The organism is Gilliamella sp. wkB7, assembly GCF_001693435.1.
Classification (GTDB): domain Bacteria; phylum Pseudomonadota; class Gammaproteobacteria; order Enterobacterales; family Orbaceae; genus Gilliamella; species Gilliamella apicola_N.
Genome location: NZ_CM004509.1, coordinates 1,211,100 through 1,672,472, shown reverse-complemented (window position 1 = coordinate 1,672,472; position 461,373 = coordinate 1,211,100). Strand labels below are relative to the sequence as shown.

Annotated in this window: 392 protein-coding genes, 10 tRNA genes, 6 rRNA genes, 4 pseudogenes and 1 riboswitch (2 of these 413 running past the window's edge); of the genes and pseudogenes, 231 read left to right on the top strand and 181 right to left on the bottom strand. The window is 34.5% G+C overall.

Annotation, left to right across the window (positions count from 1 at the left end; genetic code table 11):
• From mutL to tsaE, 3 genes and pseudogenes are all read right to left on the bottom strand, one after another.
• Positions 1-1,523, bottom strand: partial view of a DNA mismatch repair endonuclease MutL gene (gene mutL / locus A9G17_RS07260; RefSeq protein ID WP_065738151.1) — the 5' portion only. Its footprint begins 337 nt before the window's first position; 1,523 of the gene's 1,860 nt are visible here — the first part of the coding sequence; the start codon lies at positions 1,521-1,523; the stop codon falls past the left edge of the window.
• Positions 1,524-1,543: 20 nt separating this feature from the next.
• Positions 1,544-2,245: pseudogene (locus A9G17_RS07255) on the bottom strand (N-acetylmuramoyl-L-alanine amidase); the annotation flags it as partial.
• 70 nt (positions 2,246-2,315) lie between these two features.
• Entirely contained in the window at positions 2,316-2,783 is a 468-nt protein-coding gene (tsaE, locus tag A9G17_RS07250; RefSeq protein WP_065738149.1) for a tRNA (adenosine(37)-N6)-threonylcarbamoyltransferase complex ATPase subunit type 1 TsaE, read from the bottom strand.
• 134 nt (positions 2,784-2,917) lie between these two features.
• On the opposite strand from tsaE, the gene tusB reads away from it, so the two are divergent.
• The 3 genes from tusB to A9G17_RS07235 all read left to right on the top strand — a co-directional run bounded on the left by tusB (position 2,918) and on the right by A9G17_RS07235 (position 5,039).
• Entirely contained in the window at positions 2,918-3,199 is a 282-nt protein-coding gene (tusB, locus tag A9G17_RS07245; protein WP_025314272.1) for a sulfurtransferase complex subunit TusB, read from the top strand.
• 165 nt (positions 3,200-3,364) lie between these two features.
• A complete protein-coding gene (gene tsaC / locus A9G17_RS07240) occupies positions 3,365-3,928 on the top strand; it encodes an L-threonylcarbamoyladenylate synthase type 1 TsaC (RefSeq protein ID WP_065738148.1) in 564 nt (187 codons plus the stop codon).
• A gap of 4 nt (positions 3,929-3,932) precedes the next feature.
• Positions 3,933-5,039, top strand: coding sequence for an anhydro-N-acetylmuramic acid kinase (locus A9G17_RS07235; RefSeq protein ID WP_065738147.1), 1,107 nt, complete (start codon positions 3,933-3,935; stop codon positions 5,037-5,039).
• Between the two features lie 6 nt (positions 5,040-5,045).
• Here A9G17_RS07235 and kdgR read toward each other — a convergent pair whose 3' ends face one another.
• The 4 genes from kdgR to A9G17_RS07215 all read right to left on the bottom strand — a co-directional run bounded on the left by kdgR (position 5,046) and on the right by A9G17_RS07215 (position 8,391).
• Positions 5,046-5,840 (bottom strand): DNA-binding transcriptional regulator KdgR, encoded by a 795-nt coding sequence (gene kdgR, locus A9G17_RS07230; protein WP_086309374.1) that lies wholly within the window; start codon positions 5,838-5,840, stop codon positions 5,046-5,048.
• A gap of 117 nt (positions 5,841-5,957) precedes the next feature.
• The gene (locus tag A9G17_RS07225) at positions 5,958-6,278 is read right to left on the bottom strand and encodes a cupin domain-containing protein (protein ID WP_065601995.1); all 321 of its coding nucleotides are present in this window, start codon (positions 6,276-6,278) and stop codon (positions 5,958-5,960) included.
• A gap of 96 nt (positions 6,279-6,374) precedes the next feature.
• Positions 6,375-7,169, bottom strand: a complete 795-nt coding sequence (locus tag A9G17_RS07220) for a gluconate 5-dehydrogenase (RefSeq protein ID WP_065739115.1) — start codon at positions 7,167-7,169, stop codon at positions 6,375-6,377.
• A gap of 49 nt (positions 7,170-7,218) precedes the next feature.
• On the bottom strand, positions 7,219-8,391 hold the full coding sequence (locus A9G17_RS07215) for an oligogalacturonate lyase family protein (RefSeq protein WP_065738145.1): 1,173 nt from the start codon (positions 8,389-8,391) through the stop codon (positions 7,219-7,221).
• A 250-nt stretch (positions 8,392-8,641) separates the two neighbouring features.
• On the opposite strand from A9G17_RS07215, the gene A9G17_RS07210 reads away from it, so the two are divergent.
• On the top strand, positions 8,642-9,277 hold the full coding sequence (locus A9G17_RS07210; protein ID WP_065738144.1) for an RpiB/LacA/LacB family sugar-phosphate isomerase: 636 nt from the start codon (positions 8,642-8,644) through the stop codon (positions 9,275-9,277).
• 291 nt (positions 9,278-9,568) lie between these two features.
• Here the strand turns inward: A9G17_RS07210 and A9G17_RS07205 are convergent, their stop codons facing one another.
• Genes A9G17_RS07205 through A9G17_RS13075 form a run of 4 tightly spaced genes read right to left on the bottom strand, consistent with a single transcriptional unit; the run spans position 9,569 to position 16,212 of the window.
• Positions 9,569-11,812: a right-handed parallel beta-helix repeat-containing protein gene (locus A9G17_RS07205; RefSeq protein ID WP_065738143.1), complete on the bottom strand. Its 2,244-nt coding sequence runs from the start codon at positions 11,810-11,812 to the stop codon at positions 9,569-9,571.
• Between the two features lie 30 nt (positions 11,813-11,842).
• A complete protein-coding gene (locus A9G17_RS07200; RefSeq protein WP_065738142.1) occupies positions 11,843-13,009 on the bottom strand; it encodes a pectate lyase family protein in 1,167 nt (388 codons plus the stop codon).
• Positions 13,010-13,029: 20 nt separating this feature from the next.
• Positions 13,030-14,595, bottom strand: coding sequence for an SGNH/GDSL hydrolase family protein (locus tag A9G17_RS07195; RefSeq protein WP_081301711.1), 1,566 nt, complete (start codon positions 14,593-14,595; stop codon positions 13,030-13,032).
• A gap of 48 nt (positions 14,596-14,643) precedes the next feature.
• Positions 14,644-16,212 (bottom strand): oligogalacturonate-specific porin KdgM family protein, encoded by a 1,569-nt coding sequence (locus A9G17_RS13075; RefSeq protein ID WP_065738141.1) that lies wholly within the window; start codon positions 16,210-16,212, stop codon positions 14,644-14,646.
• A gap of 300 nt (positions 16,213-16,512) precedes the next feature.
• Here A9G17_RS13075 and A9G17_RS07185 point away from each other — a divergent pair, with 300 nt between their 5' ends.
• Positions 16,513-18,015: an MFS transporter gene (locus tag A9G17_RS07185; protein WP_065738140.1), complete on the top strand. Its 1,503-nt coding sequence runs from the start codon at positions 16,513-16,515 to the stop codon at positions 18,013-18,015.
• Positions 18,016-18,084: 69 nt separating this feature from the next.
• Here the strand turns inward: A9G17_RS07185 and A9G17_RS07180 are convergent, their stop codons facing one another.
• Both A9G17_RS07180 and hda read right to left on the bottom strand, forming a co-directional pair.
• On the bottom strand, positions 18,085-18,864 hold the full coding sequence (locus A9G17_RS07180) for a Cof-type HAD-IIB family hydrolase (protein WP_065738139.1): 780 nt from the start codon (positions 18,862-18,864) through the stop codon (positions 18,085-18,087).
• A gap of 1 nt (position 18,865) precedes the next feature.
• Entirely contained in the window at positions 18,866-19,549 is a 684-nt protein-coding gene (hda, locus tag A9G17_RS07175; RefSeq protein ID WP_065738138.1) for a DnaA inactivator Hda, read from the bottom strand.
• 950 nt (positions 19,550-20,499) lie between these two features.
• Here hda and mnmG point away from each other — a divergent pair.
• The gene (gene mnmG, locus A9G17_RS07170) at positions 20,500-22,392 is read left to right on the top strand and encodes a tRNA uridine-5-carboxymethylaminomethyl(34) synthesis enzyme MnmG (protein ID WP_065738137.1); all 1,893 of its coding nucleotides are present in this window, start codon (positions 20,500-20,502) and stop codon (positions 22,390-22,392) included.
• Positions 22,370-22,969: a 16S rRNA (guanine(527)-N(7))-methyltransferase RsmG gene (gene rsmG, locus A9G17_RS07165; RefSeq protein WP_065738136.1), complete on the top strand. Its 600-nt coding sequence runs from the start codon at positions 22,370-22,372 to the stop codon at positions 22,967-22,969. The genes mnmG and rsmG overlap by 23 nt, the downstream gene beginning before the upstream one ends.
• Before the next feature lie 44 nt (positions 22,970-23,013).
• Here rsmG and A9G17_RS07160 read toward each other — a convergent pair whose 3' ends face one another.
• Positions 23,014-24,279 carry an N-acetylmuramoyl-L-alanine amidase gene (locus tag A9G17_RS07160; RefSeq protein WP_065738135.1) on the bottom strand — a complete coding sequence of 422 codons (1,266 nt, stop codon included), beginning with the start codon at positions 24,277-24,279 and terminating at the stop codon, positions 23,014-23,016.
• A 571-nt stretch (positions 24,280-24,850) separates the two neighbouring features.
• On the opposite strand from A9G17_RS07160, the gene miaB reads away from it, so the two are divergent.
• The 12 genes from miaB to ispC all read left to right on the top strand — a co-directional run bounded on the left by miaB (position 24,851) and on the right by ispC (position 38,903).
• Entirely contained in the window at positions 24,851-26,278 is a 1,428-nt protein-coding gene (gene miaB / locus A9G17_RS07155) for a tRNA (N6-isopentenyl adenosine(37)-C2)-methylthiotransferase MiaB (protein WP_065738134.1), read from the top strand.
• Between the two features lie 476 nt (positions 26,279-26,754).
• On the top strand, positions 26,755-27,774 hold the full coding sequence (locus A9G17_RS07150; protein ID WP_065738133.1) for a PhoH family protein: 1,020 nt from the start codon (positions 26,755-26,757) through the stop codon (positions 27,772-27,774).
• An 18-nt stretch (positions 27,775-27,792) separates the two neighbouring features.
• Complete coding sequence (gene mrdA, locus A9G17_RS07145; protein WP_065738132.1) at positions 27,793-29,730, top strand: penicillin-binding protein 2; 1,938 nt, start codon at positions 27,793-27,795, stop codon at positions 29,728-29,730.
• Positions 29,731-29,732: 2 nt separating this feature from the next.
• Positions 29,733-30,839, top strand: coding sequence for a peptidoglycan glycosyltransferase MrdB (gene mrdB, locus A9G17_RS07140; RefSeq protein ID WP_065738131.1), 1,107 nt, complete (start codon positions 29,733-29,735; stop codon positions 30,837-30,839).
• 14 nt (positions 30,840-30,853) lie between these two features.
• Positions 30,854-32,035, top strand: a complete 1,182-nt coding sequence (locus tag A9G17_RS07135; RefSeq protein ID WP_065738130.1) for a serine hydrolase — start codon at positions 30,854-30,856, stop codon at positions 32,033-32,035.
• 833 nt (positions 32,036-32,868) lie between these two features.
• Positions 32,869-33,606: a 30S ribosomal protein S2 gene (rpsB, locus tag A9G17_RS07130; RefSeq protein ID WP_065738129.1), complete on the top strand. Its 738-nt coding sequence runs from the start codon at positions 32,869-32,871 to the stop codon at positions 33,604-33,606.
• Between the two features lie 85 nt (positions 33,607-33,691).
• Positions 33,692-34,552 carry a translation elongation factor Ts gene (tsf, locus tag A9G17_RS07125; RefSeq protein WP_065738128.1) on the top strand — a complete coding sequence of 287 codons (861 nt, stop codon included), beginning with the start codon at positions 33,692-33,694 and terminating at the stop codon, positions 34,550-34,552.
• 122 nt (positions 34,553-34,674) lie between these two features.
• Positions 34,675-35,409 carry a UMP kinase gene (pyrH, locus tag A9G17_RS07120; RefSeq protein ID WP_025316834.1) on the top strand — a complete coding sequence of 245 codons (735 nt, stop codon included), beginning with the start codon at positions 34,675-34,677 and terminating at the stop codon, positions 35,407-35,409.
• A gap of 30 nt (positions 35,410-35,439) precedes the next feature.
• Positions 35,440-35,997, top strand: coding sequence for a ribosome recycling factor (gene frr, locus A9G17_RS07115; RefSeq protein WP_065738127.1), 558 nt, complete (start codon positions 35,440-35,442; stop codon positions 35,995-35,997).
• 244 nt (positions 35,998-36,241) lie between these two features.
• The gene (gene deoC, locus A9G17_RS07110) at positions 36,242-36,907 is read left to right on the top strand and encodes a deoxyribose-phosphate aldolase (protein WP_065738126.1); all 666 of its coding nucleotides are present in this window, start codon (positions 36,242-36,244) and stop codon (positions 36,905-36,907) included.
• A gap of 53 nt (positions 36,908-36,960) precedes the next feature.
• On the top strand, positions 36,961-37,722 hold the full coding sequence (gene deoR / locus A9G17_RS07105; protein WP_065738125.1) for a DNA-binding transcriptional repressor DeoR: 762 nt from the start codon (positions 36,961-36,963) through the stop codon (positions 37,720-37,722).
• A 2-nt stretch (positions 37,723-37,724) separates the two neighbouring features.
• Positions 37,725-38,903: a 1-deoxy-D-xylulose-5-phosphate reductoisomerase gene (gene ispC / locus A9G17_RS07100; RefSeq protein WP_065738124.1), complete on the top strand. Its 1,179-nt coding sequence runs from the start codon at positions 37,725-37,727 to the stop codon at positions 38,901-38,903.
• Between the two features lie 44 nt (positions 38,904-38,947).
• Here ispC and bioB read toward each other — a convergent pair whose 3' ends face one another.
• From bioB to A9G17_RS07085, 4 genes are all read right to left on the bottom strand, one after another.
• Positions 38,948-39,991 carry a biotin synthase BioB gene (gene bioB, locus A9G17_RS07095; protein WP_065738123.1) on the bottom strand — a complete coding sequence of 348 codons (1,044 nt, stop codon included), beginning with the start codon at positions 39,989-39,991 and terminating at the stop codon, positions 38,948-38,950.
• 75 nt (positions 39,992-40,066) lie between these two features.
• On the bottom strand, positions 40,067-40,207 hold the full coding sequence (locus A9G17_RS12870) for a maltose acetyltransferase domain-containing protein (RefSeq protein ID WP_081301710.1): 141 nt from the start codon (positions 40,205-40,207) through the stop codon (positions 40,067-40,069).
• A gap of 98 nt (positions 40,208-40,305) precedes the next feature.
• Complete coding sequence (locus tag A9G17_RS07090; protein WP_065738122.1) at positions 40,306-40,866, bottom strand: sugar O-acetyltransferase; 561 nt, start codon at positions 40,864-40,866, stop codon at positions 40,306-40,308.
• Between the two features lie 4 nt (positions 40,867-40,870).
• A complete protein-coding gene (locus A9G17_RS07085) occupies positions 40,871-41,830 on the bottom strand; it encodes an aminoimidazole riboside kinase (RefSeq protein WP_065738121.1) in 960 nt (319 codons plus the stop codon).
• Between the two features lie 320 nt (positions 41,831-42,150).
• Here A9G17_RS07085 and A9G17_RS07080 point away from each other — a divergent pair, with 320 nt between their 5' ends.
• A complete protein-coding gene (locus A9G17_RS07080; protein ID WP_065738120.1) occupies positions 42,151-43,620 on the top strand; it encodes a glycoside hydrolase family 32 protein in 1,470 nt (489 codons plus the stop codon).
• A gap of 48 nt (positions 43,621-43,668) precedes the next feature.
• Here the strand turns inward: A9G17_RS07080 and A9G17_RS07075 are convergent, their stop codons facing one another.
• The gene (locus A9G17_RS07075) at positions 43,669-44,673 is read right to left on the bottom strand and encodes a LacI family DNA-binding transcriptional regulator (RefSeq protein WP_065738119.1); all 1,005 of its coding nucleotides are present in this window, start codon (positions 44,671-44,673) and stop codon (positions 43,669-43,671) included.
• A gap of 200 nt (positions 44,674-44,873) precedes the next feature.
• On the opposite strand from A9G17_RS07075, the gene A9G17_RS07070 reads away from it, so the two are divergent.
• Both A9G17_RS07070 and cysE read left to right on the top strand, forming a co-directional pair.
• Positions 44,874-46,109: an oligosaccharide MFS transporter gene (locus tag A9G17_RS07070; protein ID WP_065738118.1), complete on the top strand. Its 1,236-nt coding sequence runs from the start codon at positions 44,874-44,876 to the stop codon at positions 46,107-46,109.
• A 170-nt stretch (positions 46,110-46,279) separates the two neighbouring features.
• Positions 46,280-47,059 carry a serine O-acetyltransferase gene (gene cysE / locus A9G17_RS07065; protein WP_373271502.1) on the top strand — a complete coding sequence of 260 codons (780 nt, stop codon included), beginning with the start codon at positions 46,280-46,282 and terminating at the stop codon, positions 47,057-47,059.
• A gap of 58 nt (positions 47,060-47,117) precedes the next feature.
• Here cysE and A9G17_RS07060 read toward each other — a convergent pair whose 3' ends face one another.
• The 6 genes from A9G17_RS07060 to A9G17_RS07035 form a co-directional block, all read right to left on the bottom strand.
• Positions 47,118-47,954 carry a mechanosensitive ion channel domain-containing protein gene (locus A9G17_RS07060; protein ID WP_065738116.1) on the bottom strand — a complete coding sequence of 279 codons (837 nt, stop codon included), beginning with the start codon at positions 47,952-47,954 and terminating at the stop codon, positions 47,118-47,120.
• A gap of 60 nt (positions 47,955-48,014) precedes the next feature.
• Complete coding sequence (gene slmA, locus A9G17_RS07055) at positions 48,015-48,608, bottom strand: nucleoid occlusion factor SlmA (protein WP_065738115.1); 594 nt, start codon at positions 48,606-48,608, stop codon at positions 48,015-48,017.
• Positions 48,605-49,063: a dUTP diphosphatase gene (gene dut, locus A9G17_RS07050; RefSeq protein ID WP_025316822.1), complete on the bottom strand. Its 459-nt coding sequence runs from the start codon at positions 49,061-49,063 to the stop codon at positions 48,605-48,607. Before dut ends, slmA begins: the two co-directional genes overlap by 4 nt.
• Positions 49,047-50,273, bottom strand: a complete 1,227-nt coding sequence (gene coaBC / locus A9G17_RS07045; protein WP_065738114.1) for a bifunctional phosphopantothenoylcysteine decarboxylase/phosphopantothenate--cysteine ligase CoaBC — start codon at positions 50,271-50,273, stop codon at positions 49,047-49,049. Before coaBC ends, dut begins: the two co-directional genes overlap by 17 nt.
• Positions 50,274-50,326: 53 nt before the next feature.
• The gene (gene recN / locus A9G17_RS07040; protein WP_065738113.1) at positions 50,327-51,988 is read right to left on the bottom strand and encodes a DNA repair protein RecN; all 1,662 of its coding nucleotides are present in this window, start codon (positions 51,986-51,988) and stop codon (positions 50,327-50,329) included.
• A gap of 270 nt (positions 51,989-52,258) precedes the next feature.
• Positions 52,259-53,611, bottom strand: a complete 1,353-nt coding sequence (locus A9G17_RS07035) for an Nramp family divalent metal transporter (RefSeq protein ID WP_065738112.1) — start codon at positions 53,609-53,611, stop codon at positions 52,259-52,261.
• 370 nt (positions 53,612-53,981) lie between these two features.
• Here A9G17_RS07035 and A9G17_RS07030 point away from each other — a divergent pair, with 370 nt between their 5' ends.
• The 3 genes from A9G17_RS07030 to metF all read left to right on the top strand — a co-directional run bounded on the left by A9G17_RS07030 (position 53,982) and on the right by metF (position 58,426).
• Positions 53,982-54,533 carry a YagU family protein gene (locus A9G17_RS07030; RefSeq protein ID WP_065738111.1) on the top strand — a complete coding sequence of 184 codons (552 nt, stop codon included), beginning with the start codon at positions 53,982-53,984 and terminating at the stop codon, positions 54,531-54,533.
• A gap of 631 nt (positions 54,534-55,164) precedes the next feature.
• Complete coding sequence (gene metE, locus A9G17_RS07025) at positions 55,165-57,438, top strand: 5-methyltetrahydropteroyltriglutamate--homocysteine S-methyltransferase (RefSeq protein WP_065738110.1); 2,274 nt, start codon at positions 55,165-55,167, stop codon at positions 57,436-57,438.
• 112 nt (positions 57,439-57,550) lie between these two features.
• Positions 57,551-58,426, top strand: coding sequence for a methylenetetrahydrofolate reductase [NAD(P)H] (gene metF / locus A9G17_RS07020; RefSeq protein WP_065738109.1), 876 nt, complete (start codon positions 57,551-57,553; stop codon positions 58,424-58,426).
• A 40-nt stretch (positions 58,427-58,466) separates the two neighbouring features.
• On the opposite strand, the gene A9G17_RS07015 is transcribed toward metF, so the two are convergent.
• Positions 58,467-58,543, bottom strand: a tRNA-Met gene (locus tag A9G17_RS07015).
• Between the two features lie 534 nt (positions 58,544-59,077).
• Positions 59,078-60,349, bottom strand: coding sequence for a 3-deoxy-D-manno-octulosonic acid transferase (locus A9G17_RS07010; RefSeq protein ID WP_081301708.1), 1,272 nt, complete (start codon positions 60,347-60,349; stop codon positions 59,078-59,080).
• Positions 60,350-60,538: 189 nt separating this feature from the next.
• Here A9G17_RS07010 and A9G17_RS07005 point away from each other — a divergent pair, with 189 nt between their 5' ends.
• On the top strand, positions 60,539-60,958 hold the full coding sequence (locus tag A9G17_RS07005) for a GFA family protein (protein ID WP_065738107.1): 420 nt from the start codon (positions 60,539-60,541) through the stop codon (positions 60,956-60,958).
• A gap of 59 nt (positions 60,959-61,017) precedes the next feature.
• Here the strand turns inward: A9G17_RS07005 and carB are convergent, their stop codons facing one another.
• Both carB and carA read right to left on the bottom strand, forming a co-directional pair.
• The gene (gene carB / locus A9G17_RS07000) at positions 61,018-64,233 is read right to left on the bottom strand and encodes a carbamoyl-phosphate synthase large subunit (RefSeq protein ID WP_065738106.1); all 3,216 of its coding nucleotides are present in this window, start codon (positions 64,231-64,233) and stop codon (positions 61,018-61,020) included.
• Position 64,234: 1 nt separating this feature from the next.
• On the bottom strand, positions 64,235-65,395 hold the full coding sequence (gene carA / locus A9G17_RS06995; protein WP_065738105.1) for a glutamine-hydrolyzing carbamoyl-phosphate synthase small subunit: 1,161 nt from the start codon (positions 65,393-65,395) through the stop codon (positions 64,235-64,237).
• A 268-nt stretch (positions 65,396-65,663) separates the two neighbouring features.
• On the opposite strand from carA, the gene argF reads away from it, so the two are divergent.
• Positions 65,664-66,674: an ornithine carbamoyltransferase gene (gene argF / locus A9G17_RS06990; protein ID WP_065738104.1), complete on the top strand. Its 1,011-nt coding sequence runs from the start codon at positions 65,664-65,666 to the stop codon at positions 66,672-66,674.
• 92 nt (positions 66,675-66,766) lie between these two features.
• Positions 66,767-67,267: a phosphatidylglycerophosphatase A family protein gene (locus A9G17_RS06985; RefSeq protein WP_065738103.1), complete on the top strand. Its 501-nt coding sequence runs from the start codon at positions 66,767-66,769 to the stop codon at positions 67,265-67,267.
• Between the two features lie 99 nt (positions 67,268-67,366).
• Here the strand turns inward: A9G17_RS06985 and nadK are convergent, their stop codons facing one another.
• Positions 67,367-68,245: an NAD(+) kinase gene (gene nadK / locus A9G17_RS06980; RefSeq protein ID WP_065738102.1), complete on the bottom strand. Its 879-nt coding sequence runs from the start codon at positions 68,243-68,245 to the stop codon at positions 67,367-67,369.
• Positions 68,246-68,400: 155 nt separating this feature from the next.
• Between nadK and grpE the strand changes: the two genes are divergently transcribed.
• On the top strand, positions 68,401-68,985 hold the full coding sequence (gene grpE / locus A9G17_RS06975) for a nucleotide exchange factor GrpE (protein WP_065738101.1): 585 nt from the start codon (positions 68,401-68,403) through the stop codon (positions 68,983-68,985).
• Positions 68,986-69,041: 56 nt separating this feature from the next.
• On the opposite strand, the gene def is transcribed toward grpE, so the two are convergent.
• Entirely contained in the window at positions 69,042-69,554 is a 513-nt protein-coding gene (gene def / locus A9G17_RS06970) for a peptide deformylase (protein WP_065738100.1), read from the bottom strand.
• A 158-nt stretch (positions 69,555-69,712) separates the two neighbouring features.
• On the opposite strand from def, the gene dprA reads away from it, so the two are divergent.
• Positions 69,713-70,816 carry a DNA-processing protein DprA gene (dprA, locus tag A9G17_RS06965; RefSeq protein ID WP_065738099.1) on the top strand — a complete coding sequence of 368 codons (1,104 nt, stop codon included), beginning with the start codon at positions 69,713-69,715 and terminating at the stop codon, positions 70,814-70,816.
• Between the two features lie 86 nt (positions 70,817-70,902).
• On the opposite strand, the gene rraA is transcribed toward dprA, so the two are convergent.
• The 5 genes from rraA to A9G17_RS06940 form a co-directional block, all read right to left on the bottom strand.
• Positions 70,903-71,391, bottom strand: coding sequence for a ribonuclease E activity regulator RraA (rraA, locus tag A9G17_RS06960; RefSeq protein WP_065738098.1), 489 nt, complete (start codon positions 71,389-71,391; stop codon positions 70,903-70,905).
• Between the two features lie 90 nt (positions 71,392-71,481).
• Positions 71,482-72,384, bottom strand: a complete 903-nt coding sequence (locus tag A9G17_RS06955; protein ID WP_065738097.1) for a 1,4-dihydroxy-2-naphthoate polyprenyltransferase — start codon at positions 72,382-72,384, stop codon at positions 71,482-71,484.
• A 71-nt stretch (positions 72,385-72,455) separates the two neighbouring features.
• Positions 72,456-73,643, bottom strand: a complete 1,188-nt coding sequence (locus A9G17_RS06950) for an ABC transporter permease (protein ID WP_065738096.1) — start codon at positions 73,641-73,643, stop codon at positions 72,456-72,458.
• Between the two features lie 14 nt (positions 73,644-73,657).
• The gene (locus A9G17_RS06945; protein WP_065738095.1) at positions 73,658-74,797 is read right to left on the bottom strand and encodes an ABC transporter permease; all 1,140 of its coding nucleotides are present in this window, start codon (positions 74,795-74,797) and stop codon (positions 73,658-73,660) included.
• Complete coding sequence (locus tag A9G17_RS06940) at positions 74,779-75,750, bottom strand: HlyD family secretion protein (RefSeq protein ID WP_065738094.1); 972 nt, start codon at positions 75,748-75,750, stop codon at positions 74,779-74,781. Before A9G17_RS06940 ends, A9G17_RS06945 begins: the two co-directional genes overlap by 19 nt.
• A 335-nt stretch (positions 75,751-76,085) precedes the next feature.
• Between A9G17_RS06940 and A9G17_RS06935 the strand changes: the two genes are divergently transcribed.
• Both A9G17_RS06935 and A9G17_RS06930 read left to right on the top strand, forming a co-directional pair.
• Positions 76,086-77,375: an NAD(P)/FAD-dependent oxidoreductase gene (locus A9G17_RS06935; protein ID WP_253248104.1), complete on the top strand. Its 1,290-nt coding sequence runs from the start codon at positions 76,086-76,088 to the stop codon at positions 77,373-77,375.
• A 100-nt stretch (positions 77,376-77,475) separates the two neighbouring features.
• Positions 77,476-78,075, top strand: coding sequence for a YiiX family permuted papain-like enzyme (locus tag A9G17_RS06930; RefSeq protein WP_065738093.1), 600 nt, complete (start codon positions 77,476-77,478; stop codon positions 78,073-78,075).
• A 6-nt stretch (positions 78,076-78,081) separates the two neighbouring features.
• Here A9G17_RS06930 and rnhB read toward each other — a convergent pair whose 3' ends face one another.
• Genes rnhB through fabZ form a run of 4 tightly spaced genes read right to left on the bottom strand, consistent with a single transcriptional unit; the run spans position 78,082 to position 81,116 of the window.
• On the bottom strand, positions 78,082-78,672 hold the full coding sequence (gene rnhB, locus A9G17_RS06925) for a ribonuclease HII (protein ID WP_065738092.1): 591 nt from the start codon (positions 78,670-78,672) through the stop codon (positions 78,082-78,084).
• Between the two features lie 35 nt (positions 78,673-78,707).
• Complete coding sequence (gene lpxB, locus A9G17_RS06920; protein ID WP_065738091.1) at positions 78,708-79,850, bottom strand: lipid-A-disaccharide synthase; 1,143 nt, start codon at positions 79,848-79,850, stop codon at positions 78,708-78,710.
• A complete protein-coding gene (lpxA, locus tag A9G17_RS06915; RefSeq protein ID WP_065738090.1) occupies positions 79,850-80,629 on the bottom strand; it encodes an acyl-ACP--UDP-N-acetylglucosamine O-acyltransferase in 780 nt (259 codons plus the stop codon). The genes lpxB and lpxA overlap by 1 nt, the downstream gene beginning before the upstream one ends.
• Before the next feature lie 40 nt (positions 80,630-80,669).
• Positions 80,670-81,116 (bottom strand): 3-hydroxyacyl-ACP dehydratase FabZ, encoded by a 447-nt coding sequence (fabZ, locus tag A9G17_RS06910; protein ID WP_065738089.1) that lies wholly within the window; start codon positions 81,114-81,116, stop codon positions 80,670-80,672.
• Positions 81,117-81,353: 237 nt separating this feature from the next.
• On the opposite strand from fabZ, the gene fkpA reads away from it, so the two are divergent.
• Genes fkpA through tusC form a run of 3 tightly spaced genes read left to right on the top strand, consistent with a single transcriptional unit; the run spans position 81,354 to position 82,941 of the window.
• Positions 81,354-82,172: an FKBP-type peptidyl-prolyl cis-trans isomerase gene (gene fkpA, locus A9G17_RS06905; RefSeq protein WP_065738088.1), complete on the top strand. Its 819-nt coding sequence runs from the start codon at positions 81,354-81,356 to the stop codon at positions 82,170-82,172.
• A gap of 50 nt (positions 82,173-82,222) precedes the next feature.
• Positions 82,223-82,558 carry a sulfurtransferase complex subunit TusD gene (gene tusD, locus A9G17_RS06900; protein ID WP_065739113.1) on the top strand — a complete coding sequence of 112 codons (336 nt, stop codon included), beginning with the start codon at positions 82,223-82,225 and terminating at the stop codon, positions 82,556-82,558.
• A gap of 29 nt (positions 82,559-82,587) precedes the next feature.
• A complete protein-coding gene (gene tusC / locus A9G17_RS06895) occupies positions 82,588-82,941 on the top strand; it encodes a sulfurtransferase complex subunit TusC (RefSeq protein WP_065738087.1) in 354 nt (117 codons plus the stop codon).
• 198 nt (positions 82,942-83,139) lie between these two features.
• On the opposite strand, the gene nagE is transcribed toward tusC, so the two are convergent.
• Positions 83,140-84,621, bottom strand: a complete 1,482-nt coding sequence (gene nagE / locus A9G17_RS06890) for an N-acetylglucosamine-specific PTS transporter subunit IIBC (protein ID WP_065738086.1) — start codon at positions 84,619-84,621, stop codon at positions 83,140-83,142.
• A gap of 242 nt (positions 84,622-84,863) precedes the next feature.
• On the opposite strand from nagE, the gene nagB reads away from it, so the two are divergent.
• The 3 genes from nagB to A9G17_RS06875 are packed head-to-tail and all read left to right on the top strand — an operon-like array spanning position 84,864 to position 88,092.
• Positions 84,864-85,670 carry a glucosamine-6-phosphate deaminase gene (nagB, locus tag A9G17_RS06885; protein WP_065738085.1) on the top strand — a complete coding sequence of 269 codons (807 nt, stop codon included), beginning with the start codon at positions 84,864-84,866 and terminating at the stop codon, positions 85,668-85,670.
• 11 nt (positions 85,671-85,681) lie between these two features.
• A complete protein-coding gene (gene nagA, locus A9G17_RS06880; RefSeq protein WP_065738084.1) occupies positions 85,682-86,824 on the top strand; it encodes an N-acetylglucosamine-6-phosphate deacetylase in 1,143 nt (380 codons plus the stop codon).
• 35 nt (positions 86,825-86,859) lie between these two features.
• Positions 86,860-88,092, top strand: coding sequence for an ROK family protein (locus tag A9G17_RS06875; protein WP_065738083.1), 1,233 nt, complete (start codon positions 86,860-86,862; stop codon positions 88,090-88,092).
• A gap of 50 nt (positions 88,093-88,142) precedes the next feature.
• Here A9G17_RS06875 and asd read toward each other — a convergent pair whose 3' ends face one another.
• The 13 genes from asd to A9G17_RS06810 all read right to left on the bottom strand — a co-directional run bounded on the left by asd (position 88,143) and on the right by A9G17_RS06810 (position 99,676).
• A complete protein-coding gene (gene asd / locus A9G17_RS06870; protein ID WP_065738082.1) occupies positions 88,143-89,246 on the bottom strand; it encodes an aspartate-semialdehyde dehydrogenase in 1,104 nt (367 codons plus the stop codon).
• Positions 89,247-89,422: 176 nt separating this feature from the next.
• Entirely contained in the window at positions 89,423-91,492 is a 2,070-nt protein-coding gene (locus A9G17_RS06865) for a prolyl oligopeptidase family serine peptidase (RefSeq protein ID WP_065738081.1), read from the bottom strand.
• 215 nt (positions 91,493-91,707) lie between these two features.
• Complete coding sequence (locus tag A9G17_RS06860; protein WP_065738080.1) at positions 91,708-92,139, bottom strand: PTS sugar transporter subunit IIA; 432 nt, start codon at positions 92,137-92,139, stop codon at positions 91,708-91,710.
• A 17-nt stretch (positions 92,140-92,156) separates the two neighbouring features.
• Positions 92,157-93,155: an SIS domain-containing protein gene (locus A9G17_RS06855; protein WP_065738079.1), complete on the bottom strand. Its 999-nt coding sequence runs from the start codon at positions 93,153-93,155 to the stop codon at positions 92,157-92,159.
• Positions 93,156-93,157: 2 nt separating this feature from the next.
• Complete coding sequence (locus A9G17_RS06850; protein ID WP_065738078.1) at positions 93,158-94,237, bottom strand: SIS domain-containing protein; 1,080 nt, start codon at positions 94,235-94,237, stop codon at positions 93,158-93,160.
• A 12-nt stretch (positions 94,238-94,249) separates the two neighbouring features.
• A complete protein-coding gene (locus A9G17_RS06845; RefSeq protein ID WP_065738077.1) occupies positions 94,250-95,071 on the bottom strand; it encodes a PTS system mannose/fructose/sorbose family transporter subunit IID in 822 nt (273 codons plus the stop codon).
• The gene (locus tag A9G17_RS06840) at positions 95,052-95,885 is read right to left on the bottom strand and encodes a PTS mannose/fructose/sorbose/N-acetylgalactosamine transporter subunit IIC (RefSeq protein WP_065738076.1); all 834 of its coding nucleotides are present in this window, start codon (positions 95,883-95,885) and stop codon (positions 95,052-95,054) included. The genes A9G17_RS06845 and A9G17_RS06840 overlap by 20 nt, the downstream gene beginning before the upstream one ends.
• A 17-nt stretch (positions 95,886-95,902) precedes the next feature.
• Complete coding sequence (locus tag A9G17_RS06835) at positions 95,903-96,370, bottom strand: PTS sugar transporter subunit IIB (RefSeq protein ID WP_065738075.1); 468 nt, start codon at positions 96,368-96,370, stop codon at positions 95,903-95,905.
• An 11-nt stretch (positions 96,371-96,381) separates the two neighbouring features.
• Positions 96,382-97,065: a GntR family transcriptional regulator gene (locus A9G17_RS06830; RefSeq protein ID WP_065738074.1), complete on the bottom strand. Its 684-nt coding sequence runs from the start codon at positions 97,063-97,065 to the stop codon at positions 96,382-96,384.
• Complete coding sequence (locus tag A9G17_RS12865) at positions 97,062-97,784, bottom strand: GntR family transcriptional regulator (protein WP_081301706.1); 723 nt, start codon at positions 97,782-97,784, stop codon at positions 97,062-97,064. Before A9G17_RS12865 ends, A9G17_RS06830 begins: the two co-directional genes overlap by 4 nt.
• Before the next feature lie 298 nt (positions 97,785-98,082).
• Positions 98,083-98,159, bottom strand: a tRNA-Pro gene (locus A9G17_RS06820).
• Between the two features lie 21 nt (positions 98,160-98,180).
• Positions 98,181-98,256 (bottom strand) — tRNA-His (locus A9G17_RS06815).
• A 124-nt stretch (positions 98,257-98,380) separates the two neighbouring features.
• The gene (locus A9G17_RS06810) at positions 98,381-99,676 is read right to left on the bottom strand and encodes an L-cysteine desulfidase family protein (RefSeq protein ID WP_065738073.1); all 1,296 of its coding nucleotides are present in this window, start codon (positions 99,674-99,676) and stop codon (positions 98,381-98,383) included.
• A gap of 361 nt (positions 99,677-100,037) precedes the next feature.
• On the opposite strand from A9G17_RS06810, the gene A9G17_RS06805 reads away from it, so the two are divergent.
• Both A9G17_RS06805 and A9G17_RS06800 read left to right on the top strand, forming a co-directional pair.
• On the top strand, positions 100,038-100,718 hold the full coding sequence (locus A9G17_RS06805; RefSeq protein WP_065739111.1) for a response regulator transcription factor: 681 nt from the start codon (positions 100,038-100,040) through the stop codon (positions 100,716-100,718).
• Between the two features lie 16 nt (positions 100,719-100,734).
• Positions 100,735-102,066: an ATP-binding protein gene (locus A9G17_RS06800; RefSeq protein WP_065738072.1), complete on the top strand. Its 1,332-nt coding sequence runs from the start codon at positions 100,735-100,737 to the stop codon at positions 102,064-102,066.
• Here A9G17_RS06800 and A9G17_RS06795 read toward each other — a convergent pair.
• Positions 102,047-102,799 carry a M15 family metallopeptidase gene (locus A9G17_RS06795; protein WP_065738071.1) on the bottom strand — a complete coding sequence of 251 codons (753 nt, stop codon included), beginning with the start codon at positions 102,797-102,799 and terminating at the stop codon, positions 102,047-102,049. The two genes, A9G17_RS06800 and A9G17_RS06795, sit on opposite strands and share 20 nt — an antisense overlap.
• Before the next feature lie 100 nt (positions 102,800-102,899).
• Between A9G17_RS06795 and A9G17_RS06790 the strand changes: the two genes are divergently transcribed.
• From A9G17_RS06790 to A9G17_RS06780, 3 genes are read left to right on the top strand one after another with little or no spacing between them, the layout of a single operon-like run.
• Positions 102,900-104,081 carry a dual-specificity RNA methyltransferase RlmN gene (locus A9G17_RS06790; RefSeq protein WP_065738070.1) on the top strand — a complete coding sequence of 394 codons (1,182 nt, stop codon included), beginning with the start codon at positions 102,900-102,902 and terminating at the stop codon, positions 104,079-104,081.
• 26 nt (positions 104,082-104,107) lie between these two features.
• On the top strand, positions 104,108-104,722 hold the full coding sequence (locus A9G17_RS06785; protein WP_065738069.1) for a tetratricopeptide repeat protein: 615 nt from the start codon (positions 104,108-104,110) through the stop codon (positions 104,720-104,722).
• A gap of 45 nt (positions 104,723-104,767) precedes the next feature.
• A complete protein-coding gene (locus tag A9G17_RS06780) occupies positions 104,768-105,343 on the top strand; it encodes a manganese efflux pump MntP (RefSeq protein WP_065738068.1) in 576 nt (191 codons plus the stop codon).
• An 87-nt stretch (positions 105,344-105,430) separates the two neighbouring features.
• Here the strand turns inward: A9G17_RS06780 and groL are convergent, their stop codons facing one another.
• From groL to A9G17_RS06765, 3 genes are all read right to left on the bottom strand, one after another.
• Positions 105,431-107,077, bottom strand: coding sequence for a chaperonin GroEL (gene groL / locus A9G17_RS06775; protein ID WP_039129166.1), 1,647 nt, complete (start codon positions 107,075-107,077; stop codon positions 105,431-105,433).
• 47 nt (positions 107,078-107,124) lie between these two features.
• Complete coding sequence (locus A9G17_RS06770; RefSeq protein ID WP_034884480.1) at positions 107,125-107,418, bottom strand: co-chaperone GroES; 294 nt, start codon at positions 107,416-107,418, stop codon at positions 107,125-107,127.
• Positions 107,419-107,563: 145 nt separating this feature from the next.
• A complete protein-coding gene (locus tag A9G17_RS06765; protein ID WP_065738067.1) occupies positions 107,564-108,001 on the bottom strand; it encodes an FxsA family protein in 438 nt (145 codons plus the stop codon).
• A 159-nt stretch (positions 108,002-108,160) separates the two neighbouring features.
• Here A9G17_RS06765 and A9G17_RS06760 point away from each other — a divergent pair.
• Positions 108,161-108,236: transfer RNA gene (locus A9G17_RS06760), tRNA-Phe, on the top strand.
• 258 nt (positions 108,237-108,494) lie between these two features.
• Here A9G17_RS06760 and A9G17_RS06755 read toward each other — a convergent pair.
• A complete protein-coding gene (locus A9G17_RS06755) occupies positions 108,495-108,677 on the bottom strand; it encodes a hypothetical protein (protein WP_065738066.1) in 183 nt (60 codons plus the stop codon).
• A 56-nt stretch (positions 108,678-108,733) separates the two neighbouring features.
• The gene (locus tag A9G17_RS06750) at positions 108,734-110,662 is read right to left on the bottom strand and encodes a BglG family transcription antiterminator (RefSeq protein WP_065738065.1); all 1,929 of its coding nucleotides are present in this window, start codon (positions 110,660-110,662) and stop codon (positions 108,734-108,736) included.
• A gap of 170 nt (positions 110,663-110,832) precedes the next feature.
• Here A9G17_RS06750 and A9G17_RS06745 point away from each other — a divergent pair, with 170 nt between their 5' ends.
• From A9G17_RS06745 to A9G17_RS13170, 7 genes are all read left to right on the top strand, one after another.
• Positions 110,833-111,294 carry a PTS sugar transporter subunit IIA gene (locus A9G17_RS06745; RefSeq protein ID WP_065738064.1) on the top strand — a complete coding sequence of 154 codons (462 nt, stop codon included), beginning with the start codon at positions 110,833-110,835 and terminating at the stop codon, positions 111,292-111,294.
• Positions 111,291-111,608 (top strand): PTS fructose transporter subunit IIB, encoded by a 318-nt coding sequence (locus A9G17_RS06740; RefSeq protein ID WP_025316764.1) that lies wholly within the window; start codon positions 111,291-111,293, stop codon positions 111,606-111,608. Before A9G17_RS06745 ends, A9G17_RS06740 begins: the two co-directional genes overlap by 4 nt.
• A 20-nt stretch (positions 111,609-111,628) precedes the next feature.
• A complete protein-coding gene (locus A9G17_RS06735; RefSeq protein ID WP_065738063.1) occupies positions 111,629-112,726 on the top strand; it encodes a PTS fructose transporter subunit IIC in 1,098 nt (365 codons plus the stop codon).
• A 21-nt stretch (positions 112,727-112,747) separates the two neighbouring features.
• Positions 112,748-115,444, top strand: a complete 2,697-nt coding sequence (gene mngB / locus A9G17_RS06730) for a mannosylglycerate hydrolase (protein ID WP_065738062.1) — start codon at positions 112,748-112,750, stop codon at positions 115,442-115,444.
• A gap of 127 nt (positions 115,445-115,571) precedes the next feature.
• Positions 115,572-116,432, top strand: coding sequence for a fructokinase ScrK (gene scrK, locus A9G17_RS06725; protein WP_065738061.1), 861 nt, complete (start codon positions 115,572-115,574; stop codon positions 116,430-116,432).
• A gap of 194 nt (positions 116,433-116,626) precedes the next feature.
• Entirely contained in the window at positions 116,627-116,836 is a 210-nt protein-coding gene (locus tag A9G17_RS13175; protein ID WP_218058873.1) for a carbohydrate porin, read from the top strand.
• Positions 116,788-117,189, top strand: coding sequence for a carbohydrate porin (locus A9G17_RS13170; RefSeq protein ID WP_065738059.1), 402 nt, complete (start codon positions 116,788-116,790; stop codon positions 117,187-117,189). Before A9G17_RS13175 ends, A9G17_RS13170 begins: the two co-directional genes overlap by 49 nt.
• A 1,062-nt stretch (positions 117,190-118,251) precedes the next feature.
• On the opposite strand, the gene A9G17_RS06705 is transcribed toward A9G17_RS13170, so the two are convergent.
• Positions 118,252-121,995 carry a hypothetical protein gene (locus A9G17_RS06705; protein ID WP_141677570.1) on the bottom strand — a complete coding sequence of 1,248 codons (3,744 nt, stop codon included), beginning with the start codon at positions 121,993-121,995 and terminating at the stop codon, positions 118,252-118,254.
• Positions 121,996-122,184: 189 nt separating this feature from the next.
• On the opposite strand from A9G17_RS06705, the gene A9G17_RS06700 reads away from it, so the two are divergent.
• The 17 genes and pseudogenes from A9G17_RS06700 to A9G17_RS06630 all read left to right on the top strand — a co-directional run bounded on the left by A9G17_RS06700 (position 122,185) and on the right by A9G17_RS06630 (position 141,692).
• Positions 122,185-123,453 carry a hypothetical protein gene (locus A9G17_RS06700; protein ID WP_065738056.1) on the top strand — a complete coding sequence of 423 codons (1,269 nt, stop codon included), beginning with the start codon at positions 122,185-122,187 and terminating at the stop codon, positions 123,451-123,453.
• A 934-nt stretch (positions 123,454-124,387) separates the two neighbouring features.
• Positions 124,388-126,169 (top strand): hypothetical protein, encoded by a 1,782-nt coding sequence (locus A9G17_RS06695; RefSeq protein ID WP_065738055.1) that lies wholly within the window; start codon positions 124,388-124,390, stop codon positions 126,167-126,169.
• A pseudogene (locus A9G17_RS13435) lies at positions 126,168-126,356 on the top strand (polymorphic toxin type 17 domain-containing protein); the annotation flags it as partial. The gene A9G17_RS06695 and the pseudogene A9G17_RS13435, both read left to right, overlap by 2 nt.
• 7 nt (positions 126,357-126,363) lie before the next feature.
• The gene (locus A9G17_RS06685; RefSeq protein WP_065738053.1) at positions 126,364-126,585 is read left to right on the top strand and encodes an Imm31 family immunity protein; all 222 of its coding nucleotides are present in this window, start codon (positions 126,364-126,366) and stop codon (positions 126,583-126,585) included.
• A gap of 69 nt (positions 126,586-126,654) precedes the next feature.
• Positions 126,655-127,029 carry a hypothetical protein gene (locus tag A9G17_RS06680; RefSeq protein ID WP_065738052.1) on the top strand — a complete coding sequence of 125 codons (375 nt, stop codon included), beginning with the start codon at positions 126,655-126,657 and terminating at the stop codon, positions 127,027-127,029.
• Between the two features lie 457 nt (positions 127,030-127,486).
• Positions 127,487-129,325 carry a DUF262 domain-containing protein gene (locus A9G17_RS06675; RefSeq protein WP_065738051.1) on the top strand — a complete coding sequence of 613 codons (1,839 nt, stop codon included), beginning with the start codon at positions 127,487-127,489 and terminating at the stop codon, positions 129,323-129,325.
• 401 nt (positions 129,326-129,726) lie between these two features.
• Positions 129,727-129,870: a hypothetical protein gene (locus A9G17_RS13070; RefSeq protein WP_176714260.1), complete on the top strand. Its 144-nt coding sequence runs from the start codon at positions 129,727-129,729 to the stop codon at positions 129,868-129,870.
• A gap of 247 nt (positions 129,871-130,117) precedes the next feature.
• Positions 130,118-131,035 carry a hypothetical protein gene (locus A9G17_RS06670; protein WP_065738050.1) on the top strand — a complete coding sequence of 306 codons (918 nt, stop codon included), beginning with the start codon at positions 130,118-130,120 and terminating at the stop codon, positions 131,033-131,035.
• A 35-nt stretch (positions 131,036-131,070) separates the two neighbouring features.
• Positions 131,071-134,712, top strand: coding sequence for a toxin VasX (locus A9G17_RS06665; protein ID WP_065738049.1), 3,642 nt, complete (start codon positions 131,071-131,073; stop codon positions 134,710-134,712).
• 13 nt (positions 134,713-134,725) lie between these two features.
• The gene (locus A9G17_RS06660; RefSeq protein ID WP_065738048.1) at positions 134,726-135,571 is read left to right on the top strand and encodes a DUF6708 domain-containing protein; all 846 of its coding nucleotides are present in this window, start codon (positions 134,726-134,728) and stop codon (positions 135,569-135,571) included.
• A gap of 33 nt (positions 135,572-135,604) precedes the next feature.
• Positions 135,605-136,450, top strand: a complete 846-nt coding sequence (locus tag A9G17_RS06655) for a DUF6708 domain-containing protein (protein WP_065738047.1) — start codon at positions 135,605-135,607, stop codon at positions 136,448-136,450.
• A 34-nt stretch (positions 136,451-136,484) separates the two neighbouring features.
• Complete coding sequence (locus A9G17_RS13065) at positions 136,485-136,634, top strand: hypothetical protein (protein ID WP_176714259.1); 150 nt, start codon at positions 136,485-136,487, stop codon at positions 136,632-136,634.
• Entirely contained in the window at positions 136,579-137,115 is a 537-nt protein-coding gene (locus A9G17_RS06650) for a DUF6708 domain-containing protein (RefSeq protein WP_335340551.1), read from the top strand. Before A9G17_RS13065 ends, A9G17_RS06650 begins: the two co-directional genes overlap by 56 nt.
• A 653-nt stretch (positions 137,116-137,768) precedes the next feature.
• The gene (locus A9G17_RS06645) at positions 137,769-138,806 is read left to right on the top strand and encodes a sulfate ABC transporter substrate-binding protein (protein WP_065738045.1); all 1,038 of its coding nucleotides are present in this window, start codon (positions 137,769-137,771) and stop codon (positions 138,804-138,806) included.
• Positions 138,807-138,897: 91 nt separating this feature from the next.
• The gene (gene cysT, locus A9G17_RS06640) at positions 138,898-139,731 is read left to right on the top strand and encodes a sulfate ABC transporter permease subunit CysT (RefSeq protein ID WP_065738044.1); all 834 of its coding nucleotides are present in this window, start codon (positions 138,898-138,900) and stop codon (positions 139,729-139,731) included.
• Positions 139,732-139,745: 14 nt separating this feature from the next.
• The gene (cysW, locus tag A9G17_RS06635; RefSeq protein ID WP_065738043.1) at positions 139,746-140,603 is read left to right on the top strand and encodes a sulfate ABC transporter permease subunit CysW; all 858 of its coding nucleotides are present in this window, start codon (positions 139,746-139,748) and stop codon (positions 140,601-140,603) included.
• Positions 140,604-140,612: 9 nt separating this feature from the next.
• On the top strand, positions 140,613-141,692 hold the full coding sequence (locus A9G17_RS06630) for a sulfate/molybdate ABC transporter ATP-binding protein (protein ID WP_065738042.1): 1,080 nt from the start codon (positions 140,613-140,615) through the stop codon (positions 141,690-141,692).
• A 24-nt stretch (positions 141,693-141,716) separates the two neighbouring features.
• On the opposite strand, the gene A9G17_RS06625 is transcribed toward A9G17_RS06630, so the two are convergent.
• The 5 genes from A9G17_RS06625 to sat form a co-directional block, all read right to left on the bottom strand.
• On the bottom strand, positions 141,717-142,670 hold the full coding sequence (locus A9G17_RS06625) for a LysR substrate-binding domain-containing protein (protein ID WP_065738041.1): 954 nt from the start codon (positions 142,668-142,670) through the stop codon (positions 141,717-141,719).
• Between the two features lie 364 nt (positions 142,671-143,034).
• Positions 143,035-144,801: an assimilatory sulfite reductase (NADPH) hemoprotein subunit gene (cysI, locus tag A9G17_RS06620; protein WP_081301703.1), complete on the bottom strand. Its 1,767-nt coding sequence runs from the start codon at positions 144,799-144,801 to the stop codon at positions 143,035-143,037.
• A gap of 47 nt (positions 144,802-144,848) precedes the next feature.
• Positions 144,849-146,648, bottom strand: coding sequence for an assimilatory sulfite reductase (NADPH) flavoprotein subunit (locus tag A9G17_RS06615; protein ID WP_065738040.1), 1,800 nt, complete (start codon positions 146,646-146,648; stop codon positions 144,849-144,851).
• A 139-nt stretch (positions 146,649-146,787) separates the two neighbouring features.
• Entirely contained in the window at positions 146,788-147,423 is a 636-nt protein-coding gene (locus tag A9G17_RS06610) for a phosphoadenosine phosphosulfate reductase domain-containing protein (RefSeq protein WP_065738039.1), read from the bottom strand.
• Positions 147,424-147,472: 49 nt separating this feature from the next.
• Positions 147,473-148,633 (bottom strand): sulfate adenylyltransferase, encoded by a 1,161-nt coding sequence (sat, locus tag A9G17_RS06605; protein ID WP_065738038.1) that lies wholly within the window; start codon positions 148,631-148,633, stop codon positions 147,473-147,475.
• A 267-nt stretch (positions 148,634-148,900) separates the two neighbouring features.
• Between sat and A9G17_RS06600 the strand changes: the two genes are divergently transcribed.
• From A9G17_RS06600 to A9G17_RS06590, 3 genes are all read left to right on the top strand, one after another.
• On the top strand, positions 148,901-149,773 hold the full coding sequence (locus A9G17_RS06600; protein ID WP_065738037.1) for a phosphorothioated DNA-binding restriction endonuclease: 873 nt from the start codon (positions 148,901-148,903) through the stop codon (positions 149,771-149,773).
• Positions 149,774-149,812: 39 nt separating this feature from the next.
• Positions 149,813-150,064, top strand: a complete 252-nt coding sequence (locus A9G17_RS06595) for a hypothetical protein (protein ID WP_218059708.1) — start codon at positions 149,813-149,815, stop codon at positions 150,062-150,064.
• 239 nt (positions 150,065-150,303) lie between these two features.
• On the top strand, positions 150,304-151,842 hold the full coding sequence (locus A9G17_RS06590) for a DNA cytosine methyltransferase (protein WP_065738035.1): 1,539 nt from the start codon (positions 150,304-150,306) through the stop codon (positions 151,840-151,842).
• 8 nt (positions 151,843-151,850) lie between these two features.
• Here A9G17_RS06590 and A9G17_RS06585 read toward each other — a convergent pair whose 3' ends face one another.
• From A9G17_RS06585 to A9G17_RS06565, 5 genes are read right to left on the bottom strand one after another with little or no spacing between them, the layout of a single operon-like run.
• A complete protein-coding gene (locus tag A9G17_RS06585) occupies positions 151,851-152,432 on the bottom strand; it encodes a GIY-YIG nuclease family protein (RefSeq protein WP_065738034.1) in 582 nt (193 codons plus the stop codon).
• 2 nt (positions 152,433-152,434) lie between these two features.
• A complete protein-coding gene (locus A9G17_RS06580) occupies positions 152,435-154,477 on the bottom strand; it encodes an AIPR family protein (RefSeq protein WP_065738033.1) in 2,043 nt (680 codons plus the stop codon).
• A gap of 1 nt (position 154,478) precedes the next feature.
• A complete protein-coding gene (locus A9G17_RS06575; RefSeq protein ID WP_065738032.1) occupies positions 154,479-155,441 on the bottom strand; it encodes a PD-(D/E)XK motif protein in 963 nt (320 codons plus the stop codon).
• Positions 155,438-158,140, bottom strand: a complete 2,703-nt coding sequence (locus A9G17_RS06570) for a Z1 domain-containing protein (protein WP_065738031.1) — start codon at positions 158,138-158,140, stop codon at positions 155,438-155,440. The genes A9G17_RS06575 and A9G17_RS06570 overlap by 4 nt, the downstream gene beginning before the upstream one ends.
• Before the next feature lie 6 nt (positions 158,141-158,146).
• Positions 158,147-159,622 (bottom strand): ATP-binding protein, encoded by a 1,476-nt coding sequence (locus A9G17_RS06565; RefSeq protein ID WP_065738030.1) that lies wholly within the window; start codon positions 159,620-159,622, stop codon positions 158,147-158,149.
• 641 nt (positions 159,623-160,263) lie between these two features.
• Here A9G17_RS06565 and A9G17_RS12955 point away from each other — a divergent pair.
• The 10 genes and pseudogenes from A9G17_RS12955 to ggt all read left to right on the top strand — a co-directional run bounded on the left by A9G17_RS12955 (position 160,264) and on the right by ggt (position 174,896).
• Complete coding sequence (locus A9G17_RS12955) at positions 160,264-162,135, top strand: beta-glucoside-specific PTS transporter subunit IIABC (protein WP_065738029.1); 1,872 nt, start codon at positions 160,264-160,266, stop codon at positions 162,133-162,135.
• 3 nt (positions 162,136-162,138) lie between these two features.
• The gene (locus A9G17_RS12950; protein WP_065738028.1) at positions 162,139-163,602 is read left to right on the top strand and encodes a glycoside hydrolase family 1 protein; all 1,464 of its coding nucleotides are present in this window, start codon (positions 162,139-162,141) and stop codon (positions 163,600-163,602) included.
• A 17-nt stretch (positions 163,603-163,619) separates the two neighbouring features.
• Complete coding sequence (locus tag A9G17_RS06550) at positions 163,620-164,456, top strand: PRD domain-containing protein (RefSeq protein WP_065738027.1); 837 nt, start codon at positions 163,620-163,622, stop codon at positions 164,454-164,456.
• Between the two features lie 165 nt (positions 164,457-164,621).
• Positions 164,622-165,902: an MFS transporter gene (locus A9G17_RS06545; RefSeq protein WP_065738026.1), complete on the top strand. Its 1,281-nt coding sequence runs from the start codon at positions 164,622-164,624 to the stop codon at positions 165,900-165,902.
• Positions 165,903-165,915: 13 nt separating this feature from the next.
• Entirely contained in the window at positions 165,916-166,776 is an 861-nt protein-coding gene (pdxY, locus tag A9G17_RS06540) for a pyridoxal kinase PdxY (protein WP_065738025.1), read from the top strand.
• 158 nt (positions 166,777-166,934) lie between these two features.
• Positions 166,935-167,339: pseudogene (locus A9G17_RS13430) on the top strand (STY0301 family protein); the annotation flags it as partial.
• Positions 167,340-167,681: 342 nt separating this feature from the next.
• Positions 167,682-168,200: a hypothetical protein gene (locus tag A9G17_RS06535; protein ID WP_065738024.1), complete on the top strand. Its 519-nt coding sequence runs from the start codon at positions 167,682-167,684 to the stop codon at positions 168,198-168,200.
• A 548-nt stretch (positions 168,201-168,748) separates the two neighbouring features.
• Positions 168,749-169,561, top strand: a complete 813-nt coding sequence (locus A9G17_RS06530) for a helix-turn-helix domain-containing protein (protein WP_065738023.1) — start codon at positions 168,749-168,751, stop codon at positions 169,559-169,561.
• A gap of 548 nt (positions 169,562-170,109) precedes the next feature.
• On the top strand, positions 170,110-172,308 hold the full coding sequence (locus A9G17_RS06525) for an AAA family ATPase (RefSeq protein WP_065738022.1): 2,199 nt from the start codon (positions 170,110-170,112) through the stop codon (positions 172,306-172,308).
• Positions 172,309-173,150: 842 nt separating this feature from the next.
• Positions 173,151-174,896 (top strand): gamma-glutamyltransferase, encoded by a 1,746-nt coding sequence (gene ggt, locus A9G17_RS06520; protein ID WP_081301701.1) that lies wholly within the window; start codon positions 173,151-173,153, stop codon positions 174,894-174,896.
• Between the two features lie 132 nt (positions 174,897-175,028).
• Here the strand turns inward: ggt and A9G17_RS06515 are convergent, their stop codons facing one another.
• Both A9G17_RS06515 and rtcR read right to left on the bottom strand, forming a co-directional pair.
• Positions 175,029-176,426, bottom strand: a complete 1,398-nt coding sequence (locus A9G17_RS06515) for an RtcB family protein (protein WP_065738020.1) — start codon at positions 176,424-176,426, stop codon at positions 175,029-175,031.
• A gap of 146 nt (positions 176,427-176,572) precedes the next feature.
• The gene (rtcR, locus tag A9G17_RS06510) at positions 176,573-178,192 is read right to left on the bottom strand and encodes an RNA repair transcriptional activator RtcR (RefSeq protein ID WP_065738019.1); all 1,620 of its coding nucleotides are present in this window, start codon (positions 178,190-178,192) and stop codon (positions 176,573-176,575) included.
• 399 nt (positions 178,193-178,591) lie between these two features.
• Between rtcR and A9G17_RS06505 the strand changes: the two genes are divergently transcribed.
• Positions 178,592-179,824 (top strand): RtcB family protein, encoded by a 1,233-nt coding sequence (locus A9G17_RS06505; RefSeq protein ID WP_442903433.1) that lies wholly within the window; start codon positions 178,592-178,594, stop codon positions 179,822-179,824.
• A 564-nt stretch (positions 179,825-180,388) separates the two neighbouring features.
• Here the strand turns inward: A9G17_RS06505 and A9G17_RS06500 are convergent.
• Positions 180,389-180,808 (bottom strand): hypothetical protein, encoded by a 420-nt coding sequence (locus A9G17_RS06500; protein WP_065738017.1) that lies wholly within the window; start codon positions 180,806-180,808, stop codon positions 180,389-180,391.
• Positions 180,795-181,631, bottom strand: a complete 837-nt coding sequence (locus A9G17_RS06495) for a PAAR domain-containing protein (RefSeq protein WP_065738016.1) — start codon at positions 181,629-181,631, stop codon at positions 180,795-180,797. Before A9G17_RS06495 ends, A9G17_RS06500 begins: the two co-directional genes overlap by 14 nt.
• Before the next feature lie 329 nt (positions 181,632-181,960).
• Here A9G17_RS06495 and A9G17_RS06490 point away from each other — a divergent pair, with 329 nt between their 5' ends.
• Positions 181,961-182,665, top strand: coding sequence for a hypothetical protein (locus tag A9G17_RS06490; RefSeq protein ID WP_065738015.1), 705 nt, complete (start codon positions 181,961-181,963; stop codon positions 182,663-182,665).
• Between the two features lie 236 nt (positions 182,666-182,901).
• Here A9G17_RS06490 and treC read toward each other — a convergent pair whose 3' ends face one another.
• From treC to treR, 3 genes are all read right to left on the bottom strand, one after another.
• On the bottom strand, positions 182,902-184,575 hold the full coding sequence (gene treC / locus A9G17_RS06485; RefSeq protein ID WP_065738014.1) for an alpha,alpha-phosphotrehalase: 1,674 nt from the start codon (positions 184,573-184,575) through the stop codon (positions 182,902-182,904).
• Positions 184,576-184,650: 75 nt separating this feature from the next.
• Positions 184,651-186,078: a PTS trehalose transporter subunit IIBC gene (gene treB / locus A9G17_RS06480; RefSeq protein WP_065738013.1), complete on the bottom strand. Its 1,428-nt coding sequence runs from the start codon at positions 186,076-186,078 to the stop codon at positions 184,651-184,653.
• 170 nt (positions 186,079-186,248) lie between these two features.
• Positions 186,249-187,217, bottom strand: coding sequence for a trehalose operon repressor TreR (treR, locus tag A9G17_RS06475; protein WP_065738012.1), 969 nt, complete (start codon positions 187,215-187,217; stop codon positions 186,249-186,251).
• Between the two features lie 629 nt (positions 187,218-187,846).
• Between treR and A9G17_RS06470 the strand changes: the two genes are divergently transcribed.
• Complete coding sequence (locus A9G17_RS06470) at positions 187,847-188,053, top strand: hypothetical protein (RefSeq protein WP_065738011.1); 207 nt, start codon at positions 187,847-187,849, stop codon at positions 188,051-188,053.
• 45 nt (positions 188,054-188,098) lie between these two features.
• Here the strand turns inward: A9G17_RS06470 and A9G17_RS06465 are convergent, their stop codons facing one another.
• The gene (locus A9G17_RS06465; protein WP_065738010.1) at positions 188,099-188,443 is read right to left on the bottom strand and encodes a winged helix-turn-helix transcriptional regulator; all 345 of its coding nucleotides are present in this window, start codon (positions 188,441-188,443) and stop codon (positions 188,099-188,101) included.
• A 189-nt stretch (positions 188,444-188,632) separates the two neighbouring features.
• Here A9G17_RS06465 and A9G17_RS06460 point away from each other — a divergent pair, with 189 nt between their 5' ends.
• The 3 genes from A9G17_RS06460 to A9G17_RS06450 all read left to right on the top strand — a co-directional run bounded on the left by A9G17_RS06460 (position 188,633) and on the right by A9G17_RS06450 (position 192,410).
• Positions 188,633-189,268, top strand: coding sequence for an NAD(P)-dependent oxidoreductase (locus A9G17_RS06460; protein ID WP_065738009.1), 636 nt, complete (start codon positions 188,633-188,635; stop codon positions 189,266-189,268).
• Positions 189,269-189,614: 346 nt separating this feature from the next.
• Positions 189,615-190,982 (top strand): allantoinase AllB, encoded by a 1,368-nt coding sequence (gene allB, locus A9G17_RS06455; RefSeq protein WP_065738008.1) that lies wholly within the window; start codon positions 189,615-189,617, stop codon positions 190,980-190,982.
• Between the two features lie 45 nt (positions 190,983-191,027).
• Positions 191,028-192,410 carry an NCS1 family transporter gene (locus A9G17_RS06450; protein ID WP_065738007.1) on the top strand — a complete coding sequence of 461 codons (1,383 nt, stop codon included), beginning with the start codon at positions 191,028-191,030 and terminating at the stop codon, positions 192,408-192,410.
• Between the two features lie 50 nt (positions 192,411-192,460).
• On the opposite strand, the gene flhA is transcribed toward A9G17_RS06450, so the two are convergent.
• From flhA to flgA, 5 genes are all read right to left on the bottom strand, one after another.
• Complete coding sequence (gene flhA, locus A9G17_RS06445; protein WP_065738006.1) at positions 192,461-194,551, bottom strand: flagellar biosynthesis protein FlhA; 2,091 nt, start codon at positions 194,549-194,551, stop codon at positions 192,461-192,463.
• Positions 194,552-194,568: 17 nt separating this feature from the next.
• On the bottom strand, positions 194,569-195,699 hold the full coding sequence (gene flhB / locus A9G17_RS06440) for a flagellar biosynthesis protein FlhB (RefSeq protein ID WP_065738005.1): 1,131 nt from the start codon (positions 195,697-195,699) through the stop codon (positions 194,569-194,571).
• A 151-nt stretch (positions 195,700-195,850) separates the two neighbouring features.
• Positions 195,851-196,285, bottom strand: coding sequence for a flagella synthesis protein FlgN (locus A9G17_RS06435; RefSeq protein WP_065738004.1), 435 nt, complete (start codon positions 196,283-196,285; stop codon positions 195,851-195,853).
• A gap of 22 nt (positions 196,286-196,307) precedes the next feature.
• Positions 196,308-196,607, bottom strand: coding sequence for a flagellar biosynthesis anti-sigma factor FlgM (gene flgM, locus A9G17_RS06430; protein ID WP_065738003.1), 300 nt, complete (start codon positions 196,605-196,607; stop codon positions 196,308-196,310).
• Positions 196,608-196,686: 79 nt separating this feature from the next.
• Complete coding sequence (flgA, locus tag A9G17_RS06425; protein ID WP_176714258.1) at positions 196,687-197,334, bottom strand: flagellar basal body P-ring formation chaperone FlgA; 648 nt, start codon at positions 197,332-197,334, stop codon at positions 196,687-196,689.
• 166 nt (positions 197,335-197,500) lie between these two features.
• Here flgA and flgB point away from each other — a divergent pair, with 166 nt between their 5' ends.
• Genes flgB through flgJ form a run of 9 tightly spaced genes read left to right on the top strand, consistent with a single transcriptional unit; the run spans position 197,501 to position 204,697 of the window.
• Complete coding sequence (gene flgB / locus A9G17_RS06420; protein WP_065738001.1) at positions 197,501-197,911, top strand: flagellar basal body rod protein FlgB; 411 nt, start codon at positions 197,501-197,503, stop codon at positions 197,909-197,911.
• A gap of 2 nt (positions 197,912-197,913) precedes the next feature.
• Positions 197,914-198,321, top strand: a complete 408-nt coding sequence (gene flgC / locus A9G17_RS06415; RefSeq protein WP_141677569.1) for a flagellar basal body rod protein FlgC — start codon at positions 197,914-197,916, stop codon at positions 198,319-198,321.
• 13 nt (positions 198,322-198,334) lie between these two features.
• Positions 198,335-199,048, top strand: a complete 714-nt coding sequence (flgD, locus tag A9G17_RS06410) for a flagellar hook assembly protein FlgD (protein WP_065737999.1) — start codon at positions 198,335-198,337, stop codon at positions 199,046-199,048.
• Positions 199,049-199,064: 16 nt separating this feature from the next.
• Positions 199,065-200,276, top strand: a complete 1,212-nt coding sequence (flgE, locus tag A9G17_RS06405) for a flagellar hook protein FlgE (protein ID WP_065737998.1) — start codon at positions 199,065-199,067, stop codon at positions 200,274-200,276.
• Between the two features lie 14 nt (positions 200,277-200,290).
• Complete coding sequence (locus A9G17_RS06400) at positions 200,291-201,046, top strand: flagellar basal body rod protein FlgF (RefSeq protein WP_065737997.1); 756 nt, start codon at positions 200,291-200,293, stop codon at positions 201,044-201,046.
• Positions 201,047-201,058: 12 nt separating this feature from the next.
• Complete coding sequence (gene flgG, locus A9G17_RS06395) at positions 201,059-201,841, top strand: flagellar basal-body rod protein FlgG (protein ID WP_065737996.1); 783 nt, start codon at positions 201,059-201,061, stop codon at positions 201,839-201,841.
• Positions 201,842-201,851: 10 nt separating this feature from the next.
• Positions 201,852-202,541: a flagellar basal body L-ring protein FlgH gene (locus A9G17_RS06390; protein ID WP_065737995.1), complete on the top strand. Its 690-nt coding sequence runs from the start codon at positions 201,852-201,854 to the stop codon at positions 202,539-202,541.
• A gap of 11 nt (positions 202,542-202,552) precedes the next feature.
• Positions 202,553-203,662: a flagellar basal body P-ring protein FlgI gene (locus tag A9G17_RS06385; protein WP_081301699.1), complete on the top strand. Its 1,110-nt coding sequence runs from the start codon at positions 202,553-202,555 to the stop codon at positions 203,660-203,662.
• A gap of 15 nt (positions 203,663-203,677) precedes the next feature.
• Positions 203,678-204,697 carry a flagellar assembly peptidoglycan hydrolase FlgJ gene (gene flgJ, locus A9G17_RS06380; RefSeq protein ID WP_065737994.1) on the top strand — a complete coding sequence of 340 codons (1,020 nt, stop codon included), beginning with the start codon at positions 203,678-203,680 and terminating at the stop codon, positions 204,695-204,697.
• 129 nt (positions 204,698-204,826) lie between these two features.
• Here the strand turns inward: flgJ and flgL are convergent, their stop codons facing one another.
• The 8 genes from flgL to A9G17_RS06340 form a co-directional block, all read right to left on the bottom strand.
• Positions 204,827-205,765, bottom strand: coding sequence for a flagellar hook-associated protein FlgL (gene flgL / locus A9G17_RS06375; protein WP_065737993.1), 939 nt, complete (start codon positions 205,763-205,765; stop codon positions 204,827-204,829).
• A gap of 15 nt (positions 205,766-205,780) precedes the next feature.
• Entirely contained in the window at positions 205,781-207,424 is a 1,644-nt protein-coding gene (flgK, locus tag A9G17_RS06370; protein ID WP_065737992.1) for a flagellar hook-associated protein FlgK, read from the bottom strand.
• A gap of 164 nt (positions 207,425-207,588) precedes the next feature.
• Positions 207,589-208,482 carry a flagellar motor protein MotB gene (gene motB, locus A9G17_RS06365; RefSeq protein ID WP_065737991.1) on the bottom strand — a complete coding sequence of 298 codons (894 nt, stop codon included), beginning with the start codon at positions 208,480-208,482 and terminating at the stop codon, positions 207,589-207,591.
• Complete coding sequence (gene motA / locus A9G17_RS06360) at positions 208,482-209,369, bottom strand: flagellar motor stator protein MotA (RefSeq protein ID WP_065737990.1); 888 nt, start codon at positions 209,367-209,369, stop codon at positions 208,482-208,484. Before motA ends, motB begins: the two co-directional genes overlap by 1 nt.
• Before the next feature lie 43 nt (positions 209,370-209,412).
• The gene (gene flhC / locus A9G17_RS06355) at positions 209,413-210,018 is read right to left on the bottom strand and encodes a flagellar transcriptional regulator FlhC (RefSeq protein WP_065737989.1); all 606 of its coding nucleotides are present in this window, start codon (positions 210,016-210,018) and stop codon (positions 209,413-209,415) included.
• 15 nt (positions 210,019-210,033) lie between these two features.
• The gene (gene flhD, locus A9G17_RS06350; RefSeq protein ID WP_065739108.1) at positions 210,034-210,354 is read right to left on the bottom strand and encodes a flagellar transcriptional regulator FlhD; all 321 of its coding nucleotides are present in this window, start codon (positions 210,352-210,354) and stop codon (positions 210,034-210,036) included.
• 190 nt (positions 210,355-210,544) lie between these two features.
• The gene (locus tag A9G17_RS06345) at positions 210,545-211,261 is read right to left on the bottom strand and encodes an RNA polymerase sigma factor FliA (protein WP_065737988.1); all 717 of its coding nucleotides are present in this window, start codon (positions 211,259-211,261) and stop codon (positions 210,545-210,547) included.
• 175 nt (positions 211,262-211,436) lie between these two features.
• A complete protein-coding gene (locus A9G17_RS06340; RefSeq protein WP_065737987.1) occupies positions 211,437-212,249 on the bottom strand; it encodes a flagellin N-terminal helical domain-containing protein in 813 nt (270 codons plus the stop codon).
• A 335-nt stretch (positions 212,250-212,584) separates the two neighbouring features.
• Between A9G17_RS06340 and fliD the strand changes: the two genes are divergently transcribed.
• From fliD to fliT, 3 genes are read left to right on the top strand one after another with little or no spacing between them, the layout of a single operon-like run.
• Positions 212,585-214,018 (top strand): flagellar filament capping protein FliD, encoded by a 1,434-nt coding sequence (gene fliD / locus A9G17_RS06335; protein WP_081301698.1) that lies wholly within the window; start codon positions 212,585-212,587, stop codon positions 214,016-214,018.
• A gap of 9 nt (positions 214,019-214,027) precedes the next feature.
• Positions 214,028-214,405 (top strand): flagellar export chaperone FliS, encoded by a 378-nt coding sequence (fliS, locus tag A9G17_RS06330; RefSeq protein ID WP_065737985.1) that lies wholly within the window; start codon positions 214,028-214,030, stop codon positions 214,403-214,405.
• Positions 214,406-214,413: 8 nt separating this feature from the next.
• Positions 214,414-214,767: a flagellar protein FliT gene (fliT, locus tag A9G17_RS06325; RefSeq protein ID WP_065737984.1), complete on the top strand. Its 354-nt coding sequence runs from the start codon at positions 214,414-214,416 to the stop codon at positions 214,765-214,767.
• 683 nt (positions 214,768-215,450) lie between these two features.
• Here the strand turns inward: fliT and fliE are convergent.
• Positions 215,451-215,756 carry a flagellar hook-basal body complex protein FliE gene (gene fliE, locus A9G17_RS06320; protein WP_065737983.1) on the bottom strand — a complete coding sequence of 102 codons (306 nt, stop codon included), beginning with the start codon at positions 215,754-215,756 and terminating at the stop codon, positions 215,451-215,453.
• A gap of 172 nt (positions 215,757-215,928) precedes the next feature.
• Here fliE and fliF point away from each other — a divergent pair, with 172 nt between their 5' ends.
• From fliF to fliR, 13 genes are all read left to right on the top strand, one after another.
• Positions 215,929-217,641, top strand: a complete 1,713-nt coding sequence (gene fliF, locus A9G17_RS06315) for a flagellar basal-body MS-ring/collar protein FliF (protein ID WP_065737982.1) — start codon at positions 215,929-215,931, stop codon at positions 217,639-217,641.
• Complete coding sequence (gene fliG / locus A9G17_RS06310; protein WP_065737981.1) at positions 217,641-218,639, top strand: flagellar motor switch protein FliG; 999 nt, start codon at positions 217,641-217,643, stop codon at positions 218,637-218,639. Before fliF ends, fliG begins: the two co-directional genes overlap by 1 nt.
• Positions 218,632-219,384, top strand: a complete 753-nt coding sequence (locus A9G17_RS06305; protein WP_065737980.1) for a flagellar assembly protein FliH — start codon at positions 218,632-218,634, stop codon at positions 219,382-219,384. Before fliG ends, A9G17_RS06305 begins: the two co-directional genes overlap by 8 nt.
• Before the next feature lie 8 nt (positions 219,385-219,392).
• Positions 219,393-220,757, top strand: a complete 1,365-nt coding sequence (gene fliI, locus A9G17_RS06300; protein WP_065737979.1) for a flagellar protein export ATPase FliI — start codon at positions 219,393-219,395, stop codon at positions 220,755-220,757.
• Positions 220,758-220,775: 18 nt separating this feature from the next.
• Complete coding sequence (gene fliJ / locus A9G17_RS06295; RefSeq protein ID WP_065737978.1) at positions 220,776-221,237, top strand: flagellar export protein FliJ; 462 nt, start codon at positions 220,776-220,778, stop codon at positions 221,235-221,237.
• Positions 221,227-222,429 (top strand): flagellar hook-length control protein FliK, encoded by a 1,203-nt coding sequence (locus A9G17_RS06290; RefSeq protein WP_065737977.1) that lies wholly within the window; start codon positions 221,227-221,229, stop codon positions 222,427-222,429. The genes fliJ and A9G17_RS06290 overlap by 11 nt, the downstream gene beginning before the upstream one ends.
• 172 nt (positions 222,430-222,601) lie before the next feature.
• Positions 222,602-223,069 (top strand): flagellar basal body-associated FliL family protein, encoded by a 468-nt coding sequence (locus A9G17_RS06285; protein WP_065737976.1) that lies wholly within the window; start codon positions 222,602-222,604, stop codon positions 223,067-223,069.
• Between the two features lie 5 nt (positions 223,070-223,074).
• Positions 223,075-224,121: a flagellar motor switch protein FliM gene (fliM, locus tag A9G17_RS06280; protein WP_065737975.1), complete on the top strand. Its 1,047-nt coding sequence runs from the start codon at positions 223,075-223,077 to the stop codon at positions 224,119-224,121.
• On the top strand, positions 224,114-224,494 hold the full coding sequence (fliN, locus tag A9G17_RS06275) for a flagellar motor switch protein FliN (protein ID WP_065737974.1): 381 nt from the start codon (positions 224,114-224,116) through the stop codon (positions 224,492-224,494). Before fliM ends, fliN begins: the two co-directional genes overlap by 8 nt.
• Positions 224,494-224,934: a flagellar biosynthetic protein FliO gene (gene fliO, locus A9G17_RS06270; RefSeq protein ID WP_065737973.1), complete on the top strand. Its 441-nt coding sequence runs from the start codon at positions 224,494-224,496 to the stop codon at positions 224,932-224,934. The genes fliN and fliO overlap by 1 nt, the downstream gene beginning before the upstream one ends.
• Positions 224,935-225,003: 69 nt before the next feature.
• Positions 225,004-225,681, top strand: a complete 678-nt coding sequence (gene fliP, locus A9G17_RS06265) for a flagellar type III secretion system pore protein FliP (protein ID WP_335340560.1) — start codon at positions 225,004-225,006, stop codon at positions 225,679-225,681.
• 64 nt (positions 225,682-225,745) lie between these two features.
• Positions 225,746-226,015, top strand: coding sequence for a flagellar biosynthesis protein FliQ (gene fliQ / locus A9G17_RS06260; protein ID WP_039129046.1), 270 nt, complete (start codon positions 225,746-225,748; stop codon positions 226,013-226,015).
• Positions 226,016-226,017: 2 nt separating this feature from the next.
• Positions 226,018-226,821, top strand: coding sequence for a flagellar biosynthetic protein FliR (gene fliR / locus A9G17_RS06255; RefSeq protein WP_065737971.1), 804 nt, complete (start codon positions 226,018-226,020; stop codon positions 226,819-226,821).
• Positions 226,822-227,051: 230 nt separating this feature from the next.
• Here fliR and A9G17_RS06250 read toward each other — a convergent pair whose 3' ends face one another.
• From A9G17_RS06250 to A9G17_RS06240, 3 genes are all read right to left on the bottom strand, one after another.
• Positions 227,052-227,387 carry a zinc ribbon domain-containing protein YjdM gene (locus tag A9G17_RS06250; protein ID WP_065602954.1) on the bottom strand — a complete coding sequence of 112 codons (336 nt, stop codon included), beginning with the start codon at positions 227,385-227,387 and terminating at the stop codon, positions 227,052-227,054.
• A gap of 99 nt (positions 227,388-227,486) precedes the next feature.
• Positions 227,487-228,266, bottom strand: a complete 780-nt coding sequence (locus A9G17_RS06245) for a class I SAM-dependent methyltransferase (protein ID WP_065737970.1) — start codon at positions 228,264-228,266, stop codon at positions 227,487-227,489.
• Positions 228,267-228,277: 11 nt separating this feature from the next.
• A complete protein-coding gene (locus tag A9G17_RS06240) occupies positions 228,278-228,625 on the bottom strand; it encodes a cupin domain-containing protein (RefSeq protein ID WP_065737969.1) in 348 nt (115 codons plus the stop codon).
• A gap of 165 nt (positions 228,626-228,790) precedes the next feature.
• On the opposite strand from A9G17_RS06240, the gene A9G17_RS06235 reads away from it, so the two are divergent.
• Entirely contained in the window at positions 228,791-229,507 is a 717-nt protein-coding gene (locus A9G17_RS06235) for a Crp/Fnr family transcriptional regulator (RefSeq protein WP_065737968.1), read from the top strand.
• A gap of 180 nt (positions 229,508-229,687) precedes the next feature.
• Here A9G17_RS06235 and tuf read toward each other — a convergent pair whose 3' ends face one another.
• The 4 genes from tuf to rpsL form a co-directional block, all read right to left on the bottom strand.
• Positions 229,688-230,872 (bottom strand): elongation factor Tu, encoded by a 1,185-nt coding sequence (gene tuf, locus A9G17_RS06230; protein WP_065737967.1) that lies wholly within the window; start codon positions 230,870-230,872, stop codon positions 229,688-229,690.
• Positions 230,873-230,941: 69 nt separating this feature from the next.
• Positions 230,942-233,044, bottom strand: a complete 2,103-nt coding sequence (fusA, locus tag A9G17_RS06225; protein ID WP_065737966.1) for an elongation factor G — start codon at positions 233,042-233,044, stop codon at positions 230,942-230,944.
• A 109-nt stretch (positions 233,045-233,153) separates the two neighbouring features.
• Positions 233,154-233,624 carry a 30S ribosomal protein S7 gene (gene rpsG, locus A9G17_RS06220; RefSeq protein WP_065737965.1) on the bottom strand — a complete coding sequence of 157 codons (471 nt, stop codon included), beginning with the start codon at positions 233,622-233,624 and terminating at the stop codon, positions 233,154-233,156.
• A 100-nt stretch (positions 233,625-233,724) separates the two neighbouring features.
• Positions 233,725-234,099 (bottom strand): 30S ribosomal protein S12, encoded by a 375-nt coding sequence (gene rpsL / locus A9G17_RS06215; protein WP_025316630.1) that lies wholly within the window; start codon positions 234,097-234,099, stop codon positions 233,725-233,727.
• Positions 234,100-234,543: 444 nt separating this feature from the next.
• Between rpsL and A9G17_RS06210 the strand changes: the two genes are divergently transcribed.
• Positions 234,544-235,731, top strand: a complete 1,188-nt coding sequence (locus A9G17_RS06210) for a XylR family transcriptional regulator (protein ID WP_065737964.1) — start codon at positions 234,544-234,546, stop codon at positions 235,729-235,731.
• A 66-nt stretch (positions 235,732-235,797) separates the two neighbouring features.
• On the opposite strand, the gene xylB is transcribed toward A9G17_RS06210, so the two are convergent.
• From xylB to parE, 9 genes are all read right to left on the bottom strand, one after another.
• Positions 235,798-237,255 (bottom strand): xylulokinase, encoded by a 1,458-nt coding sequence (gene xylB, locus A9G17_RS06205; RefSeq protein ID WP_065737963.1) that lies wholly within the window; start codon positions 237,253-237,255, stop codon positions 235,798-235,800.
• Positions 237,256-237,349: 94 nt separating this feature from the next.
• Positions 237,350-238,669 carry a xylose isomerase gene (gene xylA, locus A9G17_RS06200; protein ID WP_065737962.1) on the bottom strand — a complete coding sequence of 440 codons (1,320 nt, stop codon included), beginning with the start codon at positions 238,667-238,669 and terminating at the stop codon, positions 237,350-237,352.
• A gap of 39 nt (positions 238,670-238,708) precedes the next feature.
• Complete coding sequence (gene xylE / locus A9G17_RS06195; protein ID WP_065737961.1) at positions 238,709-240,151, bottom strand: D-xylose transporter XylE; 1,443 nt, start codon at positions 240,149-240,151, stop codon at positions 238,709-238,711.
• A 327-nt stretch (positions 240,152-240,478) separates the two neighbouring features.
• A complete protein-coding gene (locus A9G17_RS06190; protein ID WP_065737960.1) occupies positions 240,479-241,789 on the bottom strand; it encodes an NCS2 family permease in 1,311 nt (436 codons plus the stop codon).
• 199 nt (positions 241,790-241,988) lie between these two features.
• Positions 241,989-243,563 (bottom strand): TerC family protein, encoded by a 1,575-nt coding sequence (locus A9G17_RS06185; protein WP_065737959.1) that lies wholly within the window; start codon positions 243,561-243,563, stop codon positions 241,989-241,991.
• Between the two features lie 143 nt (positions 243,564-243,706).
• Entirely contained in the window at positions 243,707-245,152 is a 1,446-nt protein-coding gene (locus A9G17_RS06180; protein ID WP_065739107.1) for a TrkH family potassium uptake protein, read from the bottom strand.
• 14 nt (positions 245,153-245,166) lie between these two features.
• Positions 245,167-246,012, bottom strand: coding sequence for a co-chaperone DjlA (gene djlA / locus A9G17_RS06175; RefSeq protein WP_065737958.1), 846 nt, complete (start codon positions 246,010-246,012; stop codon positions 245,167-245,169).
• Positions 246,013-246,016: 4 nt separating this feature from the next.
• Positions 246,017-248,242, bottom strand: a complete 2,226-nt coding sequence (gene parC, locus A9G17_RS06170) for a DNA topoisomerase IV subunit A (protein ID WP_065737957.1) — start codon at positions 248,240-248,242, stop codon at positions 246,017-246,019.
• A gap of 27 nt (positions 248,243-248,269) precedes the next feature.
• Positions 248,270-250,159 (bottom strand): DNA topoisomerase IV subunit B, encoded by a 1,890-nt coding sequence (parE, locus tag A9G17_RS06165; RefSeq protein WP_065737956.1) that lies wholly within the window; start codon positions 250,157-250,159, stop codon positions 248,270-248,272.
• Between the two features lie 238 nt (positions 250,160-250,397).
• Here parE and A9G17_RS06160 point away from each other — a divergent pair, with 238 nt between their 5' ends.
• The 5 genes from A9G17_RS06160 to ubiA all read left to right on the top strand — a co-directional run bounded on the left by A9G17_RS06160 (position 250,398) and on the right by ubiA (position 255,912).
• Positions 250,398-252,851: a DMSO/selenate family reductase complex A subunit gene (locus tag A9G17_RS06160; RefSeq protein ID WP_065737955.1), complete on the top strand. Its 2,454-nt coding sequence runs from the start codon at positions 250,398-250,400 to the stop codon at positions 252,849-252,851.
• Between the two features lie 19 nt (positions 252,852-252,870).
• Positions 252,871-253,485 carry a DMSO/selenate family reductase complex B subunit gene (locus A9G17_RS06155; protein ID WP_065737954.1) on the top strand — a complete coding sequence of 205 codons (615 nt, stop codon included), beginning with the start codon at positions 252,871-252,873 and terminating at the stop codon, positions 253,483-253,485.
• 1 nt (position 253,486) lies between these two features.
• Positions 253,487-254,326 (top strand): dimethyl sulfoxide reductase anchor subunit family protein, encoded by an 840-nt coding sequence (locus A9G17_RS06150; protein WP_065737953.1) that lies wholly within the window; start codon positions 253,487-253,489, stop codon positions 254,324-254,326.
• A gap of 53 nt (positions 254,327-254,379) precedes the next feature.
• Positions 254,380-254,964, top strand: coding sequence for a TorD/DmsD family molecular chaperone (locus tag A9G17_RS06145; RefSeq protein ID WP_065737952.1), 585 nt, complete (start codon positions 254,380-254,382; stop codon positions 254,962-254,964).
• A 117-nt stretch (positions 254,965-255,081) separates the two neighbouring features.
• Positions 255,082-255,912 (top strand): 4-hydroxybenzoate octaprenyltransferase, encoded by an 831-nt coding sequence (gene ubiA / locus A9G17_RS06140; RefSeq protein ID WP_065737951.1) that lies wholly within the window; start codon positions 255,082-255,084, stop codon positions 255,910-255,912.
• A gap of 432 nt (positions 255,913-256,344) precedes the next feature.
• Here ubiA and folP read toward each other — a convergent pair whose 3' ends face one another.
• From folP to rlmE, 3 genes are all read right to left on the bottom strand, one after another.
• A complete protein-coding gene (gene folP / locus A9G17_RS06135; protein ID WP_065737950.1) occupies positions 256,345-257,181 on the bottom strand; it encodes a dihydropteroate synthase in 837 nt (278 codons plus the stop codon).
• A gap of 114 nt (positions 257,182-257,295) precedes the next feature.
• On the bottom strand, positions 257,296-259,176 hold the full coding sequence (gene ftsH / locus A9G17_RS06130; RefSeq protein WP_218059767.1) for an ATP-dependent zinc metalloprotease FtsH: 1,881 nt from the start codon (positions 259,174-259,176) through the stop codon (positions 257,296-257,298).
• 75 nt (positions 259,177-259,251) lie between these two features.
• The gene (rlmE, locus tag A9G17_RS06125; RefSeq protein ID WP_065737948.1) at positions 259,252-259,878 is read right to left on the bottom strand and encodes a 23S rRNA (uridine(2552)-2'-O)-methyltransferase RlmE; all 627 of its coding nucleotides are present in this window, start codon (positions 259,876-259,878) and stop codon (positions 259,252-259,254) included.
• Between the two features lie 98 nt (positions 259,879-259,976).
• On the opposite strand from rlmE, the gene yhbY reads away from it, so the two are divergent.
• Positions 259,977-260,270: a ribosome assembly RNA-binding protein YhbY gene (yhbY, locus tag A9G17_RS06120; RefSeq protein ID WP_065737947.1), complete on the top strand. Its 294-nt coding sequence runs from the start codon at positions 259,977-259,979 to the stop codon at positions 260,268-260,270.
• A 40-nt stretch (positions 260,271-260,310) separates the two neighbouring features.
• Here yhbY and greA read toward each other — a convergent pair whose 3' ends face one another.
• Complete coding sequence (gene greA / locus A9G17_RS06115) at positions 260,311-260,787, bottom strand: transcription elongation factor GreA (RefSeq protein ID WP_065559646.1); 477 nt, start codon at positions 260,785-260,787, stop codon at positions 260,311-260,313.
• Between the two features lie 232 nt (positions 260,788-261,019).
• Between greA and A9G17_RS06110 the strand changes: the two genes are divergently transcribed.
• The 3 genes from A9G17_RS06110 to hslO all read left to right on the top strand — a co-directional run bounded on the left by A9G17_RS06110 (position 261,020) and on the right by hslO (position 263,994).
• Positions 261,020-262,627, top strand: a complete 1,608-nt coding sequence (locus A9G17_RS06110; protein WP_065737946.1) for a hypothetical protein — start codon at positions 261,020-261,022, stop codon at positions 262,625-262,627.
• A gap of 103 nt (positions 262,628-262,730) precedes the next feature.
• On the top strand, positions 262,731-263,129 hold the full coding sequence (hslR, locus tag A9G17_RS06105) for a ribosome-associated heat shock protein Hsp15 (RefSeq protein ID WP_065737945.1): 399 nt from the start codon (positions 262,731-262,733) through the stop codon (positions 263,127-263,129).
• A 1-nt stretch (position 263,130) separates the two neighbouring features.
• Positions 263,131-263,994 (top strand): Hsp33 family molecular chaperone HslO, encoded by an 864-nt coding sequence (hslO, locus tag A9G17_RS06100; protein WP_218059766.1) that lies wholly within the window; start codon positions 263,131-263,133, stop codon positions 263,992-263,994.
• Positions 263,995-264,312: 318 nt separating this feature from the next.
• Here the strand turns inward: hslO and tsaA are convergent, their stop codons facing one another.
• The 4 genes from tsaA to metN all read right to left on the bottom strand — a co-directional run bounded on the left by tsaA (position 264,313) and on the right by metN (position 267,848).
• Positions 264,313-265,029 carry a tRNA (N6-threonylcarbamoyladenosine(37)-N6)-methyltransferase TrmO gene (gene tsaA / locus A9G17_RS06095; RefSeq protein ID WP_442903432.1) on the bottom strand — a complete coding sequence of 239 codons (717 nt, stop codon included), beginning with the start codon at positions 265,027-265,029 and terminating at the stop codon, positions 264,313-264,315.
• A 119-nt stretch (positions 265,030-265,148) separates the two neighbouring features.
• Positions 265,149-266,048 carry a methionine ABC transporter substrate-binding lipoprotein MetQ gene (metQ, locus tag A9G17_RS06090; RefSeq protein WP_065737942.1) on the bottom strand — a complete coding sequence of 300 codons (900 nt, stop codon included), beginning with the start codon at positions 266,046-266,048 and terminating at the stop codon, positions 265,149-265,151.
• 14 nt (positions 266,049-266,062) lie between these two features.
• Positions 266,063-266,704, bottom strand: a complete 642-nt coding sequence (locus A9G17_RS06085) for a methionine ABC transporter permease (protein ID WP_065739106.1) — start codon at positions 266,702-266,704, stop codon at positions 266,063-266,065.
• Positions 266,705-266,816: 112 nt separating this feature from the next.
• Positions 266,817-267,848 carry a methionine ABC transporter ATP-binding protein MetN gene (gene metN / locus A9G17_RS06080; protein ID WP_065737941.1) on the bottom strand — a complete coding sequence of 344 codons (1,032 nt, stop codon included), beginning with the start codon at positions 267,846-267,848 and terminating at the stop codon, positions 266,817-266,819.
• A gap of 116 nt (positions 267,849-267,964) precedes the next feature.
• On the opposite strand from metN, the gene gmhB reads away from it, so the two are divergent.
• The 6 genes from gmhB (at position 267,965) to A9G17_RS06050 (ending at position 274,971) form a co-directional block, all read left to right on the top strand.
• On the top strand, positions 267,965-268,501 hold the full coding sequence (gene gmhB, locus A9G17_RS06075) for a D-glycero-beta-D-manno-heptose 1,7-bisphosphate 7-phosphatase (RefSeq protein ID WP_065737940.1): 537 nt from the start codon (positions 267,965-267,967) through the stop codon (positions 268,499-268,501).
• 553 nt (positions 268,502-269,054) lie between these two features.
• Positions 269,055-270,591: ribosomal RNA gene (locus A9G17_RS13425) — 16S ribosomal RNA — on the top strand.
• Positions 270,592-270,647: 56 nt separating this feature from the next.
• A tRNA-Glu gene (locus A9G17_RS06065) sits at positions 270,648-270,723 on the top strand.
• A gap of 220 nt (positions 270,724-270,943) precedes the next feature.
• Positions 270,944-273,842, top strand: a 23S ribosomal RNA gene (locus A9G17_RS13420).
• 128 nt (positions 273,843-273,970) lie between these two features.
• Positions 273,971-274,086 (top strand): 5S ribosomal RNA (gene rrf, locus A9G17_RS06055).
• Together the 16S, 23S and 5S rRNA genes with 1 tRNA gene alongside form the textbook arrangement of a ribosomal RNA operon.
• Positions 274,087-274,422: 336 nt before the next feature.
• Complete coding sequence (locus A9G17_RS06050; protein ID WP_065737939.1) at positions 274,423-274,971, top strand: NADAR family protein; 549 nt, start codon at positions 274,423-274,425, stop codon at positions 274,969-274,971.
• Positions 274,972-275,035: 64 nt separating this feature from the next.
• Here A9G17_RS06050 and A9G17_RS06045 read toward each other — a convergent pair whose 3' ends face one another.
• From A9G17_RS06045 to A9G17_RS05995, 11 genes are all read right to left on the bottom strand, one after another.
• Positions 275,036-275,830, bottom strand: coding sequence for an ABC transporter ATP-binding protein (locus A9G17_RS06045; RefSeq protein ID WP_065737938.1), 795 nt, complete (start codon positions 275,828-275,830; stop codon positions 275,036-275,038).
• The gene (locus tag A9G17_RS06040) at positions 275,823-276,776 is read right to left on the bottom strand and encodes an ABC transporter permease (protein WP_065737937.1); all 954 of its coding nucleotides are present in this window, start codon (positions 276,774-276,776) and stop codon (positions 275,823-275,825) included. The genes A9G17_RS06045 and A9G17_RS06040 overlap by 8 nt, the downstream gene beginning before the upstream one ends.
• A gap of 58 nt (positions 276,777-276,834) precedes the next feature.
• A complete protein-coding gene (locus A9G17_RS06035; protein WP_065737936.1) occupies positions 276,835-277,812 on the bottom strand; it encodes an ABC transporter substrate-binding protein in 978 nt (325 codons plus the stop codon).
• A 226-nt stretch (positions 277,813-278,038) separates the two neighbouring features.
• Entirely contained in the window at positions 278,039-278,995 is a 957-nt protein-coding gene (locus A9G17_RS06030) for an ABC transporter substrate-binding protein (protein ID WP_065737935.1), read from the bottom strand.
• Between the two features lie 183 nt (positions 278,996-279,178).
• On the bottom strand, positions 279,179-280,087 hold the full coding sequence (gene fdhE / locus A9G17_RS06025) for a formate dehydrogenase accessory protein FdhE (RefSeq protein ID WP_065737934.1): 909 nt from the start codon (positions 280,085-280,087) through the stop codon (positions 279,179-279,181).
• Between the two features lie 101 nt (positions 280,088-280,188).
• The gene (locus A9G17_RS06020) at positions 280,189-280,884 is read right to left on the bottom strand and encodes a formate dehydrogenase subunit gamma (protein ID WP_065737933.1); all 696 of its coding nucleotides are present in this window, start codon (positions 280,882-280,884) and stop codon (positions 280,189-280,191) included.
• On the bottom strand, positions 280,877-281,851 hold the full coding sequence (fdxH, locus tag A9G17_RS06015) for a formate dehydrogenase subunit beta (RefSeq protein WP_065737932.1): 975 nt from the start codon (positions 281,849-281,851) through the stop codon (positions 280,877-280,879). The genes A9G17_RS06020 and fdxH overlap by 8 nt, the downstream gene beginning before the upstream one ends.
• A 19-nt stretch (positions 281,852-281,870) precedes the next feature.
• Complete coding sequence (fdnG, locus tag A9G17_RS06010; protein ID WP_081301695.1) at positions 281,871-284,939, bottom strand: formate dehydrogenase-N subunit alpha; 3,069 nt, start codon at positions 284,937-284,939, stop codon at positions 281,871-281,873.
• Positions 284,940-285,251: 312 nt separating this feature from the next.
• Positions 285,252-287,681: a glycerol-3-phosphate 1-O-acyltransferase PlsB gene (plsB, locus tag A9G17_RS06005; protein ID WP_065737931.1), complete on the bottom strand. Its 2,430-nt coding sequence runs from the start codon at positions 287,679-287,681 to the stop codon at positions 285,252-285,254.
• A gap of 419 nt (positions 287,682-288,100) precedes the next feature.
• Positions 288,101-288,865, bottom strand: coding sequence for a type I 3-dehydroquinate dehydratase (aroD, locus tag A9G17_RS06000; RefSeq protein WP_065737930.1), 765 nt, complete (start codon positions 288,863-288,865; stop codon positions 288,101-288,103).
• 107 nt (positions 288,866-288,972) lie between these two features.
• Entirely contained in the window at positions 288,973-289,845 is an 873-nt protein-coding gene (locus tag A9G17_RS05995; protein ID WP_065737929.1) for a shikimate dehydrogenase, read from the bottom strand.
• 833 nt (positions 289,846-290,678) lie between these two features.
• Here A9G17_RS05995 and A9G17_RS05990 point away from each other — a divergent pair.
• Positions 290,679-292,022 (top strand): Na+/H+ antiporter family protein, encoded by a 1,344-nt coding sequence (locus tag A9G17_RS05990; protein WP_081300929.1) that lies wholly within the window; start codon positions 290,679-290,681, stop codon positions 292,020-292,022.
• Positions 292,023-292,057: 35 nt separating this feature from the next.
• A complete protein-coding gene (gene rsmB, locus A9G17_RS05985; RefSeq protein WP_065737928.1) occupies positions 292,058-293,350 on the top strand; it encodes a 16S rRNA (cytosine(967)-C(5))-methyltransferase RsmB in 1,293 nt (430 codons plus the stop codon).
• A 53-nt stretch (positions 293,351-293,403) separates the two neighbouring features.
• Here rsmB and A9G17_RS05980 read toward each other — a convergent pair whose 3' ends face one another.
• Positions 293,404-293,946, bottom strand: a complete 543-nt coding sequence (locus tag A9G17_RS05980) for an NAD(P)H-dependent oxidoreductase (protein WP_065737927.1) — start codon at positions 293,944-293,946, stop codon at positions 293,404-293,406.
• Positions 293,947-294,068: 122 nt separating this feature from the next.
• Between A9G17_RS05980 and A9G17_RS05975 the strand changes: the two genes are divergently transcribed.
• The gene (locus A9G17_RS05975; protein ID WP_065737926.1) at positions 294,069-294,410 is read left to right on the top strand and encodes a winged helix-turn-helix transcriptional regulator; all 342 of its coding nucleotides are present in this window, start codon (positions 294,069-294,071) and stop codon (positions 294,408-294,410) included.
• A gap of 529 nt (positions 294,411-294,939) precedes the next feature.
• On the opposite strand, the gene A9G17_RS05970 is transcribed toward A9G17_RS05975, so the two are convergent.
• From A9G17_RS05970 to A9G17_RS12945, 4 genes are all read right to left on the bottom strand, one after another.
• Positions 294,940-295,665: a hypothetical protein gene (locus A9G17_RS05970; RefSeq protein ID WP_065737925.1), complete on the bottom strand. Its 726-nt coding sequence runs from the start codon at positions 295,663-295,665 to the stop codon at positions 294,940-294,942.
• 310 nt (positions 295,666-295,975) lie between these two features.
• Complete coding sequence (locus A9G17_RS05965) at positions 295,976-296,557, bottom strand: hypothetical protein (RefSeq protein ID WP_141677568.1); 582 nt, start codon at positions 296,555-296,557, stop codon at positions 295,976-295,978.
• A gap of 255 nt (positions 296,558-296,812) precedes the next feature.
• Positions 296,813-297,394 carry a hypothetical protein gene (locus A9G17_RS05955; protein WP_141677567.1) on the bottom strand — a complete coding sequence of 194 codons (582 nt, stop codon included), beginning with the start codon at positions 297,392-297,394 and terminating at the stop codon, positions 296,813-296,815.
• A 155-nt stretch (positions 297,395-297,549) separates the two neighbouring features.
• The gene (locus A9G17_RS12945) at positions 297,550-297,747 is read right to left on the bottom strand and encodes a hypothetical protein (RefSeq protein WP_141677566.1); all 198 of its coding nucleotides are present in this window, start codon (positions 297,745-297,747) and stop codon (positions 297,550-297,552) included.
• 640 nt (positions 297,748-298,387) lie between these two features.
• Between A9G17_RS12945 and serB the strand changes: the two genes are divergently transcribed.
• Both serB and radA read left to right on the top strand, forming a co-directional pair.
• Complete coding sequence (serB, locus tag A9G17_RS05945) at positions 298,388-299,362, top strand: phosphoserine phosphatase (protein ID WP_065737920.1); 975 nt, start codon at positions 298,388-298,390, stop codon at positions 299,360-299,362.
• 9 nt (positions 299,363-299,371) lie between these two features.
• Positions 299,372-300,748 (top strand): DNA repair protein RadA, encoded by a 1,377-nt coding sequence (gene radA, locus A9G17_RS05940; protein ID WP_065737919.1) that lies wholly within the window; start codon positions 299,372-299,374, stop codon positions 300,746-300,748.
• 76 nt (positions 300,749-300,824) lie between these two features.
• On the opposite strand, the gene ppnN is transcribed toward radA, so the two are convergent.
• Positions 300,825-302,201, bottom strand: a complete 1,377-nt coding sequence (ppnN, locus tag A9G17_RS05935) for a nucleotide 5'-monophosphate nucleosidase PpnN (RefSeq protein ID WP_065737918.1) — start codon at positions 302,199-302,201, stop codon at positions 300,825-300,827.
• A gap of 539 nt (positions 302,202-302,740) precedes the next feature.
• A riboswitch (molybdenum cofactor riboswitch) is annotated at positions 302,741-302,866 on the top strand.
• On the opposite strand from ppnN, the gene moaA reads away from it, so the two are divergent.
• The gene (gene moaA, locus A9G17_RS05925) at positions 302,865-303,839 is read left to right on the top strand and encodes a GTP 3',8-cyclase MoaA (protein ID WP_065737916.1); all 975 of its coding nucleotides are present in this window, start codon (positions 302,865-302,867) and stop codon (positions 303,837-303,839) included. It overlaps the preceding riboswitch by 2 nt.
• On the opposite strand, the gene gluQRS is transcribed toward moaA, so the two are convergent.
• The 3 genes from gluQRS to folK all read right to left on the bottom strand — a co-directional run bounded on the left by gluQRS (position 303,822) and on the right by folK (position 305,821).
• Positions 303,822-304,709, bottom strand: a complete 888-nt coding sequence (gene gluQRS, locus A9G17_RS05920) for a tRNA glutamyl-Q(34) synthetase GluQRS (RefSeq protein ID WP_065737915.1) — start codon at positions 304,707-304,709, stop codon at positions 303,822-303,824. The two genes, moaA and gluQRS, sit on opposite strands and share 18 nt — an antisense overlap.
• Before the next feature lie 34 nt (positions 304,710-304,743).
• Positions 304,744-305,199, bottom strand: a complete 456-nt coding sequence (gene dksA / locus A9G17_RS05915; RefSeq protein WP_065604032.1) for an RNA polymerase-binding protein DksA — start codon at positions 305,197-305,199, stop codon at positions 304,744-304,746.
• A gap of 136 nt (positions 305,200-305,335) precedes the next feature.
• A complete protein-coding gene (gene folK, locus A9G17_RS05910) occupies positions 305,336-305,821 on the bottom strand; it encodes a 2-amino-4-hydroxy-6-hydroxymethyldihydropteridine diphosphokinase (RefSeq protein ID WP_065737914.1) in 486 nt (161 codons plus the stop codon).
• A 210-nt stretch (positions 305,822-306,031) separates the two neighbouring features.
• On the opposite strand from folK, the gene A9G17_RS05905 reads away from it, so the two are divergent.
• Positions 306,032-307,387 (top strand): MmgE/PrpD family protein, encoded by a 1,356-nt coding sequence (locus A9G17_RS05905; protein WP_065737913.1) that lies wholly within the window; start codon positions 306,032-306,034, stop codon positions 307,385-307,387.
• 43 nt (positions 307,388-307,430) lie between these two features.
• On the opposite strand, the gene A9G17_RS05900 is transcribed toward A9G17_RS05905, so the two are convergent.
• The 7 genes from A9G17_RS05900 to syd form a co-directional block, all read right to left on the bottom strand.
• The gene (locus tag A9G17_RS05900; protein WP_065737912.1) at positions 307,431-308,183 is read right to left on the bottom strand and encodes an amino acid ABC transporter ATP-binding protein; all 753 of its coding nucleotides are present in this window, start codon (positions 308,181-308,183) and stop codon (positions 307,431-307,433) included.
• 11 nt (positions 308,184-308,194) lie between these two features.
• Complete coding sequence (locus A9G17_RS05895) at positions 308,195-308,866, bottom strand: amino acid ABC transporter permease (RefSeq protein WP_065737911.1); 672 nt, start codon at positions 308,864-308,866, stop codon at positions 308,195-308,197.
• Positions 308,863-309,645 (bottom strand): amino acid ABC transporter substrate-binding protein, encoded by a 783-nt coding sequence (locus A9G17_RS05890; RefSeq protein ID WP_065737910.1) that lies wholly within the window; start codon positions 309,643-309,645, stop codon positions 308,863-308,865. Before A9G17_RS05890 ends, A9G17_RS05895 begins: the two co-directional genes overlap by 4 nt.
• A complete protein-coding gene (locus A9G17_RS13165; protein WP_065737909.1) occupies positions 309,642-310,166 on the bottom strand; it encodes a GNAT family N-acetyltransferase in 525 nt (174 codons plus the stop codon). Before A9G17_RS13165 ends, A9G17_RS05890 begins: the two co-directional genes overlap by 4 nt.
• The gene (gene purB / locus A9G17_RS05880; protein WP_065739104.1) at positions 310,163-311,524 is read right to left on the bottom strand and encodes an adenylosuccinate lyase; all 1,362 of its coding nucleotides are present in this window, start codon (positions 311,522-311,524) and stop codon (positions 310,163-310,165) included. The genes A9G17_RS13165 and purB overlap by 4 nt, the downstream gene beginning before the upstream one ends.
• Before the next feature lie 304 nt (positions 311,525-311,828).
• Positions 311,829-313,004, bottom strand: coding sequence for an amino acid aminotransferase (locus A9G17_RS05875; RefSeq protein WP_065737908.1), 1,176 nt, complete (start codon positions 313,002-313,004; stop codon positions 311,829-311,831).
• 138 nt (positions 313,005-313,142) lie between these two features.
• Positions 313,143-313,676 (bottom strand): SecY-interacting protein, encoded by a 534-nt coding sequence (gene syd, locus A9G17_RS05870; protein WP_065737907.1) that lies wholly within the window; start codon positions 313,674-313,676, stop codon positions 313,143-313,145.
• Between the two features lie 746 nt (positions 313,677-314,422).
• On the opposite strand from syd, the pseudogene rne reads away from it, so the two are divergent.
• From rne to pgi, 8 genes and pseudogenes are all read left to right on the top strand, one after another.
• Positions 314,423-316,417: pseudogene (gene rne / locus A9G17_RS05865) on the top strand (ribonuclease E); the annotation flags it as partial.
• Between the two features lie 39 nt (positions 316,418-316,456).
• On the top strand, positions 316,457-317,128 hold the full coding sequence (locus A9G17_RS13415) for a hypothetical protein (protein WP_442903431.1): 672 nt from the start codon (positions 316,457-316,459) through the stop codon (positions 317,126-317,128).
• 78 nt (positions 317,129-317,206) lie between these two features.
• A complete protein-coding gene (locus A9G17_RS05860) occupies positions 317,207-318,142 on the top strand; it encodes an ABC transporter permease subunit (protein ID WP_065737905.1) in 936 nt (311 codons plus the stop codon).
• Positions 318,135-318,995 (top strand): ABC transporter permease subunit, encoded by an 861-nt coding sequence (locus tag A9G17_RS05855; protein ID WP_065737904.1) that lies wholly within the window; start codon positions 318,135-318,137, stop codon positions 318,993-318,995. Before A9G17_RS05860 ends, A9G17_RS05855 begins: the two co-directional genes overlap by 8 nt.
• A gap of 2 nt (positions 318,996-318,997) precedes the next feature.
• A complete protein-coding gene (sapD, locus tag A9G17_RS05850) occupies positions 318,998-319,987 on the top strand; it encodes a putrescine export ABC transporter ATP-binding protein SapD (protein WP_065737903.1) in 990 nt (329 codons plus the stop codon).
• Between the two features lie 16 nt (positions 319,988-320,003).
• Entirely contained in the window at positions 320,004-320,819 is an 816-nt protein-coding gene (locus tag A9G17_RS05845) for a peptide ABC transporter ATP-binding protein (RefSeq protein ID WP_086308329.1), read from the top strand.
• 217 nt (positions 320,820-321,036) lie between these two features.
• Positions 321,037-321,969, top strand: coding sequence for a homoserine O-acetyltransferase MetA (metA, locus tag A9G17_RS05840; protein WP_065737901.1), 933 nt, complete (start codon positions 321,037-321,039; stop codon positions 321,967-321,969).
• Between the two features lie 1,255 nt (positions 321,970-323,224).
• Complete coding sequence (pgi, locus tag A9G17_RS05835; RefSeq protein WP_442903425.1) at positions 323,225-324,910, top strand: glucose-6-phosphate isomerase; 1,686 nt, start codon at positions 323,225-323,227, stop codon at positions 324,908-324,910.
• Between the two features lie 88 nt (positions 324,911-324,998).
• Here pgi and crr read toward each other — a convergent pair whose 3' ends face one another.
• The 4 genes from crr to A9G17_RS05815 all read right to left on the bottom strand — a co-directional run bounded on the left by crr (position 324,999) and on the right by A9G17_RS05815 (position 328,041).
• Positions 324,999-325,502: a PTS glucose transporter subunit IIA gene (crr, locus tag A9G17_RS05830; RefSeq protein WP_025316547.1), complete on the bottom strand. Its 504-nt coding sequence runs from the start codon at positions 325,500-325,502 to the stop codon at positions 324,999-325,001.
• A 9-nt stretch (positions 325,503-325,511) separates the two neighbouring features.
• Entirely contained in the window at positions 325,512-327,239 is a 1,728-nt protein-coding gene (gene ptsI / locus A9G17_RS05825) for a phosphoenolpyruvate-protein phosphotransferase PtsI (protein WP_065737899.1), read from the bottom strand.
• 51 nt (positions 327,240-327,290) lie between these two features.
• Complete coding sequence (ptsH, locus tag A9G17_RS05820; RefSeq protein ID WP_025316545.1) at positions 327,291-327,548, bottom strand: phosphocarrier protein Hpr; 258 nt, start codon at positions 327,546-327,548, stop codon at positions 327,291-327,293.
• 139 nt (positions 327,549-327,687) lie between these two features.
• Entirely contained in the window at positions 327,688-328,041 is a 354-nt protein-coding gene (locus A9G17_RS05815) for a hypothetical protein (RefSeq protein WP_065737898.1), read from the bottom strand.
• Between the two features lie 123 nt (positions 328,042-328,164).
• Between A9G17_RS05815 and A9G17_RS05810 the strand changes: the two genes are divergently transcribed.
• Both A9G17_RS05810 and pepP read left to right on the top strand, forming a co-directional pair.
• On the top strand, positions 328,165-328,707 hold the full coding sequence (locus A9G17_RS05810) for a UPF0149 family protein (RefSeq protein ID WP_065737897.1): 543 nt from the start codon (positions 328,165-328,167) through the stop codon (positions 328,705-328,707).
• A gap of 40 nt (positions 328,708-328,747) precedes the next feature.
• Positions 328,748-330,058 carry a Xaa-Pro aminopeptidase gene (gene pepP / locus A9G17_RS05805; protein WP_065739103.1) on the top strand — a complete coding sequence of 437 codons (1,311 nt, stop codon included), beginning with the start codon at positions 328,748-328,750 and terminating at the stop codon, positions 330,056-330,058.
• A gap of 80 nt (positions 330,059-330,138) precedes the next feature.
• On the opposite strand, the gene A9G17_RS05800 is transcribed toward pepP, so the two are convergent.
• Positions 330,139-330,930, bottom strand: coding sequence for a TonB family protein (locus A9G17_RS05800; protein WP_065737896.1), 792 nt, complete (start codon positions 330,928-330,930; stop codon positions 330,139-330,141).
• A 154-nt stretch (positions 330,931-331,084) separates the two neighbouring features.
• Here A9G17_RS05800 and ispB point away from each other — a divergent pair, with 154 nt between their 5' ends.
• Positions 331,085-332,071, top strand: coding sequence for an octaprenyl diphosphate synthase (gene ispB / locus A9G17_RS05795; protein WP_065737895.1), 987 nt, complete (start codon positions 331,085-331,087; stop codon positions 332,069-332,071).
• Positions 332,072-332,197: 126 nt separating this feature from the next.
• Positions 332,198-333,070: an EamA family transporter gene (locus A9G17_RS05790; RefSeq protein ID WP_065737894.1), complete on the top strand. Its 873-nt coding sequence runs from the start codon at positions 332,198-332,200 to the stop codon at positions 333,068-333,070.
• Between the two features lie 89 nt (positions 333,071-333,159).
• Here the strand turns inward: A9G17_RS05790 and ffh are convergent, their stop codons facing one another.
• The gene (gene ffh, locus A9G17_RS05785) at positions 333,160-334,527 is read right to left on the bottom strand and encodes a signal recognition particle protein (RefSeq protein ID WP_065737893.1); all 1,368 of its coding nucleotides are present in this window, start codon (positions 334,525-334,527) and stop codon (positions 333,160-333,162) included.
• Positions 334,528-334,717: 190 nt separating this feature from the next.
• Between ffh and A9G17_RS05780 the strand changes: the two genes are divergently transcribed.
• From A9G17_RS05780 to galU, 4 genes are all read left to right on the top strand, one after another.
• On the top strand, positions 334,718-335,101 hold the full coding sequence (locus A9G17_RS05780) for a RidA family protein (RefSeq protein ID WP_065737892.1): 384 nt from the start codon (positions 334,718-334,720) through the stop codon (positions 335,099-335,101).
• 265 nt (positions 335,102-335,366) lie between these two features.
• Positions 335,367-336,560 (top strand): amino acid aminotransferase, encoded by a 1,194-nt coding sequence (locus A9G17_RS05775; protein ID WP_065737891.1) that lies wholly within the window; start codon positions 335,367-335,369, stop codon positions 336,558-336,560.
• 25 nt (positions 336,561-336,585) lie between these two features.
• Positions 336,586-336,735, top strand: a complete 150-nt coding sequence (locus A9G17_RS12850; protein ID WP_081301693.1) for an entericidin A/B family lipoprotein — start codon at positions 336,586-336,588, stop codon at positions 336,733-336,735.
• Between the two features lie 929 nt (positions 336,736-337,664).
• A complete protein-coding gene (gene galU, locus A9G17_RS05770; protein WP_065737890.1) occupies positions 337,665-338,579 on the top strand; it encodes a UTP--glucose-1-phosphate uridylyltransferase GalU in 915 nt (304 codons plus the stop codon).
• Positions 338,580-338,647: 68 nt separating this feature from the next.
• Here galU and A9G17_RS05765 read toward each other — a convergent pair whose 3' ends face one another.
• The 5 genes from A9G17_RS05765 to orn form a co-directional block, all read right to left on the bottom strand.
• On the bottom strand, positions 338,648-340,069 hold the full coding sequence (locus tag A9G17_RS05765; protein ID WP_065737889.1) for a cation:dicarboxylate symporter family transporter: 1,422 nt from the start codon (positions 340,067-340,069) through the stop codon (positions 338,648-338,650).
• A gap of 145 nt (positions 340,070-340,214) precedes the next feature.
• On the bottom strand, positions 340,215-341,546 hold the full coding sequence (locus A9G17_RS05760; RefSeq protein WP_065737888.1) for a CoA-disulfide reductase: 1,332 nt from the start codon (positions 341,544-341,546) through the stop codon (positions 340,215-340,217).
• A gap of 184 nt (positions 341,547-341,730) precedes the next feature.
• Positions 341,731-342,702 carry a ferrochelatase gene (gene hemH / locus A9G17_RS05755; RefSeq protein WP_065737887.1) on the bottom strand — a complete coding sequence of 324 codons (972 nt, stop codon included), beginning with the start codon at positions 342,700-342,702 and terminating at the stop codon, positions 341,731-341,733.
• A gap of 9 nt (positions 342,703-342,711) precedes the next feature.
• Positions 342,712-343,983: a lipid IV(A) 3-deoxy-D-manno-octulosonic acid transferase gene (gene waaA, locus A9G17_RS05750; protein ID WP_065737886.1), complete on the bottom strand. Its 1,272-nt coding sequence runs from the start codon at positions 343,981-343,983 to the stop codon at positions 342,712-342,714.
• 5 nt (positions 343,984-343,988) lie between these two features.
• Positions 343,989-344,552 carry an oligoribonuclease gene (orn, locus tag A9G17_RS05745; RefSeq protein WP_065737885.1) on the bottom strand — a complete coding sequence of 188 codons (564 nt, stop codon included), beginning with the start codon at positions 344,550-344,552 and terminating at the stop codon, positions 343,989-343,991.
• A gap of 79 nt (positions 344,553-344,631) precedes the next feature.
• Here orn and rsgA point away from each other — a divergent pair, with 79 nt between their 5' ends.
• Positions 344,632-345,660: a small ribosomal subunit biogenesis GTPase RsgA gene (rsgA, locus tag A9G17_RS05740; protein ID WP_065739102.1), complete on the top strand. Its 1,029-nt coding sequence runs from the start codon at positions 344,632-344,634 to the stop codon at positions 345,658-345,660.
• Positions 345,661-345,784: 124 nt separating this feature from the next.
• Here the strand turns inward: rsgA and A9G17_RS05735 are convergent, their stop codons facing one another.
• Both A9G17_RS05735 and dauA read right to left on the bottom strand, forming a co-directional pair.
• The gene (locus tag A9G17_RS05735) at positions 345,785-346,327 is read right to left on the bottom strand and encodes an HdeD family acid-resistance protein (RefSeq protein WP_065737884.1); all 543 of its coding nucleotides are present in this window, start codon (positions 346,325-346,327) and stop codon (positions 345,785-345,787) included.
• Between the two features lie 188 nt (positions 346,328-346,515).
• Positions 346,516-348,189, bottom strand: a complete 1,674-nt coding sequence (gene dauA, locus A9G17_RS05730; RefSeq protein WP_065737883.1) for a C4-dicarboxylic acid transporter DauA — start codon at positions 348,187-348,189, stop codon at positions 346,516-346,518.
• A 243-nt stretch (positions 348,190-348,432) separates the two neighbouring features.
• Between dauA and A9G17_RS05725 the strand changes: the two genes are divergently transcribed.
• Positions 348,433-349,794 carry a histidine-type phosphatase gene (locus A9G17_RS05725; RefSeq protein WP_065737882.1) on the top strand — a complete coding sequence of 454 codons (1,362 nt, stop codon included), beginning with the start codon at positions 348,433-348,435 and terminating at the stop codon, positions 349,792-349,794.
• A 56-nt stretch (positions 349,795-349,850) separates the two neighbouring features.
• On the opposite strand, the gene dtd is transcribed toward A9G17_RS05725, so the two are convergent.
• The 4 genes from dtd to rpsT form a co-directional block, all read right to left on the bottom strand.
• A complete protein-coding gene (dtd, locus tag A9G17_RS05720; protein WP_065737881.1) occupies positions 349,851-350,285 on the bottom strand; it encodes a D-aminoacyl-tRNA deacylase in 435 nt (144 codons plus the stop codon).
• A 7-nt stretch (positions 350,286-350,292) separates the two neighbouring features.
• Positions 350,293-351,132: a virulence factor BrkB family protein gene (locus tag A9G17_RS05715; RefSeq protein WP_065739101.1), complete on the bottom strand. Its 840-nt coding sequence runs from the start codon at positions 351,130-351,132 to the stop codon at positions 350,293-350,295.
• Between the two features lie 10 nt (positions 351,133-351,142).
• A complete protein-coding gene (locus A9G17_RS05710) occupies positions 351,143-351,757 on the bottom strand; it encodes an SPOR domain-containing protein (protein ID WP_065737880.1) in 615 nt (204 codons plus the stop codon).
• Between the two features lie 110 nt (positions 351,758-351,867).
• Entirely contained in the window at positions 351,868-352,131 is a 264-nt protein-coding gene (rpsT, locus tag A9G17_RS05705) for a 30S ribosomal protein S20 (RefSeq protein ID WP_025316521.1), read from the bottom strand.
• A 228-nt stretch (positions 352,132-352,359) separates the two neighbouring features.
• On the opposite strand from rpsT, the gene pgk reads away from it, so the two are divergent.
• The 23 genes from pgk to A9G17_RS05595 all read left to right on the top strand — a co-directional run bounded on the left by pgk (position 352,360) and on the right by A9G17_RS05595 (position 380,394).
• Positions 352,360-353,523, top strand: a complete 1,164-nt coding sequence (gene pgk, locus A9G17_RS05700) for a phosphoglycerate kinase (protein WP_025316520.1) — start codon at positions 352,360-352,362, stop codon at positions 353,521-353,523.
• Positions 353,524-353,601: 78 nt separating this feature from the next.
• The gene (gene fbaA / locus A9G17_RS05695) at positions 353,602-354,681 is read left to right on the top strand and encodes a class II fructose-bisphosphate aldolase (RefSeq protein WP_039127407.1); all 1,080 of its coding nucleotides are present in this window, start codon (positions 353,602-353,604) and stop codon (positions 354,679-354,681) included.
• Between the two features lie 181 nt (positions 354,682-354,862).
• Positions 354,863-355,291, top strand: a complete 429-nt coding sequence (gene rplK / locus A9G17_RS05690; RefSeq protein ID WP_025316518.1) for a 50S ribosomal protein L11 — start codon at positions 354,863-354,865, stop codon at positions 355,289-355,291.
• 3 nt (positions 355,292-355,294) lie between these two features.
• Complete coding sequence (gene rplA / locus A9G17_RS05685; RefSeq protein WP_039127414.1) at positions 355,295-355,996, top strand: 50S ribosomal protein L1; 702 nt, start codon at positions 355,295-355,297, stop codon at positions 355,994-355,996.
• Between the two features lie 232 nt (positions 355,997-356,228).
• The gene (gene rplJ / locus A9G17_RS05680; RefSeq protein WP_025316516.1) at positions 356,229-356,726 is read left to right on the top strand and encodes a 50S ribosomal protein L10; all 498 of its coding nucleotides are present in this window, start codon (positions 356,229-356,231) and stop codon (positions 356,724-356,726) included.
• 61 nt (positions 356,727-356,787) lie between these two features.
• Positions 356,788-357,156, top strand: a complete 369-nt coding sequence (gene rplL, locus A9G17_RS05675) for a 50S ribosomal protein L7/L12 (RefSeq protein WP_025316515.1) — start codon at positions 356,788-356,790, stop codon at positions 357,154-357,156.
• A gap of 248 nt (positions 357,157-357,404) precedes the next feature.
• Positions 357,405-361,433 (top strand): DNA-directed RNA polymerase subunit beta, encoded by a 4,029-nt coding sequence (gene rpoB / locus A9G17_RS05670; protein WP_065737879.1) that lies wholly within the window; start codon positions 357,405-357,407, stop codon positions 361,431-361,433.
• Between the two features lie 90 nt (positions 361,434-361,523).
• Entirely contained in the window at positions 361,524-365,741 is a 4,218-nt protein-coding gene (gene rpoC / locus A9G17_RS05665) for a DNA-directed RNA polymerase subunit beta' (RefSeq protein ID WP_065737878.1), read from the top strand.
• 83 nt (positions 365,742-365,824) lie between these two features.
• Entirely contained in the window at positions 365,825-366,136 is a 312-nt protein-coding gene (locus A9G17_RS05660; protein ID WP_065737877.1) for an antibiotic biosynthesis monooxygenase family protein, read from the top strand.
• Between the two features lie 430 nt (positions 366,137-366,566).
• A complete protein-coding gene (locus A9G17_RS05655) occupies positions 366,567-367,163 on the top strand; it encodes a LemA family protein (RefSeq protein ID WP_065737876.1) in 597 nt (198 codons plus the stop codon).
• 8 nt (positions 367,164-367,171) lie between these two features.
• The gene (locus tag A9G17_RS05650; RefSeq protein ID WP_065737875.1) at positions 367,172-368,083 is read left to right on the top strand and encodes a TPM domain-containing protein; all 912 of its coding nucleotides are present in this window, start codon (positions 367,172-367,174) and stop codon (positions 368,081-368,083) included.
• A 341-nt stretch (positions 368,084-368,424) separates the two neighbouring features.
• Positions 368,425-368,934: a 23S rRNA accumulation protein YceD gene (gene yceD / locus A9G17_RS05645; RefSeq protein ID WP_065737874.1), complete on the top strand. Its 510-nt coding sequence runs from the start codon at positions 368,425-368,427 to the stop codon at positions 368,932-368,934.
• Between the two features lie 4 nt (positions 368,935-368,938).
• Positions 368,939-369,106 (top strand): 50S ribosomal protein L32, encoded by a 168-nt coding sequence (gene rpmF / locus A9G17_RS05640; RefSeq protein ID WP_025316508.1) that lies wholly within the window; start codon positions 368,939-368,941, stop codon positions 369,104-369,106.
• Positions 369,107-369,139: 33 nt separating this feature from the next.
• A complete protein-coding gene (gene plsX, locus A9G17_RS05635) occupies positions 369,140-370,186 on the top strand; it encodes a phosphate acyltransferase PlsX (protein WP_081301692.1) in 1,047 nt (348 codons plus the stop codon).
• Between the two features lie 4 nt (positions 370,187-370,190).
• Positions 370,191-371,144 (top strand): beta-ketoacyl-ACP synthase III, encoded by a 954-nt coding sequence (locus A9G17_RS05630; RefSeq protein ID WP_065737873.1) that lies wholly within the window; start codon positions 370,191-370,193, stop codon positions 371,142-371,144.
• Positions 371,145-371,179: 35 nt separating this feature from the next.
• A complete protein-coding gene (fabD, locus tag A9G17_RS05625) occupies positions 371,180-372,115 on the top strand; it encodes an ACP S-malonyltransferase (protein ID WP_065737872.1) in 936 nt (311 codons plus the stop codon).
• 19 nt (positions 372,116-372,134) lie between these two features.
• Positions 372,135-372,869, top strand: a complete 735-nt coding sequence (gene fabG, locus A9G17_RS05620; RefSeq protein ID WP_065737871.1) for a 3-oxoacyl-ACP reductase FabG — start codon at positions 372,135-372,137, stop codon at positions 372,867-372,869.
• A 150-nt stretch (positions 372,870-373,019) separates the two neighbouring features.
• Positions 373,020-373,253: an acyl carrier protein gene (gene acpP, locus A9G17_RS05615; RefSeq protein WP_034948180.1), complete on the top strand. Its 234-nt coding sequence runs from the start codon at positions 373,020-373,022 to the stop codon at positions 373,251-373,253.
• Positions 373,254-373,400: 147 nt separating this feature from the next.
• A complete protein-coding gene (gene fabF / locus A9G17_RS05610) occupies positions 373,401-374,645 on the top strand; it encodes a beta-ketoacyl-ACP synthase II (protein ID WP_081301691.1) in 1,245 nt (414 codons plus the stop codon).
• A 368-nt stretch (positions 374,646-375,013) separates the two neighbouring features.
• Entirely contained in the window at positions 375,014-375,148 is a 135-nt protein-coding gene (locus A9G17_RS13230) for a hypothetical protein (RefSeq protein WP_256114235.1), read from the top strand.
• A 165-nt stretch (positions 375,149-375,313) separates the two neighbouring features.
• On the top strand, positions 375,314-378,796 hold the full coding sequence (gene dnaE, locus A9G17_RS05605) for a DNA polymerase III subunit alpha (protein WP_065737869.1): 3,483 nt from the start codon (positions 375,314-375,316) through the stop codon (positions 378,794-378,796).
• A 249-nt stretch (positions 378,797-379,045) separates the two neighbouring features.
• Positions 379,046-380,005 (top strand): acetyl-CoA carboxylase carboxyl transferase subunit alpha, encoded by a 960-nt coding sequence (accA, locus tag A9G17_RS05600; RefSeq protein WP_065737868.1) that lies wholly within the window; start codon positions 379,046-379,048, stop codon positions 380,003-380,005.
• 20 nt (positions 380,006-380,025) lie between these two features.
• Positions 380,026-380,394, top strand: coding sequence for a diacylglycerol kinase (locus tag A9G17_RS05595; RefSeq protein WP_065737867.1), 369 nt, complete (start codon positions 380,026-380,028; stop codon positions 380,392-380,394).
• Between the two features lie 111 nt (positions 380,395-380,505).
• Here the strand turns inward: A9G17_RS05595 and A9G17_RS05590 are convergent, their stop codons facing one another.
• From A9G17_RS05590 to metK, 4 genes are all read right to left on the bottom strand, one after another.
• Positions 380,506-381,348, bottom strand: a complete 843-nt coding sequence (locus tag A9G17_RS05590) for a 23S rRNA (adenine(2030)-N(6))-methyltransferase RlmJ (protein WP_065737866.1) — start codon at positions 381,346-381,348, stop codon at positions 380,506-380,508.
• A complete protein-coding gene (locus A9G17_RS05585) occupies positions 381,342-381,716 on the bottom strand; it encodes a hypothetical protein (RefSeq protein ID WP_065737865.1) in 375 nt (124 codons plus the stop codon). Before A9G17_RS05585 ends, A9G17_RS05590 begins: the two co-directional genes overlap by 7 nt.
• A gap of 258 nt (positions 381,717-381,974) precedes the next feature.
• Positions 381,975-382,478, bottom strand: a complete 504-nt coding sequence (locus A9G17_RS05580) for a SprT family zinc-dependent metalloprotease (RefSeq protein ID WP_065737864.1) — start codon at positions 382,476-382,478, stop codon at positions 381,975-381,977.
• The gene (gene metK / locus A9G17_RS05575; protein WP_065737863.1) at positions 382,462-383,613 is read right to left on the bottom strand and encodes a methionine adenosyltransferase; all 1,152 of its coding nucleotides are present in this window, start codon (positions 383,611-383,613) and stop codon (positions 382,462-382,464) included. The genes A9G17_RS05580 and metK overlap by 17 nt, the downstream gene beginning before the upstream one ends.
• Positions 383,614-383,827: 214 nt before the next feature.
• On the opposite strand from metK, the gene murI reads away from it, so the two are divergent.
• From murI to A9G17_RS05535, 8 genes are all read left to right on the top strand, one after another.
• Entirely contained in the window at positions 383,828-384,652 is an 825-nt protein-coding gene (gene murI / locus A9G17_RS05570; RefSeq protein ID WP_065737862.1) for a glutamate racemase, read from the top strand.
• Between the two features lie 382 nt (positions 384,653-385,034).
• Positions 385,035-386,572, top strand: a 16S ribosomal RNA gene (locus tag A9G17_RS13410).
• A 56-nt stretch (positions 386,573-386,628) separates the two neighbouring features.
• Positions 386,629-386,704, top strand: a tRNA-Glu gene (locus A9G17_RS05560).
• A 220-nt stretch (positions 386,705-386,924) separates the two neighbouring features.
• Positions 386,925-389,822: ribosomal RNA gene (locus A9G17_RS13405) — 23S ribosomal RNA — on the top strand.
• A 128-nt stretch (positions 389,823-389,950) separates the two neighbouring features.
• Positions 389,951-390,066, top strand: a 5S ribosomal RNA gene (rrf, locus tag A9G17_RS05550).
• A 32-nt stretch (positions 390,067-390,098) separates the two neighbouring features.
• Positions 390,099-390,175: transfer RNA gene (locus A9G17_RS05545), tRNA-Asp, on the top strand.
• 8 nt (positions 390,176-390,183) lie between these two features.
• Positions 390,184-390,259: transfer RNA gene (locus A9G17_RS05540), tRNA-Trp, on the top strand.
• A gap of 131 nt (positions 390,260-390,390) precedes the next feature.
• On the top strand, positions 390,391-390,729 hold the full coding sequence (locus A9G17_RS05535; protein ID WP_039129930.1) for a MaoP family protein: 339 nt from the start codon (positions 390,391-390,393) through the stop codon (positions 390,727-390,729).
• A gap of 5 nt (positions 390,730-390,734) precedes the next feature.
• Here A9G17_RS05535 and A9G17_RS05530 read toward each other — a convergent pair whose 3' ends face one another.
• The 3 genes from A9G17_RS05530 to znuC form a co-directional block, all read right to left on the bottom strand.
• Positions 390,735-392,258, bottom strand: a complete 1,524-nt coding sequence (locus A9G17_RS05530) for a YifB family Mg chelatase-like AAA ATPase (protein WP_065737861.1) — start codon at positions 392,256-392,258, stop codon at positions 390,735-390,737.
• A 119-nt stretch (positions 392,259-392,377) separates the two neighbouring features.
• Positions 392,378-393,178, bottom strand: a complete 801-nt coding sequence (gene znuB, locus A9G17_RS05525; RefSeq protein WP_065737860.1) for a zinc ABC transporter permease subunit ZnuB — start codon at positions 393,176-393,178, stop codon at positions 392,378-392,380.
• Between the two features lie 31 nt (positions 393,179-393,209).
• Positions 393,210-393,956, bottom strand: a complete 747-nt coding sequence (gene znuC / locus A9G17_RS05520; RefSeq protein ID WP_065737859.1) for a zinc ABC transporter ATP-binding protein ZnuC — start codon at positions 393,954-393,956, stop codon at positions 393,210-393,212.
• A gap of 93 nt (positions 393,957-394,049) precedes the next feature.
• Here znuC and znuA point away from each other — a divergent pair, with 93 nt between their 5' ends.
• The 9 genes from znuA (at position 394,050) to A9G17_RS05475 (ending at position 405,608) form a co-directional block, all read left to right on the top strand.
• On the top strand, positions 394,050-395,009 hold the full coding sequence (gene znuA / locus A9G17_RS05515; RefSeq protein ID WP_218059762.1) for a zinc ABC transporter substrate-binding protein ZnuA: 960 nt from the start codon (positions 394,050-394,052) through the stop codon (positions 395,007-395,009).
• Positions 395,010-395,037: 28 nt separating this feature from the next.
• Positions 395,038-396,396 (top strand): murein DD-endopeptidase MepM, encoded by a 1,359-nt coding sequence (mepM, locus tag A9G17_RS05510; RefSeq protein WP_065737858.1) that lies wholly within the window; start codon positions 395,038-395,040, stop codon positions 396,394-396,396.
• A gap of 136 nt (positions 396,397-396,532) precedes the next feature.
• Positions 396,533-398,857 (top strand): bifunctional glycosyl transferase/transpeptidase, encoded by a 2,325-nt coding sequence (gene mrcB, locus A9G17_RS05505; protein ID WP_065737857.1) that lies wholly within the window; start codon positions 396,533-396,535, stop codon positions 398,855-398,857.
• Between the two features lie 10 nt (positions 398,858-398,867).
• The gene (mutM, locus tag A9G17_RS05500) at positions 398,868-399,677 is read left to right on the top strand and encodes a bifunctional DNA-formamidopyrimidine glycosylase/DNA-(apurinic or apyrimidinic site) lyase (RefSeq protein ID WP_065737856.1); all 810 of its coding nucleotides are present in this window, start codon (positions 398,868-398,870) and stop codon (positions 399,675-399,677) included.
• Positions 399,678-400,113: 436 nt separating this feature from the next.
• Positions 400,114-401,409: a Tol-Pal system beta propeller repeat protein TolB gene (gene tolB, locus A9G17_RS05495; protein ID WP_065739098.1), complete on the top strand. Its 1,296-nt coding sequence runs from the start codon at positions 400,114-400,116 to the stop codon at positions 401,407-401,409.
• 167 nt (positions 401,410-401,576) lie between these two features.
• Positions 401,577-402,062, top strand: a complete 486-nt coding sequence (gene pal, locus A9G17_RS05490; RefSeq protein ID WP_065737855.1) for a peptidoglycan-associated lipoprotein Pal — start codon at positions 401,577-401,579, stop codon at positions 402,060-402,062.
• A gap of 64 nt (positions 402,063-402,126) precedes the next feature.
• Positions 402,127-402,858, top strand: a complete 732-nt coding sequence (ybgF, locus tag A9G17_RS05485) for a tol-pal system protein YbgF (protein WP_176714257.1) — start codon at positions 402,127-402,129, stop codon at positions 402,856-402,858.
• A 131-nt stretch (positions 402,859-402,989) separates the two neighbouring features.
• Positions 402,990-403,065, top strand: a tRNA-Lys gene (locus A9G17_RS05480).
• 425 nt (positions 403,066-403,490) lie between these two features.
• Entirely contained in the window at positions 403,491-405,608 is a 2,118-nt protein-coding gene (locus A9G17_RS05475) for a TonB-dependent receptor (RefSeq protein WP_065737853.1), read from the top strand.
• A gap of 129 nt (positions 405,609-405,737) precedes the next feature.
• Here A9G17_RS05475 and pepT read toward each other — a convergent pair whose 3' ends face one another.
• Positions 405,738-406,967, bottom strand: a complete 1,230-nt coding sequence (pepT, locus tag A9G17_RS05470; protein ID WP_065737852.1) for a peptidase T — start codon at positions 406,965-406,967, stop codon at positions 405,738-405,740.
• A 24-nt stretch (positions 406,968-406,991) separates the two neighbouring features.
• Positions 406,992-408,551 carry an AbgT family transporter gene (locus tag A9G17_RS05465; RefSeq protein WP_065737851.1) on the bottom strand — a complete coding sequence of 520 codons (1,560 nt, stop codon included), beginning with the start codon at positions 408,549-408,551 and terminating at the stop codon, positions 406,992-406,994.
• A gap of 375 nt (positions 408,552-408,926) precedes the next feature.
• Between A9G17_RS05465 and A9G17_RS05460 the strand changes: the two genes are divergently transcribed.
• From A9G17_RS05460 to murJ, 4 genes are all read left to right on the top strand, one after another.
• Positions 408,927-411,203, top strand: coding sequence for an aconitate hydratase (locus A9G17_RS05460; RefSeq protein ID WP_065737850.1), 2,277 nt, complete (start codon positions 408,927-408,929; stop codon positions 411,201-411,203).
• 12 nt (positions 411,204-411,215) lie between these two features.
• Positions 411,216-412,478 carry an NADP-dependent isocitrate dehydrogenase gene (gene icd, locus A9G17_RS05455; protein ID WP_065737849.1) on the top strand — a complete coding sequence of 421 codons (1,263 nt, stop codon included), beginning with the start codon at positions 411,216-411,218 and terminating at the stop codon, positions 412,476-412,478.
• A gap of 19 nt (positions 412,479-412,497) precedes the next feature.
• A complete protein-coding gene (locus A9G17_RS05450) occupies positions 412,498-413,853 on the top strand; it encodes a citrate/2-methylcitrate synthase (RefSeq protein WP_039128066.1) in 1,356 nt (451 codons plus the stop codon).
• A 129-nt stretch (positions 413,854-413,982) separates the two neighbouring features.
• Complete coding sequence (murJ, locus tag A9G17_RS05445) at positions 413,983-415,521, top strand: murein biosynthesis integral membrane protein MurJ (protein ID WP_065737848.1); 1,539 nt, start codon at positions 413,983-413,985, stop codon at positions 415,519-415,521.
• A 295-nt stretch (positions 415,522-415,816) separates the two neighbouring features.
• Here murJ and ulaG read toward each other — a convergent pair whose 3' ends face one another.
• Positions 415,817-416,884 carry an L-ascorbate 6-phosphate lactonase gene (ulaG, locus tag A9G17_RS05440; RefSeq protein ID WP_065737847.1) on the bottom strand — a complete coding sequence of 356 codons (1,068 nt, stop codon included), beginning with the start codon at positions 416,882-416,884 and terminating at the stop codon, positions 415,817-415,819.
• Between the two features lie 27 nt (positions 416,885-416,911).
• Positions 416,912-417,673 carry an HTH-type transcriptional regulator UlaR gene (ulaR, locus tag A9G17_RS05435; RefSeq protein ID WP_065737846.1) on the bottom strand — a complete coding sequence of 254 codons (762 nt, stop codon included), beginning with the start codon at positions 417,671-417,673 and terminating at the stop codon, positions 416,912-416,914.
• Between the two features lie 445 nt (positions 417,674-418,118).
• Between ulaR and A9G17_RS05430 the strand changes: the two genes are divergently transcribed.
• The 6 genes from A9G17_RS05430 (at position 418,119) to A9G17_RS05405 (ending at position 424,007) form a co-directional block, all read left to right on the top strand.
• The gene (locus tag A9G17_RS05430; RefSeq protein WP_065737845.1) at positions 418,119-419,882 is read left to right on the top strand and encodes a PTS ascorbate-specific subunit IIBC; all 1,764 of its coding nucleotides are present in this window, start codon (positions 418,119-418,121) and stop codon (positions 419,880-419,882) included.
• 30 nt (positions 419,883-419,912) lie between these two features.
• Positions 419,913-420,386 (top strand): PTS sugar transporter subunit IIA, encoded by a 474-nt coding sequence (locus A9G17_RS05425; protein ID WP_039128080.1) that lies wholly within the window; start codon positions 419,913-419,915, stop codon positions 420,384-420,386.
• 4 nt (positions 420,387-420,390) lie between these two features.
• Positions 420,391-421,083 (top strand): L-ribulose-5-phosphate 4-epimerase, encoded by a 693-nt coding sequence (locus A9G17_RS05420; protein ID WP_025316472.1) that lies wholly within the window; start codon positions 420,391-420,393, stop codon positions 421,081-421,083.
• A gap of 21 nt (positions 421,084-421,104) precedes the next feature.
• Entirely contained in the window at positions 421,105-421,749 is a 645-nt protein-coding gene (locus A9G17_RS05415; RefSeq protein WP_065737844.1) for a 3-keto-L-gulonate-6-phosphate decarboxylase UlaD, read from the top strand.
• 67 nt (positions 421,750-421,816) lie between these two features.
• Positions 421,817-422,710 carry an L-ribulose-5-phosphate 3-epimerase gene (locus A9G17_RS05410; RefSeq protein ID WP_065737843.1) on the top strand — a complete coding sequence of 298 codons (894 nt, stop codon included), beginning with the start codon at positions 421,817-421,819 and terminating at the stop codon, positions 422,708-422,710.
• A 334-nt stretch (positions 422,711-423,044) separates the two neighbouring features.
• Positions 423,045-424,007 carry a hypothetical protein gene (locus A9G17_RS05405; RefSeq protein WP_065737842.1) on the top strand — a complete coding sequence of 321 codons (963 nt, stop codon included), beginning with the start codon at positions 423,045-423,047 and terminating at the stop codon, positions 424,005-424,007.
• Here the strand turns inward: A9G17_RS05405 and dusC are convergent.
• The 6 genes from dusC to A9G17_RS05375 form a co-directional block, all read right to left on the bottom strand.
• On the bottom strand, positions 424,002-424,967 hold the full coding sequence (gene dusC / locus A9G17_RS05400) for a tRNA dihydrouridine(16) synthase DusC (protein WP_065737841.1): 966 nt from the start codon (positions 424,965-424,967) through the stop codon (positions 424,002-424,004). The genes A9G17_RS05405 and dusC overlap by 6 nt on opposite strands.
• 5 nt (positions 424,968-424,972) lie before the next feature.
• Positions 424,973-425,737 (bottom strand): molybdopterin-synthase adenylyltransferase MoeB, encoded by a 765-nt coding sequence (locus A9G17_RS05395; protein ID WP_065737840.1) that lies wholly within the window; start codon positions 425,735-425,737, stop codon positions 424,973-424,975.
• A gap of 79 nt (positions 425,738-425,816) precedes the next feature.
• The gene (locus A9G17_RS05390) at positions 425,817-427,136 is read right to left on the bottom strand and encodes an amidohydrolase (RefSeq protein ID WP_065737839.1); all 1,320 of its coding nucleotides are present in this window, start codon (positions 427,134-427,136) and stop codon (positions 425,817-425,819) included.
• Positions 427,137-427,156: 20 nt separating this feature from the next.
• The gene (locus tag A9G17_RS05385; protein ID WP_065737838.1) at positions 427,157-427,606 is read right to left on the bottom strand and encodes a hypothetical protein; all 450 of its coding nucleotides are present in this window, start codon (positions 427,604-427,606) and stop codon (positions 427,157-427,159) included.
• A 10-nt stretch (positions 427,607-427,616) separates the two neighbouring features.
• Positions 427,617-428,393 carry a DUF3100 domain-containing protein gene (locus A9G17_RS05380; RefSeq protein ID WP_065737837.1) on the bottom strand — a complete coding sequence of 259 codons (777 nt, stop codon included), beginning with the start codon at positions 428,391-428,393 and terminating at the stop codon, positions 427,617-427,619.
• Between the two features lie 31 nt (positions 428,394-428,424).
• The gene (locus tag A9G17_RS05375) at positions 428,425-428,970 is read right to left on the bottom strand and encodes a cysteine hydrolase family protein (protein ID WP_065737836.1); all 546 of its coding nucleotides are present in this window, start codon (positions 428,968-428,970) and stop codon (positions 428,425-428,427) included.
• Between the two features lie 285 nt (positions 428,971-429,255).
• On the opposite strand from A9G17_RS05375, the gene aspS reads away from it, so the two are divergent.
• The 5 genes from aspS to A9G17_RS05350 all read left to right on the top strand — a co-directional run bounded on the left by aspS (position 429,256) and on the right by A9G17_RS05350 (position 434,653).
• Positions 429,256-431,013, top strand: a complete 1,758-nt coding sequence (aspS, locus tag A9G17_RS05370) for an aspartate--tRNA ligase (RefSeq protein WP_065737835.1) — start codon at positions 429,256-429,258, stop codon at positions 431,011-431,013.
• A gap of 10 nt (positions 431,014-431,023) precedes the next feature.
• The gene (gene nudB, locus A9G17_RS05365) at positions 431,024-431,476 is read left to right on the top strand and encodes a dihydroneopterin triphosphate diphosphatase (RefSeq protein WP_081301689.1); all 453 of its coding nucleotides are present in this window, start codon (positions 431,024-431,026) and stop codon (positions 431,474-431,476) included.
• 10 nt (positions 431,477-431,486) lie between these two features.
• Positions 431,487-431,903, top strand: a complete 417-nt coding sequence (locus tag A9G17_RS05360; protein WP_065737833.1) for a hypothetical protein — start codon at positions 431,487-431,489, stop codon at positions 431,901-431,903.
• 91 nt (positions 431,904-431,994) lie between these two features.
• Complete coding sequence (ubiD, locus tag A9G17_RS05355; RefSeq protein ID WP_065737832.1) at positions 431,995-433,461, top strand: 4-hydroxy-3-polyprenylbenzoate decarboxylase; 1,467 nt, start codon at positions 431,995-431,997, stop codon at positions 433,459-433,461.
• A 133-nt stretch (positions 433,462-433,594) separates the two neighbouring features.
• Positions 433,595-434,653, top strand: coding sequence for an SEL1-like repeat protein (locus A9G17_RS05350; RefSeq protein WP_065737831.1), 1,059 nt, complete (start codon positions 433,595-433,597; stop codon positions 434,651-434,653).
• A gap of 39 nt (positions 434,654-434,692) precedes the next feature.
• On the opposite strand, the gene ppc is transcribed toward A9G17_RS05350, so the two are convergent.
• The gene (ppc, locus tag A9G17_RS05345; protein ID WP_065737830.1) at positions 434,693-437,338 is read right to left on the bottom strand and encodes a phosphoenolpyruvate carboxylase; all 2,646 of its coding nucleotides are present in this window, start codon (positions 437,336-437,338) and stop codon (positions 434,693-434,695) included.
• 351 nt (positions 437,339-437,689) lie between these two features.
• Here ppc and A9G17_RS05340 point away from each other — a divergent pair, with 351 nt between their 5' ends.
• From A9G17_RS05340 to A9G17_RS05290, 11 genes are all read left to right on the top strand, one after another.
• Positions 437,690-438,181, top strand: coding sequence for an NADH-quinone oxidoreductase subunit J family protein (locus A9G17_RS05340; protein WP_065737829.1), 492 nt, complete (start codon positions 437,690-437,692; stop codon positions 438,179-438,181).
• Position 438,182: 1 nt separating this feature from the next.
• Positions 438,183-438,485, top strand: a complete 303-nt coding sequence (nuoK, locus tag A9G17_RS05335; protein ID WP_065737828.1) for an NADH-quinone oxidoreductase subunit NuoK — start codon at positions 438,183-438,185, stop codon at positions 438,483-438,485.
• A gap of 107 nt (positions 438,486-438,592) precedes the next feature.
• Entirely contained in the window at positions 438,593-440,329 is a 1,737-nt protein-coding gene (locus tag A9G17_RS05330) for an NADH-quinone oxidoreductase subunit 5 family protein (RefSeq protein ID WP_176714256.1), read from the top strand.
• Positions 440,330-440,346: 17 nt separating this feature from the next.
• Positions 440,347-441,891: a complex I subunit 4 family protein gene (locus A9G17_RS05325; protein ID WP_065737826.1), complete on the top strand. Its 1,545-nt coding sequence runs from the start codon at positions 440,347-440,349 to the stop codon at positions 441,889-441,891.
• 180 nt (positions 441,892-442,071) lie between these two features.
• Positions 442,072-443,889 carry an NADH-quinone oxidoreductase subunit N gene (gene nuoN / locus A9G17_RS05320; RefSeq protein WP_176714255.1) on the top strand — a complete coding sequence of 606 codons (1,818 nt, stop codon included), beginning with the start codon at positions 442,072-442,074 and terminating at the stop codon, positions 443,887-443,889.
• Between the two features lie 189 nt (positions 443,890-444,078).
• Positions 444,079-444,411: a preprotein translocase subunit YajC gene (gene yajC, locus A9G17_RS05315; protein ID WP_065737824.1), complete on the top strand. Its 333-nt coding sequence runs from the start codon at positions 444,079-444,081 to the stop codon at positions 444,409-444,411.
• A 60-nt stretch (positions 444,412-444,471) separates the two neighbouring features.
• Positions 444,472-446,328, top strand: a complete 1,857-nt coding sequence (gene secD, locus A9G17_RS05310; protein WP_081301688.1) for a protein translocase subunit SecD — start codon at positions 444,472-444,474, stop codon at positions 446,326-446,328.
• 9 nt (positions 446,329-446,337) lie between these two features.
• Complete coding sequence (gene secF / locus A9G17_RS05305; RefSeq protein WP_065737822.1) at positions 446,338-447,339, top strand: protein translocase subunit SecF; 1,002 nt, start codon at positions 446,338-446,340, stop codon at positions 447,337-447,339.
• Between the two features lie 125 nt (positions 447,340-447,464).
• Positions 447,465-447,540, top strand: a tRNA-Ala gene (locus A9G17_RS05300).
• A gap of 183 nt (positions 447,541-447,723) precedes the next feature.
• Entirely contained in the window at positions 447,724-448,974 is a 1,251-nt protein-coding gene (locus tag A9G17_RS05295) for an integrase domain-containing protein (RefSeq protein WP_065737821.1), read from the top strand.
• 981 nt (positions 448,975-449,955) lie between these two features.
• The gene (locus A9G17_RS05290; protein WP_065737820.1) at positions 449,956-451,149 is read left to right on the top strand and encodes a PAAR domain-containing protein; all 1,194 of its coding nucleotides are present in this window, start codon (positions 449,956-449,958) and stop codon (positions 451,147-451,149) included.
• Between the two features lie 813 nt (positions 451,150-451,962).
• On the opposite strand, the gene A9G17_RS05280 is transcribed toward A9G17_RS05290, so the two are convergent.
• Positions 451,963-452,298, bottom strand: a complete 336-nt coding sequence (locus A9G17_RS05280; RefSeq protein ID WP_065737818.1) for a phage baseplate plug family protein — start codon at positions 452,296-452,298, stop codon at positions 451,963-451,965.
• An 18-nt stretch (positions 452,299-452,316) separates the two neighbouring features.
• The gene (locus A9G17_RS05275) at positions 452,317-453,084 is read right to left on the bottom strand and encodes a phage baseplate protein (RefSeq protein WP_065737817.1); all 768 of its coding nucleotides are present in this window, start codon (positions 453,082-453,084) and stop codon (positions 452,317-452,319) included.
• A gap of 135 nt (positions 453,085-453,219) precedes the next feature.
• Here A9G17_RS05275 and A9G17_RS05270 point away from each other — a divergent pair, with 135 nt between their 5' ends.
• The 11 genes from A9G17_RS05270 to A9G17_RS05220 form a co-directional block, all read left to right on the top strand.
• Positions 453,220-453,855, top strand: coding sequence for a hypothetical protein (locus tag A9G17_RS05270; RefSeq protein ID WP_065737816.1), 636 nt, complete (start codon positions 453,220-453,222; stop codon positions 453,853-453,855).
• 484 nt (positions 453,856-454,339) lie between these two features.
• Complete coding sequence (locus tag A9G17_RS05265; RefSeq protein ID WP_065737815.1) at positions 454,340-454,540, top strand: helix-turn-helix transcriptional regulator; 201 nt, start codon at positions 454,340-454,342, stop codon at positions 454,538-454,540.
• 218 nt (positions 454,541-454,758) lie between these two features.
• The gene (locus tag A9G17_RS05260; RefSeq protein ID WP_065737814.1) at positions 454,759-455,412 is read left to right on the top strand and encodes a Rha family transcriptional regulator; all 654 of its coding nucleotides are present in this window, start codon (positions 454,759-454,761) and stop codon (positions 455,410-455,412) included.
• Positions 455,413-455,753: 341 nt separating this feature from the next.
• On the top strand, positions 455,754-456,293 hold the full coding sequence (locus A9G17_RS13160) for a host cell division inhibitor Icd-like protein (RefSeq protein WP_216354842.1): 540 nt from the start codon (positions 455,754-455,756) through the stop codon (positions 456,291-456,293).
• Positions 456,286-456,522: a hypothetical protein gene (locus tag A9G17_RS05250; protein ID WP_065737813.1), complete on the top strand. Its 237-nt coding sequence runs from the start codon at positions 456,286-456,288 to the stop codon at positions 456,520-456,522. Before A9G17_RS13160 ends, A9G17_RS05250 begins: the two co-directional genes overlap by 8 nt.
• The gene (locus tag A9G17_RS05245; RefSeq protein WP_065737812.1) at positions 456,515-456,724 is read left to right on the top strand and encodes a hypothetical protein; all 210 of its coding nucleotides are present in this window, start codon (positions 456,515-456,517) and stop codon (positions 456,722-456,724) included. Before A9G17_RS05250 ends, A9G17_RS05245 begins: the two co-directional genes overlap by 8 nt.
• Positions 456,721-456,900, top strand: coding sequence for a hypothetical protein (locus A9G17_RS05240; protein WP_065737811.1), 180 nt, complete (start codon positions 456,721-456,723; stop codon positions 456,898-456,900). Before A9G17_RS05245 ends, A9G17_RS05240 begins: the two co-directional genes overlap by 4 nt.
• A 5-nt stretch (positions 456,901-456,905) precedes the next feature.
• The gene (locus A9G17_RS05235; RefSeq protein ID WP_065737810.1) at positions 456,906-457,280 is read left to right on the top strand and encodes a hypothetical protein; all 375 of its coding nucleotides are present in this window, start codon (positions 456,906-456,908) and stop codon (positions 457,278-457,280) included.
• Positions 457,281-457,290: 10 nt separating this feature from the next.
• On the top strand, positions 457,291-459,636 hold the full coding sequence (locus tag A9G17_RS05230; protein ID WP_065737809.1) for a primase-helicase zinc-binding domain-containing protein: 2,346 nt from the start codon (positions 457,291-457,293) through the stop codon (positions 459,634-459,636).
• A gap of 983 nt (positions 459,637-460,619) precedes the next feature.
• Entirely contained in the window at positions 460,620-460,934 is a 315-nt protein-coding gene (locus tag A9G17_RS05225) for a chorismate mutase (RefSeq protein ID WP_065737808.1), read from the top strand.
• Positions 460,935-460,947: 13 nt separating this feature from the next.
• Positions 460,948-461,373, top strand: partial view of a ClbS/DfsB family four-helix bundle protein gene (locus A9G17_RS05220; protein ID WP_065737807.1) — the 5' portion only. 90 nt of this gene lie beyond the right edge of the window; only the first 426 of its 516 coding nucleotides appear in the window; it begins with the start codon at positions 460,948-460,950; its stop codon lies beyond the right edge, outside the window.

Genomic DNA, 461,373 nt, shown 5'->3' with positions numbered 1-461,373 from the left:
TGATAACTCGTAAAAACTTGCTGTTCTTTATGATCAATTAATATCGTTAAAGGAATTAATAATTTTTCAGCTTCTTGAGATAATAATTTAATTGCCGTTACTTTTTGTTGGGCAACAGGTAATTTCATCAACATTAATTTTTGCTGATTATCTTCATACTTTTCAAGCAATGCTACATCAGATTGAATGACTGTTAATACTCGGCCAAATTGCACTAACGATGAACTGTCAAGTTGCTGTTGTAATGATTGTAATGGCACATTTCGTTTAGGAAATAGTGCCTCAATAACTGCCTGTTGTGGTGCGGTTATTGAATCCTTATCTTCTGTCGATTGAAAGGATTGTGGCTGAGTTTTTTCTATTTCAACTTTTGGTTTAGTTTCGACTAACTGACCATAAATTGCATTTTCTTTAATATGATTAATTGGTTTTTTAGGTAAAGAGTCAATTGTTGGATAATTTTTCTGTTCGGTTTTGATTTTTTGATTAAAGATGTTTTCACCAGCAGCTTGTCGATTCGGAGCCATTACCATTTTTTCGTTATATGTCAGCTGTTGATTTGATTCAAGTGCCATGACAATTGCTTGATAAACAAAATCATGTACTAATCTCGCTTCATGAAAACGAACTTCGTGTTTTGCTGGATGCACATTAACATCGACTTGCTTAGGATCAATTTGTAAAAATACAACATAACTCTGTTGTTCATGAGTACGGCTATTGTAAGCTTGTCGCAATGCATGATTGAGCAATTTGTCTTTTATGACACGACCATTAACATAAAAGTATTGCAGTTCGCTACTTTCACTACTAGTGACCCAGCCCTGAATCACTAAATCATCGTGTTGCCAATCCAGTTTTACCGCTTTTTGCATAAACGCACGGCCGCAAACTAATTCGACTCTTTTTTCTAATTCCGATGCTCGATACTGTTTAACCAATTTACCGTTATGTTGCAAATTAAAAGAGACATCAGGACGAGCCAGTGCAATGCGACGTACAAATTCCTCAATATGCATAAATTCGGTTTTTTCTGTTTTTAAAAAACGGCGCCTTGCTGGAGTATTATAAAATAGGTCAAGAACTTCAACTGTTGAGCCAATGGGATGAGCAGCGGGTTTAATAGTTGGCGTCATATCTCGCCCTTCTGCATAAACTTGCCATGCTTCAGACTGTTCAGCGGTTCTCGATGTTAATGTTAATCTAGAAACAGAACTAATACTTGCTAATGCCTCGCCACGAAATCCAAGACTAATAATTGCATCTAAATCATCTAACGTACTGATTTTACTGGTTGCATGACGCGCTAAAGCAAGTGCTAATTCATCTTTATTAATACCACAACCATTATCACGAATACGAATTAATTTACAGCCGCCTTGCTCAAGATCTATATCAATTTGAGTACTTCCCGCATCAAGGCTGTTTTCAACTAATTCTTTAATAACCGATGCTGGACGCTCTACTACCTCACCTGCTGCAATTTGATTTGCTAATTGGGGAGATAGAATGTGGATTGCCATTAATGTTGTTCTCCAAATTTAGGGTTCTGTTTTACGTAGTTTTTTATACCTTGATAAATGGCATTAGCAATCTTATCTTGATGGGCATTACTGCTTAACAGACGTTCTTCTTCTTGGTTAGAAATAAAACCAACTTCAATTAAAATCGATGGGATATCAGGTGAACGTAAAACACCTAAACTTGCATGTTCCGGCAGATTTTTATGAAGATTAGTTACACTTTTGATTGATTTTAAAACTTGCGTTGCTAATTCATAACCTACTCGCTGAGAATAAGAAAATTGTAAATCTAACACCGCTTGATTTAGGTGACGATTATTATCGTCAGCGAGAACATCTCCAGCCCCGCCTAATAATTGAGATTTTTTTTCATCTTGTTCAAGCCATCGACCAAGCTCAGTATCGGCTCGTTTGGTCGATAAAACCCAAACTGATGCACCAGTTGCATTACGATTTGGTGCTGCATCAGCATGAATTGAAACTAGTAAATTAGCTTTATTTTTTCGAGCAATGTCTGAACGCTGGGGAACCGAGATAAAAGTATCATTGTTACGGGTTAATACTCCTTTAAAACTAGGATCTTTATTTAACAAATTAGTCAATTTTTTGGCAATTGAAAACGTAACAGTCTTTTCATATAAATTACTTTGACCTATTGCACCAGAATCTTTACCACCATGCCCTGCATCAACGGCAATCACTACTTTAGTTGCATAAGCTGAACAACAAAACACTAATAACATTAAGAAAGTAAGTAATTTTTTCATGATCTTTTACCGTTAATGTTTATTGTTAAAGATTAATAATAGTTCGACCCTTTTCGCTTTTTGCTTGCACACAAGCCGTACGCTCACAGGCTAAATAAGCCAAATGAATTTCGAGATCAGCACTTGGCAATATACCTTGCGCTTGTTCAGGCCATTCAACTAAACAGATCGAACGCGAAGAAAAATATTCACGAATACCCATAAACTCAAGTTCTTCAGAATCAATTAACCTATATAAATCAAAATGATAAACAGAGAAATCACTAAACTGATAAGGTTCAACTAAAGTATATGTTGGACTTTTGACATTACCTATATGACCTAATTGTTGTAAAAATCCACGGCTAAATGTGGTTTTACCTGCACCAAGGTCACCCATTAAATAAATAACTATCGTATCATCATGTGTGGATAAATAGTTTAAACATTGCTTAGCAAGTTTGCCACCCAATGAAATGGTTGCTTGCTCATCGGCTAAAATAATAGGTTTCATGATGAATTCTTTGCTCAATAAATAGTCCTTATTATATACTAATAACCATTAAAGATGTACCAAACAAGATTAACTTGCTTTTCTGTCAAAAAGTTTCAGGTTAACTATACGTTTCAGTATAAAAAGTGAGAATTATGTTACATACTATTTCAACCGCTAACCAATCAATCGTAGATACACAATTAATATCGCAACAAGATGCCGTTTTATTTTGGCAAAACGGTGTGATTATTGCGCTACAAGATAATCCATTATTGAATGAAATTATCAAGAAAACTGCACATTGCTACATTATTGATAATGATATTCAAGCACGTGGTTTACAGCCATTTATTGATCCAAGAGTCAAAATTATCAATATGCAGCAAGCAGTTGAATTAACAGCAATCAATTACCCACAAATGAATTGGCAATAATAAGGTTATTTGTAAACCAGCCCAAACTGTCAGTTTTAATTATCTTAATCACTTTGTTTTATTATCGATAATTGTGATGTTTTAAATTAATCTCAGCTAATTTGCAAATCTAAATCCCTAGGTTTAATATAATTTTCAATCGTTTTAATTAACATTTAAATCTTAATGACAAATTTATTAACACTATCAGAATGTAATGATCGTTTAAAAAAGGGTGATGTTATTGCTTACCCTACCGAAGCTGTTTTTGGATTGGGTTGTGATCCTAACAGTGAAGCTGCTGTACTAACCCTACTAAAGTTAAAGCAGCGCCCAATCGATAAAGGACTAATTTTAATTGCAAGTCATTATCAACAATTACTCCCTTATATTGATGATTCATCCCTTAATAAAGAACAAAAGCAGTTAGCATTTACGAGCTGGCCCGGACCAGTCACTTGGATTTTTCCCAAAAATAGAACGACTCCCTATTTTTTAACAGGTAAATTTGATTCTATCGCGGTGCGAGTCACTGATCATCCTTTAGTTTGTCAGCTTTGTGATCTATTTGGTAAACCACTCGTTTCATCAAGTGCTAATCTTTCAGGTCATAATCCCTGTCGAACTGTTTTTGAAGTCAAAAGACAATTTGGGGACGATTTTCCTGTATTAAAAGGTGAAACCGGTCATCGCTTACAACCTTCTGAAATTAGAGACATAAGAACGGGTAAAATCATTCGACAAGGATAACATTATGCAAAATTTATATATTGGTGTAATGTCTGGTACCAGTATGGATGGTATTGATATTGCTTTAGTGAATATAACAGAAAAAAAAGTTACATCAATCGCTAGTGATTGTTATCCAATTCCAGCCCATTTAAAACAACTTCTACTGACGTTATGCGAAACCAAACAAACCTCATTGCAAAATTTAGGTGAAATTGATCACATACTTGGGCAGCTTTTTGCTGATAGCATAAATCAATTTTTAAAAGATAATCAGATAAAAAAACACCAAATTATAGCTATAGGATGTCATGGGCAAACCATTTACCATGCACCAAGTGGCACAAATCCGTTTACCATGCAAATTGGAGATGCCAATATTATTGCAGCCCAAACAGGCATAACCACTATCGCAGATTTTCGCCGTAAAGATATGGCTTATGGTGGTCAAGGCGCACCACTGGTACCAGCTTTTCATAAAGCAGTATTGCAAGATCCACATATCAATCGTGTGATACTTAATATTGGAGGAATAAGTAATATCACTGTTTTAATACCTCAATATCCTGTAATAGGTTATGACACAGGTCCAGGTAATGTATTACTCGATGGATGGATCAAAGAGCTGCTAGGTAAAAACTATGATCAAGATGGATTATGGGCAAAAACGGGGAACATTAACCAAGATTTATTAGATTATCTTTATAAGGAAAATTATTTTCAAATGCCTGCACCTAAAAGTACGGGTCGAGAACTATTTAATTTACCTTGGTTACACAATAAATTAGCAGGCTTCAATTTAGCTGCGCAAGATATCCAAGCAACTTTAGTTGAGTTGACTGCTTTATCTATTTCCAATGAAATAAAGAAATTACCGATAGAAAATAGATTATCTTGTGAGCTGTTAGTCTGTGGAGGTGGCGCAAAAAACCCTCTTCTTATGGAACGTTTATCTCGATTGCTTCCGTCATGGACAGTATTAACAACGGATACAAAAGGCATAAATGGTGATGATATGGAAGCGATTGCTTTTGCTTGGCTTGCTTATTGTAAAATCAATAATCTTCCATCAAATATTCCAGAAGTAACAGGAGCAAGCCAAGCAGTAAGTTTAGGGGTTATTTATCAATAATTATCTTTAATCTGATGATTTTGACTGCTTATTATAACCAATTAATTCAGATATTTTTGCTGCAGCTTGACTAATTTCACTCACTAGTTTAGCTTCATCTTCCTCAGTACTGCATCTAAAAATTGAGGTTGATAAACTTAAGGCAGCAATAATATTGCCTAAACGATTATAAATGGGTACCGCAAAACAACGTAAACCAAGCTCAGATTCTTCATCATCTTTGCCATAGCCTAAACGTTTAACTTCATCAAGTTCAGCAAAAAATGCCTCTTTACTTGTAATAGTTTTAGGTGTGTATTGAACGAAATCTATACTATCAACTAAACTTTTTTTGCTTTCATCATCTAACCAAGCTAATAATACTTTACCTAATCCACTAGCATGAACAGTCGCTTGATTACCTATTTTAGACGTTAAACACAGACTATATTGTTCTGATGCCACTTTATTAATGTAGATAATTTGGTCACCTTCACGAACGGCTAAATGAATCGTTTCTTTTGTTTTATCCCTTAACTTTCTCATCTCTAAATCAGCAATAGCTAAGAAGTTTTGGTGATAAAGCACACGGTTACCTAAATCAAGTAATTTTAAATTAAGAGAATATTTATCTGAATCTTCTTCTTGATTAACATAACCTAATGATTTCATGGTTTGTAAAAATCGATAAGCTGTGCTTTTTGGCATCATTACTTTTTGCGATAATTCTGATATAGCGATGTCTTTAGATTCAGATAAAGCTTCTAAAATTCCGAAAACTTTTAAAACCGAAGCAACCGATTCTGGTGAGCTATCATTCATTATTAGCACATCTCCTTACTAAAAATTAGTCATTATTCTATTATTAAACGATCAACTAGAACAAATCAAAACTATCGAAAGTATATCATAATTAATAATGAGTCGTTACTAGCTATTTTATAAAAAATCTAATCTCTGCGGAGTAAACATATCAAGCAAAACACCCGCCTGTTTGCAAACGCAACCATGTTCAATATTAGGTTTTTTATATAACGTATCGCCAGTACGAACAATTTTGGTTTCATCACCAATAGTAAATTCGAATTCACCAGATAAAACATAAGTGAGTTGTTCGTGTGGGTGATGATGCATTGCACCAATAGCGCCTGTTTCAAAATGAACTTCAACCGCCATCATATTACCATCATGAGCTAAAACTTTACGTTTAACGCCATTTCCTAAATCAATTAATTCAATATCCGAATTAAAACAAAACATGACATGACTCCTAAATTCATAAAATAAACAAGAGATAATAAAAAGATATCTTTATTTTATTATCTCTTAAATTAACTAATTTTTAAGCTTATTTAATTAAGGTTGTTTACCAATATAAGCCAAAATACCACCATCAACATAAAGAATATGACCGTTGACAAAATTTGAAGCTTCAGATGCTAAAAATACGGCTGCACCAGCTAAATCATCAGGGGTCCCCCATCGTCCTGCAGGTGTTTTAGCAATAATAAACTGATCAAATGGGTGACGAGAACCATCTGCTTGTTTTTCACGTAATGGTGCAGTTTGAGGTGTGGCAATATAACCCGGACCAATACCATTACATTGAATATTAGCATGACCAAATTCAGAACAGATGTTTTTAGTTAACATTTTTAAACCACCTTTAGCGGAGGCATAACCAACAACCGTTTCACGACCAAGCTCACTCATCATTGAACAGATGTTGATAATTTTACCACTGCCTTTTTTGATCATTGAAGGAAGAACCGCTTTTGCCATAATAAATTGACCTGTAAGGTCGATATCAATAATTTTTCGATAATCAGCAGCACTTGTTTCAAGCATTGATTTACGTTGAATAATGCCGGCATTATTCACTAAAATATCAATCACACCATGTTCTTTTTCAATTTGAGCAATGGATTTTTCAACAACCGCTTCATCTGTAATATCAAATAGATAGCCATGTGCATCAATACCAGCCTCTTTATAAGCATCAAGCCCTTTTTGTAAATTTTCAGGTACCACATCATTAAATACGATTTTCGCTCCAGCACTTGCTAATGATTTTGCTATCTCAAAACCGATGCCATAAGACGCGCCCGTTACCAGCGCTATTTTATTGGTGAGTGAAAATTTATTTAAAATCGACATAATTATATTCTCCGTTATCGTTATGATAGACAAAAAGGGTCTATCACATTTCTTCTAATATGTTAGCTGGCACTTTGGTTAAATAAAGTGCGGGTTCATCTTGTGCATCACATGAGTATAAAACGTATTTATTATCAGGTGAAAATGATGGATGAGGATGAGTCACTTGACGATCACCATCTAAAACCCGCCATGTACTATTATGCTTAACCAATTTATGTGCTGTTTTTGTTTTAGGTGCTAAAATATAAAGCCATGGATCATTTTCAATTTTGTAACCACTGGTATCAATTACATCAACTGGACTGCCTGTTCCATCTCCAATATAAAGCGTACCATCAAAATTACTCATTAAGTGTGAACAAGCTGGCATCTCCATAATTTCTTTATCTTCATTCGTAACAGGATTATAAAGACGGATATATCGTTCTTGTTGTCCTTTCATATAAGACACATAAGCAAGTCCTGAGCCATCTGGTACCCAAAACTCATGAGTACAACTCTCACCAGGTAAATTATCATGGGCTTTTCGTTCATTTTTACCATCACGATCGACCAACCAAATTCTTGCATCAACTAAATCATGAGGCCCTTCATGGCAAAATGCGATAGTGTTATCATCAAAAGGCCTAAAAATTGGATGTCCTAACCATACATTTTGATCAATTACTGTTTTAGCTACACCCGTTTCAATATTAATCTTGATTAAACGGCAGTGTGGATTTTTATCATAAAATGCTTTAAATATTGTCCAGTCGGTAAGCGGTGTCCAATCTTTTTTATCAATTTCAATACCGACAATTTCATTACAATCACTATTGGCAACCCATGTACCATAACCTACCCATTCATCAGGTACAGTATAAACATTTTTTTCTTCTAAAGTTTCAAGATTAACTTGTTGTAAATTGCGTTCGTTTTTTACATAGTATAAAAATTTATCATCTGGCGATAAAAAACCACCAAAGGTATTATCACCAGGTCCTTCGGTTAGTTGTTTTGCTGTTTGGTTTTCAATATCAAGTAAGTAATAGTTACGATTAGTATCAAACTCACCAGCAAAAAGTAGCTTTTGGCCATCATTAGTAAAGCACTTTTGATAGAAATAATTGCGATGGCATAAAATACCTTCTGGCGTTAACCGAATAATTTCATTTTTTGAATCTTCATCAGTAAATGATGAATATGATAGCTTTACGATATTCCCCTTAGCCATATAAACTCCCTGAATAGAAATACACAAATGTTTAAAAGATATTCATTTATAAATATAGTAATATAAAAAGATTGATGATTTTGTGACTTTCATCACATTGCAATAAATTTATTAAAACATCGTTTTATTTTACTTAAAAAAATTGATATATTTTTTTTCAAGTTTATAATGAAAGTAAAATGTACTAATAACCAATTACAACACTTTGTTATGTAATAAGTTATTATTTCAATCAAAATAGAGGGAAATTATGAAAATAGCACTAATGAACGAATTTAGCCAAGCAGCTAAGAATCCAATTATTTTAAATGAATTAAAAAACGCAACTGAGAAACATGGACATACGGTTTTTAATGTTGGTATGGATGGCGACAATGATAAAAAATTAACTTATGTTCATTTAGGTATTATTAGCGCTATTTTATTAAACAGCAAAGCTGTTGATTTTGTTATCACAGGCTGTGGAACGGGACAAGGCGCATTAATGGCATTAAATGCATTTCCAGGTGTTAACTGTGGTTATTGTATCGAGCCTACTGATGCTTACTTATTTGCACAAGTGAATAATGGTAATGCTTTATCACTTGCTTTTGCTAAAGGCTTTGGTTGGGGCGCAGAACTGAATGCTCGTTATATTTTTGAAAAAGCATTCGATGGCGAAAAAGGATTAGGTTATCCGCCTGAGCGTCGCGAATCTCAAAACGCTAATGCCGTAATTTTAAATGATATGAAAAATGCAGCAGGAAAAAGTTTAATTGAAGCCTTGAAATCGATTGATCAATCATTACTTAAAGATGCAATCAGAGGCGAACGTTTCCAAAAATGTTTATTTGAAAACAGTCAAGATCCTGAGATTACAGATTTTATCAAAAGTTTACTAGCTTAATTTAGAATTAATTATTTACTGCATCCTAAAATTTTGTGTCATTTCAACTTAATTGATGAAATGGCACATTTCTCATTACTTCTAATAATCTCTTTATTTAATAAATCCAAATAGAATGGTATTAAATATCATTATTAAATTTAATTATTTTTTAGCAACAAATCTTAAACACTATTAAACATCGTGTAATAAAAATTGAGGAATTGGATTGGAAAAGGAAAATTTGAAGATAAAAAAAGCGCTAAGCCTGATATTAGACTTAGCGCACTGTCGTTTAATTATATCGTTTGATTATTTTGCTTTATTTTTTTCGATTAAGGTTTTTAACTCTTTTGGTAATACAATATTACCATTTTCATCTCGAGTTATTTTAAATTCAACATCACTTTGCCATAATTCATCACTGGTCACTGATTTAAAATGTTTACTTTTAATCTGTGGTCCAAATGAATCTTTTATTGCTGATTCCCAGCTATCACGAATAGAGTAATTATGTTCAAACGTTACCTTTGGTTTTAAAAACTCATAAGGATTAGCTCGTAAAATATAATTATATCTTGCACTATTAATCGAAATATTATTGTTCATTATATAAGAACCAGTATTAAAGTTATCTGTAAATCCATCCATATTATTGTTTAATGAAATAGAATTGATAATTTTATGATTTACTGGTTGTCCTTCAGCACCTAATTTAAAGCCATTACCAATACTTCCTTTAGCAATGTTCGGTTTAGAGAAAGGAAAACCATTTGAATAAGTGACTGAACTATCAATTAATACTGGTTCATTTGGACCATCTTCAATTTTATTATAAAGATCAAACCCATCATCGGTATTATTATGTGCAATACATCCTCTAAAGACATTCCCTTTACCAACACCTAATTTAGCGGCAAAGCCATCAGCATTTTTACCTGATTTATCCATATTATTATAAGAATCAGAGTTAAGAATTAAGTTATAAGATGGCCAATAAATTCTATTTTCGTTTTTATTTTTGGCTGATATTGAAAGCCCTGTATCACTATTATTACGGGTAATAACTTGATCAATGACATTATGACTACCCGAAATTCTTAAATAGGCTGGCTTATTATCTTTATCATCAATATTTCCATCAAAGATAACGTGTTTAATAGACCAATAGTTGCTGTCTAACTTAAATGTGTTATTGATAAAAATGGCTTTATGTTTATTAATTGCTTGTATCGTTTTTAATTTATCTGGCAATCCGCTTAATTGAGCTGGAAGAGTTATACCGTCGTAATAGCCATCCATCAAATGAATAACACCACCTGGAACAACGCTATTAACGGCTGTTTTAAAATCCACTGGTGATTGCTCGGTACCTTTATTATCCTTTTTACCTTCTGGTGAAACAATAATGTAAGATAAATCTTCAATTGATGATTGATTTAAATCTACTGTAAAGGTTTGTGTATTAGTTTTTCTTTTATCTTTAAACTCTACAGTAAAGACATTACTACCCTCTTTTAGCTGAGTTGGGAACTGTAATAATTTACCCGTTTGCGCTTTTAATTTTTTATTAATTTCTTTAACGGTTACCGTACCTGAAGTATTTGGGAAAAACTGTAATGTATAATTTTTACTAAATACATTTTGTGGTGATGATAAGGTTAAAGTTGGCTTAATATCCACAATAACTTCTGGTTTAGCCGGTAATTTATCATAGTTAACTTTTTCATCATTAAGCGTTAATTTAGAATTTTTAAATTCAACTTTTGCATTTCTAGACGCAAAAAAACCAACATAAATATTTTTATTATCTTGTTGATTTAAAAATCCTGAATAATCATTGGTTGCCCACTGTTTTTCTTCACCTGTCGCATTATTTTTCATCGATAAGATAAATTGATTATCTGTTCTTGTCATTGTTAAATGCATACTTTTAACATTAACATAATTAACATTTTCAACATAACCAACTTTCTCAATTGATATGCCTTCATTACCCCATGCTTTTTTTACGCCATCACGTACTAAGCCGGTTACTTTTACTAAATTATCATTTTTTTGATTTTGAGTAATTAATGCATTCATAATTACATTTGAAGCATTAGGAAACTCTTCATAACCCGCTGGCTGAGGTTCACTTCTAGCAACGCCAATTGTATCACGAGCAAATAAACCAACCGCTTCTTGAGCAGCAGGAGTTTTACCATCCACTTCAGGCCCTATTTGCTCTAAGGTAACATCACTTTCTAAAATAAAAGTTTGATTAACCGGTAATTGGGTATAAAACACTACCATTCCATCATGTGAATTAGCAATTTTACCTCCACGACTTTCTAAGTAAAAATCAGAAGGTAACTGATAAGATTGATTTGGAATTAAATAATCGTTTTGACCAGCTATCCAAGCATTATTGGTTCCCACTTTTTCTGGTTTAATAAGCGATGCAAAGTTCAAGTCTGTCGATTGACCAAAGGCTATCGTTTTCCATTCTTGTGCAGAAGCAACGTTAGCATAAAGCGTAGATAGACAAAGTATTGAAGTTAATATTTTTTTCATTATGGGTCCTAACATTTTTTATTACAAATTTTAAAGCTTTCCATTACCAACTAATTGATTGTAGTTATTGCTAAACTGTTTGATATCATCCAAGTTATATTGATAAGGCACAGACCAATTCAAATTATCATCAAAATCACAAGAAGATAATTTCAATTTAGATTCATTAAATAAAGATTTTCTATCTACAAGATTATTACCTTTAAATTGTTTAGCTACTTTGCAATGATCTTTCAAACCATCAATCATAAATTGGTTATTTTCAGAAATAACACTACCTCTATAGCCTAGACCAATTGAATATTGGTAAGGATAGATTGTTTTTGATTTATTAACTGACCCTTTAAAAAGGTTGTTATACATGTGGATTTTGCCAAACCTAACTCGTGGAGCTCGCTGAGTAATATCAGAAAAAACATTATGATGAAGTGTGATATTTAATTTATTTTCATCTTGTTCTGCATTTTTATCGCTGTGCCCAATTAACATGGTTTTATCATGATTTTCAAATAAACAATAAGAAATAGTAATCAAATCGCTACCGCGCTTAATATCTAATAAACCATCATGTTGTACATATTTCCAGCCATCTTTTTCCTGATACATATCATCAGTAAATTTACCGTCAGTAAAAGTGACATGATCAACCCAAACATAACTTGAAGAAATAATATTTATGCCGTCCCATTCAGCATTCCAACCATCACCCTCTTCAAATTTTGGTTCAACATCAATTGGTGCTTCAATTTTTAAATTACGAATAATAATATTCTCTACACTAGATAAAATAATTGAGCCATTGATAAAACCCGCATCTTCACCCACACCAATTAATGTAGTATTACTAGGAATTTTGATCAGTGAACGTGATTTTTGATCTTCAAAATTTTCATAAGGTTTATTTTCACTAACATCAATTATTCCTGAAATTTGAATAATCCGCGGCTGATTTTTGTTGATCTTAATAGCATCAAGAAGATCTTTCTTATTATTTACTAGGAAGATCATATCTTTTTTCGCTTTAGAACCACCTGTTGTTCCACTATTTGTTGCGGAATTGAATCCGCCAAAGCCATTGTCAGGTGCAACATCAAGGGCCTGTTTAACCTTTATTGGTGAGGGTGATAATGCGTAACTGTTAAAGCTATATGAGTTAATTGCTAATGGAATTAACACAGCGATAAGTAGTTTTTTCATTTTAATTGATACCTTAATTTTTATTGATGAATTTTATTAAGATCAACAACCAAATCTTTTTTTAACTGAGGATCGTTGTTGATAGCTGTCGCGATAATTTTAGCTATCTCTTGTGCACCTTTTTCTTGAAAATGGGTAGCATCTGGGTTGCTAATCACGCCAGAAGTTTGATTTTTATAGTAGGGATATTTAGGATCATTAGGATCAATAACTAACCAATAAGACTGCCATTCATCTTTATGTTGATTAGCAAAGTCAATACTTAACGATTCTAAATCAATTAAAGTTACTTGATTGACTTTAGCGGTATGTTTAATGGTATTGGAATAATCCCCCCAATAAGCAAAACCTGATTTATTGGCGGTATAATGCATATGACTAACAGGATCGTTACTCTGATTTTGATAAGCGATTTTATTATTTTTATCTTTAAAACGAGTAACTGGTGTCATTAAAATAGGTGTCATATCTAACTCTTTTGCCACAGCAAGGTAATCTTCCAGAGAAGATTGAAATGACATACTTTCTTGTTTTAATGGATGTTGTTTTTGATTGTTATCGTCATTAGGGTAAGTACACAAATTAGCAACATCCACTTTACCTCGTTTCGGATTACTACTATCACATTTTTCATCATTATGTCCAAAAGCAATGATCATATAATCGCCTTTTTTCATAAAAGGCTTCATCAAGTGAAACCAACCTTCTGTTTTAAAACTACGGCTTGAACGACCAGATTGCGCGCCATTAATAACAATCGTATCTGCTTTATCATTAATAAACTGATCAAAAACTTGTCCCCACCCCATTCTTGGATAAACTTTTTTATCGTAATTAGAGGCTGTTGAATCTCCCAAAATGAAAATACGTTTTTTTGCGTTTATATTTTCTTTTTTTTGTTTAACAGATTGTTGATAATCAAAAGGTGAATCTTGGCTTATTGGTTTAAAACGCATATCAAGCAATACCGTTTCACTTATTTGACCTGTTGCTGAATGATATCCTCGATTAAATAACATAACATCAAGTAAGTCTTTTATTTTTGGACTATTTGTCGTAATTGGATCAAAAGAGTTATCCTCAATACCTACTTGAAGCAATGCTTTATCAAATAATAGATGAAATTTATTATAAGTTTTCTTTAATAAATCATCTTCCACAAGAGAAGGTAACGGATTATCAACAAATTTTTCAGGACCAATAAGATTAACTTGCTTAGCCAGCTCACTCGTTAAATAATCAGTTAATGGATTAATATTAACAATATTTTTTTCATCTTGTTGTAATGTATATACATATGAAAACAGACAATTACCATTACAAAATTGATCACCATTCACTTTACGTTCTAGCGAATTTTTGTTCGTAAAAACAATCAGTGGTGGTGTAAGATTTGATACATCTTGCCGATAAAACCCATCATTATTGGTGGTTGTTTGTAAAACTTTATTATTAGCATCACGAATAATCACGGATGAATCTATTGGTTTATTTGCATAAGCATAACCTTGTATTATTGTATTTGCTGATACTTGATTAATTGAGAATCCAACTAATAAAAGTCCAAAAAAGGGGTTCTTCATCATCTTTTCACCACTAACTGTTTTTCCTAACTTTTTATTAACTCACTGAAATTAAAATAAATATGATAATCCTAGGGCTAATTTAACTTCCCTTGAGTCAGAATGGACACTTTTAGCCACATCTTCTGCAGCAAAATTTACTTGCCAAGCTTTCGTTACTTGCCAATTTATATCTAACTCTTGTTGATAATCATGTCGTTTATCATTCTGTAATACATAGTTTCCTTTTAAATATGAAAAGCGATAACCAATGTTCCAATCAGGAGATAGGTTAATATCCGTTCCAACATCAAAGCGATTACGGGATCGATTATCGACATAACCTTGAACACTATCTTCGCGTTTGCTTCTTGAAACTTTACGATATTCAAATCGATATTGACTATAAAACGATACATCATCACTTTGTAACCAAGTCAATTTTAATGCTGGAGAATATCGAACACCTGGGCGTTGTGAATCACTTACGTCACCCAACTGATAATGAGGTAAGTTTTCGACACTTTTAGCTTTATAACCCCCGCCAGAATAGAATCTAACTTCTATATTTGGTGTCAGAACCCATTGATCAGCTAAATAGAAGTTATAGCCACCATAGATTTGATAATGGCTTGAAACAAGATCATCAAATAAAATTCTATTTTTTATTTGGTTATAGGTATTTAAACTAAGACCGATATAGCCTTTTTTATCAAAATCTGCATATAAATCAAAACTATCACCATGATAATGAGAGCTTAAACCATAATGGTGTGCATATTTGAAATAGGTTTTGTAGGAAAAATCGGAATCTTTACTATTTGATTGACCAAAAGCATAATTGAAACCAACTTTAAATTTAGCTTGCCTTGTATCGGTTGTTTTACTTTTTGACACATCAGAAATAGAAAAATAAGGGCGAAGTAATTTTGAATAATTGTAGGTTATTTTAAATTCTTGTTCATAATCATTTTTTTTGTTGTTATAAGCAATATATTTATTTTTATCAAATGTCCCTTTAGAAAATTTATAAGAATTATTAGTAAAATCACCAAGGAAATAATTAAAGGTATAAGCAAGGTTAAATGCTTTAAATCCAGAATAGTTCAATGCCCAATCAAAACGGTGTCTACCACTATTACTTGTGGCTTTATATTTAACTTGCTGGCCAGACACTTTTGCTGTTTTGTAGCGTTCAGCTTGGGATATTTTTTTCCATTCATAGCGATAACGTATACTGCTTGACCAATCACTGTTAAATTTATAACTGTATTTTAAACCTGGCTGATATAGAACTAAATCTTTACTAAATCCTAATTCTAATGCTGGAATTATCGATCCCCATCCATTATCAAGAGTGATATTTTTCTGAATAACGACACCACCTGATCCACCATGCATATCATCATATAAAACATCACGTTTGTTTCCTCCACCTTCAGTAACACCAAATTTGAATTCATATTGCCAATTATTATCAGTTTTATGTATTAGTTTAATCGAGTCTCCATGAATTCTATCCATTGATTTCCAGTTATGTTCATATTGAAAAACGGTTTGACCAGAACCAGCAAAGCTACAGAGAGGAAAGGTAGATAGAAACATTAAAAGCGGTATTTTTTTTAATTTATAATTACTCATTATTGTTTTCCTATTTTTTAAAATGCTGTTTTATATTTTTTAATATTTTATTAATGTTTTCTGTTAATAAGATCACAATTTAAAAAAACAGTTCTAAAAAAATAATAAAAACATGATATTTATAATGTTAGTTTTTAATACTATACATATAGTAATTTTTACATTAACTAAATTGTTACCAAAATCACATTTCTAAAAAAAATTTTGAAATAAACTTGTACGACGGCTCTTCCGATCTTAAATATTATTTTAATAATATTTTTAAAACAGTATTTCATAATTATTAAGGAAAATAGATTTATGGCTGATAATCAGAAAAAAATAACCTTACTAACTCGATTTTCGTATGGTAGTGGTAATTTAATAGGAAGTGGTGCATTAGCTATCAGTGCTGCTTGGTTATTGTACTTTTATACAACTTTTTGTGGACTTTCAGCAATTCAAGCAACGTTGATTTTTTCAATTGCGACTTATTTAGATGTGATTTTAAATCCATTAATGGGATTTATTACTGACAATTTTAACCATACTAAGCTTGGGCGTCGATTTGGGCGTCGTCGATTTTTCATCTTATTTGCCATTCCATGTATGATTATTTACCCATTACTTTGGCTTGATGGAATGAATTTTTGGTATTACTTAACGACCTATATTTTATTTGAATTCATCTATACCATGATTATGATCCCATATAATACGTTACCAGTAGAGATGACTAAAAACTTTGATCAACGTACTTACTTAGCGGGTTCAAAAGCAATGTTTGGTAAAGTTGCTAACTTCTTAGCTGCTGCTATCCCTGGCATATTTTTCTATTTATTTGATGGAAAAGACTCACCATTACCATTTTTATTAACGGGTATAACTTACGCATCTATCATGGCAGTTGCACTCATTTTACTTTACTTAAACAGTTGGGAAAAATCAGTTGATGAAATTGAAGATGAAACAACTTCTGGTCTTGGGGAAAGTATTGTTAAATTATTTTCAGATGTCTTTTCAACTTTCCGTTTAAAAACGTTTAGAAACCACTTAGGTATGTATCTATTTGGCTTTGGTGCTGAATGGTTATTTGCTGCAACGTTTACTTATTTCGTTGTATTTAACTTAGGTCAACCAAAAACCTTTGTTTCTCAAATGAACAGTTTAAGCAGTATTTGCCAATTAATTTCAACTGCTTTCTTCATGGCTTGGTGTGTAAAACGTGGATTTAAAAGACCATTTGTTATTGCTATATTAATCGTAATTTCTTCAGTAGTCGGTTATATCGGTGTCTACTACCTTAACATGCCTCATGTTACTTGGATTGTTATTGGTATCACTATTTGGTTCGGTTTAGGAACAGGTGGTGTCTATTATATTCCTTGGAGCGTATACACTTTCTTAGCGGATATCGATGAAGTACTAACAGGCAGACGTCGCGAAGGTATTTATGCTGGAGCAATGACCATGGCGGGTAAATTAATGCGCGCAACAATTGTCTTTGTCTTAGGTATTGTATTGAAATACTCTGGTTTTGTATCTGGTGTAGATGCAGTTCAACCAGAAAGTGCAATTACTGCAATTAACTTAGTATTAGTCATAGGAGTGTGTGGAATGGCGTTATTAGGTATTTTCTTCACATATCGTATGAAATTAGACAAATCTACTCATGCACTTATTATTCAAGAGCTTGATAGATTAAAAAATGGTGGTAAAAAAGAAGATGCAACACCAGAAATAAGAAGCTTAGTTAAAGAGTTAACTGGTTTTGATTATGATAACTGTTTTGGTAACAATAATGTTGGCTTTAAACAACATTAATAAAAATAAATAACAATATAATCAATTATAAATCATCTAATCTAACCAATTAGATGATTTTTTTATATTCTAAATTAAGCCAAATTTTTCTAATGCGTTAGCAATACCATCATTATCATTGGTATCTGTTACATATTCAGCTTTATCTTTCAACCCATCAACCGCATTCCCCATAGCGATTGGATGATCAACAGTAAGAAACATTTCTAAATCATTCATACCATCACCAAAGGCATAAGTTGGCACATCATCAAATCCTTTCATTTTTAAAAGTTCCTTGATACCTCTGCCTTTTGAACCACCATTATTAAAAACATCAACACAATAAGGGGTATTACGAATAAAAGTTAGCTCAGGAAACAACTCACGATAAGACGATTCACCTTGTTCACAAAGTAATAGCAACATCTGAATAGGTTCTTTTAAATAGATTTCATCATCAACAGGAGGAACATCTTGTTTTAAATAGTGATAAAATTTTTGTGCTGGTTGACTATTTTCACTAATTCGCATTGTTTTGTAATTATAAAAAGACAAAGGAATATTTTTCTTTTCTCTAGAAAATTCATATAACCGAGTGATGACATTTTTATCAATATTATTGGTAAATATCACCTCTTTTTCATAAACAACGACTTGTCCATTCATCCCTATAATCGAGTCTATATTGGTTTCTTTCATCAAATTAACAACTTCAAGCGGAGTTCTTCCTGTTGCAATCATAGGTATCATATTATTTTGCTTAAGTTTTTTTATTGCATCATAAGAACTCGGCAATAGATCTATATTGCTATTAAATAAAGTACCATCTAGGTCAAAAAATACGATAGCTTCAGGTTTTTTAGTCATATTACAAATCCAAGATATTTTTAATAAAAGGAATAGTTAACTTACGTTGTTGAGCTAATGTTGCTACCTCAAATTTCTCTAATAACGAAAATAAGGTTCGCATATCGCGATTTACACGTTTTAATAAAAATAACCCAACTTCTGTTGATAATTCAAACCCACTTAATTGAGCTCTTAGCTGTAAAGCTTTAAGTTTATCATCATCACTTAATTCTTTTAATTGATAAACTTGCCCCCAAGACAATCTAGAAACCAAATCTGGTAAGATAAAAGAGATCTGTTTAGGTGGAGCACTTGCAGTAATTAATAACTTAGTAATGTTCTTTTCTGTTAATCGATTAAATAAATCGAAAATAGCCTCTTCCCAATCCCTATGGCCCGCTATAGCATCAATATCATCTAAACATACTAAATCATAATTATCTAATCCCTGTAAAATTTCTGGTACCAAATGATAATACTGTTTTAAAGGAATATAACTGGCTAACTTATTTTGACTTGATGCATGTAATAGATGAGTACGGCCAGAAACCGTTGCTGACCATATATAAAAGGCATTAAAACTCTCTTTACCCAATAAGGTTTGCAAAGAATCAAACAATAATTGATTATCACCTACATAAAAACTATCAAAAGTTTCATTATTAGGTAATGAAAAAGGTAAAGGTAGCTGTGAAAGAGTAATAAAGAAACCTCACAATAAAAAAACGAATCGTATTAAGTATAAATTTGCTTTTATAAAAATCAATCACTTTTATGGAAAAGTAAATAAGATCCTATAAATGTCTATAAAATATTTAATTTTAAAGCGACAAAATACTTTGTAAACTTTCTAAGTTATAACTTCAAATAATTAAATATACAATTTATATTGGTATCAAACTAATCACATTATCATTATTTATCAAGAACAAAATAACTTATGTTCAATTACATAAAAATACTTTGAGTCGTTCAAATATCATTACACAATTTTCATCATGCTAATTTTGTTTTTTTATAATAAATAATTTAAGCACAAATATTTTTATATATTATTATAAACAAACTTTAATATATCATAAAATCATTGAATTAACCTGAGCTATATTTTCTGATCTAAAAGTAGTTCCGTTAAGTTAAAAAATTAAAAATATTTTCAAAGATCCTCTTATTAATTTGATCCCTTAATCAACATTATAAAAATAGATCATATTGCCAAGTGTAAAAATAACTCAATAAAATGCTAAAAATTAAGCAAACAAACTTATTTTTTGTGGATAACTCTGTGGTAAAACCGGATCATAAGCTGTGATAAGCATATTAACAACCTAAAAAAATAAATTCGTTGTGGATAAGTAATATATTTATCAACAATCTTAAACAGGAAAAGATCCGATCAATTAACAGAGTTTATTCTTCAATAAGATCTTATAAAATAATTAGAAATAAAAGTTATCAACACAAAGGATCCACACTAATAGTAATAAAAATAAAAAGATCATATAAAAGATCTTATTTAATTTAGATCACGATCAAAATAGATCATTTGACGTAATAAAAAAGATGAGTAAAATTCCTTACGCTAAATAAAACCAAATCACTTGATCAAAAAAATTGATCACCTATATATAAAATAACAAACGAGGCTTTTTTATGTTTTATCCAGATCTTTTTGATGTCATTATCGTTGGTGGTGGACATGCTGGAACCGAAGCCGCTATGGCATCAGCAAGAATGGGTCGAAAAACACTACTTTTAACCCATAATATCAATACATTAGGACAAATGTCTTGTAATCCAGCCATCGGTGGTATAGGTAAAGGTCATTTGGTAAAAGAAATTGATGCTATGGGAGGATTAATGGCACATGCTATTGATCTAGCAGGGATCCAATTTCGAATATTAAACAGCAGTAAAGGACCAGCGGTAAGAGCAACACGCGCCCAAGCAGATCGATCTTTATATCGAAAGGTAATTAGAACAACACTTGAAAACCAAGAAAATTTGATGTTATTTCAACAATCAGTTGAAGATGTGATCATTGAAAACGATCAGATCACAGGTGTTGTCACTCAAATGGGTGTTTCTTTTAAAGCAAAAGCAGTAGTATTAACCACAGGTACGTTTTTAGATGGTAAGATCCATATAGGACTTGATAATTATAGTGGTGGACGAACAGGCGATCCTGCTGCTATTGGTCTATCCAAAGCATTGCATCAATATCCATTTAGAATGGGGCGTTTAAAAACCGGTACTCCACCAAGAATTGATGCCAGAACAATTGATTTTTCACAATTAGGTACACAATATGGTGATGATCCTGTACCTGTATTTTCATTCTTAGGTAAAGCAAGTGAACATCCTAGACAGATCCCGTGCTATATTACAAGCACCAATGAAACGACACACGAGATCATTCGTAATAGTTTGGATCGCAGCCCTATGTATACAGGCATTATTGAGGGTGTTGGACCACGATATTGCCCATCAATAGAAGATAAAATTATGCGTTTTGCGGATCGTAATTCGCATCAGATCTATTTAGAACCAGAAGGATTAGACAGTAATGAGATCTATCCAAATGGGATCTCAACAAGTTTACCGTTTGATACTCAACTTGCTTTTGTACGAAGTATGAAAGGATTAGAGAATGCGAATATTGTCAGACCGGGTTATGCGATCGAATATGATTATTTTGATCCTCGAGATCTCAAACCAACGCTTGAAAGTAAAGTGATCAAAGGATTGTTTTTAGCAGGACAGATCAACGGTACTACAGGTTATGAAGAAGCCGCAGCTCAAGGTATGTTGGCAGGATTAAATGCCGCGCGCTTTGTTTATGATCAAGATCAATGGTATCCAACGCGTGATCAAGCTTATTTAGGAGTATTGGTTGATGATCTTTGTACACTTGGTACCAATGAACCTTATCGTATGTTTACTTCACGCGCGGAATATCGTTTAATGCTTCGTGAAGATAATGCAGATATTCGCTTAACGGAAATTGGCCGTAAATTAGGTATGGTTGATGATTATCGTTGGCAACGTTTTAATGAAAAATTTGAAGCTATTGAGCAAGAAAGAGCGCGTTTACGTGATATATGGGTACACCCGCATATTGAAACAATCGATGAAGTAAATGCGGTATTAAGTGCTAATCTAACCAAAGAAGCCAATGGTGAAGAGCTGCTTAAACGTCCTGAAATGAGCTATCAAACCTTAAAATCACTGTCACTTTTTGCGCCTGGACTGTCTGATGAGCAAGCTGCTGAGCAAGTTGAAATTCAGGTCAAATATGACGGCTATATAAAATTACAGATAGAAGAGATTGAACGTCAAAAACGTAATGAAGAAACACTTATTCCTGATCATATAGATTATGCAGAAATTTCAGGTTTATCAAACGAAGTTGTTGCCAAATTAAAGCAGCATAAACCTGTATCAATAGGACAAGCTTCACGTATATCAGGTATTACGCCGGCAGCGATCTCAATGCTATTAGTTTATTTAAAAAAGAAGAATTATGTTAAAAAAGAAACTCATTAATCTTATTGATCAAACGGATCTTTCGATCTCTGATCGGCAAATTGATCAGCTGGTTCACTATGTTGAAATGCTTAATAAATGGAATAAGGCTTATAATTTAACTGCGGTGCGCGATCCAAACGAGATGCTCATTAAACATATTATGGATAGCTTAGTTGTGTCGCCTTATTTAGTGGGGCAATCTTTTATCGATGTGGGAACAGGTCCTGGGCTACCAGGCGTCCCATTAGCCATTATTAATCCTGATAAGCAATTTGATCTGGTTGATAGTTTAGGTAAACGTATTCGTTTTTTAAAACAGGTACAATTTGAATTAAAACTTACCAATATCAATCCAGTGCAAAGCCGGATTGAAGAGTATACTGATAAAAAATTTGATGGTGTTATTAGTCGTGCTTTTGCTTCTTTGCAAGATATGCTTAGTTGGTGTAAACATCTGCCTAATCAACAAGGTGCTTTTTATGCCCTAAAAGGCAGTGATATTGATGCTATTCCTGTCGGTTTTACACTTAAACAACATATTAAACTTACTGTTCCACAATTAGACGCGGAGAGAAGTTTAGTTATTATTCAATAGTTTTATACTCAAACGTATAGCTTACCTGAAACTTCTTAACAAGCTTATTTTTTACGTTTTTTCAGGTAATCTTTAATACCATTAACAATAGCAGTAGATATTTCGATCTGGAATGCAGCTGTATTTAATTTTTTTTCTTCATCGGCATTGCTAATGAAGCCAGTTTCAACTAAAACAGATGGAATATCAGGCGCTTTTAATACCGCAAAACCGGCTTTTTCAATTGATGGTTTATGTAATTTATTGACACTTTTCATGCGATTCAAAATTGAACTACCTAAAATTACCCCATTGGTAAGCGTGGTTTTTTGTACTAAATCTAAAATAGTGTTATCTAAATATTTATCGCCACTGCGACTTACTCCACCTATTTGATCGGCTTCATTTTGCGTTTGTGCCAGATAACTAGCAGCTGAACTACTTGCTCCTTTAGTTGATAGGGCAAAAACAGTTGATCCTTTTACGGATCGATCAATAAAGGCGTCAGCATGGATGGAAATAAAAAGATCCGCTTGTAAAGAACGAGCTTTCGCCACTCGTACATTTAAAGGTATAAATACATCTTCATTACGAGTCATATAGACTTTTATATTAGGCTCTTTCTTAAGTAAATTGTAAGTACGCCGAGCTATTTGTAAAACAATATCTTTTTCGCGTGTTTTTTTTAAACCAATAGCCCCAGGATCTTCACCACCATGACCAGGATCAAGTACAACTATTACTGGTGGTGTTTTATTTTGTGTGTTTTTCTTCTGTGGTGGTTTCTTTTTATTATTATCAATTTTGATTTCAGACTGTTTTTTACTAAGATCGCCATCTTTATATTCTTCTAATAGAGCAAGTAAAGGATCATCACCTTCATTTGAAGCAACCTTAGAAGGATAAAGATCGATAACTAAACGATTCTTATATTTTTCAATCGGTGGAAGTGTAAAAGTATTTGGTTTAACATCCTGTTTTAAATCAACCATTATTCTTACGGTTTTGCTATTTAGCTGAATAACGTTTATCGATTTAATATAAGGATCGTGACTTAACACTTTTGATGATATCTTTTTTAAGGTCGTATCTAAATTAATATCATTGATATCAATAGCCAGCCTTTTTGGGTTGTTTAATAAAGAATATTTATATTTTAGACGAGTATTTGTCTCTATTGTCATTCTTGTATAGGTAGATGAGGGCCAAACACGTACTGCAACTACTTTTGCTAATGTAGCGGCAAAGCCAACACGAGTGACAGATAATAAACATGTCGCAATGATACCTTTAATTAATAGGCGCTTTGTTGGACTGTGTGTTTTGGGCATATCTAAACTATTTACTGAAACAATTGACCGCGAATAATAACATAAAATATTTATTTTTTAAAAAGAATCATTATCATCTTCGCCTGCTTTTTTGATAGAAGATTTTTCTATATTTGCTATTTTAGATAAATTTTTTCTTTATAAATAACTGGTTTTTATTTATCTTATTAATTTATTATTATTTTTTTATTAATAGATCCATTTTAATAAATATAATAATGTAAAAAAACTGCTTTAAATTCAACATGAAGTTAATTTTATGTGATTTGCTCTTAGTATTTTAAATTAAACATTGTTTTAGTTATCTCTTTTCTATATATCATATTAATTAGAAATAGATAGTTAACCAAATATTAGCTTTTATGTCGAAATTATGAAAATTTTGACTAGAGTTAATTGATAATCTGCAATATAGCCGTAAATTTTATTAAAAAATATAAGCTATTATCTTGTTTTACCGTTTTTTATTTTATTATAGACCCTACAATAACAAAGGATTACAATATGAGGCGCTAAAATCGCGGATTTAAACCCGTTTTCATTTTAACAATTAATTATAGCTGAGTTATTGATGAGCAAAAAATTACATATAAAAACATGGGGATGCCAAATGAATGAGTATGACTCAACCAAAATGGCTGATCTCCTTGAATCTACCCATGGTTTAACATTAACTGAAAATGCCGAAGAAGCAGATATTCTACTACTTAATACCTGTTCTATTCGAGAAAAAGCCCAAGAAAAAGTATTTCACCAATTAGGACGTTGGAAAAATCTTAAACAGCATAATCCTAATATTATTATTGGAGTAGGTGGTTGCGTGGCTTCTCAAGAGGGTGCTCATATTCGTAAACGTGCTCCTTTTGTAGATATTATTTTTGGACCACAAACGTTTCACCGTTTACCTGAGATGATAGAACAAGTTCGTAGTGGTAAAGGTCAGCATGTTGTTGATGTTAGTTTTCCAGAAATTGAAAAATTTGACCGTTTGCCTGAACCTCGCAGTGAAGGTCCAACAGCATTTGTCTCTATTATGGAAGGATGTAACAAATATTGTACTTATTGCGTGGTACCTTATACCCGTGGTGAAGAAGTAAGTCGACCTTGTGATGATGTTATTTATGAAATAGCACAATTGGCTGAACAAGGTGTGCGTGAAGTAAATTTACTGGGTCAAAATGTTAATGCTTATCGTGGACCAACTTTTGATGGTGATATTTGTTCATTCGCTGAGTTATTACGTTTAGTGGCTGCCATTGATGGTATTGATCGTATTCGTTTTACCACTAGCCATCCAATTGAATTTACTGATGACATTATTGATGTATATCGTGACACGCCTGAACTGGTTAATTTTTTACATTTACCAGTACAAAGTGGTTCTGATCGAGTATTAAATTTAATGAAACGAACTCATACGGCAATTGAATATAAATCCATTATTCGCAAATTACGTAAAGTACGTCCTGATATTCAAATAAGTTCGGATTTTATTGTCGGTTTTCCTGGTGAAACGCAAGAAGATTTTGAGCAAACCATGAAACTCATTGCTGATGTGAATTTCGATTTAAGTTATAGTTTTGTTTATTCTGCTCGTCCAGGTACACCTGCTGCAGAAATGGAAGATAACGTATCAGAAGAAGAGAAAAAACAGCGTCTGTATATTCTTCAAGAACGTATTAATCAACAAGCAATGCAATTTAGCCGTCGTATGTTAAATACAGTGCAACGTATTTTAGTTGAAGGTCCATCTAAAAAAGATTTGATGGAATTAACCGGCAGAACGGAAAACAATCGTATTGTTAATTTTGAAGGTTATCCTGATATGATTGGAAAATTTGTTGATGTTGAAATTACCGATGTTTATCCAAATTCATTACGCGGTAAAGTGGTTCGAACCGAAGATGAAATGGATTTACGAGTGAGTCAATCACCAATGTCTGTAATATCTCGCACTCGTAAAGAAAATGATTTAGGGGTGGGAATTTATCATCCATAATAAAAAGTAGTTATTTAACTAACTTATTAATATATAAATATTAATATATAAATAGGGATGAAAGGAAAATAATTAGTGATGAAAACAACAATATACTTAAATAAAAGTAGCTAAATATTTTACTTTTTTATCCCTATTTTTAGTTATGAAACATTAAGAAAACATATAAAATACAATCATTTTAATTCTGATTATACTTATAAAGCACTAGAATAAATATCGCTAACATTTAAATAACAAACAACATGTTATGTTGAAAAAGAATAAAAGAAGCGACATGCCAATTATAATGTTAGTAAATAATATAAAATCGCAAGGGTTTGATAAACAGCAATCTAAAAAAAACGTTAATGATATTGTATTAGGTAATATTGTTGGTTGTACCGTTATAAAATGGATGTTTAAAAGAAGTGGAAAATTGTTCTTTATGTGAACAGCGTCTTAATGATTAAATTACTATTAAGAGGGACTTAATTTTGGATATTATTACACACGAAACTGTACTTGAACCAGCCGATAATAATAGGCTTAATAGCCTTTGTGGTCCTTATGATGACAATATTAAACAACTTGAAAGTCGATTAGGTATTGAAATTAATCATCGAGGCAATCTATTTGCCATAACAGGTAATGCTATCTGTGTTAAAGCTGCAGAGGATATTTTACAGTCTCTTTATAAAAATACCATAAGCAAAAATAAAATTGTAGAAATTGAATCTGAGCAGGTTCATTTAGCCATAAAAGAGTCAGGCGCACTGGAAAAAATAAGTGAACATCCACAACAAATATACATTCATAACCAAGCAGGTAAATTAGTTATGATAAAAACTAAGCGTGGTGTTATAAAACCGCGAACCCCTAATCAAGCACAATATGTTGCGCATATATTGGATTATGATATCACTTTTGGTATTGGTCCAGCAGGAACGGGTAAAACTTATTTAGCTGTAGCTGCAGCTGTTGATGCGTTAGAAAAACAACAAATTCGTCGAATTGTATTAACTCGTCCTGCCGTTGAAGCTGGTGAAAAACTTGGCTTTTTACCTGGAGATCTAAGTCAAAAAGTGGATCCTTACTTACGACCTCTTTATGATGCCTTATTTGAAATGCTCGGTTTTGAAAAAGTTGAAAAACTCATTGAAAAAAGTATTATTGAAGTTGCACCACTTGCTTATATGCGTGGACGCACACTTAACGACGCTTTTATTATTCTTGATGAAAGTCAAAATACGACTATCGAGCAAATGAAGATGTTTTTAACCCGTATTGGTTTTAATTCCAAAGCGGTAATAACGGGTGATGTTACCCAAATAGATCTCCCTCGTAATCAAAAATCTGGCTTACGTCATGCTATAGAAGTATTAAGTAAAGTTGATGAAATTAGTTTCAACTTTTTTAATAGTGATGATGTGGTTCGTCATCCAGTCGTTGCCAGAATCGTTAATGCTTATCAAAAATGGGAAGAAGAACAGCAGCAGGCTGCTAAAAGTGTTTAAAGGAGTATTACTATCCCTATCTCAAGTAACAAAAAGAAAGGCAATATTCGTGATCACTCGGCAGAAACCAATTTGTTTTTGCGACGAGCACTGTTTGCTTTTATTGTAATTATTTTATTATTATTAGTTTTACTTGCTAACTTAGCTGATCTTCAGATTGCTAATTTTAGTTATTACAGTACTAAATCTAATAATAATCGTATTGAAATTATTCCTATTGCGCCCAGTCGTGGTATGATTTATGATCGTAATGGTACGCCATTAGCCATTAACAATATCACTTATCAACTTAATATTATTCCTGATAAAGTCAAAAACCTGAATGAACAATTTAATCAGTTAAAAGCTATTGTTGATTTAACTGATGAAGATATTGAAAATTTTCAAAAGGAACGTCGAAATTATAAAGCGCATCGCCCTGTCCCATTAAAAGATAATTTAACTCAACAACAGATAGCTCATTTTGTTGTTGACCAGCATCGCTTTCCTTATGTTTCTATTGTTGGAATACAACATCGTTATTATCCATATGGAGCATCATTAACTCATATTATTGGCTATATTTCCAAAATTAACAGCCAAGATAAACAACGTTTAGACGAGGAAAACAAAAGCAGTAATTATGTCGCTACATTTAATATCGGTAAAATGGGAATTGAAAAATATTATGAAGATGTATTACATGGCATCCCAGGTTATGAAAAAGTAGAAGTTAATAGTCGAGGACGAATTGTAAATCAACTTAATCAACATCCACCTCAAGCTGGTGAGGATATCTATTTATCCATCAATCTTAAGTTACAACTTTATATAGAACAATTGTTAGCGGGTCGTAAAGCTGCGGTAGTCGCTATCGATCCTAACAATGGTGAAATTTTAGCCTTGGTTTCAAGTCCTACTTATGATTCTAACCCATTTGTAGGAGGGATATCGAGTGATAAATATAAAGCCTTACTTAACGATCCTAATAAGCCTCTTTATAACCGAGCGTTACTTGGTTCATACCCACCTGCTTCAACGGTCAAACCTTATATTGCGATTGCTGCTTTAAGCGAAGGTGTTGTTACATCAAAAAGCGTAGTTAACGATCCCGGATGGTGGCAACTACCAGGAACCGAGCGACGTTATCGAGATTGGTTAAAATGGGGACATGGCAAAGTTGATGTATTAAGAGCAATTGAAGAATCCGTTGATACCTATTTTTATCAGGTTGCTTATGATATGGGCATTGATCGCTTAAATGCATGGATGACTAAATTTGGCTTTGGTGAAAGAACGGGGATTGATATTTCAACCAATGAAGAGAGCCGTGCTGTTATGCCAAGCCGTGAATGGAAAATACAACGCCATAAAAAATCTTGGCTACAAGGGGATACAATTCCTGTTGGTATTGGTCAAGGTTATTGGACCGCAACCCCAATACAGATGGCAAAAGCATTAACCATATTAATCAATAATGGTAAAACTTATACCCCGCACTTTTTATTATATAAAAAGAGCGACATTATAAATTCCAATGAGCAACAACCGATAATTAATCCTGAAAAATATTTAGAAAATAATAGTTTATCTGATGTTAATTCAAGTTATTGGGCACTTGCTAAAGAAGGTATGCATCGTGTTATGTTTGGTTCGCGAGGAACGGCTCGTAAAGTTTATGCTGATGCCAAATATCAAGCCGCAGGTAAATCGGGGACCGCACAAGTTTATGGGTTAAAAGTTGATGAAGTTTACAATGCCCATAAGGTTCCTGAGCATTTACGTGATCATGCCTTGTTTGTTGCTTACGCGCCTTATGATAAACCCCAAATTGCTTTGGCTATTGTTTTAGAAAATGGTGGGGGTGGAAGCTCAAACGGCGGTGCAGTGGCACGAAAAATTTTAGATTTTTACCTTCTTGGTAATAATTCAACCGAGTTAGATGAATCATCACCAAATACAGGAACTGAAGATTAATTATGAGTAATATCAAAAAATCTTTTTGGCAAAAGATACATATTGATCCGCTATTTTTTCTATTTATTACCTTATTACTTGGCTACAGCCTCTATATTCTTTGGAGTGCAACTGGCCAAGATATCGATATGATTGAAAAACGCGTCATTCAAATCGTATTAGGTTTTATTGTGATGATTGTCTTTGCACAGTTTTCACCTAGAACATATGAAACATGGGCGCCAACACTGTATGTAATTTGTATTATCATATTACTCTTAGTGGATATTTTTGGGTATACCAGTAAAGGGGCACAGCGTTGGTTAGATTTGGGGATTTTACGCTTTCAACCTTCAGAAATAGCCAAAATAGCCGTGCCATTAATGGTGGCAAAATTCATTCATCGTGATGGTTGTCCGCCACCACTAAAAACAACTTTACAGACATTGGCCATCATTGGTGTGCCTACCTTACTTGTAGCGATGCAACCTGACTTAGGTACGGCTATTTTAATTGTCATGTCTGGTATTTTTATTATTTTTTTAGCTGGAATTGATTGGCGATTTATTCTGGTTGCTGTTGTTTTAATTGCTGCTTTTTTACCGATTATGTGGTTTTTCTTAATGCATGACTATCAGCGACTTCGAGTTTTAATGTTATTTAATCCTGAACTCGATCCTAGTGGTGCTGGTTATCATATCATCCAGTCGAAAATAGCGATTGGGTCGGGAGGGATCTGGGGTAAAGGTTGGCTTTGTGGCACTCAATCGCAATTAGAATTTTTACCTGAAAGACATACCGATTTTATTTTTTCGGTTATTGCAGAAGAATTCGGTTTTGTTGGCACAATCGTTCTACTTATTCTATTTTTATGTTTAATTATTCGTGGATTAATTATTGCTTCACAAGCTCAAACAACCTTTGGCAGAATCTTATCGGGTGGGCTAATTTTAGTCTTTTTTGTGTATGTATTTATTAATATTGGTATGGTCAGTGGCATCTTACCAGTAGTTGGTGTACCATTACCGCTAATAAGTTATGGTGGCTCTTCTTTAGTCGTTTTAATGGCAAGTTTTGGCATTATGATGTCTATTCATACACATCGATACATGTTATCTAAAAACATTTAACGGAATTCAAATAAATGAAAAAGAAATTTAAATTATCTTTCGCGTTTTTAGCACTCGCGATTTGTTCAACTGCGTCAGCTGAAATGGCTTTTCCTATTCCTGCTATTCCACAGTTAAATGCAGAGGCATATATTTTAATTGATGCCAAATCGGGTGAAATTTTAGCGCAATATAATGCGGAACAACAACGCGATCCAGCCAGTTTAACTAAAATGATGACCAGTTACGTTATCGGGCAAGCATTGCAATCTGGTCGTATAAAAAATGATGATATGGTTGTTGTAAGCAAAGATGCTTGGGCAACGGGAAACCCTGTACTAAAAGGGTCATCATTAATGTTTTTAGAAGTGGGGAAAACCGTTTCAGTTGCTAATCTAAATAAAGGTATTATCATTCAATCTGGTAATGATGCCTGTATTGCCATGGCCGAACATGTTGCTGGTAGCCAAGGTGCTTTTGTTAATTTAATGAATGAATATGCTAAAAAAATTGGATTAGAGCATACCCATTTTGAAACCGTACATGGGCTTGATGCGCCAGGACAATATACAACGGCCAAAGATATGGCATTTTTAGGGCGAGCGTTAATTCGCGATCTACCAAATGAATACGCTATCTATAAAGAAAAAGAATTTACTTATAATCTCTCTAAACCGCAATTAAATCGTAACGGTTTACTTTGGGATACGACATTAAATGTTGATGGAATTAAAACTGGGCATACTAATGCAGCCGGTTATAATTTAGTTGCTTCTGCTGTAGATGGAAATACCCGTTTAATCTCAGCAGTATTAGGCGGTCGCACTTTTAAAGGTCGTGAAGAAGAGAGTAAAAAATTATTAGTTTGGGGATTCCGTTTTTTCGAAACGGCCAATCCTGTTAAAGCAGATAGTTCATTAGTGAATGAAACCATTTGGTATGGTGATCAAAATAAAATTTCATTGGGATCAATTGATGGTGCTTACGTTTCTGTACCAAAAGGACGTGCTGCCGATGTACAAGTACAATATACCATTGATAATTATATTTATGCGCCAATCACTAAAGGTACCAGTGTTGGTAAAATGCAATTTTTATTAGATGGCAAGGTAATTAATGAACAACCATTAGTCGCTTTACAAGATGTACAAGAAAGCGGATTTTTTGGCACAATCTGTGATTGGATCGCTCTTCAATTCAATAAGCTATTTAGTTAATTCTGATTGTTATTTAAAAAAGGGCTTATTAAAGCCCTTTTTTATGATGCTAATTTGTATTTTTATAAATTTTTAATCGCCTATTTTCATATATACTTGCTTTTTCTCACTTACTTTTATTCAACTTTCTAGTTAAATTCAACTAGATTTCTGTTACATAGATTACCTGCCATTATTTTATCATTAGATAATAGCCAATATGTAAGCACAACTGGGATGGATAGTCATAACCCAGCTGTTTAGTTATCTCTTAGCTTATAATGAAAGGATTATAAATATCTTGTTAATATTCGAATGATTATTTTATTAAAACTCTTTTTTTAGGTTAGCAATCAGATATCTTTTAATAGGTAACTTATTGATATTTTGTGATGTGATTTTAAATTTAATTGATAACAGATAACAGATAACAGATAAATGATTTAATTTCTTTAATATTGAATTAAAACACAAATAAAAGTTGAAATGGTATAGACTCCTGAATAATTTTTACAAAACTTCCCAAATTCTTTTTTGTACAATTAATTTTCAAACCTTTCAAAAGGTAAATTAACAACAAAAATAGAAAGTGGATAGCCAGAATGTAATCTAATCAACATTAGCTTTAAATAAAGCTAGTAATATTTACCTAAATGTGGTATAAAACGCGCGCTACTTTTTGCATTATCTTTTTGAAAAGTTAATGCGAATAAATGGCATTAAATTTAATTATTAATTAACGTTATAACACACACATATCATTACTCTTTGCCGGGGTGCCTTTTGTTTAGTACAAATAGGTCGGATAAAGCGGATATGTGGAGGCATAACCCCAACGTCAAAATGAGGAAATCATGACTACAGTATCAATGCGCGATATGTTACAAGCGGGTGTACACTTTGGACACCAAACTCGTTATTGGAACCCAAAAATGAAACCATTTATTTTTGGTGCTCGTAACAAAGTTCACATCATCAATCTTGAAAAAACAGTTCCTTTATTCAACGAAGCATTAGCTGAATTAAACAAGATTGCCGCTCGTAAAGGTAAAATTTTATTTGTTGGTACAAAGCGTGCAGCTAGCGAAGCGATTAAACAAGCGGCTGAAAGCTGTGGGCAATACTATGTAAATCACCGTTGGTTAGGTGGTATGTTGACTAACTGGAAAACAGTACGTCAATCAATCAAACGTCTAAAAGATTTAGAAACACAAGCTAGTGATGGTACATTTGACAAATTAACCAAAAAAGAAGCATTAATGCGTGCTCGTGAAATGGCTAAATTAGAAAATAGCTTGGGTGGAATTAAAAATATGGGTGGCTTACCCGATGTGATTTTTGTTATTGGTGCAGACCACGAACATATCGCTATCAAAGAAGCTAACAATTTAGGTATTCCAGTCATTGCTGTTGTTGATACTAACTCAGATCCTGATGGTGTTGATTACATCGTTCCTGGTAATGATGATGCGATTCGTGCAATTCAATTATATGCAAATGCAGTAGCTGAAGCAGTACGTTCTGGTCGTGAGCAAAACCAATCTCCAGTATCTGAAGAAAGCTTCGTTGAAGAAGCTCCAGCAGCTGAGTAATAAACTCAAATATTTTCAGGGTCGATAATAAATATCGACCCATTCTAATGACAATCATCACAATGGTTAACTAGAGGATTTAAAAATGGCTGAAATTACCGCTTCTATGGTAAAAGAACTGCGCGAAAGAACTGGCGCAGGTATGATGGAATGTAAAAAAGCATTAGTTGAAGCGAATGGCGATATCGATCTTGCTATCGACAACATGCGTAAATCAGGTCAAGCAAAAGCGGCTAAAAAAGCAGGTCGTGTTGCTGCTGAAGGTGTAATTATTTCTAAAATTGCTGCTGATAAAAAATCAGGTGTAATCTTAGAAATCAACTGTGAAACTGACTTTGTTGCTAAAGACGCTGGTTTCTTAGAATTTAGTGAAAAAGTTGCTACAGCAGCATTAAATGATGGCTTAACCGATCTTGCTGCATTACAAGCAAAATTTGAAGAAGAGCGTACAGCTTTAGTTGCTAAAATCGGTGAAAACATCGGTATTCGTCGTGTTCAAGAAATTGCTGGTGACGTTGTTGGTAGTTATCAACATGGTGCCCGTATTGGCGTTTTAGTTGCTGCAAACAGTGGCTGTGATGAAGAATTAGTTAAACATATTGCTATGCACATTGCCGCAAGCAAACCAGAATATGTTAGCCCAAGCGATGTTCCTGCTGATGTGGTTGAACATGAACGTAATATCCAAATTGATATCGCTATGCAATCTGGTAAACCACGTGAAATCGCTGAAAAAATGGTTGAAGGCCGTATGCGTAAATTCACTGGTGAAGTTTCACTTACTGGTCAACCATTCGTTATGGATCCAAGCAAAACAGTTGGTGATTTATTAGCAGAGAAAAAAGCGACAGTAGCTAAATTTATCCGCTTTGAAGTGGGTGAAGGCATCGAGAAAGTCGAAGTTGATTTTGCAGCCGAAGTTGCTGCGATGTCGAAACAATCTTAATTGTTTCATAAAAACCGCCGTTAAGGCGGTTTTGTTTATCTACAAAATATTTTAAAATTACTGCTAACAAGTATAGCTTGTCAGGTAATTAAGTATCGAAATAACGAATAGTGAGACTTCATATGGCAACCCCTTTCTATAAACGAATTTTACTTAAACTCAGTGGTGAAGCACTACAAGGTGACGAAGGTTTTGGTATCGATCCAACCGTTCTTGATCGTATGGCACAAGAAATTAAAGAACTGATTGAAATGAATGTTCAAGTTGCTGTCGTTATCGGGGGGGGGAATCTATTCCGAGGTGCGGGTCTTGCTAAAGCAGGAATGAACCGTGTTGTTGGCGATCATATGGGAATGTTGGCAACGGTAATGAATGGTCTTGCTATGCGTGATGCGTTGCACCGAATTGAAGTTAATGCGCGTTTAATGTCAGCCATTCCTTTAAATGGTGTATGTGATGATTATCGTTGGACTGAAGCGATTAGCTTGCTTCGTCATGGTAAAGTCGTTATTCTTTCTGCTGGTACTGGTAATCCATTTTTTACAACTGATTCTGCTGCATGTTTACGTGGTATTGAAATTGAAGCTGACGTGGTTTTAAAGGCAACTAAAGTTGACGGTGTTTACTCAGCCGATCCTGTTAAAGATCCAACGGCCACATTGTATAAAACATTAAATTATGAAAAAGTGTTAGATGACGAATTAAAAGTGATGGACTTAGCTGCCTTTACCCTAGCGCGCGATCATAATTTACCTATTTGTGTATTTAATATGAACAAGCCTGGTGCATTACGTCGAGTCATTTTAGGTGAACAAGAAGGGACATTAATTAATAATCAGGCAACAGTTAGCTGTTAGTCTTTTTTATTTCAATATAAGGTTTTTATTATGTTAAATGAGATTTTAAAAGAAGCGCAAACGCGCATGGAAAAAAGTATTGATGCGTTTCAAACTCATATTTCTAAAGTTAGAACAGGCCGTGCATCGCCAAGTTTATTAGATGGCATTATGGTTGAATATTATGGTAGCCCAACACCACTTCGTCAGTTAGCTAATGTGGTTGCGGAAGATGCCAGAACGTTAGCAATTACTGTTTTTGATAAATCATTAACACCTCTAATTGAGAAAGCAATTTTAACTTCAGACTTAGGACTTAATCCAGCATCAGCAGGTACGGTAATTCGTGTACCATTGCCTCCATTGACTGAAGAACGCCGTCGTGATTTAACTAAAATTGTGCGTAATGAAGCTGAACAAGGTCGTGTGTCAATTCGTAATATTCGTCGTGATGCCAATGATCAAATTAAAGCATTGTTAAAAGACAAAGAAATTTCTGAAGATGATGAACGCAAATCACAAGATTTAATTCAAAAAGCAACCGATACTGCAATTAAGAAATTAGATTCAGTACTTGCTGATAAAGAAAAAGAGCTAATGGAATTTTAATCTCAAATTATAATTTTATCGCTAAGACGCTCAGTTTTTAACTGGGCGTTTTTTTTGGTATTTTTCAACTAAATTGATCATCTTTAACCATTATCTTGATTTTAAATTATCATAATTTAAGTATATAATGTTACTAAAATAACAATATTTGCCCATGTTTGTTATTTTTATAACATTGTTATTCATTTACATACAATAATATTTATATTAGACATCATTATTAACATAATTTAAGGATCCCATTATGAGTTATGCAAAGTATATTGATCATACTTTACTGGCGATGAATGCGACAGAAGATCAAATTCGTAAACTCTGTGATGAAGCGAAAGAATATCATTTTTATTCTGTTTGCGTTAATTCAGGCTATGTACCTTTAGCTGCAAGCTTATTAAAAGGCAGTGATGTAAAAGTGTGTTCAGTGGTTGGTTTTCCACTTGGCGCAATGTTAACTTCAGCCAAAGCGTTTGAAACTGAAATGGCGGTTAAAGCGGGCGCACAAGAAATTGATATGGTTATCAATGTTGGTTGGTTAAAAAGCAACGATTGGCAAGCCGTTAAAAATGATATTGAAGCTGTGTTTAACGCATGTGGTGATGTACCATTGAAAGTGATTTTAGAAACCTGCTTATTAAGCAAAGACGAAATTGTAAAAGTTTGCAATATCTGTAAAGAGATCGGCGTCGCTTTCGTTAAAACTTCAACAGGTTTTAGTGTGTCGGGTGCAACGGTTGAAGATGTTAAATTGATGCGTGAAACCGTCGGTGATAAAATGGGTGTTAAAGCTTCTGGCGGTATTCGCGATCGTGCAACCGCTGAAAAAATGGTTGAAGCTGGCGCAACACGATTAGGTGCAAGCGCAGGCATCGCTATCGTATCAGGTAACGGAACATCGTCAGGTAACTATTAATTTACCTTTAAGCTACCTTTATCAGGTAGCTTATTGCTGTTTATGGAATAGCAATGCAATCACAACCACAAAAAAGAGTAAATGCACTTATTGAACTCTTAAAAACGATGGATAAAATTCACTTAAAAGATGCTGCACAATTACTCGCTGTATCTGAAATGACAATTCGTCGTGATCTTAATCATTTACCAACCTCATTGACGGTTCTTGGTGGTTATATTGTTAATCAAGCTCGTCATTCTATCGCCACATATTTTGTATCCGATCAGCAAGATAAACAGGTCAAAGAAAAGCTTCATATTGCAAAACTGGTGAGCCAATTAGTAAGCGAAAATGATACAATTTTTTTCGATTGTGGCACGACTATGCCATTTATCATTGATGCAATTGATGATCAAATATCGTTTACCGCCATTTGTTATTCTTTCAATGCTTTTTTAGCATTACAACATAAGCCTAACTGCAAAATTATTTTATGTGGGGGCAATTATCATATTAATAATGCCATATTTACCAGTATCAATCAGCATAACCAATTAGATACTATCTGCCCTAATAAAGCCTTTATTTCAGCTGCTGGCATTGATTTTAAACAAGGTGTTACTTGTTATAATTTTGATGAACTTAGCATGAAGCACAAAGCAATACAAAAATCTTCTACGAATATTTTGATCGCCGACCATACTAAATTTAATCAAGTTAAACCCGCTTTAATTGGCGATCTTAGTTTATTTAATTTAGTTATCACTGATAGAGCGCCAAAATCGCAATATATCTCTTATTTTAAAGAAAATAACATTGGATTAATGTATTAATTATGAAAAATATTACAATTTTAGGTTCAACGGGATCAATTGGTTGCAGTACCTTAGCTGTTATTCGACAAAATCCGAATTTATATAAGGCTTATGCGTTAGTCGGTGGTAAAAATGTTGTCAAAATGACACAGCAATGCCAAGAATTTAAACCAAAATATGTGGCTATGGCTGATCAATATGCCGCAAATGAACTTAAAGCCAACCTAATTAACTTAAATTTAGATATTGATGTTTTTTCTGGCGATGAAGCGATTTGTGATTTAGCTCAATTACCTGAAGTTGATCAGGTTATGGCTGCAATTGTTGGTGCTGCGGGGTTAAAACCAACGCTTGCTGCTATAAAAAAAGGTAAGTGTATTTTGTTAGCCAATAAAGAATCGTTAGTCACTTGCGGTCATTTATTTATGCAGGCTGTTAAACGTTATGGTGCTCAGTTATTACCTGTTGATAGTGAACATAATGCCATTTTTCAAAGTTTACCAGCATCAGTTCAACAAGATCTAGGTTTTGCCAATTTAGCCGATCATGGTATTACTAAAATTGTATTAACCGGTTCGGGTGGTCCATTTCGAGATTTTCCTATTGATAAGTTGGCATTTGTCACGCCAGAACAAGCGGTTGCACATCCGAATTGGTCAATGGGTAAAAAGATTTCGGTTGATTCTGCAACCATGATGAATAAAGGACTTGAATACATTGAAGCACGCTGGTTATTTAATGCAAGTCCAGAGGAAATGGAGATTATTGTTCATCCTCAATCGATTATTCATTCAATGGTTCGTTATCAAGATGGTAGTGTGATTGCTGAATTAGGTGTACCTGATATGTGTACGCCGATTGCTTATTCAATGTCTTATCCTAAACGTATTAATTCGACTGTTCCACCGCTAGATTTTACTAAAATAGCATCACTTACTTTTAATCAGCCTGATTTTGATCGCTATCCATGCTTAAAATTAGCCATTGATGCTTCTAATCAAGGTCAAGCAGCAACAACAGCATTGAATGCCGCTAATGAAATTGCCGTAGCTGCATTTTTAGAAAATAAAATCGGTTTTATGGACATTGCTAAGCAGGTATCAAAGGTTTTAGAAAAGCTTACTTTTCCAGAGCCAACAACGATTGAAGACGTATTTGCTATTGATTTGTGGGCAAGAGAAATCTGCTCAAAATTATAGTAACACGACCTAAAATTTAAAATTAATGCTCTTATATTTCAATCTTAGAAATTATCGCTAGATAGATTATTTTGTGCTTGCTCAGTAAGTGCTTGCACAATAGCAGCTTTATGTACCTCATCGCTATAATCTTGGCTCTTTTCTGGACTAATACCTAATTTAAAAAATAAAGCATTATCTTTATCGACTTGAGGATTGGATGTAGTTAATAACTTATCACCATAGAATATTGAATTAGCACCGGCTAAAAAAGCCAATGCTTGCATTTGCTCATTCATTTGTTCTCTTCCTGCTGACAAGCGTATATGAGATTTAGGCATCATAATACGAGCGACCGCAAGCATTCTAATAAAATCAAATGGTTCAATATCTTTTTCATTTGCTAACGGTGTCCCTTTAACCTTGACTAAATTATTAATAGGAACACTTTCGGGGTGTTGGTCTAAATTAGCAAGTTGAATCAATAAATTGGCTCGATCTTTTAATGTCTCACCCATACCCAAAATACCACCCGAGCAAATTTTAATACCAGCCTCCCTTACATAAGCTAATGTTTGTAAACGCTCACTGTAGGTACGTGTGGTAATTATTTGCTGGTAAAACCCAGGCGAAGTATCTAAATTATGATTGTAAAAATCTAAACCTGCATCGGCTAATGCGTAAGCTTGTAGCTGGGATAATAGTCCCAGAGTCATGCATGTTTCCATACCTAGGGCTTTAACACCTTTTACCATCTCCAAGAGATAAGGCATATCTCGGTTTGTCGGATGCTTCCAAGCAGCGCCCATACAAAAGCGTGTAGCGCCTACAGCTTTGGCTGCTTTCGCTTCTTCAATTACTCTTTGTACTTCAAGTAATTTTTCTTTTTCTAAGCCAGTATCATGATGGATAGACTGCGGACAATATTTACAATCTTCAGGACAAGCACCTGTCTTTATTGATAACAGGGTAGAAACCTGTATTTTATTTGCATCAAAATATTGTCGATGTATGGTTTGTGCTTTGAAAATAAGATCATTAAAAGGTAATTGAAAAATATCCATTACTTCAGACAATACCCAGTCATGACGAATGGCATTTAATGACATAGAAAATCCTTTTAAGAATCAACATAAATCTGTATGCATCATAATACATAACCCTATATTGTCAACTATTTTTATTTAAAATAGTTGACATAAAAAGGTCGTTAATGCACTTTTGCTATACAAAAGTTGATTTAACTGAAAACAGATATCTTGCGCATAAAGCCGTTCATTAGCAAGTAAGTTGATACAAGGATCGTACAATAAGCCTGCTAACATTTTTCTTTTTCTGTCATTTTGTTACGCTATTTGTTTAGCGTATAAAGTGGGATTATCGCTCATAAATGATTGCAAAAATGCACTATCAAGTAGTGCTGTTAATACTCTTTTAATGTTTTATGTATACGGCAAGGGCTACCCATTGCAACCACATTACTTGGTATGTCACGATCAACAATGCTCCCTGCTGCAATAACACAGTTATCACCGATTGTAACATTAGGTAATACAATTACATTGCCACCAATCCAAACATTATTGCCAATCGTAATTGGCTTGGCAAATTCTAAGCCACTGTTTCGAGTTTGGCTATCAATTGGATGTCCTGAGGTATAAAAGCCACAATTGGGTGCCACCAGCACATTATCACCAAATGAAATTTTGGCTGCATCTAACATAATGCAGTTAAAATTAGCGAAAAAATTTTCGCCAATTTCGATATTATAGCCATAATCACATTGAAACCCTGGCATAATTGTAAATTGCTGCCCTGTTTTTCCTAGTAGTTTTTCAAAAAGACGTTGCCGTTGGTTTTCGGCCAATGGTGATAATTGATTTAATTGAAAACAGATATCTTGCGCATAAAGCCGTTCCTTAGCAAGTAAATTGATACAAGGATCGTATAACAAACCTGCTAACATCTTCTCTTTTTCTGTCATTTTATTACGCCATTTGTTTAGCACATAAAGCGGGATTATCGCTTATAAATGATTGCAAAAATGCGCTATCAGGTAGTGCTGTTAATGCCCCTTTTTTGGTGGTGGCTAAGGCACCACAGGCACTGGCAATGGTCATCATACTTTCTAACATTAATTTATCTTCAGGCATACCTGATGAAGCGATACTACTAAGTAAACCCGCAACAAAAGCATCTCCCGCACCTGTTGTATCAACGCTATTAACATGATATGAATCAAAAGAGAATATTTTACCTTGCCATAACACAATGCTTCCATCCTTGCCTTTAGTGACCAGTTTTAGTGGTGCATTATAGTGTTGTTGTAATTTATTTAAGGCAATATGCCAGTCATTGCTTTCAGTTAGCCAAAAAAGTTCTTCGTCTGATAATTTGAGGATATCGGCATCATGGCAAAATTGAGTAATGGTTGTGCGCATTTCATCTTTATTTTCCCACATTTGTTCACGAAGGTTAACATCAAAACTGATTAAACCATTTTTAGCAGTAAGATTTTCGATAGCCGTTTTTAATGTTTTTCGACAGGTATGACCGACTAACGCTAAAGAGCAAAAATGTAATATGTCTTGATTGAAACTAGGAATTGCCTGTTCTGATAAAAATTGGTCAGCAGACGGTGAAACTAAAAAGGTAAAACTACGCTCACCATTATGCCCTAAATCTACAACTACAGTACTGGTTCTATGATGATCATCTTTTTCAAGACTCTGACAATCAACTTTATATTCACGGAAAGTCTTTTCCATAAAGTGACCAAATGGATCGTTACCCACACGACCAATAAAAGCGGAAGGTAGGCCTAATTTGGATACACCAATTGCAACATTAGCCGGTGCACCGCCAGCGCAAGCTTGATAATTCATATCACCAAATGGCAACAAATCGATAACAGCATCCCCAAGAGACCAAACTTTAGTATTATTCATTTTTTTACTCGATTATAGTTAGTTGCTACGGTAATTTAGCTTAGTATAAATATAGGTTATTGCCAAATTCCGTGAAATTAGCCATCTTTTATCTTGTTAACAAAATAGTTGATGTGCAGTTTATTATGATAATTAATAAAAATCTTCTTTAAAATTAGTTATAGACTAAATCATTTGCTGAAAAATTCATTGTTAACGTTAAAAATGTGTGACTTTCATCACAAATTTCATCTATTTTTTCATTAATAGTTAACGTTAACAATTTATTTAGAGTAGTATTATTAATCATGATATGTAATACTGGATAAAAGAGGGGTTTTATGTCTACAGCCGTTGATAAAGCTAATTTAGCTGTGAAAAAACTAGAGAAAGTGATGAACAAACAATATTATCCACATTTTCATTTAGCCCCACAATCTGGCTGGATGAATGATCCCAATGGTTTGATCTATTTTAAAGGTCAATACCACGCTTTTTACCAGCATCATCCTTATGATGAAAATTGGGGACCCATGCATTGGGGTCATGCTGTTAGCGATGATCTTGTGACATGGCGAAGGTTACCTATTGCTATCGCACCGGGTGATGATTGGGATAAAAATGGCTGTTTTTCTGGTTCGGCCGTCGACAATAATGGCGAGTTATACTTAATCTATACCGGTCATATTTGGTTAGCAGGTCAAGGTAATGATGAAAAAATTTCTCAATCTCAATGCTTAGCAACCAGTCAAGATGGGATCCATTTTAAAAAATATGGAACCATACTTGTACCAGAAAGCGGTATTATGCATTTTCGAGATCCTAAGGTTTGGCTACAGGATGATACATGGTGGATGGTTGTTGGACAACGTGATACAAATGATGTTGGACAAATTTTACTTTATCATTCAAAAGATCTTAAAAGTTGGACATTCGACCATGTTGTTGTAAGTGATATCGATCCTAATGTTTATATGCTTGAATGTCCTGACTTTTTCAAACTTGGTGATAAATGGATTCTAATGTTTTCACCACAAGGTATGAAAGCTAAAGGCTATCAGAATCGAAATCGTTTTCAATCTGGTTATATTGTTGGTGATTGGCAACCAGGTAAAAAGTTTTCAATAATTAAACCATTTCAAGAAATGGATTTTGGTCATGATTTTTATGCACCACAATCGTTTCTAGCTGCTGATGGACGACGCATTGTGTTTGCTTGGATGGATATGTGGGAATCGAGTATGCCAAGTAAACAAGATAAATGGATGGGTTCATTTACGCTTCCTCGTGAATTAATATTGGATAGCAACAATAATGTTCGTAATCGTCCAATTAAAGAGCTAGCAGCGCTGCGTGAACAACCACAGTCATTAAGTGAAATAATCCTTAATAATGAACTGAAAAATACCCATATTCAATCCATTAGTTGTGAACTCAATGTTGAGTTTGATTTATCACAAAGTACAGCAGAACGATTTGGTTTGCAGCTATCGGCAACCAAAAATGGTGAACAAGCAACATTGTTATATGTGGATTTACAATCAAAACGTATTGTTCTTGATCGTAGTCTTTCTGGGCTTGAGTTAAAAGGCTATCGTAGTGTGCCACTACCAAAAACGAAAAAACTATCATTACATGTTTTTATTGATGCATCATCGGTTGAAGTATTTGTTAATGATGATTTGTATAGTCTTTCTAGTCGTATCTATCCTAAATTACCAGCAGAACGTCAAATAAATTTATTTGCAGAAAATGGTAGTGCCAAAATTACTCAACTTGACAGTTGGCAACTAAAATCTATTTATGCTTAATTTGTACTTAAATTGACCGCTTGATAGCGGTCAATTTATTTATGTTTGTTACAAAGAATTTCTTTCTAAGTAAGGCGAAGCCACATAGCTGATTTCTGTTTCTGTTTGACCATTGATGATATGCAACGCTGCTTGTTCGCCTATTTCATAATGCGGTAATTGAACCGTTGTAAGCGGTGGGAAAAATAGTTCACCAGTGCCGACCATGTTGTCATAACCTAATATAGCCACATCTTTGGGTATGTGAAAACCTTGACCAAGTAAGTATTGGTAAGCAACAAAAGCAATGCGATCATTACCACAAATTAATACATCAAAATCTGGTGTGTTATTACAATGTTGTTTCAAGATATCAATTGTCATCATATATTCTTGGGCGATATTATTTTCCAATATCGGCATATGATAACTTGTTATTTTATTTAAATTTTTACCTGCATCAAGCCAAGCTTGTTCTGCACCCTTACGACGGGTTTTACCTGCTAATGTTTTTTCTGATAAATAGATGCATAACGGTTTTTTATAGCCTTTTTGTATCACTTGTTGCATCGCTTGGTATTGGCCTGTGTAGTCATCAGGAATATAGCAAGCCAGCTTTTCACTGTCAGTAACACAATTTGCCAAAACAATATTTTTGCCAAGCAGCTTTTCTGGAAGATCAACTTTCCTAAGTCCCATCGTGGTGTAAATAATACCGTTAGGACGATAGGATAAAAGAGTATTAATTGCATGATCAGGATCTTTATCATCAAATAAATTAACAATAAAAGTATTCCAACCATGATTTTGGGCAGTTTTTTCTATAGCTTGTAATAATTCTACTGAAAATGGTGTCATTGCCGTTTCTAAGGCTAAAACGCCAATAGCACAAGGGCCTGAGTTATCGCCACGAATTTTTCTGGCTGAGAGATCAGGGACATAATTAAGTTGCTCAATGGCTTGTTTGACGCGTTGATATGTCTGTTTATTTAATTTTTCAGGATTGTTAATTGCACGAGAAACTGTCATCAATGATACTGATGCCAATTTTGCAACATCCTTAAGTGAAGCCATAGTTAGATCCTTTTGCTCAATATAATAAAAATTATTATCAATCATTGCTTAAATGTGATGATACCACAAAAATTAATGATAAAAAGTGTGAGCTAAGTAACAATTATGATAATCGATTGTATCTATTTCGTGCCAAATATGACAATAATGTTAACATTAACATGTTAACGTTAAACTTCAACAATAAAAGAGTAATAAACATGAATATGATGCAAAATAGAAATTATTGGTTCTCGTCAGGTTATCTTATTACCTTCTATGCCGCTTGGTCACTTTGGTGGTCTTTTTATGCTATTTGGTTAAAAAGTAAAATTGGTTTATCCGGTGAGCAACTTGGTATTGTTTATGCAGCTAACTCTGCTGCTGCTATGTGTTTTATGATTTTTTATGGCATTATTCAAGATAAATTACAGATAGGCAAAGCGGTAATTACCTTTCAAAGTATTGTTATGATACTTATTGGACCGTTTTTAATTTATGTGTATGAACCGTTACTGCGAAATGATTTTTTGTTAGGTGTCTGTATTGGTGCACCAGTGTTAAGTGCGGGTTTTATTTCTGGATGCGCTTTGATTGACTCTTTTATTGAACGAATTAGTCGATTGTTTGGTTTTGAATTTGGTCCTGCAAGATTTTGGGGATCGTTTGGTTATGCTGCTGCAACTTTTGTAGCGGGTATTTTATTTGGTATCGATCCCCATATTAACTTTTGGATGGCATCTGGCATTGCGTCTATCTATTTCACAATTAATTTAATTTTTAAACCTAAAAAAGAGTTTTCTGCGAACAGTGAAACACAAGCAGTAATACAAAAGCCAACCATCCCAACGATGAGTGAAATTCTTTCTCTATTTGGTATGAAAAAGTTTTGGTTATTTGTCTTTTTTATCATTGGTACTAATAGCTTTTATACTATTTATGATCAGCAACTCTTTCCAAATTTTTATACCAGTTTCTTTGATAAACCAGAAGATGGCTATCAAGTCTATGGTTATTTAAATTCTTTCCAGGTATTTTTAGAAGCAGCTTGTATGATTTTAGCACCTTTCTTTATTAATAAAGTAGGGGCAAAAAAATCACTATTAGTGGCGGCCATGGTGATGATTTGCCGAATTTCATTATCAGCAACCTTAGACAATGTTTATCTGATTTCGTTAGTTAAACTGTTTCATGCAATTGAAACACCACTATTTATCTTAGCTGTGTTCAAATACGTGGTAGGTAATTTTGATGAAAGATTATCATCTACTTTGTATTTAGTTGGCTTTAATATTTCATCAAATGTTGGTGTGATTGTTTTATCATGGTTAGTGGGTAAATTATTTGATAACACAGGTTATTCAACAACATTTTATGTATTGGCAAGTATTGTGTTATTTATTTTGATAATCGCAATATTTACTTTAAGTGATGATAAAAAAACCAAACAACCATAATATCAAAACGTATGATATGCTGTATTATTTAGTATCAAAATGGGAACATTTACTTTCCATTTTGATTTTTAATTAGGATAAATGAATACAAAACTTGCTTCCTACATAAGTTTGCGAAACAATGTTAGCAATACTGTTTAATATAGGGACTTGTTGTGAACAATACAAAAATAGTTGTTAAGCCTGAATTATTATGGCAAACCATCCGACAAGAAGCATCCGAATTGGTTGAAAGTGAACCGATGCTTGCTAGTTATTTCCATGCTACTTTACTCAATCATGAAAACCTAGGCAGTGCTTTAAGTTATATTTTAGCGAATAAACTTTTGACGCAGGTTATGCCCGCTATTGAAATTCGTGAAATTGCTCGGCAAGCCTATCAAGCAGATGAGAATATTATTAAGTCGGCGATAAGTGATATTATAGCCGTTTATATTCGTGATCCCGCGACCAATCATTATTCAACCCCACTTCTGTATTATAAAGGTTTTTTATCATTACAAGCTTATCGAATCGCACATTGGCTTTGGCGACAAAATCGCAAATCATTGGCAATTTTTTTGCAAAGTCAGATTGCAATAGTGTTTGGCGTTGATATTCACCCTGCGGCTAAGATTGGCTGTGGGGTAATGTTTGATCATGCAACGGGTATTGTCATTGGTGAAACTGTTGTTATTGAAAATGATGTCTCTATTTTACAATCAGTGACGTTAGGCGGTACGGGCAAAGAAAATGGTGATCGCCATCCTAAAATTCGTGAAGGGGTGATGATTGGTGCCCATTCGACTATTTTAGGTAATATTGAAATTGGAAAAGGGGCTAAAATTGGCGCAGGTTCAGTTGTTTTGGAATCTGTACCGAAACATACCACAGTTGCGGGCGTTCCTGCTAAAATTGTTGGTTGCCCTGACTGCGATAAACCTGCATTAAATATGGATCAAGATATTTAGTTTTATAAGGGGATTTGTATTCCGTTGCTGATTAACAACGGAATACATTAATTGAAAATTATGACTGGGTGTTTAGATTTACATCCATTGTAGGATATGGAATATTAATACCATTTTCGGTTAATCCATTTTTAATATTTTCAAGTAATTCAGCCTTAACTGGCCCGTAATTGGCATTTGTTGTCCAAACTAACACGTTGAAATTCATTGATGAAGCATCTAGCTGATCCAAACGAATAGTCGGCTCTTTCTTTGTTAAAATATTGCTGGTTTTATCAACAGCTTGTTTTAACACTTGATAAACTTTTCGAATGTCAGAATCATACCCAACATTTACAACTAAATCTAAACGTCTTTCTGGTAATCTTGTATAGTTAATAATATTGGCACCCACTACCTGACTATTGGGTATTACTACTAATTCGTTGGTTGGCGTAACGATGGATGTTGAAAAAATTTGAATCGAATCAATAACCCCTTTTTGGTTATTAATAATCACGGTTTCACCCACTTTGAACGGACGAAAAATAATTAAAATAACCCCAGCAGCAAAATTAGACAGTGAACCTTGTAGTGCCAAACCAACGGCTAAACCTGCTGCACCAATAATGGCAACAATTGATGCGGTTTGTACGCCAAGTTGCCCCAACACCGCCACCAGAGTCATTACAATAATGGCATAATAGGATAGAGAACTTACAAATTTAACTACTGTTGGATCAACATGACGATTGGTTAATATTTTTCTGAGTTGACGAGCGACAAATTTAGCAATGGCTCGTCCAATGATAAAAATAAGAATGGCAAAGCAAAAATGAGCAATATAACTAAGTACTACACCATCATATTTTTCAATAATAGAAATGGCATTATTGATTAGATCTTCAAAATTCATTTAATTATCCTTATCAATCGGTAATAGACATTACGGTAAAATATCTAGTTAAAAAACAAATTAAACGAGCTGTTTAGCTAATAATGTCCAGCGAGTATCAAAATTAGTTGTAGGTAGATATTTAAAACCTGAACGAGAATAACGCACCATCATACCTTCACAAAATGCAAGTAATTGGCTAGATAAAATGCGTTCATCTGTAGTAAAAGCAACACCTTCACGAATCTTCCTTTCTCGTATAACTTGTTTTATCTGTGTTTCGATTCGCTCAAAGAGTTGACTAATGCGTTCTTGCAACTGTTCTTGCTCAAACATCAATGCGTGGCCTGTCATAATTCTAGTTAATCCTGGATTTTTTTCAGAAAAACCTAAAATTAATGCAAGGATAAGTTTTAATCGAGTAAAGGTATTTGGCTCATCTTGCATAATGATATTAATGCGAGAGAGTAAAATATCTTCAATATAGACAATTAAACTTTCAAACATTTTTGTTTTACTTGGAAAATGTCTATACAGCGCCGCTTCAGAAACGCCTACCGTGGCAGCTAATTTGGCGGTAGTAATTCGCTGAGTACCTTCATTGGATTCAAGCATTGTTGCCAATGCTTGTAAGATATCTTCTTTGCGATTTTTATTTTTGTTATTCACAATCATTTTTTACCCGAATGCCCAAATCCACCTTCACCACGAGCTGATTCCGTAAATTCATCAACAATATTAAATTCTGCTTGCACAACAGGTACGATAATTAGTTGAGCAATACGATCACCGGCTTCAATAACAAAAGGTGTTTGGCTGCGGTTCCAAACAGGAACAAACAATTGGCCTTGATAATCCGAATCGATTAAACCAACTAGATTACCAAGCACAATACCATTTTTTGAGCCTAAGCCAGAACGAGGCAGTACCAAAGCTGCCAAGTTCGGATCGGCAATATGCATTGATAAACCGGTTGGGGTTAAAATAGTTTCACCTGGTTTAATTTCAGTCGTTTTATCAAACATGGCACGTAAATCAATACCAGCGGATCCTTCAGTTGCATACGTTGGTAGTGGAAATTCATTACCTAAACGTTTGTCTAATACTTTAATATCAATTTTTCTTTTCATCATGACTCGCTTTATATCGTGTTATCACAGCTTCAAGTAGCCGTGATGCTAGTTGTTGTTTACTGCTTAATGGTAATGTTTGCTCTCCATTTTGCCAATAAAGAGTTAATGCATTTTGTTCAGAATTAAACCCGATTGTTTGGTCTGAAACATCATTAGCACAGATCAAATCTAAGTTTTTTGTCGTTAATTTTTTCAGTGCGTAATCTTTGATATTATTGGTTTCAGCGGCAAACCCAACGACAAAAGGTCGATGATTCTTTAATGCCGCTACGCTTGCAACAATATCAGGATTTTTAACTAACTTTATAACTAATTCATCATTATCATCAGTTTTTTTGATTTTTTGGGGAGCAATTGTTTTAGCATGATAGTCAGCAACCGCGGCACAAGCGATAAAAATTGTTGATTCTTGGGCATGACTTAATGCTGCTTCATACATCTGTTTAGCACTTTTTACATCAATACGATTGACATTATTTGGTGTATCTAGATGAACAGGACCACTAATTAAGGTCACTTTTGCACCCATTTGAGCTGCAGCTTTGGCAATAGCAAAGCCCATTTTACCTGAGCTATAGTTGCTAATATAACGTACAGGATCGATTTCTTCAATGGTTGGACCCGCAGTAACCGTTATTGAGATCCCAGTAAGTGTTGATGTTGTGGAAAAATAATTCTCAATTTTTTCCACAATCGTTTGTGGTTCAAGCATACGGCCCGGGCCAACATCACCACAAGCCTGAAAGCCACTATCAGGCCCTAAAATTAAGGTATTTCTAGATTTTAGTACTGATAAATTATGCTGTGTCGCAGCCGCTTTATACATTTGCTGATTCATGGCTGGCGCGATGACTATTGGGGCGGGGGTTGCTAAACAGAGCGTTGATAATAAATCATCTGCAATGCCGTTAGCCATTTTAGCAATAATATTTGCTGTTGCGGGAGCAATTAATACTAAATCAGCCCATTTTGCCAATTCAATATGACTCATAGACAGTTCTGCCGATGGATCAAATAGATCATTGGATACCCGATTTCCAGAAACCGCTTGCAGTGTCATTGACGTAACAAAGTGACTTGCGGAATCAGTCAGTACGACATGTACTTGTGCCCCAGCTTTTTTTAAATGACGGACAAGATCAGGACATTTATAAGCAGCAATGCCACCAGTTATCCCTAATAAAATATGTTTACCAGATAGACTCATGATCTCGCTATTCTCCCATCCAAAATTAAAGGCGTTATATTACCATAATTAAATTAGATAATAAGTAACTCTTTCGCATTGGCAAGTGTTGCATCGGTAATTTTATCCCCACCTAATAACCGAGCAAGCTCATTTAAACGTCCATTTTTATCTAATCTTTGCATATCTGTTGTGGTTTGTTTGCCACTCGTCTGTTTACTCACAAAGTAATGCTGATTAGCTTGTCCAGCAACTTGTGGTAAATGTGTTACGGTAATAACTTGTGTCGATTCTCCAAGTTGCCTTAATAGCTGTCCAACTTTAGCTGCCGTCGGTCCACTGATACCCACATCAATTTCATCAAAAATTAACGCTGGAGTATCCATTTTTTGCGCTGTTAGTACTTGAATTGCTAAGGCAATACGTGATAATTCACCACCGGATGCAACTTTAGCGAGCGGTTGTAAAATTTGTCCTGCATTAGTGCTAACTAAAAAGGTGACTTGATCCGCTCCACTTTCATTTAATCGATTTTCGTCAAAAGTGATATCGATACTCAATTGCCCATTTGGCATAGAAAGTTCATGCATAATTGTTGTTACTTTCTTAGCTAATGTTTTACTTACCGTTACCCGTTTTTGGTGTAATTTAGTGGCAAGTTCTAGGGCAATTTGATGATATTTGCTAATGTCAGCTTTTAACTGTTCGCCTTGCTCATCTTGTTGATTAATCTGTTTAAATTCATTGAGTAAATTTTGATGTAATTCAGGTAATGCCTCTGGTGCAATATGATGTTTACGAGCTAATGCAATTTGCTTCGATAACCGTTGCTCAAGTTGCATGACGCGCGCCGGATCAATCTCTAAACTTTCACTGTAGTGACGAAGTTCATAACTGGCTTCTTTTATTTGAATGGCTGCTTCTTCCAGCATGTTAAGAATATTATTTAAGGTTGGATCGAGCTCGGATAACTGTTGTACACTGTTTTTAACACTGCTAAGTAAATTGCTAACATTGTATTCATCAGCTTCATCTAATATCATGATTGACTGTTGGCTAAGGTTAATCAACTGTTCACTGTTTGAGAGTCGTTTATATTCTTCATCAATCTGTTGGTACTCACCTTCAATCGGCGAAAATTCATTTAATTCTTTTAATTGATATTGTAAAAGTTGCAGATGTGCTTCACGGTCTTGTCGTGTGGTTTCATATTGCTGATAAGCTTGGCAGGCTGTTTTCCAATCCTTATGAGCTTGGTGCATTTGTGCAAGTAGCGTTGGTTCATTCATATAATGATTCAAGAGCAGTTGCTGATAGTCACTGCGTAAAAGTCGTTGAGGTTCATGTTGTCCATGAATTTGAATGAGCATTTGCCCTACATCTTTAAGTTGGGATATGGGCACGGCTCGACCATTAATAAACGCTTTAGAACGACCATCTTGATTAATCACGCGGCGTAAGATGCATTCATTACCCTCATCAAGTTGATTTTCTATTAACCACTCATATGCCGCGGGTGTGTCATCCAGTATAAAACTTGCTGATATATCTACCCGATTTGCCCCATTGCGAATCGCTGAGGCATCAGAACGATTTCCTAAACATAGTCCTAGAGCGTCAATCGCAATGGATTTTCCTGCTCCTGTTTCTCCGGTAATTGCGGTCATCCCTGTTGTAAAATCAACTAACAACTGATCGACAATAGCAAAATTATTAATAGTAAGTTGAGTTATCATAATAATTAAATAAATACATGCAGCTGATTAAAATTGAAACGAGTATATCAACAAAAACACTGTAAATAAATACAGTTTTTTAAATAAAATGATGATTTTGTTTTGTTCTACCAGATGGAATGGTTGTGTTACCTAGATTTTATCTTGTTTTCAACGTTTATTTACCTCATTTAATAAATAAGCAAGTAGATAACAATGAATGACAATTAAGGAGAAAAAATTAAACAAGCCATTGATCAGAAAAATCTCAATGGCTCGGAATATAGTTAACTAATACAATGAACTAATCACTTCATAAATTAATTGTAGATTTAAAATAATAAGCGAAATCGTCGCTATCCAACCTAAAATAATGGTTAATTTGCAATTCACAAACTCTTTCATGATTTTTTTATTTGAGGTGACTAAAATTAAAGGAATCATTGAAATTGGTAAAGCAATGCTTAAAAAGACTTGAGTATAGATTAATAAATTTTCAACAATATTTTCTTTATCGCCCCAGATATAAATACATAAAATCACAGGTGTAACCGCTAATCCTCGACTGATTATTCGTCTAGCCCAGAGCGGAATAGATAAATGAATAAAACCTTCCATGACTATTTGCCCAGTCAGTGTGCCTGTAATTGTTGCGTTTTGACCCGATGCGAGTAAAGCAACGGCAAATAAAGTTGCCATAATTGAACTTGCCACAGGACCAACCATATGTGGATCTTTCAGTGCATCATAAAGTTGGGTAAATCGACCAAGATTGTCGGGATTATTGCCATAAAAAAGCGCAGCCCCAAGAATTAATAATAAACAATTTATGATAAATGAAAATGACAATTGTATATTGGAATCGATCGTTGCATATTTAATTGCATCTTTTAGGCTTGTTCTGTTTTGTCTATCATATTTTCTAGTTTGAACGATAGACGAATGAAGATACAAGTTATGCGGCATAACGGTTGCACCCACAATACCAAGAGCAATCACTAATGCGGAATCATGTCCTTTGATTGAGGCAGTAAAAATATCACTTCTAGGAATAAACCCATTTAAAATATCACTAAGTTCAGGAGAGGCTCTTAAAACTTCATAAGCGAAGATAATAAATATTGTCGCAATTAAACAAAAGACGATAGCTTCTATTTTTCTAAAACCAAACTTCATCAAAATTAAAAGGATAACAACGTCAAAAACGGTTAATAACACACCAATTAATAATGGAATATCAAATAATAGATTTAAAGCTACTGCACTACCAATGACTTCAGCAATTTCTGTGGCAATAATGGCTAATTCAGTCGATATCCATAAACAAAAAGCTATTTTTTTACCGACCATTGATTTTGTGGCTTGGGCAAGATCCATACCCGTTACTACGCCTATTTTCACACACATTGCCTGAAGAAGCATTGCAATTAAGCTAGAAATGAGTATTACTGATAGTAATAAATAGCTATAAAGCGCACCACCTTGAATGGATGTGATCCAGTTTCCTGGATCCATATAACCAACAGCAACTAAAGCACCTGGACCAGAAAAAGCCCACAGTTTTCGAAGAAAACTCGCATTAGAATCGGGAATATGAACCGTATTATTGATCTCTTCTAAACTTACTGTGGATATTTTTAACATAATTAAACCTCTAAATTAATATAGTGGTATTATATTTGATAATAAGAATCATTATCAATTAAAAATAGTTATTTTAACTTTTTTTATAAAATTATAATTGCGTTAATGTGTATTCTTTAGACTTAAAAGCGTATATTATTTATTCTAATTGAGTTTATATATTGGTATGGCTATACCAGTTATGATTGATTAAATAGATATTGTTTGATTTCTCAAAAATGAGAACAAAAAGCAATCATCTGTTTTAAATAAAAAAATTTCTAAAATGTATCCTGCAAGTCTTAAGTAAAACTTATTTTAACTAATTTATTGTGCATTCTCATTTAAATATCCATTAAATATCTATTAAAAATAGTAAGGAATCACTCAAATGTTTGGAAATAAAATAAATCGTAAAATTATCATTTGGACTACACTCATTGGTGGTTTTATTAGTTCATTAGTCAAGTGGGGATCTGAAGTTAATATGCCGCCTCGTGTTCCCGGTGAAATTTCGCCACCAGCAGCACATATTGATGCTTGGCTTGGTTGGTTAGGTATTAATTCGCATTCCCTTGATTATATTTATCAAGGGGCAAATGTTTTAGGTGCTGTGACACTTTATCACTGGCTATTTAGTTTTGCTTTTGCATTTGTTTATGTATTTATTGCCTATTTTTGGAATAAAATTCGACTTTGGTATGGAGCATTTTATGGGTTGATTATTACTGTTGTTATGCATGGCTTTTTTATTCCATTGTTAGGCTTCCGTCATCCAGCTTATGATCCAGAAGGTACCGTTGGCTGGTTATGGAATTTAAATGGCTATGAATTATGGAGTGAAATTTTAGGTCATATTTATTGGGGAGTCTCCATTGAAATCTGTATGATTGCTGTACTTGCCCATTTTTCAAGACCAATTTATGGAGAGTGGCGTAAATAATTGACTTATTTTGCAATCCTTCTATTCTAAAAAAATAGGAGGATTGTTAATCTTAACCATATTGATTATTTTTTAAAATTTATCTGTACAAAACGGTTGGATTAACTTTAACTATTCTATCAGCATTTATGACATTAACTTTTTGTTCAACCTTCGCTGATCGACGAACTTCTCATTAAATTTCAATAATAAAATTGTTAATAGCTAAAAAAATAATTAAAAATAATAATGTAATTCAAAGATAATCAATACATTGCTTATTTGAATTTAATATACATTAAAATAAATTCACAATACAGTTAACGCCAAAAATAATGGTAATAATAATGTTGTGAAATATTTGTACATCTAGAAAAAGACTATTTTTGTTATCACCCAACATAGGCAAAATTAAAATAACTTTAAGAAAATAAAGATAATATAGAAATCTTATTTTTACATTATCTGTAAAAATTATTTTATATCAGAATGTTATCATTGAGATTACCAATTAATCATTAATGATAACGATAAAAAAGCAATTTGATATAGCTAAAAACTATATCAATTAATAAAAAACTAGAATTATTCAATAACATTTTTTTTTGCTATCTTTTTAACCACGCAAGAACCGTGATTAAAGGAAAATAAAATGAATACAGCAGTTATTGGATATCCTCGTGTTGGTAAACTTCGTGAATTGAAATTTGCAACCGAAGCTTACTTTAAAGGTAATAAAACCCAAACCGAATTATTAAGTGAAGCTAAAGCACTACGTGCCGAGCATTTACAACAACAAGCTTCGCAAAAAATTGCATTTATTTCGTCTAATGACTTTTCATTTTATGATGCAGTATTAGATACCGCTTGCTTACTTAATGTTATTCCTAAACGTTACCAAGATTTGGGATTACCAGAACTTGATCGTTATTTTGCTATGGCTCGTGGTTATCAAGGTGAAAAAGGCGATGTGCGTGCGCTAGCAATGAAAAAATGGTTTAACACCAATTATCATTATTTAGTACCTGAAATAGAAGATTCAGTGCAGATCAAAGTAGCTGGTAGCAAACCGTTTGACGAATATCAAGAGGCCAAAGCGTTAGGTATACAAACTAAACCTGTTGTTGTTGGTCCATTAACGTTTTTCAAATTAGCACAATATTTAGGTAATAAACAGTTTGTTGACTTTAAAGCTGATATTATTAAAGCTTACCAAGAAATTATTCAAAAATTCACAACACTTGGCGCTGATTGGATTCAAATTGATGAGCCAATTTTAGTCACTGATCTTAATAAAGAAGATATCGCTTTATTTACAGAGCTCTATCAAGCAATCTTATCCGTTAAAGCTACCACTAAAGTGGTTCTACAAACCTATTTTGGTGATGTACGTGACTGTTACAAAGAGTTAGTGGCTCTGCCGTTCGATGGTATTGGTCTTGACTTTGTCGAAGGTAAACAGTCATTAGCATTGCTTGAAAATAATGGTTTCCCTTCGGGTAAAGTATTATTTGCTGGCGTAGTGAATGGTAAAAATATTTGGAAAAATAACTACCAAAAAACTTTAGCATTACTCGGAAAAATTAAGCAAAAAGCAGCTAAAGTTGTAATTAATACTTCGTGTTCATTGTTGCATGTACCTTATACATTACAAAATGAGACTAAATTAACCATTCAACAACGTGCTTACTTTGCTTTTGCACAAGAAAAACTGCAAGAATTAGCAGAGCTTGGTCAGTTATTTAATGAAGCTAACCCAGAAAATAGTGAGACTTATAAAGCGAACCAAACACTGTTTACTCGTGAGCGTGAAGGGGCAAATCAAGAGGTTCGTCAAAAAGTTGCGGCATTAAGTGCTTCTGACTTTACTCGCTTACCTGAATTTTCAGTACGTGAAGCAGAGCAGAAAAAAGCATTTAATTTACCATTGTTACCAACTACAACGATTGGTTCATTCCCACAAACGCCAGATGTGCGATTAAATCGTGCTAAATTCAAAAAAGGTGAAATTTGTTTGAATGAATACACAGAATTTAATAAGAAAAAAATTGCCGAATGTATCAAATTACAAGAAGAGATCGGTATTGATGTGTTGGTGCATGGTGAATTTGAACGAAATGATATGGTTGAATATTTTGGTGAAAGCTTAAATGGTTTTGTCTTTACTGAAAAAGCATGGGTGCAATCTTATGGTACTCGTTGCGTTAAGCCACCAATTGTATGGGGTGATATTTCACGTTCTAAACCAATTACGGTTGAATATTCAAAATATGCACAAAGTTTAACAGATAAACCTGTTAAAGGCATGTTAACTGGTCCAGTAACGATTCTTAACTGGTCATTCCCTCGTGAAGACATTTCACAAAAAGAATCTGTATTCCAAATTGGTTTAGCTATTGGCGATGAGGTGCTCGATCTTGAAGCGGCTGGCATTAAAGTCATTCAGATTGATGAGGCAGCACTTAAAGAAAAATTACCATTGCGTAAGGCAGATTGGAACAGCGAATATCTAGATTGGGCAATTCCAGCATTTAGATTAGTACATAGTAAAGTTCAAGCAGATACGCAAATTCATACTCATATGTGTTATAGCGAATTTGCTGACATCATCAAAGACATTGATGCAATGGATGCGGATGTTATCTCGTTTGAAGCATCACGTTCTAATTTACAGTTGATTGATGTGCTTAAAGCCAATAATTTTAAAACCGAAGTGGGACCGGGTGTTTATGATATCCATTCACCTCGTGTACCGCCTGTGGCTGAAATTAAAGGAACTATTGAGAAATTGCTTGCGAAGATCGATAAACAAAAATTATGGATTAATCCAGATTGTGGTTTAAAAACGCGTGGTGAAAAAGAGGTGGTTGAAAGCTTACAACACTTAGTTCAAGCCACATTAGAAGTAAGAAAAACACTCAAATAATACTGTTTTTCAAAATAATTTAACTTTGTTAAATCTGATATTGCCGCCGCCTCATTAGGCGGCGGAAACGTCAATAAGGAAAAATAGTAATGATAACCAATGGATAATGCAGATGAAAACAAATCTACTTTTTAATCAAAAAACGGTGTTCTCCTTTGAGGTTTTTCCTCCTAAAAAAACATCACCTTTGGAAACAATTTACAGTACTTTGCGCGAACTCGGTTATTTTAAACCTGATTTTATTAGTGTTACCTATGGAGCAGGTGGTAGCTTGAATGGCCAAACTACTATCGATATTGCTCACTCAGTTAAGCATACCTATGGTATCGAAAGTGTTGCCCATTTACCGGGTATCAATTTTGATAAAACCGAGATGAAAAAAATCCTTCACGATCTTAAATGTGCGGGTATTGATAATGTACTTGCGTTACGAGGTGATATCAATCCAAACGTAAAACCGAAAGATGATTTTCGTTTTGCAAGTGAACTTGTCTCTTTTATTAAAGAAAATGGCGATTTTAACGTAATTGGTGCGTGTTATCCTGAAGGGCACCTTGAAGCGGCAACCATTAAACAAGATTTAATTCATTTGAAAGAAAAAGTGAACGCAGGTACTGATCAACTGATTTCCCAATTGTTTTTTGATAATGATTATTTTTATGCCTTTTTAGATAAAGCGCGTGATATGGGCATTGATGTACCCATTGAAGCAGGAATTATGCCGGTAACGAATAAAAACCAAATTGAACGTATGGTTTCAATGTGTGGTGTTAATCTACCTAAGAAATTTAAGCAAATGATGGAAAAATATGAACATCATCCAGATGCATTCCGTGATGCAGGTATTGCTTATGCTATCGATCAGATTGTTGACCTAGTTTCGCAAAATGTTGACGGTATCCATTTATATACGATGAATAATAGCTATATCGCTCGAAGAATCAGTGAAGCAGTATCAACGTTACTTGCCGTTCCAAAATCAATATAGTTTTATCATTAAGAAAATTTAGAATAGGGTTTGGAGAAATTGGTTGCGGGGGCTGGATTTGAACCAACGACCTTCGGGTTATGAGCCCGACGAGCTACCAAGCTGCTCCACCCCGCGTCAGAGAGGTGAGTTATATTATAGTAATAAAATAATAAAGCAATACTATTCTTTACTGAACGTATTATTTTTACACATTCCTTAACAAATGAGCGTAATTTATATACTAAATGGAATCTGCTTGTGGATATTTTTTACAAAATTCTACTTAACTAAGTTTACTGATTAGCTTAGGTTTAGTGTGATTAAAACGATTAATAAGGCATTATTTATAAATAAAAGTAATTCAAATGCTGAAATGGTATACACTCCTGAATAATATTTTACAAATATTCTACTTAAATAAGTTCACTGATTAACTTAGGTTTGGTGTAATTAAAATGATTAACAAGGCATTATTTATGAATAAAAGTAATTTAAATGCTGAAACGGTATACACTCCTGAATAATTTTTACAAATATTCTGCTTAAATAAGTTTACCGATTAGTTTAGGTTTGGTGTGATTAAAACGATTAATAAGGCATTATTTACAAATAAAAGTAATTTAAATGCTGAAACGGTATACACTCCTGAATAATTTTTACAAAATCACTTTAATTATTTTTAATCCATTGCTCTATTTCTTTAAAATGATTAATTAAAATGTGTTTCTCATTTTCGATATTCACCATAAATTTGTTGTAGATATCAATTCTGTCATGTGTTGATAGATGTTTTATCTGTTGTTCTATCGCGCCTATATCATGTTTGATATTGGTAATGATACGACGTAAAAATTCATCCATATATTGTTGAGAAGAAAAATAAGGACCGTAATAAACCATAGAGCCATATAAAATGGGTTCAAATAAACTGTGTCCTTTCAAACTCGGATCAAAAGAGCCAAAAACGATGGTTGCATGAGATAATGAATAAATTTTACTGAGCACACCATAACTTTTTACAAAAGTAATCTCCGCAGTGATATTGGTAGCATTGTTCCATTGCGTTATAACAGCAAAGCGATTTTGATACGCTTCTTCCCATTTTTTTATTAAATTATCAAATAGATGTATATGTCTAGGAACAAGTATAATTTTATAATCCAATTTGACCAATTTAGCTAACAGCTTAGATACTGTATTAAGTTCTTCAGGATGGAAATTTGAAAGAGTGATTATTTTTCTTTCACTGTTTATATTTTTAATATCTAAAATTGTTGTATTTAAAGGGAGTTTATAACTTGGTGTTACCGAAATAGAAACATTAGGCATTACAGGTAGCATTTTTGTTTTTAGTTCAGCGGTTTGTACAAACACTTTTTTTATCGGAGAAAACAGTAACGCTTGATAATAGCGATTGTTTAAACGATTAATGGTTTTATCTGAAAAATGCCCATTGAGTAAAATGATTTCTCGATCAAGTAAATCCATTGTAGCCAGAAAATTAGGCCAAAAATCATGTTCAATAATTATTGCTTTCCTAATATTGAAATGGTGGATAAATAAACTTTGATGAACTAAAGAATCGTAAGGAAAATATACTATTGTTATATCATTTGGCTGGTTAGTTAATTTTTTATAAGCCTGAATTGTTGTGACGGTAAGAATAATTTTTTGTCTAATTTGTGTTTGAAAAGAGTTAATTAAGTTAATTGCAGCATCAGCTTCACCTAATGAAATAGCATGAATCATAATGCAATTATTTACCTTAGGTTTAGAAAATAGGAATCCTAAAAAATAGTGCTGACTGATATGCCTCAAGTTGTCTTTTAGGCTCACTTGTTGCCTAAATTCTTTGAAGAAAGAATAAACAGCAATGAGTGGTAACAAGAACAAAATAAGTTGCACGATAGCTAATAAACAAACCTTAAATATTTTTTTCATTTTTGGAGTTAGTTATAAAAAATAACCAATGATAACATTTTATTAAACTTGTTAGATTACACTTATTTTTTATTTTACCGATTTATTAGACTGAATATTTTAACAAAATTTTATTTTATGGTTTAATTATCATTATGCTAACATCATTAAAATTACATAATGTTTATTTAATTGGAAAAGGAAAAAAATATGTCAACTCAATATCATGGATCTTGTTTGTGTGGAAAAGTTAAATTATCTGTTCCATTTGCCAATACGGATTTTAGTGCATGCCATTGCCAAACTTGTCGTAAATGGAGTGCTGGACCTTTAATGACTTTAGCGTACAGTGGTGATATAACGATAGAAGGGCAAGAGAACGTTACCCATTTTAACTCATCACAATGGGCGGAAAGAGCATTTTGTAAAGAGTGTGGCTCTCATCTTTATTATCATTTAAAAGGTACGCAAAATTATTATATTGCTGCTTGGATCTTTGATGATATTAAGGATTTAAAATTCACGGCTGAAGTCTTTATCGATAAAAAACCAACTTGCTATGCGTTTGCTAATCAGACTCACAAATTAACCGAAGCAGATATTTTAGCGATGGCTGAAGGAAAGGCTTAAAAAATAAATTATAACTTGATGTATTTATAAAAAAAGACGAGCATTGCTCGTCTTTTTGGTTATTGATAAAGTGCCTGTAATGGTATCACACTGTGAGCGGGATCGTAATCTAGAGCTGACGTTGTGGCATAAGCGGCATTCATAGTGGTATCGTAATGGACTTTATATTGGATAGCACTACGGCGTAGGATTTTAGAGGCTTCAATAGCAGCTCGCCCTGACGTTGTGTTAAGAATATAACTGTATTCACCATTTTTGATATGATCATGAATATTTGGCCGACCTTCATTTTCTTTCTTGACAATTTGACAGGCAATTCCTGCTTGTTGCAATGCTTTTGCTGTGCCAAGTGTGGCATCAATACTAAATCCATGAGCGATTAATCGTTTAGCAACTTCTAATAGACGTGGTTTATCTTGTTCACGAATAGAAAGTAATGCTTTGCCGGATTTTTTCATATTCGACAAGCTGCCAAGCTGTGCTTTGGCAAAGGCTTCTGCAAATGTTTTACCAATTCCCATGACTTCACCGGTTGAGCGCATTTCTGGTCCTAAAATTGGGTCAACACCGCTAAATTTATTAAATGGTAATACTACCTCTTTAACGGAATAATAAGGCGGAATCACTTCTTGGGTGACATTTTGCTTGGTCAGCGATTGCCCCGTCATGACGCGGGCAGCAATTTTAGCCAGTGGTAAGCCAGTCGCTTTCGAGACAAACGGCACTGTACGGGCTGCACGCGGATTAATTTCAATCAGATAAACTTGATTATCTTTGACAGCAAATTGCCCATTCATTAAACCTTTTACATTAAGTTCAAACGCCAATTGTTTCGCTTGTTTTCGCAGTTCCGCTAAAATTTCAGGGCTTAAGGTATGAGTTGGCAGTGAACAAGCTGAATCGCCCGAGTGGATGCCGGCTTGTTCAATATGTTCCATAATGCCGCCAATAACGATTTGTTCGCCATCTGCAATCACATCAATATCCACCTCAATGGCATCATCTAAAAAGTGGTCAAGCAGTACTGGCGCATTATTGGATTCACTTATTGCGGTTTTAAAGTAACGTCGTAAATCTTGTTCATTGTATACAATTTCCATCGCTCGTCCGCCTAATACATAAGATGGACGCACCACGAGTGGATAACCGATTTGCTCTGCTTTGATTACCGCTTTATCAATATCGGTTACGGTGGCATTAACTGGCTGTTTTAATTTTAATTTATCGACTACTTCTTGAAAGCGTTTGCGATCTTCGGCTCTGTCTATGGCATCAGGTGAAGTACCAATAACTGGAATTCCCGCTGCTTCAAGGGCCCGTGCCAATTTCAGCGGAGTTTGTCCACCATACTGCACTATTACGCCATCAGGTTTTTCAACGTGAGCAATTTCAAGCACATCTTCAAGGGTAACTGGCTCAAAATAGAGTCTATCTGAAGTATCATAATCAGTTGAAACCGTTTCGGGATTGCAATTTACCATAATGGTTTCAAAGCCGTCTTCACGTAAAGCTAAAGCAGCATGTACACAGCAGTAATCAAATTCGATCCCTTGTCCAATACGATTAGGCCCTCCTCCTAAAATCATAATCTTTTTACGATTAAATTGTGGGTTGGCTTCACACTCTTGTTCATAGGTTGAGTAAAGATAGGCGGTATCGGTTGAAAACTCGGCTGCACAGGTATCCACACGTTTATAAACTGGGTGAATATCATATTGTACGCGCAGATCTCGCACGGCTTGTTCTTGAGTATTAAGCAGTTTAGCAATACGAAGATCCGAAAAGCCTTTACGTTTAAGTTGCCATAATGTCTCTTGATCAAGATCATTAATGGTTTGTTGCTTTAAGCGGTTTTCTATTTGCACTAATTCTTCTATTTGCACTAAGAACCAGCGATCAATATGAGTTAATAAAAACACTTCATCAACGGTAAAACCCGCTCGAAAAGCATCGGCTATATACCAAATGCGATCGCTACCTGCCTCTTGTAGTTCGTAACGAATTTTAGCAAGATTCTTTTCATCGCTAGTATCATCGATTTTTTCATCCAATCCGCACGCACCGACTTCTAAACCACGAAGTGCTTTTTGCATCGATTCTTGGAACGTTCGGCCAATTGCCATCACTTCACCCACTGATTTCATTTGTGTGGTTAAACGATCATTGCAACCAGCAAATTTTTCAAAATTAAAACGTGGGATTTTAGTCACGACATAATCAATAGACGGTTCGAAAGAAGCAGGAGTTTTACCGCCAGTAATATCATTGGAAAGCTCATCAAGTGTATAACCGACGGCTAATTTAGCTGCAATCTTGGCAATAGGAAAGCCTGTAGCTTTAGAGGCTAACGCCGAAGAGCGTGATACCCGAGGATTCATCTCAATGACAATTAATCTTCCTGTTTGTGGATCGACCGAAAATTGTACGTTTGAACCGCCAGTTTCAACACCAATTTCGCGCAATACTGCAATTGAGGCATTACGCATGATTTGATATTCTTTATCTGTCAAAGTTTGTGCAGGTGCAACCGTTATTGAATCACCGGTATGAATGCCCATTGCATCAAAGTTTTCAATCGAACAAACAATAATACAATTATCGTTTTTATCACGCACAACTTCCATTTCATACTCTTTCCAGCCAATCAGTGACTCATCGATCAATAGTTCATTGGTTGGGGATAAATCAAGTCCACGAGTACAGATTTCTTCAAACTCTTCTTGATTATAAGCGATGCCACCGCCTGTTCCGCCCATCGTGAATGATGGACGAATAATACAAGGAAAGCCCACTTGTTCCAGTACCGTATAAGCCTCTTGTAATGAGTGAGCAATGCCCGAACGTGCGGTATCCAGCCCAATTTTTTTCATTGCCTGATCAAAACGTTTGCGATCTTCGGCTTTATCAATCGCATCTGCGGTTGCGCCGATCATTTCAACATTAAACTCTTTTAATACTCCCTGTTTTTCAAGTTCTAATGCGCAATTTAATGCCGTTTGTCCGCCCATTGTTGGTAAAATGGCATCGGGTCGCTCTTTTTCAATAATTTTGCGCACACATGTCCAATGAATTGGCTCAATATAGGTGGCATCCGCCATTTCAGGATCGGTCATAATGGTTGCCGGATTAGAGTTAACTAAAATTACTCGGTATCCTTCTTCACGTAATGCTTTACATGCCTGAGCACCTGAATAATCAAATTCACAAGCTTGACCAATAACAATTGGGCCTGCGCCAATAATTAGAATACTTTTAATATCTGTTCGCTTAGCCATACTATTGCTCCTGCTTATAAATTTTAATTAATTCGATAAAGTGATCAAAAAGTGGCGCAGCATCGTGTGGACCCGGACTGGCTTCAGGGTGTCCTTGAAAACTAAATGCAGGTTTTTGATTATGATGAATTCCTTGTAATGAACTATCAAATAAGGATTTGTGTGTAGCACGTAAATGTGCGGGCAAGGTGCTTTCATCGACAGCAAATCCGTGATTTTGTGCGGTAATCATGACACGATTATTTTCTAGATCCTTAACAGGATGATTACCACCATGATGACCAAATTTCATTTTGACGGTTTTTGCACCGCAAGCGAGCGCTAAAAGCTGATGCCCTAAACAGATACCAAAAACTGGAATATTGGTGGTTAAAAACTGCTTAATTGCCTCAATAGCATAAGTGCAAGGGGCGGGATCACCAGGACCATTTGATAGGAATATTCCATCTGGGTTTAATGACAATACTTCATTTGCGGGGGTTTTTGCGGGTACAACTGTTAATTTACATCCTCGTTCAACTAACATCCGTAATATATTTTGTTTAACTCCAAAATCATAAGCAACCACATGATAAGGCAATTCACTTTCCGCTTTTGGTGTAGGATGCTCTTGTTGTCTTGTCCAAATACCGCAAGTCCATGTGTAACTTTCCTTACAAGTCACTTCTTTAGCCAAATCTAATCCACTTAACCCTTTATAATTTAGTGCCTCTTGTTTGGCATTTTCGGCTTTATCTAATAAGGTCTGTTTATCATTAGCCGTAATGATCACACCATGTTGTGCCCCTTTTTCACGTAAAATACGGGTTAAACGACGCGTATCAATATCCGCAATTGCAATTACGTTATGCTGTTTTAAATAACTGGAAAGATCCATTTCACTTCGATAATTGCTCGCAATTAACGGCAGATCGCGAATAATCAGTCCTTTTGCATAAATTTGGTTAGATTCGGCATCCGCATTATTTGTTCCTACATTACCAATGTGGGGATAAGTGAGAGTAACTAATTGTTCCGAATAAGAAGGATCGGTTAGGATTTCTTGATAACCTGTCATTGAAGTATTAAATACTACTTCCCCAACAGTCTGTCCATTAGCACCAATTGATTTGCCAATAAATTGCGAACCATCTTGTAACATAAGGAGGGCATAAGTTTGCATGATTAAAAAAGCCTTTTGAATAGGTTGTCATTATTTTTGAATAAAAATTCAAATTTACTTACCTGTTAAGTTACAGTGATTGGCATTTTATTACACTTTTTTATACAAAAAAAGCAATATTATAAAAATTATTTTAATAATTAAATCTAATTTTTGAGACTTTTTGACGAGTTAATAAAATATAAAGGTTATTTTGATGTTTAACTTGAATTTGCATAATTATTCAAATAGAATCGTGTGAATATTTACGGTTATTAGGAGCCACATTATGCACGGTTTTTATCAACGTCACTTTTTACGCCTACTCGATTTTACCCCTGCCGAAATCAATCAATTAATTAATCTGGCTATTGAATTAAAACAAGCTAAGCAGCAAGGGCTGGAACAAAAGTATTTACTCGGTAAAAATATTGCTCTTATCTTTGAAAAAGATTCAACACGTACGCGCTGTGCATTTGAAGTTGGCGCTTTTGATCAAGGCGCAAACGTTACCTATTTAGGGCCGAGTGGTAGCCAAATTGGGCATAAAGAGTCAATTGCTGATACTGCACGTGTGCTTGGTCGTATGTATGATGGCATTGAATATCGTGGTTATGGGCAAGAAATTGTTGAAACTTTAGCAAAATACGCGGGTGTACCTGTATGGAATGGTTTAACTACTGAAGCCCATCCAACCCAAATTTTAGCTGATTTTATGACCATGAAAGAACATATTGGCGATAGAGCATTAAGCAGTGTTAAATTTGCCTATTTAGGTGATGCACGAAATAATATGGGAAATTCGTTAATGGAAGGGGCGGCATTAATGGGTATGGAAATTCGTTTAGTTGCGCCAAAAGCCTGTCAACCCGAAGCTCAATTGGTACAGAAGTGTCAAGAGATAGCCAAAACGACAGGTGCTAAAATTATTTTAACTGAAGATGTTGCTTCAGGTGTTAAAGATGTTGATTTTCTTTATACCGATGTATGGGTATCAATGGGTGAACCGAAAGAAGTGTGGGATGAGCGTGTAAAATTATTAACGCCCTATCAAGTCAATCAAAATGTCATCAATTTGACTCATAACCCAAATGTGAAATTTATGCACTGTTTACCTGCTTTCCATGATATGAATACCACGGTTGGCAAACAAATGGCAGCACAATACGGTTTAAAAAATGGCTTAGAAGTGACCGATGACGTCTTTGAATCGAAACACAGTATCGTATTTGATGAAGCTGAAAACCGCCTCCATACGATTAAAGCGGTAATGGTTGCAACGTTAGCGAAAGACGAATAATATAGTTGATAATCATAAATACTTAGCTTTGCTAAGCAACTTTTTTGCCGACTTAAAGTCGGCATTATTTTATCTAAAAGACCTTTAACATAATGACAAAACAAGAGCGAAATAAAGACTTTAAAAAATATGTCCAATTAACCAATCCTATCCATTTACTCGCGGTGGGTTTAGGGTCTGGTATGTCATCTATTATGCCCGGTACGATGGGATCGGCAATGGCAATACCACTTTGGCTGCTATTTAATGGTTTGCAACCGTATTTATATTGGGTGTTAATTGTCGTCGCTTTTATTTTTGGTTGTTTTTTATGTCAAAAAACGTCGGATGATACTCATACTCATGATTCGGGACATATAGTATGGGATGAATTTGTTGGTATGTGGATTACCCTATTTTTTATTCCACAAATCTCTATTTTATGGATTGCTATTGCTTTTGTTGCTTTTAGAGTCTTTGATATGGCAAAACCTTGGCCGATTCGTTGGTTTGATAAACGAGTACCCGGAGGTTTTGGTATTATGGTTGATGATGTCATTGCGGCTATCTTTTCTTCAGTTACAGTTTATGTGATAGCTTTGCTAATTAAGTAACAACTTTTATTGCTAACATAAATAGGAATTGATTGTAATAAACCGCATCAAAACAGAAGAGTAAAATCGATTCGACTTAAGACAGAAACGATGCATTAATTAAAACATTTTTTGTGACCAGCCTAATTTACTTGAAAGATTATTAAAATAGTCGTAATCCTTTGAGTGAATTAAATTAAATTCATATGAAGAACGGCGAATAATTACATCGTGCGATGGTTTTACGGGTAAAATTATTTGGCTGTCACAGGCAATATTCAAATCCAAGGCTGTTGTTGGGAATTTAAGATGAATAGGATTATCCCCTTTAATCACTAATGGTCTAACCGCTAAAGAATGCGGAAACATTGGTGTAATAATCAAGGCATCTAAATGGGGCGCTAAAATAGGCCCACCAGCCGATAGTGAATATGCTGTTGAGCCAGTCGGAGTAGCAATAATTAACCCGTCAGCACGTTGCGAAAATGCATTGCGTTCATTAATATAGACATCATAATCAATCATATGTGCAACTGTATTTGGAGTTATCACAATTTCGTTTACGGCAAAGCCTGAGTTAATCATTTTACCGTTATCAAATATGGATACTTCTAATAAAAAACGCGGATCATCGACATATTCACCTGCAATAACTGGGCTTAATTGTTCAATTACCTGTTCATGCGAAATATCAGTCAAAAAACCTAGATTACCACGATTAACGCCAATCACTCTGATTTTATAGTGAGATAAGTATCGCGCTGAGCGTAACATATTGCCATCTCCACCAACCACGATAGCTAAATCAGCTTGCTCACCAATTGTTTCCAACGAAGCATAATGGCTAACTGGGAATTGAATATATTCGGCTAATCTATCTTCTACTAATACACGAATACCGAGTTTAACAAGCCAATCATAAAGCACTTGATGGGTTTCAATTGCTTCTAATTTACGTGGAAGTCCAATTAGACCAATGCATTTAAATGGAGTCACCATAAAATATCCTTACCTTATTTTTTTATAAACATCTGTATTTTTTCGGTATAAATTAAAAAAAATATATATCAATGTCTCGATAAGCTTGTAATAATAAAAATTGTCCCCATAATAACCGTTATTCATTAAGTTTTCGACTACATTTGGAGTACCTTATGACAGAACAAGATAAAAATATGTCAGAAAATGAAGCTAACATTGACACCCCAGCAGAAGAAACAACAGAACAACAAGCGGCAGCGCAGCCAGATTTAGAAGAGCAATTGAAAGCAAAAGATACTCGTATTGCCGAGCTTGAACAAGCTTTACAATTAGCTAAAAAGAATGAAAGCGAAGCGATGATTCGTGCGCGTGCTGAAATTGATAATGTTCGTAAACGTGTTGAGCAAGATGTCGATAAAGCGCGTAAATTTGCGTTAGAAAAGTTTTCAAATGAATTGTTACCCGTCATTGATAACTTAGAACGTGCTTTATTATCTACTGATAAAAATAATCCGGAACATCAAGCAACCGTTGAAGGCTTAGAACTGACATTAAAATCGTTCCTAGATACGGTCAAAAAATTTGGTATTGAAGTTGTTAGCACGGAAGATTCTCAATTAAATCCTGATGTGCACCAAGCAATTAGTATGGTTGAATCACCAGAACATCAATCAGGACAAATCGTTAATACAATCCAAAAAGGTTATACTTTAAATGGTCGATTAATTCGTCCAGCGATGGTTATTGTGGCTAAATAATAGTATCGTCGTAAATAGTAGATGGTTTAACCGCCATCTATAAATGGCGGTTAATTTTATTTTTTACGTTGCTCTTCACGCGTCAGTTTTTTCATCTTTTGTTCAATTCGCTGACGTTTTAATGGTGAAAGGTAATCGACAAATAATTTACCTTTTAAATGATCCATTTCGTGTTGTATACAAATAGCAAGTAGGTCGTCGGCATCAATTTCATAAGGATTTCCATCACGATCTAGTGCTTTGATTTTAATTTTTTCCGCTCTTGGTACAAAACCTCGACAATCAGGTATTGATAAGCAACCTTCTTCAATTCCTGTCTCGCCTTCTTGACTGATTACTTCAGGATTAATAATCACATAAGGTTGGCTTTTGTCTTCGGTTACATCAATTACAATGATCTGCTCATGTATGTCCACTTGTGTTGATGCAAGGCCAATGCCTTTTTCTGCATACATGGTTTCAATCATGTTGTCGATAATAGTTTGTAACTCTGGCGTAAATTGGGTGACGGGTTTAGCAACTTTGCGGAGTCGCTCATCAGGGAAACGTAATACCGGTAAAATAGCCATAAATTCTTCGATCTACTCCTCAAAATTCAGATTAGTTCAGTTTATTACTCATTGTAAACATTTATCATGTCATTGAATAGCCCTTATTGGCTATTGGTAGTATTTATCTTATCTATTCAGAAAATTAAATTTATTTAACATGAGTGCAAAAAGTTATAATGAGTAAATATGAATTCTTATTACGAATTTCAATGCTTGGACAAGGAAAGCTTTCAATTTTTAAAAAAATTAGCCAACTTTTTGGCACAGATCTGCCTAATATAATTAATAATGTATCGTTTTTACTTGAGAAATTAGCATTGACTCAAGAGCAACAAGAAAATTTTTTAGCTACTTCTTATTTTCATTTTGAACCGATACTTGAGTGGCTCAATACTCCTTATCCTCAAAAGCATTTAATTGCGTATTGTGATTCAGATTATCCGATTCTGCTTAAGCAAATTAGTTCACCGCCAATTTTTTTATTTGTTATGGGTAATCGTCAGCTATTACATTCTCCACAAATTGCTATGGTTGGTAGCCGTGAGTTTAGTGAATATGGCGCTCAATGGGGACGATATTTTGCTGGTGAATTAGCCATCAATGGATTAACCATTACTAGTGGTTTAGCCCTAGGTTTAGATGCGATTTGCCATCGCGGTGCGCTTGAGGTAGCGGGTAATACTATTGCCGTACTCGGTAGTGGATTAGTCAATATTGCACCAAGGTCAAACTTAAACTTAGCGAATGATATTTTAGCGCAACATGGTGCGATAATATCAGAATTTTTGCCGTTTGAAAAAGCAAGAGCAGAATATTTTCCCAGACGTAATCGAATTATTAGTGGGCTAAGTTTAGGTACTTTTGTCATTGAAGCATCAGAAAAAAGTGGTTCACTAATAACCGCTCGTTATGCACTTGAGCAAAATCGTGATGTGTTTGCATTGCCAGGTGATATTGATAATCAAAACTGTGGTGGAACGCATTATTTAATTAAGCAAGGAGCCTATTTAGTTACTGAGCCTATTGATATTTTAGAGCATTATAGTCGTTATTTATCAACAATAAATCGACAAACAAAAGACGATGAAGATCTCAATAATTGTATTTTGTATCCTGAAATTTTTGCTGTCATTCATCATCAACCCATTGCAGTTGATACAATTGCAGCATTGGTTAATTTATCGATTCCTGAACTTACCAGTAAATTATTAGATATGGAAATAGCTGGATTAATTATGACAGTAACAGGGGGATATATTCGCAAGCGAACGATCAAATGATAGATAAATTATTGTCAAAAAGTTTGAGGTAATGGCTATGTTTCAGTAAAAAACCGCCGATATTTATCGGCGGCAAGAATAATATATTATTCTTCTATTTCTAATGCAATTTCAGACAAAATAATACCAGTATTATCGGCATAGACAAAATCGCCTGAAAAGAATGTTACGCCACCAAAGTTAACGCGGATATCAACTTCACCAACGCCTTGATTTTCAGCTCCTACAGGAATTGCGGTAAGTGCTTGAATGCCAATTTCAGCTTCAGCTAAGTAGTCAACTTGACGAACAGCACCATAAACAATAATTCCTTCCCATTGATTTTGTATTGCAATATCAATTAGTTCTGCATCAATCAACGCACGACGCACTGAACCACCGCCATCAATTACCAAAATTTTACCTGTGCCATCAGTTTGTAGAGTTTCAAAAAGTAAACCATTGTCCTCGAAACATTTGACTGTCACAATTTGTCCAGAAAATGATGTTACACCACCAAAATTACTAAATATAGGTTCCACTACGTTAACATCTTCTGGGTAGTAATCGCAAAGAATTGAAGTATCAAACTCCATCATCAGGTCTCCTTTTGCTGTCGTATTTTAATACTATATAGTATAACGCTAACATCAAGTAAAACGATATTAAAATTAAATAATCGTGAGCTAGCTCAAAATTATTCCCAAACAATAAAGTAAATTAATCAATAAAGCAAGTTTGACCATCTGCAATAGTAAAGGGAACGCATCTTTTGCTGTTTTAAATTGAAAAACGGCATAAATATGTCTAATCAACAAAGGTAGACAGAGCATAAATAACCAACTCCAACAAGTTTGTAGATAACTATAGGCGAACAAGCTAAATGAGCATAATGAAATCACCAATAATAGAAGGTGATAAACGCGCCCAAGCTCTTTGCCCATTAAAACTACCAGTGTTCGTTTGTGATTCATTTTGTCACTGTCTATATCACGAAGATTATTGATATTAAGCACTGCAACGGACAATAACCCACAGCCTAAAGCTGGCAAAATAATCGGCATTGGTAATGTTTTGCTTTGTAAGTAATAGCTTCCTGCTACGCTAATTAGACCAAAAAAGATAAGCACAGATAGGTCTCCAAGACCTATATAACCATAAGGTTTTTTACCTATCGTGTAAGTTATTGCTGCAATAATAGATAATATTCCTAATAGTATAAAACTTAAAATTTCATAAATATTATTACAAGCTAAATAAATTAAAGTTAGTCCAAATAAAATACATAAAAAACTATTAATCCATAGTGCTTTTTTTAATTGATTAAGCGTAATTAAACCTAACTGCAAACCACGTTTATGCCCATTTAAGTTTTGTCTATCACTGCCTTTAATTGCATCGCCATAATCATTGGCTAAATTAGATAAAATTTGTAGTAATGATGCGGTAATGATTGATAAGAGCATAATCAGTGGATCAAAAGACCAATTCCAATACGCAAGTGCATTACCCATCAAAATAGCACAAAGTGATAATACTAATGTTTTAGGGCGTAAACTAATAATCCATGGATAATATTTATTGGGCATACAACATATTATTTATTTCAAAATCAAGTATTCATCATATCAGTAATTGATAATATATTCACGTTTTAGTACTAACTAATTGACGGTTTATTATTAACTTTTGGATTTTTAGGATGTAAAAAACTCTTTAATTTTTTGAAATATCCTCTGACTTTTCCTTCTCGTAGTGCAGCTATAAAAAAGCCTAATGAACCATACATTACACCGAGAAAAAGAATCATAAATATATTAAATAAATTGTCTGACAGACCTAATCCCATCTGATTTACGCCTGCAATCATATTCGTTGCCCATGTTGATGGCAGCATTCTCGATACTGTTTGTACCCATAAAGGCATAGCATCAAGTGGCCATATGGTACCTGATAGGTAAAATACAGGTGTTGTTAAAAAGGCTAAAGTTAAATAGATCATCTCTGTTCGGCGTAAACACTCCGTGAGCAATTTACTTAAGCCCAAAATTCCTAATAATAGAGGAAATGTCATGATAATAATTTCAGGTATGCTGGCTAATTGCCGATAGCCGAGTAGCCATGGCCATAATCCAAATAGGACTATAGATAAAAATAACCATATTGGAATAATACCGAATAAACTTCCGAATATAACAATCCTTGGTGGCTTACCTTGTGGCAAGGAGTGTAGGGTAATATTGGTTCGCGTTGAGGCAATTAAAAAGGAGTGTTGCAACAACATGACTAATAGTCCAGGAAAGGTTATTGCTGCAAAGCTGATACCAGCATTATAAAGTGGCATCGTTTGCCCTTTTATTGGCGATAAAATGATATTAATCTGCTGATCAGAAAAACCACCATTACGCATTACCCGCGTATTATATTCAGTCAATATTTGTTGATATATTCCCTTAATATCGACTTGTATCAAACCATTAGCTAAACGGCTAGAGGCATCACCATAAGCAGGAATGGTTACGTCTTCACCATTTAATAAGCGTTTTTCAAAATCCCTTGGAATGGTAAACACAGCAAACAATTTACGATTGTTTATATCGTCATAAGCTTGTAATGAATTTTCATAAGTAAGGACATTGATTTTAGAACTGGTATTTAAAGAACGAATCAAACTGCGGCTTGTAGCTGTATGATCTTGATCGACAATAGCAACGGGTAAATTAGTGATAGTACCATTAAGATAAACAAGACTCATTAACGAGACAGACAATAACATCAATAACCACATTGGTCGCATTAGCATAAAGAAAAACATTTTTACAGCTGAAGAAAAAAATAGCTTAAGCATCCAAATATTGCCTCTTACTGTGAGTGTAAACGTTTGACTAAACGTTTTCTAACTAATACTGTAATAATTATTGGATAGATCATTAAAATACTACAGGTTTTTAATACGGATAGATAACTAGAATGCCGTAAAAATAGATCGAACAATTTATTGAGGGCATAAGTTAAAGGTTCAAGTGATGAGATAAATCTAGCTATCCACGGCATAGATAGCTCTGGCACAACCACGCCTGAATAGGTTAATGCAAGTCCTACTAAAACCCCAATATAGGTATATGCATCTAATGTTGTTTTGGTAAACGTGTAAAGCAAAATACCAATACTTTGTGCCGCAATCACATAAAAGAAGACCACCATCATCATAGCAAATGGCGAACCTGAAACTCGAGCATCAGAAAATAAAACCAGCATTGCTATTTCAAACATCAATAACATGGTATACCAAATGGTATAAGGAGCTAATTTACCTAATACAAACGGATAATTAGGTCGAGTACGTTTGGGTAATTGCGACAAAATATAAATAGTTGTGGTAACCACAAATAATTGCAACAAATGCACTACTGCCGAAAATTGTTGGAAGTACATTGAGTTACCACTTGCATTAAATAGCCCATCATAATTGAAATTAACTTGAGCAAGTTTGGGAACGGGTAAACCAATACTGGTTGCCATGGTTGTCCGATATTGGGTGTTTAACGATGCAATTAACCCTGAATAATCCATTATTGAATATAAACCAGCACTATAATATAGAGCATTATAATAGAGCATTGGTGTTGGCTGACGGCCAGCTAACACATCTGCCTCAAAATTAGGTGGTATATAAAGAACGGCATAAATTTTGGCTTTTTCTAAATCATGTTCAGCCATTTTTAGCTGATTATCATAATTGATCAGATTGGCATGTGCGCCAGCGTTAAGATCCCGTATTATTTCACGAGATAAAGAGCTTTTATCTTGATCAACATAGCCTACCGGTAGATCAAACAGTACACCTTTGTGAAAGATACTGCTAATTAACACAAAGATAATTAGCGGTAAAATCCACATTAACCAATGGAAAGTAAATCGCTTAAATATAACTGGTATTTCATCGTTAAAAGCGTCTTTAAAGCGATGCCAGAAGTCTAAAACTAGTTGTCTATTTTCCATAATGTACTCATACCTGCGCGTAAGCCTTCTACAGGTTTAGTTGGATAAAGTCTAATTTCAAACGTTTTTAAATCAAAATCACCGGTCGCACGAGTGGCGCGTTTGGTTGCATAATCACCCATTGGTGAAATAAAACGAACTTCCGCTTCAACTTCTTTGTTACCAAGTGCGGGAACTTCTAGCTTAATATGATCACCTTTATGAATATGAGGCATAATATTTTCACGAATATTAAACACAAAATAAGCTTGTGGTAATCGAATAACGGTTAATAGTGGACTATTGGCATTGAATAATTCGCCTACTTCAGCAGGAATTGAACCTACTTCTCCATCTACTGGGGCTTTAACTTGCAAGTCATCAAATTGGATTTGTAATTGCTTAAGTTGTTCTTCAGCTTCTTTTAATTTGGCATCATAAATTTGTCGTTGTTCAACACGATCACCATTTCGTGCTTGATCTAAATTAGCCTGTGCTGATAAAACTTGTTGATAAGCAGCATCACGCGTTTTCAGCGCATTATCTAATATTGATTGTGATACAAAGCCTTTTGCTGAAATTGCTTTATTACGATTGTACTCTTTTGAGGCATTGTCATAAGCTACTTTAGCTTGTTCAAGTAATGCTTCATAATAACGAATACTTTCTTCACGTGTGCCATGTTCAGAAAGTGATACTTGTGCTTGTGCTTGATCTCGTGCTGCTTCAGCCGCTTTAACTTGTGCTAAAAGTTCTGGACTATCAAGCGTAATTAAGACATCATTTTGTTTGACATCATCACCACGATTCACATGAATAATTTGCACTCGCCCCTTTGCTTTAGAGGAAATGCTAACATTAGGCGCATCAACTTCGCCTTGTAAGATAAGTTCGCTATTATGAGCACGAATTAAGATCGCCATCGAAATTAATATAACAATCAATGCTATAACAATAAAAATTTTTTTATTCATAAATTTGTTTTGAGTGACAATTGTAAGATAAGGCCTAAAGAACTAGGATAATTGTACGCAATCAAGAATTAACATACGTCATTAATGATTACTATATCATACGATATAGTGTTTTATTTAAACAATCAAAGCTATATTTTTATACCAAAATAAAGATTACATGGAATAATTTATAACTCAATTGCTCACATTCTATTTCACCCTTAAATAAATTTCAATAATTCTAAACCACCATTTTAATAGATTTTATTTATGAATGTTATCAGTCAAAAGAAATAGATAAAAACCTACTTATTTAGTAAGATATTTATAATTAAATTAATAAGGCTTTAATTATGCAAAAAATAATTATTATAGGTGGTGGTGCTGGTGGTTTAGAACTCGCTACTGATCTAGGTGATAAATTAGGCAAAACGGACAAAGCTCAAATTACCTTAGTTGATAAAAACAGTTATCATTTATGGAAACCATTATTACATGAAGTAGCAACGGGTGTCCTTGATGAGCAAGTTGATAATATTTATTATGCATCTCAAGGGCAACAGCATAATTTTGAGTTTACCCAAGGTACATTTACCGATCTTGATCGAAATAGCAAGCAAATTACGGTTATCAACCATAATGATGAACCTATTTCTATTGATTACGATATTCTGGTTATTGCCATTGGTAGTACCTCTAACGATTTTGGTACACCAGGTGTTAAAGAACATTGTATCTTTTTGGATGATCAAAATGCGGCTATTCGCTTACGAGAAATATTGATCAATAAATTCACCAGTTTTTGTTCAATCATTGATGATCATCAAAGCACTGATGAGGATAAAATCCGAATTGCAATCGTTGGTGGTGGAGCAACCGGTGTTGAATTAGCTTCTGAATTACCAAATATGGTAGAAAAATTTGGCGCCTGTGGTCGTAACAAAATGTGTTCGGATCTTCTAGATGTGTCAGTTATTGAAGCAACTGATCGTATTTTACCTGCTTTGCCAGAAAAAACAGCGATAAGTATTACTAAAACGCTTGAAAAACAGGGTATTCATGTATTAACAAAAACCATGATTACGAAAGCGGAAAATGATGGATTTTATCCAAAAGATGGCGATATCATCAAAGCCGATATTATGATTTGGACTGCGGGTGTTAAAGCACCTGATTATTTAAAAGAAATTTCAGGATTAGAATCTAGTCGTTCCAATCAATTGGTGGTGAAACCGACATTGCAAACTTCTCGTGATGACAGTATTTTTGTTATTGGCGATTGTGCTTATGCAATGCAAGATAATGGTCATGCTTCACCACCTACTGGTCAAGCTGCTCATCAAATGGCGAAAATTTGTTACGAAAATATTATTAAATTATTAAATAATGAACCTTTAAATACATTTAAATATAATGACAAAGGTACTGTTATTTCACTACATAATACTGCTGAAGGTGTAGTTAAATTAATTGGTAATAGTGAAATGGGTGTTAAAGGATGTCTTGCTTTAATGATTCATAAATTACTTTATCGTATGCATCAAGCAAATTTACTTGGCATTTTTAAAACTATTCGTTTTGCTCGTGCCAGTAAATTTATGTATAAAACCAAATCGACTTCTATTTTTAGTAATCGTGATTAATTATTAAAAAAAGACTAACAGCTACTTAAAAAATTTTTTAAGTAGCTGTTTTAGATTATATTATTATCTTAATTGATTAAATTTTTATAGGTAGTAGTTGATGCATTTTATTTTCATTTTTGGTTTACTTTTTGCTAGCTGCACTGCTTTAGCAAATTATCAACCACTAGATGGCGATATTATTTTCCAATCTTCTCAATCCAACCAAAGTAAAGCTGTTGAGCAGGCAACTAAGTCCCCTTATAGTCATATGGGTATCATTTTTACTAAAGATGGCAAACCTTATGTTTTTGAAGCGGCAAGTAGAGTGGTTTATACGCCGTTAGATAAGTGGATAAATCGCGGAAAAAATAAAAAATATGTGATAAAGCGTTTAAAAGATCATACCTTATCACAAAAAGAAATTACCAATTTAAAACAGGTCGCTAAAACATTTGAAAACAAACCTTACGATATTTGGTTTGGATGGGATGATAATTATATTTATTGTTCAGAATTAGTTTGGAAAATTTATAATCGGGCACTTAAACTGAAAATTGGTCAATTACAAACGATTAAAGATTTTAATCTGTCATCACCAGCGGTTAAACAAAAATTAAAAGAACGCTATGGTAATAAGATACCTTATCAAGAAACTGTAATTTCACCTGTTGCGATGTTTAATTCACCATTATTAATCACTGTTGATAAGCGCTGGTAATTTACTTTAGCATAGCAGTAATTTTTTTATTGGAGCAAAGCTTTTACGATATAAATGGTTAATGCCATGTTTTTCTATTGCAATTAAATGATCTTTGGTTGGGTAACCTTTATGTTTAGCAAGACCATATTGGGGATAAAGTTTATCTAACTCGACCATCTCACGATCTCGTGTGACTTTAGCTAAAATTGATGCAGCACTGATTTCTGCCACTAATAGATCACCTTTAACAACTGATTGAGTTTGAATGCCAAAATTGGGGCAACGATTACCATCGACTAAGACATAATTGGGTTTGATTTTTAAGCCGGATACCGCTCGTTGCATAGCCAGCATAGTGGCATGTAAAATATTTAACTCATCGATTTCATCCACCGATGCTCTGGCAACACACCAAGCTAATGCATTATCTTTAATTACTTCAAATAATTGTTCACGTTTTTTTTCAGTAAGTTTTTTTGAGTCGGTTAAACCAACGATAGGTTTAGTTGGATCTAATATAACTGCTGCAGTAACGACATCACCACATAGCGGACCTCTTCCAACTTCATCGACTCCGGCTATTAATGTAGCATCAGGGTAAGTAAATTCTAACAACGATATAAATCCTCTAACTGCGTATTTTTAAAACACTAATCCTTTAAAACATCTAATACTGCTTGTGCAGCTTGTTCATCAGCATTACAACGAATTTGTTTATGTAATGTGAGAAAGGTATTTTTAACTTCGGTATTATCTCCTTCTAAAAAAGGGATAATATGATTGGCGATATTTTCTGGTGTGCAATCTTGTTGTAATAGTTCGGGTACAAGTTCTTTTCCAGCTAAAATATTGGGTAAAGAAACATAAGGCGTTTTGATTATTTTTTTAGCTAACCAAAAAGTAAATGCTTTCATTTTATATCCTACTACCATTGGGCATTTGGCTAACATACACTCTAATGCTGCTGTGCCAGATGCCAAGATAGTGGCATTACTTGAAATCATCGCTTCACGAGCTTGACCATCTAATAGCTGCACTTCAAGATTAGGGGCGATTTGAGCTTTGATTTGTTCAAACTCTTTACGTCTTTTAGCATTAACTAACGGTACCACAATATGTAAATCAGGATAACGCTTACGTAATAATTGTGCTGCTTTTAGAAATGGTTCTGACAGTAAAGAGACCTCTGCGTGACGGCTACCAGGCAATAAAGCCAAACAAAGACAATCAAGAGGGATACCTAATTGCTGACGCATTACTTTTTGATCTGGATTTAATGGAATATCATCTGCCATTTTATGACCGATAAAACGGCAAGGAACATCAAACTTATCATAAAACGCTTTTTCAAAAGGTAAAAACGCTAAGATAAGATTAGTATTGCGTTTAATTTTAAATACTCGTTTTTGCTTCCACGCCCAAACCGAAGGACTCACATAGTGAATAGTTTTAATGCCTGCTTGCTTAAGTTTGCCTTCTAACGAAAGATTAAAATCAGGGGCGTCAATACCAATAAAAATATCAGGTTTTAACTCAATAAGGCGTTTAGTGATGTCGCGACGAATAGCTAAAATACGACGTAATCGACCTAACACCTCAATGATCCCCATAACCGAAAGTTCATCCATTTCGTACCAAGCTTTACAGCCTTCAGCCTGCATTTGTGGTCCAGCAATTCCAATAAACTCAATATTGGGATGATGATTTTTGAGTGCGCGAATTAAACCTGCACCAAGAATGTCGCCCGAGGTTTCCCCTGCGACTAACGCAATGATTAATGGTTTATTTATCATTAACGGATGATGCCACGCGTTGAACGTGAAAAGAAATCAATAAATAATTGGACTTCAGGATACTGTTTAGCTATGGTTTCAATCTCTACTTTGGCATCGTCTAATGTTAAGCCGTTTCGATAAAGGACTTTATAACTATTGCGAATCGCTTGCAAAGCCTCTTTACTAAACCCACGACGTTTTAAACCTTCATAATTTACACCGTGAGGGCTTGCATGATTACCTTGGGCAATAACATAAGGTGGTACATCTTGGGCAACACCAGAGCACCCACCCACCATAACATGTGAACCAATAACACAAAATTGATGAACGGCTGTCATGCCACCTATAATTACATAATCGTCTAATTGGACATGTCCGCCTAAAGTTGCATTATTAGCTAAAATACAGTGATCACCAATGACACAATCGTGAGCAACATGTGCATTAATCATAAATAGATTATCATTGCCAATACGCGTTAATTCACCACCTTGAACGGTGCCACGGTGAATGGTTACGCTTTCGCGAATCATGTTGCGATCACCGATTTCAGTGCGCGTTGGTTCACCACGATATTTTAAATCTTGGTTAACTTCACCAATTGAAGTAAATTGATAAATTTGATTATCTTTACCAATTTTAGTGTGACCATTGATGACTACATGTGATTTTAAAAAGGTCCCATCACCAATTTCAACATTTTCACCAACAAAGCAAAAAGGTCCAATTTTGACATTATCGCCAATTTTAGCCCCTTTTTCTATTACTGAACTTGGATGTATTTCCGTTGACATAGCATTTCCTTAATACTTTTGGGATATTTCAAAATCAATATTATTTACGTGCACACATCATTTCGGCTTCACAAACCAGATTACCATCAACTGTTGCAACACCATGGAACAATGCAATACCACGACGTTCTTTGATATATTCCACATCAAGTACGATTTGATCACCAGGTACTACAGGGCGTTTAAAGCGAGCTTTATCAATTGAAGCAAAATAGTAAAGTTGACCCGGAGATAACGCTTCAATGCTTTTGAAAGCTAAAATTCCAGTTGCTTGAGCCATCGCTTCTAAAATTAAAACGCCAGGAAAAATCGGTTTATTTGGAAAGTGACCTTGGAAGAATGGTTCATTAAAAGTGACATTTTTAATGGCTTTTAATGTTTTGCCCTTTTCATAGCTAAGTACACGATCAACCATCAAAAATGGATAACGATGAGGTAGTAAGCTGATGATTTCTTCAATATCAAGGGTATTAAGTTCGGTTGTCAAAATAGCTATCCTTTTACATTATTTGCTATAAATTGTACTCATTATAACTGAGGATGTGGCTTTCACTCAAGAATGATTTGAATAGTACTTTTTGTTTATACGAATCTGCTTATGCTATGTTATTATAATTTATTTACATAAATGATTTGTAAATACTATATTATCTTACATTAAATCATTTATAATAATTTAAATAGTAAAATTGAGCTATAAAAGATTCTAACTCGGAGAAGTAGTATGAAATCATTGATCAAAATGACATTAGTAAGTAGTGCAATCGTATTAGCATTGGTTGGGTGTGATGATAAAAAAAATACAACTGATAGCAACGCCAGTACCAATAAAGTGACAATATCAACTGATGCACAAAAAGAGGCTTATGCTTTAGGTTCTTCGTTTGCTTCATATATGTCGACAAATTTAGAGCAAAATGAAATTAGTCCAGATAAAGAATATCTAATTAGTGGTTTTAACGAAACATTTCGTGGTGCTTCTCAACTTTCAAAAGATGAAGTTAAAGATGTTTTAGAAGCATTTGGTAAACGTATTCAAGAAGAAACCAAAGCTCGTTTTGAAAAAGAAAAAGCGGAAAATACTGCCGCTGGCGATAAATTCCGTGAAGAATTTGCAAAAGAAAAAGATGTTAAACAAACAAAATCAGGATTACTTTATCAAATCATCAAAGAGGGTTCTGATCGCCATCCAAAAGCTGATGACACCGTTATTGTTCATTATACCGGTACTTTAACTGATGGTCGTAAATTCGATAGTTCTTATGACCGAGGTGAAACTGCAACTTTCCCTCTTAATGCGGTAATTAAAGGTTGGACTGAAGGAATTCAATTAGTTGGTGTGGGTGGTAAAATTAAACTTGTTGTTCCACCAGATTTAGCTTATGGAGATCAAAGTTTTCCTGGTCAAGATGATAAAGTAGGTATTCAACCAGCATCAACATTAGTATTTGAAGTTGAATTACTTGGTATTGATGGTGATAACAATGATAAAACTGAACAATCAACATCTGATCAAAATAAAAACAACAATAGCGCTAAATAAGATTTAGCTGACTAATTTTGACTGATTCATTAAGTTATACACTTGTTGTTATGGGTCCCGCATATGGGACCCAATCTGCTTATTGTGCCTATCAATTTGCACAAACTTTGCTATCCAAAACTTCTCATACAATTAAAAATATCTTTTTTTATGCAGATGGTATCTATAATGGTAATAGGTTTACCGATCCCGCTAGTGATGAATTTGATTTAGTATCAGCATGGCAGGCGTTGGAAAAAGAGTATTGTTTAACGTTAACTATTTGTGTTGCTGCTGCTCAAAGACGAGGCGTTATTGAAACGAATCTTGCTGATTGTTTTCAGTTAACTGGGCTTGGTGAATTAAGTGCATCTATTGCAGAAACAGATCGAACTATTCAATTTTAGTATTAAAAATTTAGTATTAAGGCTGTTAAATGAAAAAAGTCGCAATTATTATTAGTTCTCTACCTCATGGTAATGCTAAGGGCCGAGAAGCATTGGATATTGCCTTAGCTGCATCCGCAATTAATCATATTTCTGTCTTTTTTGTTGATGATGGTGTATTTCATCTGTTACCTAATCAATCTCCAGAACACATTTTAATGCGTGATTATATTGCGACATTTAATATGCTTGAACTTTATGATATTGAAGATGTTTATGTATGCGAATCTTCACTTAATACAAGAAACCTTGCTAATATAACACATAATATTGCTTGTAAAGTTATTAATAACCAATCATTAAACCAATTATTAAATATTCAAGAAGTAATCTTAACATTCTAATTTTTTATACTGAAACGTATAGATAACCTGAAATTATTTTACAAATAAGATTTATAAAAAGGGATAGCTAATGGATTAGAGTTAACGTAATTTTTATGAGATTGGATGAGGCAAAATAAATAATCCACGCTATTTTTAATACTTATACTGTATAAATATCGTGGATTATTTTATTAATATAATTTTATAAATTTTTTACTATACTAACTTTTTCATATGATCAGCGATTTTTTCTGCTTGCTGACCAACTACAATTTGTACACCTGTTTTCCCTAATTTAATTACCGCCATAGCGCCAAGGGCTTTTGCAGACTGTTCGTCAATTAGATCTGTATCTTTTACACTTAAACGTAAACGTGTGATACAAGAATCAATATTCGTTAGATTTTCTTTACCGCCAACAATGACTAGATATTGTTCTGCAAGTGCTGATACATCACCAACTGCTTCTTTCGAAGAGGTGCTTTCAGTTGTTGGTGTGTCAGTTACTACATCGTCTTCACGTCCTGGTGTTTTTAAATTGAATTTGACAATCACAAAACGGAATACTACATAGTAAACTACAAAGAATACTAATCCTTGGAGAATTAACATATACCAATGTACAGCTAATGGATTACGTGATTGCAGTAACATATCAAGTAAACCAGCACTAAATGCGAAACCTGAAATCCACTGTAAACTCGCGGCAATAAACAAAGAAATACCCGTTAAAATAGCATGTATTACATAAAGTACGGGCGCTACAAACATAAAGGCAAATTCTAACGGTTCAGTAATACCAGTAAAGAAAGCGGCGAAAGAAGCTGCTAACATAATTGAAGCCGTTTTATCTTTATTCCCTTTTTTTGCTGTATGATACATAGCTAGTGCTGCGCCTGGTAAACCAAACATCATAATCGGGAAAAAACCAGCTTGATAACGACCAGTAATACCAGCAATTGCTTTACCACTATCAATGGCATTTTGTCCAGCTAAGAAGTTAGGGATATCATTAATATCAGCAACGTTAAACCAGAATACTGAATTAAGTGCATGATGCAATCCAACAGGAATAAGTAGACGGTTAAAGAATCCATAGATACCTGCACCAATTGCACCTAATCCTTTAATTTCACTACCAAATGCAACCAAGGCTTGATAAATATGTGGCCAAACGTAAAGCATTGCAAAAGCAACAAATAACATTACAAATGAAACAAGAATAGGTACCAGTCGTTTACCACTAAAGAATGCAAATGCTTTATGTAATTCAATATTACTAAAACGATTATATATTTCAGCAGAAATTACACCAACTAAAATACCAATAAACTGGTTTTGATTAATTTTATTAAATGCTTTAGAAACTTCATCTATTGGTGTGTTAGTTAATAATGATACTGAAGCTGGAGATAGTAATGTTGTGATGACTAAAAAACCAACTAAGCCACTTAAAGCCGCTGCACCATCTTTATCTTTAGACATACCATATGCAATACCAATAGCAAATAGTATCGCCATATTATCAATAATCGCGCCACCAGATTTAATTAAAAAAGCAGCAATAATACTATTTTGTCCCCATCCTTGAGGATCAATCCAGTATCCAATGCCGAGTAATATTGCAGCTGCAGGTAAAACTGCTACAGGCACCATAAGCGAGCGCCCGATACGTTGCAAATAAGCTAAAATTCCCATAAGTTTACCTCGTATAATTTTTGGGGATATATTAAAGATGATATTTTCATCTTTAAATGAATATAAATAATTCAGTACTATTTCACTCTATATTATTTTACTTCGCAAATTAATTATGCATTTTATGTGATTTAGGTCACGATTTTTTTTGATTAATTTAGTTAATATAGTAAAATACAATTAACATATTTTACTTCTAAAAAAAAGAAGTTATTAAATTATATCAAAAGAGGTATTATCTCATGAGACTTATTCCTTTACAAAATGCTCAAGAAGTTGGCGCTTGGGTGGCACAACGCATTGTAAAAAAAATTAATGATTTCAAACCGACAGCGGATCGTCCATTTGTTTTGGGATTACCAACAGGAAGTTCACCATTGATCATGTATCAACAACTTATTAAACAATATAAAGCAGGTAGGGTAAGTTTTAAACATGTGGTTACGTTCAATATGGATGAATATGTAGGGCTTCCAGAAAATCATCCAGAAAGTTATCACACATTTATGTATGAAAATTTCTTTAACCATATTGATATTGATAAAAATAACATCCATATATTAAATGGTAATGCAGCAGATATTGACGAAGAATGCCGTCAGTATGAAGAAAAAATTAAAAATTATGGAAAAATCAATGTGTTCGTTGGTGGCGTTGGTCAAGATGGACATATTGCCTTTAATGAACCAGGCTCTTCGCTTTGCTCTCGTACTCGAATTAAAACATTAACCGAAGATACACGAATTGCTAACTCTCGTTTTTTTAATAATGATGTTAATCAAGTGCCAAGACATGCACTGACTATTGGTGTTGCAACTTTAATGGATGCACAAGAAGTCATTTTATTAGTTTGTGGTCATAACAAAAGTTTAGCACTGCAAGCTGGAGTTGAAGGATCAGTTAATCACCTTTGGACTGTGACTGCATTACAAATGCATCCATCATCGCTTATTGTTTGTGATGAGCCAAGTACTGATGATCTTAAAGTAAAAACATTAAAATATTTCAAACAAATGGAAGCTGATAATCTAAAAGTTAACGTTTTATAAGGGATAAAACAATGTATGCATTAACAAATTGTCGTATCTATACAGGTTATGAAATTCTTGAAAATCACACTGTTATTATTGATGGTGATAAGATTTCTAAAATCTGTAAACAAGACGAACTATCTGAAAATATCACTATTGAAGATTTACAAGGTGCAATTGTTGCGCCTGGGTTTATTGATATCCAAGTAAATGGTTGTGGTGGTGTACAATTTAATGAAACACTCGATGCGTTAAGCATTGAAACATTAGAAAAAATGCAAGCAACTAATCTTGCTTATGGGTGTACGAGCTATTTACCGACTTTAATCACATCAACAGATGAATTTATGATCAAAGCGGTAAGAGTGATGCGGGAATATTTAGTTAAACATCCTAATCAAGCACTGGGTTTACATCTTGAAGGGCCTTATATCAATCCTGAAAAGAAAGGTATCCATGATGAAAATATTATCCGTTTACCATCGCAAGAAATGATCGACTTTCTTTGTGATAATGCTGATGTGATTAAAATTATTACTCTAGCACCCGAAAGAGTTGAAACTAATTTTATTAAACAATTGGTTAGTGCTGGGATTCATGTTTCAGTTGGCCATTCCAACGGTCATTATGATGATTGCCGTCGAGGTTTTAATGCTGGAATTAGTCTAGGTACACATTTATTTAATGCTATGCCATATATTACTGGGCGCGAACCTGGTGTAGTTGGTGCTATTTATGATGAACCTGACGTTTATGTTGGTATTATTGCCGATGGACAACATGTTAGCTGGGCAAATATTCGAAACAGCCATAAAATCAAACAAGATCACTTGATATTAATTACTGATGCTATGTTACTGGCCGGTTCAGATTTAACATCAGCAGTATTTGCAGGTAAAACCATTTATTATAAGGATGGTCGTTGTGTAGATGAAAAAGGTACATTAGGTGGTTCAGCTTTAACTATGATTGATGCAGTAAAAAATGCAGTCGAATATGTTGGTATTGCATTGGACGAAGCATTAAGAATGGCAACCCTTTATCCTGCGAAAGCAATTGGTGTTGATAAAACTCTTGGTAGCGTTAGTGAAGGTAAAATAGCCAACTTAGTTATCTTTGATCGTAACTTTACTATTATTAAAACGGTTGTTAATGGAGAGATCAACGGCTAAAATGTAAGATAATTAATGAAATATTGAGATATCGTATGACCTTTAATTATCTAAACTTAGTTGGAAATGCTGATCTGATCAAACAATTAAATTATGCCATGATTTATCGTTTGATTGTTCAGCATGCTCCTATTTCTCGTATTCAATTGGCTGAAATTAGCCATTTAGCGCCAGCCAGCATTACTAAGATTACTCGCCAACTGATTAAAAAAAAACTGATTAGAGAAGTCGATGCACAACAGTCAACGGGAGGGCGTCCTGCCGTTTCAATTGAAGCTAAATTCAACAATTATCAGACTATTGCTGTGCAGCTCAGTCGTTCACATGTAACAATTGAACTTTATGATATTGGTGGTCACTGTTTAGCATCGAATGTATATCCATTAACGCATTTTACGCAGGAGCTCGTGCAAAAATATCTGATTAAATTGATTGAGCAATTTATCCAAGAGAATAATAAAAGAATAAAAAATCTTATTGCCATATCAGTCGTACTTCCTGGATTGATTGATTCTGTACATGGTATGATTCGTTATATGCCTCACATTCAAGTTAAAGAATGGCCATTAGCGGAAGAATTACAAAAACAATTTAATGTTTCAATTTTTTTAGGTAATGATATTCAAAGTTTGGCACTGGCTGAAAGCTATTTTGGTACGACACAAAATGTGGATGATTCTATTTTAATACGTGTCCATCGGGGAGTCGGTTCTGGTGTTATTATTAATCAACAATTACTAACTAATCATAATCAAAGTGCATGTGAAGTTGGTCATATTCAAGTCGATGCGTTAGGTGAGCGCTGCCATTGTGGCAATTTTGGCTGTTTAGAAAATCGAGTGGTTAATAATGCGATTGAGCATCGAGCCAAACAGATGATTGAACAAGGCTACCCAACGCAATTATCTCTGGATGAATGCAGTATTGCTAATATTTGTCATTATGCAAATCAAGGTGATGAACTTTCCATCAAGTTAATCAAAGATGCGGGTGAAAATCTAGGTCGTGCAGTTGCTATTATGGTCAATATCTTTAACCCGCAACAAATTGTGTTAGCGGGTGAATTAACTAGATCACCAGAAGTATTGTTAAATGCGGTAAACAGCGCATTAAATGCACAAAGCTTAGAAGAGTTAAGAAAAAATCTTACTATCAATTGTTCATCACTCAATGACCGATCGGCAATTGGTGCATTTGCATTGGTGCAACAAGCTTTATTTAATGGTTCATTATTAATGATATTACTCGAAAACGATTTAACTGTATAATAGCATTTATTTATAAGCATAAAAGCCCGTTAACCGGGCTTTTTTGTTGATTAAGCTAAGATACGAAGCATTCTTCTTAATGGTTCGGCTGCACCCCATAATAACTGATCGCCAACAGTAAAGGCAGATAAATAGTCTTTACCCATATTAAGCTTACGTAAACGTCCAACAGGTGTAGTTAATGTACCTGTAACAGCAGCAGGAGTAAGTTCTCGCATCGAAAGTTCACGATCATTTGGAACAACTTTAACCCAATCGTTATGTGCAGCAAGTAATTTTTCAACTTCTGGAACACTGATGTCTTTTTTCAACTTAATTGTGAATGATTGACTATGACAACGTAATGCACCGATACGCACACAAAGTCCATCAACAGGGATAATTTCGCTAGTACCTAAAATTTTATTCGTTTCAGCTTGACCTTTCCATTCTTCTCTACTTTGACCATTATCTAAAGCTTTATCGATCCAAGGAATTAAACTACCAGCTAATGGAACACCAAAATTATCCGTTGGTAAGCTACCATCTCGCATTTTTTGGGTAACTTTGCGTTCTATATCTAAAATAGAAGAATTAGGATCCTGTAGCTCTTTAGCTACTTCAGCATTAAGCATTCCCATTTGTGTTAATAACTCGCGCATATGACGAGCACCACCACCAGAAGCCGCTTGGTAAGTGGAAACAGATATCCAATCAACTAAATTTTCTGCGAACAATCCACCGAGTGACATTAACATCAAACTTACCGTACAGTTACCACCAACAAAAGTCTTTATTCCTTTGTCTAAAGCAGCATGGATGTTAGCTTTATTTACAGGATCAAGAACAATAATAGCATCATCTTCCATTCGTAGAGTTGATGCGGCATCAATCCAGTAACCTTGCCAGCCTGTTGCACGTAATTTTTTATAAATTTCAGAAGTGTAATCACCACCTTGACAGGTCACAATAATATCTAATGCTTTCAACGCATCAATATTATTTGCACTTTGCAATGTTCCTGTTTTACCGCCAAAAGTAGGCGCAGCTTGACCAGCTTGTGATGTAGAAAAGAAAACAGGGTTGATATAATCAAAATCATGTTCTTCAACCATTCGTTGCATAAGAACAGAACCAACCATTCCTCGCCAACCGACAAAACCAACATTTTTCATAGTTTATTTCCAATAAGTAGATGTTATAGGTAAAGATTATCTACTATTAAAACAAAATATTGTAATAAAACAAGTAAGATAAGAATTATTTTTGTAGTAGCGGATATGATAACGTGGTGTTATATATAATTTTATAGACAAAACTGAATGTTATACAAAAACTAGCACATCATAAGCTAGTCAGTAATATTCGTTTTCCACATAAAAAACACTATTATATTAACAAAATTATTAACAAAATGGCCAGCATCTTCATTAGCAATTACCAAGACCTGTTCGTCTAAAGAGGTGTGATTGATCTCATTAAGTCGAGCTGAAAATTTTGCACTCTGCCAAGGAAATACACGTTCATCTTTCAATCCGACCGAAAGCATAACTGGTGGGTAGTTAACATCTTCACGTAGATTAAGATAAGCATCGATTGTTTGCAGATTATTCAATTCCTGCTTATTAAAAGGTGAACCAAATTCCGGAAAATTTACACTACCAATTGGTATTTGATCTAAACGGCTCATATTCAACATACCTGAAGTGATTGATGCGGCGGCAAAAAGTTCCGGATGTGTTGCTAATGCAATGCCAATTACAATGCCACCAGCACTGGCGCCACTAATGACTAGCTTGGATGAGTTTGTGTAATGATGATCAATAAGGTATTTTGCGCATTTGATAAAATCATTGACTGAATTTATTTTATTTTTTCCTTTTCCATCATGATGCCATTTAGGTCCGAGTTCTCCACCACCACGAACATGGGCAATAGCAATAATTCCACCTTTCTCAAGCCAAATTAAACGTGTGGTATCATAATTATTAGGATAATTACTTTCGCCATAAGCTCCATAAGCCGTTAACCAAGTTGGATTATTGTCATCAAGTTTGATTCCTTTTCGATGAATAAGGGTAAGAGGAATGAGTTCGCCATCATTGGATTTAACCCATTTTTGCTCTGATTCATAATCTGCAAATAGTGATGCATCAGTATTTATTATTTTAGAATCTTCAACTAACTGACTATCAGGATCATATTGCCATATTTTAGGTGGTATATTCCAATTTTGTTGAGTAAATAAAATCCTTTTACGGTTTAGGTTAGTAAAAATAGCGGTTACCTCATTACCATTAATAATCGGAATGGATTTGATAGTATGTATATCGGCGAAAGGAATAGTAACAAATTTAGGGGTTCCAGATTCATAATAAGCAAGATAAATAGCATCTTTGCTTGCTGCAAACTCCGTCAATTCCCCTTTTTTCCATTCTATTATTTTTTCTTCTGGCGAATTGATATTATTAAGGTTTAATCGAGAAATGGTATAACCTGAAAAGTTGTTATATTTAGCCAAGTAAAGCCAATTATCTCGTACCAAAAAATCCGTTACATTTTGTTTTCTATCGATGATCTTTTTCCAATGTCTTTTTTCCTGATAAAGAGAAGTATTGTCGGTTAAATACAAATCTATGGTATCACCGGATATTGAAGATTCCACTGAAGCAACAGCCCAGTTGGCAGATAGAGATAAGTAGGTATATTGGTCAGTATTAGCTTGATAATTCACAATATTGGCTTTGCCAAAAATAGCCAAATCCTTTTCAATATTGGTGCCTAAACGATGAAGATAAAGTTCTTCCGTTCCTGACTTTCTATTATCAGAATCAGCAAGATCATTACGATGATAGAAAAAAGATGAATTATCCTCCGTCCATACTAAATTTGGCACAGTAATGCCGGATATGCTATCGGGTAGATGTGATCTATTTTTTACATTAATCACATTGATAGCTGAAATTTCAGAGCCATTTTCAGAAATAGCATAAGCAACATACTTACCATCATTTGATGGGTAGAAATTATATATACCATATCCTACTGGCGGATCGACTAATAATTTTTCTTTGCCCAGACGATCTTTAACAAACAAACGGTTATAAGGATGGTTCTCCGTTTCTTTTAGGTAAAAGCAATTATCGCCAACATATTGAATATTCCATATGACTGGTTGGGAATCATAGGCTGTTAAGGTATTAAATCGTTTTACTACAGAAGCTTTCCAAGGCAGAGCATTAAGTATTTTTTGGGTTTCATGTGACTTTGTTAATAACCATTCATTGATTCGTGCTTGATCGGTTTCCATCCAACCATAGTTGTCGACTGATGAATAAGAGTTTTTAGATACACAACTAATGCAATTCATTAATGATAAAAAGATGATAATGATATAAAAATATTTTTTGAATAAGAACATTACCGTTTCCCTTTATCATATTTATAAAAAATGAAGCTTAAATAATCACCTATTTCTATCATTTATATCATGATATATCAAACGGTTATTATTATTTATTCGTATTGACTCACAATTTACCAATACTTATAGATTATTATTGCTATTTAAATAAATTATTTTGATAAAAAAAGCCCGATAATTCGGGCTTATTTAAGTTTGGCGAATTGTCGATTTTAGAAATCTTCATCACTTGATTCATCTACACTCATTGAGGCCATATTATACCGCTCAATACCTTGAGTTCCGGCTTGTATAATATCGGGTAACAATGTTGGTAGATTTACTTCATCACGTTGCATAAAAGTTTCTAACAACATGGGGACATTTACACCAGTGACTATTTCTATATTAGGAAAATCAGCCATCAATCTAACTAAAGTATTAAATGGTGTCCCACCTTTTAAATCAACAAAACATACAATTTCTGAGCCAAAACCTTGTAACTCTTCTAGCTTTTGTTGCAGTTGTTGTTGAAAATCATCTGTTGATTGTCCCATTGCAAACGAAACAGCTTCACACTGAGATTGTTTACCACAAATCATTTCAGTTGTTTCAATTAAACCTTTCGCTGTTGAACCATGTGTACTGACTAATACAGAAATCATCGATTTAAGTTCCTATTTTAGTAATCTAAACAACGATAATAACGACGGATTGACATTGGATGACGATTTAAATGTTCAACATAAGCATCAATACGGTTATTAATAGCACGGAAAACAAATGGTGAAAGGTTTCCACGATATTTTTCTGATATGCCTGGTAATTCATAATCTTTGGTATCGATAATGGTGTAATTACCACAGATCTGAGGTAAGAATTTAGCCACTCTTTCACTTAATGGGCGCTGAGTATCTTCACCAACATAAACAGTGACTGCAGTGTCACGGTCGATAACTTCTAACGTACCATGGAAAAACTCTGCTGATTCAATTGATTTTGATCGTAACCAATGTTGTTCTTCCCAATAACACATAGCATGAGAATACGTTGCACCCCATTGATTACCCGCACCAACAAAATAGTGCATTGAGTCGTTATGGTGTTTTTCAGCAACTTCTTGACCAAATTTATCGGCTTTTTTCGCAACAGCAACGATATTTTTGGCAAAATGTTGATCCATTTCTTGATAAAACTCATCATAATCAGGGAATTCACCTGCTAAAAACATTAAACGATCCGCTGTCATAAAGAATTTTAATTGTTCATTCATTGGGTAAACAACCACATGATCTGACATATTTCCTAATGGAGTATCTGCTTTATCCATGAAAGCGAATACAGTTGAACCAACTTCTTTTTTAATTTTATCAATAGCAGCAACAACTTCTTGTGTTGTACCTGTTACAGAAGAAATAATAATCAATGTGTCTTTAGTGATACGTTTGTTGCCTGTGACTAAATATTCAGCAGCATGTTGAACGAAAGTTTCAATGGCTGTTTTTTCTTTCATATGGACAACCGCTTGCATTGATGATGCATAAGTACCACCAATACCTAACCAACAAACATTGCTATAACCACGCTCGTGGATTTTATCGATAAATTCATTAATTTGTGGTCTTAATGCTAAAGCACCATTCATGCTGTCTAATTCTTTCTTTTCATCATATTTTCTCATTTTTAGATCCTCTTAATTTTCGAGCTAGTTATTTCATCAAATTCTGGATAGGTTGATTTTTCAAGGTTATGACCTTTTAATCTTGAAACTTGGTAACTTAATAGATGAATAGGGACAGTCATAAACAATGATGCATATAATTCATCTATATCGACATTAAGGCACAAGTCCTCTTCTTTAAGATTGTTACTGCTGTTGGCGTAAATGGTTGAGACATTTTTAACATATTTGTCTAAAAAAACTTTCAGTAAGTTCGCTCGTTGAGCTAACTGACCGTGGGGTTCAAGAAACACGATATGATCATCCTCATGTAATCCTAAATATGGGCCATGCATGTATTCTTCGAGTTCCTTACCAAAAGCGGTATTACGTACGGTTTCGGTAAATTTTGTTTCGCCTTCTCTAGCAACTCCATAGGTTGCACCATAACCAATAAATATTACTCTTTTAGCGTGATAAAACTGATGTTGGTATTGATTAACCCACATTTGGGATTGTTCAATGACTTTAGGAAGTAAATGAGTTACTTTCTGAAGTTGATCCAGATAACTATTAAATTGTTGATCATTTAAACTACCCTTTTTTTGAGCAATCACTAAGGAAATCAATATTAAATCAAGAATGGTTACGCTATAACCCGCACTTACATAAGGCATTTCCTCAACTGGAATTCCCATAGATAACACATGATTACTAATTTTATACAATGGGCTATTGGGATTGCTTGTGAGCGTATAGATGGTTTGGTTATTTTTTATAAATTCTTCAACTAAATGAATAGTTGAATAACTTTCACCACCTTGTGAAATAGCAAAATACAAAGTATTAGGATCACTGTAGTGTAAATAATTAGCAGCGATTGATGGATCCTCAATATAAACAGGTACCTTTAAGATCTTACTCATTAAAGATCTTGCACCATAAGCTGCATTAGAACTTGAACCTGTTGCAAATATGACAATTGAGTTAAGTTGTTTAATTTTACCTAAGTCAATATGTTGGGTGAACAGTGTTTGATAATTATCCAAGATGTTCTGATAATATTCAGGCTCTAATGCAACATAATCAGCGATACTTTTCATTTTTTCCCCTTATTATCCTAATAATCCACTCCAAGCGCCAAAAATACCGATACAAGCTATAAGTAATAAAATCCAAGGTGCTTTAAGGCCTTTTTTATCTAATAAAAAGATAAATAAGGTAAATAACAAAGGTAATATTTGTGGCACAATACCATTAAAAATATCCTGTAATGATGTGGCATCGTCGCCAGATCCTATTGTTAATGGCATATTGAGTGTCACCATCGTCGCTACCATAGCGCCAACAACCGATAACCCCAAGATAGAGGCCCCATAAGATAATTTATCCATCAAGCCAGTCTTTTGAACTTTTTCAATAAAAGATGCACCAATGTTATAACCAACGAATAGACCATAATAACGAGCTAAAATAGCAGGGACATTGAAAATTAATAGAAATAAAAGTGGTCCTAAAATATTGCCTTGCATTGCTAATGAAGTACCAATACCTGTGGCAATAACTCGTAAGGTTCCCCAGAAGAATGAATCACCCAAACCACTTAATGGCCCCATTAATGCAACTTTGACATCATTAATTGAACTTTCATCAAACTCATCATTCAGGGCATTTTGCTCTTCCATAGCAATGGAAATACCTAACGGGAAAGTAACTAGCCAAGGCGTAACGTTATAAAACTCTAAATGTCTTTGATAAGCACTAGTTAATTGTTCTGGTTTTTGACTATAAATTTTTTCTAAAGCGGGACGGATCGCAAAAGAATAACCTAAATTCATTTGTCGTTCATAATTCCATGACCACTCCGCAGTAAAAGAACGCCAAAAGGTTCTCATTAAATCATTTTTAGTTAAAAGTTTAGAATTCTTCATTTTCATAGTCGATCTCCTGTCCTACTAAAGCATTGCCTGAATAATTATTAACTTCTTGATTGTCTGAGGTTGTTAATTTTTTGCCGGTAAATGAAGAGTAACCAGTAAGAATTAACGCCATACATGCGCCAAAAATAGCAACACCAGTGACAGGTACTTTCATATATACTGCTACAGCAAAACCAAGAATAAAGAATGTTGCATTGGTTTTTTTGATCATAATTTTCATTAACATAGCAAAACCAAATGCAGGTAATAAGCCCGTTGCGATTCCTAAACCATTAATGACAAAATCCGGAATAACGTCAAGCAAGCCTTTAATTGCTTCACTACCAAATAGATAAGAAAGTCCGACCACTAATCCAATTGGGAGGTTGATGGAAAAAAAACCACCGAAGATATTCATCCGATCAACTCCTTTACCGTTTCCTTCGCTCGCATACCTATCTGCTTTATGAACAAAGTAAGGTAAAATAAATAAGAAACATAAGTTTTTAACAATTAGTACCAGAGAAGCAATAGGAATTCCTAAAGTTAGAGCAACAGCCGTACTTTTACCGGCTCCAATTGCAAAAGCCGTTCCGAGTACACTCCCTGATATAATTTCTGGCGGGATAGATGCTCCAATGGAAAATGAACCAACAAAGGCTAATTCTAAGGTCGCACCAATAATAATACCTTGGGTAATATCTCCCATTACTAGTCCTGCTAAAGTACAGGTAACGAGAGGTCTTGATAACATTGATGAACCTAAAAAGTATTCACCATTAGCTAACATAGCAATCAAGGCCAAAATAATTGCTGTAATAACAATACTCATTTTGTGTTCCTTTTTGTCTATTTTTCAAATTTTTGCTTAGATTCATTTGGTATTTGTTGTATGTAAACTTCAACACCATCTTGTTGTAATCCAGCTAATAGATCTGCTTCTAATTCTGTTAAATTGATCGTTTTAGAGTAATTCTTAGTTCCATCACGAGGTTTAGTTCCTCCTAAGTTAAGACTAGTTATTTTTCCTTGCGTACCGCGGATCAATTTTTCTGCATCTGCAACCGATTCAACGACGATTAGCATTTGATATTTATCCGTTACGCCCGAGTTAATTGCTTCAATACTGTCATCAACAGACTTCATTACCAATTTTGCGTTTTCTGGTTTAGCTAACCGAATTGCTGATTTACGAAGTTCATCACCCGCTACAGCATCATTGGCAACTAAAATAGTATTAGCGCCAACATTTTCAAACCATGAAACAACGACCTGACCGTGAACTAAACGGTGATCAACACGTAATAATTTAATCATTTGGTTACCTCCTAGGTGAAATCGACCACATATTTAGTATTACTAGCAAACTTATATTCAATGGCTATCGGTTCTCTATTAATATCAAAATAGTGATTAGAAATTTTAAATAATGGATCGTTAATTTTGCATCGTAGCTGTTTTGCTAATTCAGCATTTGCCACAATTAGCTGTAAATCTTGCTCTAATTTATCGACCTTTTTTTTGCCTGAGTTAGTGATTTCGAGCGCTGATAAAACTTTGATTATAGATATTTGGAAATCGGGGAAATTATTAAGAGGTAAGAGAAAAATTTCTTTAACTACGCTGTTTTTTGCAACTTCTAAAAAACTGATGTAATAGATTAGCTCGGAGGATTTTATCTTTAATAACTGGCTATAGTAACTTCCGGCTTGCCTTAAATAGGACTCTTTAATAATTTTTTTATGATTCTGGTAAATATGTGGTTTGATAATCCCTGTCATTTCTAAAATATTTTGGGTAGATAAGGTTGGTGCAACAAATAAACCAACTCCTTTTTTTCTAACTACCATATTTTTATCAACCAGCAAATCAATTGCTTTTCGAACGGTTGTTCTACTGACATCATAATCCTTTTGTAACTGTCCTTCAGGGGGTAATTCAGCGCCAACTCTATAATGTCCAGTATTTATCTCATCCATTAAATGAGCGGCTATTTTTTCAAATAACTTCATTGATGTGTTACCTCATAATTGAAGATATTTTTAGCCGATAAATGATATCGAAATCGATTGCCAACTAAATACTGATCGGTGTGTTCAAGTGGTTGAAAATTATTATCAAAACTATAACTTGATACTTTATAAATTGGTGTGCCTCGAGTAACTTGTAAATATTTGGCTTTATCATCAGTTGCTGCTTCATAAGTAATCTCTTCTCTACCGTGGCTTGGTGTAAGATGGTAGTGTTCTTTTAAAAATTCATAAAGAGAAATACCGTTTAAATCTATCTTATCTAAATCGTTAAATTTTGGTGATGATAAATAAGTAATTTCATAAGAGAGGGGATCTTGGTCTAAAAAGCGTTGTCGAATAATTCTAATTAACGGGTCATTTGAACCAAAGAATGCTCTCAACTCAGCAGGCATTTTAATTATTTGGTTGGAAAGCACTTTTATTTTGATTGGAATATCATCTTCTTTTTGGAATTCTTCACTAAATGAAGACATCTTTAGCATATTAATTTCAAAAACTTTATGGCATGGTAAGTTTTTATCATTTTGAAAAACATATCCTTCCATCGCTAAATCATTCAAAGCGTTGCGTACCGTGGTTCGACTGACACCAAAGTATTCGGCAAGTCCTCTTTCTGTCGATTTATCTTTAATTATGTTGAGATTAGCTCTAATTTTTTCTTCAACATCTGTTTTTACAGCGATATCACGATATTCCAAAGGTCACACTCCATTTGTGGGCTTTTTTATCCATTAGATATATCTTAATCCATATAAGATGTTTTAAAAAATAATAAAAAAAATACATGTTGTCAATTTTGAGAACCAAAATTGGTATAGAGATCACAATTTTTATCGTAATCTCATAAAATTATTCAGATAAAATTAATAATGGTGATTAATCTATTTAATTCAGATGATTAGTTTTAATTAATGAAAGTGATTAAATATAAGAAATAAGAAGCAATGGACAGATAATAAAAAAGCCTACTCAATGAGTAAGCTTTTTTATTTAAATTGGTCGGCGAGAGAGGATTCGAACCTCCGACCCACTGGTCCCAAACCAGTTGCGCTACCAAGCTGCGCTACTCGCCGTTAGATTTCTGCTCTATGAAATGGGGTGGCTAATGGGATTCGAACCCACGACAACTGGAATCACAATCCAGGGCTCTACCAACTGAGCTATAGCCACCATAGAAGCAGGACGAAATATTACGCATAAAAAATAACATTGTCCAGTATATTTTTTCAAAAATGTGCTGATTGCTTATATTAAGAGCGTTAAAAGCTTAATATTTTACCACAAGCTGATGTTTTTAAGCTTTATGTGACATAATATCAATAATTTGCGTGTCGGTTACTTTCATACTATTGCTAACAATGGCTCCAAGATTATTAATTGAAGCTTCAACGCTATCACCAACTATACCTTCTTTACCTGTCACTCGAATACGATTTAATGCCATTAAAACAGCTTTAAAGCTTGAAGAGACTGAAGTTGATACTTTCATAGCGCAGCTATTTGAAGCTCCATCACAAATAATGCCCGATAAATCACCAATCATACTACAAATAGCCATTTCAACAGGTTCATATTGACCTTTACCAAGTAACCATGCCATACCCGCCGCCGATCCCATTGCGGCTGTGGATGCAGCACAAAGTGCCGATAATGGCGGAAATTTACTATGTATGTAAATTGCAATAGTATGAGATAAAATGAGTGCTCTAGCTAGTTGCTCTGCGGTTGATTTTAAGTAATCGGCAACCACGACTACAGGCATCGTTGCGGTAATACCCTGATTACCCGAGCCAGAATTACTCATCGCTGGTAAAGTTGCACCGCCCATTCTGGCATCTGATGCCGCTGTTGTGCGGATAATCACTTTAGATAATAGGTCATCAGCTAACAAACCAGTATTTATTTGTTCATGTAGTGTAGCAGCAATACTTAAGCCATATTCTCGTCTTAATCCTTCTTGAGATAAAGCATCGTTTAATTCAGCAGAATGTAAAATAAATTTGATATCATCAAAATTAGATTGTGTTGCAAACTCATATATCTGCTTAACTGATATATGAGTTATGACTGATTCTTTTTTAGATTCCTTTTGTGTTTTATTATCTGCTTTGAAAATTACTTCACCATTTTTTTCTATTAATATTATGTTGGTATGTGAGTTTTCAATACATACTCTAACATGATCGCCATTAGCATAAATATTAGCTTCAGAATAAATTGCCGTATTATTATTAGCAATTTTTACATTTACTTTTTGCTCTTTAAGTAGCGCTTTAGCTTGGTTAATTTGTTTAGGCGTAATTTTATTAAGTACTTCAAGACCTGCTTCAGCATCACCGCCTATTGCGCCAATCGCTGCTGCAATTGGTAATCCCACCATACCTGTGCCAGGAACAGTAACTGCCATACCATTTTTCATTAAATTTGGTGAGACATAAGCATCAATGTGACTGATACTATTTTTATCAATATATTTAGTCGCAACAGCTGACGCCAAAGCAAGAGATATAGGCTCTGTACAGCCTAATGCAGGTAAAACCTCATGTTTCACCAATTGAATTAATTCTTGCCACACTACTTGTTGTTCCATTTTTTATCTCCATATTATTGCCTATAATAAATAGTGCTAGATGGTGAAACATTTAATAAAAGATAACTATAATATTTAGTTTAAATTTTAATGTTAAGATTGCAAAGTAAATAATTAAATATGTTGCACTAGAATAAATAAAGGTTATTATTTAAAATATCTTTATAAAAAAATTAATGTTAATCTTTTTAAAAAAATATGTTGCAATTTAGTGTTAATCTAGACTTTTTATTTGGTTAAACAGTGAATTAAATAATCAGGAATTGTTCAAAATATGTAATATTTTAGTAAAATTACCTGACTTTTTTTTTATTATTGTAATAATGTAACTACATAAAATTAATAATAATGGCTATGTATGATAAATATTTTGTTAATTGATGATGATGTCGAATTATCACAAATGCTTAGTGAATATTTAACTAATGAAGGTTTTAATATTAAAAGTGTTTATTTGGGTAAAGATGCTATTGATGAAGCATTATCGGGAAAATATCGTGCTGCAATTCTAGATGTAATGTTACCAGATATTAATGGTATTGACGTTCTTAAAAGTATACGTCAACACTGTAATATGCCTGTTATTATGTTAACAGCTAAAGGTGACAATATCGATCGTGTGTTAGGTTTAGAATTAGGTGCTGATGATTATATCCCTAAACCATGTTATCCTCGTGAACTATTAGCCCGATTACGTGCTGTGTTACGCCGTTTTGATGAACGAACAGTTGAATTGGTAGATGATAAAAAATACCATTTTAATGGTTTGACATTAGATTTACCGCAACGGTTATGTACATGGAATGGACAGGCTATTGACTTAACATCGACTGAATTTAATTTATTAGTCTTATTGGTAAAAAATAGCGAACGTGTGGTTACTAAAGAAGAATTATCTGAAGTTGGACTTGGCCGCGCTCGCGAACTTTATGATCGTAGTGTTGATGTACATATTAGTAATATTCGTCAGAAATTATTTCAAGTTGCCCAAAACGACGTGACAATTGAAACCATTAGAGCTGTAGGTTACCGCATTCGTTAATAACAATAGGTTTGCTATGAATCGTCGATTATTTTGGAAAATACTTGTTGTATTTTGCGTGATGTTTTTTCTTACCTTTCAACTTACATGGATTGCTTTTTCTGTATATGTAGAAGGAAAAAATAAACAAATCCTCAATCATATGCCGACTAAAGTCGATATGATTGCGCAATTATTGCATGTGGCAGGTGAAGAAGATACGCTTAATTTTATTGCACATTTACCCGAACGTGAGCGAGTATTATTGTCAATAAGATTGGTTTCTCCTCAAAATGATCAAGTTAATATTCTAAACGATGAATTAGAATCTCCGAATTATATGTACCAACGTTCAGCCGTTGCCCCAGATGGAACACTGTATTCTGTTTCGTTTAAAAAAGAAGAAATAAATACTCAGTTCCAAAATATACTGTTTAATATGCCGATGCCTATTACACTAGCGGGAATTTTTGTTGGGCTTACGTTAAGTCTTACTTTAGCTTGGAATTTAACTAAACCAATGCGATTATTAAGGCAGGCCTTTTTTCAAGTATCACAAGGTAATCTTTCGGTTCGATTATTTGATAAGCTAGAATATCGGCATGATGAAATAAGTGAAGTGGGTAAAGATTTTGATATGATGGTTGAACAACTCAATATCTTGATCTCAGATCGTCAATCATTGCTGCATGACGTATCACACGAACTTAGAACACCATTGGCACGTTTACAGTTAGCTATTGGGCTTGCCCAGCAAAATAAACAAAATATCGACACTTGTTTAGCAAGAATTGAACTGGAATCTGAACGATTAGATCAGTTAATTGGCGAAATATTAAAATACTCTCGTACTGAAATGAACAATCGTAATGATGAAGAATATTTTGACTTGAAAGATTTATTAAGTGTGGTGATTAGTGATGCTAATTATGAAGCAAATCACCAACAGATTGATGTACATTTTCTCCCTTCAACAATTAATCATTCGATTGTCAAAGGCAATTCTGAACAGATACGTCGTGCAATTGAAAACATTATTCGTAATGCGATTCGTTTCTCTGAAGCAGGGCAGGCTATTGAGGTCTCATTAAAAGAAACGAACAAATACTTACAAATAGAAGTTAAAGATCGCGGACCGGGTGTTGAATGGAATAAATTATCCAGCATTTTTGAACCATTTGTCCGTATTCAGTCACCACAACTTGGCAAAGGTTATGGACTGGGATTAGCGATTGCTCGAAAGACCGTTGTTATGCACAACGGTACTATTAAGGCAGCAAACCGAGAAGGTGGTGGGCTTGTTGTTACTATATATTTACCTTATTGGCGTAAATATCAAACACTTACACCTAGTAACAATCACTATTAACGGATAATACATACTCTTTAACCAATTCTGTTAATTTAATTTTATCATGCCCTGTAAAGTTCAGGGTTTGTATAACTTTATTAGGATCACTGTCTAATATCGCTTTATACTCCGCAATATATTGACTGGCAATAGGTTTGTATGACCAGTGCCACTCTTCAGGAAAATATCCACCTTTACGGCCTTCGTTAAAAGCCTGACAAAAACCATACTTAGGCATATTTTCTTGTAACCATTTATAAAGAATAATGCCTTTTTTATCTCGCTTAAAAAATTCAGATGACAAGCTAGTAATATCAATGTCTGTTCCCCAATGATGTCTTGAAGTGCCAGGCATGGATGAAAATTTTAAAATTTCCGCAGCAATGTTTTGTGGATTATTGATTTTTTGCAACAATGCATCCCATTTGCGTTGCCAAATACCATTTTGATAAGTGTAATTACGAGTTGCACTGACTACAATAAAAGGAATATCTGGATGTATCTTTTTAAAATCATTATAAGCTTTGATCAGTTGTTCAGTTGGCTCTTTTTGTAGATACATTCCTTTTTTATTAACAGGTAACACTGTCGAATCTAATGCTATAAAGTTGCTGTCTTTTTTTTCGTCAAATTGACCTGTAAGTTTACTTAATGGAATTGAATGTGCCATAGTAATTGTCGAGTATAAAAATAAAGTTGATATCAATGCAAAATTGAGAATTACTTTTAATTTTACTGTTTTTATTATCATTTTGAGTTTCTATAATATTCTATTAGCCAGATAATGTGAAAACCAGTATAATCCTTTCCCTAAAAATTGAAATAGCCATAATGTGTAAAAACGAGGCCTTATGTTAAAACCAGCTACATCCAGCACGTCTGTAACTAATTCAGATGCTGCAAATACAATCAATGTTAATTCAACACCAGAAAAAATAAATCTACTTAATTTTACGCGTCAGCAATTGCGTGATTTTTTTATATCGCTTGGGGAAAAACCCTTTAGAGCCGATCAAGTTATGAAATGGATCTACCATTTTGGTATCGATGACTTCGATCAAATGACTGATATTAATAAAAAACTACGTGAACAGTTAAAAACCTTGGCTGAAATTAAAGCGCCTAAAATTGCTATTGAACAGCGTTCATCTGATGGCACCATTAAATGGGCGTTAGATGTGGGAAATAATCAGATGATTGAATCTGTGTATATTCCTGAGCGAGACCGTGCTACATTGTGTGTCTCATCACAGGTAGGTTGTGCGCTGGAATGTAAATTCTGTTCAACCGCTCAACAAGGTTTTAATCGCAATTTAACCGTTTCTGAAATTATAGGCCAAGTTTGGCGAGCATCAAATGCTATTGGAGTCACAGGTAAATTAGCTGACAGACCTATCACTAATGTTGTTATGATGGGGATGGGTGAACCTTTATTAAATTTATCTAACGTAGCGCCTGCAATGGAAATTATGTTAGATGATTTTGGCTATGGTTTATCAAAAAGACGAGTAACACTTTCAACCTCTGGTGTAGTACCCGCTTTAGATAAATTGGCAGGAATGATTGATGTTGCATTAGCTATTTCACTTCATGCTCCCAATGATGAGATCCGTAGTGAAATTATGCCAATCAACCAAAAATATAATATGGCAATGCTACGTGATTCAATTTTACGTTACCTTTCAACATCAAATGCCAATCACGGTAAAGTAACTATTGAATATGTTTTACTGAATCAAATTAATGATAGTGTTGAGCATGCTCATGAACTGGCGAAGTTCTTGAAAAATGTGCCAAGTAAAATCAATTTAATTCCATGGAATCCATTTCCTGGAGCACCTTATTCTCGTTGTTCAAATACAAGAATTGATAGATTTATGAAAACGTTAATGGGTTATGGTTTCACCGTAATTGTTCGTAAAACACGTGGAGATGATATTGACGCAGCTTGCGGGCAACTTGCTGGTGAAGTAGTTGATCGTACGAAACGAACCCTTTATAAAAAGCAAAATCTTGTTCAGAAAACAGCATAATCTTCTAATATAAAAAGGAAGGATAAATGAAAAAATCGCTAATAGTATTAAGCTGTTTTGCCATGCTAATGCTAGCAGGTTGTCAAACTAATAACAGAGAAGAGTTTGACCCAGAGACCGCGGCATTAGCAAGAATGCGATTAGGACTAGGCTATTTAGCTAAAGCAAACGAATCGGAAGAAAATGTTAAGGCTGCACATTATAATCTAAAATTAGCGTCTCAATATTCGCCTAACAATCCACAAGTGATGCTAGCAATGGCAATGTTTGATCAACATGTTGGCGAATATGATGAAGCTGAAATGATTTACAAACGTATTATATTAATGCAGCCAGGTAACGGTTTATATCGTGTTCATTACGGCTCTTTTCTGTGCGGTAGAGATCGTTATCAAGAAGCTCAAAAACAATTTGAACAAAGCTTAGAGCTAGACAGACATCGTTGGAAAGCCGATGCCTATGAGCAATATGGTTATTGCGCTATCCAAAATGGAGATAAAAAAATAGCAGATCTTATGTTCAAACAACTTTTTGAATATGATTCTAGTCGTCGAAGTAGTGTGATAAAAACAGCTGAAATTTATGAAAATAAAGGCGATCAAAATATCGCAAACTATCTATTTTTAGTATCAAAAAAATAAATCATAAAAATTAAAATAACTATTCTAGAAGCAAGAGTAAGTGTCATGAGTTTATTGACTATTATGTTATTAGCGCTGGCAATGTCGAGCGATGCCTTTGCTGTCGCTTTGTGTCGTGGTATATCACTAAAATCCACACCTTTTTTAGGTGCGTTAAAAATTGGTGTCTTATTTGGCATTATTGAGGCGATGACCCCACTACTTGGTTGGTTAATTGGTTATATTGCCTTGCAATATATCGAAAAATGGGATCATTGGGTAGTGTTTGCTATCATGTTTTTTTTAGGTATTAACATGATTTATAGCAGCCTAACATCATCAGATGAAGACGACCAAGAAGAACCGATATCATCAAATAAAAAATCCTTTTTCATGTTAATCTTTACCGCTATATCAACGAGCATTGATGCATTTGCCGTTGGGGTAGGTTTAGCCATGGCGAATGTTAATATCTATTTTACTGCGTCAATGATTGGGCTGGCAACTTGTGTGATGGTGACAACAGGTCTGTTATTAGGTAAGAAAATAGGGTGTGTTGTAGGCAAAAAAGCTGAGCTATTAGGAGGATTAGTGCTGATCGCAATCGGTGTAATCACACTTTATCAGCATTTAACAACCTAATTTCAATATTTTACAAAAACTGCTTTAGATATAAAAAAACCACTCACATATTGGAGTGGTTTTTTATTGGATGAATAATAGGGGAAATTACATCATTCCGCCCATTCCTCCCATGCCGCCCATACCACCAGCAGCACCTAAATCAGCTTTATCATCTTTAGGTAAATCAGTAACCATACATTCAGTTGTGATCATAAGACCTGCTACTGATGCAGCATATTGTAATGCGCTACGAGTTACTTTAGTTGGATCTAAAATACCCATGGCAATCATATCACCATACTCTTCAGTTGATGCATTGTAGCCATAGTTACCTTTACCACCTTTAACCGCATTAACAACAACAGAAGCTTCTTCACCACAGTTCGTAACGATTTGACGTAATGGTGCTTCCATCGCGCGAAGAGCTACTTTAATACCAACATTTTGATCTTCGTTTGCACCTTTAAGATCTAAAATTGCAGAAGCAGCTCTAACTAATGCAACACCACCACCCGCAACAACACCTTCTTCAACTGCTGCGCGAGTTGCATGTAATGCATCTTCTACACGTGCTTTTTTCTCTTTCATTTCAACTTCAGTTGCTGCACCAACTTTAATTACTGCAACACCGCCAGCTAATTTAGCAACACGTTCTTGAAGTTTTTCTTTATCGTAGTCAGAAGTTGATTCTTCAATTTGTTTACGAATTTGTTCAACACGTGCATTAATTAACGATTCTTCACCAACACCATCAATGATAGTTGTGTTATCTTTGTTGATTACAACGCGTTTTGCTTGACCTAAATCTTCAAGTGTTGCTTTTTCAAGCTCTAAACCGATTTCTTCTGAAATAACTGTACCTGAAGTTAAGATAGCAATATCTTGTAACATTGCTTTACGACGATCACCAAAACCAGGTGCTTTAACCGCGGCAACTTTAACAATACCACGCATAGTATTCACAACTAAAGTTGCTAATGCTTCGCCTTCAACATCTTCAGCGATAATTAATAGTGATTTACCTGCTTTAGCAACCGCTTCTAATACTGGTAATAATTCACGGATGTTAGAGATTTTTTTATCAGCTAATAAAATATATGGGCTGTCTAATTCAACAGTAGCTGTTTCTGGTTTATTGATGAAATATGGTGATAAATAACCACGGTCAAACTGCATACCTTCAACAACATCAAGCTCGTCTTGTAAACCAGTACCATCTTCAACAGTGATAACACCTTCTTTACCTACTCTTTCCATTGCTTGAGCAATTAAAGTACCAACCGTTTCATCAGAGTTTGCTGAAATAGTACCAACTTGCGCAATCGCTTTAGAATCAGCACATGGTGAAGATAATTTTTTAAGCTCTTCAACTGCAGCAACCACAGCTTTATCAATACCACGTTTTAAATCCATTGGATTCATGCCCGCAGCAACAGCTTTTAAACCTTCATTAACGATAGCTTGAGCAAGTACTGTTGCTGTTGTTGTACCGTCACCCGCTGCATCATTTGCTTTTGAAGCGACTTCTTTAACCATTTGTGCACCCATGTTTTCGAATTTATCTTCTAATTCGATTTCACGAGCAACTGAAACACCATCTTTAGTAATAGTTGGGGCACCAAATGATTTATCTAATACCACATTACGTCCTTTTGGACCTAAAGTTACTTTAACTGCATCAGCTAATACATTCACACCTTTGAGCATTTTAGCACGAGCGTCATTTCCAAATTTTACATCTTTAGCTGCCATCTTCGTATTTCTCCTAAATTCTGTATGTAAGTTAAATTATTTGCCAGTTATGCTTCAACAATGGCTAAAATATCGGTTTCTGATAGGATAAGCACTTCTTCGTTATCAATTTTTTCTGTTTTAACGCCATATCCTTCATTGAAAATTACGATATCACCAACTTTAACATCTAATGGCTGAACTTGACCATTTTCCAAAATGCGACCATTACCAACAGCTAAAACTTCACCACGTGTTGATTTACCAGCAGCTGACCCAGTTAAAACAATACCGCCAGCTGATTTTGATTCTACTTCTTTGCGTTTAATGATCACACGATCATGCAATGGACGAATTTTCATTAGTTATCTCCTAGCACTAATTTTTACTTAAATAATTATTAACAATAAATCATAAAAATATGACATGTATTATATAGTGCACAATACATGGGGGTTATTTTAAATTCTTCAAGAGAATAAAATAAAAAAAAATCCAATTGATTATTTATTCATCACTTTTGTGTTCAAATTCCCCTTCAATAACATCATTCATTTGTGTATTGCTGTTAGAATAAAATGAATAAAATTTAGAGGGTAATTTCCCAATAATAAAGCGAACAATATATTCTTGAACGCGTGGAATTAACATAATAGCGCCAAGAATGTCAGTTAAAAAACCTGGAATAAGTAATAAAAAGCCAGCAAATAATAAAGAGACGTTCTTAATAATTTCATCTTTGGGGCTTTGTTGATGAGCAATTTTTTGTTGCATAATACTTAGATTTCTTAAACCTTGTTTTTTAATTAATGAAAGTCCAATAATTGAAGTGGCAATAATCCCAATCAAAGCAAGAAAAACACCAATTGAATCAGCAACTGTTATAAAGAAACTCAGTTCAAAATAAGCATAAATAAAAAAAATAATAAAACCAAAAACTCGCATATAAAAATTCCTCTAAATATAGAGTGATATTATTCTAACTAAATTATTAATATAGTGATAATTAGTTAAATTTCAACCAATCAGTATGTATTTTTTAAAATATCTTATAAAAGGGATTGACGGATAACCGAGAATCGTGTTTAATACACCTCCATTGTTGCCCGGATAGCTCAGTCGGTAGAGCAGGGGATTGAAAATCCCCGTGTCCGTGGTTCGATTCCGCGTCCGGGCACCAATTCCAAAAAAGGCACCAGCTTAAAGCTGGTTTTTTTATGTCTAAAGTTTTTTCAAAACTACCTTTCAAAGGATTTTCTTTGTCCACCGACGTCAACTGAGATTACCCCATATCAAGTGCAAAATCGGATACAAACCCGGATACAAATATCCTATTGATTCATGATAAATTATTTTATAACAATAGGTTAAAGTTTATTATCTATACCGTATACGGGAATAGATAAAATAAAGTATCTCTTAATATAGAAAACTTCTTTTAAAAATCAGGGATCTTTTCAGCTTGTTTTGCAAGGCCATTAAAAATTGCATCACTGGTATGTAAAGCGTGATGGTTTGGTAATTGAGATTTGATCTGTGAAATAACACTAGGCATGAGCGATTTAAACTCAATAAACATTCCTCTGGCCAGATTTTCATCTAGTCCAACGTGTTTACCCATCGTAATAAAATGTTGATGGTTACAATAAAGTCCATTTACAATGAATTATAATTAACCTATAAAATACTTAGTAAATTTTTAAATTCATGGAATGTATAAGCTTTTAATAATTGTTTTGTCATGGCTTTATCATCAATTAAATTTAATATTAGATCATATAAATTATCTGTAATTTCATTATCAGTTTTCGATATTGCAAGTAAAAATATAAAATTACATTTTTTATCTTTCTCCCATTGTATCCCATTCGGAAATATAGCAACTGATACTCTTGATCTGTTTGCAATCATTGTCATAGAATGAGGTATAGCAATGACATCATTAATCAATGTTGTTTGTAAGCTCTCTCTTTCTAACACACTAGACACAAAATCCTCTGAGACAATATTTTGTTTTTCTAGATCAACTGTCATTTTTACTAATAAGTCTTTTTTAGATAATTTATCAGTGTCAAAGTAATAAAAATTTTCAGGATTAAAAAGTTGCATAACGTTATTATTAATTTGATCATCGGTTAGATAATATTTTAAATCATCAATTGCTTTATCTATATTTGACATATCAATGTAAACAGTGGGAGTATTTTCTTGAGTAAATGGAAGAGTGGTAATTGTTAGATCTATGTCACTTATATTTGATAATTGAAATTCAGCATAGGAGTATGTTTTTTTTATATTAAATTTATTTGGGAATTTTTTATTTATTTTTGATTCTATAATTTTACTCATTGCAAAGCCACCACCACAGACGATAATCACATTAAGCTGTTGAGTTTTTGCTTTATGTCTTTCAATAGCGCCAGCTATGTGTAGTGCTATATATCCAACTTCATCTTCAGAAAAAAAGATATTGTATTTTTTACCAATTACGCCTAGATGGGTTAAACTTAAACTATAGGCAAATGGGAAAGAATTTATTATTGTACTGAGTATTGGATTTTTTCTTTCTTTATCTATTGAACTAATTTTAATAAAATTCTCAATATGGTTAACTAAATCTTCAAATAAGATCTTATCTTTAGTCCAATTAAGATTAGATGTCTCATATATTGATGTTAATAATTCATCAACGATGATCGACGATTCAGATGGGTGATTTTTAGGGTTTTTGATTAATCTAGGTACATTAATGGATAAAGTTAGAATAAAATAGTTGATTTCATTAATGGGTAATGTGATTGAGAATGAGTTTTCTATTTCTTTAAGAAATAAATATATTGCATCTAATGCATGATCCATTAACTTTGGAACTTCAATGGATATTTCATTAATTGTTAATCCTTCTTTTACTCTAGCTATTGCCAATGCAATAGTCGATATTATATTTTTATGATAAAAATCAGAGTCTAATAATTGTAGAGAATATAAGTGTTTTGATTCTAATGTTTTTAATAAATCTAAATCAATATTTGTCAAAAACAACTTTTCTAAGTCCGTGAATCCAACCAAATAAGATTGTAAATCGTTAATCAAAAATAAATCTAATATAGCTTTTCGTTTATCGTATTCTGTGCCAATAACTTTAAATCCAGTATTTGTATTATTAATTAGTTTTAAATTATAGTTTGATAATGTTTTACGTATATTTTTCAAGTACATATATAATGTATTTTTACTTATACATAAATGTTCCATTAATTCATAAACAGAATAATATTTTAACTCATTCAATAATAAAGCGAATAAATAATTCTGACGTTCTTTTAAAGAGCCTAATAAACTATAGCCTTCAGTTTTATTAAAATTACCCCACCAGTCGATGATTTTTTTTTCATCTTCACAATCTAAGATATAACCTTTTTGTCTTATTAATTTTATTTTGGCATTTTTATTAATTAAATAATCATTTAGGTTAGAAATGTCTGTGCGAATAGTTCGTTCAGACACATTAATTGTGGACGCAATATCTTTAATTATTATGGGCTCTTTTTTAAGTAAAAAAAAATCAAATAAATCATCTAACCGTTGGTACGAAAATTTACTCATAGTAATAAGAGGCCTCATTTAAAAAATCACTATCAATATGATATTACTTCTAGAAAAAAAGATAGTACATTAATTTTCCAAAATAAAATGAAAATGTATGGATATGCTTTTTTATAACATCTCTTATTATATTAATTAATCCATTTTATTTAATTAAAGGTACTAACGTAATGAATCTTTCAGAAAATAATATTTTTTTAAATTTAAACGTAGAAAGTAGAGATGAGTTATTTGATTTTTTATCAAGTAATGCTTTTAAGCATAATTACGTCAATGATATTAAAAAAACTATGGAAGCATTTATCGATAGAGAAAAAGAATCATCGACAGGATTGATTGATGGGTTTGCAATTCCTCATGCAAAAGATGACGCTGTTATTACTCCAACTGTTTTTTTTGCAAAATTAGCTAAACCGATAGAATGGGAAACATTTGATGAGAGTAATGTTCAATATGTTTTTGCTTTATTCGTGCCTAAAAATGAGGCTGGTACTACCCATATTATGATGATAAGTAAACTAGCTACAGCTTTAATGGAAGATGATTTTAAAAATGAAATAAAAGCTTCAACAGATATAAATAAAATTATATCACTAATCAATAAGGAAATGGCAAGAGAGGTATTAGTATGAAAATTGTTGGTATTTCAGCCTGCCCAGCAGGACTAGCGCACACTCCTATGGCTGCTAAAGCATTAGAGAATGCAGGTAAAAAATTAGGTTATGATGTAAAAATTGAGCAACAAGGATCTTTAGGACAAGTTAATAAAATTTCACAAGCTGAAGTTGATGAAGCTGATTTTGTTTTATTAGCAACAGATCAAAAAGTAATAGATATGGATAGATTTAAAGATAAGCCTCAATTAAAAGTTAGTATTGCCACTTGTATTAAGGCTCCTGAAGCAGTTTTAAAAAAATGTGTGAATATCATAGAAAGTAGAAAATAACTAAATAAGAGAAAATTAATATGAAAAAAATAATGTTTGAGTTGAAAGGGCATTTGATGAGTGGCATTAGTTTTGTTCTACCATTAATTATCGGATCTTCTTTAGTAATTGCTATTCCCAAAATGATAGCATTATCTATGGGTATTACTAGTCTAGATATTTTTAAAGATAGTTCTGGTTTTGAGCACTCTCTTTATTTGATAGAACAAGTGGGTTGGGTAGGTATAGCATTAATAAATACAGTATTAGCTGGTTTTATTGCATATTCTATTGGTGATAAGGCTGCAATTGGCGCTGGATTTATTGGTGGAGCTGTTGCTAGTTCAACTAATGCTGGATTTTTAGGTGCGGTGATTGCTGGATTTTTAGCTGGCTATTTAGTTAAATGGGCAAAAAATAAAATTCATCTACCAGCATCATTTTCAGGCGTAATGCCACTGGTTATTCTACCTTTAATTGCTACTTTATCTGTAGCTATCATTATGGGAGCTGTTTTATCTGAACCACTAGCTTTGATTAACACAGGATTAGTTAATTGGATCAGAAGTATGATAGCGAATGATGTCAGCCAATTATTATTAGCTATTATTCTTGGGGGAATGATCGCTTCTGATTTAGGTGGCCCAATTAATAAAGCTGCATGGATGGCAGGAAATGTGTTATTAATTGAACAGATTTATATGCCAGCAATCATGGTTAATATTGCTATTTGTGCTGTTCCTATGGGATATGCTTTTGCAACGTTATTCCATAAGAAAAAATTTAATGATGAATTATTAGATGCAGGCCGGAATAATTTTGTGATGGGATTTATTGGTATTACCGAAGGTGCAATACCATTTACTTTAGTACAGCCATTAAAGTTAGTACCAATTAATATTATTGGTGGATCTATAGCATCAGGTTTAGGTGTTTTATTAGGGATGTTTGACAAGATGCCACCTGTTGGCGGTGTTTATGGTTTCTTTACTGTCGGAAATGGCTGGGCATATTTAGTCGGTCTATTTGTTGGTGCTGCTTTCATCGGTTTTTTTGCGCCATTGTTTGTTAACTTTAAAAGAGATGATGAGCAAGAATTAATAGATATTGATGATATTGAGATCAGCATTGAAAATTAAATTTAATTTAAATAGGCCAAGATAATGAAAAAAGTACATGTAGTTCCGCATACTCATTGGGATAGAGAGTGGTATTTCACAACTAGTCGCTCTAAAGTATATTTGATGCATGATTTTAAAAGAGTCATTGAATTATTAGAAGATGAAAATGGATATGATTCATTTTTATTAGATGGTCAAGCATCTCTTTTAGATGATTATCTCAAATGGAGACCGCAAGATAAACATAGAATAGAATCACTAGTAAAAAAAGGTAAGTTAATTATAGGTCCTTGGTATACTCAAACAGATCAGTTAGTGATATCTGGTGAAAGTATTATCAGAAATATGCAATATGGTATAAGAATTTGTAGTGAATTTGGTGGATATATGCCAGTTGGTTATGTTCCAGATTCATTTGGTCAATCGTCAAGCATGCCTCAAATTTACTTAGAATTCGGCATTAAAGATACAATGTTTTGGCGCGGAGTTAGTGATGATGAAGTCAAAAAAACAGAGTATAGATGGAAAGGAGAAGATGGTTCAATTGTAAATGTATTCCAAATTCCTAGTGGTTATTACATTGGCGGAGCTATTCCTGAGGATTCGCAAGAACTAGCAACTTATTTGAAACAAGATCCTTTTAGAAAAACATGGGCAAGAAGTTCAACTAATCATGTTTTTTTCCCTAATGGATTTGATCAAGCCCCACCAAGAGAAAATCTATTAGAATTAATAGGTAGAATGAATGAATTATATAAAGATGAGTTTGAATTAGAAATATCTACTATAGAAAACTATATAAATGCTATAAAAAATGAAAACCCGGACTTAGAAGAAATTAGTGGTGAGTTAATTAATGGAAAATTAATGAGAATTCATAAAACTATTTTTTCTTCGAGATCAGATTTAAAACAGTTAAATACACAAACTCAAAACTATCTTGTTAATATAATGGAACCTATTTTAAGTATTTCTATGTCATTAGGTTTCGAATATCCAGTAGAAACAGTTCGTGAAATATGGAAATTGATGTTTGAAAATGCTGCGCATGATTCGATAGGTTCGTGTGTATCTGATTCTGCTAATGAAGATATCTATATGCGCTACAAACAAATTAGGGATATTTCGGAGAACTTGATAGAGCTTACAATGAGAAATATATCGATGAGAATTGATAATTTTTCTGGTAAAGAAATCACTCTAACTGTATTTAATACTTTTAATAAATCTAGAAGTGGAATTATTGAAGCAGATGTTTATTTACCACAAGAAGATTTTAGAATATTAGATCAGCAAGGTATGGAGATTCCCTATACAATTTTAGAATTAGTAGATCAGACACAATATGTTCTTAATCAAGGAAATATTCTTAACCCAAGTAAAAAAATATATATTCCAAAGAAAGTATATAAAGCAAAAATTGCGTTAGAATCATCTAATCTACCTGGCTTAGGTTATAACCAACTAACGCTTGATTTGAATGGCAGTACACATAAAAAAATCAAACAAAAATCTACTAATGTAATTGAAAATACTTACTATACAATTACTGTTAATAAGAATGGTTCTTTAGACATTTTAGATAAAAAATCAAATTTAACCTATAAAAATCAAGCTATTATAGAAGATAATGGTGATGATGGGGATTCCTTTAATTATTCACCTCCGGTTAACGATTTAGTTGTTTATTCTACAGATTTTTCACCTACGATAACGATAAAAGAATCAGATATCGTTAGTATGGTTTGTATAGATTTTGAAATGTTAGTACCTAAAAATCTACAAGAAAGATCACAAAGAAAATGTACAACTTTATTACCAATCACATTAAATTTAACCATTAAAAAAGATTCTCCTGTAATTGATTTTTCATTACAAGTAGATAATACATTAGTTGACAGCCATCGAGTATGTGTATCTTTTGATACAAGTATTGCATCTAAATTTTCAACGGCAGATCATCAATTTGGTGTAATAAAAAGACCGGTTCTATTTGAAAAAGAAATGAGCTTATGGGAGCAAAATAAAAACTCTTGGAGTGAGCAACCTATAGCAATCGAAACTTGCCAAACTTTTGTAACTTTATCTGATGAAAATAAAGGTGTTGCAGTCGTACCAAAAGGGGTTCGAGAATATGAAATCATTGGTGATGATTACAGTATTATACGATTAACTATATTTAGAACATATGGTTTTATGGGAAAAGAGAATTTAATGTACAGACCAGGACGAGCTTCTGGTGAAACAACTATTAAAACTCCTGATGCTCAGTGTCATAAATATATGACATATTCGTTTTCGGTTTTTTATTATCCTGAATCATTTAACTCTTCAAATGTTGCGGAGTTAGCAAAACAAATATTATCACCAGTTCAAGTTTACCAAATAGCAGATTTTTTAAACTCAAGATTAATATTTACATTATCAGATGTAGATAAAACACTTCCTGTCACTTTTAGTATGATGGAAACCAGCGGAGATTTAATTTTAAGTGTTATAAAGAAAGCTGAAGAGAGACCGGGTTATATTTTAAGATTTTATAATGGTAAGTATAAACAGATTAGTCATTCAACAATTAAGTTTAAGCATAAAATTAAACTAGCTGAAAAAGTTAATCTTCAAGAACATTGCTTAGATAATATAGATATATTTAATAATAGTATCGATATTAAAGGTATTGAACACGCTAAGTTTGTTACGATTTATATCGAATTTGAAAATGAATTAACTAATTAATAAAGCGAATAAAATTTAGCCAATATGGATGATGTTGGCTAAATTATTTATAGATATATTATCTAAAATAATATGAATCATAATAAGTTTATTTATGATATTGAATTTATTTTGAAGAGGTTCAAAAATGAATTTATTTGGTAGTATTGAGGCTGGTGGAACGAAATTCCTCTGCGCAGTAGGAAATGAGAAAAATGAGATAATTACGAGTGAAGTTATCCCAACCACAACATATGAACAAACAATTAAACAAGTTAATCACTTTTTCAGTGTGAATAGAGTTTCATCAATTGCAATCGGCAGTTTCGGTCCTATTGATAATAATAAGAATAGTGATAAATACGGATATATTTTAAACACACCTAAACAAGGATGGTCTAATGTTGATTTAGTTTCTCCTATTCAAAAAGAATTAGATATTCCTGTATTTTTTACAACAGATGTTAATTCAAGTGCTTACGGAGAAATGTATTTAAATTCATGTGATAATTTGATTTATTACACAATAGGGACGGGAGTTGGGGGTAGTGTTATTCAAAATGGCCAATTTATAGGTGGCGTAGGGCACCTAGAAATGGGACATCAAATGGTAAAAAAACATATGTTAGATCAGGACTTTAATGGAGTTTGCCCATTTCACCATGATTGCTTAGAGGGATTGGCATCAGGACCAAGTATTGAAGCTAGAACAGGTATTAAGGGTGAAAATATAACGAGTGATTCATATGTATGGGATGTGCAAGCCTTTTATATAGCTCAAGCAATTTTCAATGCAACATTAATAATACGACCTAAAATGATTATTCTTGGTGGCGGGGTAATGTATCAAGATCATATGTTAGGTAGAGTTAAAGCACACTTTAAACTGCTCATGAATAATTATATTACAATTGAAAATTTGGATGAATATATAAAAACACCATCTATAGAAAATAATGGTAGTGCAACAATTGGTAATTTTTTACTGGCCAAAAAATTACTTTCTTAAATCAACATTATTTTTTAAATGTACACACATTATATTTAATCGTAATTTGAAAAAATTGTAGTTTATTTATGTGATTACATAATACTTTAATCGGAGATCGAGTAATGGAATATTCTAAACTTTTTGTCGCTTTATGCTGTTTATCCAGTTTTCCTACGTTTGCACAAATTGAGTAGCAAACTAGCCAAGGTGATTTGAAATTATATGGTGATGTCGAATTCAATATCGATGCAGCAAGTAAAAAACATAGTTTAACTTCATTAAAAACAACGGCAGATAGTAATGCTAATCGTGATAAACGTTGGGACATTAATGGTCGCGTACTCATCGGTTTAGATGGGACTATGGAGCAACAATGTGTTTTAATACCGCGGGCAATTGGAATCAATCACCAGATAATCTAGTGGTTAACGTGAGCACAGCTTACCTTGATGCTAATCAAGAAAAAGATTTTTCAGCAGGCGTTAATGCAGTATGGCAACGAATTGGTTTAGGTTATATTTTTGCAGCGAATGATATTAAACAATACAAACCAACGACTTCAACCGATAATTTAGACAGTGCAGATAGTTTAGGTAAAGGTAAATATAAGATTCATACTGTTAATGCATCATATTTAATTTCCAATGTAATGGATATGGATAACTTTAATATCTATCTAGGTTCTTACTGGTCACATTTATCTCGTGATGAGAATCAAGGCGGTGGCTCTGATAATCGTTATGGTGCGCGCGTAAGATTTAAATATTTCTTCTAACTATCTAATATAATTAATATTTTTATCCTAGCTCGTTAGAGCAGGATAGAAATATTAAATCATTTCAAAATTAGAGTTTTTTTACTTATTATATTATTTTAGACATTAATTGATTTAATACTTTTATTTATATAATAACACTTTGAAAAGATGGTGATTCATTTGTATATTTAGCCGTTAAAAATATTTAAATTCAAGCAAGTTGACTTATGGATATAAAAGTGGATACAAATAGTTTTTATTTGAATTAAAGTTATTTAATATCAATAAATTATAGTTTTATTTTGATTTCGCGTCCGGGCACCAATTCCAAAAAAGACACCAGCTTAAAGCTGGTTTTTTTATGTCTAAAGCCTTTTCCAAACTACCTTTCAAAGAATTTTCTTTGTCAACAGATGTCAACTGAGATTATCCCATATCAAGTGCAAAATCGGATACAAACTTTATATGACTAGGTAATAACAAATTTTTGTAAGTCATCACCTATTGATGAGAGTATTGCTTTTGCTTGGCTTTAAGCTCTTTCATCCAGAATTTGTTCCAAGTTGCCAAGCCCATAGACTCTTGGAATTAACATTCGTAATCTATGATTATCTCTTATTAAACTTGATAAGGTCTCTTTTCCATAAATGTAGCATTGTTTTATTCCCTGTATAGCTCTAAATTTTGCCTCTATTGGCTCACAATTTATTCCAGCCAAACTCATATTGGTGCTGATAATATAGTTATCACATAATCTTTTTTTACTAAATTTTCTGCTTTAGCTATTTCATCTTTTAAATCTGATAGTTTTAGTTGCTTATGGGGTTCTGAACTAAATTTGCATTAAATAGTTAAACTACCTGACATTGTTTCATTTTGGACAACTTTCCGCTCAACTTTAAATGCACCATTTCTTTCGCTATCATAGGAACTAAAAATTAGGGTATTTAATAATTTCAGAGAAAATTGTAATACATAAATGCTGAAAAGATTTCTAGCCTAATGTATGTAATTCGTAGTTAACTTCTGAAGATTGTGTTTTAGAATACATTTTTATTTTATAATATAAAAGTTAAGTAATTAATAATAAACCATATCAACAAAATCTCTTTTTTTCTCTCGTTCAATTTCTTGTTCTTTGTGAGAAATTAATTCTTCAATATAGGCTTTGTGATTAAGCAACGTTATTTTATTTAAATAAGGTAATATTTTAAGTAAGAATTGCTTTTCCTTTTCTAAATACGGTACTAAACTACCTGACCAACTTCTAGATAGCGGACTAAACTGTATTCTTTTAAATAAGTTAATATTTTGATTATATTCTAATAATACCAATAAAATATTTAATTTTTCATCTTCAGATAAGTAATCAAGTACTCCTATAATAAATAAGATATATTCGTCATTATCAATGTTATTTATGATCGTTTGTGTTATAAAATTGTGTTGTTTTTTTGCAAGATTATCAGTTTTTTCATCATGAATAAATAATTTGTGAAATATTCCACCAAAATAGGATTGATCTTTTTGGTAAATATATAAAGCATATTGTTCAATATCCTGAATATAGTTATCTTTATCCCAAAGGAACTTCAAACATGGTATTTTAGTATCATATGATAATCGGGTCGATTTTTGTAAAATGGAATCAAGAACTGTATAAAAAAATGCGGGATTATTTTCTAATAAGTTTTTTAATAGTTGCCCATCATCATCAAAATAGGAATTATAATTAAGTATTGCAAGATAACATTGATAAATAATCTCTGAGTCATTTTTATAATACACTAATAATTGGTTATAAATCTTATTTTGATCAAATAAACGAGCAACGGGTTCTAAGAAACGCATATCTTGTCTTGATTTAGCATATAAATATTTAGTTATAATTAAATACAAGTCTGTATGAAATGGTTGATATTTATCTAACAGATTGAGATCATTGGGAACTGCAGTTATTTGTGTTAATTGACCGATATGGTCTAGTAATTGTGCAGCTACTTTTTCATTAATATTTTCTGCAGGATAATGTTCAAAATAAGTGGTAAGCCAAGCTTCTTTATTCTTATGTTCAAGAGTATCAATAAAATCTTTAGTTTCTATAACACCACATATTTTAAACAATGTGGTGATAATATAATAAGGATTGATAGAAAATAATTCATCATATTGAAGATAAGTATAAATGATTCTCGGATAATGGTGAGGATAACTTGTTATCATATTTGATAAGCATGATGATATGATCTCCCTTAATTGATATTGTTTATGCTGTTTCGAGACAACACTAAGGTGTTCGCATTGCTGTAGAAAATAATTGAGCTCATTTATTGTTATTGTACCAGTATATTTTTGAATTTTATTACGACGATACTTTTGATAATCTTCATAACTTAATTTTCTTTCGGCTCTTTCTTGGTGAGAATCGGCCAACAATTGAACAATTGCAGGAATATTGTCAATCAATTGCGTAGAAAGTAGGTGCATGTTACGTAATTGATCCTGATAATTTTTTATTAATAAACAATGGGCAATATTATTTTTGTTAAAATATGAAGATATTAAGTCCCACATGTAGGGCATATCCAGTTGCACTATTTTTCCACCGTTAAATTTCATATTAGCAATATAATCACTTAGTAATGTGAAGGATTCCACTTGATAGTCTGCATGATTTACTAATGTTGTTAATTGTTTAAATATTTTTCCTCTTATTTCCTTTAGCGGTTGATTTGTAGGGAAGCGGAAGCGCATAATATTGACCATTTTCCCTTCAGCATTAAATTCAGAAAATTCTGCCTTAAGATAATAGGCTGCAATAATAAAAAATAGTTTGGTATATAAGTAGTTATCACCTTGATGTGTCCGAGATAATATACTATCTAATATGATATTCTGTACAACATATCCTATCTCATGATCATTGTGTTTAAACGAAAGAGTATTAGTAAACTCATATACAGCAGGTTTAATAAAATCATCTGATGTCGCTAATAAATCTAATGATAAATTGATAGCAAGTTGTAATTCATCTTTATTGGAATGTCTAAATTTGCTCAACAATGAAAATATCAGATTTCCCTGACCATTTGAGGTATTAAAATCAAAGTCGACAGTGTGCCAATTTATGTCAATTTTTTCTTGTTTATCAAGAATATCTTTAATAAACATCAAGCATTGAGTAGGAATTGCAAACCAAAATTTGTTTAAATAAAGTAGAATATCTTCCTGTGAGTGCTGATTAGATAATATTTTTGTGTAATAAGATTTTATATCTGGCTGAATTTGATTAAGAATACTTTTATGATCAAAGGCGTTAATAATAGGAACGATTGCATCATTTAATAACCCTATTTTTTGAGGATTAGAAAAATATTCTAATAGAATAGGAAATGGTAGTACCTTTTGTACAAAAATAGCATGATAAAGTAAATAAGTAGCTAAGACTTGATCTGCTATTTTAATGATTTCATTTTCGAATACGTCAATCAATTCATTGTGAGTCAGTATTGAAATATTATCTCGAAACTCATCTAAAGTAATGTTAAATATCTGTTGAATACTTTGTATTTGTTGTTCATTTTTAAAATCAATTACTCTAAAAAGAGAAATTATCCCAGATGTTAGTATGGTTTTTTTATTGTCTAATATTATTTGAACATGGTGATAGTGACTAAAATAGCTGTCGTAAAGAGATGCTATATTATACAAAGCAGAAAGATTTTGTTCTCTGAGTGCAATTTTAGCGGCCATTACAGCTAAACGAGGGTTACCTTTAGTTATTTCCCAAATTCTTTGTAAATAATCCAAATGATGTATGTTAAATATTTTTTTTAGCAATGTGGAGAGCTGTTCTTTATCCAGTTTAGCTAAAGTTATCTCTTGGTAAGTCGTAATTTGTTTTATTTTAGTAATAAATGAGGTTTTAGCATAATTTCTGATTGTTGCAATAATTTTAAATGTGCGTTTATCATCATTTTCGACAAGATAATGGAGTAAATAATCCAGATTGCTATTAAGGCGATTTATATCATCAATAAAGATAAGATAGTCTCCTGGCTCACTAAAATAGGCTGTTATCTCATCAAGAAAGCTTTCACCTTTATTAAAAATACAGTATATTTTTTTGTCTGGGTAGCTCGTTTGCAGTTTTTTTAATAAGCTAAGGCTATATTGTGTTTTACCTATACCAGCTTCCCCGGATATAAGTAAAAATTGTTGGTTAAGAAGAGCTTCTATTCCTTGGTGAAAATATTCATCTAAAAAAAGAGGTGAATCAATAATAGGAGTTGAGAATTTATTATAATTATATTTTTTTATGAACTCCTCAATACTAAGAATTTGCCCTGTATCTAACGGTAAAGAAAGATACTCTTTTGCCAATACCGGGTAACTATTTTGAATACTTAATGCTATTGCATCAATATTAAATAAACTAAGAATAATATTCTGTTTAATACATTTTTCGTTCAATATATAAATATCTTCGGGAGTTAAGGTTCCTAGATAACATATAATAATTTCAGAAATATTTTCTAATGGAATTCCTGTTTTCTGGGGATTAAGGCATTTATCTATATCTGTTTCTAATTTTTTTCTGGAAGTTAGTTGTTGTGTTGTGTATTCAACAAAAATATATTTACCATTATTTTGTATTATCAATGTATCAGGAGTGCCTGTTTTTGTTTTATTACTTATCTGAGTCATTCCGATAGCATTTAAATTTTCATACCCTCTCTTATGCAACCAATGATCGCCAAGCCGTTGAAATGCGCCACCTTCAAGCTCAAGTAATTTTGCCTTAATTTGATTAATAGTTGCCATTTCAGTGACCATTTTTATTTAAAAAGATATAATATAAAAATATACCATTTTAGATAGGTTTAGAATATTTCTTTTACTATATTCCATATATTTAAATTAACCATTTTCAAGTTAAAAATATTTTTAATAATTCAATCTACCTGCAATAATTTACTTCTCGCTTAAAAGATCAAGGGCAAAACAACAATTATGACAGAAAGCAAACAAGAGCGATTAATGCAATTAAATTCAGCATTTGAAGCTATAGTGAATCATAGCCTATCAAAAAGCTTTAATGATTTAATAGAAAAAAATATAGATATTTTCAAAGGTCTTAAAATTATTTATTCAACCGAAAATATGGAATCTCAATTATTAGATCACCCTTTGAAAACAATAGAAGAGCAATTTCCTTACTTAAAAAAATTTTTTTATGGACAAGGACTTCTTTTTTATACTGATGAAATTTATCAACAGACAAAAGAAGGTCAAGCTGAAATAAAGTTAGATTATTCTATTAGCTTTGATTCTAACATCGCCGAAAAGTTTAGAATTTGGGAAAATGGCGGTTCTTTAGACAAGGATAGCCTGCGGTTTAGCGAATTAATTCAATTCGTTAAAAATAAAGGCGGTATGAATTTTGATTATTCTTTTTTTGTTATTGAAAACTATTTTGATAGCCTTGATGAAAAGAATGATCGTCCATTTAATTCAATAAGAGCATTAAAACGTTTTGAGAGTTTAATCTATAATCAGAATAGTTTTGATATCTATCATCCAATTTTTACCGAAAATAGAGAATCAGCAGGGAAAAGAGCGTGTGAAGTTTTCTCAACTTATTATGATAATAGAGAGACGGTTTTAGAACTTCATACAAATAGAAAATTATTATATTCAGTATTGCTAAAATCTATCTTATTAAAGAAAAATGAAAATATTGATATCAAAGATAAATTAAGATTACTTATAGAATTTTCATTAAAAAAGTTAGGACGTTTTGCTAAAACAGAAATTTATTTTGGATGGAAATTTTTAAAATATAACGCTAATCTTAATTTTTTTGATCCTATACGAACATTAGGTAAAAATTCTTTAAAGAAAATCAGAGGAATGTCATGGGATCTTTTCTCTGTAAGATATCTAGAAAAACTTATTGGCATGAACACAGGCGCAGATTTTTATATTCCTTTTTTTGTCTCTTTTGATAATCGGTTTATTAATTTACTAAAAGTTTGTCCAATTCGTGCAGTAATTATAGATGAGAAAACACAAAGAGGGTCAACAGTTTATCTTGATGAATCAGAATTTATGGAAGACATAAACAATTCAATTACTGAAGAATTAAATTTAGAACTTAATGATCCAAGTAAAAAGATAAAGAGAATGTTTAAAAAAATAGACTGTGAAGTTTTAGAGATAGAAATCTCTAAGCTTGAAGAAGAATTGAATATCATTATTAGTAAGGCTTTAGAAAAATAAACAACTATTAAGTATTGAACTAGTACATAAAATATATAGAAAAATAGGCTAGTTTTATGCCACACATTTTCCTATTAAAATCATTAAAAATGAATAGCACTGATAATATCAGTGTCTAGCTAAACCTTAGCTAGCTGAATTCTCACTTTTTCTAACATATTAAATACCTCCTGTTCAGAAGGGATATCACCATAAGCGATTTCTTTTAAACGGATGTATTCAGATTTTATATCAGGCCAAATTTGAGTAGGATTTGCAAACAATTTAACACTTTTTAATGATGAATATTAGAACGAATATTTATAGTTGAGTTATTCTGACAGATTGCTCTTACTAGCGACATTATTTTTTTGCTTAGAAAAGCATTTATTGTAATTTTGTTGCTTATCTTGAATATTTGCTATCACAGATAAAACTAAAACATCCATTATAGCGTATAAAATAAGCTAAAACCCAACTAATTTCATTACGGATACAACCTCAAATCCCCCCAACCCAATAACTCCAATACTTACAAAGGTCTCTTCGATTCCTTGTCTAAGCACCAATTCCAAAAAAGAACCAGCTTAAAGCTGGTTTTTTTTATGTCTGAAGCCTTTTTAGATAATTCTTTAAACTTATTTCACTACTTTCCCTAGTTCAACTAAAATCACTCTAAATCAAGAGAAAAAAGAATACATTCAGTTCAATAATGTCGTGTATTCATAAAATGACTTTAAAGCTTTCCGTAATTTTGAATAAACAATTAACAGTATCTATATATTCGCTTTTAACATTATTAAACATATTTTATTAAAATAATAATTTCGTAATAACGCTCAAAAGTATATAAAAATAGATAGCTTATTTAAAAAATTTTTATCTCTTTTTTTTAATATTGTTATGTTAAAATTTACGCCGTTTTGTGTAAAAATAAAAAATTATAAGTAATAATATGTATTTATATCAACTTATACTTGCCAGAGATTGGCAGCAGTTTGAGGATAATCATCAATTATTCAACCAACAGTTAGGTTGTTATTCCTATAAACTTAAACGAATTAAATATTTTTATGACCATGAGTATGGTGACATTGTAAAACAGCTCGTTAATGAACCAGAAAGTTGTAAGAATTTTTATGCAGTATTACAAGAAGTCGGTTTACCTTATCAAACTTATTATCATAAATCCGCAGATATAGTTGCTAAAGTATTAACCAACGCACTATATAAAGAACACGTTATCTTAATTCATCAACCACAGATTAATAGTTATAATGATAATTCGTCTTTATTTGGTAATGAATATCGCTCAATACCAGTGATCAAGAAAGAGTCTTATTATGAATCAGATGATAGTTGGTTGATTGTTAATTTACAAAATCATCATTCTGAACAAATACAAATTCTTGATGCTAGTAGCAACCAATTAGTCACCAATGCTCAAACCAGCACAAAGGAAATCTTTTTAAAACATGGTGATGCATTTTCATCAAATCAGGTGTTACCTAAAGTGCATATTTTATTAGGTGGCTTACAAGGGAATTATGACCTAACTCTGCGCGGTGATAAATCACTTCGAGTCAAATCATTAGCACAAAACTGGCTTGATGAATTGAGCAAATTACTCCGCTCAGGCAATTCACCCTTTACTATTGAACAAGATGAAGCACTTGCAAGTCTGATTAATTATAGTTTTTCATCAGAGCATTATAATCAAACTAAAAAAATTGATGATAAGTCCGCTTTTCGGCCGGATGAAACTATTGGCGTATTCTTTTACCAAATGTTAGTGCTACTTCATAAAACGGATTTTATCACCGTAAAACAGCGTATAGGGGATTGTAGTGCCGATGAAAGCGAAGGTGCACTTCCAGATATAAAATTAATAAAACAGGCATTAAAAGCACTACATAATATCCGTCATAGTGAAGGTCAAGACCAAACACATTATGCTTACCATAACAATAAATTGACACTCACCGCGAATGGATATCTTAATAAACCATTAGTACTTGATGGGACGGGCCATGAAAATGATTACGAAAGCTTACTTAAAAAAGAGGTTAAATACTATACACAATTAGATCAGTTAAGTGAAATTGAATCATTGTATTTCAAGGCGATAAAACTCTTAAAGCAGTTACGTGAACCGGGCTTGATTCGACATGTTGAAACTCGGCGTGAATATCAACTAAAAGTCACTAAGCTAAAATATAGTTATGTTGAATTAAAATCTTTAGACTATATTCAGCTTGAGCTTCATAGTAACTATCGTTATGAAATTATATCCGATAACAATGCTTATCGTTTTATTGGCCGTTTTAATTCCAATGGTAAAGTAAATGTTAAAATTCCAGCTAAATGGTCAGCAACAGAATATTGGCATTTAAATGCAGAGCCAGTTGAAGAGGATTTTGTTGCCAAATTATTCCCTAAACTAGTCAATCCAACTTTTACAAAACAAGATATTAACAATACATTAATTGGAATAAATACTGGTGGAATTATGGGGGGAGTAACGGGCTACCTTTATGGTGACCAGATCAAAGAAACAATGATTGAAAACTTACCGCGTATTACGGGTGCATTGCAAGTTGCTGGTGGTGTAGCTAGTCTATATGTGGCTGGTGTTGTCGGTGCAACAGGTATTGGAGCTCCATTAGCGGCAGTAATTGGTTTTGTCGCACTTGATAATATACAGGCGGGTATGCAGTCAATGTATACTAATACTTAAAGGTAAAAATCATGGATATATAGATAAATTTGAAAATGAATGGGTTAAAGGTCCCTCAAGAACAGCAGGACAAGAATTTGAATGGGATGTTCAATTATCAGAACTAGGCTCTAAGCAGCTTGGTTGGGCTTCTAGAGATGGTAAACATATAAATGTTTCATTAGATGGAAAAATAACACATAAATAGGTAATGTATGAAAAATAAAATAGATTTTGATTCGGAAGTAGAGATTCAAACATCATGTACACACAAAGAATATATCGGTTGTAAAGGAATTGTTGTTGGTATTAGTGAAGAAGATGGTGTGATTTATGGTTATGGCGTTGTTATTAAAGGGAAAGAAACTGTCAGTTATTTTGATAAAGATGACTTAAAACCAACAGGAAAGCAATTTAAACGCGAAGATTTTTATTAATATTATTTAAAAGATATTATAGTTCCAAATATTAAATTAAATATATTTACATAGTAAAGGAACATATTTATGCATAATATTAACTATATAGAAGCAAAGAAATTAACAATAGAATCTTATCATGAATTTATAGATGAAGGATTTAGCGTTGAACAAGCTATTCCGGCTGTATTTGAAGATTTAGTTATTAGCATGAAAAAAAATAATAAGATTTTAGTCGCTGTTATTCAAAATTTATCAATAATAAGCTTAAAACATAATTTTATTCCTGATTACCTGTTAAATAGATTATCTGATTTAAAAATTAATACAGAGCTAAACAATAATGAGATATTAGAATATACAAAAGATAAAGAAGAATTAAATGTATTATTAAAAAATAAATATACGCTTGATGAAGACAAAAACTATAGCAAAAGAGTCGACATTTTATTAGGAACGTAAGCAAAGCGAGTTTTACTGTTAGAGTCCATATCAGTGTCTGAGTTCTTTCCATTGACAATTAACTCCATGCGTTCATATTCTATATATACTGCGCAACATCCAATGATACATTTGGAGTAAAGTGAGTTCCGTATCAAAATCATAATAAATGTTAATCATTAATTTATTCATACGTGTTTTTATTTGTAAATAATGATTATTATCTTTGGTAGTACATCGGCATCCTCATAACTAACATGCTGAGCATTAGTATCTTTGTTTAGATTCCCTATCATAGTAAATTCATAAACACTTTTTACAATCGATTGCTTAATTGGTGTATTTACATCAATCGCTAGATTTTTTAATGTAGGGAATAATCTCTGATTCAATGAACAATAAATAATTTAAATACAAATGTTTTTCAGATTTTCTTATGATAAGCTTTAATCGGAATAAAATATGTAAGGAAACCGTTATGAGTAAGCTGGAAAACAAAATAGAAGCACAACATCGCTGTTTATTTGATGTACTGAATGCCCAAAAATATACTGTTGATTATTTTCAGCGTGAATATAGCTGGGAACAAAAGCATATTGAGCAACTGGTGACCGACTTAACCACATCATTTTTAAATGAATATACTCAAGGTGATAGTCGATCTGATGGTAACAATTATAATAATTATTATTTAGGCCCTTTTGTGGTCAGCATTAAAGAGGGCGGTAAGCGTAGTATTATTGATGGACAACAACGACTCACCTCACTGACACTATTACTGATTTATCTGAATAATTTACAAAAAGAGTTAGCTATAGAAGAAAAAATAGAGCCTATGATTTTTTCTGAGCACCGTGGGGACAAGTCTTTTAATATTACGGTTGATGAGCGTATCACTTGTCTTAATAACCTCTTCACTACAGGAATGTATACGATACAAGATAATGATGATGCTTCAGTCTGTAATATGGCTCAGCGTTATCAAAATATTGTTGAAATATTCCCTGATGAATTAAAAAATGAATCATTCTCTTTTTTTATTGACTGGCTCAAATACAACGTCATTATGGTCGAAATTATTGCTTATTCTGATGAAAATGCTTATACCATTTTTGAAACTATGAATGATAGAGGACTAAATTTAACGCCATCAGATATGCTTAAAGGTTTCTTGCTATCTCATTATAAAAATACAGATAAACGAAAAAAAGCGGATGATCTTTGGCGTAAATCGATGTTACGTTTGCATGAATACGAAAAAGATGAAGATTTACGTTTCTTTCAGGCATTACTTAGAGCTCGATACGCTCGGACAATCCGTCAAGGACAGGTAGGCGCTCAAAATGAGGACTTTGAAAAAATTGGCACTCGGTTTCATAGTTGGGTTCGCGATAATCTAGCGATTATGAATTTAAACAATAAAGATCATACCACTTTTGAACGCTTTATTGAGCAAGAATTTCAGTTTTACTTACGGGCTTACCTAGAAATTTTAGCTGCCGAATGTACTTTTACTCCAGCACTACAGCATGTTTATTATATTGATTGCTGGGGTATTGCACCAACATTAAGCTATCCTTTAATGTTAGCTCCTTTACAACTAGATGATTCTTCCGATGTTGTACGACAAAAAATAGATTTAGTTGCTCGTTATATCGAACAGTTTACTGTACTACGTACTTTAAATAATCGTCGATTTGCAGCTAGCTCGATTCGCTACACAATGTATACTTTGGTGAAAGAGATCAGAGGAAAATCATTATCGGAACTTAGGTTCATTTTAAGTCAAAAAGCAAAAGAAATTCCAGAAAAATTTGAAAATTTTCATAATGTAGGCCTTTATAATAATAGAAACTTTATTAAATTTTTGCTATCTCGTATTACTGCGTATATAGATAATCTCGCTGGGATAAACACAACTTTGGAAACATATTGTTTTCCAGAACAAGGTAAACCTTTTGAAATTGAGCATATTTGGGCTAAACAATTTACACAACATCAAGATGAGTTTGCGCAAGAATATGAATTTGAAAACTATCGCAATAAGTTAGGTGATTTAATTTTATTGCCTAAAGGAACAAATCAATCCTATAGTGATATGACATTTGAAAAGAAAATGCCTCACTATTTAAAAGAAAATTTATTAGCAAAATCTTTATGTGAAAAAACGTATGAAAATAACCCTAACTTTACTAAATTGGTAACAGAACACCATTTACCATTTAAACCACATGATCAATTTAAAAAAGCTGATATAGATGCTCGCCAAAAACTATACCAAACTATTTGTGAGCGTATTTGGAATAGTCAGTTTTAGGAAAATAATAAGGAAGTGTTTGCACATTATGAAATCCTTTTTCAAATATAGGTAAGTGTATTAACTGTTAACTTAAGTTAATCACTATTGTAAAATAGTAATAAAATAAACTTATCAATAAATTCTCCCCTACAAAGCTTATATCAAAACTTTGTAGGGTTATTAACAATTATTCAAAGTTTATAAAATACTTAACATACTGTATTGATTAAGTATAGATCTTTCAACATAATCTTCAAAAAACTCTTACCAGTATCATAAATATAACCACAAGAACTAAGGCATCACCCTATTCTAATGCAATATTTAGTAGCACAGAATGTTTGAGTTGATAAATAGTGGTTTTGACTATAACAGTATATGTTATATGATGTTACCTAAAAATCTAAAGCTAACTAAAATTGAAAGATCTTTTCGATTCGGCATCCGCACTAATTCCAAAAAATACACCAGCCCAAAGCTGGTTTTTTATGTCCAAAGCAATTATTAGAATTACTTTTCCTATTTTTTATCAACTGGCTTCAACTGAAATCAATCCAGATTAGGGTAAAAGTGTCTAAACTATGACGCAATGATTAATAATATAATTTTGGTTATATATGAGTTTATTATTTATTCATTTACAATGCGTATGTCAGGTGCTTCATACTTAAATTAGAAAGACAACAACACGTTTTTGAAGACATCTTTATTATCAGAAAAGTTGATAATGTTCTTTGCATTATAATATTCAAACAGATAAACTAAACCACATAAATAATTGTTATTGATTTGTTTGTTGAGGTTTTAGTTTTGTTAGTACATCAATTATCAAATGCTTTAAACGAAGATCAAGCTAACTGTTACCGTTATTTACTTGTAGATCCATTAAAACCAGTTAAAATTGTTGAGCCACTCGCGCTGGAAAATATTAAAGATGTCTTCTCCGACGATGAGCTTAAAGCTATCTTACGCCCTGATTTATCCTATGAACCTACCATTTGTCCTCATCTTATTTTGCTGGCGAAACCAGGCGAAGTGCTAGAGCCTGAATTATTGGATTTAACGATAACTCGAATCGAAAAAGAGCGTTCCCATTACAAACATTACATTTGTGCGTGGATAAGTAGTGAACTTGATATACAGAATTTAGCCGAAAAGATGATTGATTTAGGTCTACAGCTAGGTCGTTTACTCTCGCCTAAACAGCCTACTTTCTTACCTTTCTATGAACATATTCGATTGCAATTATTAAAAGAAAGCCTCTCGGTTGAAAGTTTATTATCAGGATTATTCAATTTTATTCATCGCTATACTTATATGAATTATTATGGCCAATTAATTGAAATTAAAGCAGCCGATAATTTACTGACGAAAGACTTTCTCTTATCCAGTCAGATATTTTTACAAAATGCATTACAGTATCAAAATGAACCGAAAGCCACTTTTGGGTTGGTCAAAATGTGGCAAGATAATATTCAAACATTGCCACCTAATGCGTTATTTTTATCCGCTAAAAAATTGCTTGATGCAAAAAATATTGGATTTACCAACCTTGAAGATAGATTAGTTTATGCACTGTATTGCCTGATTTATCAGGTTGATTTAATTACTATCGAAACGATTTCACCGCATATTTTAGCAGCGATTTTAGCACCAGGTTCACTAAAGAAACGTTTAGAACAATTGGAAAATGATATTAAAGCAAGTATAAATCAAAATAATAATTAATATTACTCGATAGATAGATTTGGATAGGAAAAACTATGGTTAGTGAAAATACACAAAACGTTGATACTTCTAGCTTATCGGCAATTGTATCATTAACAGACAATGGGCATGCATGTGTAAGGGAAGGATATCCGATTTTACTCTTAAGAAAGTCTGCGGTAAATAAGGTTTGGTCTTCACCATATTCGCAGCTCTTTTCATTCTTCGATTCATCACAATACTCTCTTGATGACCGAGAACCACAAGAACCGTTACAAGATCATAATGAAGTATTAAGAGTGTTACGAGAAGGGTATGTTTATGTCCTTGCAGGAACTGATAACAAAAAAGACTATATTCGGTATTATGAAGTTTTAGAGGGCGGTATATTAAGGGAAAAAGCCCCAGAAGATCTTGAAATCGATAACAAGGATCCCTTTCCAACACGGTGTCTAGCTGACAATCATTATGTCCCAGCTTCATTTATCTCGGTTGATATTAGCAATGACGAACTAAGCGACAAACCTTTTTTATGGATTGCCTATAGCCGTTACCCTTGGAATAAACAAACTCGTGATTATTACAAAAATAGCCAAGATTTAGCTCGGTTTACTAAAATTGATTTAACTTCATTTATTCAAGCGCCAGATAACCACCCAAGAGGCATAGATTTATCAAGCCAACATATTTTTGGTAAAATTTTAGAATTTATACCCTATATGACTGATAAATTGAGTTATTTACCGAATTATCAAGATAAAAGTGAACAACGTGATCCTTTTATTAATTTTATCAATGCTCGAAAGTCTCAATATAAAAAACCAGTTGGGGCGGTTATTTTAGAAGATCCCCTAGGTATGATTGAGGACTTAAATTTTCAACGCTTAGCCGAAGTCAATTATACAGGGGACGCTAAATTACATAATAAAATTGATAATAAAAGCGATATTCCTTATGAATATCATGAGTTTCACACCCCAGAGGGTCAATATAAAAAATTAAATTATGACTTAATTGAGCAATATAAAATTGCTATGAGAAAATACTTTGATGAAAATAGTACAGCTGGTACCGTTTTTGTCTCTAGTTTAGAAAATCTTTTTAGTAGTGATAAATGGCAATATGGTGGCTCGCCGGAAATCGTCGATGAAACAGGTAATTTGCGCTACGACTTATCCCAAGCAGAAAAAGCACATTATGATTTCGACCAATATTGGGCAAAGTTTAATAATCAATTAAAACTTGAAGAGTACAATCGCTTTGCTGATAAAGTAAAACAGTATGAGAAAATTAAAAAGAATAATGGTCGAGATTACACTCTTTATTGTCGCTGGTTATTTTGTGATAAGTTGTCTGTCTCTGATTTTTTTTCGGGTAGAAAACATCAATTTGAAAATAAGGAAGAGATAACCTTTCCTGAGCAAAAAATATCCAGTTTTAATACTGTTAAATTTTGGGAGCAGGAGTTCAATTATGATAACCAAGATATCCATAATGATATATTAAATGATTCAATTCAGATATTTAGATCGCAAGGTAACAGTTATTATGATATGGGATTATGGGATGAACTCCTATCCAGTGATGAGACTTATTTTCATAAAGTCATTGCAGGAAAAAATCCTTCTTTTTGGAAAGAGGGTGATATCAAATCACTAGTGGATAAAGGCAACGAGCTCAACAATTTTTTAATTGAACATTGCCTTATTAATCCGATTATGGCTTTAGCACAATCACAGGCAATTCAACCTGAGAGTTCTGGTAAACAATTGGAAAAAATCACTAATGCACAAGGTGTAAAAAAAGCGTTATCAGAAGCAGGGCACACGAATGCTAAAAGTAGAACTATTACATTTAATATCAACACTGGTAAAATAAGTGCTTTGGAGAGTAATAAAAATGTTTCAATTACTTCGCAAACCACCATTGACGACACCAAAAAAACCACTATCACCTTAACAGTATTTTGTGATGATAATGGTTTTAAAAATATTGAAGATTATGTGAAACGGACTAACAGAGGCAATCGTGCTGTCAATGATGTGAATAAGCTGGCAACGGTAATTGATAATAATGTTGTCATAAATAATACTGACTCAAAAACAGTGAATCCTGATTTAATTACCGATGAGTTTCGTCTAACCTTACCGGAAGATCGATATAATCAACTTGAGGCTCAGCTCAAAACCAAACATGGTTCTAATTTTAGTGGTTTTGAGATTATTGACAGTAAAGATGGACTGATAACCGCAACATTTAAAGGTCGAGGAACACAAGAGAATATTAATGAATTAAAAGCCTACTTGCAAAGATATGCCTCAGATACCACAAAAAATCAATTTGCATCCGTAAAAACACTAATAAATAAAATCACCAATAACCATATTGATATTTCAATTCATGCCAATACTATGACCGAAGGCGCCCAAGAGATGGGAAATGTGATTAAAGAAAGCGTACCCTCTATTACCGCTAACGAACCTTCACCCCATCTAAGTAATACACCGGTTAATCATCCTTCCAATCCTAAATTACGAGTGGCTTATGCAGCAAGTAGCACCTCAATTCTATTTGAATTCCTTTTATTAGCATGGCAAGTGAAATTATATCGAGATAATACTAAAAATCTACAAAAAACTAATTTAACAAAAGAACAGCAGTTTGAAATAACGTGTGGATTGGTATTAGGTTTTACTTCGATAGTGGTTAATACTTTACTGTTTATTACTAACTCGGTCGAAAAGCTTGCAAAAATGGCAGGTAATTTTGAAAATAACCTAATGATACCGTTTACTAATAAGGCGGCAGAACTATCTAAGAATACCGTAAAGAAAGTATTAATTAGTTTTACCAAAACACTGGGGATAATGGCAATAATTTTGGGGGGGTTTGAGGGAGTAAAAGAAATAGGTTTTGGTATAAGCAAGGCTGTTGCAGGATTTAGAACTTCAGGAGTATGGCAAGTTGCATCTGGTGTTTTTTTGGGTATATCAATGGCTTTCGGTAGTTCTGGTATCGGTATCGCATTATCGGTTGTCTGTATTGCATTGTCTATATTTTGTGCATTTATGAGCGAGCTGACCTCATTAACGTCTATGGAGCGTTGGTTTGACCGCTGCTACTTTGGTTTAAATCAGCTAACCGGTAATTTATCTCCTTATCCTTTAACCGAAGACGGTGTTAAAAAGCTGATTCATGGCTTTTATGGTGCTTCTCGTGGTTACGAACTTTTTCTAACCAAAAAATCGCAAAAAAGTTTTATTTTGGATTATGGTGATAAACAGGATATTTATCTGAATGTAATTTTACCTAATTATAAATCGGGCAATATTCGCTATTATGGCTCTCTGATTGTTGAAAAAAAAGAGAGCAGTCAAAATGAGCTAATTGGTCATAACTTGACAGGAACGACTTTTAAATCAACGACCTCTCGTGATAGTTCAGCTGGCTCGCTCTCAACGTTAGAGATGAAAGTTGATTTTACAAACCAAGAAAGTCAACACACAAATCAATTATCAGCAAAAAATCAGCTGGAAACCTATAAGCTTGATGAACAAGGCTCATTAATCATCTGTCCAGTGGTCTATGTGGCTGATGATAATATCGATACAAAAATAAGTGTGCTAGGTTTTATTGAAGAGCAAAATGGCAGTGAAACACCATTCACCATTGAATTAGAAGATTACATTAACATTTGAGTAGGAACAAATAATGGCAGAATTTAAATTGGGGTATAAACATTATCCTAAAGACTTAGCAAAATTTAAACCAGTAGATAAAGACGATGACTTAACCAATCTTCGTTTTGGCAATGATACATTTATTGAAATAGGCCGCACCAGTAACCAATTTGATCGTACTCTATATATGATTGGAAGGTTAACTGGATGTGTGGCGTTTCTTTATGCCCTTTATGCTGGAATATGGTTTTTTCTCAATATTAGTCCTTATTCTATATATAGCGATTTAGCCATTTCTTTAGGATTAATTATTGTTTCTTTGCTTGCATTATTTTTATGTCTAATACAATTAGCAAAAGTTATTATTTGGCCAGCCGACTACCCGGTACGTTTTAACCGTAAAACCGGCAAAGTTTATGTGTACGAGCCAATGTTAAGTAAACGACTTTATTATTTTCCCTTAAGGGAAATAAGAAAGCTTTATAAACCTGTTATAAAAGTCTATGACTGGCAATCAATTGACGGAATGGTAACGCGTAACGGCTTTTTTTTGCAGCAGGAGATTTTTGCGGCAGTGATCGACCGACAAACCGATACCTTGATGGATTACTTTAGCTTATGGGATAACGCCAATTATATCGATAAAAGCGAATGGCGCTGGTTACTGTGTTATATGAATGGTATGGAGGGGATGAATTATAAAGGCAAAATCAGGGGGCGCTTTTGGCTGGGTCGATTATTTAACTACTTTGCGCCTGAATTTAACTGGCCAGAGGGTATTGATAAAGCCTCACGAGCTGAATCCCTTGAAGAGCTTGCCAAAATAGAGCAGGAGTATGACTTAGTCGGCAAATCTTTCCCTTATGAACAACCCTAGGAAAAATAATATTGATATCAAAGTGGACAAATAATGGCAGAATTTAAATTGGGGTATAAACATTATCCTAAAGACTTAGCAAAATTTAAACCAATAGATAAAGACGATGACTTAACCAATCTTCGTTTTGGCAATAATACCTTTATTGAAATAGGGCGTACCAGTAGCCAATTTGCTCGTACGTTAGAGATGATTGTAAAACTAACTGGATGTGGGGGATTTATTTTCGCTCTTTATGCTGGAATACAGCTTTTTCTCGATATTAATCCTTATTCTATATATAGTGATGTAGCCTTTTCTTTGGGTGTGATTATCTTTTCTTTACTTGCATTATTTTTATTTCTAATGCAATTAGCAAAAGTTATTATTTGGCCTACCGACTACCCGGTACGTTTTAACCGTAAAACCGGTAAAGTCTATGTATATGAACCAATGCTAAGTAAACGACTTTATTATTTTCCCTTAAGGGAGATAAGAAAGCTTTATAAACCTGTTATAAAAGTCTATGACTGGCAATCAATTGACGGAATGGTAACGCGTAACGGCTTTTTTTTGCAGCAGGAGATTTTTGCGGCAGTGATCGACCGACAAACCGATACCCTAATAGATTACTTTAGTTTATGGGATAACGCCAACTATGTCCATAAAAGCGAATGGCGCTGGTTATTGTGTTATATGAATGGTATGGAAGGGATGAATTACAAAGGCAAAATCAGGGGGCGCTTTTGGCTGGGGCGATTATTTAACTGCTTTGCGCCTGAATTTAACTGGCCAGAGGGTATTGATAAAGCCTCACGGGCAGAATCCCTTGAAGAGCTTGCCAAAATAGAGCAGGAGTATGACTTAGTCGGCAAATCTTTCCCTTACGAACAACCCTAGGAAAAAATAATATTGATATCAAAGTGGACAAATAATGGCAGAATTTAAATTGGGGTATAAACATTATCCTAAAGACTTAGCAAAATTTAAACCAGTAGATAAAGACGATGACTTAACCAATCTTCGTTTTGGTAATATTAGCAAAAGTTATTATTTGGCCAGCCGATTACCCGGTACGTTTTAACCGTAAAACCGGCAAAGTCTATGTGTACGAGCCAATGTTAAGTAAACGACTTTATTATTTTCCTTTAAGGGAGATAAGAAAGCTTTATAAACCTGTTATAAAAGTCTATGACTGGCAATCAATTGAAGGAATGGTAACGCGTAACGGCTTTTTTTTGCAGCAGGAGATTTTTGCGGCAGTGATCGACCGACAAACCGATACCCTGATAGATTACTTTAGTTTATGGGATAATGCCAATTACGTCCATAAAAGCGAATGGCGCTGGTTATTGTGTTATATGAATGGTATGGAGGGAATGAATTATAAAGGCAAAATCGGGGGCCGTTTTTGGCTGGGTCGATTATTTAACTGCTTTGCGCCTGAGTTTAACTGGCCAGAGGGTATTGATAAAGCCTCACGAGCTGAATCACTTGAAGAGCTTGCCAAAATAGAGCAGGAGTATGATTTAGTCGGCAAATCTTTCCCTTACGAACAACCCTAGGAAAAAATAATATTGATATCAAATTGGACAAATAATGGCAGAATTTAAATTGGGGTATAAACATTACTTTAAATGGAGAAAATAGTAATCAAATAATTGACTGACTGTATTGCGATTTAGATGGTAATAATGCTTTATTACCAAAAACAAAATATGGTGGTATTGAGCCTGATCTTAAGCGATATCGATCACATTTTAATATAATTTTTTAAAATAAAATTAATAGTTATGACATTATTTTGTATAGTTCAAAAAAAGAAACATATAAATAAAGCTATTAAAATAACTGAGGATAAAAGAGGTTATGCCATCGTTGGGGGGGATTACATTTTAATGGGCTTTCTGTATTAAAACTACCATTCGTACTTAAAATGTTAAAAAAAACAAACACAACTAATTTTTAGCTGTCAGTAAATTCCATCCGTGGTTTCTTTTATTAAAATAAATTATTGATGTAATGCAAAGATAAAACCACTCATCCATAAAATCCACATATTATATGATCTTGAATAAGACTCACTCTAAATTTTAATCCTTCTACTTAGTATATCTATTTTTGTTATAACCTAATGCAAAATAATCGTTTTCGCATCTTTCGATAATTTGGTCTAATCTTGGTATTCCTATCAAAAAAAGCTAATGTCTTTAATAGTATGAGGTATCAAGTGAAAAAATTACCTATCGTTCGCAAACAATATTGGTTAAGTATTAGCTTAATTTTATTCGCAATATGTACTTTTATGAGGCAAGCCTATAGTGTTGAATTACTTAATGTCTCTTATGATCCAACTCGTGAGTTTTATAAAACCTATAATCAGACCTTTATTGAGTACTGGCAACAGCAGACAGGTGAAACGCTGACTATAAAAAATTCGCACGGAGGCTCTGGTAAGCAAGCGCGTTCAGTGATTGATGGTTTGCAAGCAGACGTTGTGACGCTTGCTTTAGCGAGTGATATTGATGCGTTAAATCGTTATCAGACTAATATATCACCTGAATGGCAAAGTCGATTGCCAAATAATAGTGCGCCTTATAATTCAACGATTGTATTTCTAGTCCGCAAAGGTAACCCAAAACAGATTCATGATTGGAGTGATTTAATTAAAGATGATATTGAAGTAATAACACCCAATCCCAAAACGTCAGGCGGGGCGCGTTGGAATTTTTTAGCTGCTTGGGCTTATGCTCAAAGTACTTACGGTAATGATGAACAAGCTCGAACATTTGTAACCAAATTATATCAACATGTACCGGTATTAGACACTGGCGCTAGAGGGGCAACCATTAGTTTTGTGCAGCGAGGTTTAGGTGATGTATTGATTGCTTGGGAAAATGAAGCTTATTTAGCGTTAAAAGAGCAAGGTGGTGATCAGTTAGAAATCATCATGCCGTCATTATCCATTTTAGCTGAGCCAACCGTCGCCTTAGTGGATAAAGTAGTAGACAGCAAAGGCACACGTAAGCAAGCGCAAGCCTATTTAGAGTACTTATATAGTGAACCTGCACAACATATTATTGCTCAGCATTTTTACCGACCAGTAAATCCTGAAATCCTTAAGCAATATGCAAAGCAGTTTCCTGAAATTAAATTAGTAACCGTTAATGATTTTTTTGGTGGTTGGCAGAAAGTACAAAAAGCCTTTTTTAGTGATGGTGCAATCTTTGATGCAATTTATGCTGAGATAAACTAAACATTGCTTATTATGGTTATGTGTTGCTATCTCTTAACCCTAACTTATAAAGGTGCAAATTCTAAAAGTATAAGTTCTAAAGGTATAAGTTATGAAAGTGGCAAGCTTTAAACAACAACGCAATATACCCGGATTTAACTTAACGTTAGGTTATACTTTAACCTTTCTTAGTTTGATTGTTCTTATTCCGCTATTAGGCTTGTTTATCTATTCAACTAAATTATCTTTTCATGAATGGGAAAAGTTATTAATCAGTAAACAATTTTTATTAGCGCTAATGCTTTCATTAAGTACCGCATTGATAAGTGCGGGTTTAAACAGTTTTATTGGTTTATTGTTAGCTTGGGTACTGGTGCGTTATCGTTTTTCAGGACGCAAAATAATGGATATCTGTATTGATATCCCATTTGCTTTGCCAACTGCAGTAGCGGGTATTGCTTTAACGGCAATTTATGCTCAAAACGGCCCTATTGGCTATTGGTTTGGTTTTAAAATCGCTTATACGCCAATTGGTATTACCTTAGCACTCTTATTTGTCACGCTGCCGTTTGTTGTCCGCACTTTACAACCTGTAATAGCTGACTTGCCACGTGAACAGGAAGAGGTAGCCAGTCTGCTTGGCGCATCACCGAGGCAAATTTTTATGCATATTATTTTACCCGCTATTTTACCTGCTTGGTTAACTGGATTTACGCTCGCTTTTGCTCGTGCTATTGGTGAGTATGGTTCAGTCGTTTTTATTGCTGGAAATATTCCATTTAAAACAGAAATCTTACCATTATTGATTGTCTCGAAGCTTGATCAATATGCTTATGATGCTGCTGCAGCCATAGGTATAACCATGTTATTGATCGCTTTTATACTATTATTTTTAATGAACACATTACAGCGAAGACTTAACCGTAATATTAATAAAAATAACTGACTATAGGTAAATTTATGCCGATATTGCCAACAAACCCAATAACCGATAAAAAACAAGCACTGACCAGTGTACAGTTATTCTTAATACTATTAGCGATATTATTGTTTTTAATTTTGTTATTTTTACCGCTCTTGGTAGTATTGGCACAGGGTCTTGCCAATGGGATAACGGCTTTTTGGCAGGTGATCACAGAATCAGATACCTTAGCAGCTTTTAAATTGACACTTATTGCTGTTGGTGTGGCGGTGCCTTTAAATGTCATATTCGGTGTGTGTGCTGCTTGGGTTATCACTAAATACCAGTTTAAAGGTAAACAGATATTAATGACCTTTATTGATTTACCGTTCTCTATCTCTCCTATTGTTGCGGGTTTAATCTATGTATTGCTATTTGGTGCACAAAGTGCATTTTATCCCTTTTTACAGGCATGGAATATCCAAATAATTTATGCCATTCCCGGTATTATCTTAGCAACCATTTTTGTTTCAGTTCCTTTTGTCGCAAGGGAATTGATTCCAATAATGATGGCGCAAGGAGCCCATGAAGAAGAGGCCGCCAGTGTTCTTGGCGCAAATGGTTGGCAAATTTTTTTCCATATCACATTACCAAATATCAAATGGGCATTGATGCATGGTGTTGTTCTTTGCACTGCTCGCTCACTCGGTGAGTTTGGCGCGGTATCCGTTGTTTCTGGACATATTCGTGGTTACACCAATACGTTACCCTTACATGTAGAGATTTTATACAATGAATACAATATTGTTGCCGCATTTAGTGTTGCGATTTTGCTATTAATTATGTCGCTTACATTACTATTGATTCGTCAATGGATTGAACGACGCTTAGTTAATGAACTTTATATAAGTCACTAAGGGGTAGCTATGGGTATTTCACTACAGAATATTAATAAAAGTTTTAAAAACTTCGATGCCTTAAAAAATATTAACTTTAGTATAAAACAAGGCGAATTAGTTGCACTCTTAGGCCCTTCAGGGTGTGGCAAAACCACATTACTACGCATTATAGCGGGTTTAGAAACAGCCAGCTCAGGCAAAATTTATTTTGCCGATACTGATGTAACACAGCTGAGCGCTAAACAGCGAGATATTGGATTTGTGTTTCAAAATTATGCACTTTTTCGCCATATGAATGTAGCAGAAAATGTGGCATTTGGATTGAAAATGAAACCAAGATCAATACGACTGAGCAAAACCGCGATTGATGGGCGGGTTAATCAGTTACTTGGATTAGTTCAGCTGGAAAATTTTGCTAAACGTTATCCTGACCAACTATCTGGAGGACAACGACAGCGAGTTGCTTTAGCACGAGCTTTGGCATCAAAACCTAATGTTTTGTTGCTTGATGAACCTTTTAGCGCCTTAGATGCTAAAGTTCGTAAAGATTTAAGACGCTGGTTGCGTGATTTTCATCATGAACTGAATGTCACTAGTATCTTTGTTACGCATGATCAAGAAGAGGCGCTAGAAGTTGCCGATAAAATAATTTTAATGAATCAAGGTCAAATAGAGCAAATAGGCACACCAGCAGAAGTCTATAAACAACCAAAAACAGCATTTGTTGCACATTTTTTAGGGGACGTCAATTTGTTACATGGCTACATTGAAAATAATACCTTAATTATTGGTGATTTCCGAAAAGATATGAAAGAGCAAGGTAACTGGGCTGATCAGTCTGCTATCGCTTATGTTCGACCTCATGAAATCAGTATTGCTAAAACAGCCAGAAAGAATGATATCCAAGGGCAAGTTGTACGTATCCATACTGCTGGGCCAACGGTTTTTTTAGAAATTGCGGTAGTAGGACAACCAAAGCATATTGATGTTTCGGTAAGTTATCGTCAATATGAACAACAGCAAGTTGAATTGGGCGATAATATCTATTGGCAACCGATACTTGTAAATATCTTTGTACAAGATGAATTGTTTGAGTTTATGATTTAATGCGTATCGTTTTATTCATATAAATTAAATTTGATAATCAGGCATTTTGGAATGAGTCTGATCAAATAGAGCATGATTTTTAATATCTTCCAATGAAAGCTCTTGATTGCATAATTGAATAAAACGCCAAATATAATTACGTTGTAATTTATGACGTTTTAAGCCAAGCCAAGTAACATGTGATTCAAACAGATGTTTTGCATCAAGTTGAACCAAGTTTACATCATATTCAGGGTTATACATTTTATTGCCTAAAATACCAATTCCTAAACCTAATTCAACGTAAGTTTTTATAACATCAGGTTCTTGGACGTTCAATGATATATTAGGTGCCAATCCTATCGCTGAAAATGCTTTATCGATGCTTTTGCGGGGAAAGATCCCTTGTCGATAAGTAATTATGGGTAAGGGTTGCAACATATCTAATGTTACTTTGTCGGCTTTGGTTAAAGGATGATCTTTCGGTGTCACAATCGAGTAATGCCAACGATAAAAAGGGTAGGTAGCAAGAGAGCTGTTATCAACTCTTTCATTATCAATACCTATATCTGCCTCGCCAGAAAGAAGCTGGGCAATAATCTCACTTGATGAGCCTTGATTGATAATAATATGGACTTTCGGAAAAAGTACTCTAAATGATTTTATAATGTTAGGGAGGATATAACGAGTCTGTGAATGGGTTGTTGCGATTACTAAAGATCCTTCATCCGCATTTGAAAAAATGGTCGATAAACGGTGTATATTATTAATTTCATTTAAAATACGTTCTGCAATCACAACCAGTTCTAATCCTGGTTCAGTCATGTTAATTAGGCGTTTTCCTTGGCGGATAAAAAGATCAATATTGAGTTCTTCTTCTAACTCTTTAATATGTCGACTTACTCCAGATTGGGAGGTATATAAAGTATTTGCTACTTCGGTTAAATTATAATTACAACGCGCTGCTTCTCGAATAATTCTTAATTGTTGTATGTTCATGATAGCGATCTTCCAAGAAAAAATTACTTTATTCCCATCGATATAATTGTATTGCATTAATTTAAAATAATTTGCTGTATATAATTAATAACATGTACTAAAAAGTGAATTATTTAAAACAACGGATCGCCATCCAGCATAAACACTATTATCAAACTGGTTATAGGCAGGTTATCTAATTTATTAATTATGTTTATTATTAATTTTATTAATAAAATTAGATAGTTTAATAACTCACTTAAGTATAAAAGAACATATAAAAAAGACAAATATGATTAAGTAATAACCATATGCCTTATTGCTATATATGTTTTTTATCAGCAAATAAGCACGTCATAAGGTTCTACAAACCTGTATATGATCTTTAATTAACGACCTGATAAAAATCAATTGCTGAATTTATTACTGGTTTGACAATTTCATGACGGATAACAAAATCGCCAAAACCTTCGTCTTTATTGCGATGAATTGACCAAGCTTCAATTAATGGTTCAAGCGCTAATAAAATTTCATCAACACTCACGTTTTCTTTATATAAACGTGGAATTCGTGTCCCTTCTCGATTACCACCAAGATATAAATTATAGCGACCGGGCGCCTTACCCACCATGCCTACTTCGGCCAACATCGCTCTTGCACACCCATTAGGACAACCTGTCACTCGTAAAATAATATAATCTTCAGATAAGTGATGCTGAGTTAACATCTGCTCGATTTGAGTGACAAACGTCGGTAAAAAACGTTCGGCTTCGGCCATAGCAAGAGGACAAGTTGGGTAAGAAACACATGCCATGGAATATTTACGTTGTAATGTGACTGTATCGTCAAACAATCCATACTCTCTGGCAATTTTTTCAATGACTTCTTTTTGTTGTTCTGGAACATTAGCAATAATCAGATTTTGATTAGCGGTAATGCGCAAATCACCTTGATGAATTTTAGCGATTTCAGCAACGCCCGTTTTTAATGGTTTGTTTGGATAATCAAGCAATCGTCCATTTTCGATAAATAGCGTTAAATGCCAGTTATCATCAATACCTTTATACCAACCAAATTGATCCCCCCTTTGAGTGAATTTATAAGGTTTACTGGTCAAAAAGGTACTGCCTGCGCGTAGCTCTACCTCTTTTTTAAAGTTTTCCACACCGACTCGCTCAAGTGTATACTTCGTTTTGGCATTTTTGCGATTATGACGATTACCCCAATCGCGCTGTGTGGTAACGACCGCTTCAGCAAAAGTCAGCACTTTTTCTACTGGGATAAAACCAAAATCATCTGCTTTGCGAGGATAGGTTGTTTTATCTCCATGAGTCATTGCCAAACCACCGCCAACTAACACATTAAAACCGATTAATTCACCTTTTTCGGCGATAGCGACAAAACTAAGATCATTGGCATGAACATCAACATCATTAATAGGTGGAATAACCACCGTGGTTTTGAATTTACGGGGTAAATAAGTTGAACTTAAAATGGGTTCACTGTCGGGTGTAGGTAGTTTTTCACCATCTAACCAGATTTCAATATAAGCATGGGTTTTTGGTAAAAGATGTTCTGAAATTTTGCTTGCCCAGTAGTAAGCTTGTTGATGAACTTTTGATTCTACTGGATTTGAAGTACATAAGACATTACGATTAACATCGCCAGCGGTGGCAATCGAATCAAGTCCTATATTATGTAATAGCTGATGAGCTGATTTAAGACTGCGTTTAAACAGACCATGAAACTGAAATGTTTGTCGGGTAGTCAGCCGAATACTGCCATACTTTGTTGCCTCGGTGGCAAATTTATCAATCGTTAACCACTGTTTGGGGGTGATAATGCCACCTGGTAGTCGGCATCGTAGCATCATGTTGATCAATGGCTCAAGTTTTTGTTCTTGGCGTTCCTTACGAATATCTCTATCATCTTGCTGATACATGCCATGTAAACGGATGAGCTGAGAATTATCACTATTAAAGCCACCGGTTAAACCATTATTCAGATCGTCAGCGATGGTGCCTCGTAAATAATTACTCTCTCGTTTAAATCGTTCAGAATCTGATAATGGTAGATCTGAGACATCATTTTGCGGAGGTGTTAAATTTACCACTTGAGTTAGGGTAACTGTTTTAGGTTTATCATTGCTCATATTACATCACTCAATAAATTAAAATTAGTTGTTATGTCGGTTATGTATTAATAAACATCTCGTTGATAGCGTTTTTGACTTCTTAACTCATCTAAATAGTTGATGGCCTGCTCTTGACTGTATTGAGCTTGAGTCATCAGAATTTGTTGTAATGCTAAATCAACCGCTTTTGCCATGCGCTTCGCATCCCCACAAACATAGATATAGGCACCTTGTTGCAACCATTGCCAAATCTCACTGCCTTGAGCAATTAATTTATCTTGTACATATATTTTCTCCGCTTGATCTCGTGACCACGCAAGATCGATATTCGTTAACAGACCTTCTTTAACATAATTTTGCCACTCCACTTGATACAGAAAATCAGAAATAAAATGTGGATTGCCAAAAAATAACCAATTTTTACCCGTAGCACATTGAGCACTACGTTGTTGTAAAAAAGCTCTAAATGGTGCAATGCCAGTACCGGCAGCAATCATGATGATTGGCGTATTGGTATCATTAGGTAATCTAAAGTTATCATTATGTTCAACAAAAATTTTGACCTGATCTTGGTCAGCAATTTGATTGGCTAAAAAGTTTGATGCACCGCCAGTACGGGTTTTATTTTCGATCTGATAACGCACCACATTTACGGTAAGATGAACTTCGTCTCCAACTTCATCTTGCGCTGATGCAATGGAGTAAAAACGAGGTGTAAGAGGTCGAAGCAATGCAACTAATGTTTGTGCGGTAAGATTGCTTTGATAACGATTAAGCATATCAACCAGTGGTAATGTTTGACTCATTTCTATCAAAGCTTCTCTGTCTTTGCTTAAGGTAAGCAGTTCAGGATTTTGAATTGCTTGGGCATATTTCTCAATAATGACGGGTGTATTTTGAGTCAATTCAACATGCTCAATCAGAGCTGTTTTTAAAGTAATTTGTTGACCATTGTGTTCGACCTGCTCATCACCGGTAAGCTGGGTAATATTAAGAATTTCATCGACAAGCTCATCGCTATTTTGATACCAAACTCCTAACGCATCGCCCGGTTGATAGTTAATATCAGAACCGGTAAGGTCAAATTCAATATGACGGATATCGCGATCCGAATCGCGAGAAGTAATTTTTTGATTCACATTAACGGGTGCAATAAAGGGATTATCGCGGTGATAAAGGCTACTGTTAACAACGACACTGCTTGAAGTATTATTTTCTGTTGATGATATTGAAGTCGATTGTTGTAGACTGCTAAGTTTATCAATTACAGCTTGTCGCCAATTGGTACTTACAGTTTGAAAATTTGTATCAGCATCAACGCGTAATAACATACGCTGAGCATCTAATTCAGCTAATCGTTGATCAAAATCTTTAGCAGCTTGACAAAATTTTGGATAAGAAGAGTCACCTAAACCCATTACCGCAAATTGTAGATTTGCCAATTTAGGGGCTTTGCCAGCAAAAAGGTATTTATAGAGTGGTAATGCTTCTTCTGGTGGTTCGCCCTCACCTTGTGTTGAGGTAATTAAGATTAAAATTTCTTCCTGACTCAATTTTTTGGCTTTGTATTCGCCAGCAGGCAGATGTGTCACTTCAATACCTAAACGCTCAATATCTTGAGTTAACTCATTTGCTACTCGACGAGCATTACCTGTTTGTGATGCTGATAAAATCGTAACTTTTTTCGCTTGCTCAGCTTGCGTTACGTCGGTGGTAGTTGTGATATTCGGTAATGCTTGTTCATTTGAACTTTTTTCTGCAAGTCCCCATAAATATCCAGACAACCAAGCGAGCTGTTTATCACTGGACTTTTCAATAATTTTTTTTAATTCATCACAATTAAAAGGAAAATGTTGTGTGCTCATGTGATTCCCTTATTTGATAGCTTTTGCGCTATCGGTAAATTGCCAGTACCTAGCAACCTTAAAATGTTCTGTTAAATCCTAATAATATTGTTTTACTCAACGATTATCAGCAAAGTCCAATGTGTATCTATTTCTAAAATCAAAAGGTTATTTTATGTAAGCCACACTCTCTACCTTGCGGTCCTTTAGTTGGATCGACATAATCCATCTCATTAGGTAAATTAAGTTTTTCGATATAGTTCTGCATATCTTGACTTGTCCAGTCGAGGAGAGGGGCAATCTTAAATAAATTATCTCCCGCTTTTGTCACAATATTTAACTCCTGTCTTAACGCAGATTGTTCACGACGTAGCGCAGTAAACCATAGCGTTGGTTTGAGTGTGGCTAAAGCACGATTAAACGGCTCAATTTTGACAATTTGGGTAAACTCGGTATGCTCTGGCGTATCTAATTCAGGTAATCCACCGTATCGCACATTTAAATAAGCGGTCGTTCGTTGTGGTACAAAAATATGTAGATTAAGATTAAGTTGCTTTGTAATTTTATTGGCAACACGATAGGTTGCATTTGTTGCATAACCATTATCAACCCAAACAACCTGAATATTTGGATCAACTTGGGTAACAAGATGAAGAAGCACTGCTTCATATGGTCCAAAATGGGTACTAATAATACTTTTGACTGGAATATCTTGTTGCTTCTTTAATGCCCACTCAATAATGGTTAACGGTGACTGGTTTTGTAATTTCTGGTTAACTTTGGATAAATCTAGCATGGTTTTCTCCCTTATCAACTTATCGATGAGTAATTATTTATTTTGCGTATTACTGGTTTGCCCATTGATATAATTCAGCAACAACTTCAGGTCGGCTAAATGTTTCAGGTATGGGTTCTTTTGTTTGCAAACGCCGCCTTACCTCAGTACCTGAAATAAGAACACGATCATCACTGTCATGTGGGCAAGTTTTGCTTGATGCCATACCTGCACATTTATGGCAATAGAATGTCCAGTCAATTTTGATTGGTTTAATGAGTAAATCTTCATCCCGTAATTGGGTAAAAATATCTTGTGCCGCAAACGGCGAATAATAATTACCGACACCGGCATGATCGCGACCGACAATAAGATGGCTACAACCATAGTTTTGTCTAAAAAGGGCATGCAGTAACGCTTCTTTGGGGCCCGCGTAACGCATATCTAAAGGATACCCAGAATGAACAACAGAATCAGGCACAAAGTAGTTATAAATTAGCGTATTAATAGCTTTAAGACGAATATTTGCCGGTACATCACCTGCTTTCAAATTACCAAATAGAGAGTGGATAAGTACCCCATCAAAAAGCTCTAATACTGTTTTGACTAAATATTCATGCGAACGATGCATCGGGTTACGAGTTTGAAAAGCCGCGATTTTATGCCAACCTAATTGATTAAAACGTTCTCGTGTCTCTTGTGGTGTTAATGCATATTGACCAAATTGAGTTTTAAAACCATTATCATGGAAAACACGCACTTTACCACCTAAATTAACAGGTGGCTGAGCCATAAGCATCGCAACGCCAGGATGACTTTGATCGGTTGTTGTAAACACCTGCATCGCTTCAAATTGTTTATCAGGTCGATAAATACTATCAACATTTAAAATACCAATTATCTGCCCATCGGGTGTTTTAAGGGCAATATCATCACCCAATTTTAAGGTATCAGCTTGAGCATCGGTCACGGATACGGTGATAGGAATTGGCCAAAAAACACCATTTGCTAAATGCATATTATCGCAAACACTGCGCCAATCTTCTTCCCGCATAAAACCATACAGTGGCGTAAAACCACCAATTCCTAACATCACTAAATCCCCAGTTTCACGACTTGATAGCGTAATTGCAGGAAGATTTTTTGCATAATGCTGTAATGCCAATCGATCATCGTCTTTAACAAGAAGTGGTTGTAACTGGTCACTGGCGTGAGGAGGGATCAAGACCATAATGTTTCCTTACCTATCTAGTTTTTATTAAGCTTAATTAAAAACGATTATCGACAAATAAGGAAATATCAATTTTACATACCATTATGCGATTTACGCATATTCATAAATTGGTTTAGGTTTGTAATGGATAAAAATAATTTTTAGATCTAACTATCAAATATTGATTCATTTTTACATACTAACTCAGAATTTTGTGAGGCAGATCACAAAAACAATACAATATTTGTAATATTTTTCTACTTATTACGTTTATTTTGAGTATTAATGGATATTAAACAATTACAACAAAAAATTACCGATATCACCATCTGGAAAAAAGGCGATCATCGAGCTCCACATAAACCTTTATTGTTACTTTATGTGTTAGCACAATATAAGCAAGGTCATGCTCGCTTATTTGATTATAAAAAAGAAATTGAAGAACCTTTACATGATTTACTCGCTCGGTTTGGTCCTCAACGTAAATACTATTATCCCAATATGCCTTTTTGGCGTTTGAAAAATGACGGTTTTTGGCAACTCATTAATTTTGAAAACTGCACTAATCCAATTTTGCCAAGTAAAGAACCAACCAGTAAAACCCTTGCTTTACACCAAGTACTCGGTGGCTTTGATGAACAAACGTATAAACTGATAAAAACAAACCCTACCATTATTGATCAATTAGCAGGACAAATTTTAAGTCAGCATTTTACTGAAAGTGTGCAAGAAAACTTAATTAATCGATTTGACTTCAATCTAATGGAATCCAATAAATACCGAGATCCTAAATTCAGACAAATCGTATTACGTGCATACAACTATCAATGTGCCATCTGCGGTTACGATTTAAGGCATGACTCAGTATCAATCGGCCTTGAAGCTGCTCACGTAAAATGGAAACAACATGGCGGACCATGCATTGTAAATAATGGTTTAGCACTTTGTTCATTACATCATTCCGCTTTCGATATGGGCGCTATCGGGCTTGATTGTAATCTAAAAATCAAAGTATCAAGTGGGGTAAATGGAAACCACATAGTTGAAAAACTCTTTTGGGATTTCGACGGCAAAAACATCTTACTACCTCGAATGAAAAGCGATTATTTACATGACAGATTTATTGAATGGCATGTTAGAGAAGTGTTTAGGGATTAAGAACAATATCATTGAAAATAATTTGCATAGGAGTTTATTTTGAATAGAGAAATAATGAAAGATTGGATTATTGAAGCCTTACAGAATTTAGGTGGAAAAGGATGGCCAAGAGAAGTAAGTAAATATATTTGGGAACATTATGAATCTGAGCTAAAAAATGCTGGTGATATGCTCTATACGTGGCAATATGATGTACGATGGGCAGCTCAATCATTGAGGAATGAAGGTCAATTAAAACCTGTAAATAATCGACGTGATTTACCTTGGGAGTTATTAAAAGCTAAAAACTAAATTTTTCATTAAAATTCTTATGTTAATATTAAAAATAATTCATAACGTTTGAATTAAAAAATTCAACTTTATGTTTATAAATTTAACAACTAATGCTTTTTTATAATTTCTTCGCTGTGATAAAGATTCCATTATTACTTATTTCTATTGTATAAGTATTAACTAAGAAAATAATTTATTGCTCCACAAATTCAACTTGATATCATAGCTTCCTAAATATATCACTAGAAATATTAAAAATGCATCAAGAAATTTTAGTTATTGATCTATTTGCAGGTCCCGGTGGTTTAGGTGAGGGATTTAGCGCCTGTAATACAAAAGACGGAAAATCAGCGTTTAAAATAGGTATCTCTGTTGAGAAAGATCCTGCTGCCCATAAAACACTCACAACAAGAGCGTTATTCAGAAAACTCGTTTCGAACAATCTAGCAAGGCAAGATTATTATAGATATGTGAAAGGAAAAATAACTAGAGAAGATTTATTTAAAAAATATTCGAAAGAAGCTATGTTGGCTCAAGAGGAGACTTTATACTCCCCTAAAACTCTAGGAGAAGATAATGCAATTATTCACAAGAGAATTAAAGAATTAGTTGAATCTCATAACGGATTTAAAATAGTAATTGGTGGTCCACCATGTCAAGCTTATTCACTAGCTGGCCGTTCTCGTAATGCGGGTAATAAAGAATATAAAGCTGAAGAAGATCACCGACATTTTTTATATAAAGAATATTTAGAGGTTTTATCTATTGCAAAACCAGAAGTATTTGTAATGGAAAATGTTAGAGGTATTTTATCCGCAAAAGTTAATAATAAATTGATATTTCCTCAGATTTTAGATGACCTGAAGCAGCCAAATATTGCTACAGGAACTTCAAATATGAGAGGATATAAAATTTATTCATTAGTTGTAAATTCAATATCGCCTGAAAATCCAGACTATCAAAACCATTCTGATTTTTTAATTAGAGCGGAAGAATACGGAATACCTCAAGCAAGGCATCGGGTCATATTGCTTGGTGTTAGAGATGATATTAAGAAGATTCCAAATATATTAGTCAAAACAAAAAATCAAAATAATTCAGTTAAAAATTTAATCAGCGATCTTCCTCGTTTAAGGAGTGGTTTATCTAAACATCAAGATACAGATGAAAGATGGATAATGGTAGTATCCAATTATTTAAAACAGCTTAGCCAATATTTTGAGAAACAGGGCAAAGCCGAGGCTTTTTCTAAATTGAATCTAAATTTGTCTAACGAATTGAAACGACATTGTTCTAACAACAATGGAACAAAAGATATTTTAATGCCAAATTTTTTAAGAAATTGGATAGAAGATAAAGAATTAAACGTGGTATTAAATCATGAAACAAGAGGTCATATCGAAACAGATCTTCTTCGATACGCTTTTTGTGCAATTTACTCTATGCTCTATGATGGCATTTCGCCAAAGTCTCGGGATTTTCCCGCTGAATTAGCTCCCCAACATGCCAATTGGTCAACCGGAAAGCATGCAGATCGTTTTCGAGTTCAGTCTGCGAATAAGTTTTCAACAACTATTACTAGTCATATTTCGAAAGATGGGCATTATTTCATTCATTATGATCCCACTCAATGTCGCAGTTTAACTGTTCGAGAGGCCGCACGATTGCAAACCTTTCCAGATAACTATTATTTTGAGGGAAATAGAACACAGCAATATGTTCAAGTAGGAAATGCGGTTCCTCCATATTTATCAAAACAAATAGCTGAAATTGTATTCAATTTACTTAATGAGTAAAAATGTTACTATTTATTCTTAATATATATTCGCCGATTATTAATTTTCTTACTCTTAATTGTTCCGTCGTTGATAAGTAAACCTAATATACTGTAACTTAGATAGTCTTGTTGACGGCCTTCGTTATCTGATTGTAGTCCAAGGTAATGAGCGCAATTTGAATTTGTAATTCCTTGAGGGTTTTCATTAATAAAAGATACGATAGCTTCTTTTATTAATTTCAGTCCTAATTGCGCTTTGATTATTGCATCTTCTGGTAGTGATATATTATTAGGTTTTAATTTAGAGGGTATACTACGAGGTGTAATTGAATTGTATAAAATACCATTATTATCAATAGAACCTAAACAAGAGATTAGTTCCATTTCAATACGTAATGCATCTTCTTCTGTAAGATGATCAACTAATTTTGTAATAATAATATTAAATCCGTCGTTTAATATTTCTTTGATATATTTTCCTTTACGAGTATTATCAGGTTTGTTTATATGCTCAATAGATCTACTTCCAGTTCCTTTTCCAACATAAAAAATTTTTGCCGGTTTTTGTCGAGGATCTTTTAATGCATAAACATAATAATTTCGTTTCATTCTTATAATTTTCCCACTTTATCTTGGTAACGATTAAGAAGGTTTTCTAGAACTATTGCTTGTTTTTCAGAAGGAGCTTTTTTATGATCCATTGCTATTCTTAGTATACTTATTTGCGAAACGGTAGCCTTATCTTCTTGATGCAAAATATCTTCGATCTTTTGCCATACGTCTTTAGAGACTCTCATTACTTTTTCTTGTAAACTAATTCCAGTCTCTATTTTTTGTGTTTTCTGAGATTTAATAGTTGAATAGTTTACTTCCTCTATTGTAATTAAAAGACTCTTAATGTTGTTTATATCACAGTTTATTTTTTTTACTGTATCCCAGAAATTAACTCTCTTCGCATATTCGCTTGGATTTCCTATTGGTCGATCATTTGCTTGTAATAATTCATTAATTTTTTGTGATAAAAGTAAGAGTAATTGAATAATTGAAGTAGAAACCGAAGATGAACGCCAGAGTAAATCAATATTCAATTCAAAGTTATGTTTATTTATCTCACTAGATAATCTAGCAATTGCATATGTAACTATATTTGCCCTAAACCCAGAATACCATTCTTCAGGCATAATTGCCTTTTCTAAAGCTCTAAAAATTGAAGCATAACAAACTAATTTTCGATAATACCGTTCACCAAAAATAGAGTCATCTTCTTCCCATTGTTTATTAATGAGCTCTGCAAATATAGCGAAATTTTTTTGTGCCCCTTTACTAACTTCATAAGGTAAACAATTCCAGCTATTCATTATTTTTGCAACGTCTGTTTTTGTAAGTAATTGTGAACGAGGATTTACCAATTGAAATTGCTTTTTCTTCGAACCACTTATATATAATTGAGCATCTAAATATTGTCCCCTTGCTCGTTCATAAAACCAATGGGTTAGACCTTTTTGACCAGTTTTAGCTGGAACCCACAATCTACGAGAGAACTCTTCAAGTCGAATATGAAAAGGATGATTTGAAAAAAGATCTGCATCGGATACTTTATTTTGAGAATTCGCATAACGAGATATATTTGATACTAGATTTTGCGTATTATCTGAAATTACAGTTAATTTCATTTGAACCGAAACATTAGATAAATCAGCTTTGTCTTTTATAAATGCGCTGTATAATGATGCTGTTGTTTGACCGCCGTTTACGATTTGTAGGTCTTTTAATTGCGTTATTACTGTTCCTGTTGGCGTTTCTTTTATTACTGCTTGACTAGCTATTGTTGTTAGACCATTATTATATGCAAAGAAATGTAGGGGCTCATGCAGAATTGTAGCTTTTATTCCTTTGTTCACTTTTCCTTTATGTTGTAAAAAACTACGAACATTTTGCTCAAGTAAACGAGATCCCCATTGTTGGTATAGCTTAGCTAGTTGCTCTCCAGGTAAAACTGCTAATATTGATTTTTCTTCCTCATTTTTTTGATTTGCAATGAGACATGAAATAGGAGAGTCACTAAAATCAATAATCATTTCCTCTCGTTCTTTACGAGAAAATTCAAGTTCAAAAGTTCTTTTTAAATCCCATAAATTTACAGAACAAACTTTATCATCAAAATTATCTAGTTTTACTTCTTTCATCCTATCCGAGGCAAGTCTATTAGACAAAATAATAAATCTTATATTCTCAATATTAGACCAATTATTTTGAATAAACTGAGCTGCATAATAGCAATTACTCGATGGTTCAAAAGTATTATAAAGCACTTCTGGTGTAGCAAGTTTTTTAAGAAAATTTTGAAGTTTTTTCAATACAGCTTCAATTTCTCTTTTAGATAAAGAAGATTGTTCCGGTGTTGATGAAATTATTGTCCCGAATATGGATAAAGAAAAATTATTCTCATCAAAAGAGTAGCCATCAATTAACCAACGACCTGCCCCATCCCTTCCATCTTCGATAATATTGTAATCATCAAATTCTCCAGCATCAGATAATAATTCTAGAATATAACTAAGATATTCATATTCGATCATTCTAGATTCTACATCTGACGATACTTTTATATGCTCTATTAAAGATGTATAGTATTCTGTCAACTGTTCATTCATTTTAACATCCTTTTATATGTAGCTTCTCTATTGGACAAAGGTGCTCTGAAACAGAATCCAGATCAATATCGTATTTTACCTTTCCTATACCTATAGGAATGTTTATATCAGTAAGTTTTGGAAACTGTTCCGTGATAACATAACTTTTCGGTTTACCAAGATTAAAATAAAATGAATCATAATTTTCATTTTGAATATAACCAACATTTAATAATCTTTCATCAAAAATAGCATATTCTTGAGGAGAGATTAATTGCCTAACTTCTTTTATGAATTCATTAAGTGTAATTCCATTTTGTTCTGTATTCATAGCACAAGGATATACAATTAAGTATAAAGAATGAGGGCTATTCAGTTGTTGCCTAGAAGATATGTTAATGATATTAGAATCAAATGCACGAGTTTTGATTTCAACGCTTAACTCACATTTTTCATCTATGAAATCTTGACTCTTACCTAAAGGACCTTTCCATCCATAAACGCCTGTTTGAGATATTTTACTTATCCAATGCTCTTTTAAAAATTGAAGTTCTGCAATCAATCCCATACACTCTTGGGGAGTGAGTAGCTTATTTTCTTTTTCAAAAAGCCGCTGCCATGCTAATACTCTATTTTTTACTATATTAATGGTATCGATATAGTTTATAGAAACTTCACATGAACTAATAAGATCAAGACATAAATGATAAAAAACCTTAGATAATTCTGATGATCCTATTACAATACACAAATAGCAATCGTCATTTTCTCCTCTTATTTTAAGAATATTTAATCTATAATAATTATGATTTAAGTGGATATATTGAGCATCTTGTAAAGGTATTTGTATGGCAATACCAAATTGCTCATCCCTACATTTTACCCAATACCAAGGTGTTTTTTGGTCGCTTTTTACTCGCAACGTACTTAACATACCTTTGACTGGAGTGATCATTGAAAACCAAGGAATATTACTCTGACTCATATCTCTGATTCATCCGTTAATTGAGTTCCATACCTTTCAAGCCAATCACGTGTAACCTCCCATGGAACTTCTGAGCCGGCATGGTTAGATGGTGGGATTGAAATAACCCAACCTAAAACTGTCTTTTTATGTAAATCATTTTTATTTACAGCATTAACTATATGAAAAATAATAGATGGTTTATTTCGTTTTCTTCTATATATTTTATCTGCAGGCAGTTTTCCATTAAATTTTTTATTTATTTCTTCTATTTCTTCTTTAGTAAGACCTAAGGCTTCAATACCTTTATCTGTAAGTCTACTGTTTGCATTTAATCTTAATTCATTTTTATTATTAACATTTTTAGGTATATCTACAACAGTCCGGTTTACTTGAATAAACTTTCTCCCATTCTTATCAATCCAGTTTCTTTCCTCACTAGAATTTTTCAGTTGAAAAACAAAGACATCCCATAATTTAACATCATTATCAGCTAAAACTTGTAAAAAAGGAATAAACTGAGAATTATCAGCCCAAAAGCCACAACTAGGATGATTTGTAAGTTTTTCAAGACAACCTATAACTATATCTGCAGAAATATTTAAAAAGTGTAAATGTTGTTTTTGACTATCTGGTATATCTTCTGGATTTCTTTCTTTAGCAGCTATTTGTTGAATAAAATCAGAGAAAACATCTAAATTTTTTTGAATGATTTCTTGTCTAGAATCAACACAATCGGTTTCAAGTAATTTGTCATCAAATCGTAATCGAGTAACAATCCTAGTAGACGTTTTCATTTTATTTACAGCTGTGACCATTAATGCATCAGGTGAAGCTCGAACTCTTAATCCAAATTGTCTAGGCGTCATTTTCTTTTTCTTCATTTCAGCAATTTGTCTTCGCAAATCTTCTGTTGCTTCTAATATATGAAAATACCAATCTAACGATTCAGAAGTTAACCATAATTTTAGTAAGTCTTTATAACCTTCTCTATAGCCGTACCAACGTCCCATTTGCATTAAGCTATCATACATAACTGAACGTCTGTAAAAATAACTAACTACTAATCCTTCTAATGTCAATCCTCGACTTAATTTCGAACCGCCAATAATAATTTGTTTTTTAGGTCCATACTGATCATACTTCAGTGTGTTTCCAGATTTACTATGAATTGTAATAACTTTAGGTTCTTCCATTGGTGATAATGCTTGGCAAACCTCTTTCCAAGATTCGTTTATTGTGCCTGCATAATTTTCATTCCATAAAGCATAAAGCTTTGCCATAGTGTTGGATACCTGTTCACAATTATTTTGATTAGAATATAGTGTTATAGCATTCCAATATTCATCAAGGCAATTTTTAATGAATGGTTCTAAATCAGACTGTACCGCAGTTAATCTAGACATATTGATTAACATAGAATCATAATCATTATTTGTAATCAAAAGTTTTTTTCTTCGAAGATCCTTAACCGCACAAGCTAATAAAAAAACACCAATAGCATTTATTAAAGACTTTGGTATAGATGTAATAGACACACCTGTTTTATGAACTAGAGGGAGACAGTTTTCTGCATCATCAATAATGTTACAAATACGATTACTAGGATCTTCATTAAAAAAATATGCAGCGCCATGATAAGAAGATGAAGCATTTAATGCCACAATAAAATCTTTTGGAAACAAATCTTCTGTATCAGCGATATCACCATCAGAGTCAGGATCGATGAAAATATTCGCAAATGGTGTTGCAGTGTATGCCACATAACTAACTTTTTGTCCGGTATTTATTACTTCTCTAATTAATCGATTTATTGTTTTAGGATCTTCTTCTGGATTACCTGTATTGACAGAAGCATTATCGGCTTCATCATCTATAATTAAAATAGGTTGTTCTATATAACCATTTTTTGCGTTTATTTCTGATTTTAACCATCTTAGTAAGTAATTTAGCTTATATGTATTTTTTTTTGTGACAACTAAAATCGGATCATTAATCCCTGCGATACTATTGCGCGGAGTTTTCTCTATGTCATTTTGTTGGTCTGTTAAACAATAAGGTAATCGCGGGTTTTCCGAAAGCCGCCCTACACCAATAAATCTAGTTTCCCTGTCTCTTGTTGCACGACCAGCTATTGATACGCTGCCAACAAAATCTTTATCCAATCTTTCCTGTGTTTGGCTTCTTAAATCTTCAACCGTTCCTGTTAAAATAATAATTAATTTATATCCAATGTCAGCTGCTTTATTGATTAATGCAGTATAGTTATTTGTTTTTCCTGATTGTACATCTCCAACTACCATCCCTTTAATGTGAAAAGCTGTTTTAGATTTAGGATCACCTAATAGAGCTAAAATTTCATCGGTATCTGAATCAGTTCTTTTTAAAATATTTCTCGGTAAATCTTTACTTTTTGCATAATTAGAATATCTATTCCAATAGTACCAATCTATTTCTTTTTTTCTTTTTTCTGTTAACCAATCATCTTCAATATCATTACCAGTAAGAATAATGGCCTCACCAATAGTAACATTAAATTTCTGGCGGAAGCGTTTTTCTATTACCTTGAGATCTTCCTGCGTAATACTTGGCATACTTAAACATTTTTGTAATTGCTCGTTAAGCCAACTATTTGTTATCTCTTGCTCACTCTTATAGGCTTCTTCTTCTATATTTACAAGAAGCATTTTGATCATTTGTTCTTTTGAGAATATACACATATTTCGCTATCCTTCTGCACTTTTAATTAAGCGCTTTATTTCTTGCGGAGTTAATAAAAAGTTACTATCATTCAATAAAACATTAAAAATGGAATCAGTTGAAAATCCAACATTTAAAAGTTCTTGAATTAATTTTTTAATCATTTGATTTGAATCTTCAGTTTCCTGAACTAACTTTATATTTAATGCCGCAATATCATTTTTTATTAATTCAATGGGTAATGCTTTTTCAATAAGAGTTAATAATGCCGATTTAATTTCGGAGGACTCAATACTGTTTATCATTTCAGATAACAAGGAATGAGTCCTATTAATTTTATAAACAACATATTGTTTATCCCTGTCAAATACACGTTGCCAAATGGATTCAAGATCTAATGATTGCATTTTAGCTCGACGTGTAAATGTATTAGATGACTTAATTGAACACTGAAAAATAATACGTTTTAATTGCTCTCGTAATAACGCTGGCAATTCAACCCGGGATTTTTTAACATCCAAACACCAAAGATGGTCTGCATCATTATTAAATTCTATTAATATTCGAGCTAATTTATTTGCTTCTGAAGCTTTAGCAAGTTTTTGCCATCCACCTGCAACAATCAATCTTCCAGCGCGATAGATATAAATGCCTTGACCAAGATGATGCTCACCTTTATTCGATACTCTGTTAGAAAAAGCATGGCTCATCTTAGATGGATGAGGTAAAATATAAGCCTTAACTTGAATAGTGCTCTTTCCAATGTTTATCGCTTGTTCAGACAATAAAGTTGAAGCTAACTGTTCTGGTTCGGGATTAATAGCAAAAGGATCCATTCCTTTTATGACTTTGTTATTAAGAAGTATATTAACTTTTTGTAAAACATTATCATTATTAATAAAACGATGAAAAATAAGTGATAAATGATCAATAAGATTTACGATACGTCGTTCATAGTCACGATCATTCTTAATAGAAGTTGGATCAATCGCTCTATCGAAACAGCTCCAAATAACAGCAGTGCCTGTTGCAGATGGGAAAGAAATATCATTTAAATAGGTTTCACAAACATCATAAGGAATAATTTGAGCCAACCATTGATTAGTTTTTTCAACAAGATCTAAATCCCAACATATTCCATACCAATTATCATTTACATTAGTTCTGCTAATTAATATGAGTTTTTTACATTGGGAAAAAGAAGCTGTTTTTAACCCCATCCCAAATCGACCAAGATCACTTTTATCTCTTATCTGATTTGGATTAATAGCACCTAATTGCATTGCTTTTTGGATTGTTTCAGGCAACATTCCAATGCCATCATCCATAACAGCTAAAATAGGATTACCATTACGCCATTGTGTAAAAATATTTATTGATTTAGCATGTGCAGAAATAGAATTATCAACTAAATCTGCAATAGCAGACTCAAGAGAGTAACCCACACTTCTCAAACTTTGTATAAAAGAGCTTGCAATAGGAGGAAGAGAAACAGTTTCCATGCTTTAAATATTCCTCTCATTATTAATATTATTTTTATGAGTATTTATTTTTTAATTTAGAGAAAAGCATTATACATGGTTAAGGATATATTTCTTTTATTTATTTCAAAAATAAGAATAATAATTAGTGTATTTTATTATTAATTTAACTCTTTAAATCTAAAATAATTTTGGATTGTTTTGTATTTGTATAAAACTGAAAAATTTAAATAAAAAATTAATTTTCAAATATTAGGAGTAAATGTGAAAGCTAATTTAAAATTAGGAATAATAAAAATCCATTGTAATTAAAGATTTTTTTATTAATTTAATTAGTACGTAAAATTCATCATTAAAAGCATACGATTAAAAATCTTCTATTAGGTCATATTAAAATTTTGTTATTAATTATTTTCTTTAAATTGCATAAAAACAGTTAATTATTTTTGATATTGTTTCATGATAGCATTTGAGATCAAAATCACAATTCTTCTAAATCAAAATTGACTCAGCATCTATTGTATGTTTGTATATTAATTGAACAGGCATGTGACTGGTAACGCAGGCAGGACCTAAATAAATTGTATATGCATAGCTGCATTTTACCGTTTATCTAGGTCTTGCTTTTTTTTTACCACGAACAAGAGCAATAGGAGATAGTAATGGATTATCAAAAAATAGCCGTAACCATTCTAGATAATATCGGTGGCAAAAGTAATATAGCGCATTTAGAGCATTGTGCGACAAGACTAAGATTCACCTTAAAAGATGATAATCTAATAAATCTTCCTGCTTTAGAAAAAATTGAGGGTGTTATAGGCGTACGGCAAAACGTTCAATGCCAAATTATTATTGGTAATGATGTGTTTGAAGTTTATAACGAAATTATTAAATTAATCGGAAATATTAATGTAAATAGTGTTAATAATCAGCCTAATAGTAAGAAAAAAATAAGTGCTATTTTACTCGATTTTCTTGTTTCTATTTTTCAACCGTTAATTCCAGCAATTGCTGGCGGTGGTCTGTTGAAATCTTTTGTAATATTGTTTGCTATGCTCGGATTGATAGATGAGAATGGATCTAATTATAAAATTTTACAACTAATTGGTAGTGCACCTTTATATTTTTTACCCATCCTTGTCGCATTTACTACTGCTAATAAATTAAAAGTGAATCCATTGGTTGCCGCTTCTGCCGTAAGTACTTTAATCCTCCCTGATATGGTGGTACTACTAAAAAATGACAGCACACTCTTCTTTTTACCTTTAGAGAATATTAATTATGCATTCCAAATATTTCCTGCGATTTTGACGATCCTTTTTTATTCTGTTGTTGAAAAATTTTTTACTAAATATTCATTTAAAGTTATTCGTCTCTTTTTTGTCCCTATGATGAGCTTAGTCATTACTGTACCTGTCTCTTTACTATTACTTGGTCCTCTTGGATACAATGCAGGTGTGATATTTTCTAAATTTATTATATTTTTTTATACCCATTTTTCATGGATTACAACAGGATTGTTAGCTGCGGTACTTCCTTTTATGGTTGTGGCGGGCATGCATAAAGCAATGCTTCCTTATGCCATTGATGCAATGGGTAAAACAGGATGTGAAATGTTATATATGCCGGCTTCTTTGGCACACAATATTGCTGAGTCAGGGGCTTGTTTTGGCGTAAGTATTAAAACTAAAAATAGTAAATTAAAATCGGTTGCTCTGTCTGCTGGAATATCGGCTCTTTTTGGTATTACTGAACCCGCGCTATATGGTGTGACAATCGTAAATAAAAAAATTCTTTATAGCGTGATGACTGCTGGATTAATTGGTGGGGCTTTTGCTGGCATTATTTTACTAAAAGCATTTGTTCTTGTTGGTCCCGGTTTAGCCAGTATGACCATGTATATTGATAAAGACAATGCGATGAACATAGTCTGGGCTTTTGTCACTTTTGGAATATCCTTTTTAGTCGCATTTATCCTTTCTGCCATATTTTTCGCAGATAGTATTGATGCAGATGATGAAAACTCAAATAACAATACCAAAAATACCATTAAAGATGAAGCTTTAGAGATTAGAAGCCCGATTAGTGGCAAAGCTATACCGATACATGACATTAACGATAATGTTTTTTCAACAGGAATTGTTGGTCAAGGCTTAGGTATTATTCCTAAAGAGGGAATTTTAAAATCACCCTGTAAAGGGGTTATCTCTATGATATTCCATACTAAACATGCTCTAAGTATTAAATTAAATAATGGCGCTGATCTGCTTTTTCATATAGGAATCGATACAGTAAAACTTGATGGTGATGGATTTGAGACACTGGTTAATGTTGGCGATATTGTCGATATTGGTGATGATTTAATTAAATTCGATATCAACAATATTAAAAATCATCAATTGGATCCTACCGTAATTTTTTTAGTCACCAATCCTGATGACTATACTATTTCTACTTTTAATGAAAACAAACAAGTAACTAACGATGATATTGTTTTAGAAATAAAGCCGAAAATATTAAGTAAAGGAGAGTAACATATGAAAAAATTAGCATTCCCAGATAATTTTTTATGGGGCGGGGCGATTGCAGCTAATCAGATTGAAGGCGCATGGAATATTGACGGCAAAGGACTTTCTGTTGCGGATATGGCAACGTATAAACCAAATGTTGATGTCAAAGATTATGCTGCGCATGTGGCGGTAACCAGTGAGGGTATAATGGCCGCGATAAACGATCTTTCTGATAAAGATTACCCCAAACGACGAGGCATTGATTTTTATCATCGCTATAAAGAAGATTTAGCACTTTTTGCTGAAATGGGATTTAAGACATTACGCTTATCCATTGCTTGGACAAGACTGTTTCCTACTGGCGAAGAACTTACACCTAATCCTAAAGGAGTTGAATTTTATAAAAATGTCTTTAAAGAGATGAAAAGACTTTCAATAGAGCCAATCGTTACGTTATCGCATTATGAAATGCCGATAGCATTAAGTATTAAATATAATGGTTGGGTAAAACGTTCAGTAATTGATGACTTTGTCCGTTTTTCAACAGCTTGTTTTGACCATTTTGGGGATTATGTAAAATATTGGTTAACCTTTAATGAAATAGACAGTATTTATCGGCATCCTTTTACAACGGCTGGAATTATTCCTGATAAATGTAAAGACGGACAGCTTGAACAAGATATCTATCAAGCTTTACATCATCAATTTGTAGCAAGTGCACTGGTTACCAAAATCGCCCATGAAAAAATCCCAGATTGTAAAATAGGCTGTATGCTCACCAAATTAACCACTTATCCATTGACCTGTAAGCCTGAAGATGTGGAATTGACATTGAAAAAAACGTTAGACAATTATTTTTATACTGATGTGCAAATTAAAGGCGAATATCCAAAACTGATATTGACCAATTTAAAACAAAAAGGAATTGATATTAAGTTTGAAGAGGGCGATCAAGAAATACTTAAACAAAATACCGTCGATTTCTTATCTTTTAGTTACTATATGTCAAAGGCTGAATCTACAAATCCGGATGCTGACCGTATACCCGGTAATACAATTATAGGTGTTAAAAATCCTTATTTAAAATCCACTGAATGGGGCTGGCAAATCGATCCAAAAGGACTAAAAATTTCACTAATTGAACTCTATGACCGCTATAATATTCCAATGATGATTGTCGAAAATGGGATTGGCGCAATTGATAAGTTAGAGGGCGACACCGTTCATGACCATTATCGAATTGAGTACTTTAAAGAACATTTTAAACAAATGAAAGAAGCCATTGATGAAGGCGTGGATTTAATCGCTTATACCAGTTGGGCACCAATAGATTTAGTCAGCGCCAGTACTTCGCAGATGTCCAAACGTTATGGCTTTATCTACGTAGATCAAGATGATGAAGGGAATGGAACTTTAGCCAGATTTAAAAAAGAGTCGTTTTATTGGTATAAAAAAGTTATTGAAACCAATGGGAAAGCTATTTACGACTAATAGCTGGAGAACAAACAATGATTTTGGTGGTAAAAGTATTAAATTCTAGTGTCGTTTTAGTTGAAGAAGAGGGTATCGAAAAAATCGTATTAGGGAAAGGCATTGGTTTTGGTAAAAAGCCCGGTGATACCATTGATGATGAGCGAGTGGATAAAATATTTTTAGAAAAAAATGTTAAGCTCGCTTATATCACCGATTTAGCGAAAGAAGTTCCTTTTCAATTTTTTCAGATAACCAAAGAAATCATCACATTAGCTGAAAACAGCTTAAACAGAAAACTGAATAATAATATTTATTTAACACTGACAGATCATATTTACTTTGCGGTTGAACGAGTTAAGCAAGGTCTGTTTATACCTAATAAATTATATTGGGAAATAAAGAATTATTATCCGCAAGAGTTTAATATCGCCAAGCAAGCTATTGAGTTACTCAACGCAAGATACAATCTCACTTTTCCTGAAGAAGAAGCGAGTAATATTGCATTTCATCTCATTAACGCTCAAACCACGACCACACAAAATCTTAATACGTTTCAATATGCCAAAATGATAAATTCAATAGTGAATTTGGTGAAATATTCTGTTGGTGTGCCAATAGATACCTCATCAATTCACTATACCCGTTTTATTACTCATATTAAATTTTTTGTAGAACGATTTTATGCCAATAATCAATTACAAGAAGATAATAACGATCTTTATGAACAAATATCCTCACTTTATCCTTATGCAATGCATATTGCAGAGAAAGTAAAACAATACATCGATCAAACTTATCATAGCTCAATATCCGATGATGAGGTGGTCTATTTGGGGATTCACATTAATAGACTAATACGCAATACCAAATGAATAGTCTTAGAGGTTTATCTAAAAGGTAACGCTAAAGTAAGCAATCCTTTTTAGATAATTTTCCTCCCTTATCCGATAACAAATTGTGATATTGATGGTTTTGTGTTAGTTTCTTTGTCATTATTAACTTACTTTAATTATTGACTTACCCAACAAGGCCTGTTTATGCCCAATTCATCTGCTAAAAAAGTCGCTTTTGCTGCTTTTATTGGTACCACAATTGAGTGGTATGATTTTTATATCTATGCGTTAGCATCAGTATTAATTTTTGGTCAGCTTTTTTTTCCGTCTGATAATCAATTTGTGCAAGTTTTAGGGACATTTGCCACCTTTGCGGTCGGTTTTTTATCACGTCCTTTAGGGGCAATCCTTTTTGGTCATATTGGCGATCGTTTAGGGCGCAAAAAATCGTTAATTATTACCTTATTGTTAATGGGCGTTGCGACAACGTGCGTTGGATTATTACCGTCTTATCAAGAAGCGGGAATCATTGCGCCGATACTGTTAGTTGCATTACGAATTTTACAAGGTGTTGCTGTTGGTGGTGAATGGGGCGGAGCCGTATTAATGGCGAATGAACATGCGCCAAAAGGGCTAAAAAACTTTTTTTCATCGTTTGCCCAGTGGGGTAGCCCTGCGGGTAATATTTTAGCATTGTTGGTTTTTTCTTATATTATTGGTTTACCGATTGATCAGTTAATTAATAATGGCTATTGGCGCATTCCTTTTTTAGCCAGTTTTATTTTATTAATTGTTGGTCTTATTGCTAGGGTTACCTTAACGGAATCACCGGTATTTATCGAATCATGCAAAAAACAAGCAAGCCTAAAAGAAAAAGAATCCGCACCAATTATTGATGTGTTTAAACAAGCAACTCCAATATTGGTACTAGCCATTTGTGCCAATGTACTGTCATTTAGTGGCATATTTTCTAATACGCTAATGATTGGTTATACGACTATGGCTCTCGGCGTTGAAAAAAAGACTATCGTTGATGCGTTATTTTGGATTGCAGTCGTGCACTTTATTGCTCAGCCGTTTATCTCTTATTTTTCAGAAAGGTTTTCGGCAACGCGCTTTTTAATTGTTTCAGCCATTTTGGCCATGGCATCAGTCTTTTTGTTATTCCCGATTATTCAGTCAGGAACTAAAATCAGCTTTATTGTTGGTATTTCGTTAAATGTGATTTGCTACAGTGGCTTTTATGGTGTGATAGCGGGTTATTTAAGCCGAATTTTTCCTGCCAGAATTCGCTATACTGGTCTATCGATGAGCTATCAAGGTTGCGCTGCCATATTTGGTAGTCTAATCCCAATGATAGGGGCATACATTATTTATACCTACAAGACTTATTGGTTACCACTCGCCTTATTTTATTGTGGTTTAGCATTGCTATCGATTATAAGTATCTATCTTTTAAGCAAATATCACTATTATGATGAGTAAAAGGCAACTATCTATGAAAACCGTTTTATCAATTCAATCTAATGTCGTGTATGGTTATGCGGGTAACAAAGTTGCTACATTAGCCATGCAATTACAAGGCGTTGAAGTCATGCCCATCCACACAGTGCAACTATCGAGTAATACGGTTTATCCCGATTATGATGGTATTGTACTGGGTACTCAGCAAATTACTCGAATAGTAAACAGTTTAGAAAAAATCGGCGTTCTAAACTCAATTGATGCCATCATATCAGGATATATCGGCCTTGCCGAACAGGGTGAAGAGATCCTCGAAGCGGTAAAAAAAATAAAATACTATAACCCAAATGCCATCTATGTGTGCGATCCCGTAATGGGAGGAGACATTAATAAAGGCAGTTCGCTACCGCAAAATATAATTGATTTCTTTACTAAGCAGGCTATCAAACACGCAGACTATATCACACCCAATTTATTAGAATTGCAATTATTGTCGAATATCGAAATTAAGACGTTTGACGATGTACAAATGGCAATCAAAAAGCTACAAAACAAATCTATCCAGGCCATATTAGTCAAAAACTTAGTCCATGCAGGTAAAACTACAGAATTGTTTGAAATGATTTTAGCTACACCATCGCAAAACTATCATCTTGCCCGACCATTATATGATTTTCCTTATCGTCCATTAGGTGTTGGGGACTTAATTTGCAGTTTGTTCACTGCCCATTTAGTTAATGGCAAATCACAACTAAACGCCTTTGAATTGGCCGCTAACGCTGCAAATCATGTATTAGCTGTGACAAAACAAAAAGATGCACGAGAACTGGCAATCATTGATGCTCAAGAGTGGATTAAACAGCCCGATTTACAGTACCGTGCAATAATGTTATAAAAAACAATTTCCAATTAAAATTATATTTAAGTTATCAATATAATTAATTGAAAATTAAAAAATTTATTAATTATGATTTAAGAATGGTTGATAATATGAAAGGCAAAATAGTCAGTATAAGTTTAATTGCAATCGCTTAGTTAGGAGCGGTCAATACCGCCAATGGCTACGAAATTGATTGCCCAGCTAAAATCAACATCAAATTTGATCATTCTGAGCTTGAAAATATTCCTGAGGGCTGGCAAGTTTCAGATAAAAAAGATCGAAGCCTTGCGCTCAGTAGTCTTGGTGTTTATTCTGATGAACCCGTTAAATTATTTCAGTTAGAGCCTGAAATTGGAATTATTGATGGCAAAAAACATGATATCACTTGGCAGGTCAACTCGGTCTTTGATGAAGGTGGCAACTACGTTAGTTGTAGCTATAATGGCGATGAAGTCCAATTGGTCAAAAAAATCGATTCAACGATGAAAAGCTGCTGGGCGGATTATTCAAATGATAAAAATCAAGCCATAAAAGCCAAACTTATCTGTAGTACGAGTGAATTGCAAGAGTTGAAATAAATTTCATCTATTCAATATGAATATCCCTAATTTTGGACTATTTCACAATTAAAATTAATTCATTATCTATATTATTTTTGTGATATAACAATTAATATAAGACATATATTATTGATATTAAAAATTTTTAATAATATCTTATCATTGATGATTATAAATGGTTTTTTTCATGAATCGGTGTACCTATTTTATCATGGATAAAAAACGTTTTTTAAAAAAAGAAGTAAGAAAATTGAATATTCTCAAGAACCAGAAACAAAAGAGACAACATTAAAAAGTAATGTCTCTTCTTTTACCGAAAAAGATCAATTAACACAACGATTTCAACATGTATTAACACTTATGAATTTTGCTTCATGCTACGGCGGCTTTACTAAAGCAAAACTAGCAAAAATAATGAAGTTAGATAAAATTAGTTCACTTGAAAAGTATTCAATAGGTGAAGAAGAACCATCTTTTGAATTTCTTGAACAATTTTGTGAAACATCCGAGTTTTTTATTGTTTTAAAGCTAGCCGATTGGAAATATATAATTTGTAATCGACTTTGGCACTTAAGTAAAGATGTTGGCAGGACAGGAAGTTTGCAATTAGTAAGTTTTTATAACTTAATTAAAAATTTAAGAAATAATGGATTTTATTCTAAATATTTTGGAAGAACACTAACGCTTGATAAGTTTGAGAAATTATATCGTGGACAAGTCTTTCCTGCGGAAATTATTAATTTTGATCGGATGAATGAACCATGGTGGGATGATTTTACCGATATAAATAATGTTTATCCAATTAGTAAAAATTATCTTAAGATGTATGGACAATCATTTATTAATGCGCAAAGTATAGTACGTACAGAATTAAAATAGAAAATATTAATATTTACTTTAAAAATAATTTATAGGTAGTTTGTAACCGAATAATGTTACAAACTTTTTTATTTCCCAAATCTCATATCAATTTTTGCTTTACCTTCAAATTTTTTTAAAAACAATTAATAAGTCTATACCATCTAACCACTTCATTATGGGAGCGCCGTGAAGCGACACATCATATGCAATTAACTGATTTAATAAATTAAAATCCATCACTGTTAGAACAAGGTTACAAACAATTACGTTTGCACGGTCTATCTGATATTCAAGCTTCCGGAATTTTAGCGCAAAAAATTACCCATCAAGGATTAATAATTGCAGTAAATGAGATATTTTGGTTATACGGTATTATCTTTGTATGTTTAACCAAGCTTATGTGGTTTGATAGTTCATCAATTAAAAATAATTAAATTAACTTAAACGGTTTTTTCTGGTATTGTATTGGTAATTTATACAAAATATTGATAAATATACATTAAATTTACAATGAGTGAGTTTTTTATAAACAGTATTTAAGCCTAGTTATTTAAGGGGTATGTAATTTGTTACCTGATAATTCATTGATTAAATTATACGAACAAAGTACAACAACTTTGCACTTCTTGTACAACGTTAAAACTGATAAACATAGCCATCCTTGTTTACAATTGACCATATCATTACATGATATTCTAATCACCCTTGAAACCGATGATGAAAATCATCATGGATTTGGTTTTATTATTCGATCTAATATCCCTCATAAATTGAATACCAACAAAACTTGCGTTATCAATTTTTTAGTTGAGCCTGAAGCACCATTTTTTAATTTATTATCTGACTTTACTAAAGTTAACCCTGTTTATCTGATATCTAAAAAACAATCTTTAATTCTTGCACAATATTTTATTCATTCTGTCAAAAATAAGTGCTTATTCGATATTCAGCATATTGCTAATTTGTTGCACGGCTCTAAAACAGATTGCAGTTATCAACAAGATAATCGAATTGTTAAGGCAACATCGATAATTTCCACACTACCGATTAAACTTATTTCTTCAAAAGAACTGGCTGCAAAGGTTAATCTTTCCGAAAGTCATTTTTTACACATATTTAGCGCTAAGTTAGGTATTAATTTTCGGGGTTATCTTTTATGGAAAAGGCTACGAGATGCCACTAATAGTCTTGAGTCAAAATCAAACCTAACAACATTGGCTAATGATAAGGGGTTTGCCGACGTTGCACATTTCAGCCGAACTTGCTTATCAAGTTTTGGATTAAGACCATCAGAACTTAAACGGGCGTTAATGCCTGAAGACAAAAGTAATGAGATAACCTCAATAGATTGCTTTAACAATGATCATTTTCAAGAATAGTTTAAAATTATACTAATATCAGGATAACTCTTTATTTAAGATGAAAAGAATAAGATTCTAATTATATACATTACATATCTCTCTTTATCTTTTAATCTACATTCTTGTAAAAATTATTCAGGAGTCTATACTGTTATAATGAAAGTAATAATGTATCATTCTATTTTATCCGTTGAACAATATCCTTAAGCAGATAGGTTGCAAAATAACTACGATAATTATTGATCCTCAAGAATGATTAAAACGCTTCATTTACAATATTTTGTAACATGATTATAAAGACAGAGTTTTTATAACAATTTAATTTAAATTATTACCATAATCATTTAAAAATTATAATAATATAGCAATATGTATAGTATAAGAATTGATAAAAGGTATTAATAAAAAAACGTAACCATAAATTTACGTTTTAGTATTAGTCTATTTTACTAATAATTTAAAAAGCTCTAATAAAGAAGATTATTGATAAAAATCATTTGTTGCAACATAGTTACTCTATATATAATATAATAAAAAATAATCAGTTTGCATAAGATTGGGAATATATGGGAACATTATATTTAAAAGGTGTTAGAAGCTACAATCCGACTCGTTTTACAGAAATTAATCTTAATAAGAAAATAAATATTTTTTGGGGACAGAATGGTTCAGGTAAATCAACTATTTCTGGATATTTTTATTCACCAGATGACCCTCAATACTCTCAGTGTTCTTTTAAAACTAATAACACTTATAATTATCTTGTTTATAATAATCAATTTGTGATTGATTGTTTTTATAACAAAGCTGAACAATCTGGAATTTTTACATTAAGCAAAAATAATAAAGAAGCCATAGAATTTATTGAAAATAAAAAAGAAGAGTATCAAAAGTTACAACAAGAAATAGAGCTAATTGATACGGAAATAAAAAAAATAAATGATAGAACAGAGGATGTTTCATCTACATTTAACAATGATGTTTGGGAAAAAACAGATGATATCAGAAACTCAAATTTAAAAGTTTTATTAACAGGTTTTTTAAGAAAAGATTTATTATCAAAACAACTTGAAAAGATTTATGAAGCAAAAAATATAGACATAATTAATCTAGTGAATGAATACAATACTTTAGTCTCATATAAAAATACAAAAATAAATGAAGTTATTATTCCGCAAATATATCAACCATCTTATATAGAATTAGAACTTTTAAAAACATCAATTATTTCATCTGACAATAGCTATTTATCAGAATTAATAAATGAATTATGTAATTCTGATTGGGTACAAGAAGGAATCAATTACATTAGAGATGAAAAATGTCCTTTTTGCCAAAAAGAAACAATAAATTCAAATTTTACAAATGAAATAAAACAATTATTTGATAATACTTATAACGAAAACCTAGAAAAAATATCTTTTTTTCTAAAAAAATATGAAAGTGAAAATAAAAATTATATATCTTGTTTAAATGATAGTTTAACAACTTGTGAGTATATTAAAAGAGATCATGAAATATGGAAAAAAATTCAAGTTTTTGAGCAATTAATTAATAATAATATTATGGTGATAAATTCTAAAATACAAAAACCTTCTATTATTATTGAATTAAATGATATATCAGAAATACTCAATGAAATAACAGAAATAATTAATGGCATTAATTTAGAAATAAAATCAATAAATCAGAATGTGATTAATTATAATAAAAGTGAAAGCGCTATTAAATTAAAGTTATGGGAAATGATAAAATTTAGATGTAAAGACATCATATCATATAGAAATAGTAAATTATCAGAAATCGAGTCTACAAGGCAAAATCTAGAACAAGAAAAGAACCAATATATTAAAAAACAATCGAAATTAAATATAGAGATTTTGGAAAAAGAGAAAGAAATTTCAAGTATTGATGAAACGATTGATAACATAAATGACACATTAATATCTCTTGGTATTAACCAATTTAAAATTGCAAAACATGAAAATGACAAAAATCTTTTTTATTTAGTTAGAGATAATGGTGATAGCGATTATGTTTATCGCAGTTTAAGTGAAGGGGAAAAAACAATAATAACATTCCTTTATTTTATTGAATTATGTTTAGGATCAAACACACAAAATAATAGTAATTCCCAAACAAAATTTATTGTTATTGATGATCCAATATCAAGTTTATCTATCTCCTATATTTATGAAATATCATCATTGATTCGTTGTAAATTAATCGAAAAACAAAATAACTTTAAACTTGTCATTTTAACTCATAACTTATTTTTCCTTCAGGAGTTATTGATCCATACCAAAACCAAAGAAAGGGAATTTAAAAAAGATCATTCATTGAATAAAATAGTAAAAAATCAATATAGTGCAATTGAAGAATTAAAAAGAGAAGAGATAAAAAATGATTATCAGTCTTTATGGATGATCTTAAAAGATGCTAGGAATGATAAGATTAATCCTATTGTAGTTCCAAATATAATGAGACATATTTTAGAATATTATTTTTCTTTTCAATGTAATAGAGATGAATTAAAAAAAGTTTTAGATGATTTAGCTAATGGGGACAATATTTCAGTTAACAGAGCATTTTATCGATATGTTAATAACGGATCTCACTCAAATAGTATTAATTCAGATGGAATATTAGCTATTTCTGTAGATAGATATTTTGAATTGTTTAAAAAGATATTTATTCAAACTAACAATCTACCTCATTATGTGGCTATGATGAATGAAGATAATGAAGAGGAGAGCCATCACTGAGAGAGACATTTATCGTCTTAACGTTTAGGATATGAACGGAAATACTGACAGACTTTCCTCCAAACCCCATTGATTCGACGCAGATGTTTACGAACAAAAACCTTTTTATCGGTCATGGCGTTATCCTCTTTATTCAACTAGTAGGAACTACTAGCAGCTTTTACACAACCTTACGTGCAAACACTGCATACAAATAAAGGTTGGCTAAGTAAAAAAGAATATTCTCAGGATGACTCTTTTCTAAGAATATCAGTGAATAAAATTGAATTCAATATCTACAAATAAAAATTATTAAAAAATTAGTATATTAAAAGTATTGAATAAGATAAATTTATGAACAATTATAAATCATGATTTAACTAGTTTCATATCAATTTTCTTTTCCAGGTTCTTTACGTTACTCCCCCGAACTTAAAAATCTTTAGTAAAAAGATTTTCCACAGTAACCTATTAATCAGTCTTTGTTTACAATGTTTTTAATTTTGATTTTATTTATCTTTTTTATGAATGCACTAAATTCTTTATAAATCAAAATATATTTTATAATTCTTTCTATAAAATTTTTTACCGAAGCTTTTCCTATTATACTTTATAAATTTCATATCCTGTAAAAATTATTCAGGAGTCTATACCGTTTCATTGCAATTTTTTTTAATAGTTTCCGTGTTATTGGGCTGTTTTTAGTTAAGTTAATTAATATTTATTGCCCTTGAAGATAGAGTTCACGTCTTTGGTGATGAATTGATATGTCATGGTAATTTTAATTAATAGTTTTGGGTTTATAATTTTTGGCATAAAAAATGCATTCCTTAGTTATCATTAATAGATGAGGAATGGTTAAAATGGAAAAGAAATATAAAGTTAAGCTGTTATTAAGTATGTTGCTCGTGAGTGGTTTGTGTCAGGCGGAACCGTTGCCTTTTTCAGAAACAGGTAAATATTGTGAGACGCCTTCTCGATGTCTTAATCCAATCACTACCCATGTTATGGTGACTTCGCCAAATTATTTAGCAACTCAAGCAGGTCTTGATGTGTTACATCAAGGTGGTAATGCGGTTGATGCTGCTATTGCGGTTGCATCGACATTAGCAGTTGTTTATCCACAAATGAATACTATTGGCGGTGATAATTTTTGGATAATTTATAACTCAAAAACCAAAGAAATTAAGGGATTAAACGCAAGCGGGCGATCGGGTAGTCTGGCGACGATTGCATTTTATAAGCAACAAGGGTTAGATAAAATTCCGTCGCGAGGTTATTTAGCTGCAAATACCGTCCCTGGCGTGATTTCTGGTTGGGATGAAGCTTATCAATATGCGTCAAAAAGCATGAATAACTCTTTACCGTGGAATAAGTTGTTTGATTCGGCAATCAATTATGCTGAACATGGATTTGCCGTTTCACCGAGTTTAAATTATTGGTCTACAGTCAATATTGATACTAAAGATAAAGAGTTTCGCGATCTTAAACGTTTTGATGAGTTTAAAAGAGTATTTCTAAAAAAAGGTGGTGAAGTCTATCAAATCGGCGAAATTCTCAAACAACCTGATTTAGCAACTTCATTAAAGTCTATTGCTAATGACGGTGCAACGGTATTTTATCGTGGCAATATTGCTAAGAAAATTGTTGATGATTTAAAGCGTCATGGCGGTGTGTTGACCTTAGAGGATTTTGCTAACCATAAAGCAACATGGGTTTCTCCTATTCATGTTAATTATCGACAGTATACAGCTTATAATTTGCCTCCTAATACACAAGGGATGGCTTCTTTAGAGATTCTTAATATATTAAATAATTTTGATGTTAAATCATTAGGCGAAGGCAGTGTTGATTATTATCATTTAATCATTGAGGCGACCAAGCAAGCGTTTGCCGATCGTGATAAATATTTGACGGATCCTGATTTTAACCCGATCCCGCTTGAGTTCTTATTATCCTCTCAGCATGGCCAAGAGCAAGCTAAACAAATTGATATGCAAACAGCACGTATCGATATTAAACCCTTAGATCCAAAAGGGGATACGGTTTGGTTTGGCGTTGTTGATGCACAAGGGAATGCGGTTTCTATCATTCAAAGTATTTATCATGATTTTGGTTCAGGAATTGTCGCCAAAGATACCGGAATTTTACTGCAAAATAGAGGGAGCTTTTTTTCACTCGATCCCAACCATATTAATCGTTTAGAGCCGAATAAACGAACCTTTCATACCTTAAATCCAGCCATGTTATTTAAAGAGGGTGCACCGTATCTGGTGTATGGCACTATGGGAGGAGAAGGGCAACCACAAACCCAAGCGGCCATTGTCACGCGAATTGTCGATTTTAATTTGTCTCCTCAAGATGCCATTAATGCACCAAGATGGTTACATGGGCGAACTTGGGGAGCATCATCCAATGATCTTAAAATAGAAGGGCGAGTCGCTAAGAATATTATTGATACTCTTAAATCGCGTGGACATAATGTGAAAGTCGTTGATGATTATACCGATACCATGGGGCATGCTGGCGCAATTTTAATTGATACCGATAATCATCGATTAATGGGGGCAACCGATCCTCGTGGTGATGGTTTAGCTGCGGGTTATTAATGATTGATTAAAATAGTAGATCAAATCAGCAATAATAGAACTAAAATAATAAAGATAATGACATCAGCCATTATCTTTATTTACTCTTTATAGAGATCCCAATTTTTTAAAGAAACTGAAATCTTTTTTACATCATACTTTAAACGTTATCCAAGGTTTAAGTTTAACGGCGGTTTGGATTAATCCAGCGTTTTCTTGCGCTTGAATGACGGGCGTAATAGGTTTATATGCAGCAGGTGCTTCTTCAAATAGTCGTTCTTGTTTCAAAGTTACGCATTGCCATGGCAATAAAGAGTTATCTGAAGCCAATTTCTTACTGCGCATCGTTTGCCTTTTTTCTGCTCGTCCTGCGCCATGCGAGCAAGACCATAACCAATCAGGATGACCTTTTCCGATTACAACATAAGAATAATCCCCCATAGATCCGGGTATTAAAGCGATTTCACCTAAGTGTGCGGGTGTTGCGCCTTTACGATGAATATTCATACCATTTTCAGGAAAAATAACATTGTGTGATATATCGACCAATAATTGACTCGCATCCTGCTTAAAGAGTGTGTTAAAGGTTTTACGCACCAGCTCTGTGATCACAATGCGATTTATCCAAGCATAACGAGCAGCAACCCCCATCGCTTGCAAATACTCTTGAGCATGATTGTCAGTCAAAGCAAATAAACCTGATTTAGGATATTTTTGATCAGCAGGCCATAATGCTTTGGCTTTATCTTGCCAACGCTTGCCAATATAAAAACCGACATCACGTGATCCAGTATGGATCATAACCACAATAGCATCTTTCTTTAAACCTAATTGATAAGCGACATGGCGATCAATAATTTCATCAACAATTTGTAATTCAACAAAATGGTTACCTGAACCTACTGTGCCTAAACTTGACGGACGAATAATCGCTCGTTTTTCAAAAAAGGCTTCGGGAGCATACTGGCTATCGGCTGAAAGAAGATCATTGCCAGAAATTTTACTAATCTCATGCGTTAGCCGATCAAAATTGACACTATTCCATAAACCTTGTTGCGGTAAAGTTCCCAACCAAGCGGTAAGACCTTCATCAAAGAGCGCTTGAAAAGATGTGGGTGTAACCGGTACATCGCGCTCATCATGCAATAACACCTGTTTTAATTGCTCAATGAGTTTTGATTTTTGTTCAGTCACATCATTAAGGCTTAAACCTGTAGTAAACAGGCGCATACCACAATTAATATCCGTGCCTATCGCCGCAGGAATAATTAAATTAGGGGTAGTGGCAACAATACTTCCAACTGGTGCAATCGCACCGGGATGAAAGTCCGGTGTAGCCCTTGCAGCGCAAACTTTGCCGTCACTATTGGGCATTGTTACCGATGCAAAATCAAGTAACTGCTCAACCGCTTTTTTTTCTAAAGGTAACGGATTGGGTAACAGTGCTTGTGCTGTAATATCTTGTTTATTAAATGTATAGATATCATTATTAAAATGAGTTTCAATCCCACATCGGGATAAACGTTTTTGTAAACGGGTAAATGTAGACATAATAGCCACCTAGAAAACAATAAAATACTGTCCTCTCAATTTGAGAGGATAATTACTGTTTCCTGCAGCAGCACTATTCAGGAAAGTGGGCGTATTCTAGACCAAAGTTTATTAAAATGTAAACTGATAAATTATTTTTTATTAGATCATCCGTTCTTACTGTGTATTCTTTCCCAACTCAGGTCAAATTTAGCTAAATATTTTTTTAAGCGATCAGCATCGTTCCTGCGTTGTTTTTTGGTTCGGGATATGGCAAATAATTGTCGGCCAGCTTCTGATAAACTACTACTTTTTTGGCAGATTTCGATCACTTTTTCCAGTTGATAACGGTCAAACTCATCAATTTCATTAGGTATCAGGTCATCATAACTATTTTGTGTAGAAGTCCAATTTTGACTTAGGCGTTTAATTTCTTGTTCGACCTGTTCAATGGTAATGTTTGCTTGCGGTGCTAAGGTTGCCATGCGAATAATTGAGCTGTTTAATTCACGAAAGTTACCTTGCCATAAGGCTTGTGGTGAGGTAGCGAATTTAAGATAAGCTTGGCGTGACTGTTGATTAAAGCGTGGCATAATGCCATATTCTTTGGCATAGCGCGCCAATTCAAAATCAATATTGGGTTCAATATCCTCTTTTCTATCTACTAAGCCCGGTAGTTGATAACTCCACAAATTGATTCGAGCAAACAGATCTTCACGAAACTCACCATTGGCAATGGCTGATTTAAGATCTTTATTGGTACCGGCGATTAATTGAAAATCACTGTGTATCGGTTTGTCGCTACCAAACGGGTAAAATTGTTTTTCTTCAATGGCTTTTAATAACATCGCTTGCTCATCAAGTCCCAGTTCGCCAATTTCATCTAAAAACAGTAGACCACCATCGGCATTTTTAAGTAATCCAGTGCGCGCAAAATTTGCTCCCGTAAAGGCACCTTTAACATGACCAAACAAGGTTGACATTGCACTATCACCGCGTAGAGTAGCGCAATTGATTTCAACAAATTGTCCTTTGACCTGATGGTTGGTTTGTTTGAGCAAATAAATCTGTTTTGCCAAAAATGATTTACCCGCGCCCGTTGGTCCACATAATAAAATAGGCGCATGGGAACGACTCGCCACTTGTTCGATTTCGGCAATAAGCTGATTAAATTGTGGGTTACGAGTTGCGATGCCAGATTTTAATAGCTCGGTCGCTTGCTGAGCATATTGCTGAAAACGGGTTAGGATTTTATCGTAACGATTTAAATTTAAATCAATAATACTCATTATCCCGCAAGGGGTAAGCGCAATCGGATCGTTTTCCTCAATTTCATTATTTTCGGTCAGTGGCTCTTTTTTCGGAGGAGACATTTGTAATAATTTAGCAGGAAAATAGCGTGATTCTGCCAGTAAAAACCAACAAATCTGCGCAACATGGGTACCAGTTGTGATATGTAAATAATACTCTTCTTGTTCTGAATTAAATGTGTAGTTTTTCGAAATATCAAAAAGGAAGGTATAAACTTGTTCAAAATCCCATGGATCATCAATGTTTACCTCAATGGGGTTTACTTCAGTATGAGGCGATAAAATCTTAATATCTTTAACGATTGTACAAAGTAGATCATAATCGTTCGGATAATAGAGCAGTTCTAATCGAGTAACAGGCATATCGGATTGATGACATAAATCAATAGTCGGTCGCCAATTCTTCCAACGCCGTTTTCCTTTACCACGTTGATCTAATACATTCCCTAAAAATCCAAATACGACATTCTTTTTCATGGTTTTATATATTTTTATAAATTTATATATAAAATTATAAAAAATGTGTATTAAAAATACTATGATAATTTTTATCTTTATTTAAAAAAATCATTTATTTGTTTTAAAAACAAATAATTAAAAAATAATTGTTATGCTTTTTCATTTATTGGCACACTTTTCGCAATATTAATCATACCTAAGCAAGCATATTCAGATATGTTGAAATGGTTTAAATTTAATAATTAAGTCACTTTGTGGTGATAAAAGATAGCAGCACTAAAGCGCTCATAGCGCAATGTAGCAATAGAAATTTTGGTCATAAACGAACGGATAAACGGTTACATGGTTTAGTGCGATCTAACTAATATAAAGATATTACCACTGGCGGAGTGCATTTTACCCAGATTTAAAAGGAAGATAAAAATGATTCAATATGAAGTAATAAAAAATGAAAATTCAAGACCAGTAAAAATGTGGACTAAAGGTGTGCCAGTCGAGCAAGGAGCCAAAGAACAATTACTAAAAACAGCACAATTGCCATTTATTTTTAAACACATTGCCGTAATGCCTGATGTCCATGTGGGTAAAGGATCAACAATCGGGAGTGTTATTCCTACTCTGGGTGCCATTATTCCAGCAGCCGTTGGGGTGGATATTGGTTGTGGAATGATGGCCGTACAAACATCACTAACTGCGTCTGATTTACCTGATGATCTAGCTCCTTTACGTTTAGCGATTGAAAAAAACGTGCCACATGGTTTAACGCCTAAAAAGGAAGGTCAAGATCAGGGAAGTTGGCAACATGCGCCAGCAATTGTTGATCAATATTGGCAACAACTTTTACCGGGATTTGAGAAATTAACCGAAAAATATCCATGTTTTTTAAAAACAAATAATTACAACCATTTAGGGACACTTGGAACCGGTAATCACTTTATCGAAGTGTGTTTAGATGAAAATCAACAAGTATGGATTATGTTACATAGTGGTTCGCGTGGGGTCGGTAATGCTATTGGTGAATTTTTTATTAAATTAGCAAAAAAGGATATGGAAACTTACTTTATCGATAAATATTTACCAAATAATGAGTTAGCTTACTTTGTTGAAGGGACTGAACATTTTGATGATTACCTTATGGCGGTAAATTGGGCGCAAGAGTTTGCTCGTTTAAATCGTGAAATTATGATGCATAACACTGTTATGGCTATTAGAAATACATTAAATATTGAATTTACCAGTCATATACAAGCGGTAAATTGTCATCATAACTATGTGCAAAAAGAGCATCATTTTGGACAAAATGTGTTTGTGACGCGTAAAGGGGCGGTTTCGGCACGTAAAGGAGAACTTGGTATTATTCCTGGTTCAATGGGAGCAAAAAGCTACATTGTTCGCGGACTAGGGAATGAAGAGAGCTTTTGTTCTTGTTCTCATGGGGCAGGACGAGTGATGAGCCGATCTGCAGCCAAAAGAATGTTCACTATTGAAGATCAAATGAAAGCCACTGCGCACGTTGAATGTAGAAAAGATGCTGATGTGATTGATGAAATCCCAATGGCCTATAAAGATATTGATGCGGTGATGACCGCTCAAAATGAACTGGTTGAAATTATGCATCAACTACGACAAGTGGTGTGTGTGAAAGGGTAAATTATATCGAGGAGTCTATCCTCGATAATCATGATAAAAATAATAGGGTAATTATTGATCATATCATTAGTTACCTTGTTTCCATTTAAATTTAGCTCAATGTTATTTATAGCAAATCTAAACGTTTCTATTTTTAGCCATTTTTTCAATACACCGAAACGAGTAATGGCAACATAATAAAGTTACTGGATAGATAATAAAATTGAGGGTCATAAGTGAAGTTATAAACAAATATGGTAAAAAAACCTTAATATTTAGAGCCAATCCTTGATAAATACCTAAAATAAAATGTGCAACTATCCATGAGATAAAAGTAACTACAATCCCAATAATTACGCCGATACTTATCAATCCAAAAGGTTTTTTTATTTTATTTAATATCCAGATTGAAATAAGAATAAGGCAGAAATAACACACACCATAAAATACTAAATAATATAATTCTGGCGTGCTGTATTTTCTGATAAATAATCGATAACACCACGAGTAACTCAGTAATCCTCCGATAAGATTAAACAAAACTATAATAAATAGATTAATGGTTTTCATTGATTAATTTTTCCCTTAAGTCTTTTTAACTGTTTTTTCAATCCATAAAAACGAGTAATGACAACATAATAAAATTACTGGATAGATAATAAAATTGAGGGTCATAAGTGATGGCATAAATAAATCATAGAGATCGAATTCTAAATATTGATCCGCATTAACAAATAAAATGAACGGATTAACAATCCATGAAATAAAACTAATTAAGATAGCGATGAGAACACCTGAAATCAATAATATGACAGGACGATTAACTTTATTTAATATAAAAAATGCAATTAGTATAAAACTGAAATAACACATTTCATAAAATATTAAATATAGCCATTCTGGCGTGCTGTATTTTCTGATAAATAATCGATAACACCAAGAGTAACTCAATAAACCTCCGATAAGATTAAACAACACTATAATAAATAGATTAATGGTTTTCATTGGATAATCCTTTTTTATCTTCAATTTCTTTAACCGCATCTTCTAAAGAGCCAGGAAAAAGATAAAGCTCTTCTAATCCATATTCAACTAATACCGATGAAACAGCTGATGCACAATATGGGAGAATTCCAGTCGCATAATCTCCATTAATTACTCGTTGTTCAATATTAATGGCTTGCTGACGTGTTAAAGTGATTTTTGTCAGATTAACATAATCACCATCTACTTCATGAAATTTTTTGTATTCTTCTATGGAAAAAGGAAAGTCACCATCATCGTAAAAAGCTTCAGCTTGTCCTCGATATTGCCGCATATAACCACCATTAGGATCGAAGATTAATGGATATTTATCTTCCTCATTAAAATTAATATATAAGGCAGAATGGTCACCAAATCCAAATTTAGCATCCCTTACAGTAAATAAGTACGCTTCTATCTCTTGTTGTCCATCTTTTGTTACATCATTATTTAAATTTTCGTTTATATTCTTTTGAATAATAGAGGTATTGATGATAGAAGTTAAACTGTTATTTTCTTTCTCCACACCTACAAAAATGGTACTTTCCAACGCGATAATTTTATTACAGCCTATTGGGGAACATTTGCATGCAACGATACAACCGTCATAAGCTGCTGGCTTTCCTGCAACGATAAAATTGTAAGTCCCTTCTATAATTTTTCCTGTACTTTGGCATCTAGGACATGAAGAATAATCGCCAATGCAAGCTATACTTTGATTTGCATTAAAACTGTCCCCAGAGCCTGAAATAATTCTGCCTCCAGTGGTGGTCATATCACCAATAATCGCTATTTGCTTACTCATCACTACGCCATTGTTGCTTTTTTGAACTACTTTATTATAATTATATGAAACAGATATAGAAAAACAAACTTAAATTTGTGAAAATTTATTAATAAAATAAGAAAGTTATATTTGATAGTGATTTGATATTTATTTCATATAGCTAGGCTTTTTTCATAATAATTGTTACTTGAGAGAAATGGTTAAATGGTTATAATTTAATTCTATTACTTTAAGGATGGTAAATTAACTCATAAATTTTAGTATTAAAAATTTTAACTATTAATTTTTTAGATTATATTATTTATTAAAACTATACAGGACTTTGTACGGTTATAAGGAGAGTAACGATGTATCGAGAAATTTTACCTGTTAAGCAGCATTCTGCTGCTAATCGATTCTTGAGACAGTTACCAGAATTAGTTGCAAGTAGTCCGTTATGCCAACGTCTTAAGCCTTTTTCGTTGTTTATTGACATTGCACCATGGTCGTTAATTGCTCAACCCCATAGTTTGATTGCTAATGAGCTCGGTCTTTCGCCCCGAGCCGTACTTAGGCGAGATAATGTGATTAGACAATTGCTCGCATTACATGAACCATCCCTTTATCAAACAATACTTAATCTTGAAAATACGGTACCTAAAGAAGTGAGCCGACAAGCTGAGGCCTTTAAGTCATGGCTCTCGGATCTACTTAATACCTCTGTTATGCCTTGCGCCCATTGTACATCGATGAGCACGGTTCGTATTGGTCATCGCCTTAATTTTCGTTGTCGATCATGTCGACGTACGTTTAATCCATTAAAAGCACATCATCTTAATAAGTTATCACATTGTCATTTATGGTTACCTTGCATTGATCTATTGCTGGAAGGTGAATCTTGCAAAACGATTCATCAGAAGTTGGGTATTAGTGTTGATACCGCAGCTAAGTGGCAACTCTATTTTATTTGGTTAATGGCACATCAAGGGTTTGCAGCATTGGCAAACTACTGCCAAGCCAAACGTCGCCAACGTTACCGTCAAACATGGTTAGAAGTAAAAACCGGCGGATAGTATTTTAGCCTACATAGGATTAATGATTCATACTGCTTGTAAAAAATATTCAGGAGTCTATACCGTTTCATTGTGAATTCTATTCTAAATTTTACTTTTTAGAGTGTTTACAGTGTGGGTAAAGATGTGAACTGATTTTTATCAGTTGGATGTTGGCAAAATAATGATATTAAAAAGCGTGATCTTTTGTCGATCACGCTTTTATAAATATCTATTGTTAAAAATTAGATGATTGGTTAATCATTCCTTATTAATAGATACATCGCTTCATAAGGCCTTAATGTTATTTCAGATGCAAGTGTGGTTTTATTTGCATAATTACTTAACAGTGGTTGCCATTTAAGTGCCAGTAACTCTTTTGGCAATGGCCATTTAACCTGTTTATCCGTCAAATTCACTATTACCAATAATTTCTGATTATTCCAGCTACGCACATAGCACCAATAATCGGTAATATTTGCGGTCAAATTTTGGTAATCACCAAAAATAAATATAGGGTGTTCTTGGCGCAATTTAATTAATGCTTGGTAGCAATAAAAGATAGAATCGGGATCTTCAAGTGCGGCTTTGACATTGATTTGTTGATAATTACTTGCCACTTCGATCCATGGTTGACCCTTAGTGAAACCGGCATTTAAGCTATTATCCCACTGCATTGGCGTTCGGCTGTTGTCGCGTGATTTGCTCGCTAATATTGCTAAAATTTCTGCTTCATCCATACCTTCGGCTATTTTTTCGTGGTAGATATTTAGACTTTCAACATCACGATATTGATCAATATTATTAAAATGCGGATTGGTCATGCCGATCTCTTCACCTTGATAAAGATACGGCGTACCTTGTAATCCGTATAGTAACATGGCAAGCATTTTGGCAGATTCTCTGTGATATTGGCTTTCATTGCCTAAACGCGACACAATTCGCGGTTGGTCGTGATTACACCAGAAAATGGCATTCCAAGCTTTATCATGCATCCCTTTTTGCCACTCGCCCATAATATTTTTTAACTCGAGCAGATCAGGTTTGGCTAATCCCCATTTATAACCATTTGGATAATCGACTTTTAAATGGTGAAAATTAAATGTCATGGTTAGCTCTTTTCCGTCTAAAGAGGCATATTTTAAGCAGTTTTCTAATGTAGTCGAAGACATTTCACCCACGGTTTTAAGGTCATTAGGTTGAAAGGCATCACGGCTCATTTCTTGTAAGAATTCGTGAATTTTAGGCCCATCAGTGTAGAAACAGCGACCATCTCCGTTTTTATCATCGGCAAAATCTTGCTGTTTGGAGACTAAATTAATCACATCTAGCCTTAAGGCATCCACGCCTTTATCTGACCAAAACTGACACACTTTTTTAATTTCAAAGCGAACTTGAGGATTTTCCCAATTAAGGTCAGCCTGCTCTTTGGCAAATAAGTGTAAGTAATATTGCCCTGATTGTTCATGCCATTGCCACGCTTTACCGCCAAATTTGGAGCGCCAGTTATTGGGTTCACTGCCGTCGGCTTTAGCATCTTTCCAGATATAAAATGAGCGATAAGGGCTGGATTTATCTAAGGCTGATTTAAACCATGGATGCTCGGTCGAGGTATGGTTAAACACCATATCCATCATAATGCGGATCCCACGTTCATGCGCCTGTTTGACTAATAACTCAAAATCCGCCATTGAGCCATAAGCTGGATCAATATCGTAATAATCGGCAACATCATAGCCATTATCAATTTGTGGTGATGGATAAATTGGCGTTAACCAAATTGCGCTAATGCCGAGTTTTTTTAGATAATCTAATCGGCTAATTATGCCTAGTAGATCGCCTGTGGCACTGTCCTGGCTGGCTTGAAAACTTTTTGGGTAGATTTGGTAAATGGTGCCGTTTTGCCACCAAGGGATATCAATTTTATTCATTGTCTGCTCTTCATGGTTAATTTAAGATTTTATTTAACCGTTCTGTTGTAAAAACGGTTAATATTTAATGTGTAATTACCGAATATCTAACGTGCCTTTTTTGAGTTTTATTTTATAAACAGTTGCCGTTAACAAGATTGGAACGACAATCGCTACAAGCATTGCTAAGGCATAAATTGACCAATATATCGGTTTTATTGATAAAATACCCGGTAAGCCACCGACACCGATACCATTAGATAACACCCCGAATAAACCACAAATCAATCCGGATAAAGCCGCGCCAATCATGGCACATAGCATCGGGAATTTATAGCGTAAGTTAATACCATACATTGCAGGTTCAGTTACCCCTAAATAAGCGGAAATCGCCGCTGGAACCGAAACTTCACGTTCGTTATGTTTTTTACTCACTAAAATAATACCTACTACGGCCGATGCTTGAGCAATATTGGATAAGGCGATAATTGGCCAAATCGGAGTTCCGCCAATACTTTCAGTCATCTGCATATCAATAGCTAACGTGGTATGGTGAATGCCTGTGATTACGAGAGGCGAATAGAAGAATCCAAAAATAGCTGAGCCAATGAAAGCATAATCACCCGTCATTAAATATTTAACGATGTAGGCAATACCATTACCTAACATGCGACCGAAAGGACCTAACAAGAAATGAGCTAAAAAGACAGAAAGCAGTAATGCAACAATTGGTACAATCACTAACGTTAAATAATCAGGCACAATTTTGCGTAAACGGGTTTCAATCCAGCCTAATGCTAAACCAGCAAAAATAGATGGGATCACTTGCGCTTGATAACCAACCTTTTCGATGCTAAACCAACCAAAATCCCAGACTTCAGGTATTTTGCTACCAAGATCATAAGCATTCATCAGTTGTGGTGAAACTAATGTGATGCCTAATACAATTCCTAAAATTGGTGAGCCGCCCATCTTTTTCACCGTAGACCAGCAAATTGCTACCGGTAAGAAGTGGAAAATAGCTTCACAAGGTAGCCAAAGAATATTATAGATAGGCACCAACCAAGCATAAGTTTGAATTAGGGGTTTATCATCAATGGTTGGCATTTCACCAATAATGTTACGCAATCCAAGCAATAAACCACCCGCAATTAAAGCGGGTAAAAGTGGCACAAATATTTCAGCAAGATTAGAAATAAATCTTTCAAAGAGAGACATATTCTTTTTAGCTGCCGCTTTTGTTTGTTCTTTGCTTGCTTCATCTAAATTTAATTGTTGAATTAACGATTTATAATAACTATCAACATTGGTACCAATAATGACTTGAAATTGCCCAGCATTGTTAAAACAACCTTTCACAAACGGGAGTTCTTCAATGGCATCCACATTCGCTGCTTTGGGATCGACCAAAGCAAACCGTAATCGTGTTAAACAGTGGGTAACACTGGCAACATTTTCTTTTCCACCCACTAAATCGATCAGTCTGGTTATCGCTTCGGTTAGGTTTTTTGAATCTTTAGCCATAAAAGTCTCCTTGTTATTAGAACATTAGCTTTTGCTCTATCAATAGTTTGGCTATTTTTTAATATCTATTAAGCATAAATTGAATTTAATGAATAATAAATGGGAACGTTCCCTATTTGTGATTGAACTCACAAATTTTTATTTAAACTAAAGACTTTTAATGAATTATTTTATTCTTGAAAAATTAATCTGGATGGCACGGTTATGGTTTTAGCTAATGCACTATTTTGTAACATACAGAGTAATTCTTTAGCTGCATAGGTTCCAGCTTTATCAAAACCAAGCTCAACCGTCAGCGTATTAGGAAAAAGAAAATCAAGAAGCTCACTATTGCCAATGCTTGCCACAGTAATATGTTCTAATCGATTCTGGTGTAAATATTTGTTCAAGCCCAATGCAATGGCATCAGTGGCACAAATTATGGCTGTAGGTGCGTGTGATAAAATTGATTGTGCGAGTTCATAACCAGAACGATAACTTAAATTGCCTAAATAGGCATTTGGGCTGATTTGATTTTGCTGGCAATAATCCATATAAGCTTGATAACGTAGTGCACCGGTTGTTTGGTCATGTTGCTCAATACCAATAAAACCGATTTTTTGATGGTGCTTTGATTGGTGTAAATATTCAAGTAACGTTGTGACTGCTCCAATATCATCATAGCAAACACAGGTAAAATCAGGATACGATCTTGCCATTATGACACTTTTACTTTTCCAAAATGATAATAATGAAGGCTCAAGCCCGGTAAAAGCAAAAATAATTACGCCATCTGCTTGCTTCTCTTTTAACATGATTAAATGTTCTTCAACTTTATCAACGCTGAATTGACTTTCAATGATAATAGGATCGTAGCCAGACTGGTATAAGATAGGTAACATTGTGCGGACAGCTTGATTTTCTGACATCGAATCAAGGCGAGTAACAACAATGCCTATCACTTTGTTTCCATAACCTCGCATTGCTCTTGCCGACTTAGATGGCGTAAATTGATACTGCTCAACGATGGCCATTACTTTATTTCGGGTGGTCTCTTTAACCATAGGATCATGATTAATAACCCGTGAAACAGTTGACTTGCTCACGCCACTCAATTTGGCAATATCTTTAATGGTTAAATGGTTAGAAAACTCATTCATAATCACATCATTATACGAAAATCAATTAAATCATAGTAATATAGATTGAAGAAAATAGCGATATTGACGTCTATTAAGTGTTTGCAAAAACGACTTCATCCCTCATACAGAAAACAAGAATAATATATTGTTTTATATCATTTTTAATTAAAGCACTCAATGTGGTTTTTAACAATATATTTAATTATTACATTAGAATTTTTCATACTAAAATTAATTATTCTCTTGATAGCTATCATTTAAAAAATTAGATTTGCTCAATGAATCATTATTGATCAACGTTATTTACGTTATTAAAAGTAAAAAAAAGCAAAGGCCATTTTTATTTCTAGCTAGCATGCTGTTTACCTTGAATTTATCGACATCAGTGTTAGCTATGGAAAAAGATCACACCATAGAATCTCAATTTGAAAATACTTGATTATCTTTAGCCGATGCTATTAAGGGTAGAGAGCCATAGCCAGAGATAGAGATAGTACAAAAGCTTAAACTGCATGATATTACTGTCAAAAATTTAGATGAAGATGGGCTTATTTATTTAGATAATTACTTTACACAACCAGTCAAAATCATGAATTAAATATTGGGGAAATGGTGGCTCACTCTTTTTAGCTATAGTTAAAGGTAATATGGATGAATTTACCAAATCTATCGATACCAAAATTATTCCAAATAATTTAAAAGACACCCTAATTGGTGAGTATTATAAAGATGCCACATTGCCAACGATAGAAGACCCTTTTCCAAATACAATAATTTTTGGTCATGATAAAAATCAAATGCCAGAGTTAAACCCAGATGAGTTTTATTTTGGCCATCAACTATTTGATGGCTAAGTATATTTATTTGAAAAGGGTAAATATACCCTTTTCTGATTTAGATTAAGCTATGCTAGTTCTAGCACTATATTTTAATTTATAGAAACTTCCCCAATCTAACATCGCATCATGTACTTGCTTAAGGCTCTCTCCAACCTCCGTTAAGGTATATTCCACTTTAGGTGGCACTTGGGGATACACTTTGCGGGTGATTAAGCCATTTTTTTCCATAATGCGTAAATGTGAAGTGAGGACTTTTTGTGATATACCATTTAGTGATTTTTTTAATTCACCAAAGCGTTTTGTGCCAGTCAGTAAATCTCGAACAATTAGGACTTTCCATTTGTCACCCATTAACATTAATGTCGTTTCAACTGGGCAAGGTGGTAATTTTTCATTTAATGACATTACTAATAATTCCTTTAAATTCAATAATAGTATCTTAATGGATACTATGTTACACAGTGGTACCTACTTTACAATAGATACTTTGAATATTAATCTAAAAACATTCACTAAGCAAAAGACTTTTTTGTTTATAAGACAATATTAGAATCAAATTGAATTTTAGCTTAAACAATATGACAGGAGTAAATAATGAAAATAGCTGTAATTGGTGCAAATGGTAAATCAGGTTCATTGATCGTTAAAGAAGCGCTTAGCCGTGGTCATGCAGTCACTGCAATTGTTCGTAAAGCCGATGCTAAAGTCGATCCTAAAGCTGATGTGTTGGTTAAAGATCTGTTTGATTTAACCTATGATGATTTAAAACCTTTTGATGTTATTGTTGATGCTTTTGCCGCTTGGACACCTGAATCACTACCTTTACATCAAACGAGCTTAAAACATCTTACTGATATTTTAAGTGGTAAACCTAACCGTTTATTAGTTGTCGGTGGTGCAGGTAGTTTATATGTTAATCCAGAACTTTCTGTTCGTTTAGTTGATACTCCAGAATTCCCTGAAGAGTTTAAACCGTTAGCAACTAATATGGCGAAAGCGTTAGATGAACTTAAAAAATGTGACAATGTTAACTGGACATACTTAAGCCCAGCGATTGAATTTGTTGCTGATGGTTCAAGAACGGGTCATTATACCGCTGGTGGTGAGCAGTTTATGGTTAACAGTCAAGGTAAGAGCCAAATTAGCTATGCTGATTATGCCATCGCTATGGTTGATGAAGCTGAAAATGCTAAACATGTTAAACAACGTTTTACGGTTGTTGCTGAATAATTTATTTATTAAGCCTTACATTAAGATAGTCTATAGTCAAATCGCTATGTTATATGTAAGGCGATTAATTTAATCCGCAAATATCAAAAATTTTTGATGACTTTTATCCATTCTGAATCTAATATCAAATCTAATTCTAATAACCAAAAATGTAGCAAAAAGAATTGTAGATACTTGTCGTTGGATCATTTTAGTGCATCACTAATCGAAATTATCAAACCATCATCGTGATGCTTAATACTTGATTCATTGGCATGCTAATTGCATTTAGATTCTTATTAATTTTTCAAAATTGTATTAATTGTACTGTTTCTGATTTGTTGTTATTTAATTTGGGAAAACTGTTATGCAATACGATGTAATCATAAAAAATGGAATTGTCATTCTCGAATCTGGTGAAACACATACCGACATTGCCATAAAAAATGGCAAAATTGCTGCTATTGGCCCTGATTTGGGGCAAGCCGATCAAACTATTGATGCTCAAGGTTTAATTGTTAGTCCTGGCATGGTTGATGTTCATGTGCATATTAGTGAACCTGGTGGTGTTCGTCATGAATGGGAAGGCTATGTCACAGGGACTAAAGCATGTGCAAAAGGAGGTGTTACTACCTTTGTTGAAATGCCACTTAATCAACTTCCTGCTACGACGAGCGGTGAAACACTTCGTCAAAAATATGCTGCAGGGAACGGAAAACTTTATGTCGATGTTGCTTCTTATGGTGGCCTAGTTCCTTACAACTTAACCAATAATGGTATTGCAGAACAAGTTGAAGAAGGCGTCGCTGCCTTTAAATGCTTTATGGCGACCTGTGGCGATCCAAATCTTGACGGCGATTTTGCTAATGTAAATGATTATGCATTGTGGGAAGGGATGCGTCAAATTGCTAAGACAGGTAAAGTGTTAGCCATCCATGCAGAAAATGCAGCTATTACAGATATATTAGGGCAACAAGCCAAAGCACGAGGGGAAAGCAAATTATCACAATATGTAGCAACTCGTCCGGTATTTACTGAAGTCGAAGCCATTCGCCGAGCCATCTTTTTTGCTAAGCAAACGGGCTGCCCGATTCACATTTGCCATGTGGCTTGCCCCGAAGGGGTTGAGGAAGTGATCAAAGCTCGTCAAGAAGGTGTGAATGTGACGTGTGAAACGTGTATCCATTATCTCTATTTTACTACCGATCAGTTAGACGCGATTGGGCCCATTGCGAAATGTTCACCGCCAATCCGCGATCAGCAAGCTCAAGACGGATTATGGAAATACCTTTTTGCTGGACACATTATTACCGCCGTATCCGATCATTCACCTTGTACTTATGACTTAAAAAATAAAACCAATGCGTTTGATGCTTGGGGCGGAATTTCTGGTGTTCAAAATAATGTGGATATCTTTTTTGATGAAGCGGTACAAAAACGTGGGATGTCATTAAAGCAATTTGCTGATATCATCGCCAAAAATCCAGCCGAACGATACAATTTACCCACTAAGGGATCAATTCAAATTGGTAAAGATGCCGATCTCATCTTTATAAAACCTCATTCACACTATGTATTAAAAGAACAAGATCTTGAATATCGGAATAAATTTAGTCCTTATGTGGGTAGGAAAATTGGTGCACAAGTCATTCAAACATTGTTACGTGGAAAGACCATTTATCAGATTGATTCTGGTATTGATTTAACACCGAGAGGTACATTTATTCGCCGCTAATCATAAAAACATAATAAAAAAATCAGGAAATTAAGGGATAGAATTATGAAAAATCACACAAAGCAGTCATCATCTGACTCACTAACCATTGACAGATCATTACTACCTAAAGACAACAGAGATCGAACCATGAATTGTTTTACCTATGCGTTTATGTGGATCGGTGATGGTATGAATTTGGGTAATATGACTTTAGGTGCAAGTTTGGTCGTTGCGGGCGTTGCTAAGATGAATATTTTTCAAACTTTCGCTGCAACGTTCATAGCAATATTAATTATTACCACAATTTTTGTCTTTAATGATCGGTTAGGGTATCGCACTGGAATTCCTTATGTTGTGCAACTGCGAATGTCATTTGGAATAAAAGGAGCCATTATCTCATCGTTGCTACGTGGTATTCCTGCTATTGTCTGGTATGGCTTTCAAAGCTGGATTGGTGCAACAGCGCTTAATGAAATTATTAAAATATTGTCTAATGGTGAATTTAATCAGGTATTTATCTGTTTTCTTATTTTGCAGTTTTTCCAAATCGCCCTCTCGCTCTATGGATTCCATGCCATAAAGTGGGTTGAAACCTTAATTTCAGTGGTTATTATTTGTGCATTAATTTATGTCTTTATTATATTACTCAATAATCATCAAGCTATTATTATAGATAAATGGGTAAAACCTGAAGGAACTTGGGGACTGCCTTTTTATGGCTTTATTATGATGTTTTTAGGTAACTATGCAGCGATTTTTCTTAGTGCGGCTGATTATTCTAGAGAACTTAAATCAGGCTTTAGCAATCGTAAAAGAGGATTACTCTATTTTCTACCGATTTTTATTGCTTATGGATTTATTATTACTATTGGGGTGATGTTGGCGTCTGTCACAGGTAACTCCAATCCAGTGAAAGCCTTTGCAATTGTGGTCGATAACGCCTATATCACTCTGATCGTATCAACTTTTATTGTGTTAGGTACCATTGCGGTAAATATTGTCGCTAACATTATTCCTCCAGCCTATGTGATTACTCTGCTAACTAAAGCCAATTATAAATTAGCGGTAACAATTACGGGGTTATTAGCTATTGCTTCTTTCCCTTGGATTTTAGTGCAAGATACATCAGCACAAGGATTAGGATTATTTATTCTAATTTATTCCGCATTTTTGGGTCCCATTGTTGCAATACTATTGGTGGAATATTATTTATTACGTCATCAACAAATTAATATAAATGCCTTATACGATAATAAAGGTCAGTTTGCAGGTTATAACCCTGCTGCTATTTTAGCGATGCTGATTGGTTCTGCAGCGGCATTTTATGAAGTGAGTTTATCGTGGGTTGTCGGTTTTTTTGTTGGTGGAATAAGTTATATCTTATTAACCAAATACGCGTTTAAGCAATCTCTTTTCAAAAAAGGGACAATCTTTGAAAAGAGATAGAGAGTTTAAAATGGCAAGCAAAACTGATCTTTAAATGTCCTATTTTTATATTACGTTTCGCTTCCAATTTGACAGGTTACTTTGATCTCTCGATTATTCGGAATTTCTAAATTTGACAATACCACTAATTGAGGAAAATTAGGTCTTAAAAATTGTGCAAGCATTGCTCGTAATGAGTGATTAACCAATAAAACAGGCGGAGCACCAATTGCTTCTTGTTGATGAAGGGCTTGTTGTAGTTGTTGAATGATATGTTCTGCTAACCCAGGCTCGAAGTTACTGGTATTTTGTAGCGTTTGCAATAACAATCGTTCTAAATTGACATTTAAACAGATTACATTGATTTGCTCACTATCAGAAAACCATTGTTGTGTGATGACACGTCCTAAAGCAATTCTGATCATGCTAAGTAATTGGTAAGCATCATTCTGAGTGGGTGCATGTTCACAAATGGTTTCTATAATAGTGCGCATATCACGAATAGAGACTTTTTCAGCAATCAAATTTTGCAATATTTTATGAAACGTTGTTAAGGTTATAACGCCAGGAATAAAATCTTCAACAAGTTTCGGTACTTCTTGCTTAATTCGATCGAGTAGTTCTTGAGTTTCTAATCGACCAAGTAAATCACTCGCAAATTGTTGTAACAAGTGATTAAAGTGCGTTGCAATCATGGTACTGGTATCAACAACGGTATAACCTAATATTTGCGCATTTTCTTTATCGTTTTTATCGATCCAAACAGCAGGCAATCCAAAAGCAGGTTCGGTAGTTGGTGTGCCTTTAATGGTTTCAGTTACATTACCGGGATTAATGGCTAACCATTTGTTATTAACAATTTCACCTTTCCCAATCTCACCGCCTTTGATAAAGATTTTATATTGATAGGGCGCTAATGAAAGATTATCGCGAATATGCACTTGAGGCGGTAAAAAGCCGAGTGTTTGAGCAAATTTTTTGCGTAAACTACGAATTTTACCCAATAATTCGCCGTTCTGTGTTTGATCGACCATTGGGATAAGTCCATATCCGACTTCCATAGCTAAAATATCTTCAATATTTACATCTGACCATGTTGCTTCTAAATTTGCTGGTGCAGTTGCGGGGACCTCTGTGGCTTTTGTGGTGTTTTGCGGTTCAGCACTTTTATGTTTGTTTAGCCACCATGCCAGTACGGTTAAAAAACCTGTGAACATTAAAAATACAATATTGGGCATGCCTGGAATCAATCCAAGTAAACCAATTACAACCGCTGTTAAAATTAACACCTTAGGGCTATTAAATAGCTGGTTAAGCATTTGCTCACTGATGCTATCTTGTGAGCTGACTCGAGTAACAATAACACCTGCTGCGGTTGAAATAATTAATGATGGGATCTGTGCAACTAAGCCATCACCAATTGTTAATAACACATAAGTATGGCTTGCATCAGCAAAGGTCATGCCATGTTGCATAACACCTACTAATAAGCCACCAATAATGGTAATTGCCATAATGAGCAAACCCGCAATAGCATCACCGCGAACAAATTTACTGGCACCATCCATTGAGCCGTAAAAATCGGCTTCTTGGGTCACTTCTGCTCTTCGTGCTTTAGCTTCATCTTCACCGATTAACCCAGCATTAAGATCCGCATCAATGGCCATTTGTTTACCCGGCATACCATCTAATGCAAAGCGAGCGCCCACTTCAGCAATTCGCCCTGCACCTTTGGTAATAACCATGAAGTTAATGATGACCAGAATAATAAAGACCACGATACCAATTGCAAAATTTCCGCCAACTAAAAAATGACCGAACGCTTCAATCACTCGTCCTGCGGCATCACTACCCGTATGACCTTTTAATAATACTACTCGTGTCGAGGCAACATTAAGCGATAAGCGCAATAAAGTGGCAAATAATAAAACCGTTGGAAATGCCGCAAAATCAAGCACTCTTTTAGTGAATAAAGCTACAATTAAAATAATAATGGATAAGGCAATATTAAATGTAAAAAAGAGATCTAAAATAAACGCTGGCAAAGGTAATACCATCATCGACAGAATCAATAATATAAGTATTGGTCCTGCTAAAATTTGATATTGACCGTTTTTTAAATTATTAAATGATAATAACGTTTGTAGCTTTGATTTAATCATAAAATTAGTAATTACTGTTATTTATTTTCGGATAGCGATTCAGGTACAGGTAAATTATTCGGCGCTAATGGCTTATCACCACCATATTTATGCCAACGTTTTAACTGATATACCCAAGCTAAAATTTGTGCGACAGCGGTATAGAGCTCGGTTGGAATCGTTTCGCCAATTTCACCATGATGATATAAAGCACGAGCTAATGGCGGTGCTTCTAATAAAGGAATATTATGTTCGCTTGCTATTTCTTTAATACGTTGAGCAATTTTGTCCGTACCTTTCGCCAATAATTTTGGTGCTGCCATGATTTTTTCATCATATTGCAGGGCAACAGCGTAATGGGTTGGATTAGTTACGATAACATTGGCTTTTGTGACATCTTTCATCATTCGACGTCTGGCTATCGCTTGTTGCATTTGTCGAATGCGTCCTTTTATTTGCGGATCACCTTCTTGTTCTTTAAACTCATCTTTTATCTCCTGTTTGGACATTTTTAATTTTTTTAAATTACTCCAAATTTGATAAAAAATATCAAATCCCACCATTGGTATTAAAGATAATACACTTAATATTCCACAAATAATGATTAACTGTATTGCATTGGTTAATGCATGATGTAAATACATATTGGGCAAAGAAAGTATATTTGGAAAATAATGTAACAAAAATAGGGCAACTGTTGTTGCAATCAATATAACTTTAAGTACGCTTTTAAGTAGTTCCGAAAAAATTCTAATACTAAATAGCCGACCAAACCCAGCAATAGGGTTGAGTTTTGAAAAATTTGGTTTAATTGATTGCAGGCTAAAAAGTAACCCCCCGATAGCAAGGGGAGCAAATATGGCTGTAATAACCAATCCTATAAGAATTGGCACAATAGACCAAATACCCGCTGTGACCAAATTAACTAAATATAAAGTAGTTAATGAGTCATCTTTTGGTGAGTGTGATACTTTGATCGCCATTTTTATAATGGTGATCAATTGATTAATGGTATAAGGTCCCATTACTAAAAGTAGTGAAATACCTATTAACAGAATAAACAGCGAAGTTAATTCTCGAGATCGTGGTATTTGCCCCTTTTCCTTAGCCTTTTTTATTTTGCTATCCGTGGGTTGTTCGCTTTTATCTTGATCACTATCATTAGCCATGGCGAAAATAAAATTATACTGTTAAACGCGTTTTTTAATGTTAACAGTATGAACTTTTTACTAAAGAATTATTGCTTTGAAAAGGCGATGATTTATGGGGTATTTATCTCGTTTAATGGTTTTTAATATCAATAGTTTGTTTCTTATAATTTTAAACTTTCGCCCTTTTGGATGAAATAACTTCGGTTTGCTGATAGCCATTATTTGTGTAAACAGCTGGATTATTTAAATTTTTAAGATAATTGATTGATTGTTCTGTCATGTTCATTCGATTTTCAATAATCAAACCATTATCACGATTAATGTTTGCCAATAACTTGGTGGTATCGGTAATTGATTGCCATTGAGCAGCAACCGTTGGATTTTCACTATAAGGTGGTTGCATATTCAGTTTTTGGCTTAATTTAACTCGTTTTTCATCCAATAATTTTAACTCAATAAGTAACTGACTTTTTCTATCGATAATATCAGGTAATTGATTGATTAACTTATTATCAATCAGTATTTGTTGCTCTGTTTGCAGAATTTCAGAGAGAGTTTGTAACATTTCTGTTACGTTATTTAAAATATTCTCTAATTCTAACATGTTTATATTCCTTAAATTTTCATTAGCTTTCAATGTTTTGTAGCATTTGCTTAATAAGTTCTTTAGCAATTTTTTGTGAATCAATCACTAATGAACCATCGGCAATGGCTTGTTTTATTTTTTCTATTTTTTTTACGTCAATATCATTGTTAGTTGTGCGTAATAGTGTCACTGCATTTTGTGATAGGTTCACATTAGCACTTACTTTGGTATCATTTTGGGCTGGTATTACCGTTGTCTGATTTTTTTGTTGCTCAGTAATTGCATCACGACTAATAAGTCCTGATATGGCGGTAATAGATTTTGTTGCATCAATGCTCATAAAGTACCTTTAATCATATTTACGTTTTTATGTAATTTGTTTAGTCCTATTATCGGCAATAATAGAAAAATCATTAATATTATTTGTTGAAAATTATTACACCTTGGTTTGTTAATATTCCCTCAATAATATTACCGGAATCAAGTTTAACACTGATTTTATCGTCTAATATGGCATTATTGAGTGCTTTACCATTTGTCGTTACTTGGTAATCTTCGCCATCAATAATAACCTTAACCATTTGACCAACTTTAACCAACCAATTTTTTTGGAGTATTGCCGTTTTTATGGTTTCATTCTGATTAATATTGCGTGAAGCAATATGATTGATGGCATCGGATTTATTCAAAATCACTGAAGAGGGAAGTTTATCTAACCAACCAAATTTTAAATCTAGCAAATCTTCAGTGATAACTGAGCCTGCTGTGATGGGTTGTTTGGCGATAAGATAATGTCCGCTAACGGCAACATAAATTTGCATAAACCTTTTTTTATTATCACATTGCACACTGATGGTCATATTGCCCCATGGCTTATTTTTATTGAGTAAAGATAAGGTGGGGGTGTCACAACTTAATTTAGGAATATCATTGGTATAGCCAATAGTTATCGCTTCTGGTTTATGGCTAAATTGCTGCGCGATGAGATCTTTAACCTGTTTGCTAAGCGGGTTAGCTAACACGATATGGCAGCTAAATAGTATAAACATACCGATTATTAATTTCACGATTGTAATCATTCTTATTTTTTCTAAATTATTTATTAAGTAAATTCTACTTTATGCATTAAAAGTCTGAATGTTGAAATAAGGACAATTTTAACCGTTATTTGTAGGATGATTTTTTTTAGCTTCACTTAAAATCTTTTTTATCAAAAAAAATTAGGGTGATTTTATGTTTGATAAATTGGATAACTGGGTTCATTTTCACAGTCAGGCACTCAATGTGCGTGAAACGCGGCAAAATATATTAGCGGCCAATATAGCTAATAGTGATACACCTAATTATCAAGCTCGAGATATTGATTTTAAAGTGGAATTAAATAAAGCCTTAAAAAATCAAAGTAATGCTAATAATATCGCACTTCGTACTACCTCTAATCATCATATTCAAGTGTCAAATCCAATGACTATAAATCAAAATCTACTGTATCGAATACCCTATCAAGTTTCAGCGGATGGTAACACTGTAGAGATGGATCAAGAGCGTACAGCGTTTATAGATAATAGTATTCACTATCAAAGTAACCTTACTTTTTTAAGTGAACAATTTAAAAATGTGATGTCAGTATTACAGCAAGGATAATTGTGATGAGTTTTTCTATTTTTACCATTTCCGGTTCAGCACTAATGGCTCAGACTCAACGTATGAATGTCAGTGCTAGCAATTTAGCCAATGCAGATAGTATTACGAGTACTTCAGGTCAAGCTTATCGAGCTAAACAAGTGATTTTTCAAGTTGATGATAAAGGTTACCAAAATAGCATAGCCGGCGTAAAGGTATCACAGGTGATTGAAGATCCCGCACCAATGAATTTAGTTTATGAACCAAATCATCCTTTAGCAGACGAGAAAGGTTACATTCAAAAACCAAATGTTGATGTAGTGGCAGAAATGGTTAATACCATATCAGCATCTCGTAGCTATCAAGCAAATGTAGAAGTGATTAATACAGCAAAAAGTTTAATGCTAAAAACCCTTACTTTAGGGCAATAGAGGAATGTAATTCATGGGTATTTCTAATGTAGCAGTGTCAGAATCATCAAATATGACCAGTCCAGTCAGAAAAGGGACATCTGATGGAAACTCTAGTCAGGAATTACAAGATAATTTTTTAACATTACTTATTGCCCAAATGAAGAATCAAGATCCCACCAATCCAATGGACAACAGTCAGCTAACCTCACAACTTGCTCAAATTAATACATTAGCAGGTATTGAACGACTGAATACGACTTTAGGTATGGTTTCTGGTCAAATTGACGATAGTCTATCCGTCAATGCAAGTAATATGATTGGTAAAGGTGTCATGGTTCCAGGTAATAAAATTTTGGTTGCCACATCAGATGTCGAAGGGTCAGAAACGGAAAAAGAGACCATTACCACACCATTTGGCTTTGAACTTATGCGTGATGCTGATTCAGTGGTTGTCACCATAAAAGATGAAAATGGCAATGTTGTACGTGAGGTCGATTTAGGTTCGATTCCTGCTGGGGTCAGTTCTTTTACTTGGGATGGTGAACTTAATGATGGAACTAAGGCACCAGACGGTAGCTACACGTTTTCGATTAATGCCAGCTACGATGGGCAAAAAGTATCATCAACACCATTATCTTACTCTGTTGTATATGGAGTAATTAATAGCAAAGTTAACAATAAAGTATTACTAGATTTAGGAATACTGGGTTCAATTAGTATTGACGAAGTGCGTCAAATTCTTTAAAGGGGAATAAGTTCATATGGGGTTTTCTCAAGCAATTAGTGGTATGAATGCCGCTTCAAAACAATTAGATGTTATTGGTAATAATATTGCTAATTCTGCAACGGTTGGCTTTAAAAGTGCTAGTATCTCATTTGCTGATATCTATGCGGGCTCAAAAGTTGGAATGGGCGTTAAAGTTGCATCGGTTATGCAAAATTTTAATGATGGTACGACGACTTCAACCAATAATAGTTTAGATGTTGCCATTTCTGGTAATGGATTTTTTCGATTAGTGGATAGCAGCGGGCAAATCTATTATACCCGTAATGGTCAGTTCCAATTAGATGCTGCGCGTAATATCGTATCTGCCGATGGATTACAATTAACTGGCTATTTAGCAACAGGTACGCCACCACAAATCCAACAAGGCGCTGCACCTGGCCCATTAAAAATTTCGCAAGAGATGTTAAATGCATCAGCAACCAGTAAGGCTTCTTTGCAAACGAATTTAAATTCAAACAGTAAAGTTCCAGAAAAACAACCGATTAATGCAACAGATGCTGACACATTTAATTATTCAACCACCATTACAACTTATGACTCCTTAGGTAATCAACGTAATGTTCAGCTTTTTTATGTTAAAACTGCAGATAACCAATGGGATGTTCATTATCTTGATAACAGCGATCCTAATGCAACTCTTCAAACATTAGGAAAAATGGAATTTGACTCATCTGGCAAATTAATCAGTGATCCAGAAATGACTATCAATCTTAATGGCCTAAATGGATCAGCTGATAATACTTTTACATTGTCATTAGCAAACAGTACTCAACAAAATATGGGTAAAGAAGTCGGTAGTGTTAAAACCCCTATCGTTGATGGTTATGCTGCAGGTGATCTAGTTGGCTATAGTATTAATGATGATGGCACAATTTATGGTGTTTATTCTAACCAACAAACCATGTTATTAGGTCAAATTGCCATGGCTGATTTTGCCAATGTCAATGGATTAGAATCAGCGGGCAACAATAACTGGCGATCAACGCTTAACTCTGGAGCAGAAGTATTAGGTTCTGCCAATAGTGGGACGTTTGGATCACTAGCCAGCGGTGCGGTTGAATCGTCTAATGTTGATATGAGTCAAGAACTGGTCAATATGATTGTGGCTCAACGTAATTATCAATCAAATTCACAAACCATTAAAACTCAAGACCAAATACTTAATACGTTGGTTAATTTGCGTTAGTTTAAGGATTATTTATGGATCGGGTTATTTATACTGCAATGTCGGGCGCAAGCCAAACTCTTAATCAGCAGGCGGTTACCTCACATAATCTGGCTAATGTATCAACGGTGGGATTTCGTGCTCAATTAACTGCAATGAAAGCCGTGCCAATAGTTGGTAATGATATGCCGACACGAACGATGGTTGCTGCAACTACACCAACCTACGATTCAACAATGGGAGCATTTAATTATACGGGACGAAACTTAGATGTCGCCCTATCTCAAGACGATTGGCTAGCTGTTCAGTTAGCAGATGGTCGTGAGGGTTATACTCGTAATGGTGCAATTGAGATTGATGAAAACGGGGGACTTTATATTCAAGGTCATCCATTAATGGGTGATAACGGTGTTTTAACTGTACCACAACAATCTCAAGTAAGTGTTAGTAGTGATGGTACGCTTTCTGCTTTAGGTGCAGGTGATAAACCGACCACGATAGCCCAAGTCGGTAAAATAAAAAAAGTCCATCTTTTGCCACAAGAAATTGAGCGTGGCGATGATGGTTTTTTTCATTTAACACAAGCGACACAAGATGAGCGTGGCACAGTAATGCCAGATAATCCAAAAGCTCAATTAATGTCAGGGGTATTAGAAGGCAGTAATGTGAATCCTGTTACCGCTATGGTGGATTTAATCTCTCATGCACGTCAATTTGAAATGCAAATGAAAGAAATCACGACTGCTGATGAAAATGCTCAAAAAGCGAATCAAATTTTATCACTTACATAGGAAGGAATAGCAATGATTAAATCATTATGGATTGCTAAAACGGGATTAACCGCCCAACAGATGAATATGGATATTATCTCTAACAATTTAGCCAACGTTAGTACCAGTGGTTTTAAACGTCAGAGAGCAGTATTTGAAGATTTACTTTATCAAACTGTTCGCCAACCAGGAGCACAATCTTCTGAGCAAACAACTTTACCATCTGGTTTGCAAATTGGTACGGGCGTTCGTCCTGTTGCAACCGAACGTATTCATAGCCAAGGTAATTTGGAATCAACAGATAATAGCAGTGATGTGGCCATTAATGGACAAGGTTTTTTCCAAGTTTTATTACCTGATGGTACTCAAGCTTATACGCGTAATGGTGCGTTTCAAGTCAATCAAAATGGTCAATTGGTTACCGCAGCAGGTTATGAGATTCAGCCTACTATCAATATTCCATCCAATGCTATCAAAATGACCGTTGCGCGCGATGGTGTGGTCAATGTGACATTAGCCAACCAATCAACACAAGTACAAGTTGGGCAGTTAACGTTACATACGTTTATTAACGATACTGGTCTAGAAAGTATGGGTGAAAATCTGTATTTAGAAACCGAAAGTTCAGGTGCACCAACAGAAAACACACCAGGACTAAATGGAGCAGGTTTGCTGTATCAAGGTTATACCGAAACGTCTAACGTTAATGTTGCAGAAGAGTTAGTTAATATGATTCAAGTACAACGTGCTTACGAAATTAACAGTAAAGCCATTTCTGCATCGGATCAAATGCTACAACGTTTAAATCAACTTTAAAGATAATAACATGATAAATATAGTGAAATATCTTTATATTCTCATGGCGTTTTTTCTTTTAAGTTGTGCACAGTTTCCTAAAAAAGCGTTGGTTGAGGGGGAAACTAGCATCGTGCCAAAAATGCCTGATATCGTCAATACCAGCGGTTCGATCTATCAGGCTGCCCAACCGAGTAGTTTTGGTTATCAACCTATGTTTGAAGATCGCCGTCCACGCAACATTGGTGATGTATTAACAATTGTTTTACAAGAAAATGTTAGTGCCAGCAAAAGCTCATCAGTTAATGCAGGTCGTAATGGTGCATTAAATGTAGGAGTAAAAACTGTACCTCATTTTTTAGATGGACTTGTTGGTCGAGGTAAAGCCGATACAGATATCTCAGGCAGTAATGATTTTAAAGGATCGGGCGGTGCAAATGCTAAAAATACCTTTAGCGGTACAATCACTGTAACTGTGCAAAATGTCATGATTAATGGCAACTTGAAAGTTATTGGTGAAAAACAGATTGCGATTAATCAAGGCACCGAATTTATAAGATTTTCTGGTGTAGTTAATCCAAGAACCATCAGTGGTAATAATACTGTTATTTCAACACAAGTTGCTGATGCCCGTATTGAATATGTCGGTAATGGCTACATTGATGAAGCGCAAACTATGGGGTGGTTACAGCGCCTATTTTTAAATTTTTCACCATTTTAATGAGTATCATCATGCTAAATAAATTACGTATTTTTATCAATTTTATCGGTATGACCTTATTGATCACTCCAGTATGTTACGCCGAACCTATTCGTGATCTTGTTACTATTCAAGGAGTAAGAGAAAATGCCTTAGTAGGCTATGGTATTGTGGTTGGACTTGATGGTACAGGCGATCAAACTTCACAAACACCTTTTACTATTCAAAGTATCACGAATATGTTATCGCAATTGGGGATAACGGTTCCATCAGGCAGTAACATGCAACTAAAAAATGTGGCAGCAGTAATGGTGACAGCCAAATTACCTTCTTATGCACGAGTTGGGCAACAAATTGATGTTGTGGTGTCTTCTTTGGGAAATGCTAAAAGTTTGCGTGGCGGTACATTAATTATGACACCACTAAAAGGCACCGATAATCAAGTTTATGCTATTGCTCAAGGTAATTTATTTGTGGGTGGAATGGGAGCAAGTAGCAAGGGTTCAAGTGTAAGTGTTAATCAAACAGCAGGGGCGACCATTCCGAATGGCGCGACAATCGAACGTGAGCTTGCTATTCGTTTAGATGAACAAGATACGATTCATTTACACCTTAATCAATTTGATTTTACTCGAGCCTTAAAAATATCTGAGGCAATTAATAAGTTACAAAAAAATATAGCGGTTGCGATGGACGGCACTACCGTTACCGTAACAATGCCTAAGGATAATCAGGCGCGAGTAAAGTTATTGTCACGTATACAAAATCTTGAAATTGGTAATACACCCATTTCAGCTAAAGTGGTGTTAAATACACGTACTGGCGTTGTGGTGATGAATCAAAAAGTTAAATTAGATAATTGTGCTGTTGCTCATGGTAATTTATCGGTTGTAGTCAATAACAAATTAAAAGTGAGTCAACCTAATACACCATTGACAGACGGAAAAACTGTCGTTGTTCCGGATGAGGAAGTTAGCATTGAACAAGATGGTGGTGCACTGCATAATTTGGCTTCAGGTACCGACTTAAACCGAGTTATTCATTCACTTAATTTATTGGGCGCAAATCCTACGGAGTTAATGTCCATACTTGAAGCATTAAAAACAGCAGGTTGTTTACACGCCGCGCTGGAGACGATTTAAAACAGAATTATTAATATGAAAAATTTAGTTAATCAGTCCATTAATCGTTTTGCTTATGATTTTTCAAGCATTAACCAATTAAGACGCGATGCAGTTAGTGGATCAAATGAAAGCATTAAACAAGTTGCGGATCAGTTTGAAACATTATTTGTTAATATGATGATGCAATCTATGCGCAAGGCCGTTCCTAATGGTGGTTTATTTAATCAATCTGCCATGCAACTATTTACCTCTATGTTTGATCAGCAAATTGCCCAGCAAACAGCAGGAAAAGGCCTTGGGCTCGCTAATATTATTGCCAAACAATTAACGAATCAGCCTCATTCTGCGGTTAATATTAATGCACAATCTCAAGCAAACAATAATCAAACTAATATGCAATTAGCACAATCTTTATTTAGTGGTAATTCATCAAATTTATCTCCAGCCGCATTAGGTCAATTGCTCTATCAGCAACATAAAGCCAATAATTTAACTAATGCTGACGTCAACCAATTATCATCACCAACTAATCATTCTGATCAAGACCATATCACGCAATTTGTAGTTGAATGGTTTGAACCAGCTAAAAAAGCCGCGAAAGCTTCAGGTATTCCTTATGAAGTTATTATTGCTCAAGCCGCATTAGAAACAGGTTGGGGTAAAAAACAGATAAAAACAGCCGATAATCAGCCAAGTCATAACTATTTTGGTATAAAAGCGTCGCCATCATGGAAAGACAGTTCTACTCGTTTAACAACACAAGAATTTTTAAATAACAATAGAGTTAAAATTCAAGATGATTTTAGAGTGTATAATAGTAAACAACATGCAATAACGGATTACCTTAATTTACTCACTAAAAATCCACGTTATCGTGCGGTGGTTAATGCGCCCGATGCAAGAACAGCTGCTAAAGCATTACAAGATGCTAATTATGCAACCGATCCTAACTATAGCGAAAAACTGATTCAAATTATCAATCGTATTGAGACAATTGCTAAAAGTATACCGCCAAAATCCCTATCTGGTTTTAGACAAATTGCTTTTAAATAGTATTGGAATAAATTGATTTTAACTTAAAGAAATTAATGAGCAGGAGGCTTTTTCCTCCTGTTTTTTATGTATATATTTTAAATATAATGTATTAACGTTTTTGTATAAATGAAGTTTAGTGACAATCAGCTATTTCATTTGAAATAACGACATGTTTTGCATATTCATAAAAGTATATTGTGCCGCTTGTAAATTTGCTTGTAACATCACATAGTCTGAAATGGCTTCATACCAATCAACATCTTCGATTTGACTAATTTGCGTTTCAAAATCGATGTCCAAGGTCTTACCAAGAGCTGTTAATCTTTCGACTTCTGCCAGTACATTACCACCCGATGATCTCACGGTTGATATGTTTTCAAACGAGTTATCGACTCCTTGGCTGGCTTTGGATAGCCCTTCTCTAAATTGCGCAATCGAATTAGGATCGTTGTCATCTAAACCAATTTGTAATGCTTCAAGAGCATAATCAATGCTGGCAAAAACATCACTTTCAACAGCACTATTAGCACCCATCATAAAAATTTGCTCACCAGTAAAGCTCATTGCTACTTCACGTGTTTCATCAATAAATATGTTAATGGTTGTTGAGCCACCGACATAATTAACTTTGCCATTTTCATCGACAACAAAAGGAGGCGTGTCATTTTTGTTACCAGCAAACAGATAATTCCCATTCGTGTCTTTGGCATTGGCTAAGGATATTAACTGATCTTTTAATCCTTGTAGTTTATTGGCTAAATCAAGTCTGTTTTCATCGTTTAGCGTTTCATTACCTGCATAAACTAATGTTTCTTGAATTGATTGGATAACGGTATTTGCTTCTTTTAGTATGGTATCTTGGCGACTTAACGAGTTATTAGCACTTTCACGTGCAGCCTGAAATTGATTATTTCTCGATTGTGAATGTTTTAATATTAAGGCTTGTGATGAACCCATTGGATCATCCGACGGCGATAAGATTTTTTTACCCGTTGCTAAATGTAATCCTGATTTTTGCCATTTATTATTGGTATCTAAAATACTATTTAAATTTTTTTGATACATTGAATTAGTACTAACACGCATATTTTAATCCTTTTATCATTTAGCCAAACCTAAAATGGTATCGAATATTGTAGTTGCAGCATCAATAATCTTTGCATTAGCTTGGTAATACTGCATATAAACTTGCATAGAAATATATTCTTCTTCAATATTCACACCCGATATAGATTGATTTTGCTCATAAATTTCTTGGGTAATATTTTGACTGGATTGCGCTGAAATTTTAGCGGTTTGTGTTTCACTTCCCACATAACTGACCAACGCGTTATAAGCACTATTTAAGGTTTTCGTACCATTAATTAATTTTTCATTTTGAATATCAAGTAATTTGGCAACATTACGGTTGTCACCATTACCATTTTCATCGTCATTAATGCCTGTTGCAAATTTATTCACATCTTTTACTAATAGCTGTAATGATGATGCTACATCGGCAACAGGTTTAAGTAAAAAGCTATCGCCTGCAACTGGATTGCCATTTATTTCAATAGATAATCCGTCAAATAATAACTTGCCATCTTCAACTTGTGGTGTAATTTGTTTACTATCTGATAATCTGGTTACTACCCAATCGTTACCATTGAACTCAATTTTATAATCAGACGCTTTTATATCTGTCACTGAGTGGTAATTGATTTTAGCTGTAGCATTGCCTTGATTTTTGGCGTTAGCAATACTGCTAGGAGACTGATAATCAAATAATTTTTCGCCAGGATTGCCATTAACATCGACACCTGACATATGTACTTCATTAAAACGTTCAGCTAAATTTAATGCAATTAAACCTAGCTGATTACGTGCTTCAAGGAGTGGTCCATCACGAAAAGCTAATAATCCATTTAATCGGCCTGACGCAATATTTTGGCTTGTTAGCTCTTGAGTTGCGCCAGAATTATGCGTGTAAATAATCGTATTTAAAGCAGGATCATCTTTAGACGGTTGTACCGATAATTGAGTTGCCGAAGATCCTTGTACTAGACTTAAACCATTAGGAAGCGAAATATTATATTCTCCATTTTGCTCGGTAACTGTTATTCCGATCATTTCGCTTAATTCATTAACTAATTGATCTCGTTCATCAAGTAGTGCATTAGGTTCATGTCCACCACTTACTGCCTGTAATCTTGCAATTTTTTGATTAAGGTCAGCAATTTGTTTAGTGTATGAGTTAATGGTATCAACGTTATTAACGATTTCAGTATTGATATTGGCAATCTGATTTTTTAAATTTAACTCTGTTTTATTGAACTGACTTACTAAAGAGTTAAGATCATTAATAACAGTTTGTTTCGAAGCCGCATTACCTGCATCAGAGGAAAGCTTATTTAAACTAGTAAACAGATTATTTAATTGTGAAGAAATACTGTTTTCATTCTCAGCTAATAAATTATCGACTTTTGATAATTCATTGTAATAAGCTTTTATCGAACCATTTTGTGATTGTGATTGACGTAATTGCCCTACCACAAAACTATTATACGCTCGATTAACTGATGATACTGATACCCCATTACCAACAAATCCATAATTATATTTAGTGCCATTTGCTTGCCGCAAAATTTGCTGCTGGCGATTATAACCAACGGTATGTGCATTACTAATGTTATTACTTATCACATTAAGCATATTTTGTGCTGCATTTAATCCACTAATACCTGTATTCATCAATGAATTTGACATAATAGCTCCTAAATATAATTTCAGTTAATAACCAAATTATTAACTTAAAAGGTTATCTTTTATATCGGACTAAAATCGTAAAACTTTAGTTATTTTTAGATAAAATTGGTTTTTTTTAGATTTTAATTTTTTTAGCGTATATAATTAAATTGTTTTTATTGGTATTACTCTGATTTAATTGATTTTGCTTGTTTTAAAAAATCTATTCCTGTCATCGTATTTTCATCTTCAATATATTGTTGTGCCGACTTATTCAAAATTAAAATACTAATACGACGATTAGCATCTTTGCTATAATTTTTATTATTCAAACTAACTGTATCGGCAAGAGCAATAATGCGAATAATCTTGCCAGAATCTAATCCACCAGCAATAAGTTCCCTTCTTGATGAATTAGCTCTATCAGCCGATAGCTCCCAGTTACTATACCCTCGATCACCCGTTACATATTGACGCTCATCAGTGTGACCAGATAATGTCATTTTGTTTGGCAAAGAATTTAAAATTGGTGCAAGTGCATGTAAAATGTGTTGCATGTCAGAATGAATAACGGCACTTCCTACTTCAAACATGGGGTTGTCATCCGTTGCTAGAATTTGAATCCGTAATCCCAATTCAGTTAATTCAATAATCAGGTTGGCCGCTAATTTTTTTAACCTCGGATCGATCTCAAACACTTCATAGATTTTTTGAGCTGTTTTTATAAGCTCTAATTTTTCAAGTTGTTTAGATTCAGATTCTGTTAGGCTTTGGTTTGAAAGCGTATTTGTTTCTTCACCTAATTTTTTAATAACATCGTCACCACCACCTGGAATAGGACTTTCACTATCACTTAGGTTTTTACCGCCATTTTGTCCTAAAATAAGAGGTGTTCTAAAATATTCTGCAATACCTTGTAATTCTTGCGGACTCGCTTTGGAAATTAACCACATGACCAAAAAAAGTGCCATCATTGCTGTCATAAAGTCAGCATAAGCAATTTTCCACGAACCACCATGGTGACTGCCACCATGCCCGGATTTTTTTTTAGTGATTATTCTTACAGATTTGTCTTTCATTATTTGTTATTTTCATTTGAGTTGGCATTTTTATCTTTTACGTCTTGGATATATTTTTCTAATTCAAAGAAAGATGGTCTTTCATGAGAAAATAACGTTTTTCGTCCAAATTCAATGCAAATTTGCGGAGCATAGTCGTGCATACTTGCAATAAGTATGACTTTGGTACACTCCAGCGTTTTTATCACACTGGCGTTTCTTTGCTTTAATAACGCCGCTAGTGGTGAGACAAATCCATAAGCAAGCAAAATACCTAGAAAAGTTCCTACCATGGCGTGAGCAATAAGTTCTCCCAATTCACTTGCTGGTCTGTCTGCTTGTGCTAACGTATTGATAACTCCCATAACCGCAGCCACAATACCAAAAGCAGGTAATCCATCTCCAACAGCTGAAATTGCATCAGCAGGTTTTTCTAATTCGTGAGTATAAGTCTCAATCTCCTCATTCATTAGTGCTTCAATTTCAAATACATTCATATTGCCACTAATCATTAATCGCAAATAATCAGTAATAAAGTCGCAGATTTGAGGACTTGCTAAAATAAGTGGATATTTTTTAAATAATTCGCTTTCTTTTGGATTATCAATATCAGATTCAATGGATAATGTACCATTTTGTCGAATTTTGGTAAGAATGGTGTACATTAAATTAATAAGAGTTAGATAAAGTGTTTTATTATATTTGGATGATTTAAACAATTGACCTAATGCTTTAAGTGTCGATTTTATTACTTTCTTTTCATTGCTGACAATAAAAGCCCCGATTGCAGTTCCTCCAATAATTAGAAACTCTAATGGTTGAAAAAGAACTGCTAAATAACCACCACTTAAAACATAACCAAGTAGTGCAGAAGCGATAACAACAATATAACCTATAATTATTAGCATTGGATTTCCTTTTTCTCCATAATTAATGTTTCTACTATTAATTTCAAACTGTCATTTTTTTAGCAATTGCTGAATTAAAACCACTAGGTATTGATAATACCTGCAAACACTTTGCATGGTTTTCTTTAGGGGTTTTATTATTCTTTTCCGCTCTTGATGGTGGCTGACATAAACTGCAAATAAAACTGTTGTATGGTTGGTAAGCATGTGTGATAAATCGTCCATGACACTCTTTACAACAGGATTGTTGCATGACATTACTTTCAACAAATTTGACTAAGATCCAAGCGCGGGTTATTCCTAAGACTGGTTCGTTTTCATGTGAAAATGAACATTGTTCTAAATAAAGTTGGTAGGCTTTTAAAATTGTTTGAATACCAGGCTTTGTGCCATGTTTCACTAAAAAATGGTAAGCGTTGTAAAATATACTAGAGTGAATATTGGGTTCCCAAGTCATAAACCATGTGGTGGAGAACGGTAATAAACCTTTAGGAGGAGGGCAGCCTTGAATTTCTTTATACAGTTTTATTAGTTTACCTCGACTTAAATTTGTTTCACTTTCTAGCATTTGAATTCTTGCACCAAGTGAAATTAATCGGGTAGCTAATTGAACTTCCTTATATTTTTGAATGATACTTGTACCTTTCATCCTGAATCCTTTTCACTACTTATTTAATGAATCTAAAAGTAAACTTGATAAAAGTATGCCCGTATGCATTTGTTTTATATCACTTATGCGGGAATCTTCTGTGAGCTTCTTCATCATTTCTGCGTTTTCAAATCGCAATTGAAATGTTAATTGATTAGTTTCGGATAAAACTAACATTTGCGAAGTATTTAAACTGCTAAGTATGTCGGCTGTTTCTTCATCAATACCTAATCGATACATTGCCATCGCTTTATCTTTTTCAAGCATCTTTTGACTTAACAAGAGTGTTGAAAGATTCAAGTGGTGTATACATTTCAAAATATCATCATCTAGTATATTTCCCAATTTAATCACCCATCCATATTCATTTATATCCGTATAAAAAAACGAATATTTGATAAAATAAAACAACAATAATTTTTTTGCACTTAAAATTACATTTTTAAATGAAAAAGGTCAATAAAAAAATTATTTCAATTTATTTTCGAATTATTTTTCTGCGTTTTACTCTTTTAATTCTGTTTTTTTATAAGGTAATCTTACTTTGTATTCGTTTAATTGCTTGACTATGTAACTGACTTACACGAGACTCACTAATATTCATCACGTTACCAATTTCTTTTAAATTCAGTTCTTCTTGATAATAAAGTGCTAAAACCATTTTTTCTTTTTCAGGTAATTTATCTATCTGTTGAATCATGATATTGCGAATTTCATCATTAATGATTGAAGAAAAAGGGTTATTATCAGAGCTTGATTCAATTAATGTGTCGAAGTTATCGCCTAATTTTTTTTGTATTTCATCATAGGAAAATATCTGACTATAATTTGAATCTAATAATACTTTGTGATATTCAGTAATAGATAATTGCAAATATGCCGCTATCTGATGGTCATTAGGAGGTACACCTAGTTTTTTTTCTAACTCATTAATTGCATTTGTCACATCTTTAATTTTTTTCCGCGTTTGTCTTGGTAACCAATCTCGACTACGCAGTTCATCTAGCATAGCGCCTTTTATTCTAGGAATGGCAAATGTGGTAAATGAATAACCTTGGGAAGCATCATACCGCTTTATGGTCTCTAACAAACCGATATAACCTACTTGTAATAAGTCATCAAGTTCAATTGTGGTTGGCAAACGAACCGCTAATTTAAGTGCTTCATTACGAACTAAATAGATATACTGTTGCCAATCAATTTGATTCACTATACCTTGAGAGTTATACAGGCTATCACTCATTTTCTGAACCAATGTAAAAAAATGCTAACGAATATTATCACGCTAATTGATTGAATTAATGGCTAGAATAAGATGAAAAAAATAGGTAATTAACTTTTTTAGCAATAATGGTATTAAAAAATACCATTATTGCTATAGTACAAATTAGAGTGACCATGAATTCTAATTGTATACTTTATTGTAGTAGAGAAAGTACAGATTGAGGTACTTGATTCGCTTGTGCTAATACTGAAGTACCTGCTTGTTGTAAGATTTGACCGCGAGTCATATTAGATACTTCTTCCGCGTAATCTGCATCTTCAATACGGCTGCGCGCTGAACTTAGGTTATTTACAGTATTGTTGATATTAGTTACAGTTGACTCAAAACGATTTTGTACCGCACCAAGCTCACCACGTAATTCATCAATTTTTGATAATGCCGCATCAATTGTTTTTAATGGATCCGCAGTTGGAGCATCTGATACATTGAAACCATTTAAACCTAATTTTTCACTGTCAATTTGTTTCAAGTTGATAGCAATGATTTCACCATCGTTTGCACCTACTTGAATGTTAAGAGTTTTATCTTCAGATAATACTTTAGTACCATTAAAGTCAGTTTGTGCAGATACACGGTCGATCTCTTGTAAACGTTGATCGATTTCATTTTGAATTGATACAAGATCGCTTTCAGAGTTAGTACCGTTTGCCGCTTGAACAGTTAACTCACGAATACGTTGTACGTTATTGTTGATTTCGTTTAATGCCCCTTCAGTTGTTTGTGCAATTGAGATACCGTCATTTGCATTACGTGCTGCTTGAGTTAAACCACGAATACTTGAAGAAAAACGATTAGCAATTGCTTGACCTGCTGCATCATCTTTAGCACTGTTGATACGCATACCAGATGATAAACGCTCAATTGCAGTTCCAAGAACGCTTTGAGAATGATTTAGGTTGTTTCTTGCCATTAAAGACATCGTATTGGTATTAATTACCTGTGCCATTTTTATCTCCTTTAATATAATAAGTTTGATCAACACGATATTGAAGAAAATAATTCAATACGTTTGCTGATAATTTAGTTATCGGTTTTAAAAAAAGAAACTTTAGTATTTTTTTCCACGAATATTGGTTTTAAAAAAAAATATTTAAAAATAAATAATATTATTTTTATTTTTCAATTAGTTATATAAATATCATTTATACAAAATATATCCTACTCTGTTAAACAATCTCAGATTGTTACTTTTAATCTGTGAATTTATTCTCAATACTAAACTTTTTATTACATTGGTCGATAAAACAAGTAATGAAAGAATTTATATTAGGATAATTAATCATGGCAATGAGTATTTTAGGAATTGGTTCTGGTATTGATTTAAATGAAGTATTAGATCAATTAGAAGCCGTTGAAAAAAATCGTCTTACCCCAATAAAAGCGCAGCAAAAAACAATAAATAATAAGATTAGTGGTTTTGGCAAGTTAAAAAGTGCGTTATCCACATTTAATAGTGCGACAGCAAAATTGCAAAAAAAAGAAATTTTTCATGGACGTACAGTATCAGGTAATGACAATTATTTTACGACTAATGTAAGCAGTAATGCTCAATTGGGTAATTATGCGGTTAGTGTAGAACAACTTGCTCGTGCACACAGCGTTGCAACCAACGTGGTAAATGATAAAAATGCAGCGCTCGGCAATGATAATGAAACTCGAACGCTTACCATTGAACAAGCTAATGGCCAAAAGTTAAATGTTACTTTATCCAAAGATGAGACGTCGTTAGAGTCGATTGCCAATGCGATCAATCAAGCGAAAGTGGTTAATGAAGATGGTTCGACCAGTGAATCAACCGTAAATGCAACCATTGTGCGTTCTGGAACGAGTAGTTATCAGCTCGTTATTACATCAAAAGAAACCGGTGAGCAACAAGCCATTACTTCTGTTTCATCGGATGATGATAAGCTTAATTCACTCATTGGTTTCGATATTCATCAAGCTGATTCATCGGCAATGAGTGAAGTCGCTAAAGCGCAAGATGCCAAATTTAGTTTTAATGGTATTACGGTTAATAGTGCATCAAATACTGTTAAAGATGTTATTCCAGGTGTTGATATCACGTTAAAAGCGGTCACAACTACCTCACAAAATTTAACTATCGCGGCCGATAATGAAAAAACGCAAGAGGCACTTAAAGAGTGGGTGGATGCATTTAATCAATTGCAATCAACCATATCAACCTTAACGCAATTTACTGCCAGCGATGCCAATTCAGATGAATTAAATAGTAATAATGGACCACTAATTGGAGATTCCACACTACGTAATATTGATCAAAGCATTCGCTCTATATTTTCGAAGGGTCAAGCTGGTGAATTATCGGTACTGTCACAAATTGGTATCAATATGGACAGCAATGGCAAGTTGGTGATTAAAGAAAACGAATTGGAAAAAGCCCTTAAAGAAAATAGTGAAGCGGTAGCCATTTTATTTACAGGCGATGGTGAAACAACAGGCATTGCTAACGAAGTGTTTGCCAAAGTAAGTAGCTTTATAGATAGTGATGGTATGATTGATACTGCAACTAATGGTTTAAATTCAACACTAAAATCATTAGATAAACGCTATGATCAAGTCAATAACTCCATTGACCAAACCATTGAACGGTATCGGGTTCAATTTACCAAATTGGATATTTTGATCAATGAATTAAATGGTATGAGCAATTACCTAACTACCCAATTTGAAATGATGGCTAATTTAAAGAAATAAGGGATAACAATGTATAAAATGGGATCTCAAGCGTATAAGCAAGTTAATTTAGAAACCAGTGTCAGTCAGGCATCACCACATCAGCTTATTGTTTTGTTATTTGACGGTGCACTTAATGCTATTCGACTTGCTGATTTATACATAGAAAAAGGGAATATTGCTGGTAAAGGAAAAGCCATTTCAAAAGCAATTAATATCATTGATAATGGACTTAAAAGTTGTCTTAATTTAGAGCAGGGTGGTGAAATTGCCGAAAACTTAGATCAACTGTATCACTACATTAGCCAGCAATTGGTTTTAGCTAACTTACACAATGATAGGGAAAAACTGCAAACCTGTTTTGATTTGCTTGATAATATTGCTCAAGCTTGGCGAGAGATAGCATAGTGGAGCTAATGGCTTTGAATACTAATTTATTATTAGAACAATATGAGCAACTTAATTATGTTGTTGAACAAATGCTAATTGATACTCAAAAAGAAGATTGGGAATCTTTAATCAGTTGGCAACCTAAATATCATCAGTTAACAGAGGATTTTAAATTAAATGAAGGTTTGACTGTTATTGAAAATATGTCTATACAACAGCAAGATATTATGAAAATGTATTTCAACAATATAATTAATAATCATCAGCAATTAGCCCAATTAATGCATGTACGGCGTAGTGAACTGAGCAAGCTTATTGGCGAACAAGTTGATTATCAAACCAAAATAGGCAGTTATCAAAAAGTAGCCAACCTAGTATAAGTAACTAGATACCCTTGACCTTATTAATTAAATTGGTAATTAATTAAAAGTAATTGAGGAAAAGGGTTTTTAACATATAAAAAACACCTTTCTTCAAATTTTTTATTGATTAGTTTTACATCGTTAACACATACAATTAGCTTGTACTAGCGATTAGTTCACTTTGCAATAACTTGGGCCTTTTGTATCAAGAACCAGATAAGTTCTGATGTTGTTATATGATGTATACTCACAACCTAATGAATTACCTAAAGGATCATTAAGATTGAGTGTCCATTTATGATAACCATTTTCAAATTCTTCAGACCTTAGTTCTGTTTGTAAACATACCTTGCCAAAAAATAAACGAGCATTATAAAGTTTTTAAGTGGCATTGCCCGTTGAAAAGATTGCTGGGAAACTGATCACCTGAGTCTTAACTTGATCCAGACTATTTATTAATGTAAAACTAAATGGCAAACTTTACCATGCCGATTGTATGTAATAACTTGCATGGTGTTAAAAATTAATAATCTTAATTTTTTCAAATAATAAAAATTTAAAAGGAGAGCGATTGATTAGTCGTTGTTGCAACAATAGTGGTGAGGTTAAGCCAATTTACTATAAAAATTGGCAGTTAATTAATTATATTTTTTAAACCAAAATACCATCATCTAGTAGATGATTAGCTATCCGATAATGGTTTAAACATTCATATTCATGATTTCTTGATATGCTGAAACTAATTTATTCCGAACTTGGATACCAAATTGTAACGAAACTGAAGATTTTTGCATATTAACCATTACTTCATTTAGAGAAACATTCGGTTCTCCCATTTCAAACGCTTTAGCCGAATGATTGGTTTGCATTTGCAATTGGCTAATGTTATCCAATGCGGTTTTTAACTCATTAGTAAAGTTATTCTCAGCTTTTAATTGAGGCTTAGTTGCATATGGTGCATTAAAGTTTGTAAGTTCATTTGTATTTAATGTATTGATCGTTGTCATAACGGCTTGGTAATTTTCATTTTATCACTTTACGGTGCAATTTATCACACAAGGCAAAAAATAAATGGCATAAGTAAGGGATAAATGCTGTGTTTTTTTAGCTATTGATTTTTATTAATGCAAAGATAATAGACCCTAGAATTAATCTAATCAGCTTAGCATTAGGATTTTTATGGCTAGCCAAACAGTCGACGGTAAAGGCGAATCAAAATTAAATAAATTACCTTTTATAAATCAAATAAAACAAAATACCAAAATGGCATGGTCAATTGCAGCTGTTATTGCTATTGCTATTATCAGTATCATCTATTTATGGGTTAAAGATGACTCTTATAGTGTTTTATTTAGTAATTTAAATGATAAAGATGGTGGCGAGATTATCAGCCAACTTGATAAGATGAATATCCCCTATAAATTTTCATCGTCTGGTTCGACCATCTTAATTCCTGAAGATAAAGTTTATGATACGCGTTTGCGTATTGCTCAACAAGGATTACCTAAAGGTGGCGCTGTTGGTTTTGAATTACTCGATAAAGAAAGTTTTGGTATGAGTCAATTCAATGAACAGATAAATTACCAACGTGCTTTGGAGGGTGAATTATCCAGAACAATATCGATTATAAGTAGTATTGATGATGCTAGAGTGCATTTGGCGATGCCTAAACCATCATTATTTGTCAGAGAACGAAAATTTCCTTCCGCATCTGTGGCATTGACGTTATTACCTGGTCGCAGTCTATCACAAGGGCAAATTGATGCCATTATTCATTTAATTTCAAGCAGCGTACCCGAATTACAAGCTGATAAAGTTACGATTATTGATCAACATGGTCATCTATTAACAGGTGAAAATTATCGTGACCGAAATGCCAATGTGGCGCAATTAGAATTTAGTGAACGTATTGAAAACAGTGTTCGTGAGCGCGTTGAAAAAATTATTATTCCTATTTTGGGTAAAAATAATGTTCGGGTGCAAGTGAATGCTGAGGTTGATTTTAGCCGACAAGAATCAACGTCAGAAATTTATGATCCTAATAGTGATATTGCCAAGCAAACTATTCGCAGTAAACAGTTAACGGAAAATCGGCAATTAATTAATAGTTATGGCATAGGAGGTGTGCCAGGTGCGTTATCTAATCAACCCGTACCCACATCAAGTGCCCCTATTGATGAAGACAAGGAATCCAAAGATATTACTGATAAGCAACAGCCAAGTAACTGGCAATCCAATAATACTTTAAATTATGAAGTAAATCGGCAAGTTGTACACAGCAAAATACCTGAAGGGCGTATTAAACGTTTATCGGTTGCAGTATTAGTTAACTATAAGTTTGTGACCAATCAGTTAGAGAATAATGAGACAAATGAGAGTGATGATGAAAATAAATCATCACTTCCAACCGAACAATGGGTAAAACTCGATAGTAATGAATTAAACGACATTGAATTATTAGCTCGTCAAGCGATGGGTTTTTCCCAATTACGTGGTGATAGTTTGACTGTTGCCAATTTGAAGTTTACTGATCAAGAATTTGATGAAGATAGCGGTATCGCATTTTGGAAAACGCCTGAATTTTATGATTCTATCAAAACAGGCGGTAAATATTTAATCTATATTTTAATCATTTGGATTATCTGGCGAAAAGTATTGCGTTCAGTATGGCTGAAACTACAAAGACAGTACTTAAATGTTAATAATAAAGCGACGGATGCTCAGGCAACGCTAGATGAGAAATTAGATTATAAAGCGCACAGTAAACAGCAGCAGAAAATATTTGAAGATAATATGCAACAACAACAATATATTAGAAAAATTGTCGAGAAAGACCCTCGGGTAATGGCATTAATTATTCGTGGTTGGATGAATAAGGGGGACACAGAATAATGAATTTAAGTGAATCTCAAAAAGCCGCTACAGTAATGATGATATTGGGTGAAAATCTTGCTGCCAAAGTGATGCAATATCTTAGCCCTAAAGAGGTACAACACATCAGTAGTGCAATGATGTCTTTACCACAGCTTTCGCAAGAGCAATTGAAAAGTGTTCTTAATGAATGTCAATTTACACTTGAAAATTGTGCCGTTTTAACTACCGATGCGGATGGTTATTTACGTTCAGTACTCGAAAAATCTATTGGCAGTGAAAAAACCGAACGTTTACTTGATGAGTTGTTAGAGACTGATCGCGAAGAAGCCACCGATGGTCTTGAAATGCTTAACTTTGTTGATGCAGCACGGGCAGTTGATCTGGTTAAAAAAGAACACCCACAAATTATTGCTACTATTTTAATTCATCTGAATCGAGATTTAGCTGCTGAAATTTTAAATCTGTTTGATGACGAACTACGTAATGATGTCATGTTACGTATTGCAACTTTTGGAGGTGTTGAACCATCAGCGCTACAAGTTTTATCGACATCATTATCTACATTATTACATGGCCAAAATCTTAAACTTAATAATATGGGTGGCGTTCGTACCGCAGCAGAAATTATTAACTTAATGAAATCTCATCAAGAAGAGCTTGTTATTAATGCGTTGCGTGATTATGACAACGAACTTGCTCAGAAAATTATTGATGAAATGTTCTTATTTGAAAATCTCATTGAAGTTGATGACAGAAGTATTCAACGTCTACTTAAAGATGTCGATAATGAAACATTAATTATTGCTTTGAAAGGCGCATCAAGCGCATTGCGTGATAAGTTATTAAGTAATATGTCACAACGTGCCGCCTCTATTTTACGTGAGGATCTAGAAAATAGACCACCAGTGCGTTTATCACAAGTTGAAACTGAGCAGAAGAAAATTTTGGTTATTGCGCGTCGCTTAGCCGAAAGTGGTGAAGTGATTTTGAGTAGTGGTGATGATGAGTATGTATAATCAATCCAGTAGGTTGAACTGGAAACCATTTATTTTTCAGGATTTAACCTCGGCAACATTATCACAACTAAGTACCAACTATAGTAACCAAGAAAGTGAAATTTGCCAGCCTGAACAGGCGTTAGAGTTAATTGAATCGAATGAAGAACCTGATATTGTTCAAGAAACACTTGAGCAGTTAAAGCAAGAAGTTAAAGCACAAGCTTATCAAGAAGGGTTCACTTTAGGTCAAACTGAAGGGTTTGATGTGGGTAAACACTCGGGTTATGAACAGGGATTTGCTCTTGGACAACAAGAAGGACGTCAACAGATAGAGCAGCAACTTAGTGATGAAAAGTTAAAAGCGGTAGAGAACATCACTGATCTAATTCGCAATTTTCGGCAGTCAATTAATGATATAGATGAGTTAATCGTGCCCAAATTAATTGATTTAGCCTTGCTTGCTGCACAAAAAACTGTTGGCACTCTTTCTAAAGTCAAACAAAAGCAGCTGGTTTTTACGATACAAATGCTTATTGAGCAGTGTTCGATGTTATCAGAACCGATTTTATTGCATCTTAATCCCGATGATCTGTTGTGGTTAGAGCCAATAATAAGTGAAGAAATTAAACAATACCATTGGCAATTTATCGCCGATCCTAATATTGAAAGTGGTGGCTGTAAAATTTTTACAGATACTAATGAAATTGATACCAATGTTACCAATCATTGGCAAATCATGTCCGATTGTTTACATGAAAGGTGAGCATTAATATGACCTACTCATCGCAATGGATCAACAAAATTAGCCAAGCTACACAGAAACTTCAATCTTTATCCTTAATTCGCCAATATGGACGATTAGTCAAAGCTTCGGGATTAGTGCTTGAAGCTGTGGGATTAAAATTACCACTAGGTTCAAACTGTTTTGTTGAGCGGCAATCTAATGGTCAACTTGATGCGGTTGAGTGTGAAGTGGTTGGATTCAATGGGCAAACATTATTTTTGATGCCATTTGAGGCGACAGATGGGATTTTATTAGGTGCTCGAGTTTATACTTTAAAATATGATTTAGCGCATTTTAGCCATAAATTATTACCAGTCGGTATGGCGTTATTAGGTCGAGTCGTTGATGCCATGGGTAAACCATTAGATGGTAAGCCATTACCAGAACATGTTGAATATGCCGGTTTAGTCAATAAAACACTCAATCCTTTAAATCGCACCCCCATTCATCAAGTTCTTGATGTTGGGGTAAGAGCCATCAACGCATTATTAACTGTCGGACAAGGTCAACGGATGGGATTATTTGCTGGTTCTGGTGTTGGTAAAAGTGTTTTACTCGGTATGATGGCTCGTTATACACAAGCCGATATTATTGTAGTGGGCTTGATTGGTGAACGTGGACGAGAAGTTAAAGATTTTATCGAAAATATTTTAGGTGAAGAAGGTTTAGCGCGTGCTGTTGTGGTTGCTGCACCAGCCGATGTATCACCATTATTACGTTTGCAAGGTGCAGCCTATGCAACAAGAATTGCTGAAAGTTTTCGCGATCAGGGTTTTAATGTTTTATTAATCATGGATTCTTTGACTCGCTATGCTATGGCGCAACGAGAAATTGCCTTAGCAATAGGTGAACCACCAGCAACCAAAGGTTATCCTCCTTCTGTATTTGCAAAATTACCGGCACTTGTTGAAAGAGCGGGTAATGACGAACATGGCAAAGGGGCCATAACTGCTTTTTATACGGTTTTAACCGAAGGTGATGATCAGCAAGATCCGATAGCTGATTCGGCTAGAGCAATATTAGATGGGCATATTGTTTTGTCGCGTGCGCTTGCTGAGTCAGGTCATTACCCCGCTATTGATATTGAAGCATCCATTAGTCGAGTAATGACCGATCTTACCGCTACTGAAGATGAAAAGAAATCACGCTTATTTAAACAGTTATTTTCTAGTTTTCAACGTAATCGCGATTTAATTAATGTTGGCGCCTATGTGGCAGGTACTGATCCTTTGCTAGATAAGGCGATAAATTTATATCCAGCTATGCAAAAATTTTTGCAACAAGGTATTTACGAACATTGTGGATATGAAGAGGCTTGCCAACAATTAGCTGCGATTGTGAGTCAACATTAACCGGTTAGGAAAGTACTCATGAATAAAAATCCTTCACAATTAGCTTTTTTAACATTAAAAAAATTAGCGCAAAAATCGGTTGACGATAATTTACTTAAGTTAAAGAAAGCGAATGAGAATCAGGATAAAGCACAGTCACAACTCAATGTTTTAAATGATTACTATGTTGAGTATCAACAAAAGCTGAATGATGCCTTATCTGATGGTATAAAAGGATATGAATTAAATAATTTTAATGCTTTTATTGCCACTATTGAACAAGGGATAGAGCAGCAAAAAAAACTGTTATTAACCTTAGATATCAAACAAAAGCAGATTACTAACCAGCTTAATCAATCACAAAAAAGTTTGAACACCTATACAACATTGTTAAGTAAGCAATATAACAAATATTTACAACAGCAAAATCGTTTACAACAAAAACTGACCGATGAATTTGCCCAGCAGCAATTAGCAAGGAGGATATTGAGTGAGTATTAATTTGATTGGTAATTTAAACTTAATGCCAGTACATCAATCAGAGGTTGTTACTAAAGATACCATCAATAATGATAGTAATCTGTTTGAGCAATTATTGTTACTGAGTGAACAGTATAGCCACCCTGCTAATAAACCAACGCAAAGCAAATCGCGTGATATTGATAATGAGGAATTTGATGATAATAACGCTACGGATAATGAGTTAACTATTGGTGGTTATCCAGTTGCTGTTGAGTATTTCGAACGGGAAAAATTGGCTAGTATCAATGCGACAGAGATAAACGCTATAGAAAACAGATATATACCCACGAATTTATCTTCACCGCCAACAAATAAGATAAATTCTGAACTATTAGAAGATAATTTGTTGACCAATTTACCGACAAATCTATTAGATAGTGAGCCAGCCAACGAAGTTATTCATGATAAAGAAAGTGTAATTAACTCGATAACGCAACAAAATAATTTTATGTCGTTATTTGAAGCAAAACGTCAAGCAGATTCAGCATTTATTAACCATAAAAACACTGAAATTAACCATAATACAAGTAATTATTTATTTAATTCATCAAATAATTTATCAAGCATTAGTGATGTTATGCCAAAAGTGGTCTCTCCTCAAACTGATTTTGCTATGAATTTAGGGAGTAACGATGCAATAACGCCTATCCATCAAGCTTCGTCTTTGTCGTCGATGACCAATGAACCTAGCTTGTTATCGTCAGCTAATTCGACTGTAACGCCTTACACAATGGATTTATCTACGCCTGTTGATGTAGCGCAATGGCAAAAATCCTTAACTCAGCACATTATGATGTTTAACCGTCAGGGAATGCAAACTGCCGAAATTAAATTACATCCTCAAGAATTAGGTTCGTTACATATTAAACTTGCTATGACCGATGATAATATCAATCTTCATATGATGGCTGCACATAATATGGTAAAAGGGTTGTTAGAATCTGCATTACCATTTTTACGAACTTCATTACAAGAACAAGGCTTTACCTTACAACAAACCGATATAAGTGATTTTTCGATGATGAGTGATGGCGAGCAATCAGCGATGCATCATCAAAATAATCATCGTCAACAATCGAATGCCGTTGTATCAAACACAGTAGACAAAATTACTGAGCAGTCAAACAACGAAAAACATATTATTAAGTCAGGTTTGAGCGTATTTGCTTAAAAGATAGTTTATGATTTATTGTCTGCTTAGTACCTTAAAAATAAATTGAAAACGTTAAATAGGTAATATTTTTGTTGCCTATTCTTCAAATCAATTTTACGTGTTTGATTTATTATTCTTCTCATTATTACCATTTAATGGTTATAAATTTTTTATTGAGATAAGAATAAATATGCCAACTACCCCAAAGAAAGTGAATATTTTGAACTTAATACTTATTCTCATCACGCTGTTAGCATTAGGTATAGCTGCTTATTTATGGTTCCAAAATCAATCAAAAACCAAGGCTAAAGAGCAAGATGAAATAACTATCGTATCGCCGGTTTTTTTAACATTAAAACCGTTTACTGTATCATTGCCTACATCAGAAGATAGTAGTGATATTAATAAAATTCTTTATGTTGGTATGGTACTGCGTGTCGCCGATGAAGACCAAAAAACCGCATTATTAGAATATTTACCTGAAGTTAGAAGTGATATCCTTTTTTTATTATCTAAACAATATGTTAATAAATTAAAACAAGAAACGGGTAAATTTGAATTACAAGAACAGATAAAAAATACATTATCACGCCAATATGATATCAAACACTCAGTAAAAATCGACGAAGTGCTCTTTACTGATTTTATTATACGGTGATTGTTATGTCTGATAAGCGTGAACCGATAACCGACATTAATGACGAAGATGATTATAACCCCGTATCAGAAAGCTCAATTGCTACTGAGAATAACGTTACTGATACAAGTGTTGTATCATTACCATCAGGCAAAAAAGCCGATGTTAAACCTTACGATTTATCGGTCAAACACAGCTTTATTCCTGAACGTTTAACAGCATTAGAAATTATTAATGAACGTTTTGCTCGCCAGTTTAGGATAGGTTTATTTAATCTGTTACGTCGCAATACTGATGTGATTGCATCTCCAATTGAAACACAAACCTTTAAATATTTTTCCGATATTTCATCAACATATCATTTAAATTTAGTACATCTTAACCCTTTGCGAGGCTCTTGTTTATTTTCGTTTTCACCTGAATTAGTGTTTATTGTGGTTGATACATTATTTGGTGGGGATGGACATACAAATAAGGTTGCAACAGAAGGTCGTGAGTTTACTCATACTGAACAACAAATCATTAAACGAGTTTTATCGTTAGCATTAACTATTTATCAAAATGCGTGGGCAGATATCTATTCAATTGAAACTGAGTATATCCGCTCTGAAATACAAAGTAAGTTTACTAATATTACTACTTCTCCTGATGATGTTGTATTAACTAGCAAATTTAAAATTGAAATTGGTAGCTTTAAAGCGACATTTTGTATTTGTATACCTTATGCCATGGTTGAGCCAATTAAAGAATCTTTAATAAAACCACCTATTGAGCAGCAAACTTATCAAGATGATAATATTTGGATGAGTTCATTAACTTCTGGCATTAAACAATCAACTGTCGAATTAGTTGCTAATTTTACTCGTATTCAAACTACTGTCTCTAAGCTATTAGCGTTAAAAACTAATGATGTTTTAGTGATCGACAAACCGACAAATTTGGATGTTACCGTCGGAGGTGTACCAGTATTAAAAGGTCATTACGGTAAAGTTAATAAACAATATGCAATTAAAGTAGAACAGGTTATTAATCCTGTAATAGAACAATTAAATGAGGGAATGCAAAATGACTGATATCAGACAAGATAGTGAAGATATCCCGAAAGTCGATGAAAACAGTGATGAATTATCTACTAAAGGCGTTATTTTTGAAACACTATCACTACAACAAACCGAAGAACAAAAGCAGGATATTAATCTTATTTTAGATATTCCGATTGATTTGAGTGTCGAACTCGGTCGAACCAAGATGGCAATCAAAGATTTATTAAATTTAACTCAAGGATCAGTCATTGCATTAGATGGTCTTGCTGGTGAACCATTAGATATATTAATTAATGGTTATTTAATTGCCCAAGGCGAAATTGTGGTTGTTGGTGATAATTATGGCGTGCGCATCACCGATATTATAACTCCATCAGAGCGTGTACGTAGGTTAAGTCGTTAATGGATATTATACAGGAAAATAAGGCTCAGCCTTCAATATCAGCAACAGATACAATTGCGATAACTTCTGTATCACCTGAATTAAAAATAAACACGCAAATGGCTACATCAATGGGCATGTCGCTTATCGGTGTGATTGCTGTGATTTTATTATTAGGGTGGATAGTAAAACGCTTTAATTGGAAAAAGCCAAATAAACAATTGATTGAGGTGAAAGCCACTTACAATATCAATCCTAAAGAGCGAATTGTTTTGGTTCATGTCGATAATCAATTATTAGTTGTTGGTGTGACTGGGCAGCAGATGACTTTACTGCATACCATAAATGAACAACGAACCGATATGCTACTAGCAGAACCCTCTTCAGGAGTGAAAGATTTTTCCAAAAATAGAATATTTGAGCAAATGTTACAGTCCATTTTGAAATTAAGAAAGGAGTAATGGGTAGTGCGGTTAAAATCTGTTATTTTGCTGAGCTTATTGACGATTAGCCAATATAGTTTTGCTGAAATTTCACCGTTATCTATTATTACTCGTACTACGTTGGACAATGAACAAAGCTGGTCGTTACCCGTAGAAACATTGGTCTTTTTGACCTTACTGACTTTTATTCCTGCAATACTACTGTTAATGACCAGCTTTACTCGCATTATTATTGTTTTGGGCTTATTGCGTAATGCTCTAGGGACACAATCCGCTCCACCTAACCAAGTCATTTTTGGTATTGCTCTTTTTATGACATTTTTTATTATGTCACCGGTGACTGATAAAATTTATCAAGATGCTTATATACCTTATTCACAAAATCAAATCACTATGCAAGAAGCTTTATCCACAGCAACTAAACCATTGCAGGCGTTTATGCTTACTCAAACCCGAGAAAATGATTTAGCGTTATTTGTGAATATGTCCCATCAAAATGAGATCCAAACCCGAGAAGATATTCCCTTAAACGTTTTGGTACCTGCTTTTGTAGTCAGTGAGTTAAAAACCGCTTTTCAAATAGGTTTTACGATTTTTATTCCTTTCTTAATTATCGATTTAGTGGTAGCCAGTACACTTATGGCATTAGGGATGATGATGGTTCCACCTGCAACGGTATCATTACCATTTAAGTTGATGTTGTTTGTATTAGCAGATGGTTGGCACTTATTACTTGGTTCATTAGCACAAAGTTTTTTTAGTTAAGAAATTTTAGTTAGGCAATTTTAGTCAAAAAATTCTAGTTAAGAAATACGAATGAAGGAATAGTATGTCACCTGAATATATTAGTACTTTGGCAATGCAAGCCATAAAAGTCGCAGCATCCCTTGCTGGTCCTTTACTGTTAGCCGCTTTAGTTACTGGTTTAGTCATTAGTTTATTGCAAGCGGCTACGCAAATTAACGAAATGACATTATCATTTATTCCCAAAATTTTGGCTGTAATTGTGGTTTTAATTATTTTGGGGCCATCAATGTTGTCAACGATGATTGACTACATTCAAATTGTTATTACAGATATTCCTAACTTAACTCATTAAAGATGATGGATTTTAATATTAACAGTCTATTTAATATTGATTTCTTTTCTTGGATTAAAGATGTTTTTTTTCCATTTGTGCGCATTTTGGCATTAATTATGGTTGCGCCAATTTTTGGTGAAAAAGAAGTACCAAATCGCATAAAGATTGGTTTAGCATTAGTAATTGTTATGCTTCTACCCCTTCCTCATCTTGATGATAATATAAAAATCTATTCTCTTACAGGGATATGGGTTATTGCTCAGCAAATAATGATTGGCGTATTGATTGGTTTTACTATGCAACTTGCGTTTATAACAGTCAGAATTTCGGGTGAATTAATTGGAATGCAAATGGGGCTGGGAATGGCAACTTTTTTTGATCCAATCGGAGGGCCTTCCACTTCTGTTTTATCTCGATTAATTAATATTATAGCATTACTGATTTTTTTAAGTTTAGATGGTCATTTATGGTTATTATATGGTATTTCAAATAGCTTTGATATTGTTCCAATTAGGCTTATGACATTGCCTGCAAATGGCTATTTAGCCTTAATTGATATAAGTAACCAACTGTTTATCAATGGCATTATGTTAGCGCTCCCTTTAATGACTTTACTGTTAATCATCAATATATCATTGGGGTTATTAAATAGAATTACACCACAATTATCAATTTTTGTGGTTGGTTATCCACTAACACTATTGTTAGGATTAATCATGTTAAGCTATTTAATTTCGATGTTGCCGACATTTACTGAGTTTGTTTTTGAACAAATGTTTAATCACATTTCTGTTATTTTATGGTTTTTAAGCGATGTTCCGTAATGTGATATTAATTATATAATTGATAAATTTATCAATTTAATTCTTATTTAATTATTCTTTTCATTAGCTATTCATCACATTCAATGTTCATTTTTGTAAAAAAGTTTCAGGTTAACTATACATTTCAGTATAAAAATAGGTTGAATTACATTAAATGATAATTTAAAAAAGATGAGTTAAAACTAAATAAGAAAGTAATGCTGATATAATCAGCATTTTATTGATATCAATTAAGCTTTTTTTACAAAACAAGCTTTAAGCATGATTTTCATGCCATCAATTTTACAATCGATCTCATGATCGCCTTCGACTAAACGAATGCCTTTGGCTTTAGCCCCTTTTTTCAAAACGGTAGAAGAACCTTTTAATTTAAGGTCTTTAATTAAAATAATATCGTCGCCATCAGCAAGTAAATTACCGTTACTGTCTTTCACTTGTAATCCTTCATCGGTTGAAGCAACATCGTTCGGATCCCATTCGTGAGCACATTCAGGGCAAACATAAAATGAACCATCATGATAAGTATGTTCAGACTGGCAAACAGGGCAGTTAGGTATAGATTCCATGGGTATGAATAATCCAAGTTAAATAAAATGGCGTTTACTATAGCAAAAAAACGCTATTAAGTCATGGTATTCCCATTTTCGATAGCGTTATAGTGGTTGTCAAATCGCTGATTTAGGTTTGATAGAACAGATGGCAATATAATTAAGTTGGTTTCGGTATTGTTTGAATGTTTTGAACATTTTAAAAAATTGTGGTCGATTTTGTTTACGTAGTGCATTACGAATAATTCTGAATGTTCCTAATAATCCTTCATCATGAATCATGCCTTTAGGAGACATTAGTGTCATAGCAGCGTGTTGTGATTGAATATCAATAAATCCAACATTAGCAAAAAGGGCATGCCAAGATTCATTGCTAATCGGCTGGGCATTAACATTAATTGCTTGATGAATTCGTTCTATAACTTCCTGTGATTGTTCTGGATTAACTAGCATAATATCGTGAGTGAGGAGTTTGCCTCCTGGTTTTAATACTCGATAATATTCTTTAATTAAATGCGTTTTAGCTTTATTCGCATACATTGTTAACATCGCTTCATTAATCACTATGTCAAAACTATTATCAGCAAAGGGCAATGTTGATGCATTGGCTTGTTGTATATCAACTAAATGAGTAACTTTATTTTTAATAACATTTTGCTTTGCTTTTTCTAAAGCAAGTTTATCCATATCTACACCAATTATATGACAACCGAAACGCTGAGCAATTTCGATGGATGTTGTACCCATGTTGCATGCAATTTCAAGTACCTGACTTTGTGGTGTAAAGTGTGCTTGTTTAAACAACCATTCGGTAGCCTTTTTACCACCCGGGCGTAATCTGGTTTTACCCAAGCGAGCAAGAAATTTATGCCCAGCTTCTTTTTTTATGTCGTCCATTATATAGCACCTCAATTGGTAGTTTGCATAATTTCTCTTAACATGATTAATAACATTTTAGCTGCTTGTGGAGCTTCAACCGCATGTGGAATGTTAGCAGGCATTCTGACAATGGTACCGGGTACAGCTTTAACGGGTTGGCCATCAATAATTAAGGTTAGTTCACCTTCAATAACCATGACAATGGCATCAAAAGGGGCACTGTGTTCAGATAATCCTTGCCCTTTATCAAAAGCAAAGAGCGTTAAATTGCCCCCTGTTGTTTTAGCTAAAATCCGACTAGCAATACTTTGTTCTGTTGCGTTAATTAATGAAGTGATTTCGAATGCTTGAGCAGGGTTAATGGTATTATTTGTCATAAACAACTCCTATATTTAGTGAGTAAACGATTCGTTGCAATTTTGCGAATAAAAACATATATTTCATAAGGTTATTTCAATCATTTAAGGTGATTATGAGTATTGAAATAAGAACTATTATCAATTATATTGAATTCATTCTAGAAGCATCTTTAGGCAAAACCTATGATATTTGTCAAAAATATACCAACTGAGCAACAGATTTTTGGTTGGTTAAATCAAGTTGAGTTGTTTCAAGGATTAACCAAAGAGACATTAATACCTATTATTGAAAGTGCTAGCTATAAGCAATTGACGAAAGGGGAAATGATCAGTTATGAAGGTAAACCCCTATCTTGTTGTGTGCTTGTTTTAACTGGAGAAGTTGAAGTTTATCGCAGTACTTATTTAGGTGAAGAAAAGATTTTTGGTATTTTTAATCATTATCAATTAGTGGCTATTGCCGCTATCTTTATGCCGCATAATCGTTTTCCAATGACGATTAGAGCTAAAACAGATTGTTCGGTATTATTAATTGAAAAACAGAGTTTATTGCAAGTTTGCAAAACTAATCCCATTATTATGCAACGTTTATTAATTCGTTTCAGTACTAAATTATATGAGCAAATAAATAATATCGATTGGTTAACTTCAAGCTCCTCAGAACAGCGTTTGGCTAGTTATTTGTTGTCATTATGTTCCTCCGATGACACTTATCAATTTATATTGCCTATTTCTCGTGGTCAGTTAGCGACAAAGTTAGGTATTCGTTATGAAACGTTAAGTCGATTAATGTCGAACTGGCGAAAACAACAAATTATTCAAATTGAAAATAATCGAATTAATATACTAAATGAAGCTTATTTGAAAGAGCTTACTCTGCCTTTTCAACGTTCATTTTAAAAAAAGCGGTTGGCGTTTAGGAATAGTGTTTTATAAAAGACAAATAAAGTACATAAAAATTAAAACGGTAAATTGGCATTATTAAAGCAGTCGAGATAAACATAAAGAAGGCGCGTATAATACGCGCCTCTTGTACTGATAAAGAGCATTAAGAATAATGCTCTAAATAGTTAACATGGATTATTTAATAACCTTAGCAACAACACCAGCACCAACAGTACGACCGCCTTCACGGATAGCGAAACGTAAACCGTCTGCCATCGCGATTGGGTGAATTAATGATACAGTCATTTTGATGTTATCACCTGGCATTACCATCTCTACGCCTTCTGGTAATTCGATAGTACCTGTTACGTCAGTTGTACGGAAGTAGAACTGTGGACGGTAACCTTTGAAGAATGGAGTATGACGACCACCTTCATCTTTGCTTAGGATATACACTTCTGATTCAAAATCTGTATGTGGAGTGATTGAACCTGGTTTTGCTAATACTTGACCACGTTCGATTTCTTCACGTTTTGTACCACGTAATAATACACCAACGTTTTCACCTGCACGGCCTTCGTCTAGTAATTTACGGAACATTTCTACACCAGTACAAGTTGTTTTCGCTGTTGGTTTGATACCTACGATTTCAACTTCTTCACCAACTTTGATTACACCGCGCTCTACACGTCCTGTTACTACTGTACCACGACCTGAGATTGAGAATACGTCTTCGATTGGTAATAAGAATGGTTTATCAATGTCACGCTCTGGTTCTGGAATATAGCTGTCTAATGCTTCCGCTAATTCAACAATTTTTTCTTCCCATTCTGCATCGCCTTCTAACGCTTTAAGCGCTGAACCACGAATTACTGGTGTGTCATCACCTGGGAAATCGTATTGAGATAGAAGTTCACGTACTTCCATTTCAACTAATTCTAATAATTCTTCATCATCAACCATATCGCATTTGTTTAAGAATACGATGATGTAAGGAACACCTACTTGACGACCTAAAAGAATGTGCTCACGAGTTTGTGGCATAGGGCCATCTGTTGCTGCTACTACTAAGATAGCACCGTCCATTTGTGCCGCACCAGTGATCATGTTTTTAACATAGTCAGCATGGCCCGGGCAGTCTACGTGTGCGTAGTGACGAGTTGGTGTATCGTATTCAACGTGTGAAGTGTTGATGGTGATACCACGAGCTTTTTCTTCTGGTGCGTTATCGATTTGATCGAATGCACGAGCTTGACCGCCGTATTTTTTAGAAAGTACAGAAGTAATAGCTGCAGTTAAAGTTGTTTTACCGTGGTCAACGTGGCCGATTGTACCAACGTTAACGTGGGGTTTTGTACGTTCAAATTTTTCTTTAGACATCTTAATGTTCCTTTATTAAATCACTTCCCTTCTAAATAAAAGGGAAGTGTTACTTTATTTATGTAAAAATTATTTCGCTTTACGAGCTTCAATAATTGCTGTAGCAATATTGGTTGGCGCTTCATTGTACTTCAAGAACTCCATAGAGTAAGAAGCACGACCTTGTGTTTGTGAACGAAGATCTGTTGCATAACCAAACATTTCTGAAAGTGGAACTTGTGCTTTAACTGTTTTACCAGTAGCAGTATCTTCCATACCTTCGATCATACCACGACGACGGTTTAAGTCACCGATTACGTCACCCATATAATCTTCTGGAGTTTCAACTTCAACTTTCATGATAGGTTCTAAAAGCACTGGTTTAGCTTTCATGAAACCTTCTTTAAATGCCATTGAACCAGCAATTTTAAATGCCATTTCTGATGAGTCGACATCATGGTAAGAACCATCAAAGATAGTAACTTCAACATCAACAATTGGGTAACCAGCAAGAACACCATTTTTCATTTGTTCTTGACAGCCTTTATCAACTGCAGGGATGTATTCTTTAGGAACCACACCACCAACAATTTCATTGTTGAATTTGTAGCCTTCGCCGCCAGCTTCCAATGGTTTGATTTTTAACCATACATGACCATATTGACCACGACCACCAGATTGACGAACAAATTTACCTTCTTGTTCAACTTCATTACGAATGGTTTCACGGTAAGCAACTTGTGGTTTACCAACATTTGCTTCAACTTTGAATTCACGTTTCATACGGTCAACGATGATTTCTAAGTGAAGCTCACCCATACCTGAAATAATTGTTTGACCTGATTCTTCATCTGTGTGAACACGGAATGAAGGGTCTTCTTGTGCTAATCGACCTAAAGCAAGCCCCATTTTTTCTTGGTCAGCTTTGGTTTTTGGTTCAACTGCAACTGAAATTACTGGTTCAGGGAATTCCATTCTTTCAAGAATGATTGGTGCGCTTTCAGCACAAAGAGTATCACCAGTAGTCACATCTTTAAGACCGATTGCTGCAGCAATGTCGCCTGCGCGAACTTCTTTAATTTCTTCACGTTTGTTAGCGTGCATCTGAACGATACGACCAAAACGTTCTTTTTTATCTTTAACAGAGTTAAGAACAGTATCACCTGAGTTTACAACACCAGAGTAAACACGGAAGAATGTTAAGTTACCAACAAATGGGTCAGTTGCAATTTTGAATGCTAATGATGAGAATGGTTCATCATCACTTGAATGACGTTCAGCTGCTTCACCATTTGCTAATTCACCTTTAATTGCAGGTACATCAGTTGGTGCAGGTAGATATTCAATAACTGCATCAAGCATGAATTGAACACCTTTATTTTTAAAGGCACTACCACAAGTTACTAAGATAATTTCATTAGCAAGTACACGTTCACGTAATGCAGCTTTAACTTCTTCTTCAGTTAACTCTTCACCACCAAGGTATTTTTCCATTAACTCTTCACTTGCTTCAGCCGCAGCTTCCATTAAGTAAGCACGCCATTCTTCGACTTGCTCAACCATGTCAGCAGGTACATCTTCATAAGTGAATGTTACGCCTTGATCAGCATCATTCCAGTTAATTGCTTTACGTTTAAGTAAATCAACTACACCAGTAAAGCCTTCTTCAGCGCCGATAGGTAAAACTAAAGGAACAGGTACTGCTGCTAAACGAGTTTTGATTTGATCAACAACACGTAAGAAGTTAGCACCCATACGGTCCATTTTGTTTACGAAAGCGATACGTGGAACTTTATATTTGTTTGCTTGACGCCATACTGTTTCTGATTGAGGTTGAACACCACCAACTGCACAGTAAACCATTACTGCACCATCAAGAACACGCATAGAACGTTCTACTTCGATTGTGAAGTCAACGTGTCCCGGGGTGTCGATAATGTTGATACGGTGTGGTTCAAATTGTTGACCCATACCAGACCAGAATGCAGTTGTTGCAGCAGAAGTGATAGTAATACCACGTTCTTGTTCTTGTTCCATCCAGTCCATGGTAGCTGCGCCATCATGAACCTCACCAATTTTGTGACTTACACCAGTGTAAAACAAAATACGTTCAGTTGTTGTTGTTTTACCTGCGTCAATATGTGCACTAATACCAATATTGCGGTAGCGTACTATAGGGGTTGTACGAGCCATATTAATCCTCTACTTAGAATCGTTTGCTTAATAAAATATCATTTAGGTTGGCTGACAGTAGATATGTACTACCAGCCGAATCCTCAGCCATTTAATTGAATGGCGAAAATTACCAACGATAGTGTGCAAACGCTTTATTAGCTTCAGCCATACGATGAACATCTTCGCGTTTTTTCACAGCGGTACCTTTGTTTTCAAAAGCATCCATAAGTTCATTCGCTAGGCGTAAAGCCATTGATTTATCGCCACGTTTACGTGCCGCATCTACAATCCAACGCATTGCAAGTGCATTACGACGAACAGGGCGCACTTCAACAGGAACTTGGTATGTAGAACCACCAACGCGACGAGACTTAACTTCTAGAGTTGGTCTTACGTTATCTAATGCAACTTCGAAAGCTGCTAAGTGGTCTTTTCCACTACGCTCAGCTAATTTATCAAGAGCTGAATATACGATTGATTCTGCGATAGATTTTTTTCCATCTATCATTAAAATATTTACAAATTTCGCCAGCAAATCTGAACCGAATTTCGGATCAGGTAAAATTTTTCTTTGACCAGCAACATGACGACGTGGCATTGGAATACTCCGTTTATATGTTATAAATTTTTCAGGTTTACCCAAAACTCAAGTGAGTTAAATGGAATTATTTAGTTTGGCCTTACTTAACGGAGTTCCATTAAGCTTTAGGTCGTTTCACACCGTATTTAGAACGGCTTTGTTTGCGATCTTTAACACCCGCGCAGTCTAATGCACCGCGAACAGTATGATAACGAACACCAGGTAAGTCTTTAACACGACCACCGCGGATTAAAATCACGCTGTGTTCTTGTAAGTTGTGACCTTCACCACCGATATATGAAGTTACTTCAAAACCGTTGGTTAAACGTACACGGCATACTTTACGTAATGCTGAGTTTGGTTTTTTCGGTGTAGTGGTGTAAACACGTGTACAAACACCGCGTTTTTGCGGGCATGCTTCAAGAGCAGGAACGTTACTTTTTACTTCCTTTAGTGCTCTCGGTTTGCGTACCAGCTGATTAATTGTTGCCATTAATAAGCTCCTGATTAATTAAAATAAATTTAAAATTGCTTTTTAGATACGTAATTAATAACTGTAGACCAAAAATTATGTATATAAGTTTTGGGTCGCAAGATTCTAGACCCCAACAGCCATAATGTCAAGTATTACCACAAGTTCTTTGCCTGTTTCAATTAAATTTTATTAGTATTAGGTAAAAATAATAAAAATGTTTTAATTTTATTTTGTTACTCTTTTTGTTGTTTAAATTATTTGATGTAATTTATGCTTATTTTGATATCACTCATGTTTAGTGATTAAGAAGGTCGCCAAAAAGCTAATTAGAGCGAGTATTTTTTATAAAAGTGATCGGTTTCATTTTATGTCAGTTAACATTATGTGATTTTACTCAAATTTTTATACATTAAAAAACAGTAATAATATGTTGATTGTGAACATATTTAACGTGTAACAATAATGAATATAAAGAATGAATCTTACAAAGTTGTTTTATTATTTAATGCAAATAATATTTACGATCGACAAATTCTTAAAGGTATTGGTGATTTTTTGAAATTAGATAATATTCATTGGAATATTTATATATCAGAAACTCTGCGTTACGATAAAAAAGCTTCTTTCCATTTAGATTGTGATGGCATTATTGCTAATTTTGATGATCCTGATATTGAAGATTTGCTTACCAAGGTTGATATTCCGATAATTGGTGTGGGTAGCTCATATCATGATGATTTTAGTTATCCTAAAGTTCCTTATGTGGCGGCTGATAATTATGCCATCATTGAAAGTGCTTTTAGTCACTTATGTGATAAGGGAATAAATCAATTTGCTTTTTATAGTATACCGCCAACTCGATATTGTCGTTGGGCAGGCGTAAGGGAAAAAATCTTTGAAAAAATTTTAACCCAGAAAGGTTATCAAGGCGTTATCTATCAAGGAATGATAACTTCTTTAGATAATTGGCAAGAAAGTTTAGATAAATTGTCCAAATGGTTATTATCATTACCTGTTAATACCGGTATTATTGCGGTAAATGACGCTAGAGCGCATCATATTTTACAAGCTTGTGATATAGTCGGTTTGAAAATACCAGAAGAACTATGTTTGATTGGTATTGATAATGAAGAAGTGATAAATAATTTATCGATGGTTTCTTTATCGACCGTAAAACAAGGCACAGAAGAGATGGGCTTTAACGCAGCGAATCTATTGCATAAACGCTTAACTAAAGGGAAAGTTTCCACCTCTCCTTTATTAATTGCACCCAAAAAAATTATTGCAAGGCGTTCAACAGATTATCGTTCAATACAAGATCCTTATGTTATTCAAGCAATGCACTATATTCGAAAATATGCCTGTAAAGGCATTAAAGTTGAGCAGGTTATTTCTGATATGCAAATTTCTCGCTCTAATTTAGAAATACGTTTTAAAGAGTCATTAGGTAAAACCATTCATTCAGTGATTCATGAAGAAAAGTTTAATCGAGCTAAATATCTATTAATTGAATCATCATTGCCTATTCAGGCTATTTCCCAGCAATGTGGATATCCATCAGTACAATATTTTTATTTTTTATTTAAAAAGTTTTATGCAATGACACCTAAAGATTTTAGAGGTAAATTTACAAACCTTAATTCACTATAATGTGTTTAAAATAAATGTATAAAAAAGCAGAAAATCATATAAATATGAACTTCTGCAGGTTAAATATTAAGACATTAATGGTTTTAGCTGTTGATAAATTTTTCTAAAAATTGAACGTTGTTGTTGGAATTCTGCATGTTTTTTCATGTCAGGTTGATGGATTTGAATCATCAGTAATGGCGGTAACAAGGCTTCTAACTGAGTATTTGGATTACATGCAATTTGTGCCAGTTTTGCTGCACCTAAAGCGGGTCCAACTTCGCTTCCCTCGCAATATTCAATAGGGTAGCCTGAAATATCACTTATTAATTGTCGCCAATAGCGACTACGTGCCCCTCCACCAATAATCAAAATTTTATCGGGTGAAATACCTGTTTGATGAACAACATCAATACCATCGGCAAGCGCATAGCTGACGCCCAATAATACTGCTTTTGCTAGATCTATCTTGTTATGTTGATAAGTTAGGCCAAAAAATACGCCTTTTGCTTCAGGATTATTATGTGGCGTTCTTTCTCCTGATAGATAAGGTAAAAAATACACCGGTGGTTTATCATTAGCTTGTTGTTCTTCAATTGAAGATAATAATGTCGCCACATCTTTAATTTCTAATAATTGACAGGCCCAATCAAGGCATGAAGCGCAACTCAACATAACCGACATAAGATGCCACCGATTAGGTAGCGCATGGCAGAAACTATGGATTGCTTGTTCTGGCTTGCTGATAAAACGATCCGTAACGGCAAAATAAACACCTGAGGTTCCAAGTGATAACATGGCTTGACCAGATTGATACAAACCGACCCCCACTGCGCCAGCTGAATTATCTCCGCCACCGGCTATCACCGCAATGTTGTTAATTCCCCAATCATTGGCAATTTCATCTATAACATAACCAGTGATTTGAGTACCCTCAAACAGAGTTGGCATATGTTTTCGAGTTAAACCGCAAGAATCTAATAGTAAATCACTCCAATCGCGCTTTTCAACATCTAACCACATTGTACCGGCAGCATCAGCCATATCGGATGCAAATTGATTGGTGATTTTAAAACGTAAATAATCTTTGGGTAATAGTACTTTGTCAATCTTGGCGAATATTTCTGGTTCATGATTTTGTACCCATTTGATTTTGGGTGCAGTGAAGCCCGCCATCATCAAGTTTCCTGTGATTTGTCTTGACGTCGGTACTTGTTGTTCTAATTGATGACACTCGGCATCACAACGTCCGTCATTCCAAAGTATTGCTGGTCTTAATATTTGTGCTTGTTGATCTAAAAGTACAGCGCCATGCATTTGCCCACTTAGACCAATGGCTTTTACAGTTTTTAAATTATGTTGCTGACTAAGTTCACGCATAGCCATATCGGTTGCATGCCACCATTGTAAAGGATCTTGTTCAGACCATAATGGATGAGGGCGTGATACTGTTAATGGTTTTGTAATAGTGGCAACGATGTGTTGTTGTTCATCCATCAAAATTACCTTGATCCCTGAAGTACCTAAATCAATACCAATGTACATAGTTTTCTCCATTGTGTTGCCATCAGAGCTATCGTTATTACCGAATAATGGTAACTATATAGTAGCTCTGACTTTATTATATTCAACAATATTGCTAGCCAAAAATAAACTTATTAACGAGATTTTCTAGTTTCTCTTGTTCGCCACTGTATGGTTTTGGTTGTAAATTGTGGGAAAGACTATATTGAGCAATATTTTGTAGTGTCATATTGCCTTGTAATATCTCTTTACCTAAGTTGTTACTCCAACCTGCATAACGGTCAGTAACTTTTTGATTCAGTGCATTATCCTCAATCATTCTTGCTGCACATTTCAATGACAATGCCATGGTATCCATTGCGCCAATGTGCCCATAAAATACATCATATTTATCAATGCTTTGGCGGCGGATTTTTGCGTCAAAATTCAATCCTCCCGTTGTAAATCCGCCATTTTTAAGAATTTCATACATGACAAGGGTATTTTCTTCGACACTGTTTGGAAATTGATCGGTATCCCAGCCTAGTTGTGGATCGCCACGGTTAGCATCAAGTGATCCAAATATACCTAAAGCAAAGGCAGAGGCTACTTCATGCTGGAATGAATGACCGGCAAGGGTCGCATGGTTGGCTTCTATGTTTACTTTAATCTCTTTTTCTAAGTCAAATTGTTTTAAAAATCCATAAATGGTTGCAACATCATAATCATATTGGTGCTTAGTCGGTTCTTGTGGTTTAGGTTCAATAAGTAGCGTGCCGTTAAAACCAATTTTATGTTTGTTTTCAACGACTAGTTGCATAAATTTACCGACTTGTTCTCGCTCTTTACGTAAATCAGTATTCAACAATGTTTCGTATCCTTCTCGTCCCCCCCATAGTACATAATTTTGTCCACCTAGTTTATGAGTTGCATTCATGGCATGTACAACTTGTGTTGCTGCACAAGCAAAGACTTCTGGATCTGGATTTGTCGCTGCACCAGCTGCATATTTCGGATTGGTGAAACAATTAGCTGTACCCCAGAGTAAGTTAACACCTGTTTGTTGTTGTTTTTCTAGTAAGATATCGGTCATTATTGATAAATTATTGATATATTCTTGAATCGAATTGCCTTCAGGTGCAACATCCACATCATGAAATGCATAAAAAGGTACGTTCATTTTATAAAAAAACTCAAAGGCAACATCCGCTTTAGCTTTTGCGTTACTTAATGGATCTGTATTAGATTGCCATGGATAGTTAAACGATCCTGAACCAAACATATCCGTTCCAGCCCAACAAAAAGTATGCCAGTAACAGATAGAAAAGCGTAAGTGTTCAGCCATGGTTTTACCTAAAATAATTTGACTTGGATTATAATGCCGAAAGGCGAAAGGATTATCAGTTTGTGTTCCTTCGTAATTAATGCGTTCTATTTTGTCATAGTAATGTTTCATAATGTTCTCCTTAATATTGTTTTTAAATTAGATTTTGATTTATTTATTCCAGAAATTTTCAAGTTCTTCTAAAGATTTTCCTTTTGTTTCAGGAAACCATTTCCAGATAAAAATAGCTGCCATTATGCTAATTGCACCGTATAGCCAATAGGCAAAACCATTATTAAAATGAGATATAAGATAGGTATTTTTATCCATAATTGGAAAAGTCCAAGATACTAGGTAATTTGTGATCCACTGTGCTGAAACAGCAATGGATAAAGCTTTACTTCGGATAGAGTTAGGGAATATTTCTGATAATAATACCCAGCATACAGGCCCCCAGGAGATAGCAAAAGAAGCGATATAAAACAACATTGCAGCAAGAGCAATACTGGCTGATATCTGTAAATAAAATGTCGTGCCTAATGTGATCATGCCTATTGCCATGCCAATGGCACCAATTATTTGTAATGGTTTTCGACCAAATTTATCAACGGTAAAAATAGCAATGGTAGTAAAAGATAGATTGATAATACCAACTACAATGGTTTGTAATAATGCTGAATCAGTACTAGCACCTAATGTTTTAAACACTTCTGGTGCATAATAAAGAACAACATTAATTCCCATTAATTGTTGAAATGCAGATAATAAAATTCCAATGATAATAACCCCTATACCATATTTTAATAATGAGCTACTTTTTTTATCACAATAGGATGATAGGGAATCGATAATGTTTTTTAATGCTTGATCGGCTTTTTGATTTCCTAAAATTTTAGAAAGAATATGTTGAGCTTTGTTTATTTTATTTTGTGCAGTTAACCAACGAGGGCTTTCTGGCACTGTGAATAATAATCCAAAAAATAGTAATGCTGGAATGGCTAAAGATAAAAACATATATCTCCAACCAACTATATTTAACCAAACTTGATCGCCTGAACTTGCTATACCGTAATTAACACAATAAACTAAAAGTTGTCCAAAAATAATAGCAAATTGGTTAAACGATACTAGCTTACCTCGGATTTCTGCTGGTGCCACTTCAGCTATGTACATAGGTGATAACATAGAAGCTAAGCCAACACCAATACCACCGATAATGCGATAAAACACAAAGTGAGGAACATATTGAGCTAAATAATAAGGTATTTGTTGAGATTCTATTGTACGAAATCCTAGTTCAGGCCAAGCGGATCCAATTGCAGCGATAAAGAATAAAAATGCTGCAATTAGTAATGAATTTCGACGTCCAAAACGATTACTTAAATAACCTCCCATTAAACCGCCAATAATACAACCAATTAAAGCACTTGCTACACAGAAACCTAATAAGGAATTTGCTGCAGTCTCACTTAAATGTTGTGGTTCAACAAAAACTTTAAATATGGACTCAACTGTTCCAGAGATAACGGCTGTATCATAACCAAATAATAGACCTCCTAAAGTTGCAACTAAGGTAATTCGGAAAACATATAGAGAATTATAATGCGTACTCATATTCATACCTGCTTGTTTATCAAATTTGGTTTCAATTAGATCTGAAACTGTTTAATCAATATGCATGAATATTAAGCACAACAACAATTACTAAATTTTGTACTATTTTTATGTTTTTTAGTTTTTGTGATGCAGATCAAATTAGCTAAAGGAGTGTTTGTTGAATAGGTGAATTATTGATAATTTGCCGTTTCCAATTTAATTTAAATTATAAATTCAGATTAAATCATGAAAAACTCGTTAATAAATTTTGTGTGTAGCAAGCTTAGGGAGGACTAGCTGATAGGATTATTTCTACCGTTATAAAACGGTAGAAATAAAATTGAATTAATGATGATCAATAAAGATAAATTTTAAAGCAAATAATATAGCAAAAATAATAACGCAAAGGTTGAGTTCTTTAAATTTACCTGTACAAGTTTTTAATACGACATAAGAGATAAAACCAAGCGCAACCCCTTCTGTAATCGCGAAAGCAAATGGCATCATTAATGCGGTGATAAATGCTGGTGTTGCATCAGTTAAATCTGACCAATTGACTTTAACTAAGCTTGAAACCATTAAAATTCCAACAAAAATAAGCGCACCAGAGGTAGCATAATTTGGTACAAGGTGAGCTAATGGCGATAAAAAGGTCATCATTAAAAATAATAATCCAACAACCACTGCTGTTAAGCCTGTACGACCACCAACAGAGATACCTGAAGAGCTTTCAATATAGGTTAATACAGATGATGTACCGAATAAACCACCAAGTGATGAGCTAAAACTATCAATTAATAATGCTTGACGCATTTTTGGAAAGCGACCTTTTTCATCACAAATACCCGCTTTATCGGTTAATGCCAGAATTGTTCCAGATGAATCAAATAAGCTGACAATCATAACTGAGAAGATTACACCCATAATACCGATGTTGAATGAACCGGCAAGGTCAACGTGACCGACAACAGGAGTTACACTTGGTGGGATAGATGCTATACCTTGATAATTAATGTTGGGATCTAACCAAAGCGCAAGCAGCGTTACAATAAAAATCGAAACAAGTACTGCTGCATGAAAGTTACGCGCAGCTAAAATTATAATAATAAAAAAGCCCAGTGAGCCGAGTAATACTTTTAGCGATAAAATATTCCCCATGGTTAATAGTGTTGCCGGCGAAGAAACGACAATACCCATATTTTGAAAGCCCATAAAAGCAATAAATAAGCCAATACCGGCACTAATACCGACGCGTAAACATTGTGGAATGTGTTCAATTAACCAATGGCGAACTTTCAATAATGATAATACAAAAAATACGAGCGATCCCCAAAATATCGCTCCCATACCTATTTGCCATGAGTAACCCATTGCACCACATATTCCATAAGCAAAAAAGACGTTAAGTCCCATTGCTGGGGCTAAAGCAATAGGTAAATTGGCAAATAAACCCATTAAAATAGTGGCAAAGGCTGTAACAACGCAAGTTAACACAAATACAGCTGAAGTATCCATACCCGTTGCAGATAAAATGGAAGGATTGACGAATATTATATAGACCATAGTAAGAAAGGTGGTACAACCAGCGATAATTTCAGTACCGACAGTTGTTTTTTTTTCTTTCAATTGAAATATTTTTTCGAATATTGAATTCATAAATTAAAGCCCAATTTTGGTTGTCAAGAATGAACGTATTTAACGTTGTACTATTTATTTTTTACCAAAAGTAAAAAATAAAAAAGATGAGGGTTGTTACTCCACATCTTTTAAAAAAGGAATTTTACTGCATAATTATTGCTTGTTATTTATTTAGGTCAAGCGTTATTCTAGTCTGTACAGTGCACTAGGCACAGTACTACTCAGATACAGCATCAAGTTTATTCAAAGTAATTTTGACTTTAAGAATACGGTGGCTTTCTATCTCGGCAATTTCGAATAGATAATCACCAATTTGTATCGTCTCACCGACATTAAGTAAATGTTGAGCTTTTTCCATTAGCAATCCTGCCAGAGTATGATATTCACGTTTATCATCAATGGGTATAGGTACAAAACGAATTAATTCTTCAACAGGAATATAACCATTAGCAATCCAACTATTATCATCTATACTTTGAATATCATGTTTAGCGTCAATTTCCTCTTCTTCTGTTGGAAAATCTCCCGCAATAGTTTCAATAATGTCTGTTACCGAGACAACGCCTTGCATTGAGCCAAATTCATCAACGACAAAAGCAAAATGGGTTTTAGCCTTTTTAAATTGCTCAAGTGCAACCAATAAAGATACCGTCTCTGGGAAGATAAGAGGCTGCTTAATCAATGAATTAATATCAATCGATTTTTTGCTTTGGATCATATCTTTCAAAAGATCGTTGACTTGAATGATACCCAGCGGTTCATCAATTGAGGCATTATCCGTGACAATTAAACGTGAATGAGGATTATCAAAAATTTCTTTTAGTATAACTTCACGATCATCATTAATATTAATCATATCAATATCTAATCGTGATGTCATAACACTACTGACTGAACGTTGGGCAAGTCCAAGCACTCGTTCGACCATGCTTAATTCTTGGTGATTAAATACAGAGACTTTTTTATTAGTATCTGATACCACATCAATCGTGTGAGTTTCAGGATCTTCTTCTGCATCCCCTTTAAGTAAATGCAAAACAGCTTCGGCGGTACGTTCACGTAATGGTTTTTTGTTTAATATTTTACGACGATTGAAAATAGCTAATTGATTGAAAAATTCAATCATAATTGAGAAGCCAATCGCTGCATATAAATAACCTTTAGGAATAATAAACCCAAATCCTTCTGCAACTAAACTAAAGCCAATCATCAGTAAGAAGCTTAAACAAAGAATGACAATGGTTGGATGTGAGTTAACAAAATGAGCTAAAGGCCCACTGGCAACCATCATAATGGCAATAGCAATACAAACAGCAATAATCATCACTGGAATATGTTCAACCATACCCACAGCGGTAATTACTGAGTCTAAAGAAAATACTGCATCAAGTACCACGATTTGGGCGACCACTGTCCAAAAATGTGAGGTTTTTTTCGGTTTTCCCTCTTCATGGGCAGAGCCTTCAAGGCGTTCATTGAGCTCCATCGTTGCTTTGAAAAGCAAAAATAGCCCTCCAATAAACATAATTAATTGGCGCGCATTGAATGTAATACCAAATTTTGAAAATAGTGGTGTATTAAGGGTAACTAACCAACCAGTTATCATTAATAATAAAATTCGGGTAATTAACGCAAATGCAAGACCGGTTATACGGGCTTTATCTCGTTGGTGAGGCGGAAGTTTCTCGGCAAGAATGGCTATAAAAACAATATTATCAATACCAAGGACGATTTCAAGTACAACCAGAGTGGATAAACCAATCCAGATTGTAGGATCCATGATCCATTCCATATGTCAGGTGATTACCTCTAATGATCACAGCACATGCTGCCGTGTAATTCTGGCTGTAATTGACCAAATAATCAATAAAATATTTATAAAAATTGTTTATTTTGTTAAAAAGTTTCAGGTTAACTATACGTTTCAGTATAAAATCAGCTTCGCCAGAAAGTTGGTGTAAATAAAACAAGTAAAGTAAATATTTCTAACCGACCAAATAACATATCAACTATCATGACCCATTTAACCATGTCACTTACACTAGCAAAATTATCACTTACACTTCCCAGGCCAACACCTAAGTTATTGAGTGATGATGCCACAATGTAGAAAGAATCAGAGGCTGTAACGCCTGTTGCCATAATGATAAATAAGCTGACTAAAAAGACTAAGGCATATGCCGAGAAAAATCCCCAAACAGCTTCAATAATTCGTTCTGGTACTACACGATTGTTTAGTTTCAATGTATAGATAGCATTGGGGTGAATAAGGCGTTTTAGCTCTCGTGAACCTTGCATAAATAGTAATAGTACTCGAACGACTTTCAAACCCCCACCCGTTGAACCAGCACATCCACCAATAAACGATGCACATAGTAAAAACAGGGGAAGTAATGACGGCCAGGTATTGATATCATCAATGGTAAATCCTGCTGTTGCTGCGACAGAGACAACTTGCAGTATTATTTTGTCTATACTTAATTTGTGTTTTACCTGATAAAAGTAAACTCCACATGCACAAATCACAATTAAGATAAGCAAAATAAAGATAAAAGTTCTAAATTCTTGGTCTCGCCAATATACCTTAATTGATAATCCGTTTAATGCGGCAAAATGTAACGCAAAATTACAACCTGATAAAATTAGAAAAATAGTAATAATATAGTTGATGGTCGCACTATTAAAATAAGCAAGATTATCATCGTGAGTAGAGAATCCACCCATCGAGATGGTTGAAAAACTGTGTGAAACAGCGTCAAAAATATTCATTCCGGCAGCCCATAAGCAAATTGCACAAAGCGTTGTGAGTAAAATATAAATTGACCACAGTGTTTTTGCCGTTTCGGCAATACGTGGACGCATTTTGCTGTCTTTTTGTGGACCCGGGATTTCAGCTCGATAAAGCTGCATGCCCCCAACACCTAATAACGGTAATATTGCAACCGCTAAAACGATAATACCCATACCCCCCAACCATTGTAATAATTGCCGATAAAAAAGTAGTGCTTTAGGTAGGTGATCGAGATGTACAATCGTTGTTGCACCTGTTGTCGTTAAGCTGGAAAACGATTCGAAAAATGCTGTGGTTAAATTTAAATTAATATGGGTGTCGAAAATAAAGGGAAATGCTCCAATTGTACCGAGTACTACCCAAAATAATACGACGATAAAGAAACCTTCTCGAGTACTAAGTTCATGGCGTTGGTGACGATTGGGTAACCATAGTAAACAACCTAATATTAATGCGGCGAAAAAGGAGCGAACAAATATAGCACCTGCGCCATCACGATAGATTAGAGCAATCAGTGCCGGTATTAACATAAATATCGACAAGAGTGCTATTAATAGACCTATAATTCTAAGAATTGAGCGCCAGTGCATCATATTGATCGTCTCTATTTAAAACCACGAGAGGCTTTGATTAGATCATAAGCCGCTTGAATTTCTTGTGCTCGTTTTTTAGCGGCTTCAAGCATCTCTTTTGGTAATCCTTTAGATACTAACTTGTCAGGATGATGTTCATTCATTAATTTACGATAAGCTCTTTTTATTGTAGCAATATCATCAGATGGTTCAACACCAAGAATTTTATAGGCATTTTGTAAATTTAGTTGTGAAGAGTTGTTTTGATAACCACCATAGCTATTATTACTGTGTCGATGTTGATTATATTGTTTCTCTTGGTAGTTATAATTTTGTTGATGGAAATGATAACTACCCATCATCATTTGAATGTAAATTGCCATTTGATGCCGTGGAATATTGAATTCCTCGGCAACAATAAAGAGTATTTCTGACTCTTTATCATCTAAACGACCATCGATTAATGCTGCTTGGATAAGCTGCTCACAGAAAATATTTAAAACATTACGTCTAGAACGATATTGATTATATAACTCTCTTAAACGTGCCCTGAGTGGGTAATCACTTGCCTTACCGCGATTAAAGGAGTCTTGAGCAAGTTGACGACTATTGCTATCAAGCTGCAATTGAGTCATAAATCTACGAGCAAGATTAATATCATCTTGCGTTACAACGCCTTTAGATTTACCTAAATGACCCAGTACTTCAAAAACAACGGTTAAGTAGAGTCTTGGGTTTCCTCTAGGCTCTTGTTCAGTCAATTTATTACAAAATTGGTAGAGTTTTGGACCAATGAATAGACCAAGTAAAAACCCCCAATTTGATTTTAATATAATGCTTAAAACAAAGCCTGTAATTATTGCCCAAATAAAAGACATATTATTAAATTACCTCAATTCGATCTATTTTTTGTAATCCACGTGGTAAAGACGTTCCTTTACGCGCTCGTTCCGCCCTAAATTTTTCTAAATCAGCCGGATTGAGCGTAAGTTTGCGTTTACCAACATATAAGGTTAAGGATGTTTCTGGTGTGATTAATCGTATATAAGCAAGGCTGTCTTCTGCACCTGATAATGATATGATTTTATTACCTTTACCTTTTGCAAGTTCTGGTAAATCTTTTACAGGGAAGACGAGCATTCGTCCTGCTTGAGTAATGGATAATAATAAGCTATCTTCAGATAGAATCTCAATTGGCGTTAGCACTTTAGCACCATTTGGTAAATTGATTATTGCTTTACCATTACGATTACGAGTAACTAAATCATTGAATTGACAAATAAAGCCATAACCAGCGCTAGAGGCTAACAAGAACTTTTGATTTTCATTGGCTGACATTAACATGTGCTCAATTGTGGCTCCAGCAGGGAGTGCTAGTTTACCCGTTATTGGTTCACCTTGTCCGCGCGCTGATGGTAGTGTATTTGGCTCAATAGCATAACTTCGACCAGTTGAATCAATGAATACAACAGGTTGATTGCTTTTACCTTTGGCTGCAACTTTAAAACTATCGCCAGCTTTATAACTTAAACCAACAGGATCGATATCATGGCCTTTTGCTGATCTCACCCAGCCCATTTCAGATAACACAACAGTGACAGGTTCTGATGGTGTGAGTTCTTGTTCTGTAATAGCTTTAGCTTCACTACGCTCAACAATCGGTGAACGACGCTCATCACCATATTTTTCGGCATCTTGTTGTAGCTCTTTTTTAATTAAATTATTTAATTTTCGTGGCGAAGCCAATAACGCTTGTAACTGATCTCGTTCTTTAGCAAGTTCGTTTTGTTCACCTTTAATTCGCATCTCTTCCAATTTAGCTAAATGACGAAGTTTTAACTCTAAAATAGCTTCTGCTTGAATTTCGGTCAGAGTAAAGCGACGAATTAACTCAGCTTTTGGATCTTCCTCATTACGGATAATTTCAATCACTTCGTCAATATTTAAAAAAGCAATTAATAGACCGTCTAAAATATGTAGTCGCTTTAACACTTTGTCTAAACGATAATTTATGCGACGTATGACAGTTGCTCGACGGTATTCTAACCATTCAGTAAGAATTTCAACCAAACCTTTTACTGATGGGCGATTGTCTAGCCCAATCATATTCATATTTACTCGATAGCTTTTTTCAAGATCGGTAGTGGCAAAAAGGTGATTCATTACTTGTTCTAAATCAACACGATTAGAACGAGGTACGATAACCAATCGAGTAGGATTTTCGTGATCAGACTCATCGCGTAAATCTTCAATCAATGGTAATTTTTTAGCTCGCATTTGAGATGCAATTTGCTCTAAAATTTTTGCACCAGAGACTTGATGTGGTAGATCGGTAATAACAATATCACCGTCTTCTTTTTTCCATACTGCACGCATGCGAATTGAACCACGACCTGTTTTATATATTTTAGCAATATCCTCTGGTGAGGTAATAATTTCGGCCTCGGTTGGGAAGTCTGGCCCTTGAATGTGAGCCATCACTTCACTTAAAGTTGCATTAGGGTTATCAGCCAACATAATGGCAGCATTTGCTACTTCACGGATATTATGCGGTGGAATATCTGTAGCCATACCCACAGCAATACCCGTAGTACCATTTAATAAAATATTTGGTAATCGAGCAGGTAGCATTTTAGGCTCTTGCAAAGTACCATCAAAGTTAGGTGTATAATCAACGGTACCTTGTCCTAATTCACCCAATAATAATTCCGCATATTTTGATAAACGTGATTCGGTGTAACGCATAGCAGCAAATGATTTAGGATCATCTGGTGCCCCCCAGTTGCCTTGACCATCAACTAGTGGGTAACGGTAAGAAAATGGCTGTGCCATTAACACCATCGCTTCATAACATGCACTATCACCATGCGGGTGATATTTACCGAGCACATCACCAACAGTACGTGCTGATTTTTTAAATTTTGCTTGAGCATTTAGCCCTAATTCGGACATGGCATAAACAATACGTCGCTGTACGGGTTTTAGACCGTCACCAATAAAAGGTAATGCCCGATCCATAATGACATACATTGAGTAGTTTAAATAAGCACTTTCTGTAAATGTACGTAGTGACTGGATTTCTACTCCGTCATGAGTTATTTCACTCATTATTGTTCCTCTAAATCATTCTTTATGTTAGACATCAAGTTCGACTTGATCACCTTTTTCTTGTAACCATTCACGGCGATCTTCTGAACGTTTTTTGGCTAGTAGCATATCCATTAATGCCATGGTTTCTTCTGTATTATCAAGTGATAACTGAACTAATCGGCGGGTATTAGGATCCATTGTTGTTTCACGGAGTTGTAATGGGTTCATTTCACCCAGTCCTTTGAAACGTTGAACATTCGGTTTACCTTTTTTACGTTTTAGTTGGTCTAAAATACCTTCTTTTTCTTCTTCATCTAAAGCGTAATATACTTCTTTGCCTAGATCGATGCGGTAGAGTGGTGGCATTGCCACAAAAACATGTCCTTGTTCAACCATAACACGAAAATGACGAACAAATAGCGCACAAAGCAAAGTGGCAATATGTAATCCATCAGAGTCAGCATCAGCTAAAATACAGATTTTACCATAACGTAATTGGCTTAGGTCATCACTATCTGGGTCGATGCCAATAGCCACTGAAATGTCATGAATCTCTTGTGAACCTAAGACCTCATCAGATGAAACTTCCCAAGTATTTAATATTTTACCTTTTAAAGGCATGATCGCTTGATATTCACGATCTCGTGCCTGTTTAGCGGATCCTCCCGCTGAATCCCCTTCGACTAAAAACAGTTCTGTACGACTTAAATTTTGTGAGGAACAATCTGCCAATTTACCTGGCAGCGCTGGGCCACTCGTGAGCTTTTTACGAATAACTTTCTTTGATGCTCTTAAACGTTTTTGTGCACTGGTAATGATCATTTCTGCCAATGATTCAGCGATCTGTACATTTTGGTTTAACCATAAACTAAATGCATCTTTAACAATTGCAGATACAAATGCTGCACTTTGTCTTGATGATAGGCGTTCTTTGGTTTGCCCAGCAAACTGTGGTTCTTGCATTTTTACTGATAATACATATGCACAACGTTCCCAAATATCATCAGCAGTAAGTTTTAAACCGCGCGGTAATAAATTTCGAAATTCACAAAATTCCCGCATGGCATCAAGTAATCCTTGGCGCAAACCATTAACATGCGTGCCACCTTGTACGGTTGGAATTAAGTTAACATAACTTTCTGTTAAAAGTTCGCCACCTTCTGGTAACCAAAGTAAAGCCCATTCGACAGCTTCTGTTTCACCCGTGTGGCTACCGGTAAATGGCTCTTCAGGTAATAGTGTGTAACCACTAACAGACTCCATTAAATAGTCTTTTAATCCATCTTGATAACACCAGCGTTGTTCAGTATTGTTAATTTTGTCTTTGAAAATAATTTCCAGACCTGGACAGAGTACCGCTTTCGCTTTAAGCAAATGAGTTAAGCGGGGCACTGAAAATCGAGGTGAATCAAAATACTTTTCATCTGGCCAAAAACGTACTTTAGTACCCGTGTTACGACGACCACATGTACCTATTACATGTAAATCTTCAACTTTATCACCATTTTCAAAAGCGATTTGATACACTTGACCATCGCGATTAACAGTAACTTCTACCCGTTTGGATAAAGCATTAACCACGGAAATACCTACACCATGCAAACCACCAGAGAACTGATAATTTTTGTTCGAGAATTTACCTCCGGCATGTAAACGGCAAAGTAGTAGCTCTATGGCTGGTACACCTTCTTCAGGATGAATATCAACCGGCATCCCTCGTCCATCATCAATAACCTCAAGAGAATTATCTTCATAAAGGGTAACTTTCACTTGACGAGCATGTCCCGCAATAGCTTCATCGACACTGTTATCAATGACTTCTTGCCCTAAATGATTCGGGCGGGCCGTGTCAGTATACATTCCTGGGCGATGTCGAACTGGATCGAGCCCCTTTAAAACTTCAATATCAACGGCATTATAAGTAGATTGTGACATAGCGTTTCTATTTCATTTAAATAAATGGGGAGTATTATACCAATCTTTCTTTAAGATGCATGATATTAAATTTATAATGAAATACAAATAGCGTTTTAAGATAGTCCATTAGTTGATAATAATTATTATTTAGTTAATTTATTTGAAATTAATCATGCTTTATACTGCTTTTTTAGTTTTAATATTTCATCAATAGTAATATGATAAATAAATCCCATATAAAAAGTAAGGGAATGCAATGAGCAAGCCAAAAAACAATAAAATTAGTCGACGTGATTTTTTACAAAAATCGATAGCAATCGGGAGTATTGCAGCATTAACAAGTAACATGCAAATGCCTTTTGCTTATGCGGAATCGGATAAAAATACCAGTAGTAATGAAATTCCTAATCCTACTAACCAAGAAAAAATCTTTTATAGCGCCTGTTTAGTCAACTGTGGAAGCCGTTGCCCATTAAAAGTTCATGTTAAAAACGATATCATTACTAAAATTTCTGCTGAAGATGGTATTAACGATCCTGTTTTTGGACTGCATCAAATTCGCCCTTGTTTGCGTGGACGGTCTGTCCGCTGGCGAACTTATGATCCTGATCGTTTAAAATATCCAATGCTGAGAGTTGGTAAACGGGGTGAAGGTAAATTTAAGCGAATTTCATGGGAAGAGGCGATTAATTTATTAGCTGATAAACTCAAATATACTATTGATAAGTATGGTAATGAGGCTATTTATTATCAATATGGTACAGGTACCACTGGCGCAAATATCCCCGGACGTAATGCTTGTAAGCGGTTTTTAAATACGATTGGTGGTTTTTTGAATTATCATGGTGATTATTCAAGTGGGCAAATAACAGCGATTCAACCTTATATTTATGGTAATGCCAAAGAATCTTTGTTAGACCAAATAAAACATTCTGATTTGGTTGTGATGTTTGGTCAAAATATTGCCGAAACTCGAATGTCGGGTGGTGGACAAGTTACGGAGTTATTTAATGCTTTATCACAAAGTAAGGCAAGAGTCATCATTATCGATCCTCGACGTAGTGAAAGCGTGGTTGGTTATGATGCTGAATGGATCCCCATCATTCCCGGTACTGATGCCGCTTTAGTTGCCGCAATTGGATATGCTTTACTTGAAGAAGATCGGATTGATGATGACATGCTCAATCAATACTGCGTGGGTTGGAATGCTGACTCATTGCCTGATACAGCACCTCCTTTTAGCGATTTTAAATCTTATATTCTTGGTTTGGGGGATGATAGAACTCCGAAAACACCTGAATGGGCAGCTCAAAAAACTGGTATTCCAGCAAATCAAATTCGAAAATTAGCGATCGATATTGTCAATGCTAAGGCTGCATGGATTTCCCAAGGTTGGGGGCCACAACGTTGGCAAAATGGCGAACATACCACAAGAGCGATCATGATATTACCAATCATCACAGGTCAGTTTGGTAAGCGTGGAACCAATATAGGAACTTGGGGTGGCAGTATGACTTATTCCGTTCCAAGTTTAAGTCTAGTTAATCCAATTAAAACCAGTATTCCATTCTTTTTATGGACTAAAGCCATTGATGAACCATTTAGCATGACTGCCAAAAATTCTTATATAAAAGGTAAAGATAAATTAGATGTTGGTATTAAATTTATCTGGAGTTATGCAAGTAATGTTATTGGTAATCAGCATGCTGATCTCAATCGAACTCACCAAATTTTACAAGATGAATCAAAATGCGAATTTATTTTAGTTTGGGACACGCATATGACCGCGTCGGCTAAATATGCCGATTTATTATTACCAGATGTATCATCAGTAGAAAGTAATGATCTGATTAACAATTCTTATGCATCAGGTGCTTATCATTATATTATTCGTATGCAACGAGCAATTAAGCCTCTTTGGGAAAATCGTTCGTCATACGATGTGTTAACTGATTTATCTGAAAAGATGGGGGTAAAAGATAAATTCACGCAAGGTCGCACTCAAGATGAGTGGATAGAGTATTGCTATGAAAAACTCCGCAAACAAGAGCCTAATTTACCAAGCTTTGATGAAACTGATGGTATGGGAGTCATTGATCGTAAGTTAGCTAATAGTGATAACCATATCGCTTTACAAACTTTCAGAGATGATCCTCTTAAAAATCGATTAAATACGCCATCAGGAAAAATTGAACTTTATTCTGAAGCATTGGCTAAAATTGCCAATGAATGGGAGTTTGATGAAGATGATAAACTTTATCCTATTCCAGCTTATTTACCTGCTATTGAAGGCAGTGAAGATAAACAACAGAAACAAAAATATCCATTACAATTAATTGGTTTTCATATTAAAGGTCATTGTCATTCAAGTTACAGTAATCTACCACAATTACGAGAAGCTGTGGCGAGCAGTATCTGGATTAATCCATTTGATGCAGAGCCAAGACAAATTAAGCATGGACAGTTAGTTGAGGTTTATAACGACCGTGGTCGATTATATATACCTGCTAAAGTTACACCACGTATATTGCCAGGTGTTATTGCAATTCCTCAAGGTTTGTGGGCAAAAACTAATGCAGCAGGGATTGATATTGGTGGTTGTGTCAATCGCCTAACTTCAATGCGCCCATCCGTTCTGGCTAAATCGAATCCACAACATACTAATTTGGTTGAAATTAAACCATTGTCAGCTATGTCAACGGCATCGTAATTAAAGGGAGATGATAAAAATGCAATATGGATTCTATATTAACTCTTCTAAATGTACCGGCTGTAAAACTTGCCAATTGAGTTGCAAAGATGAGAAAGATAATTCTTTAGGTATCCATTTTCGTCGTGTTTATGAATATGGTGGCGGTGATTGGCAACAAATTGATGGTCTTTGGCTAAATAATACTTTTACTTACTATTTGTCGATTTCTTGCAACCACTGTGATCAACCGACTTGTGTTCAAGGATGTCCAACTGGTGCAATGCATAAACGTGAGCAAGATGGCTTAGTTGTGGTGAATCAAGATGTTTGTATTGGTTGTCGATACTGCGAAATGCGTTGTCCTTATGGTGCGCCACAATATGATCAGCAAAAAAAAGTTATGTCTAAATGTGATGGATGTTATGAGCGTGTAGCGGAAGGATTAAAGCCTGTATGTGTGGAATCATGCCCGCAACACGCTTTAGATTTTGATGAGATTGGTAAGTTACGTGAGCAATATGGTGATGAACGCAATATTGCACCATTACCAAATTCACAATTGACTAAACCCAATATTGTTATAAAACCACATGCACAGGCCAAAGCATCCGGTGATACACTTGGTAAAGTTCTTAATCCGGAGGAGGTCTAAAATGCATGAATTACCACTGGTATTTTTTACTGTATTTGGGCAACTATCTGCGGGGATGGTGCTTTTAGGCAGTCTAAATTATTTATTTAATCGATCAACTCATAATACGCTGATTATCGAAAAAATTAATTTGGTTGCTTTGATTTTCATGGCATTAGGTATGTTACTGGCTTCATTTCACTTAGGTAAACCTTTCCGTGCTTTGAATGTGATTTTCGGTATTGGCCGTTCACCAATGAGTAATGAGATTTTTACCTTTGGGGTATTATTTGGTGTGACATTTGGTTGTGTCATACTTGCTTACTTTTCGCACCTTAACAATTCAAATCGATGGGGGTTTATTAACACTTTATGCCAGCGCATTAATCAAATTCCACATATCGGTAAAATGCTTGCTCTATTGTTGGTGATCTTAAGTTTAGTTTTTGTGTGGACAATTGTATTAACTTACATGTTGCCGACGGTTAAAACTTGGGGTACTTACTACACGGCAATTCAAATGTACACGGCAATGTTAGTATTGGGTGGGGTTATGGTTGCAATGTTAGGATTCTATCGAACGGGTAGTATTGCCTTTTTTATTGGTGCTTTATTGATACTGTTATTAAAGTTCCCCTATATTAACTTAATGATCGAAATCGCTCCCCAGTTGGCTTATGATCAGTATCATTGGGTTGCAATACAGTGTGGGTTATTGCTGGTAGCATTGATTTTGATTGCCTTAAATAGTTGGCTTAGCAAAAAAATAACGATGATTTATTTGCTTGGTTTTGTATGCACTTTAGTAGCTGAACTTTGTGGACGCATTGCCTTTTATAATTTATGGACGATACCGTTATAATAATCGTAAATATTACTAATTAGCGATAATATATAAATAAGAGATTAAGTAATTTGGATAACTTAACTTCAGTCACATTAGCAAAATTATTGGGTGCATTTTTCTATTATTCACCCAATAGCGAAACAGTTAAACCATTGATTGATGGGCTACTGCATATCGATGAGTTAGCAAGCTGGACAGATAATAAATTAATTAATAAGCAGTGCCAAATATTAGCCGATCAAATACAAAACCCTGATCTTGATTTTCAGTTTTCATTGTTATTTGAAGGGCAAGGTAGTATGCCTGTTCCTCCTTGGGGTTCGGTATATCTTGATCAAGAAAAGTTATTAATGGGAGAATCCCAAGAGCGTTACCGTCAATTTTTACAACAAAATGGTTTAATGCTTAATAGTGGTATGAATGAACCAGAGGATCAGTTTGGGTTAATGCTAATGGCTTTTGCTCTATTAGCAGAAAAAAAACAATTAGTGGCAGCAAAGCAACTCATTACTGATCATCTATCAATTTGGAGTTCGACCTATTTAAATCGCTTAAAACACAATGAAATTAGTTTTTTTTACCAAGCTTTAGCTGTGATTACGGAACAGTATTTACAGATATTATTAACCAATATTGAATTAGATCTGTTATAACTATTTAAAAAATTAAATTCTTGTTCATACAGATATTTTTATACCTTATACCTAGCATTGCAGCTTTTAGGATAAACGGTATAATTCTCCAATAATTTATCAGGATAAACTCTATTTATGCTAGCTTATTTACAACTAATGCGACTCGATCGTCCAATTGGCTCATTGTTATTATTATGGCCAACATTTTGGGCTATTTGGCTTGCGACCCATTATCCTCCAGTTTATATCATTGTTGTATTTACTTTAGGGGTACTGGTCATGCGTTCAGCTGGATGTGTTGTGAATGATTACGCTGATAGGCATTTGGATGGTCATGTTGATCGTACTAAGGATCGTCCATTGGCACGCGGGGCATTAACTGAAAAAAATGCATTGTGGACGCTATTAATACTGTTAGTTGTGGCATTAGCTCTTTTGTTAATCTTAAACAAACTGTCATGGTTTATAGCTTGCTTAGCATTGTTAACGGCAATGGTTTATCCTTTTATGAAACGTTACACCCATTTTCCTCAAGTTATCTTAGGTGTCGCCTTTAGTTGGAGCATTCCGATGGCATATGCAGCAACAGTAGAACAATTCCCATTAACGTGTTGGTTACTTTGTGTTGCAAATATTTGTTGGACAGTTGCTTATGATACGGAGTATGCCATGGTTGATCGTAATGACGATGTAAAAATTGGCATTAAGTCGACCGCCATTTTATTTGGTCACTATGACAAGATAATTATTGGAATGCTACAGGCAATTATGCTTATTAGCTTATTGGCTATTGGTAAAATCAATCAGTTATCTGCTTTTTATTATTTTTGTCTATTATTGACGGTATTGCTGTTTATTTATCAACAATGGTTAATTAAAGATCGTGACAGAACAAATTGTTTTAAAGCTTTTATGAATAATAATTATGTCGGTTTGGTTGTATTTATTGGGATATTTGCGGCATAAATATTTATTAAAAGTAATGTTGTTATCGATTTTTACTTCAAAATGAGTAGTAAAATAAATAATTCCAATAAGATAAGAAGTTAGTGAAAGTAATGATATCTATCTAACGTCATTTATCTAATTATTTTTTCATTGTTTATTGATTTGTTTATTAAAAAGACCAGAATTAATTTCAATCCTGTTTCTTTTTCAATAATTTTGATTCAAATGATATACAATATTGGCAGATAGAATAAGTAGTATGAACAAATCCTAATATAGGAATAAATATTTTAGATTGAATAATATTAGCCATTCTAAACTTGAGTATAGTTAATCATCAAAACTATTATGATATAACAATAAAATTTTAATTTATCGAACTTGATGGAAATTAAAAAAAAGATACCAATAGGTAATATTATTTACTTTTCAATTCATTCCGGTTTTAATTTAATCTTGTTCAGCTAAGGTCGCTTGCACAATTCGCAGTGCATCAAAAGTTTCTTTAACATCATGAACACGAATAATTTGTGCTCCTTGCATAGCTGCAATTACGGCACAAGATACACTACCAATCATACGTTCTTGAGGGGCAACATTTAAGACTTGTCCTATCATTGATTTCCGGGACATACCGACTAATAACGGTAATCCAAAATGGTGAAAGTTGTTTAATTTAGCTAATAATCGATAGTTGTGTTGTAGAGTTTTACCAAAACCAAATCCCGGATCGAGTATGATTTTTTCACGCTCTATTCCAGCATTTACACAACGGTTAATATGTTGAGTAAAAAATTGATCCACTTCTTGATATATGTCTTGCTGATAATGTGGCGCATTTTGCATGGTTTTTGGATCACCTTGCATATGCATAATACAAACCGGTAATTGTGTCTTTGCTGCGGCTTCAATGGCACCAGGCTCGGTTAGTGCTCGAATATCATTAATTAAGTGAGCACCGGCTTTTGCTGACTCAGTCATTACTTGTGGTTTAGAGGTATCGACTGAAATCCAAACATCGAAATAACGTGCAATTTTTTCAACCAAAGGTATAACACGATCCAACTCTTCTTCAACCGATACTTCAGCCGCACCTGGACGAGTTGATTCACCACCTACATCAATGAATGTTGCACCCGATTGAATCATACTGTCAACTCGGCGCATAGCATCATCAAGATTATTGTAATTGCCTCCATCAGAAAATGAATCGGGTGTCATATTAACAATACCCATTACTTGTGGAAATGAAAGGTCCATTATCTGATTTTTAAATCGAATTTCCATAATTGTGCCTTATTTAATTGAATTTTGATGATTATTTTTTAACCTATCGCGTTATAAAATTTTTAACTATGAAAAACGCGCCGTAGCGCGTTATATTTATATCTTATGGGCAAATTAACTTTCTGGTTGAGGTGGAGTTGTACTACCCTCATTTGGAATTTTATTTGCTGCTTTTTCATCACTTTCTGTCCAATCATCTGGGACAGAAACTGGACGGCGTGCAATTAAATCTGCAACTTGTTTTGAACCAATAGTTTCATATTTCATTAATGCATCTTTCATTGCATGAAGTACATCAATATTATCAGTTAATATTTGACGAGCTCGTTGGTAATTACGATCGATTATCGCTTTGACTTCTTCATCAATGATTCGAGCTGTTTCATCTGAAATATCTTTAGGACGCCCATAGGCTGAATTTTCATCCATTTCATAAAATAATGGTCCTAAACGCTCAGAAAAGCCCCATTGTGTTACCATTGCCCTCGCATACTGAGTTGCAACTTTAATATCATTTGATGCGCCTGTCGATACTTTATCTGTACCATAGATTAACTCTTCTGCAAGTCGACCACCATAAAGTGTTGCAATATCGCCCTCTAATTTTTCTCGACTTTCACTTACTCTGTCACCTTCTGGTAAAAAGAAAGTCACACCTAAGGCGCGTCCACGAGGAATTATGGTCACTTTGTGGATTGGATCGTGATCAGGCATTAAATAGCCAATAATCGCATGTCCAGCTTCGTGATAAGCCGTTGAGACAAGTTGTTCTTGGGTCATAGTTAATGAACGTCTTTCTGTACCCATATTGATTTTGTCTTTGGCTTCTTCAAATTCATCCATGGTGACAAGACGTTTATTACGTCGAGCAGCAAATAAAGCAGCTTCATTAACTAAATTGGCTAGTTCTGCACCTGAATAACCTGGTGTACCTCGCGCTAATACCGATAAATCAACATCAGGCCCTAGTGGAATTTTACGCACATGTACGGCTAAAATTTGTTCGCGTCCTTTCATGTCAGGTAAACCAATTTGTACTTGTCGGTCAAAACGACCAGGACGGAGTAAAGCTGGATCGAGTATATCCACACGGTTAGTTGCAGCGATAATGATAATACCACTATTGGTTTCAAACCCATCCATTTCAACCAACATTTGGTTTAATGTTTGTTCTCGTTCATCGTGGCCACCCATTGAACCTGCACCACGTTTGCGTCCAACGGCATCGATTTCGTCGATAAAAATAATACAAGGAGCGTGTTTACGTGCTTGATCAAAGAGATCTCTTACACGGGATGCCCCTACACCGACAAACATTTCAACAAAATCAGAACCTGAAATACTGAAGAATGGTACATTGGCTTCGCCAGCTATCGCTTTTGCCAGTAGGGTTTTACCGGTACCTGGAGGACCAACCATTAAAATTCCTTTTGGAATTCGCCCCCCTAATTTTTGATATTTACCAGGATCACGTAAGAAATCAACTACTTCAGTTACCTCTTGCTTAGCTTCTTCGCTGCCAGCAACATCAGTGAATTTGGTTTTGACTTGATCGGGTGTTAGCATGCGGGCTTTACTTTTGCCGATCGCCATTGGCCCGCCTTTACCGCCCCCATTCATTTGGCGCATGACAAAGAACCAAAGACCAATAAATACTGCCATTGGAAACCAAGAAATTAATATATTGGCTAATAAACTTGGTCTTTCATCAGGTTGGCCATAAACTGCAACTTTATTGAGCACCAAATCATCCATTAATTTGTCATCATAATAAGGGATATAGGTAACATAATTTTCATTACCGTTGGTTGTAGCAGTAATCTCACGTCCATTGATATGCACTTCTTTGAGCTTTTTGTTGGCAATATCAGAATTAAATTGAGTATAATTAACTTGAGGGAGCCCATTAGATATAGCGCTAAATTGGTTAAATACAGCGATTAACACTATAGCAATTACTCCCCAAATCAGTAAATTCTTTACCATGTCGTTCAAAAGAAAAACCTCTCATAAAAATAATAGTTACGACCAAAATTAACGAAGTATGGTACTACAAATTTATTAAACTGGCTACTTCATACCCATTGCAACAATATAAACTTCTCGAGATCTTGCACGAGAGGCTTCAGGTTTACGAATTTTGACTGTTTTAAACATAGAGCGTACTTGTTTTAAATACTCTTCAAACCCTTCTCCTTGAAAGACTTTTACGATGAAATTGCCATTATGTGCAAGTACATCTCTACACATATCAAGTGCAAGTTCAACTAAGTACATTGCTCTAGGTATATCAACAGCCGGTTGCCCACTCATATTTGGAGCCATATCAGACATAACAACTTGGACTTTTTCTTCTCCAACTCGTTCTAATAATGCTTTCAACACGAGTTCATCTCTAAAATCACCCTGTAAAAAATCAACGCCAACGATAGGATCCATAGGAAGTAAATCACATGCAATAATACGCCCTTTATTACCAATCAATGAGGCAACATATTGTGACCAACCACCAGGTGCTGCACCTAAATCAACTACAGTAATACCAGGTTTGAATAATTTATCACTTTTTTGAATTTCTTCTAATTTAAACCATGCTCTTGAGCGTAGTCCTTTTTTTTGTGCCTGTTGCACAAAGCGGTCATTAAAATGTTCATTGAGCCAACGCGTTGAACTTGCTGAGCGTTTTTTGTTACTCACAGATAATAAATCCTTAGTATAAGATAGTTACTTCAATTGATTACTCATATATATAAGGGTAAAATAGCAAAATTACAACTTAATGTGATAAAAAATTAATGAATTTATCGAATAAACAAAAACAGTATTTAAAAAGTGAAGCTCATCACCTTAAACCTATTGTGATGATTGGTGCTAATGGATTTACCGAGGGCGTTTTAGCCGAAATTGAAAATGCCCTGAATTTCCATGAATTAATTAAAATTAAAATATCTGCAGAAGATCGCGAAACTAAAAAGTTAATTTGTGAAGCCATTATCCGCGAAACAGATGCGCTAGCCGTTCAACAAGTCGGATCGATTTTCACTATTTTTAGGCCAAGTGAAGAAAAGAAAATCTCATTACCTAAATAGAAATTGTAACAGGGCGTGTAAGCCCTGTACATTTTTTAATTTAAATATATTCAACTTTAACAATATCGAATTCGACATCACCGCCAGGTGTTTTTATTTGAACTGTATCACCATCTTCTTTGCCTATTAGTCCTCTTGCAATTGGAGAGTTAACTGAAATAAGATTTTGTCTATAATCAGCTTCATCATCACCAACGATTCGATAGGTGGTTTCTTCATCCGTATCTACATTTATTACTGTAACCGTTGCACCGAAAATTATTCTTCCAGTATTTTTCACTTTAGTAATGTCGATAATTTGCGCTTGTGATAATTTACCTTCGATTTCTTGAATACGCCCCTCGCAAAAACCTTGTTGTTCTCTTGCTGCATGATATTCGGCATTTTCTTTTAAATCCCCGTGTGCTCTAGCTTCGGCAATGGCTGCTGTAATTTGCGGTCGTTTAACGTTTTTCAGCTCTTCCAATTCCGCACGTAATAATTCGGCTCCCTTTACCGTCATTGGGATTTGTTTCATCTCTGTTTCTCCCGTTTTACTTTTTAACAAATAAAAAATAACAAACCTACCTTTATATACAGTAGAAAAGCTATTTATTTTATTTTTTATTTTAAATACACTTATTTTTATATATTAACTTTAAAACTGACTCAATCACAAATCATTTGTATCGAAATCAGATGCTATTTTGATTAAAATGGGGTATCGTAATGTAATTATTAAATAATTTATTTTAGTGATTAGTCTATTTATGCGACGATTAAAACTTTTTATAATTATTTTATCGACAATTGTTTGTTTTTTTGTTTTTTTACCTTATTTTTTGCTACAGACTTCTTTTGGCGCAAAAATAGCCAGTCAACAATTATCAAAATTAAGCTCTTACACTATATCAATTGATAATATGCATCATTCATTTGCAAATTTATATGAATTATCATTTGATAATGTAATTATTAGTAATGAAAAACAGGAAATAGTTAGAATTCCTAAATTAGTCATTGGATTAGATAAAAATAATCTTTGGCAATTGAACCATTTTAAGTATATTACTGTTATAAATGGTGTAATTAATTATAATCCAGATATTAAACATGATAGTTTTACAGCAGATACGTTAAAACTAGTTGATTCTATTGTTAATACTTCCTTTAATAATGGGCAAATAAATTTATCTTTACAAAAATTAAATGGCGGTATTAAACCATTTAATTCATCCGGTGATGGAAAGTATCAGTTTGATCTAACATCACAACACGTTTCCCTTAACCAGCTACCAATGAATAAAGTTCTTATTCAAGGATTTCATCGCGATAATATTACTTCTATCACTAATTTAGGAGGGAATTTTGATAAAGGCTTTTTTGTGAGTAAATTAAAAATATTATCAGATAATAGTTTAGATATTGAACAATTGAAAGTAAGCCATATTCATTTCCAAACAACGGATGATAATTATTTTGATAAATATTTATCTGTATTACCAAAATTAACGCTTCGCCAGTTGTCTATTTTTGAAAGCAGTATACAGTTGCCTTTTTTAATTATTGATAAAGGTAATCTTGAAACAGCTAACCTACGATATGATGATCGATGGCATGTTGAGGATGGTTCTATTGTTTTTAATGCTGATAGCGTTGTCTGGCATAATAATACGTTTTCATCGGTATTGCTTCAATTAGCTTTAAATGATCAACAAGTCGATATCCAAAAAGCAATGGCAACTTGGAATAATGGCAATGTGAATTTTTCGGGTATATGGAAGAATAACTCATTATATTTAAGTAAGCTATTATTAGCGGGCGTTGATTGTAAAATAACCGAAAAATTAGAACAATTTTTATTGCCAGACGTCTTTAGTCAAGTTGTAATCAATGAATTAACAGTGTTACCAAGCATGTTAATTAATACTAATCGTACTTATCCATTTACTTTAATTAATTTCGAAGCTTCTGGTTCCGATGTAATTTTAGTCAAAGATAAAAAATTGGGCTTATATTTTGGAACTTTATTTTTAAAAGCTGAAAAAGGTTCGATTAATGGGATCGATATTAACTATCCTGATCTGGTAGTAAAATTTGATCCACAGTATAATACCCTATTGAATTTTAGTTCATTAGTAAGTGGTGGAATGGTTGAGGCTGTTGCCAAAGTTAATTCATTGCAAACTGAGTTTTTATCATTGCACATCTCAGCATACGGTATAAGCAGTTTACTTCTTGACGAATGGAAGTTAGTTAAAGAACCTCCTAACGCTTTCAATTATAATGCCGATTTACATGGTGATATTTCACCATTTGGTTTATCCGGTATATTTTTTACAAATGGCAATGAGTTTATTGTTAACCCCCAACATTGATTTTAAAAAAAGCAATCTTATATAATTTGTAACAAACTATTTAATTGGTTGCATCAATTTTAATATCAAACTGGCTTTGATAATAAAATTATATGAGGTAGTGATGGAATTAGTAAGATTAGATAAATGGTTGTGGGCTGCAAGATTTTATAAAACCCGTTCTCTAGCCAGAGAAATGATTGATGGTGGTAAAGTTCATTACAATGGGCAACGTGCTAAACCAAGTAAAATTGTTGAAGTTGGGGCAATGTTGACACTTCGTCAGGGTTCTGAACAAAAAACGATTCAAATTTTGGCTATTAGTAGTCAAAGAAGAACTGCCATTGAAGCCCAATTTCTTTATCGAGAAACTCTCGATAGTATTGCTAAGCGCGATAAAATGGCAGAAGCACGCAAGCTTAATGCATTAACTATGCCGCATCCTAATAGAAGACCCGATAAAAAAGAGCGACGAAATTTGCTTAAATTTAAATATGATAGACAAAAAGGTGACAACAACTAATATGGATACTCTAAATCGATTTTTATTTGATAATCATCCTATTCGCGGTGAAATTACCCGTCTTGAACAGACATACCAAGCCATTTTAGATAATCATAATTATCCAATAGCAGTACAAAAGTTATTAGGCGAATTATTAGTTGCAACCAGCTTATTAACTGCCACTTTAAAATTTGAAGGTGATATTGCTGTACAATTACAGGGTGATGGCCCACTCTCTTTAGCTGTAGTTAATGGTAATAATCAGCAAGAGTTGCGTGGTGTTGCTCGAATTAATAGTAGTATCGCTGATAATGCTTCACTTAAAGATATGGTAGGTAATGGCTATATAGTTATCACAATTACACCCAAAAATGGCGAACGCTATCAAGGCATAGTTGGTTTGGAAAAAGATTCATTAATAGGCTGTATAGAAAACTATTTTATACAGTCAGAACAGTTACCAACTAGGTTGTTTGTTAAAATAGGTTTATTTGAAGGTAAGTTAATGGCTTCAGGAATTTTACTGCAAGTTTTACCTAGTAATGAAAATGCAACCGATTCATTTGAGCATCTTAGCGCTTTGACTGAAACAATTACTAGTGACGAGTTATTCGGGCTATCAACTGAAGAAATTTTATATCGTCTTTACAATCAAGAAGAAGTTAGGCTTTTTGAAACTCATAATATTATTTTTAAATGTGGATGCTCTCGTCAACGTTGTGAAGATAGTTTAATGACTTTACCCGCTAACGAAATTGATGAAATTCTAAATGAAGATGATGGAAAGATTGATATTCATTGTGATTATTGTGGAAAGCATTACATCTTTGATACGATTGATATTACTCAAATGAGAAATAAACAAAATCCTCAATACCATTAATATTTCGTTTAAAAGAACCACTAAAATTTATGAAATTTTAGTGGTTAAGGGAAATATAGGGAAATTAAACCCGTATTTAATTTATCAAAGTTATGTAAATATACCAGTCTTTTTTGTTTATTTAGATGATATTTTTGTAAATTTCCTTTACAAATAAATTTTTAGTTAAGTATTTTAAAACAAGTTATTAATTTGAAAATTTTTTCACAACAGTTAATACCTTATTATTTAATAGGTTATTAGATTTATCGCCAATTATTAAAAGTTATTCAAAGCGGATACCTTCGTTCTTTATCAATAAAAAGTGACAAGTTTTAACTATTTCTTCTTATCTATAGTGATATCTTCAACAATTGCGTGTTGGTTACTGATTTTGCATTTTATATTAAATTGATAAAGTGTCAGTCCATATTCTTGTTGCTCAATATTATTTTGTTTATATGCAGGTCTTGGATCTTGAGAAATAACCTGCGTAATTAATTCTGTAAGGTGTGGGTAAGTTGATAGGTATGAAGTTAGACTCAATTGTGCTTGCGGTGAAAATTCAACTGTGATTTTTCTCTCAGGCTCTGATTGAGCATAACCAGCAATAGCTGTAGGGTAACTATCACAATAGGGTATGTAAGGTTTAATATCGATAATTGGTGTGCCATCAACTAAATCAATACTGCCTAATTTCAAAATAATTTGCTTATTTTTAATGACAATATCTTTTAATTCGACAGCTGAAAGTCCAATATGATTGGGGCGAAAAGGTGATCTGGTAGCAAATACACCTAATGTTTTATTTCCACCCAAGCGAGGTGGACGCACAGTTAAACGCCACTTTTCTGGCTCAATATGATGAAACTGAAATAATAGCCATAAATGTGAAAATTGTTCTAATCCTTTAACACTAACAGTATTATTATATGGTGCTAATAGATGAAGTTCGCCTTGACCTGCGGTAACTAAATTGGGTTGTCGAGGGACAGCAAATTTTTCGCTGTAGGGGGAATGAATAATACCGATAGGTTTGATTTGATATGTCATTATTTAAGATTTTTATTCATTAATGGTAAAATTTAAATAGTTTTATTGATTCTTTCTATATTATTTTTCCGCTGATTTATTGGTCAGCGGAAAGATATTTATAGTTGATAATTCATAAATTATTACCAACCGCGAATTGCACCGCCATTGAAAATTTGATCAGCTTTTTGTGCTACCGCATCGGTTTGATAGGCTTTAACAAAGTTTTTGACGTTCTCATTATCTTTGTCAGCTTCTCGGGCTACAATAATATTAACATAAGGTGATTCTTTATCTTCAACAAATATACCATCTTTGCTTGGCGTTAAATTTGCTTGTCCTGCAAAGGCATTATTGATAATAGCAAGATCAATTTGTGCATCGTCTAATGAACGCGGTAGCATTGGTGCTTCTAGCTCAACAATTTTGTAATTATAAGGGTTACTTGTGATATCAAGAACGGTTGGTAGTAAACCTTTCGATTCATCAACAGTAATCATCCCTTCGTGTTGTAATAAGAGTAATGCACGACCTAAATTGGTTGGATCATTTGGAATGGCAATAGTTGAATTAGCGGCAATAAAGAAAGTTTCGCCACGAGGTGAAGTTACTTTTATACCTTCACCTGTTTCAGTTGCGTTATCAATTGGTTTTAATTTATGGGAATAGCTAGCAATAGGGTAAACAAATGAGTTACCGACAACGGCTAGTTTATAGCCGCGTTCTTTTATTTGTTCATCTAAATAAGGTTTATGTTGAAAAGCATTAATATCGATTAAGCCATCATTTAATGCTTGGTTTGGTGTAACATAATCATTAAAAATAACAAGTTCAACATCTAGGTTATAAAGATCTTTGGCTTGTTGCTTAACGACTTCTGCAACTTCTTGTTCAGGACCTGAAATAACGCCTACTTTAACCATGCTAACTTTAGTCGGTTCTTCTGATTTATTATCTGAAACGGTTGTTTGATTATTATCACAACCAGTTAAAAAAAATGAACTTACCAATGTGGTAATGAGTGCTAGCTTTTTAATAGACATAAATTCCTCCAAAATTAGTGATGCGAAACGCGTTTGACAATCCTATTACCAATAAATTGTATAATAAAAACAATAACAATTAATATAATTAAAACCGTATTCATTATAGCAGGCTTGTAGCCATTATAACCATATTGAATAGCAAGTTGACCTAAACCTCCAGCACCAACGGCTCCAGCCATGGCAATATATCCAGTAAGAGTAATTAATGTGATTGTCATGCTGTTGACTATTACCGGTAATGATTCAGGTAATAGAACTTTATATATAATTTGTAATGGAGTTGCGCCCATTGAGCGAGCCGCCTCAATTAGTCCTTTGGGTACATCCAATAAGGCATTTTCAATCATACGTGCAATTAATGGAGATACACCAATACTTAATGGAACCACTGCAGCTTGTTTACCGATAAAAGTTCCCATTAAAATTGTAGTAAATGGAATAATCCAAACAATTAATATAATAAAAGGTATGGAACGAAACACGTTAGTAATAAATGACAGCGTGCTATTGGCTGTATAACAATCTAGAATTTGTCCTTTACGGGTGGTATAAAGTAATATACCAATGGGTAAACCTATTACTGTCCCCCAAAAACCAGATAGGATAACCATATATAATGTTTCATCCGTTGCTTGTGCCATTTTGAATAGCATAGCTTCATTAAATCCATTAAATGAAGAACAAAATGCTACAAAATTTGCCCAAAAGTCGTGTCCTGCTAAATATCTAAATAATGACTCAAAAGGCTTAAATGATGGAATAAAATTAAACATAGCCAAGCACCTCTACTTTAGTGTTATTTTTTTCTAAAAACTGAATTGCTGATGCTGTGCTTTTGGGGTTTCCTCTTATTTCAGCTAACATTAATCCGAATTTAACACCTCCTGCATAATCCATTTGTGCACTAATAATATTGCTATCAATATCAAACTCTTTAGAAATTTGTGATAATAACGGTAAATCAACTGAAACACCGGTAAACTCAAAACTAACCAAAGGATTAAGTCCTTCTTTATATTCAGACGATAGTTTTACTAAATAATCTTCAGGAATATTAAGGTGTAAAGTTGATTGAATAAATTGACGCGCAATATCTGTTTTTGCATGTGAAAACATTTCCCCCACTGATGATTGCTCAACTAATTCTCCATTACTAATAACGGCAACTTGATCACAAATTTGTTTAACAACATCCATCTCATGGGTAATTAATAAAATGGTTAAACCTAATTTTTGGTTAATATCTTTTAATAATGCCAAAATAGAACGCGTTGTTTCAGGGTCGAGTGCACTGGTTGCTTCATCACATAATAAGACTTTGGGATCACTAGCTAAAGCTCTTGCTATAGCAACACGTTGCTTTTGACCACCCGATAAATTAGCTGGATAGGTATTGGCTTTTTCAGTTAATCCAACTAAATCAATAAGTTCACTTACTTTTTGTTTAATGACAGCTTTAGGTGTTTTATTTAGCTCAAGTGGAAATGCAATATTATCAAAGACTGTGCGTGAAGAAAGCAGATTGAAATGTTGAAAAATCATGCTAATTTTGCGACGTACTTCTATAAGTTTACGATTTGATAAATGGGTGATTTCTTGATTATCAAAAAATATTTTACCACTCGTGGGTCTTTCTAAAAGATTGACACAGCGAATAAGGGTACTTTTTCCTGCACCAGACTTACCAATAACACCATAAATTTTGCCTTTGGGTACATGAATTGTAATGTCCTTTAATGCATGAATTGGCGTATTATTATGTTCAAATATTTTCGAAATATGTTGTAGTTGTATCATAATATATAAAGACAATGTGTGAATAAGTGAATATTAAGACGTCTAGACATCTAAGTCAATCAATAATATGCTATGCAAATTCGCGGAATATCTAAGCAAAAGGGAAACAAATTAACATGAAACCAGCTATTTTTTTAGATCGAGATGGGACCATTAATATCGATTATAATTATGTACATACAATTGATAAATTTCATTTTATTGATGGTGTCATTGATGCAATGCAAGAGTTGAAAAAAATGGGCTTTTTATTGGTTATTACAACTAACCAATCTGGGATTGCAAGAAATAAATTCACAGAAAAACAATTTAATGTCCTGACAGAATGGATGGATTGGTCATTACAAGATCGAGGTGTGGATTTAGACGGTATCTATTATTGTCCGCATGATCCTTTATTAGATACATGTGAATGTCGAAAACCAAATCCGGGTATGATCCAAACTGCAGCTAAAGAGCTAAACATAGATATCACTAATTCATATATGGTTGGTGATAGAATTTCTGACTTATTATCAGGTAAACGTGCTAGTGTTAAAAAAACAGTACTAGTAAAGACTGGGGATATAGTTACGGATGAAGCATTAGCTCAAGCTGATTGGGTTATTGACAGCTTAGCGGATTTACCAAAAAAGATAAAAGCAGAATCTTAGATTAATGATTATTTGAATGCAGCATTTAGAATGAATGCTGCATACTTTATATATTAATTTAATCATTACTGATTCTTTTAGTGATAGGCAATATAGTTTATACAAGTAAATAAAAACGGCAATTTGATATAAAACGTCTAGTTTTAGTATGCTTTGAATGCATTTAGACCAAAAAAAATGCAAACAGAAAAAAAATAGCAATAAACACTTGCAGTAAAATTTAAAGTGCCTATAATGCGCATCCACTGACACGGCGTCAGCGACAAGCAGACGAAAAAGGTGTGAGTGAGCAAGGTCAAAAATTTTGAAAAAAGATCTTGACGAATAAGAAGGTATAGCGTAGTATACGCAGCCCTTGAGACAGCAAACTAAATAACAAAACATTTAGTTAACTTAAAAAGCTGTCAGCTCTTTAAAAAGAAGAAACAGACAATCTGTGTGGGCACTTGCGAGACGAAAGATTAAAGTCTACGGACTAAAAAATTAAGTCTTGATAAGTGACACTGAAGATTCATTTGAATATGTCAGAGACAGTTATTGAGCATCAAACTTTAAATTGAAGAGTTTGATCATGGCTCAGATTGAACGCTGGCGGCAGGCTTAACACATGCAAGTCGAACGGTAACATGAGTGCTTGCACTTGATGACGAGTGGCGGACGGGTGAGTAAAGTATGGGGATCTGCCGAATGGAGGGGGACAACAGTTGGAAACGACTGCTAATACCGCATAAAGTTGAGAGACCAAAGCATGGGACCTTCGGGCCATGCGCCATTTGATGAACCCATATGGGATTAGCTAGTTGGTAGGGTAATGGCTTACCAAGGCGACGATCTCTAGCTGGTCTGAGAGGATGACCAGCCACACTGGAACTGAGACACGGTCCAGACTCCTACGGGAGGCAGCAGTGGGGAATATTGCACAATGGGGGGAACCCTGATGCAGCCATGCCGCGTGTATGAAGAAGGCCTTCGGGTTGTAAAGTACTTTCGGTAATGAGGAAGGTGGTGTATCTAATAGGTGCATCAATTGACGTTAATTACAGAAGAAGCACCGGCTAACTCCGTGCCAGCAGCCGCGGTAATACGGAGGGTGCGAGCGTTAATCGGAATGACTGGGCGTAAAGGGCATGTAGGCGGATAATTAAGTTAGGTGTGAAAGCCCTGGGCTCAACCTAGGAATTGCACTTAAAACTGGTTAACTAGAGTATTGTAGAGGAAGGTAGAATTCCACGTGTAGCGGTGAAATGCGTAGAGATGTGGAGGAATACCGGTGGCGAAGGCGGCCTTCTGGACAGATACTGACGCTGAGATGCGAAAGCGTGGGGAGCAAACAGGATTAGATACCCTGGTAGTCCACGCTGTAAACGATGTCGATTTGGAGTTTGTTGCCTAGAGTGATGGGCTCCGAAGCTAACGCGATAAATCGACCGCCTGGGGAGTACGGCCGCAAGGTTAAAACTCAAATGAATTGACGGGGGCCCGCACAAGCGGTGGAGCATGTGGTTTAATTCGATGCAACGCGAAGAACCTTACCTGGTCTTGACATCCACAGAATCTTGCAGAGATGCGAGAGTGCCTTCGGGAACTGTGAGACAGGTGCTGCATGGCTGTCGTCAGCTCGTGTTGTGAAATGTTGGGTTAAGTCCCGCAACGAGCGCAACCCTTATCCTTTGTTGCCATCGGTTCGGCCGGGAACTCAAAGGAGACTGCCGTTGATAAAGCGGAGGAAGGTGGGGACGACGTCAAGTCATCATGGCCCTTACGACCAGGGCTACACACGTGCTACAATGGCGTATACAAAGGGAGGCGACCTCGCGAGAGCAAGCGGACCTCATAAAGTACGTCTAAGTCCGGATTGGAGTCTGCAACTCGACTCCATGAAGTCGGAATCGCTAGTAATCGTGAATCAGAATGTCACGGTGAATACGTTCCCGGGCCTTGTACACACCGCCCGTCACACCATGGGAGTGGGTTGCACCAGAAGTAGATAGCTTAACCTTCGGGGGGCGTTTACCACGGTGTGGTCCATGACTGGGGTGAAGTCGTAACAAGGTAACCGTAGGGGAACCTGCGGTTGGATCACCTCCTTACGAAGAGCTCGTAAGTGTTCACACAGATTGTTTGTTTATAAAGAAGAAGTAATTAAGTCCCCTTCGTCTAGAGGCCTAGGACATCGCCCTTTCACGGCGGTAACAGGGGTTCGAATCCCCTAGGGGACGCCATAAAATGTGATGAAATTGCTTCTTAGTAAAATTATGTTTGTATTTACTTGAAGTCGTGAGATGGTAAAGTGAATAGAAGTATAAAGCTCTTTAACAATTAGGAACAAGCTGAAAGAAACGAGTTCTCGTTTTTATGTTGAGCTGATGTATGAAGATATGTTGGTTTGGCATAAGAAAGAGAAAAAAGCGTAATGAAAACCAAGACAACTGTGAGTTGTAAGGTTAAGAAATTAAGCGTACACGGTGGATGCCTAGGCAATCAGAGGCGAAGAAGGACGTGTTAATCTGCGAAAAGCAACGGTAAGTCGATAAAAGGCGCTATAACCGTTGATGTCCGAATGGGGAAACCCAGTGCAGGTGACTGCACTATCATCTGATGAATTCATAGTCAGATGAGGCGAACCGGGAGAACTGAAACATCTAAGTACCCCGAGGAAAAGAAATCAACCGAGATTCCCTGAGTAGCGGCGAGCGAAAGGGGAGAAGCCCAAGCGGGTAGCATGATGTATTAATGGAAGCGTCTGGAAAGTCGCACGATAGAGGGTGAAAGTCCCGTACATGAAAATGCATGATGTGGAAGCTTATAGAGTAGGGCGGGACACGTGATATCCTGTCTGAAGAAGGGGGGACCATCCTCCAAGGCTAAATACTCCTGATTGACCGATAGTGAACCAGTACCGTGAGGGAAAGGCGAAAAGAACCCCGGGAGGGGAGTGAAATAGACCCTGAAACCGTGTACGTACAATCAGTGGGAGCTGTTACCGTTGGGTAATAGTGACTGCGTACCTTTTGTATAATGGGTCAGCGACTTATATTCTGTAGCGAGGTTAACCGAATAGGGGAGCCGAAGGGAAACCGAGTATTAACTGTGCGTTAAGTTGCAGGGTATAGACCCGAAACCCGGTGATCTAGCCATGGGCAGGTTGAAGGTTGGTTAACACTAACTGGAGGACCGAACCGACTAATGTTGAAAAATTAGCGGATGACCTGTGGCTGGGGGTGAAAGGCCAATCAAACCGGGAGATAGCTGGTTCTCCCCGAAAGCTATTTAGGTAGCGCCTCATGAGTAACTGTTGGGGGTAGAGCACTGTTTCGGCTAGGGGGCCATCCCGGCTTACCAACCCGATGCAAACTACGAATACTGACAAGTTTAATCATGGGAGACACACGGCGGGTGCTAACGTTCGTCGTGAAGAGGGAAACAACCCAGACCGCCAGCTAAGGTCCCAAAGTCATAGTTAAGTGGGAAACGAAGTGGGAAGGCTTAGACAGCTAGGATGTTGGCTTAGAAGCAGCCATCATTTAAAGAAAGCGTAATAGCTCACTAGTCGAGTCGGCCTGCGCGGAAGATGTAACGGGGCTAAAACTATGCACCGAAGCTGCGGCAGCGCACGAAAGTGTGTTGGGTAGGGGAGCGTTCTGTAAGCCGTTGAAGGTGTATTGTGAGGTATGCTGGAGGTATCAGAAGTGCGAATGCTGACATAAGTAACGATAAAGCGGGTGAAAAGCCCGCTCGCCGGAAGACCAAGGGTTCCTGTCCAACGTTAATCGGGGCAGGGTGAGTCGACCCCTAAGGAGAGGCCGAAGGGCGTATCTGATGGGAAACGGGTTAATATTCCCGTACTGGCTATAACTGCGATGGGGGGACGAAGAAGGCTAGGTTTACCACCTATTGGATGGTGGGTTAAGCGTGTAGGGGTGTGATTAGGCAAATCCGGTCACTGAGACCCTGAGGCGTGATGACGAGCTACTAAGGTAGTGAAGTAATTGATGCCCTGCTTCCAGGAAAATCCTCTAAGCTTCAGGTTATAGTTAATCGTACCCGAAACCGACACAGGTGGTCAGGTAGAGAATACTAAGGCGCTTGAGAGAACTCGGGTGAAGGAACTAGGCAAAATGGTGCCGTAACTTCGGGAGAAGGCACGCTGATTGTAATTGAAGTCCCACGCGGACGGAGGTGAACTCAGTCGAAGATACCAGCTGGCTGCAACTGTTTAATAAAAACACAGCACTGTGCAAACACGAAAGTGGACGTATACGGTGTGACGCCTGCCCGGTGCTGGAAGGTTAATTGATGGGGTTATGCGTAAGCAGAAGCTCTTGATCGAAGCCCCAGTAAACGGCGGCCGTAACTATAACGGTCCTAAGGTAGCGAAATTCCTTGTCGGGTAAGTTCCGACCTGCACGAATGGCGTAATGATGGCCAGGCTGTCTCCACCCGAGACTCAGTGAAATTGAAATTGCCGTGAAGATGCGGTGTACCCGTGGCAAGACGGAAAGACCCCGTGAACCTTTACTATAGCTTGACAGTGAACATTGAGCCTTAATGTGTAGGATAGGTGGGAGACTAAGAAGTGTGTACGCCAGTATGCATGGAGTCGACCTTGAAATACCACCCTTTAATGTTTGATGTTCTAACCTATACTTCTGAATCGAGGTAAGGGACACTGTCTGGTGGGTAGTTTGACTGGGGCGGTCTCCTCCCAAAGAGTAACGGAGGAGCACGAAGGTTAGCTAATCCTGGTCGGACATCAGGAGGTTAGTGCAATGGCAAAAGCTAGCTTGACTGCGAGAGTGACGGCTCGAGCAGGTACGAAAGTAGGTCATAGTGATCCGGTGGTTCTGAATGGAAGGGCCATCGCTCAACGGATAAAAGGTACTCCGGGGATAACAGGCTGATACCGCCCAAGAGTTCATATCGACGGCGGTGTTTGGCACCTCGATGTCGGCTCATCACATCCTGGGGCTGAAGTAGGTCCCAAGGGTACGGCTGTTCGCCGTTTAAAGTGGTACGCGAGCTGGGTTTAGAACGTCGTGAGACAGTTCGGTCCCTATCTGCCATGGGCGTAGGAAAATTGAGAGGGTTTGCTTCTAGTACGAGAGGACCGAAGTGAACGCACCGCTGGTGTTCGGGTTGTGATGCCAATTGCATTGCCCGGTAGCTACGTGCGGAATAGATAAGTGCTGAAAGCATCTAAGTACGAAACTAGCCTCGAGATGAGTTTTCCCTGATGAGAGTCAGTAAGGTCCGTTTGAGACTAAGACGTAGATAGGTCAGGTGTGTAAGTGTAGTGATACATTGAGCTAACTGATACTAATGAACCGAGAGTCTTAACCTTACAACTCGGAGTTGTTTTGGATACGCGAGTAGTTGATTATGAGATAATCGAACAGTTTGTTCCGGATTGAGAGATGAGTGCAGATATGAGATAATGCACTGATTGAGAGAAAGAGAAGACAGAATATGTCTGGCGGTAATAGCGCGGTGGTCCCACCTGACCCCATGCCGAACTCAGAAGTGAAACGCCGAAGTGCCGATGGTAGTGTGGGTATTACCCATGTGAGAGTAGGGAGCCGCCAGACTTTTAAATATAGAGAGAGCCCAGCAGGAATGCTGGGCTTTTTTGCATATAGAGATTAAAAAACTGACTGAAATTTATATAAGATGCTATGTTTAGTATATGGCTAAATAATTATAGCTACATAATTTTTATCTAAACCTTATTATAAAAATCAACGTTACATTTATCTTACACATCATACATAACCTTAAATATTTCTTATAAGTATCATTATGTTAACTATATTAATAGTATATAGTTCTATTCTATTGAAAACTAAAAATTTTTTTACTAAAACTATATTGGTATTCAATGAAAATACATATAACATATTCGTTAGTGATGATAAGGAATTTATATGGATTTATTGGAATTACGCGAACAATATAGAAGTGGTAAACGATACAAATATATATACTTTTGGGGACATATAGAAAAGCAACCTTCTATCATAACAAAGAGTTGTTTTAGCCAATGGTATCCAAGTCATTTTGAGATTAATAATATTTACTATGCAACTGCTGAACATTATATGATGGCTGAGAAAGCAAGATTATTCGGTGATGAGCAAATATTATCAAAAATACTTACTGCTAATTCACCTGGATTAGCAAAAGCATTAGGGCGTCAAGTAAAAGGCTTCATACCGGATATTTGGGATGCACACTGTTTAAATATAGTCATAAATGGTAATTTTGCTAAGTTTTCACAGAATCCAAAGTTAACTGATTTTATATTATCAACCAAACAAAGAATATTAGTAGAAGCAAGCCCCGTCGATAAAATATGGGGGATAGGTTTGTCTATGGATGATCCTAATATTGATAATCCGTTAATGTGGTGTGGAAAAAACTTGCTTGGATTTGCTTTAATGAATGTTCGGCAACAGTTACAAAAAAAATTATAAAATTATTTATACTAATCTTGGATAAGAAGCAATATTCTGCTAATAAATATTGCTTCTTGATTTATTAGCCTAATAATAAGGCATCGTCAGTTACTTTTTCACCACGAGTTTTTTCAAACATAGCGAGCAAATCGTTTACTGTTAGCTTTGAACGTTGTTCTCCAGAAACATCAAGTACGACCTGACCTTGATGAAGCATTACTGTTCTATTGCCGTACTCTAATGCTTGTTTCATAGAATGGGTAACCATCATGGTGGTTAAATGATTTTTAGAAACAATTTCATCGGTTAGATCTAAAACAAATTGTGCTGTTTTTGGATCGAGAGCTGCTGTGTGTTCATCAAGTAATAATATCTTGGATGGTTGTAATGTTGACATGAGTAGACTGACGGCTTGTCTTTGTCCACCAGAAAGCAATCCCATCATATCGGACAATCGATTTTCTAAACCTAAATTTAGAGTTGCTAGTTTTTCTTTAAATATTCCGCGTAACTTTTTATTTAAAGCAGGAGATAATGTAAAGCTATGACCTCGATTATAAGCAATAGCAAGATTTTCTTCAATTGTTAAGTTTTCACAAGTCCCAACCATTGGATCTTGGAATACTCGAGCAACTAAACCAGCCCTTTTCCATGCAGGCCAGCGTGTTACATTTTTTCCATTAATAATGACACTGCCTGAGTCGGCAAGTAAATCACCACTAATTACATTGAGTAATGAGCTTTTTCCAGCTCCATTACTACCTATAATTGTAACAAATTCACCTTCGCTTATATTAAGATTTAATCCTCGTAATACATGATTTTCGATAGGTGTCCCTTGATTAAAAGTTAATTGTAATTCTCCAACTTTAATCATGCTTACTTCCTCTTTTCTTTGCGCGTTTTTTTAACTGTTTAGGTAAGACTAAAGCAAGTACTACTAAGATTGCTGTAATAAGATTTAAATCTTCGGTTCCAACACCAATTTCTTGTAAAAATTCATTACTGAGTGCAAATGCAATAAATAAGCGATATAAAATTGAACCAAAAATAACCGCCAGCATAACAGCCCAAATACGTTTAGTTGGAAAAATACTTTCGCCAATAATAATCGATGCAAGCCCTATAACGATCGTGCCCACTCCAATAGTTATATCTGCACCACCTTGGGTTTGTACGAATAATGAACCGCCAAGAGCGATTAAACCATTTGATATTGCCATGCCAAGAATCGTAATACCACCTGTTGGAATACCTTGAGATTTGGCCATTCGTTGGTTGGTTCCTGTTGCTCTTAAAGCTAAACCCATTTTAGTATTTAAAAAGAGATTTAGTAATAACCAAAATAAAATTACAAAACCTAATATCATAAGAGGTTGTACAATATATTGGTTACTATAATCTTCAGCAATAAATGGTGAAAATATTGTTTTGGCATCAAGCAAAGAAAGATTAGGCGAACCAGCCAATCTTGGTGTTTCTTCCATAATATAAGGTCCAATACCTAATATTCTTAAATTGATAGAATAAAGTCCTATCATGACAATGATACTTGAAAGTAGTTGTAGTATATTGAGTTTAACATACAATATCCCAGTCATTGCCCCAGCAATACAACCTGCAAACATACCTAACAATGTCGCTATCCATGGATCCATACCTACGTAAATACATAGCCCACAAATAGCCCCTCCAAGAGGAAAACTTGCATCAGCGGTAAGATCAGGAAAATCGAGTAAACGGAATGAGATAAAAACACCTAAACTAACCAGTGCATAAATAAGTCCAATTCCAATAGAACCTAATAAAAATTCAAAAGACATGAAAACATCCACTAAAAATTAACCGCCAAAATGGCGGTTTAGTTATCAAAAGTTACAATTATTTTTCAACAATTTTGGCTGCTGATTTTAATACATCTTCAGATAAAGTAATACCTTGGCGTTCAGCAGCTTTTTTATTAATTGTTAATTGAGTAATATTACCAACTTGTGGTGGAATATCCCCCGGTTTTTCGCCATTAAGTATACGAACAACTATTTTACCAGCTTGGCGACCAAGATCATAATAACTCATTCCTAAAGCCGCAATTGCACCACGTTCGGCTGATTCAGGATTTGATGCAACAAGAGGAATTTTACTTTCATTAGCAATTTTAGCTAAAGCTTCATAAGATGAAACAACGTTATTATCGGTAGTCGTATAAATCATATCAACCTTACCTTTTAAACTTCTTGCAGCTGTTGATATGTCAGAGGTCCGCTGTGCAGGAGCCGCAATAATTTTCATTCCTCTCTTTTCGAGTTCGACTTGCAATTGTTTTAATATAATCGTTGAATTAACTTCACTTGGGCTATAAACATAACCAATATTTTTAGCATTAGGTTTAATTTTTAACATCATTTCAATTTGAGAATCTAGTGATAAGGCATCGGATACGCCTGTCACATTAGTTTTTGATGCATCCCAACTTGGTGTTAATTTCGCTGCCACAGGATCAGTAACAGCGGTAAAAACAATAGGAATAAGTTTTGTTGTTGCAACTAAAGCTTGTGAACTTGGTGTTGCGATACCAACAATAGCATCAGGTTTATTTGCTACAAATTGTTTCGCTATTTGAGCTGCATTTGCACTGCTACCTTGTGCACTGGCAAACTGAAGTTTTAAATTTTCCCCAGCAATATAGCCATTATCTTTAAGTTCATCTTCAACACCCTTGCGTACATTATCTAGTGCTGGATGTTCAACAATGGCAGTAATGGCTACAAATTTTTGTTCGGCTTTTGTATCTGCGTAAGAATAAAATGCAGCGAACGGTAAACTGATAAGCATAAAAAGTTTTATAATATAATTACGCATAGAGAGTACTCCTGTACTGTTTTTTTTACAACCAAGCTAAATTTTGACTTACTATAAAGCAAAATTAAATATTTTTCCAGAATAAAAAAAGAGCTCACAAGTGTAAATATTTCATTACACTGTGAGTGATGATTGGCTATAAATAGGATATTATTTGTAATATCACACTCTGCTCATACCATTAAGCAAAATTATTTTATACTATTTTTAATAAAATTTTAATTAATTATTGTCCAATTATTTTATAAGCTGATTGAATAATTTCGGGGGATAAATTTACTCCTTGTTTTTTTGCTGCATCAGTATTAATTACAAGGTGTAAAGTTTGTCCAAGTTCTGGGGCAATACTTCCAGGTTTTTCACCCTTCAAAATCCGAACAACAAGCTTACCTGATTGACGACCAACATCATAATAGCTCATACCGTAAGCAGCAACAGCTCCTCGTTCAATTGCATCAGGAAACGATGCTAAAAGAGGGATTTTATTTTCATTGGCAAATTTTACTAACGATTCATAAGCGGAAACAACATTATTATCTGTTGTTGTATAGATTAAATCTACTTTACCTTTTAAAGTATTGGCTGCTGTTGAAATATCAGCAGTTCTTTGTGCGGGAACAGCAACAAGTGAAATGTTTTGTTTGGATAAATGAATTTGTAGATTTTTTAGAACCACGGTAGAGTTAATCTCACTTGGACTATAAATATATCCTACAGATTTAACATTCGGCACAATTTTCTTCATAAAATCAATTTGAGGAATAATTTCTTGATAATCTGAAACTCCAGTAATATTTGTGCCCGTTGGTTGCCAGTTTTTAATTAATTTTGCTGCAACGGGATCGGTAATTCCTGCAAATATAACAGGGATTTGTTTGGTCGCTGCAGCTGTTGCTTGTGCGCTAGGAGTTGCAATGGCTACAATGGCATCAGGTTTTGCTGAAACAAATTGTCTAGCTATTTGAGCGGCAGTGGCACTACTTCCTTGTGCACTTTTATATTGTACCGTTAAGTTTTCGTTTAACTTATAGCCATTATCTATCAATTCATCTTTCACGCCATCACGGATTTGATCTAATGATGGATGTTCAACGATTGCTGTAATTGCTACATGTTTAATCTTATCAGCGAAACTAAGCTGCGGGATAAATAGCATTATTATCAAAAAAATAAAGCGCTTCATAAAATACACTCACAAACTAGTACATTAGTTCAATTCTAACCTTATTAATATAAAATGTTAAGTTGTATTTTATTCAAATGATAAATATCGTTAATCAACGCTCTCGTTTGCAAATAAAATTGATTGTGAAATTAATAATATTGATAAAACTTAGCTTAAAACTATCACTGTCAATTAATACTGTTATTGCGCAAATATAAAAGGATTTATGCCACTTTTAGCAAATCCTTCTTCTTCTGTTTTGATATCTAAGATCAATGAAGCGATATCATCTGCAATAATTTCAATACGAGGATCTTTATCTTGATCTAGAATTTTTAGATAACTATGGCAAGCATCACAACATTCTGTTTTTGTTGCAGATAGCTCTTTATCCAATGAAAAATATTGAATGTCTTGCATATTATCACAACAAGTACACTTTATTCGAGGTACGTACCATTCACTTTCACATAAGCTACAGTGTAAATAACGTAACCCATTGTTACTTCCAAGTTGAATAATACTGGCAACGGGCATACTATTACACACTGGGCATAACCAGTTTTTATCTGTGCTCTCTGCGATAGCCTTACCTTTGATTTTACTTGCTAGCTGGCTATAGTAAACCGATAATGCTGACCAAATAAACATAGCTTCATTACCCTCTACACAATTAAATTCACCCTTAATTAAATGGTTTGCTTTATCTTGTAGTTGTTCTGAACTATTTTGTCTGAGTTGTTCTATCACTAATCGAATTTGTTCTGTGGTTGCGGTAACTGAACTTAATAGGTCGCTTAAATATGTCTGCCAAAAAGTGGATAAAGTAAAGTTATATAAACTTAAAGGTGGGTGTTGACCATCAAGGATATTAGGTAAATCTATATTCAATGGTTTCTGTTTTACAATATTGGCTTGTACTTCAGCAATTGTGGCACAAAATTTCAAATATTCACTAAATGGACTACTTGTTGCCAGATCTTTTAAACGTTCCGCGCGATGAATATATAGTGTTTTCGGAGATGGATAAAAGAGTAGTGGGATTTGTCGAATAACTGAATTTGTTGTTTGTTGTTCGAGTTGCTCTTGTGGGATGATTTTTATACTCATTATTGATTACCGTTTACTATCGTTTTATCCATAATTTTTCATAATTAAATGTTATCGGTTAATTGAAATTAACGATAACATTTATTTGATGTAATGAGTTATTACGCTGGTTTATGCTCTACTTTTGTTGTTTGTTCTGTTTCTGCTTCGGTATTAGCATTAAGTTCTTTCTGATATATTTTTGCCATTTCTTCTTCATACCATGCAGAATGGTTTTTACGAGCCCAAGCACGTGATACATAACCTGTTATCATGCCTTTAATTGATCCTTTAACCCAAAGAGCCATATAAGCATGGCCAATAGCGAGTAAAATTAATCCTATTGCAGCAAGCGAGTGGAAGAATATCGCGATACGGACAATTTGAACTGGAAAATAGTCAGAAACATACCTACGCCACATGATCATTCCGGTGATAAATAACACAGATATTAAGCTCATAATACACCAGAATAAAAACTTCTGACCAACATTGTATTTACCAATTGGAATACCTTCTTCTTTACCCATAATTACATGCTTAAAGTTCTTTATCCATACAATATCCGCTTTATTTGGAATATTATGGTGTGCAAGTTTCAAGAACATAAACATTAATAGTACGAACACAACACAGCCAATCATTGGATGCAATGCTCTAACTAATTGAGGGGTTCCGAGTACTAAACCAAACAGTTTAATTGATGGAAAAAATAAAAATAGGCCAGATAGTGCGGTTAGAATAAAAAGACACACCATACACCAATGACAAAAGCGAACAATAAGTGGTGTTCTTAATATCATGTCTTTTTTATTCATGACGATTCTCCTGTTGTGCTGAATTAGTGCTATTTTTACGTTCAAAAATTGGTAATCCTAGACGTTTTCTAGCTTGTTTATCAGCTTCTTTTTCATGCTCTATATCTTCTTCATCAACTTCAATTGCACCAACTCCCATATAATGGAATAGTAGGCCTCCAAATGTTGCAATGAATGCAGCTGCGGATAACGGTTTCCATGCACCTTTCCAGAATTTAACAATTTCACTAATGTGAGGATCTTTTGGTAAACCATGATATAGTTCTGGTTGATCAGCATGATGTAAAACATACATTACATGAGTACCGCCAACACCTTGAGGATCGTAAAGACCAGCCTGTTCAAAACCACGTTTTTTAAGATCCTCAATACGATGTTCTGCATGACGAATCATATCTTGCTTTGTACCAAAATGAATTGCTCCTGTTGGACAAGTTTTGACACAGGCAGGCTCTTGTCCCACTGAAACGCGATCAACACATAATGTACATTTGTACGAGTGATTATCCTCTTTACTGACTCGTGGAATATTAAATGGACAGCCAGCAATACAGTAACCGCAACCAATGCAGTGTTCTGATTGAAAATCTACAATACCATTTGCATATTGAATGATTGCACCTTCTGATGGGCAGGCTTTTAGACAACCTGGATCAGAACAGTGCATACAACCATCTTTACGAATCAGCCATTCAAATTTACCGTTTACTTCGACTTCAGAATAACGCATTACTGTCCAAGCTTTAGGCTCTAAGTCTGCTGGGTTATCATAAACACCAACAGTATGACCGATTTTTGCACGTAGATCATTCCATTCGCTACATGCAACTTGGCAAGCTTTACAGCCGATGCAGGTAGTCACATCAATCAGTTTTGCCACTTCCTGTTGATAATCTCGAACTCGAGGAGCTGGAGTTAAAGCATTCGTTGCTGAGCGGCGGATAATATCTTGAGTTTGTAATGACATATCTTTTATTCTCCCTAACTTATGCCGCTGTAGTTACTTTTTCGATATTCACTAAGAAAGATTTGTATTCCGGTGTTTGCGAATTAGCATCACCTAAATGAGGAGTTAATTCGTTAACTAAAAATCCTTTCTTTGTCTGCCCAGTAAAACCCCATACGATTGGAATTCCAATAGTTTCAACTTCTTTACCATCAACGGTTAGTGTAGGAAGGCGCTTAGTCACAACCGCTTTTGCTTTGATGTAACCGCGGTATGACGTTACTTTAACGGTATCACCAAGCTTTATTCCTTTTTTATTTGCTAAATTCTCACTTAGCTCAATAAATTGTTCAGGTTGTGAAATAGCGGCCAACCTTGCATGTTGTGTCCAAAAATGGAAATGCTCTGTTATGCTGTAAGTTGTTCCGACATAAGGGAATTGGCTGGCATCTCCTAAGCGAGCCAAGTCTTCTTTAAATGCACGAGCTACCGGATTGTTGATCTGGTTAGGATGTAATGGGTTATTGGTAATTGGTGTTTCAAAAGGTTCATAATGTTCTGGGAATGGCCCATCGACTAGCCGATTCAAACAAAATAGTCCGCCTAAACCATCATTATTCATAATGAAAGCTCCTGCGCCAGAACTTGGCGATAATGTTGCGGTGAAATCGGCAACGTCATTACCATCCCAACTTGAACCATTCCATTTTACTAAGACTCGTTTAGGATCCCATGGTTGACCATTTTCATCAGCAGAGGCTCGATTATAAAGTATGCGTCGATTCATTGGCCATGCCCAAGCCCAGCCAGCATGAATACCTTTACCAGATGGATCGCTTGGATCGCGCCGTGCCATTAGGTTACCCTGCTCTGTCCAAGAGCCGCAGAATATCCAAATCCCTGATGATGTTGTACCATCTGCTTTTAATTGAGAAAATCCACTTAATAATTGTCCTTTTTTAAGAATAATATTGCCATTCGCATCAGTCATATCTGCCAGTGCTCGGCCATTACATTCTTTTGCTAGCTCTTCAGCGGATGGTCCTTCAGGATCTTGATAATCCCACGATAAATTATTAATTGGTTCGTGATAAGCACCACCTTCTTCTTCATAAAGTTCTTTGATTCTTAAATAAATGCGAGCAATAATCTCTGGATCATAAAGTGAATCATAAGGTGGTCTTGCAGCTGCCCAGTGCCATTGCAATAAACGTGATGAGTTAACGATTGTACCGTTTTCTTCAGCAAAACAGTTAGCAGGTAGTCTAAATACTTCAGTTTGAATTTTGCTTGGATCTACATCATTTGATTCGCCATGATTTTTCCAAAATTCAGCCGTTTCTGTTGGCATTGGATCAATGTTAACCAGAAATTTTAGCTTAGATAATCCTTCACGAATGCTATTTTTATCTGGTAGCGCAGCAAGCGGGTTAAAACCTTGACAAATAAAGCCATTGGCTTGACCATCACGCATCATTTTGCTGAATCTTAAAACATCATAGGTTTTATCCCATTTCGGTAACCAATCAAATCCCCAATTATTGTCAATAGTGGATTTATCACCATACATTGTTTTCATGAAGCTGATAAAAAATTTAGGGTAATTCCCCCAGAAATTAACTTCATTAGGACCGAGTGGTTTTGGTGTTTTTTCATCTAAATATTGTTGAAGTGAAACTTGAGAATCTTTAGGGAGTTCAAGATAGGCAGGCAAACGATTGGATAATAAACCAACATCGGTTAAGCCTTGAATATTCGAATGTCCACGTAGGGCATTAATGCCGCCACCCATCATACCAATATTACCTAAAATTAGCTGGATCATCGCAGCCGTACGAATAATTTGTGTACCGTAGCTATGTTGTGTCCAACCTAATGCATATAAAAAGGTTGCAGCTCTGTCATTTGTTTTGGTACTCGCTAAGGATCGGCAAACATGTAAAAATCCTTCAATAGGACTGCCAGTTACTTTATTAACCATTTCAGGTGTATAGCGACTTACGTGCTGTTTGAGTAGATTCCAAACACAACGAGGATGATTTAATGTTTTATCACGAAGTGCAAAACCATTTTCATCTTTTTGATATGCCCAACTGGTTTGATCATATTGTTTGGTTGTTGCATTATAGCCACTAAAAAGTCCACTGTTTGCATCAAAATTAAAATCATCACGAATAATTAAACTAGCATTACTGTGAGTGACTAAATAATCATAATTTACTTCATTATGTGTAATAAGATAATTAATGATACCGAGTAGAAACGCAATATCCGATCCTGCTCTAATCGGCACATAATGATCAGCGACAGAAGCGGTTCGGTGAAAACGTGGATCAATGGCAATCAATTCTGCGCCGTTAGTAATTTTCGCTTCAATCGCCCATTTAAAGCCAACAGGATGTGCTTCTGCGGCGTTCCCTCCCATAACAATAACAACATTGGCATTTTTAATGTCATTCCAATTGTTGGTCATTGCTCCTCGTCCATAAGTCGCTGCTAAGCTTGATACTGATGGGCCATGACAAACTCTTGCTTGGGTTTCAAGGCTTAACATACCTAATGAACGTGCCACTTTAAATGCTAACCAACCTGTTTCATTGCTAGCGGCAGAAGTAACAAGCCAGCCTGTTGTTGTCCAACGGTTTACTGTTGTACCTTGTTCATTTTTTTCAATAAAATTTTTGTCACGATCTTCTTTCATCAAACGGGCAATGCGATCAATCGCTTCATCCCAACTAATACGTTGCCATTTATCCGAGCCAGGTGCACGATATTCTGGATATTTAACGCGTTGTTCACTTTTGATGTAGTCAAGTACTCCTGCACCTTTTGGACAAAGCGAGCCGCGACTAACAGGATGGTCAGGATCACCCTCTACATGAAATATTGATGATTCGGCATTTTTGGCGCCATCTCCTCGGCTATAAAGCAACATTCCACATCCAACAGAACAATACGTACAGTTATTGCGGGTTTCTTTTGATTTTAGTAATTTAAATTGGCGTGTTTGTGCAAGCGCTACATTCGGCATTAAACCCAGTGTAGCTACAGTTGTTCCTGCCATGCCACCAGCACAGATCTTAAAGAACTGCCTACGGTTAAATAGCATATAGACTCCTTAGAAAGCAGACATTACATTATTAAATTTATTGTATTGGAGGCGATAAATATCCTTATTGCTATTAATAATAATCGTTTATTGAACAGAAATAAAGGGAAAAACAAATAGTAATTGTTAAAATTTGATGTTTGTCAAAAAATAAATTGATGTATATATTTGATACGATGAATATAAGAAAAAGAAAGGTTATATCCTAATGAAAAAGCTTTAGGAATACATAATGGTTAAGCATATTTATCGCTACTTATTTAATAGTGTATCAAATAAAAATAATTATATATTCCTAAAAACAATACATTTTTAATCTTTTATTAATGGATTGATTTCATCAATAGTTTGCATGACTCGCGCGGTAATTAAAGGTTTAAGTATTTTGTTCATAGCTTCAATTTTTGGTAAATTGGCTTCATCTTTATCATCTAAGTAGCCCTGTTCACGTAGCGATGCGACTAATATTGAAAATACGCCTTTGTCAAAAAATTCAGGCGCATTAATACCGTGTAAAACAGACAATCTTTCAGCAATTAATCTACCTTCTTTTTCCAAAGTAGCACGACTGATAGATGGATCTTTTTGTAACAAAGAGAATGCAATCATGTAGCGCTGCAATGTATCTTTCGATGATGAAGCAAGTAATTGCAATCCTAAAATTTTTAAATAGTTTAACGTTAATTTATTTGATGAATAACTGATTAAATTTAGTTCAACATAAGTTGTAATTATATTATTCACATATTCAGTGAGCTGTTCATCATTGTGATAAAGAAATAATTCCGATTTTATCAATGGGAAAAGTAATTTTACTTGTTCAATGACCTCTTGTGATGAAATTCTATTATGCTTTAACAATATTCTGGCTACTATTGCAGGAATAATGAGTAAATGTTGGATATTATTACGGTAATAGGTCATTAATACTGCTTGTTCGGGTGTTAGACCAACCATTTCACCTACTTCATCTGTTGTGATAATAAATTTTCCCATCTGTTTTGCATGTTCAAACAGCTCTTCCGGAGTTTGATCTGGGATAGTAACTAAATGAGAATAAGGTACTTTGTGTAATAATTTTATGAGATAATCAATATGTTCAATTAATCTAACTTTCGTTAATGCACACTGATCTGCTGCTAATAATATTGAGCTACATAAATTCATTGCATTAATTGCTGCTGATGAGTTAATGCGTTCCATTATCTCCTTGGCAAGTAAGTTGGTTGTTGGTGTTAACCAGTTCGGGCGTTGAGAGCCTGTTGGTTCAATCTCGTCACGCCAATCAGGGATATGTTGATTTAAAAATTGATTTAATGGGATGGGTTGCCCAAAATTAACATAACCAAAACCTAATTTTTTTAGTTTAAAAAAGGCTTTAATGGTGCTCAATAAACTCTCTTTTTCTTTTTTAGCTCCTCGCAATTCATTTGCATAAGTTGCAACTTCTAAAACATGCTCATAACCAATATAAACAGGTACAACCGTAATTGGTCTGCTATCGCCACGTAATAAGGTCTGTACTGTTATTGTTAACATGCCTGTTTTAGGATCGAGTAATCGTCCTGTACGAGAGCGACCTCCTTCAATAAAATATTCAACAGAATAACCACGAATAAATAGTTCAGCTAAATATTCACGAAAAACAGCAGTATAAAGTTTATTTCCTCGAAATGAACGGCGAATGAAAAAAGCACCTAAATGTCGAAAAATGGAACCAGCTGGCCAGAAATTTAGATTAATACCTGCAGCAATATGTGGAGGGACTAATCCTTGACGATAAAGAACATAGGATAATAACAAGTAATCCATATGACTACGATGGCAAGGTGCATAAACAATCTCATGCCCGTTTTGTGCTAACTCACGAATTGGTTCCGCATTGGTAACTTTTAATCCTTGGTAAAGTTTATGCCATGCCCAAGTCAGAATAAAATCTGTTACTCTGAGCATACGATAAGAAAAATTAGCTGCAATTTCATTTAAAATGGATAAGGCATTTTTTTCAGCTTTATCAAGATTAATATTTTTACTTTTTGCTTCTTCTTGTATGGCTTCTGAAATATTTGGATTATGTAATAATTTATTAAGCATTTCTTGTCGAACGGGCAGTTTTGGCCCAACCGATGCTGTTCTTTGTTTAGCAAAATGAATTCGAGCAACACGTGATAATTTGTGTGCTAACGTTGAAATATCTTGTTTATTGTCAAGTAGGAGCGTTTTAAATGAAACTGTTCGAGAAAAGTGAGTATAACAATCTCGCCCAGAAACAATTATTTTATATAACTTATACGTAGCTCCCACCACTTGTAGTGATGGCATTTTTTTGCCTTCTTTATCTGGTCTTCGCCCAAACATTACCGAAACAGGTAACATTTGGATATCTAGATCATGATTTTGCTGATGTGCAGAAATATAGTCTCTTAAAATTTCAATGGCTTTAGTTTGTTGTCGATAAGAGGCAAAAATGCCCGGTCCTTTATCAATGTAGATATACGACGGTACGATTTTTCCATTAATTTCAATGCCTGTCAGGGGATCAGGTAAATGATATTTTAAACAAAGAGATCTAACGACCATCAAATCAATTTGCGAGTTATAAGGAAGTACGTATAAAATAGGTTTACTTGAAACCAGATTTAGTTCTGTTATTGGATCGGTAGGAATCGGTTTGCTTTTAACAAAAAGTTTGACTAAGATTTGGATAATAAAAAAATAGACTTTAGTCCACCATGAAAACATAAAAAAATAAACCTCAGACTTTTACATTATTGATATACTTAAATAAGTTTAATTATAATTTTATAAAGCTAAAACGTTTTTTTTAAAATAAAAAGATTGCATAAGTATATACTTTTTATTAATTAATTGTTAGTAATTTTGCACATTATTCAGACCATGCAATTTACTGAATGTAATTAATTTTTAACAAAATATAAGCTTATTGTAAAGGATTATTAATCTCAACTCTACAAATCTCTTTAGTATTCTTTTCAGAAAAAATATTGAACAATATTAAATTCAACTACCCATGTAACTAGGCATAAATCATTATCTAAACCAAACTCACTTTGCCTTATAAATATGACGATTTATTGTATTCGTAATGATGTTTACTTAACCAGTATTTTTTATTGATTAGATTGAATTACAAACTTTTATTAAGCTTTACTTTTATACAAGACATCTAAAATATATCGTAACTCTTTAACATCTAATTGACCTGGCGCTGATGCATTTTTAGCTGCACCAAATGTCATTGAAGATCCAAAGGTTATTCCAGCCAAGCGACTGATAGCGCCAAGACCCGCCATCGACATAGTAATAATAGGTTTTTCAGCGTAGTTTTCGTTCATTTCGGTTGTTGCAGCAAGTAATGTTAAAACATCATCCGTTGTTTTTGGCATAACTGCAATTTTTGGAATGTCAGCACCTAAATCTTGCATTTTTCGTAATCGGTAGATGATATCGCTTTTAGGAGGTGTTTTGTCAAAATCGTGATTGGATGCTACTACAAAAACATTTTGCTTATGGGCAACATGAATCATCTCTTTTACATAATCATCACCAATAAACACCTCAACATCAATAAGATCGATTAAACCACTATGCACCATTTGTTTATTTAACTCTATATATGAGGTTAATGGCCAAGGTTTCACGCCACCTTCGTTTGCGGTTCTGAAAGTAAATAAGATCGGCTTATTAGGTAAAAATTCTCGAATTTGTTTTGCTGCTTGTTTTACAGCATTGATATCGTCAACTTGAGTAAAGTGATCAACACGCCACTCTAAAACATCAAAATCGATTGATTGTAAAAACTTTATTTCGTCAAGTAGTTCTGCTTCGGTTTTACCGACAACAGGAACGATAATTTTAGGTGCGCCTGAACCTATTTCAAGTCCTTTAATATTAATGGTTTTCATTTTATATCCTGTTAGTAAAAAATCATATTAATTCAAACTAGTTAAATAAATTTTATCACCAATTATGGTAGTGGTATTTAAGTCTAAAAAACAAGTTTAATTATCTATTAATCATTAAATCCCATTTTTTCTTTTACATATTCAATCGGAGCTTCTTCGCCAGTCCAAATTTTAATTTGTGCAGCACCTTGCCATAGCATCATGCCAATACCATTTAGTATCTTACAACCTTGTTGCTCTGCTATTTCAAGTAATTTTGTTTTTCTAGGACTATAAATACAATCAGTTACCACAAGATCAGCTCTTAGCATCGTTGGATCGGTTATTAAACTTTGGCCTTCTAATGGTTTCATACCTACGCCAGTAGCATTACAAAGTACGACACTTTCGGCAATCTCTTTACGTAATTGCTCTTTATCATCAAGATCCGTCACATAAACTTTACATTGAGTATTTTTGTTTAATTTTTTTGCTACTGCTTCGATTTTTTGGTAACACTCGTCTTTTTGGTTAAATATGGCAATCTCTTTTACACCATCTAATGCCGCTTGTACAACAATCGCTGTTGCCGCACCGCCCGCCCCCATAATTGTCATTTTTTTACCAATAACCTCAACGCCAGCCTCTTTGAGCATACGCATATAGCCTATACCATCGGTGTTGTAACCTGTTAGCACGCCATTGTCATTTGAAATTGTGTTACAAGCGCCGCTCATTTCGACCGCTGGGGTTAATTTATCTAAATATTGGCAAACCAATTGCTTATTCGGCATCGAAACGGCACTTCCACGCAGCCCTAATGCTCGTAAACCTTTTATTGCGTCGGGTAATTTTTCTTGATCTACTTCGAAAGCTAAATATACATAAGGTACATTCAATTTAGAATAGATTGTATTTTGCATTTGTGGCGATAAACTGTGGCGGATTGGGTAGGCCATTAATCCGATTAATAAAAAATGACCGTCGATATTATCTCTCATTGAAATTCTCCAAAATAACCTTATTGATACGCAACGTTTTATAAAATAGATATTTTTATACAAATTGTGTAAGTCATGCGCAAATATTTTCAATATACATTATAGCGCGTTTAATGAGTGATTTTGACAGGGATAGTTCATCATTACAACATTCAATTTAACTAGTTATTTAAATAATGGTTTTAATAATGACACAAGATCAATTTTTATAAACCCCATTAATAAATGATAATTACGTGCTTGGTAAAGTCATTCTTTTCTATCTTTTATTTTTTTATGTCATGGTAACGTTGCATATATCATTGATAATGATTTTTTTATGTTTTTAGGTGAGTTTGCGTCATGATGAAGATTAAGTAAATTGGTTATCATGCCTCAATTATGGTGGTATGCTTCTTTCAGTTGTTCATTACTGGTATTAATATTTGGCATATCTTTCTTCTTAATTAAAAATTTAATTCATATAAAATATAAATTCTATGTAATTTTTAAATTAGCCTAAGTATGATTTGTCATGATATTTGTATAAATATTTATTGTTTAAATTAAAGTGATAATGTTCACTTAGTAAATTAAAAAAGGAATTTTTATTAAAATGGGATCTATATCAAAAAAATAAAAATCAGTAGATTAAAAGGGATGTTGCACAAATATAAGACAATATGTTGATTTTATTTTTAATTAAAATATTTTTAGAAATGTTGCAAATTTGTTCAAAAGTCAACATGTTTTGCGTTAACGTTATTTACAATCTATGTATTACGCTATCAATTGCACTTTCCATATCTATAGCCTAAAATGTTAAACTTTGCTTCTTAACCCAGAATCTTCTTATGAATACAGTGCTTGATTTGTTCTCGTCCATAAATGCAGTTGTGGTCGCGGTAATTTGTATGTTAATTTTGTCTCTTTGCCGTGTTCATGTGGTAATCAGCTTAATTATTGGTGCATTTGTCGGTGGATTATTTAGCCATTTATCGTTGAAAGAAACGATCGATGCCTTTAATACTGGTATTAGTAATGGTGCCAATATTGCGCTTTCTTATGCTATGCTCGGCGCTTTTGCTGTGGCGATCTCAAAATCAGGCTTACCTGAATTATTAGCAGACAAGGCGATAAAACAGCTTACAACCAGTAGTGCCAAAAAGCGTATTAAATGGTTATTAATTATCATTATTGCACTAGTTAGTATTTCGTCACAAAACATTATTCCTATACATATCGCTTTTATTCCTCTCTTAATTCCGCCACTTTTATATGTAATGTCGCGGTTGCAATTAGATAGAAGAATGATTGCTTGTATTATGACCTTTGGTCTTATTACACCTTATATGTTCTTACCAGTTGGTTTTGGTAATATCTTTTTAAATCAAATATTATTAAAAAATATTATTTCATCGGGTATGGATGTCAGTCATGTTAATGTCATGCATGCGATGGCGATTCCAGCATTGGGCATGTTTGTTGGCTTATTATGGGCTATTTTTGTCAGTTACCGCAAACCAAGAGAATATAAAATCATTCGTGAAGAAACCAATTTAGACGCACTAAACAATGTGAATAAGCGTTCACTTATTGTTTCGTTATTAGCGATTGTTTTATCGTTCACGATTCAACTTTACACAGGATCAATGATTTTAGGCGCATTAGTTGGTTTTATTTGCTTTATTGTATCAGGCTCTATTAAATGGGGTGAAGCAGACGGCGTATTTACCGATGGCATCAAAATGATGGCAATGATTGGTTTTGTGATGATTTCAGCTCAAGGCTTTGCCGAAGTTTTAAAACAGACTCACGAAATTGAACCTTTAGTTATCAATAGTGCTGAGTTGTTTGCAGGCAATAAAGTTATTGCTTCATTTATGATGATGCTCGTTGGACTGGTTATTACCTTAGGTATTGGCTCTTCGTTTTCAACTGTACCAATTATTGCCGCTATTTATGTACCGCTTTGTGTGCAACTTGGTTTTTCTCCTATTGCTACTGTGTGTTTGATCGGCGCATCTGGAGCGATTGGTGATGCGGGTTCTCCACCTTCCGATACCATTTTAGCAACATCAGCAGGTTTAAATAGCGATGGTCAGCATGATCATATCCGTGATAGTGTTATTCCAACATTCACCCACTTTAATATTCCATTATTTATTGCGGGTTGGGTTGGATCATTAATTTTATAATCATTTAGGTAGATGAGTTAAGGTCATTATTAGTTATGAATAAAAAGTTACACTCAAATATTCGAGCTATTTGTGCGCAAGCGATTTTTAATGTACTTGAAGATGGGCAATCGCTAAGTACGGCCTTAACGTTATCGAGCCATAAAATAGCGGAAAAAGATCGCGCATTAGTACAAGAGATCTGTTTTGGTGTGATGCGAGTTTTGCCTGAACTTAACTTTTATATTCATACTTTGATGAGTAAAGTACTTACTGGCAAAAATCGAGTTCTTCACTATTTATTGTTAGTGGGTATTTACCAAATTTTATATACCCGAATACCTGAGCATGCTGCAGTAGGCGAAACGGTTAATGCAGTAAATGAGTTAAAAAAGTCAGCGCTCAAAGGGGTAGTAAATGGTGTATTGCGTGAATTTTTACGCCAACAGGCATCATTACAGCAAAAATTTATACAGGATAAGAAACAACAGACAAGTCAAACCTTGCACCCAAGTTGGTTACTTAACCGTCTTAAGCTAGCTTATCCACAGCAATGGCAAAATATTATTAATGCAAATAATCAAAAACCACCAATGTGGTTACGAGTTAATCTTAATCACTATTCTGTCAGTGAGTACCAACAATTATTGGCTGAACAGCAAATTGAGTCAGAAGCTTTTGCTGATTTGCCTTGTGCAATCCGGTTATTGTCACCAGTGAATGTAACGAAATTACCTTATTTTGCTGAGGGAGCGGTTACTGTACAGGATCTATCAGCACAGTATGCTGCATATTTACTAGCACCAAAAAATGGTGAGCAAATTTTGGATATGTGTGCCGCTCCAGGTGGTAAAACAACCCATATTTTAGAAATTGCTCCGAAAGCGAATTTATTAGCGGTAGATGTTGATGCGAGTCGTGCCAAACGTATTGAAGAAAATCTGGCTCGCTTAAAACAAGTAGCAGAAGTTAAAGTAGGTGATGGGCTTACTCCTGAAAAATGGTGCTCAGGCAGACAGTTTGACCGAATTTTACTTGATTCACCATGCTCGGCAACCGGCGTGATTCGTCGTCATCCTGATATTAAGTGGTTACGTCGTGATAGCGATATTGCGCAATTAACTGAGTTACAACACGCTATTTTAACTAATATTTGGTCATATTTAAAAGCAGATGGCACTTTAGTTTATGCCACCTGTTCAATCTTACCCGATGAAAACAAATTTCAAATTGAGCGTTTTTTAAAAGAAAACAGCAATGCTCAACTCGTGGGTGACATGAAACAATTTTTACCAACCGCACAAGGTGGTGATGGTTTTTTCTATGCTGTTTTAAAAAAGAGTAATTAGTACATTTAAAAATGTCATGCTCTATTAAAAATGATTAACCCATTATCGTTGCTCTACTTACTGTAATTTTTAATCAATTGAGCTAATTGCTTACTGTGCTGTGATGCTTTTGCTTTTATCGTCGCTTTTTCTCCTTCAATAACAGGTGATACACCATATAAAAGTATTGGAGGAAGATATTTCATTTGTGTGTAGAGTGCTGAAACTTTAACGGATTCAAGTAAATTAGTTATTAATTCAGAGCTATATTTTTGGTAATTCTCCTCTACTTGTCCTACTGTTAAGCTTTGTAATAACTTTTTATCTTTTAATTTGTCTCCCTGCGAGCCATAAGCAAATTGGTAGGTTAATACCTCATCAAACCATAATTTAAGTATTGCTGGCATATTAAACCAATACATAGGGTATTGTAGTACGATAAGATCATGTCTAAGTAAAGCGGCTTGTTCTTCTTGTACATTTATTTTGTAATCTGGATAAAGCTGGTGAATATTACGAATTTCTAAATCAGTAATATGTTCTTGCAATGATTCTATGATGGTTTTGTTGGCAATAGATTGTTCAATATTGGGATGACCTAACACGATTAATGTCATGATAATTCCTTTTTAATTTATGCTATAAAAATTTGAGTTACTATAATTAGTTTATTCCTTAATGACGTTATGGCAATATCTATCAAATTAGATAGTTATAAAAAAATAGTTAGGTAAGTTAAATGGAACAAGACAAACAAAGACTTTCAAAAATTTATAAAAATAAAACGTATTATTGTCCTATCAGTCTAGCAATGGATTTAGTTGGTGGAAAATGGAAAGGTGTAATACTTTACTATTTACTTTCTGGAGAAAAAAGATTTAGCGAACTAAAAATAGTGATCCCTGAAATTACCGATATGACCTTAAGTATTCAACTAAAAAAACTTGAAGATGATGGTTTAATTACTCGCACAGTTTTTGGCGATAAGCCTCCGTTAAAAGTGTTATATAAATTAACGTCACTCGGTGAACGAATTGGTCCTGCATTAGAACAACTTTGTTTGTGGGGATTAACTGTATAGTGTTAAATGATTATATCAGTATATGTTTAAAGCTTTTTCGAAGATCGATGTTTGAATATAAAATTAATTTTTTGTGATAATTCTTATATAGTTAATATTAATTTAAGTATGACCAATATTATTATATTTAGGAAATCGATACTCTTCTGGAATGCTATCTAATTCAAAATATTCATCTGAATAAGCTTTTTGCATGGTAAAAATTAAACTTAATAACAAAAAAACAGTACTATTTTACATCTCATTGCAACTCCTTATTTAAAAGAAACAGAATTAAAAATTTTTGCTCTATTTATTTTCTGAAAAATTGCTCGTCGTTCAGTATAATTATCAGCTTTCTTATTAATTATTTGTATTATCTTATTAACATTTTCGACTTAGTTTACTTCATCTACTTTTTATATAACTTACGGTTTATCCATAGATAACCGTTTGATGATAATAAATAATTTTCAGCAACAACTAAATTAGGATTTGCAAGAAAAACATTTATTTTAAATGTTTCTCTTGTCGTTTAAGATTTATTTTATTAATCAGAAATACAAGCATCAATAGCAGAACAGTGAAGCCATTTTTTAATTATCTTATTTTTTTTTGTTGTATATTCGATCTCATAAAAATTATTTTTATAATTTAATAATTCGATTTTATCCTCCCTAATTAAATATATTTTTGTTTTATTATTTAAATTTGGAGAATCATATAGATAACTCTTATCCACTTTAAGCTTAAATCCATATTCTTCGGGCAGATATTGAGTTAAAAGGAAACGATTTATACAATTATTAATATCTGTTGAAGTATAAAACGTGTTGCAAAATTTTGAAGCATATTTCTCTGTTAATAGATTGAAATAGATATTATGCTGTTTTTGCTCTGGAATTTCAGTGATGTATTGTTGTAATTCAATATTTACTGGTATCTTCTTATGATATATCAATAAAATTAATTCATTAATAAAAGAATTTTGTTCGCTAAGTAAACATGATGGATAACTGAATTTATCCTCCTGACCAAAGCGGTAAACATCAAGATTAGCGCTTACCCATTTACATTTTTTATACAACTCACTTTCCCATTCCTCCTGAAAAATATCAATATTTTTTTTTAAAAGAATTTGAGATAATTTATCTATTATAACTGAATTATATTTTATATTATTATCCATATCAATGAACATGCTATCTATTGGACTAACATCACTAAAAACATTGTTACTCATAAATATTAATATAAATAGTAGAACTTTCTTCATTACTATAATCCTTTTTCGAAAAATTTAGCTTCATCTTCTCTTCTTTTAATAATCCCTTTTTATTTTCTTGATTTACCCATAATCCTTTCATCGATCTAAATAAACCAGGAATATCTTTAAGCTCATTATTTCATAATCGACAAGTTATTATCTGCAAAAAGTAATTAGACCATGTTTCGGTATTCTTTTCTTAGTTAATTTTATGTTTACCATTCATTAATAGCTAACACATTATTTTATAATATTAATTAGCTAATTGATGTAATGAATGGTGCCTCATCGCTAAATAAAATTATTACTTCAATACTTTTTACCATTTTTTCTCTCTATCAAGATATTTTATCAACCCCTCTTTCGTTGAAAATTCACAACGTCTATCGGTTTCAAAATCATCAATACAAGGAATTTTCGATAAACTGTTATCATCCCCTATAAAAAATAACGCTCTTAATATACCATCATCTTCTATATATAAAGGTAATTCAGTAATGCGATAACTGTACGATTTGTTTGGCGTTAAAGTATCTTTAAGTAACATATAAATATATTTGTCACCTGTTTTTTTATCAGCATATTCAAAAGCGCTTACTAGCTCCCGATTACCATATTGATATGTATAAAGTTCGTACGCTTTATTCAATTCTTTATTATTATTTGTTAAAAAATACACCTCTAAATTACGCCTTCCGTCTTCAAAAGTATTACTAAGAAACATCGCTGTTCCTTTATGGCCTTTATATTCAACATTAATTGGAGGATGGGCAATATTATTATATTTAGGAAATCGATATTCTTCTGGAATGCTATCTAATTCAAAATATTCATCTGAATAAGCATTTGGCATGTTAAAAATTAAACTTAATAACATAAACAGTACTATTTTATATCTCATTGCTACTCCTTATTTGAAAGAAACAGAATTAAAAATTTTTGCTCTATTTAGTTTTCCTAACCAACAATTTTATATTCTGTTTTCATCCTTGACCTATTTGTATCGAGATTGAGTGTTGTTATCATCCAATTTTGTTCATGATGATATGCCAACAATGATTTGACTGTGCTATTAAATAAGTTATTACCTAGAAAAGTAATTGCTCCAAATTTCGCTATTCTTTTCTCGGTTAATTTTATTTTCACCATTCAATAGCTAAAATTTATATGAATTATTAAGATATTTTATCAATCCCTCTTTCGTTGAAAATTCACAACGTTCATCGGTTTCAACATTATCAATACAAGTAATTTTTGATAAACTGTTATTATCCCCTATAAAAAACAACGCTCTTAATATACCATCATCTTCTATATATAAAGGTAATTCAGTAATGCTATAACTGTACAATTTGTTTGGTGTTATAGTATCTTTAAGCAACATATAAATATATTTGTCACCTGTTTTTTTATCAACATACTCAAAAGCGCTTACTAGTTCTTCATCACCATATTGATATGTATAAAGTTCGTACGCTTTATTCAATTCTTTATTATTATTTGTTAAAAAATACACCTCTAAATTACGCCTTCCGTCTTCAAAAGTATTACTAAGAAATATCGCTGTTCCTTTATGGCCTTTATATTCAACATTAATTGGAGGATGGGCAATATTATTATATTTAGGAAATCGATATTCTTCTGGAATGCTACCTAATTCAAAATATTCATCTGAATAAGCATTTGACATGGTAAAAATTAAACTTAATAACATAAACAGTACTATTTTATATCTCATTGCTACTCCTTATTTGAAAGAAACAGAATTAAAAACTTTTGCTTTATTTATTTTCTCAAAATTTGCTCGTCGTTGGGCTTTAGATTTAGTCCCCGCATTGATTTTTTTGTTACATTATCAACATGTTAGCATTTGTTATCTCCATCCGCTTAAAATCAAATTAATCCCAACAACTCACTTTTTACGCTTTCACTATTTATGACTAACCAACCACGGATAGGAACATTATTTTTATCAAGAGTATGCTCTATAAAAAGCCATAATATACCATCTTTAACCACTTCTCGATGACTCAACTTTTTAAATACTCCATTATTAATATTAAGTAATAATGGTGTATCTAATACAACCATTTTATTGTATTTTTTTCTCGAGAAATTCTTTCAAGGCAATCAAACCAAATTTTTGTGTTTTCCTTTGGTAAAGGAATGGTGGGTTTACCATCCCTAATCACTTCAGTTAACTCAACAATCCGCATAATTTGCAATCTTTTTTTGAAAAATTTTTTAATTTAAATTAGATAGATAAATTATTAATGACAGTAATAAATTAACGCAATACCAGTTAAAAATTGATTTCCAAGCGGCAGCAAAAAAGGTTGAATAGAATTTATACGTTACGGATTTTGTATAAATTGATATTCAATCATTATCTTTAAAAATTAATTTTTTACTGAAACGTATGCATAACCTGAAACTTTTTGACAAAAATAGTCATCTATTCATGATAAAAATAGGGATATCTAAAGAATTATTGAAAGGAGTTGGTTAAAATTGAGATGTGATTGAATAGTCAGGTTTAGATTGACTTAAAATATAATTATAATAGATTTTTTTGTAAAAAATATTCAGGAGTCTATACCGTTTCAAATTTTGTTTGTATTGATATTTGTATTTAAACGTTGAATGTAAGATAAGCGAAATCCCAATTTGGACAATCTTTTATAGATATGTTAAATTTTGGCTTCGTTTTACGTTATAATGATTTTCTGATATGGCTTATACACTCACCTATAATGATTTACCTGAGAATATTCAAGATTGGCAAGGATTACCACTTTCTTTAAATGGCTGTGAGGTTGTTCCACTTGATTACAATGCAGGTAAAACCGGTTGGATTATTTATGGAAAGAAATTAAATAAAACAATATTATCAACATTTCAAAATAAACTGGCTATGCCAATGGTGATTGTGTCATCTTGGAAAATTAAAACCTATCAAATTGTTCGAATCGCTGGAGTGATGCCTAAAAAAGCTAAATCTATTTCACTTACTTTAGGTATTGATGTTGCACCCATTGATAATTTACCAACGTTGCATTCTCCTGGTTTACTTGTCATGGATATGGATTCAACTGCAATCGGTATTGAATGCATTGATGAATTAGCCAAATTGCATGGGGTTGGGGAGCAAGTTGCTGCCGTTACTGAACAAGCTATGCGCGGAGAGCTAGATTTTTCAACGAGTTTACGTAAAAGAGTTGCAACATTAAAAGGTGCTCATCAAAACATCTTACAAGAAGTGAAAGATAAACTACCACTTACGCCAGGTCTAACTTATTTAGTTCGTGAGTTATACAAAAAAAATTGGCATGTTGCCATTGCCTCTGGGGGCTTTACCTATTTTGCAGATCATCTCAAACAAAAATTAAAATTAGTTAATGTTTATGCAAATCAATTAGAAATTAAAAATGAAAAATTAACCGGCAAAGTAATTGGTGATATTGTTGATGCTAAATACAAAGCAAGAACATTGCAGCAATTAGCTGCCTCGCTTGATATTCCAATCGAGCAAACCGTAGCAATTGGCGATGGGGCAAATGATTTAATGATGATCCGCATTGCAGGTCTTGGGGTGGCTTATCATGGTAAACCCAAAGTTGTTGAAAAGGCGAGAATTAGTATTAATTATGCAGATTTAACTGGTTTATGGTGTATTTTATCCACCAGTTTATTAAGTGAAGGTTAGGAGAATAATTTGGCAAAATCCGTTAAACGTGCTTATGTGTGCAATGATTGTGGCGCAGATTATCCGCGTTGGCAGGGGCAATGTAGTGCGTGTCACGCTTGGAACACGATTACTGAAGTTAGGTTAGCCAGTACTTCATCACGTAATGACAGATTAACAGGTTATGCGGGTGGGGCAGGTCAAGCTAAAATTCAAAAGCTATCAGAAATAAGTTTAGAAGCCTTACCAAGATTTTCAACTGGATTTTCTGAATTCGATCGCGTATTAGGTGGCGGAGTTGTACCGGGTAGTGCCATATTAATTGGTGGTAACCCTGGTGCTGGTAAAAGTACTTTATTGCTACAAACCATGAGTAAACTATCAGCCCAAATGAATACCTTGTATGTAACAGGTGAAGAATCACTACAACAAGTTGCTATGCGTGCACATCGTTTAGGTTTACCAACCGATAATATTAATATGTTATCTGAAACCAGTATTGAACAAATTTGTCTGTTGGCTGAACAGTCGCAACCTAAGCTTATGGTTATTGACTCTATTCAAGTGATGCACCTTGCCGATATTCAATCTTCACCAGGTAGTGTTGCGCAAGTGCGAGAAACGGCAGCCTATTTAACACGCTTTGCCAAAACGAAAGGGATTGCCATTATTATGGTTGGACATGTGACTAAAGATGGCTCACTAGCAGGTCCAAAAGTTCTTGAGCACTGTATTGACTGTTCTATTTTATTAGATGGCGATGCCGATTCTCGTTTTAGAACACTACGTAGCCATAAAAACCGTTTTGGTGCAGTAAATGAACTGGGTGTATTTGCCATGACAGAACAAGGTTTAAAAGAGGTCAGTAATCCATCGGCGATATTCTTAAGTCGCGGTGATGAGATGTTGCCTGGCAGTTCTGTTATGGTACTTTGGGAAGGCACGCGCCCACTGTTGGTTGAGATTCAAGCTTTAGTTGATCACTCTATATATGGTAATCCTAGACGTGTTACCGTTGGACTTGACCAAAATAGATTAGCGTTATTATTGGCTGTCTTGCATCGTCATGGTGGGTTACAAATGGCCGATCAAGATATCTTTGTTAATGTTGTCGGGGGTGTAAAAGTTACCGAAACTAGTGCTGATTTAGCCTTGATTGCTGCATTAGTATCAAGTTTTCGTAATCGTCCTTTACCGCAAGATGTCGTGATTTTTGGTGAAATTGGCTTAGGTGGTGAAATTCGCCCAGTACCAAGTGGGCAAGAGAGAATTTCTGAGGCCGCTAAACATGGCTTTAAAAAAGCGATTGTGCCGATTGCCAATATGCCGAAAAAGAAACCTGACAATATGCAGATTTTTGCAGTGAAGAAAGTGTCAGAAGCTTTAGATATTTTGAATGACTTTTAACGTTACGTTTAATAAAGATTTTTCCGCCGATTTTATTTTCGGCGGAATATTATAAAAGATGTGTTTTGACTTTCTGTTAATAACAAATCTCATAACATGGTTGGTAAGCGGTTCCTCCCGGCAGTTTCATACGATCTTGTTTTACAAAGCTTCTTAATAAATTATCGAGTTGTTTCATAATTTCAGGATCACCTTGTAATTTATATCGACCATGTTCGGCTATTTGTTTCATCCCGAATTCTTTTACATTGCCAGCAACAATGCCCGAAAACGCTCGGCGTAAATCCGCCGCGAGTAATTCGACAGGTTGATTTCTATGCAGATTTAATGCAGCCATGTTTTCATGCAGTGGTTCAAAAGGACGTTGTAGGGATTCATCAATTTTCAATAGCCAGTTAAAACCATAGGCATCACCCGTTTTTAAGCGCGAAGATTTTACATGTTTTACGCCATCTTTCATAATACGAGCAACTTGTTCAGGTGAGTCGATCACTATTTGATAAAGCTTGGTTGCTTCTTCACCTAATGTATTACGTATAAAATCATCAATGGCAGCAAAATAGCTTTCACACTCTTTAGGACCAGTTAAAATCAGTGGAAGAGTTTGGTTTTTATTGGCTGGGTTCAACATGATACCAAGAATATAAAGTAACTCTTCAGCCGTTCCCGGTCCTCCTGGAAATATAATAATACCGTGCGCCATTCGTACAAAAGCTTCAAGACGTTTTTCAATATCCGGCATAATAATCAGTTCATTGACTAAAGCATTTGGTGGCTCAGCGGCGATAATAGATGGTTCGGTCATACCAATAAATCGACTATCTTTATAACGCTGTTGTGCATGACCAACAGCCGCACCTTTCATTGGTGCTTCCATAATACCTGGACCACATCCCGTACAAATATTGAGTTCACGTAACCCAAGTTGCATACCAACTTGACGAGCATAATAATATTCGTTTTCATTAATTGAATGTCCACCCCAACAAACAATGAGATTCGGTTCCTCACCAACATGGAGTGCATTAGCATTACGTAAAATAGAAAAAACAAGATTGGTGATGTAATAGGAATGTTCTTTTTCAAGTTTATCATTAGGAACCAAATGTTTTATTGCCATTATTTGGCTATTTAAAAAAAGAATATCACGTAAAACCGCAAATAGATTAGCTTGAATTGAGCGAATAATTCGTTTATCAACAAATGCACTTTCGGGGGCATTAATAAGCTCTAACTTAACCCCTCGTTCTTTACTAATAACATTAATTTCAAAAGATTGGAATCTATCTAACAGATCTTTAGTATTATCGGTTTTGCTGCCAGCATTGAGTGTTGCTAAAGAACAGTTTCTAAACAACTGATAAAGATCACTATTGGCTGATTTTTTTAAAATATCGACTTCAGCTTGAGCAAGTAAGTCCATTGATCCTAATGGGCTAATGTGGGTAATCATTACAACCTCCATTTGACGGTTTTATCGGCAAAAAATCATTATATATTCAAACAGAATAAAGAATAAGTAAAGCTGATAATAGCTTAATTTATAAATAACTTAATTAATACCAAATGAAAAAATACAATTGTTCTTCTTTTATCCAATTTTTTCAATATGATATTTAACAATGATTTAAAGGTAAACGCAGTATAAAATTATTTCAATTTTAGTTATTAAGTAATGATGTTATCAATGAAAACTGATTTTTGATTATTTAGGTGGATGGCCAGTCAGCTAAGAAAGGTAGAAATTGATGAAAAAGGACTTTTATTGTTGTCCCCCAATTTTTGCTTTTTCTCTGTGTTTTTTGGGTAAAAGACCTTTTTTAAAAGAGAAATACTTTTGCTGTTTTATCGGTAATCATTTAGTAGACGGACTGTTTAGACAAATTATCTTTAAAAAAGGTGATCATATTAATAAGAAAGTAAAAAACAAATTGATTTTTATTATGATGATATTAAATAATTGCTCATAGTCAATAAATTAAGACTGTGCTAGACTTAACCAAACTCTGAAGCTATTTTACCTAAGTGATAATGTTACTCATATGGTCAATTAGCCGCAGTATAGCGCAGAAATGGCTATGCTTCCCGACTTGGATAAGGTGTTTAAAGTATATATATGCAATTAGTTGATAATTATCAACGGCGATTTCAATATTTGCGTTTATCGATTACTGAGCTGTGTAATTTTCAGTGTCAGTATTGTTTACCAAATGGTTATCGACCTAATAAAAATCATACGTTTCTTTCGCTTAATGAAATTGATAATGTTGTATCTACGTTCACTGAACTTGGTGTGCATAAAATTCGTTTAACTGGTGGAGAACCCACATTACGACGCGATTTTGTTGATATTTTGTCAATTATTTCCTCTTATTCTCGTGTTAAAGAACTGGCAATTACCACCAACGGATCGCGTTTATTAAAAAATATTGCACATTGGCAACAAGCTGGACTGAATGCGATTAACATCAGTATTGATAGTCTATCTCCACATTTATTCAAATTAATTACCGGCCAAGATAAACTCAAAGAGCTAATGCAATGTGTTGAAAAATCATTGGAAGTTGGTATAAAAAAGGTCAAAATTAATACCGTTCTGATGAAAAATATGAATGATAATCTTGATGATTACTTGTTGTGGATTAAACATCGTCCAGTAGAGTTGCGCTTTATTGAGTTGATGGAAACAGGTGATAGTAATGATGTGTTTAAACGATATCATACCGCAGGTAGCATAATTGAATCACAGCTCATTGCTCAAGGTTGGCAGTTACAGCCCAAAATGCCATTGTCAGGACCTGCCAAAGTATATGTACATAACGATTACCAAGGTAAAATTGGGTTAATTATGCCGTATTCCAAAGATTTTTGTAAAAGTTGTAATCGATTGCGAGTTTCATCGGTTGGTAAATTACACTATTGCCTGTTTGGTGATGCAGCCGTTGATTTACGTGATTTGTTGGTAAGCCCTGAGCAAAAAACACAATTAAAAACCAGAATTTTTGCTTCATTAATGATCAAACCAGAAAAGCATTTGCTACATGATCATCAGGTTGGCATCACACCAAATTTATCATATATCGGTGGCTAATTGGGTATTTTGTTTAGGGACATTTGTGATCTGCCAATGTTGTATTGCCCAATCTAAAAGTTGTTGTTGGGTTGCATCTTGCCAATCTTTTGGCACTTTTTGCCCTAAAAATTGCAAAGCTTGAACTGTTAACGCTTTAAGGTTGTTTAAATCGATAGGGCGGGCATGATTTTGTTTTGAAAGCTTATGACCATTCTTATCTAAAGCTAATGGTAAATGGCAGTACGTCGGTACACTAAAATCAAATAGCTGATAAAGTGAAATTTGTTTGGTTGTGACGGGTAAAAGATCCGCGCCCCGTACTATTTCTGTAATGCCTTGCTCATGATCATCAAGTACGACCACTAGATTATAAGCAAATAAACCATCTTTGCGATGAATAATAAAATCTTCTAAGGCATCTGCTAGTTGGGCAGTTTGTTCGCCTCGGATTTTGTCAGTAAAAGTTAAAACTGGATGATTTTGTTTTATACGAATAGCCAATTGATCTTTATCTTTAACTGACAATAGTCGATTACGGCAAAAACCGTCATAAATTCTATTTGCTAAATTGTGAATTCGTTGCCTTGTGCAATTACAATAATATGCTTGTTGTTTATTGAGTAGCGATTGCAGGACAGCTTGATAACGCTCACTACAGTTTGATTGATATAAAATCTCATCATCCCAATATAAATGAAGAGTTTCAAGCGTTTTTAGAATGAGAGATGATGCCCCTTTAACTTCTCTAGGTGGGTCGATATCTTCAATGCGAACAAGCCACTTACCAAAACAGGATTTGGCCTGTAAGTAGCTACCTAAAGCCGTCACCAACGAACCAAAATGTAATGGTCCCGAAGGTGAGGGGGCAAAACGACCAATATATTGCATGGACGTATTAAGTAAACAAGTTGATTAAATGGAATTATATACCCATTTGTTTTTCACGAAGTTCAGCTAATGTTTTACAATCGATGCATAAATCAGCCGTTGGGCGTGCTTCTAAACGGCGAATACCAATTTCAACGCCACAAGATTCACAAAAACCAAAATCATCTATTTCGATTTTCTTTAATGTTTTTTCAATTTTCTTAATGAGTCGACGTTCTCTATCGCGAGCACGTAACTCAAGACTGAACTCCTCTTCTTGAGTTGCTCGGTCAGCTGGATCTGGAAAATTTGCAGCCTCATCTTGCATGTGAGAAACAGTTTTACCCATTTCACCTTGTAATTGTGAAAGCCATGCTTCTAAGATAAGTTTAAAATGTTTCAATTGGTTAGGATTCATATACTCCTCACCTTTTGCCTCTTTATAAGGCTCAAGTCCTGCAATTGAAAGCAGGCTAAGCGAAGAGGTATTTACTTTTTGTTCCTTTTTCAAAACAATCCCCTTATGTACAGATTATTTGCAGGCGGTAAACTATAGCAATAATTTAGCCTTTGGCAAATTTTTTTTAATTTTTTTTTGCGTTAAATAAGAGAAAAATAAAACAACCCCATGTTATTAAACAAAATAATTAATTATTCCACTTTATTAAGCCATTGAGAGGACATTTAACCACTAACTCGAGCAGTTTATCGTTATCAGGTAAAATTAAATCTGGTGCGACATCAAACAGTGGATAAAGAACAAATTCTCTATTTTTCATATGGTAATGAGGAATTGTTAATCGATCACTATCCATTATTAAATCATCATACAATAAAATATCCAAATCCAAGGTTCTTGCTCCCCAGCGGTTGTCTTTACGAACGCGCCCTTGCGATTTCTCGATTGCTTGCAGTTCATCAAGTAAAGCTATTGGTGGCAAATTTGTGGACAGTTTAATAACTGCATTGAGATAGTCATTTTGGTCTTTAGGGCCTAATGGTTTGCTACGGTAAAATGGTGAAACAGCTAAAATATGAGTATCAGGTAATTGTTTTAATGCGGTAATAGCTTGATTGGCTTGTGCAAATGGATCATCCAAATTGCTACCTAAAGCGATATAACAAATTGACATAGTGGATTAAATTTTTTGTGATGTTAAATGTAATGGTATGCTCATATTTTAGCATATAAGTTAAAAGTAAAAAAAGAGATATCCAAAGTCTAAAGATTATGACTAAAAGTTATTAAAATATAACCAGACAATCTTTAACTTATAACTTTTTATACGTTATGGTAACTAAGATCCATTTGTTATGTAGTGATATATTTTTTTGAGATAAAAATGAATTTAGGTCAGCAATTGAGTTTTTTAATAGCAAATACGCCCATCATTAATGATCCTAAGACGATTGAATGTGCAATCAATGGTGTGATTGATTATTTTGCGAGTAGTTTACAAGCTCGTCATGAAGTCGATGTCCATCGATTGCTCAATTGGATTGACAACGAAGGGGGCAACGCTAAAGCTTGGTTAGTGGGGCAAAAAAAATTAGTTACAGCTCGGCAAGCAGCACTATTTAATGGTTTTCAAGCACATTGTTTAGACTATGATGATGTCCATTCAGATGTGCGTGGACATCCATCCGCCGTTATTTTATCAGCACTATTTGCTAGTGTTCAATTAGATAAAGTTCAATATCATATTGATGGTAAGCGTTTTTTAACCGCTTATGTTATTGGTATTGAAGTTATGGCGCGATTGGGCAAAAGCGTTAATCCTAAACATTATGAGAGGGGATGGCATACAACCCTTACCTTAGGCGGTATCGCTGCCACAGCCGCCATTTGTTACCTTTATAATGAACCTTTTTTGTCGCAAGCTTTGACATTGGCGGCGACTCAGGCATCTGGTCTGCGTTTGGTTATGGGTACCCCTATTAAGTTTTTACATGCAGGATTAGCCGCTCAGCATGCGATACAATCGGTTGAATGGTTACGCGTTGGAATAACTGCTGAGAGAGACTTTTTAGATGATAAATTAGGATTTTTAGCTGTTTTTGGACAGGGCAATAATTTCGATTTAAGTAAGTGGGGAGCTGTTTGGAAAATTGTTGAGCCTGGACTATGGTTTAAAACTTACTGTTTTTGTTCTGCTGCTGCGTATGTTGCTGATGCAGGTAAGCTACTTTATCAACATCAACAATTGAATGTTCACCATATTAGCCGTATTACCCTATTTTTTTCGCCAGCAAACAGCGATGCCGCATTAATCTATAATAATCCTTTATTGGCCGAGCAGGGGCGGTTTTCAGCCGAATATATTTTAGCGTTAACTCTATTAGGTTTTCCTCTTAATTTTGAGCAATTCAGTCCAAATCCTATTCCAGAACAGATTCAAGCACTGATGCAAAAAATGCAGCGTAGTTATCAAATTAATCTTGCGCCCCATGCTGACGCCTATAACAGTCGTTATGTTGTGATAGAAATTGAGTTAGATACAGGGAAAAAAATTAGACAACGTATTGATGTTCCCAAAGGATCGCCTAAAAATCCTTACAACCAAACAGAGATGTTATTAAAACTAACGGATGCAATTAAAGAACAACAAAAAGCGATGAATTTATTAACTGATATTAAAGAATTAGCCTCAGGTTTAACCGTTAATCAATTTCTAGCACGACATTATTTAACATTGTAAAATGATACATGCTAAATGAGTTCAATGGGTTTACTTGTGCTAACTAAATTTCAAAATCTATTTCATCAGTAATTTGGCGTAAAAAGCGTTGTGTCAGTTCATGTTGTGGATTATCGATAATTGATTTTGCTGGCCCTTCTTCAACAATGACACCATTTGCCATAAAGATGATACGATCGGCAACGTATTTAGCAAACTCCATTTCATGCGTGACAATGATCATCGTAATATGTTCCTTAGCTAGCTGTAACATCACTTGCAGTACTTCATGGACTCGTTCGGGGTCGAGTGCCGATGTCGGTTCATCAAATAATAGTACTTTAGGTTTAACTGCCAGTGCTCTAGCTATGGCGACACGTTGTTGCTGTCCACCTGATAAGGTGATTGGATATTGATTTGCGTACGGCAACATACCAACTCGCTCGAGTAAAGATAGCCCTTGCTGTTTGGCTTTGTCTTTACCTATTTTTTGTCCAACAACTAGTGGGTAGGTAATATTTTCTAATGCAGTTTTATTTTTAAATAAATTATAGTGTTGAAAAACCATTGCTGATTGTTTGCGTAAATTTATTTCGTCTTTACTGCGATATTGTTCACTATTTAAGGTAACCGATCCTATTTTGATTGTCCCTGTATTTGGTTTTTCCAGTAAATTTAAACAACGCAACAAGGTTGATTTACCTGAACCCGATGGACCAATAATGGCTACCACTTCGCCTTGTTTAATATTTAAATTAATGTCCTTTAACACTTCATTATCAGCAAAGCGTTTAGACAAATGTGAAATAGAAATCATCACCTTTCTCCTTAACGGTGATAGGGTTTACTGAGCTTGTTCTCAAGCTTCTTTTGTATCCACGAATAGATAACAACAGTAAACCAATAAACAATACCGACAGCCAAATAAGTTTCAAAATAGAGGAACGAATTGGCCGTTAACATTTTCCCTGCTGCTAATAATTCTTGTACGCCAACAAAAAAAGCCACTGATGAATCTTTAAGCAATGAAATAAACATATTGCCTGTGTTGGGTAAAGCATTAACCACTGCTTGTGGCAGAATAATGCCACGATAAACTTGAAAAGTACTAAGGCCTGAGGTTAAGCCTGCTTCTTTTTGCCCGTGATCGACCGATGCTAAACCAGCACGAAAGATTTCAGCTAAATAAGCCGAATATTTTAAACTAAAGCAAATAATCGCCGCTGTCGTTGCGCCCATCTGCTTCAATATCGGGAAAATTTGCGGTAATCCATAGTAAATAATAAACAATAACACAACGGAAGGAATACCACGAAATAATGAAATAAATAGCGCGAACATAGCATCAATCACGATAATCTTATGATTACGTAATAATGCAATAGCTAACCCAAAAACAATAGCAAATAGGATCGAAACGATAGCAATAAAGAGTGTGACTGGCAGATAAGGTAAAATCTGCGGGAACACACTAAAAAAATAAGTTACATTAAAATTCATGAGGTAATATCTTCACCAAAATATTTAATTGCAATGTTTTTCAATGTGCCATTGGTGCGAAGTTTTTCTAAAGCCTGATTGAACTTTTCACGCAATGCTTGGCCTTTTTCATCTTTACTAAATGGGAACGCTACTTGTTCAATAGTAATAGGATCACCGACCAATTTAAACGGTAAGCTTTTGCGTTTAATTTCGGCAAGTAAGATAGGTTTTGAATTGATATAACCATCAACACGTTGATACTCAGTATCATACATAGCACCATCTCGTGTTTCATAGGTTTTGATTGTAATATCATTATTTGGAAAAGCGTTTTTTAAATTATTAATATGATTTGAACCAAGCACACCAGCAATGGTTTTACCCTTAAAATCAGAAAGTTGGGTGATGTTTTTATTGTCTTTATGTGTAACAATTTGACTGCCATAAAAGCTGTAAGTATTGGAAAAATCATATTTGGCTTCACGTGCAGGGGTAATTGCAACTGCATTGGCAATGGTATCTAAACGTCCTGAATCAAATTGCCCCATTAAACCGCCAAATTCAGCAATCACCCACTCAACTTTATAACCGAGCTCTTTGGCGATAGCTTCAGTTATCTCAACATCAAATCCTACTAATTTATCGTTTTGTTTATAACCATTAGGATAACTTTGCCCTGTGGAACCTACTTTTAGAATATTTTGCTCGGTTGCTTGATTACTGGATTGGTTATCACAACCGACCAACGCTAAACCGGTTAATATTGCAGCAGATAATAATGTTATTATTTTATTCATTGTCTATGGCTCCTATTTTTCCATTCGGTATAGCATTTTTGATTGAAAATTTTTTCAAAATAAACAGTAGTATGGTCTTCGGTTAGATCGGCTTGTCCAATTGGACTAAAACCTTTTTTGATATACATTTGTGCCAACCAAGGGTGATTTTGTGCTGTACCTAAAGTGACGGCTGGTAGTTTTAATTGATTAATCAGGATCTGTTGTTCTACCCAATCCCACAACTGATTGCCATAACCTTGTCCTTTATATTTGGGATCGGTTGCAAACCAACCTAAATGTGGTAATCCATAAGGTCCTGGATTATTTCCCCATGGAAAACGAATGCTTAAAGTCGAAACTAATTTACTTTCTTTTTCAAATAGATAAACTGCATTGGATTGTATATGATGATTAATTTGCTCATCATTTACTGTGGCAGCGGCAAAATGAATTCCCAAATTCGTTGTCATTTGATAAGCATTGTGTAATAAAGCCTGATACGCAGGAATATCGGACTTTGTAATTAAGCGAAAGCTCATGCTAGTACTCCACTTTGCTCAGCATAATTGATAACTTGCTGCACTTTTTCTGGTGCTGAGCCAAGATAGTTGATTGGTTCAAGCCAGCTATCAAGTTCTGCTACAGAAAATTCTTTATTCAATAATGGATCATCTAACAGTACATCTTTAAAATCTCTGTTTTGTTCAAAAGTTTGCATAGCACAGTTATACACCAGATGATGAGCAGTTTGTTTGCCTAAACGCTTACCAATTTCAAACATGACTTTTTCAGATAGCAACAGCCCATTTTGCATTAATAAATTTGCTAACATGCGATCACTATTGACTTTTAAACCTCTAAGAATAGTGAGTGCGGTCTGTAATTGAGCAGAGATGTATAAATTAATTTCGGGTAAGGCAATCCATTCTGCCCGCCAACTCATGGCATCGCGTTCATGTTCAACTTTCATCGATTCGTGGATTAACGCAACACTTTTTAACAGGGGCGCAGTTAAGCTTGCCAAACCTTCTAAAGCTGCTGGATTACGTTTGTGAGGCATGGTAGTTGAACCGATTTTTCCTTCCGAAAACGGCTCTTCGACTTCATTAATTTCAGTACGCATTAAGTTATAAAACTCGTTGCCAATTTTGCCTAGTGTGCCACTAATTAAGGCGATGACAGAGCCATATTCCGAAAAACGGTCGCGAGCTGATTGCCAACCGATATTTGGGGTATTAAGGCCAAGGCTCGATAATGCACGTGCTTCAATCATAGGACCAAAATTCCCCATTGAAGCATAAGTGCAAACAGCACCACTAATGTTTCCAACTAAAACACGCTGTTTTATTTCAGTTAAACGTTGTAAATGGCGTACAAACTCATCTAACCAAACTGCTAATTTAAAACCAAATGTAGTCGGTAGCGCTTGCATACCGTGAGTGCGCCCAACCATAGGCAGATATTGATATTGTTTTGCTAATCGTTTAAGTTCAATAGCAATAAGTTTGGTATCACGTTCAACAATAGCGAAAGATTGTTTTAATTGTAAAACCGTTGCCGTATCGACAATGTCTTGAGTGGTTGCGCCGTAATGAATAAATTGTCCAGCTTCGCCCACCTGTTTTTGTAGTGCGTTAATCGTCGACATTAACGAGTGTTTCGCTTTCGCGGCTTCGTCAGAAATTTGTTGTAAAGATAATTTCGATGCATCTGCTTTTTTTACAATTTCGTCAGCTACATCAGTTGGGATCACACCTAATTCACCTTCGGCCTTTGCCAAGGCGACTTCCACATCGACTTGCTTTTCTAAACGATTTTGTTCTGACCAAATGGCTCGCATTTCACTGGTGCTAAAGTTATTCCCTAAAATTAAAAAATCTAAAACATGTGATGCCACAACAGCCCTCAATTATTTCCTATATTTCATTGTTCAATTATTAATAATTAATGGATTAGCGTCTAATAATCAGTTTGTATATTGATATAACTAAAAGGAATAAAAATAGGAAATTAAATATAGAGAATTAAAGAAATAGAGGATTATCCAACATCAGTTAAAAATGAAATTATTTTTATTTAATGGGATATTTTGATTTGAGTGGATTAGGATTTTTATTATTAATCGCAATAACTAAGGAAATTTAATCATTCCCTTAGTTTTATTCTAGATTTTGAATTATTATTCAATTTGTTAATGAGTTTTATAATACTTCAACTATTGATTCACAGAGTCTGGACATATTATCAATAGTCATTCCTGCAACATTGATTCGTCCTGAATTAACAATGTAGATGCCATAATCACTGCGTAACTTTAGAACTTGCTCTTCACTTAAGCCACTAAATGAGAACATCCCATTTTGTTTAGCAATAAAGCTAAAGTCTTGATTTGCACCTTTATCTTGTAACGTTTTAACAAATAATTGTCGCATACGATGAATGCGTTGACGCATGTTGGTTAATTCATCAATCCACTCTTCTTTTAACTCTTCATTATTTAGAATATAAGAGACAATTTTAGCTCCATGAGCTGGAGGATTAGAATAATTCGCGCGAATAATGGTTTTAACTTGACTAAAAGCACGATCGGCAATTTCGGCATTCGCAGCAATTAATGTAAATGCCCCTACACGCTCGTTATATAACCCAAAGTTTTTTGAATAGGAGCTTGCAATAAGCAATTCAGGTTGATGATTTGCAAATAATCTTAATCCATAAACGTCCTCTTCAATACCTTGCCCAAAGCCTTGATAAGCTAAATCAAATAGAGGCAACCAACCATTTTTTAACGCTAAATCAGAAATAGCTTGCCATTGTTCTGGTGTTGGATCGATACCTGTTGGGTTATGACAGCAACCATGGAATAGTACTGCTTCGCCAGCTGCGACTTGACTTAAACTGCTCATCATGGCATCAAAGTCAAGACTATGTGTCTGCGGGTTGTAATAGTTGTATTCACGTACTTCAAGACCAGCGGTTTGAAATACACTACGGTGATTAGGCCAAGATGGATTACTTATCCAAATACGTTTGACTTTGGTTCGGCGAGATAAGAAATCAGCCATTATGCGTAGCGCGCCTGTTCCTCCTGGTGCTTGAGCTGTTCTTGCGCGTTCATTTTTATTACCAAAAAGTAACGTTTGTGTCGCTTCGTTAAATGTACTGGAACCATCAATTGGTAAATAACTTTTAGTGGTTTCGTCGGTTAATAAAAATTGTTCGGCCTTTTTTACACTTTCTAAAATAGGTGTTTTGGTGGTTTCGTCCTTGTAAACACCAACACTTAAATTAATCTTATTGGTGCGTTCATCTTTATTATAAAGATCTGCTAGCCCTAAAATGGGATCGGCTGGCGCTGCTGTTAAATATTCAAACATAATTCACCTATCTAATCTAATGACTTTTAACGCATTATATACACATTATTTTATAAGTTACAATTTAGAAAATATTTACTTTTATGGATCGACATCAGTATTGAGTTATCGCTTGAGTTATAGCTTACTAATTGTTATTTAATTAATAACAATTAGTTTATTTAAAAAAGACACTAAATCTTGGGTAAGTGTGGTTAACTCTCCTGTAATCAAATCTTCTTTTACAATTTCACCAGTTAAATTGTTCAAAGAAATTATTTCAGTACTTTCATCTGTCGCTGCTATAAAAATGGTTGGAACACGTTTTAATTTTTTTTGTTGAGATAAATGGGCAATTAAATTTTTTTCTAAATTAGAAAAATCATCATCATTCCAAGCTTGGATTAAAGTTAATTTGATGTCAGCTAATTTAGCTGTCATATTGCCAGCATATTGTGTTCCATAAAAAATGTGTGAAGAAGGATGTAAAGTAATGCCTACAACTTCTTCAACTATGGATAAATCTCTTGGTGGTTGTAAGGCAAACGGTTGCCAAAATACGGTAAGTTGTTCTGTTTTTAAAATACAAGGTGAAGGGATGGCATGCAATTCTTCACTTTGTGGGGCGTAATCAAATTGATTTAACCAACGAGTGGTAAATTCAATGAGTGCTGTTTTTTCAGGTATGTCCATAAATTGTTTTTGTCTCTTGTTAACAGTTTTCCTTAATAATTATTATACTGATTAAGATTAGCGTTGCACCATGTAATTCATTGCTTATTTTTAATTATATGAGATAAGCGTAAGGACAAAAATTTGTAAAGAAGTTTCAGGTTAACATGATGTTTTAGTATAAAGTACTCATATCAAAAAGTGAGATTTTCTTTTTTAGTTGAACAAGATTTATGATAAATACAAAATACCTTGATAACTATTTATAAAATACCAATTTTAATTTACTTGCTATCCTTTGCTGAAACGTTAAAATAAGAAAGGATTTTTTATCCTTGTAATGCAGCAATGGCGTTAGACATTACAATTTTTTTAGAAAGTAAAAAAGCGTAAGTAGGATTATTATAATTAAATAATATGTTTATTTTGAACAATCATATAACGATTTAATTTGGTAGCCAAAGTCAAAAAAACTTTAGTTTATAAGTTAACCATAGAAATAATATCGATGAGTTATATGTTTAGGGATGGTTCATAAAGTGAGTGAAACTTTTGAACATTTATAATGCCTTAAATTTTAAAAAGATATTGTACAAATAATATCGGTTTCACATAATATAATAACAAAAATAACACAAATAAAATAATGAATACCATATTTGAACATTTAGTTAACAACCATTATTTATCATTGTTAAAATAAACGTTTATTATTGATAATAATATTCTACCTATAATTAATTAAGATTAATAAAGAGTGTAGAATAATGAAAAGAATGCTAATCAACGCAACTCAGCAAGAGGAGTTGCGCGTTGCGCTCGTTGATGGACAACGCTTGTATGATTTAGATATTGAAAGTCTTGGGCATGAGCAAAAAAAAGCCAATATTTATAAAGGCAAGATCACTAAAATAAACCCAAGTTTAGAAGCAGCTTTTGTCTCTTATGGTGGTGAACGAGATGGATTTTTACCATTAAAAGAGATTGCTGAAAGTTATTTCCCCGCTAATATTTCGGGTCGTCGTAGTATTAAACATCTACAAGAAGGGCAAGAAGTTCTAATCCAAATTGAAAAAGAGATCCGAGGTAAAAAAGGTGCAGCATTAACGACTTATATTAGCCTAGCGGGTAGCTATTTGGTATTGATGCCTAACGATCCACGAGCAGGGGGAGTTTCACGCCGTATTGAAGGTGAAGATCGAGCGGATTTAAGACGCATTATTGATGCGATTGAAAAACCAAGAGGAATGGGGGTTATTGCTCGAACCGCGGGAGTGGGTAAAAGTCAGGAAGAATTACAACAAGATTTAGATGCCTTAGTAAACTATTGGACAGCCATTCAAAATGAAGCCAAAAACTATCCAGCTCCAAGCTTAATTCATAAAGAAAGTGATATTATTACCCGTGCATTTCGTGACTATTTGCGTGATGATGTGGGCGATATTTTAATTGATAACCCTAAAGTAATGGAAGTGGCTAAAAAGCGATTGGTTGATTTAGGTCGCGTTGAATATGTTAATCGTTTAAAACTTTATGAAGGTGATGTTCCATTATTTAATCATTTCCAGATTGAAGGGCAAATTGAGTCAGCATTCCAACGTGAAGTTCGCTTACCATCTGGTGGTTCAATCGTTATTGATACCACCGAAGCGTTAACTGCCATTGATATCAATTCAGCTAAGTCAATTCGTGGTAGTGATATTGAAGAAACCGCGTTTAACACGAATCTTGAAGCAGCAGAGGAGATCGCCCGTCAATTACGTTTACGCGATTTAGGTGGTTTGATTGTTATTGATTTTATTGATATGACACCAATTCGTAACCAACGTGAAGTTGAAAACCGCTTAAAAGAGGCGATGAAAACTGACCGTGCCCGTATTCAAACTACGCGAATCTCGCGCTTTGGTTTGCTTGAGATGTCTCGTCAACGTTTAAGTCCTTCATTACGCGAAGCAACGCATCATATTTGTCCTCGTTGTCAAGGCACGGGAACTGTACGTGATAACAATTCATTGTCTCTTTCTATTCTTCGTTTGATTCAAGAAGAAGCGATGAAAGATAATACAGTTCAAATTGATGTGATTGTCCCTGTGCCAATTGCCAGTTATTTACTTAATGAAAAACGTCGAGCGATTACAAATATTGAGAAAATGCATTCTGATGTCAAGATTGTAATTGCGGGCGACGAAGAGATGGAAACTCCTCTTTATAAAGTTATTCGTAAACGTACCGGTGAAGAGACAGATGTACTAAGTTATAATCTTCCTAAACTGATTCGTGAACTTGAAGAAGAGGAAGAAGATCAAACGACAGATATTATTGTAGAACAAGCTATATTATCAGGACCAAAAGTCGAAGCTTATGCAACACCAAAAGTTAAAGCTGAGCCAAAAATTAAGAAATTATTTAATCTATGTAATACTATTTTAGGTAAAGTAAATAAACTATTTGCTGCTGAAAAACCTAAACCAGAGCCAGAAGTTAAACAACCATCACAAAAACGACGTGATAATCAGCGCTCTAATAATCGACGTCAGCGTAATAATCGAAATAACAATGCTGTTAACAATATTATTGCTATGGTGACACCGGCAACAGAAAGCAGTACAAAAGAGACGCCAAATAGAAGCAGTGGACGTCGTACAAGACAAAGCAATAATGCAAATGCATCAAATACGATAAATGCTACTCCTAAGGCAGATAAAACGGTTAATGAAGCAACAACTATTAAGCCAAAAGAGCCTAAACCACGACGTCAACAACGTACTTTAACCAAAAGTGTCCGAGTTAAAAATAGTGAAATGATCGATCAAATTGTTGATGAAAAAGTTGTTATTCCAACTTTATTATTACCAATTATTGTTGGTGAACCAATGGGTAATAATGTTGCTGAGACTCAACCAAAACGTCAACGTCGTACATCTAGACATTTGCGTATGAATGGTCAGCGCAACAAGCGACGCGTAAAAAATGCTGAACAAAAACTGTCACCAATGCCATTGCCATTTGCTGCTGCATCATTAGAACTGGCTTTAGGACGAGTATCTATTGATTATAGTCAATTGAAGCAGGAAGAACCAAAAGTGACAACACGGGTGATTCCGTCGTTATTAGTACCAATTGTTATTAAAGATAATGAAGTTGTTGCGACAAATAACATTAAAGATAATACCGATATGACGTTAGGTGATACTTCAGCAAATCAAGTAGACGTTAATATGCAACCTGATTTTGAAGAAGTTAAACAAAGTAACGACAGGGAGAAATCAGTTAATGAAACTGAACAAACAACTGGTCATTCTTCGGCTGTAATGACGAAAGCGTCAGCACCAGAATACGAATTATCGAATGAAAGTATAAAGTCTCGAGAAGAGTCAGACTATCATTTTGATGGTAAAGGTAATGCTGGTGGTTTAAGTGCACAAGATCATGCTTATGCAGCTGCTAGTAAACCAGTAATATCAGAAGATTAATCCTTTAAATAGCTTAAAACACGGTAATAGAGAGTTGTTACCGTGTTTTATTTACTTATAATAGCGATAAAGATAAATATGATTATCTATATTTTCAAAAAAATAGTAACGTTTTTATTTATTATCTGCGTATTGACTCAGATTTGTTTCTGCTTAGTCTATTTTGCTCCACATTCGATGCTTAACTTTAATAATCTCAGTTTTGTTGATGCATATAGTGCCTTTTTTAAGCAATTACTACAAGGTCAATTCAGATTATTATCTGGTGAAACTGTTCCATTTTTTCACACTTTGTTAGCGACCTTTGAGCTTTGTATACTCGCTTTAGTGGTTGCTTTAGTGATTGGGTTACCGTTAGGAATATTTCTTGGGCTGAGTAATATTAATTGGCTAAATAGTACAATTCGCTTAGGCTCTTTATTTCTATATTCTTGCCCTATAGTTATGCTTGTTGTTATTGTTATGCATTGGTTATCACCTACTTGGACAATATCAATGAATTTTGATGTGTCGCCGTCAGTAGCAGGGACATCATTACTTGATATTTTAGTTGCATCAAAAACATTTAAATTACAAGCGCTACTTGATCAACTTCACCATTTAATTTTGCCTATTATTATTTTAGCCATTCAACCAAGTATTATGACAATACAATTAGTGAGTCAATCAGTAAAAAGCACCTCACGTCAAAACTATATTAGAATGGCGATTATTCGTGAACGATCCCCATTTAAAGTTTTACGTCGTCATTTGTTACCTAATTCTATTCCTGCAACGATTCCACAGTTAACATACAATACGACAACGTTGCTGTTTTCGACAATGGTAATCGAAATTTTATTTAATCGTGTTGGTCTAGGGCAATGGGTGATGATTGCTTATCGCCATCATAATTATTCTATTATTGCTATTGCTATTTTGGCATGTGGCACGGTTATCAGTCTATTAACATTATTAGGTGAGATTTCCGCAGTTGCTATTTATCCATTACGCCATAAGGTAAATTATGTCTAAGGTAACTAAATTAGCTAATGCTATTGTATCTTGTTTTAATAAGTTACATAGTAATGTATATTTAATTATTAGCTTTTATGGCATATTAGCAATTGCATTTGTAGCATTATCGACTAAATGGTTTTTTCATGCTCATTTAAACCCTATTTATCCAGCCTCATTACCACCAGCTTGGTGGCCGAATGGTGATTTGAATCATATTTTAGGTACTAATGCTAAAGGACAAGATATTTTTGATTATTTATTGATTGGGTATCGTTCGACCATATCCATGACATTAAAAGCCGTATTTTATGTCATTGTTATTGGTGGGCTAATTAATTATTTAATGTTTTTTATATCTTTTTTACGCCCATTAGTTCTATTTATTTTTAAGTTTTGTATGGTTGTACCACCGCTACTCGGCGTCATTGCAATTAGCATGGTATTTAAAGATGATATTACCAATATGTTATTAGTGATAGGATTATCTTATACACCACGCTTTATCTATAATATTCATCAACGAGCAATTAATGAATGGCACAAAACTTACATTACCGCTTATCGATTGGATGGGTTGTCACCATTTTCAATTTTTAATCACTATATTTTACCTAATATTTTACCTGTATATTTTACCGAAATTGTCTCATTATTTGGTTCGATCATTTTAGCCATTACTACCATAACTTTTTTAGGTTTTGCCAATGATGTTTCTCGCCCCGATTTGGGTATGATGATGTTTAAAATGAAAGATATTATCGGTACTAATTATTTAGCCTTTCTAGCTCCAGGATTGGCTGTGGTCATTACCATTACTTTGGTCTATTTATTCAATTTTGGATTATATGGCCGACGAGCAGGGCATTAATTATGGCTTTGTTAGATATTCGAAATTTAACCATAGAATTTATTACACCTGATGGTTTGTTGCGTGCAATCGATCGTGTAAGTTTAAAGTTATCTGAAGGTGAAATTCGTGGTTTAGTTGGGGAATCTGGTTCAGGAAAAAGTCTGATTGCTAAAGCCATTTTAGGGGTGACTAATCACAACTGGAAGATTTCGGCCGATCGTTTTCATTTTAATGATATTGATCTATTAAAACTGACCCCTAAGCAACGTCGAAAAGTGATTAGTGATAATGTATCTATGATATTTCAAGAACCACAATCATGTTTAGATCCCTCAATGAAAATTGGTCAACAACTCATAAATGCCATTCCAAGAAGAACATTTAAAGGGCATTGGTGGCAAAGATTCTTCTGGCGAAAAAATCGTGCCATTGAATTGTTGCATCGGGTAGGAATTAAAGACCATAGAGAGATATTGAAATCTTATCCATTTGAATTAACCGAAGGAGAGTGCCAGAAAGTAATGATCGCTATTGCTTTGGCTAATCGACCTAAATTATTAATTGCCGATGAGCCTACTAATTCAATGGAAGCAACAACTGAAGCACAAATATTTAGGCTTCTGGCGAGTATGAACCAAAATATTGGTACCACCATTCTTCTTATCAGTCATGATTTACAAATGGTGACACGATGGACTGATCGTATTAGTGTATTGTATTGTGGGCAAACGGTTGAAGTTGCTGATAGTGAGGATTTAATTAAATCACCTTATCACCCTTATACCCAAGCTTTAATTTATGCTATTCCTGATTTTGGTAAAGCGATGCCCCATAAAAGCCCCCTCAATACTTTACCGGGAGTGATTCCATCTCTTGAACATTTGCCTATAGGTTGCCGGTTAGGACCGCGTTGTCCTTATGCTCAAAAAAAATGTATTCAAGCCCCAGAGTTAATACCGATAAAGGATCACTCGGTAGCTTGCCATTTTCCGTTAAATACGGATGAGTAGTAAATAATAGGAATATATCATGAGTCCAATATTAAAAGTACGTAATTTATCTAAACAATTTAAAATTCCTAAAGGTCTCTTAGGGCACTTAAGAATTGATGCGGTTAAACCATTGTCGTTTTCTCTAAGTGAAGGTAAAACCTTAGCCATTATTGGACAAAATGGCTCAGGAAAGTCAACTTTAGCGAAAATGTTAGTTGGTATGTTAAAACCTGACAGTGGCGATATCTGGATTGATGGTAATAAAGTTGAATATGGTGATTATAGTTACCGTTGCCAACTTATTCGCATGATATTTCAACATGTAGAAAGCTCTTTTGATCCAAGATTACGCATTGGTCAATTGTTAGAAATTCCATTAAAACACAATACTAAATATAATGCCCAAGAACGTGAAAAGTTAATTAGTGAAGTCTTAAAACAAGTTGGACTGTTACCTGAACATGCTTCTTACTATCCTTCGGTAATGGCGGCGGGACAAAAGCAACGAGTGGCATTAGCTCGAGCATTAATTCTGAAACCTAAAGTGATAATTTTAGACGAAGCTTTAGCTGCACTAGATATTTCAATGCGTTCGCAAATTGTGAATTTAATGTTATCGCTGCAAGCGGAGCAAAATATTTCTTATGTATACGTTACTCAAGATATAGGGATGATGAAACATATTAGCGATGAAATTTTAGTGATGCATAATGGCGAACTAGTTGAATATGGTAATACGGCTGAAGTATTAGCTTCACCATTAAGTGACATTACCCAAAAATTAATTAATAGCTATTTTGGCGAAGCATTAACCGCTGATACTTGGCGTACTGACACTCGTGCTTTCTAAGGTTTAATGACTCCAACACCCTTTTTACTGTGATAATCATTCAAAGCATTATCTCCTATTGAATTTGCTACTATACTGATTTTTTAAATCTTATTTCTATTATTGTTCAATAAAAATCTCGACAAATATTATAAAACCCACTATATTTAGCTATACAGATATCTAGACGTCTATTTTAACTGTTCAAAAATAACTGATTATTTTAGGAGCTGTTGTTATGCCTATTTGTATTCCAGACTCATTGCCCGCTGTTGATGTATTACGCAATGAAAATGTATTTATTATGACTTCATCGCGTGCAAAAACCCAAGAAATTAGACCTCTTAAGCTTCTCTTTCTCAATTTAATGCCTAAAAAAATCGAGACTGAAAATCAATTTTTTCGACTTTTATCGAATTCACCTTTACAAGTGAATGTTCAATTATTACGTATTGATCAGCGCGAATCAAAAAATACACCAATGGAACATTTAAATAGCTTTTATTGTGATTTTGATGATATTCGACATCAGAATTTTGATGGACTTATTATAACGGGAGCACCATTAGGAAAAGTACCTTTCTCTGATGTGGTTTATTGGCCTAAATTAGCTGAAATTATTACTTGGGCAAAAGAACATGTAACTTCAACAATGTTTGTTTGTTGGGCTGTGCAGGCTGCTTTAAACGTTTTGTATGATTTGCCAAAATTTACTCGTAGCCAGAAATTATCAGGCGTTTATCAACATCACATTATTAAGCCGAATGCGATTTTATCTCGAGGATTTGACGATACCTTTTTAGCACCGCATTCACGTAATGCTGATTTTCCCAAAGATAAAATCATAAATTACACCGATTTAACAATTTTAGCCGAGTCCGATATTACAGGACCTTATCTAATGACCACGGCAGATAAACGCATGGCATTTGTAACAGGGCATCCAGAATACGACTCTTTCACCTTAGCCAATGAATATTTTCGTGATATTAAAGCCGGTATAGACCCCAATATTCCAGAAAATTATTTTCCTGATAATAATCCAAATCTGACCCCTAAAGCCACATGGCGCAGTCATGCCTATTTACTATTTAGTAATTGGCTTAACTATTACGTCTATCAATTAACACCATATGATTTAACAACACGTAATATGACGGTAGATGATTAAAAGAAAGTTAATTTACAAAGCTTGTTTGTATATAGATGTGGAGAATATCGATTAAATATCGATTATGGAAAATAACTAAAAATTTGTAAATAAAATATGCCGTTCACTTGTGAACGTAAAATAAAAAAGAAAACTATTTAATAGATAAATAAAATTATAAAATATAGATATTCTTCAATCTATTATTGATTTTGTAGTATAGGAAATAAAAATAAGATCAATGTAATGCTATATAAGCTAGATTTTTATTATGGCTATCGTCATGATAATGCCAAAGTTACCCAAACCTTAAAAAAGCGTTCACTACAGGTAGAGCGCTATTATTTGATTTGGTGGTGTTAACTTATGAAACGAACTAGGCAATATAACTAGAAAATAAAATACGTGAACAAGAACTGTTTTTATAAATAAAAAGAACCAGAAAGATTTTAATGTAGAAAACTTACCGAATAAACTCTTTACATTATTTCATATTTTAAATCAAAAATTTATTTACTGAGCTTACACTAATAGTAAATGCATTTATGACTCACGTTTACATAGCAACCGATACCAAAAGGAGATTAGGAAAAACACATTAAAGCAATCAACGCTGATAGAATTATAATTTCTGATAAATTATATTTTTTTAAAGGAGTAAATAAAATGTCTACATATAAAATACTTAATCCAGAAGGAAATTTACATAATAGAATAGATTAGCTCTCTAGAATAGAGGTATTATGGACAACAATATTTAGAGATAAAAATAAATAATCAATTAGAAAAAAAGATTATTCAAATATTGCTCCATTTGTTGCATTGGGTTTGACAACGGATCATAAGAAAAATTAATAAATTAAGGTTATTGATTAATAATTATCGATGCGTTATTAAATGGGAATTTCATGAGCATAAATGGATTCATTTACCGGGAACTAATTTGGCAATAATACATTTATTTTATTTAATACATAATAAGTTATGAAAATATCTAATTCTTATATTCAATAAATTTGGATTTAGAGTATTTTTTTGATATTTATTTTGCCGAAAATAAGTAGTTTTTCTGACTGTAGACTTACAGGTAATAAGAAATTACCGATTTTGTCGCCTTATTTTAACTCTTTTTTCGCTTATTAGTATTTTAAACATGCATCCATTAAACGAAAATTATGAAATCAATCAATTTAAAAAGCTAAGGATAAAATTTTATCAATTGTAAAAAACAAAAGATAAAATCCTTATCTTGCATCATGTTAGGCATAGTTATATTATGGATAGCAGTACTATATTAATTAAGGAATTAAATATGTTAAAGTCAATTGATCCAACTACCACTTCTTCTTGGAAATCTCTTCAAGCTAGTTATGAAAAGCATCATGGAAAAACAATTGCCCAAATATTAAAAGATGAGCCTAAGCGTGTTGAAAAACTAAGTATTCCTTTTGAAGATGAGTTTTTGGTTGATTTGTCAAAAAATAGAGTGACAAAAGAAACTTTAGAGGTACTTTATAAACTCGCTAATGAATGTGATTTAAATGGTGCCATTAATGCCATGTATAGCGGTGAGAAAATTAATCGTACAGAAAACCGCGCTGTATTACATGTTGCGCTGCGTAATGTTTCAAATACTCCGATTTATGTTGATGGTAAGAATGTGATGGATGATGTTAACGCAGTATTGGCTAAGATGGAATCGTTTAGTAAAAAGATCATTAGCGGAGAATGGAAAGGTTATACGGGTAAAGCAATTACCGATGTAGTTAATATTGGTATTGGCGGTTCAGATCTTGGTCCTCATATGATTACCGAAGCATTACGTCCTTATAAAAATCATCTAACAATGCATTTTGTTTCGAATGTCGATGGTACTCATATTGTTGAAGCGCTTAAAGGTTTAAATCCTGAAACTACTTTATTCTTAGTGGCATCTAAAACGTTTACCACACAAGAAACTATGACAAATGCGCAGACTGCTCGTAAATGGTTACTTGATTCTGCCAAAGATGATAAAGCCGTTGCTTTGCATTTTGTAGCACTTTCAACCAATGCTAAAGAGGTCGAAAAATTTGGTATTGATACCACCAATATGTTTGAATTTTGGGATTGGGTTGGCGGTCGTTATTCATCTTGGTCTGCAATTGGCTTATCAATTGTTTTATCGATTGGTTTTGACAACTTCAAAGAGTTTTTAGCTGGCGGTCATGCTATGGATAAACACTTCCAAAGCGCGCCAATCGAGAAAAATATTCCAGCATTACTAGCGTTAATTGGTATTTGGTATAACAATTTCTGTGGAGCAGAAACTGAAGCAATTTTACCGTATGATCAGTATATGCATCGATTTGCAGCTTATTTTCAACAAGGAAATATGGAATCAAACGGTAAGAGTGTTGATCGTAATGGGTATAAAACGTCTTATACAACAGGCCCAATTATTTGGGGAGAACCTGGGACTAATGGTCAACACGCATTTTATCAATTAATTCATCAAGGTACTAAATTAATTCCATGTGATTTTATTGCACCAGCAATCAGCCATAATCCGGTAGGTGATCACCATCCGAAATTACTGTCTAACTTTTTTGCGCAAACCGAAGCTTTAGCGTTTGGTAAAACTGCTGAGCAAGTTGAGCAAGAATTCCTTGCAGCAGGTAAAACACTTGATGATGTTAAATCAATTGTACCGTTTAAAGTTTTTGAGGGTAATAAACCAACAAATTCGATTCTCGTGAAAAAAATAACACCTTATACTCTTGGAGCATTAGTGGCTATGTATGAACATAAGATTTTTACACAAGGTATTATTCTTAATATCTTTAGTTTCGATCAATGGGGTGTAGAGCTTGGTAAGCAATTAGCTGGTCGCATTTTACCTGAATTGGCAGATGATAAACCTGTTACTTCTCATGATGATTCAACTAATAATCTAATTAATCAATATAAGAAATGGCGTTAAGAAATTTAAAAGATTAAATTTGTTTAGCTAAAATAAAAAACCTTCAGTTTAGGCTGAAGGTTTTTTATAATTAGTTTAAGTGAAAAAATTATTTTTTCACACGCATTATTGGTGTTTTACCTGCTTCAACAGAACCAGAAAGTTTAGTTAATTCTACGACTGTTTCCATATTAGAAATAACTACTGGTGTTAACACTGATTTAGCTTTACTTTCAAGTAATGGCAGATCGATTTCAATGATTGTATCACCTACTTTTACTTGTTGACCTTCTTCGGCAATTCGCTTAAAGCCTTCACCTTTTAGCTCTACTGTGTCAATTCCAAAGTGAACAAAAAGCTCAATTCCTTCATCTGACTCAATTGCAAAAGCGTGATTGGTTTCGAAGATTTTGCCAATTTTACCATTTAAAGGCGCAACAATTTTATTACCAGAAGGTTTAATTGCAACACCATCACCAACGATTTTTTCAGCAAAAACCACATCTGGTACATCTTCGATTTTGACTATTTCGCCACTTAAAGGTGCAATAATCTCGATGCTATTTTTATTATCATCGGATACTAATTGCTTGATTTTATCGAATAGACCCATCATTGTCTCCTAACAAATTTGCTTTTCAGCGGTATAATTTTCAATTAAGTCAATAATTTCTTTGGCTGTTGCTTTTTGTAATACTGTATCAGCAAACTTCTTCGCCTCTTCAAAATTAGTATTGCGAATCAATTTTTTAATTTTTGGAATTGATACTGCACTCATACTAAATTCATCAAGACCCATACCTAATAATAAAATTGTTGCGCGTTCATCGCCAGCAAGCTCACCACACATACCAGTCCATTTACCTTCTTTATGCGATGCATCAATAACATTTTTAATCAATGTTAATACAGAAGGTGATAATGGGTTGTAAAGATGAGAAATCAATTCATTACCACGGTCAACAGCAAGTGTATATTGAGTTAAATCATTAGTTCCGATACTAAAAAAATCTACTTCTTTGGCTAAGTGATGTGCAATCACTGCTGCTGCTGGGGTTTCAATCATTACACCAATTTCGATATTTTTATCAAATGCTTTGCCTTCAGTCGTTAATTGTTCTTTAAGAATATTGATTTCAGATTTTAATATGCGAATTTCTTCTACTGAAATAATCATTGGGAACATAATACGTAATTTACCAAATGCAGATGCACGTAAGATTGCACGTAATTGGGCATGCAATACTTCTTTACGATCTAAACAAATGCGAATTGCACGCCAGCCTAAAAATGGATTTTCCTCTTTTGGTAAATGCATATAAGGTACATCTTTATCACCACCAATATCCATTGTGCGTACAATTACTGATAAACCATGAGTTGATTCAGCCACTTCTTTGTAAGCTTTAAATTGTTCTTCTTCATCAGGATAAGCATCGCGATCCATAAATAAGAATTCGGTACGGTATAAGCCGACACCTTCATAACCGTTGCGTTCTGCACCAGCAATATCACGCACAGTACCTATATTGCCACAAATTTCGACTTGGTGCCCATCAAGCGTTACAGCTGGTAAGTCTTTTAATTTTGCGAGTTCTTCTTTATCGCTAATAAATTTTGCTTGAACTTGTTTTAATTTTTCTTGGGTGGTGTGATCTGGATTGATATAGATAGCATTATTAATTGCATCTAAAATAACAAAATCACCTTGTTTTATTTCTTGGGTTGCATTAGATGTACCTACAATGGCTGGAATTTCTAATGAACGAGCCATAATTGATGTATGTGATGTTCGTCCTCCAGCATCAGTAATAAAGCCTAATACCATGTCTAAATTTAACTGAGCGGTTTCAGATGGTGTTAAATCTGTTGCGACTAAAATACATGGTTGACTAATAGCACTTAAATCAACAATTTCAATACCTAAAATATTTTTAAGTAAGCGTTTACCGATGTCGCGAATATCGGCTGCACGTTCTTTTAAATATTCATCATCTAAATTTTCGAGTTCTTTAGCTTGAGTTTCAAAAACGGATTGAACTGCGGCATCAGCGGTAGAATGTTTAGTTTGAATACGTGAAATAACTTCTTGTTCAAGATCTTCATCTTCAAGAAGCATGATATGACCTTCAAATATTGCTGCTTTATCTTCACCTAATGTAGATTTTGCTCGCTCCATGATTGCATGTAATTGCTCACTTGATTTTTCTCGAGCTTCTTTGAAGCGTTCAATTTCAGCGTCAATTTTGTTATCAAGAATTTGTCTATTACTAATAACAATAGGCTCTTCTTTTAATAATAGCGCTTTTGCAAAAGCGATACCGGGGGAAACAAGTATACCTGATACCATAAATTTAATCCTTATTCAATTTTAAAACTGTTCATAGCTAATTTGGAGTTATTATTCTAATTCTGGAATTAGTTTTACAAGATGTTGTACTGCTTCTTTTTCATCTTCGCCTTCAGCTGAAATAGTAATCGTTGTTCCTTGTGTTAAACCTAAAGTTTGTAATTTAAATAAACTTTTGGCACTTGCACTTTTACCATTTGAAGTAACGGTAATTTCAGCATTAAAATTTTTGGCTTCTTTGACAAATTGCGCCGCAGGACGGGTATGAAGACCATTTGATGCCGTAATTGTTACATCTTGTTTATACATATTATTTTTGCTCCTAAAAATATTTTCTTTTCAGCAACCAATATAAATAAAAACTGCATGAAAGGCTAGTAAGATTTCATAGATCTTTGACATTCATTAAATATTATTAGCCATAATTTATAGAGATAGCTAGATTTTATCAGTATCGGTAAATTCGAGTGATTTTATCACTACATTTTCTAAATTCTACCTGCCCATGAATACCATGTTTGATATTCTCAAAAACGATTTCTTCACTACCATCAAGTTGTGAGGTTCTAATTTCTTTACGACAGAATGTTTCAAATCGTTGCAGTTCTTGCTCACCATTACCTAATTTATAAGTTTTAGGTAAATTTTGACTGGTTACATAAGTGTTTATCTTATCTTGCACATTAAGGATAATCACGCCATTATTTGAAACTAATGAACCACAAGCGGTTAATGATATAGCTAAAACTGCATAAAAAGATAGTAGTAGAGGCAATTTCACGATTAATCTTAATAACTTCAAAATAATTCCTTTATAAAGCTCAGTAACCTGTTTATTATTTATAGCAAGCTTAGAATTATATACTAAATTTGTGAAAAGTGCAGAAATGCATTTTTTGTGATATGACAACATCAAGGTGACATAATGGCGGAAACTATTAATTATGACGAACTTAATCGTCAATTAGTCCAATATAAAGTAGGGATTACAGCAGCTGAGTTGCATGGTTTTATCGTAGGTATTTTAGCCGGAGGTAACCATGATGAGAGTTGGCGTCCTTTAGTTGAAGATATGTTAAATAATGGTCAAACTGTTGTTGCACCTCTGAATGAGCAAATTACTAAACTTTATCAGTTAACTAAGCAACAACTCTTAGATGAAGATTTTGAATTTCAATTGTTTCTTAGTGACAAAGATTTGTATGCACAAATTGATGATTTAGTTGGTTGGGTAAATCATTTTTTACTTGGTATAGGGCTAGTACAACCCAAAATTAATCGAATTAAAGGTGATGTGGGTGAAGCTATTTATGATTTACGTCAAATTGTTAATTTGGGCTATGATGAGCAAGAAAATCAACAAGAACTTGAGTTTGCGTTTGAAGAAATTAAAGAATATGTACGTATAACATCAATGTTATGTTTTGACGAATTCAATGAAACCGAAATAACACCAACAATTCATTAAGATTAACTAGTAACTAATCTTAATTAAGGTCGTCATAATGATGAAAACAGATATTAAAACAGAAATTATTTTGCGTCGTGAAAAGTTGCTTGCGCAGATGGTGCCCAATAGTGTTGCTCTTTTTTTCGCTGCTCCTGAAGTAACACGAAGTAACGATACTCATTATCCATATCGACAAAATAGTGATTTTTGGTATTTTACCCATTTTGCTGAGCCAGAGTCAGTGTTGGCTGTGATTAAACAACAAGATAATAGTGCGCGGTATGTATTATTCAATCGAAAAAAGGATCCTTTGGCAGAGACATGGACGGGATATCGTTTAGGGCAGCAAGCTGCATTGACATCAATTTTCGTTGATGAAGCTTATCTTTTTGATGAAATTGATACCATATTGCCCGATTTATTAAATGGTAAAACTGCAATTTATCATGCTGATCAACTTTATCAATATGCCGATAAAATTGTTAATCAAGTACAGGCGACTTTAAGACAAGGGGGTAGATTAAATTTAGTGGCACCAAGCTCTATCATTGATTGGCGACCGATAGTGCATGAGATGCGGATGTTTAAGTCGGATTTTGAGATGCAACTATTACGTAAGGCATGTAAAATTAGTGCAGTGGCACATGTTAGAGCAATGCAAAAATGTGCGCCTTCAATGTATGAATATCAATTAGAAGCTGAAATTTTACACGAATTTGCTTGGCATGGTGCACGCTTTCCATCTTATAACACCATTGTTGGTGGTGGCAATAATGGTTGTATTTTGCATTATGAAAATAATAGTGGGCAGTTGAAAGATGGAGATTTGGTTTTGATTGATGCGGGGTGTGAATATCAATACTACGCAGGAGATATTACTCGAACATTTCCAATTAATGGCAAATTTAACCAAGCACAACGTGAGATTTATGATATCGTTTTGGCTTCTCAATATCAGGCAATTCATCTTCTCAAACCTGGTACATCCATTAAAGACGTTAATGACCAAGTCGTACGAACGATGGTGATAGGTTTAGTTAAGTTAGGCATTATGCAAGGTGATGTAGACAGTCTAATTGCTAATAAAGCCTATTTTGAGTTTTATATGCATGGTTTAGGGCATTGGCTTGGCATTGATGTGCATGATGTTGGTAGTGGACGAGATCGAATTTTAGAACCAGGAATGGTGTTAACTGTCGAACCAGGATTGTATATTAATAAAGATGCTGATGTACCAGAGCGCTATAAAGGTATTGGCATTCGTATTGAGGATAATATTTTAATTACCGAATCTGGTAATGAAGTTTTGACCGCGGATGTTCCCAAAGAGCCTGAACAAATTGAAAAATTGATGGTCAATCAGTTGTAGAGTATAGATAACTATTGCCATAACTTTCGAGATATAGGTTATGGCTTTGTTGTTGTCACTTAAAACGATTATGCGAATAATTAGCCCAAACTAATGGATTTATCTCGATTAAAGATAATTTTTATTTTCTGATCTTTCGCTGCAATAGGTTGATACTTCCACATTTTCATTGCACTAATTACTGATCGATTAAAGATATTATTGGGTTTTGCTTCTATAATCCGAATATTTTCAATACGTCCATTACTGTTTATATCAAACAGTGCTATCACATAACCTTCTAACCGCATATCAAGTGCTCGGCGAGGATACTCGGGTTGATTGCGACTAATCGGTGAAGGATTATCTGAGTATCGACGACTATCAGATATTTGTGGGGCAACAGAAGTATTAGAGATATTTTCAGCAATGACTTCTTGCCTTACTTGTTGACGTGATGCTTTTTGCACAGGACGGTGCTTTTTCTTAGGTTTATCTTTTTGTTTTACAACAATATCTTTTTCAGTTGTTACTGCAGGTTTGTCAGGTATTGTTTCTTCAATAGGTTCAGGTTCAACAATTGGTGTCTCTTCAATTGGTTTGTTATCAATAATTTCACTGTCTTGAGCACCTTGAATATCAGGTGTATTTTCAACTAATGATTGTTCTGGTGCAGCAAGAGAAAAATCAATCATGATGGCTTTAATTGAATTATCGCCTTCATCTGCAACGATGTCTTTTACAAATAGCGTAGAACAAAACAATAAAGTAAGTATACATAAATGTGACATCACAGCAATAAATGCATATAAATAAACACCTCTTTCCTTTTTCTTAGCAATGGATTGAGGGATCCTTTCATCACTGATATCTATATCAAAGTTAATCTTCATACTAATAAACATTTCTAACTTAAGATGAGTATTTTAAATGAAAATGCTTATCATTTGTAGTTTTTTTTAAAATATGATCTGCAACTCTTGTTGCACAAAAATATTTATCAGATAATAGCAAGATTAATATCTATTATTTCTAGCGGTTAAACTGATGAATAATCCATCAATGAATCAAATACTCGATCTGGTAAAAGATGATTTAGTTAAAGTGAACCAAGCTATACAAGCTGAACTAAATTCAGATGTGGCTTTGATTAATCAGTTGGGCAATTATATTATTAGCAGTGGAGGAAAGCGTATTCGTCCTGTTATTGCTTTATTAATTGCTAAAGCACTTAATTATCAAGGTGACAAACATATTATTACGGCCGCTTTTATTGAATTTATTCATACCGCCACCTTATTGCATGATGATGTAGTAGACGAGTCTGATTTAAGGCGTGGTAAATCGACCGCGAATGCTTTATTTGGTAATGCTGCTAGTGTATTAGTTGGTGATTACATTTATACACGTTCTTTTCAAATGATGGTGCGTACAGAATCGTTTAAGGTTTTGACTATCATGTCGGCAGCAACTAATGTTATTGCTGAAGGGGAAGTACAGCAATTAATTAATTGTAATGATCCTGATATTACCAAAGAACAATATTTAGAAGTTATTTATCGCAAAACAGCACGTTTATTTGAGGCAACTTCGCATTCTGCTGCGGTGTTAGCTGGTGCAAATGAACAGCAAGAGTTTGCCTTACAAGAGTACGGTAAATATTTAGGTACTGCCTTTCAAATTATTGATGACCTATTGGATTACAGTGCCGGTAATAATAAAAAATTAGGAAAAAATTTAGGAGATGACCTTAATGAAGGCAAGCCAACCTTACCGCTCCTACATGCCATGCATCACACTAAAAATGCTGAGGATGCTGCATTAATTCGTCGAGCTATAGAACAAGGCAATGGTCGACATTTATTAAATCGCATTTTACATATTATGGATGAATGTGGTTCACTTGAATTTACCTTGCAAACTGCTCGGGCGGAAGCTCGTAAAGCATCGGATGTTATTGCTATTTTACCTGACTCACCTTATAAACAAGCATTACAAGATCTAGCCTTATTGTCAGTAAAAAGAGAAAATTAATTAATCGGTAAATGTTAAGTAAGTTATTTAAGCATCTATTTTATACTCAAACGTATCGTTTATCTCAAACATTTTGGCATTAATTAAATAGACAATAAGTTCAATATATTAAAGTAAGGTATTTTTATGTTTAAAAGATCTTGGCCGGTTTTTTTGATTTTTGTTTCGATGATCTCCATTCAAGGCAGTGCTTCAATCGCCAAATATCTTTTTCCGGTGTTAGGGCCTGAAGGTATGACCGCTTGGCGATTGTGTTTTTCGGCAATAATTTTAATTATCATTTTTAAACCTTGGCGAAAACCAATACCTAAGCAGGCATTAAAATTTATATTTCTATACGGTATTTCAATTGGTTTTATGAATTTAGCTTTTTATAGCGCTATTGCTAGAATTCCTTTAGGTATTGCTGTGGCTATCGAATTGACTGGACCAATAATGGTAGCTATGTGTTCATCACGTAAATTGTTTGATTTTATTTGGTTAGGTATTGCTGTGATCGGGTTAGCTATGTTACTGCCTATTCATCAAGCGTCAGGGAATTTAGATCCTGTAGGTATTTTGTTTGCTTTATTAGCAGGCAGTTGTTGGGCATGTTACATTTTATTTGGGCGTAAAGCTGGTGCTATTTATGGATCTTCAAGTGTCGCTATTGGATCGGTAATTGCTTCGTGCTTTTTATTTCCTATTGGTGTATGGCAAAGTGGTAGTGCTATGTTCTCGTTAGATCTGCTCCCTTTGGTGTTTGTTGTCTCTTTATTGGCCTCAGCTATTCCTTATGGATTAGATATGATTGCCCTACCAAAATTACCTGCGCAAACATTTAGCACTTTAATGAGCTTATCTCCTGTTTTTGCTGCTCTTTCTGGTTTAATTGTGTTGCACGAAAAATTATCAAGCTATCAGTGGTTAGCAATCGTATTTATTATTGTTTCATCAATAGGTACTGTGCTCACCATGAATCGCCCAACAAAGATTGAATCAGTTAAATCAAGTAATTAAAAAAATTATCGCGCTGTTGAAAGCGCGATTTTTTTGATAGTCTAATGTTCAATTAGGACGATTTTAAAAGGAAGAAATTAAGCGTAGATTTAACGTGGAGGGAATCCCATTCCGCCGCCCATTAAACCTTTCATCTGGCGCATCATCTTCATCATGCCACCACCTTTCATTTTCTTCATCATTTTTTGCATATCGTCAAATTGTTTTAAGAGTTTATTCACATCTTGTACTTGGGTTCCTGAGCCCATTGCAATTCGGCGCTTACGTGAACCTTTAATGATTTCTGGATTTGCACGCTCTTTGAGTGTCATTGAGCCAATAATTGCTTCCATTTTGATAGTGATTTTATCATCCATTTGTGCTTTGATATGATCAGGGAGTTGACCTACGCCAGGTAATTTTGCCAGCATTGCACCCATACCCCCCATATTGCGCATCTGTTTAAGCTGATCTTGAAAATCATTAAAATCGAATTTATCGCCTTTTTTCAATTTTTTGGCGATTTTTTCTGCTTTCTCGCGATCGACATTACTTTGTAATTCTTCAATTAACGAAATAACATCACCCATCCCCAAAATACGAGAAGCAATGCGATCTGGATAGAATGGTTCTAAAGCATCAGTTTTTTCACCCATCCCTAAAAATTTAATTGGTTTACCAGTAATATTGCGAATAGAAAGCGCAGCACCACCACGAGCATCCCCATCAACTTTAGTTAAAATCACACCAGTAAGTGGTAATGCATCATTGAATGCTTTTGCGGTATTGGCTGCATCTTGCCCAGTCATGGCATCTACAACAAACAGGGTTTCAATTGGGTTTATTGCTTGATGAAGAGACTTGATTTCGTCCATCATATCGTTATCGACATGTAAACGACCTGCAGTATCGACAATAAGTACATCAAAAAATTGTAGTTTAGCGTGTGAAATGGCTTTATTTACAATATTAACTGGTTTTTCATTAATATCAGATGGAAAAAACTCGACATCAATGGCTTTAGCTAGTGTTTCTAACTGCTTAATTGCTGCTGGTCGATAGACGTCGGCTGATACAACCAGTACTTTTTTCTTCTGTTTTTCTTTTAAGAATTTGGCCAGTTTTGCAACACTGGTGGTTTTACCTGCACCTTGTAAACCCGCCATTAAGATTACTGCTGGTGGCTGAGTTGCTAAATTGAGTGAACTGTTAACTTCTCCCATTGCAGCCGTCAATTCGGCTTGAACTATTTTAATAAACTCTTGGCCTGGCGTTAGGCTTTTATTGACATCTAAACCTACAGCTTTTTCTTTAACTTGATTAATAAATTCACGAACAACAGGTAGCGCAACATCGGCTTCAAGTAGAGCCATTCGGACATCGCGCAGTGCTTCTTTAATATTATCTTCAGACAGTCGCCCACGACCACTGATATTGCGAAATGTCTGTGATAAACGGTCGGTTAAATTCTCAAACATGTTAACTCTCAATAAATAAAAAAATTTTGATTATCATATCAGAAAATTTTAAGAAGTCCCATGATCATCATTGTGTATTGACTTGACACCAAATTATCTTCCTGTTCAAATGAAGATAGATAAACAAAGGTATATTACTTATAAAAGGTAATGAAGAGATAGAATAAATACAAAAGGAGAAAAATTGAATATGGCAAAAGTGATTCAGACAGAAAAAGCCCCAGCAGCAATCGGACCATATGTTCAGGCAGTCGATTTAGGCAATATGCTATTTGCATCAGGGCAGATTCCTTTAGTCCCTGAAACGGGTGAAATGCCAGCTTGCGTTAAAGAACAAGCAAAACAAAGTTTAGCTAATGTTAAAGCAATAATCACATCGGCAGGTTATCAAGTGAGTAATATCGTTAAAACAACTATTTTTTTAGCTGATATGAATGATTTTGCTGCTGTTAATGCGGTTTATGAAGCATTTTTTATCGAAAATAATGCCGGATTCCCTGCACGTTCTTGTGTACAAGTTGCTCGTATACCTAAAGATGCAAAAGTTGAAATTGAAGTCATTGCTGCTAAATAATTTTAACTAGTTTGATTAGCACTAAAAAGTGCTAATCTTTGTTAAAAAGTTTCAGGTAAACCCTACGGTTTAGTATAAAATTGAACTTAAATTGAATAATTTTTCATTTAATATATCGTTGATTATTCTTATCAAAAATGATTGAAATTCCTAGTGAAAATTCAATTAAATTATTTACAGTTGAACTTGTATTTAGTGATTGATTGCCAATTGAGTTGATGCAATAATCTACAGTTATGAGTTATTGTGTCAATTAGGTTGTAATATGTTTGAAAAAGTAGAATCCTATGCAGGGGATCCAATTTTATCTTTAGTTGCTGAATTTAATAATGATCATCGTGAAAGTAAAACTAATTTAAGCATTGGTTATTATTATGATGAAAATAGTGTTGTCCCTCAATTGGAGTGTATAAAAATTGCTCGTGATTATATTTATCATAATCAACAAGATGCACAACTTTATTTACCAATGAGCGGTTTACCCTCTTATTGCCAAGCAATTCAGTCATTGCTATTTGGTGAAGAACATTCAGCCTATAAAGATAAACGTATTGCAACTATACAAACATTAGGCGGATCAGGTGCACTAAAAATCGGTGCTGATTTTTTATATCGTTATTTTCCTAATTCACAAGTCTGGGTCAGTGATCCAACATGGGAAAATCATATTGCTATTTTTGGTGGCGCAGGTTTTAAAGTTAATACCTATCCCTATTTTGATTCACAAACATGTGGAGTTAAATTTGACGCAATGCTTGAAACATTGGAACAATTGCCTGCCAAAAGTATTGTATTACTGCATCCTTGTTGTCATAACCCAACGGGTGCAGATTTAACACAATCACAGTGGGATAAAGTAATTGCTGTATTACAAACACGTGATCTCATTCCATTTATGGATATTGCTTATCAAGGATTTGGTGAAAGTATTGAAAGTGACAGTTATGCAATTAAAAAAGCAGCTGAAATGGGGCTTTGTGGTTTTATAAGCAACTCTTTTTCCAAAACATTTTCACTTTATGGGGAACGTGTTGGTGGGTTATCTGTGTTGTGTGAAAATGATGAAGCAGCTCGTCGTGTATTAGGTCAACTTCAGGCAACGGTTCGTCGAAACTATTCTAGCCCAGCAGCTTATGGTGCCCAATTGGTCAGTTATGTTTTAAATAATCCTGAATTGAGAGCCAGTTGGATTAAAGAAGTTGAATCAATGCGAAATCGTATTGTATCGATGCGTTCTACTTTAGTTAATTTGTTGAAAACACAAGCACCAGATCATAATTTTACTTATTTAGTTAAGCAGCGTGGTATGTTTAGTTATACTGGTTTTAGTAAACGACAAGTCACACAATTAAAAGATAATTTTGCTGTTTATTTGGTGGGCAGTGGAAGAATGTGTGTGGCAGGCTTAAATCACCATAATATTCATCGTGTGGCGGAAGCATTTGCTACATTAAAATAATCAAGTCACAAAAAGGAGAATATTCATGTTACGTAAGATGTTAATTCTAGTATTCGGTATTGCAATGACAACTCTCATTGTTGGATGTAATACAGTTAATGGTGTAGGCAAAGATGTTCAATCTGGTGGTAAAGCTATTTCGAAAACAGCTGAAAATGTTAGCGATAAATTATAATAAGAATGATTGATATATTTATAAATATTAATTATTTATAAGTTATAAAAAGTAAAATGCGACATATTATAGCTGTCATATTTTTTTACTTACTGGGTGTGGTTCGTTAAATTTTCGAACTGCACCTTTAACCATTGAAAACTGTCATAATTCAGTATGATTAATACAGAATTTGTATTAAATCCTTTGCCATCAAATATATTAAGTTATCCACATATTTATATTGCTCAAAGTCGATAAAGTAAATATTTACCAGCAAGTTATGCCGGCATGAAAGGAAAATTTACGGATAATATTGAGGCTCATGGTTATCTAAAACAAACATTTTGGCGAACACAATCCTTACTAGATAGGGTAACATTATATGATGATGGCTATGACGATCTTTATATAAGCTCTTCGCAAAAGAAGTACGTGACCGTAAAGCGAAATTTGTAATAAGACAAGTAATTTTGCAGAACTGCCAGATTATTTATATAGCTATTGATTCTTTAGCTAAAGATAGAGATAATCCTGCATTAACTGAATCTAACGATTTATCAATAAATAGATAAAATATTATATAAAGACAAATAATTAATGTATTATTGGTTGGATTGATGGTTATGATATTGAGTTTATTAACAAAATTTATTTCTCTTTCTTATTTAATTTTTGATAATTATTCTTTAGAATTGTTATTATCTTGTAAAGATTATCAATGCTATGTTTAATATGTTAGATTTAGCTTTTTTCATCGTTTATTACAATTTGATTTCGAATCAACGTAATATATGAAATTTTACAAGGGCAATTATTCATACATGTACTTTGATTCCCTATATGTTAATGTGATTATGGGTTGAAAATACATATTGTTAATATGGCATAAAGATAATAAAGATTATTGTAATAGTTGTGTTATCTGCTAATTTTTTTAAGGAAATAAAATGTCATCAAGTTTTAAATCAACTTTGAATGGAAACGTCAAAAAGGCCGTTATCCCTGTTGCCGGTCTTGGTACTCGAATGTTACCTGCTACTAAAGCCATTCCTAAGGAAATGTTACCTGTGGTTGATAAACCACTTATTCAGTATGTAGTAAAAGAATGTATTGCAGCAGGTATTACTGAGATCATTTTTGTTACCCATTCATCAAAAAATTCAATTGAAAACCACTTCGATACTAGTTTTGAATTAGAAGCAATGTTAGAAGCGCGTGTTAAACGTCAACTGTTACAAGAAGTACAAAGTATTTTACCTAAAAATGTAACAATAACGAGTGTTCGTCAAGGTTTAGCCAAAGGACTTGGTCATGCCGTATTGTGTGCTTATCCTTTGGTTGGCGATGAACCTTTTGCGGTTGTACTACCAGATGTGATTATTGATGAGTATGAAAGCGATCTAACAAAAGATAATTTAGCGGCAATGATAAATAATTATCATGAGACCAAGCATAGTCAAATTTTGGTTGAGCCAGTACCGAAAGAGTTAGTTTCTTCTTATGGGATAGTTGACTGCCATGGTCAAGAATTGTCTGCTGGTGCTGTTACACAAATGTATAGTGTCGTTGAAAAACCATCAATTGAAGAAGCACCATCCAATCAATCAGTTGTTGGACGCTATGTTTTATCTGAAAAAATCTGGCCTTTACTAGCTAAAACATCTTTAGGCGCTGGTGGTGAAATTCAACTCACGGATGCAATTGCAATGTTACTTAAAGAGGATCCTGTTGATGCATATTGTATTAAAGGACGAAGTCATGATTGTGGTAATAAATTGGGATATGTACAAACCTTTATACAATACGCAATGCGTCATAAAAGCTTAGGTAATGATGTTACTGCATGGTTAAAAACAATTTAAATATTAATTTTTGAACACAAAAAGGACGCTTGAATCGTCCTTTTTATTCTGCTTATTCTTTACTTAAATTAAACATCCGACTGTTCATTTTCAAGAGAAATATTTGGATCATAGAAAGTATTCATATCCATAAGTCCTACTTCACGATCGGTAGCGACTGCCGCAGTCATTGCCCCAGATACGTTGGCTAGTGTGCGAGCCATATCAATGATTGGATCAACGGCCAGCACCATACCAATTAATGGGAAGTATTCAGCCATGCCCATGCCAGATAAAACCACTGTTGCAGCAACTGTTGCTGTACCAGGAATACCAGCAATACCAATTGAACCAATCACGACCACAATTACCAACATAATATAAAATTGGAAATTAGTATCAATACCCACCATATGCGCAATCATAACAGCAAGTAACGCAGGAAAGAAACCAGCACAGCCATTCATACCCATAGTACTACCAAGTGAACCGACTAAATTTGCTGTGCCTGTATTGACTCCCATACGTACCGTTAAAGTTGAGATAGTCATAGGTAATGTACCAACTGACGAGCGGCTGGTAAAGGCTAATAACCACGTTCCCATCGCTTTTTTAATAAACATGACAGGTGATATACCGTGAATCATAACAATTAAAACATGCACAATTAACATGATCAAAGTGGCAATGTAGATGGCTGCAACAAAACCTGATACTTCAATAATTGCAGGTATACCATTAGAAATAATGGTTCTAGCAAGGAGGGCGATGACTGCATATGGCATATATTTAATGATGGTCATGGCAATTGACATCACAATTTTATAAAGTGCTTCAATAAAGGTCTTAAACAGAGCAATAGGTTGTGGATTTTTCTTTTCCATTCGATTAGCAGCAATCCCCATAAGAGCAGAAAAAATAACTAATCCAACAATATTTTCTTTAACCATTGATGCAATGATATTACTTGGAATAAGATTTACAAAAGTATCAATTATATTAGTGTATTGTTTAGCTTGAGCTTGATGAACCGTTGTAGAGCTGATTTCTCCTAATGCAAACAAATTAGCCAAAACAATGCCAACTATACAAGCAATTGCAGTGGTAAACAGTAACCAGAATATTCCTCTAAATGCGATTTGTGGTAGGTTCTCTTTACCAGAAAAATCGATAATGACTTTAACAATAGAGACAAATATCAAAGGAATGACTAGCATGCGAATAAAGGCAATAAAAGCACGTCCAAAAAGACCATACCATGTAGCTGTCTCTTGCATCCAAACATTTGATGTATCAGGGAACCCTGCTGCAGCTTGTATACCTAAACCAAGCACTGCACCAAGTATTAACCCAACTAACATACGAAGAGAAAAATTAATTTTTTTATCTTGTAACGGTTTCATCACTCCAAAAAAACAAACTAGCAGTAGTCCAATACCAATTAAAGTTTGATAGTGTGTGATAGATAGGAACTTTTCAAAAAAAGTTCCTTGAAAAATGGGATCTGACATAATTGCCCCTTTATTGTGATAATTTAATCATCGAATAAAATCATATTAATAATCTTACTTAATTTATGATGCACTGATTTTTTTATCAAGTAAGATAATTTGTATTATTTAGTTGTTGTCATTAACAATGACAATTTAACTATTATTATTTAGCTATTGAACCTGCAATATTTAAAATGTCCCATGGTCTTGAAAATGGCGGCGCATAAAGAAAGTCCATCATTGCTAATTCATCAATTTTCATTTCTGCCCATATGGCAGTTGCTAACGTATTTACTCGTAAAACAGCGCCACTGCCACCTGCAATTTGTCCACCTAAAATGATGCGGGTCTCGGCGTGATAAATTACTTTGGCTGTTACCTCAGTTTGCCCTGCAACATAGTTACTGTGATTTTTATCCTTAACAATAACTGTTTTATAAGTAATACCCGCTTTTTGAGCTTCTTTTTCGGTTAAGCCTGTCCGTCCAGCCTCAATATCAAACGCTTTAAATGCTGAGGTACCGATGGTTCCAGGGAATTCACTCTTTCCTCCTCCTAGATTTTCACCCACTATCTTGCCCAGTTTGTTCGCACCTGTGGCAAGAGGAATGTAAACCATCGCTTTGCTGACTTTATGCTGCAATGCAGCGCAGTCACCTGCTGCATAAATATCCGGAAGATTTGTCCGTCCATAGCTATCGGTAATAATAGCGCCATTTGGTAGCATATTAAGACCAATATTTTGATAAATTTCACTGTTAGGTTTCACTCCAGTTGCGATAATAACCATGTCAGCAAGATAAGTATCTTTATTGGTAATTACGTGAGTGACATGCTGTTCCCCTATAAAACCTTGTACTTGTTCTTGTAGATGTAAATCACAATGTTGTTTAATATTCTTTGCAATTACGTCGGTAATTTGTGCATCGAATGCATCGACCAGCACTCTATCATCTAACTGAATTAATTTGACTTGCTTATTTAAAGCAACAAATGACTCGGCAATTTCAAGTCCTATAAAGCCTGCACCAACTACAATGACGTTTTTTACTGCTGGATCGGATAATGCTTGTTTAATGGCTAAACCATCATTGAGATCGCGTAAAGTGAAAATATTTTTCAATTTATAATTTGTAAAATTTGGAATGATAGGGCTTGCACCAACGGCAATTAATAATTTGTCATAATTATCATCAAAACATTCATCTGTATTAATATTTTTAATCGTTAGTTTTTTTTGTATGCTATCAATAGCGACGACTTGGTGACGTATTTTTATTTCAATACCATCTTGTTGAAATTGTTGTGGTGTACGGGATATCATTTCATTAGCATCAGTGAAATGATCACCGATAAAATAAGGTAAACCACAAGCTCCAAACGATACAATGTCAGTTTTTTCATAAATACGAATGGTAGCATTAGGGTTCATTCTTTTGGCTTTAGCAGCAGCACTCGCTCCTGCAGCTTGAGCGCCAATGATGATTATTTTCATCTAATTTTCTCCTTAGGGCTCAGATTTTCAATAATGACAATCCTATCATAGGTTATAACATATGTGTGCGACAGATAATGACTTACTATTAATATTAATCAGTCGTATATTTGAAAACAAAATATTAATGGTCTAAAGCGATAATTAATTCCTTTTAGCCCTATTTTTGTCAAAAAGTTTCAGATTAACTATACGTTTGAGTATAATTTATTAGATCTTTAATTAAATCAATTTGTAAATTAGAATCATTTAACGCATGAATATAATGAAACTTTTTGCCGCCAGCCTGTAAAAATAGTTCTCGATTTTCTTCGTTAATTTCGTAAATGGTTTCAATACAATCCACAGAAAATCCAGGACAAATAACATGTACATATTTAACGCCATCATGAGCTAACTTTTCCAAAGAATCACTGGTATTTGGCGTAACCCATTTTCCTTTACCAAATTTAGATTGATAAGCCATTTCAATGGGAATATTAATGCCATTAGCTTCACATTTCTCAATTAATAATAATGTGGTTAGTTGGCAACGCTCTATGTAATCATCTTTACGTTTGTGAATATAACGTTCAGGAATTCCGTGATAAGATAGTACTAATACCTCAGGCTCTCCTTGTTCTTCAAAGGCTTGTTTAATCTGTAAATATAGAGCATTAATATAACTTGGATGATCAGCATAATCGCGGATGTAATGAATATTATTGGTTATTGATTGAGATGATTTAATTGTCTTTAGTTTATCAAGCACTGCTAATGTTGTTGTGGTCGAATATTGGGGAAATAATGGTAATACCGTTATTTTTTTACACGATTGCAGATTATTTAAGGCAAATTGAAGGTTCGGCTCGCCATAGGTCATGGCTAATTGACAATGAATATTAGGTAATTCCTGTTGTAATTTGTCACACAGTTGTTGGCTATAATGCATCAATGGTGATGAATTATCTATCCAAATTTTTTTATAGTGGTTAATAATATAAGGTACTCGTTTTGGTAACACTCGATACTTTAAAATTGGATACCAAAAAAAAGCAGGCAAATCCACCACATGCTTATCAAGTAAAAATTCGGTTAAATAGTGTTTTATTGCATCAGGCGTGACAGCGCTTGGTGTTCCGAGATTAACCAGTAATAACCCTTGTTTTTTATTCATAGCTAATCCTTATTTTGAACAAAGATAACGGTTTATAATATCAAGAAGCCGATCTAATGCACCTTGATTTTGCTTTAATACTTGGTAGGCATTTTCACCAATTTGTTGGCTTTCTGTTTTATTATTTAATAGGTTGTTTATTACTAAATATAAAGCTTCTGCTGTGCTGTCACAAATTATCATTCCGTTTGCAGCAATTAACTGTTCGCAGATGATTTTAAAATTGAAAAAATATTGACCGCTAATAATTGGAATATGATGTAAGGCTGGTTCTAGTGGATTATGTCCACCATGGTCGACTAAGCTACCACCAACAAAGGCAATATCTGCCATGCTATAAAGTTCTAACAGTTCACCCATGGTATCACCCAAGACCACTTGTGTTTGATCGGTTGGAATTTGGTTCGAACTACGAGTTATATAATTAAATTCATTATTTTTAATCAGTTTTTCGACTGTTTTAAAACGTTCAGGATGACGGGGCACTAGGATTAATAATAAATCAGGATGCTGTAACAATAATTGTTTAAATGCCTTTAAGATGATTTCATCTTCACCATCATGAGTACTTGCTGCAATAAAAACGGGACGGTTCAATTGCCATTGTTGTTTTAAGTTAGCAATTTTTTGTTGTTGCTCAGTTGTTAAATTGATGTCGAACTTAATACTACCAGTTACGGTGAGATGATTGCTTGGTAAACCTAATGCTGTAAAGCGTTCACCATCTTGCTTATTTTGTGCGGCAACCATGCTGATTTTTGCTAATAATCGGTTAATGGTTGTGCCTAGCTTACTGTAACGATTTGCTGAGCGTTCGGACAAGCGAGCATTAGCAATAATCAAGGGGATAGCGTTCTTATGGCATTGGCTAATAAAATTAGGCCAAAGTTCGGTTTCCATAATAATGACTAATTTGGGTTGGGTTATTTTTAAAAAACGTTTGATAGCGCACGGCAGGTCATATGGTAAATAGACATGGCTCACACTGTCTTTTAATAATGATTTAACTCGCTCAGAGCCTGTTGGTGTCATGGTTGTAACGGTAATGGGCAAAGCGGGATATCGTCGCTGCAATGCTCTAATAAGTGGAACAGCGGCAATGGTTTCACCCACGGATACCGCATGAACTAAAATACCATTTGCTTTCACTTTATTTTTGCAAAAACCATACCGTTCAAACCAACGTTTACGGTATGCTGGTGCTTTGTGGCTGCGCCAAAGTAATTTTATCCATACCAATGGCTGAATAAGATAGAGTAAAATGGTATAAAGTAATTGCATATCAATTAGTTCTTAAGCTTAAAAAAATGTTGGCGATAATAAATAAGCTCTGCAATTGAATCACGAATATCATCAAGCGCTTGATGGGTACTTTGTTTTGTAATTCCTTTTAAAATTTCAGGTTTCCATCGTTTAGCTAATTCTTTTATGGTACTGACGTCTAAATAGCGGTAATGAAAATAACTTTCTAAATTAGGCATATAGTTAAATAGAAAACGACGGTCTTGACCAATAGTATTACCGCAAATTGGTGAGCTGTTTGCAGGTACCCACTGTTTTAAAAATTCGATAGTTTGTTGTTCTGCTTGTTGTTCATTAACAGTACTTTGACGTACTCGTTCAATTAAACCAGAGTTGCCGTGGGTATTTTTGTTCCAATCATCCATTAAGGCTAATTGATCGTCGGATTGATGAATGGCAATAACAGGGCCTTCAGCTAAAATGTTTAAATTAGAATCAGTTACAATAGTTGCAATTTCAATAATACGATCGGTTGCTGGATTAAGCCCAGTCATTTCAAGATCGATCCAAATAAGATTATTGCTGTTAATTTGTGATTGTGTGGTCATAATTTGTTATAGAAGTTTTCTTTTTGATGCCGAGTAGTGTAGCATAACTGTCAAACTGTTTTAGCAAAAATTAGTGACTGTGGCAAAAAATCAACTATCCAAAAATCAAAAAAGACGCGTGGCGGCTAAACACCAACAACGATTAGAAACCAAACAAGATGAAAATCTGTCAAATTTTTCATCACCCCGTGAAGGTGTGGTGATAAGTCGTTTTGGTAAGTCGGCTGATGTTGAAGATAACGCGCGAAATATTTATCGCTGTAGTATTCGGCGTACTTTACCATCGTTAGTGACTGGCGACAAAGTCGTGTGGCGCGAAAGTTTGGAGCCCAATACCAATGGCATTATTGAGGCGGTACATGCAAGGTATTCTGAGTTGGTTCGTCCTGATTTTTATGACGGGGTTAAACCCGTGGCCGCCAATGTTGATCAAATAGTGATTATTTCAGCTGTTTTGCCTGAATTATCACTTAATATTATTGATCGTTATTTAGTGGCTTGCGCAGTAACCGATATTGAGCCAATCATTGTCTTAAACAAAATTGATTTATTAAGTGATGAACAACGAGTAGAAGTTGAAAAGCAATTAACTATTTACACAAATATTGGCTATCAAGTTTTATATGTTTCTTGTCAGAATCACCAAGGAATTGCTGCATTGCAAGCTGTCTTGCAGGATAAAATATCCATTTTAGTTGGGCAGTCAGGTGTTGGTAAATCAAGTATTATTAATTTATTATTACCACATCAATTGCAATCAGCTATAACTGGAAATATTTCTGAATTATCCGGTCTTGGACAACATACAACTACTTCAACCAGACTTTATCATTTGCCAAACGGAGGTGATATTATTGATTCACCAGGTATTCGTGAATTTGGTTTATGGCATCTAGAGCCAGAACAGGTAATTAGTGGTTTTAAAGAGTTCGATGACTATTTAGGTGGTTGTCAATTCCGTGATTGTAATCATCTTGATACGCCAGGTTGCTTATTACAACAAGCTGTAAGAGATGGCAAAATCGCATCTTCAAGATTAGATAATTATCATCGAATTTTACAGACCATGAAAGAAGTAAAAGCTAGAACGAATAAAAGTTATAAATAACCATTTTTGGTGAATTTAAATATTGTTAATTTTAATTGATTCAAACGTTTTCGTTATTACAACAAGTAAGGGTTGCTTACATTATTTAAATAACAATTATGGGCAACCCTTTAATATTAAAGCATCAGTTTTTTACAGCAAAACCAATTGCTACATATGCAAAACCTTGGAATATAAGGTCAATACCTAAAAACATTCCTAATACCCAAAGACTATCATATGGCCAGCCAGTAATTATCATCAAACCTAAAATTAGGGTTATAATACCGGAAGTGAGTACCCATCCCCAACGCGGTAAATTTCGATTACTAAAAGAGGCAAAAATTTGTGTAAAGCCACTCATAATTAGCAATATTGCTATCACTAAAGTTAAAGCTGATGAAACCGCAATCGGTCGGAAAAAAGAGATTAAGCCAACAATAATGTATAAAATTCCCATTATTGCCCATAATGCCGTTTGACCAAAGCCTTTAAGGTTAAATGAATTTATTGTTTGTGCGATTCCTGCAATTAAAATTAATGTCCCAATAAAATAGACAGAAAAAACAGTAGCCATGAACTGATAGCCTAAGGCTAAACATCCTAATACAATTAAAATAAAGCCAACTACGATTAACCAATTTGATTTTTGTTTTATATATTGAACGTTGTTTTCATCAGATATCATATTATTTTCCTGCTTTTATATTTAAGTTTATATTTAAATAAAACATCTTTCTTATCATAGAGTTGCTAATCATAGTTAGCAGCAGTTAAGAAAGATCGCGGAGGTAATGATTACTACTGATCTGTGGTATTATTTAGGTGTACCACAGATCTTACTACTTATTGAATAACTTAAAAACTACGATGAAACTACTCTTTATCTTTCAATGCTTCATCTAATGTTGAGAAGAACATTAGTTTATTGGGAATAGGTACAATTTTGGCGCGAGCTAATGTTTTTAACGGTTGAAATTGCAATTCACAAATTGATAAATCAACGTGTTCTGGCAATTCATCAATAAAGTGTATTAAGGCATTAAGCCCGCCTGCGTCAAGAATTGGTACGGCATCCCATTGTAATATAATATGCTCATATCCGTTAATTTTTTTATAAAGCTCAACAAAAGTTTTTTCAGCCGCTGCAAAAAACAGTGGACCATTAACACGTAAAACCAAGGTTTTATCATCACTTCGATTTAGCTCGACTAAGCGAGTCATTCGAGCAATACGACGCATAAATAATATGGAAGCCAATACTATGCCAAGTGTAATTGCTATAACCATATCAAATAATACGGTAAGTGACATACAGATTAACATAATTAAAATATCATCTTTAGGTGCACATTTGATGATATACATCACCCTTTGCACGGCACTCATATTCCAAGCCACTATTAATAGCAGAGCAGCCATTGCTGATAGTGGAATATAAGATAAAAGTGGTGCAAAACAAATAAGAGCAAGTAATACTATTAATGAATGTAAGACTGCTGCAATAGGTGATGTAGCACCAGCCTTAACATTCGCAGCTGAACGTGCGATAGCGGCGGTAGCCGAAATGCCACCAAAAAACGGTGCAATAATATTGCCTAAACCTTGACCTATAAGTTCACTGTTTGAGTGATGTTTTGTGTGGGTCATTTCATCTAACACGACAGCACAAAGCAATGATTCAATAGCGCATAACATTGCCATAGTCAGTGAAATCGGAAGTAAAGCAGAAAGTGTCGTCCAATCCCAATTAAATTCAGCACTTTCCCATGGTAATACAAATTCAGGTAGTACCGAAGGAATACCATGACCAATAGTATTATCAGCAAGTGTATAGGTAAATCGTGATCCTATTGTTTCAATCTGATAACCGAATTGATTAAATATAAACATGACAATAATACCTGCAACTAATGCAGGTAAGTGACCAGATATCTTCACTCTAAATTTTGGCCAGATAATTAATACAATCAGCGTTACCATTCCGACAATTGTGTCTGCAACATTAATGGATGGTAAAGTCTTAGCTAATTCAATAACTTTACTTATATAACTTTCAGGCATATGTTCAAGAGTCAAACCAAAGAAATCTTTAATTTGCATAGTAGCGATGGTAATAGCAATGCCTGAGGTAAAACCTAATACGACAGGTAATGGAATATATTCAATTAATCTTCCTAATCGAATCATGCCCATCAATATTAGAAAAACACCCGATAATAATGTTGCAATTAATAATCCAGATAAACCATATTGTAATGATACTGGATATAAAATAACTACAAAGGCAGCGGTAGGACCAGAAACACTAAAACGAGATCCTCCCGTTAGAGCAATAACAAAACCGGCTATAATTGCGGTATAAAGTCCATGTTGTGGTGGAACACCACTGGCAATTGCAAGAGCCATTGCTAGTGGTATAGCGATAATACCAACGGTTATCCCCGCTATTAAATCTTTGATAAAACGCCTTGTGTTATAAGGGGTAGTTATACATGCAGAAATAAATGCACAACTAATTTTGGTGCCAGAAAGGCCATATAATTTCATTATTTTTGATTAATTAAATAGAAGTTATTTTGAATGCTTAATAAGATAGTCTTTTTTACAAAAAATAAAAGAGCGTTATGAAAATAATCATCATGTTTTTATAAAATTTTAATATAAATCAAGTTTAGAGAAGCTGCTGTGTTAATATACGAAAAGAATATTGATTTCTGTGGCATCTATTGACCACTTTTTCATCTTAATCCTAACTGCGTTAATATTAATATTTAAAAAGGAGATAAAAATATGATTATGCACAGTTCGCGTAAATTATTGACTGTTTTTCTATTTACTTTTACTTCATTAAGTTTTGCTCAAACCAATGTGATTGCTGGTTCCAAAACAGCTTATCAATACAATTCTAACCAAACTCTTACTTCTGCTCCAACAGACTATCAAGCTTTTTATATTGATCATATTGGGCGCCATGGCTCGCGGTATATAAGTAAATCAAAGCATGAAGATCTTGCTTATCACATCCTATCATTGGCCGACAGTCAACATCAGTTGACTGATTCAGGAAAAGATCTACTTAGACAAATTACTATCCTTAAGCAATTAAATCAGAACCACTATGGTCAGCTTACCAATCTGGGTCGTAAAGACATTAGTTTGATAAGTAACCGAATGCTGGGAAATAATCCAACAGTATTTAAAGGACAAAAAATTGAAGTTATTTCAACGAGTTCTCCAAGAGCAAAAGAAACAGCAGAAATTTTTATTGATTCTTTTAAAGCTAAATATCCTAATATTCATGTGGTTCAACAACCAGATAATGAGCAAACATTATTGCGCTTTTTTGAGTATTCTCCCGCTTATAGTGAATATAAAAAAAGTAAAGCAGTTAAAGATGCTATGAAATCTATTGAGTATGCTTCTCAAACTAAACAGATGAGTAAACAAGTTGCCAAAGGCATTTTTAAAAAATCCTTTTTAATTAAGTTAAAAAAAGGGGTGAATGAATCTGAGAATACATCAGTAAAAACATCGGATTTTGTTATTGCAGTATACCAATTGTATCAAGAATTACAGGCTTTTTCGCCACAAGTTTTAATGGACAATCATCTTGATTTAGAACGTTATTTTTCAGCAGAACAAAAGACATGGTTTAATACAGTTGTTACTGCAAAAAATTATTTGCAGATAGGTCCTGCCTTTGATGCAACAGGTATTCAAATTAAAATTGCTGCACCATTATTATGGGATATGATTCATTCTGCTGATAAGGCAATAGTAGATAATAATGTGGATGCTAATTTGCGCTTTGCGCATGCTGAAACGGTTTCGCCATTAGCCACTTTACTCGAAATTGAAGGCTCTGCTAATGTTACTAAGACACTGTTTAATTATTCTACTGTATGGCGAGCAGATAAAATTATCCCTATGGGGGCGAACATTCAATGGATTTTTTATAAAAGCAAACAAACTCATCAACCGATTTTAATTAAAGTATTACTAAATGAGCGAGAAGTGCATTTACCTATTAAAACAGATAGTTACCCTTATTATCGATGGAATGATGTAAAACAATTTTATGTTAATAAACTGAATAAATTAGGTTTAGATGAGAACCAATCAGCAATAGAGATGTTAAAAAATCTAAAATAAATAAACAACTGTAAATATTATGTCCTTATATCGGGGCATAATATTTAATATTATGATTAGACTTGTAGCCAAAATGTAACTGGTCCATCATTTATCAAAGAAACCTGCATGTCAGCTGCAAATTGTCCTGTTTGTGTATTAATTTGCTTTTTACATTGCTCAACAAAAAATTGATATAGTTTATTGGCTTCAACTGGTTTTGCACCTTTAGTAAAACTTGGGCGCATACCCTTTTGTGTATCGGCTGCTAGTGTAAATTGAGAAACAACTAATAGTTCACCATTAGTTTGGCTAACATTTAAATTCATTTTGCCTTCATTATCACTAAATATTCGATACCCTAGTACTTTTTCACATAAGCGTATAGCTTTTTGCTCATTATCTTCTTGTTCAACACTTAATAATACTAGTAATCCATGATTAATCTGTCCAATAACTTGATTATTAACAGTAACACTAGCTTGTTTAACACGTTGGATTAAGGCGATCATAAAATAATTACCCTGGTAATGATTGATTTTCAACTGCGAGCTTATTGCGATTAAAGTCCGTTAAAGTTGCAGCAAACTCAGCTCCAAACAAAACAATGCACCAAGAAAAATAGATCCAAACTAACATAATGGGAATTGATGATACAACTCCATAAATAAGTTGATAAGTTGGGAAAGAAGTTATATACAGCGCAAATGCTCGTTTTCCTAGTTCAAATAATATTGCTGCGACAACGGCTCCAACTATGGACTCTTTAAAAGGTACTGACTCAGTAGGAATAATACTATAAAGCAACCAGAAACCAACTACTGATATAATAAATGGTAAAGAATTGAATAGAAAGTTACCTGTTGTCGCAGTAGAAAGCCATTTTAGTGAAAACACATAAGAACTTATTGCAACACTTGAACCAGCCAAAATAGGGCCTAAAGTTAATATGGTCCAATACATCGTTAGATTGTACATGAATGATCGCTTACGCTTGGTTTTCCATATGTGATTAAGCGCAGTATTAATTGAATTAATTAATAGAAGCGATGTAACAATTAAACCGATTACACCCATAAAGGTCATTTTTTTAGTATTGCCAATAAATTGTTCTAAATAATTCTCGATAGTGTCACTAGCGGTCGGAACTAAATTGTTATAAATTATTTTTTTTAATGAAAGACTGACTTCGTCAAACATAGGGAAAGCAGAGAGTAGAGAAAATATAACAGTAATAAGTGGCACTAAAGCAAGGATTGTTGTATAAGCTAACCCAGCAGAAGATGTTGTTAAACGGTCTTGATTTATACGCGACCATAACATTTTAGTAAATAGCTGTATATTTTTGAATGATTTCATATTTTTATTTTTAGTTAGAAATAATACAATCATTAATCCCATTATTTTTTAATGAGTTTAATGCCTTATCTGCCTCATTTTTATTAGTATATTGCCCTGCTGTGACTCTATATAATTGACCCGAAGATATACTACCACTGATGCCAATCATTGCAATTCTTGCTTTAAGGGCTTCGGCGTTAGCTTTATCTTTGAATGCTCCACATTTCAATATCCATTTATTTGAAGTACCAACATTTTGTGTAGTTATAGATGAAGTAGTTTCTTGTTTGGTCACACTATTATTTTTAGTCGGCGGCGTGACAGGACGTGAATTATTGACAAAGCTATCTAAAATTTGTTGCCGTTCACTTGCTCTTGAACCATAACTAGCATTTGGAGTTTCAAGTTCTTTAAGATAGGTCCAACGTTCTTGAGGTCTTTCTGGTAATGTTATTGCCGGAGGTTGGGTTTTTACTTTCGGGGGTTTAACTGGTTGAGTTGGTTTGTTATTCGCAACGTAATAGAGAATAGTAGAAAATAGAATAATAATAATAATAGCCAAAAATATCATTAAATTAGGCTTATTTCGTGAATTATTTTTTTTTGATCGGCTCTTTTTTCTTACATAATCACGCTGAACCACAATATACTCTCTTATTAATATCGAATAACGGATTAGTATACAAATAAAAAAAGTGGCTTACACCACTTTTTATTATTCTTTCTAACTATAATAGTTAATAGATAACGGCATTAAGCCAATGCTTTAATCTGCTTAATTAAATTCGCTTTATGACGTGCAGCTTTGTTTTTGTGGATTAAGCCACGAGCCGCTTGACGATCAACAACTGCCTGCATGTCTTTGAATGCCACTTCAGCTGTTTGTTTATCACCAGCTGCAACAGCTGCGTAAACTTTTTTAATATAAGTACGCATCATTGAACGGTTACTAGCATTATGTTTACGGCGTTTTTCGGATTGAACCGCACGTTTCTTAGCTGATTTGATATTAGCCAAAGTCAACTCCCAAGTTTAGATAAAAATTACATATTAATAAGGCGGCAAAATATGCCTGATTTTCTGTCTATTGTCAATGCTGTTGTATAAAAATTTTTACCTTGATAACAAATTTTTTATTTCTATCAAATGTTCAGTATGTGAGCAATAATGGTTGTAACCTAAAAGAAAATTTTATGTTAGAATAGTCATAATTTTATTATATTGATATTTATAAGAGGAAGTCACATGTCTATTATTAGAATGCAAGATCTTGATCTAAAAGGAAAACGTTTATTTATTCGTTCAGATCTTAATGTGCCAGTTAAAAATGGTAAAGTAACTTCTGATGCGCGAATTAAAGCATCATTACCGACTATTGAAGAAGCGATCAAGAAAGGTGCTAAAGTAATGGTTACTTCTCATATTGGTCGTCCAACGGAAGGGGAATATAACCCTGAATTTTCATTACAACCCGTTGTTGATTACTTGAAAGAACATGTATCTTTTCCTGTTCGTTTAGTAAAAGATTACCTTGATGGTGTTGATGTTAAAGAGGGTGAATTAGTTGTTCTTGAAAATGTTCGTTTCAATGTCGGTGAAGGTAAAGATGATGAAACTTTATCTAAAAAATATGCTGCACTTTGCGACATCTATGTAATGGATGCGTTTGGTACTGCTCACCGTGCGCAAGCTTCAACTCATGGTGCAGGTAAATTTGCTCCTGTTGCTTGTGCAGGTCCATTATTAGCTGCTGAATTAGATGCATTAGGTAAAGCGCTTGATAATCCAGCAAGACCAATGGTTGCTATTGTCGCGGGTTCTAAAGTATCAACTAAATTAACTGTTCTTGATTCACTTTCTAAAATTGCTGATCAAATAATTGTTGGTGGTGGTATTGCTAATACTTTCATCGCAGCAGAAGGTTATAATGTTGGTAAATCACTTTACGAAGCTGATTTAATTCCTGAAGCTAAAAAATTAATGGCTAACTGTGAAATTCCTGTACCTACTGATGTTCGCGTTGCCACTGAATTCAGTGAAACAGCTACAGCAACTGAAAAATCAGTAAAAGATGTTAAAGAAAATGAACAAATTCTTGATTTAGGTGATAAATCAGCAGAAGTATTAGCGAATATTATCAAGAATGCAAAAACTATACTGTGGAATGGTCCTGTAGGTGTATTTGAATTCCCTAATTTTCGTCGTGGTACTGAAATTGTTGCTAAAGCAATTGCTGATAGCCAAGGTTTTTCAATTGCCGGTGGTGGTGATACATTAGCTGCAATTGATTTATTCGGTATTGAAGATAAAATCTCTTATATTTCAACTGGTGGTGGTGCTTTCCTAGAATTTGTTGAAGGTAAAAAACTTCCAGCTGTTGCAATGTTAGAAGAAAGAGCAAAAGCATAATATTATAGTTTAAAAGTAAGGATGAGCTAATTACTCATCCTTACTACTTTTTATATTAATAAATTTATAGGTAATAAAATGGTTACAAAAATTTCTGATGTCGTTAAACCTGGCGTAGTAACTGGTGATGATGTTCAAAAAGTGTTCCAAATTGCACGTGAAAATAATTTTGCCCTACCAGCGGTAAACTGTGTTGATACAAATACAATTAATGCAGTTATTGAAACCGCAGCTAAAGTAGGTTCTCCTGTTATTGTTCAATTTTCTAATGGCGGTGCACAATTTATTGCAGGTAAAGGTTTAAAACTTGAAGGTCAAGAGTGTGCTGTGTTAGGGGCTGTATCTGGCGCTAAACATGTTCATCTTATGGCAGAAAAATATGGCGTACCAGTTATTGTTCATACTGACCATTGTGCGAAAAAATTATTGCCTTGGGTTGATGGATTACTTGATGCTGGCGAAACTCATTTTGCTAAAACAGGTAAACCGTTGTTTTCTTCTCATATGATTGATCTTTCAGAAGAAACGTTAAAAGATAACATTGATATTTGTTGTCAATATCTTGCTCGTATGTCGGCAATGAAAATGACATTGGAATTAGAATTAGGTTGTACTGGTGGTGAAGAAGATGGTGTTGATAATAGCCACATGGATAGTTCAGCACTTTATACACAACCAGAAGATGTTGCTTATGCTTATGAACGTTTGAGCGCGATTAGTCCTCGTTTCACTATTGCTGCATCATTTGGTAATGTGCATGGTGTTTATAAACCAGGTAACGTTAAGTTGACGCCAAAAATTCTAGATAACTCACAAAAATATGTATCAGAAAAATTTAATTTACCTGAAAAATCATTGAACTTCGTGTTCCATGGTGGTTCTGGCTCTACACCAGAAGAAATTGCAGAAGCAGTAAGCTATGGTGTTATCAAAATGAATATTGATACTGATACACAATGGGCTAACTGGGCTGGCGTTTTAGATTATTACAAAGCAAATGAAGCTTATTTACAAGGACAATTAGGTAATCCTGAAGGTCCTGATGCACCAAATAAAAAATATTACGATCCTCGTGTATGGTTACGTAAAGGTCAAGATTCTTTAGTTGCACGTTTAGAACTCGCATTTAAAGAACTTAACGCAATTAACGTTCTATAATTTGATGGCAAAAAAAGCAGAACTTATTGTTCTGCTTTTCATTTATCCTGTTTTAAATAAATCTTGCTTTTTATCTAAAGTTGTAGGATAATTTTGCCCTCATTTAACTTAGGGGAGCTGTCTATTTATTAATAACTATTATTAATAGAGGCGTTTGCACCCGAGAAAAGGAAAATCAAAAATGGCAAAAAAAGTACAAGCTTACATCAAGTTGCAAGTTGCAGCTGGTGCAGCGAATCCTAGTCCGCCAGTTGGTCCTGCTCTAGGTCAACATGGTGTTAACATTATGGAATTCTGTAAAGCATTTAATGCAAAAACAGAAAGCATGGAAAAAGGTTTACCTATTCCTGTTGTTATTACAGTATATTCTGACCGTTCATTTACATTTGTAACTAAAACTCCTCCTGCTGCGGTTTTATTAAAGAAAGCTGCTAAAATCAAGTCTGGTTCTGGCGAACCTAACAAGAAAAAAGTAGGTAAAATTACAAGTGCTCAGATTCGCGAAATTGCTGAATTAAAAGCTGCAGATATGAATGGTGCTACCATTGAAACAATGATGCGTTCTATTGAAGGAACAGCTCGTTCAATGGGCTTGGAAGTGGAGGGTTAATCAATGGCTAAATTATCTAAGAAAGCTAAACTTATCCGCGAAAAAGTAAATGCGACTAAACAATATGAAATTAATGAAGCTATTGCTTTATTAAAAGAATTCGCAACTGCTAAATTTACAGAAAGTGTTGATGTTGCTGTTAATTTAGGTATTGATTCACGTAAATCAGATCAAAATGTGCGTGGTGCAATTGTACTTCCACATGGTACTGGTCGTAGTGTTCGCGTTGCTGTATTTACTCAAGGTGCAAATGCAGAAGCAGCTAAAGAAGCTGGCGCAGAACTAGTTGGTATGGATGATCTAGCTGATCAAATCAAAAAAGGCGAAATGGATTTTGATGTTGTTATTGCATCACCAGACGCTATGCGTGTTGTTGGTCAATTAGGTCAAATTTTAGGACCACGTGGTTTAATGCCAAATCCTAAAGTTGGTACTGTAACGCCTAATGTTGCAGAAGCAGTTAAAAATGCTAAAGCTGGTCAGATCCGTTACCGTAATGATAAAAATGGTATTATCCATACTACTATCGGTAAAGCTGATTTTGATGCAGCGAAACTTAAAGAGAATTTAGAAGCATTACTTGTTGCGTTAAAACGTGCAAAACCAGCCTCTTCTAAAGGTGTATTTGTGAAGAAAGTTAGCCTTTCTACCACAATGGGTGCTGGTGTTGCTATTGATCAAGCAACATTAAATGCAACTGTTTAATTATACTTTTATTGATTAAACAATAAGAATCGGTTGGTGTCTGGCCTTAACCAGACCCCGTCCAAGACCGTAGGTGTAGTTGAAGTTTAACTACTTAATTTTCCTACGTAGACGGTGACAGAACCTGATAGATATAATAGAGGGATTCTGCTCATCGTGGTTATGCTAGCTACATGTGTAGCTAGTTAAAATCAGTCTAGGCTTTGCCTAGTTTAATCCAGGAGCAATACCAATGGCACTAAATCTTCAAAATAAACAAGAAATTGTTGCTGAAGTTAATGAAATCGCCAAAGGTGCGCTTTCTGCAGTTGTTGCTGATTCTCGTGGCGTAACTGTAGAAAAAATGACTGCATTACGTAAGTCTGCTCGTGAAGCTGGTGTTTATATGCGTGTTGTTCGTAATACGCTATTACGCCGTGTTGTTGAGGGAACTCAATACGAGTGTTTAAAAGATACGTTTGTTGGTCCAACTCTAATTGCATTTTCAAATGAGCACCCAGGTGCTGCAGCGCGTATTTTTAAAGCGTTTGCTAAAGAAAATGATAAATTTGAGATTAAAGCCGCAGCCTTTGAAGGTGAGTTGATTACTGCAGCGAATATTGATCGCTTAGCAACATTACCTACTTATGAAGAAGCATTAGCACGCTTGATGTCAACCATGAAAGAAGCCGCAGCTGGCAAATTGGTTCGTACTCTTGCAGCAGTTCGCGATCAAAAAGAAGCTGCTTAATTGGCAGTATGATTGTGAACTTTATTAATTAATAAAAATTGTAAATTTGGGAAACTATATTATGTCTATCACTAAAGAACAAATTTTAGATGCAGTTGCCGAAATGTCTGTAATGGACGTTGTTGAACTTGTATCAATGATGGAAGAAAAATTTGGCGTTTCTGCAGCAGCAGCTGTAGCAGTTGCTGCAGCTGGTCCAGCTGAAGCAGCAGAAGAAAAAACTGAATTTGATGTAATCTTAAAAGAAGTTGGTGCGAACAAAGTAGCTGTTATCAAAGCAGTTCGTGGTGCAACAGGTTTAGGCTTGAAAGAAGCTAAAGATCTTGTTGAATCAGCTCCAGCAACAGTTAAAGAAGGCGTTAGCAAAGCTGATGCAGATGAACTTAAAAAGGCACTTGAAGAATCTGGTGCAGTTGTCGAACTTAAATAAGTTTATCGATAGCAACCTAAATGGCTGGGGGTTTTTTACCTCCAGCCTTTTTGCGCTGTAAAAAGTCAAAGAATTTTATTTGAAGATTATCAATAAAAAGTAATAAAGAAATAGTATATTTACTAAGCCTAATCAATTGATATTTAAAGATATTTTCGATGAGGTGTCAGGCGTTATTATTTGAAGGTAGTACCCCCTGATGAATATTTAATCATGCTAAAATAGCAGATAAGCAAGTTGAGGAACTAATGGTTTACTCTTATACCGAGAAAAAACGAATTCGTAAGAATTTTGGTAAGCGTCCACAAGTCTTGGATATACCGTATCTTCTTTCTATTCAACTTGATTCGTTCCAGAAATTTATTGAACAAGATCCAGAAGGTCAATATGGCTTAGAAGCCGCATTTCGTTCAATATTTCCGATAAAAAGTTATAGTGGTAATGCTGAGTTACAATACGTGAGCTTTAAAATGGGCGAACCTGTGTTTGATGTTAAAGAATGTCAAATTAGGGGGATCACTTACTCAGCACCGTTGCGCGTTAAATTACGTTTAGTTATTTATGATAAAGATGCGCCAGAAGGAACAGTAAAAGATATTAAAGAGCAAGACGTCTACATGGGCGAAATTCCTTTAATGACGGACAATGGTACGTTTGTGATCAACGGTACTGAACGTGTAATCGTATCACAATTACATCGTAGTCCAGGTGTGTTCTTTGATAGTGATAAAGGTAAAACACACTCTTCTGGTAAAGTTTTATATAATGCTCGGATTATTCCTTATCGTGGCTCTTGGCTTGATTTTGAATTTGATCCAAAAGATAATCTTTTTGCCCGTATTGACCGTCGTCGTAAACTTCCAGCAACAATTATTTTACGTGCCTTAGGTTATGAAACAGAAGAAATTTTAGATATTTTCTTCGAGAAAACTATTTTTGAAGTGGGCAAATCCAAACTGAAAATGGATCTTGTTCCAGAACGTTTACGTGGCGAAACAGCTCTTTTTGATATCGAATCAAAAGGCAAAGTTTATGCTGAAAAAGGTCGTCGTATTACCGCTCGCCACATCCGTGAATTAGATAAAGATAACGTCACTAAAATTGATGTACCTGTTGAATATATAGTTAATAAAGTGTTAGCTAAAAATTATGTCAATGAAGCGACAGGCGAAGTTATTGCTTTTGCAAATACACCAATTTCATTAGAGCTACTGCTTGAATTAACTAATGCTGGCCATAGAAAGATCGAAACATTATTTACTAATGATCTTGATCATGGACCATTTATTTCTGAAACCTTAAATGTTGATTCAACTCGTGATCGATTAGGTGCATTAGTTGAAATTTATCGTATGATGCGTCCTGGTGAACCACCAACAAAAGAGGCGGCAGAAGCGTTATTTGATAATTTATTCTTCTCTGACGAGCGTTATGATTTATCTGCAGTTGGTCGAATGAAATTTAATCGTTCTTTAGGTCGTGAAGATATCGAAGGCGAAAGCGTCTTAACAAAAGATGATATCGTTGACGTAATGAAGAAATTAATCGGCATTCGTAATGGTCATGGTGAAGTTGATGATATCGACCATTTAGGTAATCGTCGTATTCGTAGCGTTGGTGAAATGGCAGAAAACCAATTCCGTATTGGTTTAGTTCGTGTAGAGCGAGCTGTTAAAGAACGTTTATCTTTAGGTGATTTAGATTCACTGATGCCACAAGATATGATCAATGCTAAACCGATTTCAGCTGCAATCCGTGAGTTCTTTGGTTCTAGCCAATTATCTCAGTTTATGGATCAAAACAATCCATTATCTGAAATTACTCACAAACGTCGTATTTCAGCATTAGGTCCTGGTGGTTTAACTCGTGAACGAGCAGGATTTGAAGTGCGTGACGTACATCCTACTCATTATGGTCGTGTATGTCCGATTGAGACACCTGAAGGTCCGAACATTGGTTTGATTAACTCATTAGCAGTTTATTCTCGTACTAATGAGTATGGTTTCTTAGAAACGCCATATCGTCGAGTTATCGATGGTATTGTAACTGATGAAATTAATTATTTATCAGCGATTGATGAAAGCGAATTTGTTATTGCTCAGGCTAACTCAAACCTTGATGAAGACGGACGCTTTAAAGAAGACTTAGTTACTTGCCGTTTAAATGGTGAGTCAGGTTTATATAGTCCTGAACAAGTTCACTATATGGACGTATCAACTCAGCAAATCGTATCGGTTGGTGCTTCATTAATTCCATTCTTAGAGCATGATGATGCGAACCGTGCCCTAATGGGTGCGAACATGCAACGTCAAGCAGTACCGACATTAAAAGCGGAAAAACCATTTGTTGGAACTGGTATGGAAAGGGCTGTAGCAGTTGACTCAGGTGTAACTGCAGTAGCTCGTCGTGGTGGTACTGTTCAATATGTTGATGCATCACGCATTGTAATTAACGTTAATGATGATGAAATGTACGCTGGTGAAACAGGTATTGATATTTATAACTTAACTAAATATACCCGTTCTAACCAAAATACTTGTATCAATCAAATTCCATGTGTGAAATTAGGTGAAAAAGTTGAACGAGGCGATGTTCTTGCTGACGGTCCATCAACTGATTTAGGTGAATTAGCATTAGGTCAAAACATGCGCGTGGCTTTCATGCCATGGAATGGTTATAACTTTGAGGATTCAATTTTAGTTTCTGAAAAAGTTGTACAAGATGACCGTTTTACTTCGATTCATATTCAAGAACTATCTTGTATCTCACGAGATACTAAACTAGGTGCTGAAGAAATCACTGCCGACATTCCAAATGTAGGTGAAGCTGCACTTTCTAAACTTGATGAATCAGGTATTGTTTATATCGGTGCTGAAGTTAAAGGCGGTGATATTCTGGTTGGTAAAGTGACACCAAAAGGTGAAACTCAATTAACCCCAGAAGAAAAACTACTGCGTGCGATTTTTGGTGAGAAAGCGTCTGATGTTAAAGATACTTCTTTACGTGTGCCAAATGGTGTTTCTGGTACAGTAATTGATGTTCAAGTCTTTACACGTGATGGTGTACAAAAAGATAAACGTGCACTTGAAATTGAAGACATGCAATTAAAACAAGCACGTAAAGATTTAACTGAAGAACTTAACATTTTAGAAGCTGCTTTGTTTGCTCGTATTCGTGATGTGTTAATTGCTGGTGGAATTAAAGCTGACAAATTGGATGCTTTACCACGTGAAAAATGGTTAACAATCGGTATTGCGAACGAAGATAAACAAGCTCAATTAGAGCAACTTGCAGAACAGCACGAAGAAATTAAAGCTGAATTTAACAAAAAACTTGAAGCTAAACGCATGAAGATCACCCAAGGCGATGATTTACAACCTGGTGTGTTAAAAATTGTTAAAGTTTATTTAGCTGTTAAACGTCAAATCCAGCCTGGGGATAAAATGGCTGGTCGTCATGGTAACAAAGGGGTTATCTCTAAAATTAACCCAATTGAAGATATGCCATATGATAACAAAGGCCGTCCGGTTGATATCGTATTAAACCCACTGGGGGTTCCATCACGTATGAATATCGGGCAGATTCTAGAAACTCACTTAGGTATGGCGGCTAAAGGTATTGGTCAGAAGATTGATACTATGCTGAAAGAACAGCAAGAATTAGCTAAATTACGCGAATTTATCCAAAAAGCGTATGACCTTGGTTTAGGTGCAGCGCAAAAAGTTAATGTTGCTGAATTTACTGATCAAGAAGTCATGACTCTGGCACAGAATTTACGTAATGGTATGCCACTTGCTACACCTGTATTTGATGGTGCTAAAGAGCAAGAAATTAAGGCATTACTTGAACTTGGTGATCTACCAACTTCTGGACAAATTACGTTGTATGATGGTCGTACAGGTGAACAATTTGAACGTCCTGTAACTGTTGGTTACATGTATATGCTCAAATTGAACCACTTGGTTGATGACAAAATGCATGCTCGTTCTACAGGTTCATACAGTCTGGTTACTCAGCAACCATTGGGTGGTAAAGCTCAATTCGGTGGTCAGCGTTTCGGTGAGATGGAAGTATGGGCACTTGAGGCATATGGTGCTGCTTATACCTTACAAGAAATGTTAACTGTTAAGTCAGATGACGTGAACGGTCGTACTAAGATGTACAAAAATATTGTAGATGGTGATCATCGTATGGAACCTGCGATACCAGAATCATTTAATGTATTGTTAAAAGAGATTCGTTCGTTAGGTATTAATATAGAGTTAGACGAAGAGTAATCTTCTCTAGTTCAAATGATTTCTATTTATAGGGATAACTTATTAGTAATAATAAGTTATCTAATTGATTTAACTCCATAGGAGTCAATTGTGAAAGACTTACTAAAGTTTCTAAAAGCACAAACTAAAACTGAAGATTTTGACGCTATCAAGATAGGTCTTGCCTCTCCTGATATGATCCGTTCATGGTCTTTTGGTGAAGTCAAAAAACCTGAAACAATTAATTATCGTACGTTCAAGCCTGAACGTGATGGATTGTTTTGTGCGCGTATTTTTGGACCTGTGAAAGATTATGAATGTTTATGTGGAAAATATAAACGTTTAAAACACCGTGGTGTGATCTGTGAAAAATGTGGTGTAGAAGTCACTCAAGCTAAAGTGCGTCGTGAACGTATGGGGCACATTGAGCTTGCTTCTCCAACTGCTCATATCTGGTTTTTAAAATCATTACCATCTCGTATTGGTTTATTGCTTGATATGCCACTGCGCGATATTGAACGTGTGCTTTATTTTGAATCATTCATGGTTCTTGATGGAGGCATGACGAACTTAGAACGTGGTCAGATTTTAACTGAAGAACAATATTTAGATGCGTTAGAAGAATTTGGTGATGAATTCGATGCACGTATGGGTGCAGAAGCTATCCAAGAATTGTTACGTAATATTGATGTGCAAGCTGAATGCGAAGCACTACGTGACGAACTAGCAACAACAAATTCTGAAACTAAACGTAAAAAATTAACTAAACGTATTAAGATTATTGAAGCATTTATCCAATCAGAAAATAAACCTGAATGGATGATTTTAAATGTATTACCAGTATTGCCACCTGATTTACGCCCACTAGTACCACTTGATGGCGGACGTTTTGCAACATCAGATTTAAATGATCTTTATCGTCGTGTAATTAACCGTAATAACCGTTTAAAACGTTTATTAGATTTAGCTGCGCCAGATATTATCGTACGAAACGAAAAACGTATGCTACAAGAATCGGTTGATGCATTATTAGATAATGGTCGTCGTGGTCGTGCAATTACAGGTTCAAACAAACGTCCTTTAAAATCACTTGCTGATATGATTAAAGGTAAACAAGGTCGTTTCCGTCAAAACCTATTAGGTAAACGTGTTGACTATTCAGGCCGTTCAGTAATTACTGTAGGTCCATACTTACGTTTACATCAATGTGGTTTACCGAAAAAAATGGCACTTGAATTATTTAAACCATTTATTTACGGAAAACTAGAACGCCGTGGTTATGCCACTACCATTAAAGCAGCCAAGAAAATGGTTGAGCGTGAAGATGCAATTGTTTGGGATATCTTAGATGAAGTTATTCGTGAACACCCAGTATTACTAAACCGTGCACCTACATTGCATAGATTAGGTATTCAAGCATTTGAACCTATCTTAATTGAAGGTAAAGCGATTCAGTTACATCCATTAGTTTGTGCGGCATTCAATGCTGACTTCGATGGTGACCAAATGGCTGTTCATGTTCCTTTAACACTAGAAGCACAGTTAGAAGCTCGTGCGTTGATGATGTCAACCAACAACATCCTTTCACCGGCAAGTGGTGAACCTATCATCGTTCCTTCTCAGGACGTGGTATTAGGTCTTTATTACATGACTCGTGATAAAGTGAATGCTAAGGGCGAAGGCATGATATTAACTGGTCCTAAAGAGGCAGAAAAACTGTATCGCTTAGGGCTGGTAGAATTACATGCAAAAGTGAAAGTACGTATCACTGAAAGTCAGCGTAATAGTGTTGGAGAGTGGGAAGATAGTACATCAGTTGTAGATACAACTGTTGGTCGTGCTATTTTGTGGTTAATTATGCCTAAAGGTATGAGCTTCTCAGTAATTAATCAACCACTCGGAAAAAAAGCGATTTCACGAATTTTAAATATTTGTTATCGCCAATTAGGTATGAAAGAAACTGTTATTTTAGCTGACCAAGTGATGTATACCGGTTTTGCTTATGCAGCTCGTTCTGGTGTTTCAGTTGGTATTGATGATATGGAAATTCCTGCGAAGAAATTACAAATCATCAACGAAGCTGAAATTGAAGTTGCTGAAATTCAAGAACAGTTCCAATCAGGTTTAGTTACTGCTGGTGAACGTTATAACAAAGTTATCGATATCTGGGCCGCAGCTAATGAGCGTGTTGCTAAAGCAATGATGGATAACTTATCAACTGAAAAGGTCATCAACCGTGATGGTGAAGAAGAGGTTCAATCTTCTTTCAATAGTATCTATATGATGGCCGACTCTGGTGCTCGTGGTTCCGCAGCACAGATTCGTCAGTTAGCGGGTATGCGTGGTTTGATGGCAAAACCAGATGGTTCAATTATCGAAACACCAATTACTGCAAACTTCCGTGAAGGATTAAACGTACTTCAGTACTTTATTTCTACCCATGGTGCACGTAAAGGTCTTGCTGATACTGCCTTGAAAACTGCGAACTCAGGTTACTTAACTCGTCGTTTAGTTGACGTAGCTCAAGACCTAGTTGTTATTGAAGATGATTGTGGCACGTTAGAAGGTGTAGTAATGACACCAGTAATTGAGGGTGGTGATGTTAAAGAGCCACTACGTGAACGTGTACTAGGTCGTGTAACAGCTGAAGATGTATTAAAACCAGGTAGCGCGGATATTTTAATTCCTCGTAATACACTACTTGATGAAAGCTACTGTGATTTGTTAGAAGCTGAATCTGTTGATAGCGTGAAAGTACGTTCTGTGGTTTCATGTGATACTGATTTCGGTGTGTGTGCAAAATGTTATGGTCGTGACCTAGCTCGTGGTCACTTAGTTAACAAGGGTGAAGCAATCGGTGTTATCGCGGCTCAGTCAATCGGTGAACCGGGTACACAGTTAACCATGCGTACATTCCACATCGGTGGTGCTGCATCGCGAGCAGCAGCAGAATCAAGCGTTCAAGTTAAAAATAAGGGTAGCATTAAATTAACAAATGCGAAGTTTGTAACTAACCCAGATAAGAAATTAGTAATTACTTCACGTAATGCTGAATTAACAATTATCGATGAATTAGGTCGAATGAAAGAAACCTACAAAGTTCCTTACGGTTCGATTCTAGCTAAAGGTAATGGTTCAGCGGTTGAAGCTGGTGAAACGATTGCTAACTGGGATCCGCATACTATGCCAGTTATCTCTGAAGCAAAAGGTTTTGTACGTTTTGTTGATATGGTTGATGGTCAAACCATTACTCGTCAAACTGATGAGTTAACCGGTTTATCATCTATCGCGATATTAGATGTAGCTGAGCGTACTGGTGTAGGTAAAGATTTGCGTCCAGCAATCAAAATTGTGGATGCTAAAGGCGATGATATTTATGTCGCTGGTACAGAAATGCTTGCGCAATACTTCTTACCAGGTAAAGCTTTAGTTCAATTAGAAGATGGTGCTGAAATCAATATTGGTGACACACTTGCTCGTATTCCACAGGCATCTGTTGGTACCAAAGATATTACAGGTGGTTTACCACGTGTTGCTGACTTGTTTGAAGCTCGTAAACCGAAAGAACCAGCTATACTTGCTGAAATTGATGGTATTATCTCATTCGGTAAAGAAACTAAAGGTAAACGTCGCTTAATTATCACACCATTAGATGGTAGTGAACCATACGAAGAGATGATCCCTAAATGGCGTCAGCTTAACGTATTTGAAGGGGAACAAGTTGGTCGCGGTGATGTGATTTCGGATGGTCCTGAATCGGCGCACGATATTTTACGTCTACGTGGTGTAAATGCAGTAACACGTTACATTGTTAACGAAGTTCAAGAAGTTTATCGTTTACAAGGTGTAAAAATCAACGATAAACACATTGAAGTCATCGTTCGTCAAATGTTACGTAAAGCAACGGTTATTCATCCAGGTAGTTCTCGTCTACTTGATGGAGAACAACTTGAGGTTTCACGCTTGAAGATTATTAACCGTGAACTTGAAGCGCAAGGTAAAGAACCTATTGTTTACTTACATGATCTGCTTGGTATTACTAAAGCATCACTAACTACTGAATCGTTTATATCTGCGGCGTCGTTCCAAGAAACAACACGCGTATTAACCGAAGCAGCAGTTGCTGGTAAAAATGACGAATTACGTGGCTTAAAAGAAAACGTAATTGTTGGTCGATTAATTCCAGCAGGTACAGGTTATGCTTACCATAAAGAGCGTATGCGTAAACGAGCAATGCCATCGACGGATGATATTCAAACAACAATTTCTGCAGAAGAAGCAACAGCTAACTTAGCTGAATTACTAAACTCAGCAGAAGAACAACAATAGCCTGTAAAAAGGCTAGAATGTAAATAGCACGCCTATGCGTGCTATTTTTTTGCCAACTATTTGAAATACAAAAGGAGATTTGGATGTATATTGTAATGAATCGTTTTAAGATTAAATGTGGAAGTGAAGATACATTTATTGAAATATGGCGTAACCGAGATAGTCATTTAAAAGACATGAACGGATTTAATCGTTTTTACTTATTACGTGGAAAAAGTGAGGAAGAATATACGCTATTCTCATCGTATACTGAGTGGGAATCTAAAGCAGATTTTGACGCTTGGGTTAATTCCGAATATTTTCAACATACCCATCGTAACACTAACAATCGATCAAATAATAAAGATATTTATTTTGAACCAGCAAAATTAGAGTGTTTTGAAACAATTCTATAATCAAAATAATTATAAAAGATAAAATTAGTTAACCAATTTATCTGAATTTTTGTTAATAAATTTTGTAAGTAATAATAAATGATATTGCGATGTATATTTTATAAGTAATTAGGATTATACTTCGCAAATTTGATAAAAAAAGATATAATGTTTATAAACTATGTTAAGTAATGTAGATTTAGTTAGTAAATAACATTATCCGATTTACTTAAATAGTTAACGCAAAATTACTTTTTCTTGAAGTCTTTTCTTTACAATTTTTCGCTATCCTTATTATTTTTTCATACTAGGCTGTATTTGTTTGTTGTTTTAAAAGCAAGTTTTAATACTAAGTAAAACGCGGGATATATAGTTTTCAAATAGGTTATTTTATTTACTGTTCATAATTTGTTGAGTTATCAATTAATTCAATTATTTATAAGGACTTACAATGAAATCAAAATCTTTATTAATTATTATTGTATTACTTATTATTGGGGCTTTTATCTTTTTTAAAGACTATAACAATATTCAAAACCAAGATGAAGCTGTAGCCGCTTCATGGTCTGAAGTTGTTAATCAATATAAACGTCGAGCTGATTTGGTTCCTAATTTAGTCAATACCGTAAAAGGTTATGCTTCTCATGAAAAAGACGTATTAACTCAAGTCACCGATGCTAGAGCTAAAGTCGGTTCAATTCAAATTAATGCAGATCAACTTAGTGATCCTGCTTTATTTTCTAAATTCCAACAAGCACAATCTGAATTAAGTTCTGCATTAAGCCGATTAATAGCAGTGAGTGAAAACTATCCTGATCTTAAAGCTAATACCCTTTATCAAGATTTAATGAGCCAACTTGAAGGTACGGAAAATCGTATTACTGTGGCGAGGGGTAGATACATCCAAACCGTCCAGAGTTTTAATAGTTATATTCGCAAATTACCGACTAAATGGGTTGCTGACATAATAGGGCAACAACCAAAACAACAATTTACTGTTGAAAATGAACAACAGATATCTAATGCTCCATCTGTCAATTTTGGGTAATAAGCATAATGAAAAAATATTATCTGCTCTTTTGTTTACTGTTTTTTAGTATTGTAAGTTATGCATTAACTGAAATTCCAACATTTGATCATCGTGTTATTGATATATCACATACTTTAGAATCTTCGCAAATAGATGATTTGGAATCAACCTTGATTGGTTTTGAAAAGACGCGAACTGATGGTGCGCAGATTGCTGTATTGATGATTAATAAACTTGATAATGAAACGATTGAGCAGTATGCCGATCGGGTGTTTATTCAGTGGAAAATAGGTAAAAAAGAGAAAGATAATGGCATTTTATTATTAATTGTTAAAGATGATAAGTTGATGCGAATTGAAGTGGGTTATGGGTTTGAAGGAACTATTACTGACTTAATTGCCAGCCATATTATTCGTGAACAATTAGCGCCACAATTTAAGAAAAATGACTATTATCAAGGTATACATGATGCGCTTTCAGTTTTAATTAGTAAATTGAATGATCCTCAACAAGTACCAGAAACTAATAATGATACTGATCTCAAAACGGTACTTGCTAGTGAATTTGGTGCTAATTTATTTAACTATGGGTTAGCCTCCTTTTTGATATGTTTCGGTGTTGTGAGCTTATTTTTGATTAGTTCCACTAAACGTAGAGCCGCCAGAAGTTTAGGCACTGGTTTGTTAAATGGGATATCCGTTGGCGGTTTTACTTTGTTCAATGGTTATTCATTACATATTGTCTTGCCATTAATATTTTTAGCATTTGTGGCTAGTACAATTTTAAGTGGAATTTTAACTATGAGTAGCAGTGGTCGAGGTCGAGGAGGTGGTTTCGGTGGTGGTAAAGGTGGTGGTTTTGGTGGAGGTCCATTCGGCGGTTTTGGTGGTGGAGGCGGTGGACGCAGTGGCGGTGGTGGAGCATCCGGAAGTTGGTAATAATAAATGGGATGTTTTATTTGTCTTATTTTTTAATTAATTCTTATTATTCGTTTTTAACAGTAATCAAGTTTTTCCTTCCTATATTCTATTTTTTGGATAAATAATAGTTAACGTAAATTTGATATTTAATATAAAAATCAAATTTAGCGATTATATTTTTGTTATGAACTAAATTATATAATCAGAATAAATATTAAGGTAATAATCAATAACTAAAACAAATTATCTTGTTTACGCCCATTGACGAAATCATGATTTAAAGGTAATATGCGCGCCTTACGGCATTGTGTAGTTTTTAACTATACTGAATAAAATTTTAAGGTAGATAAACATATCTTATGCTAAATAAATTGCCATTAACAATTGACCCAATTAAAGCAGCGCAAAAACGGCTTGATTATGTTGGATATTATCCTATTCAAGCTATAACTAGGGTTGATTGTCCAAAAAGTGATATTACGTGTAGCTTATCTTTTGATTATGATGAGCAAAAACTTTGTGTTATCACAATTGATGCAAAAATGACGTTAGAGTTGATTTGTCAACGTTGTTTTAAACCTTTTATCACTGAAGTTCATGTGATGAATAAATTCAGTCCTGTTAAGAGCGATGCTCAAGCAGAGACTCTACCGGAACATTATGAGCCTGTTCTGATGAACGAGTTCGGCGAAGTAGATATATTAGCGTTACTTGAGGACGAAATTATACTTTCGTTGCCAATTGCGCCGGTACATGATAGTAAACACTGCGAAGTGTCAGAGGCAGATATGGTATTTGGTGAAATTCCTGCTGAGAATGAAAAACCAAATCCATTTGCAATTTTAGTTAGTTTAAAGAATAAGGGGTAAATCCATGGCTGTTCAACAGAATCGTAAAACTCGTGCAAAACGTGGTATGCGTCGTTCTCATGATGCATTAACTGTTGCTAATATCTCAGTTGATGAATCAGGTAAAACTCATTTACGTCATCACGTAACCGCTGATGGTTATTATCGTGGTCGTAAAGTGATTTCTAAATAATAACTATTTAATTAGAAATCCTCAGGTGACATTTTGGATAATCTAACCATTGCGTTAGATGCTATGAGCGGGGACTTCGGTCCTCGTATTGTTGTTCCTGCAGCAATACAAGCACTAAATTGTTATCCTAACCTTTCTTTATTTCTGGTCGGCGATCCAACAGAAATCAATTTCTTTTTGTCTAAAGAAAATTCACAACTTGTCACTCAATATCAATCAAATGGTAGATTAAATTTGATTGAATCAAGTTCAGTAATTGCTAATGACATAAAACCTTCTTATGCAATTCGTCATAGCCAAGGCTCATCAATGCGAATAGCGCTTGAATTGGTTAAAGATAACAAGGCTCAAGCATGTGTGAGTGCAGGTAATACAGGGGCATTAATGGGACTATCAAAGCTGTTATTACACTCATTAACAGGAATTGATCGTCCTGCTTTAGTGGCTACAATTCCCGCTTTAAATAATCAAAATACCGTAGTATTAGATCTCGGTGCCAATGCGCAGTGTGATAGTGATATGTTGGTACAATTTGCAATAATGGGCGAAATCCTAGCAAAAACTGTACTTAAGATAGAACATCCTCGAGTTGCATTACTTAATATTGGTGAAGAAGATATTAAAGGTTTGGATAAAATCCGAGCAGCAGCAGAGGTTTTAAAATCTAATGATCAAATTAATTATATTGGTTATTTGGAAGGTAATGAACTTTTAACTGGCAAAACAGATGTATTAGTATGCGATGGTTTTGTCGGTAATGTGACACTGAAAACGGTTGAAGGATTAATTAAAATTTTTATGTCTTCATTTAAATTATCTTTAGGTCGCCATTCATTTTTTATAAAATTATTAAGCAAATGGCTGCAAAGGATGATTACAAAAAATTTTGGTTATTTAGATCCTGGACGCTATAATGGGGCTTGTTTGCTTGGACTCCGAAGTATTGTGATTAAAAGTCACGGTAGTGCCAATCAAAAATCATTTTTTGCAGCAATTGAACAAGCTATTTTGGCAATACAAACAAATATACCAGAGAAGATTGCAATGAGCCTTTCTTCCGCATTACCCAAGAGCGAATAATTAGATGTATACAAAGATTTTAGGAACAGGGAGTTATCTTCCAAAACAGATCAGAACTAATACTGATCTTGAAAAAATGGTCGATACTAGCGATGAGTGGATCACTACGCGGACTGGTATCAAGGAAAGACGCATTGCTGAACCATACGAAACCGTTACAAGTATGGCTTATGAAGCAGCTATAAATGCCATAGATATGGCGAATATCAACAAAAATGATATTGGAATGATTATTGTTGCAACAGCAACTTCAGCCAATGCTTTTCCAAGTTCTGCAACAGAATTACAAGCTAAATTAGATATTGATGATGTCGTTGCGTTTGATGTATCCGCTGCCTGCTCAGGATTTGTTTATGCGCTTGATATCGCAGATAAATACATTAAAAGTGGTGCTGTTAAATATGCATTAGTCGTTGGTTCAGATATGTTAACACGAGGTGTTGATCTAAATGATCGTAGTACCGTTATTATTTTTGGTGATGGTGCAGGTGCGGTTGTTGTCGGGGCATCAGATGAACCTGGTATTATTGCTTCACATCTTCATGCTGATGGGCGTTATGGCGACTTGTTGAAGTATCCATATGTTGATCGTCGTAATATGGATGATCCCGTTTACATGACTATGCATGGTAACGAAGTGTTTAAAGTTGCTGTTAAAGAACTTTCAAATTTAGTTGATGAACTTTTAATGGAAAATTCATTTAATAAAGCAGATCTAGATTGGTTGGTGCCGCATCAAGCTAATTTAAGAATTATTTCAGCAACAGCTAAACGTTTAGATATGGATATGAGTAAAGTTATTGTCACATTAGATAAACAGGGTAATACTTCCGCGGCTTCTGTTCCTTGTGCTTTAGATACAGGTGTGCGGGATGGGCGAATTCAACGAGGTCAACTAATTCTGTTAGAAGCTTTTGGTGGTGGCTTTGTTTGGGGTTCTGCACTAATTAGATTTTAATTTATGCTTTATTTTTAATGATCAAGGATTTAATAATGACCAAATTTGCAATGGTATTTCCGGGACAAGGCTCACAAACTGTCGGCATGTTAAAAGATCTTGCTGACAATTATCCAATTGTGAAATCAACTTTTGCTGAAGCTTCTGAAGTACTCGGTTATGATTTATGGGCCTTAATACAAACTGGCCCAGCAGAAGAATTAAATAAAACATGGCAAACGCAACCAGCATTACTTGCCTCATCTGTAGCTATATATAGAGTATGGCAAAGCGAAAATGGTCCTGAACCTGATTTTATGGCAGGACATAGTTTAGGTGAGTATTCAGCTTTAGTTTGTGCAGGTGTGGTTGATTTTAAAGATGCGATTAAACTTGTTGAGTTGCGGGGGAAATTAATGCAAGAAGCCGTACCAAATGGAACTGGTGCTATGTATGCAATTATTGGATTAGATAATGACTCGATTCGTCTTGCATGTGAACAAGCGGCACAAGGACAAGTTGTTGCACCGGTGAATTTTAATTCTCCTGGTCAAGTCGTTATTGCAGGTAATAAAGAAGCGGTTGAGCGAGCTGGTGCTTTATGTAAAGAGGCGGGAGCTAAACGAGCATTACCTCTTGCAGTGAGCGTACCTTCACACTGTGCTTTAATGAAGCCAGCGGCGGATAAATTAGCATCAACTCTAAATAGTATTACGTTTAATGCACCGAAATTTGCCGTAATTAACAATGTTGATGTCAAAGTTGAATCTGTCGCTGACAATATTAGAGGAGCTTTAATTGCTCAGCTTTATAGCCCAGTACGCTGGACTGAAACAGTTGAAGAAATGGCTAATCAAGGTGTAACATTATTAGTGGAAATGGGGCCTGGTAAAGTATTAACAGGTCTAACTAAACGTATTGTCGACACGCTATCTGCTTGTGCTGTTAATGATAAAGCTTCATTAGATGCCGCATTGGAAATTACTAAATAAAAGATAAAAAGAGGTAAATATGAACCTATCAGGAAAAATTGCTTTAGTCACTGGCGCTAGCCGTGGCATTGGTAAAGCAATCGCAGAAAAACTTGTTGCTTGTGGTGCAACAGTCATTGGGACAGCGACAACAGAAAAAGGTGCTGAGGCTATTAGTCAATATTTAGACCAAAATGGTAAAGGATTAGCTTTAAATGTTACTGATGAAGCTTCAATTGAATCGGTAATTAGTACAATCAAAGCTGAATTTGGTGATATTGATATTTTGGTTAATAACGCTGGCATTACTCGTGATAATTTATTAATGCGAATGAAAGAAGACGAATGGCAGGACATTTTAGATACAAACTTAACTTCTGTTTTCCGTTTATCTAAAGCATTAATGCGTACAATGATGAAAAAGCGTTATGGCAGAATTATAACTATTGGTTCAGTAGTTGGTACTATGGGTAATGCTGGGCAGGCTAATTATGCCGCAGCTAAAGCAGGACTAATTGGCTTTAGTAAATCACTTGCACGTGAGGTAGCTTCAAGAGGTATTACCGTTAATGTTGTTGCTCCAGGCTTTATTGAAACAGATATGACAGCAGCTTTAACAGACGAACAAAAGGCATTAACATTGGCACAAGTTCCAGCAGGGCGTTTAGGTGAACCAACTGAAATTGCAAATGCAGTAGCATTTTTAGCATCAGATGAAGCATCTTATATTACTGGTGAAACTTTACATGTCAATGGTGGCATGTATATGGTGTAATTGATTAGAATAGTGTAAAATAAGCTAATATTTTAACATTTAGCTTAAAAAATAAGCAATTGGGTTGAAAAATGATTTGCATCTTTTTCAACATTTTATAAACTTACATTCACCGCCACTTTTGGCGATTTTTATAGGAAAAAAAAGAGTATGAGTACTATTGAAGAGCGAGTTAAGAAAATTATTGTTGAGCAACTTGGTGTGAAAGAGGAAGAAGTTAAAAATGAATCTTCTTTCGTTGAAGATCTTGGTGCTGACTCACTTGATACAGTTGAGCTAGTTATGGCTTTGGAAGAAGAATTTGATACTGAAATTCCTGATGAAGAAGCTGAAAAAATTACAACTGTACAATCAGCAATTGATTATATTACTGCAAATCAGTAAAGTTGCAGAGTTTTTTTAATAGGCGGTCAAGTGATCGCCTAGTTCGTATGCTTATCTTTAATTTTATAATTTGAGAATATTGAACGAAAACTTAAAATAAATTTTCAATGATTCAAATTTCATTTCAATCCTTTTCTGGAGGACAATGTGTCTAAACGCAGAGTTGTTGTCACAGGAATGGGCATGATATCTCCAGTCGGTAATACAGTTGAATCCACTTGGCAAGCACTTCTAGCTGGTCAAAGCGGTGTTGAACTCATAGAACACTTTGATACTGCCCCTTTCGCAACGCACTTCGCCGCTATGGTTAAGAACTTTGATGGCGAAAATTATAATATTTCACGTAAAGATGCGCGTAAAATGGATTATTTTATCCAATATGGTATTGCCGCAGGTATACAAGCAATGCAAGATGCTGGTATTGAAATAACGGAAGAAAATGCAGAACGTATTGGTTGTGCTATTGGTTCAGGTATTGGTGGACTTGGATTAATTGAAGAAAATCACAGCGCATTAGTCAATGGTGGACCTAGGAAAATTAGTCCGTTTTTTGTGCCATCTACAATTGTTAATATGATTGCTGGACATTTATCTATTATTTATGGATTAAAAGGACCAAGTATTGCTATTGCTACAGCTTGTTCTTCAGGAGTTCATAATATAGGGAATGCTGCACGCATGATTGCTTATGGTGATGCTGATGCAATGTTAGCTGGTGGCGCAGAAAAAGGAAGTACTCCACTTGGTATTGGCGGGTTTGGCGCAGCTCGTGCATTATCTACAAATAATGATAATCCTAAAGGTGCAAGTCGACCATGGGACAAAGATCGAGATGGTTTTGTGCTTGGTGATGGTGCAGGTATTATGTTCTTAGAAGAATATGAACATGCTAAAAAACGCGGCGCTAAAATCTACGCTGAATTAGTTGGATTTGGTATGAGTAGTGATGCATATCATATGACCTCACCACCACCAGATGGTAGTGGTGCGGCGTTAGCCATGAAATGCGCACTTCGTGATGCAGGAATAACTCCTGAACAAGTGGGATATATTAATGCTCATGGAACATCTACACCAGCTGGTGATATAGCTGAAACGCAAGCGGTTAAAAGTATTTTTAAAGAAAATGCTAATAAAGTAATGGTTAGCTCAACTAAGTCAATGATTGGTCATTTACTTGGTGCAGCAGGTGCTGTTGAGTCAATTTTTACTGTGCAGGCATTACATGATCAAGCTATTCCACCAACTATTAATCTGGATAACCCAGATGAAGGTTGTGATCTTGATTATGTACCTCATACTGCTCGTCAAGTTAAGAATTTAGAATATGCACTTTGTAATTCGTTTGGTTTCGGTGGAACCAATGGTTCAGTGTTATTTAAAAAAATGTAATTCTATTTTGCTTTCCCATCACTATAAAAAGTGATGGGAGTGAGAAATTCCTTTCTATATTACTGCTTAATAATGGTTAAAATTATCAAAATAAAAATGTTAATGTGTCTAATTTTTCAAACTATTTTCTGGCTTTGGATTTAAAAGTAGAGGCTATCTGAAGCTCATTCAATCCTTAATAGTTTTACTGCATTACAATCAACGCATAATTATTGGCATGGTTAAAAAGTCGCCATAGGTTCCTTAGCAATGTTAATGTTGATAGACAGTGACCAGATATGATTGATACTGTTTATACATTTTGTGAATAAGTTGGATTACCAAAAAACCTTGCAGAAATAGTTTTAATTGATGTTAATGATGATGACTTGATAAAAGCAGCTTTATTATTTTGTGCTGAAGGTGAATCGATCTATAACTCACCTGCTGAAGTTAACCCAAACACAGTATTTGCCACAATAAAAGCAGCAAACGCAGAAGGATTACGTCGTAAAAAACATTAAAAACTTATGTTATCTACAGTTAAAAAGCTCTCGTTGATATTATGCACAATAGTTTCTATTGTTGCGACCTTATATAAATTTGTGCTGGTAAACAGAATAAGAATATTCATCTTGCTTGTGTTATAATGCTAACCAATTTTTATATCTTTTTTATTTCCGGTAATTATGGCAGACCCCAAATTTATTCATCTTCATTTACATAGCGATTTTTCCATGATTGATGGAATTGCTAAAGTCGGTGCATTAGTTAGTGAAGTGAGCAAATTGCAGATGCCAGCTTTTGCGATCACTGATTTTACAAATCTTTGCGGACTGGTTAAATTTTATGGTTCTGCAATGTCCAAAGGAATTAAACCTATTATTGGTGCCGATTTAATCATTAAAAATCCTCAACTATCAGATGATATCTATCAGTTAACATTATTAGCTGCAACAAATGAGGGATATCAAAATCTTACTTTATTAATTTCTAAAGCTTATCAGCGTGGCTATATTGGTGATATGCCTGTAGTAGATCAACAATGGCTGGTTGAGCATAGAGCAGGATTAATTGTTTTAGCTGGAAGAGAAAGTGATATTGGTATTGGCATTACTCGTAATAATCAGGCAATAGTTGATAATGGAATTAATTTTTATTTTGAAAATTTTCCTAATCATTTTTATTTTGAACTGGTACGTACGGGGCGTACTAATGAAGAATTATTCATTCATACTGCCGTAAAACTTTCCGAACAACATCAATTACCTGTTGTTGCTACCAATGATGTTAGATTTTTAAAATCCTCAGATTTTGAAGCTCATGAAATTCGTGTGGCCATTCATGATGGCAATACACTTGAAGATCCTAATCGCCCTAAAAACTACTCGTCTCAACAGTATCTTCGTAGTGAACAAGAGATGTGTGACCTATTTTCGGATATTCCTGAAGCTTTGGAAAATAGCGTTGAAATAGCAAAACGATGTAATGTTACAATTCGACTTGGTGAATACTTTTTACCTAAATTTCCAACTGGAGATATGTCAACTGAAGATTTCTTAGTCTATAAATCAAAAATCGGTTTAGAAGAAAGACTTGAATTTTTATTTCCCGATCCTGAAATAAGAAAACAAAGAAGATCGGAATATGACGAACGCTTGGAAACAGAATTAAACGTCATTAATCAGATGGGCTTTCCTGGCTATTTCCTGATAGTTATGGAGTTTATTCAATGGTCAAAAGATAATGATATTCCTGTCGGACCTGGACGGGGATCTGGCGCGGGCTCTCTCGTTGCTTATGCTTTAAAAATTACTGATTTAGATCCGTTAGCTTTTGATTTGCTATTTGAACGTTTCTTGAATCCTGAACGTGTTTCAATGCCTGACTTTGATGTCGACTTTTGTATGGAAAAACGCGATCTTGTTATCGACCATGTTGCTGATATGTATGGTCGGGATGCTGTTTCACAAATTATCACTTTTGGTACGATGGCAGCTAAAGCGGTAATACGTGATGTCGGTCGAGTACTAGGACATCCTTATGGATTTGTTGATCGTATTTCTAAATTAATTCCACTTGATCCAGGAATGACTCTGGCAAAAGCTTTTGAAGTTGAACCTCAACTCCAAGATTTATACGATAATAATGAAGAGATTAAATCATTAATTGACATTGCACGTCAATTAGAAGGGGTCACACGAAATGCGGGTAAACATGCTGGTGGGGTGGTGATTTCACCGACTAAGATTACGGATTTCGCACCAATTTATTGTGATCCAGAGGGAAATCATCCAGTAACTCAGTTTGATAAAAATGATGTTGAATATGCTGGACTGGTAAAGTTTGACTTTTTAGGACTACGTACATTAACCATTATTAATTGGGCAATTAAAATGATTAATGAACGTCAGTTGAGAAATGGTCAGCCGCTAGTTGATATCAATCGCATAGAACTTGATGATAAAGATTCTTTTGAACTGTTGTTAAAAGCCGAAACAACAGCTGTATTCCAGCTGGAATCTAGAGGAATGAAAGATTTAATTCGGCGTTTAAAACCAGACTGTTTTGAGGATATGATAGCGTTAGTAGCACTGTTTCGTCCTGGCCCACTACAATCTGGCATGGTAGATAATTTTATCGATCGTAAACACGGTCGAGAAGATGTTTCTTATCCCGATATAAAATACCAACATGAGTCATTAAAACCAATATTAGATCCAACCTATGGTATTATTTTATATCAAGAACAAGTTATGCAGATCGCTCAAACCTTATCTGGTTATACGTTAGGCGGGGCAGATTTATTGCGTCGAGCTATGGGTAAGAAAAAACCTGAAGAAATGGCAAAACAGCGCTCTGTGTTCAAAGAAGGAGCAGAAAAACAAGGTGTTGATGGCGAACTTGCGATGCGTATATTCGATTTAGTTGAAAAGTTTGCTGGTTATGGATTTAATAAATCTCATTCTGCTGCTTATGCACTTGTTTCTTATCAAACATTGTGGTTAAAAACACACTATCCTGCTGAATTTATGGCAGCAGTGATGACTGCCGATATGGATAATACCGATAAAATCGTTGGCTTAGTTGATGAATGTTTAAGAATGGGATTAAAAGTTAATCCTCCTGATATTAATAGTGGTCTTTACCATTTTCATGTGAATGATAAAGGTGAGATTGTTTATGGTATAGGTGCTATAAAAGGGGTTGGTGAAGGTCCAATTGAAGCTATTGTTGAAGCTCGTAATAGTGGAGGATATTTTAAAAATATCTTTGAACTTTGCGCCAGAACAGACATGAAGAAAATCAATCGCCGGATACTTGAAAAGCTAACTATGGCTGGAGCTTTTGACAAATTAGGACCTCATCGAGCAGCGATTTTACATAGTATTAATGATGCGATGCAAGCAGCAGATCAATATGCCAAAGCCCAAGATATCGGTCAAGAAGATATGTTCGGTGTTTTAGCTGAAGAGCCTGAGCAAGTTGAACATGCTTATGCTGCAGTTCCCGAATTACCTGCTCAAGTGTTATTAGATGGTGAGCGAGAAGCATTAGGACTATATTTAACAGGCCATCCAGTAACTCAGTATTTAAAGGAATTGAATCGTTATTCCGGAGGGTTACGAATAAGCGAGGCTTCACCTACTGGTTGGGGAAAACTAGCAACCTTTGCAGGTATAGTTGCTGATGCTAGAGTTAGGATAACTAAAAAAGGTAATAAGATTGGTTTGTTTACTCTAGATGACCGTTCAGGCCGTATTGATGGCATGCTGTTTGCCGATTCTTTAGAAAAATTTGGGCATCTACTTGTAAAAGATAAAATTCTCATTGTGTCAGGACAAGTCAGTCACGATGATTTTAATGGTGGACTCAAAATGTCAGTACGAGATATTGTAGATTTAAAAGATGCTCGAGCAAAATATGTAAAAGGTCTTGCTGTTTCATTAACTGAAATTGAAGCTAATCGTTCAATATTACTACGATTACAACAAATTTTTGAACCTTATCGTCATGGAAGTGTACCAGTTAATTTATATTATCATCGCGATGATTCTGTAGTTCGTATTCAATTTGGTACTACATGGCGAATAATACCAGAAGATGCTTTAATTGTAGAATTAAAAACATTACTTGGTAACGATCGCATTGAATTTGAGTTTGACAAATAATAATTAAATAATTACCTATCAATTAAGTGTTATTGATTTAAAAGAGCAGATCAATTAAAGTCACTATTATTAAAAACTAGTGACTTTATTTTTGGATAATTGAAGTAAATTGATATAAATGTTGGTGACTTCAATAAGTATTACATAGTAGAATTGATTTAATTTTATCTTAAGAAATAGTCAGTATACTGTAGTTAATAATGTATTTTTTAGGAAATACAAATAAAATAAGAGGCAATCATAAGCGTTATGAACAATTTTTTGGAATTTGAAAAGCCGATAGCGGAATTAGAAGCAAAAATTAATTCCTTAAAGAATATTGATTCTCAACAAGTTGAATTAGATCTAAATTTAGATAAAGAGATTAAACAATTAAATCGAAAAAGCCGCGAGTTAACAAAAAAAATATTTGCAAACCTATCGCCTTGGGATGTCGCACAATTAGCTAGACACCCCAATAGACCCTATACACTAGATTACATAAAAGAAATTTTCACTGATTTTGATGAGTTGGCCGGTGATCGTGCATATGCCGATGATAAAGCAATAGTTGGTGGTATAGCTCGTATTGATGAACGTACAGTTATGGTTATCGGACATCAAAAGGGGAGAGAAACCAAACAGAAGATATATCGTAACTTTGGTATGCCTGCCCCAGAAGGTTATCGCAAAGCATTAAGGCTAATGCAATTAGCGGAGCGTTTTAAATTACCTATTATTACTTTTATTGATACTCCTGGCGCATATCCTGGAATTGGAGCGGAAGAACGTGGCCAAGCTGAGGCCATTGCCAGGAATTTGCGAGAAATGTCACGTCTTAAAGTACCTACCATTTGCACTGTTATTGGTGAAGGTGGGTCTGGAGGTGCACTTGCTATTGGCGTATCAGATAAAGTTAATATGATGCAATATAGTACTTATTCGGTTATTTCGCCTGAAGGTTGTGCATCTATTTTATGGAAAAGTGCTGATAAAGCATCTGTAGCGGCTGAAGCAATGAACATGACCGCTGATAAATTACTTAAACTAAATCTTATTGATGCAATTGTACCAGAGCCACTTGGTGGGGCTCACCGTGATTATGTAAAAGTAGCTGCATCATTAAAAAAACAATTGCTTAATGATCTTGATGAACTTGAAAATATGGATTTATCGGCTTTACTTGAAAGAAGGTTTCAACGATTAATGAACTATGGTTATGTGAGATAATTTTAAATTTGGAATTTATAATGGAAAAATCGACAGGATTACAGCGCATTATTAATGCCACAAAGTATTCTTTAAAAGGTTTTAAATCTGCAATTATATATGAAACGGCATTTCGACAAGAGCTGATTTTGTTGTTGGTAGCTTATGTTATAGTTATGTTAATAGATTTTACCATCTATGAGCGAATTCTATTACTTGGTTCAATAGGTTTTGTTATGATTGTAGAATTGCTTAACAGTGCTATTGAATGCGTTGTTGATCGAATCGGTAGTGAGAGACATGAATTATCTGGAAGAGCAAAGGACTATGGTTCTGCGGCAGTATTCATGTCACTGTTATTGACTATTATTTTATGGATTTATCTATTTTCTTGTCATTTTTTTTCTTAAAATTACTTAAATGTGGTGTTTTCCTAAAACATTTAGACAAAAAGTAAATTTACTATAGACATTCATATTAAAAATGCGAGATCGTTACTCGCATTTTTAGTAAAATTGATATTATTCCGAAACCAGCTCTTGTACAATAAAACTACCAGTTTTCTCAACATCTAAGGTATTTTTTAGCCATGGTAATATTGTTTGCATTTGTTCATGCAATTTCCATGGCGGATTAATCACTAACATTCCTGAAGCAGTCATACCTTTTTGATTATTATCTGGTTTTATTGCTAATTCAAATTGTGAAATTCGTCTAATTCCTAATTCAATAATACTATCGATCATTTTTTGAGTTTGTGTTCGTGATACAACTGGATACCAAATTAGATAAACACCCGTTGCAAAACGTTTATAAGCTTCAAATAATGCTTTAGGTATTATTTTATAATCGTCTTTAATTTCATAAGACGGATCAATTAAAATAATCCCACGACGAAACTCATGTGGTAACTTAGATTTTAATTGTGCAAAACCATCTTCACGTAACACTTTTGCTCTTTTATCTTTACTAAATTCCTGACGTAATAATGGATAATCTGTAGGATGTAATTCTGTTAAATTAAGCTTGTCTTGTTGTCGTAATAATTGTTTAGCAATTAAAGGTGATCCTGGATAATATTTTAATTCACTAAAAGGATTATACCTTTTTATTACAGATAGATAAGTGTTAAGCAATTCCGGTATATTAGGTTGTTGCCATAGCAGATTAATCCCTGATAAATATTCTCCAGTTTTTTCCGAATGCTCACTTTTCAACAAATATCTACCAGCACCAGAATGTGTATCTAAATATAAAAAAGGTTTTTCTTTTTCTTTTAATGCGTTGATGCATAACGTTAATACAATATGTTTTAATACATCTGCATGGTTTCCTGCGTGATAGCTATGCCGATAGCTTAACATGACTTATTTAACCTCTTTTGTTCATTTTTCTGCATATAGAAAGTTGTTAATGCTAAACTTAAAAGACATGGTATTTCCATCAACTCTTCAATTAGATCTTTTCGAGTAGGTTCTAAAACTAAAAATTCATATCCTAAACGTCTATGTTCAGCAACGTCAGCAATACCTAAAAAAAGAAATGCAAAAAATAAATGCCAAACGGGAATTGTCTCATATTTATATCGACGAACTATTTCTTGACGAATAGTTGGCAAAAATATAGTTAATAATGGGATTGCAATGATAATACTGGCAATAATTTTATAATAAATACGAGGAACATCAGGGAAAAAATCACGTCCCCAGCTAATGCCCCGACCAAAAAGCATAAACCACCAAAAAATTGTCCAAATCCAGAATTTAAAAAGGGTTGAATGATTCTTAACGCTTTTAGCATAATGATATGTGTAACAACACATAAATAATAAGAATAATGACTGTAAATGTTCAACTAAGCTAACAGTTAATTTATTGTATAACGGAAGCCAAAAGTTACCTGTAATATATAGAAAAAAGCTCAGAATCACAATAAACATAGAGCTTTTGTAAAAGTGTGTATCAAATTTAGGCATAATTTATTTTAATAATTAAATAATATTTTTAAGTTTAAGTATAGTACCGCATTTACGACATTGATAACTAGTTTTATTCTTTTTAATTTTATTATGTCGTATTGGTGATAAATAATGTTCCTGGCAATCACATATATATACATACTCGTAACGTTTAAAATTAAAATTATGGGTAACTTTAGGAGGCTTCTTCATTATTTCTGACATGATATATTGCCATTCTTTACCATGAGGTTTTACTTTTCCATAGATTTGAAAGGTAATAAGATGAGCTAATTCATGAGGAACAACCTCCTCAATAAAATTTTCCTCATTTTCACAAAGCATTGTGATGTTAAGTTGAATTTCCCAACGATTTAATACTGCACTGCCTGCTATGCTGCCTTTTGATTTATAACTAATTTTTGGTTCTTTATATTCAGTGTGTAGCAGTTGATTGGCTTGAAGTAAGTATTCCCTTAAACAAGCCATTACCTGATTATGTAAATAAATTGGTATGCGTTTATAATCCTGCTGCATCGCGAAGTAGTGCTGCTTTATCGGTTTTTTCCCAAGGAAATATATCTCGACCGAAATGACCATAGGTTGCAGTTTTTTGATAAATTGGTTGAATCAGATCAAGCATTTGAATTAGCCCATAAGGTCTTAAATCAAAAAATTCTTTGATTAACGAAACAATTTTATCGTGTCCAATTTTCTCAGTACCAAAAGTATTAACATAAACAGAAGTAGGCTTAGCAACACCAATTGCATAAGAAATTTGTAATTCACATTTATCAGCAAGCCCTGCTGCCACCAGATTTTTAGCAACATATCTTGCTGCATAAGCCGCTGAGCGATCAACCTTTGAAGGATCTTTTCCTGAAAAAGCTCCACCACCATGACGGGCTGCACCACCATAAGTATCTACAATGATTTTTCGACCAGTTAATCCACAATCTCCCATTGGTCCCCCAATAACAAAACGCCCAGTTGGATTAATAAAATATTTAGTTCTTGAGGTTAACCATTCGGCAGGCAATGTTGGTTTAATGATTTCCTCCATTACAGCTTCTTGTATTACCTTTTGTTCAATACCATCTGAATGTTGGGTTGATAAAACGATGGTATCGACGCCTTTTATTTGTCCATTTTGATAAATTAATGTGACTTGGCTTTTTGCATCAGGTCTTAACCACGGAAGCGTACCATTTTTTCTAACTTCAGCTTGGCGGCGCATCAAATCATGAGCATAGCTGATCGCAGCAGGCATTAGATTAGGCATCTCATTAGTAGCATAACCAAACATGATACCTTGGTCACCGGCACCTTGTTCTAATGGATCTTCTCTATCTACGCCTTGATTAATATCAGGAGATTGTTTACCAATTGCATTTAATACGGCACAAGAATTTGCATCAAATCCCATTTCTGAACTAGTATAACCAATATCATTAATTGTTTTTCTTGTTAATTCTTCTATATCTACCCATGCAGAAGTCGTAATTTCACCACCAACTAATGCCATACCTGTTTTTACATATGTCTCACAAGCAACACGAGCCTTTGGATCTTGCTTTAAAATCGCATCAAGTACAGCATCAGATATTTGATCGGCAATTTTATCTGGATGACCTTCTGAAACAGATTCAGATGTGAATAAAAATTCTGACATAAAATACCTTCTTAACTTAATTGTGTTTAGTAATCGAAATATAATACCTAATTTTAGGTAATCTATCTTAGCAGTTTTACCATCTAGACGTCTATCTTAATAACTATAAAATATTGAAGAAATTTTAATAAAGATAAAATTACTTGCATTAATTTCTATTCAATTTACGATATTGCGCGTTTTCTATTTATTATCTAATAAAGTTTAACCTACTATGAATATTATAAAACAATCTCCTGTGGTGTTAGTGTTTGATTCTGGCATTGGTGGATTATCTGTTTATAATGAAATTTACAATAAAATGCCTAATGCGCATTATATTTATGCGTTTGATAATGAAATGTTTCCCTATGGTGATAAATCGCCAGAGTTTCTAGTTAATAGAGTTAATTCTGTAATTAAAACCATTACTAAGTTCCAACAAATTGATTTAGCGGTAATTGCATGCAATACTGCTAGTACAATTTGTCTACCTAGCCTGCGTGCCAAATTTCTTTTTCCTGTAGTGGGTGTGGTACCTGCTATTAAACCTGCAAGCTTACTAACAAAGAATAAATGCATAGGATTATTAGCAACAAAAGCAACCATTGAAAGGGCCTACACAACAAATTTAATTAAACAATTTGCTAATCATTGTTCTGTTGAATTATTAGGTCTATCTGAATTAGCACTTATAGCAGAAAATAAATTACAAGGTATTGCTGTAGATATGCAATATTTAAAAGAGTTGATGCATCCATGGCTTAGTTTACAAACTATTCCTGACACAATTGTTCTTGGATGTACTCATTATCCTTTTATTAAAGAAGAATTGCAGATGATTTTTCCTCAAGTAAACTTTATTGATTCAGGTTATGCAATTGCAACACGAGTATATAATTTATTAAAAGATAAATATGACGCAAACAAAATATCTTCATTTAAGAAAGAAAATATTATATTAAGTACGACATACAATGATTCTGTTGAAAAATTGATTAAAAAATTAACTAAATACAATCTCGATAAATATCAATGCATTAATATTTTATGTGTATAAAGGTTATTCGAACGAATAAATATTTAAACTTTTTCACTTGCCAAAAAAAATGAAATGCCTATAATGCGCATCCACTGACACGGCGTCAGCGACAAGCAGACGAAAAAGGTGTGAGTGAGCAAGGTCAAAAATTTTGAAAAAAGATCTTGACGAATAAGAAGGTATAGCGTAGTATACGCAGCCCTTGAGACAGCAAACTAAATAACAAAACATTTAGTTAACTTAAAAAGCTGTCAGCTCTTTAAAAAGAAGAAACAGACAATCTGTGTGGGCACTTGCGAGACGAAAGATTAAAGTCTACGGACTAAAAAATTAAGTCTTGATAAGTGACACTGAAGATTCATTTGAATATGTCAGAGACAGTTATTGAGCATCAAACTTTAAATTGAAGAGTTTGATCATGGCTCAGATTGAACGCTGGCGGCAGGCTTAACACATGCAAGTCGAACGGTAACATGAGTGCTTGCACTTGATGACGAGTGGCGGACGGGTGAGTAAAGTATGGGGATCTGCCGAATGGAGGGGGACAACAGTTGGAAACGACTGCTAATACCGCATAAAGTTGAGAGACCAAAGCATGGGACCTTCGGGCCATGCGCCATTTGATGAACCCATATGGGATTAGCTGGTTGGTAGGGTAATGGCTTACCAAGGCGACGATCTCTAGCTGGTCTGAGAGGATGACCAGCCACACTGGAACTGAGACACGGTCCAGACTCCTACGGGAGGCAGCAGTGGGGAATATTGCACAATGGGGGGAACCCTGATGCAGCCATGCCGCGTGTATGAAGAAGGCCTTCGGGTTGTAAAGTACTTTCGGTAATGAGGAAGGTGGTGTATCTAATAGGTGCATCAATTGACGTTAATTACAGAAGAAGCACCGGCTAACTCCGTGCCAGCAGCCGCGGTAATACGGAGGGTGCGAGCGTTAATCGGAATGACTGGGCGTAAAGGGCATGTAGGCGGATAATTAAGTTAGGTGTGAAAGCCCTGGGCTCAACCTAGGAATTGCACTTAAAACTGGTTAACTAGAGTATTGTAGAGGAAGGTAGAATTCCACGTGTAGCGGTGAAATGCGTAGAGATGTGGAGGAATACCGGTGGCGAAGGCGGCCTTCTGGACAGATACTGACGCTGAGATGCGAAAGCGTGGGGAGCAAACAGGATTAGATACCCTGGTAGTCCACGCTGTAAACGATGTCGATTTGGAGTTTGTTGCCTAGAGTGATGGGCTCCGAAGCTAACGCGATAAATCGACCGCCTGGGGAGTACGGCCGCAAGGTTAAAACTCAAATGAATTGACGGGGGCCCGCACAAGCGGTGGAGCATGTGGTTTAATTCGATGCAACGCGAAGAACCTTACCTGGTCTTGACATCCACAGAATCTTGCAGAGATGCGAGAGTGCCTTCGGGAACTGTGAGACAGGTGCTGCATGGCTGTCGTCAGCTCGTGTTGTGAAATGTTGGGTTAAGTCCCGCAACGAGCGCAACCCTTATCCTTTGTTGCCATCGGTTCGGCCGGGAACTCAAAGGAGACTGCCGTTGATAAAGCGGAGGAAGGTGGGGACGACGTCAAGTCATCATGGCCCTTACGACCAGGGCTACACACGTGCTACAATGGCGTATACAAAGGGAGGCGACCTCGCGAGAGCAAGCGGACCTCATAAAGTACGTCTAAGTCCGGATTGGAGTCTGCAACTCGACTCCATGAAGTCGGAATCGCTAGTAATCGTGAATCAGAATGTCACGGTGAATACGTTCCCGGGCCTTGTACACACCGCCCGTCACACCATGGGAGTGGGTTGCACCAGAAGTAGATAGCTTAACCTTCGGGGGGGCGTTTACCACGGTGTGGTCCATGACTGGGGTGAAGTCGTAACAAGGTAACCGTAGGGGAACCTGCGGTTGGATCACCTCCTTACGAAGAGCTCGTAAGTGTTCACACAGATTGTTTGTTTATAAAGAAGAAGTAATTAAGTCCCCTTCGTCTAGAGGCCTAGGACATCGCCCTTTCACGGCGGTAACAGGGGTTCGAATCCCCTAGGGGACGCCATAAAATGTGATGAAATTGCTTCTTAGTAAAATTATGTTTGTATTTACTTGAAGTCGTGAGATGGTAAAGTGAATAGAAGTATAAAGCTCTTTAACAATTAGGAACAAGCTGAAAGAAACGAGTTCTCGTTTTTATGTTGAGCTGATGTATGAAGATATGTTGGTTTGGCATAAGAAAGAGAAAAAAGCGTAATGAAAACCAAGACAACTGTGAGTTGTAAGGTTAAGAAATTAAGCGTACACGGTGGATGCCTAGGCAATCAGAGGCGAAGAAGGACGTGTTAATCTGCGAAAAGCAACGGTAAGTCGATAAAAGGCGCTATAACCGTTGATGTCCGAATGGGGAAACCCAGTGCAGGTGACTGCACTATCATCTGATGAATTCATAGTCAGATGAGGCGAACCGGGAGAACTGAAACATCTAAGTACCCCGAGGAAAAGAAATCAACCGAGATTCCCTGAGTAGCGGCGAGCGAAAGGGGAGAAGCCCAAGCGGGTAGCATGATGTATTAATGGAAGCGTCTGGAAAGTCGCACGATAGAGGGTGAAAGTCCCGTACATGAAAATGCATGATGTGGAAGCTTATAGAGTAGGGCGGGACACGTGATATCCTGTCTGAAGAAGGGGGGACCATCCTCCAAGGCTAAATACTCCTGATTGACCGATAGTGAACCAGTACCGTGAGGGAAAGGCGAAAAGAACCCCGGGAGGGGAGTGAAATAGACCCTGAAACCGTGTACGTACAATCAGTGGGAGCTGTTACCGTTGGGTAATAGTGACTGCGTACCTTTTGTATAATGGGTCAGCGACTTATATTCTGTAGCGAGGTTAACCGAATAGGGGAGCCGAAGGGAAACCGAGTATTAACTGTGCGTTAAGTTGCAGGGTATAGACCCGAAACCCGGTGATCTAGCCATGGGCAGGTTGAAGGTTGGTTAACACTAACTGGAGGACCGAACCGACTAATGTTGAAAAATTAGCGGATGACCTGTGGCTGGGGGTGAAAGGCCAATCAAACCGGGAGATAGCTGGTTCTCCCCGAAAGCTATTTAGGTAGCGCCTCATGAGTAACTGTTGGGGTAGAGCACTGTTTCGGCTAGGGGGCCATCCCGGCTTACCAACCCGATGCAAACTACGAATACTGACAAGTTTAATCATGGGAGACACACGGCGGGTGCTAACGTTCGTCGTGAAGAGGGAAACAACCCAGACCGCCAGCTAAGGTCCCAAAGTCATAGTTAAGTGGGAAACGAAGTGGGAAGGCTTAGACAGCTAGGATGTTGGCTTAGAAGCAGCCATCATTTAAAGAAAGCGTAATAGCTCACTAGTCGAGTCGGCCTGCGCGGAAGATGTAACGGGGCTAAAACTATGCACCGAAGCTGCGGCAGCGCACGAAAGTGTGTTGGGTAGGGGAGCGTTCTGTAAGCCGTTGAAGGTGTATTGTGAGGTATGCTGGAGGTATCAGAAGTGCGAATGCTGACATAAGTAACGATAAAGCGGGTGAAAAGCCCGCTCGCCGGAAGACCAAGGGTTCCTGTCCAACGTTAATCGGGGCAGGGTGAGTCGACCCCTAAGGAGAGGCCGAAGGGCGTATCTGATGGGAAACGGGTTAATATTCCCGTACTGGCTATAACTGCGATGGGGGGACGAAGAAGGCTAGGTTTACCACCTATTGGATGGTGGGTTAAGCGTGTAGGGGTGTGATTAGGCAAATCCGGTCACTGAGACCCTGAGGCGTGATGACGAGCTACTAAGGTAGTGAAGTAATTGATGCCCTGCTTCCAGGAAAATCCTCTAAGCTTCAGGTTATAGTTAATCGTACCCGAAACCGACACAGGTGGTCAGGTAGAGAATACTAAGGCGCTTGAGAGAACTCGGGTGAAGGAACTAGGCAAAATGGTGCCGTAACTTCGGGAGAAGGCACGCTGATTGTAATTGAAGTCCCACGCGGACGGAGGTGAACTCAGTCGAAGATACCAGCTGGCTGCAACTGTTTAATAAAAACACAGCACTGTGCAAACACGAAAGTGGACGTATACGGTGTGACGCCTGCCCGGTGCTGGAAGGTTAATTGATGGGGTTATGCGTAAGCAGAAGCTCTTGATCGAAGCCCCAGTAAACGGCGGCCGTAACTATAACGGTCCTAAGGTAGCGAAATTCCTTGTCGGGTAAGTTCCGACCTGCACGAATGGCGTAATGATGGCCAGGCTGTCTCCACCCGAGACTCAGTGAAATTGAAATTGCCGTGAAGATGCGGTGTACCCGTGGCAAGACGGAAAGACCCCGTGAACCTTTACTATAGCTTGACAGTGAACATTGAGCCTTAATGTGTAGGATAGGTGGGAGACTAAGAAGTGTGTACGCCAGTATGCATGGAGTCGACCTTGAAATACCACCCTTTAATGTTTGATGTTCTAACCTATACTTCTGAATCGAGGTAAGGGACACTGTCTGGTGGGTAGTTTGACTGGGGCGGTCTCCTCCCAAAGAGTAACGGAGGAGCACGAAGGTTAGCTAATCCTGGTCGGACATCAGGAGGTTAGTGCAATGGCAAAAGCTAGCTTGACTGCGAGAGTGACGGCTCGAGCAGGTACGAAAGTAGGTCATAGTGATCCGGTGGTTCTGAATGGAAGGGCCATCGCTCAACGGATAAAAGGTACTCCGGGGATAACAGGCTGATACCGCCCAAGAGTTCATATCGACGGCGGTGTTTGGCACCTCGATGTCGGCTCATCACATCCTGGGGCTGAAGTAGGTCCCAAGGGTACGGCTGTTCGCCGTTTAAAGTGGTACGCGAGCTGGGTTTAGAACGTCGTGAGACAGTTCGGTCCCTATCTGCCATGGGCGTAGGAAAATTGAGAGGGTTTGCTTCTAGTACGAGAGGACCGAAGTGAACGCACCGCTGGTGTTCGGGTTGTGATGCCAATTGCATTGCCCGGTAGCTACGTGCGGAATAGATAAGTGCTGAAAGCATCTAAGTACGAAACTAGCCTCGAGATGAGTTTTCCCTGATGAGAGTCAGTAAGGTCCGTTTGAGACTAAGACGTAGATAGGTCAGGTGTGTAAGTGTAGTGATACATTGAGCTAACTGATACTAATGAACCGAGAGTCTTAACCTTACAACTCGGAGTTGTTTTGGATACGCGAGTAGTTGATTATGAGATAATCGAACAGTTTGTTCCGGATTGAGAGATGAGTGCAGATATGAGATAATGCACTGATTGAGAGAAAGAGAAGACAGAATATGTCTGGCGGTAATAGCGCGGTGGTCCCACCTGACCCCATGCCGAACTCAGAAGTGAAACGCCGAAGTGCCGATGGTAGTGTGGGTATTACCCATGTGAGAGTAGGGAGCCGCCAGACTTTTAAATTTATATATACATACCAAATTCGGTGGAGCGGTAGTTCAGTTGGTTAGAATACCTGCCTGTCACGCAGGGGGTCGCGGGTTCGAGCCCCGTCCGTTCCGCCACCTTATTTAGGGGCGTAGTTCAATTGGTAGAGCACCGGTCTCCAAAACCGGGTGTTGGGAGTTCGAGACTCTCCGCCCCTGCCAAAAATGATGATTTGTTCTAATTTTAGCCGTTCGGTAACTTTTACTAACATAAATAAAAAATTTTTGTTTACAGATTAAGTTAGTGAATTATAATTCCCGCCCAAATACTTTTACAATCTAGAGGATATAAAATGGCTGAAAGTTTTGTAAGTCAACAACGTTTTTTTGATAATAAGAATTATCCAAGGGGGTTCTCTCGCCATGGTGATTTCACAATTAAAGAAGCACAAATTTTAGAAAAATATGGTTGTGCTTTTAGGGATCTTGATGCAGAAACAAGAAAGCCTGTTACAGCAGACGAAAAGTCATTTGTAGCAGTGTGTAAAGGAAAAAAAGAACCTTCTACTGATTTAGAAAAAGCATGGTTAAAATACTTATCCCGTATAAATAAGCCGAAACGTTTTCATACATTATCAGGCGGTAAGCCTCAAGTTGATGTTAATGATGATTTCGTAGATAGTGATGATTAATTCTTTTAACCAATATTTTTGTGTAATTGAATTAATAAACGATCCATAGAACGATAACTTAAAGCTTCTGAAATATGTTTTCGTTCTATGTTTTCTGATAGCTCTAAATCTGCAATAGTGCGGGATACTTTCAATATTCTATGCCATGCTCTAGCTGAAAGCCCTAATTTTATCAAAGCTTGTTCTAAATACTCATTATCTTCATCAGATAATTGACAATAAAGTTGAATGTCATTAGAGGTTAGTTGACTATTTAATTTTTTATTTCTTTCCATTTGAATGTTTCTGGCTCGTAAAACTCTTTCTTTTACTATTTCAGTAGATTCACTCTTTATTGCTCTCTGACGCAATGCTCCTTTAGGTAAAAGTGGAACTTCAATAGATATATCAAATCTATCTAAAAAAGGTCCTGACAGTCGATTTAGATAACGAATGATTTGTTGAGGAGTCGTTCTGTTATGCGTTCCTTGATAGTGCCCTGTAGGACTTGGATTCATTGCTGCTATAAGTTGAAACCTAGCTGGAAATTTTATTTTAGCATTTGCTCTTGAAATAATGATTTCACCTGATTCAATAGGTTCTCTTAACGCATCAAGGACTTTACGATTAAATTCAGGAAGTTCATCTAAAAATAACACTCCATTATGAGCTAGTGATATTTCACCAGGTTTAGGTATTGATCCCCCTCCAACCAATGCTGCAATTGAAGCACTATGATGAGGCGATCTGAAAGGGCGTTTACGCCAATTTTGAATTGATCCATTTGAACTAACCAAACTAGTAATTGCTGCACTTTCTAGTGCTTCTGCATCAGATAATGGAGGTAGTAATGATGTTAACCGCGTTGCTAACATTGTTTTACCTGTTCCAGGCGGACCTATTAATAATAAATTATGACCTCCAGCGGCCGCTATTTCCAATGCTCTTTTAGCATGCTCTTGCCCAATAATATCCTGCAGATTAGCTAACGTATCATTACCATTATGGTATTCTCTATAAGCTACTAACGGTAAGCTTATTTCTTGTGTCAAATGTTGACATACCTCGACTAAATTATTTGTGATTAATGTATTTCCTTGCTGTATTAAAGATATTTCTGATTGATTCTCTGCTGATATTATTAGCGAACGCTGCTTTTTTTGGGATGAAAGTGCAGCGGGTATAGCACCTTTAACTGCTCTAATTTCTCCAGATAAAGCAAGCTCTCCTAAAAATTCATATTTAGATAAATTATCAGAGGGAATTTGTTGTGTTGCAGCAAGAATTGCAATAGCAATAGGTAAATCAAAACGACTGCCTTCTTTTGGGAGATCGGCTGGCGACAAATTTACAGTTATTTTTTTTGCAGGAAAAGTAAATCCACTATTGATGATTGCACTTCTAACACGATCTTTTGCTTCTTTGACAGTTGCTTCAGGAAGACCAACTAGGACAAAACCAGGTAATCCATTACTAATATGAACTTCTACATTTATTTGTGGAGCTTGTATTCCAATGGATGCGCGAGTGAAAATAGTTGCAAGTGACATAATTTTAATCTTTAACATTTAAATTTATTATCACTTTATTTATATATTAGTCATGCATAAATCTCATTATTAAATTTATGCGTTTTTGTTCGCAATAAATATGATATTTTTTCTGTTATTTACTCTTTTTCACTAATCAAGAATCTCGAAATAAATAATGATATAAAAAATAGACAAGTGTTACTTAACACAACGGATGGACCTGTTGGGGTATCGTAAATGAATGAAAATAATAATCCTCCAATGATAGATAACATACCGATAATTATTGCTATTAGTGCCATAGATTCAGGTGTTTTTGAATAATATTTGGCTGTTGCAGCAGGAATAATAAGTAACGATGTGATAATAAGTGCGCCTACAAATTTCATTGCTATTCCTATTGTAAACGCTAATAAAAGGGTTAAAAGCAATTTTGTGAATTGTATATTAATACCGTTACTAAATGCTAATTCTTCACTAACAGTAATGAATAAAAAATTATTCCATTGCCAAAGTAGTAAAGTGCCAATAAGCATTACACAAATAATAATTTGAAAAAGATCAGAATATGTTACAGATAGAAGATCGCCAAATAAGTATCCCATCAAGTCAATACGTATATTCTTCATTAAGCTAATAACTACTAGGCCTAGTGATAATGCACTGTGAGCCAAAATACCAAGTAAGGTATCAATTGGCAATTGCTTTTGAGATTCCAGCCAAAGTAATCCTATAGCAAGTAAAAGTGTTATAAAAATAACAGCATAAAACAAATTTATGTTGAGTAGAAAACCAAATGCAATACCGAGTAAAGCTGCATGTGATAAAGTATCACCAAAATATGACATTCTTCTCCATACAACAAATGTACCTAACGGACCTGTTACTGTAGTTAAAAATAAACCCGCTAATAAAGATGGTAATAGTAACTCAATCATTATCTTTTTTTCCAATTTTAGGTAAGATTATTTAATTATTTTGCTGTTCATTAGTGTGTTTACATAGATCATGTTGATGATTGTGATGATGTTTATAAACAGCGATTTGAGATGCACCTTGTTGACCAAAAAGAGAAATAAATTCTGGATCATTTGAGACACTAGCTGGCGTTCCTGAACAACAAATATGATGATTTAAGCAGATGACTTCATCTGTTTTAGCCATTACCAAATGTAGATCATGTGAAACCATTAAAACACCACAATTAAACTGTGTTTTCGCATTACTAATTAAATCATATAATAAAACCTGTCCATTAACATCTACCCCCTGCGTCGGTTCATCTAGGATTAATAATTGGGGGCGTTTAGCTAACGCCTGAGCAAGTAGAACTCTTTGCAGTTCACCGCCAGACAGTTGATGCATTGATTTATCAATTAAATATTCTGCTTTTACCAAAGATAGGATGTTTAGAACATTTTTACTATTTAATTGTTTATTCAAATACATAAAACGCTTTACAGTAATGGGTAAGGTCGGATTAAGTTTGATGGATTGTGGAACATAACCAATTGTTAAGTTAGTTAAACGAGTTATCTTTCCTGATGTATAAGGCATTAATCCCAAAATGACTTTAACTAATGTTGATTTACCTGCACCATTTGGGCCAAGTAACGTTACAATTTGATTTGTGCTAATTGATAACGAAACATTATGTATTATTTTTTGATGTTTTATTTCAACCGAAACATTATCTAGCGAAATTAGCTGAGTCATATTAACGTAAGTCCTTGCTCACCTATATGTTATGTTATACTATAACAATAATGTGATCTATTCTACCATAATTTATAACTATAGGATAATAATGTGAAAAAAAATGCACAAATTAAATCTAATCGATTATTGCGATTCTTAAAAATGCTAGGTCCATTGCTCATTATTAATGGGTTTATTTTAGATGCGAATGCAAACATTATTTCCTCTGTAAAACCTATTGCTTTTATAACTCAAGCGGTTTCTGATGGCATAACAAATACTGATATTTTATTGCCTGACGGAACATCTCCTCACACATATTCTTTAAAACCATCGGATTTAGCTAAAATAAAAACAGCTGAATTGATTATTTGGGTTGGTGAGGACTTAGAAACATTCATGCCTACAGTTTTAAAAAGTATTGATAAGGACAAACAAATAGAATTAATGGATATACCCACCATTAAAAGTTTACTACGAACCAGTACAAATAATCATGATCAACATGAAACCCATACTCATAATAATGATTCTGATCATGATCATCATGGTGAATACGATGAGCATATTTGGCTTTCCCCAAAAATAGCCAAAGAGATTGCTCAAGCCGTACATGATAAACTTATTACTATATATCCCGACAAAAAAGATATTATTGATGAAAATTTAAACGAATTCGCCGTTAAACTAGCTGAAACAGAACAAAACATTGCAAAAAAACTTATTAACGTACAAAATAGCGGATATTTTGTTTTTCATGATGCCTATGGGTATTTTGAATCACAGTTCGGATTAAAAAATCTAGGTAGTTTTACCATAAATCCAGCAGTACAGCCCGGTGTTCAAACCGTTTATGCTATCAAACGAGAATTAAAAGAACATCAAGCAGTATGTGTATTTAGAGAGCCACAGTTTAGCCCTGCAGTTATTGAAAAAATAGTGAATGGAACAGATGTTCGTATTGGCGAATTGAATCCTTTGGGTACAGATATCACTTTATCCAAAAATGCCTATTCACAATTTTTATTAAGATTAACACAGCAACTGTTGGATTGTTTAGATAAAAAGTAATATAGATAATAAATAGTTAAGGTTAATTTTGGCAAGTAAGATTGAATCCCCTGATATTGAAAAGAATAAATCTAATTTTCCCTATTTTTCACTATTAGGTGTTCTTCTTGTGGTTATCTTATTTACCGTATTATGGCGGCCCCTTAATTTGGAACGCACGGTATATGTTCCTTTGACTCCTCAAGTTGAAACGACAGTAACAGATAATATTAATTCTTCAGTTGTTGGAGATGCTCGAATTGAAGTTGTTGGCGGTAAGTCAACAACAGATCAAATTACTGAATCATCAGATGTTCCTGAGGATGAAATAGTTAAAGATGAGTTAGATGACATTATTGAAGATAAGGGTAACACAGTGCAATATACTGTTGCACGGGGTGATACTTTACATGATATTTTACTAAGATATAACATAAATAGAAGGGATGTTTACCAATTAACAACCAATTTTAAACAGTTAGCCAATTTAAGAATCGGCCAACAAGTTAGTTGGACTACTGATGATTCCCATAATTTACAAAGCTTTAGTTGGATAATATCCAGTAACAATATCAGAATTTATGAAAAATCAGGCAATAAATTTATCGAAAGTTCTGAAACTGTAGAAGTGGTACCTCAGGATGTAGTTATAAAAGGGGATATAAAAACCAGTTTTGTTGCTGATGCGCGTAAAAGTGGATTAACAAGTAGTGAAATTGGAGTTATCACTCGGGCTTTGCAATGGCGCTTAGATTTTCGTCGTTTAAAAGTTGGTGATAAATTTTCGGTAATTTTATCGCGCGAAGTACATGGTAAACGCTTGTCTAATAGTCAATTAATCGGTGTTCGCATTAAAAATGGTAGCAAAGATTATTATGCTATTTTAGCTGATGATGGTCAATATTATGATATTAACGGTGGCAGCTTATCACAAAGTTTTTTCCGATATCCTCTTGAAAAACAGGCTCGTGTATCATCAGGATTTAACCCACGTCGATTAAATCCTGTTACTGGTATTGTTACTCCTCACAATGGCGTTGACTTTGCCGTATCCCGAGGAACACCTGTTTTATCAGTAGGTAATGGTGAAGTGGTTATTGCCAAGTACAGTGGTTCTGCGGGTAACTATATTGCTATTCGTCATGGTCGTCAATATATGACAACTTATATGCATCTGGATAAAATATTGGTAAAACCTGGTCAACAAGTTAAACAAGGTGATAAGATTGGTCTATCAGGCAACACAGGGCGATCGACAGGACCTCATCTACACTTTGAGTTACATATTAATAATAAACCTGTTAATCCATTAACAGCAAGTTTACCTATTTCAGAAGGGCTAACTGGTAAATCCAAAAAAGCATTTTTGTCAAAAGTTAAAGATATACGCTCGCAGCTAAATTTTTAAAAAATTTATAGGTTAATTTTATACTAAAACATACCCATTTCCTGAAACTTTTTAACAAAAAGAAGGTCAAGGTATCCTTAAGAAATTATGTTATTATAAGGTTAATTTTGATTGAATAATAAATGTTAGGTGTAGCTTGAATAAATCAACCAAAACAACTAAAAAAAGATCCGCTAAAAAGGTCAAGAAAAAGACTTTATGGCGACGGCTTTGGTCGCTTCTGTTTAAAGTCTTTCTTGTTTTTGCTGCTGTAGCTATAATTTATGGTATCTATCTTGACCAGCAAATCAAAGAGCGTATTGATGGTAATGTTTGGGAATTGCCAGCTGCAGTTTATGGTCAAATTATTGATCTTGAACCTGATAGTGAATACAGTTTAAGTGATGTAGTAACTATGTTAGTTGGGGCTCAATATCGACAGCAAGACACCAAAGCAACACGCCCAGGCGAATTTATTGTCAGTAACGATACCGTACAAATTTATCGTCGACCTTTTACTTTTCCTGATGGTGAAGAAAAAGCATTTCGTGTCAAAATTTCATTTTATGAAAACCATATTGATCGTATCACTAATTTAGATACAGGACGTGATTTTGGGTTACTACGCATTGATCCTAAATTAATTACTATGCTGCATTCTCCTAATGGTGAACAGCGATTATTTGTGCCATTAAAAGAATTTCCTGATTCACTCATACAAACTTTAATAGCTACTGAAGATAAGCGCTTTTATAATCATTATGGAGTGAGTTTATACTCTATTGGACGTGCGATTTTTGTTAATTTAACAACTGGTCGTACCGAAGGTGGTAGTACCTTAACGCAACAAACAGTAAAAAATCTTTTTTTGACTAATGAACGTAGCTTAAGCAGAAAGATCCGCGAAGCTTATATGGCATTGATTTTAGATGCCAGATATAGCAAGGAGAGAATTTTAGAATTATATCTAAATGAAGTCTATTTTGGACAAGCAGGTAGTGAAGAGATTCATGGTTTTCCACTAGCTAGCCTGTATTATTTTGGACGTCCTGTCAATGAGCTTACATTAGATCAGCAAGCAGTTTTAGTTGGAATGGTAAAAGGCGCATCACTTTATAACCCTTGGACACAACCAAAACAAGTTCTTGAGCGTCGTAATATTGTTTTAAAACTTACCCAACAACAAGGTATTATTGATGATGAGTTATATGATTTATTAAGTCAGCGCCCACTCTCTGTTTTACCCAAAGGAGGCGTCATTTCTCCTCAACCAGCATTTATGCAAGTTGTACGCAGTGAACTGAGAAAGCAGTTAGGAGATAAAGCTGATCATCTTTCAGGAATGAAGATCTTCACTACTTTTGATCCAGTCGCTCAGGCAGCGGCCGAACAAGCAGTAACCAATCAAATAGAATCATTACGTAAATCTACGAACAAAGATTTACAAACTGCAATGGTTATTGTTAGTCGAGAAACCGGTGAAATTCGATCAATTATAGGTAGTGCTGAACCACGTTATCCTGGTTATAATCGAGCATGGTTAACAAGACGATCAATTGGATCTTTAGCTAAACCTTCAACCTATTTGACTGCTTTAGGACAACCAGATAATTATCAACTTAATAGTTGGCTTAATGATAATCCGCTGTCAATTAAAGTCGATAATGGAAGCTACTGGGAACCGAAAAATTTTGACCGAAAATATCGTGATCGTGTTATGTTAGTGGATGCTTTAGCACTCTCACTTAATGTACCAACAGTTAATCTAGGAATGGAATTAGGACTTGATGCGAGTAAAAATACTTTAGAGGCATTAGGTGTACCAGCAGATCGCATACCTAATTTACCATCAAGATTACTTGGAGCTTTAGAATTAACGCCATTAGAAACAGCACAGATGTTTCAAACTATTACTAATAATGGTCAACGTTCGCCATTAACTATTCTCCGATATGTATTAACGGATAAAGGAAAGTTGGTTTATCAAAGTTATCCACAGCAACTACAAGCTGTGTCAGCACAGTCCGCTTATTTAACAACTTATGCAATGCAACAGGTCGTTGAATCGGGTACATCGCGTTCGTTAAAAGCCAAATATGGACCATTTAAACTCGCTGCTAAAACTGGGACAAGTAACGATTCACGAGATAGTTGGTTTACAGGAATTGATGGTAAAAATGTTGCTGTCATCTGGATTGGGCTTGATGACCATTCTCCTATGAAATTAACAGGAGCAACGGGAGCGCTAAAAATTTATAGTGAATATTTACAAAATAATCCACCTAAGAAATTAGTACTGCCCATGCCACAAAATATTTTTATGATGCCAATTGATAGCAATGGTCAGTGGCAATGTGGTGGAAGTGGTGTTCGTACGTTGCCTGTATGGAGCGCTAATCCCCAAGGTTTGTGTTCTGGCAGTAACCAATCGGTGTCAGATAAATCGGCACCATCTTGGGTATCTGAAATGTTAAATAACTAAGTAGGACTCTATGCCTGAATTACCAGAAGTCGAAACAAGTCGTCGTGGTATTTTACCTTATTTGAAAGGTCAGACTATTAAACAAATAATTGTTCGACAGCCTAAATTGCGTTGGCCAGTTGATGATGCAATTAAGAATGCTCAAGGACAAGTTATTTTAGATGTTCAAAGACGTGCGAAATATCTGTTGTTACAATTGTCTTATAACTGGATAGTAATTCATTTAGGAATGTCAGGTAGTTTACGCATTTTAAAAAATCATCAAGAAGCTGAAAAACATGACCATATTGATTTGGTTTTAGAAAATGGTGTGATATTACGTTACACAGACCCAAGACGTTTTGGGTCTTGGCTTTGGGCTAATTCACTCGATGATGTATTCCAATTGCAACATTTGGGACCAGAACCTTTGAGTGATGCGTTTTCAGCAAACTATTTATTTGATAAAGCAAAAAACCGAAAAATACCCATTAAAAGTTGGATTATGGATAATCATATTGTGGTTGGCGTTGGCAATATTTATGCTTCAGAATCATTGTTCATGGCAAAAATTAATCCCAATCGAAAAGTCAATTCTATACAATTAGTGGAATTTGAGAGATTAGTTAATGCTATTAAGCAAGTACTTACTAAATCAATTACACAAGGTGGTACCACGCTTAAAGATTTTCTGCAATCAGATGGAAAACCAGGTTATTTCGCTCAAGAACTTCAAGTTTACGGTAGAGACGGTGAAAAATGTCATATTTGTAATGCAGAAATAAAATCACAAAAAATTGGGCAACGTAATACGTTCTATTGTGAACAATGCCAAAACTAATTGTCTATTTTTTTATGCAATTAGTTACTTAAAACAGTCGATGTAAGTTAACAATAATATCAATAACCAATTGGGCTAAAAAATTAAAATTTGTACAAATAACATCTATTTTGTTTCTTTAAACCATCATCAACGCAGATAAGTATACATACCAATTTTTCAATTAATTAGTGTTTACTAACTGAAATGCTAATTATTGGAATGCAGCAAAGAAGTAAATATTCGAAATGTTTTTGCTTGGAAGTGGCTAGACTTGTTACGCGATATCGGATATCTTTTGAGAGTATAAAAGTATTTGTCTTTTATAAAGTTTATTATGTAGCGCTAATTAATTAGTGATAAAATATTAAACTTCAAAGATGTTTCAATCGCGTTATTTCTAATTTGCATTGATTTTAATGTAATTTATTTCGCTTTTATTAAGGAATTTAAGATGATCAAATTTGCTTGTCGCTTTTTGATAACTTTATTTGTTTTATTTTATACGATGATTGCTAATGCAGATGTTCGCATTATTATCACCGATGGCGTTAGTTCTGCCAAACCGATAGCAGTTGTACCCTTTAAGTGGACGGGATCGGGTGTACCTCCACAAAATATTGAAGATATTATTGCTTCAGATTTACGCAATAGTGGTAAATTTAATCCTATTGATGTTAATAATATGCCACAAAAGCCAACCACTGCTTCAGAAGTTACTCCTGCTGTTTGGGATCAACTTGGTGTTTCAGCAGTGGTTATTGGTTCCATTCAACCTGATGCTTCTGGAAAATATTTAATTAATTATCAATTAATTGATACCGTTACTCGTCCTGGTGCAGTTTTAGCACAAAATCAATATTCGATTGATAAACGTTGGATTCGTTATGCAGCTCATACGGCAAGTGATGAAATTTTTGAATCACTAACAGGTATAAAAGGCGCTTTTAGAACTCGTATTGCTTATGTGGTTAAAACTACCAGAGGGCCTTTTTCACACGAATTAAGAGTGTCTGATTACGATGGATATGATCAAATGACTGTCCACCGTTCTAAAGAACCATTAATGTCTCCTACATGGTCACCAGATGGTAAAAAACTTGCTTATGTAACTTTTGAAGGTGGTCGTTCATCATTAGTTGTAAAATCATTAGAAACCGGTGCTGTTCAAACAATTGCAGCTTTTCCAAAACATAATGGTGCCCCTGCTTTTTCACCTGATGGCAGTAAATTAGCTTTTGCATTATCCAAAGATGGAAGCCTAAATTTATATATTATGGATTTGAGTTCAAAGAAATTAACTCAAATTACATCAGGCCGTAGCAATGATACTGAACCATCATGGATGCCAGATAGCCAAACAATTGTTTATACTTCTGACCAAGCAGGTCGTCCTCAACTTTATACCATTAATATCAATGGTGGTACTCCGCAGCGTTTAACATGGGATAACACACAAAATCAAAATGCCCGTGTAGCTCCTGATGGTTCTTTTATTGCAATGATTTCGACAAATAACGGCGAACAGCATATTACTCGATATGACACAGAAACAAACACTTATCAACGATTGACGGATTCATTTTTGGATGAAACTCCAAGCATAGCACCTAATGGAACTATGATTATTTATAGTTCAACACAAGGATTAGGCACAATTTTGAATCTTGTTTCAACCGATGGTAATTTTAAAGCTAAGCTACCTGCGACTGATGGACAAGTAAAATTCCCTGCTTGGTCGCCATATTTATAAATAAAGGATTGAAATTTATTCTATATTCTGAATATTAAAATTGTGCAAAATGTAATAGCGTTATAATATATAACGCTATTATTTCTAATTGATAAATTGTGTTATTTTTATAATTAGTAAGAGATATAATTAAGTAATATTTTTTAAAACACAAAGGAGTTAATACAATGCAATTTTCTAACTTTCTTAAAGTAGCTGCGGTTGCTTTACCACTAATGGCAGTTACTGCATGTTCTTCAAACAAAACTACTACTGATGAAGGTGGAACTACAACTGTTAATGCATCTCAAAAAATTTTAGAGCAAGTTCGTAAATTACAACAAATGAATATCGTATATTTTGATTTTGATAAATATAATGTTAAACAAGAATATGCAACATTATTAGATGCTCATGCAGTTTTCATGCGTGCGAATTCGGGTATTAAAGTTGTAATTGAAGGCCATGCTGATGAACGCGGTACGCCAGAATACAATATTGCATTAGGCGAACGTCGTGCGAATGCAGTTAAATCATATCTACAAGGTAATGGTGTTCCTGGTGGACAAATGGACATCGTATCTTATGGTAAAGAAAAACCAGCTGTATTAGGACATGACGAAGAAGCTTATTCTAAAAACCGTCGTGCAGTAATAACATACTCTGGTTTCTAATTAGTTTATGTAACGGCTGTTTATGCGGCCGTTTATTTGTCAAGTTCACGCCGAGTATAATAATATGCATAAAAAAGCACTGATATCATTCTTATTTCTTCTATTAAATAGTTATAATTGTGCTGCAAGAAATTCAGATTTAGAAAGAACGATTCAAGCACAAGGTCAATTATTAGTTGAAAGTCAACAGAAGATTAGTGAATTACAAGCAGATGTCGATACACTTCGTGGTCAATTAGAAGAAACCCAATACCAGCTTAATCAGACTATAGAACGTCAAAAAATAATTCTTCAGCAACTGATGAATGGTACAGGACTCTCTTCTAATACTAATCCATCCAAGGAGGGTATATCTTTACCTACTTCTCATGCTGAAGACCAACCACCATCAGATTTATCAAGCTGGACAAATTCTGGTAATGATAAAACTGATTATGACTTCATTGTACAATTTATTAATGATGATAAACAAAATGCTGATACAATAGCTGCCTTTCAAAAGTTTATAAAGAATTATCCTAAATCAACTTATTTAGCCAATGCTAATTATTGGTTAGGTCAACTTTATTATAAGGAAGGAAAGAACGATGAAGCTTCATTTTATTATGCTACTGTTGTAAAAAATTATCCATCTTCTTCCAAAGCAGCTGATAGTCTTTATAAAGTGGGCGTTATCTTATTGGATAAAGGTGATAAAAAGAATGCTAAAAACGTTTTTCAACAAGTTATAAGTAAATATGCTAAAGATAAACAGGTTGTTGATCTTGCGAAGCAAAAATTAGCATCGCTTAAATGAAATGTATAAATAACCAGCTATTGAATTAAAATACTAATAAAAGGGTTGCGCTGCTTAGCAATTATAAGTATTATAGCAACCCGAAATCGCTTGTAGCGTTAGTTATTAAGCATAAAGATTTCATTCAATATGGGTTGTTAGCTCAGTCGGTAGAGCAGCGGACTTTTAATCCGTTTGTCGAGCGTTCGAATCGCTCACGACCCACCACTTTCTCTCTTCATTTTGAATCATAAAAGCAGTATCAACTTAATACTCTTAACCTAATAAGAAACATTAATGTTAGTCAAAATTTATCTTTAACAAATTTAAATAACACGTATTCTTAATTCCAAAGAGGCTAGGTACAAAAAGTGTCGAATAATCAGAATTAATTCCTATCATTTTCATTCACTCTTTCTTAATTTAACAAAATCACTTTGAATAGAAATATTTAACCGTTGTAAAGATATTGTTTAATAAAATCGCATTACTTATATTTAATAATATTAATATATTTCAATAAAATATAATTAAAAACCTATTTTACAGAGCTGAAAAACATAAAATAAGTTGTGCGTGCGAATAATAATCATTATCATTATTATTGTTGTTTTAGCATTTATCAAATAACACAACAAATAATAGGAAAAATAATGAAATTAGTTAATCAAGTCTTCTTACCTTGCTTATTGAGTTCTACCGCTTTTATCGCTTACGCTCAAGAAAAAGTCAATGATGATAATGATATTGAAACTATGAAAGTTGTCGCAACAATTAAGGATAATAATGATCAGCGAATAAAAAAATCATCAACAGCGACTAAAACATCCTTTGATATAAAGGATATTCCTCAAACTATTAATTCGGTTGATCTTCAACAAGAGAAAATTTATGGGCAAAATGATCTGAATGTCATTGTAAATAAATTACCTGGGGTAGATGCAACTTATGATATGCGAGATGAAGGTATCAAAATCCGAGGTTTTTCCGCCAGCTCTGGCGATATTTATCGTGATGGTGTTCGCGCGAGTGGACAAGTTAGACAAAGCACCGCTAACATTGAACGAATTGAAGTGTTAAAAGGACCCGCCTCAGTACTTTATGGCAGAGGATCAGGTGGTGGAATGATAAACATGATTAGTAAACAAGCAAACTTTGATTCACCCACTACGTTAAGTTTGAGAGGGGGATCTTGGGATAAATACGGCGGAATGGTAGATATAAATCATGTTTTGCATGATAAGATTGCTATACGCATGACAATTGATCATCAATCAGAAAAGAGTTTTCGTAAAGGAATAAAACAACGCGATACAATGGTTTCACCAAGTATATTGTATGATAATTTGGCTGGATTTAATTGGTTAGTACAATATACTCATGATAAATTATGGCGTAAGCCAGATAGGGCGCCAGCCTATTATAACCTACCTAAAGGCGTCTCAATTAAAACAGCTTATGCTCACCCTGATGACTATGTAAAAGATAATTTTAATTCATTACGTTCAGTTATGGGATATGAATTTAATCATGACTGGTCTATCAAGCTAACTAATCTATATCGTAAAGCTGATCAGAATTTCGATCACCTTTATGCAGGTAATTATTGTGATTTAAGTGATAAACTCAGTAATCGAGCACCTTGCGACTACAAAGGTAAATTAAAATTCCGTCGAGCTTGGCAAGAAACATCGAATAAAACTTATAGTAATACCCTTGATTTAGTGGGTAAGTTTAATACGGCGAGTATTTCTCATGATATGTTAATAGGGTTCGAATATAATATTGAAAAACGAGAACCTAGATTAGCTTTAACTAGCCAATATCCGGAAGCAGTTGATCCATATCATCCTCATTGGAACTCAAAAAAACCTCGATATAACAAATTAAGTACTAAGACTAATCATAAAGCTACATCCAAAGGGGTATATTGGCAAGACCTAATCAGTTTTACAGAGCAGTGGAAATTACTTGCAGGATTACGTTATGATAATTATGAGTTTGCATCGGATAATAAATTGAATCATCAAAATCGGTCATATGATGGACACTCTCTAAGTCCTCGGTTCGGATTAATTTGGCAGCCGATAGAATCCCAAAGTTTTTATGCTTCGTATAGTAAAAATTTTGCGCCATATGGGGGACGTGGTTTAATCACACTTGCGACAGACTCTAAGACTGTTTACGATGACAAACCTCAATATTCTCGTCAATATGAAGTTGGTGTCAAAAGCGATTGGCTTAATGACAAGCTTTCCTCTCAAATCGCGCTTTACGACCTTGAGCTTTATAATATTCGTTATCAACCCGATGCAGTTAACGATCCTTATAATTGGCAAGTTAGAGGCAGTGATAGAAGCCAAGGTATAGAATTAAGCGTAATAGGAAAATTGAGCAATAATTGGTACATTAATAGCGGTATTGGCTATCAGCAAGCAAAAGTTCATAAAGATAAAAAAACACCTGCTAACAAAGGCAAATATTTATCCAATACAGCCAAACATAGTGGTTATTTCAGCGTACGTTATTTACCTTATGAAAATTGGTTTACTGAACTGGAAGTTAACTATAAGAGCTCAATGTATAACGATGATAACAATCAGATTAAACGTCCTGGTTATGCATCATGGAATGCGGCAATTGGTTATCAAACTCAATCCGTTGATGTGACTTTAGCGATAACTAATTTATTCGGTAAAGAGTATTGGCGTTCAAGTAGTATGCCCGGTACACCTAGAGCCTTTTTATTAACTGCAAGTTATAAATTATGATACTTACTTAATTAATGTTTTTAGGATTGAAAGATAATCGGTTAACTACTTATGTATTCATAAAAAGTAAGCATAAATAATAAGTTGCTACAGTAAAGAGGGAATAGTATTCCCTCTTTTTTATGATGTTTAAACTTTAGCTGCTAATTCAATAATTTTCATTGTTACTTCAAATGATTTTACAAATGATGATAATGGTAAAAATTCGAAACATGAATGAAAGTTATGTGCACCAGTAAAGTAGTTTGGTGTAGTCAGGCCTCTTGCCGATAGTGCTGAACCATCTGTTCCGCCACGCATAGCAATTGTATTTGCCTTAATATTCAATTGCTCAAATGATTGATAAATTAAATCAATTGAACGCTTATCTTCACCTAAATAATTAGCAATATTGCTATAAGTATCGGTTATTTGACATTCGATTTTAGCTCTTGGATATTTACGGCTTATAAAACTTATCACTTCTTGGATATAAGTTTTACGTGCTTCATATTTAGCTAAATCAAAATCTCGGATACTCATTTTTAACGTTGTCGTACTTTGATTACCAATAATATCGTTAAACCAGAAATAACCTTCTTTACCTTCAGTATGTTCAGGCGTTTCGAAACTATCAAAACAGTTAATAATATCGTTAGCAATACCAATAGGGTTGATTAAAACATTTTTAGCTGACATTGGGTGTGCAGTTACACCTTCAATTTCAATAATTGCTGAACCTGCATTAAACGTTTCATAAACGACTTCACCTAATTCGCAACAGTCAATTGTATAAGCAAAATCGGGTTTAAAACGATTCAAGTCAAGTTTTTTCGCGCCGTTTAAACCGACCTCTTCATCAGGTACGAAAGCAACATAAATATCACCATAGGTACAATTTTGCTTTTGTAATTGATCTAACATTGTCATAACAACAGCTATTGCAGCTTTATTATCGGCACCCAGCACACTTGTACCATCAGTAACAATTAATTCTTCATTGATGTATTTATTCAATTCAGGATGCTCAGCAACTTTAAACCAGATATTTTTATCTTTATTTAATAAAATATCTTCACCCGTAAAAGTGACTCGTTGTGGGTTAATTTTATCCGATAAGGCGACATCAACCGTATCAAGATGAGCGACGTAACCAATTTTAGGTGCATTTGGATTATTTCCAGATAACTTAGCAGTGACAATACTATGCTCATCAAGATAAACTTCTTGTAGATTAAGATCAATTAACTCTTGTTTGAGTAAATTGGCTAATTGTGTTTGTCCTGATGTAGAGGGAACATGTGCACAACCCATCGCACTTTGACTTGGTATACTAACGTAACGTAAAAAACGTTCAACTAATTGTTCGGTAATATTCATATTATTTTGACTCCTTATTGATGACTAATGATTCACGGGTGGATAAACATAACCACTATCAAAGCCGATAGGCAGTCCTAGGAACCAAAATAGCAGTAAATTAATTGTTAAAGCAATAAGTAAGCCCGCAGTATATGGGATCATCATAGAGCTTAAAGTGCCCACTCCAGTATTTTTACAATACTGCTGACAATAGGCAATGATTAAAGGATAGAAAGCAAACATTGGTGTACTAACATTGACTGCTGAGCTAATACGATAGGCCGCTTGTGTTAGTTCTGGTGAGATACCAACAGACATGAGCATAGGAACAAAAATCGGCGCTAAAATAGCCCATTTTGACGAAGCAGAAGTAATTAATACATTCAACATGCTAGTTAAAATGATCACACCAAAAATAGTGACAACCGATGGTAAATGTAAGGCTTTTAAAAATTCAGCACCACCAATAGCAATCAATGTCCCTATTTGGGAGTGTGAAAAGACATATAAAAACTGTGCACAAAAGAATGCAAAAACAATAAAAGGAATAAGAGATTGAGTAATCTTTTCCATTGATTTGACAATATCACGTGATGATTTAAATGCGCCAGTGATTACGCCATGGATTAAACCAGGAATAGCAAAAAAAACAAATAATAAAGGTACAATGATTTGCATAATTGGTGCTTGATTACTGGTTAAACTACCATCAGGTGCACGAAGTAAAGAATTTTCGGGTAACAGTAACAATACTAATCCAATAGCAATAATCAAAAATACACAAGAAGCGATTTTAAAAGCGCGATTTTCTAAAGGTGTAATAGCTGGTGAATTAGCCAAATTATTAAGTTCAAGATCATTATTTAGTGGCATCGTTGCTTTTAAGCGAGGTTCAACAATTTTATCTGTTATAAACCAACAAGCAATTAATACAAAGAATGTACCGCCAAAACTTAAAAAATAGTTACATAAAACATTAATTTGATAAGATGGATCGATAATTTGTGCTGCACTTTGGGTAAAACCTTGCATGATCGGATCGATGATTGATGGCGTATAACTTGAACTAAAACCACCTGCTAATCCTGCAAATGAGGCAGCTATCCCAGCCAGAGGATGACGACCCGTTGCATAAAACATCATTGCCGAAACTGGCATTAAAATAACATAAGCCGAATCAGCCGCAATATGACAAACCATACTGACAAAGATAACAGATGGAGTAACTAATTTTTTTGGGGTGATAGCCAATAATTTTTTAAGTAATACATGAATATAGCCACTGCTTTCGGCAATTCCTATACCTAATGTGGCAACAATAGTAATGCCTAGTGGTGGAAAACTAACAAAATTGGGTACCATTTTAGTAAAAAAAACCACTAAATTATCAGGTGCCAGCATATTAACGACTACTAGTTTGTCTTTAGTTACTGGATTTATAAAATCGAAGCTTACAAAGGAAAGTAATAATGAAGCAACAAAACAGATAATTAAAGCGAAGAAAAAAAGTGTAGTGACATCGGGGATCTTGTTTCCAATTCGTTCTATAGTATTTAAAAAGCCGCCGGTTCTGATCGGTGACGAATTTGTAGTTTGATTCATAAAAAAATAAGTATATATGTTGTTCGGACCGACAATTTAGCACATATCAATACGGTAGGTAAACCAAGTGTTAGTTAAGTTTTATACTATTTCATTAATTTAATTTGAACGCTCTCATCATTACTTTAATTTATATAACTTGTTATTTTTAAAATATCTTTGATATGCATCTTGAATCATATTTCGCTAGTATAACCTATATTAAAACTCATCTTTTCACCAATTATTATCAACTATTATTATTAACAATATAATTGCATAAAAATTTTTTAGTGATATATTGATTGAATATTTAGTCACAAAAATAGCATAAATATTCACTTGGTTAAACGTAACACTTTAGGAAATATTATAATACACGCAGTGGGGGTTATCATGGTTTTCGATATTGATTTAATTAAATATATCTATCAGCACTATCCACAAAAAATTGACCTCATTCGACAAAGAATCGGAAAACCATTAACCTTAACAGAAAAAATTCTTTATGCACATCTAGCACAAGGAGAAGAGCTTAAAAATTATAAACGTGGTGAAGATTATGTTAATTTTGCGCCAGACCGAGTGGCTATGCAAGATGCAACGGCCCAAATGGCGCTCTTACAATTGATGAATTCTGGGAGAAATAGAGTTGCAGTACCATCAACAGTTCATTGTGATCACTTAATTCAAGCGTATAAAAATGCTCATGATGACTTAATTATTGCTGAAAGTAATAATCAAGAGGTCTATCAATTTCTACGAGATGTATCAAACAAGTATGGTATCGGGTTTTGGAAGCCTGATGCCGGCATTATCCACCAAGTTGTTCTTGAAAATTATGCTTTTCCAGGTGGGATGATGATAGGTACGGATTCACATACTCCAAATGCAGGAGGCCTTTCAATGATAGCTATTGGCGTCGGTGGAGCTGATGCCGTTGATGTCATGGCTGGTATGCCATGGGAATTAAAAATGCCTAAAATTATTGGGGTAAAATTGATTGGTAAATTATCTGGTTGGGTCTCACCTAAAGATGTTATTTTAAAACTTGCTGGTATTTTAACGGTTAAAGGTGCAACAAATTCAATTATTGAGTATTTTGGTGAGGGCGCTCAATCTTTATCAGCAACAGGAAAAGCAACAATATGTAATATGGGGGCAGAGGTTGGTGCTACAACATCCATATTTGCATATAGTAAAAAATCTGCCGATTACTTGGCGATAACTGGTCGCCAAGAGGTGGTTGATTTAGCGAATAAATTAGTTGACTGTTTTAATCCAGATTCTGCTGTTTTAGATCAACCAGAAAAATACTATGATCAAGTAATTGAAATTAACCTTTCCGAACTTGAGCCTTATGTAAATGGGCCTTTTACGCCAGATTTGGCTTATCCAATCTCACAACTTGCAACAGCAGTTAAAGAACATAATTACCCAGATAATATGGAAGTTGGATTGATTGGTTCATGTACTAACTCTTCCTATGAAGATATGATGCGTGCCGCATCGGTGATTAATAATGCTAACCAATTAGGGCTCACCGTAAAAGCCAAATTAATTATTAATCCAGGATCCGAGCAAGTAAAATATACTTCCAAGCGAGATGGTATATTAAATCATTTTGAACAAGCTGGCGCAGCCATCATGGCAAATGCTTGTGGACCTTGTATAGGACAATGGCGCCGTGATGAAGTAGCCGATGAACATAAAAATTCGATAGTAACATCGTTCAATCGTAACTTTGCTAAACGTAATGACGGCAGCCCAAACACTTATGCTTTTGTGTGCTCTCCTGAAATTGTAGTGGCATTATCTATTGCTGGAAAATTAAGCTTTAACCCATTAACCGATAACCTAATTAACGACAAAGGACAAAAAGTCAAACTTCAAGAGCCAAGTGGTGATGAATTACCGAAACGTGGATTTGAGGTAGATGACGCAGGTTACGTTGCTCCAATTGCTGATGGCAGTTTAGTGGAAGTCCATATTGCTACAAATTCTGAAAGGTTACAGCAACTTGCTCCTTTTTCACCTTGGGATGGAAAAGACATTATATCGCAACCGTTGTTAATTAAAGCGACGGGTAAATGTACCACGGATCATATTTCAATGGCTGGTAAATGGCTAAAATTTCGCGGTCATTTAGATAATATTTCAAATAATATGTTGATCGGCGCTATTAATGCTTTTAATCAAAAAAGTAACTCAGTGTTAGATACCCAAACAGGAGATTACATCGAAGTTCCAGCATTAGCTCGCAAATTGAAAGCACAAGGCATTGGTTCAATAGTAATTGCTGAAGAAAATTATGGTGAAGGTTCATCACGAGAACATGCTGCGATGGAACCACGTTTCTTGAATGTTAAAGCGATAGTTGTTAAATCATTTGCTCGAATTCATGAAACCAATCTTAAAAAACAAGGGATGTTAGCACTGACATTTGTTGATAAGTCTGATTATGACAAAATTCGTGAAGATGATCAGATTAGCATTACCGGTTTAACTGATTTTGTGCCTGAAAAACATCTAACATTAACGCTTCATCATCATGATGGTACAACTGACTCTTTTGCTGTTGCTCATACTTATAATCAATCTCAAATAGATTGGTTTAAAGCGGGTAGTGCTTTAAATAAAATGAAAGAACAACTTAATGAAAACCGAAAATAAGAGGAATATAAAATGAATCAGCAAGTTTTGATTGAAAATGGACAACTCATTGTACCTGATAACCCGATAATTCCTTTTATTGAAGGTGATGGTATTGGTAAAGAAATTTGGGCGGCAGCGAATAAGATCTTTGATAAAGCGATAGAAAAAGCCTATCAAGGTAAGCGTAAAGTTGAATGGCGCGAAGTATTTGCAGGTGAAAAGTCATTTAATTTGAATGGTAATTGGCTGCCCGATGAAACTATGAATGCTTTTAAAAAATATTTGATAGGTATAAAAGGTCCATTAACAACACCAGTTGGTGGGGGCATTCGTTCTCTTAATGTTGCACTTCGTCAAGAGTTAGATCTCTATGTATGCTTACGACCCGTTCGCTGGTTTAAAGGTGTTGAATCGCCTGTAAAATACCCAGAAAAAGTCAACATGACTATTTTTCGAGAAAATACTGAAGATATTTATGCAGGCATTGAATGGATGCAAGGAACACCAGAAGCTGAAAAATTTTATCAGTTTTTATCTGAGCAAATGGGGGTAAAAAAAGTACGTTTCCCTAAAAGTTCATCTTTTGGTGTCAAACCCGTTTCAATTGAGGGATCTGAACGATTAATAAGATCTGCAATAAACTACGCATTACAAAATAATCTACCTTCAATGACCTTAGTTCATAAAGGGAATATTATGAAGTTTACCGAAGGCGGATTTAAACAATGGGGATATGAACTTGCTGAAAAAGAATTTACTGATGCGGTTTTTACAATGAATCAATATGCGAAGATACAAAAAGCAGATGGAAAGGTCACAGCAGATAAAGCTTTAAATAATGCTATATCAGCATCTAAATTGATTGTAAAAGACGTGATTTGTGACGCATTTTTACAAAATACCTTATTAAATCCGCAAGACTATTCAGTCGTCGCTACATTAAATCTAAACGGTGATTATATATCAGATCAACTGGCAGCCATGGTTGGTGGTATTGGTATAGCGCCCGGTGCAAACATTAATTATTTAACTGGACATGCCATTTTTGAAGCAACACATGGCTCAGCCCCTAATATAGCGGGTCAGAACCAAGCAAATCCCTCATCGCTATTACTTTCTGGTGTTATGATGTTTGATTATCTTGGTTGGCATGAAGTTGGTCAACTGATCACTAAAGCCATGGAAACTTTATTTCAACAAGGAAAAGCTACAAACGATTTAGCTCGTTTTATGCAAAATGGACAATCCTTATCAACCACTCAATTTACTCAAGCAGTAATAGATAACTTATAAAATTAAGGAGTAATTACAAATGAAAGAAAAATTTTTAGTTTATAAGCTATCTGAAACTGTCAAAAATACCAGTAAGATTCAATCACAATTATTTGAAAAATTTAATGTAAAACGTGGATTACGCAATGCTGATCACACTGGCGTCCTAGTTGGCTTAACTAAAATTGGTGATGTATTGGGTTATCAACATTTGGATGATGGCACATTAGAACCAATACCAGGGAAATTATTATATCGAGGCATAGATATTGAAGATCTGGTTCACAATGCTCAAGAAGAACAACGCACAGGTTTTGAAGAAACCATCTATCTACTTTTATCAGGGCGGTTACCGGATACAGAAGAACTCTGTGACTTTTCTAGATTACTTGGTGAATCAATGGCATTGGAAAAACAGACAAAGATAGCCATTATGGAACTCGAAGGCCACGATATAATGAATATTTTGGCCAGAACGGTTCTAGAAATGTATACTTATGATTCACAAGCGGATGATACTTCGCGTGATAATCTTATGCGTCAATCTATCGACCTTATTGCTAAATTCCCTGCAATTATTGCTTATGCTTACAATATGTTGAGCCATAGTGCTAAAGGTAAATCATTGCACATCCGCCATCCTCATGAACATTTTTCAATAGCAGAAAACTTTTTATATATGATGAAAGGCTCGGATGGATATACTGATCTAGATGTGCGTGTTCTTGATTTAGCTATGATTATTCATGCTGAACATGGCGGTGGTAATAATTCAACATTTACCGTTCGTGTCACGAGTTCAACAGGTACTGATACCTATTCATCAATTGCAGCAGGTATTGGCTCATTAAAAGGACCGTTACATGGCGGCGCTAATTTGCAAGTTGGTAAAATGTTAAAACATCTCGCAGAACAAATAAAAAACTGGGCGGATGTAAACGAAATTGACAACTATCTACAGCGGATATTGAATAAAGAAGTATTCGATAAAAAAGGGTTGATTTATGGTATCGGCCACGCAGTTTATACTGTATCGGATCCTCGTGCCGTATTACTTAAAGAGATGGCACATGAACTAGCAAAAGAAAAAGGACGAGAAAAAGAATATAACTTCTTAAATCTGCTTGAAGAAAGGGCAATTAATGCTGTTGTTAATCGAAAAAATGCCAGAACAAAAAAACTAGTATGTGCCAATGTTGATTTTTATTCAGGCTTTGTTTATGACATGATTGGTTTACCTAGAGAAGTTTATACACCACTATTTGCTATGTCTCGAATCGTTGGATGGTGTGCACATCGAATTGAAGAACTTAATTTTGATGATCGACGCATAATTCGACCGGCCTATAAAAATATTGGTGAGCTTATGCCATTTATTCCATTAAAAGATCGTTAAAATTATCATCCGTCAGTTTGATTCTGACGGTTTGCACAAAAGCTTATTTTATTAAAAAAAGCATGGTGATTTAAAGCAATAGTTTGTAGACTATCCCACATTGTCGGTTTTTGACTCTGTATTATATAAATGAATCTTTTAAAATCTTTAGCAACAGTAAGTTCCATGACCATGGTATCTCGTGTATTAGGTTTTGTGCGTGATGCTATCATTGCTCGCTTTTTTGGTGCCGGTATGGCTACCGATGCCTTTTTTGTTGCCTTTAAACTCCCTAATTTATTGCGGCGTATTTTTGCTGAGGGCGCATTTTCACAAGCCTTTGTACCAATTTTAGCTGAATATAAGAATCAACAAGGAATAGAAGCAACGCGGACTTTTGTCGCTTATGTTGCTGGTTTATTAACTTTAGTATTAGCCATTGTTACCTTAATTGGCGTAGTGTGTGCTCCTTTTATTATTATGGTAACCGCGCCTGGATTTATGCAAGAATCTAGTGATAAATTTGATCTTGCCACAACGATGTTGCGTATTACCTTTCCTTATATCTTTTTTATTTCACTTGCATCATTGGTTGGAGCAATATTAAATACTTGGAATCGTTTTTCTGTCCCAGCTTTTGTTCCAACCTTGTTAAATATTAGCATGATTACGTTTACGCTATTTTTGACACCTTACTTTAATCCACCCGTATTAGCACTCGCGGCATCAGTTGGGGTAGGAGGCATTTTACAATTACTTTATCAGCTTCCTTATTTAAAAAAAATTGGCATGTTGGTTTTACCAAGAATTAACTTTAAAGATAGTGGCGTTTGGCGAGTATTAAAACAGATGGCACCTGCTATTTTAGGGGTATCAGTTGGACAAATTTCTTTAATTATTAATACGATTTTTGCTTCATTTCTTATTTCTGGTTCTGTATCGTGGATGTATTATGCCGACCGACTTATGGAATTTCCTGCTGGCGTACTAGGGGTTGCACTTGGCACAATTCTATTACCTTCCCTATCCAAAAGCTTTTCTAAAGGTGATTATAAACAATATTCAGAGTTGCTAGATTGGGGATTGCGACTCTGTTTTCTTTTAGCATTACCAAGTACTGTCGCTTTAGGTGTTATATCTCGTCCACTTATATCAACCTTATTTGAATATGGGCAATTTACCTTAAATGATGCCTTAATGACTCAGCGAGCATTGGTGGCTTATTCTGTTGGTTTACTTGGCATGATTTTGATTAAAGTATTAGCCCCTGCTTTTTATTCACGACAAGATATTAAAACTCCCGTCAAAATTGCAATTGTTACCTTAATTTTAACGCAACTGATGAACCTTGTTTTTATTGGGCCATTACAGCATGCAGGACTTTCACTCTCAATTGGTCTTGCGGCTTGTTTTAATGCAGCGTTATTATTCTGGCAATTACGAAGAAAACAACTATATCAACCACAGCCGGGATGGTATAACTTTTTAGCTAAAGTAATTATTGCTGTTATTTTCATGTCTGTTGTTTTATGGTTTGGCGCGCAACTATTACCTGATTGGTCAACTGGATCGATGTTAATGCGTATTGGGCGACTACTGGTGTTAGTCATAGCTGGTATTATTATCTATTTTGCATCATTAATCGCAATGGGCTTTAAGATAAAACATTTTATTAAACGTATTGATTGATAACAACTATTGCAGTTAACAAAATTTTGTCAAAAAGTTTCAGGTTAACATAACGTTTCAGTAAAAAATGTAACTAAATTGGTGATTAGGTCTGGTATTTCAACACTATTGAATAATTAGACATTTATGATTTTAGAATTAGTTTTTATTTTCTTATAAATATCCAATTTAATCATCATGGACCGATACAATCATCGGTCCAGCTACTTATGAAAATAATCTACTAAACTTATTTTTAAATTGAGATAATATATTGTTCAATCAAATAGATAGGTTTAAATAATTCCTATTCTTTTTACAAGAATGAACGATATGGCAATTCTGGTTCATCAGTAAAGATATCTCTAAATCCTCTATAATGCTGATAATGCATTTTATGTTGATCAGTAGGATATGTATATTTACCCCCAACTTGCCAGAAAAATGGTCTAAATTGATATTCAAGACGATCTTTTTTCATTTCCCAAAGAACTTCAATTTCACGAGGATCACTTTGGAAATTTGACCATATATCATGATGGAATGGAATCACCACTTTGGTATTAAGCGATTCAGCCGCACGTAAAATGTCTGACGAAGTCATTTTATCGGTAACGCCACGAGGGTTTTCACCATAAGAAAGTAAAGCCACATCAATTTTATAATCATTACCATGTTTGGCATAGTAGTTAGAGTAATGTGAATCTCCTGAATGGTAAAGTGATCCTCCTGAAGTTTCAAATAAATAGTTAACAGCACGATCATTCATACCATCTAGAATCGATTTATCGGTAGAAGATACACCTTTTGGTAAAGTAACCAATGATGTTCTATCAAAAGAATCTAAAACGCGAATTGTAATATCACCTACTTCAATTGTTTCGCCAACTTTAGCAACGATACAACGATCTTCTGGAACACCCCAACTTTTCCATAATTCAACACAAGCTTTTGGACCAATAAATTTAACTTTCGGAGAGCAATTTTGAATTACAGCAGCAGCGACGTTGACATCGATATGATCGGCATGATCATGGGTTGCCATAACTGCATCAATTTGCTTAATCGCGAATGGATCTAATACAAATGGACTGGTTCTTAAATTAGGTTGCAATTCACGAACGCCACCCATACGCATCATTTGATGCTGTTTATTCATTAATGGGTTTGCATGTGTTTTTTTCCCTGTACCACACCAAAAATCGACAGAGATATTAGTATTACCTGCTGATTTTAACCAAATCCCGGTACAAGCTAACCACCACATGGTGAAAGTATTTGGTTTCACAACGGTGTTTTCAATCTCTTCATTTAACCAAGTTCCCCATTCAGGAAAAGTGTTCAAAATCCAAGAATCTCGGGTAATTTCATTTACTTTACTCATACTATGTTCCTTTTTTTTATTTAATAGTTAGACTAATATCACTTCAACTCCCTGCTTTTTAATGCATTCAATTACTTCCTTATTTGCTTGCGCCCCAGTAATCAAAATATCAATTTTATTTATTGGGCAAAAAAGCATGCCAGAGTTTGCTTTGGTATCGATCTTTGAGCTATCAACCACTACGACTAATTTTTCTGCTTTTTCTAATATCTGTTGTTCAGCAACAGCACTTAAAATTTCACTTTTATAAAGGCCTGTTGATGTTAATGTTTTTCCACTGGTAAACATCCATTTTGCGGCATAAGAATCGGTGATACTTGCAATAGGATTGAGTATGATATTTTGTGTTTTATTATATAACCCACCCATAATGATCACATTTTCATGGTCATGTTCAATCAAATAACACGCTAAAGGAAAATAATTAGTGATAATTGATACCTTTTTCCCACAAAGTTCTCGTCCTAATAAAAATGCCGTTGAACCACAATTAATCACTATATTTTCATCACTACCGCATAACTTAGCTGCTCGAATCGCAATCCGTGCCTTTTCGTGATAGTGATCTGTATTGTTATTACCTATTGGGGCCCAAATTGGTTTCTGTTCTTCAAGACGCATAATGCCATTGCGTACTTTTTTGACACGACCATCTTGATCTAATTTTGTGATATCTCTTCTAGCGGTAGCGGGTGATATTGAAAAATGATTGATTAATTCGGTCACTTTTAATTCACCTTTCTCGTTAACCAAAGCGACGATCTCGTTATGTCGCGTTAATTCATTCATTAAAATTCCTCATTTTAATTTGAGCATTTTTGATTATTTTGATAATAATTTTCATTATTAAAATTGTCAATTATCTTATTGTTTTTATTTGTCAACATTTATTTAATATATTGATAATTATAAATATAGAGTTAAATCGATGTAGTTTTTTTTCATTATTATGTGAAGTTGATCACAGATATGGTTTCTGGTTTTAGAGAAAAGTGATCTTCATCAAAATAATCATAAATAATCATTGTATGATTTATTTTGATTATAGAATATAACAAGCGTTAATCAAGCCATCTTAATTTGATTAACAAAGTATAGGGTTAATTTAGCTCAAAGATTCACTCGACAGTGAACAACTATATAAAAAGGGCATTAGGATAAGTTTTATTATCGCTTTGTAAGCACGATATAAACTTCAAATTTTAAAAAAGCCCATAACCAATGAGAGGGGCATATGGAAGTAATCTATAACGTATTTTATATTTTTTATAGTCAAGTCATGACTAAAGCACCATTGTTACTCGGCTTAGTAACAATGTTAGGTTATTGTCTTTTACGCAAAGATATCACCACTATTTTGAAAGGAACAATCAAAACGATTGTTGGTTTTATGTTGTTACAAGTTGGCTCAGGTGTACTGGTTTCAACATTTAAGCCAGTGATTGCCAAATTGGCTGAGTATCACGGTATTAATGGATCGATTATTGATGTTTATGCTTCTATGATGACTGTAGAACATAATATGGGTGATAAATATTCTTGGGTAGGCTATGCCGTATTACTCGCATTGGCTATCAATATCCTTTTGGTCATTTTTCGCCGTATCACAGGTATTCGCACCATTATGCTAACAGGTCATATTATGTTCCAACAAGTGGGATTAATTGCCCTGTTTTATTTTCTGTTTGGTTACAGTATGTGGGAAACAATAATCTACTCCGCCATTATTACCGCATTATATTGGGGAATATTTTCTAATATGATGTTTAAATCTACAGAAGCTGTTACTGGAGGAGCGGGTTTTTCAATTGGTCATCAACAACAATTGGGGTCTTGGATCGCTGTTAAATTAGCACCTAAATTGGGCGATAAAAATGACTCAGTTGATAATCTTAAATTACCTAAATGGTTACATATTTTTCACGATAGTATCGCTGCAACAGCGATTGTGATGACATTCTTTTTTGGCATCATCCTTCTTTCATTTGGTTTGGATAATTTGCAAACCATGGCAGGGTCAACCCATTGGACAATTTACATTTTAGAAACAGGTCTTAAATTCGCTGTCGCAATACAAGTCATCGTCGGTGGGGTCAGAATGTTTGTGGCTGAATTGTCTGAAGCGTTTAAAGGTATTTCTGAAAAATTAATTCCTAATGCCGTATTAGCCATTGATTGTGCTGCAATTTATGCTTTTTCACCAAATGCAATGGTATTTGGTTTTATTTGGGGGGCATTAGGACAATTTTTAGCAATTGCCTTGTTACTTATATTTAAATCACCAATTATGATCATTCCTGGTTTTATACCAATGTTTTTCTCTAACGCAACAATTGGGGTATTTGCTAATCACTTTGGTGGTTGGAAAGCCGTTATGAAAATCTGTTTTGTTATGGGAATGATTGAGGTATTTGGTTCAGCTTGGGTCATTCATATCTTTGCAAAAAATGGCACTCCAATTGACTCTTGGATGGGGATGGCTGACTGGGCGATATTATTCCCACCTATTATACAAGGTTTATCTTACTCCCACTTATTTATCTATCTGATTATTGCATTGGCTTTAGTATATATGTTCTTTGCCGCTAAACAATTACGCCAAGAGGAAGCAAACGCAAAAATTGAACCAGAACAAAATAATATTCATCAAGATGTTAATGAAAACGTTGTTGAAAAAATGGATGAAGTGGCAATAAGCGAAGGGCGAGCAGTACGAATCTTAGCTGTGTGTGGTAGCGGACAAGGCTCTTCTATGATGATGAAAATGAAAATAGCTAATTATTTAGATAAGAAAGGCATTGCTAATGTCATGGATTCTTGCGCGGTGACAGATTACAAATCACGGTTACCTAATATTGACATTATTGTGGCGTCTAAACATTTAATTAACGAGATTGAAGTTAATGAAGGACAACATGCTTTAGGTGTCCAAAACATGTTAAATCCAAATACATTTGGTGAAGAACTTATTGAACTTATTAAAAAAGTGCTTGCTTAATAACGAATTGATTAAAAAAGGAGTACAACAATGGCATTGAAAGAATCATTAATTGAAAATAACTCTATTTTACTAAAAGCGGATGCATCAACTTGGCAAGAGGCGATCAAATTGGGTACAGATATGCTTGTTGCTTCTAAAGCGATTAATCCTTCTTATTATGATGCGATTATTAACTGTGTAAAAACAATGGGGCCTTACATTATTATTGCACCAAATTTTGCGATGCCTCATGCCAGACCGGAAGATGGTGTAAATCGTACTGCTTTTGCTTTAGTGACATTAAATTCTCCAGTCTATTTTGAAGGTGAAGAGCAACCTGTTGATGTGTTAGTTACCTTAGCAGGCAGTACCTCAGATGAGCATATGCAAGGCTTAATGGAAGTCACGCAAATATTAGATGACGAAGACAGCCCAACAGGTATCGATCTTGATAAGTTGAGAGCATGTAATAGCAAAGAAGATGTTTATGCTGTTATTGATAAGGCTTTATTAGGAGACTAATGTTATGTATCAAGCATTAAAAGAAAGAGTATTACAGGCTAACTTAACCTTACCTAAATACCATTTAGTCACTTTTACTTGGGGTAATGTTTCTGAAATTGATCGTGCTAAAGGTGTTATTGCTATTAAACCTTCAGGCGTTGAATACAACAACATGAAAATTGACGATATTGTGGTAGTGTCATTAACGGGTGAAATTGTTGAAGGTAAATTAAATCCGTCTAGTGATACTGCAACCCATATAGAACTTTATAAAGCCTTTGAAAATATTGGTGGTATTGTTCATACACATTCTCGCTACGCAACAGTTTGGGCGCAAGCTGAATTAGATGTTCCAGCTTTGGGTACGACTCATGCCGACTATTTTTATGGTGATGTGCCTTGTACTCGTCGTTTAACTGATAGCGAAATCAATACTGATTACGAAAAAAACACTGGTTTAGTCATCATTGAAGAGTTTAAACGAAGAGGTATTGATCCTACAGCGATGCCGGCAGCCGTTATTTCTGGACACGCTCCATTTTGTTGGGGAAAAAACGCTTCGGATGCTGTACATAATGCTGTGGTTCTTGAAGAAGTAGCCATGATGGCCATATCAACCAGACAACTTAATAAAACAATTAAAATTCAACAAACTTTATCTGATAAACACTATTTTCGTAAGCATGGAGCAAATGCTTATTACGGACAAAAATAGTATTTATAAGGGAGAAATAAAATGACAAAACCAAAATTACAAATTGCATTAGATCAAACAGAATTAGATCCAGCTTTAGCAGTAGCCAAGAACGTAGCTGGATTTGTAGATATTATTGAAGTTGGAACCATTCTTGCCTTTGGCGCAGGTATTAATGGCGTAAAAACTTTAAGAGAAAAGTATCCAAACCATATTTTAGTTTGTGATTTAAAAACCACTGATGGAGGTGCTATTTTAGCAAAAATGGCTTTTTCGGCAGGTGCTGATTGGTTAACTGTTTCAGCTGCCGCTCACATTGCAACAATTGAAGCTTGTAAAAAAGTGGCTGATGAATTTGGGCGTGAAATTCAAATCGAACTTTATGGACATTGGACTTTTGATGATGCAAAAGCATGGCGAAAACTGGGTATCAAACAGGCAATTTATCATCGATCTCGTGATGCTGAATTAGCTGGTGTTGGTTGGGGTGAAGAAGATTTAACTAAAATGCGACAACTTTCTGATTTAGGTTTGGAACTATCAATAACAGGCGGTATTGTCCCTGAAGATATTCATCTGTTTGCGGGTATTAAAACGAAAGCTTTTATTGCTGGACGAGCTTTAGCCAATGAAAATGGTCAAAAAACTGCTCAAGACTTAAGAGAGCAGATTGCTAAATATTGGTAGGGGTGCGCACTAACAGTCGGGAAATCGGCTGTTAGTTTTTTTACCTTAATATTATCGGATCTAAATTATGACAAATAATACAATCAATATAACCAGACAAACTCCATGTATGGGTATTTATGAAAAGGCACTACCTAATACACTTTCTTGGCAACAAAAAATGCTAGAGGCAAAATCTTTAGGATTTGATTTTATCGAACTTTCTATTGATGAGTCTGATGAACGTCAAGCTAGGCTTGATTGGTCTGATGAAGAAATCTATACATTGCGTCATCTATGTGAAGAAAATGGCGTTTTTTTTCACTCAATATGTCTTAGTGCACATCGCAAATATCCGTTTGGTTCTGCTGATGCAACAATCAGAGAACACGCTAAAAGTATTATGTTTAAGGCTATTACCCTTGCTTATAAACTTGGCGTTAGAGTGATTCAATTAGCTGGGTATGATGTTTATTATGAGCCAGCTAACTTACAAACCCATCAACGCTTTATTGCTGGTATGCAATGGTGTGCCAAACAGGCAGAAAAAGTCGGTGTTATGTTAGCTGTTGAAATTATGGATACTAACTATTTGAATTCACTGAGTAAGTTTGAAATTTTAAAAACCGAGATAAATTCACCTTATTTTATGGCCTATCCTGATGTGGGAAACATCTCTGGTTGGAATTATGATGTTAGTACTGAGCTATTGTTAAGCCGTAACCATATTGTTCAAATTCATTTGAAAGATACCTATAAAGTAAAACCCAATTATGCAGGACAGTTTAGAGATTTGGTGATTGGTGAGGGGGAGGTTGATTTTTCAGCAGTATTTAGAACACTTAAATCTATTGATTATTGTGCGCCATTAGTGATTGAAATGTGGGCGAAAGATAATCAGTGGAAAGAAAATATTATTACTGCCCAACAACGTTTAAAATCCATTGCTGGTCAAGCCGATTTTCCACTCTTTAACGCTTAGATTGAAGCATACAAATAAATTCTTATCTTATAATTTGCTTCATCATACTTTAAATGATGAAGCATTAATCCTGTTTTACATAATAATTCACCGAAAAACAGCGCTGCTTATTATGGTAATTATCTGAAAAATATAATTTTTTATACTAATTATCAATAATATAAGTCCTGATGGTCATTGTTGATTAAAAAAGTCTTTGGTATTATTGTGAACATATTTTAACTCAATATGGCCTTTTAATGACTCAATAGGACATTGCCGTTGAGTTTAATTTTTTGTTGTTATCAAATTGTTTTTTTAAAAAAGAGAGAATTTACTGATTTTGAGTATCAAAATGGAAAAATTAGCTTTTTTTAAGCTACCTTTTATTTTTATTGTACTATTTTGTTGCTGTAGTGCTTTTATTTTTAATATTAGATTTAGTATTACCTTTATATCAACCTTTCATGATTATAAATTCTTATGGGGTATATTATATAAACTTGCTCCATATCAACTACTACGTTCAATCCCAGAATGCTTATTGTTATTTGGTATTTCAGCGATCAGTTTATATCGAGTCAATGTTCATCGAGTGACATTTAAAAATATTATATTGTTAATTTTTAATGTCATTATTGTTTGTACAATTAGCTATTTTATCAATGCGATAGCTGAAGCTATTTTTGATAATGTATTAATCAACATGATTAATGTGGCTTCATGGTTGTTTATTTTAGTCTTATGTATTATCCCCAGTGGTCTATTTTACTTATTTTCAGGATTATTTACCTATTTCTATATCAAAGTATTAAATAATTATTTTGATAAAAATAAACAGACTTTCGAACTTACTATAATCAACAGCACTAAAATTCATTTTATTTTGTTTTTAGTATTTTTCTTTTTTATTTTAATTGCTTTTCCTTCTTTTATTTTAGATGTCTTAGTACACAATAGTTACTATTTTATTTCATTTTGGGAGCATATTTTTTTACCAATTTGTTGTTATTTATTTTGTTTATTAGTTGTTATTTTGGTTAGTAAAAATATGTTTACCCAAATGTTTGTTGTATTACAAACGGATAGAATAATTAAGTGTGCTGTCTCCTTAAATATCATTATTTTTATTTTAAATTTTATTTTATGGAAAGTGGCCAATTGGTTAATTTATCATGTGTTATCACAAAATACAGTCATAACATCCATAGTGATCATATTGTTAGGTTCTATATCATTTATTCTATCATGCTTAATGATTCGAAAATTAACTAAGTATTATTTTCATCCATCAGTTAAATATCAGATTAATTTATAGTATTGGTTTTAACATTTGTTGTTGTTTTAAGAATGTATATATCTCTTGTTGCGATTTTAGTGTTCTAATATTTTGTAACATCTCAGATGCTTCTACATAATAGTGCCTTAAATAAGCAAGCCATTGTTTAATGCGAGCAGAATGATAAAGCGGTTTTACATCATCAATAGAAGAACTTGCATAGCGGATTAAAATTTCCAACACTTGCGACCAACTTAAGGCTGGTTGTTTGTTGCGGATCATATTGGCTAGATTGGGGATAGTTAAAATCCCACGTCCCAACATAATGTCTTGCGTTTGACTTTGAGCAATGCATGTTTGTGCATCTTCAATAGAGAAAATTTCACCATTGGCAATTACAGGAATTGTTAGGTTTTGTTTGATTTTAGCTATTGTTTGCCAATCAATTTTATCCGCTTTATAGCCATCCTCTTTGGTTCTGCCATGAATTGCAATTTCATTAGCTCCAGCACATTCAATTGCATTGGCTATTTCATAGCAATGAGATTTATCTGACCAACCTAAGCGAATCTTAACGGATAATATTTCCGAGCAACCAATAGCTTGTCGAACTTGACTAACGATATTAAAAATTTGTTCAGGATATTGTAATAAATAAGCTCCTCCTTGACTGCCAACTACGGTTTTAGCGGGGCAACCAAAATTAATATCAATACCAAATGAACCAAGTTCAATCGCTTTTACTGAATTTTCTGCCATCCATTGTGGTGATTGACCAAGAATTTGCACTCGAATAGGGGTACCTGAAGCAGTCTTGCCTCCATTATGGAGTTCAGGACAAAGGCGATAAAAGGTGCGATTGGATAATTGATGATGCGTGACTCGCACAAATTCTGTTACACAATAATCAAATTGATTAATCTCAGTTAGAATTTGTCTCACTTGATAATCAAGTACCCCCTCCATTGGAGCTAAAATAATTCGGTTATTTTGTTTCATACTGTTTATTGGTCAGTTTGGTGATTACCACAGACAGGGCAATTTGCCTGCTTAGATATAGTAAATTGATTAAATTGCATGTTCATTGTATCAATCATCAATAATCGACCTGATAACGGGCGACCATAATGAGTAAGGATTTTTATTGCTTCTATGGCTTGCATTGAGCCAAACATACCAACTAAAGGCGCCATAACACCGGTTTCAACACAAGTAAGCTGATCATTCCCAAATAGACGACTTAAACAGTGATAACATGGTTCGTTAGGTTGGTAAGTAAATACACTTAGCAAACCTTCCATTCGTATTGCCGCGCCTGAAACTAAAGGTTTCTTTTCTTGAAAACAACAGCGATTAATCTGTTCACGGGTAACTAAGTTATCTGTACAGTCAATAACAATATCATGTTGCTTAATAAGTGAAATAAGATCGCTGTCCTTTAGCTGCTGATTAACCGTTTCAATCACTATATTGGGATTTATATTGGTTAAAGCGTGTTTAGCCACATCAACTTTATTTTGATTAATTGATTTATGGGTATATAAAATCTGACGATTTAAATTTGAAGCCGATATGGTATCAAAATCATTTAAAGTTAACTTACCAATGCCTGATGCAGCTAAATAAAGAGAAACTGAACAACCTAATCCCCCTAATCCAATAATTAATACTGCACTATTTTTTAGAATTTGCTGCTTTTCAATGTCGAAACCCTGCAAAGTTATTTGCCTGTCATAACGAAACAATTCTTGATCGGTAAGCGTTAACATATGAAGTGATTATTGTTGTTGATAATGAAGTGGGTAGTATAACAAAAACTTGGCACAAGGTTGTGCCAAGTTTTAAACTTTATTTGTCAAAACCAGATAGGAATTTTAAATATTCCTCTTTTGTCATAAGAGGTTTGTAATTTGTCATGAGTGTTTGAGCGGTTTGAGCGTCATCATATAGTAGATCAATAATTGTACAAGCCATCATTTGAGCAGGGCGTATATAAGCCATCTCTTCATCAAATACGGTGTAATCTTTACCATGTAAAATCCCTCTAACCGAACCAATCCAAGGATGACTTACTGGCATAATATGTGATAGATCACCCGTATCTGTACTTCCGGTCATATGCGGTGCGATTGAAACGTTTTCTTCACCAATTAAATTTTCAGCGTTTTGCTTTAAAAGATCATTAAGGGTTGAATTATTATGTAACGGTAAATAACCTGGTAAATCTTTAATTTCACAAGTTGCACCAACAGCCATTGCGCCAGCTTTTAATGCTTGATTAATTCTTTCATTGGCATCAATCATGGCTGGAACATTGCCCGCTCGTACATAGCTTTCCATTCTTACATCGCTTGGTACAACATTCACCAAATCACCGCCTTGGGTAATAATTGGATGGAATCGAATGTAATCTTTTTCTTGAAATGTTTCACGAATAGCATGAACGCCCATCATTCCCATCATTGCTGCATTTAAAGCATTTACTCCTGCATGAGGGGCTGCAGCAGCATGGGCTGCTTCACCTTTATATTTAATTAACTTACCGATAAAGCCATTACTTGTTGTTGAAATTTCTATAAAACCGTCTTGGCGTTCATTTGGTACACTCGTTAAATGTATCTGTAACGCCATATCAACATCATCAAAATCACCACGTGAAATTAATTCTGGTTTACCGCCAATGTATTTGATTTTACCTTCTTCAATTAATCGATTGCGATAGGTTATTTCAACATATTCTTCTGCTGGGACAGCAAATGGTACCACATCACCGGCTAAAAATTGCATCGCACCTGAGTCAATTAATCCCATAGTAACCGCCATCATATTAGCGATTTGTGCATTATGACCACAACAGTGAGCTGCTCCAGATGTCTCATCCGCAGCAGGGTGGTCGGCACAAATAATTGCATCAAGTTCTCCAATAACTGCGATGCTGTATTTGCTTCCTTTACCACCTTTAAGACGACCTTTAACTCCTGTGAGTGCTAATTTATTTTTAAAAGGAACACCCAATTTTTCAAAAGCATCTTCTACTTTTTTAGCTGTTTTGTGTTCTTTATAGCCAAGCTCTGGTTCGGACCAAATCGCTTCAGCAATTGATTTGATGTCTGCTTTTCGGTTTGCAATCGCGTCACAAACTTTTTTCTTTAGTTCTTCTTTAGTCATAAATTAAATCCTTATCTAAATTAGATAACGCCTTCCCAATGCAAAGTGACTTGAGCAATTAAGGCTGCAAAAATAAACGTACCCGAGAACACAGCCAAAGATACGGGAATAATGCGCCAAGAGATATTTTTAAATAGTGCAAGATCTTTACCTATGGCGAGTCCTGCATAAGCAAGTACTGGTGTACAGACTGCAAGTAGCGAAACTTGATCTGTAATTGCAACCAATTTTGTATGGTATGGGAATATTGGTGAGGAAACTACGGCTGCAACAACCGATATCCATAAAATTACTGGAAATTTTTTAAGTCCGGGTAACTTACTTAGTAATAATCCTACAATAGAAATGACCACTAAAATGAACAATGCTTCAAGTGACAGCATAAAATCAATTTTATATCCTACTGTGTTGCCAGCTGCCATGATAATCGCCACTAAAATAAGTACAAAAATTGTTTCTAAAATCTTCATTATCGGATCCTTATTTATTGCGTCGAATACGGGCTAATGTGTTATACATAAAAGAAGCAAAAGGTAAAGAAAAGAGCGTATAAATATATATCCCAACCATACCAGACATTAAATTTGCTGTTGTTGCGTAAGCATTAATATTTTCTGATAAATCTGGGTATAAATCACTTATTGGAGCAAGTGATGCTGCCATCATGCTTCCACTCCCCACACCTGCTCCCATGGCTAAAGCATAAGGATGAAAAATATCCAAATGAGCCATTAGACTAGCAAGAATACTCATCCAAATCGCGCCATAAAGGGTACCACATATATACATAGCCATTACCCCCCGACCTTCTGGTGAATCTAAACCATATTTATCTGCTACAATGGCTATATTGGGTTCGCGAGCGACGGAATAGGTTGCCCCAACAGCCTCTCGTTTCATACCTAATAGCATTGCTAATGGCAACCCAAGTAAAATTGTTCCAGCAAAATGACCTAATTCTTGAAAAATTAGAGCTAATTTAGCATCTTCTAAAATCATATCAATTTTCGGACCTACCGCTACACCAAGTTTTGCAACAAGTAACATTAATGTAACCATCATAACGATACTTGCATTTTGCATATTTTTATTGGTGAGTATTTTAAGCTTTGGCAAACTAATGATTCCGCCAAAAACCATCGCATATAACATTGGGTAAACGGCAATAATCCATATCGATTGCTTGCCAATAAGTTCACAACTAATTACTACTAAAAGTGCAATTATATGCAATTTAAAGTCTCGTAAAACCTCCATTCCTGCTCCTTTTTTTAATTGTTATCTATTTTTATATTAATGTTGCCCCTAAGGTATTTTGAAAGTGTTTTAAAGCCCATTGATGGCCAATAGGATCAAAGCTTGCAACTGCATTTTGATGAATCACTATTTTATAACCTAAGTTATAGGCATCTACGGCTGTATGTAAAATGCAAATATCCGTACAAACACCAATTAAATGGATTTCGGTAATATGTCTTTCGCGTAAACGTAGATCGAGATCTGTACCACAAAATGCCGAATAATGGCGTTTGTTGATCCAGTATATATTGGTTGAATTTTGATGTCTTTGATAAAGTTGATGTAAATCACCGAATAATTGTTGTCCAACAGTTCCAACAATATTATGAGGTGGAAAAAGTACATTTTCAGGGTGATATTTATCTGTCGGATCGTGGGCATCAATTGCGAAAACGATAAATTGATTATTTTTAATAAATGATTCAGTTATGTTTAACATTTCTGATTCAATTTGTTGACCGGCTGAGCCTGTAGTTAAAGCGCCTTCATTCGCAATGAAATCATTTGTATAGTCAATTGAAATTAAAGCTTTCATATCAAGTTAATAATATTTAAATAATACTTAAGCTTATTAATAAATATTTGATATTACAAGTTAATAAAACAAACATTTTTCAAGTACAACTAAATAATTAGCGTTTAGATTAATTATCTTATTGAATTTAAATGAAATTATAAAAAGATATATAAAGTAAAATTATTATCATAAATCGAGTATAAATAAAATAAATAGTGATTATTTTAAAACATGGTCTTTATACCCTGATAAATTGCTCTATAATAATTATTATTTTCGACAATTGTACACAGGATATATTTAATGAGAACAATTTATTGCGGACAATTAAACGCAAGTTATGTTAATCAAGAAGTTACACTATGTGGATGGGTTAATAAACGCCGAGACTTAGGCGGAATGATTTTTATTGATATGCGTGATCGTGAAGGAATTGTGCAAGTTTTTTTTGATCCTGATTATCCGCAAGCATATCAATTAGCTGGCGAGTTACGTAATGAATTTTGTATTCAAATTAAAGGAAAGGTAAGAGCCAGACCTGAAGGTCAAATTAATAAAGATATGGCAACCGGTGAGGTTGAAATTTTAGCGACCGAACTTACTATTTTCAATCGTAGTGATGTATTACCTCTGGATTTTAATCAAAATAATAGTGAAGAACAGCGTTTAAAATATCGATATATAGATTTACGCCGCCCAGAAATGACCTCAATCTTTAAAACTCGTGCAAAAATTACCGCATTTGTTCGTTCATTTATGAATGAGAATGGTTTTTTAGATATTGAAACCCCTATGTTGACCAAAGCTACACCAGAGGGTGCTCGCGACTATTTGGTCCCAAGTCGAATCCATAAAGGTGAATTTTATGCATTACCACAATCACCACAATTATTTAAGCAATTACTTATGATGTCTGGGTTTGATCGTTATTATCAAATTGTTAAATGTTTTCGTGATGAAGATTTACGAGCCGATCGTCAGCCAGAATTTACACAGATAGATGTGGAAACTTCATTTATGACAGCAGAACAAGTGCGTGAAATCATGGAAAAAATGATACGCGAACTTTGGTTGCATGTTAAAAGTGTTGATTTAGGCAAATTTCCGATTATGACTTTTAGCGAGGCAATGCGTCGTTATGGTAGTGATAAACCAGATCTACGTAATCCACTTGAAATTATTGATGTAGCTGATTTGGTTAAAGATGTCGATTTTAAAGTATTTTCAACTCCAGCAAATGATCCTAAAGGTCGAGTAGCGTTGCTTTGCGTGCCAAATGGCGCTCAATTAACCCGTAAACAATTAGACGAATATACGCAGTTTATTTCTGTTTATGGTGCAAAAGGTATGGCTTGGATCAAAGTCAATGAACGCAGTAAAGGTTTAGAGGGTATACAAAGCCCAATCTCTAAATTCTTTAATGAGTCGCAAATGGAAGCGTTGCTAAACCGGGCTAATGCAAAAGACGGTGATATTTTGTTATTTGGTGCTGATAGTTATAAAGTTGTTAGCGATGCATTAGGTGCATTACGTTTGAAAGTTGGCAAGGATTTATGCCTAACCGATGAAAACAAATGGGCGGTACTTTGGGTTGTTGATTTTCCAATGTTTGAAGAAACCGATGAAGGTTTAAGTGCTATGCATCATCCGTTTACTTCACCAAAAGATTACACACCTGAAGAGTTAATTAACAATCCTCAAAATGCAGTAGCAAATGCTTATGATATGGTGATCAATGGTTATGAAGTTGGTGGGGGATCAGTACGTATTCATCGTAGTGAAATGCAACAAGCGGTATTTTCAATATTAGGAATTGGTGAACAAGATCAACGTGAAAAATTTGGCTTCTTACTCGATGCATTAAAATATGGTACGCCGCCTCATGCAGGTTTAGCTTTTGGATTAGATAGATTAAGTATGTTGCTCTCAGGAACAGATAATATTCGCGATGTAATTGCATTTCCTAAAACAACAGCGGCAACGTGTTTACTTACTGATGCACCAAGTCCAGCAAATTCTGCTGCATTAATGGAACTTGGTATTGAAGTCGCTAAAAAATAACAATATTTAGATGCGAGAATATAAAAAACCTGAGTCGGTTCTGGTGGTGATTTACTGCCAGACAACCAATCGTTACCTTATGTTACAACGCAAAGATGATCCATTATTTTGGCAATCAGTAACAGGTAGCATGGAGACAGATGAATTGCCACGTCAAACAGCAATTCGTGAAGTTTTAGAAGAAACAGGCATTGATATTATAAAGGAAAATCTTGAACTAATTGATGCTAACTATACGGTTGAATTTGAGATTTTCCCACAGTTTCGACATAGATATTCGCCAGAAGTTAAAATAAATAAAGAACATTGGTTTTATTTGCCTCTTGCTAAAGAAGTAATTCCAGTTCTAACCGAGCACTTAGCTTATCAATGGCTAACTATGGGAGATGCAGCTGACCTAACTGTTTCGCCTAATAATAGTCAGGCTATAAGTAAAATTAACAACTTTCTTAAATTGAGTTAAGAGGTAAAAAATGAAATTAAGCCAGTATATCATTGTATTTTTTTGTTTACTTTTTTCGATAACGTGCAGTTATGCCGAAATCAATATTGAAAAATGTAAAACAAATGAAAGTGATTATATTATTTTTGATGAATATGATTCTCAAATTGCTGAAAAAATAATTGATTATAAATTACATAACCAACCGGAAAAGCGAGAAAGTAGTATTATCAAAATATTTGCTAATGAAAATAGTGATGATCGTAATTATTGGTTAGCTTCTTTCCAATTTGATGATCAGACTCAACAATATCTATTTTACCAAGTTGAACCCGACACATTTATCGAAATTGATAAAAACCAATTTGAAGCTTTACTACCTAAAATTGTAGAGTGTAATCAAAATAAACAAACACCCATTTACAGTGAAAATTTTGATGAAGACTAATTACGATTAAAGAGATAACCACTTTAAGGATTAAAAGGTACCTTTACATATGATCTATAAAAGATTAATAAGTAATAGAGAGTGATAATAAATGAACTTTTCTGATTTTCGTGAATTTTTAGATTATCTTGAACAACAAGGCGAATTAAAAAGAATTACTTATCCTGTTAATCCTTATCTTGAAATGACAGAAATTGCCGATCGGGTATTACGTAATGAAGGACCAGCCTTATTGTTTGAAAATCCGATTGGTTATGATATGCCAGTCTTGTGTAATTTATTCGGTACGGCTAAACGCGTGGCTATGGGAATGGGACGCGAAGACACTTCGGCTTTGCGTGAAATTGGGGAATTGTTAGCGTTTTTACGCGAGCCCGATCCACCTAAAGGCATTCGCCAATTTTTTAATGTATTACCTAAATATAAACAAATTTTAAATATGCCAGTTAAACAACGATCTTCAGCATCCTGTCAAGAGATGGTCTTTGAAAATGATGAAGTTGATTTAACCCGTTTGCCCATTATGCACTGTTGGCCCGAGGATGTTGCACCTTTATTATCTTGGGGATTGACTATTACCAAAGGTCCTTATAAAGATCGACAAAATATCGGTATTTATCGCTTACAGCTCTTAGGTAATAATAAATTAATTATGCGCTGGTTATCACATCGTGGTGGTGCGCTGGATTTTGCTGAGTGGCAACAAGCACATCCTAACGAAAAATTTCCAGTTAGCGTTGCAATTGGCGCTGATCCTGCGACCATTTTAGCTGCGGTCACACCCGTACCCGATACTTTACCTGAATATGCTTTTGCAGGACTGTTACGGGGGAAACGAACAGAAGTAATTAAATCATTATCCAACGATTTGGATGTACCAGCAACGGCTGAAATTATTCTTGAAGGTTACATTGACCCTAATGAGTTAGCACAGGAGGGGCCTTATGGCGATCATACTGGTTATTATAATGAAATTGAACAATTTCCAGTCTTTACTGTAACCCATATAACACATCGTAAAGATGCTATTTATCATTCAACTTATACTGGGCGACCACCTGATGAACCTGCAGTTATGGGACTTGCATTAAATGAAGTGTTTATTCCAATTTTGCAAAAACAATTTCCTGAAATTGTGGATTTCTATTTACCACCGGAGGGATGCTCATATCGTATTGCTATTGTTACTATAAGAAAGCAATATCCTGGGCATGCCAAGCGTGTAATGATGGGTGTATGGTCTTATTTACGTCAATTTATGTACACTAAATTTGTGATTGTTTGTGATGATGATATTAATGCTCGAGACTGGAAAGATGTCATGTGGGCAATTTCAACACGTATGGATCCACATCGTGATACGACTTTTATCGACAATACTCCGATTGATTATTTAGATTTTGCTTCACCTATTTCTGGGTTGGGTTCTAAAATGGGGTTAGATGCAACCAATAAATGGGAAGGTGAAACCAGTCGAGAATGGGGGAAAATAATAAAAAAAGAACCCAAAATTGTTGCCCATATTGATGAAATTTGGGACAAACTTGGAATATCATGAATTAAATATTGCAAGTGAAAAATAATTATAGTTAAAATTAGGTACTGTAGATAAATGAATCAATAAAATAAAAACTATTTTTTTTTAGATGGTTATGTATAATTATCGACCATGACATGGTAATAAAAAATTTATGAAAAAATTTCAAATCTTATTAGTACTAGTTTTATCCATCTCTTATGGTGCTTTGGCAAATGAAACTAAAGTGCAATCAGATACGGATCTACAAGTTGCCGAACCTGGGGCATTGATTCCTTCTTTGCGTGTATCTGCTGAAAACGGGAATGCTGAGGCACAATATTCTCTGGGTACTATTTATAAACAAGGATTAGGTGTTGAAATTAGCGATATCAGAGCACTATTCTGGTATAAAAAAGCCGCAGAGCAAGGTTTAGCGAAAGCACAAAATAATTTGGCCTATATGTATCAAAACGGTTTGGGGACCATTGCTGATCCATATGAAGCGTTCAAATATTACAAACTTGCTGCAGATCAAGATTATGCATTAGCCAAATATAATTTAGGCTTAATGTATAAAAATGGTGAGGGCACCGACAAAAATCCATCAAGTGCGGTTAACTACTTTGTTGAAGCGGGTAATCAAGGTGTTTTAGATGCTTATCTAAACCTAGGCATTATGTATTTTTTTGGTGATGGTGTCCAACAAGATCGTATGCTGGCTGCAGATTGGTTCAGTAAAGCAGCGACAGAAAGTAATCCAGAAGCCCAATACTATTTGGGATTGATGTCAGAGCATGGTGATGGGTTGACTAAAGATTATGTCGCGGCTATCTATTTTTATACTCAAGCAGCTACACAAGGTCATGTGCTTGCCATGTATAATTTAGGTATCATGTACGCAACGGGCACGGGTACTAAACCTGATAATGTACAGGCAGCAAATTGGTTTACTAAAGCTGCGGAAGCCGGTAATGCTGATGCTCAATATAATATTGGGGTTATGTATGATGTAGGTGGAGGCGTTTCAAAAGATATTGCAAAAGCCATTGAATGGTATATCAAAGCGGCTGAACAGGGTAGTGTTGATGCTCAATATAATCTCGCTATTAAATATTTAGATGGGGAAGGAATAGAAAAAAATATTAATAAAGCAATATATTGGTTTACTAAAGCGAGTGAGCAAGGAGACCAAGATGCTAAAGCTTATTTAGATGAATTATTAGAAAAATAAAAAGAGCAATTGCTCTTTTTATTTTTTTGCTGTTTTCAACTATCCCGAGTTACGCATACCTGCAGCGATACCAGAAATGGTGATCATTAATCCTTGTTCAACGTTACTATTTTCATCCTCATTTCGATTACGGGAACGACTTAATAATTCAGCCTGTAATAAATTTAGTGGCTCAATGTAGGTATTACGTAATGCAACAGATTCTGCAATCCATGGTAGATCAGCCATCAAACTGATATCATCGGTGATAGTAAGTACCGTGTTGATATCTTGAGTTAAAAGATTTCTTAATTCTTCTCCCAACGGCCACAAGGCTGGATCGACAAGTCTTTGCTCATAATATTCATGGATATTTGGTGCTGCTTTAGCATACACCATTTCGAGCATACCTAAACGTGCATTAAAGAAAGGCCAATTATGATACATGTCTTTAAGTAGATTTTTGTTACCTTCTTCGATAATTTGTTTAAGTGCTGTTCCTGCACCAAGCCAAGAGGGAACCATCAAACGATTTTGTGTCCAAGCAAAAATCCATGGAATGGCTCTTAAACTTTCAATACCGCCACCTGTTCGTCTTTTTTGTGGACGAGAACCGAGTGGTAATCTACCCAATTCAGTTTCTGGGGTTACTGCTCTAAAATAATCAACAAATTCAGAACGTTCACGAATGTAACTACGATAACAACGACAAGAGATATCAGACATTTCGTCCATAATATCTCGCCAGTCCTGTTTAGGTTCAGGTGGTGGTAATAAATTTGCTTGCAAAATGGCTGATGCGTATAACATCAAACTACTGAGAGCCACTTCGGGTAAACCGAGTTTAAAACGAATCATTTCACCTTGTTCGGTGACTCGAAGTCCTCCTTTTAATGATCCTGGGGGTTGTGACAATAATGCAGCATGTGCAGGGGCACCCCCACGACCAATTGAACCACCACGGCCATGAAATAAAACTAAATTAATATTATATTTTTCGAATAATTTAACTAACTCTTCTTGTGAACGATACTGAGCCCATGATGCAGCAAGCGTTCCAGCGTCTTTAGCTGAATCAGAATAGCCGATCATGACCATCTGCTTACCATTAATTTTTTCGCGATACCATGGAATATCAAGCAGTTTTTGCATAACTGTCTTGGCATTATTTAAATCGTCTAAGGTTTCAAATAATGGTGCTACAGGAATCACTTTTTGACAGTCAACTATTTTTAATAGTAAGTAAACAGCCAAGATATCTGAAGGCGCTTTGGCCATTGAGATCACATATGAAGCAATGGACTCTTCACCTGCTTTTTTTATAACTCGACAGGTATCCAAAACTTCTTGAACCATTTCATTTGGTTGCCAATGGTAAGGTAACAGTGGACGATTTGATTGAAGTTCAGTTAACAAAAAAGCTTGTTTTTCTTCTTCTGACCACTCTGCATAACTGCCTAAGTTAAGTTCTTTGGTTAATGCATCCAGTGCTTCAGTGTGCACTGAACTATCTTGACGAATGTCTAATCTAACCAGTTGCAGACCGAAACTTTTTATACGTCGTAAAGTATCAAGCAATGGTCCGTGTGCAATCGTTGACATGCCATTTTCGATTAATGATTCATAACACGTATAGAGTGGCATCCACAATTGTTCGTTTTTAATTAAAATATCCGCTGGAGGTAATACTTGTTCGTTATTTAATAATGATACTATAAAACTGTGGGTTTTTACTAAACGTGCGCGCAATTGTTTCATTACCGCGCGATAAGGTTCAGTTGCTGTTTTATTATTTTCATCTAATAGATTGATGACAGATTGACTGCACTCAGTCATGGATAATTCACGAACCAGAATTTGAATGTCTGCTAAAAAAAGCTCAATTGCTTTTAATCTGGCTTGCAACATGACTTTTTCAGTCACTTTTGCTGTTACATTAGGGTTGCCATCGCGATCACCACCCATCCACGAAGTAAATTTAATTGGAACGTGCTCAACAGATAATTGTTCATTAAAAGCATCGACTAACTGATCATTAAATTCACGCAAGAAAAGCGGTACACCTTCCCAAAGACTATCTTCAATAACCGAAAAGCCCCATTTAGCTTCATCAAGTGGTGTTGGTCTTTTTTTACGAATCTCATCGGTGTACCATGCTTGACAAACTAACTGTTTTAAACGGCGCATAATTCGCTCTATTTCATAATCAGCTAAATCGTCATGATCAAGTTGCGATAAACAGTTATTAATCGCAGTATAAGTATTTATCATGGTTCGACGATTGATCTCTGTAGGGTGGGCAGTTAACACAAGTTCAATCGAAAGGTCATTAATGGCTTGAGTAATCGTCTGATTTGAGAAGTTAAGATTTTTTAACGTACTAAACAGTTCTGTCATTTTTTTGGGACTGCTTGATGCTTCACCATGTGGGGATATTCCATAATATTCTGCCGCGGTGTTAACTAAATTCAAGAACTGATTAAATGCACGAGCCACATGTAATAAATCTTCATCGTTAAGATTTTCAATTAATTTAAGTAATTTATTATGAGCTTGCTTATTACCTTGTTGAGCTGATTTTGATAATTGTCTGATTTGTTCAACTAAATCAAAAGTATCATTGCCTGCTGCCCGTTTAATTGCATCACCTAGTAAAGTACCTAGCATATTGACGTTGCTTCGCATAGAGGAATATTCACTGTTCATTATCTTCTCGTTTTTATCTTTATTAAGTCAAAACAAACTTTAAGCTGCCTAATGAGCATGACAATTTAAAGGTGTTGGGATAAATGTTAGTTAATGTGCTTAACTTATATACTTTATAACAATACCATATTGAATTTAAATCATAAAATTTTATAATTTTTATTTTTTTTAACGTTTTAATTATATTTGTCATACTTTATTGATTGATAAAAACAAAATTTTCTATCATTTTTTAACCAAATTTCATTTTTTTATGTTTGTTTTCTGTTAACACAATGTCAGTAAACTGTATCTTGATATGATTTGGGTATATACTAACAAAACTATAAATGCATATTGGATTATTATTTGATGCTTATTGTTTTCTATATTGCGTCGATTATTGCGGTGTTTGCCGGTATAAAAGCAATTAGTTGCTTACGTGTTGATAAGGCTCTTTTGTACTTTATGGTTTCGCTTTTTTCTTCGGCCTTAATATTTATTTTGCTTGATGCATATTTTTCTGTTGTTTTATACATTTTATTATTTATTGCCGGCACAGTGACTTTGTTTCTATCTGTTGCCATTGTATTGCGAATTCGTATAGATAATGTTGAAAATAGAAAACGAGGTATCAGCCCTAAAATTTGGTTAGGGCCTTTAGTGTTAGCATTTATTTTACTCGTTGTTCTTATTTATGGTGTAGTTAGTACTGACTATTCACAGATCAATGAGTCGCATGAATTGATGCACGAAATGTCAGTATATGCTTACATTTTGATATCTGAACTCGCTGGTTTTTTATTATTAGGTGCAATTGTGATCTCTTATCATTTTATGCATCGACTCTTGTCGGAGAAGTAATATGATTCCTCTTATGTATAGCCTTATTCTTGCCTCAATTTTATTTGTGATAGGTTTATTAGGGGTAATGATTCGACGTAATCTCTATTTTTTGTTGTTAAGCCTTATGATTATGAATAATGGTGCTATTGTTGCATTAGTTTCTGCAGGTAGCTATTGGCAACAATCGGAAGGAGAACTCCTTGCTATTTTAGCGGTGATTACTGTATTAGCTCAAGCTTGTGTAGGACTTGCGTTGCTTACGAAATTAATTTATCGCCGTAAAATCTTTAACATTGATTCACTGAGTGAAATGAAAGGATGAATTTACTTTACTTAACTATTATTATTCCCTTGCTGTCTTTTTTATTGCTAGTTTGCTTGGGTAGACATCTTCGACCGATTAATGTCATGATTATCGGTTTTAGTACAATGCTAATAACAAATCTTATTACTATGTTTACCTGTATTGATTTTATAAAAAACACAGTACCGGATATGTTGTTAGTGTACAGCAGACCATTATGGACTTGGTTTTCAGTTGGGGATTTTGTCGTACCTTTATCATTAACATTAGACGGTTTATCGTTAACTTTCTTAGTGATAATTGCTTTTTTGGGATTACTAATTTATTTCTTTGCGGCAAGTTATTTAACATCAAAAAAAGATGTTTATACTTTTTATGCCTATAGCAATTTATTAATCGCGAGTATGTTAACCATTATATTGGTTGATAATCTATTGGTTATGTTAATAGGTTGGGAGGGTGTAAGTATAAGTACTTACTTACTTATTGGTATCTATTATAAACAATTGCGAAATGGTTATGCTGCCGCTAAAGCTTTTGTGCTTATGCATTTAACGGATATTTTTTTAATCATTGGTGTGTTCTTACTTTATCAAACTTTAGATACCTTAAATATACGTGAGATTTTAACCCAAGCTCATGATAATTTAGCGATTGACTCCGATATTATCTTTTGGATCACATTAATGCTATTTTTAGGAGCCATTAGTAAGTCTGCTCTTTTTCCAATGCAATCTTGGTTTGTCGAAACAACATTAGCGCCAATGCCTGCGGTAGCTTTAATGCAATCATCTACAGTCATATTAGCTGGCGTATACTTGATTTTAAGATTAAGTAACTTGTTTATCATGTCTAGTGATACGTTAGACATCATGACTATTTTCGCTTCGCTGACGGTCTTATTTGCAAGCTCAATTGCTTTAGTACAAAGTGATGTTAAACGAATTGTAACTTATATTAATTTAGCTCAAATTAGTTATTTGTTTTATGCTTTTGCAACTCAAAGTTGGGGGTCATCGCTTAATTGTTTAATTAACTATGTTATAACAAGTACTTTATTAATCTTAGCATCGGCAATATTACTCAAAAAATGTCAAGGTGAGCGAAATATTAATAAACTCGGTGGACTTGCAAAATCATTTCCAGTTCTCTATGCCATATTTTTGATTATTATGTTATCGTTAAGTGCGATTCCTTGGATTTCAGCTTCATTTTATATTAAAGGTAATATTATTTGGGGATTAATGATTAAAGATCATTTAATGGCAGGAACGATAGGTTTATTAGGTATTTTGCTATCCAGTTTAAGTATTTGGCGCCTAATTTTTATAGTGTTTTATCATAAACCAAAAATTGCTGAATTTGCGAAAACTAAATGGATTAGTTATTGTCCAATTTTTATCTTACTCATATTTGCGACGGCCATTTTTATCTATTTCCCAATACCGACTCAAAATATTATTCCAATTGCCAAACTGGATACTAATAGTCAGCTATCGTTTCAATTATTATTAGCAGCCGTAACCATATTAAGCTTTGTTATTGCTTATATTTTTTATGCGCACCCAAATAGTGAAGTACAAGAGGTATTAAATACGCCAATGGTTAAATTTATTGTAAGATTATGTAGTTGCGATTGGCGATTTGATTATTTGCTAAGTATCATTTTTGTAAAACCTTATGTGTATTTAGCTAACATGCTTAAAAAAGATCCATTGGCGATTTGGGATAATTGGATTATGTTGGGCATAAAAAAAATAAACTCATATATTGTCAGCTTAGAAAATGGGCATATTCGATGGTATATGGTATCTATTGTTATAGGTAGCATTATTATATTAATGTTGCTGATTTTTATTTAATAAAGGTGTAATCATTCATGTTGTTATGGCTTGTTTTTTTACCTGTTATAGGTGGATTTATTAGTTGGTTATGCCATGTATTTTTATTGCGGATTGTAAGATCCTCTCGAATGGTATCGCGTTGGTATCAATTACCGATGCTTATTGCTTTCATAACCGTTTTTATAACTTTATTGCTATCACTTAGTTTATGGCAAGAGGGGATAGCTGTTTTACAACAAGGCAATAATTGGAAAAAAGAAGTTAATATTGAGTGGATTCCTTTGCTTAATATTCACTTTCATTTAGTCTTAGATGGCTTATCACTAGTTTTAATTACCTCAACTCTATTTATTGTGTTACTAACGATTGGTTATTCAAGCAAAGAAAGCCCTAATAATTTTGGTTTATTTTATTTATGCATTTTATTTATGACATCTGCCATTATGATGTTATTTGTCATAACTGATCTATTTTTAATATTCTTCTTTTGGGAAGCAGTGGCAATCCCGATCTATTTCCTAATTTCTTTATGGGGAAGGCGAGACTCAAATTCTCAATTACGTTTTAATGGAGCAAGTAAATTTTTAATTTATACACAAATTAGTAGTTTACTGATGTTAATTTCAATTGTCTCATTAGCTTTAATTAATTGGACTTTATCTGGTCATTGGACATTTGATTACCAAGAACTAACCAAAACACCTATTTCAAGTTATACTGAATTTATGTTAATGTTAGGTTTTTTAGCTGCCTTTATTATACGTATTCCGTTTGTACCTTTTCATAGCTGGTTTATTGATGCACACATTGAATCATCAACTACTGGCTCAATGATGATAAGTGGATTATTACTCACAACCTCGACATTCGGCTTGTTACGTATTGTTATTCCACTTTTTCCTAATGCTTCTGTTATGATTATGCCGTTAATTATGATAATGGCACTCCTTACGGTTATCTACTCGGCATTACTGACATTTATTCAAACCGACATTAAAAAATTAATTGCTTATGTACATATCGCTTTGATGGGATTTGTAACTGCAATTATCTATAGTGGTTCTGTTATTGCTTATCAAGGCATTGTAATACAAATGATTGCTATTAATTTAGTTATCGTTGGCATGTTCATGATTAGTGGCTTGTTAGTAGAATGTTATTCAACACGCAACATTAATCAATTTACGGGTCTTAAACAACAAGTACGCTATATATCTTCCTTCACTTTATTTTTTATGTTAGCAATTTTAGGTATTCCAGGTACAGCTAATTTTGTTGGAAATTATATGATGTTGCTTGGCAGTTATTCATCTTTTTCATCTTATACAATTTTGCTTGTTGTTGGTTTATTACTATTGTCTATTTCTTTTATTATTCGGATGCAACCTATATTTTATGGCATTGTTGAAAAAAGCTGTGTAACAAAGCATCAACTTGGTAAAAGAGATCTTTTGCTACTTGCTAGTGTATTTATTGTACTTGTTTTTATTGGCTTATATCCGCAAATAGTTTTAGATATGTCTTATTCTGTGGTGAATCAAACACAGCAAAATATAACTGCAGAACGAGTTGGAGAGTAATAACTTATGATAGCATTATCGCCTATATTTGTAATAAGCTTGACTATCATTGTTTTGCTTATCTTATTAGCTTCCTTAAAAATAAATACAAAAATATGCGCCTTGACAACCATATGTGGTTTAGGATGTGCTTTAGCTTGTGCCGTCATTATTGGATACAATATTTCATCTAGCACCCAAATGATTACTAATATTAGTAATGATAATATGCAAATGTCAGATAATTCTGATACATCAATTCAAGACGCTGTGCCTTCAAATGAGGAAACTATTGCCGTAGATGCTGTGCCAACTGAAACTGGTATCTCGTCTAGTGAAAATAGTGTTAATACGCAAATTGATACCAAAAATGAAGGTAATAATACCGAAATTAATACTAATTCAGGAACCAACACAAATACTGAACCTAGTACTAACATTAATAGCGAAACTAATACTAATTCAGGAACCAACACAAATAGTGAACCTAGTACTAACACTAATGGAGAAACTAATACTAATTCAGGGACTGACGCTAATACTGAATCTAGTACTAACACTAATGGAGAAACTGGTACTAATACTGTAACGAACGCTAATACCGAAGTGAGTACTCCTGCTGAAAGTAATGCTAATACTGATGCGACGACTATGACGGTTGATAGCAATAAAAATGATATCAATCCACAAACAGATTCTTCTGAAGCATACTGGAAAGCTCGTCAAATCACTGCACTTTTTACCTGTGATGGTTATGGATTATTATATACTAGCTTAATTTTAATTATAGCCATTACCGTATCTTGTTTGGCCTATCGTTGGTTTGTACAAGAGCATTTACATCATGGTCTTTTTTACGTCATTTTATTGTTTATGACCTTGGGTGGTATAACGCTTGTGTATGCTAGCCATTTAATTTCATTCTTTATTGGTATTGAATTGCTTTCAATACCTTTTGTCGGATTAATAGGGTATCAATATATTCAAACGCACTCCTTAGAAGCCGCCGTTAAATATATGATTTTATCGGCTGTGGCGAGTGCATTTTTATTGATGGGAATTGCCTTTTATTATGCAACAACAGGCGAGCTTACTTTTAGTGGTTTAAGTTATCAACTCTCAACGATGTCTTATCCAAGTAATTTATTACTAATGGGAGTTTGTTTAATGCTCGTTGGTATAGGCTTTAAATTATCATTGGTTCCATTCCAGCTTTGGTTGCCTGATGTTTATCAAGGTGCGCCTACTGTTGTGGCTTTACTATTATCAACAGTTGGTAAAGTTGCATTATTCTGTGCTATTGCAAGATTGTTTTTATTGGCGCCGATTGTTAATAATGAAACCATTCGTATGATTTTGGTCATCATGGCCTTTTTGTCTATTTTATGGGGTAATTTAGTTGCGTTAATGCAAACCAGTTTGAAACGGTTGCTTGCTTACTCCTCAATTGCACATTTCGGGTATTTATTGATCGCTTTAATCTCTGTTCAATATCAAGTGCTTGCTTTAGAAACCATTGGCGTCTATTTGATCGGTTATATTTTGGCAAACATCTGTATTTTGGGTGTTATTAGTCTAGAGTCTCATTCAAACGAGCTGCAAGATCATGAAAACGAAGTTGACCTCTCAGGTCTATTTTGGCGTAGACCGATATTAGCATTAACCATGGGAATAGGTTTATTATCATTAGCGGGGGTTCCGCTTACGGCAGGCTTTGTAGGTAGATTTTTACTGGTATTATTAGGTGTCACTGCGGAATTGTGGTGGTTGATAGCCGCTGTAGTAATAGGTAGTGCATTAGGACTCTATTTCTATGCACGTTTGATAATCAATCTTTATATCAGACCAACTTATCGCGATGATCAATTGCTAAACAATCCAGTAATTAAGTTGAAATGGCAAGATATAAAAACAAGTGAACTTATTATTGGTTTATCTGCACTATTAATTTTGATTTGCGGCATTTATCCAAAATGGTTATTCAACTTGGTAAGCATGGCGCAATACTTAACAACCTAATAAACACGTTTCCGCCTTCATTATTATGTTGGCGGAATTATCATGATATTATCCAATATAGAACGCTATTTTTTATACTTAAACGTATAGTGAATCTGAAACTTCTTGACAAGAAATAGTTAATAACAGATTTGTTTCTTGTGTTATAATTCTGACCTTTAATATTTTATTTGAATCAAGAGGACCTGTATGGACTTTTTAATCTCTAATGCTTATGCTGCTGATGGCGCTACAGTTGAAAATAATCCTTATTTCTTACCTATCATGTTAGTTGTATTTGGTTTGTTTTTCTATTTTATGATTATGCGCCCACAACAAAAACGTGCTAAAGCTCATCGTGACTTAATGGCTGCTATTTCTAAAGGTGATGAAGTATTAACTAACGGTGGACTTATTGGTCGAGTAGCGAAAGTTAACGAAAATGGTTATATTGCGTTAGAATTAAATGATTCAACTCAAGTTGTGATCAAACGTGACTTTATCACATCTGTTTTACCAAAAGGGACAATGAAATCACTATAATAGTGTGTTTCCTATTATAGTTCATTGTGTTAATTACCTAATCCCACAAGAGAATACGTCGTGTTAAATCGCTATCCTTTGTGGAAGTACATTATGTTGGTCGTCGTGATTTGCGTCGGCCTTCTTTATGCACTTCCAAATATTTATGGTGAAGATCCTGCTATACAGATTTCTGGTTCAAATACTTCTGACATTGATATTACCACACAAGATAAAATCAGAAAAATTTTGGCAGATAATCACATTGAAACCAAATCATTTGTTTTTGAAAATAAATCTGTCTTAATCCGTGTTGGTGATAACGATACCCAGCTAAAAGCTAAAGAGCTGATTTCCAAAGAGCTAGGTGACGCTTATATTGTTGCTTTGAATTTGGCACCAGCAACACCAAAATGGCTTACTGTATTAGGTGCAGAGCCGATGAAACTCGGTTTAGACTTACGAGGTGGTGTTCACTTCTTAATGGAAGTTGATATGACCACTGCATTAAGTAAACTCACTGAACAATCCATCGAAAATTTAAAATTTGAGTTTAATAATAGCAAATTAAAATATAAAGCACTTAATAAAGACGGTAACCAACAAATTGTCATACAATTTGATAATACCGAAGACCGTAACAAAGCCATTACTAAGATCAATGGCCTCCCAGATTTCAAACTTATCTCTCAAACTGAAAACAGTATTACTTTAAGCGTTAGTGAACAACGATTACAACAAGCTAAAAATGATGCTGTTCAACAAAATACAACCATTTTACGTAATCGTGTAAATCAATTAGGTGTGGCTGAACCGATCGTCCAACGCCAAGGTGCAGATCGAATTGTCGTTGAATTGCCTGGTATTCAAGATACAGCATTAGCTAAACGTATTTTAGGTGCAACTGCTACCCTTGAATTTAGACAAGTAAATGAAGAAAACACCGCCAATTTACCAGCCATGCTTGCAGGTGAAATGCGTGTACCTTACGGATCTGAAATCAAATATATGGAAAATGGACGTCCTGTTTTACTTTATAAACGTATCGTTTTAACGGGAGATCATATTACCGACTCGACGTTCAGAGTTAATGAATATGGTCAACCAGAAGTTTCCATTACCCTTGATAGTTCAGGTGGTAAGGCAATGTTAAACTTCACTCAAAAAAATATTCACAAAGCAATGGCTACATTATTTGTTGAATATAAAGATACCGGCAAACGTGATGAAAATGATAAACCGATTCTTGAAAAACAAGAACGAGTTATTAACGTTGCGACAATTCAAGGTATTTTTAGTGAACGATTCCAAGTAACGGGCATTAGTAGCGTTGATCAAGCTAAAAACTTATCCCTATTATTAAGAGCAGGGGCACTGATTGCACCAATTCAAATTATTGAAGAACGTACAGTTGGGCCATCAATGGGACAAGAGAACATTACACAAGGTTTAGAATCTTGCGTATGGGGCTTATTAGTTTCTGTTATTTTTATGTTAGTTATGTATCGTTTGTTTGGTGTATTTGCAAGCCTTGCATTAGTCGCTAATCTTATTTTAATTGTCGGAATCATGTCCCTATTGCCTGGAGCCACATTGAGTATGCCAGGTATTGCTGGAATAGTATTAACGGTCGGTATGGCGGTTGATGCCAACGTTCTGATTAATGAGCGAATAAAAGAAGAGCTCAGTAATGGTCGTGGTGTTCAACATGCAATTAATGAAGGATATGCAGGAGCTTGGAGCAGTATATTTGATGCTAACCTAACTACATTAATTACTGCGATTATCCTTTATGCCGTCGGTACAGGGTCAATCAAAGGTTTTGCGATAACATTGGGTATAGGTATCATTACATCAATGTTTACATCGATTGTAGGTACTCGTGCATTAGCCAATCTTATTTATGGCGGTCGCCGTGTTAATAAGTTATCAATTTAGAGGTTTATTGTGACTGTTAATAAAAATGAAAATCATGATGTAAGAGAATTGAATCATGGCCGCAGAGTCCTCGACTTTTTAAAATTTGGCTTTGTTGCTTTTGTTATCTCAATGTTATTGGTAGTGGCATCATTTGTTATTATCTTTGTTAAAGGTTTTAATCTTGGACAAGATTTTACAGGTGGTACGACTGTTGAAATAACCGTGACCAAAGACGTTAATCTTGATGATCTACGTAATAGTTTGCGTAATGCGGGTTATCATGAACCGATTGTACAATACTATGGTAGCAGTAAAGATATTATCATTCGATTACCTTCCGCCAAACAAGAGGACGATGATACATCATCAGTAATCGATAATGCATTAGGTACAAAAATTTCTAATTTAATACATAAAGAAATTGATGAAGATGCACAAATTAAACGAATTGAATTTGTTGGACCAACGGTTGGTGCTGAACTTGCTCAAGATGGTATTTTGGCAATTTGTGCAGCATTAGTTTGTATTCTAATTTATATCGCATTTCGTTTTGAATGGCGATTTGGTACTGGTGCTGTAGTTGCATTAGCGCATGATGTTGTAATAACTGCTGGGTATTTATCACTGTTTGAACGTGAATTAGATCTAACAATTATTGCGGCGATGCTATCAATAATAGGTTATTCACTTAATGATACCATTGTGGTATTCGATCGAATTCGTGAAAACTTTAGAAAAATACGTCGAGCATCACCTTACGATGTTATTAACATTTCTTTGACTCAGACATTGCATCGAACCTTAATGACATCAGGTACAACGCTTGCTGTGGTTGTTATCCTTTATATTTTTGGTGGATCTATGTTGAAAGGCTTCTCAGAAACACTAGGAGTTGGTATTGTACTTGGAACGATTTCATCGATTTATGTGGCTGCGTACATGTCACTTAAACTAGGTGTTAAACGTGAGCACTTTATGCCTCCAAAAATAGAGGCTGAAGGCGCCGATCAACCTTCAATATTACCTTAAACCCATATTCTGCCACACTTATTGTGGCAGAATTTTTTTGATTAATTATCAGACAAATAAAATCAAATAGATTGACACTTAATCTTTAGTTGCATATCATTACCCGAAGTTTCTACCTTTCTATTGGGGCCATAGCTCAGCTGGGAGAGCGCAACGCTGGCAGCGTTGAGGTCAGGGGTTCGATCCCCCTTGGCTCCACCAATTCAATAAACAGTAACATTCTTTTAAACCCAACAAAGTACACCAAACCCAGTAATAACAAGCCTTAAAGTCTATTTTATTGCCCATTAAGTATCAGTAAGGTACATTTACAACCATAATTTTTAGGTATATGCTTAGGTATACAGACGCAATATACTTATATATCGTATACCTAAAATAATTATGGCAAGGAAAACACATCCATTAACAGACACCCAAATAAAAGCAGCCAAACCAAGAGATAAAGATTACTCTTTATTTGATGGCGGTGGTATGTATCTCTTAGTTAAATCGAATAATTCTAAAATCTGGCGTTTTAAGTATACGCGTCCATATACCAAAAAGGGCGCATTAATTAGCTTCGGTAGTTATCCTGAGGTTTCACTACAGCAAGCGCGAAAACAACGAGATGAAGCGCGAGAATTAATAAAGCAAGGTGTAGATCCTCAAGAGCACAAAGCAGAACAAGAACAACGTAAGCATGACGAAATTACTAGCACCTTTAAAAAGGTAGCCGCTGATTGGTTTAAAGTTAAAAGTGGCAAAGGACTAACTGAAAGCACCTTAAAAAGAACGTGGGAATCGTTAGAGTTACATTTATTTCCTTATATTGGTGATAAATCAATCTTTAAATTAAAAGCAAAAGAATTTATTAAGGCCATGGAGCCACTAAGAGCTAATGGTAAATTAGAAACAATTAAAAGACTTTGCCAACGTATCAATGAGATTATGTTTTATGCGGTGAATATAGGCTTGATTGATGCTAACCCAGCAGCCAAGATAAAAGATGCTTTTGAAAGCCCTATAAAAGGGCAAATGCCAACAATAAACGCGCAAGAGCTGCCCCAATTTATGCAATCCCTTGCTATGGCCAGAATCGAATTACAAACGCGTTGCTTGATTGAATGGCAATTATTAACAATGACACGCCCAAATGAAGCGGTAGGGGCAAAATGGCAAGAGATTGATCTAGACAATTGCTTATGGGTTATTCCTGCCGAAAAAATGAAAATGAGGCGAGAGCATACTATTACACTCAATAAGCAGGCTATGGCTATATTATCAATTATGAAGCCTATAAGTGGGCATAGAGAGCATATATTCCCAAGTATGAAACCGCCTTATACAACCCCGATGAATAGTAGTACTGCTAACATGGCAATAAAGCGCATGGGATATAAAGATAAGCTTGTTGCGCATGGCTTAAGAGCTTTAGCAAGCACGATATTAAATGAGCAAGGCTTTGACCCTAATATTATTGAAGCGGCACTAGCCCATGTTGATACTAATAGCGTCAGGCGAGCCTATAACCGTGCTACTTACCTAGAACAGCGCAGAATTATGCTTGACTGGTGGGGTGACTTTGTCGAGCAAGCAAGCCAAGGAAATGTCTCACTATCAGGTAACCGCAATTTAAAGCTAGTTAATCATTAACCATATCGCGCTATTCATACCGTGCCTCATATTTGGGTTACATACTTCAATTCTCCATAATAACCACTCCTCATATCTGAGGGGTGCTTTTTAAAATGTCACCCTTTATTTACCCAGTCATTAGGCTGTTTTTATGCTTACCTCCCCATAATCTTAAACTTTTAATATAAAGTGTTCACTACTATTCACCAATCTAATATTAATTTATATATATCAATATATTATATACTTATTATATATATTTTTTGGTATTCACTAGTATTCACTACTGTTCACTACTATACACATTTAAAAATAATCTTGATCCTGTAATTAACTAATTGAAATATAAAAATATTTATATAGCGTTATTTTATAATTAAAATAATTATTAATCATAATGTTAAGTTAGGGTGATTTTAAGGTTGATCCAGGGCTATTATTGGAGGAAAAGAATAAATGCTCTATGGTGATTTCCACCATGCAGGTATTACATTTGCAATCTGCTAAAAAGTCAGCAGGTTTATTACATTTATTCGAGTTACTCAACCATAGCTATTTGGTTACCCATTTAGTAATAGCGAGCAAAAAAATTATTTCAATTCGCGGTTATACGTATAAATGGGGACGGGTGATTTTTAGGATGCTTCGTTATGAACTTTTGACCCACCCTCCCAGCTATAAGGATTGTCACTGTGTGAAAAGAAACCAATATTTATAAGCTGTAAAGATTTTATTGATATCACTATGGGTACAAAAAGCACCAAAAAGCCCTGTTGTAAAGATATTTTTAAAATTCTTCTCTTGGCTAGGTTATAGTTCCTTGAGTCCATAAAAACAGAGCGCAATTTTGCGCCCTTTGATTTTATTGATAAAAAGGCAATAGATAACTTAGCAGTAATTTCTTACATTCATTTACACAAAAAATCAGACTAACACGGCTATATTGTATAAACTATAGACATATTCACAATGGATATAAAGACAATGTGAGGAGGTAGTATGAGTAAGCAAGTAGCTATTTTGGGTGATGCAACTAATTATGGTGGTAGGATTATCACCGCGTCAGGTCAGGGGTATAGTGATGGCGAGGGCATCGCTCTATTAGGTGATTTGGCTTCCTGTCCTAAATGCAATAGCACAGGCAGAATTATAGAGGGAGCAGACAACTTTATTATCGACGGTAAACCCGTTGCCTATGATGGTTGTATTGTTGCGTGTAAATGCTCGCCAGTTGGTGGCCATAGGATTTTAGCGTTAAAAAGCACTATGTACGTTGGGGTTAGTGGTGGCTCTGTTCAATCTAATTCGTTTACAGGCAATCAAAAACAATTGAGTTCCACGAATGATGACGAAAACAATTTAATTAGAATTGATGCACGCCGTCTCTTACAATGTGCTGATGAGTTATGCGAAAAACATCTATATCATGATGATATTAAGCAGGCGTTCAAGCAAGAAGTCGAAGTATTTGCTAATGATATTGTTGAGCAAGTAGACAGTGGCGCTATGACGTATGAGCAAGGCGCGGGGAAAATCAAGGAAGAAGAAAAAAGTCTTAGCGAACAATCAAGAGAATGGATAATAAGAGGATTGTCCATTTTTGGTGGTTTAGCTATGATTGCAACTGGTGCGGCTATGTGCACAACTGGGATCGGTTGTGTAATTGGTGCATATGTTGGCGCTCATGGTTTGAACAGCATACAGGAGGGCGTAACTGGTCAGGACGGTTTTTTGAAATCCACCTATCAGGCAGCAGCTCGGGAATTAGGTATGTCTGAGTCAGTAGGAACGCTGGTTTATGATTTGGTTGATATAGGAATATCTGTGCGTGGCAAACTCAAACTAGTACCTAAAAAGGATGAACTTGGAACACCAATAAAAAAATTATGGCATTACGGGCGGCAGGATTTAGTTAGACATTATACGCAAATGAAAAAGTTAGCGCTGGCAGGTGAAGTAGCCGTTGATATAGCCTCATTGTCCAGCATTTTTAATGACGTTAAAAATGTTTTCTTTTATAATAAAGAAACTGATGAGCCCGCGCTAGTTGTTCCTGAGTCTGAAACAATTACAAATGTGCGGAATTTAGCGGATAGCTGTCAAATAGTTATAGTCATCACATTTGCTGATGAAGAGCCGCCGCACTATTATTTATGTACGCGCCCTAACGGTGAACAATATAAAATTCAATAATATAAAGGATTAAAAATGTTCATTATCTTTATTTATTATTTTTTATCTATAGCCACTTTGTGCGCCTGCTATTATTTCCGCCGTTCTCGTTTCACTGAAAAGGATTATAAATATAACAAACCGTTAAGGTGGAAGCGAAGACTTCTGATAATCTGGTCGTATTTGTTAGCGGGAACGCACGCAAGTATTCTTATGGGAACAGGTTTCTTCCGTGACGTAGAAAATGATTTTATAATATTTTCAGCTGAATTTTTTCTAATTGCATATATATTTGCGGTATGTTGGGTAGAAGATATCATACATCCTTTTGATAAAAAGAAAAAATAGTAAAGATAGCGAATCGGAATAATGTTTATCATTTTTATTTATTATTTTTTATCTATAGCCACTTTGTGCGCCTGCTATTATTTCCGCCGTTCTCGTTTTACGGAAAAGGATTATAAATACAACAAACCATTAAAATGGACTCGACGTATTCTGATAATTTGGATGTATTTGCTAGGAGGAATACACTGTAGTATTTGTGCTAGAAAAAATTTTTTTCGTGATTTGCACAACGATTTTATTATTGCGTCTGCTATATTTTTTCTAATTGCATATATAGTTGCTATAGGTCGGTTAGAAAACATCACGTATTCTTTCAATAAAAAGAAAAAATAGCAATCGAATTAACAAACTAAAAATATTTAATCGGGAACTGCAAAAATTATGTAGTTTCGTTAAATTAAAACAGTTATCTTCATAATAAAGACAACTTACAAATCCCTTTCATGGGGTTGAATTTAAAAAGCCCGTCAAAGGGCTTACAACTATCTACTCTTTGCGTTTAAGTGACGCACGCCACTCCCCTTTTTCCATTATCACAATTTGCATTCTACTGTTGAAATCCTCTTTAGATTTCGCGTTAACTCCGCGCCCAGATTTATCAACCAGTATCAGTACAAACGGTAAATTACACTCAATGAGCGATGGAGCACCAACCGATAACTCTCTATTTTTCGTAATAAATTTATTTTTATCAATATCGAATAAATCAAATTGATAGCCTCGCAAAATAGAGTTATAGCGCAACGTCAATTTTAGATTCATATTGTATAGTGATAATGACTGCTCTGATACGTCATCTGATGTTATTTGTATAGTATGCATGTTATATATTCCTATTACCTATCCAAAAAATGGCTTTTTACCAAATAATCTTTCAAGAATCGCGCGTTTAGCTTCGCCCGTAACCTCCTGCGGCTGGACTCTGCCCAAGTTTCTAACTTTCGGTTTATGCATTTTAAAACCGTTAACCGTTTGGGTTTCGACGATAAATACCTCACGAAAAGTTATGGTGAACTCACCTGATGTATTTTGTTTTTGAGTCAGTCCGACTGACGTTATCACCATATTTTTATATTGCCGAGTATTTGTTTGTAATGTTACAGGCGTGCCGCTACGTTGTATTGCTAGCAGTTTTTCATGGGCATCACTGATACGGTCTGATGATAGATTATTGAGTAGTGGCGATTGATAATCGGGGAGAAAATCAGCAACGACATTATTAACTGTTTTTTCGATGGTCTGATTACGCGATTCATAATACCGCCTGAGCTGTTTCTCTGCCTGCTCCGTTATAGGTCTGATTTTCATTGGTAACGGATATTCAGAACCATCAACTCCGAGCAGTTTATCAATTGAAGCCGTTATTGAATCCGTTATTGAATTCTGCTTGGTTTCATAACTAACAACAATTCCGTTAACGGTGACTTCTTTAGGGTCTAAAACCGCATGGTCAGCAATATTCGCCCCGTTCTCTATCGGATTTTCTGTTACTCGTAATTTTGATGTGTGCTGCTCTACGGTGTTAATATCTAGGCTGAACGTACCAGCCTCTGTAATAATTAAACCTGTATTTGTCGCTGATTTATTTAATATAGATTGAAAGGTCATTATTCTTTCCTAAAATTTATTTTGATCCTCCAATTTTATCACGATTATTTTCATGTATATAGATACAGTGTTATAATGTATCTAACTGTATGTTAAAGTGTATTTATTACATCCGTTGATAATTAGGTGGTGTGAATGGTAAGTTTTGCCAAAATGGGGATTTTTGAACAAGCGACAAAATTACCTATGATTGAATCCAAAGAATTAGCTTTACTATTATGTGGCCTAGATCCATATATTAAGATAAAAGAAATACCACAAGATAAATTGGCTGATTTCCGCTCTTATCGAAACTATATTGAGCGTTGTCTTTCCTCGTATGGCGGGGGCTTTTATCAGAAATACTCATCAGATATTATGTTTACCATCGCTTATACTTTGATTGATGAAGAGGTCACGCCTGAGCCAGTAAAACAGCGCGCATTAAAAGCTATTATAAATATAACTGGTACGCAAAAGTGGCGAGAAACTCTTTACAAGTTGGGAGGTCAGGAATTATTAGATACAGGTACTGACCTCTCTAAAAGCCAAAGAGGGATGTATAAGAAAGATGAGGAACAAACAAATATCTATAAAATGACGGGCATGTTATTAAAGTTAATTGCCGATAAACAAAGTAACTCTTATGGAACTGCTGAAAAACCTAATATTGCAGTAATCAAAAAAGCCATAGATGAAATGGCAAAAAAACATAACTTAAATTTAGATGGTTTATCCAAATCGTCATTTTATGAAAAAGCCAAGTTGGCGCTCTCTTATACTCAAAACTAATCTTCTAATTTAAATGACCAATTGTCTAAAAGTCCGCTGGTCATTTCCGCTTTAGAAAACAATCTTCTTATTGAATATTAATATCTTTTTTATCCATTTTTCCCTTTTTTTCCTTTTTTCCCCCTAAATTGTGCCGTAAAAAATATAAAAATCTGTAAAAATTAACAAATGTTTGTAACTATCTGAATGATACTTATTGATGCTTATTGGTACTGAATGAGACTGAATGAGACCAAATGAAACTGATTATCTTAAACATAATGAAATTTTTCAACACAAAAATAAATAAAACAATGATGTATATTTTAACTTTTTTCTATGTGAGACCATTTTTTATACTGTTAGTGTGACATTGATTATTTTAATGGAACTTGATTATTTTGGCGGAATTACATTTATTTTAAAGTAATTCCTAATTTAATGGAATGCTGGGCGCTTATACAGTATCATAATGATAACCAATGATAAATAAAGGAAATAAAAGATGACAAATACAATTTTATCAAAGAAAGAAGTTAAAAAATTACTACACTTCAAATCTGACACTAGCCTCTATACGTTGGAACAGAGAGACAAAACATTCCCACAAAAGATAAGAATTGGTTTGCGTCGAGTCGGGTATCGTGCTGATGAAATTCACTCTTGGCTTGAATCTCGCAGAGTAGAACGCCGTGAGGTGGCTTAATGTTGATAAAGCAAAGCCCTTTATATCGCGAAATGATAAAGGGCTAGCGTTGGAATAATGACGCCTCCAATGATAGCCAATCTCGCGTTAAGTGTCTAGCTAAAAAAAACTAAATTAACCAATTGATTTTAAAGCAAAGCTCAAAATTGAGCTTCGTTATCCCCTTGCCTAAATTCAGCTAAAAGGGGAATTTTTCGACACGTTAAGAGAGACAAAAAATGACAAATCTAATTATTAAAAATAACGACATTGAATTGACGCAATCCAAAGAGCCGCGAATTGATAGCCGTCTAGTGGCTGAAGAAATGGGAATTACTCATAAAAGTTTAATGAATTTGATTCGTTCGAATAAGAATGATTTAAAGGAATTTGGCTCACTGCCTTTTCAAAAGGCATCGAGAAAAAGAGGCGTTGGAGGTGTAACAATTACTTATGTGCTACTCAATGAGAATCAATTCGATTTAATTAGTCGAATTGCAAGAGGTAAAAATCATAAACAAATTATTGATTTTAAAGTGCGAGTAACTAAAGCCTTTGCTAATAGCCGAGAACGCGAAAAAGTAAAACGCGAATACTTACCTTTCTATCATCAGAGCCGTTACGCTTTATCAATGATGAAAGATGTTAAACCATACCATTATATTAATCTCGCCAAAGCTGAAAACAGATTTACAGGGTTATACTCAGGAGAGAGACAAACCGCTAACGAACAACAATTAGGAGCGCTAATTATCTTACAACAAATCGAATCAGCGGTATTTAATGAAATAGATAACCCTACCGAAGCGATAAGGGAGGTTGGACGAAGAATTAATGCATTGTCTGATTTAATCGCCTCTAATAAAAATATAAAGAATTTAAGGACACGTTAGAGGGCTTAATCATGGCTACAAGCTTATATAACAATTTAGCAATTCCGATGTATACCCAAACCTTAAATAATCACCATGAGAATCACTACGGCGCAATTTTCCGACACGTTAGGGAAGATTTTATTGATATCACTACGCGCGCGCGTATGCGTCAGAAAACTCATTACATGGGGTTGAATTTAAAAAAATGGTTTTGCATGTCCATAAAAAGAGAAAGCAGAATACTAATAACTTGGTTTTGTCAGTCCATAAAAAAGAGACCAAGAAAACAAATACCACTTTTTGGTGGTATTAAGATAGTAAATTATTTCTTGTTTGGTTTGGTGAGTTTCTCGCGACAAGTGGCAATAATTCGCACGAAAATAAAAAATCGCTTGCATGAATTTCAGAATTTGGGCTATATTAATCTTGCACTAGCAAAATCTAGTGTCAGGATTGGAACCCTGTTTATCCTACTGGCGACACATGACGCCCTAAGCGTCTTTTTTTGTGTCAATGCTTACGCACGCCTATTTATCAAATCTTTTTCTATGGTGGCGTTAGTGGGGCATCCGAAAGGATGGCTAGCATCCAGTAGAGCTAGTAGTTCCAACCCTGCTAACGTCACCGCCAACGAGATTGGAACCTCTAGCGGTGATTATCTTAATAATTATCTACTGGAGGCTGTCATTATGACTACTACCCCTACCCCTATTGTATCCACACAAAAACTATTTAAATTTTACGACCTTTCAACCGCTCAAGTTATCCAAACTACAGCAACAACCGAACGACAAGCACGTAAAAATTTAGGCAAGCAATCTCTTATCTTTATCGCCAGAATTCGAATAACGCCAATCATTGAACGAGTCAGAACTTGGGGAGGTTACAGTCATGAATAATGCTCATAACCACCGATTAATAAATAATATTGAAACTAAACTAGCACAAGCACAAAGCATGATTAAGGTAATTTTGGATAATCACAATTATAAAGATGAGGGACTGGAAGAACCTTTTATTGAACATTGCGATATAGGGAACTTACTTTGGGCAACTGGGGACTTAATCGAAGATGCTTACAAGGAACTGTTAAATATCGATTTCAAAGGAGATAAAAACAATGGCTAATATCTCATTAGATGCAGTTGATAGTATCAACTCTAAACTCGACCAAGCGAACGCTATTACAACCCTGTTAATGTCTGAATGTGATAAAGATACAAAATTAAGTGACGAGTTACGCTCATATGTGCTATGGGCTATATCAGACTTAATAACTGATTCTAAGAAGCTATTTAGTAGTGAAACTGAATCTAAGGGGCGAAAATGAAAGAATTTGACTTCAAATACAATAGTAACGGGACTATTACCGCGCTAAGACTCAAAAATAACAAATATGTGGAAATTATTTCTTTTGGCAAGGCTGACATTCCGCACTTGCTAGCAGATTTAACCAAACGATTACCGCCCGAAGTTAGAAGATATATGGAACAAATCAAGGAGTAATTATCATGAATAATCAGCAAAAAGTAACCGCAATTCACCATATCATCGTTGATTCAGTTATGGCAATAGTGGCAAGTTTGTTTTTAATTGAGCAGATTAACAAAAATGATAGTCAAGTATTTATTCATGAGGGTACTAAAATTGATATTAACAAAGATTTAATTGTACTAGGGTTAAAAATCAACCTGAAGCAATACCTGATTGAGAATTTCGGCGAAAGCGAGGGATTAAATCGCACTTATGGCGCGTTAAAAGACATGTACACAGAAAACGCAGATAAACCTATTTCATTAACTCCGTTCGGGCAAAAATTGCTTTCAACATTGTTTATTGGTTTAGTCGAAGATATCAAAGCTGAATCTAACGCGACAATTCACTAAGGTGGCGGTAATGAAAATAAACGAAATTACAGCCGAAGCGGTGGGTAAATGGCAATCAATCTTTAGTTCATTAGGCATTGAGGTGGGTAATGGAAAGCATTGTCCTTGCCCTGTCTGCGGTGGTAAAGATAGATTTAGGTTTGATAATAAAAATGGGCGCGGTACTTATATCTGCAATCAATGCGGTAGCGGTGACGGCTTAGAACTTATCAAAAACTATTATCATTGTGATTCTAAAAAAGCTAGTAGTAAGGTAGCTGAATGCTTAAATTTAAATAATCATAAAGCCACAAGCTCGGATTTGAAATCCGACCTACAGAGTAAGACCATATTTAAAAAGGTTGAATATTTACTATCTAAAGCAATATTAGGGCAGTCGGATTACCTCACTGAAAAAGGGTTAACGTTCGATTTAACCTTGCTAGATGATGGGCGTATCTTTGTACCTTTGATTAATATCAACAGTGAATATACAGGCGGTCAATTTATCGAGCCAAACGGAAATAAGCGCTTAATGAGAGGCTCAAATAAGAAAGGTGCTTTTATATGGGTTAGCCCAAATTTGGGCAAGCCTGACGAGGTAAAAAAAGAATTACTCACAGCTACCGAGATTATTATTTGCGAGGGATTAGCCACAGGTATATCGATAGCGGAATTCCGCCATCGGTCAATGGTGATATCTGCTATTGATGCAGGCAACCTTATTCATGTGGCTAACGCTATTCGTGAGGTTAATACTACCGTAAATATTATTATTGCGGGTGATAATGATATAGGTAATCATAAAAACACAGGTAAAGAAAAAGCGATAGAAGCGGCTAAAGCGGTAAATGGTTATTACACAATCCCTGACACTGATTATAAATGTGATTGGGATGATTATAGACAACAATTCGGACTTCAGAAAACTTCAGCTTTATTCGATAAAAACTTATCAAAAATTAACGTTCAAACCTTAACAAATACGAACAACCAAAACTTGAAAAAACTTGAAACCCAAAACATGAATTTATCGCAAATGGCATCAAATCAGCGCGCCGAACTGCTTAATCAATATTATGATAATAACCTTGCTATTAATCTTACTACCGATGAAATTTATTACTATCAAGCTAATGCATGGCAACCCATTAGCGATAAAGTTTTGATGCGAACATTAGCCGATTTATTTAATCAATCAGGTGAGCCATTTAACCCTATGCGCATAAGTTCTGCGGTTGAAACCCTCAGACTATCTTTACCTGCAATGGGAAGCTCTCAAAAGGATTTAATTTGTTTTAAAAATGGTGTTTATGAGCTGAAGACACAAACTTTCAGACCACACAATAAGCAAGATTGGTTATTGGTAAGTAATGATATTGATTATTACCCTGCCAAAGAAAATGAATCTTTCGAAACTCACGCACCGAACTTTGCTAAATGGCTAAAAAGAGCATCAGGCAATCAAGATAAGGCTAAAAATATCTTAGCTGCGCTATATATGATATTGGCTAATCGTCATGACTGGCAATTATTCTTAGAGGTTACAGGCGCAGGCGGTAGCGGTAAAAGTGTTTTTGCTGAAATTTCGACGATGTTATCAGGTAAAAACAATACTGTAATAGGCACTATGGACGCATTAGAAAAGGCAAGGGACAGAGCCTTAATCGTGGGTTACTCATTAGTCATATTACCAGACCAACCGCGATATATGGGCAGTGGTGCAGGATTAAAAGCGATTACTGGCGGTGATGAAGTCACAATAGACCCAAAACACAAGCAACCCTATTCTTGTAAAATCCCTGCGGTAGTCTTGGTTATCAATAACGAGGCAATGAGATTTAATGAGCGTAACGGCGGTATATCACGGCGTCGGGTTATCTTTCACTTTGGCGAGGTTATCCCTGAAAAAGAGCGAGATTTAAACTTGGTTAGCAAAATAGAGCAAGAGCTACCCTCAATTGTGAGGTTGCTATTAAATGAGTTTACCAGTCCAGCAGAAGCCAAAGAAAGACTACACCAGCAACAACAATCAGACGAAGCGACGGCGATTAAACGCGAATCTGACCACTTGGTAGATTTTTGTAGTTATCTTGATGTGCTGGATCATCCCGATGGTATGCTTATGGGTAATTTAGGCATAATACCATTTAACCCTAAAAAATATTTATATCATGCTTATATTGAGTATGTGCGAAATACAGGGCTTAATAATCCATTGTCCTTGAGTGGGTTCGGTTTATCATTAAATTACGCCATAAAAGAAAATAGAAAGGCGTACATTAAAAAACGAACTAATATAGGGGTAAAAACTAATTTAGAAATAAACCCAGATATGTGTAAAGATTGGCTACCTAAAGCCGAAGATCCTAACTAGTAGCTCAAATTGAACCACTAAAATAAGACCGCCCTAATTGGCGGTTTTTTATTGAGTGAATACCTAAAGTGTATACTTGTGAATAGTAAACATTCAAGTATACACCACTCAAACCCTTTTAGAATAAGGCTTCAAGCAGGTAGTGAACACCGTGCATACTTTTTTATAAAATTTTATTTTTATGGGGGGGAGGTATAAAAAATCTAAAACATAATTAACGGATACCGCTCACCTAGATAAATTTTTACACCGTCAAAATTCTAAAACCAATTTTTAACCTTTCAATTTGGCAAGATTAAAATACCTAATATTGGGGGGCACTTTTTGTTTTAGGTATACGTTTAGGTATACGATTCGATTTTTAAAAGTTAATCTTCCAGTATTTTCAGTGTGTTTATCTATATGATTCTGTTTCCCTTGGCCCACCAATTCAAGAATCAGTAACATTCTTTTAAACCCTTTAAAACACATCAAACCCAACAAACACAAGGCTTAAAGTCTATTTTATTATTCATTAAGCACCAGTAAGAAACATTTACAACCAGAATTTTTAGGTATATGTTGAGTCATACTGACAGTATTCCTTTAAAAAATATATCATTCTATAAATAATGGTTGTGCTTAAATTAAATATAAAACTAAATTAGCGATGCATAAACTGAAAATTAACACGTAGTGTATTTAACAAACAAAATTTTGCGGTCAATCTTATTAAAATTATGTTACTCGACACAAAAACTAATAATGTTAGTAAATTTATAATTGAGTTACTTTTTTGAAGTAACGGTGTAGTATATTTGTTGGTTGTTATTATTATATTGAACAAGCCAAAAATTATATTGTGGATAAAGTAAATGAGCTTTGTTTCTTGAAATCAATTTAATTGAAGATTATGGACTAATCAAACTTTAGTAATAAAGTTTTAGAGGTAACATACCATCACTATTTCTACAATATTAATAACTATCTAAAGGTTAAATAACATGGAATATAACTCTAAGCGATCGCCTAAACAATGCTATGATATGAATGATATTCGTACTGAGATCGATAAAATTGATCATACTGTTATTAAGCTATTTGCTACTCGTTTTGAGTATGTCAAAGCGGCCAGTAAATTTAAGAAAAATGCTAATGATGTACAAGCAAAAGCCCGTTTTGACAGTATGCTTGAACAACGAAAGATTTGGGCAAATGAGTTAGGGCTAAATGGTGATGTAATTAAAGAGTTATATGCTAATTTGGTTCGTTATTTTATTGATGAAGAATTAAAACAATTTAATAATAAAGAAAAATAAGGATAGTTTCTGTATGGCTTATGCAAGTAAACAACAGTTATTGGATGAAATAAACAAAACTGCCAAGCTGTTTATTAATGAATTTACTGATTTATTAGAATCTGAAAAAGATCTTTTAATTGACGGTGTTGATCGTACCCCAGCCCAAATGATTGCTTATCAGTTAGGCTGGTTAAAATTAGTTAAATCTTGGGATGATGACGAACTAGCAGGAAAAACGCCCGAGTTACCTGCACCTGAGTATAAATGGAATCGTTTAGGTAGTTTGTATCAAACATTCTATGATACGTATCAAGGTCTATCTCTATCAGAATTAATCCAATCATTTAAACAACAAATTACGATTTGGAACAATTGGATTGAGTCTTTAAGTGATGATACCTTATTTATTAAAGATGTTCGAAATTGGACTAAACCTTATCCTGAATCTTGGACAGTC

Excerpts from the sequence above, each read along its gene's own strand:
- A9G17_RS05760 (WP_065737888.1), bottom strand. The coding sequence starts at position 341,546 with ATGAAAATAATCATCATTGGCGCTCAAGCTGCAGGAGCGAGTGCTGCT.
- pgk (WP_025316520.1), top strand. The coding sequence starts at position 352,360 with ATGTCTATTATTAGAATGCAAGATCTTGATCTAAAAGGAAAACGTTTA.
- A9G17_RS06660 (WP_065738048.1), top strand. The coding sequence starts at position 134,726 with ATGGCAGAATTTAAATTGGGGTATAAACATTATCCTAAAGACTTAGCA.
- A9G17_RS06785 (WP_065738069.1), top strand. The coding sequence starts at position 104,108 with ATGAAAAAATCGCTAATAGTATTAAGCTGTTTTGCCATGCTAATGCTA.
- A9G17_RS05900 (WP_065737912.1), bottom strand. The coding sequence starts at position 308,183 with ATGATTTCTATTTCACATTTGTCTAAACGCTTTGCTGATAATGAAGTG.
- def (WP_065738100.1), bottom strand. The coding sequence starts at position 69,554 with ATGGCTATTTTACCGGTATTACGTTTCCCTGATGAGCGACTCCGCAAA.
- icd (WP_065737849.1), top strand. The coding sequence starts at position 411,216 with ATGAATCAGCAAGTTTTGATTGAAAATGGACAACTCATTGTACCTGAT.
- A9G17_RS06740 (WP_025316764.1), top strand. The coding sequence starts at position 111,291 with ATGAAAATTGTTGGTATTTCAGCCTGCCCAGCAGGACTAGCGCACACT.
- djlA (WP_065737958.1), bottom strand. The coding sequence starts at position 246,012 with ATGTCTTTTATTTGGGCAATAATTACAGGCTTTGTTTTAAGCATTATA.
- A9G17_RS07010 (WP_081301708.1), bottom strand. The coding sequence starts at position 60,349 with ATGAAAAAAATATTTAAGGTTTGTTTATTAGCTATCGTGCAACTTATT.
- parE (WP_065737956.1), bottom strand. The coding sequence starts at position 250,159 with ATGTCACAATCTACTTATAATGCCGTTGATATTGAAGTTTTAAAGGGG.
- fliQ (WP_039129046.1), top strand. The coding sequence starts at position 225,746 with ATGTCACCTGAATATATTAGTACTTTGGCAATGCAAGCCATAAAAGTC.
- kdgR (WP_086309374.1), bottom strand. The coding sequence starts at position 5,840 with ATGAATGATAGCTCACCAGAATCGGTTGCTTCGGTTTTAAAAGTTTTC.
- carA (WP_065738105.1), bottom strand. The coding sequence starts at position 65,395 with ATGCAAACTTATGCCCTCCTTATGTTACAAGATGGTTCGCAATTTATT.
- A9G17_RS06340 (WP_065737987.1), bottom strand. The coding sequence starts at position 212,249 with ATGGCACAGGTAATTAATACCAATACGATGTCTTTAATGGCAAGAAAC.
- folK (WP_065737914.1), bottom strand. The coding sequence starts at position 305,821 with ATGTCAATTTGTTATATCGCTTTAGGTAGCAATTTGGATGATCCATTT.
- A9G17_RS07185 (WP_065738140.1), top strand. The coding sequence starts at position 16,513 with ATGGCTGATAATCAGAAAAAAATAACCTTACTAACTCGATTTTCGTAT.
- A9G17_RS05765 (WP_065737889.1), bottom strand. The coding sequence starts at position 340,069 with ATGTCAGATCCCATTTTTCAAGGAACTTTTTTTGAAAAGTTCCTATCT.
- A9G17_RS12850 (WP_081301693.1), top strand. The coding sequence starts at position 336,586 with ATGTTACGTAAGATGTTAATTCTAGTATTCGGTATTGCAATGACAACT.
- A9G17_RS05860 (WP_065737905.1), top strand. The coding sequence starts at position 317,207 with ATGATTATCTATATTTTCAAAAAAATAGTAACGTTTTTATTTATTATC.
- cysW (WP_065738043.1), top strand. The coding sequence starts at position 139,746 with ATGCCGATATTGCCAACAAACCCAATAACCGATAAAAAACAAGCACTG.
- greA (WP_065559646.1), bottom strand. The coding sequence starts at position 260,787 with ATGAAACAAATCCCAATGACGGTAAAGGGAGCCGAATTATTACGTGCG.
- A9G17_RS05715 (WP_065739101.1), bottom strand. The coding sequence starts at position 351,132 with ATGAAATCATTCAAAAATATACAGCTATTTACTAAAATGTTATGGTCG.
- A9G17_RS06590 (WP_065738035.1), top strand. The coding sequence starts at position 150,304 with ATGCATCAAGAAATTTTAGTTATTGATCTATTTGCAGGTCCCGGTGGT.
- A9G17_RS05360 (WP_065737833.1), top strand. The coding sequence starts at position 431,487 with ATGAAATTAAGCCAGTATATCATTGTATTTTTTTGTTTACTTTTTTCG.
- tsf (WP_065738128.1), top strand. The coding sequence starts at position 33,692 with ATGGCTGAAATTACCGCTTCTATGGTAAAAGAACTGCGCGAAAGAACT.
- A9G17_RS05810 (WP_065737897.1), top strand. The coding sequence starts at position 328,165 with ATGGCGGAAACTATTAATTATGACGAACTTAATCGTCAATTAGTCCAA.
- A9G17_RS07035 (WP_065738112.1), bottom strand. The coding sequence starts at position 53,611 with ATGTTAAAAATATCCACAGTAAGTTTAGAAGAGATCAATAATACGGTT.
- ispC (WP_065738124.1), top strand. The coding sequence starts at position 37,725 with ATGAAAAATATTACAATTTTAGGTTCAACGGGATCAATTGGTTGCAGT.
- A9G17_RS06245 (WP_065737970.1), bottom strand. The coding sequence starts at position 228,266 with ATGGACGACATAAAAAAAGAAGCTGGGCATAAATTTCTTGCTCGCTTG.
- A9G17_RS06830 (WP_065738074.1), bottom strand. The coding sequence starts at position 97,065 with ATGAAGTTATTTGAAAAAATAGCCGCTCATTTAATGGATGAGATAAAT.
- A9G17_RS07195 (WP_081301711.1), bottom strand. The coding sequence starts at position 14,595 with ATGATGAAGAACCCCTTTTTTGGACTTTTATTAGTTGGATTCTCAATT.
- A9G17_RS05965 (WP_141677568.1), bottom strand. The coding sequence starts at position 296,557 with ATGAGATATAAAATAGTACTGTTTATGTTATTAAGTTTAATTTTTAAC.
- A9G17_RS12945 (WP_141677566.1), bottom strand. The coding sequence starts at position 297,747 with ATGGTTGTATTAGATACACCATTATTACTTAATATTAATAATGGAGTA.
- A9G17_RS05905 (WP_065737913.1), top strand. The coding sequence starts at position 306,032 with ATGAATTTAGGTCAGCAATTGAGTTTTTTAATAGCAAATACGCCCATC.
- A9G17_RS06045 (WP_065737938.1), bottom strand. The coding sequence starts at position 275,830 with ATGATTAAAGTTGGAGAATTACAATTAACTTTTAATCAAGGGACACCT.
- A9G17_RS06040 (WP_065737937.1), bottom strand. The coding sequence starts at position 276,776 with ATGTCTTTTGAATTTTTATTAGGTTCTATTGGAATTGGACTTATTTAT.
- A9G17_RS07135 (WP_065738130.1), top strand. The coding sequence starts at position 30,854 with ATGAAAAAGAAATTTAAATTATCTTTCGCGTTTTTAGCACTCGCGATT.
- A9G17_RS05800 (WP_065737896.1), bottom strand. The coding sequence starts at position 330,930 with ATGAAGATTAACTTTGATATAGATATCAGTGATGAAAGGATCCCTCAA.
- sapD (WP_065737903.1), top strand. The coding sequence starts at position 318,998 with ATGGCTTTGTTAGATATTCGAAATTTAACCATAGAATTTATTACACCT.
- A9G17_RS05450 (WP_039128066.1), top strand. The coding sequence starts at position 412,498 with ATGAAAGAAAAATTTTTAGTTTATAAGCTATCTGAAACTGTCAAAAAT.
- A9G17_RS05260 (WP_065737814.1), top strand. The coding sequence starts at position 454,759 with ATGACAAATCTAATTATTAAAAATAACGACATTGAATTGACGCAATCC.
- A9G17_RS13165 (WP_065737909.1), bottom strand. The coding sequence starts at position 310,166 with ATGAGCTTTCGCTTAATTACAAAGTCCGATATTCCTGCGTATCAGGCT.
- A9G17_RS06750 (WP_065738065.1), bottom strand. The coding sequence starts at position 110,662 with ATGAGTAAATTTTCGTACCAACGGTTAGATGATTTATTTGATTTTTTT.
- A9G17_RS06835 (WP_065738075.1), bottom strand. The coding sequence starts at position 96,370 with ATGATTAAATTATTACGTGTTGATCACCGTTTAGTTCACGGTCAGGTC.
- metA (WP_065737901.1), top strand. The coding sequence starts at position 321,037 with ATGCCTATTTGTATTCCAGACTCATTGCCCGCTGTTGATGTATTACGC.
- znuB (WP_065737860.1), bottom strand. The coding sequence starts at position 393,178 with ATGATTGAGTTACTATTACCATCTTTATTAGCGGGTTTATTTTTAACT.
- A9G17_RS05855 (WP_065737904.1), top strand. The coding sequence starts at position 318,135 with ATGTCTAAGGTAACTAAATTAGCTAATGCTATTGTATCTTGTTTTAAT.
- A9G17_RS06685 (WP_065738053.1), top strand. The coding sequence starts at position 126,364 with ATGAAAAATAAAATAGATTTTGATTCGGAAGTAGAGATTCAAACATCA.
- A9G17_RS06535 (WP_065738024.1), top strand. The coding sequence starts at position 167,682 with ATGAATTTTGCTTCATGCTACGGCGGCTTTACTAAAGCAAAACTAGCA.
- A9G17_RS05890 (WP_065737910.1), bottom strand. The coding sequence starts at position 309,645 with ATGAATAAAATAATAACATTATTATCTGCTGCAATATTAACCGGTTTA.
- A9G17_RS06680 (WP_065738052.1), top strand. The coding sequence starts at position 126,655 with ATGCATAATATTAACTATATAGAAGCAAAGAAATTAACAATAGAATCT.
- lpxB (WP_065738091.1), bottom strand. The coding sequence starts at position 79,850 with ATGATAAATAAACCATTAATCATTGCGTTAGTCGCAGGGGAAACCTCG.
- A9G17_RS07005 (WP_065738107.1), top strand. The coding sequence starts at position 60,539 with ATGTCAACTCAATATCATGGATCTTGTTTGTGTGGAAAAGTTAAATTA.
- nagE (WP_065738086.1), bottom strand. The coding sequence starts at position 84,621 with ATGGGAATTTTAGCTTATTTGCAACGTATCGGGCGCTCGCTTATGGTG.
- A9G17_RS05275 (WP_065737817.1), bottom strand. The coding sequence starts at position 453,084 with ATGACCTTTCAATCTATATTAAATAAATCAGCGACAAATACAGGTTTA.
- accA (WP_065737868.1), top strand. The coding sequence starts at position 379,046 with ATGAACAATTTTTTGGAATTTGAAAAGCCGATAGCGGAATTAGAAGCA.
- A9G17_RS07160 (WP_065738135.1), bottom strand. The coding sequence starts at position 24,279 with ATGCCCAAAACACACAGTCCAACAAAGCGCCTATTAATTAAAGGTATC.
- fusA (WP_065737966.1), bottom strand. The coding sequence starts at position 233,044 with ATGGCTCGTACAACCCCTATAGTACGCTACCGCAATATTGGTATTAGT.
- A9G17_RS05290 (WP_065737820.1), top strand. The coding sequence starts at position 449,956 with ATGAGTAAGCAAGTAGCTATTTTGGGTGATGCAACTAATTATGGTGGT.
- A9G17_RS06735 (WP_065738063.1), top strand. The coding sequence starts at position 111,629 with ATGAAAAAAATAATGTTTGAGTTGAAAGGGCATTTGATGAGTGGCATT.
- A9G17_RS05250 (WP_065737813.1), top strand. The coding sequence starts at position 456,286 with ATGAATAATGCTCATAACCACCGATTAATAAATAATATTGAAACTAAA.
- lpxA (WP_065738090.1), bottom strand. The coding sequence starts at position 80,629 with ATGTCAACGGAAATACATCCAAGTTCAGTAATAGAAAAAGGGGCTAAA.
- A9G17_RS06575 (WP_065738032.1), bottom strand. The coding sequence starts at position 155,441 with ATGAGTCAGAGTAATATTCCTTGGTTTTCAATGATCACTCCAGTCAAA.
- A9G17_RS12950 (WP_065738028.1), top strand. The coding sequence starts at position 162,139 with ATGAAAAAATTAGCATTCCCAGATAATTTTTTATGGGGCGGGGCGATT.
- A9G17_RS06580 (WP_065738033.1), bottom strand. The coding sequence starts at position 154,477 with ATGAATGAACAGTTGACAGAATACTATACATCTTTAATAGAGCATATA.
- plsB (WP_065737931.1), bottom strand. The coding sequence starts at position 287,681 with ATGTTTTCATGGTGGACTAAAGTCTATTTTTTTATTATCCAAATCTTA.
- treR (WP_065738012.1), bottom strand. The coding sequence starts at position 187,217 with ATGAATGAGTTTTCTAACCATTTAACCATTAAAGATATTGCCAAATTG.
- A9G17_RS06840 (WP_065738076.1), bottom strand. The coding sequence starts at position 95,885 with ATGAGTATTGTTATTACAGCAATTATTTTGGCCTTGATTGCTATGTTA.
- fliJ (WP_065737978.1), top strand. The coding sequence starts at position 220,776 with ATGAATAAAAATCCTTCACAATTAGCTTTTTTAACATTAAAAAAATTA.
- A9G17_RS05790 (WP_065737894.1), top strand. The coding sequence starts at position 332,198 with ATGTTTAAAAGATCTTGGCCGGTTTTTTTGATTTTTGTTTCGATGATC.
- fabG (WP_065737871.1), top strand. The coding sequence starts at position 372,135 with ATGAACCTATCAGGAAAAATTGCTTTAGTCACTGGCGCTAGCCGTGGC.
- A9G17_RS06940 (WP_065738094.1), bottom strand. The coding sequence starts at position 75,750 with ATGAATAAAAAAATTTTTATTGTTATAGCATTGATTGTTATATTAATT.
- A9G17_RS05295 (WP_065737821.1), top strand. The coding sequence starts at position 447,724 with ATGGCAAGGAAAACACATCCATTAACAGACACCCAAATAAAAGCAGCC.
- A9G17_RS13065 (WP_176714259.1), top strand. The coding sequence starts at position 136,485 with ATGGCAGAATTTAAATTGGGGTATAAACATTATCCTAAAGACTTAGCA.
- rtcR (WP_065738019.1), bottom strand. The coding sequence starts at position 178,192 with ATGAAAAAGAATGTCGTATTTGGATTTTTAGGGAATGTATTAGATCAA.
- A9G17_RS06150 (WP_065737953.1), top strand. The coding sequence starts at position 253,487 with ATGCATGAATTACCACTGGTATTTTTTACTGTATTTGGGCAACTATCT.
- treB (WP_065738013.1), bottom strand. The coding sequence starts at position 186,078 with ATGGCTAAAGATTCAAAAAACCTAACCGAAGCGATAACCAGACTGATC.
- acpP (WP_034948180.1), top strand. The coding sequence starts at position 373,020 with ATGAGTACTATTGAAGAGCGAGTTAAGAAAATTATTGTTGAGCAACTT.
- pal (WP_065737855.1), top strand. The coding sequence starts at position 401,577 with ATGCAATTTTCTAACTTTCTTAAAGTAGCTGCGGTTGCTTTACCACTA.
- A9G17_RS05990 (WP_081300929.1), top strand. The coding sequence starts at position 290,679 with ATGAATACAGTGCTTGATTTGTTCTCGTCCATAAATGCAGTTGTGGTC.
- A9G17_RS06515 (WP_065738020.1), bottom strand. The coding sequence starts at position 176,426 with ATGTCTACATTTACCCGTTTACAAAAACGTTTATCCCGATGTGGGATT.
- rpoB (WP_065737879.1), top strand. The coding sequence starts at position 357,405 with ATGGTTTACTCTTATACCGAGAAAAAACGAATTCGTAAGAATTTTGGT.
- ggt (WP_081301701.1), top strand. The coding sequence starts at position 173,151 with ATGGAAAAGAAATATAAAGTTAAGCTGTTATTAAGTATGTTGCTCGTG.
- A9G17_RS06035 (WP_065737936.1), bottom strand. The coding sequence starts at position 277,812 with ATGCGTAATTATATTATAAAACTTTTTATGCTTATCAGTTTACCGTTC.
- fliN (WP_065737974.1), top strand. The coding sequence starts at position 224,114 with ATGACTGATATCAGACAAGATAGTGAAGATATCCCGAAAGTCGATGAA.
- A9G17_RS06155 (WP_065737954.1), top strand. The coding sequence starts at position 252,871 with ATGCAATATGGATTCTATATTAACTCTTCTAAATGTACCGGCTGTAAA.
- A9G17_RS06495 (WP_065738016.1), bottom strand. The coding sequence starts at position 181,631 with ATGAGTAAGCAAATAGCGATTATTGGTGATATGACCACCACTGGAGGC.
- A9G17_RS05325 (WP_065737826.1), top strand. The coding sequence starts at position 440,347 with ATGTTGTTATGGCTTGTTTTTTTACCTGTTATAGGTGGATTTATTAGT.
- frr (WP_065738127.1), top strand. The coding sequence starts at position 35,440 with ATGTTAAATGAGATTTTAAAAGAAGCGCAAACGCGCATGGAAAAAAGT.
- A9G17_RS05970 (WP_065737925.1), bottom strand. The coding sequence starts at position 295,665 with ATGAAGAAAGTTCTACTATTTATATTAATATTTATGAGTAACAATGTT.
- A9G17_RS05780 (WP_065737892.1), top strand. The coding sequence starts at position 334,718 with ATGGCAAAAGTGATTCAGACAGAAAAAGCCCCAGCAGCAATCGGACCA.
- fbaA (WP_039127407.1), top strand. The coding sequence starts at position 353,602 with ATGGTTACAAAAATTTCTGATGTCGTTAAACCTGGCGTAGTAACTGGT.
- A9G17_RS05465 (WP_065737851.1), bottom strand. The coding sequence starts at position 408,551 with ATGAATCAAACTACAAATTCGTCACCGATCAGAACCGGCGGCTTTTTA.
- A9G17_RS07030 (WP_065738111.1), top strand. The coding sequence starts at position 53,982 with ATGTTTGGAAATAAAATAAATCGTAAAATTATCATTTGGACTACACTC.
- ffh (WP_065737893.1), bottom strand. The coding sequence starts at position 334,527 with ATGTTTGAGAATTTAACCGACCGTTTATCACAGACATTTCGCAATATC.
- A9G17_RS07200 (WP_065738142.1), bottom strand. The coding sequence starts at position 13,009 with ATGAAAAAACTACTTATCGCTGTGTTAATTCCATTAGCAATTAACTCA.
- argF (WP_065738104.1), top strand. The coding sequence starts at position 65,664 with ATGCACGGTTTTTATCAACGTCACTTTTTACGCCTACTCGATTTTACC.
- pdxY (WP_065738025.1), top strand. The coding sequence starts at position 165,916 with ATGAAAACCGTTTTATCAATTCAATCTAATGTCGTGTATGGTTATGCG.
- A9G17_RS07215 (WP_065738145.1), bottom strand. The coding sequence starts at position 8,391 with ATGGCTAAGGGGAATATCGTAAAGCTATCATATTCATCATTTACTGAT.
- A9G17_RS05475 (WP_065737853.1), top strand. The coding sequence starts at position 403,491 with ATGAAATTAGTTAATCAAGTCTTCTTACCTTGCTTATTGAGTTCTACC.
- A9G17_RS07205 (WP_065738143.1), bottom strand. The coding sequence starts at position 11,812 with ATGAAAAAAATATTAACTTCAATACTTTGTCTATCTACGCTTTATGCT.
- ptsI (WP_065737899.1), bottom strand. The coding sequence starts at position 327,239 with ATGGTATCAGGTATACTTGTTTCCCCCGGTATCGCTTTTGCAAAAGCG.
- slmA (WP_065738115.1), bottom strand. The coding sequence starts at position 48,608 with ATGATTGTGAATAACAAAAATAAAAATCGCAAAGAAGATATCTTACAA.
- A9G17_RS06630 (WP_065738042.1), top strand. The coding sequence starts at position 140,613 with ATGGGTATTTCACTACAGAATATTAATAAAAGTTTTAAAAACTTCGAT.
- A9G17_RS05405 (WP_065737842.1), top strand. The coding sequence starts at position 423,045 with ATGGAAAAATTAGCTTTTTTTAAGCTACCTTTTATTTTTATTGTACTA.
- A9G17_RS06665 (WP_065738049.1), top strand. The coding sequence starts at position 131,071 with ATGGTTAGTGAAAATACACAAAACGTTGATACTTCTAGCTTATCGGCA.
- A9G17_RS05430 (WP_065737845.1), top strand. The coding sequence starts at position 418,119 with ATGGAAGTAATCTATAACGTATTTTATATTTTTTATAGTCAAGTCATG.
- ptsH (WP_025316545.1), bottom strand. The coding sequence starts at position 327,548 with ATGTATAAACAAGATGTAACAATTACGGCATCAAATGGTCTTCATACC.
- A9G17_RS06400 (WP_065737997.1), top strand. The coding sequence starts at position 200,291 with ATGGATCGGGTTATTTATACTGCAATGTCGGGCGCAAGCCAAACTCTT.
- tusC (WP_065738087.1), top strand. The coding sequence starts at position 82,588 with ATGAAAAAAGTCGCAATTATTATTAGTTCTCTACCTCATGGTAATGCT.
- yajC (WP_065737824.1), top strand. The coding sequence starts at position 444,079 with ATGGACTTTTTAATCTCTAATGCTTATGCTGCTGATGGCGCTACAGTT.
- ubiA (WP_065737951.1), top strand. The coding sequence starts at position 255,082 with ATGCTAGCTTATTTACAACTAATGCGACTCGATCGTCCAATTGGCTCA.
- pyrH (WP_025316834.1), top strand. The coding sequence starts at position 34,675 with ATGGCAACCCCTTTCTATAAACGAATTTTACTTAAACTCAGTGGTGAA.
- flgB (WP_065738001.1), top strand. The coding sequence starts at position 197,501 with ATGTTTGATAAATTGGATAACTGGGTTCATTTTCACAGTCAGGCACTC.
- crr (WP_025316547.1), bottom strand. The coding sequence starts at position 325,502 with ATGGGTCTATTCGATAAAATCAAGCAATTAGTATCCGATGATAATAAA.
- A9G17_RS05630 (WP_065737873.1), top strand. The coding sequence starts at position 370,191 with ATGTATACAAAGATTTTAGGAACAGGGAGTTATCTTCCAAAACAGATC.
- rpmF (WP_025316508.1), top strand. The coding sequence starts at position 368,939 with ATGGCTGTTCAACAGAATCGTAAAACTCGTGCAAAACGTGGTATGCGT.
- A9G17_RS06240 (WP_065737969.1), bottom strand. The coding sequence starts at position 228,625 with ATGACAAATAATACCATTAACCCTGCTCAAGCATTCGAAATCACTTCA.
- rpsG (WP_065737965.1), bottom strand. The coding sequence starts at position 233,624 with ATGCCACGTCGTCATGTTGCTGGTCAAAGAAAAATTTTACCTGATCCG.
- A9G17_RS07085 (WP_065738121.1), bottom strand. The coding sequence starts at position 41,830 with ATGAATAATACTAAAGTTTGGTCTCTTGGGGATGCTGTTATCGATTTG.
- hslR (WP_065737945.1), top strand. The coding sequence starts at position 262,731 with ATGGAATTAGTAAGATTAGATAAATGGTTGTGGGCTGCAAGATTTTAT.
- fliR (WP_065737971.1), top strand. The coding sequence starts at position 226,018 with ATGATGGATTTTAATATTAACAGTCTATTTAATATTGATTTCTTTTCT.
- ulaG (WP_065737847.1), bottom strand. The coding sequence starts at position 416,884 with ATGAGTAAAGTAAATGAAATTACCCGAGATTCTTGGATTTTGAACACT.
- pepP (WP_065739103.1), top strand. The coding sequence starts at position 328,748 with ATGAAAACAGATATTAAAACAGAAATTATTTTGCGTCGTGAAAAGTTG.
- deoR (WP_065738125.1), top strand. The coding sequence starts at position 36,961 with ATGCAATCACAACCACAAAAAAGAGTAAATGCACTTATTGAACTCTTA.
- A9G17_RS05585 (WP_065737865.1), bottom strand. The coding sequence starts at position 381,716 with ATGCTTTTTGGTCGGGGCATTAGCTGGGGACGTGATTTTTTCCCTGAT.
- A9G17_RS06810 (WP_065738073.1), bottom strand. The coding sequence starts at position 99,676 with ATGGAACAACAAGTAGTGTGGCAAGAATTAATTCAATTGGTGAAACAT.
- flgM (WP_065738003.1), bottom strand. The coding sequence starts at position 196,607 with ATGAGCATTGATGCAACAAAATCTATTACCGCCATATCAGGACTTATT.
- A9G17_RS05530 (WP_065737861.1), bottom strand. The coding sequence starts at position 392,258 with ATGTCACTTGCAACTATTTTCACTCGCGCATCCATTGGAATACAAGCT.
- A9G17_RS06675 (WP_065738051.1), top strand. The coding sequence starts at position 127,487 with ATGAGTAAGCTGGAAAACAAAATAGAAGCACAACATCGCTGTTTATTT.
- flgG (WP_065737996.1), top strand. The coding sequence starts at position 201,059 with ATGATTAAATCATTATGGATTGCTAAAACGGGATTAACCGCCCAACAG.
- coaBC (WP_065738114.1), bottom strand. The coding sequence starts at position 50,273 with ATGAGTCTATCTGGTAAACATATTTTATTAGGGATAACTGGTGGCATT.
- A9G17_RS13170 (WP_065738059.1), top strand. The coding sequence starts at position 116,788 with ATGTGTTTTAATACCGCGGGCAATTGGAATCAATCACCAGATAATCTA.
- ppnN (WP_065737918.1), bottom strand. The coding sequence starts at position 302,201 with ATGATTACCCACATTAGCCCATTAGGATCAATGGACTTACTTGCTCAA.
- flgL (WP_065737993.1), bottom strand. The coding sequence starts at position 205,765 with ATGCGTGTTAGTACTAATTCAATGTATCAAAAAAATTTAAATAGTATT.
- A9G17_RS05340 (WP_065737829.1), top strand. The coding sequence starts at position 437,690 with ATGCTTATTGTTTTCTATATTGCGTCGATTATTGCGGTGTTTGCCGGT.
- A9G17_RS05350 (WP_065737831.1), top strand. The coding sequence starts at position 433,595 with ATGAAAAAATTTCAAATCTTATTAGTACTAGTTTTATCCATCTCTTAT.
- A9G17_RS06985 (WP_065738103.1), top strand. The coding sequence starts at position 66,767 with ATGACAAAACAAGAGCGAAATAAAGACTTTAAAAAATATGTCCAATTA.
- flgJ (WP_065737994.1), top strand. The coding sequence starts at position 203,678 with ATGAAAAATTTAGTTAATCAGTCCATTAATCGTTTTGCTTATGATTTT.
- A9G17_RS06770 (WP_034884480.1), bottom strand. The coding sequence starts at position 107,418 with ATGAAAATTCGTCCATTGCATGATCGTGTGATCATTAAACGCAAAGAA.
- xylA (WP_065737962.1), bottom strand. The coding sequence starts at position 238,669 with ATGAAACATTACTATGACAAAATAGAACGCATTAATTACGAAGGAACA.
- A9G17_RS06110 (WP_065737946.1), top strand. The coding sequence starts at position 261,020 with ATGCGACGATTAAAACTTTTTATAATTATTTTATCGACAATTGTTTGT.
- A9G17_RS06795 (WP_065738071.1), bottom strand. The coding sequence starts at position 102,799 with ATGATAATAAAAACAGTAAAATTAAAAGTAATTCTCAATTTTGCATTG.
- dprA (WP_065738099.1), top strand. The coding sequence starts at position 69,713 with ATGAGTAAATATGAATTCTTATTACGAATTTCAATGCTTGGACAAGGA.
- A9G17_RS06385 (WP_081301699.1), top strand. The coding sequence starts at position 202,553 with ATGCTAAATAAATTACGTATTTTTATCAATTTTATCGGTATGACCTTA.
- xylE (WP_065737961.1), bottom strand. The coding sequence starts at position 240,151 with ATGAGTACGCATTATAATTCTCTATATGTTTTCCGAATTACCTTAGTT.
- A9G17_RS06790 (WP_065738070.1), top strand. The coding sequence starts at position 102,900 with ATGTTAAAACCAGCTACATCCAGCACGTCTGTAACTAATTCAGATGCT.
- A9G17_RS05460 (WP_065737850.1), top strand. The coding sequence starts at position 408,927 with ATGGTTTTCGATATTGATTTAATTAAATATATCTATCAGCACTATCCA.
- mrdB (WP_065738131.1), top strand. The coding sequence starts at position 29,733 with ATGAGTAATATCAAAAAATCTTTTTGGCAAAAGATACATATTGATCCG.
- A9G17_RS06935 (WP_253248104.1), top strand. The coding sequence starts at position 76,086 with ATGCAAAAAATAATTATTATAGGTGGTGGTGCTGGTGGTTTAGAACTC.
- grpE (WP_065738101.1), top strand. The coding sequence starts at position 68,401 with ATGACAGAACAAGATAAAAATATGTCAGAAAATGAAGCTAACATTGAC.
- A9G17_RS06645 (WP_065738045.1), top strand. The coding sequence starts at position 137,769 with ATGAGGTATCAAGTGAAAAAATTACCTATCGTTCGCAAACAATATTGG.
- A9G17_RS07090 (WP_065738122.1), bottom strand. The coding sequence starts at position 40,866 with ATGACAGAAAAAGAGAAGATGTTAGCAGGTTTGTTATACGATCCTTGT.
- A9G17_RS06610 (WP_065738039.1), bottom strand. The coding sequence starts at position 147,423 with ATGCTAGATTTATCCAAAGTTAACCAGAAATTACAAAACCAGTCACCG.
- A9G17_RS05995 (WP_065737929.1), bottom strand. The coding sequence starts at position 289,845 with ATGAGAGATAATATCGACGGTCATTTTTTATTAATCGGATTAATGGCC.
- A9G17_RS13075 (WP_065738141.1), bottom strand. The coding sequence starts at position 16,212 with ATGAGTAATTATAAATTAAAAAAAATACCGCTTTTAATGTTTCTATCT.
- fdxH (WP_065737932.1), bottom strand. The coding sequence starts at position 281,851 with ATGTCATTACAAACTCAAGATATTATCCGCCGCTCAGCAACGAATGCT.
- tsaC (WP_065738148.1), top strand. The coding sequence starts at position 3,365 with ATGACAAATTTATTAACACTATCAGAATGTAATGATCGTTTAAAAAAG.
- A9G17_RS07180 (WP_065738139.1), bottom strand. The coding sequence starts at position 18,864 with ATGACTAAAAAACCTGAAGCTATCGTATTTTTTGACCTAGATGGTACT.
- tsaE (WP_065738149.1), bottom strand. The coding sequence starts at position 2,783 with ATGAAACCTATTATTTTAGCCGATGAGCAAGCAACCATTTCATTGGGT.
- A9G17_RS07210 (WP_065738144.1), top strand. The coding sequence starts at position 8,642 with ATGAAAATAGCACTAATGAACGAATTTAGCCAAGCAGCTAAGAATCCA.
- A9G17_RS06545 (WP_065738026.1), top strand. The coding sequence starts at position 164,622 with ATGCCCAATTCATCTGCTAAAAAAGTCGCTTTTGCTGCTTTTATTGGT.
- A9G17_RS05245 (WP_065737812.1), top strand. The coding sequence starts at position 456,515 with ATGGCTAATATCTCATTAGATGCAGTTGATAGTATCAACTCTAAACTC.
- rraA (WP_065738098.1), bottom strand. The coding sequence starts at position 71,391 with ATGGAGTTTGATACTTCAATTCTTTGCGATTACTACCCAGAAGATGTT.
- A9G17_RS05595 (WP_065737867.1), top strand. The coding sequence starts at position 380,026 with ATGGAAAAATCGACAGGATTACAGCGCATTATTAATGCCACAAAGTAT.
- metE (WP_065738110.1), top strand. The coding sequence starts at position 55,165 with ATGAATACAGCAGTTATTGGATATCCTCGTGTTGGTAAACTTCGTGAA.
- hemH (WP_065737887.1), bottom strand. The coding sequence starts at position 342,702 with ATGAATAAAAAACAAGGGTTATTACTGGTTAATCTCGGAACACCAAGC.
- A9G17_RS06390 (WP_065737995.1), top strand. The coding sequence starts at position 201,852 with ATGATAAATATAGTGAAATATCTTTATATTCTCATGGCGTTTTTTCTT.
- A9G17_RS06700 (WP_065738056.1), top strand. The coding sequence starts at position 122,185 with ATGACAGAAAGCAAACAAGAGCGATTAATGCAATTAAATTCAGCATTT.
- fliI (WP_065737979.1), top strand. The coding sequence starts at position 219,393 with ATGACCTACTCATCGCAATGGATCAACAAAATTAGCCAAGCTACACAG.
- A9G17_RS06585 (WP_065738034.1), bottom strand. The coding sequence starts at position 152,432 with ATGAAACGAAATTATTATGTTTATGCATTAAAAGATCCTCGACAAAAA.
- carB (WP_065738106.1), bottom strand. The coding sequence starts at position 64,233 with ATGGCTAAGCGAACAGATATTAAAAGTATTCTAATTATTGGCGCAGGC.
- A9G17_RS05280 (WP_065737818.1), bottom strand. The coding sequence starts at position 452,298 with ATGCATACTATACAAATAACATCAGATGACGTATCAGAGCAGTCATTA.
- motA (WP_065737990.1), bottom strand. The coding sequence starts at position 209,369 with ATGCTAATAATTATAGGTTATATTGTTGTTATCGCTTCTGCACTACTT.
- A9G17_RS06780 (WP_065738068.1), top strand. The coding sequence starts at position 104,768 with ATGAGTTTATTGACTATTATGTTATTAGCGCTGGCAATGTCGAGCGAT.
- fdhE (WP_065737934.1), bottom strand. The coding sequence starts at position 280,087 with ATGAGTATAAAAATCATCCCACAAGAGCAACTCGAACAACAAACAACA.
- A9G17_RS05955 (WP_141677567.1), bottom strand. The coding sequence starts at position 297,394 with ATGAGATATAAAATAGTACTGTTTATGTTATTAAGTTTAATTTTTACC.
- fdnG (WP_081301695.1), bottom strand. The coding sequence starts at position 284,939 with ATGCTATTTAACCGTAGGCAGTTCTTTAAGATCTGTGCTGGTGGCATG.
- A9G17_RS05425 (WP_039128080.1), top strand. The coding sequence starts at position 419,913 with ATGGCATTGAAAGAATCATTAATTGAAAATAACTCTATTTTACTAAAA.
- A9G17_RS06345 (WP_065737988.1), bottom strand. The coding sequence starts at position 211,261 with ATGAGTGATAGCCTGTATAACTCTCAAGGTATAGTGAATCAAATTGAT.
- dusC (WP_065737841.1), bottom strand. The coding sequence starts at position 424,967 with ATGAAACAAAATAACCGAATTATTTTAGCTCCAATGGAGGGGGTACTT.
- rsmG (WP_065738136.1), top strand. The coding sequence starts at position 22,370 with ATGTTAAAAAAGAAACTCATTAATCTTATTGATCAAACGGATCTTTCG.
- A9G17_RS06850 (WP_065738078.1), bottom strand. The coding sequence starts at position 94,237 with ATGAAAAGTATCGCTGATTATGTTGCATTAGAGCCTGAATATTATCAG.
- parC (WP_065737957.1), bottom strand. The coding sequence starts at position 248,242 with ATGAGTGAAATAACTCATGACGGAGTAGAAATCCAGTCACTACGTACA.
- A9G17_RS06745 (WP_065738064.1), top strand. The coding sequence starts at position 110,833 with ATGAATCTTTCAGAAAATAATATTTTTTTAAATTTAAACGTAGAAAGT.
- A9G17_RS05650 (WP_065737875.1), top strand. The coding sequence starts at position 367,172 with ATGAAAAAATATTATCTGCTCTTTTGTTTACTGTTTTTTAGTATTGTA.
- pgi (WP_442903425.1), top strand. The coding sequence starts at position 323,225 with ATGGATAGCAGTACTATATTAATTAAGGAATTAAATATGTTAAAGTCA.
- A9G17_RS06625 (WP_065738041.1), bottom strand. The coding sequence starts at position 142,670 with ATGAACATACAACAATTAAGAATTATTCGAGAAGCAGCGCGTTGTAAT.
- A9G17_RS05590 (WP_065737866.1), bottom strand. The coding sequence starts at position 381,348 with ATGTTAAGCTATCGGCATAGCTATCACGCAGGAAACCATGCAGATGTA.
- nagB (WP_065738085.1), top strand. The coding sequence starts at position 84,864 with ATGAGACTTATTCCTTTACAAAATGCTCAAGAAGTTGGCGCTTGGGTG.
- A9G17_RS05775 (WP_065737891.1), top strand. The coding sequence starts at position 335,367 with ATGTTTGAAAAAGTAGAATCCTATGCAGGGGATCCAATTTTATCTTTA.
- A9G17_RS05385 (WP_065737838.1), bottom strand. The coding sequence starts at position 427,606 with ATGAAGATTTTAGAAACAATTTTTGTACTTATTTTAGTGGCGATTATC.
- flhB (WP_065738005.1), bottom strand. The coding sequence starts at position 195,699 with ATGGCTAATGATAGTGATCAAGATAAAAGCGAACAACCCACGGATAGC.
- sat (WP_065738038.1), bottom strand. The coding sequence starts at position 148,633 with ATGGTCTTGATCCCTCCTCACGCCAGTGACCAGTTACAACCACTTCTT.
- ulaR (WP_065737846.1), bottom strand. The coding sequence starts at position 417,673 with ATGAATGAATTAACGCGACATAACGAGATCGTCGCTTTGGTTAACGAG.
- motB (WP_065737991.1), bottom strand. The coding sequence starts at position 208,482 with ATGAAAGACAAATCTGTAAGAATAATCACTAAAAAAAAATCCGGGCAT.
- A9G17_RS05235 (WP_065737810.1), top strand. The coding sequence starts at position 456,906 with ATGAATAATCAGCAAAAAGTAACCGCAATTCACCATATCATCGTTGAT.
- A9G17_RS07070 (WP_065738118.1), top strand. The coding sequence starts at position 44,874 with ATGAATATGATGCAAAATAGAAATTATTGGTTCTCGTCAGGTTATCTT.
- A9G17_RS05980 (WP_065737927.1), bottom strand. The coding sequence starts at position 293,946 with ATGACATTAATCGTGTTAGGTCATCCCAATATTGAACAATCTATTGCC.
- metN (WP_065737941.1), bottom strand. The coding sequence starts at position 267,848 with ATGATACAACTACAACATATTTCGAAAATATTTGAACATAATAATACG.
- ybgF (WP_176714257.1), top strand. The coding sequence starts at position 402,127 with ATGCATAAAAAAGCACTGATATCATTCTTATTTCTTCTATTAAATAGT.
- galU (WP_065737890.1), top strand. The coding sequence starts at position 337,665 with ATGTCATCAAGTTTTAAATCAACTTTGAATGGAAACGTCAAAAAGGCC.
- fliD (WP_081301698.1), top strand. The coding sequence starts at position 212,585 with ATGGCAATGAGTATTTTAGGAATTGGTTCTGGTATTGATTTAAATGAA.
- dnaE (WP_065737869.1), top strand. The coding sequence starts at position 375,314 with ATGGCAGACCCCAAATTTATTCATCTTCATTTACATAGCGATTTTTCC.
- A9G17_RS06305 (WP_065737980.1), top strand. The coding sequence starts at position 218,632 with ATGTATAATCAATCCAGTAGGTTGAACTGGAAACCATTTATTTTTCAG.
- rplK (WP_025316518.1), top strand. The coding sequence starts at position 354,863 with ATGGCAAAAAAAGTACAAGCTTACATCAAGTTGCAAGTTGCAGCTGGT.
- A9G17_RS06020 (WP_065737933.1), bottom strand. The coding sequence starts at position 280,884 with ATGAATAAAAAAGACATGATATTAAGAACACCACTTATTGTTCGCTTT.
- A9G17_RS06565 (WP_065738030.1), bottom strand. The coding sequence starts at position 159,622 with ATGGAAACTGTTTCTCTTCCTCCTATTGCAAGCTCTTTTATACAAAGT.
- nagA (WP_065738084.1), top strand. The coding sequence starts at position 85,682 with ATGTATGCATTAACAAATTGTCGTATCTATACAGGTTATGAAATTCTT.
- A9G17_RS07235 (WP_065738147.1), top strand. The coding sequence starts at position 3,933 with ATGCAAAATTTATATATTGGTGTAATGTCTGGTACCAGTATGGATGGT.
- miaB (WP_065738134.1), top strand. The coding sequence starts at position 24,851 with ATGAGCAAAAAATTACATATAAAAACATGGGGATGCCAAATGAATGAG.
- rplL (WP_025316515.1), top strand. The coding sequence starts at position 356,788 with ATGTCTATCACTAAAGAACAAATTTTAGATGCAGTTGCCGAAATGTCT.
- fabD (WP_065737872.1), top strand. The coding sequence starts at position 371,180 with ATGACCAAATTTGCAATGGTATTTCCGGGACAAGGCTCACAAACTGTC.
- recN (WP_065738113.1), bottom strand. The coding sequence starts at position 51,988 with ATGATAACTCAACTTACTATTAATAATTTTGCTATTGTCGATCAGTTG.
- flgK (WP_065737992.1), bottom strand. The coding sequence starts at position 207,424 with ATGTCAAATTCATTGATGAATACAGGTATTAGTGGATTAAATGCAGCA.
- pepT (WP_065737852.1), bottom strand. The coding sequence starts at position 406,967 with ATGAATATTACCGAACAATTAGTTGAACGTTTTTTACGTTACGTTAGT.
- tuf (WP_065737967.1), bottom strand. The coding sequence starts at position 230,872 with ATGTCTAAAGAAAAATTTGAACGTACAAAACCCCACGTTAACGTTGGT.
- mutM (WP_065737856.1), top strand. The coding sequence starts at position 398,868 with ATGCCTGAATTACCAGAAGTCGAAACAAGTCGTCGTGGTATTTTACCT.
- rpsB (WP_065738129.1), top strand. The coding sequence starts at position 32,869 with ATGACTACAGTATCAATGCGCGATATGTTACAAGCGGGTGTACACTTT.
- aspS (WP_065737835.1), top strand. The coding sequence starts at position 429,256 with ATGAGAACAATTTATTGCGGACAATTAAACGCAAGTTATGTTAATCAA.
- A9G17_RS06875 (WP_065738083.1), top strand. The coding sequence starts at position 86,860 with ATGACCTTTAATTATCTAAACTTAGTTGGAAATGCTGATCTGATCAAA.
- rplA (WP_039127414.1), top strand. The coding sequence starts at position 355,295 with ATGGCTAAATTATCTAAGAAAGCTAAACTTATCCGCGAAAAAGTAAAT.
- nudB (WP_081301689.1), top strand. The coding sequence starts at position 431,024 with ATGCGAGAATATAAAAAACCTGAGTCGGTTCTGGTGGTGATTTACTGC.
- allB (WP_065738008.1), top strand. The coding sequence starts at position 189,615 with ATGCAATACGATGTAATCATAAAAAATGGAATTGTCATTCTCGAATCT.
- A9G17_RS05420 (WP_025316472.1), top strand. The coding sequence starts at position 420,391 with ATGTATCAAGCATTAAAAGAAAGAGTATTACAGGCTAACTTAACCTTA.
- A9G17_RS05875 (WP_065737908.1), bottom strand. The coding sequence starts at position 313,004 with ATGTTTGAATATTTAACAGCAGCGCCAGCCGATCCCATTTTAGGGCTA.
- A9G17_RS06050 (WP_065737939.1), top strand. The coding sequence starts at position 274,423 with ATGGATTTATTGGAATTACGCGAACAATATAGAAGTGGTAAACGATAC.
- rpsL (WP_025316630.1), bottom strand. The coding sequence starts at position 234,099 with ATGGCAACAATTAATCAGCTGGTACGCAAACCGAGAGCACTAAAGGAA.
- flhC (WP_065737989.1), bottom strand. The coding sequence starts at position 210,018 with ATGAAAGGTACAAGTATCATTCAAAAATATAAGGAAGTTCAATTAGCT.
- A9G17_RS06865 (WP_065738081.1), bottom strand. The coding sequence starts at position 91,492 with ATGTTCTTATTCAAAAAATATTTTTATATCATTATCATCTTTTTATCA.
- metQ (WP_065737942.1), bottom strand. The coding sequence starts at position 266,048 with ATGTCTATTAAAAAGCTAGCACTCATTACCACATTGGTAAGTTCATTT.
- dtd (WP_065737881.1), bottom strand. The coding sequence starts at position 350,285 with ATGATCGCCTTAATCCAACGTGTTAAACAAGCTAGTGTTACTGTTAAT.
- gmhB (WP_065737940.1), top strand. The coding sequence starts at position 267,965 with ATGAAACCAGCTATTTTTTTAGATCGAGATGGGACCATTAATATCGAT.
- gluQRS (WP_065737915.1), bottom strand. The coding sequence starts at position 304,709 with ATGCAATATATTGGTCGTTTTGCCCCCTCACCTTCGGGACCATTACAT.
- A9G17_RS06550 (WP_065738027.1), top strand. The coding sequence starts at position 163,620 with ATGATTTTGGTGGTAAAAGTATTAAATTCTAGTGTCGTTTTAGTTGAA.
- A9G17_RS06600 (WP_065738037.1), top strand. The coding sequence starts at position 148,901 with ATGGATATTAAACAATTACAACAAAAAATTACCGATATCACCATCTGG.
- A9G17_RS05660 (WP_065737877.1), top strand. The coding sequence starts at position 365,825 with ATGTATATTGTAATGAATCGTTTTAAGATTAAATGTGGAAGTGAAGAT.
- metF (WP_065738109.1), top strand. The coding sequence starts at position 57,551 with ATGAAAACAAATCTACTTTTTAATCAAAAAACGGTGTTCTCCTTTGAG.
- mnmG (WP_065738137.1), top strand. The coding sequence starts at position 20,500 with ATGTTTTATCCAGATCTTTTTGATGTCATTATCGTTGGTGGTGGACAT.
- A9G17_RS07075 (WP_065738119.1), bottom strand. The coding sequence starts at position 44,673 with ATGGCTTCACTTAAGGATGTTGCAAAATTGGCATCAGTATCATTGATG.
- A9G17_RS06250 (WP_065602954.1), bottom strand. The coding sequence starts at position 227,387 with ATGGAATCTATACCTAACTGCCCTGTTTGCCAGTCTGAACATACTTAT.
- yhbY (WP_065737947.1), top strand. The coding sequence starts at position 259,977 with ATGAATTTATCGAATAAACAAAAACAGTATTTAAAAAGTGAAGCTCAT.
- deoC (WP_065738126.1), top strand. The coding sequence starts at position 36,242 with ATGAGTTATGCAAAGTATATTGATCATACTTTACTGGCGATGAATGCG.
- A9G17_RS05265 (WP_065737815.1), top strand. The coding sequence starts at position 454,340 with ATGACAAATACAATTTTATCAAAGAAAGAAGTTAAAAAATTACTACAC.
- murJ (WP_065737848.1), top strand. The coding sequence starts at position 413,983 with ATGAATCTTTTAAAATCTTTAGCAACAGTAAGTTCCATGACCATGGTA.
- tusB (WP_025314272.1), top strand. The coding sequence starts at position 2,918 with ATGTTACATACTATTTCAACCGCTAACCAATCAATCGTAGATACACAA.
- A9G17_RS05225 (WP_065737808.1), top strand. The coding sequence starts at position 460,620 with ATGGAATATAACTCTAAGCGATCGCCTAAACAATGCTATGATATGAAT.
- flgE (WP_065737998.1), top strand. The coding sequence starts at position 199,065 with ATGGGGTTTTCTCAAGCAATTAGTGGTATGAATGCCGCTTCAAAACAA.
- A9G17_RS06570 (WP_065738031.1), bottom strand. The coding sequence starts at position 158,140 with ATGTGTATATTCTCAAAAGAACAAATGATCAAAATGCTTCTTGTAAAT.
- yceD (WP_065737874.1), top strand. The coding sequence starts at position 368,425 with ATGCTAAATAAATTGCCATTAACAATTGACCCAATTAAAGCAGCGCAA.
- A9G17_RS05975 (WP_065737926.1), top strand. The coding sequence starts at position 294,069 with ATGGAACAAGACAAACAAAGACTTTCAAAAATTTATAAAAATAAAACG.
- treC (WP_065738014.1), bottom strand. The coding sequence starts at position 184,575 with ATGAATAAAATTGATATCCCTTGGTGGCAAAACGGCACCATTTACCAA.
- A9G17_RS06210 (WP_065737964.1), top strand. The coding sequence starts at position 234,544 with ATGAATATAAAGAATGAATCTTACAAAGTTGTTTTATTATTTAATGCA.
- A9G17_RS05410 (WP_065737843.1), top strand. The coding sequence starts at position 421,817 with ATGACAAATAATACAATCAATATAACCAGACAAACTCCATGTATGGGT.
- A9G17_RS06180 (WP_065739107.1), bottom strand. The coding sequence starts at position 245,152 with ATGCACTGGCGCTCAATTCTTAGAATTATAGGTCTATTAATAGCACTC.
- tusD (WP_065739113.1), top strand. The coding sequence starts at position 82,223 with ATGGGTCCCGCATATGGGACCCAATCTGCTTATTGTGCCTATCAATTT.
- fkpA (WP_065738088.1), top strand. The coding sequence starts at position 81,354 with ATGAAATCATTGATCAAAATGACATTAGTAAGTAGTGCAATCGTATTA.
- A9G17_RS05375 (WP_065737836.1), bottom strand. The coding sequence starts at position 428,970 with ATGAAAGCTTTAATTTCAATTGACTATACAAATGATTTCATTGCGAAT.
- A9G17_RS06185 (WP_065737959.1), bottom strand. The coding sequence starts at position 243,563 with ATGGAATGGATCATGGATCCTACAATCTGGATTGGTTTATCCACTCTG.
- flhA (WP_065738006.1), bottom strand. The coding sequence starts at position 194,551 with ATGATTAAATCAAAGCTACAAACGTTATTATCATTTAATAATTTAAAA.
- A9G17_RS06615 (WP_065738040.1), bottom strand. The coding sequence starts at position 146,648 with ATGAGCACACAACATTTTCCTTTTAATTGTGATGAATTAAAAAAAATT.
- A9G17_RS06950 (WP_065738096.1), bottom strand. The coding sequence starts at position 73,643 with ATGCTTAAGCTATTTTTTTCTTCAGCTGTAAAAATGTTTTTCTTTATG.
- A9G17_RS06765 (WP_065738067.1), bottom strand. The coding sequence starts at position 108,001 with ATGCGAGTTTTTGGTTTTATTATTTTTTTTATTTATGCTTATTTTGAA.
- fliE (WP_065737983.1), bottom strand. The coding sequence starts at position 215,756 with ATGACAACGATCAATACATTAAATACAAATGAACTTACAAACTTTAAT.
- A9G17_RS06705 (WP_141677570.1), bottom strand. The coding sequence starts at position 121,995 with ATGGCAACTATTAATCAAATTAAGGCAAAATTACTTGAGCTTGAAGGT.
- bioB (WP_065738123.1), bottom strand. The coding sequence starts at position 39,991 with ATGTCATTAAATGCCATTCGTCATGACTGGGTATTGTCTGAAGTAATG.
- A9G17_RS06470 (WP_065738011.1), top strand. The coding sequence starts at position 187,847 with ATGGATGAATTTACCAAATCTATCGATACCAAAATTATTCCAAATAAT.
- aroD (WP_065737930.1), bottom strand. The coding sequence starts at position 288,865 with ATGAAAACCATTAATATTAAAGGACTTGAAATAGGTTCAGGCGCACCT.
- A9G17_RS05415 (WP_065737844.1), top strand. The coding sequence starts at position 421,105 with ATGACAAAACCAAAATTACAAATTGCATTAGATCAAACAGAATTAGAT.
- A9G17_RS06845 (WP_065738077.1), bottom strand. The coding sequence starts at position 95,071 with ATGAAAATGAAGAATTCTAAACTTTTAACTAAAAATGATTTAATGAGA.
- fliO (WP_065737973.1), top strand. The coding sequence starts at position 224,494 with ATGGATATTATACAGGAAAATAAGGCTCAGCCTTCAATATCAGCAACA.
- A9G17_RS06285 (WP_065737976.1), top strand. The coding sequence starts at position 222,602 with ATGCCAACTACCCCAAAGAAAGTGAATATTTTGAACTTAATACTTATT.
- A9G17_RS05240 (WP_065737811.1), top strand. The coding sequence starts at position 456,721 with ATGAAAGAATTTGACTTCAAATACAATAGTAACGGGACTATTACCGCG.
- A9G17_RS06435 (WP_065738004.1), bottom strand. The coding sequence starts at position 196,285 with ATGTTAGAATTAGAGAATATTTTAAATAACGTAACAGAAATGTTACAA.
- A9G17_RS06450 (WP_065738007.1), top strand. The coding sequence starts at position 191,028 with ATGAAAAATCACACAAAGCAGTCATCATCTGACTCACTAACCATTGAC.
- murI (WP_065737862.1), top strand. The coding sequence starts at position 383,828 with ATGAATATTATAAAACAATCTCCTGTGGTGTTAGTGTTTGATTCTGGC.
- A9G17_RS06930 (WP_065738093.1), top strand. The coding sequence starts at position 77,476 with ATGCATTTTATTTTCATTTTTGGTTTACTTTTTGCTAGCTGCACTGCT.
- A9G17_RS13415 (WP_442903431.1), top strand. The coding sequence starts at position 316,457 with ATGATCGATCAAATTGTTGATGAAAAAGTTGTTATTCCAACTTTATTA.
- A9G17_RS06695 (WP_065738055.1), top strand. The coding sequence starts at position 124,388 with ATGTATTTATATCAACTTATACTTGCCAGAGATTGGCAGCAGTTTGAG.
- fliF (WP_065737982.1), top strand. The coding sequence starts at position 215,929 with ATGGCTAGCCAAACAGTCGACGGTAAAGGCGAATCAAAATTAAATAAA.
- A9G17_RS05655 (WP_065737876.1), top strand. The coding sequence starts at position 366,567 with ATGAAATCAAAATCTTTATTAATTATTATTGTATTACTTATTATTGGG.
- A9G17_RS05330 (WP_176714256.1), top strand. The coding sequence starts at position 438,593 with ATGCTAATAACAAATCTTATTACTATGTTTACCTGTATTGATTTTATA.
- A9G17_RS06860 (WP_065738080.1), bottom strand. The coding sequence starts at position 92,139 with ATGATTTCTGTATTAGTCAGTACACATGGTTCAACAGCGAAAGGTTTA.
- fliT (WP_065737984.1), top strand. The coding sequence starts at position 214,414 with ATGGCTTTGAATACTAATTTATTATTAGAACAATATGAGCAACTTAAT.
- A9G17_RS07225 (WP_065601995.1), bottom strand. The coding sequence starts at position 6,278 with ATGTTTTGTTTTAATTCGGATATTGAATTAATTGATTTAGGAAATGGC.
- A9G17_RS06525 (WP_065738022.1), top strand. The coding sequence starts at position 170,110 with ATGGGAACATTATATTTAAAAGGTGTTAGAAGCTACAATCCGACTCGT.
- A9G17_RS05735 (WP_065737884.1), bottom strand. The coding sequence starts at position 346,327 with ATGATATCTGATGAAAACAACGTTCAATATATAAAACAAAAATCAAAT.
- dauA (WP_065737883.1), bottom strand. The coding sequence starts at position 348,189 with ATGAAATTATATGGCCTTTCTGGCACCAAAATTAGTTGTGCATTTATT.
- scrK (WP_065738061.1), top strand. The coding sequence starts at position 115,572 with ATGAATTTATTTGGTAGTATTGAGGCTGGTGGAACGAAATTCCTCTGC.
- A9G17_RS06030 (WP_065737935.1), bottom strand. The coding sequence starts at position 278,995 with ATGAAGCGCTTTATTTTTTTGATAATAATGCTATTTATCCCGCAGCTT.
- A9G17_RS06800 (WP_065738072.1), top strand. The coding sequence starts at position 100,735 with ATGAATCGTCGATTATTTTGGAAAATACTTGTTGTATTTTGCGTGATG.
- asd (WP_065738082.1), bottom strand. The coding sequence starts at position 89,246 with ATGAAAAATGTTGGTTTTGTCGGTTGGCGAGGAATGGTTGGTTCTGTT.
- A9G17_RS06465 (WP_065738010.1), bottom strand. The coding sequence starts at position 188,443 with ATGTCATTAAATGAAAAATTACCACCTTGCCCAGTTGAAACGACATTA.
- cysT (WP_065738044.1), top strand. The coding sequence starts at position 138,898 with ATGAAAGTGGCAAGCTTTAAACAACAACGCAATATACCCGGATTTAAC.
- rsmB (WP_065737928.1), top strand. The coding sequence starts at position 292,058 with ATGAATAAAAAGTTACACTCAAATATTCGAGCTATTTGTGCGCAAGCG.
- nuoN (WP_176714255.1), top strand. The coding sequence starts at position 442,072 with ATGATTACTAATATTAGTAATGATAATATGCAAATGTCAGATAATTCT.
- ispB (WP_065737895.1), top strand. The coding sequence starts at position 331,085 with ATGAATAATCCATCAATGAATCAAATACTCGATCTGGTAAAAGATGAT.
- A9G17_RS05390 (WP_065737839.1), bottom strand. The coding sequence starts at position 427,136 with ATGACTAAAGAAGAACTAAAGAAAAAAGTTTGTGACGCGATTGCAAAC.
- nadK (WP_065738102.1), bottom strand. The coding sequence starts at position 68,245 with ATGGTGACTCCATTTAAATGCATTGGTCTAATTGGACTTCCACGTAAA.
- A9G17_RS05580 (WP_065737864.1), bottom strand. The coding sequence starts at position 382,478 with ATGCAGCAGGATTATAAACGCATACCAATTTATTTACATAATCAGGTA.
- hslO (WP_218059766.1), top strand. The coding sequence starts at position 263,131 with ATGGATACTCTAAATCGATTTTTATTTGATAATCATCCTATTCGCGGT.
- A9G17_RS05725 (WP_065737882.1), top strand. The coding sequence starts at position 348,433 with ATGATTATGCACAGTTCGCGTAAATTATTGACTGTTTTTCTATTTACT.
- A9G17_RS06955 (WP_065738097.1), bottom strand. The coding sequence starts at position 72,384 with ATGCCCAATAAATATTATCCATGGATTATTAGTTTACGCCCTAAAACA.
- znuC (WP_065737859.1), bottom strand. The coding sequence starts at position 393,956 with ATGACTCAGCTAATTTCGCTAGATAATGTTTCGGTTGAAATAAAACAT.
- A9G17_RS06945 (WP_065738095.1), bottom strand. The coding sequence starts at position 74,797 with ATGGAAAATAGACAACTAGTTTTAGACTTCTGGCATCGCTTTAAAGAC.
- fliM (WP_065737975.1), top strand. The coding sequence starts at position 223,075 with ATGTCTGATAAGCGTGAACCGATAACCGACATTAATGACGAAGATGAT.
- folP (WP_065737950.1), bottom strand. The coding sequence starts at position 257,181 with ATGGAAATTCGATTTAAAAATCAGATAATGGACCTTTCATTTCCACAA.
- cysI (WP_081301703.1), bottom strand. The coding sequence starts at position 144,801 with ATGAGCAATGATAAACCTAAAACAGTTACCCTAACTCAAGTGGTAAAT.
- moaA (WP_065737916.1), top strand. The coding sequence starts at position 302,865 with ATGCAATTAGTTGATAATTATCAACGGCGATTTCAATATTTGCGTTTA.
- nuoK (WP_065737828.1), top strand. The coding sequence starts at position 438,183 with ATGATTCCTCTTATGTATAGCCTTATTCTTGCCTCAATTTTATTTGTG.
- groL (WP_039129166.1), bottom strand. The coding sequence starts at position 107,077 with ATGGCAGCTAAAGATGTAAAATTTGGAAATGACGCTCGTGCTAAAATG.
- A9G17_RS05395 (WP_065737840.1), bottom strand. The coding sequence starts at position 425,737 with ATGTTAACGCTTACCGATCAAGAATTGTTTCGTTATGACAGGCAAATA.
- A9G17_RS05380 (WP_065737837.1), bottom strand. The coding sequence starts at position 428,393 with ATGGAGGTTTTACGAGACTTTAAATTGCATATAATTGCACTTTTAGTA.
- A9G17_RS06500 (WP_065738017.1), bottom strand. The coding sequence starts at position 180,808 with ATGAAAACCATTAATCTATTTATTATAGTGTTGTTTAATCTTATCGGA.
- A9G17_RS06085 (WP_065739106.1), bottom strand. The coding sequence starts at position 266,704 with ATGCTATTCAAAATGGCACAAGCAACGGATGAAACATTATATATGGTT.
- A9G17_RS07080 (WP_065738120.1), top strand. The coding sequence starts at position 42,151 with ATGTCTACAGCCGTTGATAAAGCTAATTTAGCTGTGAAAAAACTAGAG.
- dut (WP_025316822.1), bottom strand. The coding sequence starts at position 49,063 with ATGAAAAGAAAAATTGATATTAAAGTATTAGACAAACGTTTAGGTAAT.
- fliS (WP_065737985.1), top strand. The coding sequence starts at position 214,028 with ATGTATAAAATGGGATCTCAAGCGTATAAGCAAGTTAATTTAGAAACC.
- A9G17_RS06190 (WP_065737960.1), bottom strand. The coding sequence starts at position 241,789 with ATGAATTCAATATTCGAAAAAATATTTCAATTGAAAGAAAAAAAAACA.
- A9G17_RS06855 (WP_065738079.1), bottom strand. The coding sequence starts at position 93,155 with ATGAGAAAATATGATGAAAAGAAAGAATTAGACAGCATGAATGGTGCT.
- orn (WP_065737885.1), bottom strand. The coding sequence starts at position 344,552 with ATGACCACACAATCACAAATTAACAGCAATAATCTTATTTGGATCGAT.
- syd (WP_065737907.1), bottom strand. The coding sequence starts at position 313,676 with ATGGACATACCTGAAAAAACAGCACTCATTGAATTTACCACTCGTTGG.
- A9G17_RS12955 (WP_065738029.1), top strand. The coding sequence starts at position 160,264 with ATGGATTATCAAAAAATAGCCGTAACCATTCTAGATAATATCGGTGGC.
- A9G17_RS06655 (WP_065738047.1), top strand. The coding sequence starts at position 135,605 with ATGGCAGAATTTAAATTGGGGTATAAACATTATCCTAAAGACTTAGCA.
- A9G17_RS05535 (WP_039129930.1), top strand. The coding sequence starts at position 390,391 with ATGGCTGAAAGTTTTGTAAGTCAACAACGTTTTTTTGATAATAAGAAT.
- ppc (WP_065737830.1), bottom strand. The coding sequence starts at position 437,338 with ATGAACAGTGAATATTCCTCTATGCGAAGCAACGTCAATATGCTAGGT.
- fliG (WP_065737981.1), top strand. The coding sequence starts at position 217,641 with ATGAATTTAAGTGAATCTCAAAAAGCCGCTACAGTAATGATGATATTG.
- xylB (WP_065737963.1), bottom strand. The coding sequence starts at position 237,255 with ATGTACATTGGTATTGATTTAGGTACTTCAGGGATCAAGGTAATTTTG.
- A9G17_RS12870 (WP_081301710.1), bottom strand. The coding sequence starts at position 40,207 with ATGTTAGCAGGCTTATTGTACGATCCTTGTATCAACTTACTTGCTAAT.
- A9G17_RS05895 (WP_065737911.1), bottom strand. The coding sequence starts at position 308,866 with ATGAATTTTAATGTAACTTATTTTTTTAGTGTGTTCCCGCAGATTTTA.
- A9G17_RS07060 (WP_065738116.1), bottom strand. The coding sequence starts at position 47,954 with ATGAATTTTGAAGATCTAATCAATAATGCCATTTCTATTATTGAAAAA.
- A9G17_RS06755 (WP_065738066.1), bottom strand. The coding sequence starts at position 108,677 with ATGGGTAAACACGTTGGACTAGATGAAAATCTGGCCAGAGGAATGTTT.
- A9G17_RS06235 (WP_065737968.1), top strand. The coding sequence starts at position 228,791 with ATGATATTTGTCAAAAATATACCAACTGAGCAACAGATTTTTGGTTGG.
- ubiD (WP_065737832.1), top strand. The coding sequence starts at position 431,995 with ATGAACTTTTCTGATTTTCGTGAATTTTTAGATTATCTTGAACAACAA.
- serB (WP_065737920.1), top strand. The coding sequence starts at position 298,388 with ATGGCTTATACACTCACCTATAATGATTTACCTGAGAATATTCAAGAT.
- A9G17_RS06490 (WP_065738015.1), top strand. The coding sequence starts at position 181,961 with ATGTATCGAGAAATTTTACCTGTTAAGCAGCATTCTGCTGCTAATCGA.
- A9G17_RS05270 (WP_065737816.1), top strand. The coding sequence starts at position 453,220 with ATGGTAAGTTTTGCCAAAATGGGGATTTTTGAACAAGCGACAAAATTA.
- A9G17_RS06460 (WP_065738009.1), top strand. The coding sequence starts at position 188,633 with ATGAAAATAGCTGTAATTGGTGCAAATGGTAAATCAGGTTCATTGATC.
- A9G17_RS05230 (WP_065737809.1), top strand. The coding sequence starts at position 457,291 with ATGAAAATAAACGAAATTACAGCCGAAGCGGTGGGTAAATGGCAATCA.
- flgD (WP_065737999.1), top strand. The coding sequence starts at position 198,335 with ATGGGTATTTCTAATGTAGCAGTGTCAGAATCATCAAATATGACCAGT.
- A9G17_RS06160 (WP_065737955.1), top strand. The coding sequence starts at position 250,398 with ATGAGCAAGCCAAAAAACAATAAAATTAGTCGACGTGATTTTTTACAA.
- metK (WP_065737863.1), bottom strand. The coding sequence starts at position 383,613 with ATGTCAGAATTTTTATTCACATCTGAATCTGTTTCAGAAGGTCATCCA.
- waaA (WP_065737886.1), bottom strand. The coding sequence starts at position 343,983 with ATGCAATTACTTTATACCATTTTACTCTATCTTATTCAGCCATTGGTA.
- rplJ (WP_025316516.1), top strand. The coding sequence starts at position 356,229 with ATGGCACTAAATCTTCAAAATAAACAAGAAATTGTTGCTGAAGTTAAT.